Here is a 450,382-nt window from a genome sequence, read left to right as displayed (position 1 = left end):
CCGCCCGCCTGCGCAAGGCCGCGGGCTTCCCGCCCGGCGGCACCCTGCCCGTGGGCTGGCAGGTCATGCTGGACAGCGCCACCCAACTGGCCGCCGGCGACGAAACCCTCCTCGCCCTCATCGACGACACCGCCACCGAGGCCGCAAAGGGCGTCGCCACCGGCCCGGTCTACCGGCTCGACCGCATCGACCCCGGCTCCACCGACCGTTTCCCCCTGATCGAAGTCACGGCCGGCCAGCGCACCGAAGTCTATGTCGAACCCGAATCCGGCACCGACCTGAACCTTGTCGTCCGCGACGGCTCCGGCGCCGTGCTCTGCGCCGACACCGATCCCAGCCCCATCGCCTATTGCGCCTGGACCCAGGCCGAACCCGACAGCGTGGCCATCGAGGTCACCAATGCCGGCCCCGATTCAACACCTTATGCCCTCATGACGAATTGATCCCATGCTCCGCAGCCTCATTCTCTCCTCCGCCCTCGCCCTTTCCGCCCTGCCCGCCCTGGCGCGCGAGAACTACGCGCTCCTGATCGGCGCCAGCCAGTACCGGAACCTCGACGAACGCTACTGGCTGAAGGGCCCCGCAAATGACGTCGCGCTGGTGCAGACCTGGCTCACCACCGCCTCGCCCGTGCCCTTCCCGCCCGACCATGTCACCGTGCTGGCCGATGGCGTGGACGGCGCGGGCGAACCCACGCTCGACGCCATCCGCAAGGCCTTCGCCGACCTGGTGGCCGAAGTCTCGCCCGGTGATTTCGTCTACCTGCATTTCTCGGGCCACGGCACCCAGGCCCCGGCCCAGAACCCCGAGGCCGAACTCGACGGGCTGGACGAGCTGTTCCTCCCCATCGACATCGGCCCCTGGTCAGATGAGGTGGGCAGCGTCCAGAACGCCCTGATCGACGATGAGATCGGAGAATTGATAGATTCCATCCGCGCGAAGGGCGCCGACGTGTGGGCGGTGTTCGATTCCTGCCATTCCGGCACCGTCACCCGCGGCGCCCCCTCGGGCGACGAAGAGGTGCGCACCCGCCAGCTTCCGCCCGAGGCGCTTGGCCTCGACATGGTCGAAGCCCCCGCAACCCGCGGCCTGGAAGACCCGCGCGCCCAGCCCGAAGCCCCGGTGGATGCCGGCGAGGACAGCCCCGAACAGGGTCGCCTCGTCGCCTTCTTCGCCGCCCAGACCACCGAGGTCACGCCCGAAAAGAACCTGCCCAAGGGCAAGCCAGGCCGGATGCCACAGGGCGTCTTCACCTGGACCCTGTTCCAGGTCCTGTCCGAATATCCCCAGGCGACCTATCGCCAGATCGGGCAAGAGGTGCTGCGCAAATATGCCACCACCTCCATCGCCCGCACCACGCCCATGTTCGAAGGCGATCTCGATGCCGTGGCTTTCTCGGGCGATTCCGGCCCCCGCATCGCGCAATGGCCCGCCACGCTGCAAGACGGCAGCTTCGCCCTGCCCGCCGGCACGCTCCACGGCCTGAAGGAGGGCGAGCGCCTCGCCGTCCTCGCCTCCGCCGCCGACCCGACCGAAGCCGCGCTTGGCTACGCCGAAGTGCAGGCCGCCGACACCTTCACCGCAACCGCCGTGCCGGTCGCGGTGGATGGCAAGTCGCTCCCGCCCGAATTGCCCAAGGGCCTCGTCCTGCGCCGCGTCTCGGCCGAACTCGACTTTTCGCTCACCGTCGCCCTGCCCAAAGCAGGCACCGCCCCGGCAGACGAATTGCTCGCCGCCACCGACGCCCTGACCCAATCCGCCGGCCCCCGCATCACTTTCGTCCCTGCGGGGGAAGAGGCCGACCTGCGCCTGGCCGTCATCCCCGAAAGCCCGCGCCCCGATGCGATCTGGGTGCTGCCCGCCACGGGCCTCGCCGACGACCTGACTTCCACCCCATCGGTCGGCACCGCCGACAAGGACGGCGAAACCCTCGCCGCCACCCTGGCCGATACGCTCAACCACATGGCCAAGGCGCTGAATCTGTTGAAACTCGGCGAGGGGCTCGGCGGCGAGGGGCTCGACGTCGATGTGGCGATGCAGACCCGCACGCCCGAAGACCGCAAGCTCCGCCCGCTTTCCACCGATGCCGTGCCGCGCCTCGTGCCGGAAGACGAGGTGCATGTTCTGGCCACCAACCACATGGACATCCCCGTCGACATCAACGTCCTCTACATCGGCGCCGATTATTCCATCACGCACTGGGCAGCCGAACGCCTTCAACCCGGCGACACGCTGAAAAAGGGCCTGTTCAAGATCTCCGATTCCGTCCTCGGCCAGGAACGCATGGTTGTCGTGCTCTCCCCGGCCGCCCCGCAATCGCCGGTCGAGAACCTGGCCTTCCTCGCCCAGGATGCACTGGAGCTGACGCGCGGCACCGCCTCGAACCTCGATCTCGCCCTGCGCGAGGCCGGCTTCGGCGAAACCACGCGCGGCGCCATCGCACTGGACGATGGCGAAGAAGACGCAGGCCCCGCCCCGGTCATCCTGCAACTGGATGTCAGGACGGTTCCCGCCAACTGAACCTCGCTCACGCCCCGGCGCAGGCCGGGGCCTCGACTGGCCCGCACGGAACGGTTGGCGAACGCAGGCCGGGGCGGCCAAGGCCCCTGCCTGCTGCTGTGTCCAAGGGTCTCACCAATGCCCGGTATTCGGCATGGATTTCCAGGGTTCCGCCGGGGGCAAAGCCTCGCCCATCTGCAACAGTTCGATCGACACATTGTCGGGGCTGCGCACAAAGGCCATGCGCCCGTCGCGCGGCGGGCGGTTGATCGTCACGCCATTGGCCTGCAGATGGGCACAGACGTCGTAGATGTTCTCCACGTCATAGGCCAGGTGGCCGAAATGCCGGCTGTCGCTCGGCAGGCCAGCATCGCCGTCCCAGTTGTAGGTCAGTTCCACCGGGCACTCCGGCTGGCCTGGCGGTGCCATGAACACCAGCGTGAAGCGCCCGCCCTCATTGTCGTACCGCCGCGTCTCCTCCAGCCCCAGAAGCTTGTAGAAGGCGATGGATTTCTCAAGGTCCAGCACCCGGACCATGGTGTGCAGATAGCGGATCTTCATGGGTTTTCTCCTGTTCCGTTGCCGTTTCGGCCGCAAACCGGCACTAGAAGGCCGATTCATAACCGATGTTGATGCCAAGGCTGCGCGTGTCGAATAGCGCCGCGTTGGACCGTGTGCGCGCCGCCGTCAGGCTGACCGTGGGCACGAAGCCCAGATAGGTCAACTGGTTGAGGCCAAAGCTCACATCACCGATCTGTGTGCGATCCTGCCGCCCGCCATCGGCATAGTTCGAATTCGGATAGGTTCGGTAGCCCACTCCGATCGAGGCCGACAGCGTGATGTCGCCCGGCAGCGGGTCGGCGAATTCCCAGCCGATGCTGCCCAGATAACCCGTCCCCGCCAATTCGGGCGATTCCGAATAGACCTGCCGCCCGACGAAATCCACAGACAGGATGCCCGCCTCGCCGAAGGCCTGGTCAACCCCGATGGACCCGATGATCTGGTCGTTCGACTGCGTGTCCGAATCCAGCCTCCAGGTGCGCACGCCCATGATGTCGAACCCCAGCACCCGCCCCGGCGCAGTCCTATCCTCCATGCCGAAATTGGCCTGAACATAGTTCGACATGCTCGCCCCGCCATACCAGTTATGGCCGACCAAAGCGCCGAACTCGGCATAGCGCAGCGGCGCGAAGGCCAGCCGCCGGTGCGTCACGCCCAGCTCCACCGCGTCATAGGCGTAGTCAGACGCTTCCGCCGAAGGCGCCTGCAACTTGGAATCGGCCGAAAGCACCACCTGCCGCGTCAGCAGGCCCAGGCCGAACTCCGTGCGCGACCAGTCCGTCGCGGGCAGCCGATAGGTCACATCGGCCCCGAAGGCGATATCCAGGCCCGACAAGGCCTTCATGTCCTCGGGGATGGGCAGATCCTCGATCCCGATCAGGTCGAAGGTGCCGCGCGACGACCCGTTGTTGACGTTCGATGACGGCGCCACCGAAAGATCAAAGGCAAAGACCCAGGGGTTGCGCGCCCTCACATAGCGGAAATCCCGCTCGGCCAGCGCCTGCGCCTCTTCCGTGGGGGCAACCTGAACCGCCCGGCGCAGCCAGAACTGCGCCGCTGTGCGCCGCCCTTCCGCCGAAAGGACCTGCGCCCGTGTCACCGCCGCGCTGAACTTCTGCTCGTCCGTCTCGGCGACCGCCCAGGCCCGGCGCGCCATCTGCCGCGCCTCGTCCATCCGGCCCAGCATCCGCAGCGCCTGCGACTGCAGGACCAATGCCGTCACATCCTGCGGATCGCGCTGCAACAGGGCTTCAGTCAGCGCCAGCGCATCCTCGGCCTGCCCGGCGTTCAGCACCTCGGCCGCCAGCTGCCGCATCCCCGCCGGGTCCAGCACCACCGGCTTGGCCTCCGCCGCCCCGGCCAGCCCCAGCCAAAGCGCCGCCAGCCAGCCCGCCGCGGCCCGCCCGTTCATCCCCGGCTCACTCGCGGACGAGGATGAAACCGCCGGTCTCGCGCACCGTGGCGTCAAACCGCGGATCGTCGCTTTCCACCACGATCACACCCACAACCTTGCCGGCATTCGGGCCCGAAAGAACCGCGTAATACTTCCCGTCTTCCAGCTGGGTCAGGTTGCCCTCGTTGTCCACGACATAGCTGCTGATCCCGCCCGAAAGCTCGCCCGCCGCCGTCGTGACCCCCGGCCCCACCTTGAAGTTCATCACCGGCAGCGTCGTGGCCGAGGCCTCGTATTCCGTGTTCAGCGCCGCGATCACCGTATTGGTGATATCGCGGCCATCCGTATCCAGGATCCGCCGGTTATAGACCTGGCCCTGCACACCGTTGCCATCGTTGAAGTCGGCGAAGTCGATGGCGATGTTCATCGTGCCCGTGGCATATTCCAGCCCGCCCCGCCCGTCGAAATCGCGCAGCGCCGCGTAGTTGCCAACATAGGACGCCTGCCCCGTCGTCGGCAGTTCCACCCCGCCCGACCGGCTGTAGATCCACCCGCCATAGCCATAGGGCACATAGGACCCGGTCCGCACGATGGCAAAGCTCACGTCGCCGTCGGGATCGACGCCGTAGATCGCCTTGTGCTGGAACTGCTCGATCGGCTGGCCCGTCAGCGGATCGTTGAACACCGAAGCCGCCTCATACACCGCAAAGGGCCCCAGGCTCGGCACCGCCGTGTCGCGCGTATAGACATTGTCCCCGTCGAAGGCCAACCCGTCCACCGTGAAGGTGTCGGTCGTGGCGTCGTAGCTCATGCCCTCGGCAAAGCCGTTGCCGCTGTCGTCCACCTCTTCGGTCCGGGTGATCGGGGACGAGGCGGTGGGGTCCGTCGTGCCCGGCGGCAGCGGCTCTTCCTCCTCCACCGCCCAGGGATTCCCGTCACAGGCCGCCACCAGGGCCAGCACCGCCAGCGCCTTCGTCCAGTTCGGCATTCCGTCCCCCTGCGTCACCTGTCCCGGCTTTCCGCCGACTGTGATCTATCGCCCCCGGCCTGTCAAAGGCAATCCCCGGTTGACCTAACGTATGCTGCGGTTTGAGCCCGCGCCGTGACTAGATATAGTGGTCGCGCGACTCATTCCGCCCAACCCCACAGCCCGGAGGCAGCCATGGCCCTCACCCCCGACCAGATCGCCGAGGCCCAGGCCCTGCGCGCCACCCCGCGCCCCACGCTGCGCGCCGTGTCCGAGGGGATGGAGGCCCGCCTCTACACCCCCCATCCCGTGCTGGATCACGGCTTCATCCGCGTCATCGACTACATGGGCGACGATGCCGCCATCGTGCAGGCCGCCCGCGTCAGCTACGGCGCCGGCACGAAGAAGGTCTCCGACGATGCCGGCCTCATCCGCTATCTCATGCGCCACTGGCATTCGACGCCGTTCGAGATGTGCGAGGTCAAGTTCCACATCAAGCTCCCGGTCTTCGTCGCCCGCCAGTGGATCAGGCACCGCACCGCCAACGTGAACGAATATTCCGCCCGCTATTCGATCCTGGACCGGGAGTTCTACATCCCCGAACCCGGCCAACTCGCCGCGCAAAGCACCGTCAACAACCAGGGCCGCGGCGCCGTTCTGGAAGGTGCCGAAGCCGCCCGCGTGCTCGAGGTGCTGAAACGCGATGCCGCCACGGCCTATGACCACTACGAAGAGATGCTGAGCCAGGCCCAGCCTGACGGAACACCTCAGCAGGGCCTTGCCCGCGAATTGGCGCGGATGAACCTGCCGATGAACATCTATACGCAATGGTACTGGAAGTGCGACCTGCACAACCTCTTCCACTTCCTGCGCCTGCGCGCCGACGCCCACGCCCAATACGAAATCCGCATCTATGCCGAGGAAATGGCCCGCATGGTGGCCGACTGGGTCCCCTTGGCCTTCGCCGCCTTCGAGGATTACCGCATGGGCGGCGTCAACCTGAGCGCCAAGGCCGTGGCGGTGTTGAAACGGCGGCTGAACGGGGAGGTCGTGGGGCAGGAGGATTCCGGCATGAGCAAGGGCGAGTGGCGGGAGTTTGTGGAGGTTTGGGGGTAATGGCTATCGTTTGGAAGACATGCGATTATTCTCGCAGAGACATTGACCGCGCTGGTGACATTCTAAGGATGCCGTTCGATCTTGGGAGATTTGATGATTATATTGACGCATACCAGATTATGGATGCTTGGCGCGCCAGCCATGCTTTTCCCCTTAATACCATTCAGATGACACTTCGCCATAGAGCGAAAGCAGTTGACCCTCAATCAGAAATCGTACAGCGACTTAAGCGCGCGCCTTCAGTTATCGCAAAACTCGTACGCTATCAAGATATGCAACTTTCCAGGATGCAGGACCTTGGAGGCAGTCGAGCTATTGTCAATTCCGTCGATTCGGCACGGTTGATACGAGAGAAGTATCGAAAATCCCGTGATAGACATGATTTAGCGACGGAGAAAGACTACATCGAGACCCCGCAAGCCTCCGGCTACCGGGGAATACACTTGATTTATCGATACCAGAGTGATCGCGCCCATAACTATAACGGACACCGAATTGAAGTTCAGCTTAGAACTCGCGTTCAACATGCTTGGGCCACAGCAGTTGAGATTGCCGGGATCTATGTTCGCACACCACTGAAATCGAGCATTGGGCCAGCTGAATGGCTAGAGTATTTTAGGTATGTCAGCTCCGCCTTCTCTATATTTGAAGACACGCCTCGGCTGCATGCCGACCTATCCAAGCAACAGGTAGCCGAGCGCATTTTCGCGCTGGACAGAAAACTTGAGGCACGAAAGAAGCTACGAAATTTCAGCGCGGCGCACAACTACATCGCACAGAACAAGCGGAAGTCGGATAGCCATTTTATCCTCATTTTGGATCTCAAGCAGCAACGCACCAGTATAGAGTCTTTCAGTTCAATATCAAATGCTTCACTGCGATATGCAGAACTTGAGAAAACCCACATGAATGATGAATTGACGGATGTCGTGCTTGTGGCCGCGGAGAACGTCGAGAGCGTCACCGCCGCATACCCGAACTATTTCGCAGATACCCGCCAATTCCTTGAGCTAGTGGATCGGGTCGTTCCGGGAACGGGCAACGAGTAGCGAGCCGAAGCCATCCGTAGGGTGCGTGCTCGCACGCACCGTCCCCGCTCCCTCCCCCTCCCTTCGATCCGCAAACGGTGCGTGCAAGCACGCACCCTACCCTCGCACCGACAAGGCGGGTGTCCGGTGGACACCCGACCGACGCGGTTGGCCGTTTGGCCCCCAAATTGCCAAGGGGCCATCCAGTTTCCCTGAACGCCAAGCGCACGGGCGGTCTCGTGTCACCCGCCCACAACGCCCGAGGCAATGGCCTCGGGCTCGCCCGGCCCGCGCCATCCCAGGCGCTTCCCCTCCCCCCTGTGGGGAGGGGACAGGGGAGGGGGGACTTGGCAAGGGGGCCTTGAGAGGAGAAACCGGACGTGCCCCCCTACTTCGCGAACACTTCCGTCGCATCCACCGCCCCGTCGGGATAGGGCAGGTCCGTCACCAGAACGCCGCCCGCCTTGCCCGAGGCCAGCGCCTTGTCCAGGTCGATCGAGACAAAGCTCGTGCGGTGCGCATAGTCCGAAATCAGCAGGCGGTTGTTCGTCAGGTCCTTGATCGCCACCCACTGCGTGTAATCGGACACGACCTGGTCGCCGTCCTTGCTTTGGGCGATGCCCAGCGGGATGTCGACGGTGTTCAGGATGTGGTCCACCGCCTGAATCGCCTCGGCCCCGGTGGCGGGCGGGGTGATGTGGTGGCGCAGGAAGGCCGCGCGGATGAAGCGCGACGGCGGGGTATAGTCGCCCGGCAGGCCCATCATGCCGCCGCCCTGGCCAATCGCGGTGACATTGGCGGTGCCCAGCGTGATCTCTGGCACGCCCACCGTGCTCAGGCTCAGGTAGTTGCGGGCATTGGTCAGGTGCCAGTCATAGGTCGGCGCATTGGTCAGCACATGCGCCACGTTGTCGTGGATCTGCACTTCGCCGTTCACGAATTCCACCACGATCCCGTCGCCGGTACGGTCGGTGAAGACGACATGGATGTCCGGCGGCGTCGGCCCGCTCGGCAGCGAGGAATCGGCCCAGACCTTGATCTTGGGCAGCGCCTCGCGCAGTTCGGCCACGGTGGCATGGGTGCCCAGCGCCCAGGCGCCAAAGCCCAGGACCGAGACATATTCGGTGTCGTCCTTCGTCACCGTCTGGTATTCGGTAAAGCCCGGCAGGAAGTTCCCGCTCATGCCAAGGCCCGCGGTGTTCTGGCCCTCGATGATCGCCCCGCCCGGAAAGATCTCGGCGCTGATCCCCATGACGCCGTATGTCGTCTTCACCGTCTTGGCGGGCAGGCCGGTGTCGGGCGGCGCGGTCAGGGTCAGTTCGGTGCCGGCGGGCTGGCCGACCAGCGTCCACTTCATGTCGAAGGCCCATTCCATGGTGCGGCCCGCGATCATGGTCTTGTCGGCGGCCAGGATGTCCACGGCGGTGCAGGCCAGGCCCGCATGGGCGCCGGCCAGCAGGGCAACAGAGGCAAGCAGGGATTTCAGCATCGGACGGCTCCTCGTGACGGTTCAAGGGGGCGCGGAACGGGCCCACATCTCAGCCTTGGGTTGTGGCAGTCCGGGCAGGCCGGACATGGCCCGGATCATGGCATTGTCGTGGCAAGCTGTCGAATGATGTCGGGTCCGCGGCCTCGGACAAGTGTTAAGTCCAAGTTAAAGCGGAATCGCAAGTCATTGATTTCATTATGTCCGAGCAAGCGTCCGAGCTCGGACGCCCCTCACCCCGGCCGGGCCGCGGCCAGCCGCCGCAGGGTCTCGGCAATGTCGGCCTCGGTGGTCAGCGGGTTGATGGTGCACAGCCTCAGGGCGCTTTGCCCCTGCAGGCTGGTCGAGGTCACGCAGGCAAAGCCCGAGTCCGACACCGCCTTGGCCGCCGCCGCATGTTCCCCCGGCTTCGCCCCCCGGAAGGCAAAGCAGACGATCCCGATCTGGGCCGGCGTCACCACCTCCCAGGTCGCCGGATCGGCCCGAAGCAACCTCTCGGCCAGCTCCGCCGTCCGGATACCCGCGCGCACCGCCTCGCGGAACCGCTTCGCCCCATAGGTCCGAAGCGACATCCAGAGCTTCAAGGCCCGCGACCGCCGCGTCAGCTCCAGCGACCGGTTCCCGAAGTTCACCGCCCCCGTCGTGGCCTGCACATCCTTCAGATATTCCGGGTGCATCGCAAAGGCCCGCTCCAATGCCGCCGGCCGGGTCACGAGGCAGACCCCCACATCATACGGCTGGAACAGCCACTTGTGCGGGTCCAGTACCACGGAATCCGCCCGCTCCATCCCGGCGAGCGCCGCGCGCCCCTCGGGCACCAGCGCGGCGGGCCCGCCGTACGCGCCGTCCACATGGAACCACAGCCCCTCGTCGCGGCATAGGTCCGCGATCCCCTCCAGCGGATCGACCGCCCCGGTGTTGGTGGACCCGGCCGTCGCGATCACCAGCGCCGGCCGCCGCCCCGCCGCCTTGTCCGCCGCGATGGCCGCCCGCAGATCCGCCAAATCCATGCGCAGGCCAGCACCGGCCGGCAGGATGCGGATGTCCTCCTCGGCCCAGCCAAGCGCCCGAAGGTCACGCGGCAGCGAGGAATGGGTCTGGTCGGTCAGATAGGCCACGCCCGGCCCGTTTTCCGACCGCGCCACGGCAAAGGCCGTCAGATTGCCAAGCGACCCGCCCGAGACCAGCACGCCCTCGGTCTCGGGCGGCATCCCCAGAAGCTCGGCGATCCAGCGGCACACCGTCATCTCCACCGCAGCCGGTCCCGAGCCCCCGCCCCAGCTGGCGGCAATGGTGTTGAAGCCGGTGCCCATCCACTCGCCCAGAATTGCCGCGAACGAGGCAGGGCCCGGGACGCGGGCGAAGTAGCGGGGATGGTCGCCGTGCTGCTGGTGGCTCAGCGCGACTTCGGCCATCAGTTCCAGCGCGGCGTCGGGGTCGCCGGGCTCCTCGGGAAGGGGTCCGCCCAAGCGCGCCAGAAGCTCGGCCGGGCTGGCCTCCAGAATGGCATGTTCCTGGTTGCGCCGCATCGCCCGGTCGACCACCAGATCCACCACGCGGTATCCAAGGCGCCGCATCTCGTCGGCGGACAGGCCAAGCGTATCGGGCGGGACGCCGAAGGGATCCTCGACTTCGATTTTCGGATAAGATTCCAGCATGGTCCGCCCCCCATCGCGCTGCCGCTTGGTAGACCGGCCGCGGGGGACTGTCCACCGGGGGGGGGCGGGATCCGGTTTCCGAGGCGGAAACCGGTGGCAGTTCAGACGATGCCGCCGCCGCCCGCCACCGACCGGGGCCGCACAGCCGCGACCTTCGCGCGGTAGCCGGCCCGGCGATAGGCCGATACAGGATCAATGGCGCCGCCCTGTTCCAGCCGAGCCATCGCCAGGATCGGCTCCACATCGGTCCGGAAGGCGCGCTTCATCTCTTGCGTGGCGGCGATGGCGTCGTTCGCCTCTTGCGCTCCGGTCAGCGCCGCCCGGTCCACCAGCGAAGCCAGCGCATAGGCCCGCTGCACCTCCATCGCCGAAAGCATCAGGCTTTCGATCGGGTCGGTGACGTTGTGGCTTTGGTCCAGCATGTGCGCCGGGTCGAACCCCGGCTTACCCTCGGCCGCAACAAGCTCGTTGAACACGAGGAACAGCCGGTAAGGCGCGATCGACGCGGTGTCGAGGTCGTCGTCGCCATACTTGGAGTCGTTGAAGTGGAAGCCGCCAAGCTTGCCGAACTGGATCAGCCGCGCGACGATCTGTTCGATGTTGGTGTTGGGCGCGTGGTGGCCCAGGTCCACGAGGCAGAAGGCCTTGTCACCCAATTCCTTCGCAATCAGGTAGTTGGTGCCCCAGTCTTGCACCACCGTGGAATAGAAGGCGGGCTCGTACATCTTGTGTTCGGTGAAGAGCCGCCAGTCTGCGGGCAAGCGCGCATAGATCTGGCGCACAGCATCCAGATAGCGTTCGAACTGGCGCGTCAGGTCCTGCTGTCCGGGAAAATTGGTGCCATCCCCGATCCAGACGGTCAGCGCCTTCGAGCCGAGCGCCTGGCCGATCTCGATGCACTCCAGATTGTGCTCGACCGCTTGGGCGCGGGTTGCGGCATCGGTATGGGACAGGGAGCCGTACTTGTAGGACAGGGGCTGCTGCGGCTGGTCCTGGAAGGTGTTTGAGTTCATCGCGTCGAAGCCAAGGCCAAGCTCTTCGGCCTTTGCCCTCAGGTCTGCTGCGGGGGCCTTGTCCCAAGGGATATGCAGGCTGACCGCAGGTGTGGCGCGGGTCAGCGCGTGGATGACGCCGCAATCCTCCAGCTTGTCGAAGATGTGGCGCGGCTCGCCCTCGCCGGGGAAGCGGGCAAAGCGGGTGCCGCCGGTGCCCACACCCCAGCTGGGAACGGCCACCTTGTAGGCGGCGACCTTGGCCTTGATCGCGCCGATGTCGATGCCGCGACGGGCCAGATGCGCGCCAAGTGCCTCGTAATCGGCCTTCAGCGCGGGAAGGTGGGCCTCATTGTCCTGGGCGAGGATGTCTTGCGGGATCATGGGTTTACCTCGTGAACGCCTGGACGTTTCCGGCATCGACGTTCAGGATGTTCCCGGTCGATTTCGAGGACAGGTCCGAGGCGAAGAAATAGACCCCCTCGGCAATGTCCTCGGGGAAGACCGACCGCTTCAGCATGGACCGCTGGCGGTACATCTCTTCCAGGCCTTCCTTGTCGGTCTTGTAGGTCGAGGCGCGCTGGTCCAGCCATTCGCCCGACCAGATTTTCGACCCGCGCAGCACGGCATCTGGGTTCACCACGTTCACACGGATGCCCGCCTCGGCCCCTTCCAGCGCCAGGCAGCGGGCCAGATGGATTTCGGCTGCCTTGGCGGTGCAGTAGGCGCTGGCGTTCGGGCTGGCGGCGAGGCCGTTCTTCGACGCGACGAAGATCACGGACCCGCCCATCCCTTGCGCGCGCAACACCTTGAATGTCTCGCGGCTGACAAGGAAGTAGCCGGTGGACAGGATGTCCATGTTGCGGTTCCACAGTTCCAGCGTGGTCTGTTCGACCGGCGCCGACGAGGCGATGCCCGCATTCGACACCAGGATGTCGATCCCGCCGAATTCGGCTGCCGCATGGGCAAGCGCAGCGATGACCTCTTCCTCCTTGGTCACGTTCATCGAAACGGTGCGCACGACGTCGCGGCCATGCCGGCCCGACAGGTTTTGCGCGGTCCGGTCCAGCGCCTCGGCGTCGATATCGGCCAGCAGCACGCAGGCCCCCTCGCGCAGCATGCGGTCGGCCGTGGCCGAGCCGATGCCGCCCGCCCCGCCGGTAACCAGCGCAATGCGGCCGGCCAGCGACTTGGGCTTGGGCATCCGCTGCAGCTTTGCCTCTTCCAGCAGCCAGTATTCGATATCGAAGGCTTCCTGTTCCGGAAGGCCGCAGTATTCGCTGACCGTATCCGCGCCCCGCATCACGTTGATGGCGTTGACATAGAACTCGCCGGAGATGCGGGCGGTGGCCTTGTCCTTGGCGAAGGTGATCATGCCCACGCCCGGCACCAGATAGACCACCGCATTTGGGTCGCGCAGCGGCGGGCTGTCGGGGTGCTTGCAGCGGTCGTAGTAGGCGGCATAGCCATCGCGGTAGGCCTCGACCTCACCCTTCAGCGCGGCGAGCGTGGCATCCAGATCGGGGTTGCCCGGATCGAAGCCCACAACCAGCGGGCGGATCTTGGTGCGCAGGAAGTGGTCGGGGCACGAGGTACCAAGCGCGGCCAGCGGTTCCAGCTTGACCGAGTTCACGAAATCCAGAACCGCCGGCTGGTCGTCGAAATGGCCGACCATCGGGTGCAGGCCCGAGATCATGCCGCGGATCGCCGGCATCAGGCGCGCGGCAACCGCCCGACGCTGGTCCGCGGGAAGGGCGGCGTGTTTCGCGCCGCCGAAAACAGCCTTGCCCGCGGTTTCGGCAGCGAACCAGTCCATCGCCTTCTGGATGGTGGCCAGCGTCAGCTCGTAGCACGCCTTCGCATCGTCATCCCAGGTGAAGAGCCCATGGCTTTCCAGAACGACACCCTTGGCCTCGGGGTTTTCCACGCAGAACTTTTCCAGCCAGAGGCCAAGCTCGTAACCCGGCCGCTTCCACGGCAGCCAGCCGATCTCGTCACCGAAGATGCGCTGTGTCAGCTCGCGCGAGTTCTTCGAGGCCGCGATGGCGATGATCGCATCAGGATGCATGTGATCGACGTGGGCCCGCGGCACATAGGCGTGCAGCGGTGTGTCGATCGAGGCCGCGCGAGGGTTCAGGTTGAAGGTGCAGTGGGGCAGATACCCCACCATCTCGTCTTCCATGTGGACGCCCTTGTACACGCCCTTCAGTGCGCGCAGCTTATCCATGTAGAGCGTGGCGAAACCGTCCATCTTGATGGACCCGACATCCCCGCCCGATCCCTTGACCCAAAGCACCTCGACCGGCTGGCCGGTCAGCGGATCGGTTTCGGTCACCTTGGCCGACGTATTGCCCCCGCCGTAGTTGGTGATCCGCTTGTCCGAGCCGAGGAGATTCGAGCGATACAGGAGCTTCTCCGGCTCGCTCATCCCCTTGGCCCTGTTGTCATCCCAAAGGTTCTGAAGCCGGGGACCGGGTGCGGCAGTCATGGAATCCTCCCTCTCGTGTTGTGGCAAATGTGCCAAGCTTGGCCATCAAGTCAATCACAAACGATCATCTTCGATCATGCTGCACCGCAGAATTTCATCGCATGATCGAAACTGATTGACAGTGAGCGATTCTGCGGGAAAGTTTGTCGCAGGGAGGACGGGATGCACGAAAGCGAACGGCACAGGCTTATCTTGTCCGCGGTGCAGGAGCGCCCGGTCGCCACGGTGGGCGATCTGGTGACGCTGACCGGCGCCAGCGAGGCAACAATCCGCCGCGACATCGCCACCCTTCATGTTCAGAAAAAGCTGCGCCGAGTGCGTGGCGGGGCCGAAAGCATTGCGCCGCCGCAGTTCGTGGGCATCAACGCCCGCCCCTTCGCGGTGGAAGAGGGCATCCGCCTGGCCCAGAAGCGGGCCATTGCCAGGGCTGCCGTGGACCTGTGCGCCGATGGCGATGCCATCATCATCAACGGTGGCACCACGACCTTTCAGATGGTCCACCCGCTTTCGGCCAAGCGTTGCCAGGTCTTCACCAACAGCTTCCCGATTGCCGAGCACCTTCTGAAGCACTCGCGCAACACGGTGCTTCTACCTGGCGGCGCCATCTACCGCGAACAGAACATCATCCTTTCGCCCTTCACCGATGACGGCAGCCGCCATTTCTATGGCCGCCGGATGTTCATGGGCTGTCGGGGCCTCGGGCCGCTTGGCCTGATGGAGGGCGACCCCCTGCTGGTGCAGGCAGAACAGAAACTGATCGGGCAGGCGGACGAATTGATCGTGCTGGCCGACAGCTCGAAGTTCGGCCAGCGGTCGAGCCTTCTGCTCTGCCCGCTGAGCCGCATCCATACCGTCATCACCGACGATGGCATCACCGACCGCGACGCGCAGATGCTCGATGCGGCGGATGTGAGACTGATCGTGGCGCAGGTCGGCGCCATCGACAGGCAAACCCGCGCCGAACAAGGGTAAGGCGCAACCAACGCTCAGAGGGAGGAAACAATGAGCATCCTGAAGAAGGCCTTGACGACGGCGGCGCTGGCCACCGCCCTGATGTCCGGGGCGGCCTGGGCCGAGACGGTGAAGATCGCGCTGGTGCCCAAGGCTCTTGGCATCGGCTTCTTCGAGGCCGCCGCCAAGGGCGCGGAAGAAGCGGCCAAGGAACTGGGTGATGTGGAGATCATCTACACCGGCCCGACCGACACCACCGCCGAAGGCCAGATCGAGGTCATCAACGCCCTGATCGCCCAGGGCGTGAACGCCATCGCCATCTCGGCCAATGACCGCGACGCGCTGGTTCCCGCGCTGAAGAAGGCAATGGATCGCGGCATCACCGTCATCTCGTGGGATTCGGGCGTTGCGCCGGAAGGCCGGCAGATGCACCTGAACCCGTCGTCCAACCCGCTGATCGGCAACATGATCATCAAGCTGGCCGCCGACAACCTGCCCGAAGGCGGCGAGGTTGCCGTGCTTTCGGCCAGCGCCACCGCCACGAACCAGAACATCTGGATCGAAGAGATGAACAAGGTCATGGGCAACTACCCCGGCATCACCGTGGTGGGCACCGTCTACGGCGACGATCTGGCCGACAAGTCGTATCGGGAAGCCCAGGGCCTGATGCAGACCTACCCGAACCTGAAGGCCATCATCGCGCCGACCTCTGTGGGCATCGTGGCAGCTGCCCAGGCCGTGACCGATGCGGGCAAGGTCGGGCAGATCAACGTGACCGGGCTTGGCCTGCCGTCGGAAATGGCGGGCCATGTGAAATCGGGCGCATCCAAGTCCTTCGCGATCTGGAACCCGATCGACCTGGGCTATTCCGCCACGATGATCGCCTACGCGCTTGCCACCGGCAAGGCGACCGCTGCGCCTGATGCAGAAATCCCGATGGGCCGCATGGGTGCTGTCAAGCTTGATGCCAACAACGAAGGCGCGATGGCCGATCCCTTCGTCTACGACGCCTCGAACATCGACCAGTTCTCGTCGATCTTCTGATCGGCCTTGCCCGGGCGGTCGCTCCCCTGCCCGGGCCCCTTTCCTTCCTAGGTTGTCCCGATGCACCCCGTCCTGTCGCTGCGCGGCATTTCCAAGTCATTCCCGGGCGTCAAGGCGCTGTCCGGCGTTCAGCTTGACCTGTATCCCGGTCAGGTGACGGCCCTCGTGGGCGAAAACGGCGCAGGCAAATCCACCATCGTGAAGGTGCTGACCGGCATCTACCAGCCTGATGAGGGCACGATCTCTGTCAACGGCGCCGAGACGCGGTTTCCCACGGCAGAAGCCGCAGCCGCAGCCGGCGTGACGGCGATCCACCAGGAAACCGTGCTGTTCGACGAATTGACCGTGGCCGAGAACATATGGCTTGGCCATGCACCGCGCGGCCGCTTCGGCCTGATCGACTGGAAGGCGATGCGCGAGGACGCGCGGAAGCTCCTGACTTCGATCGGCGCTGACCTCGACCCCGACCTGAAGCTCCGCGATCTTGGTATCGCGTCGAAGCATCTGGTCGCCATCGCACGGGCACTGTCCATCGACGCCAGGGTGGTGATCATGGACGAACCCACGGCCGCCCTGTCGCACAAGGAAATCCACGAGTTGTACGAGCTGGTGGACAAGCTGAAATCCCAAGGCAAGGCGATCCTCTTCATCAGCCACAAGTTCGACGAGATCTTCCGTATCGCCGACCGATACACCGTGTTCCGCGATGGTGCCTTCGTCGGCGAGGGCCTTGTTTCCGAAGTAACGGAATCCGAACTCGTGCGCCTGATGGTGGGCCGGTCGGTAGACCAGATCTTTCCCGCCCGTGTCCACAACATCGGCGCCGAGGTGCTTACCGTCGCCGACTACAGCCACCCCACCGAGTTCGCGGACATAGGCTTCACCCTGCGCCAGGGCGAGATTCTGGGCTTCTACGGCCTGGTCGGTGCGGGCCGGTCCGAGGTGATGCAGGCGCTGTTCGGCATGACCCGACCCTCGAAGGGCGCGATGAAGCTGGATGGTCAGGTCCGCATCGTGCGGTCGGCCGACGAGGCGATTGCCGCAGGCATCGTCTACGTGCCCGAAGACCGAGGCCGGCAGGGTGCCGTCAAGGGCCTGCCGATCTTCCAGAACGTCACGCTGCCCTCGCTTCCCGCGACGTCGCGCAACGGCTTTCTGCGCCTGGCCGAAGAGTTTCGCCTGACCCGACATTATACGCAGCGGCTGGACCTGCGCGCCGCCGCGCTGGACCAGGACGTAGGGCTGTTGTCGGGCGGCAACCAGCAGAAGGTGGTGATCGCGAAATGGCTGGCCACGAAACCCCGTGTCATCATCCTGGACGAACCCACCAAGGGTATAGACATCGGATCGAAGGCAGCGGTGCATGAATTCATGGCCGAACTCGCGGCAGAGGGGCTGGCGGTGATCATGGTGTCTTCCGAGATCCCCGAGGTATTGGGCATGTCAGACCGCGTCATCGTCATGCGTGAAGGCCGGATCGTGGCAGAGTGTTCAGGCGACGCGATGACGCCCGAGAACCTGGTGCGTGCCGCCGCAGGGCTGGAGGCCGCGGCATGAGCCTTCTGAAGAACCGCGAGGCGCTCCTGGCGCTGGCCATCCTTGTTCTCTTGGGACTTGTCACCACGCGCTTTGCGGGTTTCGTGGCACCGTCCAACCTGGCGCTGGTGTTCAACGACACCGCGCCGCTCATGATCCTGGCCATCGGTCAGATGATCGTGATCCTGACGAAGTGCATCGACCTGTCGGTCGCGGCCAACCTTGCGCTGACCGGCATGGTTTCGGCCCTTCTGAACGGCATGGGCGTGCCCCTTGTGATCATCCTGCCGGCAGCCATCCTTCTGGGTGCGGCGCTTGGCGCCGTGAACGGAATTCTGGTCTGGAAGGTCGGCATCCCCTCGATCGTCGTGACCTTGGGAACCATGACGATCTTTCGCGGCATCATCTTCCTCATCACCAACGGCAAGTGGGTGAACGCGCACGAGATGACCGACGGGTTCAAGGCGCTGCCCCGCGCCATTGTGCTGGGGCTCCCGGTGATGAGCTGGATCGCCGTCGCCGTGATCCTGCTCGCGACGCTGGCGCTTGGCCGCACGGCCCTCGGCCGGGCTTTCTATGCCGTGGGCGGCAACCCCCATGCTGCCGTTTACACCGGCATCGACGTGGGCCGGACCCAGGCCGCGGCCTTCGTGATATCGGGGGCGCTTGCGGGACTGACAGGCTATCTCTGGGTCGCGCGATATGCGGTGGCCTATGTCGACATCGCAGGCGGGTTCGAACTGGACGTGGTCGCCGCCTGCGTGATCGGCGGGGTGTCCATCGCCGGCGGCGCGGGCAGCGTGGCGGGGGCGGTCCTTGGAGCAATCTTCCTTGGCGTGATCAAGAACGCCCTGCCGGTGGTGGATATCTCGCCCTTCTGGCAGATGGCGATCTCTGGCTCTGCCATCATCCTGGCCGTAGCCTTCAATGCCCTGCAAAGCCGCCCAAGGGGCCGCATCATCCTGAAATCGGCAGAAGCAAGATGAGCATCCTCACGCCCCGCGTCATCCCCGACCGGCTGCAATCGCCCTTCGCCCGCGCAGCGAAAAGCTGGGAGGCGCTGCTTCTGGCGGTGTTCATCGCCGTCTTCGTGGTGAACTCGTTCGCCTCTCCCTATTTCCTGAATGCCTGGAACCTGTCGGACGCGACCTTCAACTTCACCGAAAAGGCGATGATCGCCTTTGCCATGGCGATGCTCATCATCGCGGGCGAGATCGACCTGTCGGTCGCCTCGATCATCGCGCTGGCCTCCACCGCCATGGGTCTTGCCATGACGGCCGGCGCCGGAACGCCGCTACTTGTGCTGGTGGGCATTGGCACGGGGCTCGTCTGTGGCGCCTTCAACGCCTGGCTCGTGGCCGGTCTTGGCCTGCCCTCGATCGTCGTCACCATCGGCACGATGAGCCTGTTTCGCGGCATCAGCTTCATCGTGCTCGGCGACCAGGCCTTCACCGGCTATCCCGAGAGCTTCGCCTGGTTCGGGCAGGGCTATGTATTCTGGGTGTTCAGCTTCGAATTCGTACTGTTCCTGGTGCTGGCGCTGGCCTACGGCATTCTTCTGCATCGCACCTCTTTCGGACGCCGCGTCTATGCCATCGGCAACAACGCCACCGCCGCGGCGTTCTCGGGCATCCGGGTGGCGCGGGTGAAAGCCAGCCTGTTCCTGCTGACCGGCCTCATGTCCGGCATTGCCGCCGTCTGCTTGACCTCGCGCCTAGGCTCCACCCGCCCCTCCATAGCGACGGGCATGGAACTCGAGGTCGTGACGATGGTGGTCCTGGGTGGCGTCAGCATACTGGGCGGGTCGGGCAGCATACCGGGCGTTGTGCTTGCGGCCTTCATCATGGGCCTTGTCACCTTCGGCTTTGGCCTCCTGAACGTGCCGGGCATCGTCATGTCGATCTTCATCGGCATCTTGCTGATCGCGGTCATCGCCCTGCCCCGCCTGTTCTCCCGCCGCGGTCCCGCGAGGAAATGATGGAAAAACACGCCTTCACCATGCGCCTGAACCCCGGAATGGAGGACGAATACCGCCGCCGGCACGATGAGATCTGGCCCGAACTGGTAGAACTGCTGAAAGAGGCGGGCGTCAGCGACTATTCCATCCACCTCGACCGCGCGACCGGCACGCTGTTCGGCGTTCTGTGGCGGCGTGACGATCATGGCATGGACGACCTGCCGAAGCACCCGGTGATGCAACGCTGGTGGGCGCATATGGCCGACATCATGCAGACACACCCCGACAACGAACCTGTGGCGGTGCCGCTGGTCACCGTGTTTCACATGCCATGAGACATGTCGCCGTCCTCGACCTTGGCAAGACCAACGCCAAGGTGGCCCTGGTCGATCTGCAGACCCTGACCGAAAGGCGCGTCGTCACTCGCCCGAACCGTGCGCTGTCTGGCCCGCCCTGGCCACATTTCGATACCGAGGGGCTGTGGGGCTTCTTCCTGGACGGTCTTGCGCAGATGCAGGCCAGCGATGGCATTGACGCCATCTCGATCACCACGCACGGGGCCTGCGCTGCACTTCTTGACCGGCGAGGCCAACTTGCCGCACCCGTTCTGGACTATGAATGCACCGGCCCTGACGACCTGGCGTCAGAGTATGACGCGCTGCGCCCCGATTTCGCGGAAACCGGCTCGGCCCGGCTGCCGATGGGCCTGAACATCGGCGCTCAGCTGCATTGGCAACTGCGTCAGGACCCGGATCTTCTGGCGCGCATCGCCCATGTCGTGACCTGGCCGCAATACTGGGGCCACCGGCTGACCGGCGAGTTGGCCTCTGACGTGACCTCACTCGGCTGCCACACCGATCTGTGGAACCCGTGGAAGGGTGGCTTCTCCTCACTGGTTGCCCGTCTGGGGCTTGAAGACCGCATGGCCACGCCACGCCGCCCGACCGAGATGCTGGGCACCGTCCTGCCGGACATTGCCGCAGCCACGGGCCTGCGCCCCGGTACGCCCGTCGCCGTCGGGATCCACGATTCCAACGCCTCGCTCCTGCCGCATCTCCTTTCGGTCCCGGCCCCCTTCTCGGTGGTCTCCACCGGCACCTGGGTCGTCTCGATGGCCGTGGGCGGTGCCTCCACGCCGCTCGATCCCACCCGCGATACCCTGGTCAACGTGAACGCCCTTGGTGACCCGGTTCCCTCGGCCCGCTTCATGGGCGGGCGCGAGCATGAGATCGTCATGGCCGGCCAGGCTGTCACGGCGACCGAGGCGGATGCAGCCCGCGTCCTCGACCGTGGCCTACTGCTTTTTCCTTCTGTGCAGCCAGGCAGCGGCCCCTTCCCCCGCCAAGAGGCACGCTGGTCAAGCGAGGCCCGAACCCCCGGCGAAACCGTCGTGGCGCTTGGCCACTACCTCGCGCTGATGACGGCCGAATGCCTTCGGATGATCGGCGCTGCGGGGCCCGTGATTCTGGAGGGGCCGCTTGCGCGCAACGCCTGGTACTGCGCCATGCTGGCCGCGGCGAGCGGTCGCCCCGTGCACCGATCGGGCTCTTCCACCGGCACGGCTCTTGGTGCCGCCCTGCTGCTCCAGCCTGACTTCCACCGGATCGAGGCGTTGCCGGCTCCCCATCCTCAGCCGGACGCCAGGCTCGCGGACCTTGGCCGACGTTGGAGAGATGCCCTGCGGGGCGCCTAGGCAGGGCTTGCCCCGCGCGGCATAGAATCGCCCAAGCCAATTCTCTGCCCGCATTGGTTGAGCCAGCAACAAGCAGGTCCAGCCATCCCGACATCGGCAACTCTTTCGCGCTTGCAGCATTGTCAGGGCCAAAATCTTGGGCAACTTCCTGCCGGATTGCCTGACGAAGACGTTTTTTCGATCAAAAGCAGTTGAACCTCGCTTGCGGGCCGGTTTGACATTCCTCTATATGCGCGCCTGAGCGGAGTGTGCTCTAACTGGAAAAATCCTTAGGTTTCCTTCCCCTATGACCTCTCTTGGCCATAAGCGCCCCGGCCTATCCCGGCGCGCCATCCTGCACGTTGCTGCAACTGTCGCTCCTGCTGCTATGCTCGTGCCATCTGTGCTGCACGCGCAAGAAGCAGCCGCGCCGGCCGATGCCGCCGCGCAGCAATTCTCGTTCGACATTCTGACCGACCAGATGCGCGCTCTTGCCGCGCAACCCCATGTGACGGCGCCGCCGCCCGAGGGTTTCCTGGGCGATCTGACCTATGACGAGTATCGTCTGATCCGCTTCCGCGACGACCATGCCCGGTGGAACGAGCCCGACAGCAACTTCCGGCTTGCCGCCTTCCACATGGGCTGGCTCTTCCCCGAACCCGTTCGCATCTACGAGGTCGCGAACGGTGAGGCAGTCGAGATGCGGTTCTCGACCGACGATTTCGAGTACCTCAACGAATTGGCCGAACGTGTGCCGGAACACGCCAGCCTGCCAGGCGTGGCCGGGTTCCGCTTGAACTTCCCGTTGAACCGGCCCGACAAGCTGGATGAGCTGGCCGCCTTTGTCGGCGCCAGCTATTTCCGCGCGCTTGGCCGCAACTCGGCCTACGGGCTGTCTGCCCGGGGACTGGCGCTGAACACCGCCACCTCTCAGGGTGAAGAGTTCCCGCGCTTCTCCAACTTCTACATGGAACGTGGCCCTGCGGGCAGCGAGACGCTGACCGTCTATGCCACGCTGGAAGGCCCAAGCGTCACCGGCGCCTACCGCTTCGTCATCCGCCCCGGCGGCACCACCACGATGGACGTCACGGCACGGCTGTTCTTCCGCAAGGACATCGAGGAGCTGGGTATCGCCCCCCTCACCTCGATGTTCCTGTTCTCGGAAAAGAATCGAGCCAAGTTCGACGACTTCCGCCCGAACGTGCACGACAGCGAGGGCCTGCGCATCCTTCGCGCCGATGGCGACGTGATCTGGCGTCCGCTGAACAACCCGCCGCAACTGTCCGGCAGCTATTTCGCCGAGGTCTCGCCGAAAAGCTTCGGCCTGTTCCAGCGCGACCGCGACTTCCAGAACTATCAGGACACCGGTGCGCGCTACGAACGCCGTCCCTCGCTTGAAGTCGAGATGCTGGGCGACTGGGGCAAGGGCGCCGTCCGTCTGGTCGAAATCCCGTCGGACCTGGAGGCGAACGACAACATCGTCGCCTATTGGGTGCCCGAGGCCAAGGCAATGGCCGGCGACAGCCTGGAATTCTCGTACCGTCTGCACTGGGGCGACCTGCCGCACGACGACACCGAGGCGCTCGCCTTCGTCTATGAAACCCGCGCAGGTCATGGCGGCGTTTCAGGGGTCGAGGCCCAGAAGGGCACCCGCAAGTTCGTGGTGGACTTCAAGGGCGGCCTCGTAGGCCAACTGGACGGCGAGGCTGCGGTCGAACCCGTGGTGACCGTCGCCAATGCCGAGCTTCTGGGTGCCACGATCGAGAAGATCCCCGACAGCGACATCTGGCGGCTCGCCATCGACATATCTGCCGACACCGGCGCCGTGGTGGAGCTTTCGGCCCATCTTGCCGGCTATGACCGCCGCCTCACCGAGCTTTGGCTCTACCAATGGGTCAGTGAAACATGATCGACAGCGACGTTCCGAACCCCGCCGATCTAATCTCTGCGGTGCGCCGTCGTGGCGCCCTGCCCCAGGCCCCGCTCGCCATGCCGGCACAGCGGCTGGAACGCCCGCGCCGTCTCAGCCGGTGGGCGCTTCTGGCCATGGCACTGTGGGGGCGCCCGGCGCGCGCCGGACGGTAACCTGTGGGCAGGCGCCGGTCCAACGCGGCTACGGTCCTGACCCGGACCATAGCGCTGACGGCCAGCTTCCTAGCGTGCTGTGCCGCCTTTCTTCTGTTCCTGCAATTCGGCGCCGGCGACGGGCTGGACCCTATGGACGGTGTACGCGCGGCGCTGATCTTCGTTTCGACCTTCTGGCTGGCCTGGGGTGCCGCGCAGGCTCTGGCGGGGCTGATGACCCGACCACCTCGCCCCGCCACAGACCCCGGACCGATCACGACGCGTACGGTGGTGCTGGTGCCGGTCTACAACGAAGACCCGGTATCCACCTTTGCCCGAGTTGCGGTGATGGATGCTGCCCTGCAAGCGGCGGGCGCCGGCGACAGGGTCGATTTCGCGATCCTGTCCGACACCCGCAATGACCAGATCGCGCAGCGCGAGGCGCACTGGTTCCTGCGCCTGCTGGACGAGACCAGCGGCGACGGCCGCATCTTCTACCGCCGCCGCGCCGACAACCGTGGCCGCAAGGCCGGCAACATCGAGGATTTCATCAAGACATCCGGTGCTGCCTATGACTTCGCCGTCATCCTGGATGCCGACAGCCTGATGGAGGCAGAAACCATCCTGCAGATGATCCGCCGGATGCAGGCCGACCCGCAGCTTGGCCTGCTGCAGACCCTGCCGAAGATCATCAACGCCGGCTCGCGCTTCGGCCGGCTCATGCAATTCTCGGCCTCGTTCTACTCACCGGTCTTCTGCCGCGGCCTTGCGATGATGCAGGGTCGCACCGGCCCGTTCTGGGGCCACAATGCCATCGTCCGGGTGGGCGCCTTCGCCCGCAGCTGCGGCCTGCCCGAACTCCGCGGCGCGCCTCCTTTCGGCGGCCACATTCTCAGCCACGACTATGTGGAAGCAGCGCTTCTGGCCCGCGCCGGCTGGACCGTGCGCGTGGACGACGACCTTCAAGGTTCCTACGAGGAAGGCCCCGAGAACATCGTCGATCACGCCAAGCGCGACCGCCGCTGGTGCCAGGGCAATCTTCAGCACTCCCGCCTTCTGCTGGCGCCCGGCCTGAAACCCTGGAGCCGCTTCGTCTTCCTTCAGGGCATCCTCGCCTATCTCTCCTCGCTGGTCTGGCTGTCCTTCCTTCTGGCCTCGATCCTCGCGCCGCTCTTCATTCCGCCGGTGGATTACTTCCCCATCGACGACTGGCCCTTCCCCGTGCTACCGCCCAGTCGCGCGGCGGATGCGCTTGGCCTCGCGATCGGAATCGTCGGATTGCTCTTTGTGCCCAAGCTCCTGATCCTCCTTGACGCAATTCTGCGCGGCCGGACCCGCGGCTTTGGCGGCGTCCTGCGGGCCGCGCAGTCGGTTGTGGTGGAACTGGTCCAGACATCGCTCGCCGCCCCCGTCTTTCTCATGTACCAGACGCGCTCGGTGCTTCAGGTCGTCTCAGGCTGGGATGGCGGCTGGCCCGCCCAGGTGCGGGGCGACGGCCGCCTGACCCTTGGCCAGGCCTGGGTAGCCAGCCACTGGATCGTGACCTCCGGCACGCTCGGCCTCGCGCTGGCCTGGTGGTTCTCGCCCGCGCTCCTTCCCTGGCTTCTGCCGGTGGCAGGACCGATGGTCCTCGCCCCGGCCATCATCGCCTGGTCCTCTCGTCCTGCCGCAGACGACCTCTTCGCCACGCCCGAGGGTGCTGCCACCTCGACCCTGATTGCCGCGCACCAGCGCCTTCTTGGTAGCTGGCTGGGTGAAGAGGCGACGCACTCTGTGCAGTCCCCCCCCCTGGCGGTAACCCATGCCTGACGGCAGTTCGGGCCTCGCGCCCCACACTGTGCCGGTCGGGGGTATGGCGCTGCCCGGTTCGCGTGGCGCGCCCCGCACAAGGGCACCGCGCGACCTGCGGCTGGATGTGCTGCGCGGGCTCTGCCTGGTGACGATCTTCATCAACCACGTCCCCGGCAACGACTTCGAGGCATTCACGACACGCAACTTCGGCTTTTCCGATGCCGCCGAAGCCTTCGTGATGATCTCGGGCATCGCCGCGGGCCTGGCCTATTCCGCCGACTTTCGCGCGCCAATGAAGCTCTGGCAGGGTCTGACCCGCATCTGGAAACGCTGCTGGACGCTGTATCTCGTGCAGATGCTCGTCACGGTCGCCGCCCTCGCCGCCGCGGCGCTCGCCGTCCGCGCGACCGGCGACATGCGCATCCTGTTCGAAAACCAGATGGGCTGGCTGTGGCACCATCCGCTCGAAACGCTCATCGCCCTTCCGCTGCTGCTGCACCAGTTCGACTACCTGAACATCCTGCCGCTCTACATCCTGTTGCTGCTCGCCTCACCGCTCGCCCTGATCGGCGCCTGGCGCGCCCCATGGCTGACATTTGGCCTGTCGGTGGCGATCTGGGCGGGCTTCGGCATCGCGATGATCGCGCCGCAACTCTGGCCCATGAGCGGCAACTGGTTCTTCAACCCATTCTCGTGGCAGGTGATCTTCGTCACCGGCCTTCTCATCGGCGTTGCCTCGAAGGACGGCCGCCGCTTCGTGCCCGTGCGCCTGTCGCTGCAGATCCTGGCCGGCGGCTACCTTCTCTTTGCGCTGGTCACCTGCCTCTGGCTCGACTTCTCGCGCGGGGTCGGCTCGACGCTGTGGTTCCTGAAGGACAAGGTCGGCGTGCCGTGGCTCTTCACCGATTTCGACAAGAGCTTCCTTACTGCGCCACGCCTGCTGCATATCCTTGCGCTGACCTATCTCCTGTCCAGCCTTGCCGTCGTCCGCCGCATCTGCGCCTCGCGGCTCCTGCATCCGCTTGCCGTGCTCGGGCGCCACGCGCTGCCGGTCTTTGCCTTTGGCAGCATCATGGCGATCGGCCTGCAAGGCCTGCGCCACAGCACCGAACGTGACATCCTGTTGGACGGATTGCTCATCGGCAGCGGGCTGGCCCTGCAATTCGCCTTCGCCTTCGCGCGGGAACACTGGCCGAAACCGGCCCGCTGATCCTGTCAGACGAACTCCACGGGCTTCGCCCACTGGATCAACACGACACAGCCCTTGTCCGACCAGACCCGGTGCACGGATCCCGCGGGATTGAACACCAGCGTTCCCGCAGCATAGGTGCCTCGCTCATCCGACTGACTGCCCTCAAGCACCAGGATCGTCTCCAGCCCGGCATGGCGGTGCGCGGGTACGCCCGCCCCCGGCGCATAGCGCAGCAAGGCCGCCGAAGCCTCGCCGCGAAACAGATGGCTGATCTCAACACCTTCGCGGAAGGGCTCAAAGGTGCAGTCGCGCCAGCCGCCGGCCAGAAAGCCGCACATGTCGAAGCTGTCAGACACCAAGCGCCTCCTGCAATTGATCGCAGGTCGCCGTCCAGCCGACGATGGCACCTTGCGCCCGGATCATCTCCAGCGCCGCCGCCTTGAAGGCCGGGAAGTAGCTTTCCGTCGCATCCTCGACCAGAAGGCATTCAAAGCCCCGGTCATTGGCCTCGCGCATCGTGGTCTGCACACAGACCTCGGTTGTCACGCCAGCAAAGATCAGGCTGCGGATGCCAAGCCGCGCCAGTTCCCCGCTCAAGGGCGTGGCGTGAAACGCGCCCTTGCCCGGCTTGTCGATGACGATCTCACCCGCCACCGGAGCGAGGTCCGCCACGATCTCGGCCCCTGGCTCGCCCGCTATCAGAATCCGCCCCATCGGCCCCGGATCGCCGATCCGCAGCGAGGGCTTGCCCCGGCTGTGCTTGGCCGGAGGGCAATCCGACAGGTCGGGCAGATGGCACTCGCGGGTGTGAATCACCGGCAAGCCGGCCGCCCGCGCCGCCGCGATCAGCCGCGCCGTTGTGGGCACGATGGCCTGCAACACCGTCACATCATTGCCAAGTGCCGCGCCGAAGCCGCCCTCTTCGACAAAGTCGCGCTGCATGTCGATGACGATCAGCGCCGTGGTCGCCGGGTCGAAGGTGAACCCGAAGGGCAGCGCACCGGGAATTTCGGCCATCAGGCATGCCCTCCCATGTGGTGGCCGATGGTGGCGATGTCCGCGCCCTGCCCCGCCGTCTCATAGGCGATGCGCCCTTCCGACATCACCAGAATGCGGTCAGACAGCTCCATCACCTCGTCCAGGTCCTCGCTCATCAGCAAGACCGCCGTGCCGCCGTTCCGCGCCGCCATGATGCGCGCCCGGATCTCGGCCACGGCCGAGAAATCCAGCCCGAAGCACGGGTTCGAAATGACCAGAAGCCGCACCTCGCCCGTCAGTTCCCGCGCGAGCACCGCTCGCTGCACATTGCCCCCGGAAAGCGAGGCTATCGGACTGTCCAGCGAGGCTGTCTTGACCTTGAACGCCTCGACCAGTTTCGCGGCGCTGTCGCGCATCGCGCGGCCATCCAGCCAGAACCTCTGCCCTGTTCCCTTGCGGTCGAAGCTGCGGAAGGCGATGTTCTCGGCCACCGACATCCGGCCTGCGCAGGCATTGCGCAGCGGCTCCTCGGGCAGATACCGCACGGCAAGCGCCTGCGCCTCGGCCCGCGTCGCGTGGTAGGGCCGGCCCTCCACCTTCACCTCGCCCGCCAGAGCCGCGCGCTGCCCGGTCAGCACCTCCATCAGCTCCATCTGGCCGTTGCCGGAAATCCCGGCGATGCCCACGATCTCGCCCGCCTTCACCGACAGGCTGTCGATGGCAATTTCCTTGAGGCCGGACCGGTCGCGCGCGCGCACCCCCTCGACCGAAAGCACTGTCTCCCCCGCCGTGCCGGTGCGCGGCATCGGTGCCCGCGCCGCGCCCGATCCGATCATCATCGCCGCCATGTCGGCATGGCTCAGGTCAGTCACCTTGCCCTGCCCCGCCAGCCGCCCGCGACGCAGCACCGAAACCTCATCGGCAAAGGCCGTCACCTCGCGGAACTTGTGGCTGATCATCAGGACCGAGATTTCGCCCTTTTCGCACAGCCCCCGCACATGGCCCAGAACCTCGTCGGCCTCGTCCGGCGTCAGCACCGAAGTCGGCTCGTCCAGGATCAGGAAGCGCCGGCCAAGGTACAATTGCTTGAGGATCTCCAACTTCTGCTTTTCGCCCGCCGCCAGCCGCGCCACCGGCTGATCCAGCGGAACGCGGAATGGCATCGAGGCCATGAAGGCATCCAGCGCCTTGCGCTCCTTGCCCCAGTCGATCACCGAAGGCGTGTCATGCCGGCTGATCACCAGGTTCTCTGCCGCCGTCAGCGAGGGCACCAGCGTGAAATGCTGGTACACCATGCCCAGGCCAAGCGCATGGGCATCGCGCGGATCGGCCACCTTCACCTCGCGCCGGTCCACCGTCATCTGACCCGAGGTCGCGTGGTAGAAGCCCATCATGCACTTCACCAGCGTGGACTTGCCCGCGCCGTTTTCGCCCAGAAGCGCGTGGAACGATCCCGGCGCAACCGTGATCGACACGTCGTCCAGCGCCGTGAAGCCGCCGAAACGCATGGTCATGCCCAGGGTCGCCACTTCCAGCGCGCCAGGCGGGAAGGGTTCCTCGCCGATGATGCTCATGGCAGCGCCGCGATCAGGCTTGCGCTGTCGCCAACTGCGCCGAAGACGCCGCCCTGCATCGTCACCATCTTCAGCGCCGCCGCGTGGTTGCCCGCATCCGTCGCCCCGCAGCAGTCCGACAGCACCAGGCATTCAAAGCCCCGGTCGTTGGCCTCGCGCATGGTGGTGGACACGCAGACGTCGGTGGTGATGCCGGTCAGGATCAGGTTCTGGATGCCCCGCGTGCGCAGGATCAGTTCCAGATCCGTGGCGCAGAAACTGCCCTTGCCGGGCTTGTCGATGATTGCCTCTCCCGGTTCGGGGTACAGCTCGGGGATGATGTCCCAGCCCGGCTCGCCCCGGATCAGGATCTTGCCGCAGGGCCCGGCATCGCCGATGCCGGCGCCGATCTGCTGGCTCCGCCAGCGCTTGTTGGGCGGCAGGTCCGACAGATCTGGCCGGTGCCCCTCGCGCGTGTGAATGATGTGATAGCCCTTCTCGCGCATCGCGGTCAGCACCGCCTTGATCGGCCCGATGGGGGCCTGGGTCATGCTCAGGTCATAGCCCATCATGTCGACATAGCCGCCCTTGCCGCAGAAGTCGGTCTGCATGTCGATGATGATCAGTGCCGTGTTGTCCGGGCGCAGATCGCCGTTCCAGGGCCAGGCATAGGGGGTCGAGGCAACCGTCATCATGGGGATCTCACTTGGTGATGGACAACTCGCCCGGTGCGCCCGTCATGGCGCGCGTGGGCGAAGAGGTGGCGATCAGCACGCCAAGGGTCAGCACATAGGGCGCAGCGTAGAAGAGGTAGTATCCCTCGCTTACACCCACCGATTGCAGCGCCGGGCCAAGGGCACCGGCGGCACCGAACAGCAGCGCCGCGCCAAAGCAGGCGATGGGGTTCCAGCGCGCAAAGATCACCAGTGCCACCGCCATCAGCCCCTGCCCCGACGACAGCCCTTCGTTCCAGCTGCCCGGATAGTAGAGCGACAGATACGCCCCCGCGACACCGGCAAAGGCCCCACCCACCGCCGTCGCCAGCGTGCGGATCACCGCCGGGCGCAGGCCCATGGCGCGGGCCGCATCGGTGCTGTCGCCCACCACCCGCACGATCAGCCCAACTCGCGTGGCGCGGAACATCCAGGCCATGCCCAGGGCCAGCGCCAGGCCGATCAGGAACAGCACGTTCACCTGCAAGGCCGCCTGCAACTGTGGCACGTCGGTCCAGAACCCGAAGGAGATCGAGGGCAGATCGGGCGCCACTGGCTGGATGAAGGGCTTTCCGAAGTAGAACGCCAGCCCGGTGCCAAACAGCATCATGGCAATGCCAATGGCGATGTCGTTCACCTTGGGCAGCGAACAGATCAGCCCGTGCAGCAGCCCGAAGGCCGTGCCCGCCAGCGCCGCGACCAGCACCCCCGCCCAGGCAGACCCCGTCATCACCGCCGTGGCATAGCCCGCCATCGCGCCAAAGACCAAGGTGCCCTCAAGACCCAGGTTGATGCGCCCTGACCGTTCGGTCAGCACCTCGCCCAGTGATACGAACAGGAAGGGGGTCGACACGCGGATCGCCCCGCCCAGCATGGCAATCGGAATGGCCCACAGGCCCAGGTCGCTATCCATCACCGCCCCCACCGTTCCGGCGCGAACAGGCGGAACCGCCCATAGGCCGTGTCAGACACCAGGATCGCCAGGAAGACAAAGCCCTGCAGCACCAGGATCGTCGCATCCGGCAGGTCCATCCGCCGCTGGATCAGCCCCGACGCCGCATCGAACCCGGCCAGCAGCAAGGCCACCGGGATGATCGCCAACGGATTGTGCCGCGCCAGAAAGGCGATCAGGATGCCGGTGTAGCCATAGCCCGCCGCCAGCGACCCGTTGGCGTTGCCATGTACCGCCGTCACCTCGAAGAACCCGGCAAGCCCGGCAAAGGCGCCCGCAAGCGCGGTGAAGCCCAGGATCAGCCGGCCCACGGGCAGGCCCTGCACCTGCGCCGTCCGCACGTTGCCGCCCGCGATCCGCGCCGCAAAACCCCAGGTCGTGCGGTCGATCAGCACCCAGCTCACCAGGCACCCAAGAAGCCCGGCGATCAGACCCCAGTGCACGTCCATGCCGGGGATGTTGCCCACCCGCAACGTCTCGGCCAGCGGCGCGGTCGAGGGCTTGTTCAGGCTGGCCGGGTCGCGGAACGGACCCTCGACCAGATGGTTCATCAGCGAAATGGCAATGTAGGCCAGAAGCAGGGAGGAAATTGTCTCGTTGACGCCCCGGTACTGGCGCAGTGCCCCGGCAAGGCCGATCCACAGCGCCCCCACCGCCATGGCGGCAAGCGCCATGATCGGCAGCGCGGCGATGGCCGGAACAGCGCCCAGATGCGGGCCGACGGCCCCCACCGCAACGCCGCCCAGAACAATCGCACCCTCGCCGCCGATCACGACCAGACCCAGCCGAGCCGGCAGGGCCACGCACAATGCCGCAAGCAGAAGGGGGGCTGCCCGCGACAAGGTGTTCTGCCAGGAAAAGGCGGATCCGAAAGCCCCCTTCCAGGTGATGGCCAGGAACTCGACCGGCGACTTGCCCTGCGTCAGCAGGAACAGCGCAAAGATCGCGAATCCCGCCGCCAGCGCCACCAGCGGGATCACCACCGCCTCCGACCTTCGCGCCAGCGCGGGAAGCCAGGTCGCCTCCCGTCCTGCGATTGCCACCTGATCCGCCATGTAGGCCTCCTTACGAGGTCGAGCCGATGACGCCTTCGACCAGGTAGTTCATGCTTTCCAGCGCGATGTCGGTTTCCACCTGCACCTGGCCTTCTTCCAGCACGACATTGCCCTGATTGTCCTTCATCGGTCCCTTGAAGACGGCAAAGCCGCCCTTCATCATCTCGGCCAGTGTGGCGTCGAACTGCGCCTTGGCCTCGGGCGTCACTGCCGGACCAAGCGGGGACATCTTGATGTAGCCGTCTGCCAGGCCGCCGCGCTGGAAGTTCTCCAGCGTGCCGCCGTCGATCGCCGTCTGCACCATCTTGGGATAGACCCCGGCCCAGTTCCATTCGGCCCCGGTCAGATACAGTTCCGGCGCCAGCGCCGACTGGTCGGCGTGATAGCCGCAGACATAGGCGCCACGCCCGGCCGCCGTCTCGATCACCACCTTGGGGCTGTCCACATGGCAGGTGATGACATCGCAGCCCGCGTCGCACAGCGCGTTGGTGGCCTCGGCCTCCTTCACCGCCAGCGACCATTCGCCGGTAAAGATCACCTGGCAGGTGATCGCGGGGTCCACCGACCGCGCGCCCAAGAGGAACGAGTTGATGTTCTGCAGCACCTGCGGAATGGGCTTGGCCGCGACGAACCCGATCTTCTTGGTCTTTGTCATGTGGCCGGCCACGATGCCGTTCAGGTACTGGCCCATGCCGATATAGCCGAAATAGCTACCGATGTTCGGCGGCATCCCGTCGGTCCACAGGCCCGCGGCGTGCTCGAACCGCACGTCTGGATACTTCGGTGCCAGGGTCAGGATATGGGGGTCGAAATAGCCGAAAGAGGTCGGGAACAACAGCGTCGCCCCGTCCAGGTTGATCATGGATTCCATCGTCTTCTGTACGTCGATGGTCTCGGGGACATTCTCCTCCTCGATGACGGTGACGCCCTCCATGGCCTTTACCGCGGCCGCGCCTTCGGCATGGGCCTGGTTGTAGCCAAAGTCGTCGCGCGGGCCGACATAGATGAAGCCTACGGTGATCGGCCCGGCAGCCCGCGCCGCAAAGGGCAGGCCCGAAATCATCGTCGCGCCTGAAAGGGCAGCCGCGCCCTGCAACAGGCGGCGGCGGGTCACGGTCTTGAACGGTTGCGTCATGTGGCTCTCCTTGCCGGGAAGGTCGCGCTGCGGTGCGGCATCGACTCGTTGTGAAAACACTTGCGCATCGCACCGATGCTGTCGTCTGCTAACTTCGCAGCATTGCGCTGCATGATTTGCAGCACTGGATCGCCCATGCGCCAACTCACCCCCCTGCAGTTCGTCGAGGCCGTCGCCCGCGCCGGCTCCATCCGCAAGGCGGCCGAAGGCATGGCGCTGACCTCCACCGCACTGAACCGCCGCGTCCTTGCGCTGGAAGAAGAACTCGGCGTGCCGATCTTCGAACGCCTGCCGCGCGGCGTGCGCCTGTCCACGGCTGGGGAACTTCTGATCCATCACCTGCGCAGCCAGGCGGCCGACTTCGAAAAGCTGAAAAGCCAGATCGCCGACCTTGCGGGCGAGCGGCGCGGCCATGTGGCCATCGCCTGCTCCCAGGCCTTCCTGCCCTATTTCCTGCCCGAACAGATCGGCACCTACCGCCGCGACCATCCGGGCGTCACCTTCTCGGTCCGCGTCCGCGACCGCACCGCCGCCGAGGCGGCGCTGGTCGATCACGATGCCGATCTCGCCCTGATCTTCGAGCCGGTGCGGCTGTCCGACGTGCAAATCCTCGGATCGGCCCGCCAGACCGTCCACGCCGTCATGGCCGCCGACCATCCGCTTGCGGCGCGCGACAGCCTGCGCCTGCGCGACTGCGCCGCCTGGCCCGTCGCCCTGCCCACCGCGCAATACGGCGTCCGGCACCTGATCGACCTTGCGCTGGTAAAATCCTCGGTTTCGCTCCGCGTCGCCATCGACGCCGACCACTTCGAATTCCTGCGCCGCTACCCGGTGCAGGAACCGCTCATCTCGTTCCAGATCCCCATCGGCCTCCCGCCCGATGCCGGACCCGAGGGCATCGTCTCCCGCCCTCTCGATCCTCGCGACGTGCCCGAAGGGCGGCTCTATCTGTGCCAGCTGCGCGGCCGCACCCTGCCGGTGGCGGCGGCCAAGTTCGCGGCCCAGATCGCGCGCGCGCTGGACGCCCGCTACGACTGAGCCGCCCGATAGGCCCGCCAGCCGCCAAACCGGGTGATCTCTTCCGCCCCGGCCAGCGCATGGGCCTCGCACAGGAAGCCCGTCACCTGCGCGCCATCCTCCAGCGTGACCTTGCCCACGCCCAAGGGCGCCGGAATCGCCGCGACAAAGGCGCCGAAGGCCGCCGCCGGCAGGGCCCAGACCTCCACCGCCAACCCCGGTCCCTGGAAGCCTGGCTCGAACACCATGCCAGGCTTGGGCGGCACCGTCCCGGCCAGCGCATACAGCCGGTACCCCGGAGCCGTCCGCGCCTCGCGCAGCAGAAACCCGCCTGGCCCGGTCAACTCGCGGTTCAAGGGCATCCCCGTCAGATGCGCGCCCACCACGCAGATCGCCAGCATCCCCTCTGGCACGCCCGGCACCGGCGCGGGCGGCACTTCCGCCGCCCGGTCTTTCCCCATGCCGCAGCCCGCCGCCGCATGCATCGCCGCGGCAAAGGGCGCCAGCGCATCGTCGCTGAAGGCCGGCCCCACCAGCGTCACCCCACCCGGCAGGCCGGACGCCCCGAACCCCGCCGGCACGGCAATCGCGGCATAGCCCAGAAGGTTGGCAAAGTTGGTGTAGCGCCCGAACTGGCTGTTCTTCGCCACCGGATCGGCCAGCATGTCGGCCACGGTATGCGTGGTGGGCGCGGTCGGAAGCAGAAGCATGTCCACCGCCTCCCAGACCGGCGCGACCGCCTTGCGCAATTCTTCCAGCCGGTAGCGCCCGCGGAACGCCTCCACCGCCGTCTTGCCCTTCGCGCCCTCGATGATCTTGCGAACCGTCGGGTCGAAATCCTCGGCGTTGGTCTCCAGGAACCCTTCCACCGCCGCCAGCCGCTCCGCCACCCAGGGCCCGTCGTACAGAAGCGCCGCCGCCTCGCGGAACGGCGCATAGTCGAAGGGCACCACCACCGCGCCCAATGCCTCGGCCCGCGCAATCGCCGCGTCATACAGCGCCTCGACCTCGGCATTGCCGTAGAACTCGCGCTCCGCCCCCGCCAGCACACCGATCCGCGGCCGCGGCGGCAGCGGCGCCGGCACCGTCTGGCGCGAGAAGGGATCGCCCGCGTCCGGCCCGTCCATCACGCGGCGCACCGCCACGCCGTCTTCCACCGATCCGGCAAAGACCGTCACCACATCCACCGACCGACAGGCCGGAACCACGCCCGTATTCGGCACCCGTCCCGGCGTCGGCTTGATCCCGACCAGGTTGTTGAACGCCGCCGGCACCCGCCCTGACCCCGCCGTGTCCGTCCCAAGCGCAAAGCAGCATAGCCCCGCCGCCACCGCCACCGCAGACCCCGAGGACGACCCGCCCGAGACATAGTCCGCGTTGAACACCGACCGCGGCGCGCCATAGGGCGACCGCGTGCCGTTCAGCCCGGTGGCAAACTGGTCCAGGTTGGTCTTGCCGACGACGATCGCCCCCGCCGCGCGCAGCCGCGCGACCACCGCCGCATCCGCCGCGGGGTCATAGGCAAAGGCCGGGCAGGCCGCCGTGGTCGGCAGCCCCGCCACGTCGATGTTGTCCTTGACCGCGAAGGGCACGCCCCACAGGGGTTTGCCCTCCGGCCCCTCTGCCATCACGGCGCGCGCCGCCTCACGCAGATCGTCGTCGGCCACGGTCGAGATGAACACCGCCGGATCGGCCAGCGCCGCCCTCCGGGCGATCACCTCCTCGATCACGTCCAGGGGCGTCGCACCTTCGGCATAGGCCGCGCGCAGGGCCGGCAGGGTCAGCATCAGGGGCAGCATCGCGAATCCTCCATCCCGCCCACAACGGTCCGGGCGCGTCTCGACCCGGGCACCATGTCAACCACAGCCCGCTCCCGCGCGCCCGCTGCACCTGACTCAGCCACCGGTCAAACAGAATACGCCACAGTTCGCCCACTGTGCAGGCAAGCCGCCCAATCGGGAGGCACCGCAGAATCCCCTTACGCGCGGATTCGCAGCCCCTCCGGGTCATACAGCGGCCGCGGCGCCAGCTCTGCCGCAAAGACCTCATCCGCCACCACCAGCTCGTACCGCCCTGCGGTCAGCCAGTCGTCGCTGACCCCCTCGGCATGGCGCAGATAGCCAAAGCCGATGTTCCGCCCCGCGGTGTAGCCATATCCGCCCGAGGTCAGGTAGCCCACCGCCACCCCATCCCGCAGGATGGTCTCGCGCCCCACCAGCACCGCCGCCGGATCGGCCACGCTAAAGCCCATTAGCCGGCGCTTCAGCGGCTGGCCCACCACCGCTTCCAGCGCCGTGCGGCCCAGGAAAGATGTGTTGCCCTTCATCTTCACCGCCCAGCCCAGCCCCGCCTCGAACGGCGTGTCGTTGGGGGTGATGTCCGAAGCCCAGGCGCGATAGCCCTTCTCCAGCCGCAAGGACTCCAGCGCGCGATACCCCACCGGCCGCAAGGCCGGCTCTGCAGCCATCAGCGCGTCGAACACCGCGCCCGTCTCAGACAGCGGCACATGCAGCTCCCAGCCCAGTTCGCCCACATAGGTCACGCGCAGCGCCCGCACGGGCACACCGGCCAGCGTCAGCGAGCGTACATGGCCAAAGGGGAAGGCCGCGTTCGACACATCCTCGGCCGACACCTTGGCCAGCACCTCGCGCGCCATCGGCCCCATCAAGGACAGCGTGCCCCAGCCCTCGGTCACATCCTCGAACCGGACACCAGTTCCCGGCAGGTGATCCGCGATCCAGCCGAAATCATGGGTGCGGAACCCCGTCCCGGTGACGATGTAGAACTTGTCCTCGGCCAGCCGCGCCACCGTCAGATCGGCCTCGATCCCCCCGCGCGAGTTCAGAAGCTGCGTATAGGTCAGCCGTCCCACCTCGCGCGCCACCCGGTTGGCGCAGATCGCCTCCAGCGCCTCCGCCGCACCCGGCCCGCTGAGTTCGTATTTCGCAAAAGAGGACTGATCGAACAACCCGACCTTCTCGCGCACATGGGCATGTTCCTCGCCCACTGGGCCAAACCAGTTCTGGCGCCCCATGGAATAGCGGTCGCGTGCCTCCATCCCTTCGGGCGCAAACCAGTTGGGCCGCTCCCAGCCGAGCTTGGACCCGAACACCGCCCGCCGCGCCTTCAGCCGGTCAAAAAGTGGCGACACGATGCGCGGCCGCCCGCTCTCATATTCCTCGTGGGGGTAGGCCACGGTGTAGTGCTTGCCATAGGCTTCCAGCGTCCGCTCCGCCACCCAGTCGCGGTCACGGTGCAGGCCGGAAAAGCGCCGGATATCCACCGCCCACAGATCCAGCGGCGCCTCGCCCCGCATCACCCAGTCGGCCAGCACCCATCCCGCCCCGCCTCCACTCGCGATGCCAAAGGCGTTGAACCCGGCGCCGATATACATGTTCGAACATTCCGGGGCCGGTCCAAGGATGAAATTCCCGTCCGGCGTGAAACTTTCCGCACCATTGATCATCTGCTTCACGCCCACCTCGGCCAGCGCCGGCACGCGCTCCACCGCCTGCACCAGGTGCTGCGCGAAATGGTCGTAGTCGTCGTCGAACAGCCGGAACTCCCAGTTCGCCGGAATGTCCCCCGTCACCCAACCCTGCGGATCGGGCTCATAGCCGCCCATCACCAGCCCGCCGACCTCTTCCTTGAAATAGGTCCGCCGGTCCGGGTCGCGCAGCGTGGGCGCATCGGGCGACAGCCCCTCGATCCGCTCGGTCACGATGTACTGGTGCTTCACCGGATGCAGCGGCACCGTCACACCGGCCTTGGCGCCGATCTGCCGCGCCCACATGCCGCCGCAGTTCACCACCTTCTCGCAGGCAATCACGCCCTGGTCCGTCTCGACATGGGTGATGCGGCGCCCGTCCATCACGAACCCCGTGACGGTCACGCCCTCCACGATCCGCGCCCCATGCATCCGCGCGCCCTTGGCCAGCGACTGGGTGATGTCCGAAGGGCTCGCCTGCCCGTCCGTGGGCAACCAGCTTGCCCCCACCAGATCCGACACATCCATCAGCGGCCACATCCGCTTGACCTCGGCCGGCGAGACCAGATGCATCTCCATCCCGAAGCTCTTCGCCGTGGTCGCCAGTCGCCGGAACTCGGTCCAGCGGTCGGCATTGGTCGCCAGCCGCAGACAGCCGGTCATCTTCCAGCCGGTGTCCAGCCCCGTCTCGGCCGCCAGCCCCTTGTAAAGCTCCACCGAATACTTCAGCACCCGCGTGATCGAGGCCGAAGACCGAAGCTGCCCCACCAGCCCCGCCGCATGCCAGGTCGATCCGCTGGTGATCTTGCCCTGCTCCAAGAGCAGCACATCCGCCTTGTGATCGCGCGCCAGGTGGTAGGCGGTCGAACAGCCGATGATGCCGCCACCGATCACAATCACTTGGGCATGGGTGGGCAGGGTCATGGCAGGTCGGTCCCGTAGGTCGTGTTGAAATGCGACACGGCCGCAGCCAGCCGGTCGAGGTTCTCTTCCGCATAGGCGCGGTAATCCGCCCCCGGCGCGTTCAGATGCAGGTCGCTCACCATGGCCCACAGCGCCTCACGCAGAAGGCTGGCGCAGGCCATGGCGTCGAAGGCTCGGCGAAAGGCCGGATCGGGAGGGGCGCCCAGATAGGCCAGCAGCAGCGCCTCGGTCGCCTCGCGCCCCATCCCGGCATTGGACGCCGCCCCCGCCAGATCGAACAGGCAAGTGCCGAAACCCGCGTATTCATAGTCGATCAGCCAGAGCCGCGCGCCGTCATCCAGGAAATTCGCGGGCAACAGGTCATGGTGGCCAAAGACGATGGGCAAGGGCACCTGCACCGCCTCCAGTGTCTCGTTCAGCTCCATCCAGCCCGGCAAGCCCTCGCTGAACGGGCTGCCGCCCTGGGCAATCGTACGGGCATAATCGCGCACAACATGAAACGGCCAGAAGAGAAAGGCCGCGCCGCTGACATGCCGCGCCATCGTGTCGTGAAAGGACCGGATCAGCCGCCCCACCCGGTCGGGCGCCGCAGCCAGATCCGCCGCCCCCCAGGTCCGCCCCGCGACAAAGGCCACCACGCTGACCCCCGGCGCCGCATATTCCAGCGCCGGGCCAAAGCCCGCGTCATGCGCCGCCCGCGCCGTCATCGCCTCGCGCGCCCGGTCCACATGGTGGAACGGAAAGTCCCGACCGAACCGCACCACATGCGCGCCCCGCTCGTCCGTCACTTTCCAGCTTTCGTTGGAAAGTCCGCCGTGCAGCGGCTCGGCCGTCACAGTCCCCGCCCAGCAGGGCAGTGCCGCGATATGGTCGGGAACGCTCATGCCAGCCCCAGCTTTTCGCGTTCCGCCCGCGCTGCGGCGGCCAGAAGCCGGTCGGCGATGATGGCGATGAAGGCAATGGCCAGCCCCGCCACCAGCCCGTTGCCCGGATTGGCCTTGGTCAGCGCGATGTACACGTCCTGCCCCAGGTCGCGCGTGCCCACCAGCGCAGTGATCACCAGCATCGACAGCGCGAACATGATCGTCTGGTTCAGCCCCAGCAGAATCTCGGGCAAGGCCAGCGGCAGCCGGATGCGCGTCAGCACCTGCCAGTCGGTGCAGCCCATAGCGCGCCCCGCCTCGATCAGCCGCGGGTCAACGCCCTGCAACCCCAGCACGGTATAGCGGATCGACGCCACCAGAGCGAAGGCCACCACCGCGATCATTGCGGTGAAATCCCCCACCCGGAACAGCATCACCACCGGCATGAGATAGACGAACGAGGGCAGCGTCTGCAGCGTGTCGATCACCACCCGGGTCACCCCCCACAGCCGCTCGCGCTCGGCCACCAGGATGCCGATGGGCAGGCCGATCGCCATGGCGATCAGGCTGGAGATGCCGCAGAGATAGACGGTGATCATCGCCTTCTCCCACTGCCCTGTCGCCGCAATCAGGAAGGACAGCGCCGCGCACAGAAGCCCCAGCCGCCAGCCCCCCAGCCGCCACCCGGCCAGCCCCAGAAGCCCCACCACCACAACCCAGGGCAGCCCGGTCAGGAACCGTTTCACCGGCACCAGCACCCAGGTCAGCGCCGCCGTCTTGATCGCCTCGAACGTGTCGAAGAAGGTGACGTTGATCCACTCCACTGCCGCCGCCCAGAAGGCGCTGGTCGAAAGCCGCGCACCTTCGGGATAGCTCTGCACCGCCGGCACCAGAAGCCCCAGCACGAAAGTCCCGACCACCAGCGCAAGACCCGAGGCAAGGTAGGGATGTCGCGCCACCCAGCCGCCCTGCCGCTCCACCCCCGCCGCCTTGTGCGCCACCGCCTGGCTCAGCCGGTCCAGCGCGATGGCAAGCGCCACGATGGCCAGCCCCGCCTCCAGCCCCGCGCCGAAATCCAGCCGCCTGAGCGCCGTCAGCACATCGAAGCCCAGCCCCCCCGCGCCGATCATCGAGGCGATGATCACCATGTTCAGCGACAGCATGATCACCTGGTTCACCCCCACCATCAGCGCCTCGCGCGCCGAGGGCACCAGCACACGCCACAGCGTCTGGCGCGGAGTGCAGCCCACCATCCGCGCCAGGTCATGGGTTTCCGAGGGCACGCGGGCCAGCGCCAGCGTGGTCAGCCGCGTCATCGGCGGCATGGCATAGATCAGCGTGGCGATCACCGCCGCCGTGGGGCCAAAGCCGAACAGGATCAGGATCGGCACCAGATAGGCAAAGACTGGCATGGTCTGCATCAGGTCCAGGAAGGGGCGCAGCGCCCTTTCGAACCAGGCATGTCGAAAGGCCAGCACGCCCAGCATCAGCCCGCCCGCCACCCCGATCGGCACCGCCACCAGGATCGAGGCCAGCGTCACCATGGCCGAGCCCCATTGCCCGAAAACCGCGACAAAGCCGAAACAGGCCGCCATCAGCAGGGCCAGCCCCCAGCCCCCGGCCCATAGCCCCATCAGCGCCACGATGCCGATCACCGCCACCCAGGCCAGCGGTGGCACCAGCACCACCGTCGTGCCGGCCTCCGCCCGCACCCAGCCTGTCGCCAGCACGCCATGCACCAGCCGGTAGGGCGCCTCCACCACCGCCGCGATGCCGCGTGTCATGTCGGAAAAGGCGACCGGGCCAAGCGCCGCCTCCTTGGTCAGCCAGGTGACGAACCCGCCGATCCAGCGCGCCGCGGGAATCCGCCAGGCCTTGGGATAGTCGAAGGCCCAGGGCATCAGGCTCGCGCCCCAAAGCCAGATCGCCGCCGCCAGCAGCAACGCCGCCGCCCAAAGCCAGCGCCCATCCAGCCGCAAGGGCCAGGAAGTCGCCAGCGCGCTCACGCCATGTCCCCCACGCAAACGGCGGGTACTGCGCCCTCCCCTCCCCCTCGTGGGGAGGGGTCGGGGGAGGGGGGCACCCGGACGAACGCGCTCATGCCTCGCCTCCCAGAAGGATCCGCACCACCGCCTCGCGCGCAACCACGCCACGCGGTGCGCCATCCTCCTCGACCGTCACCGTTTCCGCCCCGGCCAGAAAGGCCGGCCCCGCCTCGGCCACGGTCATCCGCGCGGGCAGTCGCGGCCCCGCCGCCTCGCCCGGCCCTGCCAGCGACCCCAGACGCACCACCTTGGCCTTGGCCACGCCCCGCGTGAACTCGCGCACGTAATCCGTGGCCGGGCTCAGCACCAGCTCCTCGGGCGTGCCGCATTGCTCGACCGCCCCATCCTTCATGATGGCAATGCGATCCGCCAACCGGATCGCCTCGTCGAAATCATGGGTGATGAAGACGATGGTCTTCTTCAGCCGCGATTGCAGGCGCAGGAACTCGTCCTGCAACTCGCGGCGGATCAGCGGGTCCAGCGCCGAAAACGGCTCGTCCAGGAACCACAGTTCCGGCTTGCCCGCCAGCGACCGGGCGATGCCCACCCGCTGCTGCTGCCCGCCAGACAATTGGCGCGGATAGGCCGCCTCGCGTCCGGCCAGCCCGACCAGCGCCACCATCTCGCGCGCCCTCGCCTCGCGCACCGCGCGCGCCACGCCCTGCACCTCCAGCGGAAAGGCCACGTTTTCCAGCACGCTCAGATGCGGCAAAAGGGCAAAGTTCTGGAAAACCATGCCCATCTTGTGACGCCGGATTTGCGTCATCTCGGCCTCGCTGGCCTTCAGCAGATCATGCCCCTCGAACAGCACCTCGCCCCGCGTCGGCTCGATCAGCCGCGACAGGCACCGCACCAGGGTCGATTTGCCCGACCCAGAAAGCCCCATGATGACGAAAATCTCGCCCCGCCGCACCGACAGGTCCACGCCACGCACCGCGGCCACAAGGCCCAGCTCGGCCAGCCGCGCCAGATCGGGGACATGATCCAGCGCGGCCAGCCTTTCTTCGGCGCGGGCTCCGAAGATCTTCCAGACATTGCGGCAGACCAGAGTTTCCGGGGCGTCCGTCATCTGATCGGCCGAAAGCGTCGCGTCACTGACCGATCCAGGGCTTCCAGACCGCCTCGTTGGCCGCCATCCATTCACCCACCACGGCATCCACCGTCTTGCCGTTCAGATCGACCTCGGTGATCAGCGCGCCCATCGTATCGTTGTCGATGGTGAAGGCCTTGATCGCGTTGTACGCGCCCGGCCATTTGTCCTTCACGCCCACCCAGCCGACCTTCCAGATCTCGCCGAAGGGCTTGCCGCAATCATGCGTGGCGTCGGGGTTCGATCCCCAGGCGGGGTCGGTGTAGCACTCCGCCGTGTATTCGGGGAACTCGACCCACTCGCCCTTGTACTTCGCCGGCGCCCAGTGCGGCGCATAGATCCACAGCATGACCGGCGCCTCGCGCTGGTAAGCACTTTCCAGCTCGGCGAACAGCGCGGCATCGGTGCCGGCATGGATCACCTCGAAGGGCAGATCCAGCGCCTCGATCCGCTCCTCGTCAAAGCCGCCCCAGGTGACCGGCCCGCCCAGATAGCGCCCCTTCGGCGCAGTTTCCGGCGTGGCAAAGGCCTCGGCACAGGCCGGGTCTTTCAGCGCCTCCCAGTTGGGCAGGCCGGGGCATTTCTCCTTCATGTAGGCCGGATACCACCACTCTTCCTTGGCCTTCATGCCGGTCGGCCCAAAGACCTCGACCCCGCCCGTGGCCACCGCCGCATCCATCGCCTCGCGGCCGGTCGTCTCCCACATCTCCATCGCCACATCCAGGTCGCCGGTTTCCAGCCCGGCAAACTGGGCCAGGTAATCTGCCTGGACATATTCGACGTTATAGCCCGCCTTCTTCAGCACCTCGCCCATCATGGTCGTCGTGATCAGCTGCCCCGTCCAGTCGTGCAGCGTCAGCTTGATCGGATCGGCGCTTTCCTGCGCCAGGGCGGCAAAGGCGGTGGAAAGGGAAAGAACCGCAGCAAGCGGCAAGGAAGAGCGCATCGGTAACCCCCAGCTGTTGAACAGGCCGGAACGGCCCACCCGGTCGTCCTTCGGGCGCATCTGCGCGCCTTCTCCTCTTTCCCGAATTACGCGCCGCTCTGACCGACCTGTCAACGGGATTCGGGGTATTTTGTGGTTTTCGTGACCGCTGATTTGAATCTTCCCCCGAATTCGGTCAGTATCGCGCATCAAGTCACAGAACCGGTCACGTTCCAGTCATGTCTTCCAAGCGCCACGGGGCGATTCTCAAGCTTCTCGAAGGGCGCGGCTCGCTCAGTGTGACAGCACTTTCGCAGGAACTGGGCGTCTCCACCGAAACCGTCCGCCGCGACATCCGCGCTCTGGTCGATACCGGCGCCGCCGTCCGCGTCCACGGCGCCGTGGGCCTGGCCGGCCAGATGGGCGAAGCCCCGTTCGACCGGCGGATGCGCGAAAATGCCGAAGCAAAGCGCCGCATCGCCCGCGCCATGGCACAGCGCATCGCCGATGGCGCCTCGCTCATGCTCGACACCGGCACCACCACCAGCTTCCTCGCGCGTGAGCTTCTGGGCCACCGCCGCCTGACGGTCGTCACCAACTCCTCCGACGTGGCGCGGACACTCGCCACCGTGAACGGCAACCGCGTCTTCATGGCGGGGGGAGAGTTGCGCGGCGATTCCGGCGCCGCCCTCGGCGCCTCGGCCCTCGCCTTCATCCGCGATTTCACCGTGGAACATTCCATCATCTCGGCCGGCGCGGTGGATGCGGGGGGCGTGATGGATTTCGACCTGCACGAGGCCGAGTTTGCCCGCGTCGCCCTGGGCTGCGGCGCGCGCCGTGCCGTGCTGACCGATGCCAGCAAGTTCGGCCGCCGCGGCTTCATCCGCGTGGGCGGCTTCGATCTACTGGACGAGGTGGTCACCGACAGGCCGCCGCCGACCGACGTGGCTCAGGCCATGGCCTCGGGCGGTGCCGCACTGGTTCTGGCGGAAGCGGCGGAACCCCAGGTCGCCGCTCTCGGCTGACCTCTGGCGCCGGGAACAGAGCAACGCCCCGCCGAAACACCCGACCGCGCAACCCATTGTTCTGCAAAAACTCAAGGAGGCGTCCGAGCTCGGACGCCTCCCCGACCCTGCCCCGCTTCAGGCCAGGTCGAAGCGGTCCAGGTTCATCACTTTCGTCCAGGCTTTGGCAAAGGCGCGCACAAAGCCCGCCTCGGCCCCCTTGGCGCCCCAGACCTCGGCGATGGCCCGCAGCTGCGAGTTGGACCCGAACACCAGGTCCGCCCGCGTCGCCGTCCATTTCACCGCCTTGGTCTCGCGGTCGCGGATGTCAAAGCTCCGCCCGGCCGCATCGGTCGCCACCCACTCGTTCCCCATGTCTGTCAGGTTCACGAAGAAGTCGGTGCTCAACACGCCCGGCTGGTCGGTGAAGACCCCGGCAGCCGAACCGCCCGCGTTGGCGCCCAGCACGCGCAGCCCGCCGATCAGCACGGTCATTTCAGGCGCGGTCAGCGTCAGAAGCTGTGCCCGGTCCAGCAGCAGCTCTTCCGCCCCCACCGCATAGGGCTGCTTCTCATAGTTGCGGAACCCGTCCGCCACCGGCTCCAGCACGGCAAAGCTCGCCACATCGGTCTGCTCCTGGCTCGCGTCCATGCGGCCCGGCGCAAAGGCCACCTCAACGGGATGCCCCGCCGCCTTGGCCGCCGCCTCCACCGCCGCGGTGCCACCCAGGACGATCAGGTCCGCTATCGAGACCTTCTTGCCCCCGGTCGCCCGCGCATTGAACCCGGCCTGGATCGCCTCCAGCACGCCCAGTACCTTTGCCAGTTGCTCGGGCTGGTTCACCTCCCAGTCCTTCTGCGGCGCCAGCCGGATGCGCGCGCCATTGGCCCCGCCCCGCTTGTCCGAACCACGGAAGGTCGAAGCCGAAGCCCAGGCGGTCGAAACCAGCTCGGCCACGGTCAGGCCCGAGCCGAGGATTTCCGCCTTCAGCGCCGCGATATCGGCGTCATCGATCAGCGCATGGTCGCGCGCCGGGATCGGGTCCTGCCAGATCAGGTCTTCGGCCGGCACTTCCGGCCCCAGGTACCGAACCTTCGGCCCCATGTCGCGGTGGGTCAGCTTGAACCAGGCCCGCGCGAAGGCATCGGCGAACTGGTCCGGGTTCTCCAGGAACCGGCGCGAGATCTTTTCGTAGTCCGGGTCCATCCGCAGGGCAAGGTCGGTGGTCAGCATGGTGGGCTGATGCCGCTTGTTGGGGTCATGCGCATCCGGCACGGTGTTCGCACCCATCCCTGCCTTAGGCCGCCACTGATGCGCGCCGGCGGGACTCTTGGTCAGTTCCCACTCATAGCCGAACAGGTTCCAGAAGAAGTTGTTGCTCCACCGCGTCGGCGTGGTGGTCCAGGTCACTTCCAGGCCCGAGGTGATAGCGTCGCCGCCCTTGCCCGAACCATAGCTCGAGAACCAGCCCAGGCCCTGTGCCTCGATCGGGTTGGCCTCCGGCTCGCGACCGACCAGTGCAGCATCGCCCGCGCCGTGTGTCTTGCCGAAGGTATGGCCCCCGGCGATCAGCGCGACGGTTTCCTCGTCATTCATCGCCATGCGGGCGAAGGTTTCGCGGATGTCCTTCGCCGCGGCGAGCGGGTCGGGGTTGCCGTCCGGGCCTTCCGGATTGACGTAGATCAGCCCCATCTGCACGGCGGCCAGCGGATTTTCCAGGTCGCGGTCGCCCGAATAGCGGCTGTGCTTGTTCGCCGGGTCGTTCGAGGCGATCAGCCACTTGTCCTCGGCGCCCCAGTTCACGTCCTCCTCCGGCTCCCAGGTGTCGGCTCGGCCGCCACCGAAACCGAATGTCTTGAAGCCCATGCTTTCCAGCGCGACGTTGCCCGCCAGAATCATCAGGTCGGCCCAGGACAGGCTGTTGCCGTACTTCTGCTTGATCGGCCACAGAAGCCGACGCGCCTTGTCCAGGTTGGCATTGTCCGGCCAGGAGTTCAGGGGTGCGAACCGCTGCTGCCCGCCACCGGCGCCGCCGCGCCCGTCGCCCACGCGATAGGTCCCGGCCGAGTGCCAGGCCATGCGGATGAACAAAGGCCCATAGTGGCCAAAGTCCGCCGGCCACCAATCCTGGCTTTCGGTCATCAGCGCCCGAAGATCGGCCTTCACCGCATCCAGGTCCAGCTTCTTGAACGCTTCGGCATAGTTGAACTCCGGGTCCATCGGGTTCGACAGCGCCGAATGTTGGTGCAGGATGCGCAGGTTCAGCTGGTTCGGCCACCAGTCACGGTTCGACCGCATCGCAGGCGTCGTCAGGGCGCCATGCAACACCGGGCATTTGCCGGCTCCGACGTCGTTTCCGTCCATTTCCTTCTCCCTATCCTGACCAATGCACGGAAAACGGCGCAGGCCCGGCCAAAGGCCGGCAATCTGCGAGTCTCAGTGCCGATGCCCTGTTCTAGCAAGTGAGAGCGATTAGAAGAAGTTGTATTTCCTGATCACCTTCATAAGATGCCCTTATGAACGCGCTCACCCTCCGCCAGCTCCGCTATTTCGAGGCGCTCGCCCGCCACGGCCATTTCGGCCGCGCGGCCGAAGCCAGCGCCGTGTCACAACCTGCCCTTTCCATGCAGATCCGCGAGCTGGAAGAAGACCTGGGCGCCCCCCTCTTTGAACGCAGCGCGCGGCAGGTGCGGCTGACCAGCTTCGGCGAGGAGTTTGCCCCCCGTGTCCGCGCCATCCTGGCGCAGGTGGACGAATTGGGCGACATGGCCCGCGCCGCGCGCGACAGGCTTCTCGGCCGCCTACGCATCGGCATCATCCCCACCGTGGCCCCCTATCTCCTGCCCCGCATCATCGCCGACCTGACACGGAACCACCCCGAGCTGGACATCCATGTGCGCGAGACGGTCACGCCCAAACTGATCCAGGAACTGCTCGACGGCCGGCTCGACACCGCCGTCGTGGCCCTGCCCGTCTCGGAACCCGCGCTGACCGAGGTTGCGCTCTTCTCCGAGGATTTTGTCCTCGTCCGTCCCGCGCATGAGGCGGCCCTCCCCGTCCCCGACCGCGAGGGCCTGCGCGAGATGCGGCTCCTCCTGCTGGAAGAAGGCCACTGCTTCCGCGACCAGGCGCTCTCCTTCTGCAACATGCAGCCCGCGCCCCCCCGCGAACTCCTCGACGGCAGCTCGCTCTCCACCCTGGTCCAGATGGTCGGCGCCGGCATCGGCGTGACGCTGATCCCCGACATGGCCGTCGCGGTGGAAACCCGCTCGGCCGACGTGGCGGTGCAGCGCTTCGACAGCCCCCGCCCCTCGCGCACCGTGGGCATGGTCTGGCGGAACTCCACCCCCCTTGCCCGGCAATTGCAGGGCATTGCCGCCCTGATCCGCGCCTCCGCCGCCCGCCCCCTCAGCGCGCCAGGCTAAGCGCCACCTCCGGCAGCAGCATCGCCCCGACCTCGAACCGCTCCTCCACCGGCCTCAGATAGGGCAGCGCCACCGTCTCGACCACGCGCCCCGCCGCCTCGGGCGGCGGCTCAAGCCCGCGCAGCGCGAAAGCCGTCACCGGATCCGGCACCGCCCCGCCCCGCGTCAGGACCAGCACCCGCCGCGCCTCCGGCGGCACCGCCCCGGCCAAGGGCGCCAGCACCGCCAATCCGGGCCGCAGCAGCACCAGGTTCCCGCCGATGTGGTAATCCGCCATCACCACATCCGGCGCCATCCGGTCCACCGCCTCGGCCAGCGGCGCGAAATCGATCATCCCGGTCCCCGGCGCCGACAGCCGGTGGTTGGCCATGCCGCCAAGCGTCAGCGCCCCGATCACCCCGCAGGCCACCCAAAGCCGCCGCAGCCCCGCCGGCGTCGCCCGCCGTGCAGCCTGCACCATCAGGCCGGCCGCCAGCAGCACATAGGCCGGCACCAGCCAGCGCGATTCCACCTCCGTCGCCCCCGCCACCAGGATCGCCACCGCGCTCAGCCCCAGCCCCGCGATCCCCGCCGCCACCAACAGCCGCCCCGGCCAGTCCGGCCCCGCCGGCACCGCCCGGCCCCGCGCCAGCATCCAGGCCGCCAGCCCCACCGGCAACAGCCCCGCCACCGTGCCCACCGCCGCCTCGGCCAGACCCTCCAGGCCCGGCACCAGTCCGAACTCGCTGCGGAACGCCTTGCCGGTCGAGGCCATCGTCAGATCCGGATGCTCCAGCATCCAAAGGTACGGCCAGGCCAGGATCGCCACCGCCACCAGGCCGGCCACCGCAAGCCCAGGCCAGACCGACCGGCGCGGCAGGTCGGGCAAGGGCGGCCGCCCAAGCGCCAGCACCGCGGCCAGCACCACCGGCACCAGCCAGTAATTCGCCTTGGTCAGCCCTCCCAGCCCGACCACCAGCCCCAGCAGCACCCAGTCGCGCCGCGCCCCCCGCGCCAACACGCCCATCACCGCCCAGACGGTCCAGCACACCCCCGCCAGAAGCACGATCGAATGGGACGACGCGCGCTGGAATTCCCACACCACGTTCGGCAACAGCGCCAGCGTCAGCGCCCCCGCCAAAGCCACCGGCAAGGCATGTACCCGCCGAAGGCCCAGATAGAGCCCCGCAACCGAAATCCACAGCACCAGGTTCTTCAGCGCGGCAAGCCCCAGCGTCGTCGGTCCGAACAGCGCGAAGGAAGCCGCCTGCATCCAGTTGTACAGCGGGAACTGCGGGCCATAGCCCCATTGCCAGCGCCGCCCCAGCACCAGCATCTCGCCCTCGTCCACCTCCAGCCCGCCGCCCGCCCAGGTGCGCAGGGCCGCATGGGCGGCGAAATAGGCCGCAAATGCCCCAAGGACGAGAACGTCTTTCCGCATCATGCCCGTCTGGCCCGCGCGGCCACGCGCTACAGCATCGAGGGCACGACCTGATCCGGCGGACGGTGCCCGTCGGCGAAGGTCTTGATGTTGATGATCACCTTCTCGCCCATCTCCAGCCGGCCCTCGACCGTGGCCGACCCCATATGCGGCAACAGCACGACATTCGGCAGCTCGCGCAGTCGGGGATTGATCTCCTTGCCGTGCTCGTACACGTCCAGCCCCGCCCCGGCGATCTCGCCCGCGCGCAGGCCCCGCGTCAGGGCGTTCTCGTCGATCACCTCCCCGCGCGAGGTGTTCACGACCACCGCCGAGGGCTTCAGCAGCTTCAGCCGCCGCGCGTTCAACAGATGATAGGTCGAAGGCGTGTGCGGGCAGTTCACGCTGATCACGTCCATCCGGGCGATCATCTGGTCCAGGCTTTCCCACCAGGTCGCGTCCAGTTCCTCTTCCAGCTCGGGCCGGACCCGGCGGCGGTTGTGGTAATGAACCTGCATCCCGAAGACCCGCGCCCGCCGCGCCACCGCCGATCCGATGCGGCCCATGCCCAGGATGCCCAGGCGCCGCCCGGCGATGCGCCCACCCATCAGGGCGGTCGGCGCCCAGCCTGCCCATTCGCCCGATTGCACCAGGGCCAGCCCCTCGGGAATGCGCCGCGTCACCGCCAGGATCAGCGCCATCGCCATGTCGGCGGTGTCCTCGGTGGTCACGCCGGGCGTGTTCGACACCAGGATTCCCCGGCTCCGCGCCGTTGCCACGTCGATATGGTCGAAGCCCGCCCCGTAATTGGCGATCAGCCGCAGCTTCTCGCCGGCCTGCGCGATCAGGCCCGCATCGATGCGGTCGGTGATGGTGGGCACCAGAACATCGGCCCGCGCCATGGCGGCGGCCAGGTCCTCGCGGGTCATCGGCGTATCGTCGTCGCGCAGCTCGACGTTGAACAGTTCCTTCATCCGGGTCTCCACCGGCTCGGGCAACCGTCGCGTAACAACAACACTCGGCCTTTGTGCGGGCATCGGCGCTCTCCTCCTGCTTCCCTCTCAGGGCCTCGGATGGCAAAGTGACGGCAAGCGGGGCGATCCACAAGCCCCGGAAGAGGTGTCCGGTGTCGCATGGCGGCCCGGATGGGCGGCAGTGGGCGACCCTCTCAAGGGCGCCACATGACAGGCGGTGAGGCATGGGCAAGGCGCGATGGATCGCGGCAGGCGGGGCTACGGCAGTGGTCTGTGCGCTGACGCTTCCTGGCATGATGCAGCAGGCACAGACGCAGGGTCTGACGGCCCCGCTCGCGCAGGCCGTGGCGGCCACCCCTCCACCGGACCAGCTTCCCCCTGCCGTCAAGGCCGCCATCCAGGTCTCGGCCCCCGCCCCGGCCGAACCCGTGGCGCTCGCCGCCCCCGCGCCCGCCGCCGAACCCACCGCTTCTGCCAAGCCGCAGGAACCGGCGCGCGACCCCTCGCGCGGCGCTGTCACCAACCTGCCGCTCCCCCGCTTCGTCTCGCTCAAGACAGGCGAAGGCAATGCCCGCCGCGGCCCCGGCCTCACGCACCGCATCGACTGGGTCTTCACCCGCGCCGGGATGCCGCTGCGCATCACCGCCGAATACGAACACTGGCGCCGCATTGAAGATGCCGATGGCGAAGGCGGATGGGTGCATTACTCGCTCCTCTCCGGCGTCCGCACCGTGATGGTCGAACAGGACATGGCCGAATTTCGCGCCCAACCCGACTTGCGGGCCGATGTGCTGTTCCAGGCCGAAATGGGCGTGATCGGCAAGGTCGTCGAATGTCTGAACGGCTGGTGCCGCATCTCGGTCGAGGGCGACAAGGGCTGGGTCCCCGAAGACGCGCTCTGGGGCGTCGATCCCGGCGAAGACATCGAATAGCCGTTGCCTGACGCTGCAGCGGCAGCCATCCTGCACCTGCAGCAAAAGGGGGCCGGCATGGCAGCACGGATCGGAATCGTCGGCGTGGGCATGGTTGGCTCGGCCGCAGGCTACGCCCTGGCCCTCATGGGCGTCGCCGGCGAAATCGTGCTGGTTGACCGCTCGCCAGCACTTGCGCAGGCGCAGGCCGAAGACATCTCCCATGCCGTGCCTTTCGCCTCGGCCACGCGGGTCGTCGCCGGGGATTACGATGCGTTGGCGGGCGCCGATCTCGTGATCCTGGCCGCCGGGGTCAGCCAGAAACCGGGCGAGACCCGCATTGCGCTTCTGTCGCGCAATGCCGAGGTCTTCGCCGAGGTGATCGGCGCCGTGCGGCGCGTCGCCCCCGACGCGATCCTGCTCATCGCCACCAACCCGGTGGACATCATGACCGACATCGCCACGCGGCTTTCGGGCCTGCCGCCGTCACGGGTCATCGGTTCGGGGACGATCCTCGATTCCGCCCGGTTCCGTACCCTGCTTGGCCAGCACCTGCACCTCTCGCCGCAGTCGATCCACGGCTATGTCCTGGGCGAACACGGCGACAGCGAGGTGCTCGCCTGGTCCTCCGCTCAGGCCGGTTCGGTGCCGATCCGGGCGGCGGCGGCGCAGATGGGCGCGGCCATTACCGACGAGGTGGTGGCCCGCATCGACGCCGGCGTCCGCCGCGCGGCCTACCGCATCATCGAAGGCAAGGGCGCCACCTGGTATGGCATCGGCGCGGGGCTTGCCCGCATCGCCCGCGCCATCCTGCGCGACGAACAGGCGGTGCTGTCGGTCTCGATCCTCACGCCCGAAGTGGTGGGGGTGAAGGGCGCGACGCTCTCCCTGCCCCGCGCCGTCGGCCGCGCCGGCGTGACAGCCGACCTGCTGCCCGATCTGGATGATGTGGAGGCCGATGCACTGCGCCGCTCCGCGCAAATGCTCGCCGATCTGGCCGCCGAGGTGAAGCTCTAGGGAACCCCGCCGGGACGCGCGCCTTCCTGCGAAAGCCGATAGGAGCGAACTTTCGACGAAACGTCGCTCCTCACGCCGCAATCGTTAAGTCCAAGTTAAGACGCCCAGACAACCCGTTGAAATCATTGAATCCGGCAAGGCGTCCGAGCTCGGACGCCTCCCCTCAGCTTCCACTGGCCCGGTCCTTCATCGCCTGCCAACGGTCCAGCGCCCACTGCGGCCAAAGCTCCCGCCGGTCATAATACTCCGGAACCACCGGCACCCTGTCGTCCAACTCGACCCAGGCCTGCTTCGAAGCGGCAAAGATATGGACATCCGGCGGCAGCGCCCCCGGCTCGTCCAGCGTGCCCACCCGGACAAAGGCCAAAGCCCGCCCCGCCCCGGCATAATGGCTGAACAGCGCCACCCTGCAGGCCGGGCACCGCGCGATCTCCTGCCCCCGGCCCGAGTTCGACGGGGTCATCACCATGTCGGGCGTGCCCGTGACCTCGATCATCTCGGTCTCGATCATCGCGTTCAACGCAAAGGCCGACCCGGTCTCCCGCTGGCACCAGGTACAGTGACAGCAATGAACGAAAAGCGGGCGATGCTTGAGGTGATAGCGGATCGCTCCGCAGGTGCAGCGGCCGTGCATGGGCTCCTCCCTTTGGCCGGCAAGCTGACGCGGCCCGGCCAGGATGTCAAACCGCCCGGCGGTTCAGCCGCCCGTCAAGGCCCTGACCCGCGCCGTGAAGTCCTCGCCCCGCTTCTCGAAGTTCGGATACTGGTCAAAGCTGGCCGCCGCCGGCGCCAGCAGCACCACCTCCCCCGGCTGCGCCTCCTCCGCCGCCCGCGCCACGGCACGCTCCATGGTCTCGCAGATTTCGTGGGGGGTCTCGCCGATCTGGAGCGCGAAGTCGCGGGCGCTGTGGCCGATGAGATAGGCCTTCACCACGGCGCCCAGCAGGGGCTGCAGCGCGGCGATGCCGCCCTCCTTGCCGAGGCCACCGGCGATCCAGCGGATCTTCGGGAAGGCCTGCAGCGCCTTGGCCGCGGCGTCCACGTTTGTGGCCTTGCTGTCGTTCACGAAGCGGACCCCATTCCGCTCGCCGACCAGCTGGCTGCGGTGGGGCAGGCCCGCGAAGGAGTGGAGCGCCTGCTCGATCAACTTGGGTGCCACGCCGAGGGACCGGCAGGCGGCATAGGCGGCGCAGGCGTTCTGGTGGTTGTGGGCGCCGGGGAGACCCTTGACCTCGCGCAGGTCGATGGACGCCATCTGCCGGCCCTTGCGCCATTCGGAAAGGAACCCCTTACGGGCGAAGACCGACCAGCCGAAGCCTTCCAGCTTGGTGCCCGAGGAGATGCGGATTACCCGGTCGTCCTGCGGGCCCTGGCCGATCTGGTCGGCGAGGAAGCGGCCCTCGACCTCGTCCACGCCGATCACGGCGCGGTCGGGGCCGCCGGCGGTGAAGAGGCGGGCCTTGGCGGCGAGGTAGCCGCCCATGCCGCCGTGGCGGTCGAGGTGGTCGGGGGAGAGGTTCGTGAAGACCGCGACGTCGGGGGTCAGGGCGCGGGCGAGGTCGGTCTGGTAGGAGGAGAGCTCCAGCACCACGACCTCGCCGTCCTGGGGCGGGTCGATGTCCAGCACGCCGCGGCCGATGTTGCCGGCCATCTGGGTGGGGCGGCCGGCGACCTGGAGGATGTGGTGGATCAGGGCCGTCGTGGTGGACTTGCCGTTGGAGCCGGTGATGCAGACCGCCCGGGGGGGCGTGTCGAAGCGGTCCCAGTCGGGGGTGGCCCAGGAGCGGAAGAAGAGGCCGATATCGTTGTCCACGGGGACGCCCGCCTCGAGGGCGCGGGCGATGATGGGGTGGGGCCTGGGGAAGAGGTGGGGGATGCCGGGGGAGGTGACGAGGGCCGCGACCCCGTCGAGGGCGGTGGCGCGGGTCAGGTCGGTCAGGGAGAAGCCCTCGGCCTCGGCCTTGGCGCGGGCTTCGGGGCTGTCGTCCCACAGGAGGGCCTCGGCCCCGCCGGCGGCCAGCGCCCGGGCCGTGGCCAGCCCCGACCGGCCCAGCCCGAGGACCGCCACCTTCTGCCCTTGATAGCCCCTGACCGGGATCATGCTGCCCTCCCTTATCCTTGCCCCCTTGGGATAGGGGAGTTTGGCCCCGGACGGAAGGGGGCGTCCGAGCTCGGACGCTATCCTGGATATAACAAAATCAATGGGTTGCGAAGTCGGATTAACTTGGACTTAACGATTGCCTGCCGGACGCGGGGCGTCGGCGCGCGGCTGGCGAAGTCCAATCCCCTGCCCTGCCGGGCCGGGGGAGGCGCCGCGGGACGGGCCCGCGGCGCCTTTGGTTCAGAACTGGTTCTGGCCCATGGCCTCGAACCGGGCGGGGGAGCGGGCCTTGAGGCCCGCTGCGATGAAATGGCCCAGCACGGCGGCGATCACCGTCAGGAGCGGCAGGATCCAGCTGAGCGCACCGCCGGTGGTGCCGGTCAGATCGCCGAAGTTGACGAAGATGTAGACATAGAGCGAGGCCATCACCACGCCGGTCACGAGCGGCAGGATCACCGCGGCCATCGCGCCCTCTTGCTGGCCGGGCTGGCGGAAGAAGGCCATGACCGAGAGCGAGGTGATCGTCATCATGGCGAGAACGCCAAGCGTGCCGATCTGGCTGATCCAGGTGAACATGTTCAGCACCGGGTCGAGGCCGAGGCCCGCAAACACCGCCAGGATGATGAGCGCGCCGATGCTTTGCACCACCGAGCCGATATGCGGGCTGAGGTGCTGGTCATGGGTGCGGCCGAAGGCGGCAGGCAGAAGACCGTCGCGCCCGGCAACATAGGAATAGCGGGCGATGTAGTTGTGGAAGGCCGAGAGCGCGGCAAAGAGGCCGGTCACGAAGAGGATGCCGGTGATGTTCGCCACGGTTCCGCCGGCATACTGGCCGGCGAGATCGAAGAAGAACACGGTCGGATCGGCCATGCCACCCAGCGTGGGCAGGAGGTTTTCGGCGCCGACGCCGACGATCATCAGCCAGGTGGTGAAGATGAAGAAGATGCCGATCGCCAGCACGGAGAGATAGGTCGCGCGCGGGATGGTGCGGTCGGGATCGCGGGCTTCTTCGGCATAGATCGTCGTCGCCTCGAAGCCGATGAAGCAGCCGAGGCAGAACAGCACGGCGGCGGTCAGCGAGCCCGAGAAGAAGGCCGAGGAGTCGAACATCGGGAAGGCAAGCCCGTTGGCGCCGCCCTGGCCGAGGATCGCGAAATCGACCACGAGCACGATGAGATATTCCAGCGCCACCAGAACGATCATCACCTTGGCCGAAAGATCGACCTGGCGATAGCCGAGGAAGCCGACGAGGATGAGGGCGATCAGGCTCCAGCCCCACCAGGGCAGAACGATGCCGAAGCCGCCGAACACGCCCGAGGCCACGCCGCCGAACAGGCCGATCAGGCCGAACTGCATGCAGTTGTAGGACAAGAGCGCGAGGATCGCCACGGCGCCGCCGACATGGCCACCGAGCCCGCGCGCGGCATAGGCATAGAAGGCGCCGGCGTTCTTCACATGTCTGGCCATCGCCACGTAGCCGACCGCGAAGGCCAGCATCAGCGCGGTGATGACGATGAACATGGCCGGAACCCCGGTGCCGTTGCCCAAGAGGAAGGCGAGCGGCATGGCGCCCGCCACCCCCGTCAGCGGCGAAGCGGCCGAGACGACCATGAAGGTCACGGCCAGAAGGCCGAGCGAGTTCTTCTTGAGCTGGTTCGCGCCCAGCCCGGATGTATCTGTCATTTCCCTCTCCTGGTTGGATGGGCGGGTGTGTTGCCCGCCTCTTTCTTCATTCGTGGATACACTATTCACCAATTAGTTGCTTTATCAACTATTCTCTTGAGACCTTTTTCAGGGGTCCGCGGGCGGCAGGTGAACCGCCCGGCGATAGGCGCGCTGGCCGTAGAGGAGCGCGGCGGGGCTGTCGGACAGCGCAACATGGGTGACGCGGCCGACGATGATGTAATGCGTCTCCCACAGGAGCGCGGTGGCCAGGCGACATTCGAAGGCGGCGGTGGCGCCGTCGATCATGGGCTGGCGGTGCGGGCCGGGCGTCCAGGCAGCGCGGTCGAAGCGGGCGGCATGGTCGCCGGGCTGGCCGCGCCCGGCGAAGAGGTCGGAGACGGCTTTCTGGTCTTCGTGCAGGAGGTTGGCGCAGAAGGCGCGGTTCTTCAGGATCGCCGCCGCCGCCGGGGAGAGATGGTGGATGCAGGCGAGCAGCGAGGGGTGGTCGCCGTCGGCCGAAACCGAGGTGAGCGAGGAGATGGTGACGCCATAGCGCCCGGCCTCGCCATCGGTGGTGGCCACGGCCACGAAGGTCGCCGCCCGGCTCATGCCTTCGAGGAAGTCTGCGCGCAGTGCGGATGTCATCGGATCACCCCAGGTCGAAGAAGCGTTCCAGTTCGACATCCGGCACCTTGCGGCGGAATTCGTCGTACTGGCTTTGGCGCGTGGCGGTGAAGCCCTCGACAAAGCGGGGACCGAGCCAGTCGCGCGCGAAATCCGAGGCTTTCAGGCGGTCGATCGCCTCGGGCATGGAGCGGGCGAAGTCGCGCGCAGGTTCCTGGGCATAGCCGGAGCCGATGACCTCTGCCTCGGGTTCGGCCTTTTCCAGGATGCCTGCGACACCGGCCGCGATGGTGGCGGCGGCGGTGAGGTAGGGATTGGAATCGGCGCCCGGCAGGCGGTTTTCCACGCGCAGCGAGCCCGGATCGTGGCCGACGAGGCGGAAGCAGGTGGTGCGATTTTCATAGCCCCAGGTCAGGCCGGGCGGCGCGAAGGTGCCGGGGGCGAAGCGGCGGTAGCTGTTCACCGTGGGCTGGAACACCAGCGTCATGTCGCCGATGTATTTCTGCAGGCCGCCGAGGAAGTGGCGGAAGGTCTGGCTAACGCCGTTCTTGCCGGCCGCATCCCAGAAGACCGGGGTGCCCGACTTGTCCTTCAGGCTGATGTGCAGGTGGATCGACTGGCTGTCGGCCTGTTCGTTCCAGCGCGGCATGAAGGTGACGGACTTGCCCTGCCGCAGCGCCAGGGCGCGCAGGAAGTTCTTGAGCAGCACGAGCTGGTCGGCCGGTTCAAGCCCCTCGCCCGCGCCGATGCAGCATTCCATGAAGCCGGCGCCGATTTCCTCGTGCATCTTGGCGAGGTTGATCTTCAGCGGCTCGCAGATGGCGGCCAGCGCTTCGTACCATTCGGTCTGGACGGCCTGGTAGAGGATCAGGTCGTGGCTGGCGTGCAGCGTGGCGGGCTTGAGGTTGCGGTAGCCCTTGGCGCGGGCGCTTTCAGGGGTTTCGTCGAAGAGTGTGTATTCCAGTTCCATCCCGTATTTCGGGAAGAACCCGGCTTCGGCGGCGCGGGCGAGGACGCGGGTGAGGATCGAGCGGGGGCAGAGCTCGGCGGAGGCGCCGGTGAAGTTGGACAGGACCAGCAGGTCGTGGCCGGGTTTGGACCAGGGCAGGCGGCGGGCGGTGGCGGGGTCGACCTTCAGCGGGTCGTCGTGGAAGTCTCCGCTGTCGTCGTTCACGCCGGGCAGGTTGAGATGCACGTCGGTCGGGTCCAGCGCAAGCTGCGCCGGGGCCATGCCCATGCCGGCCCTGGCGATGCCCTTGAGGCTGGAGAGCGATACCATCTGCCCGCGCAGGAGCCCGTTGGTATCGGCCATCGCCACCGTGGCAAAACGGCTTGCGGGATCGGCGAGGTAGTCGTCGAAGGTCATTCCCTGTTCCCTGTCGTGGCCCTGGCGCGTTCCAGCGCCTTCAGGCGGTTGAGATCGGTGGCCGGATCGGTGGAATAGGCGCGCAGGAAGACGCTGAGCCCGTTCGAGATGTAGCGGCCAAGCTGGGCCTGCGTCGGCTGGTCGTCGGGCAGGTAGAGCGCCTGGGTGCGGGGGGCCGAAAGGATGAGGCCCCAGAGATCCTGCGCGGCCAGTTCGCCGTCGTCGAAGGTGAGCCGGCCGGCGGCGCGCTGCGCGACGAGGTAGTCGATGATGCCGCGCAGAAGCTTGTCGGGGCCGGAAGCCTGGTAGGCGCGGCCGATTTCGGGGAAGCGGCTGACTTCGCCGATGATGAGCCGGGCGAGCGAGAGCATGTCGGGGCGCATCACCACGCCGGCATAGGCCCAGGCGAAGGCGAGCAGCTCGTGCACCATGCCGTCAGGCGAGGGATGCTGGAACATGTCGAGCATCTGGTCGCGCTGCGCGAGCATCATCTCCTGGAAGAGCTGCTCCTTGCTGGGGAAGTACTGGTAGAGCGTGGGCTTGGACAGGCCGGCTTCGGCGGCGACGGCATCCATCGTGGTGCCGCTGTAGCCCATCGAGGAGAAGACGCGGAGCGCGGCGTCGAGGATGCGGCGTTCGCGCGACTGGCGGTTCTGTTCGCGGCGGGAGAGCGGCGCGGTCATGCGGGCAGGCCGGAGAGGAATTCGGTGAGGTGACGGTTGTAGGGCGCGGGTTGCTCGATGTTGCACAGGTGGCCCGCGCCGGGGATGACCTCGAACCGGACGTCGGGGTGCGGGGCGCTGTCCCAGATGCGCCCGGCGACGCCGCGGATTTCGGCGGGGGGGGCGAGGCGGTCGTGCTCGCCCGTCATCATCAGGACGGGCATGGTGAGGCGCGCGAAGTCGAAGCGTTCCAGGGGATTGGTGAAACAGGTGAGCGCGTCGCGGTAGGTGGAGGCGGGGATTTCGGCCATGGAGGCCAGAAGCTCGGCGCGGATGTCTTCCGTGGCGTGGGGGCCGGCCAGCACCTTGACCACGGCGGGGGCGAAGTCGGCGGGGACCTGGCCCGCGTTCAGCGGCACCTCGCGGCTGAGGCGGAAGGCTTCGCGTTCCTCGGGCCCGGCCTCTGACATGCCGGTGCAGCCGCCCGAGAGCACGAGGCCGTCCAGCCGGTCGGGGTGCCAGGTGGCGAAGGAGGTGGCGATCCAGGAGCCGTAGGACAGGCCCACCAGAACCAGCCGCCGCGCGCCGAGCGCTTCGGCCACGCGAAGGATGTCGGCGATGTAGTCGTCAACGCCGGTCTGGCGGGGGCCGAGCGTGCTGGTGCCATAGCCGCGCAGGTCGAGAGCGGCGGCGCGCATGTGGGGCGCGACGGCGGAGAGTTGCCTGTGCCAGTTGCGGCGGTTGCCGCCGATGCCATGCAGGAAGAGGCAGAGCCGCCCGTCGCCAAGGTCGGGCGTGACCGAGAGGCCAAGGCGGGGGAGACCGTCGAGGGTGATCTCCTGGATCTCCGGGTCCGGAAGCCTGGGTTCGGGGGCCGGGTCGGGCGGCGCGGCGGCTGTGCCGAGCGCCTGAATCCCCGCCTGAAACACCGCGCGGGTGCCCTCGCAGATGGACCCGAGCCGGGTGGCTGGGGCGCTGACCTGGGCGATCCAGGTGACGACGGAACCGCCCTCGTCGGCCGGGGTCACCGTCAGGCGCGCATCGTAGCTGTCGGCGCCGGAGATGCCTTCCAGGTGGGTATAGGCCAGCACCCGGTCGCTGTCGGACAGGTAGGTCCGTTGTTCGCGGTAGAGCGTGTCCTCGCCCTTCACGGTGAAGGCACGGATCAGGTGGCCCTTCGCGTCGCGTTCGGTGCGGACCCTGTCGATCCAGGGGTGCCAGGCCCCACCGAAATCGCGCGCCACGGCCCAGACCGCCGCCGGATCGGCGGCGATGCGGGCATGGACATGAACGGTATCGCGCGGCATCGGATCAGCGCAGCATCCGGAGGGTGCCGCTGTCGCCACGCCACAGCGAGTTGCGCGCGCCACCCTCGTCCCCCGGTGCGGTATCCAGCTCGTCCATGTCGTAGAGCGAGAGGACCGAGAGGTAATCTTCCATGATTTCCGAGGTATAGGGCAGCATCAGCGCGCCGCAGCGGCTGTCGCGGTACATGCGTTCCAGGGGCAGCGAGCGCAGCATGGACTGGCCGCCGCAGGTGCGGATCGCCATGGCGGCGATTTCCTGCACGCCCTCCATCACATTATACTGCGCAGCATACATGCGCATGACCTCGCCCTTGGAGGGGAAGCCCTTGGCCTCGCCGAAGGCCTGCCACCAGAGCGCGCGCATGGCGGCGAGCCGGGCATACATCTTGCCCACGGCGATGCGCTTGGTCGCATACATGCGGCGGTCGATGGGCGGCTGGCCCGGCACACGGCCCTGGAGATAGGCCACGGTGAAATCGAACGCGCCCTGGGCCACGCCCATGTAGGTGGGCGAGAGGGTGGCCATCATGTGCGGCCAGTTCGGCAGCGTCTTGCCGAAGATGCCGCGCGGCATGAGCAGGTCGTCCTTGGTGACGAAGACATCCTTCAGGATCAGGTCGCGGGAATTGGTGCCGCGCATCCCCAGAGGATCCCACTCGCCTTTCACCAGAAGGCCGGGCGTATCCTTGTGGACGACGAACAGCATCGTGTCTTCGTGACGCGGTTCGATGCCTTCAAAGACCTCGGTGCAGACGATGGTGTAGTAGTCGCAATAGCCGGCCAGCGAAGCGAACTTCTTGAAACCGTTGATCTTCCAGCCGCCTTCCACCGCACGGGCCTGCGTCTGGTTGGGCTTGGAGGTCCAGTTCTGGCCGCCTTCGGAGATCGGCTGCGAATAGATCGCGCGTTCCTTCATGGCGCGCAGGAACTGGCGTTCGCGCAGCGGCGCGAATTCGGCCCTTTCCTCGGGCGTCAGGTTCGGCATGTCGTACATGAAGCGCGACCAGGCCATCGAGGAATTGTGCATGTTGAAGGTCAGCGCGGTGGCGCCGCAGTACTTGGCGATTTCGGCGCCCACCATGGCGTATTCACCCATGGAGAAGCCCCAGCCGCCGAATTCCTGCGGGATCGAGAGGCCGAGGAAGCCGGCATCGGCGAGGTCGCGGTAGTTTTCGGTCGGGAAGGAGGCCTCGTCATCCACCGATTTCGCGCGGGCGGCAAAGGCCGGGCCCATCGTGTTGATCTTTTCCAGCGCGGCCAGAACTTCGGGGCGGATGCGGGTCAGGTCGTAATAGTCGCCAGGGGCGCTCATCGGCATGGCGGCGGCGATCGGGCTCTGGTCGGTCATCAGGCAAGTTCTCCCTGCAAAACGCCGTCCTTGACGACGACGCGCCCGTCGAGGGCGATGGTGCAATTTCTCATCGGAAGGTCGAAATGGCCGAGCGTGTAGCGCCCGGCATACTGGTTGGCGCCGGTGGACCAGAGGAACGATCCGGCGATGGCACGGAACTCCACGGCCTGCATGTCGCGCTTGTCGTACATCGCGGCCGAGACCCATTTCGCGCCGTGGTTCATGCCCCAGCCGACATGGGACAGGCCATAGGCGTTGCGGTCGCCCCAGGCCTCCATGTACTCGCGCAGATGAAGCGCATCTATGCCGTCGCCCTTGATGGCGGTGACGAAGTCGTTCTCGACCGTGAAGTCGATGCGGCTGGTCAGGAAGGTCTTGAACGTCAGGTTCATGTCGCCGACGTCCATCACGATGCGACCGTTGACCGCATCCTTTCCGGGGAAGGCGAGGCAGAGCCCGCCCGGCCAGTGCGCCACGGCGCCGGGCGTGGTGCCGAAACCCGCGGTGCCACCGCAGGGCGCGCCGCGCAGGTCAACCGTCAGGTCGGTGCCGGCGGGCGAGGTCACGCGCATTTCCGAGGCTTCGCGCAGCATCTGGATGCCGATCTGAAGCTTGATGCCGTCTTCGGCCTTCGGTTCGGTGCGTTCGAGGATTTCCGGGTGTTCGTTGGTGATGACCAGAAGGCGGGTGTTGCCGGCCTCTTCGATTTCGGGCCATTCGGGGGCGTGGATCAGCCCTTCCACGGTGCAATCCACGATGACCTCGACACGTTTCAGCGCCTCGACCACCGCGCGGTTGCCTTGAAGCGCCCAACTTGTGCCGGTGGATTTCACCGGGACCGGCGCGGATTGCGGCGGCGTGGGCATCTGGATCATGCAGAATTCGGCGCCCAGGTCATAGGCCGCCAGTTCGCAGAGTTGCACCAGCACCGGGCGCGATTGCGTTTCGGACAGGATGGCAATCGGCGTGCCCTTCCCGATGCCGTTCAATGCGAGAACCCTGCGGAAAGCGGCAAGCCACTTCCCTTCGATGCGCTCTTGCAGCATCGCCACCACCCTTGTTGCTGATTCGCGTTCGCGCGAATTTCTTAACTGTGGAGTTAAGGTTTTCGAGACTGCGGCAATCTGTCAACTGAAATGTTGCGGGGCCGGGGGATGGGCTAGGCAAGGGCTTCGCCAGGCTGCAAAGATGCTGCCGGACCGGGTGGGGAGGTCAGCGATGGACATGGGGCTTGGTGACCGGGTGATCGTCGTCACCGGCGGGGCGGCGGGGATCGGCCGGGCCATCGCGGGGCTGGCCGCTGCCGAGGGCGTGGGCGCGCTGGTGCTGGTGGACCGCGACGCAGCAGGTTGCGCGCTCGCGGCCGAGGCGGTGGGAGGGCTGGCGCTGTGCGAGGATATGGCGGACCCCGAAGCTCCGGCCCGGGTGGCGGCGGCGGTGCGGGCGCGGTTCGGGCGGATCGACGGGCTGGTGAATGCGGCGGGGCTGACCACGCGGGGGTCGTTCGTGACGGGGACGGCGGATGTCTGGGACCGGCTGTTCGACGTGAATGCGCGGGGCGCCTTCCTGATGATGCAGGCGGCGATCCTGGACATGCAGGCGCGGGGTGCGGCGGGCGCGATCGTCAACATCCTGTCGATGAACGCGCATTGCGGCATACCGGAACTGGCGATCTATGCGGCGACCAAGGGCGCGCTGGCCACACTGACGAAGAACGCAGCCCATGCGCATATGGCGGACCGGATCCGGGTGAACGGCATCAACCTGGGCTGGGTGGCGACGGAGAGCGAGCGGCACATGCAGGCCGAGGTTCTGGGCAAGGGTCCGGGCTGGGAGGCCGAGGCGGCGGCGGGGCTGCCGCTGAAGCGGCTGGTGACGGCGGAGGAGGCGGCGCGGCTGGCGGTGTTTCTTCTGGGCGAGGCTTCGGTGCCGATGAGCGGGGCGCTGGTGGATTTCGAGCAGAAGGTGGCAGGGGCCATCTGAGGGGGCGGCATGGCGGATGAGGACGGCGCGCCGCGCGATTTCGAGGAACTGAGGCAGAGGCTGGCACGGCGGGGCGAGGGGCTCAGTCCGCGGCTGGCGCAGGTCGCGCGCTATGTGCTGAACCACCCCGAGGAGGTGGCGCTGGATACCCTGGTCAAGTTGGCCGAGCGGGCCGGGGTGCCGCCGGCCACCATCACGCGGTTCGCCAAGGATCTGGATTTCGCGGGCTTTGCCGAGTTCCAGGCGGTGTTCCGCGAACGGCTTCTGGGCCCGCACCGGCCCTTTGCCGAACGGGTGGCGGGGGCGGCGGGGGCGGACCTGGACCGCCCTGGCGATGTATTCGCGGGGCTGGTGGGGGCCGGGGTGCAATCGCTTCTGCGGATCGAGGATACGCTGGACCGGGCGGCACTGGCCGGGTTCGTGGCGGCGCTGGCCGAGGCCGAGGCGGTGCATGTGGCGGCGGCGCGGGGGGCCTTCGGGCTTGGCGCCTACAGCGTGTACGGCCTGGCGAGCGTGGGCAAGCGCGCGCATCTAGTGGACAATCTGGGCGCCATGCGGCGCGAGCAGGCGGCGGCCATCGGGCCGCGCGACGTGCTGTGGGTGATGACCTTCGACGATTATACGCCCGAAAGCGTGGAGGTCGCGCGGCTGGCCCATGCGGCGGGGCGGCGTGTGGTGGCGATCACCGACAATGACCTGAGCCCGGTGGCGGGCCTCGCCTCGCCGGTGCTGTTCGTGAACGAGGCCCGGCTTGGGCACTTCCGGTCGCAGGTGCCGGCGATGGTGGTCTGCCAGAGCGTGATCCTGAGCCTGGGCCGATTGCTGGGTGCGGCACAGGGCGACGTGGAACAGAATAATCAAACCGACGATACCTGAAAATTCCGTTGCAAAGCCCTCGCACCGGGCCGATGATCCGGCCTTGAGGGAGACAGCCATGGCGGGAATCAGCTTCGATTTTTCGGGGGCTTTCGTGCTTGTCGTCGGCGCAAGCAGGGCCGGCATCGGAGCCGCCATCGCGCGGGCCTTTCAGGACGCCGGGGCCGAGGTGGCGATCACCGGGGCAGAACCGGAACCGGCGGAAGAGGATCGCGGACGTTTTGTCTATACTCAGCTGGACGTGACCGATGGGGCAGCGGTTCGCGCGCTGTCGGCGGCGATGCCGCGGCTGGACGTGCTGGTGAACGGGGCCGCCATCACCTCGCGCGGGGAGGAGATGGCGCCAGAGTTCTTTGAACGGGTGGTGGACGTGAACCTGCACGGCACCTTCCGCTGTGCCGAGGCCTTCCATCCGCAACTGAAGGCGTCGAAGGGCAGTCTGATCAACATCGCCTCGATGTATGCGACCTTCGGCAGCCCGAAGAATCCGGCCTATGGCGCCAGCAAGGCGGCAGTGGCGCAGCTGACGCGGTCGCTGGCGATTGCCTGGGCGGCGGACGGCATCCGGGTGAATGCGGTGGCGCCGGGGTTCATCGTGACGCAGCAATCGGCGCGCAGCCGCACCGACCCGGCGCATGTGGCGGCAGTGAACCTGCGGACGCCGATGGGGCGATGGGGCCAGCCCGAGGATATCGCGGCGCCGGTGCTGTTCCTCGCCTCGCCCGGCGCTGCCTTCATGACCGGGACGTGCCTGGCCATTGACGGCGGCTATTCTGTAGCGTGACCTTGGGTCAGGGGGGCTTTCGTGAGCACGATCAGCGGAATCGGCGCGGCGGTCATCGGCACCGGCTTCATCGGCACGGTGCATGTCGAGGCGTTGCGGCGCCTTGGCGTGCCGGTGCGCGGGGTGCTGGGGTCATCGGCCGCGCGCGGTGCGGAACGGGCGGCGGCGCTTGGCGTGAGCCATTCCTATGGCTCGCTTGACGAATTGCTGGCGGATCCGGCGGTGCAGGTGGTGCATGTCACGTCGCCCAATGTCGCGCATTATCCGCAGGTGAAGGCGATCCTCGCTGCGGGAAAACATGTGATCTGCGAGAAGCCCCTTGCCATGACCTCGGCCCAGTCGGCCGAGATGGTGGCGCTGGCAAGGGCAAGCGGGAAGGTGGCGGCGGTCTGCTACAACATCCGCTTCTATCCCCTGAACCAGCAGGCGCGCGGCATGGTGGCGGCGGGCGAGCTGGGGGATATCCGGTTGGTGACCGGGCAGTATCACCAGGACTGGCTGGCCAGGCCCACCGACTGGAACTGGCGGCTGGAGGCCGACGAGGGCGGCGCGCTGCGGTCGGTGGGCGACATCGGCACGCATTGGGTTGACCTTGTGAGCTTCATCACCGGGCAGAAGGTGGCGGCGGTGATGGCAGAACTGGCGACCTTCCTGCCCGAACGGCAAAAGCCGGTGGGGCCGGTAGAGACGTTTTCGGCGGCGCAGGGCGCGACCGAGACGCGCCGGGTCGAAACCGATGACGCTGCGATGATCCTTCTGCGCTTCGCGGATGGTGCGCGGGGGGCGCTGACCACCAGCCAGGTGAGCTTTGGCAAGAAGAACGCGCTGGATTGGGAGATTGCCGGCGCCGCCGGCGCAGCGGCCTGGTTTTCCGAGACGCCGGACCATCTGTGGCTGGGCCACCGCGACAGGCCGAACGCGGTGTTGCAGCGCGATCCGGGGCTGATGAACGCCACCGGGCGTGCGGCGGCGGCGCTGCCGGGCGGGCATGTGGAGGGCTTCGCCGACAGCTTCCGCGCCTTCTTCGCGCAGGTCTATGGCGACGTGGCGCGCGGCGGGCGGGGGCCGGAGTCCACCTGGGCCAGCTTTGAGGACGGGCACCACGAGATGCTGTTCTGCGATGCCGTGCTGGCCTCGGCGCGCGAAGGCCGTTGGGTCGAACTGGGAGAGACAAGATGAAACTGGGCATCCTGACCGCCCCCTTCCCCGAGTTGAGCCTGGGCGAGGTGGCCCAATGGGCGAAAGGCGCGGGGTTCGAGGCGCTGGAGATCGCCTGCTGGCCTTCGACCGGCGGCGAGACGCGGCGCTATGCCGGTACGGCGCATCTGCCGATCGAGGACATGACGCCGGGGCTGGCCAGCGAGATTGCCGACGACATCGCGGCGCAGGGGCTGGCGATATCGGGCCTTGGCTATTACCCCAATCCGCTGCACGCCGATGCGGCGCACCGCGAGATGGTTATCGGGCATTTGAAGAAGGTCATCCGCGCGGCGGCGATGATGAAGGTTGGCGTCGTCAACACCTTCGTCGGCGGCGACCGGACCCTGACGCTGGATCAGAACTGGGCGCGGGCAGAGCAGATCTTCCCTGACATCGTCTCCTTTGCGCGCGACCACGGGGTGGCCCTTGCCTTCGAGAACTGCCCGATGATCTTTTCCCATGACGAATGGCCGGGCGGGCACAACATCGCCTATTCGCCGAAGATCTGGCGGCGCATCTTCGACAGCTGGGGCGACGGCGTGGGGATGAATTTCGATCCAAGCCATCTTGTGTGGCAGATGATCGACCCGCTACGCTTCATCCGCGAGTTCGGAGGCCGCATGGTCCATGTGCACGCCAAGGACCTGATGATCGACAGGGAGGGTCTGTACGAAAACGGGATCATGTCGCTTGGCATGGGCTGGCAGGTGCCGCGGATACCGGGGCTGGGAGAGGTGGACTGGCCCCCGCTGTTCGCGGCGCTGTACCGCGCCGGATACGACGGGCCGGTGATCATCGAGCACGAGGACCGCAATTTCGAGGGGACGCGCGAAAAGGTCGAACGCGGGTTCCTTCTGGCGAGAGACGTCCTTCGCCCCTACGTCAAATAGGACGCGCAAGACGACCTGAACGGACTTCAACGGGAGGAAGAGAATGAAGAAATTTCTGCTGGGTACCGCCATGGCCATGGGCCTTGCCGGCATGGCGCAGGCGGAAGGCTACAAGATCGGCATTTCCAACACCGTGCAGGGCAACGGCTGGCGGGAAGAGATGGTCTGCGCCATGAAGGCCGAGGCGCTGGCCTCGGGCAAGGTGGAAAGCCTGAACATCGCCCACCGCAACACCGATGCGGCCGGCCAGCTGGAGGACATCCGCAACCTGATCCAGGCGGGCGTGAACGCCATCGTGGTGAACCCGGCCAATGCCGACGGCATCAACGCGGCGATCAAGGAAGCGACCGACAAGGGCATCGTCGTGGTGGCGGTGGACCAGGCGGTGACCGAGCCTTCGGCCTATATCCTGTCGAACAACCAGGAAGAATATGCCTACCTGGGCGCCAAGTGGCTGTTCGAGCAGATGGGCGGCAAGGGCGCCGTGGTCTACATGCGCGGCGCGGCCGGCGCGGGGGCGGACAATGACCGCGACAAGGGCTTCAAGCGGGCGATGGCGGAATTCCCCGACATCACCGTGGCGCAGGAAGTCTTCACCGGCTGGCAGCAGGACCAGGGCAAGCAGCAGATCAACGACATCATCGCGGCGGGCGTGCCGTTCCAGGGCGTCTGGACCAGCGGCATCGACAACGTGATCGTGGATGCCTTCGTGGAAAGCGGCGCGCCGCTGGTGCCGATTGTCGGCGCGGACAACGCGGGCTTCGTGAGCCAGCTGTCCTCGGTCGAAGGGCTGAAGGGCGCGGCGGTGACGAACCCCGGCTCGGTCGGCGGCGCGGGCGTGGCGCTGGCGATCAAGATCCTGGACGGCCAGGCCCCGGCCGAGAAGACCGTTCTGGTGGACCCGGTGCTGTGGGAAAACGTGACGGACGAGGGCAAGGCGACGCTGGCCGCGGCGGCCAACCCGAACCTGTCGCCGGAATGGCCGGTTTCGGTGTCGATCCCCGGCTGGACCACCTACACGATGGACCAGATCATCGCCTGCAAGGGCCCGGGCGAATAAGCCGGACCGCATGACACGAAGGGGCCCCCGCATCGCCGGGGGCCCTTTGCCACCGCAGGAAGCGCAAGCATGACCCCAGCTGGAACGACGAGTGCCGTTCTGGACGCGCAAGGCGTGTCGAAAAGATTTGGCGCGGTGGTCGCGCTGAAGGATGCCTCGCTTCAGGTGGGCCGGGGCGAAATTGTCGCGCTGATGGGCGCGAACGGGGCGGGCAAGTCCACGCTGGTGAAGATCCTCACCGGTGCGCTGAAGCGCGACAGCGGGCATGTGCGTATTCACGGGCGCGACGTGCGGCTGTCTTCGCCGGGGGCGGCGCGGGCTTCGGGGCTGGTGCCGATCTATCAGGAGCCCTCGCTGATCCCCGATCTGGATGTGGCCGACAACCTGCGGCTGTGCGAGACGCCGGTGGAGCCGTTCCAGCACTGGGTGGCGGAACTGGGCATTGCCGACCTGCGGATGGACGATGCGATCCGCGCGCTGCCACTGGCCACCTTGCGCATCCTGGACCTGGCGCGCGCGCTGGCGGTGGAGCCGGACGTGCTGATGCTGGACGAGATGACGGCGGCGCTGCCGACCGACCTGGTGGAGCGGGTGCTGAGGACGGTGCGGGCGCAGGCGGATGCGGGGCGTTCGGTGATCTATGTCTCGCACCGGTTCCGCGAGATCGCGGCGATCTGTGACCGCGCCACGGTGCTGCGCGAGGGGCTGACGGTCGGCGACCTGAAGATCGAGCCGGGGATCGAGGAGCATATCGTGGAGCTGATGCTGGGCGGCGCGGTGACGGCGCCCGAACGGCATGCCACGGCGGCGCGGCGGGCGCCGGGCGAGGCGCGGCTGAAGGTGCGCGGCCTGCGGGCGGGCACGCGGTTGTCGGACGTGTCGTTCGACCTGTACCGCGGCGAGGTTCTGGGCGTCGTGGCTCTGGAAGGCCAGGGTCAGGACGAATTGTTCGACGTCTTGGCCGGCAACCGGCCTGCACTCGCGGGCGGGCTGGAGGTGGATGGCAAGGCGGTCGCGTTCCACCATCCGGCGGATGCGATTGCCGAGGGGCTGACGCTGGTGCCGGGCGACCGCGCCCATGCGCTGCTCATGTCGCGGTCGGTGCGCGAGAACATTGCCGTGCCGCTCTTGGCCCGCGTTCGGAATTGGGGCGCCATCGCGATGCGCGACGAGGCGGCGCGGGTGGGCGCGGCCATCGAGCGGTTGCAGATCGACACGCGGGCGCAGGGTGAGGTGCGGCGGCTGTCGGGCGGCAACCAGCAGAAGGTGACAATCGCGCGCTGGATCGCCAAGGGCGTGAAAACGCTGCTCTTGTTCGACCCGACGCGCGGCATCGACATCCGCACCAAGCGGCAGATCTATGCGCTTGTCCGGGAACTGGCCGATCAGGGCGCGGCGGTCCTGTTCTATACCTCGGAACTGGCCGAAATCCGCTTGGCCTGCGACCGCGTGGTGGTGATCTTCAACGGCCGCGTGGTGGACAGTTTCGATGCGGCCGAAGCCGACGAGGCCCGGCTGATGCGCGCGGCCTATGGCCTGACCGCGAAAGACGCGGTGCCGTCATGAGGCGCGTGCTCACGAACAATTCCTGGACACTGGGCTTGGCCGGGCTGCTGGCCTTCCTTCTGATTGCGACCAAGGTGATCCAGCCGGATTTCGGCGTATCGGGGCTGGATTCGCTGGCCCGCGCCGCGCTGCCCTTCGCGCTGGCCTCGGTGGGCATGGCGGTGGTGGTGATCGCGGGTGGCATCGACCTGTCGATGGCGGCGATGATGGCCGTCGCATCTGTCACCGGCGCGGTGCTGATGACCGGCGCCAGCGACGGCGAGGCGGCGCTGGCCGTGCTGTTCGTGCTCATGGTCGGCATCGGCATGGGGGCGATCAACGGCACTCTGATCGTGCTGACCCGCGTGCCCGACATCGTGGTGACGCTGGCGATGCTGTTCGTCTGGCAGGGCGTGGCGCTTCTGATCCTGAATGCACCGGGGGGCAGTGCGGCGCCCTGGCTGCGCGGGCTGATCGTGGGCGGGGTCACCCTGCCCTTCCTGCCCGCCGCGCTGACCGAATGGATCCCCAAGGCGCTGGTCTTCCTGATCGTGGTGGTGGGGGCGATCTGGCTGCCGCTCCGCCGGTCGAAGCTGGGGCTGCGCTTCTATGCCATCGGCAGCGACCCCCTGGCCGCCTATCGGTCTGGCGTGCCGGTCGGGCCGACACGGATTGCCGCCTATGCGGTGGCAGGGCTGTTTGCCGCACTCGGCGGGTTGTCGGTGACGATGGGCACCGGCATCGGCGAGCCGATCCCCGGCCCGTATCTGATGGCCTCGGTCGCGGCGGTGGTGCTGGGCGGCGTGGTGCTGGGCGGCGGGCGGGGCGGGCTGCTCGGCCCGATCCTGGCGGTTCTGGTGCTGCGCACGGTGCGTATGGACCTGACGCTTCTTTCCATCGACCCCAATGTCGCGGCGATCATCGAGGGCAGCATCATGGCCGTCGTCGTGATGTTCGGCGCGGTTCTGGCCACACGGGGACGCAAGACATGACCCTGACCGAAAGCCCCTCTTCGCTTGGCCGCCTTGGGCGCGTGGTGGTGAACAACCCGCTGATGCCGCTTGTGGGCCTGCTGGTGGCCCTGATCGCCGTGCTGGCGATCCTGAATCCGACGATCCTGAGCCTGTTCTGGGTCGGCAATACCATCAAGATCGCGATTCCGCTGGCCATGCTGGCGGCCTGCCAGACGCTGACCATGCTGACCGGCGGCATCGACCTTTCGGTTGGCACGGTGGCCACCATCACCGCCTTTGTCGCCGCCACCCTGTCGCCCCTGACGGGCGTGCCGGTGGCGATTGTCGTGGCCCTGGTCTGCGCGGTGACCGTGGGCCTTGTGAACGGCTTCGGTATTGCGGTCTGCCGCGTTCATCCGCTGATCATGACGCTTGGCACCGCGCTGATCGCCACGGGTTGCCTGCTGGTCTATCAGCGGTATGTCATTGCGACCGGTGTCCTGATCCCCGACTTTCTTCTGTGGCTGGGAACCGGGCGCAGCTTTGGCCTGCCGAACGGGCTGTTCCTGTTCGTGCCCTTCGCCGTTCTGGTGATCTGGGCGCAGCGGCGCACCGGCTTTGGCCGGATGCTCTATGCCATCGGATCGAACGAGGCGGCGGCGCGGCTGTCGGGCGTGCGGGTCTGGCAGGTGCAGTTCACGCTGTACTCGCTGTCCTCGGTCATCGCGGGCATGACGGGCCTGCTTTACCTGGGCCAGATCAAGACCGCCTCGCTTTCGCTGGCCCTGCCCCTGGACCTGCCGTCGGTCGCCGCGGCAGTGATCGGCGGCACCTCGATCTTTGGCGGGCGCGGCGGCTATGGCGGCACGATCATCGGCGCGCTGATCCTGACGGTGCTGACCACGATGCTGACGCTGATGCAGATCCCCGAAGGCGGGCGGCGCATCCTGTTCGGCCTGATCATCCTGGCCGTGACCGCGCTGTATGTGCGGCTGACCAACCAGAACTGAGGGAGAGACATGGCCCCGATCCGCCCGCCGTTTCGCGTTGTCGGCATCAGCTTCGATCACATGCACATGGGCGACCTGCTGCGGCAGGTGCATGAGCACCCCGAGGCCGAGATTGCCGGCATCTTCGACCCCGATCCCGCCCGGATGGCGGGTGCCATCGCCAACTTTGGCATCCCGCCGGAGCGGGTCTTCACGGATCTTGACGCCTGCATGGCGACGGCGAAGCCTGACCTGGCGATCCTTTGCGTCGCGACCGCCGCCCATGCGGATCATGCCGAGCGGCTGGCGGGTTACGGCGTGCATGTCTTCGTGGAGAAACCCTTTGCCGCCTCGGTCGCCGATGCGCGGCGGATGATCGCGGCCGTGGGGGCCACCGGGAAACTGCTGGCGGTGAACTGGCCGCTTCGGTGGGTGGAATCTCATGTCACCGCCAAGCGGCTGCTGGATCAGGGGATGATCGGCGGGCTGATCGAGGTGCATCACTACGGCGGCAACCGTGGGCCGCTGTATCACCTGGCCGACAAGGTGGAGGTCACGCCGGAAGAGGTGGAGCGGCAGAAGCCGGGCTCCTGGTGGTACAAGCGCGCCTCGGGCGGGGGGAGCCTGCTGGACTACCTCGGTTACGGCGCCACGCTTGGCACCTGGTACATGGACGGTCGCGCGCCGCTGGAGGTGACCTGCACGGTGGACGAAACCCCCGGCACCGAGGTGGACCAGCATTCCATCACCGTCTGCCGCTATGAGACCGGGCTTTCCAAGATGGAAACCCAGTGGGGCACCTTCACCGACCCCTGGGTGATCCAGCCGCAGCCGGCCTGCGGCTTCGTGCTGGTGGGCACGGAGGGCACCATCCGCAGCGAGGATTATGCCGATCACGTCATGGTGCAGACCCGCGCCCGGCCCGAACCCCACCCGATGCCGGCCGATCCGCTGCCCGCGGGCGAGCGCAACGCCATCGAGTATGTGCTGGGTTGCATCGCGCGGGGGGATCCGCTGACCGGCCCGCTGGACCCGGAGATCAGCCTTCTGGGCCAGCGCATCGTGGACAGCGCGGCCCTGTCGGCGCGCGAGAAGCGGACCGTGGCCCTGGTGCCATAGGATCAAGGGGAGCAGGGGCGATGCGGGTTCTGGTGGTGGGGCTGGGCAACATGGGGCAAAGCCACGCGCTGGCCCATCACCGGCTGGGATCGCAGATCGTGGGCCTTGTGAACCGCTCGCCCCGCGACCTGCCCCCCGAACTGGCAGGCTATCCGCGCTTTGCGACCTTCGCGGAAGGGTTGGCGCAGCGGCCTGACCTCGTGGTGATCGCCACCTACACCGACAGCCACGCCGCGCTGGCCGTTCGCGCGATGGAGGCTGGCGCGCATGTTTTCGTGGAAAAGCCGCTCGCCGCCACGGTGGACGAGGCAGAGCGGGTGATTGCCACCGCGCGGCGCCTGAGCCGCAAGCTGGTGGTCGGTTACATCCTGCGCCACCACCCGGCCTGGACCCGCCTGATCGAGGAAGCCCGCGCCCTGGGCGGGCCTTATGTATTTCGGATGAACCTGAACCAGCAGTCCAAGGGACACGAGTGGGAGGTCCACAAGGCACTGATGCGCACGACCTCGCCGCTGGTGGATTGCGGCGTGCATTATGTCGACGTCATGTGCCAGATCACCGATGCCGCGCCGGTCAGGGTGCAGGGCATGGGGCTGCGGCTTTCGGACGAGATCGCGCCCGAGATGTACAACTATGGCCAGTTGCAGGTGATCTTCGCCGACGGCTCGGTCGGCTGGTACGAGGCGGGATGGGGCCCGATGATGTCGGAAACCGCATTCTTCGTGAAGGACGTGGTCAGCCCCCAGGGCGCGGTCAGCATCGTGGACAGCGAGGGCGGGGCATCCTCGGATATCGACGGGCACACCAAGGTGGGCGGCCTGCTGGTGCACCGGCCGGCAGGCGACCGCAGGGTGGCCCTGCCGCCCGACCCCGGCCACCAGGGCCTGTGCGATGCCGAACAGGGCTTCGTGCTGCGCGCCATTGCCGAGGACCTGGACCTGACGCGACCCATGCAGGATGCGGTGCAGTCGCTGCGCATCTGCCTGGCCGCCGACGAAAGCATCCGCACCGGCCGCGTGGTGACACTGGAGGGCGCCTGACCGCGCGCCCCGCCCCGCCGCGGGCCTTGCGCGCAAGCCTGCCTGGGTCTATCGGCTGGTCCGATCCCTTCGAAAGCGCTGCCCCATGAAATTCCTTGACCTCGCCAAAGTCTATATCCGCTCGGGTGGCGGCGGGGCGGGCTGTGTCTCGTTCCGGCGCGAGAAGTTCATCGAATTCGGCGGGCCGGACGGCGGCGACGGTGGCAATGGCGGCTCGGTCTGGGCCGAGGCCGTGGAAGGGCTGAACACCCTGATCGACTTCCGCTACCAGCAGCATTTCTTCGCGAAAAGCGGCCAGCCCGGCATGGGCAACCAGAAGACCGGCAAGTCGGGCGACGACATCGTGCTGAAGGTGCCGGTGGGCACCGAGATCCTGGACGAGGACGAAGAGACGGTGATCGCCGACCTGGTGACCGTCGGCCAGCGTGTGCAACTGGCGCGCGGCGGCAATGGCGGTTTCGGCAACCTGCATTTCAAGACCTCGACCAACCGCGCGCCGGGCCGGGCCAATCCGGGGCAAGAGGGTGTGGAGCGCACGATCTGGCTGAGGCTGAAGCTGATCGCCGATGCCGGGCTGGTGGGGCTGCCCAATGCGGGCAAGTCCACCTTCCTGGCCGCCGTGTCGAACGCCCGGCCGAAGATCGCGGATTATCCCTTCACCACGCTGATCCCGAACCTTGGGGTGGTGGGCATCGACGGGGCCGAGTTCGTGATGGCCGACATTCCGGGCCTGATCGAGGGGGCAAGCGAGGGGCGCGGCCTTGGCACCCAGTTCCTGGCCCATGTGGAGCGGTGCAAGGTCCTGCTGCACCTGGTGGACGGGACCTCCTCGACCATCACCAAGGATTACCGGACCATCGTGCATGAGCTGGAGGCCTATGCCGAAGAGTTGGGCGACAAGCCGCGGGTGCTGGCGCTGAACAAGGTGGATGCGCTGGATGCCAAGACGATCTCGACCAGGCGGCGGGCTTTGGAAAAGGCCAGCGGCGGCGAGGTGCACGTAATCTCGGGCGTGACGGGGCGCGGGGTGCAGGAGGTGCTGCGGGCGCTTCATGCCCGGATCGGGGCGCAGGCGCCGGTGACGGAGGAGGACGGGCCGTGGCAGCCGTGATGCCGCTTTCCGCCCCCGACATCCGGGCGGCGCGGCGGCTGGTCATCAAGATCGGCTCGGCGCTGCTGGTGGACCGCAAGTCCGGGCTGAAGCAAGGCTGGCTGTCGGCGCTGGCACTGGACGTGGCCGAGGCCAAGGTGCGCGGCGCCGATGTGGTGCTGGTGTCCTCGGGGTCGATTGCCCTGGGGCGCAAGGTGCTGGGTCTGCCGGAGGGGCCGCTGACGCTGGAGCAATCTCAGGCGGCGGCGGCGGTTGGGCAGATCCGGCTGGCACGGGCCTACGAGGAGGTGCTGGCGCCGCATGGGATCACCACGGGCCAGGTGCTGGTGACGTTGGAGGATACCGAGGACCGGCGGCGGTATCTGAACAGCCGCGCCACGATGGAGACGCTCTTGGGTCTGGGCGTGGTGCCCATCGTGAACGAGAACGACACGGTGGCGACGGATGAGATCCGGTTCGGGGACAACGACCGGCTGGCGGCGCAGATCGCGGTGACGGTGGGGGCGGATCAGCTGATCCTGCTGTCGGACGTGGACGGGTTCTATTCGGCCAATCCGAAGGAGGACCCCACGGCGGAGCGGTTCGACCTGGTGGAGCGGATCACGCCCGAGATCGAGGCGATGGCGGGGGATCCGATCTCGGGCCTGTCGAAGGGCGGCATGAAGACCAAGCTGCTGGCCGCCAAGACCGCGGTGGCGGGGGGCTGCGCCATGGCGATCATGGAGGGGTCCGTGCTGCGGCCGCTGAAGGCACTGGCCGAGGGGGCGAACCGGACGTGGTTCGTGGCCCAGGGCGACCCGCAGGTGGCCCGCAAGCGGTGGATCAATGCCATGAAGCCCCGGGGGGAGCTGCGGCTGGATGCCGGGGCGGTGACGGCCTTGAAGGCGGGGAAGTCCCTGCTGCCGGCCGGGGTCACGGCGGTTTCGGGCAGCTTCGGGCGGGGCGATCCGGTGGCGATCCTGTCGCCCGAGGGGGTCGTGCTGGCCAAGGGGCTGGTCCGCTATACCGCCGCCGAGGCCAAGGCGATTGCCGGGCACCGGTCGGGCGAGATCGAGGGGATCCTGGGCTATGCCGGGCGGGCGGCGCTGGTCCACAGGGACGACCTGGTGATGTGAGCCTCAGGGCGTCCGAGCTCGGACGCCTTGACGGATTCAATGAAATCAACGACTTGCCTGATCCAATTAACTTGGACTTAACTTCTGGCCCTGCGCCGGGAGTGGCCGGGGCGTGGCCGCGGGCCTGACGCCTGTGGCGTTTGCCGCCCGCAGGGAGCGGGCGGCCCCCTGCCCTTTCGACAGGCGATTCCGGGGGCATTTCCGGGCTGCTGTGTGCCGGGCTGCGCGGCGGGTGAGAAAGGCGGCCAAGACGGGGCGCCCGCTCAGGGGTCTTTGCGGCCTTCCGAACCAACAGGGCAAACATCTGAAATCATGCAGGAATCAAAGGCAGAATAAGGTCGCGCGGCCTGCGCCATGCCCTGCCCGGCACCCAGATAACAAAACTATTCCCATATAGTATTACTTTTGCTAGCGTGATCGCCAGACCGGGGAGAGGAGCTTCGGTCCAACTTCTGGGAGGATACATGTCTGTCATCAAGAAGCTCGCGCTGGCCGCGGGCATCGGCGCCCTTTTGTCTTCGGCAGCCTGGGCTCAGGGCCTGGAAGGCAAGGTCGTGGGCTTTTCGCAGATCGGGTCGGAGTCGGGCTGGCGCGCCGCCGAAACCTCGGTCACCAAGCAGCAGGCCGAAGCCCGCGGCGTGGACCTGAAGTTCGCCGACGCGCAGCAGAAGCAGGAAAACCAGATCAAGGCGATCCGCGGCTTCATCGCGCAGGGCGTGGATGCGATCCTGGTCGCGCCCGTCGTGGCGACCGGCTGGGATGAAGTGCTGACCGAAGCCAAGGAAGCCAATATCCCGGTCATCCTGCTGGACCGCGGCATCGAGGCGCCCGAGGATCTGTACCTGACCTCGGTGGCCTCGGACCAGGTGAAGGAAGGCCGCGTGGCGGGCGAATGGCTGGTCGGCACCGTCGGCGACAAGCCCTGCAACGTGGTGGAACTTCAGGGCACCGTGGGTTCGTCGCCCGCGATCAACCGCAAGCAGGGCTTCGAGGAAGCCATCGCGGGCCATGCCAACATCACCATCGTGCGCAGCCAGACCGGCGACTTCACCCGGTCGAAGGGCAAAGAAGTGATGGAAGGCTTCCTGAAGGCCGAAGACGGCGGCAAGAACATCTGCGCCGTCTATGCCCACAACGACGACATGGCGGTAGGCGCCATCCAGGCGATCAAGGATGCCGGCCTGAAGCCGGGCTCGGACATCCTGGTCGTGTCGATCGACGCCGTGCCGGACATCTTCTCGGCCATGGTGGCGGGCGAGGCCAATGCCACGGTGGAACTGACGCCGAACATGGCCGGACCGGCCTTCGACGCGCTGGACGCCTATCTGAATGCCGGCACCGTGCCGCCGAAGTTCATCATCACCGAATCGAAGCTGTACACCCCGGCGGACAATCCCCAGTCCGAATACGACACCCGCAAGGGCCTGGGCTACTGAGCATGTCAGAGGCTGCCGCCGACCGGGACCCCCGGTCGGCGGCATTGCTTTCCCGTACAGGGCGGTCAAAGTCCTGAAGGGGAGAGGATGCGGGGGAAACATGGCGGACGTGAACACGGGCCCTGGCGCCGCGGTGCTGCAGGCGCACGGCATCTGCAAGGTGTTTGGCCAGCACCGGGCCCTGGACGGGGTGGATTTCGAAGCGCGGGCCGGCGAGGTTCATGCGCTTCTGGGCGAGAATGGCGCGGGAAAATCCACGCTGATCAAGATTTTGACCGGAGCCTATCAGCCTGACGAAGGCGAGGTTCTGGTGGACGGCGAAGCGGTCGCCTTTCGCGACCCCTTGCAGGCGCAGGCCGCAGGGATTGGCACGGTCTATCAGGAAGTGAACCTGCTGCCGAACCGGTCGGTGGCGGAAAACCTGTTCCTTGGGCGTCAGCCCACGCGGTTCGGCCTGGTGCGGAAATCGGCGATCGAGGCGAAGGCGCGCGAGGTCCTGTCGACCTATGGGCTGGAAATCGACGTGCGGGCCGAGTTGGGCACATTCTCGGTGGCCGTGCAGCAGGTCGTGGCCATTGCCCGCGCGGTGGAGCTTTCGGGCAAGGTGCTGGTTCTGGACGAGCCGACCGCGAGCCTGGACCGCAACGAGGTGAAGCGGCTGTTCGAGGTGGTCCAGCGGCTGAAGGCGCGGGGCCTGGCGATCATCTTCATCACCCATTTCCTGGATCAGGTCTTTGCGATTTCCGACCGCGTGACCATCCTGCGCAACGGGCGCAAGGTGGGCAGCGAGCGGCTGGATGCGCTGACGCCGACCTCGGTGGTGCGCATGATGCTGGGCAAGGATCTGGCCTTCGAGCATCACCCGACCGCGGTGGCCGAGGGCGCGACCGGGCCGGTGCGCGTGTCTTTCGAGGGGTTGGGCAAGGCGGGCCGCGTGGCGCCCTTCACCCTGGCCCTGCACGAGGGCGAGGTCGTGGGCGTAGCCGGGCTTCTGGGTTCCGGCCGGACCGAGATGGCGCGGCTGATGTTCGGCGTGGATCAGGCCGACAGCGGCCGGATCTCGGTGGGCGGCAAGCCCGCCACGATCCGCAATCCGGCGCAGGCGGTGGCGGCGGGCTTCGGCTTCTGCCCCGAGGACCGCAAGCTGGACGGCATCTTCGGCGACCTGTCGGTGCGCGAGAACATCATCATCGCGCTGCAGGCCAAGCTGGGCTGGTTCAAGGCGTTGAACCGCGACGAGCAGGACGAGATTGCCGGGCGCTTTGCCGAGGCGCTGGACATCCGGGCGGCCGATCATGACATGCCGGTGAAGCTGTTGTCGGGCGGCAACCAGCAGAAGGTGATCCTGGCGCGCTGGCTGGCCATCGACCCGAGTTTCCTGATCCTGGACGAGCCCACGCGCGGCATCGACGTGGGGGCACACGCAGAGATCGTGCGCACGATCAACCGGCTGCGCGAGGATGGGCTGGCACTTCTGGTGATCTCGTCGGAGCTGGACGAGGTGGTGGCCTATTCCAACCGCGTCGTGGTGATGCGCGAGCGCGAGATGGTGGCGGAGCTGACCGGCGAGGCGATCACGCCTTCGGTGATCGTCGCGGCCATTGCCGAACATACCGCGGAGGCAAGATGAGACGGGTTTCCCTGGCGGGCCTGGCCCGGCCGCAGTTTTCCGCGCTGGTGGCGGTGCTGTTGATCAACTGGATGCTGTTTCCGGGGTTCTTTGACATTTCCTGGCAGGATGGCCGGTTCTTCGGAAGTCTGATCGACGTGCTGAACCGGGGGGCGCCTGTGGCGATTCTGGCCATCGGCATGACCATGGTGATCGCGACCAAGGGCGTGGACCTTTCGGTCGGCGCGGTGATGGCGATTGCCGGGGCGGCGGCGGCGGTGATGGTGGTGGGCGGCTGGCCCGCCTGGCTGGCCGTGTTGGCGGCGCTGGCGGTCGGCATCCTGTGCGGGCTGTGGAACGGCGCGCTGGTCACCCTCTTGGACATGCAGCCCATCGTGGCGACGCTGGTCTTGATGGTGGCCGGGCGGGGCCTGGCGCAGCTGATCACCGAGGGCTTCATCGTGACCTTCACCGATCCGGTGCTGATCTTCATCGGGACCGGGTCGTTCATGGGCTTTCCCATGCCCGTCGTGATTGCCTTCACGCTGATGGTGCTGACCACGCTGGCGGTGCGTCGCACGGCGCTTGGGCTTCTGATCGAGGCGGTGGGGGTGAATCGGTCGGCGGCGCGGTTTGCGGGGATTTCCAGCCGGCTTCTCTTGATCATGGTCTATGCCTTCGCGGGGTTCTGCGCCGCGATTTCCGGCCTGATCGTGACCGGCGACATCCGGGGGGCAGATGCGAACAACGCCGGGCTCTGGCTGGAGCTGGACGCGATCCTGGACGTGGTGATCGGGGGGACCTCGCTTCTGGGCGGGCGGTTCTCGATCCCGATGTCGGTCGTGGGGGCGCTGATCATCCAGGCGATGAACACGGGCATCCTGATTTCGGGCTTTTCGCCGGAGTTCAACCTGGTGGTGAAGTCGGGGGTGATCATCCTGATCCTTGTGCTGCAATCGCCGATGGCGGCGGGGTTGTTCCGCCGCCGCAGTGCCGCGAAGCCGGCCCAGGGAAAGACGAGCCCATGAACCGCAGCCTTCGTCCGCTGGCGGCGACCGCCGCGATCTTCGTGCTGGCCTATCTGGCGGCGGTGACGATCTATCCCGGCATGTTCTCGACCCGGGTGCTGGGGAATTTCCTGACCGACAACGCCTTCCTGGGGATCGCGGCGGTGGGGATGACCTTCGTGATCCTGTCGGGGGGGATCGACCTTTCGGTGGGGGCGGTGATCGGCTTCACCACCGTGCTGATTGCGGTGCTGATCATGTGGGTCGGGCTGCATCCGCTGGCGGCCTTTGCCGTGGCGCTGGCCGTGGCGGCGGCGTTCGGGGCGGCGATGGGGGCGGCGATCCATTACCTGAAGGTGCCCTCCTTCATCGTGACGCTGGCGGGCATGTTCCTGGCGCGCGGCGGGGCTTCGGTGCTGTCGCCCGATTCCATCGGCATCAAGCACGAGTTCTACACGGCGGTGTCGAAGTCCTACCTGCTCTTGCCGGGCGGCGGGCGGCTGACGGTGGTGGGGGGGATCATGCTGGCGGTGTTCCTGGTGGGGATGCTGCTGGCGCACCGCACGCGGTTCGGGTCCTATGTCTACGCCATCGGCGGGTCCGAGACCTCGGCGGCGCTGATGGGGGTGCCGATGGCGCGGACCACGATCCAGATCTACATGCTGTCATCCACGCTGGCGGGCCTGGCCGGGATCGTGTTCTCGCTTTACACCTCGGCCGGCTATTCGCTGTCGGCGCTTGGGGTCGAACTGGATGCCATCGCGGCGGTCGTGATCGGCGGCACGCTGCTGACCGGGGGATACGGCTTTGTCGCCGGCACCTTCATCGGGGTGATGCTGCAGGGGCTGGTGCAGACCTACATCGTCTTCGACGGCACGCTGAGCAGTTGGTGGACCAAGATTGTCATCGGCGCGCTTCTGTTTATGTTCATCGTGCTGCAGCGGCTGATCTTCACCGCCTCGGCGCCCCGCAGGAAGGTTCTCTGGAAGACCTGAGATGAGCGAACCCGGGAGCCTGATACGTGCGCTCTCCGGGCGTCCCTCGGCTCGCAACTACCATTCCTATGTGATCTCGGAGCTGGGGGTCGGCATCGCCTCGGGGCGGTTTCCCATCGGGTCCATCCTGCCGAACGAGACCGAGATCATGGACAGCTACGGCGTGTCGCGCACCGTGCTGCGCGAGGCGCTGAAGACGCTGGAGGCGAAGGGACTGGTGGAGGCGCGCGCCAAGGTGGGCACGCGTGTGCTGCCGCGCAACCGGTGGAACCTGTACGACCGGCAGGTGCTGTCCTGGATTCACGAGGCCGGGCCGGATGCGGCCTTCCTGGCGAGCTTTTTCGTGGTGCGCCGGATGATCGAGACGCAGGCGGCGGCCGATGCCGCATTGCACCGCACCGCCGATCATGTGCGGATGCTGCAATACTGGCTGAACCAGCGCCATGCCACGACGGGGATGCCCGAACCCCATGCGCTGGCCGAGTTCGAGCTGCATCGCACGATCTGCGAGGCAAGCCAGAATCCCTTTCTGCGCGCGGCGACCGGAATCGTGGAATTCGGCATCGCCCGGGCCATCATGGGGCGGATCGCCCTGTTTCCCGATGACCTGGCAAGCGAGAAGGCAGCCGGTTATGCCGAACTGGCCCGGGCCATCGAGGCGGGCGAGGCCGAGACGGCGCGCGCAGCCATGGTCGGCCTATTAGCCCTGGACGAGCGGCGGTCCTGAAACCTATTCCGCGCTGTCGGCGCGCCAGAAGGGCTGGCGCAGGCGGAAGCCTGTCCAGATGTCGGCGGCCGTCCGGGTTGCCTCGGCCGCTTCTTCCGGGTCTCCGGTCGCAACGCCACGTTCGGCGGCGAGCTTGAGATCGCAGTAGCGGCCAAGCGCATCCTGCATGGCGCGCAGGTCGTCTGCCCAGGCGGCCTCGGCCAGACCGGGCCAGAGCGGGCCAAAATAGTCCACCAGATAGCGCAGCCGCTTGATGCGCTTGCGCAGGTCGTGCAGCACCTCGTCCGGCATGGTCAGGATGTCCGGGCCGTCGGCAGCACAGGCAGACCAGCTGCGGTCCAGCGCATCGCGCGCCAAGGTGGTAGCGGGCTTTTCGGCGAGCTTCCGGGCCGCGCGGCCCCTGCCTTGCCACTCGCCCGTGGCCACCAGCGATTCGAGCTGTGCTGCGAAGGCCAGCGCCCGGGCGTCGCGCAGGTCGTGCCGGATGCGGGCGCGCACCCCGGCTGCGGCTTCGGCCAGTTGCACCCGTTCGAGGCGTGGGCCGACAAAGGCGTCGAGCAGCACATCGGCATCGCGGATTTCGCCCAGCATCAGGAAAAGCGCGCGCGCCCGGTCGTTCAGCCTGTCTGCCACCTTGCGCCGCAGGATCGGCCGAAACGCCCAGACCGCCGAACGCAGGCGGCGCAGCGCGACGCGGGCGCGGTGAGGGCCTTCGGGATCGTCGGTCAACATGGTTGCGGCAAGCCCCGCGGCAAAGGCATGGGCTTCGCGGTCGAGGACGGTTGCACAGAGTCCGGCGGCGGTCATGTCGGGAAGGATGGCAAACGGGTCGGTCTTCGGGGACACGGCAGGGCCACTCTGATGCCCGAAAGGGCTGGTCACAGGGTGCACCTGCCGCGCGCCGCGATCAAGCGGCAGCTTGCCGCGATTTGCATCGCGGCGCGGCTTGAGGCATGAGGGGACATGCTTGACGACAGCGACGCCCCTGACGACATCCATCCGCTCTTTCACGGGGCGCCCTCGTCCACCGAGTTTCGCAAGCTGCGCAAGCGGCTGGTGCGCGAAACGCGCGAGGCGATCGAGACCTATGGCATGGCGCGGCGCGGCGATCGCTGGCTGGTCTGCCTTTCGGGCGGCAAGGACAGCTACACGCTTCTGGCGGTGCTGCACGAGCTGAAATGGCGCGGGCTTCTGCCGGTGGACCTGCTGGCCTGCAACCTGGACCAGGGTCAGCCCGGCTTTCCGGCGACGGTTCTGCCCGAGTTCCTGACCCGGATGGGGGTGGAGCACCGCATCGAATACCAGGACACCTATTCGGTGGTGACGTCCAAGATCGCGCCTGGCGGCACGATGTGTTCGCTGTGTTCGCGGCTGCGGCGCGGGAACCTGTATCGCATCGCGCGGGAAGAGGGCTGTTCGACGGTGGTGCTGGGCCATCACCGCGACGACATTCTTGAGACCTTCTTCATGAACCTGTTCCACGGCGGGCGGCTGGCCGCGATGCCGCCGCGACTGCTGAACGAAGAGGGCGACCTCTTCGTCGCGCGTCCTCTGGCCTATGTGGCCGAGGCGGATTGCGAGAAATTCGCGCGGGCGATGGGATACCCGATCATCCCTTGCGACCTGTGCGGCAGCCAGGAAGGCTTGCAGCGGGCGCAGGTGAAGAAGCTGCTGGATGAATGGGAGGCGCGCAGTCCCGGCCGGCGACAGGTGATGTTCCGCGCGTTGATGAACGTGCGGCCCTCGCATCTGGCGGACCCGGCGCTGTTCGACTTTGCCGCGCTGGCGCTGGCGGACGCGGCTGCGAGCGGGGACGTGCCTGACCTGCGCGACTGAGCGCATCGTTTCAAATGCGATGGAACTTGCGGGGCGGGGTTTACCTTCCCTTGGGGAAATCGGCCGACCCTGCACGCGACCCGGCATGATGCCGGGGGTTCGGGGGTGTCGGATGGCGCGGCAGGCAGTCGATCTGGTGGTTCGGGAACTGGCCCGCCTGGGGGCACTGCTGCGCAGGCCCGAACTGATGGTCTTCCTGCCGGCGGCCACGCTGGCGGGCTTCTGGCTGGGGGGCGAAAGCGCGCTGATCCTGCTGGCGCTTGGCCTGCCCATGGTCTTTGTCATGGCAGGGGCGTTCCGCTTTCCCACGGCCGCGACCGCGGATGACGGCGTCATGCTGCGTTCCCAGGTGCTGAGGCGGCTGGAGGCGGCGCTGTCGGGCGACGGTCCCGACCATGCGGCCTGCCTCGTGGTGCAGTTCGACGACATGGCGCGGCTGGTGGACCGGCACGGCCGCACGGCCCAGGTCGAGGTGCTGCAGCAGGCGGCCAACCGGGCAATGGCGGCGCTGCGCCGGTCTGACCGGGTGGCCGCGCTGGAAGGCGGCGGCTTTGCCGTGGCGCTGATGGGCACGCGGCGGATGGATCTGGAAACCTGCGTGCAGGTGGCGGCGCGGCTGCAGGCGGCGCTTGCGGCGCCCTACCCGGTGGGGGGACTGACGATTGCCGCCTCGTGTTCGGTGGGGATCTGCCCCGGCGGACGCAGTCCTGCGCTGCGGGCGCAAGCCTTGCTGGATGCCGCGCAGATCGCGGCGGACGAGGCGCTGTCCGCGGGGCCGAACGCGATCCGCGTCTTCGCAGCGGAAATGGCACAGCGCCAGGGCCAGCGCCGGGTGGAGCGAGAGACGCTGGAAGCCGCGCTGGACGAGGGCCAGATCCGCGCGCATTTCCAGCCGCAACTGAACACCGACACCGGCGCGGTTTCGGGGTTCGAGGCGCTGGCGCGCTGGCATCACCCCAAGCGGGGGATCCTCGCCCCGGCCGAGTTCCTGCCTGCAATCCACGCGGCCGGCCTTGCGGAACGGCTGCACGAAGCGATGCTGTTCCAGGCCCTCAGCGCGCTGAAGCGGTGGGATGCGGCGGGGCTGACGGTGCCCTGCGTCGCCATCAACGCCTCGGCCGAGGTGCTGCGCGACCCGCTTCTGGCCGACAAGCTGCGGTGGGAGCTGGACAGGTTCGGCCTGGCGCCCGAACGGCTGGGGATCGAGGTGCTGGAATCCGTCTTTGCCGAAACCGACGACGATGCGCTGGTGGGCAACATCGCGGCGCTGGCGCGGCTTGGCTGTGGGCTTGACCTGGATGACTTCGGCACGGGCCATGCCTCGATCACCTCGATCCGCCGCTTTTCGATCCGCCGGATCAAGATCGACCGCAGCTTCGTGGCCCGCGCGGACGAGGAGGCCGACCAGCGGCGGATGCTGGCGGCGATCCTGTCGATGGCGGAACAGCTGGGGGTCGAGACGCTGGCCGAGGGGGTGGAAAGTCCCGCACTGCACGCGTTGTGTGCGCAACTGGGCTGCCGGCATGTGCAGGGCTATGCCATCGCCCGGCCGATGCCCCTGGAGGATACGATCGACTGGCTGCGCGCCCAGGAGCAGCGCCGCCAGCCCACCCCCCGCATCGGCCACCGCGCGGGATAGCGGCTGACGACCCGCCGCGCACCGAACGTGCCGCAGATTCGGGGCATGGGCCCGGTCATGGACGGCCAGCGGTTTGATGAGGCCCGGCAGGATGCAGGCAAAGCGGCTGCTCTGGCGGGGTGCCGCGGGGTTTCCGGGAATCCCCTTGACCTTTGCCCCCCCCTTCTGTTGAAGCACCGGGATCAATGTCTGAACGGTGGCTGTCCTCATGGACGATCAGAACAAGAACCTCATCCTCGCAACTGCGCTCAGCTTCATCGTGCTTCTGGTGTGGTTCGTGCTGTTCCCGCCGCCCGATCCGGTGCAGCAGACCGAGGTGCCCGACCTGCCGGCCGCCACGCAGGCCGATGCCACCGCGACGGCCCCGGCCGCCAATGTGACCACTCCGGCCACCGAAGCCGTGGCCGATGCGCCGCGGGTGAAGATCGACACGCCGGAACTGGAAGGCTCGATCTCGCTGGCCGGCGCGCGCATCGACGACCTCTTGCTGCGCAGTTACCGCGAGACGCTGGCGGCCGACTCGCCGCTGGTGCGCCTGTTCTCGCCCGTGGGTGTCACCGAAAACGGCGCGCAGCCCTATTACGCCGTCTTCGGCTGGGGCCCCGCCGGTGCGCTGGCCGCGACCGAGGTGCCCGATGCCCATACGCTGTGGCAAGCCCCGGCCGGTGCGACGCTGACCGTCGACACACCGCTGACGCTGACCTGGACCAGCCCGGCCGGCCTGGCCTATGCGCGCACCATCGCGGTGGACCAGCACTACATGTTCACCGTGACCGACAAGGTCACCAACCCCGGCGCCGAGCCGGTGTCGCTGTTTCCCTATGGGATCGTGGCGCGCCACGGCCTGCCCGCCGGGCTGCAGAACTTCTTCGTGCTGCACGAGGGCGTTGTCGGCCGCACCGATGGCGAGCTGACCGAACTGAAGTACAAGGACATCGCCGACCTGGACCGGAACGAGCGCGAGGGCGCGCTGGCCCAGATTTCCGAGGCGCAGACCGACGGCTGGATCGGCTTCACCGACAAGTACTGGATGTCCACGCTGATCCCGCAGCAGGGCGCGCCCTTCACCTCGGTGGTGAAGTACCTGCCCCAGGCCGAGATCTACCAGACCGAGACGCGCCAGCCCGTCGTCACCGTGGCGCCGGGGCAGAGCGTGGAAAGCGCGACGCGGCTGTTCGCCGGCGCGAAGGAATGGGAAACCATCCGCAACTACCAGAACGAGCCCGGCGCCATCGCCAGCCTGTTCGGCGCCAAGCCGAACCCCGATCTTCAGCCTGTGCCCGGCTTCATCGACTCGATCGACTGGGGCTGGTTCTACTTCCTGACCAAGCCGATCTTCTTCGTGCTGCACTTCCTGCACGGCCTGATCGGCAACATGGGCCTGGCGATCATTGCCCTGACTTTCGTTCTGAAGGTGCTGGTGCTGCCTCTGGCCTATAAATCCTATGTCTCGATGGCGCGGATGAAGGAGCTGCAGCCCGAGATGGAGGCGCTGAAAGAGCGCGCGGGCGAGGACAAGCAGAAGCTGCAGCGCGAGATGATGCAGCTTTACAAGGACAAGAAGGTGAACCCCGCCGCGGGCTGCCTTCCGATCCTGATCCAGATCCCCATCTTCTTCTCGCTGTACAAGGTGATCTTCGTCACCATCGAACTGCGTCACGCGCCGTTCTTCGGCTGGCTGCGCGACCTGTCGGCGCCCGACCCCTCGTCGCTGTTCAACCTGTTCGGCCTCTTGCCCTGGGCGGCGCCGGCGCATGGCAGCCTGCTTGCGCTGATCTTCATCGGCGTGCTGCCGATCCTTCTGGGCATCTCGATGTGGCTGCAGCAGAAGCTGAACCCCACGCCCACCGACCCGGCGCAGGCGGCGATCTTTGCCTGGATGCCCTGGATCTTTATGTTCATGCTGGGCGGCTTCGCCTCGGGCCTGGTGCTGTACTGGATCACCAACAACACCATCACCTTCGCCCAGCAATACGCGATCATGACGAGCCACGGCCACAAGCCCGACCTGTTCGGCAACATCAAGTCCGGGCTGAAGCGCAAGCCCAAGGCCGAACCGGCGCCCCCTGCCCCGGCCAAGAAGGGACCGTCGAAGAAATGAGCGGACAAGACCCGGTCGGGCGGCTGGCACTTCTGTGCCGCCACCCGATCAAGTCCATCGGCTACGAGGAAATCCAGCGCGCGGTCCTGACCCCGGACCGCGCGTTTCCCTTCGACCGGGAATGGTCGGTGGCCCATGATGCCGCGCGCTTCGGGGCGCGGCCGGACGACTGGGCGCCGAAGATGAACTTCGTGCGAGGCTGGGCCGCGCCCGCGCTGATGGCCGTGACCTGCCGGTCGGACGAGTCCGCGCGCCGGCTGCGCCTGTCGCATCCCGACTGCCCAGACCTCGACATCGCGCCCGACGATGCGGCCGACCAGGCCCGGCTGATCGCCTGGCTGCGCCCGCTCTGGCCCGAAAACCGGCCTGATCCCGCGCATGTGGTCCATCTGCCCGGCCGCCCGATGACCGATGTGCCAGAGCCTTTCGTTGCCGTGCTGTCGCTGTCCTCTCTGGCCGATCTGTCGGCGCGGATGGGGCAGGACCTGTCGCCCCACCGCTTTCGCGGCAATCTCTGGGTGGACGGCTGGGAGCCCTGGGCCGAGTTTGGCCTGGTAGGGCAAGAGATCACGGTGGGCGCCGTCCGCCTGCGGATCGAGGCGCGCATCACCCGCTGCCGCGCCACCTGCGCCAACCCGGCCACCGGGCGGCACGATGCCGAGGTGCTGCAAGCCCTGGACGCAGGCTTTGGCCACGAAGATTTCGGCGTCTATGCCAGGGTGATCGGCGGCGGTGCCGTGACCCTGGGCGATGCCGTGGAGAGAGCATGACCAGCCTGACCTTCACCCTTGCCCCCGAACCCGATGACGCCGCGCGTGAAGCCGGGCGGCTTCTGTTCGCCGGTCCCGTGGATTTCGTGAAGGGCGTGACCGGCATGGCGGGCCTGCCCCCGGCCGACCGGGTCGAGGTCTGTTTTGCGGGCCGGTCGAACGTGGGCAAGTCCAGCCTGATCAACGCGCTGACCAACCGCAAGAATCTGGCGCGCGCCTCGAACACGCCAGGGCGGACGCAGGAAATCAACTACTTCGCGCTTGGCGACAGCCGTTACATGGTGGACCTTCCGGGCTATGGCTATGCCGAGGCGCCCGTGGCGATTGTCGCCAAGTGGCAGGCTCTCTTGAAAAGCTATCTTGCCGGGCGCCAGACGCTGCGCCGGGCCTTCGTGCTGATCGACATGCGCCACGGCATCAAGGCGGTGGACGAAGAAATCCTGGGGCTTCTGGACAAGTCGGCCGTCACCTTCCAGACCGTGATCACCAAGGCCGACAAGGTGAACCGCGAGACGCGGGACGAAACCATCGCCCAGGTGAAGGCCGCACTGGCCAAGCATCCGGCCGCCTATCCCGAAATCGTGGTGACAAGCTCGGAAAAGGGCGAGGGGATCGAGACCTTGCGCGCCGTGATCGCCGGGCTGGAATAGGGCTCATCGCCGGGCAGCGGCGGCCAGATCGGCCAGCATGGCCCGCACCTTGCAGACCTGCGCGATGGCCAGGTCACGCTCTCTGGCCAGCCGTTCGGCCAGGTCGCCCGGGCCGGGATCGGTTTCGCTTGGTGGCCGAGGCGGGATCACCGGATCGGGGCCTTCGCCGGGAAAGCGGAAGGCAGGGGCAAGGTATCCCTCTTCCTCCTCCAGACCGAAGGCCGTGACCTGCGGTCTGTCTTGCCCCAGAAGCAACAGCCGCGCCAGCATGGTGTGCATCGGCAGGTGGCCGGTGCCGGTGGCGCAGGCCAGATGCGCCCATCCCCCGCGGTCCGGCAGGGCGCGGGCATCCTTCACATGCACCTCGGCGATGCGTGGCGCCTGCGCGGAGAGCGCGGCCAGCGGCGTCTCGCCCGCGTTGATCATGTTGCCGAAGTCGAACAGGAGCGAGAGGCGCGGGTGCCCGACGCGGTCGAGGATGGCCAGCAGTTCCGCGGATGTCAGGTCCTCGTGCTGCTCCAGCGTGAAGCTCAGCCGGGCCTGCGGGTCCAGCCGGTCGAGGATCGCGAGGTCGGCCACGGTGCGGGCCAGCACCTCGGACAGGGGGCCGGCGTGGCGGGGGTAGAAGCGCAGCGAGGTGGCCCCGGTAGCATGGGCGATGGCGGCCGCTTCGGCCAGATCGGGGGCGAGGGTCGAAGAGGTTTCGATGTGAAGGGTGAGCCCCAGCCGGGCGGCCATCGCGCCGAAGGCGCGCCGGTCGGCGTCCGGGGCGTGCAGGAGGCTGCGGGCCTCGCCGTCCTGGACGTGGATTTTCACGCCGGAGAGGCCGTGGATGGCTGCGAAGGTCAGAAGGTCCGGGGGGGCCATGGCGCCGAAGCGGAAGTTCAGGTGGAAGGCGTAGGCGTGGGCGTACAGCGGAGGGGCGACGGCGCGGTGGCCAAGGCGGCGGGCATCACGGTCGGAGAGGCTGGCGACGAAGGCGCGCCAGTCGGCGCCGGGCTCGGCGAAGCCCGGCGGGGCGTCAGACATGCTGGCCGCCGTTGATGGGGATCTCGGAGCCCGAGATGTAGCTGGACTGGTCCGAGCAGAGGAACCAGATCACGTCGGCGACCTCGCGCGGCTGGCCGAGGCGGCGGAGGGGGAGCTGGTCGACGATCTTGTCGGTGCCGGGGGAGAGGATGGCGGTCTCGACCTCGCCGGGGGCGATGGCGTTCACGCGGACGCCGAGGGGGCCGAAGTCATGGGCCATCTCGCGGGTCAGGGCGGCGAGGGCTGCCTTGGAGGTGGCATAGGCAGCGCCGGCGAAGGGATGGACGCGGGAGCCGGCGATGGAGGTGACGTTCACGACCGAGCCCTGGGCCGCGACCAGTTCGTTCTTCAGGCCGCGGGCCAGGACGATGGGCGCGAAGAAATTGACGTGGAAGACCTGGCCCCAGACGCGGAGGTCGGTCTCCAGCGCGTTGAGGCGGCTGCCGCCCGGCCCCTTGGGCGAGATGCCGGCGTTGTTGACCAGGGCGTCGAGCTGGCCGTCGATTCTGGCCTTGATGACCTCGATCGCCTCGATGGTCCGGTTGGGGTCGGCGAGGTCGATCTGGATGTGGTTCTCTTCCCCGCCGGGCCAGGGACAGCGGGGGTCGAAGGGCTGGCGCGAGCAGGTGAGGACCCGCCAGCCTTCGGCCCCGAAGCGTTTGACGGTGGCATGGCCGATGCCGCGGCTGGCGCCGGTGAGGACGAGGGTTTTCTGGCGGGTCATGGCGGGCCTCCGGTTGGGGGAGGAGGGTCCACCAAAGCGGGGCGGAAGGCAAGGGGTGTCCGAGCTCGGACACTTGGTCAGGATCAATAAAATCAATGCCTTGCCAGCACGAATTAACTTGGACTTCATCTTTGGCCGATGCGGTTTGTCTTGGCAGGGTCGCACAAAGCGGCTAGGACGGGCGCCAATCCGCGCCGCACTGCGAGGCCCCCGATGAGAAAGCAGACCGCATCCATGCAAGACGCCGCCGTCACCGCCAAGATCCTGTCCGAAGCCCTGCCCTATCTGCAGCGCTATTCCGGCGCGGTGGTCGTGGTGAAGTTCGGCGGCAATGCCATGGGCGACGACGAGGCCATGGCCGAATTTGCCCGCGACATCGTGCTGATGCGGCAGGTGGGCGTGAACCCCGTGGTGGTGCATGGCGGCGGGCCGATGATCAACGAGATGCTGGGCAAGCTGGGGATCAAGTCGGAATTCGTGAAGGGCAAGCGCGTCACCGACAAGGCCACGGTCGAAGTGGTCGAGATGATCCTGTCGGGTCTGGTCAACAAGCGCATCGTGCAGGCGATCAACGACCAGGGCGGCCGCGCCGTGGGGATTTCCGGCAAGGACGACGACCTGATGGTCTGCGAGGCCGACGACCCGGAACTGGGTTTCGTCGGCCGCCCGGTCGAGATGAACGTGCAGGTGCTGCGCGACCTGTACAATGCGGGGATCATTCCGGTTGTGGCGCCGGTGGCGACCGGCATGGCCGACAACGAGACCTTCAACGTGAACGGCGACACGGCGGCGGGAGCGATTGCCGGGGCGTTGAAGGCCGACCGCCTGTTGCTGTTGACCGATGTGTCGGGCGTGAAGAATGCGGCCGGAGAGGTGATGACGCAGATCACGCCCGAGGAAGTGCGCGAGATGACCCGCGACGGGGTGATCGCCGGCGGCATGATCCCCAAGACCGAAACCGCGCTCATGGCGCTGGATCAGGGCGTTCGGGCCGTGACCATTCTGGATGGCCGGGTGCCCAATGCCTGCATTCTGGAGCTGTTCACCGACCACGGCGCGGGGTCGCAGATCCGGTCTACCGAGCCGCGCGTGAAGCCGCACGTCCGCCGCTGACGCGGCGCTTGACCGGGGGCGGCGCGAGCTTACATTCCTGACAGGGAATGTGAGGGCAGATGGCTGGCGAACTGGCGATCAGGATGGCAGCCTTCCTTGGCCTGTTCGCGCTGTTCGCCGGGCTGGAGGCATGGGCGCCGCGTCGGGCGCGGGCGATGCCGCGGCGGAACCGCTGGACCACCAACCTGTCGATCACGGTGATTGACGCGCTGACCTTGCGGGCGATGGCGATCTTCCTGCCGGCACTGGCGGTCGGGGCAGCCCTGGATGCCCAAGCGCAGGGCTGGGGGCTGTTCAACCGCCTGGACTGGCCAGTCTGGCTGGAGATCGGGCTGGCCGTCCTGATCCTGGACCTGGCGATCTGGGCGCAGCATCTGGTGACGCACAAGGTGCCACTGTTCTGGCGGTTCCACCGTGTCCACCACGCCGACCGCGACATGGACGTGACAACGGCGGTCCGGTTTCATCCGGTGGAGATCGCGGCCTCGATGGGGCTGAAGATCGGGCTGGTTTATCTTCTGGGCCCTGCGGCGGTGGCCGTTGTGCTGTTCGAGGTGCTGCTGAATGGCACCGCCCTGTTCAACCATGCAAATCTGGCGCTGCCGCAGGGGCTTGACCGAGTGGTGCGGCAGGTGCTGGTGACACCGGATATGCACCGTGTGCATCATTCGGTGCGACGCGAGGAGCACGACAGCAATTTCGGCTTTGCCCTGTCGGTCTGGGACCGGCTGTTCGGCACCTATCGGGCCGAGGCACGGGGCGGGCCGGACGGCATGAGGGTGGGACTGGAATGGCAGGACGATCGGCCGGCGAAACTGGGATGGAGCCTGCGGCTGCCGTTCCGCCGGTAAGCCTGGCGGCGATTGCAGCGCGGGCCGCGGCCGAGCGGCTTGAGATCCTTGGCGGATTTCATGCCGAGGACGACCCTTCCCTGCCCGCCGGCACGCGGACCGTGCTGCTGCTTGGCCCGGCCGAGCCTGGGTTCTGGGCGCATCTGACCGCACAGCCGGAATGGGACAGCGCGCCCGATCCGGTGGACCGCTGGTCGCGCCGCGTGATCGGGCGCATGGCTTGCGACCTGGGGGGCAAGGCGTTGTTTCCCTTTGGCGGGCCGCCCTACCACCCCTTCTATCAGTGGGCGCTGCGCACGGGCCGGGTCTGGGACAGCCCGGTGCGGTTTCTGGTCCATGCGACGCAGGGGCTGTTTGTCAGCTTTCGCGGCGCACTGGCGCTGAAAGAGGTGGTGGACCTGCCGCCCCCGGTGCCGAAACCTTGCCTGACCTGCACCGCGCCTTGCCTGACGGCCTGCCCGGTGGAGGCGTTGAGCGGCGCGGGCTATGACGTGCCGCGCTGCCACGGCCATCTGGACAGCGCACCGGGGCAGGATTGCATGACGAAGGGCTGCGCCGCGCGTCGCGCTTGCCCGGTCTCGCAAGCCTATGCAAGAGTGCCGGAACAGTCGGCCTATCACATGAGGCAGTTCCACCGATGAAGCGCCTGATCCTGACGCGCCACGCCAAGTCGAGCTGGGACGATCCCACCGTCGCCGACCATGACCGCCCGCTGAACGCGCGCGGCAAGGCGGCCGCGGCCGACCTGGGGCAATGGCTGGCCTCGCGCGGCTATGTGCCGGAAGAGGTGCTGTGCTCGGACGCGCTGCGCACCCGCAAGACCTGGAGCGGCATCGCCCCGGCCCTGCCCGGCACGCCCATTCTGGAACTGAAGCCGGCGCTGTATCATGCCGGGCCGGATGTGATGCTGGCGGTGCTGCGTCATGCCAAGGCCGACACGGTGATGATGATCGGCCACAACCCCGGCATCGCCGAGTTTGCCGAGCGTCTGGTGGGCCATGCCCCGGCGAACCCCGAGTTTCACCGCTATCCCACCGGGGCAACCCTGGTGGCGGATTTCGCCATCGACGACTGGGCGGAAGCCGGCTTTGGCGCGGGCACGGCGGTGGATTTCACCGTGCCGCGCGAGCTGGACGCCTGAGTCGCGCAAAGCGCGGGGGTGACGCCGGGTCTGACGCCCGGCGATGCCAAAACGCATCAATTTCATGCAAGTTTTCGCTGCCGCCCGTGACCTGCGGCGGTTGCGTGCCATATTCCCCTTGACCTTTCGACAAGCCTGCCTAAATCCGCGAATGAACGTTCATTCAGGGCTTGTCATGGCCGTCGCTGCTGAAATCACCCTTCCCTCTCTTGACGCGCGCAGCGTCGAAATCCTTGCGGGCATCCGCCGCGCCTTCGAGGAGAAGGGCTTCGACGGCGCCTCGATGCAGGACCTTGCCCGCGCCGCCGGCATGAGCGTGGGCAATTTCTACCGCTATTTCCCGTCGAAGGCGGCCATCGTGGAAGCCTTCATCACCCACGACCTGGTGGAAGTGGAAAGCGAGTTTGCCGCCGTCCAGGCGTCCGAAAACCCCCTTGACCAGTTGCGCATCGCGCTGGAGCGCAAGGTGCGCCACGGCATTTGCGACGGCGACGACGGCAAGCTTTGGGCCGAGATCCAGGCTGCCGCGCAGCGCAAGCCCGAGATCCGGGCGATTTCGCTGCGGATGGAAGAGCTGATCTTGCGGCACCTGACCCATGCCTTCGCCCTGGCCACCGGCCTTTCGGCCGAGGAGGCCTTCAAGCGGTACCAGGCGCAGGCCAGGCTGATGATCCTGCTGATGAAGGGGCTGGCGATGCAGACGCCGGACCCCGCCGACCGAGACCCCGCCCTCATGAACCTGGTGCTGCGGACGCTGAACCGCACGCTTGACGAAATCGCCAGCGATGCCGCGAAAGGCTGACCCATGCGCCTGATCCTCGCCACGACCGCCCTTGCCCTTCTGGCCGCGACCGCCCCGGCGCTGGCCGAAACTGCGCCTGCGCCCGCCACCGCCGAAGCCGCGCTGCCCGCCATCACCGTGGCGCCGGCGGCGATGCGGGCGATGAACGACCGCGTCATCGCCTCGGGCATGGTGGGCCCGGTGGAAAGCGTGAACGTGGCGCCCCTGATCGAGGGCCAGCCCATCGAGACGCTGGAGGCCGAGGTGGGCGACCGGGTGCAGGCGGGCCAGGTGCTGGCGCGGTTGTCGGATTCGACGCTGACGTTGCAGCAAAGCCAGTTCGAAGCCTCGGTCGCGGCGGCGAAGGCGACGATTGCGCAGGGCGAGGCGAGCCTGATCGAGGCGAAGTCCACCGCCGACGAGGCGCAGCGTGTGGCGGACCGCACCAAGAAGCTGCAGGCCAACGGCACGTCCAGCCAGGCGCAGGCGGACAATGCCGATGCCGCGGCGGTGTCGGCCAGGGCGCGGGTGATGGTGGCGACGCAGGCGCTGGAGGCAGCCAAGGCACAGCTGGCGCTGGCCGAGGCGCAGCTGGAAAACGTGAAGCTGCAGCTGGAGCGGACCGAGGTGAAGGCCCCTGTCGCGGGCGAAATCGTGTCGCGCAATGCGCTGGTGGGCGGAATCGCCTCGTCTGCCGGGCAGCCGATGTTCGTCATCATCCGCGATGGCGCGCTGGAGTTGCAGGCCGATGTGGCGGAGCGCGACATCCTGAAGCTGAAGCCGGGTCTGACGGTGACGATGGCGGGTGTGGGCGCGGGCGAGAAGCTGACCGGGACGGTGCGGCTGGTGGAGCCTGCGATCGATACGGCGACGCGGCTTGGCCGGGCGCGGATCAGCATCGACCAGACCGATGCGGTGCGCTCGGGCATGTTCCTGGACGCCGACATCCTGGTTGCCGCGCGCGAGGCGGTCGCGATCCCGGTGACGGCGGTGGGTTCGGCGCCCGAGGGCGGGGCGACGGTGATGAAGGTCTCGGCCGACGGGCTGGTGACGCGGGTGCCGGTGACGACGGGCATCCGCGATGGCGGCTATGTCGAGGTGCTGACCGGGCTGGAGGCGGGCGACATGGTGGTGACAAAGGCCGGCGCCTTCGTGCGCGATGGTGACCGGGTGAACCCGGTCACGGCGGCGACGAACTGAGGGAGCGCGGGACATGAACTTTTCGGCCTGGGCGATCCGCAACCCCGTTGCCCCGATCCTTGCCTTCGTGATGCTGTTGGTGCTGGGCTGGAACAGCTTCAACACGCTGCCCATCACGCGTTTTCCGAACATCGACGTGCCGCTGGTGTCGATCACCGTGACTCAGCAGGGCGCGGCCCCGGCCGAGATGGAGACCCAGGTCACCAAGGAGATCGAGGACGCGGTGGCCGGCATCGCCGGCGTGAAGAACATCATGTCGACCGTGTCCGACGGCGTTTCCACCACGGCGGTCGAGTTCCGTATGGAAGTGCCGACCGACAAGGCCGTGCAGGACACGAAGGATGCTATTGACCGCATCCGGGGCGACCTGCCGGGCGATGTGGATGCGCCGATCGTCAGCCGGATCGACGTGGAAGGCCAGGCGATCATGACGTTCGCCGTCTCGGCCCCCGGCATGACCATCGAGGAATTGTCCTGGTTCGTGGACGACACGATCAAGCGGGCCCTTCAGGGCCAGGCCGGCGTGGGCCGGGTGGACCGCTATGGCGGGGCCGACCGCGAGATCCGCATCGAACTCGACCCGGTCAAACTGGACAGCTACGGCGTGACCGCCAGCGCCGTATCGGCTCAGCTTCGCCTGACCAACACCAACCTCGGCGCGGGCCGTTCTGAACTTGGTGCTGGCGAACAGGTGATCCGGACTCTGGGCGATGCCCAGACCGTGGACAAGCTGGCCGACACCACCATCGCCGTCGGCAACGGTCGTCATGTCCGTCTTTCGGACCTGGGCGAGATCGTTGATACCTACCAGGAACTGCGGTCCTTCTCGCGGTTCAACGGCGAGCAGGTGGTGACCTTTTCCGTCTTCCGGGCCAAGGGCGCCTCGGAAGTCAGCGTGGCCGAGACGGTGAACCGCACCATCGACGAGCTGCGCACCGAACACCCCGATGTGTCGATCAAGATGGTCGATGACACGGTGTTCTACACCTACGGCAACTATGAATCCGCCCTGCACACCCTGATCGAGGGGGCGATCCTGGCGGTTCTGGTGGTCTTTGCCTTCCTGCGCAACTGGCGCGCGACGGCCATTGCCGCCGTTGCCCTGCCCCTTTCGGCCATCCCCACCTTCTGGGCGATGGACATGCTGGGCTTTTCGCTGAATCTCGTGTCCTTCCTGGCGCTGACGCTGGCCACCGGCATCCTGGTGGATGACGCCATCGTGGAGATCGAGAACATCGAGCGGCATATCGGCATGGGCAAGACGCCCTACCGCGCCGCCATCGACGCCGCCGACGAGATCGGTCTGGCGGTGATTGCGACCTCGTTCACCATCGTGGCGGTCTTCGTGCCGGTCAGCTTCATGCCCGGGATTCCCGGCCAGTATTTCCGCCAGTTCGGCCTGACTGTCGCGATTGCCGTGCTGTTTTCGCTGGCAGTGGCGCGACTGATCACGCCGATGATGGCGGCCTATCTGATGCGGTCTTCGGACGCCTCGCATGAAGAGGGCGGCAAGGACGGGCTGTTCATGCGCGGCTATCTGTGGCTGGTCGCCAAGACCACCAATAGCCGGTTCCTGTTCATCCCCAGCCGATACATCACGCTGGTTGCGGCCTTTGCCGTGCTGGCGGTTTCAGTCCACTTCATGCTGAAGGTGCCTGGCAGCTTCCTGCCGCCCGAGGATGTCAGCCGGGTCTCCGTGTCGGTCGAACTGCCGCCCGGAGCCACGCTGGCCGAGACCGACGCCACCACGCAGGCCATGGTGGCCGCGATCCGCGACATCGACGGGATCGAGAACATCTTCGTCCTGGGCGGGTCTTCGCCCACGGGCGACCTGGACGTGCGCCGCGCCTCGCTGACCGTCACTCTGGAAAAGCTGGACCACTCGCTGGTGCACAAGCTGATGAGCATCGCCCGCAGCGTGCCGGTTGTCGGCCCGCTCTTGCCGGAATCGCAATCCACCGGCCGCCAGATTCCGCAGAACGTGATCGAGGCGCAGATCTTCGAACAGTTGAAGGGCATCCCCGACGTTCGCGCCTTCAAACTGAACGACCGGGGCGAACGTGACATTTCCTTCTCGGTCCTGTCGGACAACGAGGCCGACCTGAACGAAGCGGTGCGCCGGCTGGAAACTGCCCTGTCGGGCGACCCGCTGCTGGCCAACGTCGCCTCGGAAGGCGCGTTGCCCCGCCCGGAAATCCAGGTGACGCCGAAGGCCGAGGTCGCCGCCCGCCTGGGCGTGACCACCCAGGACATCGCCAACACCCTGCGCGTGGCCACCCTGGGCGACAACGACGCGGCCCTGGCCAAGCTGTCCATCGACAACCGGCTTATCCCGGTGCGGGTGCGGCTGAACGATGCGGCGCGCCAGGATCTGAGCCGCATCGCCGCGCTGAAGGTGACCACGGCCACGGGCACGGCGGTGCCCCTGTCGGTGGTGGCCGATGTCTCGCTGGCGGAAGGCCCGGCGGTGGTGGAACGGCTGAACCGCGAGCGGAAGGCCACCATCGGTGCCAACCTGCCGGTGGGCGTGGCGCTTGGCACCGCGACCGACCGATTCAACGAGATCGTCGCCGGGGTGGAGCTGCCGCCGACCGTGCGAGTCGCCTCGTCCGGCGATGCCGAAGTTCAGGCCGAACTGATGGCAAGCTTTGGCAACGCCATGATGATGGGCCTGCTGCTGGTGTTGACGGTCCTGATCCTGCTGTTCGGATCGGTGATTCAGCCCTTCACCATCCTGTTCTCGCTGCCGCTGGCCATCGGTGGCGTGGCGGCGGCGCTGATCCTGACCAATTCGGCGCTGTCGATGCCGGTGCTGATTGGCATTCTGATGCTGATGGGCATCGTGACCAAGAACGCCATCCTGCTGGTGGACTTCGCCATCGAGATGCGGGCGAAGGGCATGGACCGGTTCAAGGCCGTGGTCGAGGCCGGGCACAAGCGGGCGCAGCCCATCGTGATGACCTCGATCGCCATGTCGGCGGGGATGCTGCCCTCGGCGCTTGGCGTGGGCGAAGGCGGCGCCTTCCGCGCGCCGATGGCCACGGCGGTGATCGGCGGGATCATCATGTCCACCGTTCTGAGCCTGGTGGTGGTGCCGGCCTTCTTCCTGATCATGGACGACCTCTCGCGCGTGATTGGCTGGGCCTTCAAGGGCGTGATCGGGCCGAAGGAAGACGAGCCCGTGGAGCCCGCGCCGCACGAGCTGGCCGAACGCATCGACGGGCTGGAAGAAGGTCAGCGCGACCTGCGCGACCGCGTGGCTGCCCTGGCCGGACCCAAGCCGGTCAAGACCATCGCCGCCGAATAGGCGGGCGATCCAGAGGCCTTGCGGATTGCACCCTGCCCCCGACCGGGGCAGGGTGCTTTCATGATCGACAAGCTGGAAATGTTCCTGGCGCTTGCCAATACGCGCCATTTCGGCCGGGCGGCGGAAGCCTGCGGCGTGACGCAGCCCACGCTGTCCAGCGCGATCCGCCAGCTGGAGGATCAGTTGGGCCTGCAGCTGGTGTTCCGCGGCTCGCGCTTTCAGGGGCTGACGCCCGAGGGCCAGCGCGTGCTGGACTGGGCGCGGCGCATCGTGGGCGACATGCGCGCGATGAAGGACGAGATGCGGGCGGTGCGGTCGGGCCTGTCGGGCAACCTGCGCATCGGGGTCATTCCCACGGCGCTGCCCATGGTGGCCGACCTGTCGGCGCCCTTCCTGGCGCGGCATCCCAACGTGCGGATTTCCTGGCTGTCGCGCACGTCGGCCGAGATCCTGGCCGGGATCGAGCGGCTGGAGCTGGATGCCGGCATCACTTACCTGGACAATGAGCCGCTCGGGCGGGTGACGCAGGTGGCGCTGTATACCGAGTTCTACCGCTTTCTCTGCGCCCCCGGCACGGTGCTGGCGGGGCGGGCGCAGGTGACATGGTCGGAGGTAGCGGAACAGCCGCTGTGCCTGCTGACCGGCGACATGCAGAACCGGCGGATCGTGAACCAGTTGCTGGCCGATGTGGGCGCGACCGTGCAGGCGCCCGTGGAATCCAATTCGACCATCGCGCTGGTGGCGCATGTGCGCACGGGGCTTTGGGGGTCGATCGTGCCGACGAAGCTGGCGCAGATGTTCACCGGCGGCGCGGGGCTGGTGGCGATTCCCATCGTGGAACCGGAGGCGGAACATTCCGTGGGCCTGATCGCCGCGGCGCGAGACCCGCAGACGCCGGTGATTGCGGCGCTGCTGGACGAGGCGGGGCGGCTGGCCCGTCGATAGACAGCGCCTATCAATCAACGGGAAATTGACATTGATTTCCCTATCAAGCGGCGTATCACCTACCCCCAAGCCACCAAGGGGCAGCCGATGACGTCGCACGATCCGCAGCTTGTTCACCGTGTGAGGGAAATCCTCAACGATCACAAGGGCATGGAGGGGCCGTTGCTGCCCATCCTGCACGCGGTGCAGCACGCCTTCGGCTTTGTGCCGCAAGAGGCGATTCCGGTGATAGCCGCGGAACTGCAGATGACGCGGGCCGAGGTTCACGGCGTTGTAAGCTTCTACCACGATTACCGCGACCATCCGCCGGCGGCCCATACGGTGCGGCTGTGCCGGGCCGAGGCCTGCCAGGCACTTGGGGCCGAGCGTGTGGCCGCCCATGCCAAGGCCAAGCTGGGCGTGGACTGGCACGGTCAGGCGCATGGCGTCGCGCTGGAGCCGGTGTTCTGCCTGGGACTTTGCGCCTGCGGGCCGGCGGCGCAGGTCGATGGCAAGCTGGTGGCCCGGCTGGATGAAGACAAGGTCGATGCGATCCTTGGGGGGATGATCTGATGCGGGTCTATGTTCCCCTGGATGCCGCCGCAAAGGCGCTTGGCGCGGATGAGGTGGCGGCGGCCATTCAGGCCGAGGCCGCGCGGCGCGGGGTCGAGATCACTCTGGTGCGCAACGGCAGCCGCGGCATGGTCTGGCTGGAGCCGCTGGTCGAGGTGGCAACCGACCTGGGCCGCATGGCGTTCGGCCCGATGACGACGGCGGATGTGGCCGCGCTGTTCGAAGACCTGAAGGCTCATCCCAAGGCGCTTGGCCTGACCGAGGAACTGCCCTGGATGCTGCGCCAGACGCGGCTGACCTTCGCGCGCTGCGGCGTGATCGACCCGCTGTCGCTTGACGAATACGAACTTCACCACGGGCTGAAGGGCCTGAAGCGGGCACTTTCCTTGTCTGATGCCGACATCGTGGCGGAAGTGCGCGAGTCCGGGCTGCGCGGCCGGGGCGGCGCGGGCTTTCCCACAGGCATCAAGTGGGAAACCGTCCGCACCGCCAAGGCCGATCAGAAATACATCGTCTGCAACGCCGACGAGGGCGACAGCGCCACCTTCGCCGACCGGATGCTGATGGAGGGCGACCCCTTCACCCTGATCGAGGGTATGGCGATTGCCGGCCTCGCCGTGGGGGCGACGAAGGGCTATATCTATACCCGTTCGGAATATCCCGATGCGGTGTCCCAGATGACCAGGGCCATCCAGATCGCCCGCGCCGCGGGCGTGCTGGGGCCATCGGTCCTGGGTTCGGGCCGTGCCTTCGACATGGAGGTGCGGGTCGGCGCCGGAGCCTATGTCTGCGGCGAGGAAACCTCGCTCCTGAACTCGCTGGAAGGCAAGCGCGGCACGGTGCGCGCCAAGCCGCCGCTGCCGGCGCTGCAAGGCTTCCTCGGCAAGCCGACGGTTGTGAACAACGTCATCTCGCTGGCCTCTGTGCCGGTGATCCTGGATCGCGGCGCGGCCTTCTACAAGAACTTCGGCATGGGCCGGTCGCAGGGCACCATGGCGCTGCAACTGGCCGGGAACGTGAAATTCGGCGGCCTGTTCGAAACCGCCTTCGGCCTGACCCTGGGCGAGATCGTGGACGACATCGGCGGCGGTACCGCCACGGGCCGCCCAGTCAAGGCGGTGCAGGTCGGCGGCCCGCTTGGCGCCTGGTTCCCCCGTGCCCTGTTCGACACGCCGTTTACCTACGAGGATTTCGCGACCCGCGGCGGGCTGATCGGCCATGCCGGGCTGACCGTGGCCGACGACAGCGTGGACATGCTGAAGATGGCCCGCTTCGCGCTGGAGTTCTGCGCCATTGAATCCTGCGGCAAATGCACCCCCTGCCGTCTGGGCGCGGTGCGCGGCGTGGAAACGGTGGACCGCATCGCCCGCGGCGACGCCGCGGCGATCCCGCTGCTGACCGACCTGTGCGATACGATGAAGGCCGGCTCGCTCTGCGCGCTCGGCGGCTTCACACCCTACCCGGTGATGTCGGCGCTGACCCATTTCCCCGACGACTTCGCGGTGATGCGGGAGGCGGCGGAATGAGCGAAAAGGTCAAGGGCCCCGCCTCCTATTTCCCCTCGATCGAGGCGAAGTATGGCCAGCCGATGCAGCACTGGTTCGACGCCATCGCAGGAATGCTGGACAGGCCGCACATGCAGATTGTCGCCTTTCTGAAAGACACCCACGGCATGGGCCACGGCCATGCCAATGCCATCGTCGCCCACCAGCTTGCCGCCAAGAAAGGGACCGCCGCATGAAGGACTTCATCATTCCCGACCGCGATTTCGGCACCCCGGCGGCGAAGTCGAAAACCCTGGTGACGCTGACCATCGACGGCTTTGACGTGACGGTGCCCGAAGGCACCTCGATCATGCGCGCCGCGGCGGAAATCGGCATCCAGGTGCCGAAGCTCTGCGCCACCGACTCGGTCGATGCCTTCGGCTCCTGCCGCCTGTGCCTGGTCGAGATCGAGGGCCGCGCCGGCACGCCGGCCTCCTGCACCACGCCGGTCGCCCCCGGCCTGAAGGTCCACACCCAGACCGGCAAGCTGAAGCAGCTGCGCCGCGGGGTGATGGAGCTTTACATCTCGGACCACCCGCTGGACTGCCTCACCTGCTCGGCCAACGGCGATTGCGAGCTGCAGGACATGGCCGGCGCCGTGGGGCTGCGCGATGTGCGGTATGAAGCCGTGGACACGCATTTCCGCGCCAAGAACACCAGTGGCGAGGCCAATCCGCAGTGGAAGGCCAAGGACGAATCCAACCCCTATTTCACCTATGACCCGGCGAAGTGCATCGTCTGCTCGCGCTGCGTGCGCGCGTGCGAGGAAGTGCAGGGCACCTTCGCGCTGACGATCGAGGGTCGCGGCTTCGACAGCCGCGTGTCCTTCGGGATGCGGTCCGATACGGCGCTGTCCTCTGACTGCGTGTCCTGCGGCGCCTGCGTCCAGGCCTGCCCGACCGCCACCCTTCAGGAAAAGTCGATCATCGAGATCGGCACGCCGTCCCATTCCGTCATCACCACCTGCGCCTATTGCGGTGTCGGCTGCCAGTTCAAGGCCGAGATGCGCGGCGACGAGCTGGTGCGGATGACACCCTACAAGAACGGCAAGGCCAACCGCGGCCATTCCTGTGTGAAGGGCCGCTTCGCCTGGGGCTATGCGACCCACAAGGACCGCATCCTGAAGCCGATGATCCGCGACGCGATCACCGATCCGTGGCGCGAAGTCACCTGGGCCGAGGCGATGGAGTTCGCCGCCAGCCGCATCACCGCGCTTCAGGCGAAATACGGCCGCCAGTCGGTGGGCGTCATCACCTCCAGCCGCTGCACCAACGAGGAAACCTACCTCGTGCAGAAGCTGGCCCGCGCGGTCTTTCTGAACAACAACACCGACACCTGCGCCCGGGTCTGCCATTCGCCCACCGGCTATGGCCTTGGCCAGACCTTCGGTACCTCGGCCGGCACGCAGGATTTCGACTCGGTCGAGGCGGCCGATGTCATCATGGTGATCGGCGCCAACCCCGCCGCCGGCCACCCGGTCTTTGCCAGCCGCATGAAGAAGCGCCTGCGCAAGGGCGCGAAGCTGATCGTCGTGGATCCGCGCCGCACCGAAACCGTGGAAGGCGCGCATTACAAGGCCGCGCATCACCTGGCGCTGACTCCGGGGACCAATGTGGCCGTGGTCTCGGCGCTGGCGCATGTGATCGTCACCGAGAAACTCTACAACGAGGACTTCATCCGGTCGCGCTGCGACTGGGACGAGTTCATGGACTATGCCGAGTTCATTTCGCAGCCGCGCCACTCGCCCGAGGCGGTGCAGATGGTAACGGGCGTTCCGGCCGAGGAAATCCGCGGTGCCGCGCGGCTTTACGCCACCGGCGGCAATGCGGCGATCTACTACGGCCTGGGCGTGACGGAACACAGCCAGGGCTCCACCACGGTGATCGGCATCGCGAACCTCGCCATGCTGACCGGCAACATCGGCCGGCCGGGCGTGGGCGTGAACCCGCTGCGCGGCCAGAACAACGTGCAGGGCTCCTGCGACATGGGGTCCTTCCCGCATGAACTGCCGGGCTATCGCCATGTGAAGGGGCCGGAAGTCCGCGCGATCTTCGAAAAGGCCTGGGGCGTGCAGATCGACCCGGAGCCCGGCCTGCGCATCCCCAACATGCTGGACGCCGCGGTGGATGGCACGTTCAAGGGCCTGTACTGCCAGGGCGAGGACATCCTGCAATCCGACCCCGATACACATCACGTCGCGGCCGGCCTCGCGGCAATGGAATGTGTCATCGTGCACGACCTGTTCCTGAACGAGACGGCGAATTACGCCCATGTGTTCTTCCCCGGCTCGTCCTTCCTGGAAAAGGACGGAACCTTCACCAATGCCGAACGCCGCATCAACCGCGTGCGCAAGGTGATGGCCCCGAAGGCACACTATGCCGACTGGGAAGTGACGCAGATGCTGGCCAATGCCATCCTGGAAAAGGCGGGCCGCCCGACCTGGACCTACACCCACCCGGCGCAGGTGATGGACGAAATCGCGCTGACCACGCCCAGCTTCGCCCGTGTGACCTATGACCTGCTGGACGAAATGGGCTCGGTCCAGTGGCCTTGCAACGACAAGGCGCCGGAAGGCACGCCCACCATGCACATCGACGGCTTCGTGCGCGGCAAGGGCCGGTTCATCGTCACGGAATACGTGCCCACCGATGAAAAGTCCGGTCCGCGCTTCCCGCTTCTTCTGACCACGGGGCGGATCCTCAGCCAGTACAACGTGGGCGCGCAGACCCGCCGCACCGCGAACACCACCTGGCACCCCGAAGATGTGCTGGAAATCCACCCGCACGATGCCGAGAACCGCGGCATCCACGAAGGCGACTGGGTGCGGCTGGCCAGCCGGTCGGGCGAGACGACGCTGCGCGCCACCATCACCGACAAGGTGGCGCCGGGCGTGGTTTACACCACGTTCCACCACCCCGACACGCAGGCCAACGTGATCACCACCGATTTCTCGGACTGGGCGACCAACTGCCCGGAATACAAGGTGACGGCGGTGCAGGTCTCGCCCTCGAACGGCCCGACCGAGTGGCAGGAGGAATACTCCGCCCAGGCCGCGCTGTCGCGGCGCATCCTCGCGGCGGAATGATGAAGGCGCACCGGCCCCTTCCGCGGTCGGCCTTCGGGCAGGGGCTGGTGCTGCATGGCCTGCGCGAACTGCCGGAAGAGGTGGCCGTGGCGCTGTCGTTCAACGGCTCGACCCAGGCCGTCATGATGGCCACGCCCGGCGATCTGGAAGATTTCGCGGTGGGCTTCGCGCTGACCGAGGGGCTGGCCAGCCCCGACGAGATCGAGGAGATCCACGTCGAGGCGCTGGCCCAGGGCATCGACGTCCAGATCCGTGTGGGTGCCGGCGCCGAGGCGCGGCTGGCCGCCCGCCGCCGGCACATGGCCGGCCCGGTGGGCTGTGGCCTGTGCGGCATCGACAGCATCGACGCCGCGCTCCGCGCGCCGTGCCGGGTGGCGGGCGATCTGCGGCTGACGCCGGCGCAGGTGCAGCAGGCGGTCGCCGCCCTGCCCGGCTACCAGGCGCTGCACGACACGACCCGCGCGGCCCACTGCGCCGCCTTCTGGACGCCGGGCCACGGCATCGTGGCCGCGCGCGAGGATGTGGGCCGCCACAACGCGCTGGACAAGCTGGCGGGGGCACTGGTGCGTGCCGATGCCTCGCGCGACGGTGCCGTCGTCCTGACTTCGCGCGTTTCCATCGACATGGTGCAGAAGGTCACTGCCCTTGGGGCGCCTGTGCTCATCGCCGTCTCGGCCCCCACCGCCGCAGCGGTGGACATGGCCGATGCGGCGGGGCTGACGCTGATCGCGCTGGCCCGGCCCGACCGTTTCGAAGTCTTCACCCGCCCCGAGCGGGTCCTGCCCCCCGATCCGTCCAAGGAGTCCCGCGATGTCGCCTGAAAAGCTCGTGCGCATGGCCAACCAGATCGCCCTGGCGCTGGAACCGCGCGGCCATGCCGAGGCCGTGACCAGCGTGGCCCAGCATATCAACGATTTCTGGGAACCCCGGATGCGCAAGCAGTTCTTCCAACTGCTGGACCAGGGCAATGCCGGCTTCCGCCCCGTGGTTCTGGAAGCCGCCCCCGCCATCCGCCGCCCCGCCGAAGCCGCCTGAGGGCGGGCGCCGCAAACGGCCGACCCCGAACGTGACACCGGTATCCCGCGCCTCTGTCCCCCTTCTTGGGTGAGGGCGAGCCGGGCCATGCGCGGGCCGCGGCGCGGCCTCAAGACCAAGGCACGCACCTGCCCCCGTTTTCAGCGGCCGGTCACGCCGCGCAGGCGGTCGGAGCGGCGGCGCAGCAGTTCCACCGTGGCCAGAAGCGCGATGGAGATGATGACGAGGATCGTGGCCACGGCAAGGATCGCCGGGCTGATCGCCTCGCGTATGCCATTCCACATCTGGCGGGGAATGGTCTGCTGGTCGGCGCCGGCGAGGAACAGGACCGCCACCACCTCGTCGAACGAAGTCACGAAGGCGAACAGCGCGCCCGAGATCACGCCAGGCAGGATCAGCGGCATGATGACCTTGAAAAAGGTGGTGCGCGGGTTGGCGCCAAGACTCGCGGCCGCGCGGGTCAGCGACTGGTCAAAGCCCGTCAGGGTGGCGGTGACGGTGATGATGACGAAGGGGATCCCGAGCGTGGTATGCGCGAGGATGATGCCCAGGTAGGTCGAGGTCAGCCGCCCGCAGGAAAAGCCGAAGATTCCGCAGGGGTTGGAGTAGAAGAAGAACATCCCCGTGGCGATGATGATGATCGGCACGATCATGGGCGAGATCAGGATCGCCATGATGGTGCGGCGATACGGCATTTCCGGCCGCGACAGGCCAAGTGCGGCCAGCGTGCCCAGCACGGTGGCGAAGATCGTGGCCCAGAACCCCACGATGAGCGAGTTCTTGGTGGCCTTGACCCAGGCGGCATTGCGCCAGCTGTCGGACCACCAGGCGCTGTCACGCGGCGCCTCTGGCGCCTGCATCCCCACGGTCAGCAGGGAATCGTACCAGCGCATCGAATAGCCTTCTGGATCGAAGGTCAGCATCTTCTGAGTGAAGGTGAAATAGGGCTCGGCGTTGAAACTGAGCGGGATCACCACGAGGATCGGCGAGATCAGGAACAGGAAGACTGCCGCGCAGATGACGAGATAGGCGTAGTACCACACGCGCTCGAGCGGGCTTGCATAGGTGGGAAGGGCCATGGATCACTCTCCCCTGAGACGCGGGCGGTAGTTCATGTTGGAACGGATGCGGTAGAAGGCCAGCGCGGCCAGGGCACCGACCGCCGCGCAAAGACCGGCAAGCAGCGCGTTCCCGGTTGTCACCAGGGCGGCAGCACCGGTGCAGGCCGCGGTCAGCGGGATGCCGAGGACGGGCCTTGCCGCGAGCGGCCCCTTCAACAGAAGGGCCGGCCCGAGGAAGCTGGCCCCCACGACACCAAGCGCGACCTTGCGCGCGCCAAGGCCGGTTTCGGCAAGGAACAGGCTGAGGAAAGTCGGCACGAGAAGCCCGCCAAGCAGCGCCAGCAGCGCGATCTCGGCGCGGGCCTTGGTGTAGAGTGCTTCCCTGTCGGCGGAGGTTTCGGTCATCGCAGGTCAACCCAGCTTCAGGTTGTCGATGCCAACGAGGCGGTCGTAGAGCCAGTAGAGCAGCAAGACGCCCAGAAGCAGCATGGCAGAGAGTGCGGCGGCCATCGACCAGTTCGACTTGGACATGTGGAACTGGATGAGGTTCGAGAAGAGCTGGCCATCCGCCCCACCGACCAGCGCCGGGGTGATGTAGTAGCCCACGGCCAGGATGAAGACCAACAGCGAGCCCGCGCCGATGCCCGGCAGCGTCTGCGGCAGGTAGATGCGGCGGAAGGTCGTCCAGGAGGTCGCACCAAGCGAGCGGGCGGCGCGGGCATAGCTGGGCGGGATGACGCGCATCACCGAATAAAGCGGCAGGATCATGAAGGGCAGCAGGATGTGCGTCATCACGACGATCGTGCCGGTCTGGTTGTAGATCATCTTGAGGCGGCCATCGTCGCCGATGAAGCCCATGGCAATCAGCATCTCGTTCACCACGCCCTGCCCCTGCAGGAGCACGATCCACGAGGTGGTGCGCACCAGAAGCGAGGTCCAGAACGGCAGAAGCACCAGGATCATCAGCAGGTTGGCCTTGGCCATCGGCAGGGTGGCCAGCAGATGCGCCACCGGGAAGGCCAAGAGAAGGCAGATGCCGGTGATGACGGCGGACAGCACGAAGGTCTTGACGAAGAGATAGATGTAGATGCGCTGGTTTTCCTGAACCCGGTGGATGCTGCCATCGGGGCCGCGTTCCAGATCGGCGCCGATCAGGTAGAAATCGGCGGTATAGGCGCTGGACGAGGTGCGCATCGCTTCCCACACCGCGGGGTCGCCCCATTTGGGGTCGATGGCAAGGAAGGCCTCCTTGTAGGGCGGGGCCAGGTCGTCGGCATCGCGCGCGGTCTTGGTGAAGAGCGAGCGGCTTTCGGGCAGGGTGTAGTTGACGCGGGTGCCGGCTTCTCCGGCCGTCTTGGCGGCCTTCATCGCCTTGAAATCCTCGGCCAGCGCGGCATAGGCCGCCTCGTCGGGGGCAGCGCCGGCGGGATTGGCGGCGAACCAGGCCGAAACCGCGGGGGCGTTGGCAGAGAAGCCGTCGTGATGGATCGAGCGGTGCAGCATCTGGCCGATCGGGATCACGAAGGTCAGGATCACGAAGGCGAGGAGCGGCAGGACCAGGAGGAAGGCGCGGCGCCGGGCGCGGGCCTGGGCGGCTGCAAGGGCCGTTTTCAGCGGGCGGCCGTCGGCAGTGGTCAGCGGAAGGGCGGCATCGGCCATCGGCAATTCCCGGTCGTCAGGAAGCGGGAGGCCGCGAGGCCTCCCGCAGGATCAGGTCAGTTCGACGCCAGCCAGGCGTTGAAGCGCTCGTTCAGTTCTGCGTCCTTGTCGACCCAGAACTCGAACGAGGATTCCAGCGAATTGGTCATGTTTTCTGGCGCGGTGGGCAGGTGGGGCGCCATGACCGTCTTGCCGTCGTTGAAGATCAGCTCTTCCTTCATGGCCGACTTGCGGGCCGGGCCATAGGAGATCTGCTGCGCCTGAGCGCGCAGGCCCTCGGTCGAGGTGGCGTAGGCGATGAATTCCAGCGCCTGGTCCTTGTTGGGCGCGCCCTTCGGAATCGCATACATTTCGTTTTCGTAGATCTGGCCGTCCCAGACGATCTTGAAGGGCTTGCCCTCGGCGATGGCGGCGTTGAAGATCCGGCCGTTGTAGGCGGTGGTCATCACCACTTCGCCATCGGCCAGAAGCTGCGGCGCCTGGCTGCCTGCTTCCCACCAGACCACGTCGCCCTTGATGGTGTCGAGCTTGGCGAAGGCGCGATCCACACCTTCGGGGGTGGCGAGAACGGCATAGACCTCGTTCGCGGGCACGCCGTCACCCATCAGCGCGAGTTCCAGAACGGCCTTGGCGCCCTTCTTCAGGCCGCGCTTGCCGGGGAACTTCTGCAGGTCGAAGAAATCGGCCACGGTGGTGGGCGCGGCGCCTTCGGGGAACTTGGTGGTGTCGTAGGCGTAGACGTTGGCCCAGATGTCGGTGGAGACGGCGCATTCGGTCACGGCGCCGGGCAGGAAGTCTTCAGAAGCCGGGGTACCATCGGCGCCGGCGGGCAGCGCGTTGATGTCGATCGGCTCCAGCAGGCCCTCGTCACACAGACGGATCGCGTCGGCATATTCGACCGAGGCGACATCGACGGTGACGTTGCCGGCCTCGACCATGGCCTTGATCGGGGTGGCGGGGTTGTCGCTGTCGACCATGACGGTCGCGATGCCGGTCTTGGCGGTGAAGGGCTTCAGGTGCGCTTCGGTCTGCGCGCCGCCATAGGCGCCGCCCCAGGACATCACCGTCACATCGGCCTGGGCCGCGACGGCAAAGCCGGTGAGGGCGGTGGAGAGGATCAGGATTTTCTTCATTGCAAGCTCCCTGTTTGAAGTCGTTCTCTTCCTTGCCCCGCCGCGGTGCGACCGGGGATCACATCGGGTCAAGCGCGCGGGCATCCTGGGGATGCCAGCCGACCCGGATCTTCTGGCCCGGCTCCAACCTGGTCTGGCCAAGCGTATTGCGCATCTTCATCACGAAATCCGTAGTGCCGGCCACGTGAAGCACGGCGCGCAGGATATCACCCATGTAGATCACTTCGACCACCGTGGCGTCGAGCGTGTGGGCGCCTTGGGGCATCATCTCGGGCTTGAACTCCACCCGTTCGGGCCGGATCGAGACCAGGGTCTTCTGGCCCTTGCCCTTGACGTTGACGGCGGTGGCGTCGATCAGCTCGCCCGTGGCGAGGCGGACGACGGCCTTGTCGCCGGTGAGCTCCTCGATGGTGCCGGGAAGCTTGTTGTTTTCGCCGATGAAGCCCGCGACGAAGCTGTTGTCGGGGCGTTCGTAGAGGTCGGCGGGCGGCGCAAGCTGCTGGATGCGGCCGTCGTTGAACACGGCGATGCGGTCCGACATGGTCAGCGCCTCGCCCTGGTCATGGGTCACGTAGACCACGGTGATGCCGAGCGATTCGTGAAGGTGCTTGATCTCGAACTGCATGTGTTCGCGCAGTTGCTTGTCCAGCGCGCCGAGCGGTTCGTCCATCAACACGAGTTTCGGGTCGAAGACCAGCGCACGGGCCAGCGCGATGCGTTGCTGCTGACCGCCGGAAAGCTGGGCCGGGCGACGGGCGGCGAAGGCGCCCATCTGCACCATGTCGAGCGCGCGCTTGATCTTCACCTCGCGCTCGTCCTTGCCCATGCCGCGCACCTCCAGCGGGAAGGACAGATTCTCGCCCACGGTCATGTGGGGAAAAAGCGCGTAGTTCTGGAACACCATGCCGATGCCGCGCTTGTGCGGCGGCACCTGGTTGATGGGACGGCCATCCAGCGTGATCTCGCCATGCGTGGCGGTCTCGAACCCCGCCAACATCATCAGGCAGGTGGTCTTGCCCGAACCGGACGGGCCAAGCATGGTCAGGAACTCGCCCTTGGCGATGGTGAGGTTCAGATCCTTAACGACCAGGGTTTCGCCATCATAGCTTTTCTGGACGTGGTCAAAGACCACGAAGGCGTCATCCTTGTCCGCCACGTCTTCCGTTCTCCCCGGTGGGTCGGCGGGTTGTCCCGCGCTTTGGTTGAGACTGACTAAAACCAATGCACCTGCACAATGCAACAGCCTTGTCGCCCCCTCCATCTAACGTCGCATTCCGGCGCGCAGGGTCAGAATCCGGCACCTTTGCCCGCATAAGCGGCAGTGCGGAATCCTGTCGCATGGGGAAAAGGCAAAGGGGCGGCCGATGGACGGCCGCCCCCTTCCCTTCTGGTTCTGTGCCCGAGATCAGCTGAGGCTGAGGGCCACGAAGCGCGGATCGCCGTCGCGGCGGACGAGCAGCAGGATCGACTTGCGACCGGCCTCCTTGGCCTCTTCGATCCGCTTGTTCAGGTCAGAGATCGAGGTGATGGCCTGCTGGCCGGCCTCGGTGATGACATCGCCCTGGCGCATGCCCTTGGTGAAGGCTTCCGAAACCGGATCGACCTTCGACACGACAAGACCCTCGGTGCCGACCGGCAGCTTCAGCTGGTCGCGCATTTCCTCGGTGACGGGGGCAAGGGTCAGGCCCAGGACCTCGGCTTCCTTTTCGACCGCCTCGGGCTTGGCCGCCGCGGGCACGGCTTCGGCTTCCTCGCGCCGGCCCAGCGTGACCGACAGGGTTTCCGACTTGCCTTCGCGCAGCACAACGACCTGCACGCCCTCGCCGATGGGCGCATCGGCCACACGGCGGGTCAGGTCACGGACATCCTTGATTTCCGAGCCGTTGAACGAGGTGATGACGTCGCCCGACAGCATCCCGGCATCCTTCGCCGGGCCATCCGGCACGTCGGTCACAAGCGCGCCCATGGCGTCAGCCAGGCCCATGGCCTCGGCCACGTCAGGGGTCACGTCCTGGATGCGGACACCCAGCCAGCCACGGCGGGTTTCGCCATATTGCTTGAGCTGATCCACGACCTTGGACACAACGTTCGAGGCCATCGAGAAGCCGATGCCGATGGACCCGCCGTTCGGCGACAGGATCGCGGTGTTCACGCCGACGACCTGACCATCCATGTTGAACAGCGGCCCGCCCGAGTTGCCGCGGTTGATGGCGGCGTCGGTCTGCAGATAGTCGTCATAGGTGCCCGAGAGCGCGCGGTTGCGGGCCGAGACGATGCCGGCCGAAACCGAGAAGCCCTGGCCAAGCGGGTTGCCCATGGCAACCACCCAGTCGCCGGTGCGCATCAGGTCGGAGTTGCCGAACTTGACGAAGGGCAGCGGCGTGTCGCTGTCGACCTTCAGAAGCGCGATGTCGGTCTTGGGGTCGGTGCCGACGAGCTTTGCATCCAGCTTTTCGCCCGAGAAGAACTCGACCTGGATTTCGTCGGCGCCTTCGATGACGTGGTTGTTGGTGACAATGTAGCCGTCTTCCGAGATCACGAAGCCCGACCCGAGCGCCTCGGACCGGTGGGCTTCGGGCTCACCGTTGGGGTTCTGGAAATCCTTGAAGAAATCCTCGAAGGGCGAGCCTTCGGGAACCATCGGGCCATCCTCGGTGGAGGCGGCGACGACGGCCGAGGTCGTGATGTTCACCACGGCGGGGCTGATCTGTTCGGCCAGATCGGCAAAGCTTTCGGGTGCGCCGCGGGCGGCGGCCATGTCGGGCTGGCCGGCGATCAGCGCGGTTCCCAAAAGGACGGCCATCAGGGTGCGTGTCACGGCCGGGCCGATGCGCGGCAGGGCGAGTTGGGTTGAAATCAAGGCGGGCTCCTCTTCCACATCTGCCGGTCTGCACGGGCACGGCGACCGGCTGTATCCTGCCGTTTATCAACCTTGCGCCAAGCAATTGCGCAATGCAAACCCGGTCGCGGCGCGTCACTTGGGCGTGAGAGATTGAAATCAGCCCGCGAGGTGACGCAAGGTCGCAAGGATGAGGATGCCGAGCGCCATGGCGCCAAGGCCAAGCGCGCGGCGCTGGTCCGGCGAGAGGCTGGCGATGAGGCGCAGCGCCTCTTCCATGCGCGAAGGGGCCAGCGTCCAGGCCAGCCCCTCCACGACAAGAACAAGTCCTATGCCTGTGAGAAGCAGTCTCACGGCGCCGGCTGGGCGGGTGCACTCCCCCGCTCGCTGTTCAGATAGTTGAAGAACTCTCCATCAGGCGACAGCACCATCGAGGAGTTCGAGCCCGGCAGCGCCCGCTGATAGGCGGTGAGCGAGCGGGTGAAGGCGAAGAACTCCGGGTCCTGGCCGAAGGCTTCGGCATAGATCCGGTTGCGTTCGGCATCGGCCTCGCCTCGGATCACTTCGGCCTGCTTGCGGGCTTCGGAGGTGACTTCCACCACGGTCCGGTCGGCGGAGGCGCGCACGCGCTGCGCCGCTTCGTTACCGCGCGCGATCTCGTCCGCGGCTTCGCGTTCACGCTCGGCCCGCATCCGGGCGAAGGTGGCGGCGAGGTTCTGTTCCGGCAGGTCGGTGCGCGTCAGGCGCACGTCGATGACATCGACGCCAAGCGCCTCGGCCTCGCGCCGGGACTGGTCGCGGATCTGGTTCATCAGCGAGGTACGGTCTTCCGACAGGACGCGCTGGCTGGGAACCGAACCAAGAACCTGGCGGATCGCCGAATTGATGATGCGGTCCAGCCGGTCGCGGGCAGCCTGTTCGCCGCCGGGGCCGACGGCTTCGCGGAACTCGATCACGTTGGTGATGCGCCAGCGGGCGAAGGCATCGACCACAAGGCGGCGGTCATCCAGCGGCGTGACTTCCAGCGGCTGCGTGGGCAGGCCGAGGATGCGGCCGTCATAGCGGACGACTTCCTGGATGAAGGGGATCTTGAAGTAGAGCCCCGGTTCGTCCTTGACCGATTTCACCGAGCCGAACTGCAGCACGAGGGCGCGTTCGCGTTCGTCCACGATGAAGATCGAGGCGAGCGCCACGGCGGCGGCGATGACGAGGGCGGGAAGGATGTAGGTTGCGCGCTTCATCAGTTGCCGGTCCCCTGCTGGGTGGCGGTTGCCGCGGCGGCGGCGCCGCCGGGCTTGGCCAGTTCGTTCAGCGGCAGGAAGGGCACGATGCCCTGCCCGTCCTGGCCGGTCACACCGTCGAGCACGACCTTGTTCATGCCGCCCAGCACCTGCTCCATGGTTTCCAGATACATCCGCTTGCGGGTCACGTCGGGGGCCTTCACGTATTCCTGATAGACAGCGAGGAAGCGGCTTGCCTCGCCCTCGGCGGCGTTGACCACCTGGGCGCGATAGGCTTCGGATTCCTCGACCAGGCGCGCGGCTTCACCGCGGGCTCCGGCGGTGACGCGGTTGGCATAGGCGTCGGCCTCTTTTTCCAGCCGGTCGCGTTCCTGTTGCGCGGCCTGCACTTCGCGGAAGCTGTCGATCACTTCGCGGGGCGGGTCGGCCTTTTCGAAGTTCACCCGGACCACGTTGATGCCGGACTGGTAGCTGTCGAGCGTGGACTGGACCGAGGCGAGCAGATCGGAGGCGATGACGCCGCGGTCGCGGTTGAGGATGGGCGACAGTTCCGACCGGGCGATGATGTCGCGCATGGCGCTTTCGCTGACGGCGCGGATCGTGTCGGCCGGGTCGGCCAGGTTGAACAGGTAATCGGCCGGGTTGTTGATGTTCCAGACGACCTGGAAGCCGATGTCCACGATGTTCTGGTCGCGCGTCAGCATCAGCCCGTTGTCGGGCTGGTCGTCGCGCCCGGTGCCGATGTCGGTCGTGCGTTCGCCCGTGACCTGGACGATTTCCGCCGTGACCAGGGGCCAGGGCGCAAAGTTCAGGCCGGGCTCGCCGATGCCCGAGAATTCGCCGAGGAACAGCTCGACCGAGCGTTCTTCGGGGCGGACGGTGTAGAAGGACATGAAGCCCCAGAGCGCCACCGCACCCAGGGCCGCCAGCGCAATGACCTGGCGGGAAAAGAGGGGGCCGCTGCCACCCTGATTGCCGCCACCGCCGCCGCCGAAGCCGTTCTTCGGCTTGCCGCCCATCAGGACGCGCAGCTGTTCCTGGCCCTTCTTGACCAGCTGGTCGATCTCGGGGATCGGGTTGTCGTTGCCAGGCCGGCGCGGACCGCCACGGTCTCGCCCCTCATCGCCCCGTCCCCGGTCGTCGCCACCTCCGCCGCCGCCCCAGGGGCCTCCGCTGCCAGCCATCTGCCGTTCCCTTGCCGTTTCGTTCTGCCTTAACTGGGCATCCGGGCCGCGAAGTCAAGCGGCAGGTCAGTGACGACGTGCGGGCTTGCGCATCGTCACAAGTTCTTCGGCGATGGTGGGGTGGACCGCGACGGTGCGGTCGAAATCCTCTTTCGTGGCGCCCATCTTCACCGCGATGGCGGCAAGCTGGATCATCTCGCCCGCGTCGGGGCCGACGATGTGGCAGCCAAGGACCTTGCGGGTTTCCTCCTCCACGATCAGCTTCATCATGACGCGGTCGGGCCTGCCGGCGAACAGCGTCTTCATCGGGCGGAAGCTGGCGGCATAGACGAGGACGCCGCCGCGGGCCTGGGCCTGTTCTTCGGTGAGTCCCACGCTGCCAAGCTCGGGCTGGGTGAAGACGGCCGAGGCCACGAGATCGTGGTCGGGCATGGTGGGCACGCCGCGGAACACGGTGTCGGCGAAGGCGTGGCCCTCGCGGATGGCGACGGGGGTGAGGTTGATTCGGTCGGTCACGTCGCCCACGGCGAAGATCGAGGGCACGGCGGTCTGGCTGTAGGCATCGACCTCGATCGCGCCGCCGCGGGTGAGGCGGACGCCGGTGTTTTCCAGCCCCAGGCCGGCGGTGTTGGGGCGGCGCCCCGTGGCATAGAGCACCAGGTCGAAATGGTCGGTGTGGCCATCGGTCGTCTTGGCGCGGATGCCCTGCGCATCGCGTTCCAGCGCCAGCACATCGGTGCCGCAGTGGATGCGGATGCCGCGTTCCTGCATCGCGGTTGCGACATGGCCGCGCGCCTCGTCATCGAAGCCGCGCAGGATCTGGGCACCGCGGTAGGCCTGCGTCACCTGGACGCCAAGCCCGTGCAGGATGCAGGCGAATTCGCTGGCGATGTAGCCGCCGCCGACGATCAGGGCGCGCTTGGGGAGTTCGGGCAGGTCGAACATTGCATCGGAGACGACGGCATGTTCGGCGCCGGGGATGTCGGGCACGAAGGGGCGGCCGCCGGTTGCGATGAGGATATGCGCGGTGGTGATGCGCTGGCCGGTGGAAAGTTCCACCGTATGCGGGTCGATGATGGTGGCGCGGGCGTCGTGGATGGTGACGCCCGCCGATTTCAGCGTGTTGCGGTAGGCGCCTTCCAGCCGGGCAAGCTCGGCCGCCAGCGCGGCGCGGAAGCGCGGCCAGTCGAATGCGCCAAGCGTGGCGTCCCAGCCGTAGGCGCGGGCATCGGCCACGGCATCGGGCCAGGACGAAGCATAGACCATCAGCTTTTTCGGCACGCAGCCGCGGATGACGCAGGTGCCGCCCATGCGGCTTTCTTCGGCAAGCGCCACGCGCGCTCCGCCTTCGGCTGCGGCGATGCGGGCGGCACGGACGCCGCCGGACCCGCCGCCGATGACGAAGAGATCGACGTCGAAGGGCATGGTCAGAGATCTCCGAGATCGGCGAAGATGTTGTCTTCGCCCGCCATCAGCACGCGGCTGTCTTCCACCGTGCCTTCGTTGATGTCGCGCACCGTGACCCGCCCGTCGGAATGGCCGAAGATCACGATGTCGCAGATGTCGATGAACAGACCGTTCTCCACCACGCCGGGGATCTGGTTCAGCACCATGGCCAATTGCCGGGGGTTGCCGATGCGGCGCAGGTGCAGGTCGAGGATGTAGTTGGCCTCGTCCGTGACCAAGGGCCGGTCGCCGTTCATGCGCAGCGTCACGTCATGCGACAGGACATCGAGGCTGACCAGCAGTTCCTCGACCAGCGCCTTTGTGGTTTGCCAGCCGAAGGGGATGACCTCGACCGGAAGGGGGAAGGCGCCAAGTTGTGCCACGTCCTTGGCCCAGTCGGCGATGACGATCATCTGGTCCGAGGCGGTGGCGACGATCTTTTCCTGCAAGAGCGCCGCGCCGCCGCCCTTGATGAGGTTGAGGCCCTGATCGACCTCGTCCGCGCCGTCGATGGTAAGATCGAGCCACTTGGCATCGTCGAGCGAAGTGACGGGCACGCCTAACTGGCGGGCGAGTTCTGCGGTGCGGGTCGAGGTGGGCACACCCACCACGCGCAGGCCTTCGTCGCGAATGCGTTCGGCCAGGCAACGCACCATCCAGGCGGCAGTCGAACCGGTGCCGAGGCCCAGCTTCATGCCGTTTTCGACATAGCCCACGGCACGCCGGGCCGCGACGAACTTGGCCTTGTCGATGGGAGATAGGTCGGCGGGCATGGGCACCTCCTGCGGCTGCAAGGGTTATAGGCAAGGCTTGGGCGCCGCGCGAGGGGCAATCTGGGCCGCGGACCGGCCGCCCCGGTTGCGGAACCTTCCCCGCGGGGAAGGTTTTCGCGGTGCCCACGCGGGATTGCCCCCTGCCCTGCCGGGTGATCTGGCGCCCGGTCCGGCGAGGCGGGATGGGGCGGGCGCGCCGACCGGTTGCCTGAAACCTTCCCCGCGGGGAAGGTTTGGGCGCAAGCCGGCGGGGTTGCCCCCTTGTCCTGCCGCGCGATCTTCCTTCGATCCGCCTTGACAGGGTGCCGCATCTCTTTAGGTTGCGAATAGTTCTCAATCTCAGAAAGCCCGCCGTGAGTCCCCTTCAACCGAGCGAAACAGAGCCGGACGCGGCAAACGGCTGGCGGCAGGCGCGCGGCACGGCCCCGCTGTCCGAGGTTCACAGGTCGGTGCCGGTGCCCAAGGGGGGCTGGCGCAAGGTGCTGGCCTTCCTCGGCCCCGGCTACATGGTGGCCGTGGGCTACATGGACCCCGGCAACTGGGCGACGAGCCTCGCTGGCGGATCGCAGTTCGGCTATACGCTGCTGACGGTCGCGCTGATTTCGAACATCATGGCCATCGTGCTGCAATCGCTGTCGGCGCGGCTGGCGGTGGCCTCGGGGCGCGACCTGGCGCAGGCCTGCCGCGATGCCTATCCCAAATGGGTGGCGGTGCCGCTGTGGATTCTGGCGGAACTGGCCATCGTGGCGACCGACATTGCGGAAGTGATCGGCACGGCCATCGGGCTGAACCTTCTGTTCGGGATTCCGCTGGAGCTGGGTGTCCTGATCACGGCGCTGGACGTGTTCCTGATCCTTTGGCTGCAGAACAGGGGGTTCCGCTGGCTGGAGGCCTTTGTCATCGTGCTGCTTGGCGTGATCGCGGTGGCCTTCATCATCCAGATCGCCATGGCCGACCCGGACTGGCGCGCGGTGATCGTGGGCTTTGCGCCGACCGTGGAGATCGTGCGCAACCCCGAGATGCTGTACCTGGCGCTTGGCATTCTGGGCGCCACGGTGATGCCGCACAACCTGTACCTTCATTCGGCCATCGTGCAGACCCGTGCCTGGGGCGACAGCCTGCCGGAGCGCCGCGAGGCGCTGAAGCTGGCGACGCTGGATTCCACCATCGCTCTGATGTTCGCGCTGTGCATCAATGCCTCGATCCTGATCCTGGCGGCGGCGAGTTTCCATGCCAGCGGGCAGACCGGGGTGGCGGAACTGGGCGAGGCGCATGTGCTGATCGGGCCGCTGCTTGGCTCGACCGCGGCGCCGGCGCTGTTTGCCATCGCGCTCTTGGCCTGCGGGCTGAATTCCACGGTGACGGCGACGCTGGCCGGGCAGATCGTGATGGAGGGCTTCTTGCAGATGCGCCTGACTCCGGTGGTGCGGCGCATGATCACACGGGGGCTGGCGATCATTCCGGCGGCGGCGGTGACGATCCTTTATGGGTCGCAGGGGACGGCGGAATTGCTGATCCTGACGCAGGTGGTGCTGTCCTTGCAGCTGTCCTTTGCGGTGATCCCTCTGGTGAGTTTCACCACCAACCGCGCCAAGATGGGCGCGCTGGTGGCACCGATCTGGCTTGCCGGGCTGGCTTGGGTGATTGCGGCGGCGATCGTGGTGCTGAACGTGAAGCTGCTGGTCGATTTCTTCGGCCTGGGCTGAACCGCGCGGGCGACGCCTGTTCCCGACACCATGTCGCATTCCGGCCGCGCAAGGGCGGTGCGTGCGGGCATAGTCGGGCCAGTCTGAAGGGGAGCCCGGGCCATGTATGTATTGCACTATGCGCCGGATACGGCCTCGCTGGCGGTGCGGCTGGTGTTGGCCGACCTGCGGTTGCCGCATGAATTGCGGCTGGTGGACCGCGACGGGGGCGAGTTGGCCAGCCCGGCCTATCGGGCGTTGCATCCGCTAGGGAAGATCCCGGTGCTGGACACCCCGGACGGGCCGATGTTCGAGACGGCGGCGATCCTTCTGTATCTGGCAGACCGGCATGGGCATCTGGCCCCGGCGGTGGGGTCGCACGAGCGCGCGGCCTTCCTGAAATGGCTGTTCTTCACCTCGACCAACCTGCATGCCTCGGAGATGGAGTTGTTCTACCCCGAGCGGGTCGCCGGACCCGAGGCGGTGGAGGCGCTGGTGCCGCGGGCGGCCGAGCGCGTGCGGTTCTGCCTGACGGCGCTGGACCAGGCGGCGGCGGGATCGCCGGCCTGGATGCCGGCGGGTGAGCCCAGCCTGATGGGCTGGTATCTGGGAATGCTGGTGCGCTGGCTTTCGACTTTCCCGCCGGGCCATCCGGGGCGGATCGCGAGCGCCGAGTTCCCCGCCCTGCACCGCGTATTCGCCATGCTGGAGGCGCGGCCCGCCGCTTTGGAAGTGGCGGCGGACGAGGGGCTTGGCCCGACCATCTTTACCAACCCCGCCTATTGAGGCCCTGATGTTCCTTTCGGTCTTCGACATCTTCAAGGTGGGCGTCGGCCCGTCTTCAAGCCACACGATGGGCCCGATGGTGGCCGGAGCGCGGTTTCTGGACCTGTTGCGCCGGTCGCCCTTTCACCCGAAGGGGTTGAGAGCCTCGCTGCATGGCTCGCTTGCCTTTACCGGGGTGGGCCATGCGACGGACCGTGCGACGATCCTGGGGCTGGCCGGGTTCGAACCGGCGACCTATGACTCGTCCAAGGCCGAGGCGACGCTTGCGGCGATCCGGGCAGAGAAGACGATCCACCCGCCGGGCCTGCCGGCGCTGGCCTTCGACCCGGAGCGGGACTTGGTGTTCGACTATGGCCCCTCGCTGCCCGGCCATGCCAACGGCATGATCCTGAAGGCGACCGATGCGCAAGGCGACGTCATCCTGCAGGAGACCTATTATTCCATCGGCGGCGGCTTCGTGGTGACCGAGGCCGAACAGGCCGAGGCGGGGGGCGCCAAGGCCAAGGCGCGGGCGGATGTGCCTTATCCCTTTGAAAGCGCCGAGGAGATGCTGGCGATGGCCAAGGCCTCGGGCCTGACGGTCGCGCAGATGAAGCGGGCGAACGAGTTGAAGTTCCGGTCGGCGGCAGAGCTTGACCGCGGCATGGCCCGCATCTGGGAGGTGATGAACGCCTGCATCGGGCGCGGCATGGTGACGGATGGCATCCTGCCGGGCGGGCTGAAGGTCCGGCGGCGGGCCAAGGGCATCCACGAGGCGCTGATGGCGGAACGCGGGCTGAACATGACCGCGCCGCATACCATCAACGACTGGATGAGCCTGTATGCGATGGCGGTGAACGAGGAAAACGCCGCCGGGGGCCAGGTGGTGACGGCGCCGACGAATGGCGCGGCGGGGGTGGTGCCGGCGGTGATCCGCTACTGGCTGGATCATGTGCCGGGCGCCTCGCAGGCCCGCGTGGGGGAGTTCCTGCTGACGGCCTCGGCCATCGGAGGGCTGTGCAAGCACAATGCCTCGATCAGCGGGGCGGAATGCGGTTGCCAGGCCGAGGTGGGGTCGGCGGCGGCGATGGCGGCGGCGGGGCTGTGCGCCGTGCTGGGCGGCACGCCCGAACAGGTGGAGAACGCGGCCGAGATCGCACTGGAACATCACCTGGGCATGACCTGCGACCCGGTGAAGGGTCTGGTGCAAGTGCCCTGCATCGAGCGCAACGGGTTGGGCGCGATCAAGGCAGTTTCGGCGGCGAGCCTCGCGCTGCGGGGTGACGGTCAGCATCTGGTTTCGCTGGATGTCTGCATCGAGACGATGCGCCAGACGGGCCACGACATGCACGAGAAGTACAAGGAAACCTCGCTTGGCGGGCTGGCGGTGAACGTGCCGAACTGCTGATCCCGCTTGGCCGGTGGCTGAAACCGGCGCGGCGCGCCGCTTTCGGCGTGGACAGGGCCGTCCGACCCGCCTAGCCAAGGATCATGACCTCCCCTTCGATGCCCCTGCGCCGCCCCGGCGACACGACCATGCGCGGCCTGCTGCTGATGGTCGCCTTCTGCATCACCGCGCCGCTTCTGGACGTGTCGTCGAAGCTGGCCACTGATGCCATCCCGGTCGGCCAGATCGTTGCCGCGCGCTTCGTGTTCCAGGGCCTGTGCATGTTGCCGGTGATGCTGGCGATGCGGCTGGACTGGCGCTGTTCGCGGCGCGACCTTGGGTTCCTGCTGTTCCGGGCGTTCTGCCTGATGCTGTCGACCTATTGCTTTGTCGCTGCGGTGGCCTTCATGCCGATTGCCGATGCCATCGCCATCGTCTTCGTCATGCCCTTCATGCTGATGTTCCTGGGCTGGTTCATCTTCGGCAATCCGGTCGGCCCGCGCCGCATCGCCGCCTCGGCGGTGGGGTTCCTGGGAGCGTTGCTGGTGATCCAGCCGTCGCTGGCCAGCTATGGCCTGGTCGCGCTGTTCCCGCTTGGCTGCGCCTTGTCGTTCAGCTTCTACGAGATCGCGACGCAGGCGATGTCGAACCGGGTGCATCCGGTGACGAACCAGTTCCTGACCTCTTTGGCCGGGGTGGTGCTGTGCCTGCCGGTGCTGTGGGCCTTCAACGGCACGGGCGTGGAAAGCCTGGACCCGGTGGCACCCGATGCGCTGAACTGGCTGTGGCTGTTCGGCGTGGGCTTCTGGGCGGCGGTCAGCCACCTGTGCATGACCATCGCGATGAAATACGCCCCCGCCGCGACGCTGGCCCCGCTGCACTACCTGGAACTGCCGATGGCGGTGTTCCTGGGCTATGCGGTCTTCGGCGATTTCCCGAACCTGCTGACCTGGGCGGGCATCGTCATCATCGTGGGATCGGGGCTCTACGTCATCCAACGCGAGCAGCGCGCGGCGCGCGCCACCCCGGCACCAGCGCCCTGAGCGCGGAATCCAGACGGGCGCGCGGCAGGATCACGATCATGCCCGGCCCGTCGAACATCAATTCGACCGCGGATTCGCAGACCCGGTTCGAGGTGCCGATCATGCCGTCCGGCGCGAAGTCCAGACCGTCGATCGGCCAATGCAGCCCACGGCTTTGACCGGTGACGGACCGCATGGGAAAGAGCGAGAGGCGGTCGCCGGGGGCGAGGGTCAACCGAAGCCGGGGCGGAGCGTGGAAGATCACATCGGCCGGCCCCAGAAGCAGGCAGGTCCGATCTGGCCGGCGCAGCATTGTGTTCAGGGCGGCCAGGCCATGATCGAGTCGGGCGCCCTGAAAACCGACCCCCAGAACGAAGGGAGCCGTGACCGACCGCAGCGCCTTGTCGAAATCGGTCGTGGCCTGTTCGGGGATCGGATGCAGGCGGGCCGGGTCTATGGCGGCGCGGGCGGCATCCGAGATCGAGTCGAAATCTCCTATGACAGCCAATGGGTTGAGCCCTGCGGCCAAGGCAGCGTCGGCGCCGCCGTCCACCGCCACGACATCCGGTGCACGGCGCAGCGCCTGCATCAATTCTCGCCGCCCGACAGGGCCGCCGCCGATGAGGGTCACGCCATTCAGGGATTCGACAATCGGTCTCAAGACGCGCTACTGTTTTGAATTGCGGCACAGGGCGGGTGACAGAGCCACAATCAATCCCCGAAATCACCCCGTTCTGTCCACGGATTTGCACAGGAAGGCAGCAAGGTTCAAGGGACCATAGTTGGCAGAAGGCGACCGAGCATGATCGGTGCGAGCAAGATCCTTACGGTATCCTACGGCACGTTTTCGTGCACGCTTGAAGGCTTTGACGACCCCTTCAACACCATGAAGGCGATCGCGGAATATTTCCGCGACCTTGCCGCCGAGGACCGCTTCTTCGGCGCGGAACCGCCGCAGCCCGATCCCGCCATGCTGCATCGCATCGCCGAGCGCGAGATGCAGCGCCGGGTCGAGGCGCGGGTTCAGGACAATGGCGTGATCCTGCGGGCCGAGGCCGAGGCCGCACCGGCGGCCCGACTGGCCGAACCGGCGCCTGCCCCCGTTGCTTCGCCTGCCGTTTCGCCCGCCGAGGTCGTCTCCCCGGCGGTGATCCCTGCGCCGCAGGCGGCCGCGGTGACGGAGAGCGTGGCGGCCAAGCTGTCGAAGCTGCGCGCTGCCAAGGCGGCCCCGGCGTCGGTGGCCGAAGTTGCGCTGGCCGACGAGGCCGAGGCGCTGCTGCCCGATCCGGGTCTTGCCGATTTCATGGCAGCCGAGAAGGCCGTGGAGCATGAGGCGCCTGCCGTCGTGGACCCCGCCGCGCCTGCCTTGGTCGAGGCAGAGGCCCCGGCCGCCGAGGTTGAGCTGCCTGCTGTGGCGGAAGCCGCAACCGAGGAAGCCGTGGCCGAAGTCGCGGCCGAAGTCGCGGCCGATGTCGTGGCAGATCAAGCCGCTGTGGTGGAAACTGAACTGGCTGAAGTGGCAGAGGCCGAACCTGCCGAACTCGCGCCGGTTGCCCTTGCTCTGCCCGAGGACCTTGCTTCGGAACTGGACGACGAGGCGGCGCGCGCACTGAGCGATGCGCTTGGCGGCTCCATCGACGAGGAGCCTGCCCCGGCCAAGGCCGAACCGGCCCATTCCATCGAGGAACTGTTCCCCGAGGGCGACGCGCTGCCGGACGATGTGGAAGATATCCTCCCGGAAACCGAGCCGGTCGACCTGGCTGGCGATCTGGACCTTTCCGCGCTGATCGCGAGCTATGGCGGGGACACCGACACCATGGCGGCGCCGGCCCAGCCGGCGGCAGCAGCGGACGCTGCAACCGTGGACATCGACCTGGAGAGCCTGATCGGCAACCTGGCAGATGACTCGCGCAGCGCCGAGGCCGAGGCGGCCGAGATGGATGGCGAGATCGCCCTGACCGAGCCGGTCGAGATCGAGGCCGTCGAGACCGAGCTGGCGGACGTCGAAGGGCTGGACGCCGAGATCGCGGCGGCAGAGGTCGTGGAGCCGGAAGCCGAAGTTGCGGTGGTCGAGGTTGCGGCGGTCGAGGTTTCGGCGGTCGAGGTCCTGGACGTTGCCGCGGACGAGATGGCGCCTCTGGCGGAGGAACTTGCCGAGGCGCCCGAGGCCGAGGTGACAGTTGCCGCGGCGACCGGCGCGACAGAGCTGGACGATGTGGCCGATGAGCAGACTGGCGAACAGGCTGCCGAACTGGTGCCCGTCCGTCCCGAGGCCGGGGAAAAGCTGCAGCGCGCCCGCGCCCGGGTGGTGCGCATCCGTCGCGCCGATGTCGAGCCGTCGCAAGCCGAACCCCAAGCCCCCGCGCCGCAGGTGCAGGCCGAAATGGCCGAGCCGCGCCGCAAGCTGGAGGTCGAGTCGGACGATGCCGCGCTGAACCGGCTGATCGCCCAGACCAATACCGAGATGGAAGGACCGGACGCCAAGCGCCGCCTGTCGGCCATCGCGCATCTGAAGGCCGCCGTGGCTGCGACCGTGGCGGAGCGGCTGACCCGCGGCAAGCCGGCCTCGACCGAGGCCGCGCGCGCCGAACCCTACCGCGACGACCTGGCCCGTGCCGTGCGCCCCGTGCGCCCGGAAGCGCCCGGCCTGCGCGGCGAGCGGCCCGCGCCTCTGGTCCTGGTGTCGGAACAGCGCATCGACCGCCCGGCCCCCGCGACCCCGGCACAGCCGCCGGTGCATGTGTCGCCGGTGCGGCCGCGCCGCGTGACCTCGGCCGCGCTGGCCGTGCAGGCGGATGATGACGATGAGGACGAGGAAGACAGCACCAGCTTTGCCGACACCCGCGGCTTCGTGGAGTTCGCCGACAAGCTGGGTGTGCGCAGCCTGCCCGACCTGATGGAGGCCGCCGCGGCCTATACCGCCTCGGTCGAGGGACGGCCCCACTTCTCGCGCCCGCACCTGATCAAGCACCTGTCGGCCGCGCGGGGCGTGGAGATTCCGCGCGAAGACAGCCTGCGCACCTTCGGAAGGCTCTTGCGCGAAGGCCGGATCGAGAAGATCAAGCGCGGGCAGTTCGCGGTGAACGAAGGCTCGCGCTTCCTGACCGAGGCGCGAAAGATCAACGGCTGACCCGGCTCTGCTCGCACGGGGAAAGCCTCAGGCGGAAGGGTCCTGCCCTTCCGCCTTTTTCTCATCCGGATCGGCCTGCGCGACGCCTCGGAAGATCGTTCGCAGCGGCAGGATCCAGACGATGCCAAGCGCGACATAGATCAGGAATTCCAGCCAGAGCGGCGGCCGGTCGAACAGGCCGACCAGCGTGACCGCCGCCACGACATAGAGGGGCATCCCGACCAGAAGGATCAGGATCGCCAGCCGCTTGCGGGTCTTGTAGCCAAGCGCCATGGCTCAGTCGGCGAAGGGGTCGGTGACAAGGATCGTGTCGTCGCGCTCCGGCGAGGTGGACAGCAGCGCGACGGGGCACTGGATCAGTTCCTCGATGCGGCGGACGTACTTGATCGCCGCACCGGGCAACTGCGCCCAGGACCGGGCACCAGCGGTAGATTCGGACCAGCCTTCCATTTCCTCATAGATCGGCTTCACGCGGGCCTGGAGGTTGGCGGCGGTGGGCAGGTAGTCCAGCATCTGACCGTCAAGCTCGTAGCCGGTGCAGATCTTCAGCGTCTTGAACCCGTCCAGCACGTCCAGCTTCGTCAGCGCGATGCCCGACACGCCCGAGGTGGCGCAGGTCTGGCGCACCAGCACGGCATCGAACCAGCCGCAGCGGCGCTTGCGCCCGGTGACGGTGCCGAACTCATGGCCGCGCTCGCCCAGGCGATCGCCATCGGCATCGAACAGCTCGGTCGGGAAGGGGCCTTCCCCGACACGGGTGGTATAGGCCTTCACGATGCCCAGGACGAAATCAACCGCAGTCGGGCCAAGCCCGGTGCCGGTGGCGGCCATGCCGGCCAGCGTGTTCGAGCTGGTCACATAGGGATAGGTGCCGAAATCCACGTCCAGAAGCGAGCCTTGCGCGCCTTCGAACAGGATGCGCTTCCCGGCGCGGCGGGCCTCGGTCATCACCTTCCAGACCGGGCCGGCGTAGGGCAGGATCTTCGGAGCCACCTCCATCAGGGCGGCCTTCAGCGCCACCGCGTCCACCGGCTCCAGCCCAAGGCCGGCGCGCAGCGCGTTGTGGTGGGTCAGCAGGCGACCGATGCGAAGATCAAGCGTCGCCTCGTCGGCCAGGTCCGCCACGCGCACGGTGCGGCGGCCGACCTTGTCTTCATAGGCCGGGCCGATGCCGCGCCCCGTGGTGCCGATCTTGGCGACCGAGTTCTGGCTTTCGCGCGCGCGGTCCAGCTCGCCATGCACGGGAAGGATCAGCGGGGTGTTCTCGGCGATCATAAGGTTGTGCGGCCCGATCTCGACCCCCTGCCCGGTCAGCTTTTCGATTTCCGCCAGAAGCGCCCAGGGGTCCAGCACCACGCCGTTGCCGATGATGCTGAGCTTGCCGCCGCGCACGATGCCCGAGGGCAGGAGCGACAGCTTGTAGACCGTGCCGTCGATGACGAGCGTGTGGCCCGCATTGTGACCGCCCTGAAAGCGCGCGATCACGTCGGCGCGTTCGGAAAGCCAGTCAACAAGCTTGCCCTTCCCCTCGTCGCCCCATTGGGCGCCCACGACGACGACATTGGCCATGGCCGATCCTCCGATCCTTGGAAAGCCGTGGGGCTTATACCGGCGGGCATCGCGCAGCGAAACCGCAAAAGCGCGGGCGGGCCGCCCTGCCGCAGCCCGCCGCCGTGGCCCATCAGAGACAGCGGGGCCGAAGGCTGCATCTGCGTGCCGCCCGGCCACTGGACAGGGCCGCCCGCGCGCGGCATCTGAAACATGGTTCGAGCCTCGGAGCCTTGGAGCCTTGGAATGGGCATCTTCATGCGCTGGCTGGCGGCCTTCCTGCTGCTGGCCGCCACCGTAAACCCGACCGGCGCAAACTATGTCGCCTGGGCAGGGACGCATTGGCACGACCAGTTGCCCCTGACGGTGCTGATGGGGCTGCTTCTGCTGGTGGGCTATGCCATTGCGATCAGTGCGACGCTCAACTCGATCGGCAGCTTTGGCATGGTGGTGATCGCCGCCATCTTCGGTTGCACGGTCTGGGTGCTGGAGGATTGGGGGATGCTGTCGCTTTCGAACGGCGATGTACGCATGTGGCTGGGCATCGCGGCGCTTTCGGTGGTCTTTGCGGCCGGCCTGTCCTGGGGGCTGATCAAGCAACGGCTGACCGGCCAGGCGACGGTGGACGACATCGACGACTGAGCTTTCCGGTCGCGCCTTGCGGGCCGGGACGCTTTCCCCTAAATGGGCACGGAACCGAAGGGTCCGTCCATGGAAAACGTCGTCCTCGCCATCCACCTTATCGTCGCGCTCCTGCTTGTGGGCGTGGTGCTTCTGCAGCGCTCCGAAGGTGGCGGCCTGGGGATGGGTTCTGCCGGTGGCACGATGACGGGCCGCGGTGTGGCCACGGCCCTGCAAAAGGTGACCTGGGCGCTGGCCGTGACCTTCATCGCCACCTCGATCACGCTGACCATCCTGGCCGCCAAGGGGTCGAGCACCGCCTCGGTCATCGACCAGTTCGGCGGCACCGCACCGGCCACCCCGGTCGAGGCGCCGTCCACCGACAGCCCGCTTGGCACCGACCTGCTGCCTCCAGCCTCGACCGACGCGCCCGCCGCGCCGCCCGCGGCCGAAGCCCCGGCGGCCCCGCCTGCCGCGCCGGCGCCGGCCGGCAACTGAGCCTTCGCTACCACAACCTTTTGCCCCTTCGGCAATAGACCCGACATCATCTTGCGGCCTCGGTTGCGCAGGCGGCCCGCCTGAGTTATATCCCGACTCCCGTGATGCTGCGATTCCCATGCCCGAATCGCCCGATTGAAACCAGCCACGGGAGCCTGCGATGGCGCGCTATATCTTCATTACCGGCGGCGTTGTGTCCTCGCTTGGCAAGGGCCTTGCATCGGCTGCGCTTGGGGCGCTGTTGCAGGCGCGGGGCTATACGGTGCGGTTGCGCAAGCTGGACCCCTATCTGAACGTCGACCCCGGCACGATGTCGCCCTTCGAGCACGGCGAGGTCTTCGTGACAGACGACGGCGCCGAGACCGACCTGGACCTGGGCCACTACGAGCGCTTCACCGGCGTGTCGGCGCGGCAGTCGGATTCCATCTCGTCAGGCCGCATCTATTCCAACGTGCTGGAGAAGGAACGGCGGGGCGACTATCTGGGCAAGACCATCCAGGTGATCCCGCACGTCACCAACGAGATCAAGGATTTCCTGAAGGTCGGCGACAACGAGACCGATTTCATGCTGTGCGAGATCGGCGGAACGGTGGGCGACATCGAGGGGCTGCCCTTCTTTGAAGCCATCCGTCAGTTCATCCACGAACGGCCGCGCGGGCAGTGCATCCTGATGCATCTGACGCTGCTGCCCTATCTGGCAGCCAGCGGCGAGCTGAAGACCAAGCCGACGCAGCATTCGGTGAAGGAGTTGCAGTCCATTGGCCTCGCGCCTGATGTGCTGGTCTGCCGGTCGGAGCACCCGATCCCCGACCGCGAGCGCGAGAAGATCGCGCTCTTCTGCAACGTGCGGAAGGAAGCGGTGATCCCGGCCTATGACCTGCGCACCATCTACGAGGCGCCGCTGGCCTATCACCGGGCGGGGTTGGACCAGGCGGTGCTGGACGCCTTCGGCATTCAGCCGGCACCGAAGCCCAACCTCGCCCGGTGGGAAGATGTGATGGACCGGCTGACCAATGCCGAGGGCGAGGTGCGGGTAGCCATCGTGGGCAAGTACACCCAGCTGGAGGACGCCTACAAATCCATTGCCGAGGCGCTGACCCATGGCGGCATGGCGAACCGGACCCGCGTGAAGGCGGAGTGGATCGACGCCGAGATCTTCGAGCGGGAGGATCCGGCGCCGTGGCTGGAAAACTTCCACGGCATCCTGGTGCCCGGCGGCTTTGGCGAGCGGGGGACCGAGGGGAAGATCAAGGCGGCGCAGTTCGCCCGCGAGAAGAAGATCCCCTACCTGGGTATCTGCCTTGGGATGCAGATGGCGGTGATCGAGGCGGCGCGGAACCTGGTGGGGCTGAAGAACGCGGGGTCCGAGGAGTTTGACCACGAGAAGGGCGAGAAAAGGTTCACGCCGGTGGTCTATCACCTGAAGGAATGGGTGCAGGGCAATCATACCGTGACCCGCAAGGCCGACGATGCCAAGGGGGGCACGATGCGGCTGGGGTCCTATACCGCGATGCTGAAGGAAGGGTCGAAGGTGGCCCAGGTCTATCATGCGACCACCATCGAGGAGCGGCACCGGCACCGGTACGAGGTGGACATCCAGTACCGCAACCAGCTGGAGAGCTGCGGGCTGATGTTTTCGGGGATGTCGCCGGATGGGCGGCTGCCGGAGATCGTGGAGGTCAAGGACCATCCCTGGTTCATCGGGGTCCAGTTCCACCCGGAGCTGAAGTCCAAGCCCTTCGCCCCGCATCCCCTGTTCGCCGACTTCATCCGGGCGGCCAAGGAGGCCGAGCGGCTAGTGTAGGCCGGGGGCGTCCGAGCTCGGACGCCTTTCCGAACCAAGTAAAATCAATAAGTTATCCGACCGCATTCACGATCGGTTAACTTCTGTCCGAGGGTGCGGCGCCGGGGCGTCAGGCCCGGGCGCTGACCGCGACTTCGCCCGACCAGGGTTCGGTCACGCCGCGACCGCCGCCGAGGTCTTCGAGGATGGGTCGCAGACGGTCGAGGTTGCCGATCATCACGGCGCGGGCGGCCGCCATCGCATCCAGGCTGTCCCATTCACCGACGATTGTGAAAGACCGCTCGCCGGTCCGCACCACCCAGAAATTCCGGCTGCCCGGCATGTCCGCGCTGCGGAAATCCTCGTGGATCTTGATGAACTCGCCTTCCTTGCCCGGCTTCACTCGCATGTGCACCACGTTCATGGCCGTCATGTCATCCTCCCTTGGCAAAGGTGGCGTCAGGATAGCACGAATCGGAGGCAGCGGCCTAACTGATGAGCAGGATCCAGACGAGGCCCATGGCGAGGCAGGCGAGCGCCACCGGCACGCCGGCGCGGCAGAACTCGCCGGTGGTGATGGTGACGCCTCGCGCGGCGGCCTGTTCCACGACGATGATGCCCGCAAGACTGCCGAACACGATGAGATTGCTGGAAAACCCGGTGCCGAGCGCAAAGGCCGCGCCAAGCGCCTGGGCATCGGGCGCCTGGGCCACGAAGGGCGCGAGCAGCATGACGGCCGGGTTGTTGCCCACGATGTTCGACAGGACCGAGACCACGCCATAGAGCACCGGCGCCTGCGTGAGGTCGATGCCCATGCCCGACAGCCCGGTGATCGCCTTCTGCGGCAGGCCGGTGGCGGCGAAGGCGGCGTTCACCACGAACAGCCCCATGAGTAGCAGGAGCAGGTTGCCGTCCACGGCCTTCAGCACATCCTTCGAGGCCACGGTGCGGTTGACCAGCATCACCGCCGCCGCGCCGAGCGCCACCATGTCATGCGGCCAGTCGGTCAGGACGAAGGCCAGCATCACCGCCAGCGTCACCAGCGCGGCCTTCACCGTTTCAACCACATCAAGCGGCATAGGGCTGGGCTCTGGCCCGGCACTGGCGGGCCCCTGTCCCGCCCATGTCCAGCGGTGCCGGTAGAGATAGGCCACGATGGCCCAGACGATGGGCAGGGACACAAGCGCGGGCACAAGGGCCACCTTGAGATAGCCGGTGAAGTCGAGATGCAGCGCCGAGGCCGCCACCATGTTCTGCGGCGAGCCGATCAGCGTGGCGGCCGAGCCGGTGTTGCAGGCAAAGCAAAAGCCAAGCAGGAAGGGCGTGGGGTTCAGGCCCCGTGACAGGGTGATGGCGACAAGAAGCGGAGTCATGGCGACCACGACGACATCATTGGTCAGGAGCGCCGACAGCACGCCGCCGGTGACGACCAGGATGGCGAGCAGCACAGGCGGCGAGACCGGCATCGAGGCGATGCGCGCCGCGACCCAGGCATAGAAGCCCGAGACGACGAAGGCGCCCGAGACCACCATAAGGCCGAAGAGCAGGCCGATGGTGCGGTAGTCGATGGCGGCCCAGGCCGCCTGATCGCCGATACGGCCCATCGCGATCATGGCGAGCGCGCCCGCCACCACCGCGCCGGTCCGGTCGACCCGGAACCCCGGCAGGTGGCCGAGAGCCAGGGCAAGGTAGACAAGGGCGAAGATCAGAAGGGTGGTGTCCATGGCGGCCTTTGCAGGGTGGAGGGCAGATCATCCGGCAGGGATGCGGCGCTGTCCACGAAAAGCAGCGGCCCGCACCGGGGGGGGGGCGCGGGCCGAAGGGAAAGCGTTGCGCGCATGTCATCCTGGCGCTGCAGGGCCGAGGCGACATGCCGCGCACGCGGCTTTCGGCGGGCTCCGGTATCCGTGCCATCGGGATGGTGATATAGCTTTGGCATCGGCGGGGCGGCCTGCCCAATGTCCACAGGAGCGAGTCCATGATCATGGCGTTTTCCGGCCCTTGCGGGCGTCTTGTCGGGGCCGCGCTGCTTTGCATCGGGCTGACACTTCCGGTTGCGGCCCAGCAGGTCGTGACTCCCGACACTTTCATTCGGGCCGAGACCGACCGGATGTTCAGCGACATCGCCGGTCTGGCAGGCGGTGTGAACAAGTTCCTGCATTTCCGTGGCCCGACGCCGCTGGACATGCAGACCGTGATCCGCATGAACCGCGACACGCTGTATTCGGGTGCGGTGATCGACACCTCGCAGGGGGCGACGATCACATTCCCCGAGATCCCGGATGGGCGCTATGCCTCGATCCTGATCATCGACAACGACCACTATACACCAAAGACGATCTACGAGCCCGGAACCCATGAGATTCCGGCGGACACGCCCTTCATGTTCGCCGCGGTGCGCATCCACTTGCTGAACCCGAACGACCCCGAGGAAGTGGCGCTGGTCAACGCGTTGCAGGACCAGTTCGTGATTACGGCAAAGGCTGCCACGCCCCTGCCGGCCTTTGACTGGGATACGGCAAGCCTGGATGCCCTGCGCGCACAATACGAGGCCGAGGCGGCATCGCTGGTGAACTTCAACGGCATGATGGGGCCGCGCGGACAGGTGAACGAAGAGACCCGGCATCTGGCGGCGGCTTCTGCCTGGGGTTTGTTCCCGGAATGGGATGCGAGCTATCTGAACGAATTCCCTGGCCTTGGCACCGACCGCTGCTTCACCGCGACCTATGCCGTGCCCGAGAACGGCGCCTTCTGGTCGATCACCATGTACGGCGCCACCGGCTTCATCGAATACGAAAACAGCGTCCTGAACAGCGCCAACACAGTGCTGAACGCGGATGGAGGCTTCACCGCCTTTTTCGGATCCACGGAGTTGTGCGGCGACGTGCCCAACCGGCTGGACACGCCCGAAGGCTGGAACTTCATGATGCGCATCTACAAGCCGGGGCCGTCGGTGCTGGACGGCAGCTATCGCTTGCCAGAGATCGTGCCGGCGGGCTGAGCCGGGCGGGCTGGGGCCGCCAGGCCCCGGCTTTCGCCGGGACGGGGTCTCATTCGCCCGGAAGCTTGCGCACGGCGCCGGTGTCGGCCGAAGTGGCGAAGAGCGCATAGGCGCGCAGCGCCTGGCTGACCTTGCGGGTGCGGGGTTTGGCGGGCTTCCAGCCCAGTTTGTCCTGTTCGGCGCGGCGGGCGGCGAGTTCGGTTTCCGAAACGCGGACCGAGATGGTGCGGCGGGGGATGTCGATATCCACCATGTCGCCGTCGCGGACGAGGCCGATGGTGCCACCCGCGGCCGCCTCGGGCGAGACGTGCCCGATGGACAGGCCCGATGTGCCGCCCGAGAAGCGACCGTCGGTGATGAGCGCGCAAGCCTTGCCCAGGCCTTTCGACTTCAGGTAGCTGGTCGGATACAGCATTTCCTGCATCCCCGGCCCGCCCTTCGGGCCTTCGTAGCGGATCACCACCACGTCGCCTTCCTTGATCTTGTTGGTCAGGATGGCCGAGACGGCGGCATCCTGGCTTTCGAAAACCCGCGCCGGACCCGAGAAGACGAAGATGGACTCATCCACCCCGGCCGTCTTCACGATGCAGCCGTCGGGGGCGATGTTGCCCTTCAGCACGGCAAGACCGCCTTCCTTGGTGAAGGCGTGCTCCACCGAGCGGATCACGCCCTTTTCGCGGTCGAGATCCAGTTCGGCATAGCGCTTTTCCTGGCTGAAGGCGGTGGCGCTGCGCACGTTGCCGGGCGCGGCACGGAAGAAGGTGCGCACGTTCTCGTGGTTGGTGCGGCTGATGTCCCAGTGGTCCAGCGCGGCGCCGAGGGTGGGCGAATGGACGGTGGGCACGTCGCGGTGCAGGAGGCCCGCGTTGTCGAGCTGGCCCAGGATGGACATGATGCCGCCAGCGCGGTGGACATCTTCCATGTGCACATCGGACTTGGCGGGTGCGACCTTGCACAGGCAGGGCACGCGGCGGCTGAGCTGGTCGATGTCGTCCTGGGTGAAGTCGATCCCGCCTTCATGTGCGGCGGCCAGGATGTGCAGGATGGTGTTGGTCGATCCGCCCATGGCGATATCCAGCGCCATCGCATTTTCAAACGCCTTCTTCGAGGCGACGTTCCGCGGCAGGATGCTGGCGTCGTCCTGCTCGTAGTACCGTTTGGCCAGATCCACGGCCAGGTGCCCGGCCTCGACGAACAGGCGCTTGCGGTCGGCATGGGTGGCAAGGGTGGAGCCGTTGCCGGGCAGCGAGAGGCCGAGCGCCTCGGTCAGGCAGTTCATGGAATTGGCGGTGAACATGCCCGAGCAGGAGCCGCAGGTCGGGCAGGCGGCCTTTTCGATGGCCTCGACCTCTTCGTCGGAATACTTGTCGTCGGCGGCCGAGACCATGGCATCCACCAGGTCGAGGGCGACCTCCTTGCCCTTCACCACGACCTTGCCGGCCTCCATCGGCCCGCCGCTGACGAACACCGCCGGGATGTTCAGCCGCATGGCGGCCATGAGCATGCCGGGGGTGATCTTGTCGCAGTTCGAGATGCAGACCATGGCGTCGGCGCAATGGGCGTTGACCATGTATTCCACCGAGTCGGCGATGATCTCGCGCGAGGGAAGCGAGTAGAGCATCCCGTCGTGGCCCATGGCGATGCCGTCATCGACCGCGATGGTGTTGAATTCCTTCGCCACGCCGCCCGCGGCTTCGACCTCGCGCGCGACGAGCTGGCCCAGGTCCTTGAGGTGGACGTGGCCGGGGACGAACTGGGTGAAGGAGTTGACGATGGCGATGATGGGTTTGCCGAAATCGCCGTCCTTCATCCCGGTGGCGCGCCAGAGGCCCCGTGCGCCCGCCATGTTGCGGCCGTGGGTGGTGGTGCGGGAACGGTAGGCGGGCATGATGGCTCTCCGGTCGTGGCGATCATCAAGTGAATGAGCGTTGGCGCGCCAAGGTTCAAGGGGGATCGCGCAGGATTGCGGGATTGGGGGGTGCGTGCTATGGCCCTGTCCGGGCCGGATTAGCACAGCGGTAGTGCAGCGCTCTTGTAAAGCGAAGGTCGGGGGTTCAAGTCCCTCATCCGGCACCATCTGGTCCTTCGGGCGGGCTGTCAGAGCTTTCCGCGACCGTCCGGCCCGGCTTCGAAGATCCAGCCGGGGTCCTTTACACCGATGAGCGGGCGGCGGCGCAGGCGGTAGTATTCGCGGCTGATGTCCTTGGCGACGTCGATGGCGAAGTTGGGCGCGTTGCTGGTGGTACCGCCGTGAAGCTGATGGAAGGTCGCCTCGCCGCGCAGGCGGATGAGCTGGGCGCCGGGCGCTTCGCAGGCGCGGATGAAGACATCGCAGTTGCCGGCCCCGCCGCCCAAGCTGGTGAAGCGCGCGTCGTAGCCGCCGAGTTCATCCCACATCTGCCGCGTCAGAAAGAGGGCGTTGGTTTCCAGCATCCGGTCGGTCTCTCCGGATTTCCAGACCGGGGTGGAGATGTCGTAAAGCCGGTAGCCCTGATCGGGCCAGCCGATCGAGGCGAGAAGGCGATCCTCCTCGGCCTCGGAATAGCCCTGGTGGATCGAGATGTACTGGTGCGCCGGGCCGAGGTGATAATTGGGCGAGGCGATGACCGGGCGAGGATGCAGGCTGGCGGCGCGCAGAGAGGCCGAGACGAGGCCGGGCGAGGCCAGGCGCGCGCCGTCGATCCAGGCGCAGACAAGCGGCGCGCGGGCGAGCGAGAGGCCGTGGTTCAGCGCCGCGATGGGCGAGACATCGCCCGCAGGCCAGTGCACGACCGTGAGGTCGAGGCCGAGGCCGGCGAAATCTTCGGCGCGCGGGGGGACCGGCGAGCCGTTGTCGACCAGGATGACCTCGATCGTGCCGGGCGGGCAGTCACGCTGGTAGCCGGGCGACAACGACAGGAGCGTTCGCGGCAGGGCGCGCGCCATCTTGTAGCTGATGACGACGATGCTGGCCGCCGGACTGGACGCGGGCATGGATCAGCGCACGAGGCCGGCGGAGCGCAGGGCCGCGACGACGCCATCGATGGAGGGATCGTCGAACACCATGGTCGGGTCGATGCGGATGGAGAATTCCTCTTCCAGCACGCCGGCCATGATGACCGCCTCGACAGAATCGAAGCCGTAGCTGTCGAAAGGAGCGGCGGTCGAGATGGTCTCGACATCGAGATCCAGCACGGCGCCCACATAGGACACGAGCCAGTCCCTGAGGGCGGCGGCTTCGATCTTCGTCGTTTCGTTCATGTCAGACCGTGCTCTTTCGTTGCGGTTTCATGTGAAGGTTCAATTCGACCAGCCGGCGCATCGTGGTGTGTTCTTGCCATTGGGGCCGGCTGTCGGCGAGTTCGGCTTCGGTGTCCTGCAAGACCGTCTCGATCAAGAGGCGCCCCTGCAGGCGCGACAGTCCCGCACCAAGGCAGGACCGCCCGCCCAGGGCAAAGGCCAGATGGGGCGGGCCCCGGCGGTTGATGTCGAACCGGCCGGGGTCGGGATAGGCGGCCGGGTCGTGATGGGCGATCTCGATCAGGCCGACGAGCGGCTCGCTGTCGGAAAACTCGATCCCGCCGATGCGTGTGCCCGCCGGCACGCGCCGGGGCGAGAGCCAGCGCAGGGGGGTGGCGATGCGCAGACATTCCTCGAGCGCGGCGGGGATGCGGCCCGGATCGGCACGCAGGTCGCGGCAGAGGCCGGGTTGCGCCAGGAGCAGATAGAGGGAGGTGCCAAGAAAGGCCGTTGTGGTTTCGGCTCCGGCAAGAAGGATGAAGAACACCAGAGCCGTGACTTCGTCTTGCGAGAACCCGAACTCGGCAGCGTTGAGGTCAAGCAGGCGCGCGATGCCGGCGGCGCGGTTCGCGCCCCTGTTGGCGGCGGCGCGGGCGACATCGTCGGAGAGGGAGGCCAGCACCTCGCGCGCTTCGAGTTCGATCCGCGACAGGTCGCGCGGCAGCAGACCCGGAAGGCAGGCATCGGCGATGTTGCTTCCCGACCGGCGCATGGCGTCAAGTGTGGCCTGCGAGACCCCAAGGGAGGAGCCGACCACTGTAAAGGGAAGGTTGTTGCAGATCGCGGCCATCGCCTCGACCTTGCCCGCCGCAGCGGCATCGAGGAGGACGCCACGGATCAGCGGGCGCAACGCCTGTTCGGACAATGCCGGCCGAAGCTCGATCAGGGCGCGCTGGATGAATTGGCGGCCACGGGTGTGGAACGGCGGATTGCGGAACAACAGGATGCCGCCGACGAGTGTAGAGAGGGACGAGAGGTCGCTTCCGCTTCCCTTGGCGATGCGGTCGATGCGATCCTGGACCTCGTTCACCCGCACTGCCGGTTCGCGAAGAAGCGCCTGTACGTCGGCAAAGCGCGTGACCTGCCAGGCGCGGTCCTGCGGGCTCCAGCGCGGGGGGCCGTGATCGGGGGGGACCACAAAGCCGGGGATGGAGAGCGGCGCGGCGGTCATGCGGGGGTCTCGGGCTTGGGGCTGCCCAGGCGGTTGGCCAGCAGCGCCTCGCGGCAGGCGGACCGGCGCAGCTTGCCATTGGCCGAGCGGGGGATCGCGCCGGCCCGCACGAAGACCAGCGGCTGAGGCAGGATGCCATGCGTCTCGCCGATGCGGCCCGACAGGTGGCGGCGCAGTTCGGCGGGGATGGCGGGAAGGGCGGTTTCGCAGACGACCGCCAGCCGGTCGCCGGTGTCGTCGGTCAGGGCGAAGGCGGCCGCGGCGGTCACGTCACCGGCGGATCCGGCCATCACCGTGGCCTCGACATCCTCGGCATGGATCTTGGTGCCGCGCAGGATGATCATGTCGCGGCTGCGGCCCAGGATGTGCAGGTCGCCGCCCACAAGGGTGCCGATGTCCCCGGTGCGCAGGTAGCGGCTGCGCTCCAGCTCGACCTCGCGGGCGGGGTCCGGGCGGGCAGCGGCGGTGGCGCCGTCCCAGAACCCGGGGCTGACATGCGGGCCGCCGATCACGACCTCGCCGTTGGTGCCCTCGGGTGCGGAGGTGCCGTCCGGCGCCAGGATGCGGACGCGACCCTCGCCGACCGGGCGGCCGCAGGAGACCGACTCAGTGGACAGCATCCGGCTGTGCATCCCCGTACCGGGCGCGCCGCTGGTGACGAAAAGCGTCGCCTCGGCCAGCCCGTAGCAGGGGTGCAGCGCGGAAGGATCGAAACCCGCGGGCGCGAAGCGGGCGGCGAAGTCGCGCAGGACCTGGGGGCGGATCGGCTCGGCCCCGCAGAAGGCCACGCGCCAGCGCGAGAGGTCGAGCCTTTGCGCCTCGTCCAGGTTCACCTGGCGCAGGCAAAGCTCGAAGCCGAAGTTGGGGCCGCCGCTGGTGGTGCCGGCCAGGCTGTCCATGGCGCGCAGCCAGCGCAGCGGGCGCTGCAGGAAGGAAAGCGGCGACATGACGTGACACTGGCCGCCGATGTAGAGCGTTTGCAGGATGGAGCCGCAGAGGCCCATGTCGTGATGCAGGGGCAGCCAGTTGACGCCCACCAGGCTTTCGTCATGGCCGAAGCCGGTGGCGATCATCGCCTGGTTGGCCATGATGTTGCGGTGCGTGACCACCACGCCGCGCGGCGTGCCGAGCGAGCCAGAGGTGTACTGCACGAAGGCGATATCATCGGCGCCCGGACTAGGCAGGTCTGCGGCGGGCGGTCCCGCGAGCAGATCGGCGGCGGCAAGGTGGAGGCATCCGGGCGGCAGCGCCGCGGCCAGCGCGGCGGGCGGCGCGCGATCCGGTGCGATCACCGCGGCGGGGCGGAAGTCGCCGGCCATCGAGACGACGCGGTCCAGCCCCCGGCGGGTTTCCAGGCCCGGCGCCGGGGCGACCACCACCTGCGCCAGAAGGCAGCCGAGGAAGCAGCGCACGAAGTCGAGCCCCGAGGGCAGGCAGAGCAGCACGGGGCGGCCCGTCAGCCCTGCCGCACGCAGGCCGGCGGCGACAGAGCGGGCCTGGGTCAGAAGGGTGACATAGCTGTCCTGGGCGGTGATCTCTTCGCCACGGTCCAGGAAGGACAGGGCCGGGCGGTCGCCCTGCCCTGCCCCGCGCCAGGCGACAAGATCGACGATGGTATCGAACGAGCGGGGATGCCGTGGGTCAGTCATGGGTCGTACCTTCCGTTGCCTGACGGGGTGTCAGCGCCGGACCATCGTGCAGAAAGGGCCGCAGCAGCCATTCGGGGCCTGCCGCATCGGTCAGGCCAGCGGCAACAGCACGGCGCAGGAACTCTCCCCTTTGGGCGCCGTGGCGGGCGGGATCGGCGAATGCCGCAAGCACCGAGGCCCAATGCCCGTCAAGCTGGGCCAGAAGATCGCCCGGAATGCCGCTGGCCGGGCCGGGGCCGGGCAGCGGCGCGGCCATCACCTCGTCCCAGCTGCGGCGCAGGTCGCCGGAGCGGCCAAGATGGGCAAGGAAACCGCCGTACTTTCGGTGGGCAGGCCGCGCCACCAGAAGCCCCGGGCGGCCATAGGCGGCTGCCGTGACATAGCCGTGCAGCGAGGCCCCGAGGTAGAAATCGCTGTGCGCGATGGCGGCCGCGATCTCGCGCGGGCCAAGCGGATCGTCCAGCAGCAGGTGCGGTACGCCCAGGGCGCGGGACAGCGCGGCAAGCGCGTCCGAATCGCCGAGGTCGGGGCCGATGGAGACGAGAAGCGGCACGAGTCCCGATGCCAGAGATTGCCCGTCGAGCCACGCTGCGAGGGTGGGCAGGGTGTCCGGGGCGAGCGAACGGTCGCGCAGGTGGACGGCCATGAAGCGCGCATCCGGCCGGATGCCCTTGCGCGCCAAAAGCGACCGGAACGCCGGGTCCAGCGCGGACAAGGGCCACATCGCCGCAAGCGCCGCTGCAGTATCGGGCACGACGGAGACATCGGGGGGGGCGCCGGCCAGCGTCACGCTTGCCGGATCGCGCAGCGCGACATGGCTGCTGGCCCGGAAGGCGGCCTGGGCAAGGTCGCGCCAGCGGTCGGTCAGCGGGTAGGGCGTACCGGGGGCGTTCCAGGCGACGGGCACGTCGTGCAGCGCGGCGGCCAGCATCGGTGCCAGCCAGATGGCAGGGGCGCCCCAGTCCGCGACATCGGCAGCGGCGCCAGAGGGGGCGCTGCGCAACAGCGCCCTCGCCGGGATGCCGCCGTAGACGATGTTGCCCCCCCCGATCAGCAGGCCGTGCAGCGGCAGGTCGCCCGAAAGAAGCGCGGCAGCCGGGGTGCAGGGGCCACATTCGGCCCAGCCGCAGGCACCGCCGGCGGGTGTGACGGTGCGAACCTCGTACCCGTGCGGCTCCAGCCGATGGCGGGCAAGCAGCGGGAACAGGGCATCGCCATAGTTCCGGATGTCGAAGACGCCGGAGATCCAGATTGTTCGGAGGGCGGCCTCGGTGCGGGGCGTCATGCGGCCCCCCGCACGAAAGGTTGGAAAAGCCAGTCCGCGCCCTGCCCCCGCAGGCCCTGCAACATGTACCGGGCAAGGAACCGCCTCTGTCGCGGCCGGCGGGCGGGGTCGCCATCCTGCAGGATGCGGGCAACGGTCTGCCAGTGGCGGTCGAGCGCCTGGTGGACGGCGGCAGGGATGACGGGGCCAGCCGGAGCGGCAAGGTTGCGGGCCAGCGGCTCGAAGGCTTCGGCCCAGTCGCGCACAAGATCGGCAGGGCGCCCAAGCTGGCCGACAAGGCCGGAATACTTGCGATGCGCAGGGCGGGCCACCATGACCCCGGGTACGTCATAGGCCGCCGCGGTGACATAGCCATGCATCGAGGCGCCGACATAGCCCGTGCTGCCGGCGATGGCGGCCGCGGTCTGGCGCAGGCTGGCCGGGGCGTCCAGGCAGATGTGCGGCCCGGTCAGGCGCCCGGCGATGTCGCGCGCGAGGGCGCCGTCATCGAAGCTGGGGCCGATGGCCACAAGAAGTGGCACAAGGCCAAGGTCGGCGGTGATGCGGTCGATCTGCCCGGCAAGCTCTGCGGGACCAAGTGCGCCAAGCGAGCGAGGCCGCACATGCAGGGCAAGGGTGCGGGTACCGGCCGGCAGGCCGGCCAGTTTCAGAAGGTCGGCGTGAAGCGCGGAAAGCTCATCGACGGTCCAAAGCCGCGCGAGGCCCAGAACGGTATCAGGCACCACCGGAACGGGCGATCCATAGGCGGGTTCCAGGAACTCGGCGCTGCCGGGGTCTCGCACGCAAAGGTGGCTGCCGGCGTGAAGCGCGTCTCCGATCAGCGCGCGCCGCCCGGCGCCTCCGAAGGGAAACGGCACCCCGGGCGCGTTCCAGATCACTGGCACGTCGCGCAGCGCCCCGGCCAGCGTCGCCCCGATCCAGAGGCCGGGATAGGCCCAGTCCGCCACACCGGCCCCGGTGTATTCGGCAAGCGTGGCCGCAGGGATCTTGTGAACGATGTAGCCGCCGCCGATGAGGATCCCGTCCAGCGGCCCGGTGCCAGACAGCATCTCGGCCACGCCGATGGGCTGCGGCGCATCGGGCAGGCGCGCAACAGGCCGGTCCGTGGGCGAGACGGGAACGACCTCGATCCCGTGGGGGGCCAGCCGATGGGCAGCGACCAGCGGGAACAGGAGGTCGCCGTAGTTGTCGACATCGAAGGTGCCGGCGATCAGCGCACGCAGTGTCATTCCGGTCCGTCCAGGACAAACCACCGCCGCGGGCCAAAGCGCGACCGATATGGCGGGTCGACCATCGCGACCGACTGGCATCCGGCCTGGGCGCACATGGCCAGAAAGGCATCCTGCGTCGGCCAGAAGGAATCGGTCAGGTCGGCCGCGGACCAGTGGTTCCCGGTCTCGCGCATGAAGGCCCCGTCGAAGCCCGCCCCGATGGCCGGGCTCAGCCGCTCGCAGGCGCGTGCCGCGGGATCGGCGGCATCGAAGATCTCGGTGTCGACCACCGTGGGCCTGCCGGCACACCGGGAAAGCAGGTCCAGTTGGGCCGCAAGCGGCAGGTGATAGATCAGACCGATGATGAAGATCACATCATAGGGCGCAAGATCGTGGTCGCGGGCATCTTCCTTCACCCAGACCAGATCGGGATCGTCCTCTTGGCCGGTCACGGGCGCGGCGCCTGCGATGGCTTCGGCCGGGGTCCAGCGGTCGCGGGCATCCACGGCCGTCACGCGGAAGCCGTGGCGCCGGGCGCGCGCCGCGAACATCCCGTGGCCGGCCCCGAGATCAACGGCATGAAGGCCCTGCGGCACCGGCCAGACCTGCCGCAACAGGTGATCGAAACTGCGCAGCCGCAGCGAAGTGGCACGCACAGGGCCGGGCGCTTCGTCCGGCCACCGCACTGCCGGGCCTTCAAGAAAACGTGTCTGCATCATCAAAGACCTTCCAGCGCATCCGCGATCAGCCGGTCGAACAGTCCGGACAAAACCGCGGGCAGCAGCGTGTTGTGCGAGGCGGCGCCGTCCAGAACCATGGTCTCGACACCGGGCAGGCCGGCGATGCGCGCCTGCTGGCGGCGGTCTTCCGCATGGTCCGCGGCCGCGATGTGCCAGATGCGCAGGCCCGCACGGGCCCGAAGCGCCGGGATGACATCGCGCGCCTCTTCAGGCAAGCCCTCGAGGAAGGACAGGCCGACACGGCGGTTGGAATCGGCTGGCCGGTCCTCGGACGAATGAAGCCGGGTCGGGCCTGAAAAGGTGATGGCGCCCCGTGCCCCGATGGCCGCCGCCTGCCAAAGGGCCGCGAAGCCCCCGGAACTGGTCCCGATGGTCAAGACCGGCAGATCGCCAAGATCGCGTGCCTGCTGGCGAAGAAGATCGGCAAGTCCATCGACCGAGCCGCCCAGATCCTGCGTCGGGGCAAGGAAAGCGGAACGGCCCCGGTCGCGCAGATAGATCACGTTGACTGGATGCCGGGACAACAGGGCATCGGCGAAATCCAGCGGAAGCAGCCCGAAGTTCCCGCGCAGGTTGGGAAAGATCACCACGGTTGCCACGGCGCCAGCAGCCTGAACGACCTGCATGGACGCGCGCACATCGTCGCGGAACCGGGCGCGCGTCTGCACCAGATCTTCCGGACAGTCCGACAGGAGCCGCCGCAGATCGGCGGCCAGAAGTTGCGGCTCGCTCCGGCCCGGCTGAACGGCGCCAAGGGCGTCCATCGCCGGCGCGACCGCGCGCGCCTGAAGCGCCGCGACCGCGAATTCCAGGTTCGCGGCATCGGAGAACTCTGCCTTCCGCCGGGCCGCGTCGATCCGCGCGACCAGGCGTTCCAGCCGCGCTGGCGGAAAGGCCGCCATCTGCAAGGCCCGCAGCAGCCTGTGTTCACCGGGCCAGCGGTTCAGCCCTTCGGCAATGCAGCGCGCCGCGGCGTCCGGTTCGTTGCGGAAGTGATGGACGATCGCCTGTTTCAGGTGCCAGTCGGGGTTGTCCGGATCGGATGACTTCATCGCACCGATACGCGCCATCGCCTCGTCCAGGCGCCCGGTCTGCACGAGGCAGTTGACGATCTGAACCGCCATCAGCGGGGAAAGCTGGCCTTCCCTGTCGAGCGCCTCAAGCCGGGACAGCGCCAGCGCAGGCCGCCCGACGCGCGCCTCGAACATGGCCATGCGCGCCATTTCAGCGGTCGTGGGGGCGCGGATCGCTTCAAGCTCGCCAAGGAAAGCCTCTGCCTCAGCGGCGGTCAGCCCCTCGACCAGCCAGCCAAGAGCCTCGGCCCGCTGCTCCGGCGTGAATTCGCCGGTCCACAGCCGGCTGCGGAACAGCTCCCGCGCCTCGGCATGGCGGCCCTGCCGGCGCAGGACGTTGCACAACTGGAACTCGCCCCCCGAGGTTTCGGATTCTGCAAGGAGGGCGCGACATTCCGCTTCGGCCTCGGCCAGACGTTCCTCGGCGATGAGAAGGCGGATGCTGGCCTTGCGAAGGGTGGGGTGCCCGCTGCGATCCGGCGCCGCGGTATCCAGCAGGGCGCGGGCTGTGGCAAGGTCCTCGGCCTTGAGCGCGGCGCGAAGGTCGGTTTCCAGTTGGCGCCGTTCGGCGGCCTGCACCACCTCACGCAGCGACTGGCGCAGGTCCGGTTCGGCCTTGAGCCGGTCGAGCCGGTCGACAATGCCGCGGGCGGCGTCCAGCCGGTTCTGCGCCAGAAGCGCGCGGCACAGAAGCGCAAGCGTGGCATGATGCCCTGGCTGGGCCTGCAGAACCCGCCGGCACAGGCGCTCTGCCTCCCGGGCCTCACGATCCGCCAAATGATCGCGGATGCGCTTCAGGTCAGCCGGGTCAGGGGCGCCCGGACGCGGCCTCGCCTTGCGGGCTGCGGCCTCGACGGGTGCGCCCTTGGGGGAACTGGTCTGATCGAACTCGGCGGCCACGGGCAAATGTTCCTCTAAAAAGCTCTTCATGCACCTGGCACTTGCAGGATCATCAAACTCTATGGGCACCTAAACCTAGTGCGCATCCAGGCGGGGACACGCCAACATAGGCAGGAAGACACATTCCCCCCATCAAGATCAATGCTTCACAGCCCGATACCTGTGCAAATCCGAGCCACGTCCCATCATTGCAGCAGCCGCGCAGCATCCTGGGCAAGGCCAGGATGCTGCGGCACGGCGACCGCGCCAGCCTAACCGGGGGCGGCTTGACGCCGGCGCGCATTGCCGCATAACCGCGGACAAGCTGCCAGGCCCTGCGCGGGCCGCCCCTCCCCGTCCGAAGGACCGCCGCCATGACCCGTGCCATCCGGATCGCCCCCTCGATCCTTTCCGCCGACTTCGCCAATTTCGGCGCCGAGATCCGCGCCATCGAGGATCAGGGCGCGGACTGGGTGCATGTCGACGTCATGGACGGCCATTTCGTGCCGAACCTCACCTTCGGGCCGCAACTGTGCAAGGCGATCCGGCCGCACATCCGCACGGTGATGGACGTCCACCTGATGATCGCGCCGGTCGATCCCTATATCGCTGCCTTCGCCGACGCCGGCGCCGATTACCTGTCCGCGCATCTGGAGGCTGGCCCGCATGTGCACCGCACCCTGCAAGCGATCCGTGCGGCAGGCTGCAAGGCGGGGCTGGCGCTGAACCCCGGCACGCCGGTCGAGGCGGCGGCGCCGCTGCTGGATCTGGTGGACCTCGTCTGCGTGATGACGGTGAACCCCGGTTTCGGCGGCCAAAGCTTCATCGCCACCCAGGTGGCGCAGGTCGCGAAGCTGCGCGCACTGATCGGCGACCGCCCGGTGCTGATCGAGATCGACGGCGGCGTGACGCCCGACACCGCCCCCCTGGTTGCGGCAGCGGGGGCCGACGTTCTGGTGGCGGGCTCGGCCGTGTTCAAGGGCGGCTCGGTCGCCAACCCGGCCCCCTATGGCGCCAACATCCGCGCCATCCGCGCCGCCGCCGAAGCCGCAACGTGACGGGCGCGCTGGTCTTCGACCTGGACGGCACGCTGATCGACAGCGCGCCCGACATCCATGCCGCCTGCGTGCGGATGCTCGCCGATTACGGCCACGCGCCGCTGGCCCCCGAAAGGATCCAGAGCTTTGTCGGCAACGGCGCGCCCAGGCTGGTCGAGCGTGTGATGGGGGCGGTGGGTGAAACCACCGGCCATGCGGACTGGCTGGCCCGGTTCCTTGCTCATTACGCGGCCGATCCCGCTACACTGACCCGCCCCTATCCCGGCGTGCCCGAGGTGCTGGAACATCTGGCCGAGGCCGGCCATGCGCTTGGCATCTGCACCAACAAGCCAGAGACCCCGGCGCGCGAGATTCTGCGGCGCCTGGGGCTGGACCGCCATTTCGCCGTGGTGATCGGCGGCGACAGCACAGCCGCCACAAAGCCTGACCCGCTGCCCCTCGCCCGGGCCTACGAAGCGTTGCCTGGCGGACCCAGGCTGTTTGTGGGCGACAGCGAGGTGGATGCCGCCACGGCCCGCGCCCTGCCGGTGACCTTCGCGCTGTTCACCGAAGGCTACCGCAAGTCGCCGCTGGCCGACCTGCCGCATGACTTCGCCTTTTCCCGCTTTGACGACCTGCCGGCGCTGGTCAACCGGGCGCTGGCGCGCTGACGCACGACAGGCCCACGGCAACCTATGCGGTTGACGCGCGCTGCCCGATCCCGGACGATCCCCGCATCACGGGCGCTGACCACCGGTTCCGGGGCATCCGCGCCGCAGCAAGGGAGGAAACGAAATGACCCTGACCCGCAGGACAATTCTTGCCGCGACCGCGGTTGCCGCGCTGATGCCGGGGCTGGCCTCCGCGCAGGACACTGTCACGTTGAAGCTGCACCAGTTCCTGCCCGCGCAGGCGCCGGTGCCGGCCGGCGTTCTGGTGCCCTGGATGGAGAAGATCACCGCCGAATCCGGCGGCCGCATCGTGTTCGAGCATTATCCGGCGATGCAGCTTGGCGGAAAGCCGGGCGAGTTGATCGACCAGGTGACGGATGGCGTGGCCGATGTGGTCTGGACCCTGCCCGGCTATACCCCCGGCCGCTTCCCGCGGACCGAGGTGATGGAACTGCCCTTCCTGATGACCGATGCCGAAGCCGCCTCGCGCACCTACTGGACGCTTGGCGAGAAATACATGTTCGACACCGAGTTCCAGGACGTGAAGATCCTTGGCATGTGGACTCACGGGCCGGGGCTGATCCATTCCAAGACGCCCATCACGGTCCCGGCCGACCTGAACGGCGTGAAACTGCGCGCGCCCACCCGCGTGACGAACATGATGGCCACGAACCTGGGCGCCACCGCCGTGGGGATGCCGGTGCCGGCGGTGCCGGAATCCTTGTCCAAGGGCGTGATCGACGCGACCATCCTGCCCTGGGAGGTGACGGCCTCGATCAAGTCCTCGGAACTGGTGACCAACCACACCGAGTTTCCGGGCGCGCCGCTTTACACCTCGGCCTTCATCCTGGCGATGAACAAGGATGTCTATGACGGCCTGCCCGATGATCTGAAGGCGGTGATCGACGCCAATTCGGGCCTCGAGTTTTCGGCCAATGCCGGCAAGGTCAGCCAGGCGGCAGATGCGCCGGCGCGGCAGATCGCGGTGGACCTGGGCAACACCATCATCGAACTGACGCCGGAACAGATCGCGGAATGGAAGGACGCCGCCGAACCGACCATCGCCACCTGGGTGGCCGAGATGCAGGCCCAGGGCATCGACGGCCAGGCGCTTCTGGACGAAGCGCGGGCGCTCATGAACGAAAACACCAAGTAGCTGGCCTTGCCCGCCGCTTCGGCGGCGGGCAACTGTTCGATCATGGAAAGTCTGGTCCGGCGCCTTGCCACCTTCTCCGCTGCCCTCGGTGGCGTTGCGCTTTCGGCGCTGATCCTGATGACCTGCGTGTCGATCCTGGGCCGGGCGTTTTCGCGCCTGGGCCTTGGCCCGGTGCCAGGCGATTTCGAACTGGTCGAGGCCGGCATCGCCTTTGCCGTCTTCGCCTTCCTGCCGCTGTGCCAGCTGAAGGCAGGCCACGCCACCGTGGACCTTCTGGTGCCGTTGTTCGGCAAGTCCGGCAACCGGTGGCTTCTGGCGCTGTGGGAAACCGTCGCCGCCCTGATTGCCGCCCTGATCCTGTGGCGCCTCTGGGCGGGCTTCCTGTCGAAGCTCGGCAACGGCGAGACGACGATGATGCTGCAATTCCCCGTCTGGTGGGCCTATGCCGCCTGCCTGTTCCCTGCTGCCGTGCTGGTCCTCACCTGTCTCTGGTCGGCCTTCGACCGGCTGCGCGGCGCACTGACGGGGCAGGACAGCCGCCCGATCACCGGGGAGTCGCTGCATTGACCGCCATCGAGATCGGGCTCTGGTCCTTCCCGGTGCTTCTGGGCCTCATCTTCCTGCGCGCGCCGATCTGGCTGGCGATGATGCTCTGCGGCCTTGCCGGCATGTGGATGGTGACGGGCAGCCCGAACATCATCCTGTCCAAGCTGAAGAGCGAAACCTACACGACCTTCTCCAGCTATTCGTTGTCCATCGTGCCGATCTTCCTGCTGATGGGCCATCTGTCGGGCCTTGGCGGCATGAGCCGGGCGCTGTTCAAGGCGGGCGAGGCCTGGCTGGGCCACCTGAAGGGTGGCACCGCCATGGCGGCCATCGGCGCCTGCGCCGGCTTCGGGTCGATCTGCGGCTCGTCGCTCGCCACCGCCGCGACCATGGCGCAGGTCGCCCTGCCCGAACTGAAACGCGGCGGCTATGCCGGCGGCCTGTCCACTGCCACGCTGGCCGCGGGCGGCACGCTCGGCATCCTGATCCCGCCCTCGGTCGTGCTGGTGGTCTATGCCACGCTGACCGAACAGAACATCGCCAAACTGTTCCTCGCCGCCTTCGTGCCCGGCCTGCTCGCCGCGCTCGGCTACATGGTCGTCATCGCGCTTTTCGTGCGCCGCCACCCCGGATCGGCCGGCAGCCTGCCGCGTGCGCCCATGGCCGACCGCCTGCGCGCGCTGGTCGATGTCTGGCCGGTCATGCTGATCTTCATCGTCGTGGTCGGCGGCATCTACACCGGCATCTTCACCCCCACCGAAGGCGCCTCGGTCGGCGCGCTTGGCACCGGGCTGGTGGCTTGGGCGGCCGGCGGGCTCAGCCGCGCCAAGCTCTGGCAGGCCCTGATGGCCACCGCCGCCGGCACCGCGATGATCTTCGCCATCGTTCTGGGCGCGGCCTTCTTCAACGCCTTCCTGGCGCTGACCCAGGTGCCGCAGGCCATCTCCGGCTTCGCCGTCGATCGGGGCTTCGGCCCCTGGACGGTGCTGGTGATCATCCTGGTGATCTACCTGCTGCTCGGCTGCGTGATGGACAGCCTGTCGATGATCCTGCTGACCATCCCCATCTTCTTCCCTGTCATCAGCACGATGGATTTCGGCATGACTCCGGAACAGACCGCGATCTGGTTCGGCATCCTGGTGCTGATCGTGGTCGAGGTCGGGCTCATCACCCCACCGGTCGGGCTGAACCTGTTCGTCATCAACGCCATGGACCGGGAAACCCCGATCCGCGACACCTACCACGCCATCACCTGGTTCGTCGCCTCAGACATCCTGCGCGTGGCGCTTCTGGTGATCTTTCCGGGGATCACCCTGTTCCTGTTGCCCTGACCGCCGCCGGGCTCAGGCCCGGCGGGGCAGTTTCAGGAAGGGCATGATGTCGGCCATCTCGGGCCCGGACTCGCGCCCAGTCAGGGCCTTGCGCAGCGGCTTGAACAGCGCCTTGCCCTTGCGGCCCGTCGCGGCCTTCACCGCCTCGGTCCAGCGGCCCCAGGTTTCCGAGGTCCAGGGCGCATCCGGCAGCATCTCCAGCGCCTGCGCGACAAAGGCCTCGTCCTCGGGATCCACCGCCATCACCGCGCCCTCGCGGAACATCCGCGCCCAGTCGCCCAGATCGGACAGCACCGTGATGCTTTCGCGCGTGGCCTGCCAGAAGCCCTCGCCCTCTTCGTCGTCATAGCCCAGCATCCGCACCCGGTCGGCCACCGCCTCGTAGGGCAGCGCGCGCACATGGGCGCGGGTCAGGGGGAACAGGTCCTCCTGGTCGAACTTGGTGGGCGCCGCCCCGAAGGACGACAGATCGAACCCCTCGATCAGCTCCTCATGCGTCCGTGCCAGCTCCACCGGCTTCGACGACCCCAGCCGCGCCATCAGCGACAACAGCGCCATCGGCTCGATCCCGGCCGCCCGCAGGTCGCGCAGCGACAGCGTGCCCAGGCGCTTGGACAGCGCCTCGCCCTGCGGCCCGGTCAGAAGCGAATGGTGCGCAAAGGCCGGCGGGGTGCCGCCCAGCGCCTGCATGATCTGGATCTGCGTCGCGGTGTTCGTCACATGGTCCGCGCCCCGCACGATCGAGGTCACGCCCATGTCGATGTCATCCACAGACGAGGCAAAGGTGTAGAGGATCTGCCCGTCGGCGCGGATCAGCACCGGGTCCGACACCGAGGCCGCGTCAATCGAGATCGGGCCAAGAATGCCGTCCGGCCATTCGATCCGTTCCAGATCCAGCCGGAAGCGCCAGTATCCCTCGCGCCCCTCGGCGCGCATCTTCGCGCGCTCGTCCTCGGTCAGGCGCAGCGAGGCGCGGTCATAGACCGGCGGCTTGCCCATGTTCAGCAGCTTCTTGCGCTTCAGGTCCAGTTCCACCGGCGTCTCGAAGCATTCGTAGAACCGCCCCGCCGCGCGCAGCTCATCCGCCGCCTCGCGATACCGGTCGAACCGCAGCGACTGCTTTTCCAGCCGGTCCCAGGTCAGGCCCAGCCATTCCAGATCCTCCATGATCCCGTCGGCATATTCCTGTTTCGACCGCTCCTGATCGGTGTCGTCCAGCCGCAGGATGAAGGTGCCGCCAGCCTTGCGGGCGATCATCCAGTTCATCAGCGCGGTACGCAGGTTGCCCACATGGATATATCCGGTGGGCGAGGGGGCGAAGCGGGTGGTGACGGTCATGAGGGCCTCCTGAGCCGTGCCTTCCCTGTCACAGGGGGGCGCCAATGTCCAGATTGACGCCCGGTGGACAGCGCCGCCCGCCCCGCGTAACCCTGTCTCCCAGGCACGAGGGGGGAACGACCATGGACCATCGCCGCATCGCCAACACCGACCTGAACGTCTCCAGCGTCATCCTCGGCCTCATGCGCATTACTGACATGCCCGATGCCGAAATCCGCGCGCTCTATCACGCCGCGCGCGAGGCCGGGGTGAACATGATCGACCATGCCGACATCTACGGCGGTCGCCGCCACCTGTGCGAGGAACGCTTCGGCGACGCCCTGCGCCTGACAGCGGCAGAACGCGACGGCGTGGTGATCCAGACCAAGACCGGCATCCGCGAGGGCTATTTCGACTTTTCCGCCGAACATATCCTTGCCTCGGTCGATGGCTCGCTGAAGGCGCTGCGCACCGATTACATCGACGTTCTGCTGTTGCACCGGCCCGACACGCTGGTCGAGCCCGAAGAGGTCGCCCGCGCCTTCGACACGCTTCACGCCTCGGGCAAGGTGCGTCACTTCGGCGTGTCGAACCAGACGCCCGACCAGATCGCGCTTCTGAAAACCGCGGTGCGCCAGCCCCTGCCCTTCAACCAGGTGCAGCTTTCGCTGACCCATGCGCCGCTGATCGCCCAGGGCATCGCGATGAACATGGAAGGCCACGCGCAATCGGTGGACCGCACGCTTGGCCTCTTGGACTGGTCGCGGCTCAACGGGATGACGCTGCAAGCCTGGTCGCCGTTCCAGAAGGCCTGGTTCGACGGCACCTTCATCGGCGACCGCGCCGAGTTCCGCGAGCTGAACGAGGCGCTGGACGAGATCGCCGAGGCGCATGGCGTCACGCCCACCGGCATCGCCGTGGCCTGGATCACCCGCCACCCTGCGAAGATGCAGGTGGTCCTGGGCACCACAAAGCCAGAGCGTGTGCGCGAATGTGTGGCGGGCGCGGGCGTCACGCTGTCGCGCCCGGAATGGTACCGCCTGTTCCGCGCGGCGGGCTATATCCTGCCGTAAGGCCGTCAGGTCGGCTCCAGCGTCCAGCGGCGGCCCAGGTCATCCAGCCCCGCCCGGATCAGGCGGCGCAGCGCATCCTCGTTGATGCCCGCCAGCCGCTTCAGGTACAGGCAGGACTTGCCCAGACGGTGCGGACCCAACTCGGCCAGCACCGGGCCAAGGGCCTCGTATCCGGGCAGGACATAGACCACCAGTTCGGCCTTGCGCGGCGAAAAGCCGGTCGCCAGCGTCACGCCGGAATGGCCGCTGTCGTAGGTATAGGCATAGCGGCCATAGCCAATGATCGAAGGCCCCCACATCCGCGGCTGCCATCCGGTCACCTCGCGGAAGATCGCGTCCAGCCGCGCCGCCTCGGCGCGGCGCGCCTCTGGCTCCACCGCGGCGAGGAACTCGGCCACCCCGGCCCCCTCCTGCGTCTTTTGCGCCATCTGCCGACCCTTCCCGCCCCTCTGCCGCTCGCCTATATCCATAGCATGTCCGTGATCTCGCCCGAAGCCCTCGCCCCCGACCTTGCCCTGATCGAAGGGCTGGCACGCGATGCCGTCCTGTCCCTGCCCGAACCCTACCGCGCCGCGGCGCTGCATGTGGCCCTGCGGATCGAGGATTTCCCGCCCGACGAAATCCTCGAAGCGATGGACCTGAACGACGCGTTCGAGTTGACGGGCCTCTATGACGGCACGCCGTTGACAGAGAAGTCGGTGATGGATCAGCCTCGCCAGCCCGACACGATCTGGCTCTTTCGCCGCCCGATCCTTGATGAATGGGCCGAACGCGGCAATGTCTCTCTGGCCGAGCTTGTGACCCATGTGATGATCCATGAACTGGCGCATCACTTCGGCTGGTCCGACGACGACATCGCCGCCGTCGATCCCTGGTGGGAATGACCGGACCAAGGTCCGGATAACCGGATCGTGACTGGCCCTGCGCCTTCACGACGCCATCCTTCCCTCTGCCCGGTTCCGGCCGGGCCGTCCCCGACAGGAAAGGAAGACCCATGACGACGATCAGCCGCCGCCACGCCCTTCTTGCCGCTGCGGCCCTGCCGCTTGCGCCCGCCCTCGCCCCCCTTCCGGCAGCCGCCGCTGCGCCGCTGCAAGGCCCCGCCCAGGGCGCCGGGTTCAACCGGTTCCGCCTTGGCGCCTACGAGGTGACGGTGCTTCAGGCCGGTTCGCGCGTCTCTGACAAGCCGCAGGAAACCTTCGGCATGAACGTCACGCCCGAGGAATTCGCCGCCGTCTCGGCCGCGGCCTTCATCCCGGCCGACAAGACCCGCAACTTCTTCAATCCCGTGCTGGTCAACACCGGCACCGAGCTTCTGCTGTTCGACACCGGCCTCGCGCCCGAAGGCATCACCGGCGCCCTTGCCGCCGCCGGGGTCACGCCCGACCAGATCGACGTTGTGGTGCTGACCCACATGCACGGCGACCATATCGGTGGGCTGGCGGGCGAATCCGGCGTGACCTTCCCCAACGCCCGCTATGTCACCGGCCAGGCGGAATTCGACTTCTGGGCCACTCAGGCGAACGAGGGCTTCGACGCCAAGGTCCGCCCGCTGGCCGAGAAGATGACCTTCCTCCAGGGCAACGGTCAGGTGGTCGGCGGCATCACCGCGGTCGAGGCCTTCGGCCATTCCCCCGGCCACATGGCCTACATGATCGAATCGGGTGATGCCCGGCTCGCCCTGACCGCCGACACCGCGAACCACTACGTCTGGTCGCTGGCCAAGCCCGACTGGGAGGTGCGCTTCGACGCCGACAAGCCCGCAGCCGCAGCGACCCGCAAGCAACTCTTCGGCATGATCGCGTCAGAGCGGATGCCCTTCATCGGCTACCACATGCCTTTCCCCGGCGTGGGCTTCGTCGAAGTGCAGGGCGACGGGTTCCGCTATGTCCCCGTCAGCTACCAGATGATGCTGGACGCCTGATCAGTTGCCCGCGCCTTCGGCCGGGGCGCCCTCTGCCGGCGCCTCGGCCGGGGTGGCGCCCTCCGCCGGTTCCGGCGCGGGCGCCGTCACCACGCCCTGGGTCCAGACCCCGTTGACCTCCTGCCCGCTCTTGTAGCGCATCACCCCCTGCCCCTCGCGCTTGCCCTTCACGAAGGCGCCCTCGTAGACATCGCCGTTGGGATAGGTGGCGATGCCCAGTCCCTGGATCTCGCCCATCACGAAATCCCCCTCATAGCGGAAGCCGTCCGGCATGGTCAGCACACCCTTGCCCTGGCGCTCCCCCGCGACGAACATCCCCTCATAGACGGACCCATCCGCATAGGTGGCCTTGCCCTGCCCCTCGCGGATGCCTGCTTTCCACGTCCCTTCATAGACATAACCATCCGGGTAGGTCATCTTGCCCTGCCCTTCCGGCTTGCCCGCCACCACGGCGCCCTCATAGACCGACCCGTCCTCATAAGTCGCCCGGCCATTGCCGGTCATCGCGCCGGCCGTCCACTGGCCCTCGTAGGTCGCCCCGCTGGAATAGAGGATCTTGCCGGACCCGTCCGGCAGGTCGGCCTTGAACATGCCCTCATAGACCGTGCCGCCGGGATAGGTCATCTTGCCCTGCCCCTCGATCGCGCCGGCCACGAAGGTGCCTTCATAGACCAGCCCGTCCTTGGCCCTGAACACCCCCTGCCCGTCGCGCTTGTCGGCCTTGAACGTGCCCTCATAGACATCGCCATTGGCATAGCTCACCTTGCCCTGCCCCTCGCGCAGCCCCTCGGCAAAGCTGCCCTCATAGACATCGCCGTTGGGCTGGGTCAGCTTGCCCGTGCCACCGATCTGGCCCGCCTTCCACTGGCCCACATAGGTCAGCCCGTCCGGCATGATCAGCGTGCCTTCGCCCTCGCGCTGGCCATCGACCAGAGTGCCCTCATAGGTGGTGCCGTCCGCGTAGGTGATCTTGCCCTTGCCCTCCTTGCGGCCGTCCACCCAGTCGCCCTCGTACCGATAGCCGTCCTTGCGCGTCAGCACGCCCTGCCCATGCGGGATGCCCGCCCGCACCGCCCCGGTATAGGACGACCCGTCCGCATAGGTCGCCGTGCCCTGCCCGGTCATCTGCCCGTCGGTCCAGTCGCCCTCATAGGTGCGCCCGTCGGCAAAGGTGATCTTGCCCTGCCCCTCGGGCTTGCCCGCGGCAAAGCTGCCCACATAGATCGCGCCGTTGGGAAAGCGCGCCTCGCCCTTGCCGCTGATCTCGCCGTCGACCCATTCGCCGGTATAGCTGTAACCGTTGGGCAGCGTGTAGGTGCCGATGCCATCGCGCAGCCCGTTCACGAAGGTGCCTTCATAGACAGAGCCGTCGTCGTACTGCTTGACGACGACCTCGCCCTCCTGCGCCAGCACCGCGCCACCAAAGACCAGCGCCGCCAGCACCGAAACCGCACCGATTGCCCGCATTGCCTGTCCTCCTTGCCTGCGCGCGAAGCCTACCGCCCCCGCCCGCCCCCTGACAAGCGGCGCCCGGTCCGTGCCCCGCTTTCCCTTCGCCGCCGTTCTGCTAGAACCACCCCGACCGCAGGAGAAATCCCGACATGTCCGACCGCTTCCGCCTGACCCTCGCACAGCTGAACCCCACGGTGGGCGATCTGGCGGGCAATGCCGCAAAGGCCCTGGCGGTCTGGGATCAGGGCCGCGCCGCCGGCGCCGACATGGTCGCCCTGACCGAGATGTTCCTGACTGGCTACCAGACCCAGGACCTGGTGATGAAGCCCGCCTTCCAGCGCGCCGCCTGGGCCGAGCTGGAACGCCTCGCTGCCGCCACCGCCGATGGCCCCGCCCTTGGCATCGGCTGCCCCATCCACCGCAACGGCCACCTCTTCAACGGCTATGCCATCCTCGCGCAGGGCCGGATCGAGGCGACGGTGCTGAAGCACCACCTGCCGAACGACGGGGTTTTCGACGAAAAGCGCATCTTCGCCTCGGCCGATGTCTCGGGCCCGGTCCGCGTGGGCCCCCTGCGCATCGGCATCCCGATCTGCGAGGATGCCTGGCATCCCGACGTGGCCGAAACCCTGGCTGAAACCGGGGCCGAGATCCTCCTGGTGCCGAACGGCTCGCCTTATCACCGTGGCAAACCGAACCAGCGCCTGAACCTGATGGTCTCCCGTGTGGTCGAAACCGGCCTGCCGCTCGTCTATCTGAACATGACCGGCGGGCAGGACGACCAGATCTTCGACGGCGCCTCCATCGTTCTGAACCCCGGCGGCGCACTGGCGGCGCAACTGCCGCAGTTCGACGATTGCGTGACCCATGTGGATTTCATCCGCACCCCCGAAGGCTGGCGCGCCGAGCCGGGCATGATGGCCGAAATCCCGAAAAGCTATGAAGCCGATTACCGCGCCATGGTGATCGGTCTTTCGGACTACCTGAAGAAGACCGGCTTCCGCAAAGTGCTGCTTGGCCTGTCGGGCGGTATCGACTCGGCCCTTGTCGCCACCATCGCCGCCGATGCGATCGGGCCGGAAAACGTGCACTGCGTGATGCTGCCCTCGCGCTATACCTCCGCCCATTCGCTGGAGGATGCGGCGTCGGTCGCCACCCGCCTCGGCTGCCGGCTGGACACCCTGCCCATCACCGGCCCGCAGGATGCGGTGACCGAGGCGCTGGCGCCGCTCTTCGCCGGCACGAAGGCTGACCTGACCGAGGAAAACGTGCAGTCCCGCCTGCGCGGCCTGCTGCTGATGGCGCTGTCCAACAAGTTCGGCGCCATGCTCCTGACAACCGGCAACAAGTCCGAGGTCGCGGTCGGCTACTGCACGATCTACGGCGACATGAACGGCGGCTACAATCCGATCAAGGATCTCTACAAGACCCGCGTGTTCGACACCTGCCGCTGGCGCAACGCCACGCACCGGCCCTGGATGAAAGCGCCAGCCGGCGAGGTCATCCCGCCCCGCGTCATCGACAAGCCGCCCAGCGCCGAACTGCGCGAGAACCAGAAGGACGAGGATTCGCTGCCGCCCTATCCGGTGCTGGACGCGATCCTCGATGGCCTGGTGGACCGTGAACTTTCGGTGGCCGACCTGGTGGACAAGGGCTTCGACCGCACCACGGTCAAGCGCGTCGAACACCTGATCTACATCAGCGAATACAAGCGTTTCCAGTCCGCCCCCGGCCCGCGTCTCACCGGCCGCGCCTTCTGGCTGGACCGCCGTTATCCCATCGCGAACCGCTGGCGCGACGGCTGATAAACGCGCCTCCCCTCCCCCTCGTGGGGAGGGGCTGGGGGAGGGGGCGCCCAAGTCGGGGAGGGGGGCGCCCAAGCCGGGACCGGTCCTCAGACGACCTCGATTCCGACCTCGATGTTGCCTTTGGTCGCGTGCGAATACGGGCAGATGGCATGCCCGCGCTCGGCGATCTTCTCGGCCACCGGGCGGTCAACACCCGGCATCGCCACGACCAGCCGCACCGTCAGGCCAAAGCCGCCGTCCGACCGGGGGCCGATGCCGACATGCGCCTTCACCGTCGCATCCTCCGGGATCGTGCCCAGCTTCTCGCTCTGCGCCGCAAAGCGCATCGCGCTCAGATAGCAGGCGGCATAGCCCAGGGCGAACAGCTCTTCCGGGTTGTGGCCCAGCCCGTTGCCACCCAGTTCTTTCGGCGTGGCCATCGTCAGGGTGATCTGGCCATTCGCCAGCTTCGCCAGACCATTGCGTCCACCACCTGTCGCCAGGGCTTCCGTCCAGTACTTCGCATCAACCGACATCGGTAACTCCATCGCTTGCGATATAATCGTGAGCGATTATTAGTCGCCGACTCACCACCCTGTCAACCGCTTGCGATTAAATCGCGCACGATATATAGTGTACGGATGGCAATGACCCCGCCCGACATGATCTGCTTCGCGCTCTATTCCGCCGCCCATGCGGTGCAGCAGGCCTACAAGCCTCTCCTGGACGAGATCGGGCTGACCTATCCGCAATACCTGGTGATGACGGTCCTCTGGGCCGAGGACGGCCAGACCGTCGGCGCCATCGGGCGGCAAGTGCTTCTGGAATCCTCCACGCTCACGCCGCTTCTGAAACGGCTGGAAACGCAGGGCCTCGTCGAACGCAGCCGCGACATCAAGGACGAGCGCCAGGTCCGCATCTCTCTCACCGACGCGGGCCGTGCACTGGCCATCCGCGCCGCGCATGTTCCCGCCTGCTTCTTCGACCTTGCGGGCCTGCCGCTGGAGGATCTGGTGGCATTGCGCGACCGCGTCATTGCCCTGCGCGACCGCCTGCGCCAGGGCGCCCCGGCATGACCCTTGCGCTGTACGCGCTCGCCGCCCTGGCCGAAATCGCCGGCTGTTTCGCCGTCTGGTCCTGGTGGCGCGCCGGTGCCTCGCCGCTCTGGCTGATCCCCGGCGGCGCGGCCCTGGCCGCCTTCGCCGTCCTGCTCGCCCTCACCCCACCCGAGTCCGCCGGTCGCAGCTTCGCCGTCTATGGCGGCATCTACCTCGCCGCCTCGCTCGCCTGGCTGCGCCTGGTCGAGGGCGAGGCGCTGCGCCTCACCGACCTCGCCGGCGGCGCGCTGGCCCTGGCCGGCGCCGTGGTGATCCTGTCAGGCCGCGCCTAGATTTCCACCGCCTCGGCATAGGGCAGAAGCCGCATCACATCCTCGGCCCGGCACAACTGCGTCGCCAGCGTCGTCACCGCCGCAGCCGCCGCCGCCGTGCCCAGGGACAGCGCGTCATCCGCCCCCTGCGACCGCGCCAGCGCCAGCACGAAGGCCGCCACGAAGGAATCCCCCGCGCCCACCGTGGACTTCACCTTCACCTTGGGCGCCGGCGCGAACAGCCGCCGCCCGGCCTCGGCCAGCACATTGCCCTCGGCGCCCCGCGCGATGATCACCATCTTCGCCACGCCCCTGGCGACCAGCGAACTGGCGAAATCCGCGGTATCCACCCGCGTCTCCAGCCGCCGCCCCGCCAGCTCCTCGCCCTCTTCCCCGTCCATGCGCAGGACGCTCAGGCCCGGGATCGGCCGTTTCACCACCTCGCGCAGCGCCGAACCCGAAGTGTCCAGCACGATGTGGCTGCCCTCCATGCTCGCCGCCAGCTGCGCGTTGAAATCCACCGGCACCCCCGGCGGCTGGCTGCCCGAGATCACCGAATATCCCCCCGGCCGCGCCGTCGCCGACAGAAGCGTGAACACCCCGTGCCGGTCCGCCTCGCCCCAGATCGGCCCCGGCAGCATGAAGCGGAACTGCTTGCCCGTGGTGCCCTCGGTCACGGTCAGCGATTGCCGCGTCTCCCCCGGACCCAGCAGCGACAGGAAGGTGATGCCCTCGGCCCGGATCAGCCCCGCCAGCCGGTCGCCCGTCAGCCCGCCCAGCGCCACCAGCGCCAGCGAATCACCGCCCAGATGCTTGATCGCGCGGCTCACGTTCAGCCCGCCGCCGCCGGGGTCCAGATGCGGATCCGCGCAGCGCAGCTTTTGCCCTGCCAACAGCTCCGGCACCTCGGTCGCCATGTCCAGCGCCGGGTTCAACGTCAAAGTCAGGATCGGCGCCTGCATCCCCGAAAGAGCCGCGGCCTCGGCCGAAAACGTCTCGCTCATGCCATCCCCCCTGCGGTGCGACTGCACCCTGTTAGCGCCAACACGGCCGTCTGACCAGTCCCGCCCCGAAGCGGCGGCACCTCGCCCGCCCCTCCGTGCACTGGCGCACAGAGGCCGCGCAACCATGGCGAATTTCCGGCAGGCCGCCACCGGGCTACTTTCCCGCCATCAGCACAGGAGACAACGCCCATGGCCGTCAAGGTCGCCGTCATCTACTATTCCACCTATGGCACGAACCACGCCATCGCCGAAATCGCCGCAGAGGCCGCCCGCGCCGCCGGTGCCGAGGTGAAGGTCTTCCGCGCCGCCGAAACCGCCCCGGCCGATGTCGTCAACGGACAGGACGCCTGGAAGGCCGCCGCCGAAAAGCAGTCGCACATCCCGGTCGTGACCCCGGCCGACATGGAATGGGCCGACGCCTATTTCTTCTCCACCCCCACCCGCTATGGCCAGGCCGCCAGCCAGATGCGCGCCTTCATCGACACGCTCGGCGGCGTCTGGTTCCAGGGCAAGCTCGCAGGCAAGGCGATCACCGCCACCTCCTCGGCGCAGAACGCCCATGGCGGGCAAGAGGCCACCATCCTCGGCCTCTACACCACCTTCTGCCACTGGGGCTCCATCATCGTGCCGCCGGGCTATACCGACGCGTCGATCTTCGCCACCGGCGGCAACCCCTATGGCTACAGCCACACCCAGGGCCAGCCGCTGGATGACAATGCCAAGGCGGCCATCGGCCATCAGGCCAAGCGCCTTGTCTCCATCGCCAACAAGCTGACCGCCTGATCCGGCCGCTCCCTGCCGGACGCCAAGGCCCGCCCCCGCATAGGGGCGGGCCTTTTCACACCGCCTCGCCCCGGTCCAGCCGCGAAAGCCAGGCCGCCGCATCGGCCAGCACCGCCGCCCGGTGGCCCTCGTCCATCCGGTCCCAGACCCGGTACATCTGGCCCATGCGCGGATTGCGGGCAAAGCGTTCGCGGTGCCGGTTCAGGAAATCCCAGTAGAGCAGGTTGAACGGGCAGGCCCCCGCGCCCCGCTTGACCTTCACGTCATAGCCGCAGCCCCGGCAATGGTCCGACATCCGGTCGATATAGGCGCCCGAGGCAGCATAGGGCTTCGATGCCAGCCTGCCGCCATCGGCATGAAGCGCCATGCCCACCACATTGGGCGCCTCCACCCATTCCAGCGCATCGACATAGACCGCCAGATACCAGGCCTGCACCTCCGCCGGGTCCAGCCCGGCCAGCAGCGCGAAGTTCCCCGTCACCATCAACCGCTGGATATGGTGCGCATAGGCCAGGTCCCGCGTCTGCCCCACCGCCGCGGCCATGCAGGCCATCCGGGTGGGCGCCCCCCAATACACCGGCGGCAGCTTCCGCGCGGCGCCCAGCGCGTTCAGGTCCATATACCCCGGCCCGGCCAGCGCCCAGATGCCCCGCACATATTCCCGCCAGCCGATCACCTGCCGGATGAAGCCCTCCGCCGCCTCGATCGGCACGCGCCCCGCCTTCCATTCGGCCTCCACCCGCAGGCAGATCTCCATCGGCGCCAGCAGCCCAAGGTTCAGCGCGGCAGAAAGGGTTGAATGGCTCAGCCAGGGCTCGCCCTCCAGCATCGCATCCTGCTCGGCGCCAAAGCGCGGCAGCACATGGGCGGCAAAATGCTCCAGCTGCCGCAGCGCCTGATCCCGCGTCACCGCCCAGCCAAAGGGTTTGAGCCGCCCGAAATGTGCCGGAAACCGCGCCTCCACCAGCGCAAGCACCGCCTCCACCTCGCCGTCCGGTTCAAACCGCAACGGCGAAGGGCGCAACAGGTCGCGCCCGGCCGGCTTGCGGTTCTCGGCATCGAAGTTCCAGCGCCCGCCCGCCGGCTGGTCGCCCTCCATCATCAGCCCGGTCTTGCGCCGCATCTCGCGGTAGAAATACTCCATCCGCAATTCGCGGCGTCCCTCGGCCCAGGCGGCAAAGGCCTCCTGCGAACACAGAAACCGGTCATCCGGCAAGACAGACAGGTCCAGCGGCACACCCTCCAGCGCCCGCACCAGCCGCCAGTCGCCCGGCTGCGTGGCGATCACCGCACCCGCACCCGTTTCGGCAGCGCGCCGGATCAGTTCGCCGGGGATGGATTGGCTGTTCTGCGCATCGTCCAGCCGCGAATACAGCACCCGCCAACCGGCGCGTGCCAGCGCCTCGGCAAACTTGCGCATCGCCGCAAGGAACATCGCGATCTTCTGCGGATGGTGCGGCACATGCGTGCCCTCGGCCATGACCTCGGCCATCACCACGACATCGCGCGCAGGATCACCGGCCCGCAGCGCCGACAGGCCCTCCGACAACTGGTCGCCCAGCACAAGGATCAGCCGCGGCTTCACCGCGGCACCGGCAGTTCGGACCGGGCTTTCCCGACCGGGCCCGTGTTCGCAGGCCCGGCCGCGGTTGCGCCTATTCGGCGTCCGAGGCCGGCGCCGGCCCCGGTGCATCTTGGTCTGCCGAAGCCGCGGGCTTCACCGCCGCAGCACCGCGGCGTTGCCAGGTCGGCTTGCGGATCGCGCGGCTCGTGGCCTTCTGGCTCAGGAATTCGCCAAGGTCGAAAGGTTTCTTCGGGGTTGAATAGCCCATGGATGACAGTCCCTTGAGGGGGCCGAAGGCAGGCCGCCGGCAAGACATCTTCATGCCCAATGCCACGCAGCCCGGAAAGCTCCGGTCCGGAATGAAGCTGGATCGTATCGAGAGGTCGAAGAACCTGCCTTCCGCCCCGGCAATCCGGGAACCCGGTCCTTGCGCCCGCCGCTTGGCGGGTCCTGTTCCTACCATGCCTCAAAACCCCGTTTGAAACCAGCGCATAATGGCGCCGCGCCCGGCGGAAGCCCCGCGCCGCCTGCCCGCCAGCCGCCCTCACCACGGCACCGTCTCGCCCTTCCAGTCGAAGAATCCGCCCGATTGATCCGGTCCCAACCGCTCCAGCACGGCCAGCAGATTGGCCGCCGCCACCTCCGGTCCCACCGCCGGATGCCCCGCCCGCTGCGCCGGGGCCAGCCCGGTCTCCACCGTGCCCGGATGCAGCGCCACCACCACCGCCTGCGGATGGGTCCGTGCCATCTCGATGGCCGCCGTATGCACCAGTTGGTTCAGCGCCGCCTTGGCCGCGCGATAGGCATACCAGCCGCCCAGCCGGTTGTCGCCGATCGAGCCCACCCGCGCCGACAGCGCGGCAAAGCGCGCAGGCCGGTCGCGCGGCATCAGGCGGGCCATGTGCCGCATCACCAGCGCCGGCCCCATGGCATTCACCGAAAAGGCGCGCATCAGCCCCTCGGGCGTCATGGCCTTCAGCGCCTTCTCCGGCGCCTCCAGCACGCCGCTCGCCACCCAGATCTGGTCGAACGGCCCCGCGACCGCGCCCAGCACCCGCTCGACCGCCGCCCCGTCGGTCAGGTCTAACCCGTCCGCGCGCCGCGACAGCGCCACGACCTCCGCGCCCTGCCCCGCCAGCCGCACCGCCAGCGCGCCGCCAATCCCGCCCGATGCCCCGATCACCAGTGCCCGCATTCCGCCCTCCATGCGCGAAAGCTAGGCCCCGCGCCCCGGCCTTCCACCCCCGGTTTGCTCTTTGTCCAAATCCTCGCGGGGGAGTCGCGGGCTCTTCCTGCGATGAGGCGGCAGCCCCCGACCTCGGACAAGTGTTAAGTCCAAGTTAATCCGCTCATGCAAGCCATTGATTTCATTATGTCCGGCAAAGCGTCCGAGCTCGGACGCCCCCTCGGACGCCTGCGGTTGGACCGGCCGTTTTTCCCCTTCCCTTTGGCCAAATCCCCCGTATAGTCCCGCCCCATGACACGGGACCGCCAATTCTCCTCGGCCAGGGGCGCCTTCAGCGCCGTCTCCCCCCGTGGCCTGCTTCTTCTCCTTAGCCGCCTCTGAGCGTGCCCTTGGGCGCGACCGCTCAGAGGTGACCAGCGCCCACCCCGGCAGCAGCTAAGGACCAAAGGACCCCATCAGATGACCGACCAGACCACGCAACCCCGCGTCCTGATCTTCGACACGACCCTCCGAGACGGCGAGCAAAGCCCCGGCGCCACCATGACCCACGAGGAAAAGCTGGAGATCGCCTCCCTCCTCGACGAGATGGGCGTGGACATCATCGAGGCCGGCTTCCCCATTGCCTCCGAAGGCGACTTCGCCGCCGTCTCGGAAATCGCGAAGCGGGCGAAGAACTCCACGATCTGCGGCCTGGCAAGGGCGAACTACAAGGACATCGACCGTTGCTGGGAAGCGGTCCGCCACGCCGCCAGCCCCCGCATCCACACCTTCATCGGCACCTCGCCGCTGCACCGCGCCATCCCCAACCTGGACATGGACCAGATGGCCGACCGCATCCACGAGACCGTCACCCACGCCCGCAACCTCTGCGACAACGTCCAGTGGTCGCCGATGGACGCGACGCGGACCGAACCCGATTACCTCTGCCGGGTGGTCGAGATCGCCATCAAGGCCGGCGCCACCACGATCAACATCCCCGACACGGTGGGCTACACCTACCCGATGGAGTCCGCCAAGATCATCCGGATGCTCCTGGAGCGCGTCCCCGGCGCCGACACCATCGTCTTCGCGACCCACTGCCACAACGACCTGGGCATGGCGACCGCCAACGCCCTGGCCGCCGTCGAAGCCGGCGCCCGCCAGATCGAGTGCACCATCAACGGCCTCGGCGAACGCGCGGGCAACACCGCGCTGGAAGAGGTGGTCATGGCCATGCGTGTCCGCAACGATATCCTGCCCTACCGCACCGGCATCGACACGACCAAGATCATGAACCTCAGCCGCCGCGTGGCCGCGGTGTCCGGCTTCCCGGTCCAGTTCAACAAGGCCATCGTCGGCAAGAACGCCTTCCTGCACGAAAGCGGCATCCATCAGGACGGCGTTCTGAAGAACGTCCAGACCTTCGAGATCATGCGCCCCGAAGACATCGGCCTGACCGCGAAGAACATCGCGATGGGCAAACACTCGGGCCGCGCCGCTCTGCGGGCAAAGCTGAAGGAACTGGGCTACGAGCTGGCCGACAACCAGCTGAACGACGTCTTCGTGCGGTTCAAGGCGCTGGCCGACCGCAAGAAGGAAGTCTACGACGATGACATCGTGGCCCTGGTCGCCGATCAGGCCACCACCGATGAAAGCGATCACCTCCAGCTCAGGAAACTGCGCGTGGTCTGCGGCACCGATGGCCCGCAAGAGGCCGACATGGTGCTGTCCATCGACGGCGTGGACCATCATATCGACGCCACGGGCGACGGTCCGGTGGACGCGGCTTTCAACTGTGTGAAGATGCTTTTCCCCCACAAGGCGCGCCTGCAACTCTACCAGGTCCATGCCGTGACCGAAGGCACCGACGCGCAGGCCACCGTTTCGGTGCGACTGGAGGAGGATGGCCGAATCGTGACGGGCCAGTCGGCCGACACCGACACCATCGTCGCTTCGACCAAAGCCTACATCAACGCGCTGAACCGGCTGATCGTGCGCCGCACCAAGACGGCACCGGATTCCGATGTGAAGTCGATAAACTACAAGGACGCGGGCTGAACGCAGTAGCATCCGCACCCGAATGTTGCAGAAGTGAAAGTCGGGGAAGGGGTAGGCGGAAAGGCGCCTGACCCCTTCCGCCCCCGGCCCACGAGCCGTATATGAAGGCGCCCGCCTCGGAACCCCGAGTCGCGGGCATTTTCACGCTTCCTCGTGCAAGGAAACCCCATGTCGCTTCTTCCCGGACTGTTCTCGTCGGACATGGCGATCGACCTCGGAACGGCCAATACGCTGGTCTACATTCGAGGCAAGGGCATCGTGCTGAACGAGCCCTCGGTGGTCGCCTACCATGTGAAGGACGGCAAGAAGCAGGTGCTGGCCGTAGGCGAGGATGCCAAGCTGATGCTGGGCCGCACCCCCGGCACCATCGAGGCGATCCGCCCGATGCGCGACGGCGTGATCGCCGATTTCGACAGCGCGGAAGAGATGATCAAGCATTTCATCCGCAAGGTTCACAAGCGAACGACCTTCTCGAAGCCAAAGATCATCGTCTGCGTGCCGCATGGCGCGACCCCGGTGGAAAAGCGGGCCATCCGCCAGTCGGTCCTGTCCGCCGGCGCTCGCCGCGCGGGCCTGATCGCGGAACCCATCGCTGCGGCCATCGGGGCCGGGATGCCCATCACCGACCCGACCGGCAACATGGTGGTGGACATCGGCGGCGGCACCACGGAAGTGGCGGTACTGTCGCTTGGCGACATCGTCTATGCCCGTTCGGTCCGCGTCGGTGGCGACCGGATGGACGAAGCGATCATCAACTATCTGCGCCGCAACCAGAACCTTCTGGTTGGCGAAAGCACGGCCGAGCGCATCAAGACCTCTATCGGCACCGCCCGGATGCCCGATGACGGGCGCGGCGCCTCCATGCAGATCCGCGGGCGCGACCTGCTGAACGGCGTGCCCAAGGAAACCGAGATCAACCAGGCCCAGGTGGCCGAAGCCCTGGCCGAGCCGGTTCAGCAAATCTGCGACGCGGTCATGCAGGCGCTGGAGGCCACGCCGCCCGACCTGGCTGCCGACATCGTGGACCGCGGCGTCATGCTGACCGGGGGCGGAGCCCTTCTGGGCGATCTGGACCTGTCCTTGCGCGAACAGACGGGCCTGTCGATCTCGGTCGCCAACGAGTCACTCAATTGTGTGGCGCTTGGCACGGGCAAGGCTCTGGAATACGAAAAACAGCTGCGGCATGTGATCGACTACGACAGCTGATCCCAAGCCCTGCGCTGCCAAGTGAAAGACGAAGACCGTGGCGAAAACGCGCACCGGACCTGAAGAGTATTCCCGCCCCCTCAGGCGGGTGCTTGTCGGTCTTCTGGTGCTGTTCCTTCTGGCGATCTTCGTGTTGTGGCGCATCGACAGCCCGCGGGTCGAGAGGTTCCGCGCAGCATTGGTCGACCGTGTCGTGCCCAACCTCGATTGGGCGATGGCCCCGGTGACGGCGGCCTCGAAGATGATCGAGGGTTTCCAGACCTATGCGGCGCTTTACCAGCAGAACCAGGAGCTTCGCCGCGAGTTGCAGCAGATGAAGGCCTGGCGCGAGGCCGCCCTGCAGCTGGAACAGAAGAATGCGCGCCTTCTGGATCTGAACCAGGTGCGGCTGGACCCGAAGCTGACCCATGTGACCGGTGTGGTCATGGCCGATTCAGGCAGCCCCTTCCGCCAGTCGGTCCTCCTGAACGTGGGCTCCCGCGACGGCATCCGCGATGGATGGGCCACGATGGATGGCATCGGCCTTGTCGGCCGCATCTCGGGCGTGGGCGAGCGGACCAGCCGCGTGATCCTACTGACCGATTCGAACAGCCGCATCCCGGTGACGGTGCAGCCCACGGGGCAGAAGGCCATCCTGTCGGGCGACAACAGCGCCTCGCCGCCTTTGGAGTTCCTGGAACACCCGGACGTGATCCGGCCGGGCGACCGCGTGGTGACCTCGGGCGATGGAGGCGTGTTTCCGGCAGGGCTTCTGGTCGGGCAGGTGGCACTTGGCACCGACAAGCGGCTGCGCGTGCGGCTTTCGGCGGATTACGAGCGGCTGGAATTCCTGCGCGTGCTGCGCAGCCACGAGATCCAGCCGATCGAAGACCCCGGCACGCTTCTGGCGGTGACGCCCACCCTGCCGCAGCCCGATGTGACCGACCCCGGCAGCCAGCAAACCACACCGGACGAAGGCCAGCCCACGCCCAACATCGTCGATGGCAGCCCCGAGGTGCCAAGTGATTGATCCGCAAAGCCGCGAAGTCTGGCTCTACCGCGCCGCCTTCGTGGGCGTCGCACTGTTTCTGTTGTTCCTGAAGCTCCTGCCGCTTGGCAGCGAGCCAGGAAGCTGGCCAGGACCGGACCTTCTTTTGTGCATGATCCTGGCCTGGGTTGTACGCCGGCCCGACCTTCTGCCGGTGGCTCTCATCGCGGCGATGGTGCTGATGGAGGACCTGATCCTTCTGCGCCCGCCGGGCCTGTGGTGTGCGCTGGTGGTGCTGGCGTCGGAATTCCTGCGGTCCCGCGCCGCGCTGACGCGTGAACTGAACTTCGGAACGGAATGGCTGCTGGTGGCGGGGGTGATGCTGGGGCTTCTTCTGACCTATCGCATGGTCTTTGCCCTGACCATGCTACCCCAGCCGGGTTTCGGCTTTGCACTCATCCAGACAATCTGGTCCATCCTGTGCTATCCGCTGGTGGTGCTGGTCTCGCGCTATGCGTTTGACCTGCACAAGCCTGCCACGGGCGAGATCGACAGTTTCGGGAGGCGGCTGTGAGACGGACCGCACGCGACAGCGAGGAAAGCGCCAGGAAGATCACCCGCCGGGGGCTGTTCCTGGGCGGGGCCATGGTCGGCTATGCTGCCGTCCTGGGGATGCGGATGCGCTACATGCAGGTCGAGAAGGCGGATGAGTTCCGTCTTCTGGCCGAAGAGAACCGCGTCAACATCCGCCTGATCCCGCCGGGGCGCGGCCTGATCCTGGACCGCGAGGGTCGGCTCATTGCCGGCAACGAACAGAATTACCGCGTTGTCGTCACCCGCGAGGATGCAGGCGATGTCGATGAGGTGATGGCTCGGCTGTCGCACATCATTCCGATGACGGCCGAAGACTACGATCGCACAATGAAAGAGCTTCACCGTCACTCGGCCTTCGTGCCCGTGGTGGTGGCCGACCGGCTGACTTGGAACGACTTTTCCAAGATAGCGATCAACTCCCCCACCCTGCCCGGCGTCTCGCCCGAGGTCGGCCTGTCGCGCAACTATCCTCTGGTCGAAGATTTCGCCCATGTCGTGGGCTATGTCGGCCCCGTCAGCGAGAAGGACCTCGAAGGGCTGGAAAAGCCCGATCCGCTGCTGCAAATCCCGAAGTTCCAGATCGGCAAGATCGGCGTCGAAAAGTGGATGGAAGACACGCTTCGCGGCACCGCCGGCAACCGCAAGATCGAGGTCAACTCCGTCGGCCGTCTCATGCGCGAGCTGGAGCGGGTCGAGGGTACGCCTGGCTCCGACATCCGGCTGACCATCGACGCGGGGTTGCAGAACTTCGTGCAGGCAAGGCTTCTCGACCAGAGCGCCGCCTGTGTGATTATGGATGTCAACAACGGCGACATCCTCGCCTGTGTTTCGGCCCCCTCCTTCAACCCGAACCTCTTCGTGCGGGGCATCAGCTCGGTCGACTATTCGGCATTGATGGAGAACGACCACCGTCCCCTGGCCAACAAGACGGTGCAGGGCGTCTATCCGCCCGGCTCCACCTTCAAGATGGTCACCGCATTGGCCGCGCTGTCTGCCGGGGCAATCACCGTGGACACCCGCGTGCGCTGCCCCGGATACATCGAATACGGCGGTCGCAGGTTCCACTGCTGGAAACGTGGCGGCCATGGCTCGGTGAACCTGGAACGGTCTTTGGCCGAAAGCTGCGACGTCTATTATTACGACATCGCCCAGAAGGTCGGCATCGACAAGATTGCCGAAATGGGGGTGCAGCTTGGCCTGGGCCAGCGCCATGACCTTCCCATGTCGGCCATTGCCGAGGGCAACATGCCCAACAAGCAGTGGAAGATGGAACGCCACAAACAGGAATGGCGGATCGGCGACACGATCAACGCTTCGATCGGCCAAGGCTATGTGCTGGCCTCTCCCCTGCAGCTGGCGGTCATGACTTCGCGCATCGCCTCGGGTCGCGCGGTCGAACCGCGGCTGATCCTGTCGATTGCCGGCGAGGAACAGCCCGTGCAGGTCGCCCCGCCGCTGGCCATCGACAGCTCGATCCTCGAACATGTCCGCCGCGGCATGTACGAGGTGGTGAACGGGGCCCACGGCACCGCCAAGGGTTCGCGCATTGCCGAAGAAGCCATGCTGATGGCCGGCAAGACCGGCACTAGCCAGGTGCGCAACATCAGCGCGGCGGAACGGGCGCGCGGGGTGGTCTCGAACGACCAGCTGCCGTGGAACCGCCGCGACCATGCGCTGTTCGTGGCCTTCGCCCCCTATGATGCGCCGAAATATGCCGTCTGTGTCGTGGTCGAGCATGGTGGCGGCGGCTCTGCCGTGGCGGCCCCCATCGCGCGCGATGCGCTTCTGCGCGCACTTTACGGCGAGATCCCGCCGCTCACGGCCTATCCGTCCAGCCAGCGCGGTCGAATGGAGAGCCTGTTCGAGGAATTGAAGCTGCGGGAGTTCACCCCCGGCACGCAATCCAGTTCGCGGGCCTGAGGCGCAGCATGAGTTTTCTGGAATACCGCATCAAGTCCGCGCCGACCGGGTGGTCGAAGGTGCTGTATGTCCACTGGGCACTGGCCCTGACCGTGACGGCCGTCGCCTGCGTCGGGTTTCTCATGCTGACCTCTGTTGCGAACGGCGATATGTCCACCTGGGCCGAACCGCAGATGAAGCGCTTTGCCATCGGCTTCGTGCTGATGCTGGCTATCGGCTTCGTGCCGATCTGGTTCTGGCGCAATGTCTCGGGCGTGGCCTACCTCGTTTCGCTGGCTCTGTTGGTGGTGGTGGAGTTCTTCGGTTCGGTCGGCATGGGCGCGCAGCGCTGGCTGGACCTGGGATTCATCCGGCTTCAGCCGTCCGAGTTGATGAAGTTCACGCTCGTGATGATGCTGGCCACCTATTACGACTGGCTCGACATCAAGAAGGTCTCGCGGCCCCTGTGGGTGCTGATCCCGGTGATCCTTACCGTGGTGCCGACAATCCTGGTGCTGATGCAGCCGAACCTCGGCACCTCGATCATGCTCCTGATGGGCGGGGCGACAGTCATGTTCCTCGCCGGGGTCAGCATCTGGTATTTCCTGGCTGTGGGGCTTCTGGTTGCGGGGGCCATAACGGCCGTCATCATGTCGCGCGGCACGCCCTGGCAGTTGCTGCATGACTACCAGTACACCCGGATCGACACGTTCCTTGACCCCACCGCCGACCCGCTTGGCGCGGGCTACAACATCATCCAGGCTCAGATCGCGCTTGGTTCCGGCGGCTGGACCGGCAAGGGCTTCATGCAGGGCACCCAGTCCCGGCTGAACTTCCTGCCGGAAAAGCACACCGACTTCATCTTCAACACCCTGGCAGAGGAGTTCGGCTTCATCGGCGCCTTCTCCCTGCTGGCGCTTTATGCGCTGATCATCGGCTTCTGCGTGGTGTCGGCGTTGAAGAACAAGGACCGCTTCTCCTCGCTTCTGGTGCTTGGGATCGCGGCCAACTTCTTCTTCTACTTCGCCATCAACCTGTCGATGGTGATGGGCCTCGCCCCAGTTGTCGGCATCCCGCTGCCGCTTCTGTCGTATGGCGGCTCGGCGCTCCTTGTGATAATGGCAGCCTTCGGGCTGGTGCAAAGCGCCCATGTCCACCGGCTCCGCTGATCCCGCCCCGCCGCCGGTCCCGTTCCATGCCCGAAGGCTGGTGCGCTTCGTCATTTCCGCGCTCTGCGGACTTGCCGCCGGCGCCTTGGCCATGGCCTTGCCCATCGGCAGCGTCAGCCGGGTCCTTCTGGCCCTGGATGTCTTTTTCGCCGCCTATCTGATCCAGATGCTGCGCCTGTCCGGATTGGATGCCCGCACCCTCCGGGCCCATACGACAGAAGACGACGAGGGGGCGGTGCTGATTTCTCTTCTGGGCGGACTGGCCTTCGCCGGCTCGCTCGGAGCCATCGTGTTCGTTCTGTCCCATCCCGACGGCGGCGCGGTCGAGGCGGTTCTGGGCCTGCTGGCGGTTCCCCTGGGTTGGGGCATGGTGCATTCGCTCGCCGCCCACCACTATGCGTATCTGTACTACGACGGGCTTCCCGGTCCCGGCGTCGCGCCGAGGGGAGGGCTGAAGTTTCCGGGCCACGGTGAGCCTGCCTCGATCGACTTCCTGTACTTTTCCTACTGTGTCGGGATGGCGGCGCAGGTGTCGGACGTGGTGGTCACCACGCCCGAGATGCGCCGGGTTGTCACGATCCACGCCATCTGTTCCTTCTTCGCCAACGCCGTCATCCTTGCCCTGGCCGTGAACGCGGCCGCTGCCATGCACTTCTGAGCCGAGACCGCGATGCCCCTGACCGTGCTTTTTCCCATGCCCGCGCTCTGGCCTGAATGGCAGGCGCCGTTGACGGCGGCGCTGGCCGAGGGGGGGCTTGATGCGCGGCTGGCGCCAGAGGCAGACCCGGCCACGGTGGACTACATCGTCTATGCCCCCTCCAGCCCGCTGCAGGACTTCACGCCCTATACCCGCGCCAGGGCGGTGCTGAGCCTCTGGGCCGGGGTGGAGCGGATCGTCGGGAACGAGACCCTGACCATGCCCCTGTGCCGGATGGTCGATCCGGCGCTGACCGAGGGGATGGTGGAATGGGTGGTGGGCCACGCCCTGCGCCATCACCTGGGGATGGACCGGCACATCGTGAACCCCGGCCATGTCTGGGATCCGACCTGCCCACCGCTGGCGCGGGAGCGGCCCGTCACGATCCTGGGCCTGGGCGAGTTGGGCGCGGCCTGCGGGCAGGCGCTGGCGGCGCTGAACTTTCCGGTCACCGGCTGGAGCCGGACGCCAAAGCAGGTGCCGGGACTGACCTGCCTTTCGGGGCCGGAGGGGCTGGACCGGGCGCTGTCCACCGCCGCGATCCTGGTGACCCTCCTGCCCCGCACGCCGGGGACCGAGAATATCCTGGATGCCCGGACCCTGGCCCTTCTGCCGGAGGGCGCGGTGATCCTGAACCCGGGGCGGGGGGCGCTGATCGACGATGAGGCCCTTCTGGCCGCGCTGGATGCGGGCCGGGTGGGGCATGCCACGCTGGACGTGTTCCGGGTGGAGCCGCTGCCGGGGGACCATCCCTACTGGACCCATCCCCGCGTGACCGTGACCCCCCATATCGCCGCCGATACCCGGACGGCCAGCGCGGCTCGGGTGGTGGCCGAGAACATCCGGCGGGGGGAGGCGGGGGAGCCGTTCCTGCACCGGGTGGACCGGGTCCGGGGGTATTGAGGGGGGCGTCCGAGCTCGGACGCTTCCCTGCATCCAGTGAAATCAATAATTTGCGCGCACGCTTTAACTTGGACTTAACACTTGCCCGAGGGGTGGAGCGCAAATTCCTTCGAAGGAATCTGCCCTCTACCGCGAGCGGTGGAAGAAGCGGGCGCGGGCGTAGAGGTCTTCCATGCGCTTCAACCTGGCTTCCGAGATGTCCCAGATTCGCGCCTGGACCGAGGCGAGCAGGGTTTCCACCAGCACCAGGAGCGAGACGATGGAATCCGAGGCGAGCGGGGTCTGGACATGGGCCGCCATCACATGCCGGGCCTTGTCGGCGGCCGGCGAGCGCCAGCGGTCGGTGATGAGCACCACCTCGGCGCCCTGTTCGGCCGCCATTTCGCAGACTTGCACGACGGTCGCCTCGTAGCGGCGGATGTCGAAGGCCAGAAGCACATCGCCCGGCGCCATGTCGAGAAGTGCGGCCTGCCAGTTCAGCACCGTGCCCGAAATCAGCGAGACATCGGGCCGGGCGCCGACCAGAAGCGTGGCGGCGTAATCGGCGGCCACGTGGGTCAGCCGCCCGCCGATGCACCAGACATGGCGGGAAGGATCGGCGATGAGCGCGGCGGCGGCGTCGAAATCGGCATGGTCGATCTGGCCGAGCGTGGCAGAGAGATTGGCCACCACGGCATCGGCATAGCGGTTCAGGATATGGCTGTCAGGCGCGCCTTCGGTCCAGCGGTCCTGCCGGCCCATGGGAGAGACGAGCATCGTCTCGACCTCGGCACGCAGCGCCTGCTGGTAATCGGGATAGCCCTTGTAGCCAAGTTTCTGCACCAGCCGCACCACGGTGGGGGTGGACACCTCGGCCGCCTTGGCCAGCGCGGTGATCGAGCCAAGCGCCGAGACCGGGAAGTGGCTGAGGATATGGGTGGCCAGCTGCCGTTCGGCGCGGGTCAGGTCGGGCAGGGCCGTGCGCATCCGCTGCTCGATTGCGGAGTCTGCGCTGCGGTCGGTCGGGGACTTGTCCATCGCCTGCCCTTTCATCGGTCCGCCCCGGCGGGCGTTGGTAAAGTTTGTAACAGGAATCTTCGGAAAGAAATATTCTTGACACAACGGCGCGCCGTGAAGGACGCTCGGCCAAACAATACGGCAACAGGGAGCCGACTCGCAGCCATGACTGCGCTTGCCGAACCGGGTTTTCCGGGCGGATTTTCCGGGCTTGTGGAAAACGAGTCCGGGGCCAGCCCGATCGTGCTTGTCTGCGAACATGCGTCGCGGATGATGCCTGCCCCCTGGGGCGACCTTGGCCTGTCAGAGGACCAGAGGCGCGCCCATATCGCCTGGGATCCCGGTGCGTTGGGCCTGGCGCGCGGGCTGTCGGCGCGGCTTGATGCGGCGCTGGTTCATGCGCCTGTCTCGCGGCTGATCTATGATTGCAACCGCGCGCCCGACCAGGCCGGGGCCATGGCGGTGCGTTCCGAGGTCCATGTCATCCCGGGCAACCAGAACCTGAGCGCGGAGGAGCGCGCGGCGCGGACGGAAGCGGTTTACCTGCCCTTTCAGGCCGCGCTGCACGGGGTGCTGATGCGGCGGCTGGCGCGCGGGCGCGCGACGGCGGTGGTGACGATCCACAGCTTCACGCCGGTCTGGCATGGCCAGCCGCGCGCGGTGGAGTTCGGCGTGATCCACGATGCCGACGACCGGCTGGCACGCGCCATCCTTGCCGAGGCGCAGGCGCAGACCGGCCTGCACTGCGGGCTGAACGAGCCCTATTCGGCGGCCGATGACGTGACGCATACCCTGCGCGTTCAGGCCACGCCCTACGGCCTGTTGAACGCCATGCTGGAGATCCGCAACGACCTGATCGCCGATGCCGCCGCCGAAGCGGCGATGGCAGAGCGGTTGGCGCCCGTTCTTCGGGCTGCGCTGCACAGCCTGTCCCCTGCCGCAGCCGCCTGAAGGAGCCCCATGAACCCCGCGCTGGTTGCCTATGTGAAGACGGTGGAGCGGATCAACTACCGCGTCGGCCGCTTTGCCATGTACCTCTTGTTCGCCATGATGGCGGTGCTTCTGTATTCCTCGGCCACCAAGGTCTTGCAGATACCGGCAATCTGGACGCTGGAAATGGCGCAGTTCCTGCTGGTGGCCTATTACCTGCTGGGCGCGCCCTATTCGCTGCAACTTGGGTCCAACGTGCGGATGGACCTGCTGTATGGCCGCTGGTCGCCCCGGACGCGGGCGATGTGGGACATCTTCACCGTCTTCTGCCTGATCTTCTATCTTGGCGTGATGCTGTATGGCTCGGTGGAAAGCACCGTCTATGCCTTTGAGATCGGCGAGCGCAACCCGACCGCCTGGCGGCCGGTGATGTGGCCCCTGAAGCTGACGATCACGGTGGCGTTCTTCCTGATGGTGTTGCAGGCCTTTGCCCATCTGATCCGCGATGTGGCGACGATCCGGGGCATCGACCTTGGCCCCTATCCGGGTGGCCGCCAGCATACCGATGCCGAGGTGATGTGATGGAATACGAGACCATCGCCATCCTCATGTTCTCGACCATGCTGCTGATGATGCTGACCGGGCAGCGCGTGTTCGGCGCCATCGGCTTTGTGGCCGTGGTGGCGGCCTTGTCGCTGTGGGGCACCGGCGGGCAGCAGATGGGCATTTCGGCCGTCATGAAGCTGATGAAATGGAACGCGATGCTGACGCTGCCCATGTTCGTCTTCATGGGCTATGTCATGTCGGAAACCCGGCTGGCCGAAGACCTGTACCGGATGTTCCATGTCTGGATGGGGCCGGTGCCGGGGGGCCTGGCCATCGGCACCGTTCTGTTGATGGTGCTGATTTCCGCAATGAACGGGCTGTCGGTCGCGGGCATGGCCATCGGTTGCACCATCGCTTTGCCGGAACTGGCGCGGCGGCGCTATGACAAGCTGATGATTTCCGGGGTGATCCAGGCGGGGTCATCGCTGGGCATCCTGATCCCGCCCTCGGTCGTGCTGGTGCTGTATGCGATGATCGCGCGGCAACCCGTGGGGCAGCTGTGGCTGGCGGGCATCGGGCCGGGGCTGATGATGGCGGCGATCTTCGTGGCCTATATCTGGATCCGCTGCCGGCTGAACCCCTCGCTTGGGCCGGCGCTTTCGGCCGAGGAAAGTGCTGCGATCCCGCGGGCCGAGAAGATCCGGCTTCTGCGCGCCGGGCTTCTGCCGGTGGGCATTTTCGCGGTGATGATGGTGCCCTTCGTGAACGGCTGGGCGTCCCTGACCGAAGCCTCGGTGATCGGGGTGGTGGTGACGGTGCTGGCCGCCGTGGCCAAGGGCCGTTTCACGCGCGAGGTCTTCGAGGTCTCGACCCGATCCACCCTGGCGATCACCTGCATGTTCATGCTGATCATCATGGCGGCCTTGTCCTTCGGAGCGGTGTTTGACGGGCTGGGCGCGGGCCGCGCGATCGAGCGGCTGTTCGTCGAGGACATGGGGCTGGGGCCCTGGACGATCCTGATCATGATGCAGCTGTCGTTCCTGATCATGGGGATGTTCCTGGACGACACGGCCATGCTGGTGATCGTGGCGCCGATCTATGTGAGCCTGGCGGGGGCGCTTGGCTTTGACCTGATCTGGTACGGGATCCTGTACACCATCACCTGCCAGATCGCCTATCTGACGCCGCCCTTCGGCTATAACCTGTTCCTGATGCGGGCCATGGCGCCCAAGGATTACAGCCTGGCGGACATCTACCGGTCGGTCCTGCCCTTCGTGGGGCTGATGGTGCTGTCGCTGGTGATCCTGATGATCTTCCCTGACATTGCCCTTTGGCTACCCAACGCAATCTATACCAAGTGACCCGAACGGGCGGCGCTGATCGCCCCACAACAAGGAGGTTCCCATGACGACGAGACGCACATTCCTGACCCGCGGCGCTCTGGCAGGGGCCGCCACGCTGGCCGCGCCCGCCGTGGTGCGCGCGCAGGACGTGATCAAGTGGCGGATGCAGACCTATGCCGGGGCCGCGCTTGGCGAGCATGTGGTGAAGCCCGCGGTGGACATGTTCAACGAGCTGGCCAAGGGCAAGATGGAGATCGAGCTGTTCTATTCCGACCAGCTGGTTCCCACGGGCGAATTGTTCCGCGCCATGCAGGCGGGCACCATCGACTGCGTGCAGTCCGATGACGACTCCATGGCCTCGCCGACCGAGGTGACGGTGTTCGGCGGCTACTTCCCGCTGGCGCTGCGCTATTCGCTGGATGTGCCGGCGCTGTTCTACAAGTACGGGCTGGACCAGATCTGGAAGGACGAATACGCCAAGGTCGGGGTCAAGCACATCTCGGCCGGGTCCTGGGACCCCTGCAACTTCTCGACCAAGAAGCCGATCAACTCGCTGGCCGACCTGAACGGGCTGCGCGTCTTCACCTTCCCGACGGCGGGGCGGTTCCTGACGCAGTTCGGCGTGGTGCCGGTGACGCTGCCCTGGGAAGACGTGGAAGTGGCGCTGCAGACGGGCGAGCTGGACGGGCTGGCCTGGTCGGGCATCACCGAGGTCTATACCGTGGGCTGGGCCAATGTGACCGACTATTTCCTGACGAACGAGATCTCGGGCGCCTGGATCGGCCATTTCTTCGCCAACATGGACCGCTGGAACGCGCTGCCTCCCGAGATGCAGGCGCTGATGGAGACCTGCTTCCAGCAGTCGCACTACTATCGCCAGCACTGGTACTGGGCGGGAGAGGCGAGCCTGCGCGTGAACGAGACCAAGCTGAAGCTGACCACGATCCCGTCCGAGGAGTGGAAAGCGGTGGAAGATGCGGCGGTGAAGTTCTGGGACGAGATCGCGGCGGAATCCGAGGTGAAAGCCAAGGTCGTTTCGATCATCAAGACCTACAACGAGACCATGACCAAGGCGGGCGTGCCCTACCGCTATTGATCGCGAAAGACCGGGCGGGGCTTGTTCCCGCCCGGTATTTCCGGCACGACTGACTGGTCTTTTGGAGAAACCCATGTCCCCCGACTGCCGCGATTGCGGCCGGATCATTGCCCTGATGCGCCCTCGCCTGGCGCGGCCCTGGGCTCGCAAGCCGGAATTCGGCGGCGCCTACCGCGCCCTGTGACTTGCACCCTGCCCCGGCGGCGCCGGGGTCCATGATCTGACGAATAAGACAAGAGAGGCACGACCATGCCCGGCAATCTGAGTTTTGACGCATTGAAGGAAGCCGTTGCACGCGGCGAGATCGACACCGTTGTGGTGGCCGGCATCGACATGCAGGGCCGCCTGATGGGCAAGCGCTTCCATGCGGCCTTCTTCGTGGAAGGCGGCTGGAAGGAGACCCACTGCTGCAACTATCTGCTGGCGGTGGACATGGAGATGACCACGGTTCCCGGATACAAGTCGGCGGGCTGGGAACAGGGCTATGGCGACTATGTGCTGAAGCCCGATCTGGCCACGATGCGCCCCCTGCCCTGGCTGCCGGGCACGGTGCTGGTGCTGGGCGACCTGTTGGACCACCACACCCACGAGGAAGTGGCGATCAGCCCGCGCGCCATCCTGAAACGCCAGGTGGCCCGCGCGCGTGCCTTGGGCTTTGACCCGATGATGGCGACGGAACTGGAATTCTACATCTTCGAGAATTCCTACGAGAACCTCCGCGACGGGGGCTTGCGCGACCTGAGGCCGATCAGCGCCTATAACGAGGATTACCACGTCTTCCAGACCACCAAGGAAGAGGGCCTGATGCGCGCCGTGCGCAATGGTCTGTACAAGGCCGGAATCCCGGTCGAGAACACCAAGGGCGAGGCCGACAGCGGCCAGCACGAGGTGAACTATCGCTATTCCGACGCGCTGGACACCGCCGACAACCATGTGATCGTCAAGGAAGCGGTGCGCGAGATCGCCCATGCGCAGGGCAAGTCGGTGACCTTCATGGCGAAATACGATCACCGCAAGGCGGGGTCGTCCAGCCACATCCACCAGTCGCTTTGGACGCTGGATGGCAAGCCCGCCTTTGCTGACCCGGCGGACGAACATGGCATGTCGCCCGTGATGAAGCAGTTCCTCGCCGGGCAATTGGCCCATGCACGCGAGATCACGGCCTTCCTGGCGCCTTATGTGAACAGCTACAAGCGGTTCTGCATTGGCCTTTTCGCGCCGACCAAGGCGGTCTGGAGTGCGGACAACCGCACCGCCGGCTTCCGCATCTGCGGCGAGCACACCAAGGCCGTGCGGGTGGAATGCCGCATTCCGGGTTCCGACGTGAACCCCTATCTTGCCTGCGCCGCGCTGCTGGCGGCCGGTCTTGCCGGAATCGAGCAGAAACTGGAGCTGGAGCCCGAGATGAAGGGCGACATGTATAACACGGCGAACATCCGCGAGATTCCGCACAACCTGCGCGAGGCTGCGGAGCTGCTTCGGGGTTCGGCCATGCTGCGCGCGGCTTTCGGCGACGAGGTGGTGGATCATTACCACCATGCGGCGCAGTGGGAGATCCTGGAAACCGACCGCGTGGTGACGGATTTCGAGCTGCAGCGGCTTCTGGAACGCGCGTGACGGAACGGCACCCATCATGAACTGGCGAAGCCTCGACCCCAAGAAAGAGCCCGGAAAGTTGTCAGCCATCATCGTGGCAGGGGCGGCGATCAGGGGAATGTTTGGGGGAGATCTCGTTAGATTTGTATCCCGACTTCTCGAATAGCCAAATTCGGGAAAGTGAACTTGGACGGTGCGTGCAAGCACGCACCCTACCCTTCGATCCGGCGCACGGCGCCAGAGGTGAGAGATGAAACCCATTCAACTGATCAGCCCCGTGGACGGACGGGTCTATGCCGAGCGCGTGCCCTATACGCTGGAGGCCGCGCGGGCCGCGGTGGCGCGGGCCAAGGCGGCGCAACCGGCCTGGGCGGCGCGGCCGCTGGAGGAGCGCATCGCGCTGGTGTTGGCCGCGGTGCAGCACCTGAACGAGGACAAGGCGCGCATCGTCGAGGAGCTTGCCTGGCAGATGGGCCGCCCGACCCGCTTTGGCGGCGAATTCGGCGGGTTGAACGAGCGCGCGAATTACATGGCGAGCGTGGCCGCCGAGGCGCTGGCGCCGATCATGATCGAAGAGGATGACCGGTTCGGTCGTCGCATCGAATGGGCGCCGCATGGCGTGGTCTTCGTGATTGCGCCCTGGAACTACCCCTACATGACGGCGATGAACACCATCGTGCCGGCGCTGATCGCGGGCAATGCGGTGATGCTGAAGCACGCGAGCCAGACGCTTCTGGTGGGCGAGCGCATCGCCGAGGCGATGGCCAAGGCAGGTGTGCCGGCGGATGTGTTCCAGAATGTCGTGCTGGACCATGCCGGCACCGAAGCCCTTATCCGCGAGCGGTCTTTCGGCTTTGTCAACTTCACCGGATCGGTGGGCGGCGGCCAGGCGATCGAGCGCGCGGCGGCGGGCACCTTTACCGGGCTGGGGCTGGAACTGGGCGGCAAGGACCCAGGCTATGTGATGCCGGATGCCGACCTGGACTGGGCGGTGGACGTGCTGATGGACGGCGCGATGTACAATGCCGGTCAGTGCTGCTGTGGCATCGAGCGGATCTATGTGCATGAGAGCCTGTTCGACGAGTTTGTCGACAAGGCGGTGAAATGGGCCAATGGGCTGAAGCTGGGCAACCCGTTCGAGGCGGATACGACGCTTGGGCCGATGGCCAATGCCCGCTTTGCCCGCACCGTGCGCGAGCAGACGGACGAGGCGCTGGCCAAGGGGGCCAAGGCGCTGATCGAGAAGCAGAACTTCCCGGCCGACGATGGCGGGGCCTATCTGATGCCGCAGGTGTTGGTGAACGTGGACCATTCCATGCGGGTGATGACCGAGGAAAGCTTTGGCCCGGTCGTGGGCATCATGCCGGTGACGTCGGACGACGAGGCGCTGCGGCTGATGAACGACTCGCCCTATGGCCTGACAGCGAGCCTCTGGACGAAGGATATCGACCGCGCCTGGGACATCGCCCGCAAGATCGAGACCGGCACGGTCTTCCTGAACCGCGCCGATTACCTGGACCCGGCGATCTGCTGGACAGGCTGCAAAGACACCGGCCGCGGCGTCGGCCTGTCGAAGCTGGGCTACCAGTCGGTGACCCGCCCCCGTTCCTATCATTTCCGCAAGGTGAAACCGCAATGAGCGTTCCGAACCGCAACTGGTCCTATCCCACCGCGATCAAGTTCGGGGTGGGCCGGATTTCCGAACTGGCCGAGCATTGCAAGGCCGCGGGCATCACGAAGCCGCTTCTGGTGACCGACAAGGCGCTGGCGAGCTTGCCGATCACCGCGCAGGCGCTGGACGTGCTGGAAGCCGCGGGCCTGGGGCGCGCGGTGTTCTCGGACGTGGACCCGAACCCGAACGAAGGCAACATGGCCGCGGGGATCAAGGTTTACCTCGCCGGCGGGCATGATGGCGTGGTCTGCTTTGGCGGCGGGTCGGCGCTGGATCTGGGCAAGATGATCGCGCTGATGGCGCATCAGCGGCCCGAGCTTTCGGTCTGGGATCTGGAGGATATCGACGACTGGTGGACCCGCGCGGACGCGGCGAAGATCGCCCCCATCGTGGCGGTGCCGACCACGGCGGGGACCGGCAGCGAGGTGGGCCGTGCCGGGGTGCTGACCAATAGCGCCACGCACAAGAAGAAGATCATCTTCCACCCGGCGCTGATGCCCAAGGTCACGATCTGCGACCCCGCGCTGACCGTGGGGATGCCGAAGTTCATCACCGCCGGCACCGGCATGGATGCGCTGGCGCATTGCCTGGAGGCCTATTGCTCGCCCTTCTACCATCCGATGAGCCAGGGCATTGCGCTGGAAGGGATGCGGCTGGTGTTCGAGAACCTGCCCGTGGCCTATGCCGAGCCGGGCAACCTGGAGGCGCGCGCCCACATGATGAGCGCGGCGGCCATGGGGGCGGTGGCCTTCCAGAAGGGGCTGGGGGCGATCCATTCGCTGTCGCACCCGGTGGGCGCGGTCTATGGCACGCATCATGGCACGACCAATGCCGTGGTGATGCCCATGGTGCTGGATTTCAACCGGCCCGAGATCGAGGCGCGGATCGAGCGGGCGGCGGCCTATCTGGGCATCGCGGGCGGCTTTGACGGCTTCCGCGCGGCGGTGATGGAGCTTCGGGCGAAGCTCGGCATCCCGGCCAACCTGACGGCCATGGGCGTGGAGCGGGCGCGGCTGGACGAGCTGACCGAGATGGCGCTGGAGGATCCCTCCTGCGGCGGCAACCCGGTGGCGATGACGCGCGAGAACACCCGCGCGCTGTTCGACGCCTGCATGTGACCGCGGCGCGCCTTGGCCCTGCAGGGCCGATGCGCGAGGATCGCGCGATGACGCGGCACATCACGACGGATATTGCGGTGATCGGTGGCGGGGTGGTCGGCCTTGCCACCGCCGAGCGGCTGCTGGAGGACGGGCGCGAGGTGGTGCTGGTCGATCCGGGCCAGCCCGGCATGGGCGCGAGTTACGGCAATGCCGGGACCATCGCGGATTATGCGGTGTTGCCGGTCGGCACGCCGGATGTGCTGAAGCACCTGCCTGCGCTTCTGTTCGACCGCAACTCGCCGCTTGCGATCCGGCGGGCGGCACTGCCCGCGCTGATGCCGTGGCTCACGCGCTTTGCCGTGCAGTCTCTGCCGGGGCCGGCGCGGCGCAATGCGGTGGCGATTGCGGGCCTTCTGTCCGGGGCGGGCGATCTGTGGCGCGACCTGGCGGCGCGGATCGGTGCGGCGGACCTTCTGGTGCCGCGGGGGTGCCTCTACGTCTATGACACGGCGAAGGGCTACCGGGCAGCGGCGGCGGACATGGCGTTCCGGCGCAGCCTGGGCGTGACGGTGGAGCTGCTGGAGCCGCATGAGTTACGCCAGCTGGAACCCGGCCTGCCCGAGGTCCAGGGCGGGGCGGCCTTCTTTCCGCAGGCGATCTTCCTGTCCGACCCCGGCGCGATGATGCGGCGGCTGGCCGCCCATGTCACCGCGCGGGCGGAGCATGTGGCGCTGCGAGCCGAGCGGCTGGAGCGGATGGTGGATGGCGTCGTCGTCCACGGGCCGGGGCTGCACCTGCACGCCCGGCGCGTGGTGATCGCGGCGGGCGCCCATTCGCGTGCCCTCGCCGCCAGTGCGGGCGACCGGCTGCCGCTGGACACCGAGCGCGGCTATCACGTCGAATGGGACATGCAGACGCCCCGCCTGACCCGGCCCGCCTGCCATACGGCGCGGGGTTTCTACCTGTGCCCGATGACCGGGCGGCTGCGCGCCGCCGGCACGGTGGAACTGGGCGGGCTGACCGCGCCGCCTTCGCCGCACCGCATTGCCCGGCTGGTGGAAGGCGCGCGGCTCTTCTACCCCGATCTGGGTGAACCCGACCGGGAATGGATGGGCTTCCGCCCCTCGATGCCCGACAGCCTGCCGGTGATCGGCCCGTCGCGGGGCGGGGCCGAGGTGATTCATGCCTTCGGCCATGGCCATATCGGCGTGACGCTGGCGCCGGTCACGGCGGGGATCGTCGCGGATGTCGTGGCCGGGCGGGTGCCGGCGCGCGAAACCGCCGCCGTCTCGCCCGGCAGGTTCTGACGCAACGGGGGCATTCTGCCCCCTCGCCGCTGGCGCGGCTCATCCCCCGAGAGTATCTGGGGCAAGGATGAATTGGGGAAGACCATGACCAAGACAGTGCTGATCACCGGGGCGGCCGGGTTCATCGGGTTCCACCTGGCGCGGCTGTTGCTGGCGGACGGCTGGCGCGTGGTGGGTGTGGATGGCATGACGCCCTATTACGACCCCGCGCTGAAGGAAGGGCGGCTGGCCCGGCTGTCGGGCGACCTGCGGTTCGAGCGCGGCCTGATCGAGACGCCCGGCCTTCTGATGCGGCTGATGGCCGAAGAGAAGCCGCAGGCGGTGGTGCATCTGGCCGCGCAGGCGGGGGTGCGCTATTCGATCGAGGCGCCGCGCTCCTATGTCGAGGCGAACCTGATCGGCACCTATGAGTTGCTGGAAGCGGCGCGGGCGCATCCGCCCGCGCATATGATGCTGGCCTCGACCTCTTCCGTCTATGGCGCGAACGAGAAGGTGCCCTTCGCCGAAACCGATAAGACCGACCGGCCGATGTCCTTCTATGCCGCGACCAAGATGGCCACCGAGGGAATGGCCCATTCCTATGCCCATCTCTACCACCTGCCGGTGACGATGTTCCGCTTCTTCACCGTCTATGGTCCCTGGGGCCGGCCCGACATGGCGCTGTTCAAGTTCACGCGCGCGATCCTGAAGGGCGAGCCCATCGACATCTACAACGGCGGCGAGATGGCGCGCGACTTCACCTATGTCGAGGATCTGGTCGAGGGCATCCGCCGGCTGATCGCGGTGGCGCCAGGCACGGTTTCCGCCGGGCCGATGGACAGCCTTTCGCCGGTGGCGCCGTTCCGCGCGGTGAACATCGGCAATGCCGCGCCGGTGCCGCTGATGGAGTTCGTGGCCGCGATCGAGCGCGCGACGGGGCGGGTGGCCGAGAAGAACTTCCTGCCGATGCAGGCCGGCGACGTGCCGCGCACCTGGGCCTCGGACGCGTTGCTGCGCGCCCTGGTCGGCGGCATCCCTCGCACGCCGCTGGACGAAGGCGTGGGCAATTTCGTGCGCTGGTATCGCGACTGGGCGGGGGTCTGACCTAGCCCAGAACGGCGGCCTGCACCAGCGGGCCGACCTCGTGCCAGCCGCGCCAGATCATGTCGAGCGCGACATAAAGGATGATGGCCAGGCCGATATAGGCGATCCAGCGGAAGCGGTTCAGGAGCCGCGCTATGAACGAGGCGGCAATGCCCATCAGGGCGATGGAGAGACCGAGGCCGAAGATCAGGATCGTCGGGTGTTCATGGGCGGCGCCCGCCACGGCCAGCACATTGTCGAGCGACATGGAGACGTCGGCGATGACGATCTGCCAGGCGGCCTGGGCAAATGTCTTGCGCGGCGCGCCTTTGGCGATGGTGCCGTCCGCGTTCAGGTCGGCGTTGGCCAGCGCCTCCTGGGCCTGAACCTCTTGGTCGCCGTGGCCCGAGCGCAGTTCGCGCCACATCTTCCAGCAGACCCAGAGCAGCAGGATGCCCCCGGCCAGCAGAAGCCCGGTGATGGCCAGAAGCTGGGTGGCGACCAGCGCGAAGGCGATGCGCAGCACCGTGGCGGCCAGGATGCCCACCAGGATGGCCTTGGTGCGCTGTTCCTTCGGCAGGCCCGCCGCGGCAAGGCCGATGACCACCGCATTGTCGCCCGCCAGCACGAGGTCGATGGCGATGACCTGCAGGAAGACGGCAAAGCCTGCGGCGGTGAAGATTTCCATGGCTCTCGCCCTTCCTGACGGTCGCGCCGCACATACGCCCCGGCTGCGGGAGTTTCAACTGCGCGCCGGCGCTGCTTTGCAAAGCGTGATGGGCAGGGCACAGCGCGCCGTCACCTCATGCCGTAGTAGAGGCCGACGACATGTTCGGCCTCGGCGAAGAACAGCCAGCGCGCCGCCATTGCGCCGATCAGATGGATCGCCGTTGCCAGCGGGATGGCGGCCACGAGCGGCAGCACCAGCAGCACCAGCGCGGGCAGGATGCCCGCCAGAAGGATGGCGATGATCCGCAGTTTTTCGGCATGTTTGCGGCCGACGACATGGATCATCTCGGTCAGAAGGTAGTTGCCGGCGGTATGCCCCCGCTCCAGCACCGTGACCCGGCCCAGATGGGCCAGGCCCGTGGCATGGCCGGTGGTCAGCGCGGCCGCGGGGAACTGGCCGTCGCCGATGCGGAAGGAGAGGAACAGGATCGCCGACAGCGCCAGGGCCGCGGGCATGGCCAGCATCTGCCCGGCCAGGATCAGCCCGCCGGTCAGCGCAAAGGCCAGGAACAGGACCGGGGTGATCCAGTGGTGCCAGCGCGGCACGGTCTTGAGCTGCGCATAGATCATCGAGGTGCAGAAGACGGTGGCCGCGCAGCCGGCCGCGCCGATCCAGCCCAGCCCCTGCGGCGCGGGCAGGCCCAGCCACTGCCCGGCGGCAACCGGCGCCAGCACCAGAAGCGTGGCGACAGAGGCCACGCCCTCGCGCGAGAGCCAGGAGGTCTGCCACTGGCTGAAGGCGCGGAAGGCGCGTTCGGGATGGCCGAGGTGGAAGGTCGAGGCGACAAGGCCGCCCACAGCCAGCGCATAGCCAAGGCCCCAGAGGAAGAACGCGGTCCAGCCGGAGGCGGTCAGCACGCCCAGTCCCAGAAGGGCAAGGAAGCCGAAGCCCATGCCGGAGAACACGGTGAACAGGATGACGGAGGGCGCGGGATGCATGTCAGATCTTCCCCAGCATCCGGTCCAGCCAGCCGGCAAGGCCGCTGGCCTTGATGTCCAGCAAAGGCGCCAGCGGGCTTGCCTGGTCGGGCGCGTCCTTCGGGCGCGGCGGCAGATAGCGGTTGACGGGCCGGGTGCCCATGTCCGGCATCAGCGCATAGCCGCCGCGGTCGGCCGTCAGGCGGCTGACGCTGCTGTCGGGATCGGCGAAATCGCCGAAATGGCGCGCGCCGGTCGGGCAGGTGCGCACGCAGGCGGGCACGCGGTCCTCCTCGGGCAGGTTCTCGTTGTAGATGCGGTCCACGCAGAGCGTGCATTTCTTCATCACACCGGCTGCCTGATCCATCTCGCGCGCGCCATAGGGGCAGGCCCAGGCGCAGAGGCCACAGCCGATGCAGATGTCCTCGTTCACCAGCACGATGCCATCCTCGGCCCGCTTGTAGCTGGCGCCGGTCGGGCAGACGGTGACGCAGGGCGCGTCCTCGCAATGCAGGCAGGACCGGGGGAAGTTCACCGTGACGCCCATGCCTTCTGGCGTTTCGGCCTGGTAGGTATGGACGCGGTTCAGGAAGGTGCCCGATGGCTTGGCGCCGTAGGGGTCCTGGTCCGACAGCGGCACGCCATAGCCCTGGTCGTTCCAGCCCTTGCAGGCGGTGACGCAGGCCTGGCAGCCGACGCAGGTGTCCAGGTCGATGGCCAGGCCGAGCTTCTTATCGGTGCGGGCGGGAAGCTGGGTCACGTGGCGCTCCCTCTGCCGGCCCGCGGGCAAATTCCTTTGAAGGAATTTGCAAGTTTCTTCGAAGAAACTTGCTTCATGTCCGCCGTTCCTTTCCCTGCGGGACCACGCGCGGCAGGTCGGGGAACTGCGGCAGGGCGTGGTCCATCGGCCCGGCATTTTCGATCCGCACGCGCAGGTCGAACCAGGCCGCCTGCCCCGTCACCGGGTCGGAGTTCGACCAGCGCATCCCGTCGCCTTTTTCCGGCAGCAGTTCGCTGATCAGGTGGTTCAACAGGAACCCCTCCTTCGCCTCGGGCGCCTCGCTGTCCAGTGCCCAGGCGCCCCGGCGTTTGCCGATGGCGTTCCAGGTCCAGACCGTGTTCTCGTTCAGCCCGGCCATATGCGCAGCCGGCACGGTGATGACCCCGTTGGGCGAGGACACCCGGGCATAATCGCCGTCCTTGAACCCGTGCGCCTGCCACAGCTTCGTGGGCAGGTAGAGGTAGTTCATCCCCCGGATCTGGCGCAGCCAGGCGTTCTGGCTGCCCCAGCTGTGGTACATGTCCATCGGCCGTTGCGTCAGCGCATGGACCGGATAGCCCCAGCCCGCCGCCTCCTGGTCGCCGAAGGGCGGATACCAGACCGGCAGCGGGTCCATCGCCATCTTCAGTCGTTCGCGCAGGGGATCGGGCGGCTGGATCGCGCCATGCCCCTCCGCCGCCAGCTGGAAGCGGCGCATCGGTTCCGACCAGATTGAGAACAGGTAGGGTTGCGGCGTGTCGTAGAACGAGGTCGCCACCGCCCAGTCCTGATAGGCGGCGTTCCAGGGCTTCATGAACTCTGCCCCATGCGGGACATGCGCCTGATAGAAGCTGCCGTTTTCGATATAGCGCTGCAACTGGTCGGGGTTCGGCGCGCCGCGCCCCTCCAGGTCGCCGTTTCCGCGAAAGCCGATCAGCGGACCCACGCCGGGGCGGCGCTGGTGGTTTACGATGTAATCGGCGTAGTCCTTGAACTTCGGGCTTCCGTCCTCGGCCACCATGCCCGGAAGGCCGAGGCGCGCGCCCAGGTCCAGAAGCACGGACTGGAAGCCGCGCACGTCCCGGTCCGGCTCCACCACCGGCCAGCGGATGCTGTCGCCTGCGGCCTCGGGTTCGGAAATCGGGCGGTCCAGCAAGCTGATGCAGTCGTGGCGTTCGACATAGGTCGTGTCGGGCAGGATCAGGTCGGCATAGGCCACCATCTCGCTGGCATAGGCGTCGGAATAGATGATCCGGGGGATGACATATTCCCCGTCCGCGCCCTTGTCGGTCAGCATCTCCATGACCTTCGCCGTGTTCATCGACGAGTTCCAGGCCATGTTCGCCATGTAGAGGAACAACGTGTCGATGCGGTACGGGTCGCCCGCATGGGCATTGGGAATCACCATGTGCATCAGCCCATGGGCCGAGAACGGGTTTTCCCAGGTGAACGCCTTGTCGATGCGGGCGGGCGAGCCGTCGGGCTTCAGCGCCAGCTGTTCAGGGCTGCGTACATAGCCCAGATGCGGCCCGGTCAAGGGCTTGCCGGGCACGGCCACATGGTTCGGCGTCGGATGCGCCTCGACCGGCTTCGGATAGGGTGGCTTCATCCGCCACGAGCCCGGAGTTTCCACCGCGCCCAGCACGATCTGCAACAGGTGCAGCGCGCGCGCCGTCTGGAAGCCGTTGGAATGGGCCGAGATGCCGCGCATGGCGTGAAAGCTGACGGGGCGTCCCACCATCTTTTCATGCTCGTCGCCGCGGAAATCCGTCCAGCGGATTGGCAGTTCGATGGCTTGGTCAAAGGCCACCTGCGCCAGTTCCGCTGCCAGAGCGCGGATGCGCGCCGCCGGTACAGCGCAGCGCGCGGCCACGGCCTCGGGCGCGTAATCGGGCGACAGGTAGCGTTCCGCCATGTGCTGAAACACTGTGCGGTGCCCGTCCCAGGTGGCGCCCAGGTCCGGCTCTACCCCCTTGCCGTCCCAGGGGGCCGGCCGGCCGGTGCGGCGGTCGATCACGAAGGGCTGGCTTTCGGCGTTCTTCAGGATCAGCCCCTTCTCGGGGCCTTCCGTGCCATTCACCAGCAAGGGCGCGTTGGTCCAGCGCGCCAGATAGTCCAGGTCGATCTTGCCAGCTTCCAAGAGGCAATGGATCAGCGACAGGATCAGCAGGCCATCCGCCCCCGGCGTGATGCCGATCCAGTCATCGGCCACGGCGTTATAGCCCGACCGGATCGGGTTGACCCCGATCACCCGTCCGCCGCGCGCCTTGATCTTGCCGATGCCGATCTTGATCGGGTTGCTGTCATGGTCCTCGGCCACGCCGAACAGCACGAACAGGCGCGAGCGGTCCCAGTCTGGCGCGCCGAACTCCCAGAAGGCGCCGCCCAGGGTATAGATGCCGCCCGCCGCCATGTTCACCGAACAGAACCCGCCATGGGCGGCATAGTTCGGCGTGCCGAAGGCCTGCGCCCACCAGCCCGTCAGCGATTGCGACTGGTCGCGCCCGGTGAAGAACGCCAGCTTTTCCGGCGCCGTCTCGCGCAGCGGCTTCATCCAGGACACCGCCAGCTCCAGCGCCTCGTCCCAGGTGATTTCCTCGAAGGCGCCCGACCCGCGCGGCCCCACCCGTTTCATCGGCGCGCGCAGCCGCGAGGGCGCGGTGATCTGCATGATGCCGCTGGCGCCCTTGGCGCAGAGCACGCCCTTGTTGATCGGATGGTCGCGGTTGCCCTCGATATAGCTGACGCGACCGCTTTTCAGGTGCACGTTGATGCCGCAGCGGCAGGCGCACATGTAGCAGGTGGTCCTGCGCACCTCGTCCGACACGGGCGGCGACAGGTTCAGGCGAGGCTCGCTCATCAGGTCATTCCGGTTCGGCGGCCGTAGGGGCCAGATGTATCGGGGCCCCCGGATCGCGCCTTCGGCAACCCGGTCGCAGGATCAGGCGTCAGCCGCCGTGCCGGATGACGAAGCGATAGACCGAACCATCGACATCCTGTTCCACCAGATCGTTTCCGGTGGTGCGGCAGAAGGCTTCGAAGTCCTTCACCGCGCCGGGATCGGTGGTCAGCACCTCCAGCGTCGCGCCGGTGGGCATGTCGGTCAGCATCTTCTTCGTCCGCAGGATCGGCAGCGGGCAACTCACGCCCCTCGCATCAAGAACCTGATCGGCCATTCGGTCTTTCCTCAGATGTACAGGTTGATGTCGCATTTCGTCGCCGCCTCGACCCAGGTCGCGGCGCCGCCGATGGTCAGGCCGGGGATCATGTCGTCCAGCTTGTATTCGAACAGGTCCATGGTCATCTGGCAGGCGATCAGCCGCACATCGGCCTCGACCGCCAAGTCGCGCAGTTCCTCGATCGAGGCGACGCCCTTCTTGCGGATCATGTTCTTCATCATCGCCGAGGTCAGCGACGAGGCGCCCGGAAGCGCCGCCAGGATGTTGGGCATGGCCATGTGCGCCCCGCCCATCGGCATCTCCATCGCCGGGTTGCCGAGTGTGGAGATCTTCAGGTTCAGGTCTTTCTTCAGAAGGCCAAGCCCATAAAAGGTGAAGAACATCGTGACATTCAGCCCCATGGCCGCCGCCGTGGTGGCCAGGATGAAGGGCGGATAGGCCCAGTCGAGCGTGCCCTTCGTCACGATGATCGACATCGACTTGCCGTTGGCTTCGTCCAGCATGGTCCCCGTCTCCCCGGCCGGTCCCGATACGGGCAGCCCCCCAGGGCCGCGCGCGGGGGAAAAGGTCGCCGGGCCGGCGGGCCGTGTCAACACATATTCCCGATACAGAATAAAATGCTCTGGCCGGGGCCCGCGACAGCGACGATCCTGCTGCCTGGCCGCGCTCAATTCCTAACGCCGAGTTAATGCGCCTCGACAAGGCATTGATTTCATTGACCCGGACAAGGCGTCCGAGCTCGGACGCCTTCAGCCGCCGAGCTTCGCCTCCAGCGCCGCCAGCCGGGCGGACAGGGCCTCGTTCTCCTCGCGGGCCTTCTGGGCCATGGCCCGGACGGCATCGAACTCTTCACGGGTCACGAAGTCCCGGTCGGCCAGCCAGCGGTCCATCAGGCCCTTCATGGCGGTCTCGGCCTCGGTCCGGGCGCCCTGCGCCACCCCCATGGCATTGGTCATCAGCTGGGACAGGTCGTCGAAAATCTTGGACCGGGTCTGCATGGCGGAACTCCTTTGACTCACCCCTATATGACCCCGCAACCCCGCTCCGGCAAGCGCCCCGGATTGACAACCGGACGCGCCCGCCCGAGAACCCCGACCGTGGATCAAGTGACCCCCCTTCCCTTCCCGCCGCTCTCGCCCGAGGTCTTCACCATCGGCCTCGGAGGCCTGACCTTTTCGCTCCGCTGGTATGCCCTGGCCTATATCGCCGGGATCCTCATCGCCTGGCGGCTGGTCCTGGCCGCGATCCGCCGCCCGGCACTCTGGGGCCCCGCGGGCGCGCCGCTCACGCCAGAGCAGCTGGAACGGTTCCTGACCTGGGCCATCCTGGGCGTCATCCTGGGCGGCCGGCTGGGCTTCGTCCTCTTCTACCAGCCCGCCCACTACCTGACCCACCCCTTCGACATCCTGAAGGTCTGGGAGGGCGGCATGTCCTTCCACGGCGGCTTCCTGGGCGTCGTCGCCGCCGCCATCCTCTTCTGCCGGCGCGAGCGGGTCCCCATGCTGGCGATGGGCGACCTTCTGGCCATCGCCGTCACCCCCGGCCTGTTCCTTGGCCGCCTGGCCAATTTCATCAACGCGGAACTCTGGGGGCGCCCCACCGCTCTGCCCTGGGGCGTGGCCTTCCCCGGCGAGGCCGCGCAGACCTGCCCCGGCATCGAGGGCATCTGCGGCCGCCACCCCAGCCAGCTGTACGAGGCGCTGCTGGAGGGCCTGATCCTGGGCGCCCTGATCCTTGTGCTGGCCTTCCGGCGCGGCTGGCTGAAGGCCCCCGGCCGGCTGATGGGCCTTTTCGTCGCGGGCTATGGCCTGGCCCGGTTCCTGGTGGAATTCGTCCGCCAGCCCGACGCCCAGTTCATCACCCCCGGCAACCCGCTTGGCCTGGCCCTGCAGGTGAACGGCTGGGGCCTGACCATGGGCCAGCTGCTTTCTCTGCCGATGATCGCCGTGGGCCTGTGGTTCATCGCCCGGTCGCGGGCCGCATGACGCCGCTGGCGGACCTGCTGGCCCGTCGCATCGCTGCCACCGGGCCGATCACCGTGGCGGAGTACATGGCCGAATGCCTGCTGCACCCGGCGCATGGCTACTATGCCACGCGCGACCCTTTCGGCACCGCCGGCGATTTCACCACGGCGCCCGAGATCAGCCAGATGTTCGGCGAGCTTCTGGGGCTATGCCTCGCGCAAAGCTGGCTGGACCAGGGCGCGCCCACGCCCTTCACGCTGGCCGAGCTTGGCCCCGGTCGCGGCACGCTGATGGCCGATGTCCTGCGTGCCACCCGCGCGGTGCCGGGCTTTCATGCCGCCGCACAGGTGGTGCTGGTCGAAGCCTCGCCGGTGCTGCGGCAGGTGCAGGCGCGGACGCTTGGCTCGCACCCCGTCGAATGGGTCGGCGATGCGGCGGACCTGCCCGACCGGCCGCTGTTCCTTCTGGCCAACGAGTTCTTCGATGCCCTGCCGATCCGCCAGTTCCAGCGTGACGGCGCCCAATGGCGCGAAAGGCTCATCGGCCTGAAGGGCGGCGCGCTGGCCTTCGGCCTGTCCGATCCGGTCGGCCCCGCGCTTCCCGGACCGTGCTTTGCCGCCGACCCGCCCGGCACGGTGGCCGAGATCTGCCCCTCCGCGCTGCCCGTGATGGAGGAGATCGCCCGTCGCCTGCGCTCCCATGGCGGCGTTGCGCTGATCGTGGACTATGGCGGCTGGCGGTCGAAGGGAGACACGCTGCAGGCTCTGCGCGCGCACCGGATGGAAGACCCGCTGGCCAACCCCGGCGAGGCCGACCTGACCGCCCATGTCGATTTCGAGGCGCTGGCCCTGGCCGCCGATGTTCCCCACAGCGGCCTGACCCGGCAGGGCGACCTGTTGCTGCGCCTCGGCATCGCGGGCCGGGCTGAGCGGCTGGCACAGCGCCTGACCGGCGCGGCGCTGGACAGCCACCGCGCGGCGCTGCACCGCTTGACCGACCCTGCGGAAATGGGTTCCCTGTTCAAGGCGCTGGCGCTGCACGCGCCGGGCATGCCGCCGCCGCCCGGATTCGACCCGCCCACCCACAGGCCCTGAGACCATGCTGGAAATGATCACCTCCCAGGCCCTGAAGCCCCGCCACGGGTTCTTCACCCGCAAGGGCGGCGCGTCCTCGGGCGTGTTCTCGGGGCTGAACTGCGGCCCCGGCTCCAGCGACCTGGCCGAGGTCGTGGCGATCAACCGCGCCCGTGTGGCCGCAGCGATGGGGGTGGAACCGCATCGCCTGCTGACCCTGAACCAGGTGCATTCCGCCGACGTCCTGGTCGTGGACGAGCCGTTCGAGGGCCGCCCCCGCGCCGATGCCATGGTGACTGCGACGCCGGGCCTGGCGCTTGGCGTGTTGACCGCCGACTGCCAGCCGGTTCTGTTTGCCGATGCCGAAGCCGGCGTGATCGGCGCGGCCCATGCGGGCTGGCGCGGCGCGAAGGATGGCGTGCTGGAAGCCACCGTCGCGGCAATGGTGTCGCTGGGTGCCCGTCGCGAGGCGATTGCCGCGGTCATCGGCCCGACCATCAGCCAGGCGGCCTATGAGGTGGGCGACGAGTTCGTGGAAGCCTTCATCGACGAGGATCGCGACAATGCCCGCTTCTTTGCGGGCGGCCCCAACGGACGGGCCATGTTCGACCTGCCCGCCTTCGGCCTGTCGCGCCTGCGCGCGGCCGGCGTGGGCCATGCCGAATGGACGCGGCACTGCACCTACCGCGACCCCGAGCGATTCTTTTCGTTCCGCCGCACCACCCATGCGGGCGAGGCCGACTACGGCCGGCTGATCTCGGTCATCACGCTCTGATCCTGCCCGATTCTCGCGCCGCGCCGCCGCGAAGCTGCCCCAATCTGGCCAAGCGGCCCGGTGACGCCCGGACGGATTGTTCACGCGATCGCCTGCAATCCTTGGGATAATCGGGTTTCTGTTGCCACGCCACAATCGCGGAAGCCCGGCCAGGCCCTGGCCCCAATCTTCCCCCCGCCCTGCCCGACTGGTGCCGCAAACCGAAGCGAGAGTGTTCTCAACAGCCCGGCAGGATCGAGCAGTCCAGAGGGCAAGACAGAACGAAGTGGAGAAGACCGTGAAGACCGAACGCCGCTGGATGAAGTCGTTGATCGCCACCTCGGCCGAGGTGCAGGCCGTGATGCCCTGGACCCGTGGCGAACGCCGTCGCCCGGACAGCATGAAACCGGTCGCGCCACGCCCGGCGATCCTGCCCCGCCGCCCCGCGCTGGCCGCGCGCTGACCCGATCACGGCAAAAGCCGAATCTGCCGAAGGGCCGGGCTATCCCGGCCCTTCGGCATTTCCGGCCCAGGCGGGCGAATCGTGGCGCGGGCCAATTGTGGCAGGATGCCCCGCATCCAGAAACAATCGGACGCTAGGGGCCCGATCATTTCCACCCAGCTCCGGATTCTGGAGAAACTTTGACAGAAGGCGCGTTTGTGGCCATCTTTCACTCACAGGCAGCCCGCCAGGGTCGCGATGCAGGTTTGAACTGATTTGAACCTGTGTTGCCCGCGGACGCTGTCGGTTGCTCGGCAAGACCGTCCCGGCGCTCCTCTGGCGCCACAGGGGGCGGTCTTTCCATTTGGGCCGCCGCGTTTTGCGGCAGGCCCCGCCTCAGGCGCTGCGCGCGATGCGGGCTTCCAGAACGTCGAAGGGAACGCCGGGCTCGTCCTTGGCGCAGCGGATCACCAGGCTGGTCTTGACGCTGGCCACATTATCGGCGCGCAGAAGCTCCTCGGTCAGGAAGCTTTGAAACGACGACAGGTCGGGCGCCACGCATTTCAGGATGAAGTCGATCTCGCCGTTCAGCATGTGGCACTCGCGGACCAGCGGCCAGGCACGGCAGCGCGCCTCGAAGGCCGACAGATCGGCTTCGGCCTGGCTTTGCAGCCGAACCATCGCAAAGACCTGCACTTCGAACCCCAGTTCGCGCGCGTCGATGTCGGCGTGATACCCCTTGATGTACCCGGCCTCCTCCAGCGTCCGCACCCGGCGCAGGCAGGGCGGGGCCGAGATGCCGACACGCTTGGCAAGTTCCACATTCGTCATGCGTCCATCGGCCTGAAGCTCGGTCAGAATCCGGCGGTCGATCGGGTCGAGACGCGATTGGGCCATGCGAACGCTCCTTGGTGATGGCATTTCTCTAGGGCCGACAGGCGCCATGCGCAATATTATTTCGCAAGTGAGCAAGGAAGCGTCAGCCTCTGCACGATCCTTCAGCATGTCCGCCTTGCATCGCGGGGCCTTTTCGCCGTCGGCGCTGCCGCCTATATCGGGCCTCCAGCGACATTTGAGGGCATCATGGGCGAGTCTCGGCATACCAGGGTTCTGATCATCGGTTCGGGGCCTGCCGGCTATACCGCCGCCGTCTATTCGGCGCGCGCGATGCTGAACCCGGTCCTGATCCAGGGGATGCAGCCCGGCGGACAGTTGACCATCACCACCGAAGTCGAGAACTGGCCCGGCGACACCACGGTGCAGGGCCCCGAGCTTATGGTGCGGATGGAGCACCACGCCCGCGAGATGGGCGCCGAGGTCATCACCGACATCGTCACCCGGCTGGACCTGTCCGCCCGCCCCTTCACCGCCGAAACCGACAGCGGCACGCGCTGGACCGCCGACGCCGTGATCCTGGCCACCGGGGCGCAGGCGAAATGGCTGGGCATCCCGACCGAAGAGAAGTTCAAGGGCTTCGGTGTCTCGGCCTGTGCCACCTGCGACGGCTTTTTCTATCGCAACCGCGAGGTTGTGGTGATCGGCGGCGGCAACACCGCGGTGGAAGAGGCGCTGTTCCTGACGAACTTCGCCACTAAGGTCACCGTGATCCACCGCCGCGACAGCTTCCGCGCCGAAAAGATCATGCAGGATCGGCTGTTCAAGCACCCGAAGATCGAGGTGGTCTGGAACTCCACCGTGGAAGAGATCCTCGGCACCGAGGCGCCGCTTGGCGTGACCGGCGTGCGCGTGAAGAACGTCCAGACCGGGGCGGAACATGTCGTGCCCTGCGACGGCTTCTTCGTGGCCATCGGCCATGCCCCGGCCTCGGAACTGGTGAAGGACCAGTTGGAACTGCACGCGGGCGGCTATGTGAAGGTCGAACCCGGATCGACCCGCACCTCGATCCCCGGCGTCTTTGCCGCCGGCGACCTGACCGACCACATCTACCGCCAGGCCGTCACTTCGGCCGGCATGGGCTGCATGGCCGCGCTGGATGCCGAACGGTGGCTGGCGGAACAGGGCTGATCCCCTTTTCCGGCACGGTCTGGCGGATGATCTTCGCCGGGATGTTGCGCATACGACACTTGGGGGCGGGAACGGCTCGGCTTCGCCTGGCCGGATACCCCGGCAGGCAAATGCTGCACCGCAGCAACAGCCGCGCGGTTTCTGGCAGGAAAAGCGGAAAAACGGGGCGAAAACCCGCCGAATCGGCCCGGAAACCTTGCAAAGCAGCCAATTCCCGCGCTATTGCCGCCCCGACGCCTGGGGCCATTCCCCGCCCTGCGCTCGCGTCCATTGCGAAAAGGTCCGATACGAGATGTCCCTTCCGAACCATGCTCCTGTGCCGGAGCTCTATGTTTCCCATGACTCCGCCCAGAAGCTGAAGCACGAAGCCGGTGCGCTGGCCTCCTGGGATCTGACCGCCCGCCAGCTCTGCGACCTCGAGCTTCTGATGAACGGCGGCTTCTATCCGCTGAAGGGCTTCCTCTCGCAGGCCGACTACGAAGGCGTGGTCGAGAACATGCGGCTGGCCGACGGCACGCTGTGGCCGATGCCGATCACCCTGGACGTGAACGAGAAGTTTGCCGAAGGCATCGAGCCCGGCCAGGACATCGCACTGCGCGACGCCGAGGGCGTGATCCTCGCCATCATGTCGGTCACCGACAAGTGGGTGCCGAACAAGGCGAACGAGGCCGAAAAGGTCTTTGGCGCCGACGACCTCGCCCATCCAGCTGTGAACTACCTGCACAACGTGGCCGGCAAAGTCTATCTCGGCGGCCCGATCACTGGCATCCAGGCGCCCGTCCATTATGACTTCCGCGCGCGCCGCGACACGCCGAACGAGCTGCGCGCCTATTTCCGCAAGCTTGGCTGGTCCAAGGTCGTGGCCTTCCAGACCCGCAACCCGCTGCACCGCGCCCACCAGGAGCTGACCTTCCGCGCCGCCAAGGAAGCCCAGGCCAACCTGCTGATCCACCCGGTCGTCGGCATGACCAAGCCGGGCGACGTGGACCACTTCACCCGCGTGCGCTGCTACGAGGCGGTGCTGGACAAGTATCCCGCCTCGACCACGGCGATGAGCCTTCTGAACCTGGCCATGCGCATGGCCGGCCCGCGCGAGGCCGTCTGGCACGGCCTGATCCGCCGCAACCACGGCGTCACCCACTTCATCGTCGGCCGCGACCATGCCGGCCCCGGCAAGAACAGCCAGGGCAAGGATTTCTACGGCCCCTATGACGCGCAAGAGCTATTCAAGAAGTACGAAGCCGAAATCGGCGTAACCATGGTCGACTTCAAGCACATGGTCTATGTGCAGGAAAAGGCGCAGTACTACCCGGCCAACGAGGTTCCAGAAGGCTGCACCGTTCTGGACATCTCGGGCACCGAACTCCGCCGCCGCCTGCGCGAAGGGCTGGACATCCCGGAATGGTTCTCCTTCCCCGAAGTCGTGACCCAGTTGCGCCGCACCTCGCCGCCGCGCGACAAGCAGGGTTTCACCGTGTTCTTCACCGGCCTGTCCGGCTCGGGCAAGTCCACCATCGCCAATGCGCTGATGGTCAAGCTGATGGAACAGGGCGGCCGCCCGGTCACGCTTCTGGACGGTGACGTGGTGCGCAAGCACCTGTCGTCCGAACTCGGCTTCTCGAAGGAACACCGCGACATCAACATCCGCCGCATCGGCTATGTCGCCTCCGAAATCACCAAGAACGGCGGCATCGCCATCTGCGCGCCCATCGCGCCCTACACCGCGACCCGCCGCGCCGTGCGCGAGATGATCGAAGCCTTCGGCGCCTTCATCGAGGTGCACGTCGCCACCTCGGTCGAGGAATGCGAACGCCGCGACCGCAAGGGGCTCTACAAGCTGGCCCGTGAAGGCAAGATCAAGGAATTCACCGGCATCTCCGACCCCTATGAGGCGCCCGAGAAGCCCGAACTCCGCATCGACACAGAGGGTTCCGACGTGGACGGCTGCGCCCACCAGGTGCTGCTGAAGCTGGAATCGATGGGGCTCATCAAGGCCTGAGCCTTGCCCTGATCGAACAGAAAGCGAAAGCGCCGCCCCTGAAAAAGGGGCGGCGCTTTTCATTTTCCAACATCACGTCACTCGGGCCGCATCATCCGCAGCAAAAGCCGGTCCTTCAGCACATATTGATGGAACAGCGCGATAGCCGCATGGGCCAGCGCGACGAAGAACAGCACGTTCCCGGCCAGTTCATGCATATCACCAAGGCTGGTGATACCCAGGTACCAGACCAAGGCGCCACCAAGCGGCACCCCAATCATCAGGACATACAGCAGCAGATGCCCACCCTTGGCCAGAAGCACGGCGGCCGACCCCAGCCGACCAGGCGGCTGTGGCCCGCCCTGGAGCAGGCGCACCACCACACGCAGCAGGACAAGGACGAGGACCGCCACGCCCACCCACACGTGCAACGGCGTTTCCACATCCGTGGCGCCCCCGCGCAGTTGGCGCAGCACTCTGCCGACGCCCTCGCCGGTGAACCAGTTGAACAGGATCAGCCCGGCAATCAGCCAATGCAACCCGATCTGCAGCCCTGAATATCCTGACTTCTCAGCCATCTTGCGCTCCCATGCGACAGGCGTGTCGGGCACGCCCACCGGTGCAACGCTGCACCGGCGCATCTCCGTCGCGCAAGAACCTGAATCAATGCACGTTCACCGGCGCCAGATCGTTCTGCCGCGCCAGGGCAAAGGCCAGCGCCCGGTCGCGCACCAGGGCAAGCCGCTCGCCATCGGGGCGGTGGACCGCATAGATCACCTCCAGCCCCTCGGCCTGCTGCCGCACCTCGTCGGGCAGATCCGCCACCTTCACCGGCCGCACATAGACGATGGGTTCGCCCGCCTGCGGCAGTCCTTCGTATTTCACATCCATGATGACCTCCTCAAACCTTCTTGCGCGCTGACCGGATCGCGATGGTCTGGACAACCGCCTCGGGCACCGACCGCTTCAGATCGACATGCAGAAGCCCGTTCTCCAGTGACGCGCCCGCCACCTCGACGCCATCCGCCAGCACGAAACTGCGCTGGAAGGCGCGCGCGGCGATGCCCCGGTGCAGGAACACCCGCTCGCCCGCATCCTCGGCCTGCCGGCCCCGGATCACCAGCTGGCGATCCTCGACCGTTATCGACAGATCCTCCTCGCGGAAGCCCGCCACCGCCAGCGTGATGCGATAGGCGTTTTCCGACGTGGCCTCGATGTTGAAGGGGGGATAGCCCTCGGCGGCGGTCTTGGCCGTCCGCTCGACCAGCCGTTCAAGCTGTTCGAACCCCAGAAGGTAGGGGTGGGACCCGAGAGAGAGTTTCGTCATCACCGATGTCCTTGGCAAAGCGACATGCACGACAGGCCCCGGTCGGGCACCCGTCCCATCGAATATGGGGCGCGCCCCGCCGCCCTGCAAGGCCGTCAAGTGCAGCGCAAGGCGCAGAATTCTTCCCGCAACGGCGTCGAATCGCTATATCGTTGACGCCAACGAAAAGGACGCAAGGTTCCGAGCACGCCATGAACGCCGCGACCGAACTGAACTTCGACGACATGCTCCGCATCAAGCTGGAAGTCCTGCGCCGCGAACACCGCGACCTCGACGAAGCCGTGCGCGCGATGGAGGCGACGGGCCGCCCCGACCAGCTGGCACTGCGCCGGCTGAAGAAGCAGAAACTGGCCCTGAAGGACCAGATCGTGAAGATCGAGGATCAGCTGATCCCCGACATCATCGCCTGACCCGCTTTCCCCGGTGAATCCCGCGCCGCGGGTTGACCCATGCCGCCCCGCAGGCTAGTGCCGCCCCGGAACCGACCGGAGGGCGCGATGGCCGTCGAAGTGGGAATCATCATGGGCAGCCAGTCCGACTGGCCCACGATGAAGGAGGCCGCGCTGATCCTGGACCAGCTTGGCGTGCCCTACGAGACGAAGATCGTCTCGGCCCACCGCACGCCCGACCGGCTGTGGACCTATGGCAAGACCGCCGCCGAGCGCGGCCTGAAGGTCATCATCGCCGGCGCCGGCGGGGCTGCCCACCTGCCGGGCATGATGGCGTCCAAGACCCGCGTGCCGGTGATCGGCGTGCCGATCCAGACCCGCGCGCTGAACGGCGTGGACAGCCTCTATTCCATCGTCCAGATGCCCAAGGGCTTCCCGGTCGCCACCATGGCCATCGGCGCCGCCGGCGCCGCCAACGCCGGGCTCATGGCCGCCGCCATCCTCGCCACGGGCGATGCCGCGCTGGCCGCGCGGCTCGATGCCTGGCGCGAGGCGCTCGCCGCCTCCATCCCCGAGGAGCCGAAGGATGAGTGAGCCCCTCCCCCCCGGCGCGACCATCGGTATCCTCGGCGGCGGCCAGCTGGGCCGGATGCTTTCGGTCGCAGCCTCGCGCCTGGGGTTCCGCTGCCACATCTATGAACCCAGCACCAACGCCCCCGCGGCCGACGTGGCCCACCGCTGCACCACCGCACCTTACGACGACGTGGCGGCACTAACCGCCTTCGCGCAGTCGGTGGACGTGGTCACCTACGAATTCGAGAACGTCCCCACCGCCGCGCTGGACCTGATCGAATCGCTTCGCCCCATCCGCCCCAACCGCCGGGCGCTCGCCGTCAGCCAGGACCGCATCGCGGAAAAAGACTTCCTCACCGGCATCGGCCTGACCGTGGCGCCCTATGCCGCTGTCAGCACCGCCGACGAACTCGATGCCGCCATCGCCCGCATCGGCACGCCCTCGATCCTCAAGACCACCCGCCTCGGCTATGACGGCAAGGGCCAGGCCCGGCTCACTTCGCCCGCCGACGCACCCGCCGCGCTCGCCGCCATGCAGGGCGCGCCCTCGGTGCTGGAGGGCTTCATCGCCTTCGACCGCGAAGTGTCCGTCATCGCCGCCCGTGGCCTGAGCGGAGAGGTCGCGGCCTTCGACCCCGGCGAGAACGTGCACCGCGAAGGCATCCTGCGCACCACCACGATCCCCGCCCGGCTGTCCCCCGGCCAGCGCAGCGATGCCGTGCTGATCGCCGCCCGCATCCTGAACGCTCTGGATTATGTCGGCGTCCTTGGGGTGGAGCTTTTCGTCACGAAGTCCGGCCTTCTGGTGAACGAGATCGCACCCCGCGTCCACAATTCCGGGCACTGGACACAGCTTGGCTCGGCCGTGGACCAGTTCGAACAGCACATCCGCGCCGTGGCCGGCTGGCCGCTTGGCGACGGGTCGCGCCATGCCGATGTGGTGATGGAAAACCTGATCGGCGACGACATCGCCCGCGTGCCGCAGATCGCCCGCGAAGCCGGCACCCAGATCCATCTCTACGGCAAGGGCGAGGCCCGCCCCGGCCGCAAGATGGGCCACGTCAACCGGCTCGCCCGGCCGTCCTGACAGGCGGCATCTCGGTTTCCGGCGTATCCGTGTCGCGTTCGCCCTTTCCCAGCCTGTCGCGCGCCGCCGCTGCAAGAGCTTCATAATTAAGCCGAAACTGCTCAAGCTGGCGCTCGTCCAGCTCCTCAAGGTCCAAAAGCGCGTTGTGCGCCCCTTGCGTCGCCCGGATCAGCTCGTCCAGCTTCAGCTGGATCGCCGCGGTATCGCGGTTCTGGGTGTTCTGGATCAGGAACACCATCAGGAAGGTCACGATCGTCGTGCCGGTGTTGATCACAAGCTGCCAGGTGTCGGAAAAGCCGAACACCGGCCCCGTGGCCAGCCAGACCACGATTGTCATCACTGCCAGGAAGAACACGCCCGCCCGGCCCATGAACCGCGAGACTGTCTTCGCAAGTCCGGCATAGCGGCCCATCCCCGTCCTCATCCGCCGTTCCCCGCAAGCATCGCCACCGCCTCGGTCAACCCCAGCCCGTGATCGAAGGCGCCGGTCTTCAGGAAGGTCACCGTCTCGGCAATCACCACGGGCGAAAACATCATGAAGGTATGGGTCACTGGCAGCACGATATGGTCGGCCATGCCCTCCACCTTCGTGGATTCAACCGAAACCTTCCCGTCATCCACCCCCGGCAGGACCGAGGACAGGATCGGGTTCACCGACCGGCTGCCCGCGATCACGCCCAGGTCGAAATCCACCGGCGGCAGGGTCATCGTCACGCCATCCGCGCCCGTGCCCAGTTCCATCCCCGCCGGCCCGTTGATCCAGCGGAACGCCTCCCATTCGCCGAAGGCATCCACGATCTCCGACCCATGGTTCGGCGGCGCCAGCATCACCACGCGGCCCAGGTCTTCCGGGCGGTTCTGCATCAGCCAGACCCGCAGCAGAATGCCGCCCATCGAATGCGTCACGAAATCCACCCGCGATCCCGGCGCGCATTGCGCCACCCGTGCGCCCACACCTGCCGCCAGTTCCTCCAGCGGGGCCGAGGTCGAGGGGTAGCCCTCGTTCACCACCTGCCAGCCCTGCGCGGCCAAGGCCGTCTCCATCGCCATCAGCGATGTCTCGGTCCGCGCCAGCCCGTGCAGCAGCACGACGCAATCGCCCGCCGCAGCCGGCCCCGCCATCAGCGCCAGCACCGCCGCCGTCACCACATTCCTGCACATCGCCCTTGCACCTTCGCAGACCGGCCCCGCTTGCCCCCGCCCCCGCTCTCGCATAGCACATGTCCCGCCGGGGTCGTCCCGGCATTCTCAGGGCGGGGCGGAATTCCCCACCGGCGGTCACAGCCCGCGAGCGCCTTGCCGCAAGGCAAGGGTCAGCAGATCCGGTGGAACTCCGGGGCCGACGGTCACAGTCCGGATGAAAGAGAATGTGTCTGCCATCCCGGCACCCGCCGGGATGAAGGCCGCATTTCCCCTGATTGATGCGTGTTCTTGAAAGGAGACACCATGAATCAGACCCACCCCGATCCCCTCAAGGGCGCGCTCTTCATGATCGCCGCCGGGATCGCCTTTGCGCTGGCCAATGCGCTGACGCAGATCGTCACCTTCCACCTCGGCTTCAAGCCGCAGTCCGACACCTTCTGGCAATATGCCATCGCGCTGGTGCTGGCCTTCCCCTTCGTCTGGCGCGAGGGGCTGGCGGGCTTCCGCACGGACCACCCCGTGCTGCATGTTCTGCGCGTCATCGTCTCGGCCTTCGGCGTGCAGGCCTTCGTCATGGCGCTGGCGAACGGCGTGCCGATCTGGCAGGTCATCGCGCTTGTCATGACCTCGCCCTTCTTCGTCATGCTCGGCGCCTTCCTGTTCCTGGGCGAACGGGTCGGCCCCAACCGCTGGGGCGCCGCCGCGCTTGGCTTTGCCGGGGCAATGGTGCTGCTCAGGCCCTGGGACCAGGGCTTCAGCCCCGCCGCGCTCTACCCGCTGGCCGCCGCCCTTCTCTGGGCCGCCGCCTCGCTCCTGACCAAGCGGCTCACCCGCACCGAGCGGCCACAGACCGTGACGCTCTGGCTGCTCGCGCTCCTCACACCCATCAACGCCGGGCTTTCGGTCCAGGCCGGCTTCGAATGGCCCACGGGCACCATCCTCCTGGCCCTCCTTGCCGGAGGCGTCCTGATGCTGGCCGCGCAGCACATGCTGACCATGGCCTATGCCTCGGCCGATGCGGCCTTCGTGCAGCCCTTCGACGACCTGAAGCTCCTGTCCAACATCCTGGTGGGCTGGCTGATCTTCGGCTACCTGCCCGAAGGCACGCTCTGGCTTGGCGTGGCGATGATCCTCGCCGCCTCGTCCTGGCTTCTTTGGTCCGAACGCGAAGGCCGCAGCCCCGGCCTTGCCGCCCGCCCCGCCCAGGAAACGGCCTGACACTGGACAAACCGGGCGGCCCGCGCCAGCGTGGCCGCCCATGAAGCACCGCACGCCAAGACTGGCCGCCCGCGCGCTGATCCTGCACCAGGACCGGCTCCTTCTGGTGAACGCCTACCCCGGCGGCCGCTCCGACCTCTGGGCCGCGCCCGGCGGTGGCGTCCGCTCCGGTGCCCCCCTGCCCGAAAACCTCGCCCGCGAGGTGCACGAGGAAACCGGCCTCGCCGTCAGCGTGGGCGCCCCCGCCTTGATCAACGAATTCCACGATCCCAGGACCGGCTTCCACCAGGTCGAGATCTTCTTCCGCTGCACCCTCGCCTCCGCCAGCCTGGACCCCGCCTGGAAGGACCCCGAAGGCATCGTCACCGAACGCCGCTTCTTCACCCGCGACGATCTCGCCCTCGGCCGCATCCGCTTCAAGCCCGACAGCCTGGCTGAGGCCGCCTGGGGCACGGGCCTCCTCTACGACCCGCTGGAGGTGATCGTCCCATGAGCCGCGCCTTCGTCAAGGAAGGCTCGGGCGAGCTTGATCCCCTTCCCGACCTGCCGATCTCGCCCCATCCGAACTACGTCACCCCCCGCGGCCTCGCCGCACTGCGCGAAAGGCTGGCCGCCACCCAGGCCGATCTCGCCCGCCTGCGCGCCCGCCCCGACCGGCTGGACAAGCTGCCCGAAGCCGCCGCCGAACGCGACATCCGCTATCTCGAGGCGCGGCTGCGCAGCGCCATCCCCATCGACCCGGCCATCCAACCCCTCACGTCCGCAGCCTTCGGCCTCCGCGTCACCGTGGCCGACGACCAGGGCCATGAGACCACCTACGAGATCACCGGCGAGGACGAGGCCGACGCAAGCCTCGGCCGCATCGCCCCCCACTCCCCCCTCGCCCGCGCGCTCCTGGGCGCCGAGCCCGGCGATACCGTCACCGTCCGCCGCCCCTCCGGCCCGACCAGTCTGGACATCGTCTCGATCGCGCGCCCATGATCATCCGCCCTCTCGACCCCGACACCGAGCGGCCCCTGGTCCTCGCCTTCCTGCACGAGGCCGCCGATTACATCGACATCGAACGCGGCACCCCGCCCGATGACAGCATGGTCGAGGAATTCTTCACCGACGCGCCCCCGAACTCCGACCCGGCGGAGTCCCTCCGCCTCGGCCTCTTCGACGGCGGCCGCCTCGTCGCCATCGCCGAGATGGGCTGGAACTACCCCGAACCGACCGACGCCTATCTTGGCCTGATGATCGTCTCGCCCGCCGCCCGCGGCCGGGGCGCCGGCCAACGCTTCCTGCGCCACCTCGAAGCCCAGGCCCGCGCCCGCGGCAAGACCGCCCTCTACCTCGCCGTGCTGGACGCCAACCCCCGCGGCCGCGCCTTCTGGGAACGCGAGGGCTTCCGCGTCACACTCCCCAACCGCCAGGTCACGCTTGGGCAAAAGACCCAGATCGCGCACCGCTTGGGCAAGGCGCTCTAGCCCCGCGGCAGGTGCCCGCGGATCAGCTCGCTGCGGTGGCGGAACACGTCCTCGTCGTTGAACGGCGCCCCATCCGCCGCCGCCCGCTCGATCAGCCCGGCCAGCCGCGCCCGGTCTCCCGCCAGTTCGGCCAGCACCCCGGCCAGCCCCTCCACATCGCCCATCGGCCGCAGCACCCCGCCGCCATGCAGATGGATCAGGTCGCGCGCAAAGGCGCCGTCATGGCCCACCAGAACCGTGCCCGACACCAGCGCCTCGATCAGGTTGCGCGGGCTTTCCGGCGTGCGGTGGCAGAACAGGAAGACCTGCGCCCCGCGATAGGCCTCCAGCACCGCCGCCCGATCGGCGACAAAGCCGCGCAGCGCCACCCTGTCACCCAGACCCGCCGTCGCGATGCGCGCGGCCATCGCCGGCACCTCATCGCCATCGCCCAGCCATTCCGCCCGGAACTCCACGCCATTCGCCGCCAACCGCTCCAGCACCGCCACCCAGTCCATGGGCCCCTTCATCGCATCGGCCCGCCCGACATAGGCGATCCTGAGCGGCCCCGCCCCCGCCGCCGCCACCTTCGCGGCCAGCGCCTCCGGCCTGATGCGGTCCTGCTTGCGGATATGGATGTCATGCACCAGCTGCGGATCGCGCGAGTAGGGCGCATAGGCCTCATAGGTCTCGCGCCCGTGAAACAGCCCCAGGTCCGCGCGCCGGATCGCCCAGCGTTCCAGAGCCGCCATCGCCCGCCAGGTCAGCCGCGCCTTCAGCCGCCGCCGCAGCCTCGGCGCCGTCCGCGCCGTGCCCCGCTCCACCTGGCTTTCCACCCGGTCGGTCCACACGAAGAACGGCCGCCCCATCGCATGAGCCTCGTAGCAGCCCACCGCCCCCCAGTCGCCCACCAGCCCGCCCAGGGAAAACCCGCAGTAATCCGCCTCGGCGATCCGCGCCCGGAACATCCGCCGCACCGAAGGCAGCGCCTTCAGGAAGGGCCGCAGCCGCCAGGCCACCGGCACCGTTTCGATGCGGATGCGCGAAAGCCCCGGCCCCACCGCCTCCAGCGGCACCCAGGCCGGCGGCACCGGCCCCTCGACCAGCGGCATCACCGCCGTCACATGCTCGAAATTCTCGGCCCATAGCCGCAGCCCGTTGCAGGCCTGGTTTTCCAGCATCAGCCGGCCATCGTCGTCCCGGTACAGCTGCACCGGCGCAAAGATCAGCAGGCTCGACCCGTCGCGCATCGGCCCTCCTGCCGCAAGCGCGTCAAACCTATCCGCCCGGCGCGCAGGTGCAAGTCGCCACTGCGGCTCCCCATTCGCCCGAAAAGCAAAGGGGCGGCCCGAAGACCGCCCCTTCCAAAGTCCCGATGGGGGATGGATCAGAAGTCCATGCCGCCCATGCCGCCGCCGCCCGGCATCGCCGGAGCAGCCTTGTCGGCCGGCTTGTCGGCGATCATCGCCTCGGTCGTGATCAGCAGCGAAGCGACCGAAGCCGCATCTTCCAGCGCGGTGCGGGTCACCTTGGCCGGGTCGATCACGCCGAAGGCGAACATGTCGCCATACTCTTCGGTCTGGGCGTTGAAGCCGAAGGCCGCATCGTTCGACTCGCGGATCTTGCCAGCCACCACGGCGCCGTCGACGCCGGCGTTGGTCGCGATCTGACGCAGCGGCGCTTCCAGCGCGCGGCGGACGATGGCGATGCCCGCGTCCTGGTCGCTGTTGGCGCCCTTCAGGCCGTCCAGCGTCTTGGCCGCCTGGATCAGGGCCACGCCGCCACCGACGACGATGCCTTCCTGCACGGCCGCACGGGTCGCGTTCAGGGCGTCATCGACGCGGTCCTTGCGCTCCTTCACTTCCACTTCGGTCATGCCGCCGACGCGGATGACGGCCACGCCGCCCGCCAGCTTGGCAACACGCTCCTGCAGCTTCTCGCGGTCGTAGTCCGAGGTGGTTTCCTCGACCTGGGTGCGGATCTGCGAGACGCGGGCCTCGATCTCGGCCTTGTCACCAGCACCGTCGACGATGGTGGTGTTGTCCTTGTTGATCGAGATCTTCTTGGCACGGCCCAACATGTCGATGGTGACATTCTCAAGCTTCATGCCCAGGTCGTCCGAGATCACCTGGCCGCCGGTCAGGATCGCGATGTCCTGCAGCATGGCCTTGCGACGGTCGCCGAAGCCCGGCGCCTTGACGGCAGCGATCTTAAGGCCGCCGCGCAGCTTGTTGACCACCAGCGTCGCCAGGGCTTCGCCTTCCACGTCTTCCGCGATGATCAGCAGCGGGCGCTGCGACTGGATCACCGATTCCAGCAGCGGAACCATCGGCTGCAGCGAGGACAGCTTCTTCTCGTGGATCAGGATCATCGCGTCCTCGAGGTCGGCGATCATCTTGTCGGCGTTGGTCACGAAATAGGGCGACAGGTAGCCGCGGTCGAACTGCATGCCTTCGACGACTTCGACTTCCGTCTCCATGCCCTTGTTTTCTTCGACGGTGATGACACCCTCGTTGCCGACCTTCTGCATCGCGTCAGCGATGAAGCGGCCGATCTGGGCTTCGCCGTTGGCCGAGATGGTGCCGACCTGGGCGACTTCGTCGCTGTCCTTCACGGGACGCGCGGCCGCCTTGATCTGCGCCACGACCTTGGCGGTGGCCAAGTCGATGCCGCGCTTCAGGTCCATCGGGTTCATGCCGGCGGCAACCGCCTTCAGGCCTTCCTTGATGATGGCCTGGGCCAGCACGGTCGCGGTGGTGGTACCGTCGCCGGCCTCGTCGTTGGTGCGGGAAGCGACTTCCTTCACCATCTGCGCGCCCATGTTCTCGAACTTGTCGGACAGTTCGATTTCCTTGGCGACGGTCACGCCGTCCTTCGTGATGCGCGGAGCACCGAAGGACTTCTCGATCACGACGTTGCGGCCCTTCGGACCCAGCGTCACCTTCACGGCATCGGCGAGGACGTTCACGCCGCGCAGCATGCGGTCGCGGGCATCGGTGTCAAAACGGACGTCTTTTGCAGCCATTGTGCAGACTCCTAAATGTCATGTTGCGGTAGGGTGCGTGCTTGCACGCACCGGACGGGAAAGGCGACCTCAGGCGATGATGCCGAGGATGTCGCTTTCCTTCATGATCAGCAGGTCTTCGCCGTTCAGCGTGACCTCGGTGCCCGACCACTTGCCGAACAGGATGCGGTCGCCCGCCTTCACCGACGGGGCGATCAGCTCGCCCGAATCCTTGCGGGCGCCTTCGCCCACGGCGACGATCTCACCCTCGGCGGGCTTTTCCTTCGCGGTGTCGGGGATGATCAGACCACCCTTGGTCTTTTCCTCGGACTGGACGCGGCGGACCAGCACACGGTCATGCAGCGGTTTGAAAGCCATCTGGCAACTCTCCCTTGGGTTCCAGGTTCAATCAGAATTAGCACTCACCGGCGGCGAGTGCCAACGCCGCTGAGTTAGGCACTCCCCCCGAGTCTGTCAACACCCCCCGCCCCGCGAAATCGCGGCGATTTGCGGGGTCGCCCCTTGGCCTCGGCCGCCAGCGGTGCCACCTTCGCCAAAACCAGAGGGAGTCCCACCCTGCCCCGCCGCCTCATCGCCGCCGCCCTCGCGCTCCTCGCCCTGCCTGCCGCGGCCCAGGCCGCCTGCACGGGCACCGATCTCATCGCCGCCCTTCCGGCCGAAACCCGCGCCGAGCTGACCGCGCGGGCCGAATCCGTGCCCTTTGCCCGCGGCAACTTCTGGCAGGCCAGCCGCGGCGACCAGACCGTCACCCTCGTCGGCACCTTCCACCTCGACGACCCCCGCCACGCCGAAACCATGGCCTGGCTCGACCCGCTGATCGCCGGAGCCTCCACCGTCCTGGTCGAAGCCGGCGCGCAAGAGGAAGCCGCGCTGAAGGCACGCCTCGCCAAGGAACCCGACCTCCTGCTGCAGGACGGCCCCACCCTGCCCGAACGCCTGCCGCCCGAAGACTGGGCCCGCCTGTCCGAGGCGCTGACCGAACGGGGCGTCCCCGCCTTCATGGGTGCGCGGATGAAGCCCTGGTATCTCTCCGCCATCCTCGCCGTGCCCCCCTGCATGATGCCCATGGACCAGGGCATGAACGGCCTCGACGCCCGCGTCATCGAAGCCGCCGGGGACCACGGCGTCCCGGTCCGGGCGCTGGAGCCCTATGACACCATCCTGGGCCTCTTCGACAGCTTCACCCCGGAAGAGGAAGTCGCCCTCCTCCATGCCGCCATCGCGGTCGAAAGCGACGCGGGCGACGAGGCCATCACCACGGCTGCGGCCTATTTCCGTGGCGACAGCCAGCTTCTGTGGGAGTTTTCCCGCCACACCGCGCTCACCACGCCGGGCGTGGACCCGACCGCCGCCGCGACCGCGCTGGACGAAACCCAGAAGACCCTGATCGACGCCCGCAACCAGGCCTGGATCCCGGTGATCGAGCAGGCCGCCGCCCAGGGCCCGGTCGTCGCCGCCTTCGGCGCGCTGCACCTGCCGGGGTCCGAAGGCGTGCTGAACCTGCTTCAGCGCAACGGCTGGACTGTCACTGCCCTCGCCCCCTGATCCGCCCCCTCAGGGCCACACCAAAGACCGGTGCAACTGCGCCCCGGCCCAGGCCCCGTCGCCCACCGCCAAAGACACCGAATGCGGCACACGCGCGACGTCGCCGCAGGCAAAGACCCCGGCCAGGCTCGTCTCCTTCGTGTCGGCCGTCGCCACCTGGACCCCCATCGGCGTCTCCCTCAGCGCACAACCCATCGCTTCCGCCAATGGGCTCGCCGGCACGCAGCGCGCCGCGGTGAACAGCCCCGCGAACTCCAGCCGCCGCCCGTCGGCCAGCACCACCTCGGCCCGGCCCTCGATCCGCGCCACCGGCACCGGCTCCACCGCCACCCCGCGCGAGCCAAGATCCGCCCGCGCGGCCTCGTCCGGCTCCGCCGCCCCGTTCAATAGAAACGTCACCTCGCCCCACTCTGGAAGAAGCTGCGCCTGGTGCACCGACATCGGCCCAGTGGCGATCACGCCGATCCGACCCCGGTCCAGTTCGTAGCCGTGGCAATAGGGGCAATGGAACACCGATTTCCCCCACCGCTCCGCCAGCCCCGGCACTGCGGGCAACTCATCCGCAACGCCCGTCGCCAGCAGGATCCGCCGCCCCTCCAGCACCGCGCCGCCGTCCAGGTCCACGCGGAAGGCGTCCTTCCGCCCCCCGGCCGCCACGGCGCGCCCCTCCACCCAGGTCAGCGTCGGATAGGCCGCCAGTTGCGCCCGCGCCTGCGCGGCAATCGCCGCCGGGTCCACGCCATCCTGTCCCAGGAAGCCGTGCGAATGGCTGGCAAAGCGATTCCGCCGCAGCCCCTCGTCCACGATGGTCACCAACCGCCGCGCCCGCAGCAATTGCAGCGCAGCCGCCATCCCGGCATAGCTGCCGCCCACCACGATCACATCCTGCATGTCCTATCCCTTGTCCTGCCGACGCGCGGCGTGACGCCGCGCAAAATCCTCGGCCAGCATCGCCAGCGTCACCCGGCCAAACCGCTCCAGCAGAAGCGCCTCCGCCTCGGCAAAGGCCCCGTCCAGGGCCGCGTTCACCGCCTGCTCCACCAGGCATTGCGGCGCCATGTTCCGGTTTCCCACGGCAAACAGCGCCGGCTCGCCCAGGGCCTCGTGCAACTGGCGCAGCGTCACGCGGTCCAGATCCGCCACGATGCGCCAGCCCCCCGCCTTGCCCCGGTCCGAGGCGACAAGCCCCGCCTCCCGCAACAACCCCATCGTGCGCCGCACCACAACCGGATGCGTGCCTAGGCACTTGCCCAACTCTTCCGAGGTCATCGGCCCCTCCCGCTCCGCCATGTGCAAGAGCGCGTGCAGGACCGAGGAAAGGCGGCTGTCGTGGTTCATGTAACTTTTAATGTTACGATTCGTGCCGCAAGTCAAGAAGCGCCTTTGCGGGGACGCGGCCTTTGGCTGTCACGCTTCGTCCAGCAAGCCCGGCTCGATGCCCCGTCGCCGCAAGATCGCCGGATCGCATCGCAGGCGATAGCCTTTCACTCCAGCCCGCTCGACGGGCTCAACACTGATGCTCTGGTCCAGTCGGAACCATCGCTCCTTGCCCTGCACAGGCGGGGTGAAGAGGTATCCTGCGCTGGTCCATGCTCCAGGCAGGAAGCGCGACACCAGCGCACCCCCGTCAGGAGTTCCTGGCGACCCGCTGTCACGCCCAGGAGTCCCCGGCGGCGACTGCGCCGCGACACGCACAGACATTGCTTCCCTCAAGCGTTCCAAGCCGTCCCAATCTGTCCGCACCGGGGCGCGGTCGCGCGGGTCAGCGAGACCAAGTTGGCGAAGGGTAAAGCGATCCTTGCCAAAGTTGCAAAGCGCGCAGCAGATGACAACATTGTCCGCCGTCGAACGGCCGCCGTGGCTGTGCGGCACGACATGATCGTACTGCAGCCATAGGCATTGGAATCCCGCATGTTCAGCCGCGTTGTCGCGCGGATTCCACGGTACGACCTCCGGGTAATGTCTGTGGGCAATCTTGCGGATCGCCGCATCGACAACCGGGATCCCGCAGTATCGGCAACGATGTCCGTCCCGCCGAAGAACGGCCTTCCTTACATGGGGCGCTATGCTTCGGTCAGGAACTCGCTCGGCCTTCGGAACAGTCCGGCTGTCTCCAAGTGGCTTGGGCACCAGAACATTCTTGTCGGGGCGCGACCACGCCGGATTGGTCCATTCCCAGACAATCCGCGAGTCAGCGCGACGGAACTGCTCCCTCGCCAAGCCCGTATCGCCGACCAGATGCGCGTCTACCGCCGCCGAAAGTTGTTCGGCGGCTTCGTAGATTTCCGGAATCGGTGTCTTGATGCAGTTCTTCATCCGGACAGGCTCCGCGACACGTCGGGCGTAAGCGTGGCGATGGTCCGGCGTGTTTCGGACCTGCCAACCTTGCCGAGGCCCCCCGGTCGTTGACAATGTGGCCTCGTGCCACCACACCAAGGGCTTAACCGGATTTCTTCTCCATGCCCGCCTTCCGTCCCGACCGCCGCCTCGGCTTCCTCATCGTGACGGCCTCGACCCTGGCATGGAGCACGGCCGGCCTCTTCATCCGCTTCATCGACCTCGATACCGCCAGCGTGCTCGTCTGGCGCGGGGTCTTTGCCACTTTGGGGCTGCTGGCGGTGCTTCTGGCCACGCAGGGGCTGGCGGGCTTCAAGGGCTTTGCGCGCCTCGGACGCACCGGCTGGCTCTACACCTTCATCTCCACGGCAGGGATGTTCCTCTACATCGGGGCGCTGACCAACACCTCGATTGCCCATGTCTCGGTGATCTATGCCGCCGTGCCCTTTCTCGCCGCCGGTCTCGGCTGGCTGATGCTGGGCGAACGACCACCAGCTTCCGCCCTTCTGGCCTGCGCCGCCGCGCTGGCGGGGGCCGTGATCATGGTGGGCTTCGGCCATGACGGCACGCTTCTGGGCGACCTGATGGCGCTCGGCATGACCATCGGCATGGCCTTTCTCATCGTCATCGGCCGCCGCTCGCCAGACATCCCCACCCTGCCCGCCGGGGCGCTTTCCGGCGTGATTGCGGCAGTGGTCGCCCTGCCTTTCGCAACGACCCTGCACCCGACCGGCGAACAGATCATGCTTCTGGCGGCCTTCGGGCTCGTGAACTCGGCCATCGGCTTCAGCCTGTTCCTGATCGGCTCGCGCCACCTGCCGCCGGTGGAAACCGCGCTTCTGGGTGCGCTCGAGGCGCCGGTGGCCCCGCTCTGGGTCTGGCTCGTGTTCAACGAAACCCCGGCTCCGGCGACGCTGATCGGCGGAACCGTGGTCATGGCCGCAGTGATCGCCCATATCCTTGCGGAAAACCGGCGCCCCGCGCCGACATGACGCGCCGGCCCCCTCGGCACCAGAAGTTAAGTCCAAGTTAACTCGGCCGGGCAAGCCATTGATATTGCAGAATCGAGGCAAGCGTCCGAGCTCGGACGCCCCCGCCGGGCCGGCCGGGCGCAGCGAAAGCCTGCCCCGTGACAACGCCCGGCCCCTTGCCTATAAGGCCCGCCATAGCTCCCAAGCCACGGAACCCATTCCATGATCAAGGTCTTCGGCCACAAATCCCCCGACACCGATTCCACCGGCTCGCCCATCATCTGGGCCTGGTACCTGACCGAGGTGAAGGGCACCCCCGCCAAGCCCGTGCTCCTCGGCGAACCCAACACCGAGGCCGCCTTCGTCCTCAAGCACTGGGGTCTGGACAAGCCCGAGATCATCTCGGACGTCGCGGCCGACGACACCTGCGTGATCGTGGACACCAACAACCCCGCCGAACTGCCGCCCTCGATCAACGACGCCAAGGTCGTCGGCATCATCGACCACCACATGCTGGTCGGCGGCATCAAGACCAAGACCCCCATCGACATCACCATCCGCCCGCTGGCCTGCACCGCCACCATCCTTCACGACCTGATGGGCGCCGATCTGGCGAAGGCCCCGAAGGCCATCAAGGGCGCGATGCTCTCCTGCATCCTCTCCGACACGCTGGAGTTCCGCTCGCCCACCACCACGCCGCATGACAAGGCCGTGGCCGAGAAACTGGCCGCCGACCTGAGCATCTCCATCCCGGAATTCGCGGCCAGGCTGTTCGAGGCCAAGTCCGACGTCTCCGCCTTCTCCGACGCCGCCCTGCTGCGGATGGACTCGAAGGAGTACAACGTCGACGGCACCGAGCTGCGCGTCTCGGTGCTCGAGACCACGGCGCCCAAGGTCCTTCTGGACCGCAAGGCCAGCCTGATGGCCTCGATGCCCGCCGTCGCCAAGGAAGACGGCGCCGATCAGGTCCTCCTGTTCGTCATCGACATCCTGAAGGAAGAGGCGACCCTCCTCGTCCCGAACGACCTGGTGAAGAAGATCGCCGAAGCCTCCTTCGGCTGCACCGTCAAGGGCGACACCGTGGTCCTGCCGGGCATCATGTCCCGCAAGAAGCAGATCATCCCGGCGCTGAAGGTCTGACTTTCACCGCACTGAAGCCAAAGGGCCGGGGTCATCCCCGGCCCTTTGTCATTCAGCCCGGCGGCACCGCCTGGTAGCCCTCGCCGATCAACACGTTCATGCCCCCGTCCTGCGAGACGATGCGGTTCGGGATCAGCGATTGCAGCGCCTCGGCTGCGGCACCGCTTCGCCGCCCCGACCGGCACACCAGAACGAGGTCGCGCCCGTCCGCCAGATCCGGCCCCACCGTTGCCAGGAAGCTCTCAGCATCGGTGAAGGTGACGAGCTTCGCCCCCTCGATCACCCCGGTCTCTGCCCATTCCTCGGGCGTGCGGATGTCCACCACCAGCGCGCCACTGGCCTTCATCTCCTCGACCGACATCTGCGTCACCACGACCTCGCCCGCGCCGGCAGGCAGGACCGGCAGCGCAAGCGCCGCGACAAGAAGCATCCGGGCAGTCAGGCGCATCGTCCCCCCCCATCACATTCGACACAAAGAATATAAGTGCGCCCAGCCGGCAGGCAATCCCGCCCTTCCCTTCCTGCGCGCCAGCGGCCACAACGGGGCAACAGAGGAGCCCGCCATGACCGAGATCATCCCTTCCCTCGCCGCCATCGCCCCCCGCTACGACGCGCTCCTGTGCGACCTCTGGGGCTGCCTGCACGACGGCAAGCGCCCCTTCCCCGCTGCGGTCGCCGCGCTGCAGGGCTTCCGCCGCACCGGCGGCAAGGTCATGCTCGTGACCAACGCCCCGCGCCCCGCCTCTTCGGTCATCGCCCAGTTGGATAGCCTTGGCGTGCCGCGCGACGCCTGGGATGGTGTGGTCTCCTCGGGCGATGCCGCGCAGTATGCGCTTCTGTCCGGCGCCGTGGGCCGCAAGGTCTATCCCATCGGCGCGCCCAAGGATGAACCCTTCTACACCGACTTCGCCCAGGACCTGGCGGAACTGGCCGCCAGCCAGCCAAAGGTCCAGCGCGTCAGCAAGCTTCAGGACGCCGAGGGCATCGTCTGCACCGGCCTGCGCGACGACCTCTCCGAGACCCCGGCCGACTACCGGGGAGAGCTTTTGATGGGAAAGACCCTCGGCCTGCCCTTCCTTTGCGCCAACCCCGACATCGTGGTCCACTTCGGCGACAAGCTCCTGTACTGCGCCGGCGCGCTGGCCCGCGAATACGAGGAAATGGGCGGCTCGGCGCTGTACTTCGGCAAGCCCCACCCGCCGATCTACGACCTCGCCCGCCGCCGCCTCGCCCGGCTTGGCCTGAAGGACGACGCCCAGCTTCTCGCCGTGGGCGACGGCATCGCCACCGACATCCAGGGCGCCATGGGCGAAGGCATCGACTCGCTCTACGTCTCGGGCGGCATCGACGCCGAATCCTTCGGCCCCGATTCCGACAACCCCGACAAGGCCCTGCTCGAAACCTGGCTCAACGAGAAGATGATGTCCCCCACCTTCACCATCGGCCATCTCCGCTAAGCCAAAGCAACTTTGTTACGACCAAAGTGGAGCAGGCGAAGTATTCTTGCGCGATGGAATTGCGCTGCGCCGCAGCATGTGCTAGGACTCTCCTATCCAGACGGGACCAGCCATGATGCTTGACACCACTCACAACCTGCCGCGCGGCACGATCTGCATCGAAGATCTTGAAATCGGCATGACCCGCAGCCTCACGAAGGAGGTGACGGACCGCGACATCCAGCTGTTCGCCGAGGTCTCGACCGACCGCAATCCCGTCCATCTGGATGAAGGCTATGCCCAGGACACCATCTTCGAAGGCCGCATCGCGCACGGGATGCTTACCGCCGCGCTGATCAGCGCCGTCATCGGCGAGCAGCTGCCCGGCCATGGCACTGTCTACCTGGGCCAGTCGCTGAAGTTCCTCGCCCCCGTCCGCCCCGGCGACCGGGTCACGGCCGAGGTCAAGGTGCTGGCCATCGACCACGCAAAGCGGCGGGTCACCCTTGAAACCCACTGCTCGGTGGGTAAAACCATGGTCCTCAAGGGCGAGGCGCTGGTTCTGGCGCCAAGCCGCAAGTTCGACTGACGCGACCAACGGGGATCACGCCCCGGAAACCGGGGACACATGCTGATTCACCGCACCTGGCAGGGGCTCGATCCGGCCACCCGCGGCACGTCGGTTGCCATGGGCAACTTTGATGGCGTCCACCGCGGCCATCAGTCAGTCATCGCGCTGGCCCGCGGCCACGGGCCCCTGGGTCTGGTCACCTTCGAACCCCATCCTCGGCAGTACTTTGCCCCCACCGCCCCCGCCTTTCGCCTGATGAACCCCGAGGCCCGGGCCAGCCGCCTGGCCAAGTTGGGTGTGCAACACCTGTTCGAACTGCCGTTTGACGCCACTCTGGCCGGCCTGACCCCCGAAGCCTTCGCCAGCGAAGTGCTGGCCGATGGCCTGGGCCTTGCGCATGTCGTCGTTGGAGAGGATTTCCGCTTTGGCAAGGGCCGGGCCGGTTCGGCAGAAGACCTGGCCGCCCTTGGGCGTGAGCACGGCTTTGCAGTTACCATCGCTCCCCTGATGAAGGAATCGGGGGAAGAGATCTCCTCCACCGCGATCCGCCGCGCCCTCACCGAAGGCCGCCCGCGCGATGCCGCCGCGATGCTGGGCCACTGGCACCGCATCGAAGGCATGGTGATCCACGGCGAAAAGCGCGGTCGCGACCTCGGCTATCCCACCGCCAACATGTCGGTGGACGGGCTGCACTTGCCCCGCCTTGGCGTCTATGCCGTCAAGGTCGATGTGCTGACCGGCCCCTACACCGGCAGCTTCATCGGCGCCGCCAGCCTGGGTGTGCGCCCGATGTTCGGCGAGAACCGTCCGAACCTGGAAACCTTCCTCTTCGATTTCTCGGGCGATCTTTACGACCAGCAGCTTTCGGTGGCCTTCGTCGATTACCTGCGCCCCGAAATGAAGTTCGACAGCCTGCCCGGCCTCATCGCACAGATGTCGGCCGATTGCAGCCGCGCGCGAGAGATCCTCTCCGTACTCTGACCCCTTCCCTTTTTCCCTGCCCCGGCGCAGGGTCCGCCCCATGTCCAAGCTCCGCGCCCGGTTCTGGGAAACCGTTCCCCTGAAGAAGCTCACTCCTGCCGAATGGGAGGCGCTGTGCGACGGCTGCGGCAAATGCTGCCTGAACAAGCTGGAATACGAAGACACCGGCGAGGTCGAATACACCCGCATCGCCTGCCGCCTGCTGGATGGCGAGACCTGCCGCTGTTCCGACTATGGCAACCGCTTCGCCCATGTGCCGGAATGCGTGCGGCTCACGCCGAAAAGCCTGCCGAAGATCGCCTACTGGATGCCCGCCACCTGCGCCTACCGCTTGCTCTGGCAGGGCGAGACACTGCCCGACTGGCATCCGCTGGTGACAGGCGACCCCGACAGCACCCACAAGGCCGGCCAGTCGGTGAAGGGATGGACCCTGCCGGAAGGATCGGTGCCCGAGGATGACTGGGACGACTACGTCATCCCCGGCGACTGGACCGGTCAGGGCATCGGCTGACCCCGCGACACCCCGAGTTTTGGCAGAAGATTCGTTCCCCGCACGCCCTCTGGCCATTCCGCCCGCGTCGGTGCAGTCTCGCCCCCGCCTTGCAAGGGAGTGACCCCATGTTCTTCGCCTCCGACAACGGATCGCCCGTGCCGCCCGAGGTTCTGGCCGCACTGGCTCGCGCCAATGAAGGCTATGCCCGCGGCTATGGCGCAGACGAAATCATGGCTCACGTCACCGCCCGACTGCGCGAGATCTTCGAGGCACCCGAAGCCGCCGTCTTCCTGGTCCCCACCGGCACGACGGCCAATGCGCTGGCGCTGGCCACCTTCTGCCCGCCCTGGGGCGCCGTGTTCTGTCATACCCATGCCCATGTGGCCGAGGACGAATGTGGCGCGCCGGAATTCTACACCGCCGGGGCCAAACTCGTTCTGGTTCCCGGCGCGCATGGGAAGATGACGCCTGAAACCCTGGCGCCCGTGCTTGCGCGCACCGGCGCGGGCGGCGTGCACTCGGTGCAGAAGGGCATCCTGACCCTCACCAACGTCACCGAAGCCGGCACGGTCTACACCCCGGCCGAGATCGCTGCGCTGTCCTCGATGGCCCGCGAGGCGGGCATACCCGTGCACCTGGACGGCGCGCGTTTCGCCAATGCACTGGTCGCCACCGCCAGCAGCCCGGCGGGCATGACCTGGAAAGCCGGCGTTGACGTTCTCTCCTTCGGCGGAACAAAGAACGGGCTGATGGGGGTCGAGGCGGTGGTGATCTTCGATCCCGCGAAGGCCTGGGAATTCGAGTTGCGGCGCAAGCGGGCCGGGCATCTCTTTTCCAAGCACCGCTATCTCTCGGCGCAGATGGAGGCCTATCTCGCCGAAGGGCTCTGGCTGCGGCTGGCGATGCACGCCAACCGTATGGGCGGGCTGGTGGCCGAAAAGGTGGCCGCGCTGCCGGGTGCCCGGCTCCTGCATCCGGCGCAAGCCAACATCGTGTTTGCCGACTGGCCCGAAGGTCGGCACGGCCCCGCCCGTGCCGCAGGGGCGGTCTATTACGACATGCCCGCCGAACCGAGGCGCGAGGCCGCGCGGCTCGTCGCCTCCTGGTGCACGACCGAGGCCGATGTCGAGGCTCTGATAGCCGCGCTCACACCCTGACCAGGGCTCGGCGATTGCCCCGAAGCGGCTTGCGGAGCTGTCCAGGCTCGCGCTTGTCGCACAAGGCCCTGGAACACAAAAGGAATCCGAAGAATCCTGGCTTCACTCGGATTGCAAGGCGATCCAGCGGGGCAGCTACATCAGCCCCGTTCTGACACGGCGTAGCGCGATCTGGACAGCCAGTCGGGGCTGACCCCAACCCCCCAGCCCGGCGCGTCGGTCACGATGGCGTCGCCATCCTCGATCCGGTAGGGATCGCCCAGGAACAATCCGTCCTGCCAGGGATAGTAATCCAGCCCCTCGATCGAGAACTCCAGATACTTGCCAGGGTTCGGGATTGCCCGCAGAAGGTGCATGGTGCACATGGTCACAAGGCCCAGGTTCGCCGCATGGGGCGTGACGGGAATCCCTGCCCGGTGGGCCATGTCGCAAACCAGCAGTGTGCGGCTCATCCCGCCCATGTACATCACATCGGGCTGAACCACGTCCACCACGCCGCCCTGAATCATCATGCGCCAGACGTTCAGGTCGTTGTCCTGCTCGCCCCCGGTCACGTCGATGGCCAGGGCCTCGGTGACGGCCTTTGTCTGGTCCAGCTCCCAATAGGGCGTGGGTTCCTCGAAATGGCCGATGCCATGCTGTTCCAGCATCCGGCCGACTTCAATGGCCCGGGTGGGCGAGAAGCCGGAGTTGCCGTCCACCAGCTTGTCCATGCCATCGCCCAGCATCTTCGAGACCACGGGGATGACCTCTTCGGTGCGGCCGGGCCATTCGTCCACATCGTGGCCGCATTCGGCGCCCACGCGCCATTTGAAGGCCGTGAAGCCCTTTTCGTCGCGCAGGCGGGCCAGGCGGGTGCCTTCGTCCACGGGCGTGATGTCACGCTTCATCGAGGAGGCATAGGCGCGCACACGGCCCGGTGTGCCACCCAGAAGGCTGACCACCGGCTTGCCCTGCCGCTTGCCCAGCAGATCCCAAAGTGCGGTATCAAGGCCGGCGAGCGCCCGACACCGGTAGGAGCCGGGGAACTTGTGTTCCTTCTCCTCGACATGGCGCACCAGGGCGAGAATGTCGTCCGTGGGTTTGCCCAGCACATGCGGCGCGACCTGGCGGTGGAAGACCTGCGCGGTGATGTCGGCGCAATAGGTCGATGTCTGGCCCCAGCCGATGCCACCCTCGCAGTCCGTCACCTTGACGAAGCAGACGAAATCGTCGGTGAAGGTTTCCAGGCGTTTGATCGTCGGTGCATCAGTCGGCATCGGAGGGGGCCTTTCCCTTTGGTCCTTCATAGGGCTTGAACGTGGTCTGGGCGCCGGCGCCGATGCGGGCGACTTCCTCGGCGATTTCGGCTTCGGTCAGGCGCGGCCATGGTTCGGGGTTGGCAATAAGCCCGGCCTTCAGAAGCGCACCATGCAGGGCTGTAAAATCAACCTCGCCCCAGGAGGTGCGCGAGGGTCGCGTGGCATCGGCCTCGATCCAGTTGCGGATCAGGAAGTTCATGGGCCACGCCTCGGCGCCCTGGAAGGCGCGGATCTGGCGGGCGAAATACTGGTCGAGGTCGCCGTCGCGGCGAGCGACGATGCCGGTCTTCTGCTCCTTGTCGCCGACCAGCGCCAGAAGGTGCAGGGGCGAGCAGTCCACCCCAACGATCTGGCGAGCGGCGCGGTAGGCGGCGATCTGCGCGTCGTGCGGGTGCTTCTGGGGATGGAAGACCTCGTAGCCTTCTGCTTCGAGCAGGGCTTCCAGCCGCTTTTCTCCCAGGACCGAGCCGCGGATGGCCGGCAGGGCAGAACGCGAGATGTAGATCTTTTCCGCCCCTTTGGGTTCGATGCCCTTGCCGGCATGGGCGCGAACGAAGTCGCGGTATTCCGGCGCGCCCTCGATCATCTGGAACATGCCGAAGCCCTGTGCGGGGACATACAGCCGTTCAACGCGGGTGGGGTCTTCCAGGTTGACCATCGGCGCGGTGACACCAAGCGCCTGAAGGAAGGGGCGGTAGACATTGGCGACGTGATCTGGCCGGTTCTGGAATTTCGGGACGTAGATCACGCCGTCGATCTTGTCCTTCAGCGGACCGAAGGCCCAGATGCGGCAGATGCTTTCCACCAGGAAATGGCCGAAATGGCCAAAGAGCGGCCCGAGGAACATCCAAGTTCCCTTGAGATCGGCAAGTTCGCCCGGGGGCATGGCCGGGGCTATGGTGACCGGGGTCTGGCCGCGCCAAGTGATGCCTTCCTCGACCAGACGGCCATCGGGCGTCAGAACGCCCGAGCGTTGAACCGACTGGTTGCCCAGACCCTTGGCGGGCGGCACGACGATTGCACCCTCGACCAGTGCAATGCGGTCGCCGACGCCGCCCGAGATGTCGGGGACCGTGTAATCGAACTGGATGGCCATGCTGCCGGTGCCTGCTGCTGCTTCTTTTTCGTCGCAGGCTAGCAGTCGCGCGCAGATGCATGAAGCGTCAAGCACCCTTGCGCCGCAGTTTTGCCGGAAAGGGGTTTCCAAATGCCACAGCATGGGGTTTCATTCCGCGAAACGCAGAACGGGTGGCGCCGACCGTCCGCATTTGAGGCATCGAGAGGTTCATATGTCCGAGGACCGGAACATCGAACGCATTTCCGCGCATACCGCGTTTCAGCGGGCTCGGAAGAACGACCTTCGCCGCTATCCGACCCCGGAAAAGGATGGCGACCGGCTTTACCCCATGGCGCAGCCTGCAGCGCGGCCCTCGTTCCGCATCGGCCCGGATGACACGATCTTCGCCATCGGCTCCTGCTTTGCGCGCAACGTGGAGCGGGCGCTTGAGGCCGCCGGCAAGCGCATTCTGAGCCGCGAGTTCCAGTTGGGCGAGATCGGAGAGTCGATCGACGACGGGGCGAACTTCTTCAACAAGTACTCGATCCATTCGGTCCTGAACGAGATCCGTTGGGCGCTGGAGCGCGAGACATTCCCCGGCGCAGCAGTGCTGTATCCGGCTGGCACGGACAAGTTCTTCGACCTTCAGCTCGGCATGGCAAAACTGGAATTCCCGGTCGACAAGATCGTAGACTTCCGCCACCGCTACCTGGATGGCATGGCCGCTGTGGCCGAAGCCGATGTGATCATCTTGACGCTTGGCTATGTGGAGACGTGGTTCGACCGCAAGTTGGGGCTTTACCTCAACATCGCGCCGCCGCTGAGCTCGATCAACGCCGAGCCGGAACGGTTCGAGTTCCGGGTGCTGAGCTATCATGACATTCTGGACGGGTTGAACGCACTTCATGCGTTGCTGATGAAGCATCGCAAGAAGCCGATGAAGATGCTGGTCACCGTATCGCCCGTGCCACTGCTGGCCACGTTCCGCGACATGGATGTGCTGATCGCAAACACCTATTCCAAGTCGGTGCAGCGCGCGGCGCTGGACGAGTTCCTGATCGGCAAGGAGGGGGTGGACTACTTCCCTTCGTATGAATTCGTGACGCTTTCCGAACCGTCGCAGGTCTGGTCGAAGAACGACTATCGCCATGTGTCCAACAAGATCGTCGACCGGATCATGGGCAATGTGATGGACCGCTATCTTTCGGCTGGCGCGCCCGCGGCCAAGGCGGCTCCGGCGCCGGCGGAAGTGGCCTTTGCCCCGGTGGCAGACACGCCCGAGGTCGGGCGTGGGGCGGGGCGGCAGCCTGTGGGGCGTCTTCTGGCGATCCTGAAGGAACTGGCCAAGCTGAACCGCAATGTCGAGATCCTGCAGACCTGCGTGAAGAACCGGGAAATTGCAGACCGCGATTGCGACATCCTGATGTTCGAGGCGCGCGCGGCGCGCAAGGAAGGGCGGATCGACCTGTCTCACGAGGCGCTGGTGAAGGCGGTTGCTCTATCGCCCGAGCGGCCCGATGCGCTGGAACGCCTGGCCACGGTATCGCGCCAGGCCGGCAAGGCGGCCGAGGTGGAGGAATTGCTGGCGCGCCATGGCCGCCTGTTCCCTGACCGGGCCGAGTTCCGTGAGAAGTTTGCCACCGCGGCGGGCGCGGATTGACCATGCCCACGATCCTGATCACCGGGGCGGGCAGCGGCATCGGCCGGTCCACGGCACGGCTGTTCCTGCGTGAGGGCTGGCAAGTCGGCCTGATCGGCCGGCGCGCCATCGCGCTGGAGGAAACCGCCGAGGGCCACACCGCTGCGCTGATCCTGCCCTGCGACGTAACCGATCCGACGCAGGTCGAGGAAGCGTTCGGCAGGGCCGTGGCCGCCTGGGGTCGTCTGGACGTGCTTTTCAACAACGCCGGGATGTCCGCAAAGGCCGCGCCCATCGACGAAATCGCGGTCGAGGACTGGATGGCGGTGAATGCCGTAAATATCACCGGCATGTTTCTGTGCGCCCGTGCGGCCTTTGGCCAGATGCGTCGGCAAGCCCCCCAGGGCGGTCGGATCATCAACAACGGCTCGATTTCGGCCCATGTGCCACGGCCGGGATCGGTACCCTACACCATGTCGAAACACGCCGTGACGGGGCTGACGAGGACGCTTGGCCTGGACGGGCGCAAGTTTGATATCGCCTGCGGGCAGATCGACATCGGCAATGCTTTGACCTCGATGGCCGAACAGTTCACGCGCGGTGTTCCTCAGGCCGATGGCAGCGTCCGCGTCGAGCCCGTGATGAACGTGGCCCATGTGGCCGAAGCAGTGCTGCACATGGCGCGGCTGCCGCTGGACGTGAACATCCCGTTCTTGACCATCATGGCGCGGGACATGCCGTATGTCGGGCGGGGCTGACCGCCCTCGGCTTCAGGCCAGACGCGGTTCGCGGCAGAACATGTCATAGACGAGGTCGATCATGCGGATCACCTTCGGATCCTGGATCGAGTAGTACATTGCCTTCCCGTCGCGGCGGCAACTGACCAGACCCTCCAGCCGCAGCCGCGCCAGCTGCTGGCTGACGGCAGCCTGGCGCGAGCCCAGCTTCTGCTCCAACTCGGTCACCGACTTCTCGCCCGAGGACAGATGGCACAAGATCATCAGCCGCCCTTCATGCGACAGGGCCTTCAGGAAGGCCGCGGCAGCCGTGGCCTGCACCATCATGTCATCGGCCGAAAGTGTCGCGCAACCATCGTCATCCGAACCCGGCGCGCCGGGGATGGCCATTGGCTTGTCGAAGGACATGGAACGCCTCACACTGCGGACAATGAATATATAGCATGGGCACGCGGAAATGCGAGGCCCCGCCGCCAGGCCGCGCGCCTTGGTGCCAACGCTTGAAATTCCCGCAACAAGCGCGTATCTCGCCCCAACGCGGTAACGGGACCCCCGAGCAATGGCAACGAAGACCACCCCCTTTCAGTTCCTCCAGCAGGCCCGCGGTGAAATCGCGAAGGTCGTCTGGCCGACTCGCCGCGAAGTGTTGCTGACCACGCTGATGGTTTTCCTGATGGCTGCATTGACGGCGGCTTTCTTCAGCTTGGTGGACATTGTCATCCGTTGGGGCCTGACCTTCGTCCTGAGCTTCTTCCACGGCTGACGCGCGACTGCGGAAGGGCGATAGGCCGTTTCCGCTTGCAACGGAAATCAAGCGGGGCTATGTGCCGCCCCGAGTTGACCGGACAAGGGCGCGCAGCGATTCGGACCTGCGCGCTGTTTTTTGTTCCGATCTCCGACAAGGCGCGGGGGAAACCCTGCAAGGGAAGGGTTCAGGGCGCATGGCCAAGCGGTGGTATTCGGTTTCCGTTCTCTCGAACTTCGAGAAGAAGGTTGCCGAGCAGATCCGGACGGCGGTGAAGGACGCGGGTCTCGAGGACGAGATCGACGAGGTCCTGGTGCCGACCGAGGAAGTGATCGAGGTCCGCCGCGGCAAGAAGGTGACCTCGGAACGTCGATTCATGCCCGGCTATGTGCTGGTTCACATGGAAATGTCGAACCGCGGCTACCACCTGATCTCGTCGATCAACCGCGTCACCGGTTTCCTGGGCCCCCAGGGCAAGCCGATGCCGATGCGGGACGGCGAGGTCAACACGATCCTGAACCGGGTCGAAGAAGGCCAGGAAGCGCCGCGCAACCTGATCCGCTTCGATGTGGGCGAAAAGGTCAAGGTCACCGACGGGCCCTTCGAGGGCTTCGACGGAATGGTCGAGGACGTGGACGAGGCGCACAGCCGCCTGAAGGTCTCGGTCTCGATCTTCGGGCGTCCGACGCCCGTGGAACTGGAATTCACGCAGGTGTCCAAGAACATCTGACGTGTGGTGCGCGGGAGGCGAGCGGGGCGATGCCCTTCGGACCGGACCGCTAAACTCGTCCCCATCGGGACAGTGACAGAAGGAGCGGCCACATGGCCAAGAAAGTGATCGGCAGCCTCAAGCTGCAAGTTAAGGCGGGGCAAGCCAACCCTTCGCCGCCCGTGGGCCCGGCCCTGGGTCAGCGCGGCCTGAACATAATGGCCTTCGTGAAGGAATTCAACGCGAAGACCGCCGACCTGCCGCCCGGCACCCCGACCCCGGTGATCATCACCTACTACCAGGACAAGTCGTTCAGCCTTGAACTGAAGACGCCGCCGGCGTCGTTCCTGGTGAAGCAGGCTGCCGGCCTTCCGCCGGTGGGCAAGCGCAACCGTGCCAAGGGCTCGACCAAGCCGGGCCGCGAAGTGGCTGGCACGATCAGCGTCGCCCAGGTGCGCAAGATCGCCGAAACGAAAATGAAGGATCTCAACGCCAACACGATCGAGGCGGCGATGAACATCATCCTCGGCTCGGCCAAGTCCTGCGGTATCGAGGTCAAGGGGTAAGCCATGGCACATGTTGGCAAGCGCTCGAAGGCTGCGCGCACGCAGTTCGAAGGCAAGGCGAACCTCTCGGTCGAGGACGCCGTGAAGCTGATCAAGGGCGCCGCGTCGGCCAAGTTCGACGAGACGCTGGAAATCGCCATGAACCTGGGCGTTGACCCGCGCCACGCGGACCAGATGGTCCGCGGCGTGGTCCAGCTGCCGAACGGCACCGGCAAGGTTGTCCGCGTCGCCGTGTTTGCGCGTGGTGCCAAGGCTGATGAAGCCAAGGCGGCTGGAGCGGATATCGTCGGCGCCGAAGACCTGATGGAATCCATCCAGGCCGGCAAGATCGAGTTCGATCGTTGCATCGCCACGCCGGACATGATGCCGCTGGTCGGACGTCTGGGCAAGATCCTCGGCCCGCGCAACCTGATGCCGAACCCCAAGGTCGGCACGGTGACGATGGACGTGAAGACGGCCGTGGCGAATGCCAAGGGCGGCGAAGTCCAGTTCAAGGTCGAAAAGGCGGGCGTGATCCACGCCGGCGTCGGCAAGGTGTCGTTCGATGATGAAAAGCTCGCACAGAACGTGCGCGCCTTCGTCGATGCCGTCAGCCGGGCCAAGCCGTCGGGCGCCAAGGGCACCTACCTGAAGAAGGTCTCGCTGTCCTCGACCATGGGGCCTGGCGTGAGCCTGGATCTGTCGTCGGCCACGACGCATTGATGATCCGGGCGGGGTGACCCGCCCGACGAGATTCCCCGCCGCAACGCGGGGATGGCCGGGCGAAGGAGAGATCCCAGCCCGGTCCTGTCCGAGACGGCCGGTGGCGCGCAAACGCCTTAATATCCTGCCTGAGATGGGGAACGGGATTGAAGTCGCCCTTGGGCGATCTTGGTTTCGGAACCGTCGCGGACCGAAACGCCGACCATTCGGTCGGCAGAAGAGAGCCGGGGGGAAACCCCCAAACTTGGAGTGTAACTGTGGATAGAGCCCAGAAAGAGAAAGTGGTCGAGGAACTCGGCCAGATCTTCGCAAGCTCTGGCGTGGTAGTGGTTGCCCACTACACCGGCATGACAGTTGCTCAGATGCAGACCCTCCGCGCAAAGATGCGCGAAGTCGGGGGGTCGGTCCGTGTTGCCAAGAACAAGCTCGCCAAGATCGCTCTTGAAGGACAGCCCGGCGTCGGCATGGGTGACCTCCTCAAGGGCATGACCGTCCTTGCCTTCTCGGAAGACCCCGTCGCTGCGGCGAAGGTCTGCGAGGCCTATGCCAAGTCGAACGACAAGTTCGTGATCCTTGGCGGCGCCATGGGCAATGCGGTTCTGGACCAGGCCGGTGTGAAAGCCGTGGCCGCCATGCCGTCGCGTGAAGAGCTCATCGCTCAGATCGTGTCCTGCATCGGTGCGCCCGCGTCGAACATCGCCGGGGCCATTGGCGCGCCTGCTGCAAACATCGCGGGCATCCTCAAGACTCTTGAGGAGCGGGAAGCCGCCTGAAGCAATCCCTTGTCGGCGTCGGGTTGACACCCGCACGTTGGAACCCATCTGAACGAACGGAACGGAAAAATGGCTGATCTGAACAAACTCGCCGAAGAAATCGTTGGCCTGACCCTGCTGCAGGCTCAGGAACTGAAGACCATCCTGAAGGACAAGTATGGCATCGAGCCCGCCGCTGGCGGCGCTGTGATGGTTGCTGGTCCGGCCGCTGGTGGCGCTGCCGCCCCGGCTGAAGAAGAAAAGACCGAGTTCGACGTCGTCCTGACCGACGCCGGCCCCAATAAGATCAACGTGATCAAGGAAGTTCGCGCGATCACCGGTCTGGGTCTGAAGGAAGCCAAGGACCTCGTCGAGGCCGGTGGCAAGGTGAAGGAACAGGCCTCGAAGGCCGACGCCGAAGCCATGAAGAAGAAGCTCGAAGAGGCTGGCGCCAAGGTCGAGCTGAAGTAATCGCGCCTGCGGGCCTTGCCCGCAGCACGGTTTCTGGCTGGGGATGGAGCGTTCCATCCCCAGCCAAATCGCGTCTTGGAAGGGGCTTTTGCGAAAGCCCGTTCCCAGGTGCGGTAGCAGGTTCGGGAGCGGCCCCTCGGGTGGGGCAAGCACGAATGGAACCTGCCCCCCTTCGCCAGGCGGCGCTGCCCGGGACCCGACGGGTATGCGCCCCCGACACGAGAAAAGGTGACGACGAGCATGGCGCAAGCTTACGTTGGCCAGAAGCGTATCCGCCGCTACTATGGCAAGATCCGTGAAGTGCTGGAGATGCCGAACCTCATCGAGGTTCAGAAGTCCTCCTATGACCTGTTCCTGCGGTCCGGCGATGCCGACAAGCCGCTGGACGGCGAGGGCATCCAGGGCACCTTCCAGTCGGTCTTTCCGATCAAGGACTTCAACGAGACTGCTGTGCTGGAGTTCGTGAAGTACGAACTCGAGAAGCCGAAGTATGACGTCGACGAGTGCATGCAGCGCGACCTGACCTATGCGGCGCCCTTGAAGGTGACGCTGCGTCTGATCGTGTTCGATGTCGACGAAACCACCGGTGCCCGCTCCGTGAAGGACATCAAGGAGCAGGACGTCTACATGGGCGACATGCCGCTCATGACGCAGAACGGCACGTTCATCGTGAACGGCACCGAGCGTGTGATCGTCAGCCAGATGCACCGCTCGCCCGGCGTGTTCTTCGACCATGACAAGGGCAAGACCCATTCCTCGGGCAAGCTTCTGTTCGCCTGCCGGATCATTCCCTACCGCGGCTCGTGGTTGGACTTCGAGTTCGACGCCAAGGACATCGTCTTCGCGCGCATCGACCGCCGCCGGAAACTGCCGGTGACGACGCTGCTCTATGCCTTGGGCATGGATCAGGAAGGCATCATGGATGCCTATTATGACACGATCATGTTCCGCTATGTGAAGAACAAGGGCTGGGTTACCCGGTTCTTCCCGAGCCGCGTGTCGGGCACCCGTCCGTCCTACGACCTGGTCGATGCGGCCACTGGCGAAGTGATCCTGAAGGCGGGCGAGAAGGCCACGCCGCGCATGGTCAAGAAGTGGAAGGACGAAGGCCAGGTCACCGAACTTCTGGTTCCGTTCGACCACATCCTCGGCCGCTATGTCGCCAAGGACATCATCAACGAGGAAACCGGCGAGATCTGGGTCGAAGCCGGCGACGAACTGACGATGGACTACGATCGCGACGGCGAGCCGAAGGGCGGCACCGTCAAGCTGCTCCTGGACCAGGGCATCACCGAGATTCCGGTGCTGGACATCGACAATGTCAACGTCGGCCCCTACATCCGCAACACCATGGCGGCGGACAAGAACATGGGCCGCGATACGGCGCTCATGGACATCTACCGCGTGATGCGCCCCGGCGAACCGCCGACAGTCGAAGCGGCCTCGGCGCTGTTCGACACGCTGTTCTTCGACAAGGAGCGGTATGACCTGTCTGCGGTCGGCCGCGTGAAGATGAACATGCGCCTTGATCTGGCCAAGCCGGACACGCAGCGCACTTTGGACCGCGACGACATCATCGCCTGCATCAAGGCGCTGACTGAACTGCGCGATGGCAAGGGCGAAATCGACGACATCGACCACCTCGGCAACCGCCGGGTCCGGTCCGTCGGTGAGCTGATGGAGAACCAGTACCGCGTCGGCCTGCTGCGCATGGAACGCGCGATCAAGGAGCGCATGTCGTCTGTCGAAATCGACACGATCATGCCGCAGGACCTGATCAACGCGAAGCCCGCTGCGGCTGCGGTGCGTGAGTTCTTCGGCTCCTCGCAGCTGTCGCAGTTCATGGACCAGACCAACCCGCTGTCGGAAGTGACGCACAAGCGTCGCCTGTCGGCCCTCGGGCCGGGCGGTCTGACCCGCGAGCGTGCCGGCTTCGAAGTGCGCGACGTTCACCCGACCCACTATGGCCGGATGTGCCCGATCGAGACGCCGGAAGGCCAGAACATCGGCCTGATCAACTCGCTGGCGACCTTTGCCCGCGTGAACAAGTACGGCTTCATCGAGACCCCGTACCGCAAGGTCATCGACGGCAAGGTCACGGATGACGTGGTCTACATGTCGGCGACCGAGGAAATGCGCCACACCGTGGCGCAAGCCAACGCGGCGCAAAGCGCGGAAGGCAAGTTCACCGATGACCTGATCTCCAGCCGCAAGGCCGGGGAATTCATGCTGAACCCGCCGGATGCCATCGACCTGATCGACGTGTCGCCGAAGCAGCTTGTTTCGGTTGCGGCCTCGCTGATTCCGTTCCTAGAAAACGACGACGCCAACCGCGCGCTGATGGGCTCGAACATGCAGCGCCAGGCGGTGCCGCTCCTGCAATCCGACGCGCCCTTCGTCGGCACCGGGATCGAGGCCGTGGTGGCCCGCGACTCGGGCGCCGCGATCATGGCGCGCCGTGCCGGCGTCATCGACCAGGTGGACGCGACCCGTATCGTCGTGCGCGCCACCGAGATGCTGGAACCGGGCGAGCCGGGCGTGGACATCTACCGCCTGCGCAAGTTCAAGCGGTCGAACCAGTCGTCCTGCATCAACCAGCGCCCGCTGGTGAAGGTGGGCGACCGCGTGGCCCGTGGCGAGGTGGTGGCCGACGGCCCCTGCACCGACATGGGCGAACTGGCCCTGGGCCGGAACGTCATCGTCGCCTTCATGCCCTGGAACGGCTACAACTACGAAGACTCCATCCTGATTTCCGAACGGATCCTGAAGGATGACGTCTTCACCTCGATCCACATCGAGGAATACGAAGTCGCCGCCCGCGACACGAAGCTCGGCCCGGAAGAAATCACCCGCGACATCCCGAACGTCGGTGAAGAAGCGCTGCGCAACCTCGACGAGGCTGGCATCGTCTACATCGGCGCCGAGGTGCAGCCGGGCGACATCCTGGTGGGCAAGATCACGCCCAAGGGCGAAAGCCCGATGACGCCGGAAGAAAAGCTTCTGCGCGCCATCTTCGGCGAAAAGGCGTCCGACGTGCGCGACACCTCGCTGCGCCTGCCGCCGGGGGCCTACGGTACCATCGTGGAAGTGCGGGTCTTCAACCGCCACGGCGTGGACAAGGACGAACGCGCTCTGCAGATCGAGCGTGAAGAAGTCGAACGTCTGGCCCGTGACCGGGACGACGAGCTGGCGATTCTGGAACGCAACATCTACTCGCGTCTGAAGTCGCTGATCATGGGCAAGGTCGCGGTCAAGGGGCCGAAGGGCGTCAAGGCCGGTTCGACCATCGACGAGGACCTGCTTTCGGGCCTCAGCCGTGGCCAGTGGTGGCAGCTCGCCCTGGGCGAAGAAGCCGAGGCCAAGGAAGTCGAGGCGCTGCACGACCAGTTCGAGGCGCAGAAGCGCGCCCTGGATCACCGGTTCGACGACAAGGTCGAAAAGGTGCGTCGTGGCGACGATCTGCCTCCGGGCGTGATGAAGATGGTCAAGGTCTTTGTCGCGGTGAAGCGCAAGCTGCAGCCGGGCGACAAGATGGCCGGCCGTCACGGCAACAAGGGCGTCATCTCCAAGGTCGTTCCGGCCGAGGACATGCCGTTCCTGGCCGACGGCACCCCGGTCGACCTGGTTCTGAACCCGCTTGGTGTGCCGTCGCGCATGAACGTGGGCCAGATCCTGGAAACCCACATGGGCTGGGCCGCGCGCGGCTTGGGCCTGAAGATCGACGATGCCCTGCAAGAGTATCGCCGGTCGGGTGACCTGACCCCGGTGCGCGAGGCGATGCGCTTCGCCTATGGCGACGAGACCTATGAAGGCGCCTTCGGCGACCTCGGCGAAGAAGACCTGGTCGAAAAGGCCGGCTTCGTCACCCGTGGCGTGCCGATCGCGACCCCGGTCTTCGACGGCGCCAAGGAAGCCGACGTGAACGACGCGCTGATGCGGGCGGGCTTCGACAAGTCGGGCCAGTCCGAGGTCTTCGACGGCCGCACCGGCGAGAAGTTCGCGCGCAAGGTCACCGTGGGCGTGAAGTACATGCTGAAACTCCACCACCTGGTGGACGACAAGCTGCACGCCCGTTCGACCGGCCCGTACTCGCTCGTCACCCAGCAACCGTTGGGCGGCAAGGCGCAGTTCGGCGGCCAGCGTCTGGGGGAAATGGAGGTCTGGGCTCTGGAAGCCTATGGCGCCGCCTATACCCTGCAGGAAATGCTGACCGTGAAGTCGGACGACGTGGCCGGCCGGACCAAGGTGTACGAGAGCATCGTCAAGGGCGAGGACAACTTCGAGGCGGGCGTTCCCGAGAGCTTCAACGTGCTCGTCAAGGAAGTCCGCGGCCTCGGCCTGAACATGGAACTCCTGGATGCGGAGGAGGAGTGACGGAGCCTTCCGGAACGGTGCGTGCAAGCACGCACCCTACCGCGACTCCGTAGGGTGCGTGATTTCACGCACCACTTCCCCCCCGCCGCCGACATTCATAAGGTTATGAAATGAACCAGGAACTGACCAACAACCCGTTCAACCCGGTTGCGCCCGTCAAGACCTTTGACGAGATCAAGATCTCGCTGGCTTCGCCCGAGCGGATCCTGTCGTGGTCCTATGGCGAGATCAAGAAGCCGGAAACCATCAACTACCGGACCTTCAAGCCCGAGCGCGACGGCCTGTTCTGCGCCCGTATCTTCGGGCCGATCAAGGACTACGAATGCCTCTGCGGCAAATACAAGCGCATGAAGTATCGCGGCGTCGTCTGCGAGAAATGCGGCGTGGAAGTCACGCTGCAGAAGGTGCGCCGCGAACGCATGGGCCACATCGAACTGGCCGCGCCCGTCGCCCATATCTGGTTCCTCAAGTCGCTGCCCTCGCGCATCGGCCTGATGCTGGACATGACGCTGCGTGACCTCGAGTCGATCCTGTATTTCGAGAAATACGTCGTCATCGAGCCGGGTCTGACCGACCTGACCTATCAGCAGCTGATGACCGAAGAGGAATTCCTCGACGCGCAGGACCAATACGGCGCCGATGCCTTCACCGCGAACATCGGCGCGGAAGCGATCCGCGAGATGCTGGCGGCGATCGACCTCGACGCCACCGCCGAACAGCTGCGTGAAGAGCTGAAGGAAGCCACTGGCGAGCTGAAGCCGAAGAAGATCATCAAGCGGCTGAAGATCGTCGAGTCGTTCCTGGAATCCGGCAACCGCCCGGAGTGGATGGTGCTGACCGTTCTTCCGGTGATCCCACCGGAACTGCGTCCGTTGGTCCCCCTGGACGGCGGCCGCTTTGCGACCTCCGACCTGAACGACCTGTACCGCCGCGTCATCAACCGCAACAACCGCCTGAAGCGGCTGATCGAACTCCGCGCGCCCGATATCATAGTGCGCAACGAAAAGCGCATGCTGCAGGAAGCCGTCGACGCGCTGTTCGACAACGGCCGCCGCGGTCGCGTCATCACGGGCACCAACAAGCGTCCGCTGAAGTCGCTGTCCGACATGCTGAAGGGCAAGCAGGGCCGGTTCCGCCAGAACCTGCTGGGCAAGCGGGTCGACTTCTCGGGCCGTTCGGTCATCGTGACCGGGCCGGAACTGAAGCTGCACCAGTGCGGCCTGCCGAAGAAGATGGCGCTGGAACTGTTCAAGCCGTTCATCTACTCGCGGCTGGAAGCCAAGGGCCTGTCCTCGACCGTGAAGCAGGCCAAGAAGCTGGTGGAAAAGGAACGCCCCGAGGTCTGGGACATCCTGGATGAAGTCATCCGCGAACACCCGGTCCTTCTGAACCGCGCGCCGACTCTGCACCGTCTGGGCATCCAGGCCTTCGAGCCGATCCTGATCGAAGGCAAGGCGATCCAGCTGCACCCGCTCGTCTGCTCGGCCTTCAACGCCGACTTCGACGGCGACCAGATGGCCGTGCACGTTCCGCTGTCGCTGGAAGCGCAGCTGGAGGCCCGCGTCCTGATGATGTCCACGAACAACGTGCTGTCGCCCGCCAACGGCGCGCCGATCATCGTGCCGTCGCAGGACATGGTTCTTGGCCTTTACTACGTGACCATGGAACGCAAGGGCATGGTCGGCGAAGGCATGGCCTTTGCCGATATCGACGAAGTCGAACATGCGCTGGCCGCCGGGGCCGTGCACCTGCACGCCCGCATCAAGGCCCGCCTGCGCCAGGTCGACGACGAAGGCAACATCGTCTGGAAGCGCTTCGACACCACGCCCGGCCGCCTGCGGCTTGGCAACCTCCTGCCGCTGAACGCCAAGGCGCCCTTCGAACTGGTCAACCGCCTTCTTCGCAAGAAGGACGTGCAGACCGTCATCGACACAGTCTACCGCTACTGCGGCCAGAAGGAATCGGTGATCTTCTGCGACCAGATCATGGGCCTGGGCTTCCGCGAGGCTTTCCGCGCCGGCATCTCGTTCGGCAAGGACGACATGCTCATCCCCGACACCAAGTGGACCATCGTGAATGAGGTCCGCGACCAGGTGAAGGAGTTCGAGCAGCAGTACATGGACGGCCTGATCACCCAGGGCGAAAAGTACAACAAGGTCGTCGACGCCTGGTCCAAGTGCTCGGACAAGGTGGCGGGCGAGATGATGGCCGAAATCTCTGCGGTCCGGTACGACGATGCCGGCGCCGAGAAGGAGCCGAACTCGGTCTACATGATGTCCCACTCGGGCGCGCGGGGTTCGCCCGCCCAGATGAAGCAGCTTGGCGGGATGCGCGGCCTGATGGCCAAGCCCTCGGGCGAGATCATCGAGACGCCGATCATCTCGAACTTCAAGGAAGGTCTGACCGTTCTTGAGTACTTCAACTCGACCCACGGCGCCCGGAAGGGCCTCGCGGACACTGCGTTGAAGACGGCGAACTCCGGCTACCTGACCCGCCGCCTGGTGGACGTGGCGCAGGACTGCATCATCCGCGTGCATGACTGCGGCACTGATCGTGCCATCACGGCCGAACCCGCGGTCAACGACGGCGAAGTCGTCCAGACCCTGGCCGAGCGCATCCTTGGTCGCGTTGCGGCGGATGACATCCTCGTTCCGGGTTCGGATGAGGTCATCGTCGCCCGCGGCGAAGTGGTCGACGAACGCAGGGCCGACCTCGTGCACACGCACGGCGTACAGTCCGCGCGCATCCGCAGCCCGCTGACCTGCGAGGCCGAAGAAGGCGTCTGCGCCATGTGCTATGGTCGTGACCTGGCCCGCGGCACGCTCGTCAATATCGGGGAAGCGGTCGGCATCATCGCCGCCCAGTCCATCGGCGAGCCGGGCACGCAGCTGACCATGCGCACCTTCCACATCGGCGGCATTGCCCAAGGCGGCCAGCAGTCGTTCCTGGAAGCCAGCCAGGAAGGCAAGATCGAGTTCCGCAACGCGAACCTGTTGTCCAACGTCAATGGCGAGCAGATCGTGATCGGCCGGAACATGTCGATCGCCATCGTGGATGAATCGGGCAATGACCGCGCCGTCCACAAGCTGACCTACGGCGCCAAGGTGCTGGTCAAGGAAGGCCAGGCGGTCAAGCGTGGCACCAAGCTGTTCGAATGGGACCCCTACACCCTGCCGATCATCGCCGAAAAGGCGGGGGTCGCGCGGTTCAAGGACCTCATCTCGGGCCTCTCGGTGCGCGAAGAGACCGATGAAGCCACCGGCATGACGCAGAAGATCGTCTCCGACTGGCGCTCGGCGCCCAAGGGCGGCGACCTGAAGCCGGAAGTGATCGTCATGGACCCCGCTACGGGCGAGCCCGTGCGTGGCGACAATGGCAACCCGATCACCTATCCGATGTCGGTGGACGCGATCCTCTCCGTCGAAGACGGACAGGACATCCGCCCCGGCGACGTGGTGGCGCGTATCCCGCGCGAAGGTGCCAAGACCAAGGACATCACCGGGGGTCTTCCCCGCGTGGCGGAACTGTTCGAAGCCCGTCGCCCGAAGGATCACGCGATCATCGCGGAAATGGACGGCTACGTCCGCTTCGGCAAGGACTACAAGAACAAGCGCCGCATCACCGTGGAGCCGGTCGATGAGACGCTGCAGGCCGTCGAATACATGATCCCCAAGGGCAAGCACATTCCTGTCCAGGAAGGCGACTTCGTCCAGAAGGGCGACTACATCATGGATGGCAACCCGGCTCCGCACGACATCCTGCGGATCATGGGGATCGAGGCGCTTGCCAACTACATGATCGACGAAGTGCAGGACGTCTATCGCCTGCAGGGCGTGAAGATCAACGACAAGCACATCGAAGTCATCGTCCGGCAGATGCTGCAGAAGCTGGAAATCCTCGACAGCGGGGACACCACCTTGCTGAAGGGCGAACAGGTCGAGAAGATCGAACTGGACGAGGAAAACGCCAAGGCCCGCGCCCGCGGGATGCGCGAGGCGAAGGCCGAGCCGGTGCTTCTGGGCATCACCAAGGCGTCGCTGCAGACCCGCAGCTTCATCTCGGCGGCCTCCTTCCAGGAAACTACCCGCGTGCTGACCGAGGCGTCGGTTCAAGGCAAGCGCGACAAGCTGGTGGGCCTGAAGGAAAACGTCATCGTCGGCCGCCTTATCCCGGCGGGTACCGGCGGGGCGACCAGCCGCGTGAAGAAGATTGCCTCGGATCGCGATCACCACGTGATCGAGGCGCGCCGGCAAGAGGCGGAAACCGCCGCTGCGCTGGCCGCCCCGATGGACGAGGTGATGGAGTTCGATACGGACTCGGGTCTCGTGGACACCGTCGAAAGCCGCGATCTCTGATCCTCGGCTGACCTGAAAGAGGAAAACCCCCGCCCAGACCGGCGGGGGTTTTCATTTGCCCCGCCCCCTTGGCGGCGCGAACACAACATCAGCCACCCGCTTCCTGTTTCCCGGCCTCTGGTCCTTCCCCACCGGCGCTGATAGCCCTTTCCCTCGGGAGAGACCGAAATGCCGATGTCCGACAACACCCGCGGCGCGATCTACATGAACATCGCGATGCTGGCTTTCACGCTGAACGACACCTGCATGAAGGCGGTGTCCGAGACGCTCCCCCTGTTCCAGGCCATCGCCCTGCGCGGGGCCTTTTCTACCGCTGCGCTCGCAACACTCGCGGTTGTCACCGGGGCGCTGATGCTGCCGAGGGGCAAGGCGCTTGCCTCGCTCTCGCTACGCACTCTGGCCGAGATCGGCGGAACGGTGTTCTTCCTTGGCGCGCTCACCCAGATGCCGCTGGCCAACCTGTCGGCCATCATGCAGTCCATGCCGCTGGCGGTCACGCTGGCCGCGGCGGTGTTCTTCCGCGAACGGGTCAGCCCGGCTCAGTTGGTGGCTATCCTTGTCGGCATGGGCGGGGTGCTCCTCATCATCCGGCCCGGCACGGCGGGGTTCGACATCTGGGCGGTGATGGGTCTGGCCTCCGTGGCCTGCGTCGTGGTGCGCGACCTGTCGACCCGCGCGATGCCCGCATCCCTTCCGTCTGTCATCGTGGCCGTGTTCGCAGCGGCGGCCGTGGCGCTGACCGGCCTTGGCGTGACGCTTGTGCGCGGATGGCAGCCGGTCAATCTGCACGAAATGGCGCTGGTCGTCGGTGCCGCCGTCTTCCTGGTGATCGGGTATCTGTCAGTGGTCAAGATGATGCGCGTCGGCAGCATCGCCGCCATAGCGCCCTTCCGTTATACGGCGCTTATCTGGGCGTTGCTGCTTGGCTGGATGCTGTTTGGCACCTTCCCGGATCACCTCACCCTCATCGGGGCGGGCATCGTCGTGGCGACCGGGCTCTTCACGCTGTATCATGGGGGACGGCAGGGTCGGATTGCCGCGGTTCCGCCCGAATCCCGCCTGAAGGGTGCCCGGGCAGGCCGCTAGGTCCGAGGCATGAGGAACGCGATGGATCAGGGCAGGAGAGATGTCTCCGGGACCGGACAGTCCCGTGTGTTCCTGCTTGCCGGGCTTTTCCTAGTTGAACTGGCCGTCCTGGCCATCGCTTACCAGTTCTTCGCCAGCATCGAATGTCAGCAGACGGGCTGGTCCGCCGGTTGCACCCTCCTGCGCAGCCTGATGGGACGTGCCATCGTAGTCCTTGCCGCCAGCGGCCTGATCGCTGTCGCCTGGCCCGATGCCCTGCGTCGTTTCCTCGCCGAGGTCGCGGCAGCTCCCCGCCGCACCTGGCCTGCCCTGCTGCATTTCGTCGGCCTCGTGCTGATGTTCATTCCGATCCTGCGAGGCTGGGGCCCGGAGCTTGGCGCCCATTTCGCCTCTGCCCTGCCCTACTGGCTGGCTGGCGCAGCCCTGGCCATGGTCGGCGGCCTCGCCTGGGTGGCCCCTGGCTCTGCCTGGCACCACCTGATCGCCCACAACCGCTATTCCGTCGCCCTCGTCCTTGTGCTCGCCGCCATCCTGCCAGACCTGGCCGAGACGGTTCGGCCGCTGTGGGACTGGACGGCGCTCTCCAGCATCACCTTCGCCGCCGTCGAACACCTGTTGAACCTCATCAGCGACGAGGTCTATTCCGATCCCGCGCTCTACCAGATCGGCATCAACAGCGCGCTTGGCGGCATTGTCGTGCGCATCGGCCAGCCCTGTTCCGGCGTCGAGGGCTTTGCCCTCATCACCGCCTTCGTCGCGCTCTACGGCTACCTCTTCCGCGCCGACCTGCGCTTCCCGCGCTACTGGCTCGTCGTCCTGCCGCTTGGCCTGCTGGCCAGCTGGATCCTCAACGTCCTGCGCATCACGGCGCTGGTCTGGATCGGGGCACGTGTCTCGCCCGACCTGGCGGTCAACGGCTTCCACTCCTATGCCGGCTGGTTCCTCTTTACGCTCCTGACGCTCGCCGTCATCGCCGTGGTGCAGGCGACCCCCTGGCTGCATCGCACCAACGCCATCGCACGTCCTGGCCTGCCCATGCGCCGCGATCCGGTGGCAGCCCAGATCCTGCCCTTCATCGCCATGATGCTGGCCGGCATCCTGACCTCGACCTTCCTGATCGAGCCGGCGCTCGGCTATCCGCTGGTGGCGTTCGTCCTCATCGCAGCGCTCTGGTTCGTCTGGCCCGCCCTGCGGCAACTGCCTCTGTCGCCCGATCCCCTGTCGCTTGCCCTCGGCGGGGTGGTGGGCGCGGCCTGGGTGATCTTCGCCCCGCCCGCAACCGGCACCCTGAACGACAGCCTCGCCACCCTCGGCAGCCTGGGCTTCGCCCTTTGGGTCGCCTTCCGCCTGCTTGGCACCGCTGTCCTTGTGCCGGTGGTCGAGGAACTCTTCTTCCGCGGCTACCTCCTCTCCCGCCTCGATGGCCCCGCCCCCTGGCGCCGCTGGCTGGCGCTCGGGATCACCAGCGCCACCTTCGCCCTGCTGCACGGCCGCTGGTTTGCCGCCGCCGCCGCCGGCCTGGTGTTTGGCCTCCTGGCGCTGCGGCGCGGGCGGGTGACCGATGCCATCCAGGCCCACATGACAGCCAACGCCCTCATCGCCCTTGTCGCACTCGCCCGGTCGGACTGGACGCTGATCTGACCCCCGCAAGGCACAGCGCCCCCCGGACCATGTCCGGGGGGCCATCCTGAGGTCTGAGGGGACAGAGATCACAGGATGAAGTCGTTCAGCGTCAGGTTCACCAGTCCGTTGATCTGCACCACGATGTCGGCGATCCCGTCGCTGTTGGTGTGACCTTCCACAAAGGTCGCGCCGTTCCGCTGCACGAAGGACATCGCCCCCGCTCCGACCCCCGACAGCACCAGCTGGAAGGCCTGGTCGCCGGCCAGCGCGGTGTTCGCGTCGATGGCCGAGAAGTCCAGCAGATCGTCCACCACCGAGAAGTCCAGGATCACATCGTTCCCGCCGATCTGGTTCAGCGAGTCCGCGGTCGAGGTGAAGACGAAGGTATCCGCCCCCAGACCACCGGTCATCTGGTCGGCCCCGGTCCCGCCGATCATCCGGTCGTTGCCGATCTCGCCGAACAGCTGGTCGTTCTCCGACCCGCCAAGCAGGGTATCGTTCCCGCTGCCGCCGGTCAGGAAATCGGCCGAGGACCCGCCATCCAGGCTGTCGTTGCCGTTTCCGCCTTCCGTGGTGTCATTGCCGGACCCGCCAAACAGCGAGTCGTCGCCTTCCAGACCCCGCAGCCGGTCCGAGTCGAGGCCGCCGAACATCTGGTCGTTGCCGTTGTCGCCGTTCATGAAGTCCTGGCCGAAGCCGCCATCCATCACGTCGTTGCCGTCCCCGCCGTTCAGCACGTCGTTGTCGAAGCCGCCCAACATGCTGTCGTTGTCGGCGCCGCCGTACAGCGTGTCAGCGCCGCTGCCGCCGTCCATCGTGTCGAAACCCGTCCCGCCAATCAGCGAGTCCGCCCCGCTGTTGCCGTTCAGGATGTCGCTGCCCAAACCGCCGTCCAGGATGTTCGAACCCGTCGTGCCGGTAATGCGGTCGGCAGCGACCGTGCCCAGCACATGCTCCGCTTCGGCCACCACCCAGGTCGTCGAACCGAAGGCACCCGAGTTCATGTCGATCACGGTGAACGTGCCGGGCAGCTGGAACCGCGACCCCATGTGCGAAAAGTCCAGGGTGTCAAATCCGTCGCCGGTCGAAATCGTGTCGGCGCCCCCGCTGATGAACACACGGTCATTGCCCACACCGGCCGAAATCGCGTCGTTGCCGTCGCCGCCATCCAGCACGTCGTTGCCGTCCGACCCGCTCAGAACGTCGTTCTCGGTGCCGCCGTTCATTGTGTCGTCGCCCGACCCGCCGAACAGGCTGTCCGCGCCGGCCTCGCCCAGGATCGAGTCGTTGCCCGCATCGCCGAAGGCCGTGTCGTTGCCGTTGCCGCCGCGCAGGATGTCGTTGCCATCCGACGCGGACAGGCTGTCATTGCCTTCACCGCCCGAGACCTGGTCGTTGCCCGATCCGCCATAGGCACGGTCATCGCCCAGGCCGCCGTCGATCACGTCATTGCCCGACCCGCCATACAGGCTGTCGTTGCCAGCCTCGCCTCGGATGTTGTCGTTGCCGTTCAGGCCGGCGATCTGGTTGGCATTAGCATCGCCCCGCAGCGCATCCGAGAAGTTCGATCCGGTGATGTTCTCGATGCTGATCAGACGGTCGCCCTGGGCGATGCTGCCGGTCTGGCTGGTGCGGTTCAGGTCGATGTTCACCGCGCCGCCTGCCCGGCTGTACGAGACCGAGTCGATGCCCGATCCGCCGTTCATCGTGTCAGCGCCTTCGCCGGCGTTGAAGATGTCGTTGCCGTCCTCGCCAAGCAGCAGGTCGTTGCCAGACCCGAACACGGCGATGCTTTCGTCGTTGATCACGTCATTGCCGTCGCCACCCGAAACGGTGTCGTCGCCGGCATAGGCGAAGATCGTGTCATTGCCGGTCAGGCCCGAGATCAGGTTGCCGCCAAGGTTCAGCGTGCCATCGGTGACTTCGGCGTCGCTGCCCAGGGTGCCGCGGATTTCGATGAGGGATGCCATTTTCAAGTCTCCATGTTCAGGGTTTGGGAAGGTCCGTCGCCTTCTGTGAAACCCTTTTCGCCCGAACCCGACCGGCCCGCTGTTCCCCAGGGAACACCCCCTTGCGTGGCGGCTGACCCAAGGGCAGTCTCGCGCCATCGGCGGCACGGAGGCGCTTGTGGGCAACAGCCCGGCCCAGCACTTGAAGGCATCGTTCTGGCGGTCCTTCCCGCTGTTCGAGGCGCTGGATGACGCTGCACTGCGTGATCTTGGCACCATTGCGCGCCCCGGCGGCTGGACGGCGGGCGAGACGATCTTCCAGCGCGGCGATACGGGTGACTGGCTTCTTGCCATCGACGACGGCCGCGTCCGCCTGTCCCTGCTCACCCAGGGCGGGAAGGAGCTGACCCTGCGCCACGCGGGGCCGGGCGACACGCTTGGCGAAATGGCGGTCTTCGATCACGAACCGCGCTCGGCCGATGCCGTGGCGCTGGTGCCCACCACGGGCCTTGTGATCCTGGCCGCAGACTTGGCTCGCCTGTCCGACCGTCACCCCCGCCTTCTGCCCTCGATGGCGCGCTATTTCGTGCGCCGCCTGCGCGAAACCACCGAACAACTCGAATCCATCGCGCTCTACCCGCTCGAGGCGCGCATGGCCCGGTTCATTCTGTTCACGCTGCGCCAGTTGAACGGCGACGGTCTGCCGGATGTCGCCAGCCTCAGCCTGCAGATCAGCCAGTCGGAACTGGCCGCCGTGCTTGGTGCCAGCCGGCCAAAGGTGAACCGGGTGATCCAGACGCTGACCGCCGAAGGCGCGCTCACGCGCGACGGCGATACCTGGCGTTGCGATACCACCCGGCTTCTGGCGCTGGCCGAACCCGATGCCGATTGACCCTGCGCCGCTCAGGTGGGGGCTCACGGGGCTGGCGCTGGCCGGGGCGCTCGCGCTCTTGCCGCAGCCGCGCGAGACCCTTCGCGAGGCGGCGCTGGACGAGGCCCTCGCGCTCACCGCCTCCGCGCCGGCCGGCGAGGTCCTCGTCGTGGCCATCGACAGCGAGGCCATCGCGCGCTTTGGTCCCTGGCCCTGGCCCCGGGCGCGTATGGCGCAGGTGGTCGCGCGTCTTGCCGAAGGTGGCCCTGCCGTCCTGGCCGTGGAACCGGTGCTCTCCGGCCCCGACCGTGCCGGGCCGGATCATCTGGCCCGTGCCCTCGCCGGCCTGCCGGGCGAGGCCGGGGCAAGTCGCCTGCCGGATGGCAACATCCCGCTGTCACAGGCCCTTGCCGAGGTTCCTGCCATCCTGGGAGCGTCCCTGTCCGACCTGCCATCGCCGTCGCCCGTTCCTGCGGCAGTCCTGCTGGTGTCTGGCCCGGTCGGTCCGGTCGATCCCTGGCGCGCGGCGGGGCTGGAAGCACCCTTCCCGGTGCTGGCCGACAGGGCAACGCTCGGTGTCGTCTCGCTGAAAGGCGAACAGGGCGGCATTGTCCGCCGCGCGCCGCTGCTCGTCATGGCAGGCGACACCGCCGTGGCAGGCTTCGCCCTCGCCGCCGCGCAGATCCGTCAGGGTGCAACAGCGCTCCGCCTCGGCGACGGCGCTCTCGCGGCGGGAGAGGTCAGGATGCCGCTCGGCCCCACCGCCGATTTCCGCATTCGTCCGACCGATCCGGCGACCTGGCCGCAACGCAGCTTGCCCCTGGGCGCAGTGCTGGACGATCCCGCACTCCTGCAGGGCAAGACCGTGCTCGTGGGCCTCACCGCCCCCGAATTCGCCCTCTTCCGCCCGACCGCTGCCACCCCCGTCGCGCCTTCAGTGCAGGTCCAGGCCGATGCGGTCGAAACGCTCGCCTCCGGCCAGCCCCTGCTGCGGCCCGCCTGGGCCGGCCTGGCCGAGGCAGGCCTCGCCCTCACTCTCGCCGCCGCCGTCCTGACTGCAGCCCTGACACTGCCGATGGCACCGGCCCTCCTTGCCACCCTCGCCGCGACCTTTGCGGCCAGCACCCTGGCCCTGTCGCTCTTCCTCCTGCGCGGCTTCGCCCTCGACCCCGTCGCCCCGGCCCTGACCGTGCTTGTCACCGGCCTCGCGGCCATCGCCGGCGGCATCATCCAGGCCCGCCGCCGCGCCGCCCGCTTGCGCGAACGGTTCGAACGCCACCTCGCCCCCGCCGTCGTCGCCCGCCTCGCCGCCGCGCCCGGACTCGTCCGTCTGCCTGGCGAGCTGCGCGAGGTCACGGCCCTGTTCACCGATCTGGAAGGCTTCACGGCGAAGACCGCCGCGCTGCCGCCCGACCGGCTGATCGCCATCCTCGACCGCTACTTCGATGGCCTCTCCACACTGGTCCACCGCCACGGCGGCATGATCGACAAGTACGTGGGCGACGCAGCGCATGTGCTGTTCAACGCCCCGCTCGACTTGCCCGGCCACCCGCAAAAGGCGCTCGACTGCGCCCGCGCCATCAGCGCCTTCGGCACCGCCTTCGCCGCCGACCCGCAGAACGCGGGCCTCGGCCGCACCCGCATCGGGATCGAGACAGGCCCCGCCGTCGTGGGCGATGTCGGCCAGGGTCAAAAGCTCGACTACACGGCCCATGGCCCCGCCATCAACCTCGCCGCCCGTCTGGAACAGGCCTGCAAGGACCTGGACCGCCCCATCCTCGCAGGCCCAGGGCTCTGCGCCGCCCTGCCATCAGAACCGTGGGAGAACCTCGGCCAACTCCCGCTGAAAGGCTTCGGCCCCGTCGCGATCCACGCGCCCGCGCCCTAGGCGCCCACCAAAGCCAGCGCCGCGTCAATCCGGGCCTGCCCCCAGGGCGCGGGCTCGGTCGGCGGCGCCCCCGGCGCGGCGATGTTGGTGCCCAGCCCCGCGCCCACCGCGACCGTCACGCCGCCCCCGGTCACCTGCACCGTGCCGCGCTCGACGAAGATGCCGAAGACATCCTTGCTCGGCCCCGCAAAGAACCGCGTCCCGCGCACCGCGATCACGCCAAAGACCGACTGCACCTCCACCGGTGTCCTCGGCGCATCCTCGGGCCGGTCGAACAGCATCGCGCCCGACCCCAGCACAAGTTCGCCCCCTGCCTCGGCGGTAAAGCGGTCGATCACCAGATCGGTCTGCGGCCCCATCAGGATGCGCGTCGTCCCGGCCAGCAGCATCGCCAGGCGAGACTCCTGCGCCGTCGCCACATGGTCGCCGATGTAGACCGGCGCATCCGCCGTCAGCCTCCGGTCCGGGTCGGCCCAGGCTCGCCCCTCGGCCCGCTCGACCCGCCCGGCATCAGTGCCGGCATGAAGCGGCAGAGGCAGGCTGGCCAAAAGCCCCGTGCCCAGGATCATCCGTCTGGAAATCGGCGGCATGGAAATCTCCGGTGCGCAATCGCGCCGACGATACCGCGAAACGGCCCGCGAGGCGAGCCTCGCGCAAGCCCCCGCCAGCCGCCTCTACAACCCGCGCTTTTTCGTCTCGGCAGTGATGTCGAACAGGCTCGGCCGCATGGCCCCGCCCTTCTTCAGCTCGCCCAGGATCACCGTGGTCTGGTTTCCCGCGTCATCGGTGATCACCCATTGGCGCAGCTCCACCGGGTCGGCCGTGAACACCAGTTCGATCTGGCCATATTCCGGATGCGCCGGATCCTGTGCCCGTACACGGGTCGTGTTCTCCACCTCGGTATGGCCCACCACCATGCGGGCCTGCCCCAAATCCACTTTGGCCGCCAGGATCAGGCTCAGCGGCGTGCGTGGCAGCGGGTATTGCTCCGGCGGCTGGTTCGATTTCGGGTCAAAGATCGCCACCTGGCCGCCCCCGGCAATCACCAGGCTCTTGTCGGGCGGCGCATATTCGAACCGCGCCCGCCCCGGACGCCGGATCGAAAGCGTCCCGGTCGAAATCGTGCCATCGGCATTGATCTGGGTGAAATCGGTTTCCAACGTGGTCAGCCCGTTCAGATAGGCCGACAGGGTCGAAAGCGGAATCTTCTCGGCCGCGGCCGGCAAGGCCAGGGCAACCAGAAGGGCGGGGGCAAGAAGCAGACGGGTCAGGCGCATGGCCGCAATATAGGCCAGCCCGCCCCCCGGCGCGACCCCGCCCGCGCTCAACAGGCCGAGAGCCGCCACCCGCGCTCCACCCTTGTCATCCATGCCGACCGCTGCAAGACTCCGCGGCGCACAACGCCGCAGGGGCCCCGCCGATGATCGCCGAACGGCCACACTCCCGTCCCCCCGCGCCCGCCCTGCCATGCACGCGCTAGACCCGGAAACCGGGGCCTCCGAAAAGCCCGTTCCAGAATCCCCCGATGCCATCGCCCGGCTCTGCGCCGCGCATCCGGGGTCCACGGGCATGGCGCTCATCTCCTCCGACACGGCCGCCTTCGCCGCGCGCCGAAGTCTCGCGCGCCAAGCCCGCCACAGCCTCGACCTGATGTACTATATCTGGGAAGAAGACCTCACAGGCCGCCTCCTTCTGGGCGAGGTGCTGGCCGCCGCCGACCGCGGGGTGAAGGTGCGCCTCCTCCTCGATGACATCGGCTTCACCAGCCTGGACCGGCTGCTTCAGGCGCTTGACGGCCATCCCAACATCTCGGTCCGGCTGTTCAACCCCACCCGCGCGCCCAAGGGCAGCCTGCGCCGTGGCCTCGAACTGGGCCTGCGCCTGTTCTCCATGACCCGGCGGATGCACAACAAGGCCTGGATAGCCGATGGCGAGGCCGCCGTCCTGGGCGGCCGCAACATAGGCGATGCCTATTTCGGCGCCTCGCGGGCCTCCAACTTCCACGACCTCGATCTCATCGCTCTCGGCCCCGTCGTGGCCGAGGCCGGGGCGCTGTTCCAGGATTTCTGGACAAGCGAGCCCACGCATCCGGTGCGCCCGCCCCTGAACCCGATCCGCCGCAGGCCGATCCTGAATGCCCTGCGCAGCTTCGCGGCCAGCGCCGAGGCGCAAAGCTACCTCGACCGCCTGCCCAGCCTGTCCTGGCCGCCGGTCGAAGGCGCCCTCAACTGGTGCAGCGAGGCGCACCTGGTTGCAGACCCGCCAGAAAAGGCGCTTGGCCGCAAGGGGCAGAACTGGCTGATGGCCAGGCTACTGCCGCAACTCGAAGCCGCCCGCGACCGCATCGCGATCATCTCGCCCTATTTCGTTCCGGGTCAGAACGGCACCCGCCGTCTGTCCGACCTCGCCGAAAGGGGCATCCAGATCAGCGTCCTCACCAATTCTCTTTCTGCCACCGATGTCGCGGCGGTGCATGGTGCCTATGCCCGCTATCGCAAACCGCTCTTGCGGGCCGGCATCCGGCTCTACGAACTGCGCGCCATCGCCCGCCTGCGCCGCCTGTCGCTGCGCGGCCGCACCAATGCCAGCCTGCACACCAAGGCCTTCATCATCGACGGCCAGACCGGCTTTGTCGGATCGCTGAACTTCGATCCTCGCTCGGCCTCGCTCAATACCGAAATGGGCGTTCTCTTCACCGAACCCGGCCTTGTCGCCGGGATCCAGCACATCTTCGCCGCCGAAACCGCACCCGGCATCAGCCACGCGCTCCATCTCGATGACAGGGACCGCATCCTCTGGCATGGCACCAGCGGCACCCCGCATCGCCGCGACCCAGGCGTCTCCCCGGCCCGCCGGGCGCTGTCCTGGTTCATGGGCCGGCTTCCGCTGGAATCCCAGCTTTGACTCAGGCCCCCCTCTCGCCTCAGTCCAGTCCGTAGATGCGCCGCGCGTTGCCCTGTCCGATGGCGTCCTGCTCCGCCGCGCTCAGCCCGGCCAGCAACGCGCGCGTCATGTCGATCCAGGCGGGCAGCCCGACGCCCAGGTTGACCACCGGCCAATCGCCGCCCCAGACAATGCGCTCCGGCCCGAACAGGTCCACCACCCGCTCGACCCAGGGCCGCACCGTCTCCAGGTTGGCGGTGCCGGGGGCGCAATAGGCAGTGATGCCCGAGAGCTTCACATTCACCTGCGGCAGGGCGGCCACCGCCTTCATCCCTTCAGACCAGGCTTCAAAGGCGCCGCCCGCGACGTCGGGCACACCGCAATGGTCCAGAACAAAGGTCTGGTTCGGGCAGGCGCGCACCAGATCCACCGCCAGCGGCAATTGCCCGGCGAGGAAGCAAAGATCGAAGGGCAGGCCCCTCGCGCCGATCTTGCGCAGGTTGCGCCGGAATCCTTCCGCCTGGGATGTGTCGTCCGGCATCACATGCAGGATCCGGCGATAGCCCACGATCTCCAGGTCGTCGCTCTGCTCCAGCCAGGCGTCAAAGCCCTCGTCGGTTTCGGGCCGGATCGAGGCGATCTGACCCATCATCCGCCCGGCCTTCACAAGCTCTGCCACCATCCGCGCCTCGGCCTGGTAATCGGCATCATCCACGCCGGTTTCCATGAAGACCGTGCCCGCCACACCCTTCCCGGCGGTCAGCCGGGCATGGTCGTCCAGCGTAAAATCGCCCTGCAGCGCCTCGATCCCCACGGTCCAGCCATAACCGATGCGGCCCCGGTAGATCAGGTGAAGATGGGTGTCGATCAGGTCCACGTCGCAATCCTTCCCTCGCGCGGTCACCCGTCCGGGTGTCCAAAGGTTAACTGCCCATGAATCCGCGCAGATAACCCATTGAAATCGTTTGCCCCCCGGAAGCGTCCGAGCTCGGACGCCCTCGGACAGCCTACTGGTTGGCCCAGCCCCCGTCGATCACATGGGCGACCCCCGTGGTATAGCCGCTCTCGTCCGAGGCCAGATAGACCACCAGCGCCGCGATCTCCTCCGCCCGCCCGATCCGGCCGATGGGCTGGCGGGCAATGAAGGCCGCCTTCGCCGCCTCATAATCCCCGGTCGCCCGCAGCCTCTCGTCCAGCGAGGGGCTCTCAACCGTGCCGGGGCAGATCGCATTGGCCCGGATTCCCTTTCCCACGAAGTCCGCCGCGATGGCCTTGGTCAGCCCGATCACCCCCGCCTTCGTCGCCCCATAGACGAACCGGTTGGGCGCCGCGATCACGGACGAGGCGACCGAGGCCATGTTGATGATCGACCCGCCCCCCTTCGCGATCATCCCCGGCAGGAACGCCCGGCACATCCGGTACATGGCGGTCATGTTCAGGTCCACCGAGAAGGCCCACTGCTCCTCGTCGCAGTCCAGGATCGTCCCAGCCGCCACGAAGCCCGCGCAGTTGAACAGCACGTCCGGCGCCCCAACCGCCTCGACCGTGGCCGCGATTGCCGCCGGGTCGCGGACGTTCAGCACCCGCGTCTCCACCCCCATCGCCGCCAGCTCCGCCAGCGCCGCCGGGTTCACGTCGGTCGCGAAGACCCGCGCCCCTTCGGCCCGCATCGCCAGCACTGATGCCCGCCCGATCCCCTGTCCCGCCGCCGTCACCAGCGCCGTCTTGCCATCCAGCCGTCCCACGTCCCGTCCTTCTCTGATGTCACACCGGCAGACACGCCGGCCCGATGGGGTCAAAGCTCTTGTAGGTCAGGATGAACTCCCGATGCCCCAGTTCCTCGGATTTCGTCTGCCGCCCGTCCGCCACGTCCAGCACGAGGTCGAAGATCTCCTGCCCGACCTCCTCCAGCGTCGCCTCGCCAGCAAGCACCCGCCCGGCGTTCACGTCCATGTCCTCGGACAGCCGGGCATACATGTGCGGGTTGGCGGCGATCTTGATGACAGGCGCCAATGCCGACCCCACCACGGACCCCCGCCCGGTGACAAAAAGCGTGACATGCGCCCCCGAGGCCATCATCTCCACGATCTCGGCATTGTCCGAGATGTTCGGGAAGCCGAAGCGCACCTCGCCATCGGGCACCACATCCATGAGGTAGAGCCCGCCCTTCGGCGGAATGTCCCCTGGCTTGATGAGCCCTGAGATCGGCGACTGGCCCGATTTCATATAGGCGCCGAGCGACTTCTCCTCGATCGTGGTCAGCCCGCCGTCGGCATTGCCGCTGGCAAAGCTGCCATAGCCGAGTGTGGCATAGTAACGCGCGGCCTTTGCCACGCTGGCGCGGATTTCGCCTGCCAGGGCCGGTGTCGCGGCACGGGCCTCCATGATGCCCTCGCAGCCGATCAGCTCGCCGGTTTCCTCGAAGATGCAGGCCGCGCCAGCGGCTACCAGCTTGTCGAAGGCGATCCCGGCGGCGGGGTTCCCGGTGATGCCCGAGGTCCCGTCCGACCCGCCGCACACTGTGCCGACCACGAGGTCGGAGGCAGACATCGGCTCGGTCGGCGCCGCCGCCAGAGCCGCCGCCTGTGCCCGTACCCAATCGCGCCCGGCCGCGATGGTGGACTTCGTGCCGCCCTCGTTCTGAATCACCAGCACCTTCACTGGTCGACCCGTCGCGGCGACCGCTTTTTCCAGCTGGAAGCGGTTGAAGCTTTCGCAGCCGAGGCTGACCACCAGCACCGCACCCACGTTCGGGTGGGTGCACAGCCGCTCCATCATCTTCTGGGCGTAGGGGTTTGGGAAGCAGCCGGGGAAGCCGATGACATGCGCCTCGTCTTCGCCTGCCGCGATCTGACGGGCGACATGATGGGCGCATTCCACCAGGTAGGCCACCGCCACCACGTTGCGGATGCCCTTGCGTCCGTCAGACCGGAGCCAGCCCCTCATGCCTTGCCCTCCAGCGCGTAGGTCGGTGTGTAGTCGCTGGCCAGGTTGTGCAGATGCACATGGTCGCCCGGCGCGATGGCCCGCGTCGCGCGCCCGATGGGGGCGCCATACTTGATGACCGGCTCGCCTTCGGCCACGGCCACTCGTGCGATCTTGTGCCCCAGGCCGAGCGGTTGCGCAAAGGCCACTGCGGTGCCCGAGACCAGAACGGTCTCGCCCGCCGCGATCTGGTCGCGCAGGACGTAAACAGAATCTCCGGGGTGTAGCAGCAAAAGGCGCGGGTCGGTCGGCATCAGAACTTGCCCCACTTCAGGTAGGCTTCCTGCGGGTCGGTCCCTTCCAGGATCGCCTTGCGCACCAGGCTTTCGGTGTTCATTGCGCCAACGGCGTTTTCGGCCACTTCCGCCACGATTTCTGCTGGGATCACCACCATCCCGTCGCGGTCGCCGTGCAGCCAGTCGCCAGGGCGGATAAGGCAATCGTCCATCAGGATCGGCACATCGGTGCCGGTGGGCAGCCAGCAGCCCACCACGTCACGCGGGGTGTGGAAGGCGCCCCAGCAGGGCAGGCCAAGGCGCAGGATGAAATTCGTGTCGCGCAGGCCGCCGTCGGTGACGACGCCAAGCACGCCCTTGCGGTGCAGCGTCTCGGCCGACAACTCTCCCATCTGCGCAACAAGGTGGTTGTGCGGCTGGCTGATCCAGACATGGCCAGGCTTCGCCTTCGACAGAAGGCCGGTCCAGGCCAGCAGCGTTTCATGCGGGTCGGCAGTTTCGTCGATGCGGCCCTCGACTGTGAAGGCGGGTCCGGTCAGAACGCCTTCGGGGTTCAGGGGGCGAAGGCGGGGCGGCAGGGTGAAGTTGCGCCGCCCCAGGGCGCGCAGCACGTCATGCACGACGCTGGTGTAGCAGGACAGAAGCTGCGCGCGGGCGTCAGTCATTGTGGAAGACCTCTTCCATCATGGCCCACCACTCGCCATCCTTGCGGCTGTCCAACGGCTTCTGGCAGGGCATACAGACCGCCCACCATTCCTGTGTCTTGGGGTCCGCCGCCATCATGGCCTGATCGGCTGCCCAGTCGGTGCCGTGGTATTCGAAATAGGCGAACATCAGGTTCTCGGGTTCTTTCAGAAAGATCGAGTAGTTGCGGATGTTGCACTTTTCGATCATGCGAAGCACGTCTGGCCAGACAGCCGCGTGCAGGCGCTTGTAGGTTTCGATCTTGTCCGGCTGGATGCCGATGATGCTGCCCATGCGTTGCATTTTACTCTCCCATTGCTGAATGGCTGCCTTCGACGGTCTGGCCGCGGATAGCCGCCCAATCCCAATCTATGCCGAGCCCGGGCGCATCTGGTGCATGGGCGAGGCCCCCGCGCAGGTCGAGCCGCGAATGGGTGACCGTATCCAGCTGCGGGATGTACTCCAGCATCCAGCTGTTCGGCACAGCGCAAACGAGGCTGACGTGCAACTCCATCAGGAAATGCGGGCAGACGGCAATGTTCATCGCCTCGGCCATATGAGCGACCTTGAGCCAAGGCGTGATGCCGCCCACGCGGGCCACATCGACCTGGACGATAGAGCAGGCCCCGGCGCGCAGGTAATCGGCGAATTGGCCGGGGGAGTAGAGGCTTTCACCAACTGCGATGGGAACCGGCGATTGCGCGGCCAGACGGGCATGGCCGGACAGGTCGTCGGCGGGCATGGGTTCTTCGAACCAGACGACACCATGGTCGGCCAGCATCCGGGCGCGCAACAGCGCTTCGTGGAAGGCGAAGGACTGGTTGGCATCGACCATCAGGCGGAAGTCGTCGCCCACAGCCGCGCGCACCGCCGCCAGACGCGCGGCATCCTGCGCCAGGGTGGGGCGGCCGACCTTGATCTTGGATCCTGCAAAGCCAAGCGCCTTCACCGCAAGCGCATCCTCGACCAGCGCGGGCGTGTCGATGTGCAGCCAGCCGCCCTCGGTGGAATACAGGGGGATGGCGGGCTTTGCGCCGCCTGCCATGCGCCACAGCGGAAGGCCGGCGCGGCGGCAGCGCAGATCCCAAAGGGCGGTGTCGATGGTGGCCAGAGCCAGCGAGGTGATCGCCCCCACAGCCGTGGCATGGGTGACGAACAGAAGGTCGCGCCAGATACTCTCGATCTCTTCCGCTTCGCGTCCGATCAGGCGGGGGATCAGTGTGTCGCGCAGAAGGGAAATGACGGCAGGCCCGCCGGTGCCAATGGTGTAGCTGTATCCGGTGCCGGTCCCGCCCTCGGCGTCGGTCAGGGTCAGGATCGGGGTCTCCTGGCTGACAAAGCTCTGGATTGCATCGGTACGCTTCACCTTCGGCTGAAGGTCCACCATGCGCAATTCTGCTCGAGCAATTTTCGCCATCAGGATGCCCTCACCGAAAGACCCGTCGCCGCATCGAAAAGATGCGCCCTGTCCAGCGCCAGGCGGAAGGTCAGCCGTTCGCCCGGTTGAACGATGCGGGGGCCGTAAAGCTTGGCCTGGACCTCCTGCCCTGCGAGGCGGGTGTAGATCAGGCTTTCCATCCCAAGGGGCTCGGCCAGATCGACGGTCAGGTCTACCTCTGCCCCCGGTCCGTCCTGACTGAGGCCGTGGCCGACCGGGCTGATGTCGTCGGGCCGGATGCCAAGCTGGACCTTCTGGCCTTCCCTGGCGTGGGCCTTCAGGCGGTCGGGCACAGGGACGGCGGTGCCATCGGCCAGGCGGACCGCGCCGCCCGAGATGGTGGCAGGCAGAAGATTCATCGGCGGTGAGCCGATGAAGGTGGCAACAAAGACGGTGCGCGGGTGGTTGAAGACCTGCATCGGGGTGCCGATCTGCTCGATATGGCCGTCGCGCATGACGACGATGCGGTCTGCAAGCGTCATCGCCTCGACCTGGTCGTGCGTCACGTAGACAACTGTGGTGCGGACCTTCTGGTGCAGCTTCTTGATTTCGGCCCGCATCTGTCCGCGAAGCTTGGCGTCAAGGTTCGACAGCGGCTCGTCGAACAGGAAAGCATCGGGGTGGCGAACGATGGCGCGGCCCATGGCGACGCGCTGGCGCTGGCCGCCGGACAGTTCCGCCGGCGTACGGTCCAGAAGCGGCGTTAGGCCCAGGATTTCGGCCGCCTCGGCCACACGGGCAACTATGGTTGCCGGCGGCTCGCCTGCGATCTTCAACCCGAAGCCCAAGTTGTCGCGCACGTTCATGTGGGGGTAGAGCGCATAGTTCTGGAACACCATCGAGATGTTGCGCTTGCGCGGAGGCAGATCGTTCACCACGCGCCCGCCAATGCGGACGAGCCCGCCCGAGATGTCCTCCAGCCCCGCGATCATGCGCAGGGTGGTGGACTTGCCGCAGCCCGAAGGGCCCACAAGCACCACGAATTCCTCGTGGGCGATGGCCAGGTCAATGCCGTGAACGACCTTCACGGCCCCGTAGCTCTTGACCACCTTCTCCAGCGTGATTTCCGCCATGACTACCCTTTCACGCCGCCGAAGGTCAGCCCGGCGATCAGATGTTTCTGCACGATGAAGGTCAGGACCAATGCCGGGATGATGATGATCACCGCCATGGCGCACATGCCTGCCCAGTCGATGGTGAACTGCGCGGTGAAGTCCAGAAGACCGACCGGCAACGTCTTTGAATCGGTGGAGCGCGTCAGCTGGCTGGCCAGCGCGAATTCGTTCCACGACGTGAGGAAAGCGAAGACCCCCGCGGCAGCGATGCCTGATCGGGCCAGCGGAAACTCGATCTTCCAGAAGGCCTGCCAGCGGGTGCAACCGTCCACCTGCGCCGCCTCGGACAAAGACAGGGGGATCTGGCGAAAGAAGCCGTCGATCAGCCACAGGGTGAAGGGCACGTTCAGGCTGACATAGACAATGATGAGGCCGGCCTTCGTGTCGATCAGGCCCAGTCGGCTCCAGATCATGAACACGGGCAGTGACAGAGCGATGCCGGGCACGGCGCGGAACAGCATGAACCCAAGGAAGAGCGAGCCCTTCCCGCGGAAGCGGTACCGTGCGAAAGCGTAGCCACCCGCCATGCCGATCAGCAATGCGATGACCGTCGAGGTCAGGGCAATGATCAGTGAATTGGCAAAGTAGCTGCCGACCGGGATCGCCACCTGTTCCGTACCCCAGCCGAAGATCTTGCCGAAGTTGTCCAGCGTCAGCGTCTCCGGCACCCAGATTGGTGGCTTGGCCAGGATTTCGCGGTTGGGACGAAAGGCAGACAGCACGACCCAGAGGCCGGGGAGGCACATCAGGATCATCAGAAGGAACGTCAGCATCGTCAGAGCGACCCGTTTCAGCCGCTTCGATGCGGCGCTTTCCACGACTTCGGTCATGTCGCGCCTCCCATGTAGCGACGCGCGGCCACCAGCTTGCGGTAGAAGTGCCAAGTGAACAGGATCGACAGCAACGTCGAGATGAAGGCGATGGCATTGGCCTGGCCCATCTTGGCGTTTTCATAGCCGACGCGGGCGATCACAGTCCAAAGCAGTTCGGTCCGCCCGGCCGGGCCGCCGTCCGTCATCACGGCGACGATGTCATAGGCTCGGGCCACATCCAGCGAACGGATCGCCATGGCGATGTAGGCGAAGGGCATGAGGAAAGGCAGGGTGATGTGACGGAACACCTGCCAAGCGTTGCAGCCATCGACCTTGGCGGCCTCCACTGGGTCGCGCGGCATGGCGAAAAGGCCTGCAAGCAGAAGGATCGCGAAGACAGATGTCGACATCCAGACTTCGGCCAGGGTGATCGAGAACATGGCGAGGCGTGCATCGACCAGCCAGGGTATGGCCTGATCGGTCAAGCCAAGCGATTGCAGAGCGTTGTTCACGATGCCGATGTTGTCGTTGAACAGGAACTTGAACTGGAACCCCACAAGGATCGGCGAAAACATCATGGGAAACATCATGATGGTTCGCAGAGTCCGCTGGCCCCACGTGATGCGGTTGATCAGAAGCGCGATGCCGAGGCCAAGAAGCAGCTCGACGTTCAGCGCGATGGTCAGGAACAGGATGGTCCGGCCGAAGACGATCCAGAAGGCGCTGTCGCTCAGGGCGCGTCGATAGTTTTCCAGCCCGATGAAGCGCCAGAGCGTGGCGGGCTTGGTCAGCTGATAAGGGGTCAGAGACGCCCAGAGAGAGAACACCAATGGCACCGCCACCACGAACAGCATGGTGATCAGCGCGGGCGTGAGGAGCAGGAAGGGCGCGGTTTCGACGCGCCGGGTCCGCAAGGCTCGGATCATCAGGGTCAGTCCCGGAAGGGACCGGCGCGGGGGGGAGCGACCCCGCGCCGGCAGGGCGTCAGTTGTAGCCGGCGTCGTGCATGACGGTCGCGGCTTCGGCCGCGGCGGCATCGAGCGCGGCCTGCGCCGTCATGTCGCCCACGATGGCGGCCTGCAACTTCGGCCAGAGCACGTTCGACACCTCGATCCATTCCGGGATCAGCGGTGGCGTGAAGGCATCCTCGGCCATCGATGTCTGGAAGGTCTTCATCACCTCGGCGTTGAAGGTGTTGCCCGAGGCCTCGAACTCGGCGATGGCGTCGGTCCAAACTTGGCTGCGGGTCGGCAGAAGGCCCTTGCGCGCCTCGACCATCTGGTTGTCGTAGTCGGTCAGGAAGGTGACGAAACTTGCCGCCGCATCCTTGTTGTCACAAGTCTCGGTGATCGAGAAGCTGTGCGAGCCAGACCAGCCAGTGCGCTTGCCCGAAGCGCCCTTGGGCGCGCGGATCAAGCCCACATTGCCCGCGACCTTGGAGTTGGCCGGATCGTTGAAGAAGGCCGACCAGCCGCCCCAGTCCAAGTCCATCGCCACGGTGCCGCTGGCGAAGCCGAGGCCGGTGTCATCCCAGAGGTAGTTGGGCACACCGGCCGGGACGGCCTTGGCATTGTAGAGATCGACGAAAAACTGAAGTGCCGCCACGCCTTCGGGCGAGTTGAAGGTGGGGTTCCACTTGTCGTCGAACATCGCCCCGCCGTTGGCGACCAGAAGCTCGTAGAAGCGCCCGGTAACGGCCTCGTCCTTGCCGACGTACTGGAAGCCGTAGAAATCCGGGGGAGCCGCGAAAAAGATCGCCTGGTCCTTCACCTGGTCCCAGGTTTCGGGCGGGGCGAGGTCATAGCCATACTTCTCCTTGAAGGCCGCCTGCTTGGCCGGGTCTTCGTAGAGCGATTTCTGGTAGAACAGGTTCGACACGTCCGAATGGCGCGGAAGTTGCACAAGGCGGCCATTCACCGTGCCGTGCTGAATCACCAGCGGCACGAATTCGGCGATGACCTCGGGTTTGATCAGCCCATTCAGATCGGCATAGATGTCGCCGTACTGCGGGGCAAACGACGTGTGGTTCGAGCCCACGCACCAGTCCAGCGTCCCGGCCGCGATGTCCTGCTTGATCTCGCGGTCCAGCTCGAAGTGGTTCTTCCGGCTGAGGATCTCCACCTTGGCGCCGGTTGCCGCTTCCCATTTCGGGATCTCGGCATAGAGCGGTTCGTACTGGGCGCCGCCAATCAGCTTCACGCGCAGCGTATATCCGGGGAAGTCGCCCCAGGTTTCGTCCGCCAGGACTGGCGCAGCCAGCGCGGTCAAGGCGGTGCCGAGCACGAGTCTCTTGATGACCTTCATTCCTTTTCCTCCCTCTGGAGCCGCCTTTTCGTGACGGCCGTTTCTCTCAGCTCGCGATGCTTCGCGACCTGCCTTCCCCATCGGCAGGGGCCACTGCCCCGAGGCCGAATTCCTTGATGATCTGCCCGCGGTCAGCACCCAGATCCGGCGCCGCCCGGCGGCTGGTCAAAGTTGCGCCGTCCAAACGGATGGGTCCCCGTAACGTATCGAGGCTGATGCCAGCGCTCTCGATGTGCTGAACCATGCCAAGACGACGGAATGCCTCGGAGGCGAAAAGCTGAGGCCAGTCCAGCACTTCGGCGCACCAGATGTCGGCTGGTTGCAGGATCGCCAGCCAGTGTGCGGTCGGTTGACCAGCAAGCGCCTGGGCAAGGATCGCCTTGATCGCATCCCGGTCGCGCATCGCGGCACTCTTGTCTGCGTACCAGCCTTCCAGGCCCGATACGCCCAGAAGCATCGCGAGCCGCTCCAACGAGGGTGTCATCGCCAGGGCAAGCCAGCCGTCTGCCGTGCGATAGACGCCATAAGGCGCCCCAAGATAGGCGTGCGCCCCGTTCACGGCCGATCGCTGCGGCAGCCGACCGCCGTCGTTCAGATGGGTCGTCAGTACCTCGAACTGGAAGTCGAGCAGCGCCTCGAGAAGCGAGGTCTGAACATGTGCGCCCTTGCCCGTCCGCCCCTTTCGGACCAGCGCCGCCAGGATGCCCTGTGCCAGGGCGTTGCCCGCCAGCATGTCAGCCGCCGCAAGGCCCATGGGCGTGGGCGGATCGCCCGCGCTGCCGGTCAGCCACAGGAGGCCCGAGCGCGCCTGAGCAAGCAAGTCCTGGCCGGGCAGGTCGACCCATGGGCCGTCCTCCCCGAAGCCCGAGATCGATCCATAGACGATGCCGGAGTTGATGGCGCGGCAGGCTTCGTAGCCGAAGCCTTGCCGCTCGATCACGCCGGGGCGGAAGTTCTGCATCACGACGTCGGCCTGCGAGATCAACTGGCGGAGCATCTCGCGGTCGCCATCGTCACGCAGGTCGGCGGTGAAGCTTTCCTTGTTGCGGTTGATTGCATGGAACAGGCTGTTCGTGCCGCCAATCTCGGTATCGGACAGGTAGAGGGTACGGCAGAGGTCACCCTGACCGGGCCGTTCGATCTTGATCACACGCGCGCCAAGATCGGCCAGCTTCAGGGCGCAGAGCGGACCCGACAGGAACTGGCTGAAGTCAATGACAAGAATGCCTTCCAGCGGTAGCGTCATGCGCGGCTCCTCCGGTAGGCGGCGTCAAGCGCATCGACCGTGGCGGGAACGGTCGCCTCGCCCAGCAAGCAAGCGTGGACGATCTCGCCAGCTTGGTCCTGCAACGCCAAGTAGCCATCAAAGCGTGGGCGCAACCAAGAAGATTGAAGCGTGGACCGGGTATTGCGGAAGAAGTCGTCGGTTAGCACGTTGCAGGCATCATCTTCCCAGGCCGCGGCATGGCCGGGCTGGCCGCCACTGGCTGTGTAAAGGCCCTTCTGGCACTCTGCCCCGGCGATCCAGAAGGCATAGTCCACCGCAATCTCGCGATGCTTGGTGAAGGCCGAGACGGCAATGCCGGTACCACCAAGGACGGTGCCCCTCGGTGTGTCCGCGTCGATGCCGGGCGCATCGCGAAAGGACAGCGGGAACGGGCAGAAGCCTGCGCGGGAATAGTTGGTATAGCCATAGCCGAAGGGCGAGTAGGCGGGACCATCCGCGTGGTTGCCCATCCAGTCATAGATGCCGATCGGGTCCAGCGTCAGGCAGCGCGGGTCCATCAGCGCGACGATCTCGCGCATGAGGTCCAGGACGCGGGCGGCATGATGGGCCACCATCAGGCGATCCGGTTCTTCGGCTACCGGATAATCCAGGTTGCGTGCCATGCCAAAGAAGGTCATCAGCGCGTTGATCGGGATCAGTGCAAAGGCCACCTGGCCCACCCGCGCAAGCGCCAGAACCTCGCTCCAGCGCCGAGGTGCACGATCCAGCCTGTCCGGTCGCAGGCAGGCGACCGGCGTTGCCGCGTCTATGGGAAGCGCCCATTGCCGGCCCTCGAACTCGTACGACGGATGGGACAGGCCAACCGAACCTGCGGCGATTGCAGCCATTTCCGCATCGCGCAATCCGTCCAGCACAAGAAGATTTCCCTGCTTCGCGACCTCTCCCACGTGAGGGTGGTCGATGACCATGAGATCGTAGGTCTCTGCCATTTCCGAGATGGGCCGGTCAGCAAAAGCCTGCAGGGTACGCTTCTCCCAGGTGATGGTCACACCGGGATGCGTCTCTGCATAGGCGGCCGATGTCGCCACCATGGGGTCGAAGCCGCGGGCATGGGCCCATGTCATGCCGCGTAGCTTCACATCAGCCATGCGCCGCCACCTTGCGCGCGGCCTTCTCCGCCAACTTCGCACGCGCTTCCTCCGCAAAGGGCGAAGGATCGCGGTAAAGCGCGGTCAGGATGTGTTCGGCGTAAAGCGCCAGCTCGCCCTCGCCCTTGTAGACCGAATAGGACACGCGCAGCTTGCCCATCCGGGTGTCGTGCACCTCTTTCCCAAGGTTTTCGCGGATCGTGTAGATTGTGTCGCCGATGAACACAGGCCGGATGAAGCGCAGCCTGTCGTATCCATAACTGAACGAGTTCAGGCAGTTCGTCGCACACAGGCCAAGACCAAGCGAAAACACGAAGGCGCCAGCTACCAGTCTGCGACCGAAGACACCCTCTTCGACCGCGAAGCGCTCGTCACTCACATAGGGGTGGTGGTCCATGACCAGACTGTTGAACTGCATCGACTCGCCCTCGGAGATTGTCCGACGGACCGAGCGGATGCGGTCGCCGATCCTGAAGTCCTCGAAGTACCAGTCTTCGGCATTCCACACCGGCACCGCAGCATGGTCGGCCGGAAGCCCCGGCAACCCTCTTGCATGAACCCCGATCTCGGCCATTGCGCTTCCCCCTCACTGATCTGACGATGCAGTGAGTCATTTCACTTGTCAAAGTATATTTCATATGAGAAATATTCTTTCGAGGAGGACCGAATGGAAGTCGAACAGTTCTTCGAGGACTATGAAGTCGGCGCAAGCCGCAGAACCCTTGGCCGCACAATAACCGAGGCGGACATCGTGTTTCATGCCGGCCATTCGGGAGACTTCTTTCCGCACCACATGGATGCCGAGTTCTGTCGGGGCCAGCCCTTTGGCCAGCGGATCGCTCATGGCACGATGACCTTCGCGATCGGCATTGGCCTGACCGCTACGCAGATCAACCCGCGCGCCATGACCTATGGCTATGAACGACTGCGCTTTCCGAACCCTGTTTTTGCCGGTGACACGATCCGGACGACCGTGACCATCGGGCGCAAGGTCGATGATCCAAAGCGCCCGGGCTTCGGCCAGGTCGTCGAGATATGTGAGACCGTGAACCAGCACGGCAAGACCGTGATGTACTGCGAACACATCCTTCTTGTGCAAGAGAGGGGCTCCCCATGAGCTTCGAGTACCGCCAAGACTGGCCCGCCCCCTCGCGTCCGAAGCCAATCGTCATTATCGGCGCCGGCGGCATCGTCAGGGATGCCCACCTCCCGGCCTATCGCAAGGCTGGGCTGCTTGTCGCTGGAGCGACGGACCTTGACGTTGGGCGGTCGAACGCACTTGCGGCCGATTTCGGACTGCCTGCAACATGGGAAAGCGTATCAGAAGCCGTCGCAGCCAATGGCACGGACGCCGTCTATGATGTCGCCGTCCCGCCCGGGGCAATCACCAGCATCTTGCCAGACCTGCCAGATGGCTCCGCTGTACTTATCCAGAAGCCAATGGGAGCCAATTTGGCTGATGCCCGCACAATCCGGGCGATCTGCCGCGACAAGGGGCTCAAGTCGGCGATCAACTTCCAGCTGCGCTTTTCGCCAATGATGATGGCGGCACGGCAGGCGATCGAATCCGGGCTGATCGGCGATCCGCTCGAACTCGAGGTCCACCTCAACATCTTCACGCCCTGGACGCTCTTCCCCTTCCTTCTGCCGATGAAGCGGGTCGAACTCCTCGTCCATTCCATCCACTATCTTGATTCGATCCGCGCTCTGTTCGGCACGCCGAAGGGAGTGTTTGCGCGGTCGATGGGCGATCCGCGTGCGCCGGGCTTTGCCCAGACCCGCACGACGGTCATCCTCGATTGGGGCGACTTGCGGCGCGGCGTGATGAGCATCAACCACAACCACCAGGCCGGGCGCCGGTTCCAGTCAGCCTGGTTCCGCATCGAGGGCACGGCGGGTGCAATGATGGTCAAGCTTGGCGTCTGCTTCGACTATCCGCGCGGCGAAGCGGACGAGTTGTGGTACTGCCCGAACGGCGGCGAATGGCACCAGGTGCCGCTGACCGGAAGCTGGTTCACAGAAGCCTTCATGGGGCCGATGCGGAACCTGCAGCGGTTCGACGCGGGCGAAGATGATCATCTCTTCTCGGGCACCGACGACGCATTCCATACCATGGCGTTGGTTGAAGCCTGTTTCACCGCCATGGAGACCCCGGCGGTTCCACTGCAAGGCGATTGACGCGTTTCAGCTTCGGGAGAATGCGCGGGGCAAGCCCTCCCCCACAACGCCGCCCCCCAGACTGCGCGTCAGGCGCGCAGCTGTTTCTATGGCCTTGGTGCAGCAATCGGCGAAACTGACCGAGTCTTGGATACGCTGGATGTGCGGTACGGTCAGCGCAGCGATTGCCTGGCCCGTGTGGTCGATGATCGGGGCCGAGATGTTGACCACGCCCTTGATGACAAAGCTGTCCACGATCTCGTGCCCGCGCTTGCGAATCGCTTCCAGGTCGGTCCTGATTTGCGCCTCTGTCATGCCATCGGGCACGGGCGCACGCCGGAACATCTCGTCCAGCTCCGGCGCGCCGGCGAAGGCCATCATCACACGGCCCGAGGACGCCCGCCACACATCCACGCGCGTGCCCAACCTGACCGACATCACGTGACGGGCGGGCGGATCGACCTGCCCTGCAATCAGGACGGAATCGTCTGTCAGTACCGCCAGGTGGACCGACTGATTGATGACATGGGCCAGGTCACGCATCAGTGGGGTCGCAGCCGTGGTCAGACGCCGGATCAGCGAGGTCCTGTGCGCGATCTCGAACAGCAGGGTGGTCAACACGTACCGGTCGGTTGCCGGATCCTGCGCGATGTATCCCCGCGCCTGCAGAACAACCAGCATCCGGAATATCTCGGAAACGGACCGGTTGAGGTCGCGTGCGATTTCACTCTGCGACAGGCCCGAGTCGAAATTCGAAAGGTGCTCCAGGATATCGAGGCCCTTCTCAAGAGCAGGGGCCGTGTACTTTGGCGGGGTGTCTTCAGGCATTATCGGGTCTCGACTTTCATGGATGAAACGTAGAGGCACTTCCCCGCATTGGCAACGTGTCACCTTTGTGGATGGCACAGACCCCTTGCCTGACGTCTGCCAAGGGTGTAAGCGCCCGCGGTGGCTCGAACGAGGGTCACGTTTCAGAAGAAGAAATGCCGAGTTGGCCCCATCCGTCGCAGGCGGGGCCCTTCCGGCCAAAGGAGATGCGACATGAAACTGAACGAACTGCGCGACAACGACGGCGCGGCCCGCAAGCAGAAGCGCGTGGCGCGCGGCCCGGGTTCGGGCAAGGGCAAAACCGCCGGCCGCGGCATCAAGGGCCAGAAATCCCGTTCGGGCGTTGCCCTGGGTGGTTACGAAGGCGGCCAGATGCCGCTGTACCGCCGCCTTCCGAAGCGCGGCTTCAACAAGCCCAACAAGCTGCACTATTCCGTGGTGAACCTCGGCCTGATCGAAAAGTTCATCGCCGCCGGCAAGCTGGACGCCAAGACCGAAATCACCGAGGACGCTCTGGTTTCGGCTGGCCTGACCTCGAACAAGCGCGACGGCATCCGCGTGCTGGCCAAGGGTGAAATCAAGACCGCCATCACGCTGAAGGTCACCGGCGCTTCCGCCGCGGCGATCGAGGCGGTGAAGGCCGCGGGTGGTTCTCTGACCGTGGCGGCTGCGGCTTCGGCCGAGTAAGGGCCAACAATCGGGTTGTGAGCGGTCTCAGGACCGCTTACATCACCGTCAGTTTTCCCGCGCCGCCGCCCGGAAGACGGGACGGCGGCGTTGTCCATGAAAAGGACCGGATATGGCATCTGCTGCAGAGCAAATGGCCGCGAACCTCTCTTGGGGCGCGCTCGGCAAGGCGACCGATCTTCGCCAACGCATCCTCTTTACCATTGGCCTGCTGATCATCTTCCGGCTCGGCACCTACATCCCGGTCCCCGGGATCGACGGTGAACAGCTGCGACAGTTCATGGACCAGGCCAGTGCAGGCATCGGCGGCATGCTGTCGATGTTCACCGGGGGCGCGATCAGCCGCATGGGTATCTTTGCCCTTGGCATCATGCCATACATTTCGGCCTCGATCATCGTGCAGCTTCTGGCGTCAATGGTACCTTCTCTGGAGCAGTTGAAGAAGGAAGGCGAGCAGGGCCGCAAGAAGATCAACCAGTACACGCGCTACGGCACCGTGCTTCTGGCCACGTTTCAGGCCTGGGGTATCGCCGTTTCGATCGAGGCGGGCGGGCTTGCCCACTCGCCGGGCCTGTTCTTCAAGCTGGCCTGCGTGATCACGCTGGTGGGCGGCACGATGTTCTTGATGTGGCTGGGCGAGCAGATCACGGCGCGCGGCATCGGAAACGGCGTATCGCTCATCATCTTCGTTGGTATCGTAGCGGAAATCCCTCGGGCTCTGGTACAGTTCTTGGAAAGCGGGCGGTCCGGCGCAATCTCGACCCCGGTCATCCTTGGGGTGATCGTCATGGTCATCGTCGTGCTGGCGGTCGTGGTCTTCATGGAACGTGCGCTTCGAAAAATCCACATCCAGTATCCACGTCGCCAGGTGGGCATGAAGATTTATGACGGCGGGTCGTCGCACCTGCCCGTGAAGGTCAACCCGGCCGGCGTCATACCCGCGATCTTTGCATCGTCGCTGCTCCTGCTGCCGACCACCATCAGCACCTTCTCGGGCAATTCCACGAACCCGGTGCTGAACTTCATCCAGATCTACTTCGGCTATGGCACCCCGCTGCACCTTGCAGCGATGGCGGCGATGATCGTGTTCTTCGCCTACTTCTACACCCACAATGTCAGCTTCAAGACCGACGACGTGGCAGAGAACCTCAAGAACCAGAACGGCTTCATCCCTGGTATCCGCCCGGGCGTGAAAACGCAGGAATACCTGGACTACGTGGTCAATCGCATCCTGGTGCTCGGCTCGTTCTACCTTGCGGCAATCTGCCTTCTGCCGGAAATCCTGATCGCCGAAGTCGGCCTGCCCTTCTACTTTGGCGGCACCTCGGTACTGATCGTCGTTTCGGTCACGATGGACACGATCAACCAGATTCAATCTCACCTGCTGGCACACCAGTACGAGGGCCTGATCGAGAAGTCGCAACTGCGCGGCAAGAAGCGGTCTGCGCCCAAGGCGCCGGCGCGGCGCTGAAGGGGGGCCGATGACGAACATCATCCTGCTGGGACCGCCGGGAGCGGGCAAGGGGACTCAGGCCAAACGGCTCGTTGAAGAGCGCGGCATGGTGCAACTGTCCACCGGTGACATGTTGCGCGATGCCCGCACCTCCGGCACAGAGATGGGAAAGCGCGTCGCCGAAGTCATGGACCGTGGCGATCTGGTGACGGATGAGATCGTGATCGGCCTTATCCGCGAAAGACTGGATGACCTGTCGCACGGCGGCTTCATATTCGACGGCTTCCCGCGGACGCTCAAGCAGGCAGATGCCTTGGGTGAACTGCTTGCCCAGACAGGGCAGTCGCTGGACGCCGTGATCGAGATGCAGGTGGACGACTCGGCGCTCGTGGCCCGCATCACTGGTCGCTTTACCTGCGGCAATTGCGGCGAGGTCTATCATGACCGTACTCGTCCGACCAGGGTGACGGGCTCCTGCGATGTTTGCGGTTCGACCATCCTGAAGCGGCGAGCCGATGACAACGAGGACGCGCTGAAGACGCGCCTCATGGAATACTACAAGAAGACCTCGCCCCTGATCGGCTACTATTACGCCAAGGGCAAGCTTTCCACCGTCGATGGTCTTGGCGAAGTGGACGCGGTTTCCGCTGCAATCGCCAAAGTTCTTGACAAGTCCTGAATCCTGGGTTCGCGGCCTTGACGGGCCGCGGAAAAGCCCATAAAGCACGGCGTCCTGCGGGTCTCCCGAGTCGCGGGCATCCCCATTCGGGGAAGAAGGTTCGCGGGGCTTAGGTACCGCGGGTTGTGAAAAAAGGTTCTGGTGCTACGGAACCGCAACGAAAGGAATAAGCCTTGGCACGTATTGCCGGCGTTAACATCCCGACTCAAAAGCGCGTTCCGATTGCGCTTCAGTACATCCACGGCATCGGCGCGCACTTTGCGCAGCAGATCTGCGACGCGTTGAAGATCGACGTTGCCCGCCGCGTGAACCAGCTGACCGACGCCGAAGTGCTGGCGATCCGCGAGTACATTGATGCGAACTTCACCGTCGAGGGCGACCTGCGCCGTGAAGTTTCCATGAACATCAAGCGCCTGATGGACCTTGGCTGCTATCGCGGCCTGCGCCATCGCCGCAACCTGCCCGTGCGCGGCCAGCGCACCCATACCAATGCCCGCACCCGCAAGGGCCCGGCCAAGCCGATCGCCGGCAAGAAGAAGTAAGGGAAGGGCAGATCAATGGCACGTGATACCAAGACCACCCGCACCAAGAAGAAAGAGCGCAAGAACATCGCCGCGGGCGTTGCTCATGTGAACTCCAGCTTCAACAACACCAAGATCCTGATTTCTGACGTTCAGGGCAACGCGATCTCCTGGTCGTCCGCCGGTACTATGGGCTTCAAGGGTTCGCGCAAGTCGACCCCCTACGCTGCCCAGATGGCCGCTGAAGACGCGGGCCGCAAGGCGCAGGAACATGGCGTGAAGACGCTGGAAGTCGAAGTACAGGGCCCGGGTTCGGGCCGCGAATCGGCGCTGCGCGCGCTGGCCGCCGTGGGTTTCAACATCACCTCGATCCGCGACGTGACGCCGCTTGCCCACAACGGCTGCCGTCCCCCGAAGCGCCGCCGCGTCTGACGCGAGCTGTTTGGTGTCGGGCTGTGCCAGTGGCACGGCCCGATTTTCGTATTGAAGATCCTCGGGCGTCGCTGGCTTACGGACATGGGCCAGAGACAAGAATGGAGGCAGTCGCATGATCCACAAGAACTGGCAGGAACTTATCAAGCCGGCCCAGCTGGTCGTGAAGCCCGGCGCTGACCCGTCGCGTACCGCGACCGTCATCGCCGAACCGCTGGAGCGGGGCTTCGGCCTGACGCTCGGCAACGCGCTGCGCCGGGTGCTCTTGTCCTCGCTGCAAGGCGCGGCCATCACCTCGATTCAGATCGACAATGTCCTGCACGAGTTCTCCTCGGTGGCTGGTGTCCGCGAGGACGTGACCGACATCGTTCTGAACCTGAAGGGCGTGCGTCTGAAGATGGAAGTCGAGGGGCCGAAACGCCTGTCGATTTCGGCCAAGGGGCCGGGCGTCGTTACAGCCGGCGACATCTCGGAAACCAACGGCATCGAGATCCTGAACCGCGACCACGTCATCTGTCACCTGGATGACGGCGCCGACGTGTTCATGGAACTGACGGTCAACACCGGCAAGGGCTATGTTTCGGCAGACAAGAACCGCCCTGAAGATGCGCCGATCGGCCTGATCCCGATCGACGCGATCTACTCGCCGGTCAAGAAGGTCAGCTACGAAGTGCAGCCCACCCGTGAGGGTCAGGTGCTTGACTACGACAAGCTGACCATGAAGATCGAGACTGACGGGTCGCTGACCCCCGATGATGCCGTGGCCTATGCGGCACGCATCCTCCAGGACCAGCTGGCGATCTTCGTCAACTTCGACGAACCCGAATCGGCTTCCAAGCAGGAGCTTGATGCGGGTCTGGAGTTCAACCCGCTCCTCCTGAAGAAGGTGGACGAGCTTGAGCTTTCGGTCCGTTCGGCGAACTGCCTGAAGAACGACAACATCGTCTACATCGGCGACCTTATCCAGAAGACCGAGGCGGAAATGCTCCGCACCCCGAACTTCGGCCGCAAGTCGCTGAACGAGATCAAGGAAGTGCTCTCGGGCATGGGCCTGCACCTCGGCATGGAAGTCGAGGACTGGCCGCCGGAGAACATCGAGGATCTCGCAAAGCGGTTCGAGGACCAGTTCTGATCGCCGGGCGGGGTTTCGCCCCGCCCGAACCAAAAATGCCCGGCCATCCGGGGAACTCCAGGGCAATCCGCCCCAACGACGCGGCCCGCACGCACGGGCCGCAACACAAAGCAAAACACGACGTTAGGAGATCATCATGCGTCACGCCCGCGGTTACCGCCGCCTGAACCGTACCCACGAACACCGCAAGGCGCTGTTCGCCAACATGGCAGGCTCGCTCATCGAACACGAGCAGATCAAGACCACCCTGCCCAAGGCCAAGGAACTGCGCCCGATCATCGAAAAGCTGATCACTCTGGCCAAGCGCGGCGACATGCACGCTCGCCGCCAAGCTGCGTCGCAGCTGAAGGAAGACCGCCACGTCGCGCGTCTCTTCGAGATTCTGGGGCCGCGTTACAAGGAACGCGCCGGCGGCTACGTCCGCGTTCTCAAGGCCGGTTTCCGTTATGGCGACATGGCGCCGATGGCGATCATCGAATTCGTTGACCGCGACCCGTCGGCCAAAGGCGCAGCGGACCACGCTCGTACCGAAGCGGCAGAAGCCTGAGTCAGGCTCCGAACGGCATTTCAGGCCCGCCGATCACGGCGGGCCTTTTGCGTTCCGTGGCGGCAATGCTATCGAAGCAAGATGCGCAACGTAACATTCACCTTGCGCTGGACTGTTACCCGTTGGATAACAATCTAGAGTAGAAAGGAAATTCCCCGTCGGTGGGGCGATGTGATGTCAGAGCGAAAGGCAGTGTTGGTGTTGCTCGAACAGCTCGAAGAATTGGCCCCGATGGGATACACGGTCGGCCTTCACATCCGATTTGCCACTCCGCTTGTTTATCGCAGCTCCTACCCGGAGGCTTGGGTAGAAGTCTACAACAGCCACTCGTACTACCTCCGCGACCCCCTCGTCTTCTGGGGCGTCGGCGTGGAAGGTACGACGAGGTGGAGTTCAATTCCGCTGCCCGACCCCTTCGGGGTCATGAAGAAGGCCGCCGCCCACGGGCTCAAGTTTGGCGCCGTCTCATCCTATGGGCCCATCACCTCGCGTTCCATCGTTGGCATCAGCCGGTCCGACCGGGAGTTTTCCGACGAGGAGCTGGACCAGCTCAAGGAGCTGACCATCAGGCTGCATATCGAGGCAAAGCCACCCTCGGAACTGACACGAGCTCAGATCGAGGCGTTGCAATGCCTAGCCAATGGGGACAGGCACACGGCAGCGGCGGCGAAACTCGGCATATCGGAAAGCGCCCTCAAGGCGCGCCTGCAAAGTGCGCGCATCCGGCTTGAGGCGCGGACCACGTCGGAAGCGATCAGAAAGGCGCGCGAATACCGCCTGCTCTAAGCCCGCGCCGGTCCCCTTCACAGGTTCTACTTGGCCCCTGAGAAGGAGAAACGACGATGGAAGTTACGACCCTTTCCTACGACAACATCCACAACCACGGGATGCTTTTCGCGAACCTGTTTCGCGCGCGGCACAAGACCTTCATCCGCATGGCCGGATGGGATCTTCCCGAGGCAGATGGGATGGAGTTCGACCAGTACGACACGCCCGCCAGCCGGTGGGTGGCCGTGCATGAACGCGGCGAGGTCCTGGCCGGTGTTCGGCTGACACCGACCACGCACCGCTGCGGGATCTACTCCTACATGATCCGCGATGCGCAGCGTGGATTGCTGGAGACGATTCCGGACACCCTTCTGAACTTCCCGGCGCCGGTCGACCCCAACATCTGGGAATCCAGCCGCGTCTTCGTGTCCGATGCGGTTCCGGCGGGCGACCGACTGCGTGTCCAGATGCAGCTCATCCACGAGATGGTGATCTCGGCCCGCACCCTGGGCGCGACCCAGCTTCTGGGCATCATTCCGGAACACTCGCCCCGCCTGGCCCGGCGGGTTGGGCTCGACTGCCAGCCGGCCGGTCCCGTGCTTGACATGGGCGGGTCGCGGTCGGTCTGCGTGACAATCAGCATGGCGACCAAGCTGCACTGATTGCCCCGCCGGGTCTGCCGGGTCCCCACGGCAGATCCGCCCCCGTGCCCTGCCAATGGGCCTCCCGTCCGTTCAATCGGTCGTGAGGCCCCATTGCTCCCCGAGAATGCCGTGCCGATAGTCCGGTGCAAAGTTCATACCGGATTGCCCATGTCCCGCCTCCGTCTCGCTCCAGTGGTTTCCTTGGTCGCCGTGGCCGGTCTAGCCGCCCTCGCGCTTCATGCCGAAACCGCTGCACCCGATCCTGACGCCGCCAGCACAGTCCCGGCCAGCCAGGCGCAGATCGATCTCAGCTTCGCGCCGGTCGTCCATTCCGCTGCTCCGGCGGTTGTGAACATCTATGCAACCCGGGTGGTCGATCAGAAGGCCAGCCCCTTTGCCGGCGACCCGCTGTTTGAACGCCTGTTCGGCGACCTCGCCCCCACCACGCCGCGCGTTCAGAACTCGCTCGGGTCCGGCGTGATCGTTGGGTCTGATGGCATCGTCGTGACCAACTTTCATGTGGTCGGCAGCGCCACCGAAATCCGCGTGGTGCTGAACGACCGCCGCGAATACGCCGCAACCGTCATGCTGGGAGACGAAGACAGCGACCTCGCCATCCTGAAGCTGGACGGCGCTTCCGATCTTCCCTCCCTGGCCTTCACAGATTCCGACGCCATCGAGGTCGGTGACCTCGTGCTGGCCATCGGCAACCCCTTCGGGGTTGGCCAGACCGTGTCCTCGGGGATCGTTTCGGGGCTTGCCAGGTCCTCCACAGCCGTGGGCGACGGGCTAGGCGCCTTCATCCAGACCGATGCAGCTATCAATCCCGGCAACTCCGGTGGGGCATTGGTGGACATGCAGGGCCGTCTTGTCGGCATCAACACGGCGATCCTGTCCCGCACGGGTGGCTCGCTCGGCATCGGTTTTGCCATTCCGGCCAACCTGGTGGCGCAAGTCGTCACGCAGGCCCAGGCGGGCTCTGACCGTTTCACCAAACCCTGGGCCGGACTGACAGGCCAAGCGGTCGATGCTGCCACGGCCGAGGCAATGGGCCTGCCCCGTCCCGATGGCGTCGTGCTAAGCTCGGTGCACCCCGAAAGTCCCTTTGCTGCCGCGGGCCTCAAGGCAGGGGATGTGATCACGGAAGTGGACGGGCTACCGGTTAACAGCCCGCAAGAGATCGTGCTGCGCATAGCCACGCGCGGCGTGGGCGCCAAGGTCGATGTGTCCTGGCTTCGGGATGGCGAGGCGCAAGGCGCCACGGTGCTGCTGATTGCCGCTCCCGACAGTCCGGCGCGCGAGGCACGCACCATCTCGGGCGATACGCCGCTGGACGGTCTGTCCGTGGCGCGCATCAACCCTGCGGTGCTGGAAGAACTCGACCTGCCACCGAAGGCCGATGGCATCGTCGTCACCCAGGCCGGCCGCACCTCCGCCGCGGCAGGTTTCCGTGCGGGCGACCTGATCCTGGCCATCAACGGCGCCGAAGTCGGCTCGACCGCCGATGTCGAGACGCTGGCCCTGTCGGGCGACCGCCGCTGGCGGATCGACCTCGTGCGGCAAGGCAAGCCGGTACGCCTTCAGTTCCGGTACTGAGCCGGCCTTCCGCCGGCGCGCCCGCGGGTCTACGATGGCGCCATGTCCGACCTTTTCGACACGCCATCCCCCGCCCATGCCGAGGCTCCGCGGCCGCTGGCCGACCGACTGCGCCCGCGCGTTCTGTCCGAGGTCATCGGCCAAGAGGCCGTGCTGTCGCCCGACGGCCCGCTCGGCGCCATGCTGGCGGCGCGGTCGCTGTCCTCTCTCATCCTGTGGGGCCCGCCCGGCGTGGGCAAGACCACCATCGCGCGGCTGCTGGCGGACGAGACCGACCTGGCCTTCGTCCAGATCAGCGCGATCTTCACCGGCGTGCCCGAACTGCGGAAGGTGTTCGAGGCGGCGCGGATCCGGCGGCAGAACGGGCAGGGGACGCTTCTTTTCGTGGACGAGATCCACCGCTTCAACAAGGCGCAGCAGGACGGGTTCCTGCCGCATATGGAGGACGGGACGATCCTGCTGGTGGGCGCCACCACCGAGAACCCGAGCTTCGAGCTGAACGCCGCGCTTCTGAGCCGGGCGCAGGTGATCGTGTTGGCGGCACTGACGCCGGCTGATCTGGAGCGGCTGGCGCAACGGGCCGAGCATGAGCTGAACCGGGCGCTGCCGCTGACCGGCGAGGCGCGCGAGGCGCTGGTCGAGATGGCGGACGGGGATGGCCGGGCGCTGTTGAACCTGATCGAGCAGGTGATGTCCTGGCGGGTCGAGCGGCCCCTTACCCGCGACGAGCTGGCCAAGCGGCTGATGCGGCGGGCGGCGCGGTATGACAAGGCGGGGGACGAGCACTACAACCTGATCTCGGCCCTGCACAAGTCGGTCAGGGGGTCGGATCCGGAGGCGGCGCTCTACTGGTTCGCCCGGATGCTGGAGGGGGGCGAGGACCCGCGGTTCCTGGCGCGGCGGCTGACCCGCATGGCGGTGGAGGATATTGGCCTTGCCGATCCGCAGGCGCAGGCGGTGTGCCTGGATGGCTGGCAGACCTATGAAAGGCTGGGATCGCCCGAGGGGGAACTGGCGCTGGCCCAGGCGGTGATCTATCTGGCGCTGGCGCCCAAGTCGAACGCGGCCTACACGGCATACAAGGCGGCCAGGGTGGCGGCGCGGGAGACCGGCAGCCTGATGCCGCCCCGCCACATCCTGAACGCGCCCACCCGGCTGATGAAGGAGGTGGGCTATGGGGCAGGCTATGCCTATGACCACGACCAGGAGGATGGCTTCTCGGGGCAGGACTATTTCCCGGAGGGGATGAAGCGGCCGGCCTGGTACGTGCCGCCGGAGCGGGGCTTCGAGAGGGAGCTGAAGAAGAGGATCGAGTACTTCGACCGGCTGAGGACCAAACGGCGGGGCGACTAGGCGTCCGAGCTCGGACGCCATCGCAGATCAAGCAATATCAATGACTTGCCGACGCGCATTAACTCGGCGGTAAGAAACGGCCCCCGGCCAATTGCGCAGCGCGGTCAGGCGCGCGCTGTCCCGTCCGCCCGGTCCAGCTGGCGCTTGTGCCGGACGACCCGGACCACGATGGCGGCGTGGATCAGGATCGCGAGGCCCAGGCCGATCACATGATCGGTCGCGGTGACATCGGCGTTGCCCGCGAGCACCCAGAGCGTGAGGGCGCCAAGCGGGATGAAGACCAGGATCGAGGTGACGAGACCGGGGTTGTAGCGCCGGAGCGCAATGGCCTGGAGACAATGGATGATGCCGTTGACCAGGCTGAGATAGACCGCGATCAGCCCGAGGCCGAGATGGACCCATGCCGCCAGCAGGAAGGCGATGGCATCCACGCCCCAGACGCCGAGGATGTTGATGATGAAGACATCCATCCGCGTCAGCACTTCCTTGCCACCGCCGATGACGGTGTTGACGAAGGCGCGGAAGCGGTCGGCGTCATGCTCTTCGAACTGGTGGATCATGTAGGCTGGCAATTGCAGCCAGATCAGCGTCAGCGCCCAGGACCAGTCGCTGGCCAGAACCGGGGTCAGGACAAGAAGCATGATCCCGGCCAGGAAGCCGCCGTAAACCCAGTTGTCGCGCAGACGGGCCAGCATGTCGCAGCTTTCCTTCATCGAGATGAGTGGACTTGAGTTTCATTGCACCTTAAGTGTAATGAATACATTAACGCAAGATGGAAATGACGAACCGCTCCAGACGCAGCTACAAGTCGGACCTGCGCGCCGCGCAGGCCGGGGCGACGCGGCAGGCCATTCTGGATGCGGCGGCGCGGATCGTCATCTCGGGCGGCTGGCAGGGCGCGACCATCGCTGCCATCGCCCGGGAGGCGGGGGTTTCGAAGGAGACGGTCTATGCGGTCTTTGGCACGAAAGTTGCCTTGATCGGCGAGATGGTGACATCGCGCGTGGCTGAAGGCGCACCCGGCCCGCATTTTCTGGACAGTGAGCGGCCCGCACTGATCCGTGCCGAGACGGACCCGGCACGTCAGATCGCACTTTGGGCGGCCTATCTTTCCGAAATTCTGGAGAGGGTTGCCCCGGTGCTGGCTGTGGTCCGATCGGCCGCGGAGTCCGAGCCGGAGATGGCCGAGTTGTACCGGAGGCTCCACGCCGGGCGGCGGGCCAACCTGGGCCGGGTGGCAGAGGCCATCTGCAGGCTGGACGGGCTGCGCGATGGCTTGGGGGTCGAGGAAGTGACCGAATTGCTGTGGCAATTGGCGAGCCCCGAGCTTTACGGGCTGATGACCGGGCTCGGCGGGTATTCCAGAGAGCGCCATGCCGGCTGGCTGGCGCAGATGCTGACCATGGCGCTGCTGGCCGAGCGGGGTTGAGGCGGGCCGCCGGGGGCCGGGCGGGCAAACTCCTTCAAAGGAATTTGCCGGTTTCTTCCAGGAAACCTGGCCTCCCCTTGCAGTGGCAGCGGGTCAGGGCTGGGGCGCAGACAGATGCGGCATCAACAGCGCGAAAAGCTCGGCCTGCGAAGTGACGCCGCAGCGCGCGTGGATCTGGCGGCGGAAAACCTTCACCGTCTGCGGCGAGAGGCCAAGGTGCAGCGCCACCGAGGCGCTGGAATGGCCGCGCAGCACGAGGAGCGCGATTTCCGCCTGGCGCGGAGTGAGAGCGATCCCGGTGGCGCCGTGCAGGCGATGCGCCAGGCCGGCCGCGAGCGGGACCGCCGGCGATGGTGAAGGCGACGGGGTTGACGGCGGCTGATGTCCGGCGGGCCAATGCCGCTCGGCCAAAGCGGCGGCAACGGAGGCGATGCGGCGGGCTTCCGCCAGGGTGGCGGCGGTGAACGGCCGGCCCGAAGCGGCATCGCGGCCGAGGCAAAGCATCAGCGTCGTCCCGGGGCCGGGCCGGGCGAGGAATGTCGCCTCGTCGATAAGAGTCGTCGCCCGGTAGTATCCCAGGTAGTAGCGGCTGCGGCGAAAGCCGGGCGGGGCGAGATCGGCCAGCCGATAGAGGCCGGGCGCGGCGCTGCCCTCGTGCAGGGCGAGATAGGGGTCGAGCCGCCAGGCGCCGGCGAGGTAGTCATCGAGTGCCCGGAACACCGGGCCGCGGGGCGACCAGCGGTGCAGCACCTCTGGCGGATCGGCGCCGCGGTAGGCGAGGATCAGCAGGTTGTCGGGCGAAAGCGCGGCCTGAAACCAGTCAGTCAGGCGGTCAGGGAAGGCCGGCGCGCCGAGGGCGCGGATCGCGGCGGCGAGTTGGGGGGCGGGATCGGGAGATGGGTCGGGCATGATACCTCTTGGGGGGTATATACCACTGCTTTTCTTAAAGGATATGGATTGCGCGGATTTCAGGGGTATGACCTCTGGCCGGATTGCGGGGTTAGACCGCGCTGCGGGGGTTTCACACCCCCCAGTCCATCGGTCTTCTTGAACCGATGGCGAAAACGCGATGGACTACCCCGTGGGATAGTTGCGGGCAGAAAATGCAGGGTGGCGCGTGGCGGCCCTGAAGGAAAGGGAGCGGTCATGCGGCTGGCGGTTTGGCAGGGGGCCTCCCCGGCGGGGGATGCGGCGGCGGGTCTGGCGGCCCTGGCGCCCGCGCTGAAGGCGGCGGGGGCACTGGGGGCGGCGGCGCTGGTGGCGCCGGAAAGCTGGCTGCCGGGGTACAACAGCGACCGGATTCCTGCGCTGGCGCAGCCGCGGGGCGGCGCGTGGCACCGGGCGCTGGCGGCCCTGTGTCGGGACGCAAGCTGCGGGGTGGTGACGGGCTATGCCGAGCGGGATGGCGCGGCGGTCTACAACGCGGCTGTGGCCTTCGACGCAGCCGGGCGAGAGGTGGCGCATTACCGCAAGATCCAGCTTTATGGCCCGCGCGAGAAGGCGCTCTATGTGCCCGGCTCGGCTTACGAAGTCTTTGACCTGGGCGGGGTCAAGGCGGCGCTTCTGATCTGTTATGACATCGAGTTTGCGCCGCATGTGGCGGAGCTGGCGGCGCGGGGAGCAGAGGTCATCCTGGTGCCCACGGCCAATATGAAGCCGTTCTTCCATGTGGTGCGCGCCACCGTGCCGGCGATGGCGGCCAATCATGGCGTGGCGATCGCCTATGCCAATTACTGCGGGGTGGAGGGCGACCTGGATTATGTCGGCGGCAGTCTGATTGCCGGGCCGCATGGCGAGGTGCTGGCCCAGGCGGGCGAGGCCCCTGCCCTGCTGGTGGCCGACATCCCGGCCGTGGACCCGGCCCGCCTGAGCACCCAGGCCGCCGATTTCCGGAAGGTGTGAGATGGCGAAGGATAGCCTCCGGGACTCGCGCTATGACGTGCTGTTCGAGCCTGTGCGGATCGGCCCGAAGGTCGCGAAGAACCGCTTCTTCCAGGTGCCGCATTGCAACGGCGGCGGCTATCGCGACCCTTCGGCGGTGGCCGAGATGCGGCGGACCAAGGCCGAGGGTGGCTGGGGGGTGATCTTCACCGAACAGACCGAAATCCACCCCACCAGCGAGATCACGCCCTTCATCGAGCAGCACCTGTGGGAGGACAAGGACATCCCGGCGCTGGCGGCGATGGCCGAGGCAATGAAGTCGCATGGCGCGCTGGCGGGGATTCAGCTGGCCTATTCGGGGATCAACGGGCCGAACCTTTACTCGCGCGAGGTGCCGCTGGCGGTTTCGGCAGGACCGATCCTGACCTTCACCTCCGACCCGGTGCAGGCGCGGGCGCTGGACCGCGAGGACATCCGCGAGCTGCGCGGCTGGTTCCGGGCCGCGTTCCGGCGCAGCCACCAGGCGGGGTTCGACCTGATCTGCCTGTATGGCGCGCATGGCTTTGGTATCTTTCAGCATTTCCTGTCGCGCGCCACGAACTTGCGGGATGACGAATATGGCGGGTCGCTGGAGAACCGCTCGCGTTTCCTGCGTGAGGTGGTGGAAGACGCCCGGGAGGTGACGAAGGGCGAGATGGGGATCACCCTGCGGCTGTCCCTGCACGAGGAGGGGCCGAAGGGGCTTTCCAACGCGGAGCTGCGGGAGTTCATCGCGCTGAACGCCGAGGTGCCGGACCTGTGGGACCTGGCGCATGGGACGTGGGAGGCCTGTTCCGGCACCTCCCGCTTCAAGCCCGAGGCGGCGCAGGAAGAGCTGGTGCGCGGCATCAAGGCGCTGACGCCCAAGCCGGTGGTGGGCGTGGGCCGCTTCACCAGCGCGGACGAGATGGTGCGGCAGGTGCGCTCGGGCGTGCTGGATTTCATCGGCGCGGCGCGGCCGTCGATTGCCGACCCGTTCCTGCCCAAGAAGATTGAGGAGGGCCGCTTCGAGGACATCCGCGAGTGCATCGGCTGCAACATCTGCGTGTCGGGCGACATGACCGGGGCGATCAGCCGCTGCACGCAGAACACGGCCTTCATGGAGGAGTGGCGGAAGGGCTGGCATCCGGAGCGGGTGCGGGCGAAGGGGCCATCGGACTCCGTGCTGATCGTGGGGGCTGGGCCGGCGGGGCTGGAGGCGGCGCAATTGCTGGGCAAGCGGGGCTACCGTGTCACGCTGGCCGAGGCCGGGCGCGAGCTGGGTGGGCGCGTGGCCAGGGAACGCAAGCTGCCGGGGCTGTCGGCCTGGGGGCGGGTGGCGGATTACCGGGTGGGGCAGATCGCGCCGATGCCCAACGTTGAGGTCTATCGCGAAAGCCTCCTGAGTGCCGAGGACGTGCTGGCGATGGGGGCGGAGCATGTCTGCATCGCCACGGGGGCGACCTGGCGGCGGGATGTCGTGGCGCGACGGCACCTGGCGCCGATTGCGATGGATTCCGCGATGCCGGTCTTCACGCCAGACGACCTGATGGCGGGGGGCGGGCCGATACGGGGCCGCGTCGCGATTTATGACGACGATCATTTCTACATGGGCTCGGTGCTGGCCGAACTGCTGGTGGCGCGGGGCTGCGAGGTGGTTTTCGTCACGCCGGCGGTGAAGGTGGCCGAATGGACAGAGAACACGCTGGAGCAGGGGATCATCCAGCGGCGGCTGCTGGACCTGGGGGTCAGACTGGAACTCAGCCGGGTGCCCGAAGCGGTGGAGGCGGACGGTCTGCGCCTGTCCTGCGCCTATACCGGGCGGGAAAGCCGGATCGCCGCAGAGGCGCTGGTGCTCGTCACCTCGCGCGTGGCCGAGGAAGGGCTTTTCCGCGCGGTGCGGGCGCTGGACTGGCAGAGCGCCGGGATCGCCTCGGTGAAGCGGATCGGCGATGCCGAAGCGCCGGGGCCGATTGCCTGGGCCACCTATGCCGGGCGCCGCTATGCCGAGGAACTGGATGCCCCCGACCGGGGCGAGGCGCTGTCGTTCCGGCGCGAGGTGGCCCGGCTGGAGCCGGGGCTGCCGGGGTGAAGGCGGGGTGAGCCCCCTCCCCATCCCTCCCCACAAGGGGGAGGGAGGCACTTGCCCTACAGGCCAAGGCGCGGGGGACGGCTCAGGTGCCGCAGTATGTGACGTAGCGCCCGAAGCCTTCGGGAGCGGGAAGCAGGTATTTCTCGCGGCCCGACACCTCGTGGAACGGGTCGGTGATGGCGGCAAGAAGGGAGTCGAAGGGGGCCATGTCGCCCTGATGGGCGGCGGCGAGCGCCTCTTCCACCAGGTGATTGCGGGGGATCACCGCCGGGTTGGCGGTCTCGATCCGGGCACGGGCGCCGGGTCCAAGCCGAGCCTGCCAGTGGCCGAGCCAATCGGCCAGGGCGGGCTGGTCGGAGATCAGGGCGCGCAGGCGCGTCGCATCGCCTTCGGCAGCGGGGCCAAGGGCGCGGAAAGCGCGCGTCCAGTCGGCACCGGGCAGAAGCGCGAGGAAGCCTTCGCGCAGCGCGGCGTCATCGGCATCAAGACCCAGCTTGCGCTGCATCACACCGCCCCATTCGGCCTGATACGCGGCGGCGGCGCGGTCCAGGCCGGCATTGGCGATATCCACCGCCGTCTTTTCGTCGGCATCGAACAGCGGCAGCAGCGTTTCGGCCAGCCGGGCAAGGTTCCACAACAGGATGGTGGGCTGGTTGCCAAAGGCATAGCGGCCCTGGGTGTCGATCGAGGAAAACACCGTGCCGGGCGCATAAGCCTCCATGAAGGCGCAGGGGCCGTAGTCGATGGTTTCCCCCGAAATCGTCATGTTGTCGGTATTCATCACGCCGTGGATGAAGCCGAGGCCCATCCACTGCGCGATGAGCCGCGCCTGTGCCGCAGCCACGGCATCGAAGAAGGCGAGATAGGGGTTTGCCGCCTGGGCCGCCTGGGGGTGGTGCCGGGCGATGGCATAGTCGGCCAGGCGGCGCACGTTGTCGTCCTGACCGCGTGCGGCGAAGAACTGGAAGGTGCCGACGCGGATATGGCTGGCAGCAACGCGGGTCAGCACCGCGCCGGGCAAAAGCCCTTCGCGCAGAACGGGCTGGCCGGTTTCCACCACGGCCAGAGCGCGGGTGGTGGGCACGCCAAGCGCGTGCATCGCCTCACCCACCAGGTATTCGCGCAAGGCCGGGCCAAGTGCCGCCTTTCCGTCGCCGCCGCGCGAAAAGGGCGTGCGGCCCGAGCCTTTCAGCGCGATGTCGCGGCGGTTGCCCGCGCGGTCGATCACCTCACCCAGAAGGACAGCGCGGCCGTCGCCCAACTGGGGCGAAAAGCCGCCGAACTGGTGCCCGGCATAGGCCTGCGCAATGGGTTCCATCCCCGACAGGAGTGACGTGCCGGAAAACACCTCGGCGGCAACCGGCTCCAGCCCGGCAGGGTTCAGCCCAAGCTCGGCCGCAAGCGCGTGGTTCAGCCGCACCAGCCGCGGAGCAGGCGCGGGATCGGGCGCCTGGGCCACGTAGAAGCCGGGCAGGTCGCGGGCATAGCTGTTGTCGAAGGCCGGAAGGCCGGCCGGATCAAGGCGAATCATGGGGCACCGCAAGAAGGCATGACCGGGATATGGGTTTCGCGGCGCCCGGCGGCAAGCGCTGTCAGGGCAGGACGTCCAGCGCGTTCAGCTGCCAGATGCTGCGGGTATAGATCACCTCGCTGCGCCAGCGGGCGTCGTCGTCATAGGGATAGACGATCCACAGCGGCCCCTTGTCGCGCACGGAGAGCAGGCTGCCGTTCTGCGCATAGGCGACGATGGGGCCCGGATCGGTGATGTCGTCGACCGGGATTTCGGTGAAGTAGTCGTTCAGGGCATGCGCCTCGACCGGCTTTCCGCCGGCGCCGATGCTGTCGAGCAGCGCCTTCAGTGGTACGCCGGTGAAGGCCTGCGGCCCTTCGGTCCAGATCGTGGTGGTGGTGATGGTCACGGGTTCCATCGCTTGCAGCATGGCAAGATCGAAGACCGCGGCATCGCCCTGATTGGCGGTGCCGATTGCACCGGTGACGGTCAGGACGACATCGCCTTCGGGCGGGAGCAGCGGCTCTGCCGCATGGCCGGGGACGGCTGCAGGAAGACACAACAGGGCAAGGGCGGCAAGCGAAGAACGGGGCACGGCGGGACTCGATCTGGGGTAAGGACCTCTTGAACGGAACGTCCGGCTGCCGCAACGTCACCTATTCTTTCGAGACAGGACGACCGGCAGGAAGCCGCCGGCTTTCACGATTCCGGGGCGAGCGCCTGGGAATCTTCGGTCTCGGGCAGGTCCCAGCCGTCGATCTGCGAACGCTGCGTGCGGCTGACCGGAAGGCGGTTGCCGTCGGCCAGTTCCAACAGGACGCGGTTCCCGCTGCGGCGGATGCCGCGCGCCGCATGGCGGGCGACCCAGTGGGAGCGGTGGATGCGCGCGCCCTCCTCGCCCTCGGCCTCGGCCATGGCATCCGAAAGCCGCATGAGAAGGCTGGCGCGGCCCGCCGTGGTGACGACATCGACATAGTGGTCGCGCACCGAGATGGAGATCAGGCGGCCGCGCAGGTCCGGGTCGAGCCGCCGGAGAAGCCGGGGTTCGGGCGCTTCGCTGGCCGCGGCCGGATCAGGTGATGGCGCCGGCTGGGGGGCCGGGGCCGGTTCCCCTCCGGTCTTCGGCGGCGCGCGCAGCCGCGAGAAGGCGGCGGCGGCCATGGTGGCGAAGAACAGAGAAGCGCCGATTTCGGTCGCGGAATGGACCGGCGGTTCTTGCGGGGCGAAGGCCTGGACCATCCGGCTGAAGGGAAAGGACAGAAGGATCGCAAGCATCGCCCCGACGGCCAGCCCGGAAAGCCAGCTGTCACGCAGGCGCGGCACACGGCGAATCAGAACCGACAACAGCGATGCGGCCAACAGGACAAGGGCAACGGTGGCGCCCCAAAGCACGAACCGGCTTGGCAGATCCATCGCGGCATAGGTGCCAAACGGCCCCACCAGGGCCACGGCCAAGGAGACGGCCAACCAGAACATATAGGCACCGCGCTGGCGGAACGGCGCCAGCCACTCGTCAAACACACGTCGCATTCTTCCTGCCGATGCAACCGCTTACAGCATGGTGCTACCGGCTGCAGGTTGAATTGGCAACGGCGGAATCGCCCAATTGAGCGCGCGGTCGCGCAGCCGTGTCAGGCGGTGAGGCCTTCTGGTTCCGCCAGACCGTTGGCGCGGCAGCAGGCGGTCAGCGTGTTGGCCAGAAGGCAGGCGATGGTCATGGGTCCGACGCCACCAGGAACCGGGGTGATGGCGCCCGCGACCAGGGCCGCACTGGCGTAGTGGACGTCGCCCACCAGCTTCTGCTTGCCGTCGCGCTCGATGCGGTTGATGCCCACGTCGATCACCGTGGCGCCGGGCTTCACCCAGTCGCCGGGGATCATCTCGGGCCGGCCCACCGCCGCCACAAGGATATCCGCGCCGCGGCAGACGGCGGCCAGGTCTTTCGTGCGGCTGTGCGCGATGGTCACGGTGCAGCTGTCTCCCAAGAGAAGCTGGGCCATCGGCTTGCCCACGATGTTCGACCGGCCCACGACCACGGCGTTCAGCCCGGCCAGCGAGCCATGATGGTCGCGCAGCATCATCAGGCAGCCAAGCGGCGTGCAGGGCACCATCGACTTCTGCCCGGTGCCCAGAAGGCCCACGTTCGAGATGTGGAAGCCGTCCACGTCCTTCGCTGGGTCGATGGAATTGATCACCAGATCGCTGTCCAGATGCTTTGGCAGCGGCAGTTGCACCAGGATGCCGTGCACCGCCGGATCGGCGTTCAGCCGGGCGATCAGGGCCAGAAGCTCGGCCTCCGAAGTCTCGGCCGGCAGCTTGTGTTCAAAGCTCGCCATGCCGCATTCCACGGTCTGTGTGCCCTTGTTGCGGACATAGACCTGGGAGGCCGGGTCCTCGCCCACCAGAACCACGGCCAGACCCGGCGTCAGGCCCTGTTCTTCCTTCAGCTTCGCCACATGCGCCGCCACCTGGGCCCGCACCTTGGCCGCAAAGGCCTTGCCGTCGATCACCGCTGCTGTCATCGCGCCCTCTTTGGACAGGCGACTCCCCTGCCCTTTCTTCCGTTCACAAATATCCCACGGGGGGCGCGGGGGGTGTGAAACCCCCCGCTCCGCCGGTCGACGACTCAGAACAACCCTTCGACCTGGCCCGCATCGTTCAGCCGGATCACCTCGGCGCTCGGCACCTTGGGCAGACCCGGCATCGTCATGATCTCGCCGCAGATGGCGACGATGAAGCCCGCGCCGGCCGAAAGCCGCACCTCGCGCACCGGGACCGAATGGCCGGTGGGCGCGCCGCGCAGGTTCGGGTCGGTCGAGAACGAGTACTGCGTCTTGGCCATGCAGATCGGCAGGTGGCCGTAACCGGCGGCTTCCCAGGCCTTCAACTGGTCGCGGATCGACTTGTCGGCCAGCACTTCGTCGGCGTGGTAGATGCGCTTGGCGATGGTCTCGATCTTCTGGAACAGGCCCATTTCGTCGGGATAAAGGGGCGCGAAGTGGCTTGCGCCGCTTTCGGCCAGGCTGACCACCTTCTTCGCCAGATCCTCGATCCCGGCAGAGCCTTGCGCCCAGTGCTTGCACAGGATCGCCTCGGCGCCTTGAGCCGCCACGTAATCCTTCACCGCCTGGATTTCGGCGTCGGTGTCCGAATAGAAATGGTTGATCGCCACGACAACCGGCACGCCGAACGACTTCACGTTGGCGATGTGGCGGCCAAGGTTCGGGCAGCCCTTCTTCACGGCCTCCACATTCTCGGCGCCCAGGTCGGCCTTGGCGACACCGCCGTTCATCTTCATCGCGCGCACGGTCGCCACAATGACGGCGGCCGATGGCTTGAGCCCGGCCTTGCGGCACTTGATGTCGAAGAACTTCTCGGCACCGAGGTCGGCGCCGAAGCCGGCTTCGGTGACGACATACTCACCCAGCTTCAGCGCGGTCTTGGTGGCGATGACCGAGTTGCAGCCGTGGGCGATGTTGGCGAACGGGCCGCCGTGCACGAAGGCCGGGTTGTTTTCCAGCGTCTGCACCAGGTTCGGCTGCATCGCGTCCTTCAGAAGCACGGTCATCGCGCCGTCGGCCTTGATGTCGCGGCAGTAGATCGGCTTCTTGTCGCGGGTGTAGGCGACGACGATGTCGCCCAGGCGCTTTTGCAGGTCTTCCAGGTCATTCGACAGGCAGAGGATCGCCATGACTTCCGAGGCCACGGTGATGTCGAACCCGGTCTGGCGCGGGAAGCCGTTCGACACGCCGCCAAGCGAGACCACGATGTCGCGCAGCGCACGGTCGTTCATGTCCATCACGCGGCGCCACACCACGCGGCGCTCGTCGATCTTCAGCTCGTTGCCCCAGTAGATGTGGTTGTCGATCATCGCCGACAGCAGGTTGTGGGCCGAGGTGATGGCGTGGAAGTCGCCGGTGAAGTGAAGGTTCATTTCCTCCATCGGCACGACCTGGGCCATGCCGCCACCCGCAGCGCCGCCCTTCATCCCGAAGTTCGGGCCAAGCGAGGCCTCACGGATGCAGATGACCGCCTTCTTGCCGATGCGGTTCAGCCCGTCGCCCAGGCCCACGGTGGTGGTGGTCTTGCCTTCGCCCGCCGGAGTGGGGTTGATGGCGGTGACGAGGATCAGCTTGCCATCGGGCTTGCCCGCCAGCGACTTGATGAACTCCTGGCCCACCTTGGCCTTGTCATGGCCATAGGGCAGCAGGTGTTCGGCCGGGATGCCGAGCTTTGCCCCGATCTCCATGATCGGCTTCTTCTTCGCTTCCCGCGCAATCTCGATGTCGGTCTTGAAGGCCATTCTCGCGTCTCCCTGGAGGGCTTTGCCCGTTTGCGACGTGATACCGGGCGAAACCGGGCCAGCAAGGCGGATTTCCGACCTGTCCGGCGCGAAATCCGCCCCTGAGGTTTCCGATGGGAAACCTCGGGCCCGGCGCGGGGCGTTTGGCCTGGCGGGGGCCGACCTCTTCGAAGAACCCGGGCAAGGCGCGGGGTCAGCGCCGCAGGGTGAAGAAGGTCCGGCGAAAGGGCATCAGCGCCGATCCGTCCGGCCGCAACGGATAGGCCGAGGCCAGCGCCTCGTCATAGGCGCGAGTGAAGGACCGCGCTTCCACCTGGTCCATCCGGTCGAGGAAGGGCCGCATGGCGGTGGATTCGGTGAAGCGGCGCACCGGGTGGGCATCGTCATCGGCGGGCAGAGGCTGGATGTAATCCGTCTCCCAGGCCGTGACCTCGCCCAGGGGCTCCAGCATCGCCCAATAGTCGGCCGCGGGGGCCACTGGCGGTTGCCAGTCGGCAAGGTCGAAGCGGCCGGGGAACATCGCGGCGGCAATGTCGCGCAGGAAGCGGTGCGAGGGCTGGCCATACTGGCGCGGCATCTGCACCGCCAGAACGCCGCCGGGCGCGAGACGTGCCGCAAGGCGCGGCATGAGGGCCGCGTGGTCGGGCAGCCAGTGCAGCGCGGCGTTCGAGTAGATCAGCGCAGCCGGTTCCGGGGGAACCCAGGCGGCGATATCCGCCTCGCATATCACATGGTAAAGGCCGCTTTCCGCCGCCTTGGCCAACATCGCGGGCGAGGCATCCACCCCGATGCGGGGGTGGCCGGGGAAGCGTTCGGCCAGCGCGGTCGCGACCGCGCCGTTGCCGCAGCCAAGGTCGATCACCGGGCCGTCCGGCAGGTCTCCCACCTGCGCCAGCAGGTCGAGCGCCGGTCGCAAACGCAAACCCCGAAACCTGGCATAGGTTTCGGGGTTCCAGTCTGTTGCGCCTATGCCTGTCACACCGCGGGCTCGGGTTCCGGCCCGGGTGATGCAGCCTTGGGCTTGGTCTTTGGCACCCCGATCACCGAGGTGATGCCGCCGCCAGGGCTGGAGCCGGCGCTGTCGTCATCGCCGCCCAGTGCTTCGCCCGCCATGACCTTGCGGATCTCGTCGCCCGTCAGGGTTTCGTATTCCAGAAGGCCCTTGGCCAGACGTTCGAAGTCATCCGCCTTCTCGATCAGGATGCGTCGGGCGGTTTCGTAGCCTTCGTCGATGAGGCGCTTCACCTCGTTCTCGATCAGTTCCTTGGTGTGGGCGCTGACCGAGAAGCCGGCGGTGTTGCCCTGATAGCCTTCATGCGCCTCGGCATAGTCGATGTTACCGATCTTGTCGGACATGCCCCACCGCATCACCATGGCGCGGGCCAGCGACGAAGCCTGCTGGATATCGCCCGCCGGACCGGAGGATACGCCCTCTTCGCCGTACTTGATGATCTCGGCCGCCTTGCCCGCCATGGTCATGGCGATCTTCTGCTTGCCCTCGTCCTTGTGCATGTTCAGCCGGTCCATCTCGGGCAGGCTGACCACCATGCCAAGCGCACCGCCGCGCGGGATGATCGTCGCCTTGTAGACCGGGTCGCATTTCGGAAGGTTCATGCCCACGATGGCGTGGCCGGCCTCATGGTAAGCCGTCTTTTCCTTCTGGTCGGGGGTCAGGACCATGGACCGGCGCTCGGCCCCCATCATCACCTTGTCCTTGGCGTTTTCGAAATCTTCCATCGTCACGAAGCGCCGGCCAACGCGGGCGGCCATCAGCGCCGCCTCGTTCACAAGGTTCATCAGGTCGGCGCCCGAAAAGCCCGGCGTGCCACGCGCGATGGTGCGCAGGTCCACATCGGGGCCAAGCGGCACCTTGCGGGCGTGAACGGAGAGGATCTTCTCGCGCCCCTTGATGTCGGGGTTGGGCACATGAATCTGCCGGTCGAACCGGCCGGGCCGCAGCAGCGCGGGGTCCAGCACGTCCTTGCGGTTGGTGGCGGCCACGATGATGACGCCTTCGTTCGCCTCGAACCCGTCCATTTCCACCAGAAGCTGGTTCAGCGTCTGTTCGCGCTCGTCATTGCCGCCGCCGATGCCCACGCCGCGCGCGCGGCCCACGGCGTCGATTTCGTCGATGAAGACGATGCAGGGCGCGTTCTTCTTAGCCTGTTCGAACATGTCGCGCACACGGCTGGCGCCGACGCCCACGAACATTTCTACGAAGTCGGACCCAGAGATGGTGAAGAAGGGCACGCCTGCCTCGCCGGCGATGGCGCGGGCCAGAAGTGTTTTACCCGTGCCGGGCGGGCCGACCAGCAGCGCGCCTTTCGGGATCTTGCCGCCCAGACGGCTGAACTTCTGCGGGTTGCGAAGGAACTCGACGATCTCTTCCAGCTCTTCCTTGGCCTCGTCGATGCCCGCCACGTCGTCAAAGGTCACGCGGCCATGCTTTTCGGTCAGAAGCTTGGCGCGCGACTTGCCAAAGCCCATGGCGCCGCCACGACCGCCGCCCTGCATCCGGTTCATGAAGAAGATCCAGACGCCGATCAGCACGATGAAGGGCAGCCAGATCGAGATCAGCGACATCACGCCGGATTGTTCCTGCGGTTCCACCCGGACCTCGACGCCCTTGCCGATCAGGCGGTCGGCGACCTCTTCCCCGGTGGGCTTGATCGCCACAAAGGTGGTGCCGTCCTTGGTGCGCAACGTCACGCGCTCGCCATCCAGCACCACGCTGGTGACATCGCCGGCATCCACCTTCTGGATGAAGTCGGAATAGGAGATCGACCGCGAGGACATGGTCGTCGCGCCGCCATTGAACAGGTTGAACAGCGCCAGGATCAGAAGAAACAGGACAACCCAGAACGCGATGTTCCGCATATTTCCCACGGGAAGACTCCTCCACGGCTCCGGGGTCGGAGCCTTTCGACATTGCGACTAAAATAGGGATAAAGCCGGGGGGTTCAATGCGCGAATAGTCCGGCAAAGAAGGACAGGGGGTCGCGGGCCGGAATTGCGCGCCATTCCGCCTCTGGACGAGCCAGCGGCGCGGCCAGAAGACGGCCCTCCAGCCAGACCGAGGGAGACACGACAAGCGTGGCGCGCGGCAGTCCAGCCTCGCGCCAGCGGGGCAGATGTGCCAGCCCCTCGGGGCCAAGCGCGCGGATCTCGGCCCGCGCGTCCGGCCCCGAGACAATCCAGCGATTGTCCCAGACCTGCCCCGGGGCGACCGCCGGTCCGCAGGCGCGCAACTCGCGGCCCACGCGCAGCCCGGTCTTGCCCCGCGACACAACCGCACCCGCCAGCGTGGCGCGGCGTGGGGCGTCCAACGCGTCGGCCAGTGCTGACAGGCGGGGCCGGTAGTGACCCCCCGTGACCCAGCCGATGGCACGGGCCAGAAGGCGCAGCTGAGTCTCGCGCGGGGCGTCGGCCAGGGCCGGGGACAAGAGCACCTCGCCCGCCTCAATACGCCCCACAGCACGGGCGGTGCGGTTGGCAAGCTCCTCCAGCGCGTCGCGTGCTAGGGCCTGGCGTTCGGCGGTGGCAGTCAGGCGGTCCACCGTAAGGCCAAGCCCGGCCAGGACCGGCAGCGCCTGCCGGGCGCGGGTCCGGTCATGCGCGGGGTCGTCATTGGTGGGGTCTTCGGTCCAGCCCTGACCACGCGCGATCAGGTAGTCGCGCAGCGCCGCGCGCCGGATGCCCAGAAGCGGGCGCAGCCACTGGATGCCCTCGGCCTCGCGACTGGCCGCCATGCCGGCCAGACCGTCCACGCCCGAGCCGCGCGCCAGCCGCATCAGAAAGGTTTCGGCCTGGTCATCGGCGGTATGCGCCAGCGCCACGCGAGAAATGCCCCGCGCCCTGGCCCAGCCGGCGATCAGCCGGCGACGGGCGCGGCGGGCCTGGTCCATCAGGTTCCCACCCGTCGGCCCCTCGGTCCAGCGCATCGTGTCATGAGGCACACCCAGTTGCGCGCAAAGCCGCGCCACCGTCGCCGCCTCTTCAGCGGCTTCCGGGCGCAACCCGTGATCCACCGTCACGGCGGCCAAGGGCGGGCCGCCCGCGCGGCGAAGATCGTCCAGCAAAAGCAGAAGGGCGACGGAATCCCCGCCGCCCGATACAGCAACCCCCAGAGGCGCGCCGCCCGTGACAGCCAGCCGCAGCGCCTGGGTCAGTTCTGGCACCCGAAGCCCTGCGCCGCAGCCACGGCCTCGCCCGCCTGGGCCGAACCGGGGAAGCGGTTGCCCACTTCGGCCAGCGTCATGCAGGCCTCGGGCGTCTGGCCCAGGGCGCCAAGCGAGCGGCCAAGCTTCAACAGCGCGCCCGCCGCCTGCGGCCCGTCGGGCTGGCCCGAAAAGGCCTCCAGATAGGCCCGTGCCGCCTTCGAGGTTTCGCCCAGGCTGGTCAGCGCGTCGCCGCGCAGCACCTGGGCCTCGGCCATCAGGGGCGAGCCAGGATAGGATTGGGCAAAGGTCGCAAAGAGCTCTGCGGCGGTACGAAAGTCACCCTGACCGAGCACCTCCTTGGCCCGGTCGAAATCGGCTTTCTCGTTGACGGCAAGTTCGGCGCCGCCTGCGTCGGAGCCCGTATCGGACGGCGCGGGCGCAGGCGCGGGCGCGATGGGCGCCGTTGTCTCGCCGCCTAGGGGCGCCTGGCCGATCTTGGTGACGTCGCAGCCTTCCTCCAGCTCGCAGACGCGGAACTCCAGGTCGCCCAGCCGGTTGCTGCCCTCGCTCACCACACGGTTGACCTTCTGCTCCACCGCCTCGGTCTGCGCGGTCAGTCGCGCCAGCGCCGCCTCGATCGCATCCAGCCGTTGCAGCGCATCGCCGCCAGCGGCGCCGGACGTGGCCGCCCCGGTCGAGATCAGTTCCGACTTCAGCGTGTCGAACTGGGCCGACAACTGGCCCAGCTCGGCCTTGATGTCGGCCAGCGTCTGGCTGTTGTCCTGCGCCAGCGACGGCACGGCCGTCAGCGCCAGCACAAGCGCCAGGGCGGGGGCGAAGGCGGCGCGCACCGGATCAGGCCCCCGATCCGGCCGACAGCACCGTCACGGCGCGGCGGTTCTTGGCATAGCAGGCTTCGTCCGAGCAGACCTCAACCGGGCGTTCCTTGCCATAGCTCACCGTGCGGATGCGGCTGGCGGGGATGCCTTGCACGATCAGGAAGTCCTGCACCGCGCTGGCGCGCTTGGCCCCCAGGGCAAGGTTGTATTCGCGCGTGCCCTGCTCGTCGGCATGGCCTTCGATCAGGATGCCGTAGTCGGGGTTGGCCTTCAGCCAGGCGGCCTGCGCCACAAGCGTCTGGCGCGCGGTGTCGGTCAGGGTGAACTGGTCCACCAGGAAGAACACGCGGTCGCCGACGCTGGCCTGGAAATAGGCGGGCGAGGCGGGATTGCTGGCATCGCCCAGGGCCGAGGTGCCGATGCCTCCCGCCCCTGTTCCACCGGCACCGCCGGCCCCACCTGCACCGCCCGCGCCACTTCCGGCGCCGTAACGGTCGGGGTTCTGGCAGGCCGCAAGGCCCAGCATCGCGATCAGCAGGACGGCCTTGGAAAGTCGGGGCATGAGGGTTCCCTCTGTTGGTCTTGGCTCGATGGGCCAAACATATCAGGTTCCCTGCGGCAGGGGAATCCGCCGCAGGGGGCAATCACGCGCCCGTCAGGGCAAAAGCGGCGACCAGGCCGGGTCAGAGGCGGGCTGGTCCAGCGGCACCTGCCGCAGGTTGCGCCCCGAGATGTCCACCGACCAAAGCGCGGGCTGGCCGCCCGCCCCCGCGCCCTGGCGCGTGAACATCAGCACGCGGCCGTTCGGCGCCCAGGTCGGGCCCTCGTCCAGGAAGGACGAGGTGAGCAGCCGTTCCTCGGACCCGTCGGTGCGCATCACGCCGATGTGGAAGCGCCCGGCATTCTGCTTGGTGAAGGCGATCAGGTCGCCGCGCGGCGACCAGACCGGGGTGGAATAGCGCCCGGCCCCGTTGGAAATGCGGGTCGCGTTGCCGCCACCCGCGGGCATCACGTAAATCTGCTGCGTGCCCGACCGGTCGCTTTCGAAGACGATCTTGCTGCCATCGGGCGAGAAGGACGGCGCCGTCTCGATCGAGGGTGCGTCCGTCAGCTGCCGCAGCCGGCCCGAACCGATGTCCAGCGCATAGATGTCGGTGTTGCCGCCCTGTTCCAGGCTGAACACCACGGTCTGCCCATCGGGCGAAAAGCGCGGGGCAAAGGTCATGGTGCCGGGCTGTTCCTCCAGCGCGCGGGTCTTCAGGCTGGCCACGTCCATCACATAGATGCGCGGGAACCCCGTGGCATAAGAGGTGAACAGGATCCGGTCACCCGTGGGCGAGAAGCGCGGCGCGATGACGATGGAGGAGGAATCCGTCAGGTACTGCACATTGGCGCCGTCGTAATCCATCACGGCCAGGCGCTTCTGGCGGTTGTCCTTCGGTCCGCTTTCACTGACGAAGACCACGCGGCTGTCGAAGTATCCGCCCTCGCCGGTGATGCGGGAATAGACCTGGTCGGCCACCTTGTGCGCCATGCGCCGCCAGCTTTTCGTGGTGCCGGCGAATTGCAGCCCCTCGCCCAGGGGCTGGCCCGAGAAGATGTCGAACAGGCGGAACTTCACCACCAGCTTGTCGCCGGAAACGCTGACCGCGCCCGTGATCAGCGCCTGGGCGTTGATCGCCTTCCAATCCTCATAGGCCACCGGGGCGTCGAAGCTGGTCACCTGGCTGATGTAGGCATTCGCCGGGATCTCGGCGAAAAGGCCGGTTCCCGCCAGATCGGCCGCCACCACCCTGGTCAGGTTGGCGGCATATTCCCCGGCCGCGCCGTTTTCCGCGATGAACTGCGGAATGGCAAAGGGCAAGGGCTCGATCACGCCATCTGTGATGACGATGCGCAGAGGCTCGGCCGTGGCCGTCTGCGGCACGGCAAGGGCCAGTGCGGCAAGGGCGGCGAAAAGTGTGGCAAGGGTTTTCAGGCGGGTCATCGGGCGGTTCGCTCCCTGTTCGGGGGTCGGGGGGATGATGGGCAGCGGGGCGGTCATCTCATCCTCATCCCGCTGGGATCGAAGACAAGCTCCAGTTCCTTCCACTGGTCGTATTTCTCGGGCGGCAGCGGGAAGCCCCGCGCGCCGCAGCGGATGATGGCACGCCGCGCGGCCTCGAAGGCGCCGCGCGCCCCGGCATCGGTGCCGCCCTGCGATTCGATCAGCCGGATCGAGGCGGCATCGGGCACGCCGTCCTGCGAGACATTCACGCCCACCACCACCGTGGTCTGCAAGGCATCCGAGGACAGCGCGCCCACATTCCAGCATTGCTGCACGGCAACCCGCAGCGCGTCCTTCTCGCCGCTGGTCATCGGCGGGCCCTGAGGCGCCTCCTGACCGCCCTCGGCGGCACTCTCGGCGGCCGCCTCGGCCAGTGCGGCCGCGATGGCCTCCGCCTCGGCATCCGCGGCCGCCTCCGCAGCCTCGGCCGCCGCATTGTCGGACGAGGCCGTGGCCGTCTCGGCCGCTGCCGGCTTCGCCGGTTTGGCGGGCTTGTTGCGCGGCCGGACCGAAGCCGTCGGCGCAAGCTCGGGGGCCGCGTCGGTCGGCTCAGCCTCGGGCGTGATCTGCGTCGTCGCTTCCTCGGGCGCGGTCTCGGGCTTCTCCTCCTCGACCACCTGCGGCTCGGGCGTCGGTTCCGGCGTCACGGCGGGCGTGGGTTCGGGCGCGGTTTCGGTCTGCGGCTCGGGCGCCTCGGCAGGAACCGGCGCCACGCGCTGCGAGGGCCGCGGCTTCGGGCGGGCCGAGGAGGTCGGCACCGGGATGGGCTGCTCCACCGCGGCGGGCGGGGCCACGGGCGGCGGCGCCTCCACCGGGGCGGGCTCGGGCTCCGGTTCGGGCACAGGCTCGGGGTCCGGCGCCGGTTCGGGCTCCGGCTCGGGTTCGGGTTCGGGCTCCACCGGCCTGGGCAACGGCGCAGGCTCTGGCTTTGCCGGTTCCGGGGCGGGCTCGGGCGCCGGTTCAGGCTCCGGTTCCGGTGCCGGCTCCACCGGCGCGGGCGCCTTGATCTCTTCGGCCGGGGCCGGCTGTTCCGCCGGGGTCTCGGTCGAGGGCGCAGCCGCCATCATCGCATCGAACTCGGCCGACGAGATCATCGAGACCTGCGTGACCTGCACAGGCTCCATGTCCTGCGGCGCAAAGAGCCAGTCCCCCAGGACGACCCAGAGGATCAGGCCCATATGCCCGATGCCGGAGATGACAGTGCCGGTGTTCATCGCCCCGGCCCGCTCAGCCGCCGTCGCCCGCGGGCTCGGCCGGCACCTGGTCGGCGCCGAAGCTCGGACCCTGGGTGTCGGTCACCAGGCCGATGTCGGTGAAGCCCGCGCGGTTCATCGCGCCCATGATCTGCGCCACGCGCTCATAGGGGATGGACCCGTCGGCGCGCAGGAACACCTTCTTGTTCTCGCGCTGCGCCGCAATCGCCGTCAGCTTGGGGATCAGCTCGCCCTCTGCCACCTCGGTGTTCATGATCATCAGCCGCCCGTCGGCGGTGACGGTCAGCGTCAGCGGCTCTTCCTGCTCGGTCGGCATGGCATTGGCGGCGGTCTTCGGCAGTTCAACCGGCACGCCCACTGTAAGAAGCGGCGCCGCCACCATGAAGATGATCAAGAGCACCAGCATCACGTCCACGAAGGGCGTGACGTTGATCTCGCTCATCGCGGCCGACTTGCCGCGGCGATGCCGCCTGCGCCCGCCGCTGCCGCCCGATTTCTGGATGACCCCTGCCCCCATGGCTCAGGCGTCCAGCTGGCGCGAAAGGATGGTGGCAAACTCGTCGGCAAAGGCCTCATAGCCGCCGACGATGCGGTCGCTGTCCGAGTTCAGCTTGTTGTAGAACACCACCGCAGGGATGGCCGCGATCAGGCCGATGCCTGTGGCCAGCAAAGCCTCGGCGATGCCGGGCGCCACGACGGCCAGGTTGGTGTTCTGCGAAATCGCGATCTGCTCGAACGAATGCTTGATCCCCCAGATCGTGCCGAACAGCCCGATGAAGGGCGCGGTCGAGCCGGTGGTGGCCAGGAAGGACAGACCCTTGTTCAGCCGCTCGCTTTCGCGCGCGATCGCCACATCCATCGCCCGGTCGATGCGCGCCTGGGCGCCCGCAATCAGGCCGCCGTCCTGCTTGTGGCTGCGCCGCCATTCCAGCATCCCGGCGGCAAAGATCTTCTCCGAAGCGCCGGCGGGCGTCGGTCCCAGCTTCTCGAACAGCTCGTCCAGCGGCTCGCCCGACCAGAAGGCCCGGTCGAAAATCGAGGCCTCGCGCCGCGCCACACGAAAGGCAAGGTGCTTCTGGATGATGATCGCCCATGACCAGAAGGACATGATCATCAGTCCGACCATGACCAGCTTGACCGTCAGGGTGGCGCGCATGAACAGCGCCAGCAGCGAGAAATCGATCTCCTGCGCCGCCGCAAGGGTGGTGGGTTCCATATCGCCTGCTCGTTGTTATGGGCCTTTGCGGCCTGCGTTTGACAGCGATTCTAGCCGGAATCCATCGGGAAAGCCAACCCACAACACCGACTTGTCAACATTCCGCCCATGCCGGCGCACAGGGCCTCAGCCCTTTGCCGCCTGCGTCAGCAGCTTGGGCATCCGCCCCGGCCGGCCCGCGGCGGTCAGCGCAACCAGCGTCACGCGGGCCGAAAAGAGCATGACACCGTCGCGCAGAACATCCTGGCGCAGCACCAGCCGCGCGCCCGTGGCCTCCGCCGGCTCGGTCTCCACCTCGATCAGGTCATCGAACTGCGCAGGGCTCAGGTAATCCGCCTCGATCCGGCGCACGGCAAAGACCGTGCCGGTCTCGGCCTTCAGCCGCGCCTGGTCCATCCCCAGGCCGCGCACCCATTCGCTGCGCGCGCGCTCGATGAACTTCAGGTAATTGGCGTAATAGACGATCCCCGCCAGATCGGTATCCTCGTAATAGACGCGGATCGTCATGCGATGGATCATGGTCTTCCCCTTCGGTCTGTCCGGCAGGCCACCCTTCGCCTAGCGCGCCGCAGCCGCCGGGGCAACGCTTGCGAAGCCGCGCCGGGTGCCCACATTCTGACGGTCCCTTTCGGAGTCTGCCCATGTCCAGAACCTTCCTTGCCGGGCTCGCCCTGATGCTAGCCCCCCTTGCCGCCCAGGCCGAGGAAGTCGGCCGCGTCGGTGTGGACTGGGTGGGCAATGACGTGGTGGTCGAAGCCTTTGACGACCCCAAGGTGCAAGGCGTGACCTGCCATGTCGCCTATTTCTCTCGCTCGGTGATCGACAGGCTCAGCCAGGGCAACTGGTTCGAGGACCCGTCCTATTCCGCGGTGGATTGCGCCGCAACCGGCCCGGTGGTGCTAGGCGCCATCGACCGCAGCGGCGATGGCGAGAATGTCTTTTCCGAGGGCCGCTCGCTGATCTTCAAGTCGCTGAAGGTCACGCGCATCTGGGACGAGAAGAACCGCACGCTGATCTACCTCGCCCATGCCAGCGAATTGACGCAGGGCTCGGGCAAGATGTCGATCTCTACCGTCCCGGTGCCGTAAGCGCGGCAATCATGGCGGCATGGTCGGCCAGGGCCGCCTGCCCGCGCGGCGTCAGGCCGTAGACCCCCTTCGCATGGCGCTGAAACCAGCCGTAATGGTCGGCCCGCATCAATGCGGTCGCCCTGCCGACCCCGGACATCCGCGCCACCTCGGCGCCCTTCAACGGGCCATCGGCCAACCGCACAAGGCAGCGCAGCGCGTCCTGACGATAGGCCGTCATCCGCTTGACACCCGTTGTGCCGGCCTCGTTGGGATCGCCCACCCGGCGCTGGAACTCGCGCAACAGCCGCCCGGCGCGGGCGGCATTCTGGCGCGGGCGATAGGGTCCGGGGTCCAGATGCGCCTCCACCCCCTGCCCCGGCGTCACGACCAGAAGCCCCAGTCCAAGCCGGCGGCACAGAGCGACGATATCGCCGTAACGCGCCGGCCAGCCCTTCCTGGGCGCGGGCACGGCCAGATAGACCGTCTCGAACAGCGCCTGACGCGCCACCCCCTGCAACACCAGCGCCAGCGAGAAGGTCAGCTTCATCTCGACGATCACCGGCGGATCGCCGTCGCGCAGGGCCATCACATCGCAGGCACCGATCTCGGCCTTGACCTCATAGCCCTGACCTTCAAGGAACGCCTTGATGTCGGGGTAAAGGTCGGCCTCCCTCACAGCCGCGCCGCCAGCCGCAGCGCGTGGCTGGCATCGCGGGCCACCGGCGGCATCACCGGATCATAGGCCGCGCGGATCACCCCGGCGATGTCCGGGCGCAGGATGGTGCGGCCTTCGTCACGCACCAGCGGCGGATGGGCACGAAACGCGGTGTCCGACCACAGCAGGATGATCTGCACCGCCTGCGCGAGGGCCAGCACCTCGGCCGGCACCTCGGCCAGATGCGCATCGACCCGCAGGAAGACGAAGGCCGCGCGGATCGCCCCCGCCTGATCGAACCGGAACAGCCGGTACTGGTTCGCCCCCTCGGCGGACAGCCGCGCGCACAAGGGCATCAGGTCCGGCACCAGCCGGTCGAGGTCGCGCACCTCCACCAGTTCTTCCCAATCGCGGAAGAAGAAGATCATCAGGTTCGCGCCAAGCTCGGGGTCCGTCTCGGCCATGCTGTGCCCGGCAAGCCGCACCACCGCCTCGATCGCCCCCTTCATCACGGCCAGCGTGGCATCGTCGCAGCCAAAGACCACCGGCACGATCGGCCGGCCCCACCGTGCACAGAGGTAGGACCCGTCGCCACGGGTGAACAGCGAAGCAATGGCTTGGGCGTCCATCCGGCCTCCTGAGTTTTCCCGCAGCGCCCTGCCGTGTTTTCGGCTAACCTGCAACTGTTTTACATGGAAAGAGGATTGAGATGCCGAGCTTCCTTCAATTCTGGAGTGTGCCCTACCGCGATATTGCCGAGACCCTCTTCATGGGCGGAACGACGGTGACCTCGTCAGATTCCACGCAGTTCACCCTGACCAACGGCACATATACGGTTCGGGTCAGCGGCACGAATCTCAGCTTCGACGCGAATGGCCGGATGCTGACGGGCGAGATCGACCACTACAACACCTATGAAGGCGACCCGTCGCTGGGCAAGGCGGTCATGATCGCCGATTCGAACTTTACCCTGCTCGACCGGGATACCTTCAACGCCGCCTTCGACCTGGCGCGCGCCGGTTCGATGCGGGCGGCGGTGAACCTCGTCATGGCCGACTGGGCGCAGGAGAACTACAGCCACACAAACTATTCCGGCGGATACATGAAGGGCACGATCCGCGGCGACAACCTGTTCGGCGGCGGCCCATCAGACTTCATCTTCGGCGGCATTGGCGAAGACGTGATCGTGCTCGGCTCCGGCCACGACGAAGGCTACGGCGGTGTCGACCGCGACTGGATCTACGGCGGCAGCGGCGACGACCTGATCTACGGCGGCGCGGGCGACGACAACATCTGGGCCGACGATTTCGGCCCCGCCTACCTCGGCGACGACGAGGCCTACGGCGGGGCGGGCAACGATGGCCTGACCGGCGGGCGCGGACGCGACTCGCTCTTCGGCGGCGCGGACAACGATTTCCTGAACGGTGAACGCGACAACGATCTCCTGAACGGCGGGACGGGCAATGACTCGATCCGCGGCGGGGCAGGCTTCGACACGCTGACCGGAGGCGATGGCAACGACAGCCTCGACGGCGGCATCGACAATGACCGCCTGTCCGGCGGAGACGGCGACGATTTCGCCATGGGCGGACAGGGTGATGACCGCATCGACGGTGGGGCCGGCAACGACACGCTGCAAGGTCATGCCGGGGTGGACAGCCTGTTCGGCGGCGATGGCAACGACACCTTGAACGGTGGCCTTGGCAGCGACGAGATGACCGGCGGCCAGGGTGCCGACCGCTTCGTCATTTCAGGCGCGGACACCCAGCCCTTCACCGACTACATCGACGATTTCGAACTCGGCGTGGACACGATCCTGTTTGCGAATTTCGGCCTGTCATCGACGGACGAGCTTCTCGCCCTCGGCATCGATACCGCCGATGGCGTGCTGTTCACCCTGTCGCCGAACCGCTGGGTCGTCGTCGCCGGGGTGGAAGTGCTGCAGCTTTCGGGATCGGACGACCTGATCGTCAGCTGATCAGCCTTCAAAAAGGTCCGCCTGGCCCGGCCCCTTGGGCGCTTCCAGCCCAAGGTGGCGCCAGGCCTTGGCGCCCAGCATCCGGCCGCGCGGGGTGCGCAGGATCAGGCCCTGCTGCAGCAGGTAGGGCTCGATCACCTCTTCTATGGCATCCCGCGCCTCGCTCAGCGCGGCCGACAGGGTTTCCACCCCCACCGGCCCGCCGCCGTAATTCTCGGCGATCAGCGTCAGATAGCGCCGGTCGCCGCCATCCAGCCCCAGGTGATCGACCCCCAGCCGGGTCAGCGCCCGGTCGGCCAGCGCCCGGCTGACCTTGCCCCCCGCCTCGACCACCGCGAAATCCACCACGCGCCGCAAGAGTCGCCCGGCAATGCGCGGCGTGCCCCGCGCCCGCCGCGCAATCTCGCGGCAGCCGCCCTCGTCGGCCTCCACCCCCAGAAGCCGCGCGCCACGCGCCACGATCAGGAAAAGCTCGTCTTCGGTATAGAAGCTCAGCCGCGTCGGGATGCCGAAGCGGTCGCGCAGCGGTGTGGTCAACAGCCCCAGCCGCGTAGTGGCCCCCACCAACGTGAAAGGTTGCAGGTCGATGCGCACCGTGCGCGCAGCCGGCCCCTCGCCGATCACCAGATCCAGCGCGAAATCCTCCATCGCCGGATAGAGCACCTCTTCGACCACCGGCGACAGGCGGTGAATTTCGTCGATGAACAGCACGTCGCGCGGTTCCAGATTGGTCAGGATCGCCGCCAGATCGCCGGGCTTGGCCAGAACCGGGCCGGATGTCATGCGGAACCCCACGCCCAGTTCGCGCGCCATGATCTGCGCCAGCGTGGTCTTGCCCAGGCCGGGCGGACCGTGGAACAGCGTGTGATCCATCGCCTCGCCCCGCCGCCGCGCGCTTTCCACGAAGACGGCCAGGTTCGCCCGCGCCTCGGCCTGACCCACGAATTCGCCCAGCGACTGCGGGCGCAGCGCGCGGTCGGAATCCTCGGGCAGCTTTTCGGGGGTCAGCAGGGGATCAGACATGGTTCCGCCAGGGTTTGGCGGAACAATCCCCGAACAGAGGCGACGATGCAAGGCCCGCCGTCGCAGGGGCGGGGCCAGCCAGAGATCAGGCCCAGGGCCCCGGCCGCCCACCACGGGTCGAGGGGATGCGGCTGGAAGAAACCGGCGCGGCAACGGCCATCTTCTCCAGCGCCGCCACCCGGTTGGCGGTGGCGGGGTGGGTGGAAAACAGCCTGTCGCGCGCATGGGCATGCAGCGGGTTGATGATGAACATGTGCGCCGTGGCCGGGTTGCGCTCGGCGGCGGCATAGTCGATGCCCTGCGCCATGCGCTCGATGCGCAACAGGGCCGAGGCCAGTGCGCGCGGCTGGCCGCAGATCTCGGCCCCCACCCGGTCGGCCTCGTATTCCCGCGACCGGCTGATCGCCATTTGCACCAATGCCGCCGCCAGCGGCGCCAGGATCATCAGCGCCAACTGGCCCAGGAAGCCGCCCTCGCGGTCGCGGTTGCCGCCAAAGAAAAAGGCCATGTTGGCCAGGAAGGAAACCGCACCGGCAAAGGTGGCGGTGACGGTCATGATCAGCGTGTCGCGGTTCCGGATATGCGCCAGTTCATGCGCCATCACCCCCGCGATCTCGTCACGCGACAGCCGCTGCAACAGCCCGGTGGTCGCCGCCACCGCCGCGTTCTGCGGGTTGCGCCCCGTAGCAAAGGCATTGGGCTGCGCCTGGTCGATGATGAACACCTTGGGATGCGGCAGGCCGGCCCGGTCGGCCAGGTCATGCACCATGCGCGCCAGGTCGTGGTCCGGCCCCACCTCGCGCGCGCCGTACATGCGCAGCACCGCCTTGTCAGAGCCCCACCAGGTGAACAGGTTCATCGCCGCCGCAATCGCCAACGCCGCGATGGCCCCGCCCTCCCCGCCGATCAGCGCGCCCATGCCCATGAACAGCGCCGTCATCGCCGCCATCAAGAGCGCCGTCTTGAAATAGCCCGTCATCCCGCACCTCCGAGGCGAGGATATGGGCGCACGAAGGGCACGGCTCAAGACCCCGGCCCGGCGCCCGGCTAGCGCGGCATCAACAGCTTCAGCGCCGACCGGATCAGCGTCGCGGTGTCGGCCTCCGGCGCCTCGGATGCCACCGTGGCCACCGCCTGTGCCGCGTCACCGGGGCCATAGCCCAGGTTGGTCAGCGCCGAAAGCGCATCGGCCGTGGCGGCGGCGCGGGCCACGGCAGCAGGCGGCGGCGCGGCCTTGCGTGCGGGTTTCGGCGCCGGGGCGGCGGGGACATCCTCGATCACCGCATCCGGCACGGCGGCCGACAAGGCCACGCCCTGCGCCATGACCGCCGGCGCCTTGGCCTTCAGTTCCAGGATCACGCGCTGCGCCAGCTTCGGCCCCACGCCCGGCGCGGCCTGGATGGCGCGCGCATCGCCCAGGGTAATGGCGCGCGCCACGCCCTCGGCCCCCAGCGTGCCCAGCATCGCCATGCTGGCCTTGGCGCCCACGCCCTGAACCGTCATCAGAAGCTTGTGCCACTCCTTCTCCAGCATGGTCGGAAAACCGAACAGCTGCAGCAGGTCCTCGCGCACCATGAGGTCGGTATATAGCGACACCGCCTCGCCCACGCCGGGTAATGCGGCCAGGGTCCGGTCGCTGACATGGACGATGTAGCCCACGCCGCGCACGTCGATCAGCACGTGGTCAGGCCCGCGCCAGTCCAGCCGGCCAGAGATGCGCCCGATCATCCCGCCGCCCTTCTCAACGCGGCCTGCAGCCGCCCGGCCGATTGCACATGATGCGCATGGCAGATCGCCACAGCCAGCGCATCCGCCGCATCCGGCCCGGCGATCTGCACGCCGGGCAGGTGCAGACGCACCATGTGATCGACCTGTTGCTTGGCGGCATGGCCCACGCCCACCACCGTCTTCTTCACCGCATTCGGCGCATATTCCCCCACCGCAATCCCCGCCTGCGCCGGCACCAGCAGCGCGATGCCCCGCGCCTGGCCCAGCTTCAGCGTCGCCACCGCGTCCTTGTTCACGAAGGTATGCTCCACGGCGGCCACATCCGGCGCGAAGCGGGCGACCACCTCGGTCAGCTGGCCATGCAGCGACAGAAGCCGCAGCGCAAGATCGCCCTCCTCCTCGCCTGGGGTGGAATGGCAGATGCCATTCGCCACATGCGTCAGCCGCGCGCCCGCCACATCGATCACGCCCCAGCCCAGATTCCGCAAGCCGGGGTCGATCCCCAGAACACGCATGCTGCCCCCTTGCCCCGCGCGGATTGCACCGCTTGGCCCAAGGACTAGCACGAAACGGGAACGCCCACCAAATGCTTTCGCCAGCCGCATCCGACCCTATGGCCGCAATGCCGCACCCTGCACACCCTGCATCACGCCAGGGATAGGTCCAAGGACTTGCCCCTGCGGCAGCGCCCCCCTATCTACGCCGGAATGCGACGCCGCAGCCGCGGAAACCGACCGCTTCGCCGCAAATGCCGGAAATCATGTCAATTTCATGCATGCTGCCATGCAGCATTTGCAAGGCCGCCATGCAGGGCGCCCCGCTTGCCGTTCTACTGGCGCCGCATTATCTGGCCGGCATGGCGCAGATATGCTGCGCTGTTGAGCAGTTTTGAAAGGATAAAGCCATGGCCGCCACTCACGCGTCGCGCCCGGCGCCGTTCGGCGCCATCACTGTCTACCGCCTGGTGAACGGGCTGGGATCGTTCGGCGAGAAGCTCTCCGCCTGGAACGACGCCCGCGTCACCCGCAAGGCTCTTGCCGCCCTCTCGGATCGCGAGCTGGACGATATCGGCCTCTGCCGCGGCGACATCGAGCTGATCGGGCGCTGATCCTTCCGGCCCGCACCCTCCTCCCTCGCCTGAAAAGGCATCGCGGGCCACTCGGACGGCCGCCGTCTCCTCCCGACGGCGGCCGTTCCGCATTTCACCTCAGCCGCGCGGCGGCATCCAGTCGCGCAGGCGATCGGCCACCCAGACAGAGGCCGGATCGGCCCACATGATCGCCGCGCCGATGCGCTCGACCTCGTCGCCCGCCGCAAGGCGTTCGACCCGCTGGTCGTAAAGATCGGGCCCGACCTGATAGTTCAGGACGCCCTTCAGGCAGATCACGCCCATCAGAAGAAACATGATCGACCGCAGAACCGGAACCAGCCGGCTGCGTCGCGCAGGGCGCGGCGTGCGCCCCAGCGTCCCCTCGGCCAGAAAGGCATAGCCTTTGGCATGGGTCCGCTCGATCCGGGTAACCCGGCTGTAGAAATCCCGCATATTCGGGTCGGTCATGGCATCACCAGCAAACACACCGACCCCCACCAAGGCCGTGATGCGCCATGATTACGGCAGAATTTGGGCAGTCCGGGCCATTTCAGGGCAATGAAGGCCGAAGGGCGGCCCCTCGCCTCAGTTCCGCCGCAACACCAGCGTGCACCACTCCCCGATGTCCTCGCGCGAAAGGAGAGTAAACCCGGCCGCGACATAGGCGTCGATGATCGATTCGGCCTGCACCACCAGCAGCCCCGACAGGATGGCGATGCCGCCTGTGCCAAGGTGAGCCGCCATCGAGGGCGCCAGTTCGATCAGCGGCCCCTTCAGGATATTGGCAAAGACCAGATCGAACGGCGCCGCGTCATGCAGCACCGCGTGCTCGAACCCCGCGGCCTCCAGGCATTCAACCCGCCCGGCCAGGCCGTTGATCGCCACATTCGCCTCGGCCACATCCACCGCCACACGGTCGATGTCGCTCGCGATCACCCTTGCCTCAGGCAGCACCGCTGCCGCCGCCATGGCCAGCACCGCGGTGCCGCAGCCGATGTCGGCCACATTGGCCGGGCGGAAGCCCTCGTCGAACAGCCGGTCAAAGGCGCGCAGGCAGCCCAGCGTCGTGCCATGGTGGCCGGTGCCAAAGGCCACCGTCGCCTCGATCTGCAAGGCGATGCGCCCTTCCGGCACCTTGTCGGCGTCATGGCTGCCGAACACGAAGAAGCGCCCCGCCTCCACTGGCGACAGTTCGCGCCGCACCTTGGCCACCCAGTCGATCTCGGGCAGTTCCGAAACGGCAAAGGGCTTGGCCCCCCAGGCCTCCGCCAGGATCATCAGCACGATATCGTCGGGCGCCTCCTCGAAATAGGCGCCCACCTCCCAAAGTCCCGATCCGTCCTCGATCTCGAAGACACCCACGCCGAGCGGCGCGTCGTCCAGATCCTCCAGCGCGGCGGCAAGTCCCTGCGCGGGCTCTTCGCCGGGCAGCGTGGTCAGGGCGGAATAGGTGGGCATGTCGGCCTCCGGGCTCGGGTCAGGGCGGGATAGGCCGCGCCCAGCCTGCGGTCAAGGTGGCTGCGGTCAAGGCGCCTCGTCCTCAGGCGCGCAGCACCATCCGCGCCAGATGCCGCAGCACGCGGGCGGGGCGCAGGTCGGCATAATCCATCTCGCCGGCCAAAAGCGCCAGGAAGCGCCGCTGCAACCGCATGTCCCGCGCCAGAAGGTCGATGCACCGCGCCCGCAGCCAGGGATGATAGACCAGCGCGCGCAGCCGCCGCGCCCGCGCCAACTCGCCCCGCAGATGCGCCGTCGCCGCCAGGTAGCGCGGCCCCGCCCCCTCGGGCCGGCCTTCCGCCAAAGCCGCCGCCACCGCCTGCGCCGCCAGTTGCCCCGATGTCACCGCCCAGCCGATGCCCTCGCCGGTCAGTGGATCGACGAACCCCGCCGCATCCCCCGCCAGCAGCACCGCGCCCCGCGCCGGATCGGGCCGCGCATCGCCAAAGGGCAGGTGATGGCCCTTCACCTTCAGCCCCGCCCCGCCATGCCGCGCCAGGTAAGCCTCCATCGCCGGTCGCAGGTCGGCGTTCCGCCCCGCGACCCCGCCCACCCCCACCGTCGTCCCGCCCGCCTTGGGAAAGGCCCAGCCGTAGCCCCAGGCCGCCGCCGCAAGGTCCAGTTCCGCCGCCGCCTCCGGCGGCCCCGGCACCTCGGTCTCCAGCGCGAAGCCGATCTCCTTCGGGTCGAAGGCCCGGCCGAACAGCGCCTTCGCCACCGCCGAATTGACGCCATCCGCCCCGATCAGCGCGCGCGCCGTCAGCCCCGTGCCATCCCCCAGCGTCATCGCCACCGCTGGCAATTCCAGCGCCGCGCGCCGCCCGGTGAAATCCGCCGCCCCCGCCGCCAGCGCCCGCCCGACCAGTTCGGCATCGAAGGCCCGCCGCATGGTCATGGCCAGCACCGGCGCATCCGGGTGGTCGCCGATCACCCGCGCCCCGGCCATCAGCCGCACATGGCGCACGTCATGAAACAGATCGCGCGGCAGCGCGCCGAACACCCCGGCCAAGGCCGCCTGCGCCCGGCCGGTCACGCCGCCACCGCACAGCTTGTCCCGTGGGAACCGCGCCTTGTCGACCAGCGCCACCGAAAGCCCCAGCCGCCGTGCCTCCACCGCGGCCGAGGCGCCCGCCGGTCCCGCGCCCAGAACGATCAGGTCAAAGGCGCGGGGGGCCAAGTCAGGCCGAAACGCCGGTGCCGATCGGGCAGGTCACGCCCGTGCCGCCGATGCCGCAATAGCCGTCGGGGTTCTTCGCCAGGTATTGCTGGTGATAGTCTTCGGCGAAATAGAACACCGGCACGGGCAGGATTTCCGTGGTGATCTGCCCCCGCCCCGCCGCCGTCAGCGCCGCCTGATAGGTGGCCTTGCTGGCCTTGGCCGCCGCGGCCTGCGCCTCGGTGTAGGTATAGATCCCCGACCGGTAGGTCGTGCCCACGTCATTGCCCTGCCGCATCCCCTGCGTCGGGTCGTGGTTCTCCCAGAACAGCTTCAGAAGTTCTTCATAGCTCACGACATTCGGGTCATAGATCACCCGCACCACCTCGTTGTGGCCGGTCAACTGGGTGCAGGTCTCGCGGTAGGTCGGGTTCGGGGTGAAGCCGCCAGCATAGCCCACCATGGTCAGCCAGACGCCCTCGCGCTGCCAGAACTTGCGCTCCACGCCCCAGAAACAGCCCATCCCGAACATCGCCTCTTCCATGCCCTCGGGCACGGGGGATTTCAGCGGCAGGCCAGAGATGAAATGCGTCTCGGCGGTCGGCAGCGGGTCAGGCCGGCCCGGAAGGGCATCCTGCGCGGCAACCATCTGCATCTTCTTGCGGTCCACGAAGAACATCGCGCGTCTCCTTGTGCGGGTACGGCCGGAATATAGGCACGGCCAGTCAAAGCCGCCAGCCCCGCACCGGGCCGCGATGCGGTCAGACCAGCCCGGTCAGATAGTCCGCCGTTGTTGTGGCCGCGCAGGAATCAAGGGTCGCCAGCAGGGTCAACTCGGACGAACTGACCACCGCATTGCCGTCCGACGAAGTGAAGCGGAAGATCCCAGTCGAGATGCCGGTGTCGAAAACGAACACCTGGTCGCGCCCAGCCGCCACCGCCGCCGTCGCAGAACCCGCTGCGGCGGCCGCCGCAGAAGTGCTCAGCGAGGCCAGGTTCTGCGTGAAGATCACCAACTCGTTGCCCGAAGCCCAGCCGCCGGACGCAGCTCGCGTCAACACCGCTTCCAGCACCAGATCGCCGTCCCCGATCAGGAAGCTGCCGCCCTGGTCAAAGATGATCCGGTCGCTGCCCGAGATGAAATCTGTAACCACATCATCGTCAGCCGTCCCTCCGGCTACCTCAAGAACAAAACCGTCAGACCCATCGCCGCCGGTAAGGAGGTCCTCGCCGGTGCCTCCAAGCAGCCGGTCGCTGCCGAAGCCTGCCGACAACGTGTCCTTCCCGCCAAGGCCCAAGAGCGTATCGGCCCCCTTGCCGGAACTGATGGCATTGGCCAGCGAATTGCCGGTGCCAGTCACATCGGCGAAGCCGGTGAACACCAGAGCCTCGACATTGGCGGCCAGCACATGTGCCGTCAGAGAGGTCTGCACCGTGTCCACCGAACCGGCCAACGTGTCGCTCTCGACAACCAGATCCCCGGCATTGTCCACCACATAGGTGTCGCTGCCTGTCCCGCCGACAAGCGAATCCGCGCCAGTGCCGCCGTCCAGTCTGTCGCTGCCCGCACCCCCGAACAGCGTGTCTGCCCCCGCGCCGCCCGTCAGCGTATCCAGCCCGTCGATGCCGGTCAGGACGTCATCGCCCGCCGCACCCTCGATCCGGTTGGAAAGCCCGTTGCCGGTGCCGGTGAAACTCCCCGCCCCGGTGAAGACAAGCGCCTCGACATTCGCCCCAATCGCGAAGAACGCCAGCGAGGTCTCGACCGTGTCCACCGAACCGGCCAGCGTGTCGGTCTCGACAACCAGGTCCCCGGCATTGTCCACCACATAGGTGTCGCTGCCTGTCCCGCCGACAAGCGAATCCGCGCCAGTGCCGCCGTCAAGTCTGTCGCTGCCTGCACCCCCGAACAGCGTGTCTGCCCCCGCGCCGCCCGTCAGTGTATCCAGCCCGTCGCCGCCGGTCAGGACGTCATCGCCCGCCGCACCCTCGATCCGGTTGGAAAGCCCGTTGCCGGTGCCGGTGAAACTCCCCGCCCCGGTGAAGACAAGCGCCTCGACATTCGCCCCAATCGCGAAGAACGCCAGCAAGGTCTGCACCGTGTCCACCGAACCGGCCAGCGTGTCGGTCTCGACAACGAGGTCCCCGGCATTGTCTACCACATAGGTGTCGCTGCCTGTCCCGCCGACAAGCGAATCCGCGCCAGCGCCGCCGTCCAGAAGGTCGGCCCCGGTGTTGCCGGTCAGGGTGTCGTCCCCGTCGCCACCATCCAGCGTGTCATCGTCCGAAGCGCCGGTGACGGAATTCGCGAGCCCGTTTCCCGAGCCGGAGAAGGCCCCCGATCCGGTGAACACCAGCGCCTCGACATTCGCCGTCAGCGCATAGGCGTTGACGAGGGCGTGAACCGTGTCGATGGACCCCGCCAGCGTGTCGGTCTCGCTCACGATGTCACCGGCATCGTCCACGATATAGACATCGCCGCCGGTGCCCCCCGCAAGGGAATCCGCGCCCGACCCACCGTCCAGCATATCCCCTTCCGAACCACCGAGCAGCGTGTCAGTGCCGGCAGCTCCATGCAGCGTGGCGGCGTCGCTCCCGCCGAGGATCAGGTTGTCCAACGCATTGCCGGTGCCGATGAACGATCCCGATCCCTCGAACACCAGGCTTTCCAGGTTGGCGCCCAGCGTGAACGCGGCCAGTACCGTGCGCACGGAATCGTTCGCGCCAGGCAGGGTTCCGGTCTCGCTGACGATGTCGCCCAGGGCGTCCACGACATAGGTGTCGCTGCCCTCGCCCCCGTCCAGGAAGTCGGCCTCCGCGCCGCCATCCAGTCGGTCGTTGCCGGCGCCGCCGAAAAGCGTGTCCTTGCCCTCGCCACCCACCAGATTATCCAGCCCGCCGCCACCGATCAGCGTGTCCTCACCCGCCGCGCCAAGAAGATTGTCGTTGCCCGCGCCGCCATTCAGCCGGTTGGCCCCGGAATTGCCCTGAAGGCGATTGTTCAGGGCATTTCCCGTCCCGTTCAGGTTCGACGTGCCCAGAAGCTCCAGGTTCTCCAGCCCGATGCCCAGGGCATAGCTGCGCAGGCTCAGGACGGTATCGGTACCGAACGTGCCGCTGTCGCTGATCACATCGCCTGCGGCACCAGCCAGATAGGTGTCGCTGCCATCGCCCCCGTCCAGAGTGTCGTTGCCCGACCCGCCATCGAGCGTGTCGTCACCGGTGCCGCCGATCAGGCTGTCATTGCCACCGCCCCCGGACAGGCTGTCATTGTCGCCCCCTCCATCCAGCAGGTCGCTGCCACCCCGGCCCGACAGCGTGTCGTCGCCGCCAAGACCCTCCAGCGTGTCGGGGCCTGACCCGCCGGTCAGGCTGTCCGCCAAGGGTCCGGGGAGCAAAGCGGTGTCATGGGCAGGCACGGGCATGACAGACCTCCGCAATACGCTGAACGACAGGTTGGCCTTGCGGCCGAAAATAGGATCATGTTCAGCCTAGCACAGCCGATCCGGACCGAAACAGCCTCTCGCGCAGCCTGAAGCCTGGGGCAAAGCCCTGCGGACTGCCCGCCCGACCCATCGGAAGCGGGACGGAAGTTAAGTCCAAGTTAATTCGCCCACGCAACCCATTGAAATAATTGGGACGAGCAAAGCGTCCGAGCTCGGACGCCCTCCAGCCTCAGCCCAGGTACTCCCCCAGAACCGCCGCCGTGCCCCGCGCCCAAAGGGCCCGCAGCTTCGCCTCGAAGGCCCCCGCAAACCGGGCATCCCCGGCCACCTCGCCATAGACCTCGCGCAGGGTCAGCCAGACCTTCGGGTCCTCCTTCGCGGCCCGGGCCAGCGGCACCAGCCGGTCCCAGTTGGGATCGTTGGGGGCAATCTCCTGCCCGCCCTCGGTCACCCCGAAACAGTACCGGCACCAAAGGGCCGAGACCAGCGCCAGCCCCTCGACCGATCCCCCCGCCGCCAAGGCATCCCGGATCGAGGGCACGATGAACTTGGGCTGCCGGTTCGACCCGTCCAGGCAAAGCCGCCGCTCGGTATCCATGACCTCGGGGTTCGAGAACCTCTCGCGGATCAGGGCATAATAGGCGGCCAGGTCGGTGTCCGGCACCGGCGGGACGTAAGGGATGATCTCCTCCCTCTCCACCTTGTCCAGGAACCCCGAGATCAGCGGATGGGCCATCGCCTCGTGGACGAACTCCACATCCATCAGCCCCCCCGGATAGGCAATGGTCGCATGCCCCCCGTTCAGGATCCGGATCTTCATCATCTCATAGGCATGGACATGGGGGGTGAAGGTCACGCCCACCCTCTCCAGCGCCGGGCGGCCGGCGGGGAAGTTGTCCTCGACCACCCATTGCCGGAACGGCTCGCAGGTCACCGGCACCGGATCGTTCAGCCCGAACTCCGCCGCCATCGCCCGCTCGCGCGGGCCGGTGGCGGGGGTAATCCGGTCCACCATGCCATTGGGAAAGGCCACGTTGGCCTCGACCCAATCCGCCAGCACCGGGTCCGACAACCGCGCCAGCCCCACGACGGCCGACCGGGTCACGTGGCCGTTGCCCGGCAGGTTGTCGCAGGACATCACGGTGAACGGCTGGACCCCGGCCGCGCGCCGGGCCTTCAAGGCGGCAAGGATCGCGCCGAAGGCGGTCGCGGGCCGCGCCGGGTTCGCCGCATCTGCCACGATCTCGGGCGCGGTGGGGTCGAACTGCCCGGTGGCGGGGTCGATGAAGTAGCCGCCCTCGGTCACGGTCAGGCTGACGATACGGATACCCGGGTCTGTCATGGCCGCGATCAGGGCAGCATTATCCGGATGGACGGGCAGGAAATCCACCATCGCCCCCACCCGGCGGGCACGGCGGCCGTTCGGGTCGAGTTCGATCACCGTGGACAGACAATCCTGAGCCACCAGCGCGTCGCGCATGGCAGCGTCGGGCGCGCGGACGCCGGCGCCAAGGATCGCCCAGTCATGGCTGTCGCCCACGCCGAACAGGTCGTCCAGATAGACCGCCATGTGCGCCCGGTGGAAATTGCCAAGGCCGATGTGGACGATGCCCGGCTTCAGCTTCGATCGGTCATAGGCCGGCATCATCACGGGTGGGAGCGAGGCGTTCATGTCAGGCCATCCAGTTGCCGCCGTCCACGCCGAAGCACTGGGCGACGATGTAATCGGCTTCCGGCGTGGCGAGGAAAATCGCCATGCCGGTCAGATCTGCAGCGGTGCCCATGCGCCCGAAGGGCACGGCCTCGCCCACTTCCTTCTTCTTCTGTCCCAAGGGCTTGCCCTCGTACTTCGCAAAGAAGGCGTCCACCCCGTCCCAATGCTCGCCATCCACCACGCCGGGCGCGATGGCGTTCACGTTGATGCCGTGGGCGATCAGGTTCAGGCCGGCACTTTGAGTCAGGCTGATGACGGCGGCCTTGGTGGCGCAATAGACCGCCACCAGCCCTTCGCCCCGCCGTCCTGCCTGGCTGGCCATGTTGACGATCTTGCCGCCCTTGCCTTGCGCGATCATCTGCCGCGCCGCCGCCTGCATGCAGAAGAGCGTGCCCGCGACATTGACAGCAAACAGGCGTTCATAATCGGCCCGGGTGATGTCCACGATGGGCGCAGAGGTGAAGAGCGCCGCGTTGTTCACCAGGATGTCCAGACCGCCCATCTTCGCCACGGCTTCGACGAAGCCCGCATCAATCGAGTCCTGGCGCGTGATGTCCATCTGCACGGCATGGGCTTGCGGGCCAAGCGACGCTGCGGCCTTCGCGACGGCTTCAGCATTGATGTCGGCCAGCGCGACCGTTGCGCCTTCGCCGATGTAGGCGCGGGCAAACTCCAGCCCGATGCCGCGCGCAGCGCCGGTGATCAGTGCGCGTTTTCCCCGAAGCCTCATGCCTTTGCCTTTCCGTCCGCGCCAAAGCGGTGAATCTTGCCGGCCTGCGGGGCAAGGCTGACGCGGTCGCCGTGGCGCAAGGCGACCTCGCCGTTGGCGCGCACCGTCAGGGTGCCGGCCTCGGCGGTTTCCACGCGCAGGAATGTGTCCGAACCCAGATGCTCGGACAGGCCCACCTTGCCCGTCCAGGGGCCGCCGTCGCGCAATTCCATGTGCTCGGGACGCACGCCGATGGTATGAGCGTCGTGCTTGGCCGCCTCGGCCCCGGTGATGAAGTTCATCTTGGGGCTGCCGATGAAGCCTGCGACGAACAGGTTGCGCGGACTGTGATACAACTCCAGCGGCGAGCCAACTTGCTCGATCCGGCCCGCGTTCAGCACCACGATCTTGTCGGCCATGGTCATCGCCTCGACCTGGTCGTGGGTGACATAGATCATCGTGGTCTTCAGCGACTGGTGCAGTTCACTGATTTCCTGCCTCATGCCCACGCGGAGGGCGGCGTCCAGGTTCGACAGCGGCTCGTCGAACAGGAAGGCCGCCGGTTCGCGCACGATGGCGCGGCCGATGGCGACACGCTGGCGCTGGCCGCCCGACAGTTGGCCGGGTCGGCGGTCAAGATAGCTGGACAGGTTCAGCACCCTGGCCGCGCGGTCCACCCGCTTGTCCTGTTCGGCCTGATCCATGCCTGCCATCTTCAGCGGGAAGGCGATGTTCTTGCGCACCGTCATGTGCGGGTAAAGCGCATAGGACTGGAACACCATGGCCAGGCCCCGCTTGGCCGGCGGCAGGTCGGTCGCGTCCTTGCCGTCGATGGCGATGGTGCCCGAGGTCGTGTCCTCCAGCCCTGCGATCAGCCGCAGAAGCGTGGACTTGCCGCATCCCGAGGGGCCGACGAAGACGACGAATTCGCCGTCCTCGATCAACAGGTCGATGCCGGGGATGACATCCACCTCGCCAAAGGACTTGCGGACCTGGCTGAGTACGATCTTTCCCATTGGTGCCTCACTTCACCGCGCCAAACGTCAGGCCGCGGACGAGTTGTTTCTGGCTGAACCAGCCAAGGATCAGGATCGGCATGATGGCCATGGCCGAGGCCGCCGAGAGTTTCGCGTAGAAGAGGCCCTGCGGCGCCGAGAAGCTGGCGATGAAGGCCGAGAGGGGCGCCGCCTTGGTGGTGGTCAGCGTGATGGTCCAGAACGCCTCGTTCCAGGCGAGGATCACGTTCAGAAGCATGGTCGAGGCGATGCCGGGAACGGCCATCGGCGTCAGGACATGGACGATCTCGTTCCAGAGGCTGGCGCCATCCATCCGCGCGGCTTCGAGGATCTCGCCAGGGATTTCCTTGAAGTAGGTATAGAGCATCCAGACGATGATCGGCAGGTTCATCAGCATCAGGGCCAGGACAAGGCCGAACTTGGTGTCGAAGAGCCCGATGCGCTGGAACACCAGATAGAGCGGGATCATCACCGCGACAGCCGGCATCATCTTCGTGGACAGCATCCACATCAGCAGGTCCTTGGTCTTCTTGCCCGGCACGAAGGCCATGGACCAGGCAGCGGGGATGGCGATGGCCAGGCCCAGAAGCGTGGAGCCGACCGAGATGACGACCGAGTTCCAGAAGAACCGCGGATAATCCGACCGGGCCCAGACCTCGGCATAGTTCTCGAACGTCCATTCGGCCGAGAGGAACTGCGGCGGCGAGGCGACGGCCGAGGCTTCGGTCTTGAAGCTGGTCAGGATCATCCACAGCACGGGGAAGAAGATCAGCAGGGCGACGAACCAGGCGGCGAGCGTGGTGAGCCAACGGCGGCGGGGGGATTGGGCGCGGGCCATGATGTCCTCCTCAGGCGTCGAGGTTCTTGCCGATGCCGCGCATCAGGAAGTAGGCGATGATGTTGGCCAGGATCACGGCGATGATGCCCCCGGCAGCGGCGCGGCCGATGTCCTTTGCCACGATGGCCTGCTTGAAGATCATGTAGGGCAGCGTGGTCGAGGCCGAGCCGGGGCCGCCCTGGGTGGTTGTGTAGATTTCGCCGAAGATGCCCAGAAGGAAGATGGTCTGGATCAGGATCACCACGGTGATGGCGCGGGTCATGTGCGGCAGGATGATGTAACGGAACCGGCTGAACGCGCTGGCGCCGTCCATCTCTGCCGCTTCCAGTTGTTCGGACGACAGCGATTGCAGCGAGGTCAGCAGGATCAGCGTGGCGAAGGGCAGCCATTCCCAGGCGACGATGCCGATGATCGAGGACATCGGATACTGTTCCAGGAACAGGATCGGCTGCGCGCCGAAGCCGCGGGCGATGGCGGCGAAGAGGCCGTTCTGGGGGTGCATGAACAGGTTTTCCCATATCGAGGCGGCCACCGGCGGCATCACGAAGAAGGGCGCGATCACCAGAATGCGCAGCATCCCCTGCCCCTTCACCGGCTGGTCGATCAGCAGCGCGATCAGCGTGCCCAGCACCACGGTGATGACCAGAACGCCCCCCACCAGGGCCAGCGTGTTCCAGATGGCCAGCCAGAAATCGGGCGACTTCAGGAACCAGACATAGTTGTTGAAGCCGACCCAGCCGGTGCGCTCGGGCGAAAGCAGACGGTACAGGCGGAACGAGAAGTACAGCGTCATCGCCAGCGGCACGATCATCCAGATGAACAGCAGGATGACCGAGGGCGCGACCATCACGCGTGCGGCAAGGCGGGTGGATTGCGTCGACATGGGGGTCTCCGGAGAGAGGAGCCGGGCCGAAAGGCCGGGAGCGGCGCGGGATGGAGGCGCAGATGTCTGGATGGCCGACCGGGCGGCGAAAGCGAAGGGCGGACGGAGGGGCCCGCCCTTCGAAGGCGCCGGGACCGGTCAACGGCCGGACCCGGCGGGAGGATCAGTTGTAGCCCGCGGCCTTCATTTCGTCGGCGACGGCGGTCTGGGCTTCGGACAGCGCCTGGTCAGCCGTCTTCTGGCCGGCAAGGGCGGCGGAGAAGATCTCGCCCACGGTGGTGCCCAGGCCCTGGAACTCCGGGATGGCCACGAACTGCACACCGACATAGGGCACCGGCTTGACGGTGGGCTTCGTCGGGTCAGCCGAGTTGATCGAGTCCAGCGTCATCTTGGCGAAGGGAACCTTGGCGTATTCCGGATTCTCGTAAAGCGATGTCCGGGTGCCCGGAGGCACATTGGCCCAGCCTTCCTTGCTGGCCACGAGCGCCAGATAGTCCTTGTTGGTCGCCCAGTCGATGAAGGCCTTGGCGGCATCCTGCTTCTGCGAAGAGGCCGGAATGGCCAGCGACCATGCCCAAAGCCAGTTGCCGCGCTTGCCAAGCCCGTTGTCCGGGGCAAGAGCGAAGCCCACCTTGTCAGCCACGGTGGAATCCTTGCCGGTCACAAACGAAGCGGCGACGGTGGCGTCGATCCACATGCCGCACTTGCCCTGCTGGAACAGCGTCAGGTTTTCGTTGAATCCGTTGTTCGAGGCGCCGGGCGGGCCGTAGTTGTTCATCAGGTTCAGGTAGCTCTCCAGCGTCGCCTTCCACTCGGGCTGGTCAAACTGCGGCACCCAGGCCTCGTCGAACCAGCGCGCGCCGTAGGAGTTGGACATGGCGGTCAGGAAGGCCATGTTCTCGCCCCAGCCGGCCTTGCCGCGCAGGCAGATGCCATACTGTTCCTTCGACTTGTCCGTCATCGCGGCCGCCGCCTTCTCGATGTCGGCCCAGGTCGGCGCATCGGGCATGGTCAGGCCGGCGGCTTCCATCAGGTCCTTGCGGTACATGACCATCGAAGACTCGCCATAGAACGGCGCCGCCATCAGGTTGCCGTCCACGGTCAGGCCGCCGCGGATGGCCGGCAGCAGGTCGTTCACGTCATAGGATTCGGGCAGATCGTTCAGCGACACGAGCCAGCCCTGCTTGCCCCAGATCGGAACCTCGTAGGTGCCGATGGTCAGCACGTCATACTGGCCCCCGCCGGTGGCGATGTCGGTGGTCACGTTCTGGCGCAGGACGTTCTCTTCCAGCGTCACCCATTCGACCTTGATGTCGGGGTGCTTGGCATAGAAGTCGTCCATCAGACCCTGCATCCGGATCATGTCGCCGTTGTTCACGGTGGCTACGGTGATGGTGGTTTCGGCCAGGGCGGCGCCCGCCAGGGTGAACGAAACCGTCGCGCCAAGAAGCGCGCGAAGCGTCAGTGTCATATCTATCCTCCCAGAGCCGCGATTGAGCAATTCATCGCAAGCTGGGCAAATACTCACACAGCGGCACGTTGCGTCAAGCCCCCTCTTTCGCTGCAACTGCGAAGGTTCAGGCGGCCAGGATCGTTCGGGCGGTGACGTCGTCTGTCACCAAGCCGTTGATGATACGAGATTTGAGCGCCGCAGCGATGGCAGGCGCCTTTGACGTGCCGGCTGCAATTCCGATGGCCGGCCGATCAAGCCCCGGCTCGACTCTGACCCCGCCCGTGCGGCGATTGGTGCCGACATCAAGGTATATGCCGGCCGAATCAAATACCCAGCCGGCGACCTCGCCCACCGCTCCGGCGGCCTGCATCTGGTCCAGTTCGGCCCGGCTGACGAAGCCATCCTTCAAGAGCGGCGCGTCATCGGACATCTGGCCGACACCGACCAGCACCACATCGGCCTTCCGCGCCAGTTCGACCACCCGACGCACGGGAGGAAGAGCGTGGAAGGCGGCGTTCTCTTCCGGCGTGGGCGAGATCACGGGCACCAGCATCGGATAGTGCGGCGCACGCACCTTGTCGGCAATGCGCATCACCACGTCGAAGAAACTGGCTGAACCATCGGGCGCGATGTTGCCGATCAGGCTGACCAGCCGGTGCCGGTCGGCCTCCATGGGCGCCATGGCGTCGACCATGCCCCGCATCGCCCGCCCAGTGCCAAGCGCGATCACAAGCGGCTCGGCCATGCGCAGGAAGCGCTCCAGTTCCCCCGCCGCGGATGCGGCGATCCCGGCCACTGGATCGCCCCCTGGACCAAGGCCCGGCGCCACGCGGCACCGCACCAGGCCGAAGCGGTCGGTCAAGGCCCGCTCAAGGTCCATGCAGGCACCGATGCGGTGGTTCAGCCGCACATGAATCAGCCCCTCGGCCATGGCCCGGCTGACCAGGCGCTGCGCGCGCTGACGGCTGACACCCAGTTCTGCCGCGATCTGGTCCTGGGTCAGCCCGCCCACATAGTAGAGCCAGCCCGCGCGAGCGGCTTCGTCCTGAAGGCTGGGTTCGGGGTCGAACTTGTTCATGGCTTTGGTCCCAATGCGGGCTCAATCTGAAAGAACTCGGCGAAGGAAGCAAACCTCCTGTCGGGCCGGGCGTCCTCGGGCTCCTCGGGCGTATCCGGCCCCATGTGGCTGCCACCGACGAAGCGCCAGACCTCCATGCCCGCGGCCCTTGCGGCGCGCACGCCGGTCAGGCTGTCCTCGATCACCAGACAGCTCGACGGGTCCGCCCCCATCTTCGCCGCCGCGTGAAGAAACAGGTCCGGCGCCGGCTTGCCCCGCTCGACCATCGAGGCGGTGAACAGGCGAGGCCCGGCCAGATGCCCAAGCCCCACGAGCTTCAGCGAAAACTCGGCACGGCGCGGGGAAGAGGAGGTGGCGATGCAGAACGGGACCGCCAGCCGATCCAGCACCCCGGCCACCCCCGGCATGATCTTCAGGTCACGCGCAAAGGCATCCAGCAACCGGGTGCGGTAACGCTCTTCGAAATCCCCCGGCAGATCCAGCCCGAACTCGCCCCGGATCGTCGCCATCACGGTAGGATAGCTGCGGCCCAGGAAATGCCGCGCGACATAGGCCAGGTCGATACGAACCCCCAGCCCCTCCAGCTCGGTCACAAGCATCTGCGCACTGATGATCTCGCTGTCGATCAGCACGCCATCGCAGTCGAAGATCACAAGGTCCGGCACCTGGTCCTCCCGTTTCGCCGTCATCATGGCGATGCCGCCGGAAAGGTCCATGCCTGCCTCAGCCTTTCGAAACCAGCCAGTCCAGACCCCGCGTCGGCAGCAGCCGTCGCGCAATTCCGGAAATCCAGGTGGGCGTGGTCACGTAGTAACGCGCCTTCGGCCGCGGGCTTTCCAGCGCGTGCACCAGCTTTGTCGTCACCGCGCTGGCCGGAAGTTCGAACCGGTCCGGGCCGCGGCTTTCGTAAAGGCGGTGCAGGAGGGCATTGTACTCATCGCTTCGGGCCGAGGACTTCCAGTCGATCCAGCGCTCGAAATGCGGGATGGCGTTGGCGCGGATCGAACTGGTGATCGGACCCGGCTCGATCAGGATCACCTCGATGCCCGTGCCCTTCATCTCCATCCGCAGCACATCGGTCAGGCCCTCCATGGCGAACTTCGTCGCCACATAGGCCCCGCGCCACTTCACGCCGACCAGACCCAGAACCGAAGAGCAATTGACGATACGCCCGCGCCCCTGCGCCCGCATCGCCGGGATCACCCGGCGGGCAAGGTCGTGGTAGCCGAACAGGTTGACCTCGAATATCTCGCGCAGAAGGCCGCGGGGAATGTCCTCTACCGCGGCGGGGCAGGCGAAAGCACCGTTGTTGTACAGCGCATCCAGCCGCCCATTGGTCAGGCCAAGGGCCATCTCGGCGCCCAAGGCCACGCTCGCCTCATCGGCATAATCCAGGCGAAAGCTCTCGAACCCCTCGCCGCGCAGCCGCTCGCAATCGGCCTCCTGCCGGCAAGTCGCCAGCACGCGCCAGCCCCGCATGCGCAATCCCCGCGCGGCGTCCAGACCGATACCGGACGAACAGCCGGTGATAACCACGCTGCGGCCCTGCCCCGTCGCCCTCATGGCATACCTTTCCCGATTGACGGCAGCGGCTTGCGTCAGGCCGCAGCCGGCGTCAACCGGTCAGTGGTGCTTGCGATCACTGGCCTGTCAGCTGCGACAGAAAGCGCGCGGCGACATAGCCGTCCAGGCCGTCCCCTTCGATCCGCACCGGCACCCAGCCATCCACGTCCGGGCCGACCAGCATCACCTCATCGCCGCGCACAAGCCGACCCGCCACGCTGTCGGCGGTGGAAGGTCCGGTGCGAACGTTCACCGCTTCGGCCATGACGACGGCCCAGACAGGCTGGGTTTCTTCTGGCCCGGGCAGGCTTTCCGGCGCCGATGACAACGCCGCCGCTGCGGCTTCGTCGGGCACAAGCTCCATGAGGCCGGCATTGGTGTTGGCCAGGGAAAAGACCTCTGTCCCCTCTTCGGGCTGGAACGAGGCCGGATTCACCAGCGGCATGGAAGCGACTCCCTGCGGGATTGGTTCCGCGTGGGCAACTTCGGACGGCGCCGGCGCAGGTTCGGCGGCAACTTCAGCGGGCGCGATCTCGGCAACGGCCATCGGCGACGGCGCGTCGGCAGGAGGCGGCGCATCGCGCAGGCCAAATCGCTTCTGGCCATGATCGGCGCCGGCAATCAGCAGGCAAAGATAAAGCCCGGCAACAAGAAATGCGGTCAGTCGAAACATCATCCGAACCCCGAATCGTGGGACTTCCCTGATAGCACGGTTCATCCAAGAAACTGGCCAAAGCAGTACAATTCCGGGGTGGATTTCTGTCTGGACCGGACCTTCGGCGCGCACTACACAACCGCTATGTCCGACGAAGACGACACCCCCAAGATCGAGCCGGTGCTTGTCGCCGAGCCCCTGTCGCGCGCCATCGGCGAGCGGTATCTGACCTATGCCTTGTCCACCATCATGCACCGGGCCCTGCCCGATGCGCGCGACGGGCTGAAGCCGGTCCACCGCCGCATCCTGTTCGCGATGCGCGAATTGCGGCTGTCCGCGACAGGGGGCTTCCGCAAGTCGGCCAAGATCTCGGGCGACGTGATGGGCAACTATCACCCCCACGGCGATGCCGCGATCTATGACGCGATGGCGCGGCTGGCACAGGATTTCAACGTCCGCTACCCGCTGGTCGATGGCCAGGGCAACTTTGGCAACATCGACGGCGACAACCCGGCTGCCTCCCGCTACACCGAGGCACGGTTGACGGCGATCGCCGAGGCCCTGATGGAAGGACTGGCCGAAAATGCCGTGGACTTCCGCCCCAACTACGACGGCACGCTGGAAGAGCCGGTCGTCATGCCGGCGGCGTTTCCCAACCTTCTGGCCAACGGCGCCTCTGGCATTGCCGTGGGTATGGCCACCAACATCCCGCCCCACAATCTGGATGAACTGATCCAGGGTTGCCACGCCATGCTGCGCGACCCCGGCATCACCGACGATGCGCTGGTTGCGCTGATCCCCGGCCCCGACTTCCCGACCGGCGGCGTCGTGGTGGAACCCCGCGACACCATCGTCGAGACCTACCGCACCGGGCGGGGCAGCTTCCGCCTGCGCGCCCGGTGGGCGGTCGAGGACCTTGGCCGGGGCATGTGGCAGATCGTGGTCACGGAGATCCCCTACCAAGTCCAGAAGTCGAAGCTGATCGAGAAGTTGGCCGAAATCATCCAGGCCAAGAAGGTGCCGCTTCTGGCCGATGTGCGGGACGAAAGCGCCGACGATGTGCGCATCGTGCTGGAGCCGCGGTCGCGCACCGTGGACCCCGAGCTTCTGATGGGTGCCCTGTTCCGCAACAGCGACCTGGAAATCCGCTTCAGCCTGAACATGAACGTGCTGATCGACGGCAAGGTGCCGCGGGTCTGCTCGCTGAAAGAGGTGCTGCGCGCCTTTCTCGACCACCGGCGAGATGTGCTGCGGCGCCGTTCCGAACACCGGTTGGAAAAGATCGACCACCGGCTCGAGATTCTGGAAGGCTTCCTCATTGCCTTCCTGAACCTCGACCGGGTGATCGACATCATCCGCTATGACGACGAGCCCAAGGCCGCGCTGATGCGCGAGACCTGGGGGCGGCCGCACAAGCGGGCGACCAGCGAAAAGGACTATGTCTCGCCGCCGCCCGGCGAGGGTGAGCTGACCGAGCCGCAGGCCGAGGCGATACTGAACATGCGCCTTCGGTCGCTGCGGCGGCTGGAGGAGATGGAGCTGGTCTCGGAACGCGACGCCCTGATGGCCGAGCGGGCGGGGCTGGTGGATCTGCTGGACAGCGAGAAGCTTCAGTGGAAGCGGATCGGGACAGAACTGGAGGAGGTCCGCAAGCAGTTCGGCGCGGGCGCGCCGGGGGGTGCGCGGCGCACGACGCTGGCCGAAGCGGCAGAGACGGCCGAGGTTTCGGTCGAGGCCATGATCGAGCGGGAGCCGATCACGGTGATCTGCTCGAAGATGGGCTGGATCCGGGCGATGAAGGGCCATGTGGACCTGGCCACCGAGCAGAAGTTCAAGGACGGAGACGGTCCTCGGTTCGCCTTCCATGCCGAGACCACGGACAAGATCCTGCTGGTGGGGTCGAACGGGCGGTTCTTCACGGTCCTTGGCGCCAACCTGCCCGGCGGGCGGGGCATGGGCGAACCGGTGCGCCTGCTGGTGGACCTGCCCAACGAGGTGGAGATCACCGACCTGATCCTGTGGCGCGAGGGAGGGCGTTATCTGGTCGCCTCGTCGGCCGGTGACGGGTTCCTTGTACCGGCCGATGACCTGCTGGCCCAGACCAGGGCGGGCAAGCAGGTGATGAACCTGGCCGAGGGGGTGCGCTGTGCGCTGTGCCGGCCGGTGGCGGGGGACCATGTGGCGGTGGTGGGAGAGAACCGGAAGCTTCTGGTCTTTCCTCTGGCCGAACTGCCCGAAATGGGCCGTGGCAAGGGGGTCCGGCTCCAGAAGTACAAGGACGGGGGGCTGTCGGACGCCATGACTTTCACCCTGGCCCAGGGGCTGACGTGGAAGGACCCGGCGGGGCGGACCCGGACCGAGACCGATCTGGCCCAATGGCAGGGCGCCCGGGCCGGGGCGGGGGCCATGGCGCCGCGTGGCTTTCCCAGGGACAACCGGTTCACCTAAAGGCATCCGAGCTCGGACGCCTCATTCGACTCAATGAAATCAATGGCTTGGGAAGGCATCTTAACTCGGCGTTCACTTTCTTCCACCAAGGGGCGAATGCGCACAATCGCCCCGTGCATGGGGGCGCATGGTCGGCGCGAGGCATTCGATTAAGGATTTGCCTTGAAGGGCGGGAGTCTGCCACAACAGGCGCATGTGCCGCGGCACAACCGCTTTCCGCCCGGTGATGACGCACCCTGGAACAGCGGGAGCATGGAGGATTTCAGATGGCGAATTTCACCTTCTCGTCGGGGTACTTCACGACGGGCATAAAGATGGGTGCCCAGGACTTTGACTTCGTGGTCGGCAACGGGTCCGGCACGTTCAGCACCACCTCGCTCGTGTTCACCAATGGCACCGACACGGCGACCTTCACCGGCACGAATCTTCAGACGGTGACGTTCTTCGGCTTCCTGACGGACATCACGGCCGGCGACCTGACCGGACTGAACGTACAGATCGGCGGCAGCACCGCGCTGGACATCACCGGCTGGAACATCTCGGCCGTGGATGTCTACGATCTGGTGGTCGCTGAATCCTGGCCGCAGCTGTGGGCCCTGATGGTGTCGGGAAACGATACCGTGACCGGGACCACCTTCAACGACCGCCTTCTGGGCGGCGCCGGCCACGACTCGCTGATCGGCGACAGAGGCCGCGACATCCTGATCGGCGGCGGCGGCAGCGACACGCTGAACGGCGGCGCAGGTCATGACGTGCTGACCGGCGGGCTTGGGGTCGACCGGTTCGTGTTCTCGGCTCCGATGAATGCCGCCCATTCCGACACGATTTCGGATTTCGTCAGCGGGACCGACAAGATCCTGCTGGACGACGACGTGTTCACCGTACTTGCGGTGGGTGGCCTTGCCGCAGCACGCTTCGTTCTGGGAACCGCGGCGGGAGACGGAAACGACCGGATCATCTATGATCAGGCGACCGGCGACCTTTCCTATGACCGCGACGGCACGGGCGCTGTGGCGCAGGTGCTGATCGCCAATCTGGGAGCCGGCACAGCCCTGGCTTCATCGGACTTCCTGATCATCGCCTGAGCCGGCCAAGCGCCCGGCAGTCCAAGGCCCGGCCCTGCGCCGGGCCTTGCCTTTGGCAGACTATACCGTGGCTATCAAGTGCAGCGGCGGATGCGCCACGACACGATTTCCAGACCTTGCTCCAGAACGGCCCGACCCGAGCCACCACCGGAATCGGCAGCAGGAAACATAACGCTCTGCGGAAGTTAAGTGGTGCCCAGAGCCGGAATCGAACCAGCGACACGCGGATTTTCAATCCGCTGCTCTACCAACTGAGCTATCTGGGCCCTTCCGGGACGTGCCGTCCCTTGGGTGCGGGGGTCATACGTCAGGCGCCGGGTGCTGTCCAGAGGGGGAACGGCGAAAAAACGTCATCATTCTTCGCGCGGCGGGTTTTCCGGGGGCTCTGTCTCGTCGGCCGGAATGCGGTAGCTGCCCGACATCCAGCGCCCGAGGTCGATGTCGGCGCAGCGTTTCGAGCAGAAGGGGCGATAGCGCGGTTCGGCGGGCTTGCCGCAGATCGGGCATTTCACGGGAGCACCACGGCCAGGGGAAGACGGTCGCGGCGGCGGGTCATCTCGAACAGCCCCAGCGTCGTCCAGCCGGCAAGCTGGGTCTGTTCGCCGTCCGACTTGAAGGCGGCTCGCAGCACCTGATCCAGGATGGCGCGGTCGCGCTTGGGGACCGGCGCGAAATCCACCACGATCTGCCCGCCAAGCCCGCGCAGGCGCAGCTGGCGCGGCAGGTCGCGGGCGGCGGCGATGTTCACCTTCAACCCGGTGCCAGGCGAGGTATCGGTCCCGGTGTTCACGTCGACCGCGATCAGCGCGCGGGTGGGTTCGATCATCATGTGCCCGCCGCCCGGCAGATCCACGCGCGGCGACAGCAGCTCTTGCACAAGGTCCAGCACACCGTCGCGCGCCATCGCACCGTCCACCACCTCGTCGGGCACCGGGTCGCCCCAGTCGCGCCAGGCCAGGTCATGCGCCCCGGCCCCCTCGACCAGAAGTTCCGGCCCGCCCTCCAGGTCAGCCACCACGGCCTCGGCCAGACCGCGCATCGCGGCGATGTCTTCGGCAACCGCTTCCGGCTCGGCGCCTTCGCAGGCCGACCGCAGGATCAGGCCCAGATCCTCGGGCGCGCCGGCCATCGCGGCCTCGGCCAGCGGCTGCAGCGCCGCGCGCTCATCCTCGTCGCGGATCCGGCGCGAGATGTTCAGGCCCGGCGCGCCGGGCGTCACGATGGCATAGCGGCTCTTGAACAGAAGGCGCGTCGTCACCGGCAAGGCCTTGCCATCTTCGGCCGGGCCAGTGCCCTGCACGATCAGTCGCTGGCCGGGCGCGATGCCGGCGGTCTGGCGCAGGAAGCCCGAGACGCCGCCGGGCAGCTTCACGAACATGCCACCCTGCCCCTTCATCGGCCGGTCCGCCACCGCGCGCCACATCGCACCTGGCAAGGGCTGGTCGTCCGCCGGGTCGATAAGGAAATCCTCCAGCCGACCGTCCACCACCAGCGCAGCGGCAGGCCGTCCCGAGATTTCGTCCAGATGGATCACACGGCCCTTCATGGGCTCCTCCACAGGGGATAGCCCGCGGCCTGCAAGAGCGCGGCGGTTTCGGCGAGCGGAAGCCCCACGATGCCGGCAAAGCTGCCCGAAATCCAGGGAATGAAGGCCCCGGCCGCGCCCTGGATGGCATAGGCGCCAGCCTTGCCCTGCCATTCGCCGCCAGCGAGATAGGCGTTCAGTTCGTGATCCGACAACCGCTTCATCTTCACGTCGGACAGGCTTTCGCGCGTCCAAAGACGGTCGCCCCGCCGCACGGCAAGCGCGGTGATGACCTGGTGGCGCCGCCCGCCAAGTGCGGTCAGGAAACGGGCCGCCTCGCCGGCATCGGCGGGCTTGCCCAGGATGCGGCGGCCAAGGGCAACGGTGGTATCGGCACAAAGCACGATGTCATCCGGCCCGGCCGGAACGGCCAGCGCCTTTTCACGCGCAAGCCGCGCGGCATAGGGGCGGGGCAGTTCGCCCTTGCGCGGGTCTTCGTCGATGTCGGGCGGCAGGATCGCGTCGGGCACGATGCCCAGTTGCGCCAGAAGTTCCTTCCGGCGGGGCGATCCCGAACCGAGGATGAAGCGCAACTTACTTGAAGCGGTAGTTGATGCGCCCCTTCGACAGGTCGTAGGGCGTCATTTCCACCTGCACCTTGTCGCCGGCCAGAACACGGATGCGGTTCTTGCGCATCTTGCCTGCCATCGTCGCGATCAGTTCATGGCCGTTGTCAAGCTCGACCCTGAACGTCGCATTCGGCAGGAGTTCCTTCACGACGCCCGGGAATTCGAGAATGTCTTCCTTGGCCATGGTCACTCCGAATGGGAACAGGCCCGCAGAAACCGCAGGCCGATGGGCGGTCCTATGCGCCGCCAACCAAGGATCTGCAAGGGAAAACTGTGACGGGCCGGCAAGGTTTCGCGTTTGTTTTCAGGCAAGGCAACTCTGTAACGATTGTAACAGAGAGCCGCGCCGCGCGGCGCCAATCTGAAACACGCGCCCGGCATGGTGCAGGTCAAGGCAAAGCGCCTTCCTCACAATCGCATTTCAGGAGAAGTTTCATGGTCACGAAAACCGGCACCTCGGGCAACGACATCATCGGCGGCACCTCCGGTTACGACTATCTTTACGGTGGCGCCGGGAACGACATTCTGCTCGGCAATGATCTGGAAGACGAGCTTTACGGCGGGGCGGACAGTGACACCATGTCCGGAGGCGCAGGCAACGATCTGCTTGACGGCGGCAAGGGCGCCGATGTCATGGAGGGCGGCTCGGGCTCTGACACCTATTGGGTCGACGATGCGGGCGACAAGGTCGTCGAGAACCTGAACGCGGGCTATGACGCGGTCAACACCATGCTCAGCACCTACACGCTGACCGCCAATGTCGAGGAGCTGTCCTACAAGGGTGCCACGAATGCGCGGATGACGGGAAATGCCCTGAACAACTGGATCACCACCGGCACTGGTCTGGACACGATCTACGGTGGCGACGGCCATGACCGCATCGAAGCCGGCGCCGGCAACGACATCGTCTACGGCGGCAAGGGGATGGACACGATCTTCGGCCAGGGTGGCAACGATACGCTCTATGGCGAAGGCGACGATGACACCTATCACCTGGGTACCTTCGCGGAAGGGCGCTACGATCAGCTGATCGAATTGGCGGGCGGTGGCATCGACACCGTCGTCACCGCCGGGCGCGGCTATGCGAACGCGACCGGCGCGGTCGGAGAGACCCATTACTTCACGCTGGACGCCAACATCGAAAACGTCATGGCAAGCGGCGACTACGCCTATCTGCTGACCGGCAACGCCGACAACAACCGCATCACCGGAGCCGGCCGCGCGGATACGCTGGATGGCGGCGCCGGGGCCGACACGCTTGGCGGCGCGGGTGGCAGCGACACCTACATCCTGGACAACGCCGGCGACACGATCCAGTACGAGGCGGCCGGCAAGGTAGATTACGACACTGCCAGGGTTTCGGGCATGGGCAGCTGGACCATTGCCGAAGGCATCGAGCGCGTCGAGATCGGCGCCGGCGTCAGCCAGATCATCGGCAATGCCGAAGCGAACGAAGTGTACGGCACCGCTGCGGCCGAAACGATCCTGGGCAATGACGGCAACGACGTCCTGTTCGGCCTGGGTGGAATCGATAGCCTTGTCGGCGGCCTTGGCAATGACACGATGAAGGGATCGGCCGAGGGCACCACGATGGAAGGCGGCCAGGGCGACGATCTCTACTGGGTCACTTCGGGCGCGGACGTGGTGAAGGAGGACGCAGGCGGCGGTTACGACAACGCCATCGTCTTTGTGAACTGGACGATGGCCGCCAATGTCGAAACCGCGGATGTCTGGCTTGATGCCGGCCTCGCCGTGATGGGCAATGCCACCGGCAACTACATCGGCGGGGCCGGCGGCAACGATACGCTGTCCGGTGCCGGCGGCAACGATACGCTCATCGGCGGCCTCGGAGACGACGTGCTCAACGGCGGCGCCGGCGCGGATATGCTGAACGGCGGCGCCGGGGCGGATGCGCTGTCGGGCGGGGCGGGCAACGACACCTATGTCATCAAGGACGCGGCCGACACGGTCAACGAAGCAGCCAGCGGCGGCAATGACCTGGTGCAGGCCTATGTCGATCACGGGCTGGCCGCCAATGTCGAGAAGCTGGAACTGATGGAAACCGCGGTTTCGGGCACCGGCAACGACCTTGCCAACACGCTGACCGGCAACGCGCTTGCCAATGCGCTGGACGGCATGGCCGGCGCCGACATCCTGGTCGGCGGCTTGGGCGCAGACAGCCTCACCGGAGGGGCCGGCGCCGACCGCTTCGTGTTCCGTCTGGGCGACTCGGGCACGGATGCGGCCAGCCGGGACATTGTGACCGACTTCGTCCATGGCGAAGACCGGCTCGACCTGCGCCAGATCGACGCCAACATCGCGACCCTGGCGGACGAGGCCCTGAGCTTCATCGGCACGGGCGCGTTCACAGGCGCCTCTGGCCAGTTGCGCTACGAGGCCTTTGCGGGCGGCCTGACCGTTCTGGCCGACATCGACGGCGACATGGTCGCGGATTTCAGCGTCACCCTGCTGGACCAGACGAAGCTGATCGCCGGCGACTTCCTGCTGTGACCCAGCCCGTCAGGCCCCTGAGTCTGGCAAAGGCAGCGCGCCGGAACCGGCGCGCTGATGGCATCAGGCACGGTCGATCATCAGCCACACGCCGCCTTCCGGGCGCAAGGTGAGGATCATCACGGGCTTGGGGTCGCGTCCGGGGATCGGGGCAAAGCGGAAGCGCGCCAGCAGGGTGGACAGGATGATGACCGCCTCCTGGATGGCGAAGTTGGCACCGATGCAGATGCGGGGTCCGTCGCCGAAGGGCAGGAAGGCGAAGCGGTCGACCGACTTGGGGTCGGCGAAGCGCGAAGGGAGGAAGGCATCGGGGTCGGACCACAGAAGCCGGTGGCGGTGCAGCGCATAGATCGGCAGGATCACCGTGTCGCCGCGCCGCACCTCGCGGCCGCAAAGCCGGTCTTCGGCCATGGCGGTGCGCGACAGGAAAGCGGCGGGCGGGTAAAGGCGCAGCGCTTCGTCCACGATGCGACGGGTGAGCGGCAGCCGGGCCACGTCTTCGGCCGTGGCGGCGCGGTCGCCGAGGACCTGTTGCGCCTCGGCCCGCGCCTCGGCCTGCACGGCGGGATCGAAGGCGCAGAGGTACAGCGCCCATGACAGGGTGAGCGCCGTCGTCTCGTGCCCGGCGACGATGAAGGTGAGAAGGTTGTCGCGTAGTTCGGCCGTGGTCATCTTGCGGCCGGTCTGCCTGTCCTCACCCGCCATCAGCAAGTCAAGCAGATCGGGCACGGGTTTCGCCCCCTCGGACCGGCGGCGGTCGATGGCGAGATCAGCCATGCGCTTGGTCTCACGCATGGCGGAACCGGCGATCAGGCGCGACGGGCGCGGCACCCAGGGCGGCGCACCCAGGATATCCAGGATCGAGACCTTGGCGGTCTGGCCGATGTATTGCTCGATGGCGCGGTGCACGGCGGCGCGATCAAAGCCCTCGCCGCCCGAGAAGGTGACGTCGGCGATGACCTCGAAGGTGGCGGCCACCATCTCGTCGAAGAGGTTGGCGGCGCGGCCCGGAGCCTGCATCAGCCGGGCCGAGGCGCGTTCGGCCGCCGCCGTCATCACCGGGGCCAGCGCGGCGACGTTGCGGTGGCTGAACACGGGCGCAGCGGTGCGGCGCTGCCACAGCCATTCGCGCCCCTCGGCCACGAAGAGACTGTCGCCGATGGCGGGTTCAAGGATCAGCTTCGTGACGACGGATTTGGGGTAGTTGTCCACCGCATCGCGCAGGATGTGGCGCAGCGCGGCGGGGTCCATCACCATGTGCCAGCGCTTGCCCGTCGTGCCCGAGACGATGGGCTGGCGCACGGCGATTTCCGGCACCAGCCCCAGCACGTTGCGCCGCCCGGCCTGGAGCGAGCCCCAGATGCCAAGCGGCTTCGTGCCAAGCGGCACGCGCACGGGCAGGCGGGTTTCGGGCGCAGGAACGGGACGGGGATCGGTCATGGCAGGACTCGCGCGGGGTGATCTGCAATTTAGCGCGGTTGCCGCCGATCCCAAGGCGGGCGGGTTGCGTGGAAGGCCGGGTTCAGGCTATGCCGGGTGCGCCCCAACGGAGCCGCCAGATGCCGAAATTGAGCAGGATTCTCTTGATTGCCGGTCTTGCAGCGGGACTTGCGGCCTGTTCCATCAAGAAGAACGACCTGGCCGATCCGCCCGTGCCCCTGGGCGATTTCGTGCTTGGGCACAATATCGTGATCCCCGACAACCTGGAGATGGTCCCGCTGTCACGCGAGGCCAGCAAGGAAGAGTGGAAAGAGGTCATGACCAAGGCGATGGAAGATCGCTTTGGCCGGTACGAGGGCACACGGATGTATGACTTCGGCGTGGCGCTGAACGCTTATGCTCTGGCACCGCCCGGTGTGCCGGTGGTGGCGGCGCCCAAGTCTGTCCTGGTGATCACGGTGAACATCTGGGACGACGCCACCCAGACCCGCCTGAACCCCAAGCCGAAGCAACTGACCATCTTCGAAGACCTCTCTGCCGATACGGTGATCGGGTCGGGGATCACGCGCAACAAGCGCAAGCAGATGGAAACGCTGAGCTATCTGGCGGTGCAGAAGATCCAGGACTGGCTGGTGCGCAACCCGCAGTGGTTCACCGACAATCCGCAGGTGGGCGACAACACCGAGAACGACCCCAACCCGCTGGCGCCCTTCATGGCCCAGGCCGGCGTGACGCCCGAGGAAGCCGCGGCCTCGCCATCGGCGCAGATTGCGCCCCCGGCGGCCGTACCCGCGACAGAGGCCATTGCCGTGGCGCCGATCGCGGCGACGCCTGCGGTTCCGGCCAACTGACGCTTGATTTTCCCGGGCCTTCGGCATAAGTCGCCGCGCGTGTGAACCGAGGGCCCCCGACAGGGCCCCCATCATGAGGGCGCCCGAAATGGCAAAGGCAAAGTTCGAACGTAACAAACCGCACGTCAACATCGGCACGATCGGCCACGTTGACCACGGGAAGACGACGCTGACGGCGGCGATCACGAAGTATTTCGGCGAGTTCCGCGCCTATGACCAGATCGACGGCGCTCCGGAAGAGCGGGCGCGCGGGATCACGATCTCGACGGCGCACGTGGAATACGAGACCGAGAGCCGTCACTATGCGCACGTGGACTGCCCCGGCCACGCCGACTATGTGAAGAACATGATCACCGGCGCGGCGCAGATGGACGGCGCGATCCTGGTCTGCGCGGCCTCTGACGGCCCGATGCCGCAGACGCGCGAGCACATCCTTCTGGGCCGCCAGGTGGGCATCCCCTACATGGTCGTCTACATGAACAAGGTGGACCTCGTGGATGACGAGGAACTGCTGGAACTCGTGGAAATGGAAGTGCGCGAGCTTCTGTCGTCCTACGAATACCCCGGCGACGACATCCCGATCATCAAGGGCTCGGCCCACCAGGCGATGATCGGCGAGCGTCCGGACATCGGCGAGCAGTCGATCCGCGCGCTGATGAAGGCGGTGGACGAATACATCCCGACCCCGGCCCGTGCGGTTGACCAGCCCTTCCTGATGCCGATCGAAGACGTGTTCTCGATCTCGGGCCGCGGCACGGTTGTCACCGGCCGGGTCGAGCGTGGCGTGATCAACGTCGGCGACGAAGTGGAAATCGTGGGCATCCGCCCGACGAAGAAGTCGGTCTGCACCGGCGTGGAAATGTTCCGCAAGCTGTTGGACCGCGGCGAGGCCGGCGACAACGTGGGCGTTCTGCTGCGCGGCGTGGAACGTGACGGTGTGGAGCGCGGTCAGGTTCTGTGCAAGCCGAAGTCGGTGAACCCGCACACGAAGTTCGAGGCTGAAGCCTACATCCTGACGAAGGAAGAAGGCGGCCGCCACACCCCGTTCTTCGCGAACTACCGCCCGCAGTTCTACTTCCGCACGACGGACGTGACGGGCACCGTGAAGCTGCCGGAAGGCACGGAAATGGTGATGCCGGGCGACAACCTGAAGTTCGAGGTCGAGCTGATCGCCCCGATCGCCATGGAAGAAAAGCTGCGCTTCGCCATCCGCGAAGGCGGCCGCACCGTCGGCGCAGGCGTCGTCTCGAAGATCATCGCCTGATCTTCAGCCGGGGCGACCTGATCGCCCCCGCAGGACATTCCGAAGGCCCCGGTCGATGACCGGGGCCTTCCTGTTTCGCGTTCCGGATAGCACCGCTGCCGGGATTCGGGAGACTGCACCGCGCAGGCGGGATGGGCACAGTCCCGCCCTGCCCTCCACCGGCCGCTTTGTCATGGCCCAATTTGCAGGAGTCTCCATGAAGATCGCGCTTACCCTCATGACCGTCACCGCGCTTGCCCTGCAGGTTCCGGCCTCGGCCGCGCATGCCGACACGAAGTCGGATCAGGCCGCTGCGGCAGCACTGGCCATCCTTGGCGTGGCCGCCCTCATGCACAACAAGCACCACTACCAGTCGGGCTATGCCCCGGGGACCGGAGAGGCGACCGCTGAATTTGAACGCGGCTACCGCGATGCGACCCACGGCTACAACTATGACGAATACGGCAGTACCCAGGATTATGCCCAGGGCTACGAGGCCGGCATCGAGGAACGCACCAACGCCAATGCCTACCGCCGCAACAATGCCTCCGGCGGCAATGGCGTGCCCTCGGCCGTGATCTCGGCCTGCACCCAGCTTGTGGCGAAGAACTATGCGGTAGGCATCCACCACGTCCACGTCACGAATTCGTACCAGAAGAGCAAGCACGAATACGTCGTGGAAACGGCAGTCGGCCACGGCGACATGGTCTGCACGGCCAAGGATTCGGGCGAGATCATCGACCTCCGCGGCAAGTAGGGCGGGGCGGCCGTTCCCTGGACACCGGGGCGCCCTGCGCCCCGGCGAAGGGGTACGGCAAGCCATGGGCATGCCCCGTCGATTGGCCCTTGATTTCGCCCGTGGCCTGCCGTAACCCGCTGCCACGGCCTAGGGGTATAGCTCAGTTGGTAGAGCATCGGTCTCCAAAACCGAGGGTCGCGGGTTCAAGTCCTGCTGCCCCTGCCAGTCTTCCGCCAGAATGACGAGAAAGCCGCGCATGTAGCGCGGCTTTTCGCTCTTGGTCAGGACCCGCGATCGGCCGGCACTTGTTCCAAGGCTCATGACCCGCGACCGGCCTGCGCAATGGCAAAGGCGAGCAGGGAAAGGCAGGCCCCGACTGCGAAGGTGAGTTGCAGCCCCGCACCGGCGCCCGCGCCAAGCCAGGCCAGCCCGCCCGCGCTGCCCCAGGCGAACAGCGCGCCCATCGCCGAGGCGCCCGCGATGAGGCCCATGTTGCGGGCAAGGCCCAGCAGGCCCGAAACCAGGCCGCGTTGTTCTGCGTCCGCGCGCGCCATGACGGCGGTGTTGTTCGAGGCCTGGAACAGGGCATAGCCCGCGGTCATGACGGCCAGGCTCGCGGCATAGCCCGGCCAGCCTAACCTCACAGGCACCAGCGCCATCAGCACCGAGCCGAGGACAAGAAACCCCAGCCCCAGACGGGTGACGGCGAGGGTGCCGAACCTGTCCACCGCCCGGCCCGCCGGGACGCCGCAGAGGGCCGAGACGGCGGGCCCGACCGACATGACCAACCCGGTGTGGAGCGCGTCGAGACCCAGCCCCAGTGACAGGAAGAAGGGACCGACGACCAGGGTGGACATCAGCACGGCCGCCACCAGCCCCGAGGCTGCAAGCCCCGCGGAAAGCGGCCAGTCGGCCAGCAGACCCAGCCGGATCAGCGGATGCGGCGCGCGCATCTCGACCCAGAGGAAGGCGAGGGTTGCCGCAAAGGCGATGGCCGGCAGCGCAGGCCAAGCCACGGCGGCCGCGTTGGCGGGGGTCAGGGCAAGCGCGAGGGCGGCCAGGGCGGCAGCCAGCAGGACAAGGCCCGCGGTATCGAACTGCAAGGGGCCAGACAACGGGCGGTCGGCCGGGAGAACGCGGCGCGCGACGGCACCGGCCGCCGCGGCGAGGATCGCCAGGACGGCAAAGACAGCGGGCCAGCCCCACAGGGCGACAAGGGCGCCGCCCACCGAGGGGCCAAGCGCCGTGCCGATGGCCGATACCGTGCCCATCAGGCCCATTGCGCTGCCGGCGCGGGTCTTCGGCACGAGATCGCCCACCGAGGCGATGGCCAGTGCCATCAGCAGGGCGGCGCCGAGGCCCTGAACCGCGCGCGACGCGATGACCGCCCAGAGGGCGGGGGCCAGCGCGCCCACGGCCGAGGCGGCCGCGAAGACCGCGAAGCCGGCCACGAGCAGACGGCGGCGGCCCAGCATGTCTCCCAGCCGTCCAGCCCCGACGATGAAGGCCGAGAGGGTGAGGAGATAGGCCAGCACCACCCATTGCACCGCCGGGAACTCCCCGCCGAAGTCATGGGCCATGTCGGGCAGGGCCACGTTGACGATGCTGGTGCCCATCGAGGGCAAAAGCATCGCGGCCGACAGGACGGCCAGGCCGGGCCAGGGCAGCTGCGGGGTCTGCGGGTTCATTGCGCCCGGCCCTCGGAGCGGACCGCCAGCGCCACGAGCCGGCGGGCCAAAGGCGCCACGACCAGAACGACGGGGAAGGCCACCGTCCAGGAGGGCAGCCAGGCGCCGGCCCAAAGGCTGCCAAAGCCCTCGGACAGGCCGGCGTTGCGCAGCGTGGCGACTCCCGACACGACAAGCGACATGAGGCCGGAAAGCAGGAAGCCGAAGAGGAAGGGGGCAAGGCGTGCAGGCATGGGATGTTCCTTTCTGATGGATGCCCGTGACCTAGTCCGGTGCCGATCATTGCAGAACGCGCAGCGATTGCATGATATCAGTGCATCTGACGCCATGATGCCGGAGTTCCCGATGCCCGACCTGAACTTGCTGGTGACGCTGGATGTGCTGCTGTCCGAAGGCAGCGTTGCGGGGGCGGCGCGCCGGCTGCGGCTCAGTCCTTCGGCGATGAGCCGGGCGCTGGCGCGGCTGCGCGAGGTGACGGGCGACCCGCTTCTGGTGCGGGCCGGGCGGAGGCTGGTGCCCTCGCCCCGCGCCATCGAGCTGCGCGCGCAGGTCGGCGCGCTGGTCGAGGGGGCGCAGAGCGTGCTGCGCCCAGCCGAGGCGCTGGACCTGGGCGGCCTGCGCCGGCAGATGACACTGCGGGCCAGCGAGGGTTTTGCGGAGACCTTCGGACCGCAACTGCTGTCACGGGTGGGGGCAGAGGCGCCGGGTGTGGTGCTGCACTTCCAGACCAAGCCGGACAAGGACAGCGCGCCGCTTCGCGCGGGCGAGGTGGACCTGGAGACCGCGGTGCTGGATGCGGCGACGGCGCCGGAACTGCGGGCGGTGGCGCTGTTCGACGACCGATGGGTCGCCGTTGTGCGGGAGGGCCACCCGCTGACAGGGCAACTGGTCTCGGCCGAAGCCTATGCGGGCGCGGCGCATGTGGCAGTGGTGCGGCGGGGGCTGCTGGCGCAGGGCATGGATGAAGCGCTGGCCGGTCTGGGGCTTGACCGCCGCGTGGTGGCCGGGGTCAGCGGCTTTGCCAGCGCGATTGCGCTGGCGCGGCAGACCGACCTGGTCGCCACCGTCCCAGAGCGGCATACCGAGGGGCTGCGGACGGGGGTTGCGGTGCTGCCCCTGCCCTTCGCGCTTCCGCCCTTTACCCTGTCGCTCTTGTGGCATCCGAGGATGGAAGGCGACCTGGCGCACCGCTGGCTGCGCGATCTGGTGGTGGCCGTCTGTGGCGAAAGGCGCGGGAGACGCTCGGAGTGACATGGCGCGTCGTGCACTGATGACCTGCATATAGTGCGCCTTCCGCATGGTTGGTGCGGGGCGCAGGATCGTGGCTGTTCCACTTCAACCAGAGCATTTCGCCATGACCCAAAGCCTTGCCGACCCGCTTTCCCCTCGCCAGGCGCAGCGCCTTGCGCGTCTGACGGGGCTGTTCTTCCTGATCACCTATGCGGCCTCGATCCCGCCGGTCATCAGTTTCTATGCGCCTGCGCTGAGTGATCCGGCCTTCATCCTTGGCGGCGGCTTCGATGCCGGTATTTCCTGGGGGGCGCTGTTCGAGATGGTGCTGATTGCCGCCAATGTCGGAACGGCGCTTGCGATGCTGCCGATCCTGAAGCGGCAGAGCGAGGTTCTGGCGCAAGGGTTTCTTGCGGCGCGGCTGATGGAATCGGCTTTCATTGCGGTGGGGATCGTGGCCCTGCTGGCCCTGAACACGCTTCGCGCCAGCCCCTCGGGCGCGGACGAGGTAACGCGCATGGCCATCGGTCAGGCGCTGGTGGCCACGCATGACTGGACCTTCCGGCTGGGGCCGGGCGTTGTGGTCGGCGTCGGCAACGGGCTGATCCTGGGCTTTCTCATGTGGAAGACACGGCTGGTGCCGCGCGGGCTGTCGGTCCTGGGCCTGATCGGCGGGCCGGCGCTGCTCTTGGCGGGGGTGGCGGTGATCTTCGGCCTGATCGACTTCGCCTCGGTGCCACAGGTCATTGCCACCGTTCCCGAATTTTTCTGGGAGTTGGGGCTTGGCCTGTGGCTGATGATCCGCGGCGTCGATCCAGAGGCGCTGGAGCGGCTGCTCGATCGTCCCCGCCCCTGAGCCGAAGCGCCGCGCCCAAGGGCGCGGCCTTCCCTACCGGCTGGTGGTATTGACCGGCAAGGCCGTGGTGAACTTGATGCGTTCCATCGCGAAATGCGAGGTCACGTTCTTGACCGGGACGGCATCGGTCAGACGACGATAGAAGGTATCGTACTGGTCCATGCCCTGCGCCACGACCTTCACGAGGTAGTCCATCGTGCCGGCCATGCGGTACAGTTCGGTCGCGACCGGCTGGGACTGGATGAAGCGCGTGAAGGCCTCGCGCCACTCGGCACTGTGATCGGTGGCCTCGATCTCGACAAAGACGGACAGGCCGAATCCCAGCCGGGCCGGATCCGGCAGCGCCACGCGGCCGGTCAGCACGCCCGAGGATTCGAGTTTCTGGATGCGCTTCCAGCACGGGGTCTGCGAGAGACCCACCCGGTCGGCGATCTGCGCAATGGGCAGGGTCGCGTCGCGCATCAGTTCGGCGACGATCTTGCGGTCGATCAGGTCCAGGTCCGTCATCCGTTCAGTTCCCCGAGTCCCGGCGCTGTTGGCGGCGCCGGTGCGGGAGGATGGCACAAAACTCGACAATGTCTATCGTGTTTTGGAAGGATTTACCCCTCGGATGGGCCTGAACGGGACTGATCCACCTCATCCGCGGGGTGCCTCGGGCTGATCCTGCAGCAAGATGGGGCATTTTATTCGTTTTACTTCTGATATTTACCAGAAACTCGCCCGAAGCCGTGGAATAAACTTCCAAATATACGATCACTTTTGGCGTGAATTTTCCGTTGCGATACTCGACTTCATCAGTCGATATTAAGACACGGGCCGTCAGCCCGACCCAGCCGGAGACCATGCCATGCCCACGCCAGCGACCACCCTGTCCATCGTGACCCCCGGGACCGCGCTCTGTGCGGTCAGCCTGATCGACCGCCGCACCGGGCGCCCGCATCGCGTGAACGGCGCGCCGCTTCTGGTGTTCACCCGGACGCCCGATTCGGCCGCGACCGACCTGATGCGTGGCCGAGACCCGGACATCTGGGAGACACGCATCGACCTCATCGGAAGGGAGCGGCTGTCATGATCGCCCCGCGTCCCGACTTCGCGCCCATCTCTTCCGCAACCGCATTCCCCTTGGCCCCTGTCGTGGCCCCGCCGTCCATGGAGACCGAATTGCTGACCACCATCATCCTTGCCGGGCGAATCTCGGCTCAGGGCACCCGTCTTGAGAACCATGCCGACGGCCGCGTGACGGTCTCGACCGGAGGGCTGCGCCTGACGGGCTGGCCCGTGGCCAAAGCGATCCGCGCCGCCACGGCGGCCGTCGCGCTGGCGCTTCTGTCGGTTGCCGCGCCGGGCGCGGCACGTGCCGAGAGCCTCTTGAACGTAAGCTACGACCCGACGCGGGAGTTGTACCGCGCCATCAACGAGGCCTTCGCGGCCGACTGGCAGGCCAAGGGGAACCCCGAGCCGCAGATCGAGACCTCGCATGGCGGGTCGGGCTCGCAGGCGCGGGCGGTGATTGACGGGCTGCAGGCGCAGGTGGTGACGCTGGCGCTGGCGGCCGACATCGACAAGATCGCCAAGGCCGGCAAGCTGCCCGAGGACTGGCAGTCGAAACTGCCGCACAACTCTTCGCCCTATACCTCGACCATCGTGTTCCTGGTGCGCGAGGGCAATCCGAAGGGGATCAAGGACTGGGGCGACCTTGTCGCGGACGGGGTCGAGGTGATCACGCCGAACCCCAAGACCTCGGGCGGGGCGCGGTGGAACTATCTGGCCGCCTGGGCCTGGGCCGAGAAGAACGGGCAGGATCCGAAAGTCTTCGTGAAATCATTGTTCGAGCATGTGCCGGTGCTGGACAGCGGCGCGCGCGGCGCGACCACGACCTTCGCGCAGCGCGGCATCGGCGACGTGCTGCTCGCATGGGAGAACGAGGCCTATCTTGCCCTTCAGGAAATGGGCGACGACCAGTTCGACATCGTTGTGCCTACTGTCTCGGTCCTGGCCGAGCCGCCGGTGGCGCTGGTCGATGGCAACATTACCAATGACGAACAGCGCAAGCTGGCGGAGGCCTTCCTGAACTACCTGTACACCCCGGAGGCGCAGGCGATCATCTTCAAGAACTTCTACCGGGGTTGGGATACGTCGAAGGCCGATCCGGCCGACGTGGCGCGGTTCCCGAAGCTGGACCTGGTGTCGATCGACTCCTTGGGTGGCTGGGGCAAGGTCCAGGCCGAGCACTTCGCCGACGGCGGTATCTTCGACCAGATCTACGTTCCAAAGTGAGGCAAGCCATGGGTCGACCTTTCGTCCAGAGGTCCCCCATGCCGGGTTTCGGCCTGAGCATGGGGGTGACCCTGACGATGCTGTCCCTGGTGGTCCTGCTGCCGATCGGCGCCCTTCTTATGAAGGGCGCCGCCTTTGGTGCAGGGAATGTCTGGGATGTCGTCAATACGCAGCGGACCTGGGCCGCGCTGTATCTTTCGTTCCGGCTTTCGCTGTTCGCGGCGGCCTTCAACCTTGTTTTCGGGGTCCTGCTGGCCTGGGTGCTGGTGCGCTACCGCTTTCCGGGGCGCAAGCTGATCGACGCGGCGGTGGACCTGCCCTTTGCCCTGCCCACGGCAGTGGCTGGCATCGCGCTGACCGCGCTTTATGCACCCAACGGCGTCTTTGGCTCCATCGCCAAGGACCTCGGATTCCGCATCGCCTATACCCAGTGGGGCATCCTGATCGCGCTGATCTTCGTGGGCCTGCCGTTCGTGACGCGGACGGTGCAGCCGGTAATCGAGGAAATCGAGCGCGAGGTCGAGGAAGCCTCGGCCACCTTGGGCGCGGGGCGGTTCTACACCATCCGCCGGGTGATCCTGCCGATGCTGGCCCCCGCGGCGCTGACCGGCTTTGCGCTGGCGCTGGCGCGGTCGGTGGGGGAATACGGCAGCGTCATCTTCATCGCGGGGAACATTCCGCTGCAGACCGAGATCGCGCCGCTGCTGATCGTGATCCGGCTGGAAGAGTTCGACTATGACGGCGCCTCGGCCATCGGCATCGCCATGCTGTTCATCTCTTTCACCATGCTTCTTGCCATCAATGCGGTCCAGATCTGGAGCCGCCGGAGGATCGGCCATGTCTGACCTGACCCTTTCCCCCGGCGCCGTGCGGCCTGTCCGCCGGTCGGCCACCACCGAGGCGCCCTGGGTGCGCGTGGCGCTGATCCTGGGCGTGGTGGGTACGCTGATCGTGCTCTTGTTCGCGCCGCTGATCGCCGTCTTTGCCGAGGCGCTGAGCAAGGGCCTTGGCGCCGCAATCGAGTCGCTGGGCAATGCCGAGGCGCGGTCGGCCATCGGGTTGACGCTGACGGTGACGGCGATTGCGCTGCCGCTGAACGCGGCCTTCGGCATTGCCGCCGCCTGGGCCATCACCAAGTTCGATTTCTGGGGAAAGTCGGTGCTGATCACGCTGATCGACCTGCCCTTCTCGGTCTCGCCTGTGGTGGCGGGGCTATGCCTGGTGCTGGTGTTTGGCGCAAACACGGCGCTTGGCACCTGGCTGGTGGCTTCGGGCTGGCCGATCATCTTTGCCCTGCCCGGCATCGTGCTGGCCACGATGTTCGTGACCTTTCCCTTTGTGGCGCGCGAGTTGATCCCGGTGATGATCGAACAGGGCAAGGCCGAGGAAGAGGCGGCGCTGACCCTGGGCGCCGGGGGCTGGCGGGTGTTCTTCACCGTGACCCTGCCCAACATCCGCTGGGCGCTATTGTACGGGGTGCTTCTGTGCAACGCCCGCGCGATGGGCGAGTTCGGCGCGGTTTCGGTGGTGTCGGGCAAGATCCGCGGCCAGACCGCGACCATGCCGATCACCATCGAGATGCTGTACAACGAGTACCTTTCGGTCGCCGCCTTTTCGATGGCGGCGCTGCTGGCCCTGCTGGCCCTTGTCACCCTGGCCCTGAAAACCCTGCTGGAATGGCGTCATGCCGACCAGCTTGCCGCATCCCACCGCCATTGAGGTCTGCCATGCTGATCGAAATCGACGAAATCTCGAAGGAATTCGGCACCACCGCGGCGCTGCACCCGGTTTCGCTGTCCATCCCCTCGGGGGCGCTGGTGGCGCTGCTGGGGCCTTCCGGATCGGGCAAGACCACGCTTCTGCGCATTCTGGGCGGGCTGGAATACCCGACCTCGGGGCGGGTGCTGTTCGACGGGCGCGACGCCACGGGGCTGAGCGTGCAGGAGCGGCGCGCGGGATTCGTGTTCCAGTCCTATGCGCTGTTCCGGCACATGACGGTGTTCGAAAACATCGCCTTCGGCCTGCGCGCCCGGCGGCGGGCCGAGCGTGTGCCGGAAGCCGAAGTCAGGCGGCGGGTCGGCAAGCTGCTGGAGCTGATCCAGCTGCCCGACATCGGCAAGCGCTATCCCAGCCAGTTGTCAGGCGGCCAGCGGCAGCGCGTGGCGCTGGCGCGTGCGCTGGCGATCGAGCCGCGGATGCTGTTGCTGGACGAGCCCTTCGGCGCGCTGGATGCCCGCGTGCGCAAGGACCTGCGCCAGGGCCTGCGCGACATTCACGACACGACGGGGCTGACGACGGTGTTCGTGACGCATGACCAGGAAGAGGCGATGGAACTGGCCGACCTGGTGGTGGTGATGTCGATGGGGCGGATCGAGCAGATCGGCCGGCCGCAGGACATCCGCTCGCGACCGGCCACGGCCTTCGTTCGGGACTTCATCGCCGCCTGACCGGGGCGGCCCCCGGCAGGAGGCGAAACCTTCCCCGCGGGGAAGGTTTCCGATGCAGCGGCGGGAACATCCGTTGATCTTGGCAGAACCTTCCCCGCGGGGAAGGTTTTTTTTGCTGTCATGAAAGCTTCATTGGACGGGGCGCATTGATTCCAATATTCCGGAATTATGGAACATGATTCAGCCGCCCGCGCCTTTACCATGCTTGGCCATCCCGGCCGGCTGGCCGTCTTTCGCCTGCTGATGCGCTTTGCGCCGCAGGGCGTGCGGCCGACCGAGATTGCCGCGACGCTTGGCCTGAAGCCGAACACGCTGTCGCATCACCTGGCCGACCTTGGCGCGGCCGGGCTGGTGCAGGTGGAGCGGCAGGGGCGGTCGCTGCTGTACTCTGTCGATCTGGAACGGGCCGAGGCGCTGATCGGCTATCTGGCGCTGGATGTGGGCCGCGCGCGGCCCGACCTGCTGGCCCCCCTTCTTGGCTATCGAAAGGACCCCGACATGCTGGATACGGATTTCGACGTGCTGTTCATCTGTTCGGGCAATTCGGCCCGGTCGATCTTTGCCGAGGCGTTGTTGCGCGATCTGGGCAAGGGCAAGTTCCAGGCCTTTTCGGCCGGGACACGGCCGAATACCGAGCTGAACCCCTTTGCGCTGGAAGTGCTGAAGCGGAATGGCCATGACATCTCGGGGCTGCGGTCCAAGCATGTGAGCGAGTTCCAGCGGCCCGATGCGCCGGTGATGGATTTCGTCTTCACCGTCTGCGACACGGCGGCGGCCGAGGAATGCCCGCCCTGGCCGGGCCAGCCGATCACCGGCCATTGGGGTCTGCCGGACCCGGTGAAGGCCACCGGCACCGATGCCGAAAAGGCGCTGGTCTTTGCCCAGACCTATGCCGCGCTGCGCCGGCGGATCGCTGCCTTTGTCGAGCTGCCCTTCGCCAGCCTGAGCCGCATTTCGCTTCAGGCGCGGGTCGATGCCATCGGGGCCGATACCTTGACCCATGGGAAGGGCTGACCCATGCCCCGCGTCGCCCTGAACGGCCTTGGCCGGATTGGAAAGCTGGCCCTGCGCGACCTGATCGACACCGGCGCGGGCGGAGAGATCGTGCTGGTAAACGATCCCGTTGGCGATGCCGAGCAGCACGCCCTGCTGATGGAGTTCGATTCGGTCCATGGTCGCTGGCGCACGCCGGTTGCGGCGGCAGAGGGTGCGCTGGTGCTGGGTGGGCAAAGCATCCGGCTGACGCATGAGAAGACCATCGAGGCGCTGCCGCTGGCCGAGTTGGGGGTGGACTTGGTGGTCGATTGCACCGGTGTGTTCAAGACCGCGGCCAAGGTGGCGCCCTATTACGCTGCGGGGGTGCGGAAGGTCGTGGTCAGCGCGCCGGTGAAGGATGGCGGGACGCTGAACCTGGTCTATGGTGTGAACCATCACCTTTATGACGGCTCGCAGAGCCTGGTGACGGCGGCGTCCTGCACGACGAACTGCCTGGCCCCGGTGGTGAAGGTGATCCACGAGGCCCTGGGCATCCGGCACGGGTCGATCACCACGATCCATGACGTGACCAACACCCAGACCATCGTGGACCGCCCCGCCAAGGACATGCGGCGCGCGCGGTCAGCGCTGACCAACCTGATCCCGACCACCACGGGCAGCGCCACGGCGATTGCGCTGATCTATCCCGAGCTGAAGGGCCGGCTGAACGGCCATGCGGTGCGGGTGCCTTTGCTGAATGCCTCGCTGACGGATTGCGTGTTCGAGGTGGAGCGGGCGACCACGGCGGAAGAGGTAAACGCGCTGTTCCGCACCGCCGCCGAGGGGCCCTTGAAGGGGATCCTGGGCTTCGAGAACCGGCCGCTGGTGTCTTGCGATTTCACCAACGATCCGCGGTCGTCCATCGTGGACGGACCTTCCACCATGGTGACGGGCGGTACGCAGGTGAAGATCTATGCCTGGTACGATAACGAATGGGGCTATGCCTGCCGGCTGGCCGATATCGTCCGGATGGTCGCGGGGTCGGTGTGAGCGCCTCCCCCAATCCCCTGCGCGCCTATGCGGCCGTGACGGCGGCCTATTGGGCCTTCATGCTGTCGGACGGCGCCCTGCGGATGCTGGTGCTGCTGCAGTTCAACGCGCTTGGCTTCACGCCGGTGCAACTGGCCTGGCTGTTCCTGCTGTATGAACTGGCCGGGATCGTGACCAACCTGGGTGCGGGATGGCTGGCGGCGCGGTTCGGGCTGGCGGCGACGCTCTATGGCGGGCTGGCCCTGCAGATCGGCGCGCTGGTGGCTCTGGCGCAGCTGGACCCTGGTTGGGGCGTTTCGGCCTCCGTCGTCTTCGTGATGGCAGTGCAGGGCGTCTCGGGCGTGGCCAAGGACCTTGCCAAGATGTCGTCGAAATCGGCGGTGAAGCTTCTGGCGCCATCGGAGGCGGGTGGGCTTTTCCGGTGGGTCGCCCTTCTGACCGGATCGAAGAATGCGGTGAAGGGGTTCGGCTTCTTCCTGGGCGCGGCGCTTCTGGCGCTGGCGGGGTTTCAGGCGGCCGTTTGGGGCATGGCGGCAGTGCTGGCCGCGATTCTGGCGGCGGTGGTGCTGTTCTTGCCGGCGGGTCTGCCGGGGCGGATGAAATCCGAGGACAGCTGGGGCGGCTGGCGGTCGAAGGACTGGCGGGTGAACCGGCTGTCTCTGGCGCGGATGTTCCTGTTCGGCGCGCGGGATGTGTGGTTCGTGGTGGGCATCCCGGTGTATTTCCAGTCGGTTCTGTCGGATGGCAGCGCCGAGGGGCGGCGCGCGGCCTTCTTCCTGGTGGGCGGCTTCATGGCGCTGTGGATCATTGCCTACGGGCTGGTGCAGGGACTGGCGCCGCGCATCCTGGGCCGGAAGGACCAGACCGAGGCCGCCATGGTGGCGAAGGCCACCCACTGGGCCGGACGTCTGGTGCCTTTGCCGTTCCTGCTGGCCGGGGCGGCCTGGGCTGCGGGCGGGCCGGCCCTGTGGCTGACAGCGGTGCTTGTGCTGGGGCTTCTGGCCTTTGGCTTTGTCTTTGCGGTCAATTCCTCGGTCCATTCCTATCTGATCCTGGCCTTCGGGGCGGCCGAGCGGATCACGCGGGATGTCGGGTTCTATTACATGGCCAATGCGGCGGGGCGGCTGATCGGCACGCTTCTGTCGGGGTTGAGCTATCAGGCGGGCGGCCTGCCCCTGTGCCTGGCCACGGCAGGCGGCATGGCGTTGGCGAGCTGGCTTTCGATGCGCTGGTTGCGGGCGGGAGCCTAGCTGCCAAGAATGTTGATGGCACGCGAGGCAACGACCACCAGCGTCAGAAGCGAAATGGTGCTTTGCAGCATCATCAAGAGCTTGGCGCGGGCCGTCAGCGGTGAGGCATCGGTGGTCGAGAAGGCCGTGGCGGTGGAAAAGGCGAGGAAGAGGTAGTCCACGAAGATCGGCCGCCAGCCGGGCGCCACGTCCGGGGCGTGATCGTCCTGGGGAAAGCGCCAGTCGGGCAAGGGCGTGACGCCGCTGTGCCGCGCCTCGGGTCCGCCCCGGTCGACCAGCCAGTAGATCAGCGAGAAGTAGAGGACATTGGTGCCCCAGATGGCGACCGAGGAGGCGAAGAGCACGAGCCCGTCAAACTCGGCCGCGTGGAGCGCGAGGGTTTCGATCATGCGGCCAAGGATCATCAGGCTGCCTAGGATCGCGAAGCCGACCAGGGTGAGGATCACGCGGCGTTCGATCCGCTGCCAGAACACAGAGCCGCGGGTGAGCGAGACGCCGACCATGGGAATCAGCATGAGCGTGCCCACCAGATAGGGCGTCCAGAGCGGTGCCATGCGGACCCGCTCGGGCAGGAAATGGAGAAGGATGGTGACGGCGATCAGCGTGGCGGCAACCGGCCAGCGCGGCTCGGTGCCTGTCACCGGTGCCCTGGTCTGCGCGTTCCTGGCCTGTTGCACTGGTCATCCCCCCTGCGGTTGCGCGCACGCTAGCCGAGGCGGGGGGACGGGGGAAGGGCCGGGCGCGGCCCCTCCCCCCAAGGGGTCAGGCGGCAGGCAGGGCGGCGATCGCGGCAGCCACGGTGACTGGCATCGGCGTGGTGGGTCGGCCGATCAGGCGCGACAGGGTGCGGCTGTCGTCGAACAGCGCGCCCGAGGCGGCCTTTTCGTCGCTGTCGGCCAGGACCTTCGCAAAGCCCTCGGGCACGCCGAAGCTGGCGAGGATGCCGGCATAGGTTTCGGTGGGCAGCGAGGTGTAGGGGATGGTCTTGCCGGTCAGGCGCGAGACTTCGGCGGCCATTTCGGCCATGGTGAAGGCGGTGTCGCCGGCCAGTTCATAGGCCTTGCCCTCGTGACCCTGCCCGGATGCCACGACGGCGATGGCTTCGGCATAATCGGCGCGCGGCGCGGCCGAAAGGCGGCCTTCGCCCGCCGATCCGACCATCGCGCCATGGGCCAGCGCGCCGCCGAGTGCGCCGGTCATGTTTTCGGTGTACCAGCCGTTGCGCAGCAGGGTGTAGGGCAGGCCAGAGTCGCGGATCGCGGTTTCGGTGCCGATGTGATCCTGGGCCAGGAGCATGGGGGAGGCCTCGCCCTTCAGGATCGAGGTGTAGATGATGTGGCCCACGCCTGCGGCCTTGGCGGCGTTGATGACGGCGCGGTGCTGGCCGACGCGGTCGTCCACATCGTTGGACGAGATCAGCACGAGCGTGTCCACCCCACGCAGGGCGGCCACCAGGCTTTCGGGCGCGGCCTTGTAGTCGAAGGCACGGACCGGCACGCCGAGGTCGGCGGCCTTTGCCGGGTCGCGCACCAGGGCGAGGACGCTGTCGGCCGGGACGCGCGTCTTGAGCGCGGCGATGGCGAGGCGGCCGAGATGTCCGGTGGCGCCGGTGATTGCGATGGTCATGGAAGGTCTCCTGAAGGTTCAGCGTGCCGGCACCATCCACTCTTTACTTACGAAAGAGAAGTACATACACTCTCGTAAGTATTCAGCAGGAGCGCACATGTCCGCCTTCGCCAATGCAGAGACCGCCCTGTGCTTTCCGGCGGATGTGATGGCTGCGGCCTGCCCGTCACGGCAGATCCTGACGCATCTGACCAGCCGTTGGAGCCTTCTGGTGCTGGTTGCCCTGCGCGACGGCACGCTGCGCTTTGGCGCGTTGAAGCGGCGGATCGGCGGGATCAGCGAGCGGATGCTGGCACAGACCCTGGGCGTGCTGGAAGGCGACGGCTTTGTGGAGCGGCGCGCGCTGGAGGTGGTGCCGCCGCATGTGGAATACAGCCTGACGCCTCTTGGCCGCGAGGCGGCTGAGCGGGTTCTGGGGCTGACCGGGTGGATCGAAGCCAACCTTGGCGCGATCCTTGGCGCGGGTGCCGCCGCGGGCTGCGCGACGGCTGTGCCGGATCAGGCGGCGGCGGAATTGCCTTCGCCCTGACCGGCGGCACCGGGTTCTGACGGCGGTCCGAAGCGCGCGATCATCCTGTCGCGGATCTGGTCGCGCGACTGGCGATAGGCGGCGAGCTTTGCCTCGCGCGATTCGCCCAGACCCGTAGGGTCGAGGATCGGCCAGTATTCGACTTCGAGGTGATTGTGGCGCGTCAGTTCCAGCGCCATGCGCTGGCTGGCAGGAGACAGCGCGACGATCAAGTCGAACTGGCCAAGGTCATCGCCCCATTCCTTCATCTCGTCGAAGGAACGCGAACGGTGGCGGCTGAGTTCGATGTCCATCTCGCGGCAGACGGCGATGGAGAAGCCGTCCACCTCCATGTCGTTCTTGACGCCGGCCGATTGCACATAGGCGCGCTGGCCGTAGAGCTTCTTCATCAGCCCTTCGGCCATGGGTGAGCGCACAGCGTTGTGGTCGCAACAGAACAGCACCGCCTGCGGGAAGGCCTGGCCCAACCGTTACCCCCAGTGCAGAACGCAGATGAGGGTGAACAGGCGGCGGGCGGTGTCCTTGTCGACCTCGGCCTTGCCTTCCAGCCGTTCCTGCAGCACGCGGGCACCTTCGTTGTGGATGCCGCGTCGCGCCATGTCGATGGCCTCGATCTGGCTGGGCGGCAGACGTTTCACAGCCTCGAAATAGCTTTCGCAGATCTGGAAGTAATCCTTCACCACCTGCCGGAACGGGCCGAGCGACAGGTGGAATTCGCCCACCTTCTCGCCGGGTTCCGTGGCTACGTCGAACACAAGGCGTCCGTCGCGGATGGCGAGGCCAAGGCGGTAGGGGCCGGGCGGAACAAGGCGGTCGTCGCGCTTCGGCAGACCGAAGCTGTTTTCTTCCAGCAGGTCGAAGATAGCGACGCGGCGTTCCTGCTCGATCTCGGGCGTGGGCCGCGCAAGCGACTTCTCGTCCAGCTCGATGGCGGAGATGCGGTTGGTCATGGGATCATGTCCTCCAACTCATGCTCCTCCCGGGCGGGACGTTAGGGGGTTCCGGCGGGCGGGCCAAGTGGTTCCTTGCACCATGTCAGCCCTGCCGGTTCAGCCGGTCGAGCCGGGCGCGCACGGACAGGCCGTGGGCCTGAAGGCTTTCGCTGGTGGCCAGCCGTTCGGCGGAGGGGCCGATGGCGGCCAGGGCATCGGGCGTCATGCGGGCGATCGTGGTGCGTTTCATGAAATCGAGCACCGAGAGGCCGGAGGAGAACCGCGCCGAACGGGCGGTTGGCAGGACGTGGTTCGGCCCTCCGACATAGTCGCCGATGGCCTCGGGCGTGAAGGCGCCCAGAAAGATCGCCCCGGCGTGGATGCACATGGGCCCCAGCGCCTCTGGATCGTCGGTGAGGATCTCCAAATGCTCGGGCGCGATGCGGTTGGAGAGGGCGGCGGCCTCGTCCAGGTCGCGCACCAGGATGATGGCGCCGTTGTTGGCCCATGAGGCCCCGGCGATGGCGCGGCGCTCCAGGCTTTCCAGCCGCTTCGCGACGGCGGCGGCAACGGCATGGGCGAGCGCCTCGTCGGGGGTGATGAGGATGGCCTGGGCGCTTTCGTCGTGTTCGGCCTGGGACAGAAGGTCAAGCGCGATCCAGTCAGGGTCCTGCCCTGCCCCGGCGATGACCAGAACCTCGGAAGGCCCGGCGATCATGTCGATGCCGACGCGACCGAAGACGCGGCGCTTGGCGGCGGCGACATAGGCGTTTCCGGGGCCGGTGATCTTGTCCACCGGGCTGATGGTTTCGGTGCCGTAAGCCAGCGCCGCAATCGCCTGGGCGCCGCCGATGCGGTAGACGGCATCCACACCGGCGAGTTCGGCGGCCAGGAGGACCAGGGGGTTCACCGCGCCGCCCGGCGTGGGGCAGGCGATGACGAGCCGTTCCACGCCGGCCACTCGTGCGGGGATGGCGTTCATCAGGACCGAGGACGGATAGGAGGCGAGCCCCCCCGGCACGTAGAGACCGGCGGCGGAAACGGCGGTCCAGCGCCAGCCGAGCGTGGCGCCCGTGGCATCGGTCCAGCTTTCATCGGCCGGCTTCTGCCGGGCGTGATAGGCTCGGATGCGGTCGGCGGCGAGTTCCAGCGCGGCGCGGTCTTCGGGCGAGACCCTGGCGATTTCGGCCGCGATCTCGGCCTTCGAGAAGGCGAGCGTCCCGGAGGTGAGGGTCAGCCGGTCGAAGCGGGCTGTCAGGTCCACCAGCGCGGCATCGCCGCGGCTGCGGACGTCGGCGATGATGGCGGCGACGGCTTGGTCCACATCCTCGGCCTCTTCGCGCTTCATGCCGAGAAGCGCGCGGAACTCGGCCTCGAAGTGGGCATCGCGGGTGTTCAGGTGCATCGGCATGGGCGGGACTCCCTTTCGCGTTTCCCTTTACGGAAGCGCGCGCGCCGCCTCAAGCACCGGTCCTGTCGCGGGAGAGGGTCTTTTCCATCGGATGCCCCTCGATCCAGCGGCCCTGCCGCGGCGGCGCGGCGGGTTGCCAGCCGCGGACAAGGTAGAAGGCGCGGGCGGTGGCGGTGGAGGTCAGCCGAGCGGTGACGGTGCCCTGTCGGGCCAACGCCTGCTCCATCGCTGCCAGCAGGGCGGTCGAGGCGCCGCTGCCGCGCGCCGCGGGGGCCACATAGTTCAGCGTGATCTTGCCGCCGCCTTCGGCATGGCCGTCGCGCGTGGTCTGGCCGACCGCGACGATCTGTCCTTCGCGCAGGGCAAGCCAGACGGTGGCATTGGGGTCGCCGATCATTGCCGCCAGCCCCTCGGTCGTCTTGTTGGCAAGCCAGGCTGTCAGGGCAGCGGGATCATTGCCATGGTCGGCGGAGCACAGGTCGCGGATCGAGGCGGCCACGGTGGCAGCGGCCTCGGCAGCATCTGCCGGGCGGGCGGCACGAACAGTGAGCCGATCAGTCGGGGTGGCGGGGAACATGGCCGGAGGGCGCGAGGTAGGGGCGGCTCACATCGGTGAGGGCCATGTCCAGCGCCTCGACCTGGAGCGCGATGGCGCCGTCGCCGGCAAGCGTGAGAAGGACAGTTCCAGCGCCCTCGGCACCGGCCTGGAAATCGACGGACAGCAACGACAGGATGGTTTCGCGGTCCTGCCGGTCGATGCCCTGAGTCCGGGCCTTCAGCACATCCTGCACCACAAGGACAGAGCGGACACGTTCCACTCCGCGGCCCGCGCGTTGCGCGGCTTCGGCGTCTTCCCAGCGGAAGCGGTTCAGCATCAGGGCAAAGCGCCGGGTGCGGCGGTCGAAGGACATCTCGGTGATCGGAAAGATCGAATCCTGCACCAGGGCGGCGATGACCTTCAGGTCATCGGCATCCTCGGCCATCAGGTGCAGCGGGCGGTCGTCGCCATCTTCGAACCGCGCGTCGGTCATGCCTGGACCCGTTCGATATGGGCGCCGACCGCGCGCAACTTTTCCTCGACCCGTTCATAGCCGCGGTCCAGGTGATAGACCCGGCTGACCACGGTTTCGCCCTCGGCAGCAAGGCCCGCGAGGATCAGGCTCACGCTTGCGCGCAGGTCGGTGGCCATGACCGGGGCGCCGCGCAGCTTTTCCACGCCGGTTACGGTGGCGGTGCCGCCGTGCACGTCGATCCGGGCGCCCATGCGCATGAGTTCCGGGGCGTGCATGAAGCGGTTCTCGAAGATCTTCTCCTCCAGCACCGAGGTGCCTTGGGCTGTGCAGAGGAGCGCCATCATCTGCGCCTGAAGGTCGGTCGGGAAGCCGGGGAAGGGTTCGGTCGTGACGTCAACGGCATGGACGCGACCGTTCTTGCGCGCGACCTTCAACCCGCGTTCGGTTTCGGTGACCGAAACGCCGGCGCGGTCGAGCTTTTCGGCGAAGGCGCCAACGAGTTCGAGCCGGCCTCCCAGACATTCGACCTCGCCGCCGCAGATCGCGGGGGCCAGCATGTAGGTGCCCAGTTCGATCCGGTCGGTGACGACGGGGTGGGTCGCGCCGCCCAGGCGGTCGACGCCCTGGATGGTGATGGTGTCCGTCCCCTCGCCCTCGATCTGCGCGCCCATGCGGCGCAGGCAGCGGGCCAGATCGACGATTTCCGGCTCGCGCGCGGCGGTCTTGAGGACGGTGGTGCCCTTGGCCAGCGTGGCGGCCATCAGCGCATTCTCGGTGGCGCCGACCGAGACGAAGGGAAACTCCACCACCGCGCCCTTCAGCCGGCCGCCCGGCGCGCGGGCATGGACATAGCCGTCGCGCAGGTCCAGCTCGGCCCCCATCGCCTCCAGCGCCTTGAGGTGCAGGTCAACGGGGCGCGCGCCGATGGCGCAGCCGCCGGGCAACGAGACCACGGCCTGACCTTCGCGCGCGAGCATGGGCCCGAGCACGAGGATCGAGGCGCGCATCTTGCGGACGATGTCGTAATCGGCCTTGTGATTGGTGATGCGGTGCGAGGACATGGCCAACACCAGCCCATCCTGCAGGCCCGCAACCTCGGCCCCGAGCGATTGCAGAAGCTGCGTCATCGTACGGATGTCCGACAGCCGCGGCGCATTGGTCAGCGTCAGCGGTTCGTCCGACAGAAGGGTGGCCGGCATCAGCGTGAGACAGGCGTTCTTCGCGCCCGCGATCGGGATGCTGCCATTGAGCGGGCCATTGCCGCGAACCAGAATCGAATCCATGCCTGCCTCTATGCTTCGCGGGTGGTCCCGTCGCCGTTTCTTGACTCGTCTTGCGGATCGCCCTCGCCAACCGCGCGGGCCCGGGCCTGGGCCTTGCGCCGGCCCATGTTGGCCTTGAGCGCGGCTTTCAGCCGGTCCTCGCGCGTGGGTGCGGCGGGTTTCGCGGCCGCCTTGCCCTTTGGTGTTTCCGGGTTCCGATCCATGCGGACCTCTGTATCGCAGCCCCGGCAAGGGGTCCAGCGGGAGGGTCTGTTTTGCTCTTGCGCGGGCCGCTCTTTGCGTCTAATGACCGCCACGCGCCGCGGCACAGACGCCGCAAGCGCCACCGGCGCTGCAGTAGCTCAGTGGTAGAGCACTCCCTTGGTAAGGGAGAGGTCGAGAGTTCAATCCTCTCTTGCAGCACCATCCAACCCACTGATTTCATGATGCAAAGTATGTAATGAAGGGGATGACCCATGGTTCATTGAACCTTCCTGATCTTTCCGAACTCCAGGACATTCGCGGCCCGGCGCAGGTGATCCGGGCTGAACCTGGCATACACCTGCCGGGTAGTCTGGGTGTTGGAGTGTCCGAGAAACTGAGCGATATCTTCCATGGGCACCCCGCCCTTGGCCATATGGACCGCTGCGGTTTGTCTCAGAACACGCGGTGTGACCCCTTCCAGCCCGGCCCGCTTCAGTACGGCGTTGAACCCGGTCTTGATCAACTGGACCAGCTTGTTGCCCCACTGCGCCACATGGCCAGACAGCGCGGCCGCGCGCTCAGTCGTGAGCACTGCCATGAGGTGTCGTTGATCGGCACGATGGCGTGGCCCTTGCGCGGGCCGGCGGCACGCCATACTCCCTGGGCGCAGCGCACCACCTCAAACCATTGAGATTGCTGAAGACCATGCCGATCAGGACGCGCGGATCACCGACACGCGGTCTGCCTTGGCTCTTCGGAATGGGCGGCTGAAATCGCGCCATCTGCGCGTCCGTCAGCCAGAACAGGTTGCTCATGGTTCAGTCTCCGCACCCAGCCTGAATCATGCCCCAGCAGCGACATCAATGTGTCCCGAGCCCACGGGCAACGCTATCGTTCTGATTTCATTGAATTCGTCATCTCATGGTTAAGGGACGCGCGAAAATTCCCCAGGATCGCGTGGGGGCCGTGGTGGTTGCAATCCCCGTGCCCGGCGTCATGCGGTGGTGTCGGGCAGTGTCTGGCCGGCCGTTAGCGCGGTGAAGTCAAGCAGCACATCGTTGCTCAGGAATGATTGCTGCCGAAGTACATTTTCGCGTTGCAGCTCGGGCCGCATGGCGGGGCCGCGCGCGGGCTTCAGGATCTCGACACGTCGGTGCCTGACCGAATACTCCATCACCGCGACCAGCCGCAGCGCCAGCGCGTGATCAGAGAGGTCGTCGCTCTCGCAGGGATCGCCGAGGGCTTCCGCGACCTCGTGTCCGACCGCCACTTCCGGGTTCGGAAGCCAGTATCCGGCGTCAAGGCCCTCTGCAGCTGGCGCCGCGCACAGAAGCCCACGCTTGACAGCAATCCGAGCGGCAGCCAGCAGCCGCAGATGACCCGTCTGCTGTGCAATCAGCATGTCTTGGACCCGCCGCCGCAACTCCTCGGGGCGTGCGCTACCCGGGACCGCGTGATCGTCCACAAGCCTCATCAGCCGGCCGCCTGGTTCGGCGAAGAATGGCAGGAGACGGGTGGCCAGAGGGCGATATCCGCAAGCAAAGCGGCCATCCTGCGTGAAGGCCGGCCGGGCCAAACTCTCGGGGCGCAGGTCGGCCATCACTACTGGACCAACGCTGCAGTCGACCACTGTCAGCGGAAGATGGCGTGCGATCTGATAAACTTCAGTCAGGATCACCGGACAGAATCGAAGATGTCTCAAGCGGTCGTCAAACTGCCGATCTGCCCAAGCCACCAGCCCGCCGTCGTCCAAAGGCTCTGCGCCACGAACGCCGGGCAGCACGTCATACCACCGCATCAGGCGGCACCCTTCGATTGTTCGATCAGCCGTGCCATCGCATAGAGCGACATGCGCTGCGCCGAAAGAAACCGGGCGACGGTTGGCCAGTAGACCGGTGGAAACTCCATCAGAATCAGGCGGTCGTCTGGAAAGGGCCGCACAACCAGAAAGTCGGGCAGCGCGTAGGCTTCAACGATGTGGGTCGGCAGAACGACCGGTTCCACCAGATCGTGACGGAAGACGAGTTCAGTCAACCGGTGTGTGGCCTCCAGATCGTGCCGAAAGGCGTGAAGCGCGTTCAACTTGAGTTCGGCGCCCGGCAGAAGCTCGCCGTTAGGGTCGAGGACATAGGATCCCCCATCTCTTTCCCGCATGGGAGACGCCTTCTCAAACCCGATATCGGCATCGGGCTCCATCTCTCGCAAGCGCAGGGGAAAGGCCTGCAACAGAAGAGGCAGCGACCGGCGACTGAGTGAGGCAGAACCGGGAATACCCGTCACACGGTCCAATCCGCGAAGGGCAACCAATTCCGGTTCTCCGGCGACCGTATGCCGCCAAAGCAATGGCGAGCGTGCACAAAGATTCATCGCTTCGCCTAGGCAGACCGGTATCATGCGTTCAAAATGGGCAGGGCGATAGGAAAACGGATCGAAGATGCGCAGGGCGCTTCGCGTAGCCGTTTCCCAATCTTCATATGAGCTGTACATGGCGGTTCTACTGGTGGCCGGGCGTGATGGTGGGTGCCTTGCATGAGGGTTGGCAATGTCGTTCGTGAGGTCCGCGGCCGGTACGCCGCGATCTGGCTTCAGAGCGTCTTCGGAGCTCTTCTTTCGCTGACACCCTTCCTATTCATGATGCAAATCACGGAACGTGTCTATGCAAGCCGCAGCTGGGAGACTCTGGGATTTCTGGTCATTCTGTGCGCAGTTCTTGTGCTTGCATGGGGGATGCTTGACCACTATCGCAGCATGGCGCTCTCCGCACTCGGCTACCGGATCGACAATGAACTGCGCCAGGGCGTCTATGATGCAGTGCATGTCGGAGAGTCGCCGGCGGCAGTCGGGGCGTTCAGCGATATCGCCGTAGTCCGGCAAGGCCTGACGGGGCCCTTGGTCGAATCTGCGATGGACGCTTCGCTTTCCCCGATTTTCATCACTGTCCTCTTCATCCTGAATATCTACTTTGGCCTCTTTGCCATTGCCTACCTGCTTGTACTGGCCGCTCTCAGCCTGTGGTCCCGCACAATATGGCAAAGCGTGCGCAGTTCCGCGCGAGAAGACGAAGAGCAAGCCTTTGCCTTCGGCATGGCCACGGCAGCGCGCCGCGACACGATCCGTGCCATGAACATCCTACCCGGTGTCCGGAAGGAATGGGCCGCACTTCAGGACAGCGCATCCCAGACGATGCTGGCCGGCCTTGCCCGTGCAAGCCGGATCGACAGCGTGATCGGCATGCTCCAATTGAGCCAGATGATCATGCTCATCGGCATTGGCGCGGTCCTCTACCTGAACGACGAAGCCTCGATCAACTCGGGCTTCGCCGCATTCATCGTGATGATACGCGGTGTCGGCCCCGCCGTGTCGCTGGCCCGCAACCTTTGGACGATCAGCGAACTTCGCGCCGCATGGGGCCGTCTTGACGTCCTGCTTGCCGACAGAAAAGAGCCACCTTCGGCGCCTCTGCCGGAGATGAAGGGCCAGATAACGTGCGAAAATCTGTCCTATCTGGGGTCTGACGGGAAGGTTGTCCTCTCTGGTGTCCGCTTCTCTGTGCCGGCCGGCTCCGTTGTCGGTGTGGTCGGGCCCAGCGGCGCCGGAAAGTCAACGCTGCTTCGCCTTCTGGCCGGGGCGGCTGCCCCGACATCGGGAAGCGTAAAGATCGACGGCTTCCCCATCGAACAGTGGCCGCCCAGCCAGCGAGGCCCTGAAATTGGCTATCTTCCGCAAAGCATTGACCTGCTCCCCGGCAGCATCTGGCAGAATGTCACGCGCTTCGCGCCTGAAGATGCGGACTTGACCCGCCAGATCACCGAAGCGCTCGACAGGGCCGGCGCGACCGATATCGTCCAGGCTCGTGGTCGTGGGCTCGGTTTCCGCCTTGGCGAGAACGGCGCCCCGCTTTCGGGCGGCCAAAGGCAGCGCATCGCACTTGCCAGGGCATTCTTCGGCGATCCGACCCTGCTGGTGCTGGATGAACCCAATTCCGCCCTCGACGCCAGCGGCGAGGCGACGCTGCTCAAGTCCATGGCGGGCCTACGCGAACGCGGCAGCACCATCTTCTTCAGCACCCACAAACTCGGCCTCCTTTGGATCTGTGACTACATCGTCGTGATCATGGACGGCTACATGCACTCATTCAGCACCCGGGACGACATCCTCGCGCGCCTCGGCACTGCCGGAAACACGCTGCTGGTGCCGGCAACCGCAACGGGGAGCAGCGCCTGATGTCCGGCCCGGCACAGGCCACGGCGCACCGGATCGACCCGCCGCCCTCGGCAATCGCGGGTTCAATGAGAACGGCGGCAAACCGGCAAGTGTCTGCTGCTGTTGCCAGTTGCGACGCGATGGTCCACAGATCCCTTCGATCGGCATTGATCGTCATCTTTCTCACATTCGGGGTCACCGGCACCTGGCTCGCCCTGGCGCGGCTCGACAGCGCGGTGGTAGCCCAAGGTGTCGTCGAGAATGCCAGCACGACACGTCTCATTCAGCACCTGGAGGGTGGAATCGTCGCAGAGATCCTTGTCCGGAACGGCCAGACTGTCCGGCAAGGCGATGTCCTCGTGCGATTTGACCCCACCCAAAGCGCCGCAACCGCCGACCTTTTCTCGACTCAGATACTTGGCAACCAGCTGCGCCAGGAACGACTTCAGGCCGAAATCGACATGGCAGAGACGCTGGTGTTCAGCCCGGCACTCGCCGAACGGCTGACGGCCATGCCCGACATGGCCAAAGTCGCCGACAATGAACGCAAGCGGTTCGAACTGCAGCGCAAGGAACTGCTGCAATCACGCGACCTTCTGCAAACGAACGTCGCCCAGGCTCAGAAAGAGATCGAGGCCAGCGAAGTCGCCCGAGACATCGCCCGGCGCGAGGCGGCCCTCGTCCAATCCGATCTCGAGGACCAGAAATCCCTTCGCGAGCGCGGGCTCGCAAGCCAGTCTCGCGTGACCGAACTGGAACAGGCCAGCCTCGGGCTGGAAGAACGGATCGCTCAAGCCGATATCAGCATCGCCCGGATCCAGCAGCAGATCATAGGTGTCAAACTTCAGATCGCCCAACTGGAACAGGAGTATCGCGGCCGTGCCGCCGACGAGATGGAGGCCGTCACCCGCGAGATCCGATCTCTTGAGCGTGACTCGATCATCGCGAAGGACTCACTGAAGCGGATCGAACTCCGCTCGCCGGTCGACGGGATCGTGCAGGAAAGCACACTTGGCACAGTGGGCGCCGTCGTGCCCGGCGGCGCAACGATAATGAAGATCGCCCCGCTGCATGACGAGTTCGTCATCGTTTCGCGCATTGCGCCCAACGACATAGACGGAATCGCCCCCGATTCCGAGGCGCTGATCACGTTTCCTGCCTACCAGTTGATGGACCTCCCGCCAGCCAAGGGCAAACTCCTGACCTTGTCACGCGATCGGATCGTCGATCCGCAAACGCGGGCAGATTTCTACGAGGCCCGCATAAGGCTTGACCTGACCTCCCTGCCAGAGGGTCCGCGCTCCAAACTCGTGGCGGGCATGTCCGCCACCACGATACTCCCGACCGGCGAACGGTCTGCGCTCAGCTATTTGATCGGACCCCTGCAGAGGCGACTGCACAGCGCGATGCGCGAGGAATAGCGGAAGGACTGGCCGGAGTGGCAGAGGCGTCGTCAAGAAAGAGATACGAAAAGCTCAGGCTGTCACCGGGCATCCTGACAATCCGCAGCGCTGCGGAACCCGGACTGGGGTTCAACGCCATCATACGGCCCATCGTGCCACTGGCCTCGCGTCACGCGATTACGCTGGTCTTCGATCCGTCCAACGCAGGGGGTGCGCTTACGCGCCCTGATGAAATCTGTGTTATCCGATGCAGTGACACGGCCGAGATCCTTCTCGAACTCCTGATTCCAGAGGGCTCAACCGCGCTACACGGCGGGGTTGAAATTGACTATCTGGTGAAATCAGGGCCCCGTCCAACACTCTCCCCTTCGGCCGATCTGACCGCTTATATCGACCGGTCGGGGGACAGGTCCGTCAGATTCGGCTCCTGGATAGGGGGGGAAGTCGCGGATCAGGCAATCCTTGGCCTCATGCTTCACCACCGCGCCCACCCGCCGCGCATCGTGCTGCAAAATCCGGTCACCGGCCAGATCGCGGCCCCCGGTGAATTTCTCGCAGGCGGCGCGGGAGGCCGACCCTTCTCCCAGTTGCGCATCTGGATCGAAGACCCGGATGGACAATTCCGCCTGTCCGCGTCGGCCGAATTCGAACTTGCCGGGCGCACAGAGGTGACCGGAACCTTTCTCACACTGACCGGGGCAAACCCGGCAGACCGGCTGCTTCGCCTCAAACTTCAGTTGACTGAAGTGAAGGCAACAGTGGATGCGACCGTCAGGCCCCAGCCGGCTTCCGGTCGCCATAGCCGTATCCGCATCTTTAGAAAGTCTACGGAGAAACGAGGCCGTGTTGATTGCCCATAGTTTAGGCAGATATCTCGATAGCCTGTGGATCACCCGGCAACACAGTTGATCAGTCCCCTTCGAAACGGTTCACTATAAGCCAAGACGGTTGGGTCACGAATCGCGGATGGGTTGAATGATTATTGGGGCCATTGAAAGCGCGTCGGACGGTGTCATTACAGGCTGGATGCACTGCAGGTCGTCTATTTTGACAGGTCAGACCGTTCTTGCCTATCTTGATGGTGTCTGTGTCGGCTCTGGCGAAATCGGGACCTTCCGTCAGGATCTTTGTGATGCGGGTCTTGCAGATGGCAAGCTCGGCTTTTCGTTTCCCATTTCCTTGCCGCAGCAAAATGACGCACGTCGGGTCGTGGTCTCACTCCAGAACTGCGAGGCATTTCTTCTTCAGCCTGGTGCACGCGTTGTCGATTCTTCAGCACCCGCCCAGCCGGACACCTATGTCTGCGGCAGACTGCCCGGTTCCGACCGCCTGCGCTGGATGAGAAATGTGGCCGCCTTCGAGGCGAAGGACTACGAATTGATGCGAACGCTGATCGAATTTGGCGCAGCAAATGAAGTCATCGACAGTGAACAGCCGGAAGACAGGCTGCGCAAGGTCTTTGAACTCGCCGCTCTTGGCCCGGTCGGCATCGGCCATGTCGATATTCCGGCAGAGGCGAACCTTGCTACCTACATGTCCGATCATCGGCCCGCCGGCCATTCCGGGCTTTTCGCGCTCGTTGGCGACCGGCGCACAACCGTATCCGTGCAGGAAACGCCGGAAGCCATGCCGGGGACCAGGGCAGATGCTCCGGTAGTGGGCGGAATCGAATACATGTTCGGTCCGAACATGGCTTTGATCTTGCGGAGGTGGACTCCGTTCTCGGCAACCCGGCTCAATGCCGGCAAGGTGAGATGCTACTTCCCGACCTATCCGGAGGATCTGGTCGCCAGTGCAGAGGTCGCGGCCGCTCAGGCCGAGACCACGTCTGAACGCCGCGCGTTTTCCTGACCATAAGGCAGAGTCTTCGTGACGTTCCGGACAGGCAGCATCGCGTCGCTTCAGAACGCCAATCTGGCAAAGGGCGAAAGCCTGCTGGGCCGGGCGCACAGCATGGCAGACGAACGGCAGATCGGTTGCCTCGAGGCCGTGGCGGTTGACGAATCCGGTCGATGCTGGGTGTTGGGCTGGGTCAAACGGTCAGCGGGTAACGCCTTTGGCGCCTTGATGCTGGACCGATGGAAGCACCCCTGCGCCATGGCGATCGCGCGGTTTTCGCGCGACGACGTACCGTCTGACGCGACCGGCTTCATCGGCCTGCTGCACGGCGAATGGCAACCAGAGATCGACGCGAAGCTGGTGGTGATGCTTCTGGCCGTGGAAGGCGTGCCGCATCTCAGGTCGGTGGGCGCAACCCTGCGCCGGGTCGACATGCGGTCGATTGCAACGATCCTGGATGCCGCCGGAAGCACGCTCCAAGACGGCTACTATCGCGAACTTCGGTCGATCCTTATTGCTCCGGAGTCCTGGGTTCCCGGCCTGTCGAAGGCCGCCCGCATCGATGTCAGGACCGGTGTGGACAACATCGTCGCGATACCGGGGGTCGGATGCATCATCGAAGGATGGCTTCTGGCACCGGGCAGGACGACCACGGGCTTCGCGCTCCGGGCCGGAGACACGGTCGCCCAGGCCGACCTGCGCAGTTCTTTCCGTCTCGCCCGCCCCGATCTTCTCGCAGCCTTTCCGAAAGCTGGTGGAGAGGTTCAGGACGCGGGCTTCGTCGCCTTCTTCCCCATGCGCGATACACGGGCGCTGATCGAGGAGCTCACTCTGAAACTGTATCATGGTGAGAATGCCGCCACCAACCATAGGCTTGCCGACATACCGATCCAGTGGCTCAACCGTGGTGCCGGCGAAGATGTGCTGCTTCGCTGCTATCCCTCACTGGAGCATGAGGCGTTCTTTCCGGCCCTGGCCGCTTCGTTGAAGCGCGCCCGTCAGTCGCAGCAACCACCGCCCGTTGGCTGGCAGATCGAACCCTCGGAGCGCTCGCTCTTCATCGCGGTTTCAGGCAGCCAGAGTGACGCTTACCGTGTCGCCGATCAGGTCATGGATGTGGCCGACCTGCTGGAAGCAGGCCGCATCCGCGTGGTGCTCATGGCTCACGAGGCCGTCCGCAGCCACGTCCTGCCACTCTTCCGCGATCTCGAAGACGGGGCGCAGCAGGGCAACAGCCTGTTCTTCCTGCGCGCGGCCCTGGGCCTGCGCGACGTGGCCGTGGCCTCTACACTGACCAAGGCCGACCGGCTGGTCGTCCTGCGCGAGGATGCCCGGATGACCCGCACGCTGGTCGAGCAGTGTGTCGAGCGTCTCTCTGGCAAGGACGAGGGTCTTGCGGTTATCGCGGCCCAGGACCGACCGATGCGACAGGACGGACCACCCGGACTGTTCTGGACTGCCCGCTCCCTGACCGACTTTGCCCGGTCTGGCGCCGACTGGGCCGGCCTGCCCGACGCGCCGATCCTGGGCCGTGTCGGGCGCAGCGCGTTGCAGCAGCCGCGGCCGCCCCTTCTTGCCCGCCTTGAACGCACGGGGGCGGCTTCTTGACCTCCGCTCCTCCGATGCGCGTCGCCATTGTGTCCCACGCCCATCCATCGGTGTCCAAGGGCGGCGCCGAAATCGCGGCGTATACGCTGTTCCGAGGGTTGCAGGACCTCGGCGTCCCGTCACTCTTCATCGCCGCTGTTCCGCAAGCCGCGCTTGACCGTGTCTCCCTCGCCTCCGCGGACGAGCATGTCCTTCCCTACGATCCGGCCCAGTTCGACCATGTCCTCCTGCTGGGGCGGCCCGCGATGTCCACCGCCCTGGTCCGGCTCCTGCGCGATCAGAACGCCAGCGTGATCAACTTCCACCACTATCTCAACTTCGGCATCGGCGCCGTCCGGCAGGTCAAGGCACAGACCGGCCTGCCCGTGGTGTTCACCCTGCACGAATACCTCGCCATCTGCGCCCACCACGGCCAGATGATCACCCGCCCCGCCCGCAACCTGTGCGAAGCAGCCTCGCCCGAAGCCTGCGCCGCCTGCTTTCCCGAACATGGCCGCGAAGGAATGACCACCCGGCGTGATCTCATGTTCGATGTCTTGTCGCGCTGTGACGGCTTCGTTTCGCCCAGCCGGTTCCTCATCGACCGCTATGTCGCCTGGGGTCTGCCGGCCGAGAAGTTCTCGCTGATCGAGAACGGCCTCATCGACACCGCCCCCCCGCCCGAACGCGCCCCGCGCAGTGCCGATGATCCGATCACCTTCGCCTATTTCGGCCAGATCAACCCGTTCAAGGGCGTGGATGTCCTGCTCAATGCCGTGGACAGTCTCGCCGCCCGCCCCGACCTAGCCGGCCGGTTCCGCGTCCGCATCCACGGCAATGTCATCGGCGTCACGCCCGCCTTCGAACAGCGCCTCGCCCGCGCGATCGAGACCTACGACTTCCTCGAAGTGCCCGGCCCCTACGACAACCGCCAGGTCCGCCGCCTGATGTCCGCGGCCGACTATGTCATGGTGCCCTCGACCTGGTGGGAGAACTCCCCCGTGGTGATCCAGGAAGCCTACGCCGCCCGCCGCCCCGTGATCTGCTCGGGCATCGGAGGGATGGCCGAGAAGGTGGTGGACGGCGTGACCGGCCACCATTTCCGGGTGGGCGACGCAAAGGATCTTGCGCGGGTGATGGAGGGGGCGATTAAGGAAGCCGGCCGACCAGAACGACAAGCGGCCCTCGCTCGACCGTCAAGCCATGCCGAAATGGCGAAGGAGTACCTCTCCTGCCTCAATGGAGCTTCAACTCCCGAGCCGTCCCCAACGCCATCGAAGAAGGCTCCGATTCATCGGCAGGATGAGGTCAGCCAAGCCATGAACCAGAAATTTAAGTCAAGCCGGAGGAGAGTTGGAAATGTCGTTCGGTGATCTGAAGCGGATGAGTCTTGCGGATTTCATTTCAGAATTCACCGAACCCTCCGCTTTGTGGTTCTTCCAGCACATCCCAAAGACCGCTGGGTCATCATTTTCGGCAGAACTGCGCTCAATCGCAAGCCCTTATCGCAACATCCATGCCTCCTACGGAGACGACGGAAGCATGAAGGCAGGATCTCTTGAGGAGGCGCTTTCCAACTTCTGCTCGGATCCGGAGTTGCCCTCCTACCGCTCCGCTTCAGGCCATCTAAAATGTGAGTTGCTCGAACCACTGAGGACGAGCATCCCTCGCTTGCGGGTAACGAGCATCCTGCGCGCGCCCGAGAACCGGGTTATATCCGACTACCGCTACCAGCGAACGGAAATGCACCCCCCGCACTTGAGGTTCCGAGAGCAGTTCCCGACGCTTGAAAGCTACATCGACCACCCCATGTCACAGAACACGATGGCCAAATTCATCGCAGGCCGCGACTGCACCGCAGAGAGCTTGATCCGCGCAGTAGAGGAAGATATGGCCTTCGTTGGGCTTCTGGAAATGTACCCGATGTCGTTTGGAATTATCTTCCAACTTATGGGGCACCCGAATAAGTTCCCATCTGAACACCAGCGGAAGACGCCAAATACAGCAGACACCTCGGTCGATTTGACGCAAGATATTCTGAGGAAGATCAAGGACAAGAACGAGAAGGATGTCTTCATGTTCGATCACGTGCGGAGCATATTGACAGCTCACCGGGATGAGTGGCGCTCTATCGTTGGCGCCTCACAAAAGCCAATTCACATTTCAGATTCAATGGCGTCCTAGACCTAAAGTCAAGCCGACGGGCTGCCGGAGAGTGAAGAGTGTGGTGAAAGATAGATGAGCAGGACTATAGTTGCCATTCGGTGCCGAAACATCGGGGCGCCCGAAAGGAAGCAATACGAATACCTTTCCCGGGTGTTCCCCGATCGTGTTTATTTCATCGTGGACAATGTCGATGGAGGCGCGCGGCTGGAGCCATCTCTTTCCAATGTCACGATTGAGATGTCAAGAGCGGCGATTGAAGACCTCAGACTTCGCTCGTTCAAGAATTCAGGCTGGCAGTGCGGCGACTATGTCGCTTATGTGGCGGCACGCGCCCTGAGTTTCGATTATCTTTGGATTGTTGAACCTGATGTTGCGTTCACGTTCACTGATCCGATGACACTGTTTTCTCGCTTTGAGGAGTGTGATGCTGATCTCGTTGGCGCAAGTCTCGGCAAGCGACCACCGCGCTGGGGTTGGCATGCCAGCGCGGCGAACTTGGTTGGAAAAGACAACGTTTTTGGCGTTTTTGTATCGTTTGCGAGATTGTCCAGGCGCGCAGTCTGCCATCTTGGCTTGGCACGATCTTTTCACTTCACCACTATAGCGGCAGATGCGCCTGGACCGGAGATCCCGAACGATGAGTCTTTTGTCGCATCAGTTCTAATTCGGGACGGCTTTTCACACCGCTCGATAGAGGATATTGCGCCGGCAGGCGCCTTCACTAATCAAACCTTCACTTCAAGTGTTCCGATTTGCAACCTTGAGGTTGAGGCTGGAACGCTTCAGGACAAGGTTCTTCATCCAGTGCGCGACGCAGCCGGAGCCGCGTTTAAGCTTGCGGCAATTAGAGAACGCAATGCTGATCTTTGGGAAAAGATCAGGTCCCGTGTTGTCAACAGTATAGGCGAGGAAAAATGGTCGGAGTGGTCAGCACCGAGTCAACAATTCAGCAAGAATTGAAGGAACGTAACCCGCGCTGACAGGACTACTTTTGCGCGGGCCCAATTAGCTGACCGATAAGTTTCAAATTAGCGGCAGAGCCAATATAGCCCACCGCCCAGAAATCCATCGCATCACCCACGTGGGTCTGCACTTCCTCGAAACCAGCTTCCAGCATCCTGCGGGCCAGCGAGACTTCGGTGAATCCGGTGCGGTGGGCCATGAAGAGATTACCGGCCTCGACCGAGGCGCGGTGGCCATAGATCACGTCAAGCACCGAGACCGGGCCGGCCGGTGACGTGTACAGCACCCGCTCCAGATCGGTCTCGTCCAGCCGCCGCATCACCTGGGCCAGGTCGGGCACGCGGATCACCGCGGCCCCGTCCGGCGCAAGAATGCGCAGGAAGCCGGCCAGCACCGCCGGGATCTGGTGGTCGTGGAAATGCTCCAGCACATGGCTGCACCAGATCAGGTCTGCCGCCCCGTCCGCCACCGCGCCCGAAAGGTCGGCGATGTCCGCCACGATGTCGGGATGATTGCCGGGATCCAGATCGACCGTCACCTCGGACCATCCGGCGAAGGGGCCGTCCTTCGGCATCCGCGACAACAGCCGCCGCGGCCCCGAGCCAAGGTTGTACAGCACCGGGCGGCGCGTCAGGGGGGCGGCGGTGCCGGTTCGGGGTTCTGCTCGGTCCATGTCAAAGCCACCCAGGCAGGGACGCCGAGGGCCGCGCGCCGGCATGGCGGGCGGCCGGGGCGCGGTGTGTCATCGAAAGCGCGCGGTATGGCAGGCAATCCACCCCCCACATCGGATGGTACTGCGGATCGTCCAGAAGCGCCTCGCGCCAGCGGGCGCGCAGGCAGGCCAGTTCGCGCTGCATTCGCAGGGCGGCCGGAGTTGCGGCTTCGCGCCCGCGGCTCACAGATTCAAAGTGGTAGATGCGAACATGCGGCGAAAACACCACGCGATGACCCGCCTCCCACAACCGGAGGCAATAGTCGACATCGTTGAAGTTCACCGGGAAGGCCAGCTCGTCGAAGCCGCCCAGTTTCTCGAACAGGCTGCGCCGCGTCAGAAGGAAGGCCCCTGTGACGGCACTCGTCTCGCCGGCCACGCGCAACATCTCGCCATATCCGGGGTCGCCCAGCATGCGGTCCTCGAAGGCATGGACAGCGCCATGCCAGGGGCCCAGGACCACGCCGCCATGCTGAACAATGTCGGACGCGCGCGTCATCAGTGGCCCGGCGGCGCCGACATCCGGGGCGGCCAGACGGCTGCACAGTTCGACCAGGACACCCGGCTCGGGAAAGGCCACGTCATTGTTCATGAAGCAGATCTGTTCGTGACGGACGTGTTCCACCGCCAGGTTGTTGATGAGCGCGTAGTTGAAGCCCTCGCCAAACTCGAGAATGCGAACCCCGCTCTGCTCCAGCGCGTCCAGGACGGCCAGCGTTCCGGGCTCGGTAGAGCCATTGTCCACCACCACGATATCCAGTTCGAAGCCCGGATTGCTTTCGATCAGCCCCTTCACCGCGTTGTTCAGCATCTCACCGCGGTTCCGTGTCGGAACGACGATACTCACCGAGCGTTCGCGAACCGGCCGACCGAGCCGGATCGACGGAAAGCGCGGCGCGCGCGGTCCGGGCGGCTCCACCGCGGCAACCGTCGTACCAGCCGGAAGCATCGTGCAACCGCGCAGGGCCGCAGCCAAGGCTTCACCGCGGGCGGCACAACTCGCGACAAGATCGTCCTCGGACAACAGGCCGGCCGGGTGAGGCACATGCAGGATCGCCGTTCGCCGCAGCGGCTGTCCTTCGGCCGCCAGCCAGCCCAGCATCAGTTCGGCCAGGGACAGGGCAGCCGTCCCCTCCACCGCTTCTGCCGGCACGGCAAAGCACAGGGTCGAATGTCCCTGTTCCATGAGCCGCTCCAGGTCGAAAGCCGGGAAAAGCAACGGATGGATCTGCTCGTCCGGCAACCGTACCGCCAGATCCCCTCCGATCAGGCGCGGCCGCTCACTGGCGGTCTCCAGTGCCGCTTCCAGCCGCGCCCCGAATTCGGGCAGCGGCTGGACAATATGGTGATGGCAAATCACCCATCCGGTCGTTCCAACGCGCCGCCAGGCACCGTCGCTGCCAATGGATCCGTCCGGGGCCCCCGGAAGAACCGGCCGCCCCAGTTCCGGATAGGCCGAGGCATAGGCGGATACCGGCATGCTCGACCCCAGCAGGCGATCCAGCATCAGGTCCGCCCTCCGGCGCCTCGCCTCTCGCAAACCGCCCGCGGCCTTGGTCAAAAGCTCCTCCCGAAGGCGGTTCGGCCACACAATGATCTCAAGCGGGCTTCCGGAAAGCGAAAGCCCGGTCGAGGTCTCGACATGCAAGAGATGAACTCGCCCATCCGCCAGGTCGGGCTCGAGGAACAGGTCAAACGCCGCCGCCCGGCCGACGGCACTGTCCCCGGCGCCGACGTGCTGCCACCGGAACAGGCGGGTTCGACCGACGACCCGGTCGCCCTCAAGGGCGACGATCTCATAGGCGGGCAGCTCGGTAACGGCATTCTCGATGACGCCGGAAATGACCAGCCCCTGCGCATGCCGGACAAACCCGACCGGTCCAGCGTTGGCGCCTTCGCGCCACGACAAAAGGTCCGAAGGCGCAAAGCGGGCGATCACATGCCCTGTGTTGAGAACCTTGACGCAGAGTTCCTCGGCATCGGCAAGCCGCTCCGTCACGAGGTTGAACTCGAACGCACTTGCACCATTGCCTTCTTCCGTCAGGGTCAAGGGAAGGTCCGACAGGCAAGTTCCCTGCAATTCGTTGTCCACGAACAGACCCACATGCCAATGGCGTGTCGGCTCATCCACCATCTCGACATATCCGCGCAGGACCCCGGGCGCGATGAACCGGCATTCAGATCGGAACGGCATCGCCGAAGCCGCGGGTTTCGCCGTTCGTCAGGCTTGAAAGAACCAAGGACTCGAACGACCGGAAGTCTTCCGATTCGGCTTCCCGGCAAGAAAGGCTCGCGATAGGCCCGTCCTCAACCGTGCCCAAACGCAGTTCCCACCGACCTTCCTGCCAATCCGCCGCAAGTCCAAGGCGCGGACGAAGCCGAAGCCCCAACGCCGACAAGCGTGCCTCCGGCACTAGGCGAAGCCGCTCGAAACTGCGGTTGCGCAGCGCCGCCGGCAATCGTCGCACGGAAACTGGAACCGGAAGCGGGTCACTCGGTCCATCGGGCAGTTCGAAATCCATCAGATCCTGCGGCGCCTCTTCCGTCCGCACGGGCTGCCAGTCAGCGGCTACCGCAGCCAGCAGAGACGCCCTGACCGGCTCAAGAGGGTCTGTTGCGACGAAGGCCTCGTATTTGCTGCCATAGTCGGGAAACCGCCGCGCCAGCCGCCGCCGATTGGCAGCAACCAGCCTCGTCTTGGCCGAACCGTAAGAGACCGATCCAACATGCCCCACAAAGCAGTCGGCGGCGGCAACATTCCTGAACCCAAGACGGCCGGCGCGCAGGCAGAAGTCGACTTCCTCATAGTAGCCGCTGTCATAATGCCCGGACAGGGCACCCACCTCGTGCAAACACGAGGCCGATATCAACATGCAGAAGCCATTCCCGTTAGGAACATCAATGGCTTTCCCGCGATGACCTGCCCAAGCCGCATCCGCCAGCCGAACGCAGATGTCAGGCGGCGGCATCGCACAGCGGCGACCGGGGCCACACAGAGAGAAACCGCCTGCATCGTTGGACAGCGGGGTCACAGTGCCGATGCCGTCGTCATCCAAATGCGCCAGCAGGCGCCGCAGCACACCTGACGGCAACCATGTGTCCGAGTTCAGCAAAAGCACCGGCCCCTGCCCCACGGCGCATAGACCCAGGTTCACTGCAGCGGTAAAGCCACAGGCCCCAGCGGTGCGAAGCAGCCTGACATCAGGCCGGCGCGCAACCTCTTCAAGAAGTCGGCGCGTGGCCTCTTGCTGCGATCCGTCGTCGACGATAACCAGACAGCTTCCCTGCACATCATCCAAGGCGGAAAGAACCGTCTCTAGACATGCCTCCAGTGCTGTGCCGCCATCCCGAACCGGAACAATGATCCAGACAGATCGCTCCTCGTCACCGGTTGCAACGGGCATCGTGCACCGCCCCATCAGCGCCGGAACTCGAACGGACTTCGCGACGTCGTTCGCCACGATGTCCACAGACCGGTCTTCCTCGGCAGATCGCTCCAGAAAATAATCTACTGCAAAGACGGCGACACCGCCCGCCATGCCCTTTCCCAGCGGCTGAGGAAAGTCATTGGCGGCCCCTCCCGACAGTCTCACCTGGTCTCCGGTTCTCTGAACGAAGGTCAGCCGTTTCGTCACGCTCAGGTCACAGTCCACAACCAGAGGCAACTTGCCGGGATCAAGCGCCGAAAGTGCCGCGGTCCTCTGGACCGGAGTGGCGAATAGGCTGCGCAGTAATTCCACCGCGTGGTCATGGGCAGGAAACAGGGGCTCGCCAGGCTCAATGGTCTCAGTTCTGCTCACAAAGCAGGACAAAGCAAGCAATTCAGGGTCCAGAGGATCGGATGCAAGCGCAGAACTGATGTCACGACGGGCAAGTTCAAACTTCTCCAGCGCAATCAGGATTCGCGCGCGCTTAAGAAGTATGCTCGAAGCAGCGCCTGTGTCCACCTCAATGGCAGATTGCAGAGTTATGAGCGAATCTAGAAGAATTTCGCGTCGGCGTATTACGGATTCGTCTCGACCTGAAGGCATATAGCTGCGTCTTGCAAACTAAACTTCACCCATAACCACAATGGAAAGCCGCCTCCCAATCGGAAGGCGGCTCATTGCACTAGAGGCTCAGATCGTCGTCATCGAAGTCGATCTGCTCGACGCCTTGGACAGTGACGATCGATCCGTCCGAGAAGGTGATGAATGTCCGCGCGCCCACTGTCGTTACGGTCACATCGGATTCCTGGGCGCCGATCTCCACAATATCGAAGCCGGCCCCGCCGCTGACGGTATCGCCCGCCCCAGCCAGGAATCTGTCGTCACCATCAGCACCCAACAGGCTGTCAGAAGCGCCACCGCCGACCAGCAGATCATTGCCTGCGCCGCCGTAAAGAGCATCGGCCCCAAGACCACCGTACAACGTGTCGTTCCCGCCGCCGCCATACAGGGTGTCGAGACCGGCATCACCACGCAGCAGGTCGTCATCGGCGGCGCCGAACAACAAGTCACTGCCGTCACCGCCCGACAGGGTATCCATTCCGGACCCACCATATAGTGTATCCAGGCCGCCATCACCCCACATTGTGTCGCTTCCGGCGCCACCGAACATCACGTCAGACTGGTCGCCGCCGCTCATCCGGTCGCCATCCCCACCGCCGTACATCTGGTCGGAACCACCCCCGCCGAACAGCGCGTCTGCACCGTCGCCGCCATAGAGCGTGTCAGCCCCTTCGTCGCCATACAGACGATCGACCCCGACGCCACCATAAAGCGCATCAGCCCCGGCGCCACCGGACAGGGCGTCGTTTCCATTGCCGCCATATATCTGGTCATCGCCATCCTGGCCAAACAGGACGTCTCGTCCATTCCCACCGTAAAGCGAATCGTTTCCTGATCCACCCAGCGCGATGTCCTTGCCGCCGCCAAGCATGACCAGATCGTTCACCATTCCATTCGAAAGAACGGTGTCATCGGATTGCGTGCCGAAGGTGTAACGGTTGTCAGAGCCTGTCACGCTGATGGCGATCGTGCCGTCGGCCCGCTGCCACACAACCATATCGCTCTCAGGAGCCTTCGCATCCCCCGGCCCCAGGGTGTCGATGGAGATGGGTTCGCCATCCGTGACGGACAGCTCACCAAGGATCCGATCAACGATGGCTCCGAAAGGAACCAGGTTGCTTATGCCCGCCCGTACGTCGGAAATGCTCGAGTATTCGTCTACTGCCATGGATACAACTCCGACAAAGGACCAATCCAGGTCGATTCGCTCGACCGCTATTCCGCCAACTCTCGATTAGGTTTCTGTTAACCTCGGGCAGGGCAGCCAGCAACAAGTTTCTGACGAAACTCTTGTAGAATCAGGGCCTAGGCCGACACAAAACTTTTGCAAAGACCAAGTTTGCGGCACTGCGGCGGGATTCCGCACCATCGTCTGCCAAAATATTCACCGCACTTAGAACGCGATCCCATCCGCCGCCGCGCTCTTAGATTCCGCGACGATCGCACACGGACGTCAAGCTGTCTGGACATACATCTTGGGGACAGGACTGGTTCTCGTTTCAAAGCCAGAACATGACGGTGGCAGCGAAGGCTACGGCGGATGGAGAGACCTTCGGGCATCGGTCTTCGCGTGGGGCGACCCTTCGCCAATCGTTGAGCCTTCCGAACATGATTTCGATCCTGTTGGGACGTTTGTAGCGGCGTTCATCGTGCTTTACGGGTTCGCTGCGTGACTTCAGGCCTGGGCTGCAGGGCCTAACCCCCTTCTCCTTCAACGCATCTCTGAACCCATTGGCTTCATGGCCCCCGTCGGCCAGCAGCCATTCCGCCTTCGGCAGGCCGCCCCACATGGCTACCGCACCCGTGTAGTCGCTGACCCGGCCCGCTGTCATGAAGAAGCGGATCGGGTGGCCTGCGCCACCGCGACGCCCCAGTCCGTTACCAGCCCTACGGCCCCGAGCCTGAACCCATGGCTGAACTTCCGTCTCGTCGCATCCACTCCCCAGTTCCTTGGTCACCATCCTGTCTTCGTGTCGACGAAACCGGCAGCACGCCTCGGCGGCGTCACGCCCGCGGATCAGCCGGGCGCTCTCGGCGGGCTGGTCATGTGCAATCTTCCAACAATGTGCCCATGCCTCCTCGACGGTCATGCCGATGGTGCAAGCATAGGGCGAGGGGCAATCCTGTGGCGACTGAGGGCGATCACGTGAGTCCGGCAAAACCCGGCGGCACGAGAGGCAAAGGGGCCCTGTCCGCCGCGTTGTCTCAGCGTCCTTGGCGGCCAAGGCATCGAGATATGCCTGCGGGGTGGCCGCGACCCACTCGCAATAGATGCCGCCCTTTTCGAAGGTGCATTGGCGCGGCGTTCCGGCTCCACCGGGCGCGGCCCGCCATCGTCTTTCGTCCAATCGGTCATGTCAGGCTCCATTGTGCGGCCATCGCGGCGGCGGTGCCTAGACATGTGCGGCTCCTGGCCTTCCATCGATCCGGGCCGGGCGGCATGCGGTGGACAACCTCCCATGACCGGCTCTCTATGCGGCCAACAGGCGGTGGCCCGACAATATCGGTGGGCACCAACGGCGGCAGACCCTTGAGCCACAGACAAGTCGCCGTCATTTCGCGGTGCCCGAATTGCCATGGCTGAATGATCTGGTCAGGCTTGCGGATTGCGCTGCCAATGATGCTGACCGGGTTTTCCAGCGCGATGCGCGGAACAGGCGGGTGGAACAGGAGCCACACAAAGTCGAGCGCCGCTTGCTGCCGCCCTTCCGCGCGTTGGGCTTCGAAGTGCCGCACCCCGCTGACAGCAAGGTCAGTTCAGGGCGAGTGGCAAATCATCAAATCCCACCGATCGCCAAGCCCGTCGCGTGTGTCCCCCTGGCAGTGAGGGCCGGGAGCTTTGGTTAGCAGAAGATCGCATGACTATGCGTTGTGCCCGCGAGCAAGGAACGCGGCTCTCACCCGGCCCGAGTATTCGCAGGCGACAAGCACGCGCATCACATCACCATCCCAACCAGCACACCGGCGGCGAAGATGATCGGCACCGCCAGCACGGCAGAGAGGTTCCAGTGGCGCGGCGTGGGCTGCACGGGCGCGCGGTGCCAGGGATCGTCAGGCGAGGCGTCGGGCAAGCGGCTCAAAGCCGGGTTCAACTGGCTACCACTTGGCATCGCGGCACCAGAGCCAGCAAGCAACGCGCCTTACGCAAAGGGATGCCCTTTGGTTCGCTAAACCTTGCAATACGCAACCACCCTGGCCAAACCGTCAATAGGGATTGGTCAGGGAGTGATTTATTGCAAATAAATCAACAGGTTGACGAGAGACCTGTTTCTTGGTAAGGGAGAGGTCGAGAGTTCAATCCTCTCTTGCAGCACCATTTGCCATGAAAAACTGATGGAATGCTACGGACATGACTGGTCGGTCACTGCGCTGAGCCGCCAGTGTGTCTGCTTTTCCCGCTTCCCTGATCCGCCTGCGCTTGCAGGTCGGCGCATGCTGCGGCTTTCCGCGACTCTCACGTCGGAACATTTCCCGTTCCGTCGTGTCGGAATGGCCCGTACCGCGGCAGCTTCGGCTCACCCGCGCGCCATCTTTCGTTCCACCTCTCGTGTGATCGGGGCGGTGAACGTGCGCGGCTGTCAGGGCTGTGGTGTCCCATTCGGCATCATCACCGCGGTCACTCTTGCGAATGCCCCAAAGGGGATTGACAAATTTGTTCATTCCATAAAACTTTTTATCATATCAATCATTCTGGCCACGTCGGATGGAATACCTGGCAGACAGCGCCAAGCCCGGCCTGCGCGATAGAAAGAAGGCCCGGCGGCGGGACGAGATCATCGCGGCCGCGAGGGAGCTGTTCGCGGCACAGGGCATCGACGCCACGACGATGGCCGACATCGCCGCAGCCGCGGAGGTGTCCGCGCCGACCCTCTTCAACTATTTCGGATCGAAGGACGGGATCCTCATCGCGATGATCTCGGAGGGGACCCGGGAAGCACGCGAACGCGACAGGGGCCAGCAATGGCAGGACGGGGCCGATCTGGTCAGCCTGGTCGTCGCCCTGTTCCTTCGCGTGTCGTCGCGAACCCTGGATGTGGCGGGGAAACGTGTCTGGCGCCATGCGGAAGCCGCGGCCATCCGGCAGCCCGACACCGCCCTGTCGCGCGAGTACCGAAATGTCTCCGACGCCTTGAAGATGTTCCTCGCCGGGTTCCTGAGCGAGCTTGACCTGCAGACAAGGGCCGGGCGCGACTGCCCGCCCGAGTTCCTGGCCGAGCTGCTGATCGATCGCTGGATGCCCTGCTTCATCCAGTTGATCACATCTGAAGAGCGGACCCTGGCCGAACACGAGGCCGTTCTGCAGGCGCAGTTCGCGCCTCTCATCCGGTTGCTTTTCACCGATGCCTGCGTCGATCATCCCCGGCGGAAGGAGTCGCGGGCGTGAGCGTGCGGATGCCACAGCCCAAAGGGCCGGCCCGGGCGCCGGCAATCAGGAAAGGAAGGACACAGAATGCCGCCTGACGTTCCGGTCGAGGACATCACGTCACTTGGCGCCCGAACTTCGCCGGGTCAGCCAATGGTCCGGCGGGCCTGCGTGATCCGCGCCGATCTTGGGCCGGCCTTGGAGTTTGCCACGGGCAACGGCAAGGTCCGCGCCATGTTTCCCATCGAAGGGGGCGTGGCGCGCGGCGCCGGTTGGTCGGCGCGCATCCTTCCCGGTGGTGCGGATTTTGCCGTCCTGCTGCCCGATGGCGCCTACGAGATCGAGGCCCGCTATTGCCTGGAGCTCGACGACGGCACCCCCATCATGGTCACCAATGCCGGTCGCATGGTCCCGCAACCCGATGGCAGCTATGCCGGCCGCACACGGGCTGTCCTTGAGGTTGCCGACGGGCCGCACCGGGCCCTGGGGGATGCCGTCTATTTCGGCACGGCACTGGCCGAAGCCGGCGACGAGGCGCATGTCTATATCGAGCTATGGGAGGCGCCCGTCTGAGCGGGCGTGGGAGAGAGATGATCCTGATTGCCGGGGCAGGCATTGCCGGACTGACCTTGGGGCTGACCCTGCACCAGCTGGGCCTGCCCTTCCGCATCTACGAACGGGTGGCCGGCCTTCGCCCCCTGGGCGTCGGGATCAACATCCAGCCCAATGCCGTCCGAGAGCTCTTCGACCTGGGACTGGAGGCTGAACTTGACCGGATCGGCATCCGCACCCGGCAGTACGGCTTCTACACCAAGACCGGCCTGCCCATCTGGGTCGAGCCGCGCGGGCTGGCCGCGGGCTATGCCTGGCCGCAATTCTCGCTGCATCGCGGACAGTTCCAGATGCTGCTCCTGAAGGCGTTGCAGGACCGGGCGGGCGAGGTGGTCGAAACGGATGCGGCTGTTGCCGGGTTCGAAACGGATGATCGGAGCGCAACGCTGATCCTGACCGATGGCAGGCGGGTTTCCGGCGATCTGGCCATCGCCGCCGACGGCATCCATTCGGCAATCCGCAAGCAGATGGTGCCACATGAAGGGGAACCGATCTGGAACGGCGCCATCATGTGGCGCGGCACCTCGCCCGGCCGGCATTTTCTGGGCGGCAATGCCATGTTCCTCGCCGGCCATGACACCCAGCGGTTTGTGGCCTATCCCCTGACGCCCGAAGACCCGGAGACGGGCCTCGCCACGATCAACTGGATTGCCGAGATGCGGGTGGACCCTGCCCGCGTGCTTGCCAAGGGCGACTGGAACCGCCCGGCCGACAAGGCGGATTTCCTGCCGGCCTTCCAGGGCTGGGATTTCGGCTGGGTCGATTGCCCCGGCCTGATCCGCGCGTCGGGGGTGGTCTATGAATACCCGATGGTCGACCGCGAGCCGCTTCCCTCCTGGACGCAAGGCTGCGTCACGCTGATGGGCGATGCTGCCCACGCCACCTATCCGGTCGGCTCGAACGGCGCGACACAGGCGATCATCGACGCCCGAAAGCTTGGCGCAGCGGTCCGCGATCACGGGACCACCCGCGACGCCCTTCTGGCCTACGAGGCCGTGATGCGCCCAAGGGCAGAGGGCATTTTGCGCGCCAACCGCGGCAAGGGCCCGGACGCGGTGATGCAAATGGTCGAGGACCTGTGCGGCGGCGTGTTCGACGATCTGGAACCGATCCTGCCGCGCGCAAAACTTGCCGCCCATGCGGAGCACTACAAGCGGCTGTCGGGCTTTTCGGTCGAGGTGCTGAACGGCCAACCGCCAATCATCGGAGCCATGGAGGTGGTCGCATGACCCATTTTGCCGAGTTTCGCGTGCAGGTGGGCAGTCCCGTCATTCTGGGCAATGACGGCTTCGGAGAGGCTCGCATCGTGCCCATCCTGGGCGGCACGGTCAGTGGCCCGGGCCTGGTGGGAACGATCCTGCCGGGTGGGGCCGATGAACAGCGCATCCGCGCCGATGGCCTGACCCGCATCCACGCGCGCTACGTCATCCGGGCGGAAGACGGCGCGCTCATCCGGGTCGATAGCCAGGGTCTGCGCCATGCCGCACCCGAGGTGATGGCGGCGCTGATGCGCGGGGAACGGGTCGATCCGGCCCTTGTCTACTTTCGGACCGTGATCCGGTTCGAAACCGCAGCTGCCGCGCATGAGGCGCTGAACCGAAGTCTGTTCCTGTCAGAGGGCCAGCGTGAGCCTGAAGCCGTGGTCCTTCGGCTGACCCGGTTCTGACCAGCCCGTGTCGCGTCCGGCGTGGACATAGTGCCGGTGTCCGACCACGCCGGTCCAAGAGAAGGCAGCCCTTTCTTCAAGGCAGGAGCATCTGGCTTCACGCCTGCATCGTGGCGTGGACGGCCCGTTGCCAGCGGGCATAGGCCTCGGCGCGTTCGGCGGCGGGCATGGCCGGAAGGAAGCGCCGGTCCAGGGCCCAGCTTCGGGCGAACGCCTCTGGTCCGGGGCAAAGGCCTGCCTGCATCCCGGCCAGCCATGCGGCACCCAGGGCCGTGGTCTCCAGCACCTGCGGCCGGTCCACCTCGGCCCCGATGATGTCGGAGAGGAACTGCATGGCCCAGTCGCTGGCCGACATGCCGCCGTCAACCCGCAGGACGCCCTGGGCGGCGGCGGTCCAGTCGGCGCGCATGGCCTCCAGAAGGTCGCGCGTCTGGAAGCCCACGCTTTCCAGGGCGGCGCGAGCGAGTTCGGCGGGGCCGGAATTGCGGGTCAGCCCGAAGATCGCGCCGCGGCAGTCGGGCCGCCAGTAGGGCGCGCCGAGGCCGGTGAAGGCGGGCACCAGGATGACCCGCTGGCTCGGGTCGGCGGTTTCGGCGAGGGGCTGGGTCTCGGAGGCCGAGCGGATGATCTTCAGCCCGTCGCGCAGCCACTGGACCACGGCGCCGGCGATGAAGATCGAGCCTTCGAGGGCGTAGGTCGGCTTGCCGTCCAGCTGGTAGGCGATGGTGGTCAGGAGCCGGTTCTTCGAGGCCACCATGTCCGACCCGGTGTTCAGGAGGGCAAAGCAGCCGGTGCCGTAGGTGGACTTCATCATGCCGGGGGCAAAGCAGGCCTGGCCCACGGTGGCGGCCTGCTGGTCGCCGGCGACGCCGAGGATCGGGATGGGGTGGCCGAAGAGGTCGGGGCGCGTGGTGCCGAAGGGGGCGGCACAGTCGCGGACCTCGGGCAAGAGGGACAGGGGGATGTCGAGCGCCCGGCAGATGTCTTCGTCCCACTGCCCCCGGCCGATGTCGTAGAGCATGGTCCGGGCGGCGTTGGTGGCGTCGGTGGCGTGGACCTTTCCTCCGGTCAGGTTCCAGATCAGCCAACTGTCCACGGTGCCGAAGGCCAGCTCGCCCCGGGCGGCGCGGGCGCGGGCGCCTTCGACGTGGTCGAGGATCCAGGCGACCTTGGTGGCAGAGAAGTAGGGGTCCAGAAGCAGGCCTGTGCGGGCGGTGATCGTGGCCTCCAGCCCCTCGGCGCGGAGGCGGTCGCAGGTGGGGGCGGTGCGGCGGTCCTGCCAGACGATGGCGCGGTGGATGGGCTCGCCGGTCGCGCGGTCCCAGACCAGGGTGGTCTCGCGCTGGTTGGTGATGCCGATGGCGGCGATGTCGGGGCCGTGGAGGCCGGCCTTTTCGATGGCGGCGCGGGCGGTGGCGGCGGTGGTGGACCACAGGTCCGCCGGGTCGTGTTCCACCCAGCCGGAGGCCGGAAAGTGCTGGGGAAACTCCTGCTGGGCGGAGGCGATGACCCTGAGGGCGGGGTCGAAGACGATGGCCCGGGTCGAGGTGGTGCCCTGGTCGATGGCGAGGATATAGGTCATGGTCCCCCCGGCTTTGTTGAGGCGTCCGAGCTCGGACGCTTTGGTGGAGTCAATGATTTCAATGCGTTGAGAAGGCGCATTAACTTGGACTTAACTTCTGCCTGACGTTCCCCTGCCGGGCCGACGGGGCGCCCTGCTGCATGTCCTACCCCCCCTTCCCTTCCGGCGACCCTAGCTGGCGGACAGCCTGTCGCGTTCCGTGGCCATGAAGCTGCCGATGGCGGCGATCTCTTCGGCGGTGAGGCGCAGCCCGAGTTTGGAGCGGCGCCAGACCACATCGGCGGCTTCGACGGCATATTCCCGTGACATGAGCCAGCGCAATTCGGCTTCGGTCAAGGTGGCACCGAAAGCGCGGCCGAGGTCGGCGGCGGTTTTCGCGGGGCCAAGGATCGCGCGCGCCTCGGTGCCATAGGCGCGCACGAGGCGGCCGGCCCAGAAGTCATCGAGGAAGGGATAGTCGCGGCGCAGGCCGGCAATGAGCGCGGGCACGCCATCCGTCGGGAAATCGCCGCCGGGAAGCGCAACCCGGGCGGTCCAGGGGCCGGCCTTGGCGCCCAGCACCGGGCAGAGCTTTTCCATCGCGTGTTCGGCAAGGCGGCGGTAGGTGGTGATCTTGCCGCCAAAGACGTTCAGGAGCGGTGCGCCCGTGGTGTCGAGGCTGAGGACGTAGTCGCGCGTTGCCGCCGTGGCCGACTTGGCGCCGTCATTGTAAAGCGGGCGCACGCCGGAATAGGTCCAGACCACATCGGCCGGGGTGACGGGCCTGGCGAAATACTGGCTGGCGAAGGCGCAGAGATAGTCGCGTTCCTCATCGGTGCAGCGCGCCTCGGAGGGGGCGGCGGTATGATCCTTGTCGGTGGTGCCGATCAGTGTGAAATCGCCTTCGTAGGGGATGGAAAAGATGATGCGGCCATCGGAGCCCTGGAAGAAATAGCAGCGGTCGTGATCGAAGAGCCGCCGCGTGACGATATGGCTGCCGCGGACGAGGCGGACGCCCTCGCTGGAGTTGATGCGCGCGACGTTGCGGATCACATCTTCGACCCATGGCCCTCCCGCATTGACCAGCGCACGGGCGAAATGGGTGGCGGGGCCGTCCGGGCCTTCGGTTTCCACGCGCCAGAGATCGCCTTCGCGCTGCGCCGAGCTGACGCGGGTGCGCGTCAGGATGCGGGCGCCGCGCGCCTGGGCGTCGCGGGCGTTCAGCACGACAAGGCGCGAGTCCTGGACCCAGCAGTCGGAGTATTCGTAGGCCTTGTGGAACCCCGGCTTCAGCGGCTTGCCGGCGGGGTCTGTGGCAAGATCGACCGATCGGGTGGCGGGCAGGATTTTCCGGCCCCCCATCGCGTCGTAGAGGAACAGGCCAAGCCGGATGAGCCAGGCCGGGCGGCGGCCCTTCATCCAGGGCATGACGAAGCTGAGAAGCCGCGAGGTCGGGGTTTCGCTGTCGAAGCGCATGTCCTGGTGCAGCGGCAGGACAAAGCGCATGGGCCAGGAGATATGCGGCATGGCGACGAGCAACGTCTCGCGTTCGTGCAGCGCCTCGCGCACGAGGCGGAATTCGAAGTATTCGAGATAGCGCAGGCCGCCGTGAAAGAGCTTGGTCGAGGCCGAGGAGGTGGCCTGGGCCAGATCGCCCTGTTCGGCAAGAACGACGGAAAGGCCACGGCCCGCGGCATCGCGGGCGATGCCGCAGCCGTTGATGCCGCCACCGATGATGAAGAGATCTGTCGCCGTCACGCGCTGCGCCTTCCCGCGGGAGTGTCCGCGGGACGGTGGACGCAATCCCTGCCCCGGTCAATGACAATATTCGTTTTTGCGCGAAATGTGAAAAAACGAACATCGCAAAGCAGCAGACCGGAGGAATCGCGCGATTTCGGCCTGCGGCAGGGGGAACCGGGGGTGACAGCGCGCGGCGGCCTTGCAAAGATGGCAGGAAGGCCCCGGCGGGGCGGGAAGGACGGATCGCGTGGCCCTGAGCTTTCGGCAAACCGAGATTCTGGACATTGCCAAGGCCGAGGGGCGCGTGGTGGTGGAGGATCTGGCGCGGCGGTTCGACGTGACCTTGCAGACCATCCGCCGCGACCTGACCGAGTTGTCCGACAGCGGCCTTCTGGACCGGGTGCATGGCGGGGCGGTGCTGCGCACGGGTGTGGCGAACATCGGCTATGAGGAGCGGCGGCGGATGCATGACGCCGCCAAGGCGGCGATTGCCCGGGCCTGCGCTGCGGCGGTGCCGGACAACAGCTCGCTGATCCTGAACCTTGGGACGACGACCGAGGCGGTGGCGCGGGAGCTGCTGTCGCATCGCAACATCACCGTCATCACCAACAACATGAATGTGGCCAACATCCTGGTGGCAAACCCGTCCTGCGAGGTGATCGTGGCGGGCGGCGCACTGAGGCGCAGCGATGGCGGGCTGGTGGGTGAGCTGACCACGCAGTTCTTTGAACAGTTCAAGGTGGACATTGCGGTGATCGGCTGTTCGGCGCTGGATGGCGACGGGGATCTGCTGGATTTCGACCTGGCCGAGGTGCGGGTGTCGAAGGCGATCATCCGGCAGGCGCGGCGGGTCTTTCTGGTGGCGGACCATTCGAAGCTGGGCCGGTCGGCCCCGGCGCGGCTGGCCTCGCTGTCGGAGCTGGACTGCCTGTTTACCGACCGCCCGCTGCCCGAGGATCTGGCGCGGCGCTGCGTCGACTGGGGGACCGGGGTGGTTGTGGCTCCGGAGTAAAGCCCTGGCCGGGCGGCCGGCGATGGGGTGGGAATGGCAGCGGGACGGGGTAGGATGAAGACGAACTGGGGCGGCAACCTGCGATATGGCGCGTCGGGGTTTCGGCGCGCCGGATCGGTGGCCGAAGTGCAGGACATCGTCGCGGCCAGCGACCGGCTGCGGGTGCTGGGCTCGCGGCACAGTTTCAGCGACATTGCCGATACCGCAGGCATCCACCTTTCGCTGGAGGATATGGGCGGCATCGAGGCGATTGACCCGGAGCGACGCAAGGTCACCGTGGGCGGGGGGATCCGCTATGCCGATCTGGCGCGCGGGTTGCAGGCGCAGGGCTGGGCCTTGGCCAACATGGCCTCGCTGCCGCATATCTCGGTCGCCGGGGCGGTTGTGACGGCGACGCATGGGTCGGGCTCTGGCATCGGGAACCTGGCCACGGCGGTGGCGGCGATCGAGTTCGTGACGGGGCGCGGCGAGGTGCTGCGGCTGGCGCGCGGGGAGGATGCCTTTGCCGGGGCGGTGGTGAACCTGGGGGCTTTGGGCGTCATGGTGCGCCTGACGCTGGACATCGAGCCGACCTATGATGTGCGGCAGACGGTTTACCTTGGGCTGTCGCATGACGTTCTGGCCGAAGCCTTCGAGGCAGTGTTCGCTGCGGGAACCAGCGTCAGCGTGTTCACCGGCTGGCAGGGCGCGCGGGCCCATGCCGTCTGGGTGAAGGACCGGGTGCGGGCGGCCGGCGCACCGCCGAACGAGATCTTCGGGGCGAGGGCCGCGGAGGCGGCGCAGCACCCCCTGCCCGGCGCGCCGGCCGAGAGTTGCACGGTGCAGATGGGGGTTGCGGGGCCGTGGCACGAACGGCTGCCGCATTTCCGGCCCGATGTGGTGCCGAGCAATGGCGCGGAAATCCAGGCGGAGTATTTCCTGCCGCGCGACAGGGCGCGGCAGGCGATTGCGGTCCTGCGGCGGCATGGCGACCGGCTGGCGCCGGTGCTGATGGTGTCGGAGGTTCGGACGGTGGCGGCCGACGGGCTGTGGCTGAGCCCGAGCCGGGGCGAGCCCTATTTCGGGCTGCATTTCACCTTTCGCCGGGATTGGGAGGCGATCCGCGCGGTGCTGCCGGCGCTGGAGGCCGATCTGGCGCCGCTGGGGGCGGTGCCGCATTGGGGCAAGGTCACGACCATGGCGCCGGAGCAAATCGCGGCGCGCTATCCGCGGATGGCCGAGTTCCGCGATCTGGTGGCGGCGCATGATCCGGCGGGGAGGTTACGCAACGGGTTTGTGGAGCGGATGGTGTTCGGCCGGGCGGGCTAGCCGTCGAAGCGGGTGGCGCCGCGGCGGCGGACATCGACGGGGCGGGTGTCGATGACCGCCTGGTGGGCGCGCTGGTCGCAGCCGGTGCGCGGGCAGATGCGGCAGTTGATGCCGATGGGGGTCATGCGGGCGGTGGAGACCGACAGGCCTTCGGCATAGCCGATCTGGGAGGCGTGTTCGATGGCGCAGCCCATGGCGACGGCCAGGCGGTTGTCCTGCGCGTGGCGGAACCAGCTGGGCCGGTCCACCGTGCGCGAGACGACGAAGAAGCGGCTGCCGTCGGGCATTTCCACGAATTGCGGCACGATGCGGCCCGGCGTGCGGAACGAGGTGTGCACGTCGAGCCGCGGGCAGGCGCCGCCGTATTCGGCCAGGGGAAACTCGGTCGCGTTGAAGCGCTTGGTGACGTTGCCGCCCTTGTCGATGCGCAGGAAGAAGAAGGGCACGCCCTGCGCGCCTTCGCGTTGCAAGGTGGTGGCGCGGTGGCAGGCCTGTTCGAAGCTGACGCCGAAGCGGGTGGCCATCAGGTCGAAGTCGTATTTCGTGGCCCGTGCCTCGGCCAGGAAGGCATCGTAGGGCATCAGCACGGCGGCGGCGAAGTAGTTGGCGAGTTCCACCCGCAGGCGGCTGGCGGCGGAGGGGTCGGGAAGGGCGGCTTTTTCGATCAGCCCGTCCAAGAGGCCGCGCCATTCCATCAGCGCGCACATGTGGACGAGCTGGAAGCTGCGGTTGGGGTGGTCGAGCGCCTCGGACAGAAGGATCTCGCGCCGGGTTTCGTCATAGGTGCGCAGGGCGCCGGGCATGTCTTCCACCCGCGCAAGGCGCACGGCGACGCCCAGCCGGTCGCGCAGGCGGGCCTTGAGGCTGGCGTAGATGTCGTCACGGTCGGGCGGTCCGCCCTGCCAGAAGCCTTCGGCCGCCGTTTCCAGCTCGCGGAAATGGTTGCGGTTGCGGCGGAAGATCATGTGAACCGAAGCTTCGGGGCTGCCGGTCGTGTCGAGCGTGCCCTGGGACAGGGCCGACAGACGGTCGATCGCCGAGCCATAGGCACGATGCAGGCGCAGCAAGGCGGCGGCGAGGTCGGGCGCATGGACCACGGCGGCGCGCAGTTGTGCGAGGTCCGGTCGGCTGCCCGCGAAGATCGGGTCCTGCAGGCAGGCGCGCAGATCGGCGAGGATCGAGCCGGTCTGGTCATCGGCGAGGTCGCGCCAATCGACGCCATATTCCTCCATCAGGCGCAGGAGCACCTGGACCGAGACCGATCTTTCGTTGTTTTCCAGCAGGTTGACGTAAGAGGCGGAAATACCCAGCGTGCGCGCCATGGCGCCCTGGGTTTCGCCGCGTTCCTGACGCAGGCGACGCAACTGGGGGCCGATGAAGGTTTTCTGCATACCGCCGCACACAGTTTGACTGTTGTGGAATTTACAATATTACATTTTTTCAATTCTGTAAATGAATGCATTCACAGCAGAACCCGGGAGAGTTTGCCGAAGAAACAGGCAGGCCGCATTGTCGCAGCTGACCGCCCGTTCACTGAGGATGTGCCATGACCTTCCGCCCCGGCCTGAACCACCTTTACATCCCTGGGCCGACCAACGTGCCCGAAACCGTCCGCATGGCGATGAACGTCGCCCAGCAGGATCAACGCGGGCCGGAGTTCGGCGCCTTCGTGCTGTCGATCCTGTCGGACCTGAAGCCGATCTTCGGCACAACCGCGGGCCGGATCATGCTGTTCCCCGGCTCGGGCACATCGGCCTGGGAAGCGGCAATGGTCAACACGCTGTCGCCGGGCGACCGGGTTCTGATGGCGCGGCACGGCCAGTTTTCGGCCCTGTGGGCCAAGATGGCGAACGACCTCGGGCTTGATGTGGAGCTGGTCGATCTGCCCTGGGGCGCGGGCGCGCCGGTGAACGAGTTTGCCCGCCGTCTGGGCGCCGACCGCGAGGGCAAGATCAAGGCGGTGTTCGTCACGCACAACGAGACGGCAACCGGCGTCACCTCGAACGTGGCGGGCGTGCGACATGCGCTGGATGCCTGTTTCCACGAGGCGCTGCTGTTCGTGGACGGCGTGTCGTCCATCGGCTCGATCCCCTTCCTGATGGATGACTGGGGCGTCGATCTTGCCGTGACGGGCAGCCAGAAGGGGCTGATGGCGCCGGCGGGGCTGGGCATTCTGGGGGTGAGCGACAAGGCCATGGCGGCCTCGCGGTCGAACGGGATGCGGCGCAGCTTCCTGAAGTTCGACGATTATGTGATTCAGACCGAGACCGGCTATTTCCCGCATACCCCGCCGACCCCGGTGCTGCATGGCCTGCGCGAGGCGCTGAACCGCATCAACCGCGAGGGGTTGGACAATGTGTTCGCCCGCCATGCGCGGCTGGCCGCCGGGGTGCGGGCCGGGGTTGCGGCCTGGGGGCTGGAGACCTGTGCCGAGCATCCCTCGCTTGCCTCGAACACCGTGACCGCCATCCGGACGCCGGCTGGCGTGGACGCGCGCGAGGTGATCCGCGTCGGGCTGATGCGCTACAACACCTCGTTCGGGTCGGGGCTGGCGCAGCTTGCCGGCAAGGTGTTCCGCATTGGGCATCTGGGCGATCTGAACGAAGGCATGTGCCTGACCGCGCTGGCGGTGGCCGAACTGTCGCTGCGCGCGGCGGGGGCGCGGGTGGAGCTGGGCGCGGGGGTGGCCGCGGCGCAGGAAATCTATGAACAGGGAACCCCGGCGGTTGCCCTGGCGGCGGAGTAAGACGATGAGCCATACCCTTCACCCCCTGCGCAAGCAGCGGCTTCAGCGGTCGGAACTGGCGGTTCCGGCCAGCAACGTGACGATGATCGAGAAGGCGGCCAACGGCCCGGCCGACTATGTCTTTCTTGACCTGGAGGATGCCGTCGCCCCGCCCGAGAAGGAGCAGGCGCGCAGGAATGCGATCCAGGCGCTGAACGACATCGACTGGGCCGCCAAGGGCAAGACCGTTTCGGTGCGGATCAACGGGCTGGACACCCATTACATGTACCGCGACGTGGTGGATGTGATGGAACAGGCCGGCAACCGGGTGCACACGCTGCTGGTGCCCAAGGTCGGCGTGCCGGGCGATCTGTACATGGTCGAGGCCATGGTGAACCAGATCGAGATGGCGAAGGGCTTTTCCACCCGCGTGGGGCTGGAGGCGCTGATCGAGACGGCGCTTGGCATGGCCAATGTGGAGGCCATCGCGCAGTTCGGCGGGCGGCTGGAGGCGCTGCATTTCGGGGTGGCGGATTTTGCCGCCTCGATGCGGGCGCGCACGGTGAACATCGGCGGGCTGAACCCCGACTATCCGGGCGACCAGTGGCACGCCGCCATTGCCCGGATGGTGACGGCTTGCCGCGCCTATGGTCTGCGCCCCATCGACGGGCCGTTCGGCGATTTCTCGGACCCCGAGGGCTACAAGGCGGGCGCGCGCCGCGCCGCCGCCCTGGGTTGCGAGGGGAAATGGGCGATCCACCCCAGCCAGGTGACGTTGGCCAACGAGGTGTTTTCGCCGACCGACGCCGAAGTGACCAAGGCGCGGCGGATCATCGAAGAGTTGCGCAGCGCCGAGGCGCAGGGCAAGGGCGCGGCAAGCCTGGACGGCAAGATGATCGACGCGGCCAGCGAGCGCATGGCGAAGAACGTGCTGGTGATCGCCGACGCCATTTCGGGCAAGTAACCCGCATGGGCCCGCCGGGCCCATTCCACCGACAACCGCAAGGCCTGGCGCATGGGGGGATGCCCCCCGTGACCGGCCCCGCCTTGCCAGGGGAGGACGGACATGGACATCCATGAATACCAGGCGAAGGAAATCCTTGGCCGCTTCGGCGTGCCGGTGCCTCGGGGCGGGCTCGCCTACAGCCCCGAACAGGCCGCCTACCGGGCGCGCGAGCTGGGGGGCGATGCCTGGGTGGTGAAGGCGCAGGTCCATGCCGGGGGCCGTGGTGCCGCGGGCGGGGTCAAGCTGTGCCGGTCTGTGGATGAGGTGCAGAGCTATGCGGCAAGCCTGTTCGGCCGCCAGCTGGTGACGAAGCAGACCGACCAGGCCGGCAAGGGGGTTTATCGGCTGTGGGTCGAACCGGCCTGCGACATCGCGCAGGAGCTGTATCTGGGCTTCGTGCTGGATCGGAAATCCGAGCGGATCATGATCGTGGCCTCGGCCCATGGCGGGATCGAGATCGAGGATCTGGCCGAGACGGACCCGGCCAGCCTGCGGCGCATGACCATCGACCCGGCGGCGGGACTGGTGGAGTTCCAGGCGCGGGAGCTGGCCTTTGGACTGGGGCTGAAGGGCCGCCAGATCGCCCAGATGGTGACAATCCTGCAGGCCTGCTATCGCGCCTATCGCGACCTTGACGCGATGATGGTCGAGATCAACCCCTTGGTGATCACCGGGGCGGGGGATCTGGTGGCGCTGGATGCCAAGATGAGCTTCGACACCAACGCGCTGTTCCGCCGCCCGCAGATCGCGGAACTGCGCGACCGCAGCCAGGAAGACCCGCGCGAGTCGACCGCGGGCGACCACGGGCTGGCCTATGTGGGGCTGACAGGCGACATCGGCTGCATCATCAACGGCGCGGGCCTGGCCATGGCGACGATGGACATGATCAAGCTGGCCGGCGGCGAGCCTGCGAACTTCCTCGATATCGGCGGGGGCGCGAGTCCCGAGCGCGTGGTGCGCGCCTTTCGCACCGTGCTGGCCGACCGCAATGTCAGCGTGATCCTGGTGAACATCTTCGCCGGCATCAACCGCTGCGACTGGGTGGCTGAAGGCGTGGTCAAGGCCTATCGCGAGGTGGGCATGACCATTCCCGTCGTCGTGCGGCTGGCGGGGACGAATGTCGAGGAGGGCAAGGCGATCCTTCAGGCCTCGGGCCTGCCGCTGATCACCGCCGATACCCTGGCCGAAGCCGCCGACAAGGCCGTCGCGGCCCGCCCGAAACTGGCTGCCTGAGGAGCACATCATGGCGATCCTGATCACCGAGAAGACCCCTGTCATCGTTCAGGGCATGTCGGGCCGCATCGGCCAGTTCCATGCCGCCGAGATGATCAGGCATGGCACCAATGTCGTGGGGGGCGTGACCCCCGGCAAGGGCGGCGAGCGGCTGTTGGACCGGCCGCTCTTCAACACCGTGCGCGAAGCGGTCGAGGAGACGGGCGCCGAAGCCTCGCTTCTGTTCGTGCCGCCGCCCTTTGCGGCCGATGCGATCATGGAGGCCGCGGATGCCGGCATCCGCACCGCCGTCTGCGTGACCGACGGCATCCCCTCGCAGGACATGATGCGGGTGAAGCGCTTTCTGCGCCGCTATCCCGAAGCCCGCAAGATGCGCCTGATCGGGCCGAATTGCGCGGGCATCATCACGCCCGGCAAGGGCTTCATGGGCATCATGCCGCCCCATATCTACATGCCGGGCCGGGTGGGCATCGTGGGCCGGTCGGGCACGCTGGGGTATGAGGCGGCGAGCCAGATGAAGGCGCTGGGCATCGGCGTATCGACCAGCGTGGGCATCGGCGGCGACCCGATCAACGGATCGTCCTTCCGCGACATCCTGGAGCTGTTCCAGCAGGACCCCGAGACCGATGCCGTGATGATGATCGGCGAGATCGGCGGCCCGCAGGAGGCCGAGGCGGCCGCCTGGGCCGCACGTAACATGACCAAGCCCATCGTCGCCTATATCGCCGGGCTGTCGGCGCCCAAGGGGCGCAAGATGGGCCATGCGGGGGCGATCATCTCGGCCTTTGGCGAAAGCGCGCAGGAAAAGGTCGAGATCCTGGCGGCAGCCGGTATTACCGTGGCGCCGAACCCGTCCGCCATGGGCGAGACGATGGCCCGCGTCCTGACCACCCGCCGCGCGGCCGCCTGACGCCGTAGCGGATGGGCGGGGAGCAATGACGGAGCGGCGCGGGTGTGGCCGTGCCGCTGTTGGCCGCAGGCTCTGGTGCCGGCACTGCCCTCGCGGTTCGGCAAGGAGGCCCTGCCGGGTGCCTGCATGTGCAGCCCGGCTTCTCATGGTCATCCGTCAATCGAGCAGGACGACCTCTTCCGGGCGAACGGTCAGCCGGATCGGTGCGCCTGGCTGGGGCAGGTCCGCCCCGTCCCGGTTGAAGCAATCCACGACAAGCGGCGTGCCCCCTTCCGTCTGTGCCCTGAGTCGGATGATCGGACCGAGAAAATCGCGCGACACAAGGCGACCGATGAACAACGGGCCTTCCGGATCGGCGCCATTGACGAGGCGCAGACCCTCGGGCCGGATGCCCAGGGCCAGCGCCGCGCCCCTGTCCCTGGGCACGGGCCGTCCCAGTTGGACCGGTCCTGCGGCGGTGTCGATCTGCCCGTTGGCGGGATCGGTCACGACACCTTGCAGGACATTCAGCGCGCCGATGAACTCGGCCACGAAGCGGGTGGCCGGGCGGCTGTAGATCTCGGCCGGGGTGCCCACCTGGTCGGCCTTGCCGCCGGTCATCACCACCACCCGGTCCGACATCGCCATCGCCTCTTCCTGGTCGTGCGTGACGAACAGGGTGCTGATCCCCAACTGGCGCTGGATCGCCCGGATTTCGGCACGCAGCGAGACGCGGATCTTCGCGTCAAGCGCGGAGAGCGGCTCGTCGAGCAGCAGCACGCGCGGCTGGGGCGCGATGGCGCGGGCCAGTGCCACGCGCTGCTGCTGGCCGCCCGACAGCTGATAGGGATAACGCGCGCCGAAACCCTTCAGTCCTACGGTTGCGAGCATCTCGTCGACCCGCGCTGCGATCTTTTCGCGTGGCAGTCCGGCGACCTTCAGACCGAAACCCACGTTGCCCGCAACGGTCAGGTTCGGGAACAGCGCGTAGGACTGGAACATCATGCCGATCTTGCGCTGGTTCGGGCGCTGCGCGGTCACATCCTGACCGTCGATCTCGATGGTGCCCCGTGTCGGCGTCTCGAAGCCCGCGACCATGCGCAGAACCGTGGTCTTGCCGCAGCCGGACGGACCCAGAAGCGAGATGAACTCGCCCTCGCCGATGGTCAGGTCGAAGTCGCGCACCACCGTGTTCGCGCCAAAACTTTTCTGCACCGAGCGGATCGCGACCTTGCTCATGCCTTCTCTCCGTTGTTGCGGGCCGACCGGAAGCGCGGCAGCAGGCGCTGCCCCGGCTTCATCGTCCCGAAGGCCTGCATCAGCGCCATCAGCACCCAGGTCAGGGCAAAGCTCATGATCGCCAGGGCGGCGGGTTCGTAGGCGCGGTCCTGACCCAATTGCACCATGTAGGGGCCGAAAGCCTGACGGTTCAGCAGGCTGGCGATGGCGAATTCGCCCAGGCAGATCGACAGGGTCAGGAAGGCGCCCGAGATGATCGCGCCGCGGATGTTGGGGAAGATGATGGTGCCCACGATCCGCAGCCGCGAGGCGCCGAGGCTTTCGCCCGCCTCGGTCAGCGTGGCGATGTCGATGGCGGCCAGACCATTGTCGACGGCGCGGAACATGTAGGGCATCGACAGAACGACATAGCCCGCGACGAGCAGGAAGTTGGTGCCAAGATCGCTGGTGGTCAGCGGCAGGATCGAACTGGATCCGAACATGCGGATCTGGCCGAAGACCAGAACGACCGAGGGGATGATCAGCGGCAGGAGCGAGATGAACTCGATCACCGGGCGTAGCCGGGGCAGCCGCAGGCGCACCCAGTAGATCGTCGGCACCACAAGGATCGCGCCCACCACGATCGCCGCGGCCGAAGCGATCAGCGAAAATGTCAGGGCATTGAGGAAGACGTCGCTGTCGAACAGGGCCCGATAGGCAGCAAGGGAAAGCTCTCCGCGCTTCATCTGAAGCGAGAACTGGAAGGCGGCATAGAGCGGCACCAGGAAATAGAGCGCGGCCGCCACGACAATGAGCACCGACCCGACAGAGACCCGGCGCTTCATTTCTGCCACCGCTCGGCCCGGGCGCGCAGGGCAATGTAGAGCAGGTTCGACGCCACCATGATCAGGATCATGCCGAGCGCCAGCGCGTAGCCCAGGTTCGGGTTGTAAAGGACGTTGCCGCGGATCTGCTGGAACAGCAGGATCGGCACGACCGAAAAGTTCGATCCGGTCAGCGCGATGATCGTTGCCAGCGTTCCGAAGGCATTGGCGAAGAGAAGCAGGAAGCAGCCCATCACCGAGGGCGCCAGCACCGGCGCGCCGACCATCGTCCAGTATTGCGGCCCACTGGCGCCCAGGCTTTCCGCCGCCTCGCGCCATTCGGGTTTCAGCCCCTCCAGCGCCGGGGTGATGACCAGAAGCATCAGCGGCATCTGGAAATAGAGATAGGTGATGACCAGGCCCCAGAACGAGAACAGGCTGAAGCCTGTCGAATATATGTCGAAGCCGAAGACCTGGCGGAAGAGCACGGTCACCAGACCCAGGCGACCCAGGGTGGCGATGAAGGCAAAGGCCAGCGGCACGCCCGCGAAGTTCGAGGCCACCCCCGAGAAGGTGGTGACCGATCGGCGGATCCAGCCCGGCATTCCGCCCAGCACGATCGCATGGGCGAGAAGAAGCCCGGCAAGAGTGCCGATCAGGGCCGAGGCCAGGCTGAGCCGGATCGACAACCAGAAGGACGAGGCGATTTCCGGGCTGGTCAGCCCGATCATGTTATCCAGCGTGAAGCCGCCCTCGGGGCCGGTGAAGGCGCCGGCGACGAGGTAGAACACCGGCACGATCAGGAACAGCGCGGAGAAGCCGATGAACGGCACAGCACCGAGCCAGTCCAGGTTGAGGCGCCGGGGCGCAGGACCGTCGGTTGCGGTCAGATCGCGAGAGCCGTCCATTGCTATCCGTTCATGACGGGATGGGGGCGGCGGAGGTTTCCGCCGCCCCGATTGGTCTGCCTTGGGTCATGCCCGGATCAGTTCACGCCCATCTGGGCCGCCCAGTTGTCGGCGGTGGCCTTCTTGGCGGCGCCCTGTTCGTCCAGCGAGGGGAACACGGCCTTGGAATAGGCTTCCGCCGGCGGCAGCTTGGCCATCAGATCGGCCGGCAGCTTGCCCGCGGCGGCCATCGCGTTGAAGCGGATCGGGTGGCAGTAGCCCGAAAGCCAGCCGATCTGGCCCTCGTCCGAATAAAGGTATTCCATCCAGAGCTTGGCGGCGTTCGGATGCGGGGCGAAGGCCGAGATCGCCTGCACATAGACCCCGGCGATGACCGAATCCGACGGGATCACGACTTCCACCGGCGGGTTGCCGTCCAGTTTGTCGCGCATGGCCAGCAGGTTGTAATCCCAGTCGAAATAGATCGGCGTGGTGCCCTGGGCGAGGTTCTGGGCGCTGCCGTTCACCGGAACCAGGTTCGAGCTGTCCTTCAGCGCCTTGAACCAGGCGATGCCGGCGTTCAGCGCATCGGCTCCGGCCAGCTTGCCATCGGTCGCAAGACCCGCGGCATAGACCGTCATCATCGACGAGTTGCCGGTGCGCGGGTCGCCGGGCATGGCGACGGCGTTGGCGTATTTCGCATCGGTCAGATCGGCAAAGCTGGTGGGGGCCTCGGCGACGATGTCCTTGTTCACGCCCATCGCCAGCACGCCGTAGTAGTCGCCGTACCAGTAGCCCTCGGGGTCCTTCACGCTGTCGGGGATCTCGTCCCAGGTGGCGACCTTGTAGGGTTGCAGCAGGCCCTCGGCCTTGGCGGCCGGGCCGAAGCTGAGACCCACGTCGATCACGTCGGGGGCCTGCGGGCCGGTGTTGCCCTTGTTGGCCTTGATCGCCTCGATCTCGTCGCCCGAACCCGCGTTCGGGTTCAGCTCGTTCACCTGGATCTCGGGATACTTCTTCTTGAAGCCCTCGATCACGGCGCCGTAGTTGCACCAGTCATGCGGCAGCGCGATGACGGTCAGCATCCCTTCCTTCTTCGCGGCGGCCTCAAGATCGGCCAGCGTGTCGGCGGCGGCAGCGGTTGCGCCAAGGGCGGCCAGCATGGCGGCGCCGGTCAGAAGGCGTGCAGTGATGGTCATGTCATTCTCCTGTGACCCCTGTGGAGGTGCGGCGTCCCGTGAGGATCGGACAGATTGCCCGGGCCCCATGTACCCACCACCCACTCAGGCCGCCTCCCTAGGCGCGCGCTGTGAACAACAGGTTGCAGGCATGTCTTGTTTTTGTGACGCCGGTCGGTGTGGCGCCGAACCCGGCCCGCAGCCGTTCCGCGACGCCCTCCCTCCGCACCGGCACTGGCCCGGACGCTGACGCAGAAGCGTCAGGCAACTGTCACCTCTGCATCGCAGAAACGCTCCAGCATCGGGGCGGAACGACTGGAGAGTCGCCTTGATGTTTTCGCTGCAAGATCACAAAGCTCTGGTTGTCGGCATCGCCAATGAAAATTCGATCGCTTGGGGCTGCGCCCGGGCGTTGCGGGCGCAGGGTGCCGACCTGGCAATCACCTGGCTGAACGAGAAGGCCGAACCCTTCGTCCGCCCCTTGGCCGAGGACCTGGGAGCCGAGATCATGGCCCCCCTGGACGTGGCGCAGCCTGGCCAGATGGAAGCGGTGTTCGCCCAGATCGCCGAACGCTGGGGCCGGCTGGACACGGTTCTGCATTCCATCGCCTTCGCTCCGCGCGCCGACCTGCATGGCAGGGTGGTGGACTGCTCGCCCGAGGGCTTTGCCCAGGCCATGGATATTTCCGTCCATTCCTTCCTGCGCATGATCCGTCTGGCCGAACCCCTGATGGCCGAGGGCGGCTGCTGTCTTTCGGTCAGCTTCTTCGGGTCAAGCCGCGTGGTGCGGCACTACAACATGATGGGCCCCGTGAAGGCCGCGCTGGAAAGCGCCGTGCGGTATGCCGCAGCGGAGCTGGGCGAGAAGGGCATCCGCGTCCATGCCCTGTCGCCGGGGCCGCTGAAGACCCGCGCCGCCAGCGGCATCGACCATTTCGACGAGCTTCTCGCCGCGGCCTCGGACCGCGCGCCCACCCATCAGCTGGCCACCATCGAGGATGTGGGGGCGATGGCCGCCTTCCTCGCCTCGGACGAGGCCCGCAACCTGACCGGCGGTGTCCATGACATCGACGGCGGTTTCTCTATCACCGCTTGAGGACTATTCCATGGCCAGCGTCTTCGATCTGTTCTCCCCCGCCCGTCAGCCCGAGGTGCCCCGCCTGGAGAGCGATGCGCTGGCCAGGCTGCAGGATACCGTGCAGCAGGTCGAAGCAGAAATCGGTGCGGCGTCAGAGACGGCCGAGATCCTGACGACTGCGGCGTCAGCCCATTCCGGCCGCATCGTGAAGGCCCATACCGCGCGGGCCGAGGCGGCGCTGGAGCAGGCCAAGGCGCTGATGTCGGACCTGCAGCAGGCACAGTCCGAAGGCCGGCTCGGATCGGACATGACGGAATACCTGCGCGACGCCTGGGAGCGGATGATCCTGACCATGGATGCCCTGCGCAAGCGCGGCGACATCTTCCTGGAGCACGAGGCGGCGGGCTGTCCGCCGGTGCTGGTCTATGACTACGAAGTGGTGATGGACGGAAAGGACCTGCCCTATCCGTCCAACTACATGCTGCTGCGCATCGTTCCGCCGGAAGGCGTCACGGTGAACTCCGCGCGCCGGCCCTACATCATCATAGACCCGCGCGCCGGCCACGGGCCGGGCATCGGCGGATTCAAGACCGACAGCCAGGTGGGCGTGGCCCTGCAAGAGGGCCATCCCGTCTATTTCGTGGCTTTCCGCCGCGAGCCGGAACCGGGGCAGTTCCTGTCTTACGTCACCCGCACCGAAGCCGCATTTGTCCGCGAGGTGATGCGGCGTCACCCCGAGGCGTCGAAGCCGGTCGTAACCGGAAACTGCCAGGGGGGATGGGCCACGCTGCTTTTGGCGGCGACCAACCCGGACCTGACTGGACCCATCGTGATCAACGGCGCGCCGGTTGCGCCCTGGGCGGGCAAGGTCGGCGAGAACCCGATGCGCTACAATGCCGGGGTGCTGGGCGGGACCTGGATCCCGATGTTCCTTTCTGACCTGGGCGGCGGCATCTTCGATGGCGCGCATCTGGTGCAGAACTTTGAGCTGCTGAACCCGGCGCGGACGCTGTTCCGCAAGTACACCGATCTGTTCCGCGACATCGACAAGGGCGACGCGGCGTTCCTGGAATTCGAGAAGTGGTGGGGCGGGTTCTTCCTGCTGACCGAGGCCGAGATCAAGTGGATCGTCGAACAGCTGTTCGTCGGCAACCGGCTGGTGAAGAACGAGGCCCGGATCGAGCCCGGCCGTCCCATCGACCTGAAGGCAATCCGCGCGCCGATCATCGTCTTCGCCAGCCACGGCGACAACATCACGCCGCCGCAGCAGGCGCTGAACTGGATCGCCGAGACCTATGCCGATGTGAACGAGATCCGCATTCGCGGCCAGCGCATCGTCTACATGGTGCATGAACAGGTGGGCCACCTTGGGATCTTCGTGTCGTCGCAGATCGCCAGGAAGGAGCACTCGGAAGTCGCCTCCACGCTGAAGACCATCGAGGCTCTGGCGCCCGGCCTGTACGAGATGCGAATCGAGGACGTGACCGAGACGGACGGTCGCAAGCACTTTACCGTCGGCTTCGTCGAGCGCACCCTGGACGACATCCGCGCACTGGACGACGCTTTCCAGGACGAACGTCCGTTCGCCGCCGTTGCGCGGTCGGCCGAGGTGCAGGCGCAGCTCTACGATTCCATCGTCCGGCCCGTGGTCCGGTCGCTTGTGACAGAGACCGGCGCCGAGATGAGCCGCGCGTTGCACCCGCAGCGGCTGGGGCGGGCGCTGATGTCCACCCGCAATCCGGCGATGCAGTCCGTTGCCGATGCGGCCGAAAAGGTGCGGGCCGACCGCGCGAAGGCCGCCGCGACCAACCCCTTCCTCGCCGCCGAGGCGTTCTGGGTGCAAGTCACCGAGAACATGATCGAGTTCATGCGCGACACCCGTGACATGCAATACGAGCTGATGTTCCACAGCATGTGGGGCACGCCCTGGGCGCGCAGCTTCGGCCGCACGCATGAGGCGCGGCGCACGCTGAAGAGCCAGGGCGAACTGCGCGGCCTGCCAGAGGTTGCGACGGCGCTGATGCAGATCGAGCAAGGCGGCTTCCCCGAAGCGGTGATCCGGATGCTGGTGCTGTTGGCCGAGAACCGGGGCCAGGTGCGCCGTGACCGGCTGGAACGGTCGGCCCATGTGCTGACGCAGGACGAACCCTTCCGCTCGCTGGGCGCAGAACGGCGCGCCATGATCATCCACCAGCAGACCCTGATCGCCACCTTCGAGCCCGAGCGCGCCCTGGACACCCTGCCCCTTCTGCTGCGCGATCCGGCCGAGCGCGAACTGGCCCTGAAGGTGGTGCAGTACATCCCCGGCCTGATCGAGGAGATGTCGCCGCGCACGCTTTCGATGCTGCAGCGGTTCCACGAGGTGCTGGGCGTGGCGCCGGTGACTTCGGATGTGTCCGACGATCCGCTGGAAACGCCCGCCCCTGCGGCGGAGGAAACGCCATCGACCGAAGCGCCCAAGCCCAATGGCACCGTCCGGCCCCGTCGCCGCGCGGATGTCACCGAACCGGCTGCCGGAGCCAAGTGAGATGCATCTGAAGAACCGTACCTTCGATCAGATCCAGCCCGGCGACTCCGCCGAGATGCGGCGGCTGATCACGGCAGACGATTTGTTCGTCTTTGCTGCCGCTTCGGGCAATTCCAACCCGATGCACCTGCAGGACAGCGACCTGGATGGCAACGGCCAGACCGAACGCGTGGCACCCGGCATGTTCATGGCCTCGCTTGTCTCGGCGGTGCTTGGGACGCAGCTTCCCGGGCCGGGCACGCTTTATCGCAGGCAGGTGCTGGATTTCGACGCCCGCGCCCATGCCGGCGAAGAGGTAACGGTCCGGGTCGAGGTGCTGGACAAGGCCGATGGCATCGTGCGGCTGAAGACCGAGGTCCGCCGCGTCGCCGATGACGCGCGCATCCTTTCGGGCGAAGCCGAGGTGATCGCGCCGACCGAGAGTTTCGACCGTGACGGTGTGGATGTGCCGGGGCTTGTGGTGCAGCGCCACCGCCATTTCGAGGAGCTGCTGGACCGGGCGCGGCCGCTTGCGGCCCTGCCGACGGCGGTGGTCTGCCCTGACGAGGAGAATTCGCTGGGCGGCGCGCTTCTGGCCGCGCGGGAAAGCATCATCGCGCCGATCCTGATCGGGTCTGAAGCCCGCATCCGCGCCGCGGCCGCGTCGATCGGCGCCGACCTGACGGGCATCGAGGTGATTGACGAACCGCAGGATCTGGCCGCGGCCACCCGCGCCTGCGCGCTGGTGCATGAGGGTCGTGCCCTGGCGGTGATGAAGGGCCACCTGCACACCGACGACCTTCTGAAGCCGATGCTGGACAAGGTGGGCGGCCTGCGTGTCGGGCGCCGCTTCACTCATGTCTTCGTGATGGACGTTCCGGGCCGGCCCGAGCCTCTGCTGGTTTCGGACGCGGCGATCAACATCGCGCCGGACCTGGCGACGAAGGTTGACATCGTGCAGAACGCTATCGACCTGGCGCTGGCTCTGGGCATGGAGCCGCGCGTGGGCGTGCTGTCGGCCGTGGAAACGGTAAACCCCGCCATCCAGTCCTCGATCGACGCGGCGCTGCTGTCGAAGATGGCCGATCGCGGGCAGATCCGCGGGGGCCAGGTCGAAGGTCCGCTGGCCATGGACAACGCGGTGGACATGGGCGCGGCACGGACCAAGGGGCTGAAGGGGGGCGTGGCCGGGCGCGCCAACATCCTGGTTGTGCCGGGACTGGACGCGGGCAACATGCTGGCCAAGCAGCTGGCCTTCGTCAGCCATGCCGAAGCGGCGGGGCTGGTCCTTGGTGCGAAGGTACCTGTGATCCTGAACTCGCGTTCGGACAGCCCGATGTCGCGGCTGGCGTCTTGTGCCGTTGCGGCGCTGTTCCATGCTGCCGGGGTGCGGACATGACCCAAGCTGTTCTGACCCTGAACGCCGGGTCGTCCTCGCTGAAGGTGTCGCTCTTTCCGACGACCGGGGACGTGCCGCTGGCCAGTGGCCTGGCCGACCGGATCGGCCCGGAGGGCACTTTGAGGCTGAAGACCGCGGCTGGCGAAGCCATCGCCGCCACGGGCGACCTGACCAGCCATGCCGGCGCATTGGCGGCGGTGATCGCCGGGTTCCGGGCCGCATGGCCCGACCTGGACCTGCTGGCGGTCGGCCACCGGGTCGTGCATGGCGGCGCCGACCGGGCACGGCCCGTGACCGTGGACGCGGCGTTGCTTGACGATCTGGCGCGGCTCGCCCCCTTCGCGCCCCTGCACCAGCCGCACAACCTGGCCGGAATCCGCACCGCCATGGCTGCCTTCCCCGGCGTGCCGCAGGTGGCCTGCTTCGACACGGCCTTCCACCGCAGTCACCCCTGGGTCAACGACACTTTTGCCCTGCCCCGCGCGCTATATGACGAGGGCGTGCGGCGCTATGGTTTTCACGGGCTGAGCTATGACTACATTGCCGGTGAGCTGGCCCGCATCGCGCCGCATCTGGCAGAGGGCCGGGTGGTGGTGGCGCATCTTGGCAACGGCGCCTCGATGTGCGGCATGACCGGCGGCCGCTCCATCGCTTCGACCATGGGCTTTTCGGCGCTGGACGGATTGCCCATGGGCACCCGCAGCGGGCAGGTCGATCCGGGGGTACTTCTGTATCTGATGGATCAGAAGGGCATGACCCCCGCCGAGATCTCGGACCTGCTGTACAAGCGATCTGGCCTTCTGGGGCTGTCCGGCCTGTCGAACGACATGCGCGAGCTGGAAGCCGCCGGCACGCCTGAGGCGGCCGAGGCGATCGATTACTTCGTGTTCCGCTGCCAGCGCGAGATCGGCTCGATGGCCGCCGCCATGGGCGGGATGGATGCGCTGATCTTCTGCGGTGGCATCGGCGAGAATTCGCGCCTGGTGCGGACCCGCATCTGCGACCGGCTGGGCTGGATGGGGATCGAGATCGACCCTGGCCGGAACGCTGCCAATGCGCAGGTGATTTCGTCCGATATGGCAAGCACGACCGTGATGGTGGTGCCGACGAACGAGGAACTTGTCATCGCGCGCGCCGCGCGCGCGGCGGTCGGTCTTGCAGAGAGGGAAGCGGCATGAAGGGGGCACTTACGCCCGAGGCGGCGGCCGGCCTGATTCCGGAAGGCGCCAGCCTGATGATCGGCGGGTTCATGGCGGTGGGCACACCCGAACGCATGATCGACGCGATCGTGGCGCGCGGCGTGGGCGGATTGACCGTCATTGCAAACGACACCGCCATGCCCGGCAAGGGCATCGGCAAGTTGATTTCGGCCGGCCTCGTGACCCGCGTCATCGCCAGCCACATCGGGCTGAACCCCGAGACCCAGGCCAAGATGATCTCGGGCGAGATCACCTGCGAACTGGTGCCGCAGGGCACGCTGATCGAGCGCATCCGCGCCGGCGGCATGGGTCTGGGCGGGGTGCTGACCCCCACCGGGCTGTCGACCGAAGTGGAAGAGGGCAAGCAGGTCGTCGAAGTCGAGGGCGGGCGCTTCCTTGTGGAAACGCCGCTGAAGGCCGACTTCGCCCTGATCGGCGCCTGGCAGGCCGACTATATTGGCAACCTCAGCTATCTGCTGACGGCGCATAACTTCAACCCGATCATCGCGCTGGCCGGACGCATGGTGATTGCCGAGGCGGAGAGCATCGTGCCGGTCGGCGTGATCCCTCCCGATGCAGTCAAGACGCCGGGCGTCCTGGTCGATCATCTGCTGATCCGCGCGGCGTGAAGGAGCTTGTCATGGACGCCAAGGAACTCATCGCCCGGCGCGTTGCGCGGGAAATCGCCCCAGGTTCGCTTGTCAACCTTGGCATCGGCCTTCCATCGCTTGTGGCAAATTACGTGCCCGCCAGCCTGGGCGTGTTCTTCCAGGCCGAAAACGGCGTGATCGGCCTTGGCGCCCGCCCGCCGGAGGGCATGGAGGACAGCCACCTGACGGATGCCGGTGGCGGCTTCGTGACGGCTGTGCCGGGGGCCGCCAGCATCGACAGCGCGATGAGCTTCGGTCTGATCCGGGGCGGTCACCTGGACATGACGGTGCTGGGCGGGTTGCAGGTGGACGAGGCAGGGCATCTGGCGAACTGGAAGGTGCCGGGCAAGATGGTGCCGGGCATGGGCGGCGCGATGGATCTGGTCACGGGAGCCGCCCGCGTTGTCGTTGCCATGCAGCATGCCGCCCGGGGGCAGTCCAAGATCGTGCCACGCTGCACCCTGCCGCTGACGGCTTTGCGCCGCGTCGATCTGGTGGTGACGGACCTCGCGGTCATCGAGCCCACCGCTGCCGGGCTGATCCTGCGCGAACGTGCTCCGGGCGTTTCGATCGAGGAGATCCGCGCCGCCACGGAGGGCGCGCTGGTGGTGCCTGACGACGTGCCTGAAATGGCCCTGGCTTGATGCCGCCGATTGCCGGAAGGAGAAGCTAATGACCGAACTGAGCAAGATCGGCGTCATCGGCGCAGGGACCATGGGAAGCGGCATCGCGCAGGTGTTTGCCGTCGCAGGGCATCACGTGCTGATGCAGGACCTGTCCGAACCTGCCCTGGACCGTGCCCGGCGCAGCATGGAGACCAGCCTGCAGCGGCTGGTGAAGAAGGGGAGCCTGACCGAGCCGCAGGCGGCCGCCGCAATGGCACGGGTGTCCAGCACCACCGTCTTCGACCTTCTGGACGACCGTGACATCGTGATCGAGGCGATCATCGAACGGTTGGACGTGAAGGCCGAGGTGATCCGCAAGCTGGACGGGATCTGCCGCCATGACGCGATCTTTGCGTCGAACACCTCGTCGATCTCGTTGACGGAACTTGCCGCCGCATCGGCCCATCCGGGCCGCGTGATCGGGATGCATTTCTTCAACCCCGTTCCGGTGATGCAACTGGTCGAGATCATCCGCGCCTTGCAGACGACGGATGCGGTGGCCGAAGCCGTTACCGACCTGACGCGCGCCATCGGCAAGACGCCGCGCGTCAGCAAGGACAGCTACGGCTTCATCGTGAACCGCCTGCTGGCTCCGCAGATCAACGAGGCGATCAATTGCGTCTACGAGGGCCTGGCGACGCCCGAGGACATCGACAGCATGATGAAGTTGGGCGCCAATCATCCAATGGGGCCGCTGGCCCTGGGCGATCTGATCGGCCTGGACGTGGTTCTGAACATCATGGAAACGCTTTACCAGGGCTTCGATGATCCGAAGTACCGGCCCAGTCCGCTGTTGAAGCAGATGGTGGCGGCCGGCTATCTTGGCCGCAAGAGCGGCAAGGGCTTTGCCGACTATCCGCAGCACTGACTTGCACCCGAGGCGGAGGGATGGCGTCGTTCCGGACCGAGGATGGGACCAGGCTTGCCTACCGGGACGAGGGACACGGTTTTCCGCTTCTCGTGCTGGCCGGTTTGACGCGCGACGGGCGTGACTTCGACTACCTGGCGCGCCACCTGCCCGACAACATCCGCCTGATCCGGCTGGACAGCCGGGGACGGGGCGGATCGGACTGGACCGGTGCCGCAACCTATACCGTGGGGCAGGAAGCGAGCGACGCGCTGGCGCTGCTGGACCATCTGGGGCTGGAGCGCGTCGCGCTGCTCGGGTCCTCGCGCGGTGGGCTGATCGGTCTGGTGATCGGGGCGATGCCGGGCCGGCGGTTGCTGGGGCTTTGCCTGAACGATGTCGGCCCGGTGATCGAACGTGCCGGGCTGGAGAGGATTGGCACCTACATCGGAGTTGAACCCACGGTCCGGACCCTGGAAGAGGTCGTCGACCGGATGCCGGCGGCCATGCCGGGTTTCGACCATGTTCCGCCGCTTCGCTGGCAGGAAGAGGCGGTGCGCCACTACGTCCAACTCGACGGCAGGGTCGGGCTGACCTATGACCCTGCCCTGCGCATGGCTTTCGATGCCGCGATGGCGGGCGGAGGTCCCTTGCCCGATCTGTGGCCGCAGTTCGACGCTTGCGCCGGAATGCCGATGGCCGTGATCCGCGGGGAAAACTCGGACGTGCTGAGCCGCGCCACGGTTGAAGAGATTCGCCGCCGCCGACCGGACCTGTTGTTTGCCGAAATCCCAGGTCGCGGCCATGTCCCGTTCCTTGACGAAACCGAGGCGCTGTCCACGATCCTTGAATGGCTTTCCCGGATGAAGCCATACGATCAGACCGATCTGAATCCGGAACGGGACACCGAACCGTTCACTGCGTGACCTGGCTCTTCAGCCATTGTCACACGGCTGTTTCCTGCATTTCACGGCATCGTCCAAAGCCCTTCATGGGGGCGCCGTCACGTCGATTTAACCATTGGGACATGCGTTGCGTCCTGGCAGCGAGATCGGAGATCAGGGATGAGAGTTACACGCGTTGCCCTTCTGTGCACGGCCATCGCTTGCCCTGCGGCGGCACAGGAATTCACCAATCCGAGCGGGTCGTCGGTCAAGCTGTACGGCCAGTTGAGCCCCGCCTACCTGTCTTATGACGACGGGCAGGAATCGAACGCCGGGCTTGTCGACAACAACAACTCGAACAGCCGCGTCGGGATCACGGTCAACTGGCCCTTCGCCGACGAAACCTCGCTGAAGTTCAACTTCGAAACCTCGCTCGGCTTCTTCCAGTCGAACAACCTGAACATCACCAGCTTCGACGGCCAGCAATGGTACAGCTGGAGCGAGAACGACATCCGCAAGCTGGAAGTCTCGTACCAGGCGGACTTCGGTACGGTGTGGTTGGGCCAGGGCGACATGGCGACCGACAAGATCGCGGAAATCGACTTTTCGAAGACCACGATCATCGGTTACTCCGACTATCAGGCCGTGGCGGGTGGCTTCGCCTTCCGGGAGTCGGACGGCACGCTTTCCTCGATCAAGATCAAGAACGTGTTCATCAACCTCGAAGGCTCGCGCCGGATGCGCCTTCGCTATGACACCCCGGATTTCAACGGGTTCAAGTTCTCTGCGGCGGCCGGCGAAAACGTCCTGTCGGGTGACAACAAGTACTACTACGACGCGGCCATCCGCTACGAGAACACGCTGGGCGACGTGAAGCTTGGTGCGGGCCTTGGTTACAACTACACGGTCCCCAAGGATGGCGGTGACTCGACGGAGGCCGTGATGGGCTCGGTCTCCGCCCTTCACGAGCCTTCGGGCGTGAACGGCACGATCGCTCTTGGCCAGTACATGGACGGCGGCGACTATGTCTACGTCAAGGCGGGCTGGACCGGCGATATCTGGGACATCGGAGCCACCTCGCTTGCGGCCGAATACTACTCGTCCAACGACATCGGCCTTGACGGCTCGGGCTCGTCCTGGGGTCTGATGGCGGTGCAGGCCCTGAAAGAACAGTCGACCGAACTCTATGCCGGCTATCGCAGCTACGGGTTGGACTCGGAGACGGTCTCGTATGACGACTCGGACTCCTTCATGGTGGGTGCCCGCTGGAAGTTCTGACCCCTTTCCCTGTCGGTGCGGAAACTTGGCCACCCGCCCGCGCGGGTGGCCTTTTTCGTTGGTCCTTGCATGGCCTCCTGATTGTATATACATTTGATAGGCAAATTTGAGCGCCTTGGGGAACGATGGGCAAGAAATCGGAAGGCAAGGGCAAGGGTAAGGGCAGCCAGTTGGTCATCCGGATCGACAAGGCGGAGCGCGAGGCCTTTGTGACGCTGTGCGATGCGCTGGATACAACGGCCGCGCGCGAAATCAGGCGGTTCATGCGCGGCTTCGTGGCCGCTCATGCGACCGGCGAAGGCAAGTCGGAGGATGCCGCCGAGCAACCCGCACAAGCGAAGGAGCCGCCAGCAACCGACACGGCGGCGCCGCCAGTCGAGGGCTGATAGCCCCGCGTCTTGCACCGATCATCACGCACAAGACAGACGGGCCGCTCAGGCGCTGCCCGAACAAGGAAACATGCCCCAACCACCCATTGAAACGTTTCTGATGACGCCCGCTGCCGCCGCGGCGTTGGCCGCCGAATCGCTCGGCACGCTAACGCCCAGGGAGGTTGCCCGCGAGGAGGGCGCATTCGCCGTGCTGGATCAGGTGACCCGCCCACTGATGCACTCGGGGCGGTTGCTTCTGGAAACCGGCACGGGGCAGATGCTGTACCGCCCGAGCGGATCTGCCATCAGGCAATCGGGACCCAATCGAGTCAGCTTCGTCACTGACTTGCCCGAAGGCGAGTTGAAGCAGGCCCTGGGAGACCTGTCGCCGCTCCGCAGGCTTCTGCCGGTTGGCATGGGAACGACCCGCGACATCACGCTGTCGTTTGTCGACTCCGACGCGAAGGCAAGGTGCAGGGTGTTCATCCGGATCCTGACGGCGACAGAAGGAGCCGAAGTGGCGCTGGTCGCTCCATTGCCGCTGCGAGGCTATGACAAGGCCCTAGCCGCACTGCACAGCCGGATTCTAGCCGCCGGTGCCGAGGCGCTTACACCGTCGCGGCTTCTTGAGCGGCTGTTCCCGGGACGACCGCGGCGCGAACTCCGGCCCACCGCAGCACTTGGCTCGGGCGACACCGCGTTTGACGCAGCCGTTGCCATCATCGCGGCACAACTGCCAATCGTCAGGGGGAGCGAAGACGGGATCATCGCCGACCATGACAGCGAGTTCCTGCACGACTACCGCGTGGCCCTGCGCAAGATTCGTTCGGTCTTGAGTCTGTTCAAGGGCGCCCTGGCCGAGGGCCAGACTGCCGAGTTGAAGCGCCGCTTTTCCAGTCTGATGGCCCCCACCGGACGCCTTCGCGATCTGGATGTCTATCTTCTGGAGCGGCAAACGTACTATGGCCGTCTTCCTAGCAGTCTGCACCGGGGCCTGGACGCGAAGTTCGCGCTTCTCGAACGCGCGCGGACAACCGAGCGGGCGCGGTTGGTTCGACACTTGCGCTCGGCAGCCTATGACGCAGAAGTCACGGCTTTGTCCGACCTGTTCCAGGGCCGAAACGGCCTGCTTCCCGGGCCGCGAGCTGACGCGCCGGCCCATGACTATGCATCTGCGTTGATCTGGAAACGCTACCGGCGCATCGCCGCCCGTGCGGCCGCTATCGGACCGCAGAACGGAGATGAGGAAATCCATGACCTGAGGATCGAATGCAAGAAATTGCGTTACCTCATGGAGTTCTTTGGACCGCTCTTTCCGAGGGACGAATTCCGCGCACTCCTGCGTCCCCTGAAGGCACTTCAGGACAACCTCGGCCTCGTGAATGATTGCGCCGTACAACAGGCGAGCCTGCAGGAATTCCTGCGCGGACTGGATCATCGGGACCACGACCGCAAGCTGGACGTCGCGCAGAGCATCGGCGCGCTGACCGCCATGTTGCATCGCCAGCAGGTCGAGGAAAGGGCGCGCAGCCTGGAGAGCCTGGCCAGCCTTACCGGCAGGGACATCAGACACAGGTTCCGCAGCCTATTCCACACAGGCAGGGAGAGTGTGTAGTGAAGGTGATCGCCTGCTATTCAAACAAGGGCGGCGTCGGCAAGACGGCAACTGCGGTGAACCTCGCCTATGCCCTGGCCAGCCACGGCCAACGCGTCCTGCTTTGCGATCTGGATCCGCAAGGGGCGGCCGGGTTCTATTTCCGCGTCAAGCCTTCGCAAAAGCTTTCCGGCAAGCGGTTCTTCGGTGACGCCGAGCGCCTTGCTCGAGCGATCCGGGGCAGCGATTACGACGGCCTCGACATCTTGCCGTCGAACCAGGCGTTCCGCGACTTCGATGTCCTTCTTTCGCGCCTCAAGTCCCCGCAGTCCCGCCTGAAGAGGGCACTTGCGGCGCTGGACCATGACTATGACGTGATCCTGCTTGATTGCCCGCCCGGGCTGTCGACGCTGTCCGAGAACGTGTTCCGCGCGTCCGACGCGCTTGTCGTCCCGGTGATCCCGACAACCCTGTCGCAGCGCAGCCTTCGGCAGCTGATGGATTTCTTCCGCGACAATGACATGCCGACCGATCGACTGATTGGCCTCTTCAGCATGGTGCAAACCGGCAAGCGGCTGCACAAGGACATCATGACCGAACTGCGGCAGTCGCAGGCGCCCCTCTTCCTTTCCGCCACGATCCAATCTTCGGCAGAGGTCGAGCGCATGGGGCTGGAGCGTGCTCCGGTTGCGGCAGTCCTCCCTGCCGCTTCCGTGAGCAAGGCCTATGCCGCCGCTGCTCTGGAAATCTGCGATCGGTTGGGCCTCTGACCCGCGGCGATGCAGCGTCCCCGATGGCCGAAGGTGTGGCGGGGCTGCCGGCCGGCCCTTTGGAGGCAAGCCACCGACAGGGCGGAGATGGCGGGACGCAAGTTCAGCCTTGAGGTCAACACCTGGGCGGGACCCGGACTTGGGCAGCCAATCTAGACGCCATGCGCCCTTCGTTCATCGCGTCCAGCGCCACCCGCGCCTTTGATGCCGCGTCGCGGTTTCCGAGTTCGGACATCTCCTGATCTTGGCGCAGTCGGCCATCCTCTGACGGCCAGCCGCAGCTTCCCGAGCGGTTCGGGTTGCGGAGGTAGGTCGGACATGCCCCTCGGCATCGGCTGTCTTCACGCCTTTACGTCTTCCTTACGCGAGGCGCCGAAGTCTCGCATGGCATCTTTACGCGACCCTCAAGGATGCTCTGGTCCGGGTTACCGGAGAATTCCCATGCTTGATCTTGTGTATCTCGCTCTCGGCTTCGTCGGGTTCGTGGTGTTTGCCATCGGCGTGCGTGTCGCCGAACGGATGTGAGGGCCGCCATGTTCGACCTGATCCTTGGCCTTGCCGTCGCGGCGGGCCTGTTCGTCTATCTCGGGCTCGCACTGCTGCGCCCCGAGCGGTTTTGAGGGGCGCGCGATGACTCTGCTTGCCTACGCGCTCTACTTCATTGTCCTTGTCGGCCTCGGCTGGGCGCTTGCTGTGTGGATGGCGCGTGTCTACGACGGCACGCTGCCCGGCCCGCTCTTGCGTTTCGAAAGCGCACTGCTGCGCCTGTGTGGGGCCGCACCCGACCGTAGCATGAGCTGGTCTGCCTACGCGCTGGCGGTGCTGGCCTTCAACCTGGTGGGGTTCGTCGTTCTCTACACAATTCTGCGGCTTCAGGGGGCGCTTCCCCTGAACCCTGACGGCATCGCCTCGGTGTCGCCCGACCTGGCCTTCAACACCGCCGTCAGTTTCGTGACCAACACCAACTGGCAGGCCTATTCCGGCGAAGCGCAGCTGAGCTATCTGAGCCAGATGGCCGGGCTGACCGTGCAGAACTTTGTCAGTGCCGCAACGGGCATGGCGGTGGCCGTCGCGGTGATCCGGGGTTTCGCTGCGCCGAAAGGCTCTGCCCTCGGCAACTTCTGGGTCGATATGACCCGGTCGACGTTATGGATCCTTTTGCCGCTGGCGATCCTGCTGGCGGTCTTCCTGAGCTGGCAGGGTGTGCCGCAGACCCTTCAGGGCGCGGTCACCGTTACCGGCGTCGAGGGAAGCGAGCAAGTGATCGCCCGCGGACCTGCCGCCGCGCAGATTGCGATCAAGCAGCTTGGCACCAACGGCGGCGGCTTCTTTGGCGTGAATTCGGCCCATCCGTTCGAGAACCCGACCATCGGCTCGAACCTGGCACAGAGCCTGTCGATCCTGCTGATCCCGGTCGCCTTCTGCTTCCTCTTCGGTCGCATGGTCGGCGACCGGCGGCAGGGCTGGGCGATCTTTGCTGCGATGGCGGTGATGTTCGTGGCTGGGCTCGCGGTGATCCATCTTTATGAGGTTGCCGGGAACCCGGCACTGGGCCTCGGCGCGAATATGGAGGGCAAGGAGCAGCGTTTCGGCGCGATGCTGTCCTCGCTCTGGGCGGCTTCGACCACGGCGGCCTCGAACGGGTCTGTCAACGCGATGCATGACTCGTTCATGCCGCTGTCCGGCCTTGTGATGATGGTCTTCATGCAGATCGGCGAGGTGATTTTCGGCGGGGTCGGTGCGGGTCTTTACGGGATGCTCCTCTATGTCGTCCTGGCCGTGTTCCTGGCTGGGCTGATGGTGGGCCGCACGCCCGAATACCTGGGCCGCAAGATCGAAGGACGTGAAGTGACGCTGGCGGTCCTGGCCTTCCTGTCGATGCCGCTGGGCATCCTGGTTGGCGGGGCCATCGCCAGCACCGTTCCGGCGGCGCTGACCTCGGTGCAGGACGCAGGTCCGCACGGGCTGTCCGAGATCCTTTACGCCTACTCGTCCGCCACCGGCAACAACGGCAGCGCCTTCGGGGGCTGGGGTGCCGCGAACCCTTGGCAGACGACCGCGCTCGGGATCATCATGCTGCTTGGCCGCTACGCGATCATCGTGCCGCTCTTGGCCATCGCCGGTTCGATGGTGCGGAAGCCCCAGGCCCCCGTTACCTCGGGCACCTTCCCGACGCACGGGCCGCTGTTTGTGACGCTGCTCGTCCTGACCGTGGTCATCCTTGGCGCGCTGACCTTCTTCCCTGTTCTTGCCCTTGGCCCCATCGCGGAAGAGACCGCGCGGTTGGCCGGGGAGAGCTTCTGAGGCGAACCCATGTCCAAACATGCAAAGACGGCCGACATGAGCGGCCTTTACCCCGCAGCCATCCGCGAAAGCTTCAACAAGCTGAACCCACGGGTTCTATGGAAGAACCCGGTGATCTTTGTGACCGCCGTGGTCGCGGCGATGACGACGGTTCTTGGCCTGCGCGACTTGCTGGCCGGGGCGGATGGCGCGGGCACCAGCCTGCACATCTCGGCCTGGCTGTGGCTCTGCGTCCTTTTCGCCAACTTCGCCGAGGCCTTGGCCGAGGGGCGCGGCAAGGCCAGGGCCGACACGCTGCGGGCCACCAAGTCGGAAGCCAAGGTGCGGCTGCTGTCCACCTCTGACGAAAGCCCGGAACGGGCGGCAGAGGTTCTGTCGACCGCATTGCGCCCCGGCCAATATGTCTATGTCTCGGCCGGTGAGATCATCCCGACCGATGGAGAGGCGGTGCGCGGTGTGGCATCCGTCAACGAAAGCGCGATCACCGGCGAAAGCGCGCCAGTGATCCGCGAGGCGGGGGGCGACCGGTCGGGCGTGACTGGCGGCACCACCGTCGTCTCTGACTGGCTGGTGATCCGGGTAACGGCGGAGCCGGGGAAGAGCTTCCTTGACCGGATGATCGCGCTTGTGGAGGGCGCCGAACGGCAGAAGACCCCGAACGAGATCGCCCTGAACATCCTTCTGGTCGGCCTGACGTTGATCTTTCTCTTTGTCGTGGTCACTCTGCCGGCCTTTGCGAGCTATTCGGGCGCAGCGATCCCGGTCGTCGTCCTCGGAGCCCTGTTCGTGACGCTGATCCCCACAACCATTGGCGGGCTCCTTTCCGCCATCGGGATTGCCGGGATGGACCGATTGGTGAAGGCCAATGTCATTGCCAAATCGGGCCGCGCGGTCGAGGCGGCGGGGGATGTCGACACGCTTCTTCTGGACAAGACCGGGACGATCACCTTCGGCAACCGGATGGCCGATGCGCTGATCCCTGCACCGGGGATCTCGCTGGAGCGTCTGGCCGGGGCGGCGGCGCTGGCCTCGCTTGCCGATGAGACGCCCGAGGGGAAATCCATCGTCGACAAGGCACGCGAGGTGCTGGGAGCTGTGCCTGAGATGCCGAAAGGGGCCGAACCCGTGGCCTTCACGGCGCAGACGCGCCTTTCTGGCCTGGACGCCGAAGGCAAGTCATTCCGCAAAGGGGCGACGGACGCCATCATTCGACTGACCGGCAAGACCCCGCCGCAGCCGCTGGCCTCTCAGGTAGACGCCATTGCGCGGTCGGGCGGCACGCCGCTTCTGGTGGCCGAGGGGAACGAGATCCTGGGCGCGGTCCATCTGAAGGACATTGTGAAGCCCGGCGTCCGCGAACGCTTTGCGGAACTGCGCGCCATGGGCATCCGGACGGTGATGATCACCGGGGACAACCCCCTGACCGCTGCTGCCATTGCCGCCGAGGCCGGGGTGGATGATTTCCTGGCTGAAGCCACGCCCGAGATGAAGCTGGACCTCATTCGCCGCGAACAGGTGGGCGGGCGGCTGGTCGCGATGTGTGGCGACGGGTCCAATGACGCACCGGCCCTCGCGCAGGCGGACGTGGGCGTGGCGATGAACGCGGGGACGCCTGCGGCGAAGGAAGCCGCGAACCTGATCGACCTCGACAGCGACCCGACGAAGCTGATCGAGGTCGTGCTGGTCGGCAAGCAGCTTCTCATCAGCCGCGGGGCGCTTACCACGTTCAGCATCGCCAATGACGTGGCCAAGTATTTCGCCATCCTGCCCGCGATCTTTGTTGCGGCCTATCCCGGGCTTGGCGTGCTGAATATCATGGACCTCGCATCGCCGACTTCGGCGATCCTGTCAGCCGTGATCTTCAACGCGCTGATCCTGGTGGCGCTGGTGCCGCTGGCCCTGCGGGGCGTGCAGTATCGCCCCGCCACCGCCGCCGCGCTGCTGCGCCGGAACCTGACTGTCTACGGCCTTGGCGGCCTGATCGTGCCCTTCATCGGCATCAAGGCCATCGACCTGGCCCTTGTTGCGCTTCACCTTGCCTGAGGAACCTTCGGATGCTGTCCCAGCTTCGCCCCGCCATCGCCCTGACCGCGTTCTTCACTGTCTTGACGGGTCTCGCCTATCCTTTTGCCATGACCGGCATCGCGCATGGCCTGTTCCCCGCCGCCGCGAATGGCAGCCTAGTGGAGCGGGGGGGCGAGGTCGTCGGTTCCTTGCTCATCGCGCAGCCCTTCGTGGGCGAGGGCTACCTTCACCCCCGCCCCTCTGCCAGCAACTGGAATGCGGCCGGGACCGGCGCGTCGAACCTTGGGCCCACCTCTGCCGCCCTGATCGCGGACGTCGCGGAACGTCGTGCCGCGTGGGAAGTGCTGAACGGCGCACCCGCACCGATCGACGCGATTACGGCATCCGGATCGGGCCTCGACCCCGACATCAGCCCAGAAACGGCACTGGCCCAGGCCGACCGGATCGCCGCCGCGCGTGGGGCCGACCCGGCGGCGGTGCGCGCCTTGATCGAAGCGGCGGTCGAGGGCCGGACCCTTGGCCTCTATGGCGAGACGCGCGTTAACGTCCTGTTGACCAACATCGCGCTTGACGAGTCCTTCCCGCTGCCCCCCGCTGGCAACTGATGACCACTGATGCCGAGATTCGTCCTTCTCCCGAAGCTCTCCTCGCCCATGCGGAGCGTGAGGGGCGGGGGCGATTGAAGGTCTTTCTTGGTGCGGCCCCCGGCGTGGGCAAGACCTGGGCCATGCTTGACGACGCCCACCGCGAGGCGGCCAAGGGCCGCGTCGTGGTCGCCGCGCTTATCGAAACGCATGGCCGGGCCGAGACGCAGGCCAAGCTCGCTGGCCTGACGCAACTGCCGCGCAAGCCCGTGATCTATCAGGGCCGCGTGCTGACCGAGATGGACCTTGACGGTCTTCTGGCTCGCAAGCCTGACCTCGCCCTCATCGACGAACTGGCGCATACCAATGCCGATGGAAGCCGCCACGAGAAGCGCTGGCAGGATGTCGAGGAGGTGCTGGCCGCCGGGATCGACGTTTATACGACGCTGAACATCCAGCACATCGAGACCTTGAACGAGACCGTGACCCGGATCACCGGCGTCCGCGTGCGCGAGACGGTTCCGGACGGTGCGCTGGAGATGGCCGACGAGATCGAACTGATCGACCTGCCGCCGGACGAACTGTTGGATCGGCTGAAGCAGGGCAAGGTCTATCCGGCAGACCAGGCGTCGCGCGCGCTTGGTTCCTTCTTCGTCAAGGGCAACCTGACAGCGCTGCGCGAACTTGCGATGCGCACGGCCGCAGATCGGGTGGATGCACAACTGCGCGAGCACATGGCGGCCAATGCCATCGCCGGCCCCTGGCCCACACAGGAACGCATTCTCGTCTGCATCAACGAAAGCCCTGCGGCGCGCGAGGCCATCCGGGTCGCCAAGCGCAGCGCCGACCGGGCCCGGGCGGAATGGATCGCGCTGAACGTTGCACAGGCGCGGATGGAGGCTCTGCCCGAGGCTGACAAGGACCGGCTGGCGGGCAGTCTGCGGTTGGCCGAACGGCTGGGCGCGGTACTCGCCACGCTCGAGGCCGAGCACGACGTGGCCGAGGCCATCCTGACCTATGCCCGCGACCGAAACGTGCGGCGCATCGTGATCGGTCGTCCCCGACCCCGCCCATTCTGGGTTCGCTGGACGTCAGAAGATGTCGCAACCGACATCCTGCGGCGGTCCGGGCCGTTCGAGGTTACGGTCGCCTCGGAACCCGACGCGAAACCGCAGGCCAGCCATTTCCGGTTGCCGCAGTTGGAGGCCGAGCCGCGCGCCTGGGCCGAGGCTGTGTTGGCGGTCGCCGTCGCTTCGGGTTGTGCCTGGGCAGTGGATCGTCTGTTCCCGGTCGCCTCGCTTGCCCTTCTGTTCATGACCGCCGTGGTCGTTGTTGCCAGCCGGCGCGGGATGGCGTCGTCCGCGTTGGCCTCGGTCCTGGGGTTCCTCTCCTACGACTTCTTCTTCGTCGATCCCCGGCTGACCTTCACCGTCACCGACCGGAGCGAGCTTCTGACGCTTGGCCTCTTCCTTGCCGCTTCGCTGGTGACAGGCAATCTGGCAGCCCGCCTTCGTGCCCGGATCGAGGCCCAGACGGCCATCGCCGATCGGACGAACAAGCTATACGACTTCAGCCGGCGTGTCGCGGCTGCCGCGACGGCGGACGATGTGATTTGGGCTTCGGTCAGCCACGTGGCAACGACCCTGCGCTGCGAGTCGGTGTTGTTGATGCCTCGCGGGACAGAGTTGCAGGTCGTCGGTGGATTTCCACCCGAGGACCGGCTGGAGGTGCGAGACCAGTCCGCCGCGCAATTCACCTGGGAGAAGGGAGAGCCTGCGGGACGCGGATCGGACACCCTGCCAACGGCACGCTGGTTCTTTCTGCCGCTCATTGCCGGCGACCGACGGCTGGGGGTTCTTGGCATCGCCTACGAGGACGACCGCCAACTTGCGCGCACTGACCGGCGACTTCTTGACGCGCTGATCGACCAGATCGCGCTCGCGCTGGAACGTCTGCGGCTTACCGAAGATCTTGCTGCCACCCAGCTTGCCACGGAAACTGAACGCCTGCGCACGGCGCTTCTGAACAGTGTCAGTCACGACCTGCGCACGCCACTTGTCACCATCATCGGCGCGGCAGGGCACCTGGCTGATAACGACCTGCCGTCAACGGCCCGCCACACCCTTGCGGAAAACATCCGCGAGGAAGGCGAACGGTTGGACCGCTATGTCCAGAACCTGCTTGACATGACGCGCCTTGGCCATGGCGCGCTGACACCTCGCCTTGCACCCCAGGATGTGGCCGAGATCGTTGGCGGAGCGCGTGCGCGAATGAAGGGCGTGTTGCGCGGGCATGATCTGCAGGTGGACCTCGCCCCGAACCTGCCGCTGATCCTGGCCGACGGGGTGCTTCTGGAGCAGGTCGTCGTCAACATCCTCGACAACGCAGCCAAGTACTCCCCCGAAGGCTCGGCGATCATTGTCGGCGCGACACAGAAGGGTGTGCGGGTCGAGATCTCGATTGCTGACCAGGGCCCTGGCATCCCGCAGGCCGACCGGGCGCGGGTCTTCGACATGTTCTACCGCGTGGCCATCGGTGACCGCCAGCGCGCGGGCACCGGCCTGGGACTGGCGATCTGCAAGGGCCTGGTCGAGGCGATGGGCGGCGCGATCCGGGCCGAGGCGGCCGCACCCGACGGCACCGGCACGCGCATGGTCATTGAACTGCCGCTGTACAACCCCGAGGTTTCCACATGACCGCCGCCCGTGTCCTGGTCATCGACGACGAGGCCCCGATCCGCCGCCTTCTTCGCGTGGCACTGGAATCCGAGGGTTACGGCGTGATCGAAGCAGCCACCGCGCACGCCGGCCGTGCGGCCGCCGCCCGCGAGGCCCCGGGCCTTGTCGTGCTGGACCTTGGCCTGCCCGATGCGGACGGCCTTTCCGTCCTGCGCGACCTGCGCGGCTGGAGTCAGGTTCCCGTCCTGATCCTTTCGGTCCGCGCGGACGAGGCCGGCAAGGTTGAGGCTTTGGACGCCGGCGCGCAGGACTATGTGGTCAAACCCTTCGGCGTGAAGGAGTTTCTGGCCCGCGTCAGGGGTCTGTTGCGCGATCGGGCAACAGACTCCGCCCTGCCGGTCATTGCGGCCGGCCCGCTCCGGATCGACGCCACCGACCATTCTGCGACACTTGACAGCCGCCCGCTCCATCTGACGAGGCGCGAGTTCGACCTCCTTTGGATGCTTGCCAACCACCGTGGACGCCTTGTCACCCAGGAGATGATCCTGAAGGCCATCTGGGGACCGGCCCATGTCGACGACAGCCAGTACCTGCGGGTCTATGTTCGTCAGTTGAGGCAGAAGCTTGGCGACGATGCCTCAAACCCACGCTTCATCATGACCGAGCCCGGCATCGGGTACAGGTTTCTCGAAGGCTCTTGACCCTTCATGCCAGGGTCAGCGCTTGTGCTTGTTTCATGTCAAGATCACGATGGTGGCCGCGACTGCTGTGGCAGACGCGAAGATCTTCGGGCATCGGTCTTGGCGGATAGTGACCCGTCGCCATTCCTTCAGCCGCCCGAACATGGCCTCGATCCTGTTGCGACATTCTTGGTGGACCTTGTCATGCCTGATGGGCGTGGCACGGGACTTCAGGCCGGGGATGCAGGACCATAGACCGGCGGCGCTGCGCCAGCGCAAGCTGTTGTAATTGATTAAGACTCTGCCACCCGGCACGCGACGGTCGTCGCCTCGCTGCTTGTCATGGCTGTGGGAAAGAACTTCTCCAGCCAAGCCATTCCGGCGCCCGTCAGCCAGAAGAGCTTTCTCAAGGGTAAGTCTCGTCACCGAGCCTGAAACATGCCCCAAGCGCGAGAGCAATGGGGCCTGAGCCCAGACCAGCTTTAGTTCGGTCTGATTCAGATAGAACGAACACCAAGACCGTCAGACCATTGAGAATGTCGTGTTTCTGTTTCAAGCAGGTGGATTTGATTGAAACGGAATCGCTCTTGGCAACCACGGCAGCCATAGTTTTGATCTATTCAGGATAGTGTTGTGACTCGCTTCCCGAACAACGGAATGGGTGAAGCCCAAGACTGTAGGGGATTTGTCTGTCTCGTCAGTCGACGCAATGATCAGCCGGAGGGCGTGGCCCGGCACCAGATGGCGGGCGTTCGGGACCATCGGGATGCGATAGACGGTCAGCTTCCCGGGACCGACGGGGTTGGGTTGACTGCAATCCAAAACCGGCGCACCTGGCCGCGACCTCGCCGGGTCAACGGCCGAAAGGCTCGCCCGCAGCCAACCAGCTGTGATAGCCTCTGGCTCGCCGTCAGGCGGGACATCGTAGAGGACGGCTATCCAGCCGGTGTCGAGCCCGGTGATGCGGGCCTCCAGCGTCAGTGCGATGTTTCCGGCGAACTCCACGGGCGCTTCGAAAGGGGCCGTTTCCCAGATCAGCCGATCCGGCAGTACGTGCGGATTGGCGTTGTTTGGCTCGCCCGAGCCGGCCGGGACATACAGATAGCTGCGCTGGCCTGGGCCATCCTCTTCGGTCCCCATAACGCCATCCGAGCGCAAGGTGAACGCGGTGAGGGAGGCCTCTTCTGGCGGCCAGTCCGCAGCTTCGCGCCAGCCCTCCGTTCCGGGCATCTGATAGCGGATCGGCGGACCATCCATCACGCCGGTGTCCTGTCCCTTCAGCCAGTGATCGTACCAGGCGAGCACCTCATAATGCAGCGCCTCCCATGGCCAGGAGAACCCGCCGGGCTGGAGCATCGCCATCCGAACATTCGGGTTGCCCTTCAACGCCTCCCAGGCGGTGAAGGTCGAGGGCAGGTGCAGCGGTACATTGTCCCAATCCGCACCCAGATAGACCGGGATGTCGAGCGTGCCCAACAGGGGCCTCGTGTTGCGGGCATCCCAGAAGGCATCGCGCATCGGATGTTCGACAGCCATCGCGCGCCAGAGTTCGCCAAAGGGCTGCTCGGGATACGGTGCGTGGATCACGTCCTTCAGGACGGTCACGATCCTTTCGCCGTTCAGGTGCTGCAGTCTCGCGTGAACCGCGGGGATGTGCAGGAGGTCCCGCGCTGCGTCGATCCGCCAACTGCGCCAGAAGTCGTCCGGGCGCTGCGACAGCACTCCGACGGCAGGCAGCCAGGCCGAGATGAAGCCGGAGTTGAGCAGGCCGTTGTGCCAGACAGCCTCGTAGAGGTCATCCGTGGTCAGAAGCGGGGCGATGGCCTTGAGGTGCGGCGGCCTCGTCACGGCGGCGGCCAGTTGCGCCATTCCAAAGTAGCTGACGCCGAGCATACCGACGTTTCCATCGCACCAGGGCTGTGCGGCGATCCACTCGATCAGATCGTAGAGATCGTCCCTTTCCTGCTGATCAAGAAATGTCCACGCCCCGCCCGAGCCGCATGTGCCGCGCGCATTGGCGATCACTTGGGCATAGCCCCGTGGCACAAAGAAGTCTGTGGCCCCCGCCTCGATGAAACCGAGTGGCGCACCGACATTCTGGATCTGGCGAGGATAGGGCGAAAAGGACAGGAGCGCAGGGAATCTGCCTTCGGTATCCGGCTGGAACAGGTCGGCCATCAGAACCACACCGTCCCGAACCGGAATTCCGACGTTGTCTGTCTGCCGGATGTCAAATTCCGGCTGGCTCAGGTTCTTGAACTCGCGCCCCGTTGTCTGGGTGCCGTTGAGATGCCGTTCCCCCGGGAAGATACCTGCTGCGCGTCCAGTCATCATTGTCTCCGGTTCACTTGAATAGGCCGATCTGGAGTGGCCGCGCATTCTTCCGATTGCCCGGCCATTCGTGCGCTCTCTTGCTGGACGCGTCAGAAGCGCCACGTTAGCTTGACGGCTCCTGCATTGGCCGAGTAGCCGTCAGCGAAGGCGCCATTATACAACAGCGTTGCCGAAAAATTCTTCGACGACATGACTTCGACACCTGCACGAATGAGACCAAGCGTGTCCGGATTATCGATCGTCGAGGTAAAGCTGCCCGCAGAGGCATCGGCGCCGGCGAACCGGGACTCGACAGCCCAGTCGTTGCCATTCGTCAGCGTCGCCCCAATCCCAAGATAGGGGCGCAGGACCGTGCCGTTGCCTGCGTCGATGCGGGTGCCGACCTCGAGGGCTGGCGTGGCCGCAAAGACCCATCCGTCAGTACCTTCGACCGCAAGATTGAATTCCCCGCCACCCGTCTCGGTGTAGCCGCCAAGATCGACGTGCGAGGCATCGAGGTCAAGCGATGGCCGCAGATAGAAGCCCTGGTAGGGCAACTGGTAGGAAATTCGCCCATGAAGGCCCGCGTTGGCCACGTCCGGTGCACTGTTCGCGGTGAACACGTCGTCACCGACAATGATCCTGCGCGACGAGTCAAAGCTGCCAGACCCCGCATCCAGCATGGCCGACGCCAGAAGGGGACCTGACTGGTACTTCAAACCCAGTCCACCCATCCAGACGCTTCCATCTGCCGAAGACAGTCCATCATCAGTGGTCAGCGTGCTGGATTCGTAGGCAAGAGACGCAGCCACGAAGACGTTGTCCCATGCTTCGTACTGCCCGCCCAATTGCGCGGTCGTGGCATCGGCGTTGAAGCCGCCTGAACCGGCATTTCCGGTCGCATCAAGTCGGCCGCCTATTCCACGGATCCATCCGCAGTTGGTTTCCTGCATCAGCAGGCCATCTCCGACGAAGACGGGGCAGCTGTTCATGTTGGCCACGAAGGCGCGGCTCGAGTCGACACGAGCCGTCGCGATAGCCCCGACCTGACGGTCGATGAGGCTTTCCAGAGCGGCGACATAGCTCGGGTCGTCAGCCAGATCCGAGAGGGCAGCAAACCCGTGGGCAAGTGCGCCGGGATTCTCACCGTCCCAGACGCGCTGCAGATGCCCGGCAAGGCTCGCTTGATCCTGGTTTAGTCCACTGGTCGTGAAGTCGGCACGTGGCGTCACCACAAGTGACTTGCCGGCGATCGTCGGGGAAAAGCTGAACACCGGCCCGACACGCTCCGCCCCCAGATCTTCGGCCAGCGTCAGCGTCCCTTCGACGGTCATCACCATGACCGGCGAAGGCACAAGAGTGGTACTGCTGAACCTCAGTCGACTGTTCACTGTCGCGTCGCCCGTCACCGTCAGATGGTCCGAGGTTCCCTGCAGGAAGTCGGCGCCGAGTTGGATCGAACTGCTCGCAATCCCGGCATAGCTACCGGACAGCGTCGTCTCGGACGGGCCGGCCGTGAGGTCGAGTACGCCCTTGTTAACCAGTTCCCCCCCGCCCAGATCGATTTCCGAATAGGGATGCAGGCTGCCGCTGCCCTCGTTCGTGATGTCCCCGTGGGCAAGGTGAAGGTTGCCGGTGATCGAACCCCAGTTGGTTCCTTCGAAGTAAAGCCCGTCACCAAAGACCGCCGTGCCCGTCTGGTTGTCATGCGTAGCGATGGTACCGTAGTTGATGAGCTGGTTCGGGGAGTTGGCCGTGCCGCCATTGGCGAAATAGACGGCTGCGGCCACATCGCCGCCGCCTTCGCCGCCCCAGACCGAGGCCGCGCTGTTCGCGGGGCCGCCCACCGTGACTGAGATTCTGTCGCCGCTTCCAATCCCGCCGTTGTCAGCGCCCCCGGTCGACTGGGCCAGGATGCCGGGCGAGAACGGCCCCTGCGCATCGACAGCCCCGTTGACCGTCACGTTAACCGGATAGCCGAGGCCGGTGCCGCCGGCCGAGCCGATGAATGCGGCACTTTGGGTTCCGATCCAGCCGCCACCGCCGCCCACCGACTGGGCGATTATGCCGGCCGAAGCCCAGCCTGTCGTGGTGATCGTCGCGCCGGCATCGACGGTCACCTGCACGTCGCCGCCGTTGCCGACAAAGCTGCTGTGGTTTGGGTCCATCAGCTTGAAGCTCTGGCTCCAGCCGAGGTTGCCCAAGACCCCGCCACCACCGCCTACCGACTGAGCGAAGACGCCGACGGCGCCCTGGCCCGAGGTGGTGATGTCGTCGCCGACCTCGACGACCACGCCGCTGTTTTGCTTCTCTGGGTCGAGCCCCGGGTTCACGCCGCCGGTCTTGCCGCCGCTGCCAAGGAACTCTAGCGCGCTCGACCCCGTCGGGACGCCGCCAAGGGCAAGCCCACCGCCGCCGGCGATCGATTGCGCCAGAATGCCGACGGCGTTGTCGCCGCTGGTAATGATCGTGCCACCCTGCGTCGTGGTCACCGTGGCCGCGCCCGAATAGCCCGAGATGACGCCATGGTCGGAGCCGAGGCTGATGTCGCCCGTGAAGTTCTTCCACGAAGCGGTATTGGTCGAACCGCCGGCAAAGTCGAGATTGGCGGCGAGCGTCTTGACGATGCCGCCACCGCCCGAGATCGACTGCGCAATGATGCCATAACTGTCGTGTCCAAGGGTCTGGATCGCGCCCGAGCTGGTGACCGTCGCCTGCTCGGAGATTCCATTCGCCGCCTCGGAGGTGCCGCCGACGGACACCGGGAAGGCGAGCACCAGGTTTCCTTCGCTGTCAGCGTTGGTGACTGAGGTGGACCCGCCAACCCCGCCGCCCATGCCGATCGACTGTGCAATCAGGCCCCCGGCAATCGCCCCCGTGGTGTAGACATTGCCGTAGTTGTGGATCACCGCCTGTGCGCCGCTGGTCGCATTGGGGTTGCTGCTGGAACCCTGGGTTCCGCCCCCTACGCCTACGCCAGAGCTGAAACCCGGGCTCGACCAGCTCTCTGATGACGATGTGGAAGCTGCCCCGCCCTTGCCGCCACCGCCGCCGATCGACTGTACGACGACGGCGTCCGACATGTTGCCCATGGTGGCCACCGTGCCGGTGTTCGTCACCGACATGTCACCGCCGGCGCCGCCCGCACCGCCCGTGCCGCCTAATGCGAGGATGAGGGTATTGCTCGTCGACACGTTGCTGTAATCAATGCTGCCGCCAGAGCTTGCGGTGTTGTCGAGGTTCTGGACGACATCGCCGTCCGAGATTTCCTTGCCGAGCAGGGATCCGGCGGTCAGGGTCAGTGTCTCGATGTTGTTGTAGGTGCTGGTCAGGTCCTGATAGTCGTTGTAGCCGGTCAAGGCGATCTTCTCGAGCTCGTCTGTCACGGACTCATCGCTGCCGTTAGAGCCGTCGTCGTTCGATGTAGAAGACCCGAGGCTGGTGCCGGCCTTCCCACCTGCGCCGCCGCCGCCGCCGATCGACTGGGCAAGGATGCCGCCCGCATCGGCGCCGTAGGTCAGGATCGTGCCGGTGTTCGTCACACCCGAGCTGGAGCCGTTGTAATAGGTGTCGCCACCATTGCCCCCCTTGGCGCCGACCGCCACGTTGAGGCCAATGGTGCCCGAGTTCGAGGCGGCCGCGCCGCCGCCGCGCCCGCCGCCGCCGCCGATGGTCTGCGCTACGATGCCATGGGCGCCGTCGCCGAGAGTGAGGATCGCACCATTATTGGTCGCAAAGACGTCGTAACCCTCGCCGCCACCCGCGCTCTTGCCACCCAGGGACAGCGTCGTAGAGAGGCTCTTCTGCTCCCCCGTAGTGGCCAGCGCGTCGCCCGCGCCGCCCGCACCACCGCCGCCGCCGATCGACTGGATCAGCATCCCGTCGGCGGATTCGCCACGCGTGATGATCAGGCCGTCGTTGATGCCGGTGGCAACGGCTCCGTCGCCGGCGCCGCCGCCGTTGCCGCCGTGGCTGACTGTTGCGGCAAAATCGAAGCTGCCGCCGGACGCACTTGACGCGCCGTTGGCATCTCCGCCGGTGCCGCCCCCGCCACCGATGGCCTGGCCGATCATGCCGGCAGCGCCATTGCCTGTTGTGGCGATGAAGCCCGTGCTGTGCAGGTACACGTCACTAGCCTTGCCGCCGTCCCCCCCGGTGCCGCCGGTCGAGAGAGAGAGCGAGAAGGCCGGAAAGTCTCCCTTCGCAAAGACCTTGCTCTTGGCGGTCGAGGCGCCACCAGATCCGCCGCCGCCGCCGACCGACTGAGCGAGGATGCCGTAGCTTTCGGCCCCCGAGGTCAAGATGGCGCCCGAGTTGTTGTCACCTTGCGCCGCGTTGGCCGTGCCGCCGTCGCCGCCCGAACCGCCGTTGCCGCCGACGCTGATCGCGGCGCCGTAGAAAGCGCTGGCGGACTCGCCGTAGCCGGCCCCGCCCGAGCCGCCGCCGCCGCCAATGGACTGCATGACGATCCCCACGGAATGATCGCCAAAGGTTGTGACCGTGCCGTTGCCGAGGTTGCCCGCAAAGGCATCGCCCGCGCCCCCGCCCGCGCCGCCGTTGCCGCCGACCACCATATTGACGATCGCTCCGTCGGATTTGGTCGCATCGCCGCCCTTGCCGCCGCCACCGCCAATCGACTGGGCGACGATGCCCGACGACAGGAATGTGTTGGTGATGACGGTCGAATCCGTCAGCTTGGCGCTCGCCGTGTTCCCCGACGACCCGTCGCCGCCTGAACCGCCAACGGCAAACCAGCCGTCCTGAACGCTGCCGCCGACGCCGCCGCCACCGCCGATGGACTGCGCGATCACCGCGGTCTCGTTCTGGGCGTTCGCGTCGCCGAAATCCACCTGGACGCCGGTCTGGATGTTGGCGTTCGTGCCGGTGATCGTGGCCGTGCCAGCGGTGCCGCCAAGGTTGCCATTGCCACCCTGCGGATTGAACCAGGCGCCCGAGCGACCACCGTTGCCGCCGATCCCGCCGATCGACTGCACGAGCACGCCGTAGCTGTCGTTGAAGTTGTAGCTCAGCACGGAACCGTAGACGTTGGCCGCAGCATTGCCGGCATTGCCGCCGGCACCCGCGCCAGCTGCGCCCGATGCGCTGCCCCCGGCCCCCCCGGCGCCACCATAGGAGCCCACGACCAGACCCTGTCCGGTGGTGTCTTCGCCCATCGTGATCTTTGCGCCCGAAGCGAGCGTGGCCGTAACGTCGCCGGCCTGTCCCCCGTTTCCTCCCTTGCCGGCCCCGTCGCCGTCAAGGCCTCCGCCGTCCCCGCCATTGCCACCATTCCCGCCAGCCGAGGTAACATTGACGCCTGCGGCGGCACCATAGATCTCGCCGGTAATGGTCGCCGTCACAAGGTTGCTGCTGCCACCTTGACCACCATTCGCGCCATCGGCCAGTTTCCCCCCGCCCGACCGACCTGTGCCCCCATTGCCACCGAGCGATGCGATGTAGACACCATTGCCAATAGCCGATTGCCACTGACCACCGACCGTTGCCTGAACGCTCTGGCCATCGCCGCCCGTGCCGGAGGTGCCGTTGCCCTGGCTGCCCTCTTCATAGGACGCGACCCCGCCGCCACCGCCCGCACCGCCCTGCGACAGGATTGTGACCCCGCTGATCGCCAGTCCGGTGGTGCCGGCCGTCGCCAGACCGCTGGTGTTCGGGCCGATCGTGGCATTGATCGTCCCGCCATCCATGCCATTCGCGCCATTGCCGCCGAAGTTCTGTTCCGTGGTGCTGGGATAGCCGTTGCCCCCGTCGCCGCCCTTGCCGCCAATCGCGGTGATGTTGACCGGAGAGGTCGCAGTCCCCGAGGACAAGAGCCCGGTCACATTGTCGAAATTGCTGGTGTTGACGCCGCCGGCCGAACCTTCCTGGCCCCAGGACCCGTTCTTCGCGTCGCTCGTCCCGTCGGGACCGTCGATCCCGTCGATCCCGTCCGTGTCGATCACGCAGGACCCATCCTGCATCACGCAGGACAACCCGGAATCGGCACGTGCCGGATCGATTACCGCGGCGCATAGCACCAGGATGGTGCCAAGTGCGGTCGTCGTCAGCAGCCTCGCTGGACGGGGCCGGCCTTGTGTGCGTCCATTCGTCATCTTCGTCTCCTGTCCTCGATGCGGCGATTCCGGCCGCTGAATCATCGGTTTCAGGACATGGCCCAGCCAGCGGGCCCGGCAGGGTCGGGCCCGGTTGCACTGCTGGCAGCGCCGTCCTGTCGTGCTGCCCGCTGTCGGTCGGAACCCGTTCTAGGTTCCGGCTGCACAAGCTGGTTCGGGCGCGACGCGCGCGCCCGGTATTGAATGACCAATCCTTCTCTGTCGGCAGCGCGGCGACGGAGGGGCGCGGATCGCAGCTCCCGCCCGTGCCCATGTCGCAACTGGCCTTCGTCTTGCAGCCCGGGCCCAATGCCCACTTCGCCGCTTTCTTCTGGCACTGCGATACTACCAGCACGGTGGGGCTGTCAAGAAAGATTGGACACTCGTTCAATATTTTTGCGGATTCGCCTGAGTGTCCGAGCCGGGAAGCCGATAGACCGACGGGTCGTCGCCCCCCGAGGCGCGGCTTATCTTCCGTCTTCCGGCCTGCCCACAGAAGCAAGAAATCAGCAGGCAATAAACTCGTAAGATACTAATACAAAAAGTAATATCTCCCAAACCGCAGGCTTCCGGCCCGGCGAAATCGTGTGGTCGCCATCGTCCGTCAGGCGGCGGATCGCCGCATCATAGGCCACAGTATGATTTCGGACATTGAACATCTGTCCATTTTCTAGCAATCTAGCTGTCCACACCCTGCAAGTCGGATGGCGGTTGCACGGGGCGCTGCGCGATCATGGCATATGCCAAACTCGCGCGACTCAGGAGGAGACCCGGATGACGCAAGTTGCGGCGACGATGTCGCCCGAGCGTACAAAGAAGGCCGAGCGGAAAGCCACGTTGGACCGCAAGGATGCCTTGATAGCCGCCACGCTGAAATGTTTGTCGGAAGACGGTCACGACGGCCTGTCGATCCGCAGGATCAGCGCCGAGGCGGGAGTGTCGGTCGGTCTGATCAACCATCACTACGCGAACAAGGAAGACCTGGTCGCCCAGGCCTACGAGCACCTCACGCTGTCGCATCTGGAGGTCATCAAGACAGCCGTCGCCGCCGCGGACGACACCGCGGCGGCGCAGATGAAGGCGTTCATCCGATCGATGACGATGGTCGTCATCGACCCTGGCGTGCTGCGCTGCTGGGCCGTATTCTGGACGATGACGCGGCCCGGGAACGTGCTGCAGGAGATCCACAGCCAGACCTACAAGGACTATCTGCGGGTGTTGGAAGACATTTTCCGGCGTCTCGCGGCCGAGAACGGCAACCCACTGCTCGACACGCGCCTGGCTGCGGTCGGCCTGATGGCGATGCTGGACGGAACCTGGATCGTCTTGAGCCTGAACCAGGAGGCGCTGGAGATCGAAGAGGCCATCCGCCTCGCAGAAGCCTGGGTTGACGCAATCGTCAAGGGCGGGGTGCGCGGCGCGCCGCTTGAGAGATACCGGATTGGCAATGCCACATCCTGACTCCCGGAACGGCCACCAACGGCGTTTGCGGAACGTCACTATGACGGATCAGGGGGTGCCAAGACTGACCGCCGGTGCTTGCCCTGAACCGCCGGCCTGCGGCGCCGGCATAGCCCTCAAGGTCATCGCCCGCAGCAATGGTCGCGCGGAGAAGGCATTGAGTGGATCGAGGCACGGCAGTGGATAATGGGGGCCTAGGCGCTCCAGGTCTCGATCGATGGGCACAATCCGATCGAAGGGTTCCTGTCGTGCCCTAATTACGGCGGCACTTTGCAACTACGGAAGGAACGGCCCCTTGACGTTCGACATCACCCCTTATGCCGCTGCCTTGGGCTACTTCCTTTTGGGCGGCATCTTCGTCTTTGCCGGGATCGACCATTTCCGAAGTTTCCAGGCAGTCAGGGGAATGGTTGCCGGTCGAGGCTGGCCCCTTCCTGGGCCGCTGCTCGCCTCGGTTTCGACGTTCCAGATCGTGGCGGGGCTCTGCCTCGTGCTTGGCCCGCTACGCCCTTGGGCGGCGCTTGGACTGGCGGCCTTCACCGTTGCTGCAAGCCTTTCATTTCTGGACTTCTGGAGGACCAAGACACCGGACAGGACGTGGATGCGTTCAGAATTCACGATCAACGTTGGTCTTGTCGGTGGGCTGATCCTGGCGTTCGCCGCCAGTCTCTGAACGAGGAAAACCAGAAGCGCCAACCGCGCCGAAACGGCAGGAGCGACGGCAAGCAGAGCAGTGATGTGGCATTCCACCGCCTGAGCGGTGCCACTTGCAGGCGATCCGGATTGCCCCGCGTCCTGGCCGCAGGACGATGAAAGCGGCGCCTGTGCGCATGTGTCGGCCGCTTCCGCCGATGAAACGCAAAGGCCGGAAGCCCGGTCAGCGCGGATCGTTCCGGCCCGCTGACGTCTAGAGGGCCTGCTAAGTGCCTTCTCCCCCGACTTCCGTCATTCTGCGGCAAACAAGTTCCTCAGCCTCGACAGGTCCACATCTCGGATTCCTCGTTCCTGTGTCAGGGCGAGCGCGCAAATGCCTTCGGGGCCAACTCACTCAATCCGCGCGTTCCGGTAATCCGGCCTTCGCCAACGAGGCCATGAACCGGTCGACGTCCTCCGCGCGGCCCACGCGGAGCGCGACCTCGCGGCGGGTGTCGGTCACCAGATGCGGTGCGTTTTGGCGCATCCAGTCCACCTCGGCGGCGGAGGCCGGGTCACCCTTCTCGGCGAAGATGATCGCCGCGATCAGGTGATACTGCGGGTTCTCGTGCATCTTCGCCGTTCGGATCCAGGTTGCGGCCCCTTCAAGATCGCCCCGGATGTAGTCGCAAAGAGCGAGGGCAGTTTCGTAATAGCCGAATGGGCCCTGGCTGCGGGCGCGCGCCGCTTCCACCAGCGCGCAGCCCTCGTCCCAGTTCCCGGTCAGAGCGATACGATAGCCAGCCTCGCCCAGAAGTTCGGTGTCGTTCGGGTTGATCGCCAGCGCCTTGCGCCCGACATCGGCGGCGGCCGTCATATCGCCCGCGAAGAACAGAGCGAACATCTTCGCCTGCAGCCCACGGATGTTGGTCGGCTCCAGCGCAACCGCCCGCTCGGCTGCGGCCAGAGCGCGCTCGTAAGGCGAACCGGTGGCACCCGAGGCCGGCGGAAACCGGAAGCGCAACTCGTCGATGTAGACCTGGGCAAGCAGCGCCCAGGCTGTCGCATAGCCGGGAAACTCCGCCACCGTCCGTTCCAGGCAGTCCCGGATCCGCTGGTGGTTCGCCTGTTCAAGTGAGACCCGATACTCGTAGTAGGACAGCGTGCAGGCATAGGCCGCCCAGTCCTCGGGCGGGCGAGCGACCTGACGCGCCGTGTCGGCCTGGAAGATCACGCCATAGGGCTGGCCCAGGGCGGTTGCGACCTGGGCGGCAATCTCGCGTTCGATCTGCAATACGCGTGCCACCGTAAGGTCGCCGGAATAGCTGTCGGCCCACAGCACCGCTCCATCGGGGCGCGACACGACGCGCGCCTGCACCCGCAGCGTCGAGTCGTCGGAATCTACCGACCCCGCGAGAATGTAGCGCGGCGCGTCCGCCCCCGAAGGTACAGGCAGGCCAGCTTGGTCCCGGGTCAGCACGACGATGTCACGGAACTTGGCCAGTTGGCCGATCACCTCCTGGGTCAGGCCAAGCGCAAGCGCTGAGGGTGTGTCGGGCTGCGAGAGATCCTCGAACGGCTGGACGAGCAGCCGCGGCACATCCGGGCGCAGCGGGATGTCCCCGGCAGCGAAAGGACGAAAGACCGCAATCGCAGTGGCCAGCAGGACGAGGGCAGCCAGTGCCACCAGCCCCGTCACGGGTGTGCGCCAGCGCCGGGGCGCAACGGGCAGGTCCGGAGGCGCCGCCTGAAGCTGATCCGGGGCCGGGTCCTCCGTCCAGTCGAACCGGGGCACATAGCCGCCCTTCGGGATCGTGATCATGACCGGGTCGTCGCGGCCGGCTCCGAGGTAATAGCGTTCCATCGCGCGGCGAAGATGGCCGGCTTCGACCCGGACGATCGGATCGTTCTGGGCGTCGAAGCTTTCGTCCCGACCGAAGACCTCGACCGCGATCCCATAGGCCTTGATCCGTTCGGCCCGGCCAGCCAACGTTTCGGTGACGACGAAATCAAGAAACCTGCGCTGCCTCGGCGACACCTGAAAGCCGTCGCTGGCAAGGATTCGCTCGAGTTGACGGCGAACTTCAGTGTCAGAAGGGGCGCCGGCTCGTTGCGCGGGCGATTCCACGGTCATGGCGTCGATAGCTCTGCGCACTGATAACGAATCCTCAGGCCTGCCGGGAACCTGTCAATATCATAGCAGGAATGCATGTACTTGGCCCGCGTTGGTGGCGCGGCGTGTCCGGGTGTTCTGTAGCGCGGCCAGCCTCCCTGCACATCCCCGTTCGTCCTGCAATTTACCCTTGGCCACTGCGTTAATTACGTCCCTCACCGCCATGTCGGCCCTAACGTCATTTTCGGCGGCGGCAGTCGGAGGACGGTGATGGCGATGGGAAAGGCGACTGACGATCCGGTGGCCCGGTATTTTCCCGATTGTCACGGGGCCGTTCTGGCGCTTGCCGCCCGCGACCCGGCGTTCAGCGACATGTGCCAGGAACTGCGCGACGTGGATGGCGCCCTGACGCATCTTGTCGAACGCCACGACGCCGCGCAGGCCGAACGCCTGTCGGAATGCCAGGGCTGGATCGAGCGCCTGCGGAACGAAATGCAGGAGGCGTTGGCCCAGGCGAAGATCGTGCCCCTGCGGCCCGCGCCGCGGCTGCGCGATCCCTGACGAAAGGGGCCGCCCGGCAACTTTGCCCCGACCAAGGGGGCGATGCCCGGATCAAGACGCTGCGCAGGCAGCGGCGGCCCCAAAGACAGACTGGCCCGCCCGGTAGCTACCGGGCCGGCGGCAGCTCAATCGCCGCGCCGGAAACCGCATCCCGGCCCGGGGTGCAACCCGACCCAAAGGAGACGATCATGTATTATACCGACGATTCCATCCTGCCCGAGAACATGGCGCCGCTGATCATCACCGCCGCGCCCTATGGGCCGGCCTGGCTGCCCAGCGACGCGCCGGACATCCCGCTGACCTGGGACGAACAGGTGCAGGCGGCAGTCGACTGCTACGAGGCCGGCGCAAGGGTGCTGCACTTCCACGTGCGCAACCCGGCCACCGGCATGGGCTCCACCAACTTCGACGAGTACTGCTACCTCCTGAAGCGGGTGAAGGAAGCCGTGCCGGACATGATCATCCAGGTCGGCGGCTCGATCTCCTTCGCGCCGCATACCGATGACGCCAAGGCGGCCTGGCTCGACTACGACACCCGCCACATGCTGACCGAACTGGATCCGAAGCCGGAATTCGTGACCGTCACCACCGGGTCCACCCTTTGGGACATCGCCTCGATGTTCTCGCTCGATGACGTCAAGGGCACCCACATGGAGGACCCCAAGGTCATGGCTGCATGGTCGGGCATGGTGGTGGATTCGACCCCCGCCTTCTACGTCGAGCACCTGCGGCGCCTGCGCAAGAACGGCATCCAGCCCTACTTCGTGCCCGGCCACATCCACCAGTGGGAGATCATCGAGCGGCTGCTTCGCGCGGGCGTCTACATGGGCCCGCTGAACGTGGCGATCTGCGCCTATGGCGGCGGCACGCTGGGGCGCAACCCCTTCGACCTGATGAACTTCCTGCAGCGCATGCCGCAGGGGTCGGTCAACACCTTCTGGTCCAGCATGCGGGGACTGATCTCGATCTCGGCGATGTCGCTGGTGCTTGGCCAGCATATCCGGGTGGGGAATGAGGACAACCTCTGGGGCGCGCATGGCGAGCGCAAGACCACGGTCGACCAGATCAAGGGCGTCGTGCGGCTGGCCAACGAGTTCGGCCGCAAGGTGGCGACGGCCAAGGAAGCGCGCGAGATGATGAAGGTGGGCGTCTGGTACGACAGCGTGGAAGAGACGCTGCGCGCCGCCGACATGCCGCCCAACCCGACCAAGTTCAACCCGGGCTTCCTGACCTGGCCGACCGACGGGAAGTTGAAGCCGGCGGTTCTTGGGGGCGACTCGCACCCGATCGCCGCCTGCATGATCGCGCCGGAGCCGGTGCGGAGAGTGCAGGAAGCGATCCTGGCCAAGAAGGCCTGACAGTCCGAACGGATAGCGGAACGGTGGCTCGCCCATGGCGGGCCACCACAAGACCTTCGAAAACGGGAGACCTGAGGTGGCGGGCCAGATCACGCATTTTGAAATCTACGGCGACAACCCTGGGACGCTGGCGGGCTTTTACCGGTCGCTGTTCGGCTGGCAGATGGAAAAGCTGGAAGGGCTGAACTACTGGCGAATCCACCTTGACCCGGACGACAAGGACAAGGTGGGTGGCGGCCTGACATACCGGCCGCGCGAGGATCCGAAGGGCTGGCTGCAATTCGTGAACGTCGACTCCATCGACACTTCGATTGCGCTGGCCGAGGAAATGGGCGCGCGAGTGGTGCGGCCGAAGACGGCCGTTCCTCGCACCGCCTGGGTCGCGGTCCTCGCCGATCCTGCCGGCAACATGTTCGCGATCTGGCAGCCTGATCCGCTGGCCTTTCCCGAACCGGAACCCGACTGAGACCACCACCACCCGAAACGAGGAGTACGACACGATGCCCGACTTCAAGGATGTCCTGCCGTTGGACCGGATTCCGCCCGGCAAGTCGACCACGGTCGAGGTCGATGGCAAGACCGTCGCACTGTTCAACGTGGACGGCACGATCCACGCCATCGCCGATGCCTGCCTGCATGCCGGCCAGTCGCTTGGCTACGGAATCCTCCAAGGCAAGGTGGTGCGCTGCCGCGCGCACGGCTGGCGTTATGACGTGACCACAGGCGAAATCGTCGGCGTCCCCGGCTCGGGGGTCGCCTGTTACCAGGCCCGGGTCGAGAACGGCCAGGTGCAGGTGGCCGTCGCCTGACGGCCAGAAACCAGGCAGACAAGGAGAATGACCATGTCCGAAGCACGAGACGGCGCCGCCCTCGGCCCCTGGGACGACGGCGCCTTTGCGCTGCTGTCCGGGCGCGATCCCGCCTGGGCCTCGGCCGTGGCGGCAATGAGCCTGAGCAGCTGGAGAAACGGCGTGCTGACGGCCCGTTTCGTCGAGCTGGTGGCGGTGGCGGTCAATGTCGCGGTCACCAGCCTGGACGCGGTTGCCACGCGCCGCCATATGCGCGCGGCGCTTGCAGCCGGCGCGACCGAGGCGGAGTTGCTGACCCTGATCAAGATGGGGACGGTCATGGCGCTGCACTCCTGCAGCCTGGGCGCGCCGATCCTGATCGAAGAGGCCGGGCCCGAGGCCATCGCGGCGGCGGCGCGGCCCAGGGGCGCCACCCCGTCCGTCGACCGGATGCAGGCCATGGGCCAGTGGAATGCCGCCTGGGACCCGTTCCTGGCGCTCGATCCCGAATGGACCGATGCCTTCATGGCCACCGGTACCGGGATCTATGCCAATGGTGTCTTTACCCCAAAGGAGACCGAGTTGCTGTCGATCGCCTTCGACGCTTCGATCTCGCACATGTATGCCCCCGGCGTTCGCCGCCACATCCGCGGCGCGCTGGCGGCCGGGGCATCGCCGTCCGAGATCATGGAAGTCTTGAAGATCTGCGTTGCCCGCGGAGTGGAAAGCTGCAACCTCGGCCTGCCGATCCTGGCGGAACTGACATCCGCTTCATGACCCTCCCCTCCCGAAGAGCAAAAGATGTCCGGCCTTGAAGACGCCCTGCAGCGCGACGAGTACCTCCTGTTCATCCGCGAACACGGTCCGCTCGCCTTCCGCATGATCCTGCAACCCCTTGTGGCCACCGCCATCGCCATCCGAGCTGGCCTGCGCGACGCGCGGTCGGGCCGCCGGCCCTTCGCCGTGCTGGTGGCCACCGAGCCTGCCCAGCGCCGCCAACTGTTGGGCGAACTCTGGGGCGACATCGGCCGGCTCTATCTGCTGGCGGTCGTCATCGACATGATCTTCCAGCTTGTCGTCTCGCGCTCGGTCGATGTGCTTCAGGCGCTGGCGATCGCGGCGATCCTTGCCTTTCCGGCCTATCTGGTCGCCCGCGGCCTGACAAACCGCATCGCCCGTCGACGCCTTGCCGCCAGAGCGGGCGGAACGTCGTGACCGCTGCGGCGCCACAAGCGGATGCCAGCAGCCGCCTCGCACTGGAGCGGACACGGATGGCGCAGGATCGTACCATGCTGTCCTGGATTCGCACATCGACCTCGCTGATCACCTTCGGCTTCGGCGTGCACCAGGTGTTCCGTATCGCCTCTTCCGCTGACGCCCACACGCGAGCGGCGGTGCCCTACCTGTTCGGCAGCGCCATGGTGGGAATCGGCCTTGTCGTGCTGGTGGTGGCCGTGCTGGCCAACCGGCGCACACAGCGCCACCTTGCCACCGAGTATCCTGCGGCGCGCGGCTATCCGGTTGCGCCACCCTCCCATGCCGGATTGCTGGCCGCGCTGATCGGCGGGCTCGGCATCGGCGCGATGATCCTCATGCATGTCGGACCCTGACCCCAAGCCGAATGCGTCATCTTCGAAAGACCATCCGATGACCCAAGCCCACCCCGCGCACCGCAGCCTTCGCCGGCGCCTGGTCGCCGCTGCCCAGCATGGGCTGATCCTTTTTCTCTACCTTTGGGTCCTGTTCGGCCTTTTCGTGCTGAATGAGGTCGCCTTCGACCGCGAGCATCAGAACCATGCCGCCCTTCAGGGATTTGCGCTGATCAACGCGCTGGCCTTGACCAAGGCCATGATGCTGGTCGAGCATATGGAACTTTCCGGCCGCCTGTCGCACCTTCCGAAGATCTACTCGATCCTCTTCGATGCCGCCTTTTGTGCTGCCGCTTTCATGATCGTACATGTGGTCGAACGCGTCGCCCTCGGCCTCTTCCAGGGCCAAAGCTTCTCGGCCAGCATGCCGGTCTTCGGCGGCGGCGGCTCGATTGGCGTACTCATCATCGCCCTGATCGCCTTCGTGTCGCTCTTGCCGTTCTTTACCTTCAAGGCGGTGGCCCGTGCCTTCGGACCGGACAAGGTGCGCGCAGCCCTGCTCTCTTGGCCGGAAGTGGGGGACAGGGCGACCTTGGCGTCATCAGGGGCGGACCGGCGATCCAGGGATTGACGGCTCGTCGTTCACGTCACACACATTCCAATCGCGTGATCTATTTCGCCCCGATTGCACGGATGTGCCGCTTGGGTGCAGGACCGTCTTGTCTTGCGCTTTCGGCAGGTTCCAGGCCCGGCAAGGGCGCCCGTGCGGTTTACGCCGCCGTCGGCGGCGAGGCGCGCAGGGCCTATGCCGGGATCGTCTTCGCGCCTGACCCGATGGTCATCGCCTGCCAGGAACAGCTTCCGTTCAACAGCCTTGAGGGCTTCGCCGCCTACAACGCAAGGCTCAGGCGGCCCCGGCAAACCCTGTCGGACAAGGCCGACAGCTCGATCTACGGCATGTGCGAACTGCTTCCTCCCGCGCCCCGGCCGGAATTCCTTACCCCGGTGTCCGGCGACATCCCCACCATGGTCGTCTAAGCCTTGAACGACACCCAGACCTCCTCGGCCATTGCGCGCCATGTGGCCGAAACCCTGTCCCGGTCGCAGATCATCAAGGTACCCGAGGCCGGGCACGGGTCGATCATCTTCTCTCGACGCGTCAAGGACATCGGCATGGCCTTTCTCAAGCGGCCCGAGACGGCTCCGGATGCCGGCTGCCTTGCCAGCCTGAAGCCGCAGTTCGTGCTTCCCCCGGCCAGGCCGGTCGCGGACAGGTCCCGGGCAACCGGCGCTGCGCAACCCCAGGCCGGCCCTGCCCGACCGGCCCGGTGCCATGGCCGGCCTTGGTTCCAGTTGCACCGGCGCGGCGTCCTTCCTTTCCTGCCATGCGCAATGTGGATAGACGTGGAGGGGTGAGGCAGACAGGCTTGCGGCAATGCCTCCTGTGACCGACTGGCCGCCATGACCCCTGATCAGATCGTCGCCTTCGTGCTGGCCCTGGCCGGGCCTCCTGCCGCGGATCCGCTGCTACCCCTGATCGTGCCCGGCGGTGCGGACCCGCGCTATCCGGTGGTCGCCGTGGCTTGCCCCGGCCCGGTCGCCCCGGAAGAGGTCGAGGGCATGACCGTGGCTTGCGGCAGGGTCAATCTGCCCGAGGACCATGACAAGCCCGACGGTCGCCGGATCGACCTGACCTTCATGGTGCTGAAATCGCATTCGCTTGCGCCCGCCGCCGATCCGGTGGTCTATCTGCATGGCGGCCCGGGCTCGGGCGTGGTCCGGAACCCGATCCTGATCACCCGCTTCCTGGAAGAGATCCGTGACCGGCGTGACATCATCGCCTTCGACCAGCGTGGGGTGGACACCTCAGCCGGGCCGGAGTCCCGCTGCTATGCCACGGTCGCCAACCCCGAGACGCTGGCCGACGCGATATTGGCCAGTGGGTCCGAGGCCGAGATGATCGCGCGCGGTCGTCAGGCGGTGCGCGCCTGCCTGGACGAAATCGCCGCCAACGGCGCGGACATCTCGACCGTGAACACGCTGCAAAACGCGCGCGACGTGCAGGCGCTGATGAGGGCACTGGGGCACGGCAGCTACAACATCTTCGGCACGTCCTATGGCACCTTCCTCGCGCAGGAGGTTATGCGGTCGGCACCCGAGGGCTTGCGGTCGGTCGTCGTCGACAGCGTCTGGCCGGTGCAGGTGCCGATGTATGACCTAATGGGGCTGCCGCTGGCCGAGAATGTCCGGTCGCTGTTCCAGCTTTGCGCGGCGGATGCCGCTTGCGCCGCCGCCTATCCCGACCTCGAGGCCCGCTTCTGGGCGCTCTGGGCCAAGCTGGAAGCGGCGCCGTTGCGGGGGGCGCAGGGACCGATCACCGGGCGCTCCCTCTTCATGCTTCTGATCGGGCGCAACAGCTTTGCCCCGGGAAACCAGGGGATCACCGGCTACCTGCCGAAGATGATCGCCGAGTTGGAACAGGGCGTGACCGTTACACATGACGAGATCGCCGCCAAACGCCTTGGTTCAGGCGCGGCCCCTGCGCCGGACCTTTCGGGCCTTGACGCGACAAGCCAGGCACTTGCCGAAACAGCACTGAACCTGGCAGAGATCGGCCGGGCCACGGAGGAGGCCGTGAGTACGACGCTTGCCCAGCTTGAGGTGGCCCGTAACCGCGCCGCAAAAGGCACCGACTTGGTCGAGGTGTTCGACACCGCTCTTGCCGATGCCGCCAAGGCCCTGCCGACATTGCCGGCCCGCATCGCCTTTGGCTCTGACTACCTGATGCTGCGGGCTTCTACCCCAACGACAGGTGCGCTGGATGCCCTTATGGAGAAGCATTTCACCGGCACAACACTGGTCGGCCTGAGAGCGCTGTCCGAACGGATGACCGACGCCCAGCTGGCCCAGGTCTTCGACCGGATCAGCCGCGACAACAGCGCCATCGACGACGTGCTGGTCGGCCAGTTCCAGCTGCAGATGTTCGCCTGCCAGGAGAACATGGACATCAACGGCCCCGAGACGATCCCCATCGCCAGCGCCCGGCTGCGGGACGAATTCGGCTGGCCCGAGAGCATGATCGCCGAGATCGAGTCGGGGATGAACGCCAGCATCTATGGCCCCTGCGAAGAGTTTCAGCGCGTTTCGCGGCCGGGCATCCACGACCCCGTCACAGCCGACATCCCGACGCTGGTGCTGCAGGGCACGCTGGATACCCAGACCGCCCCAAGCTGGGGACCCATGCTCGCCTCGACCCTACCGAAGGCGCAGCTCGCGATCCTTCCCGAAGCCGGCCATGGAACCTTCATCTTCTCGGATTGCTCGCGCGATATCGCCGCAAGCTTCCTCGACACCCCGGAAGCTTTGGTGAACACCTCCTGCACTGCCAGCCTGATGCCCGGCTTCCTGCTGCCGGATGGAAGCTGGACCCGGTAGCCCCTCGTCCCACATCAACCCTTGGAGACCCCCATGCCCAGACTTTCCTTTGCCTTTGCCGCCTTTCTGGCCCTGTCACCGCTTGCCTCGCCCGTCCTGGCGCAGGACCAGGCTCGGGTCGAGTTCGAGAAGGGCAACGACAATGCCGCGATCAATGGCACCATCGTGGGCGACGAATACATCGACTACCTGCTTGGGGCGAAGAAGGGGCAGAAGATGGCCGTCTCGCTGATTCCGGGCGAATCGAACGGGAACGGCACGGTCTATTTCAACATCCTGCCCCCCGGAAGCACCGGCGAGGCGATCTACAACGGATCAATCGACGGGCTGGATGCCACGGGGATCGTTCTGCCGAAGAACGGCGACTATGTGATCCGCGTCTACCAGATGGGCGACGATGCCGACAGCGGCAAGACGACGGCCTTCATGATCTCGGTCGGGATCATGTAGCGGCGTAACCTGGCGGCAGTGCGCCGCCGGAAGGACGCCACCTGAGTTCCGGTGGAGCGCGGGGCGATTGGCATAAAGAGGGATTGGCAGCATGAGACTTTGGATCGTGACCCGTTCGGCCTTGGTTCTGGCACTTGCCCTTGCCATGCTAGCAGGCTGGTCCTCTGCCCCATCGGCACAGGATCTGCCCGCCTACACGGCCAAGGCCGGCTTGCTGAACACCGGCGTCGACCCCGAACGCCCCGAGGCCGAGATGTTCCATGTTGCCTACACCCTGGACGGTGCCGACCCGGCGACGCGGCCGGTGACCTTCCTCTGGAACGGCGGCCCCGGTGGCGCCAGCATCTTCCTGCATATTGCTGCGATCGGGCCGAAGACCATCGCCACCGCCGGAGACGGGACCTTTCCCCCGGTGCCCGCGCGGCTGGAGACGAACCCTGACAGTTGGATCGCCTTCACCGATCTGGTCTTCATCGACCCGGTTGGGACAGGCTATAGCCGCACCCTTCCCGGACCCGACGGAGCGCCGCGCGACCCGACCCCGTTCTACAACACGATGGGGGATCTCGATTCCATTGCCCAGTTCATCCGGCAATGGCTGACGGTCAACAATCGCTGGGGCTCGCCCAAGGCCATTGCCGGAGAAAGCTACGGCGGCATGCGCGTGGCCGCCCTGACGCGCATCCTGGCCGAGAAATACGCGATCAACCTGAACCGCGCGGTGATGATCTCTCCCGAGTTGAACGTGGATGCAGATTTCGACAGCTACTCGCTCCTGTTCCCTATGGCCCAGATCCCTACGCAGGCGGCCATCGCTGCAGTGCAAGGCCGGGGTGTCTTCGGGAAAGATGCCGAGGGAAGGAAAGCCGCCGAGGACTATGCGCTAACCGAGTATCTGACCGGTCTGGCCGCGCTTGGCCGCATGCCGCCCGAGGAGCAGACCGCCTTCTATGCCCGGATGAGCGAGGTGATCGGCATTGAGCCTGCACTTCTTGCGCGGAACAACGGGCGGATTGACCAGTTGCTCTTTGCAGGCAGCCTCTTAGCCGACAGGGGGCTGGTTCTTGACCGCTATGACGGCTCGCAGGCCAGCGACAACCCGAGGCCGCAGGACGCTTCGATCGGCGTCCTTGATCGCAGCCTCACGGTGCTGAGCGGCATCCTTCTGTCGCCACTGATGGACTATCTTCGCACCGACCTCGGCTTTGTCATCGACCGGCCGTATGAGCCGCTGAACCTGACCGTGAACTCCGCGTTCGACCGTACCTCGTCCGTGGGTACGCCGGATGATGTGGGCATAGCGCTGGCGCAGAACCTGGACCTGAAGGTGCTGGTCGTGCACGGAGCGTATGACACGGTCACGCCGTACTTCATGTCGCGCTTCGTTCTGGAACAGGCAACGCGGGCGAAGGGTGCACGCGAGCGTCTGTTCTTCGGCACCTACGAAGGCGGGCACATGTTCTACCTGCGCACCGGAAGCCGGGCAGAGTTCGCCAGGGATGTGCGCGGGTTCTACGAGACGGCGCCGTGAGCGGATGGCGCCATGGTCATAGCATCGGCGGCAGGATCGGTCGCCGTTCGACCGAGCCGGTCGCGGCGCAGGGTGCCTTTGCGGCCCAGTCGAGCGCCGTGTCGAGATCGGGCACCTCGATCACGAAATAGCCGCCGAGTTGTTCGCGTGAGGCGGCGAAGGGGCCGTCCTGCACATGCCGCTTGCCATCGGTCACGCGCACCGTGGTGGCGAGCATGGGGCCTTGCAGCCCGTCACCCTTGACGATGACCCCGGCCAGAGCCATCGCGCCGATGAAGGCGGTCCAGCCGCCCCAATAGGCGGCCGACTGGCCAGGTTCGGTGCGGGCGACGAAATCGGCTTCGGTTTCGTTCAGCATCATCATGAATTGCATGGGACTCTCCTGGGTTCAGCGCAGGATGCCACGATTTCGGGCGACAAGGGACAGGGCGAAGAGGGCCGCCGCGATGGCGACGACCACGACGAGGATGGCCAGTTGGGCGGGCATTCCGTCGAAGACGCCATGGGCCAGATCGCCTGTGAAGAGCGCGATGTAGGCGGCCAGCGAGACGGCCAGCACCCAGGTCGCCGTGCTGCGCCGCAGGAGCAGGAGCAGGCCGCCGAGCGTGCCGAGCCCGGTGCCGAGCGCGAAGGCGAGCGTCATCCAGCCGGGAAGGCCGGCGTAGAGCAGGGCCTGCGCCTCTGTCAGGCCCTGCGCCATCAGGCTTTCCGGGGTCTGGGTCAGGCTGTCGGCAAAGCGGATCAGGCCGAAGATGTTCCAGGCGAGGGCGCCGGCGGCCGGCAGGATCAGCCAGAGCGGGCGCGGTGGGGCAAAGGTGAGAGCGGTCATGTCGGTCTCCGTTAACGCCCGCGTCAGGGTCGGGCAGAACAGTGACACGCGGGGCGCCGGGATTTCGACAGGCGACGCAAGTTTTTTCGCCCCTGCAGTCGGCGGGTGGGGCGGGCCCGGAGCTTTCGGCATCTCCGGGCAAGTTCCGTCGAGGGAACTTGCGGGCTCCCTGCCCGCCGGGGCGGGCAGCGAGATGCGTGGTCAGGATTTCTTGACTTCGGGGATCTTCCAGCTGCCGTCGATGATCGAGGGCGCCTTGTCGTCGGGCCAGTAGAGCCGGAGCATCAGGTGGAACTTGCCTTCGGGAGCGGGAAGCCAGTTGGCCTCTTTCTCCTGACCGGGGCTGTCCTTCTGAATATAGATCGTCAGCGAGCCGTCTTCGCCCATCACCGGATTGGTGCGGATGCTCATCGAGTAGCGGTTGATCGGGTTCGCGACGAAGAACATCTGTTCGTTGTACATGGTGAGCGACCAGAAGCCCTGGACCGGCGGGGTCTGGCCCTTGGGGAAGACCATCGTGTACTTGTGTTCGCCCGAGTATTCTTCCAGCAGGTTCGGCCGCTGCGACAGCGGATAGATGGCGTCCTGCGGCAGGTTCGCGCCAAGGCCGATGGCGGTAATGAGGGCACGCTGCGTGTAGTTGGTGCCGTAGGTCCCCGCCTTGGTGGTGAAGAGCCAGCCGTTCTCGTGCGTCATGTTGCCATCGGAATCCACGAGATGCGCCATGATGCGATGGAAGGCGAAGGGGGCGACGCGGGATTCGAAATCGGGCTTGAGCTTGGGCTTGTCCAGATCCTGCCCCGGCAAGAGGCCGATGGCGGCGAAGCGGTCCACCGCGGGCTTGTCAGCCCCGGACGGGGGGTTGCGCTTCATCAGGTCGGCCAGCAGAGAGAAATAGTCGCTGGCGCTGAGGGCGTTCACCTGGTCGCGGGTCGGGGTCTTCATGTCGATGGACGGATCGACGGTGCCGGCGGGCGGGGTGTAGTCCTGCCCCCAGGTGGACAGCGGCTGGAGCTTGAAGGCATCCTGCAGCTTGTGGACGGCATCGTAATCCTCGGGCGTGCCGGTGCAGTAGATGCGGCCCAGGAGCCAGACCATCGCGGTGGGGGATTTCAACTCGGTCATGCCGTCAGGGATGGTGCCGGTCCAGCCGGGGCCGGTGATGAGGAAGGTCCTGGCCGCGCCGCCGGTGGTGCGGCTGCCGGGGACCTGGAACACCTCGGTCCAGCCGGACAGGAGCGGGAGAAGGAAGTAGCGATCGCCCATGTCGGGCTGGTCCAGCACCCAGGGCTCGTCGCCCACGTCCAGCCAGGCGGTGGTGTAGAGAGTGTCGGCATTGGGCGCGGTGATGTCGGTGAAGCTGGCGTCGGGGTATTGCCGCATCCGGATGAGGGTGCCCATCGGAGCGTGCGAGCCCTCTGCCGCGGCGACATTCGTCATGATGCGGCGGGTCATTTCCATCGTGACCAGCGGATAGCCGAAGATGTAGGCATCGGAAGCGATGCCGAAATCCTCGGTGCCCTCGATGATGTCGGAGAAGAGGCCGTCCGAGGACTGGGCAAGGCTGCGGCCGGCGGCAGTGAGGGCAAGCGCGCTGATGCCGGCGAGGCCGAGAGCGCGGCGAGTGAGTTTCACGGGGAACTCCAATGTTGTGCGAATGGTCGGAACATATCGGCCGGGGACAGGGGCCGACATCACAAACACGCCAGGGCCGGAGGGAGCCGATGCGGGGTTGGCGCGGGCGGCGAAAACTCAGGTCCGGCGGATGGTGTCGCCGGGTTGCAGCGTGGGGAAAAGCTCGATCACCTCGCCGCCGATGACGCCCTGGTGCTTGCCGGCGACGATCTCGGCGGCCTTGCGGCCGATTTCCAGGCGGCAGGCGTCCATGGTGGCCAGGCGGCGCGGCAGGCCGTCCAGCAGTTCGACGCCGTTGAAACCCGCGAGGCCAATCTTGCCGGGGACGTCGAGGCCCTTGTCGAGGCAGTAGAGCAGGCCCCCTGCCCCGATCATGTCGTTGGAATAGTAGAGGAAATCCACGTCGGGGCTGCGGTTGAGCACCGCGGCGGTCATCTCGCGCCCCTTCAGGAGCGCGGAGCCGCCCGAGTAGAACTCGCGGTCCACGAGGTCGACGCCGGCCTTGGCGAGGGCTTCCTCGAAGCCCTCCAGGCGCTTGCGGGCGCGGTGGTCGTTGGGCATCTGCGTGCCGAGGAAGGCGATGTGGCGGTAGCCGGCGGCGAGGATTTCCTCGGCCATCTGGCGACCGGCGCGGCGGTGCGAGATGCCGACGGCGGAGTCGACCGGGGAACCGTCGATATCCATGATCTCGACGATGGGGATGCCCGAGGCTTCCAGCATGGCGCGGCCGGCGTCGCTGTGTTCGAGGCCGGCGATGATGAGGCCGGTGGGGCGCCAGGACAGCATCTCGTACAAGACGGCTTCCTCGCGTTCGGGGAGGTAGTTGGTGACGCCGACCACGGGTTGCAGGCCGGTGTCGTCCAGCACTTCGGATATGCCGGTCATCACCTCGGGGAAGACCATGTTCGACAGCGAGGGGATGACGACGCCGACGAGGTTGACGCGCTGGCTGGCAAGGGCGCCTGCGATCTTGTTGGGGACGTAGCCCAGGCGGCGGGCGGCTTCGAGCACACGCTCGCGCGTGGCATCCGAGACGTCGCCGCGATTGCGCAGCACCCGGCTGACCGTCATTTCGCTGACGCCGGAGGCTTCCGAGACGTCGCGAAGGGTCAAGAGGCGGCGGGGAACCGGCGGAGTGGTCTTGTTCACGGAAGCCTCGTTCGGGGATTGACCCTTGTTAGCGCCAAAAGATCGCTTGTCCAAGCCGGGAATGCGGGCTATGTTACCGCTAACGGGCAGTCCTTTGCGACCCCGGCGATATCCAGCGCGTCCAGCAAGCTCTCAAACCGGACGCGAGGGACCCAAGGGGGAGCGGTGGGCCAATACGCTCCCCCTTTTCCTTTTAGGGACCGATTTGATGCGGATGCCACGCGGCAGTTGATGCGGCGCGACTTTCCGGGCATGAAGGCGCCGTGGCCCCGTAGCTCAACGGATAGAGCGTCCCCCTCCTAAGGGGAAGGTTGCAGGTTCAAGTCCTGCCGGGGTCACCATTTCCACAGAGGATCGGGGTTCAGGTCGGCTGCCCTCAGGCGGGCCAGGGTTCGCGTGGGAAAGCGTGGCGCAGGAGGGCGAGCCCGCATTTGCGCAGGGCGTCGGAGGGAAGATGGTCGTAGTTGACCGTATCCCAGTACCAGGCGCCCTGGACCATGTAGTTCATGCCCTCGGACAGGGTGTCGATATCGGCATCCGTGTAGCCGCCGAATTCGGCGATCTGGGCCAGAAGGCTGCGGACCTGTTCGACATAGTCGCGGTCTGTGGGCAGGCTGATGGACCGGTCGATCTGGAGCGTCTGGCGGTCGCTGCCGAAGGCGACCCAAGCGGCAACCCAATCGGGATGCTGGGTTTTGAAGCTGCGGGCGCAGTCGAGCGTTGCGACGATGCGGTCGAGTGTGGACAGACCGGGGCGCCGGACGGTGGCCTCCCAATGCCGGGCGTATTGGTCGTTGAGGAACTCGATCACTGCGCGGAACAGCTGTTCCTTGGTGCCAAAGTGAAAGACGACGAGGGCATTGGAGGAGCCGACGCGCCGCGCGACACGCTGGATGGTCACGGCGGTGAGGCCCTCTTCGGCGATGGTGACGATGGTGGCGTCGATGATGCGCTGAAGGCTGGCCTGGCCGCGCAAGTGGCGACGGTCGGCCCGGCCCGACCGCGTGAGGGGCGCGGTGCCGTCGACTTCGGGCGGGGTCGGGTCCGTGACCTGGGACATCTGGGACTTTCCGGCGAGACGGCCGCGGCAGGAGTGCCGCGGCCCTTATCATTTGGCGCCGGTGGGGCGTCAACCGCAGGTCAGAGCGCCGGGCGGTTGGCGGCGTCGGCATACCAGACGCCGCGGGCGGTTTCGTAGGCGAGGCCGGCGCGGAACACATCGGCATCGCAATAGCTGCGCCCGACGATCTGGATGCCGGTGGGCACGCCGTTGCCGGCGCGGCCCGAGGGCACGGAGAGGACGGGGCATCGGCTGAGCATGTTGAAGGGCGTGGTCATCACCCAACCCAGGGTGGGATCGACTTCCTTGCCGTTGATCTGCACCTTTTCAACCGAATGGTCCATGTCGGCTGCGACCGCCGTGGCCGAGTTGGTGGGGCAGATGAAGACGTCGTATTTCTCCATCAGCGGGCCGAAGGTCAGGTACATCTCGGCGATGGCTTCGAGGCTGGCCACGAAATCGGCCGAGGTGGATTGACCGCCCTGTTCCGCGAACTGGCGGGCATAGGTCGTCATCTCGTCGGCATGGTCGGCAAGCAAGGTCGAGAGATAGGCGCCGAAGATGTGCTTGAGATAGGCGATCCCGGCCTGAAGCGCGCCGGGCTTCCAGCCGACATCGACCTCTTCCACTGTGGCGCCAAGCGAGCGGAACACGTCGAGCGCGGCCAGCGTGTTGCGGCGCACGTCTTCCTCGACCTCGAACAGGCCGAGGTCGAGTGAATAGGCGATCTTCCAGCCCTTGATGGGCTTGTAGTCCATCGGCAGGCGCAGCTTAGGGCGAAGTGTCGAGATGTCGGTGGGCGACGGGCCGCACATGATGTTCTGAAGGAGGATCGCGTCCTTCACGTCACGCGCCATCGGCCCGGTGTGGCAGAAGAAATCCAGGTTGAAGGGCGGGTCGTCCGGGTTGCGACCATAGGGCGGCTTGTAGCCCACCACGCCGCAGGCCGCCGCCGGGATGCGGATGGAGCCGCCGATGTCGGAGCCGGTGCAGAGGGCCGAGGTGCCCGAGGCCAGCGAGGCGCCCGAACCGCCCGAGGAGCCGCCGCAGGTGTAGGCCGGGTTCCACGGGTTGCGGGTGACGCCCCAGAGCCGAGTCCAGGTGGTGCCGGCACAGGAAAACTCGGGCGTGGCGGTGCGGGCGTGGATGATGCCGCCGGCAGCCATGATGCGGGCGTTGTTGGTGGAGGTCTGGTCGGCGATATGATCCTTCAGGATCAGCGAGCCGGACGAGGTGGGTTTGCCCTTGATCTCGCTTTCATCCTTGATGCCGATGGGCAGGCCTTCCAGCGCGCGGGTGCGGGCGCTGCGGGCAAATTTCGCCTCGGCCTTGCGGGCCTGGTCCATCGCCTCGTCGAAATGAGTGTAGGTGAAGGCGTTGACCGGGTCTTTCACCGCCTCGGCACGGGCAATGACCGCCTCCATCAGCTCGACGGGAGACAGGTCGCGCGCCTTGAAGCGGCGCATGGCTTCGTGTGCGGGCAGGTAGCACAGATCGAGATCGCTCATCGGGGTCTTCCGGGTGTTTGGGGAGGGCGGGGCCGGGTGGGCCCCGCCGGACAGGTCATTTCAGGACATCGGTCCAGATGCGGGTGTAGAGGTCGTTCACCTCGGGCGGGCAGGCCGGGGAGAAATCGCCCAGGGCGACAAACTCTTCGGGCACCACGATTTCGGGCGCGTCGCGCATGTCTTCCGGCATGAACGCCTCGGAGCCCTTGATGCCGTTGGCATAGCGCGCATAGGACGAGATCAGCGCGGCGTTTTCCGGATCCATGATGAAGTTCTGGAAGAGCTTGGCATTTTCGGCATTGGGCGCCGATTTCAGGACGGCGACGTTGTCCATCCAGATCGGGTAGCCTTCCTTGGGATAGCCATAGACGAAGCGCGGGGCTTCGAGGCGGATGCGCATGGCCGCGCCGCTCCAGGCGAGGCCGGCGGCGTAGTCTCCGCCTGTGTACTTTTCGATGCTGCCGTAATCCATCGCCACCCATTTCGGCTTGGCGGCGACGAGCTTGGCGTGGACGCGCTTGAGCACCTCCATGTCGTCGGTGCAGACCTTGCCGCCTTCGGCCAGGACCGCCATGGTCATGACATCGCCCATCTCGGGGACGACATTGACCTTGCCCACCAGTTCGGGCGGCGGATCGAGGAAGATGGACGAGGTGTTCGGGTCGCCCTTGTAGATGTCGGTGTCGACGATGACACCGGTGGTGCCCCATTGCCACGGCACGGTGTAGCGGCGGCCGGGGTCGAACTCGACGTCGATCCAGCGGGGATCGACGTTCTTGAAGTTCTCCATCTGGTCGGGGCGGGTTTCCAGCAGCAGGCCTTCGTTGATCCAGATCTGCACGAAGGTGGCGCTTGGCACCACGATGTCGAAGTTGTTCCCGCCCTGCCGGGCCTTGGCAAGCGCGGTGTCGTTCGAGTCGAAGTCGGTGATGGTCACCTTGACGTCGTAGGTTTCCTCGAACTTCTTGATCAGCTCGGGGCTGGTGTATTCGCCCCAGTTGAAGATGTTCAGCTCGCCCTCGGCCCGGGCGGTACCGGCGGCAACGAGGGCCAGGGCAGAGAGGGAAAGCAGCAGTCGGGCATTGCGCATGGGCGGCTCCTGGGTGAGGGGTCAGGTCTTCTTGCGGCTGAGAAGGAAGAACAGGCTGACGACGGCGATCGAGACGCCGAGGAAAACGGTCGAGATGGCGTTCATCTCGGGTGTGACGCTGCGGCGGAGCTGGCCCAGCATGTAGGTGGGCAGGGTCTCCTGGCCGGCGGACTTGATGAATTCGGTGATGACCACATCGTCGAGCGAGACGACGAAGGCCAGCATGAAGCCCGCAAGGATGCCGGGCCACAGAAGCGGCAGAGTGATGTGGCGGAACGTGGCCCAGGGCCGCGCGTAGAGGTCGGCGGCGGCGCGTTCCAGCGTGAGATCCATGGTTTCCAGCCGGGCACGGATCGGCAGGAAGGCGAAGGGCACGCAGAAGGCGGTGTGGGCGGCAATCAGGTAGCCAAGGCCGGTGTAGCCCGTCCAGACCTTGATGCGGGCGAAGACCACGAGCAGCGCCACGGCGGTGACGATTTCCGGCACCATGAGCGGCTGGTTGATGAAGGCGACCTTCAGCGACATGCCGCGATAAGGCGCGGTGCGTGTGGTCGCGAGGGCCGCCATGGTGGCCACGGCTGTGGCGATGACCGCGGCGATGGGGGCGATGGTCAGCGAACGCAGGAGCGCGTCGATGATGCGGTCGTTTTCCCAGGCGGCTCGGAACCAGCGCAGAGACAGGCCGTCGAGTTGTCCGACGGTGGTGCCCGCGTTGAAGGCAAAGACCACCATCGTGGCCATCGGCAGGTACAGAAGGAAGAAGCAGGTCAGCGCAATGAAGGTGAAGCCGCGCTGGTGGCGGACGGAATGGGACCTAGCCATGGGCGCGCCCTCCGGATTTCGCGGCGACGCGGACATAGACGAGAAGCGCCAGCATGACGGCGGCGGTCAGTGTCAGCGACAGGGCGGCGCCAAGTGGCCAGTTGCGGGCCTGGCCGAACTGAAGCTCGATCAGGTTGCCGAGCATGAGGTTCTTGCCGCCCCCCAGGAGGCGCGGCGTGACATAGGCGCCAAGCGCGGGGATGAAGACGAGGATGCAGCCGGCGATGATGGCGGGCCGCGTCATCGGCAGGATGATGTGACAGAGCGTGCGGCTGTTGGTGGCGTATAGGTCGGAGGCGGCCTCGGCGAAGCGGAAGTCGAATTTTTCGAGGCTCGCGTAGACCGGCAGCACCATGAGCGGCAGGTAGACATAGGCCATGCCGAGGAAGATGCCGAGGTCGGTGAACATGATCTGGAAGGGCTTGTCGATGAGCCCGGTCCACAGAAGCAGGCTGTTCAGGACGCCTTCGTTGCGGAACACCTCCTGGATGGCGAAGGTGCGGATCAGGAGGTTCGTCCAGAACGGGATGGTGATGAGGAACAGCCAGAAATCACGCTGACGTTCGGGCCGGGTGGCGATGAACCAGGCGGTGGGAAAGCCGATGAGCAGCGTGACGAGGGTGGTGATCGCGGCCAGCTTCACCGAGCGCCACAGGATGCTGACATGAGCCTGGGCGATGCCGATGCTGTCGTCGAAGAGCCCGCGTTCGAAGAAGACCGAGAACCAGCCGTCCAGCGAGAACTGCCAGTATTTCACATCGCCGTAATCGCCCTTCTCCATGAAGGAATAGAGGACAATCACGGCCAGCGGCGCGACGGCGAAGAGGAAGACCACGGCGAGAGCGGGGGTGGAAAGCCACCAGCGCATCCGGGTGGCGCGGCGGGATTCCAGCGTGGCGATTTCGGCGGCTGTGGGCATGGTCAGTCCTTCAGCACGCGGGCGGCGCCCGGCTTGAAGGCGATGCCGACCCCTGCCCCCGGTGCCAGCCCGAGGTCGCCGCCGGGGCTGTTCTGCTGGCGCAGGACAAACTCCGACCCGTCGGAAAGGCGGACGTGCAGGTGGGTGTCGGTGCCGAAATAGACCACCTGATCCAGCGTTCCGCGCAGGTCAGCGGGCTGGTCGGGGGCGCGCAGCTCGGCATGTTCGGGGCGCACGATCACGGTGACGGGGCCGGACGGCGGCGCGGTATCGGGCAGACCCGCCTGGACCTCGCCCCCTACGGCGAGGCGGACGCGGCCCGCGGTGCCATAGGTGGTGACAAGGGTGCCGGCGAGGAAGTTCACTTCGCCGATGAAATCGGCCACGAAGCGGGTACGCGGGTGGTCGTAGATGTCGCGCGGGGAGCCGACCTGCAGGATGCGCCCGCCCGACATGACGGCGATGCGGTCGGACATCGTGAGGGCTTCTTCCTGGTCGTGGGTGACGAAGATGAAGGTGATGCCGGTCTCGGTCTGGAGCCGCTTCAGCTCGCCCTGCATTTCCTTGCGCAGCTTGTAGTCCAGGGCGGACAGCGGTTCGTCCAGCAGAAGGACGCGCGGCGCGGGCGCCAGCGCCCGGGCCAGCGCGACGCGCTGCTGCTGGCCGCCGGAAAGCTGGGACGTGCGGCGGGTGCGAAAGCTTTCCATCCGCACCAGCGCAAGCATCTGGTTGACCCGTTCGGCGGCCTGGGCGCGCGGCTTGCCCAGCATCTTGAGGCCGAAGCCGATGTTCTGTTCGACCGTCATGTGCGGAAACAGCGCATAGCTTTGGAACACGGTGTTCACGGGCCGCGCAAAGGGCGGCTGGCCCGCGATATCCTGACCGTGCAGGCGGATTTCGCCGGTGGTTGGAAAGTCGAAGCCCGCGATCAGCCGCAGAAGCGTGGTCTTGCCGCAGCCCGAGGGGCCGAGCAGCGTGAAGAATTCGTTTTCGCGGATGGCGACCGAGACGCCATCGAGCGCGCGCGCCTCTCCGAAGGCCTTGGCCACATCCATGACCTCGATCGCCGGGGAATCCGGTGCCATTCCTTTCGCCCCTCCTGTCGCGACCCGCCGTCTTTGCGCGGCGTGGCCGGTGTTCTGGGAAGTGACACTAATAAGACTGAACATGCAGTCAAATACTTTTATTGCGCAAGCGGCCCGCGCCGCGCCATACAAGTACGGGTTCACGTCGGGTTTTGATAATTTCCTTTGCGACCGCTGGCTTGGCAGCAAAGGGCGCGCGGCGCGGTGAACGGTCGCGGCTGAGCTTAGGCGTGGATGGTCGCGGCGGTGTGGCGTCAGGAGTCGCCGTTGCGGGCGCGGCCAATGCGAATCAGCAGGGGTCGCGTAGCGGATCAGGGCAGCTGGATCATCACCCGACCGTCGCGCAGTTCGGCCGGAAGGATCTTGAGATCCACGCGGGCCGGAGCTCGCTTTGCAGCGCCGGCGCATTAGTCGAACTGGCCGTTGTGGCGGAAACGGTCGTTGATGTGGCCCACATCAGCCCTTCGCGACGATGGCCAAGGGCCGCACCTTCTGTGCAAGATTGCCGGAACCAGGACACACATTGTGCGCAGCTGCGCTTGATTAGTAAGCGTGCTTATATTAAGTCGCGCTCATGGAAAAACCGAGAGACAAGCTGGGGCTGGTGTTGCACGACGCGGCGCGCGCCATGAGACGGGCGTTCGAGCGGCGGGCTGTGCGGCTGGGGCTGTCGTCGGCGCAATGGCGCCTGCTGGTGCATCTGTGGCGTGAGGGCCAGGCCACACAGGCACGACTTGCAGAGTTGCTCGAGATCGAGCCGATCTCGGTTTCGCGGCTGGTGGACCGGATGGAGACGGCGGGGTGGGTGCAGCGACTGCCCGACCCGACCGACCGGAGGGTTCGGATCATCGCGCCGACCGAACGCATGGCCGAGGCGCGGGACGAGATCCTCTACATGGCCGACGAGATCTACGGCGTGGCGCTTGGCGGGTTCCAACCCGCCGAACGCGAGGCGCTGATGCTGGCCCTGGGCCGGCTGATCGAGAACCTGAACGATGATGAGGCCGCCGCGGTGGCGCCGGCCCGGGAAGCAAACAGATGAACGCGCAAACAGATCTGACGAAGGAAGCCGCAGCGGCCATTTCCGCGCCCGACGGCACGGCGTCACCCGCAAAGCCCAAACGGCGCATTGGTCGCACGGCTCTGATGCTGGCGGTTCCGGTTGTGCTTGCGCTTGGGGGCGGGGTCTACTGGGTGACGTCCGGGCGCTATGAGACGACCGAGAACGCGGCGCTGCACCAGGCCCGGATCACCGTGGCATCGGACCTGTCGGGGCGCGTGGTCCGGCTTGCCGTGCATGACAACCAACCCGTGAAGGCCGGGGATCTGCTGTTTCAGGTGGACCCAGAACCCTGGCAACTGGCCTTGAGCGATGCGCAGGTGGCGGTGGAGTCCGCGCGGCTGACGGTCGAACAACTGAAGGTGGCCTACGACCAGGCGCAGGCCCAGGCGCGGGTGGCGGCCGAGAATGCCGCCTATGCGCAGGACGAGTTGAATCGGCAGAAGGAGCTGACGGCCAAGGGGGTCGCCTCGACCACCGCGCTGGAAGATGCGCAGCATGCGGCGAACCTGGCGTCGGAGCAGGCCGAAGTGGCGAACAAGGCCGTGGCCAATGCGCTGGCGGCCCTGGGCGACCCGACGCAGGCGGTGGACAGCCACCCGAAGGTGCGGGCGGCCCTCGTGGCGCTGGACAAGGCGAAGTACAATCTGGGCCTGACCGAGGTTCATGCCCCCGAGAATGGCATCGTCTATCAGGCCTCTTCCTTTCGCGAGGGGCAGATGGTGACAGCGGGATCGCCGCTGTTCACTTTGGTGGCGAACCGGGATGCCTGGGTCGAGGCCAATTTCAAGGAAACCCAGCTGACCGGGATCGCGGTGGGCCAGCCGGCCGAGATCGTCTTCGACGTGCGACCGGACGAGCGCTTTTCCGGCACGGTCGAGGCCATCGGCGCAGGCACCGGGGCAGAGTTTTCGCTGCTGCCGGCGCAGAATGCGACCGGCAACTGGGTGAAGGTCACTCAGCGCGTGCCGGTGCGGATCAAGCTCGACGATCCGGCGGCGGCGGCAGATCTGTCTTCGGGCATGAGCGCGACGGTTGACGTGGATACCGGGCGCGGCATGTCGCTGTCTGATCTGGCGGGGCTTGTGAAATCATGACCGCGGCCTCTGCCCCCGCGGCGGAGGTGCCACACAAGGGCCTGATCACGCTGGCAATCATGCTGGCGACGATCATGCAGGTGCTGGACACCACCATCGCAAACGTCGCACTGCCCTCGATGGTCGGCGATCTTGGCGCGAGCCAGGACACGATCACCTGGGTGCTGACGAGCTATATCGTGGCGGCAGCGGTGATGACGCCGGTTACGGGCTGGCTTTCGGACCGGATTGGCAAGCGCGAGTTGTTCCTTGCGTCGATCGCCGGCTTCGTGGCGACCTCGCTGCTGTGCGGCCTGGCATGGAACCTGCCGTCGATGGTGGTGTTCCGCCTGTTGCAGGGCGTGTTCGGTGCAGCTATCGTGCCCCTGTCGCAGACGTTCCTTCTGGACATCAACCCGCGCGAGAAGGCCGGCCAAGCCATGGCCCTGTGGGGCGCGGGCATCATGGTAGGCCCGATCATCGGCCCGACGCTCGGCGGCTGGCTGACGGAATCCTACAACTGGCGCTGGGTCTTCCTGATCAACCTGCCGGTGGGGATCATCGCCTTCCTGGGCTCGGCCGCCTATTTGCCGAAAAGCACGACCCGGCCGCGCAGCTTTGACTTCTTCGGCTTTGCCATGCTGTCCCTGGGCATCGGCGCCCTTCAGATGATGCTGGACCGCGGCGGCGAGGTGGACTGGTTCTCGGCCACGGAAACCTGGATCTATCTGTTCCTGACGATCACCGGGTTCTGGGTCTTTGCCATACACATCGCCACGAACGAGCGGCCCTTTCTGGACCCACACATGTTCCGGGACCGCAACTTCGTGACCGGGCTGGTCTTCATCTTCGTGATCGGGATCATCCTGCTTGCCTCGCTGGCCCTGTTGCCGCCGATGCTGTCGCGCATCTTCGGGCATTCGGCGATCTCGACCGGGTTGGTCATGGCGCCGCGCGGGGTGGGGACCATGGTCTCGATGCTGGTGGTCGGGCGGCTGGTGCGTAAGGTGGATGCGCGGTTCCTGGTCGTGCTGGGGCTTCTGCTGACCGCTTTGTCCCTGTACCTCATGACCGGCTTCACGCCACAGATGGATGACCGCCTGGTGATCTGGACAGGCGTGATCCAGGGCCTTGGGCTGGGTTTGGTCTTCGTGCCCTTGTCCACAGTGGCCTTTGCCACCATCGACGCAAAGTACCGCGCGGACGCGACCAGCCTGTTCAGCCTGGTGCGCAACATCGGTTCGTCCATCGGCATTTCCATCGTGACGGCGATGTTGACTCGCAACGTTCAGATCAATCACGCCGAACTGGCCGAGAAGATGTCCCCCTGGAACCCGGCGCTGAAGGCGGCTTTGCCCAAGGCGGCCGCGGGGGACCCGGCCAGCCTGATGTATCTGGATCAGGTTGTGAACCTGCAGGGGCTGATGGTGGCCTATGTGGATGACTTCAAGCTGATGATGGTCATCACATTGGCAGCGATCCCGCTGGCACTGCTGCTGAAGAAGCCCGAAGCGACGGCCAGGCCGGTGGCGGTTCACGCCGATTGACGTCGACACCGACCCTGCCTTGCTGAAGGTGCGAGGCGGGGTCCGGATGTTGGCCGTCAGAAATCCAGATTGGCCACGCTGAGGGCGTTCTGCTGGATGAACTCGCGCCGGGGTTCTACCTCATCGCCCATCAGCTTCGCGAAGATGTCTTCGGCTTCGGCCACGTCGTCGACCTTGACCTGAAGGAGCGTCCGCGCCTCGGGGTCGAGCGTGGTTTCCCAAAGCTGTTCGGGGTTCATCTCTCCAAGGCCCTTGTAGCGCTGGAGCGTGAGGCCCTTCTCGCCTTCGGCGAGGATCGACTTCAACAGGTCAATGGGGCCATGGATCATCTGTTCGCGGTCCTTGCGGACCAGCCGTGCGGGATCGCGGTAGACGTCGCGATGCTGGGCGGCAGCGCGGGACAGGCGCTGCGCCTCGCCCGAGCGCAGGACGGCGCCATCGAGGGTGCGCAATTCCTCAACACCGCGCAGGATTCGGGACAGGCGGATGCCGTGGTCTTGCGTGATGCGGCCTTGCCAGCCGCGTTCGTATTCCACCGCGATCTGGTCCAGGCGACGGGCGACGGTATCGGCAACAGCCTGAAGGTCGGCATCTGCGCGGCCCGTGTCGAAGGCGCCGGCGATTGCCGCCTGTTCGAGGATGTTGCGCGGGTAGTGGGTGGGGAAGGCCTCCAGAACGCGGCGGAAGGCGCGGGCACCTTCGACCACGCGCGCCAGATCCAGCCCCGCAATTTCCTGCCCGTCATCCAAGCGCAGAACAGCCCCTTCAATACCCTGCTCGATCAGGTAGTCATCCAGCGCGGCCTGGTCTTTCAGATAGACCTCGGACTTGCCGCGCGCCACTTTGTAAAGCGGCGGCTGGGCGATGTAGAGGTATCCACCTTCGACGAGCTGCGGCATCTGGCGGAAGAAGAAGGTCAGCAGCAGCGTGCGGATATGCGCACCGTCCACGTCGGCGTCGGTCATGATGACGACTTTGTGGTAGCGAAGCTTCGAGATGTCGAATTCGTCCCGGCCGATGCCGGTGCCAAGCGCCATCACCAGGTTGCCGATTTCCTGGCTGGACAGCATCTTGTCAAACCTTGCGCGTTCGACGTTCAGGATCTTGCCTCGCAGCGGCAGGATCGCCTGGACGCGGCGGTCCCGGCCGGTCTGGGCGGAACCACCGGCGCTGTCGCCCTCGACAAGGAAGACCTCGGACTTGGAGGGATCCTTTTCCGAACAATCCTTCAGCTTGCCGGCCAGGAAGTTCACATCCAGCGCCGACTTGCGGCGGGTCAGTTCGCGGGCCTTGCGGGCGGCCTCGCGCGCCAGAGCGGCCTCGACGATCTTGCCCACGATGATCTTGGCGGGGGCGGGGTTTTCCTCGAACCATTCGGCGAGCTTCTCGTTCACCAGGTTCTCGACGGCAGGGCGAACCTCGCTTGAAACCAGCTTGTCCTTGGTCTGGCTGGAGAACTTCGGATCGGGAACCTTGACCGACAGCACGCAGGTCAGCCCTTCGCGGGCGTCATCGCCGGTGAAATCGACCTTCTCGCGCTTGGCGATGCCGGATTCCTGCGCGTATTTCGTGAGCGTGCGGGTCAACGCGCCGCGGAAGCCGGCCAGGTGGGTGCCGCCGTCGCGCTGCGGGATGTTGTTGGTGAAGGGCAGCACAGTCTCGTGGTAGCTGTCGTTCCACCACATCGCCACTTCCACGCCGATTCCGCCACGCTCGCCCGTCATGTAGATCGGTTCGGGGATGAGCGCCTGCTTGGAACGGTCGAGATACTTCACGAACTCGCGCACGCCGCCGTCGTAGTGAAGTTCAACACGCTGCGGTTCGGCATGGCGCAGGTCTTCCAGCACGATGCGCACGCCCGAATTCAGGAAGGCCAGTTCGCGCAGGCGGGTTTCCAGCGTCTTGAAGCTGTAGTCGAGGTTCGAGAACGTGCCGTCGGGCCGGTGCGTCTTGGCCGAGGCGAAGAAGCGCACGCGGGTGCCGCGCATTCCGGGGGCCGTCCCGACCGGATGAACATGGACGGTGCATTCGCCATCTTCAAACCGGGCGTGGTATTCGGTTTCGTCGCGCCAAACGGTCAGTTCCAGCCAGTCGGACAGCGCGTTCACCACCGAAACGCCCACGCCGTGCAGACCGCCCGAAACCTTGTAGGCGTTGCCGCCTTCATCCGTGTTGTTGAATTTGCCGCCCGCGTGCAGCTGGGTCATGATGACTTCGGCGGCCGAGACGCCTTCTTCGGCATGGATGTCCACCGGGATGCCGCGGCCGTTGTCGGTGACGGAGACGGAGTCATCGGCATGGATCGTGACCGTCACGGCGGTGGCGTGGCCGGCCAGCGCCTCGTCGATGCCGTTGTCGACAACCTCATAGACCATGTGGTGCAGGCCCGAGCCATCGTCGGTATCGCCGATATACATGCCGGGGCGCTTACGGACAGCCTCCAGCCCCTTGAGAACCTTGATGGAATCGGCACCGTATTCGGCGGGCTTGCGGGCGGGTTCGGCCATGCGGGAAAGACTTTCCAAGTTGCGCGCGATTTATAGCGGCTGAGCCCGGGAATGTCACGGGCAAGACACCAGATTTGGTGTCAGACGAAGGGAATCACCAGCCCGACCAGGACGAGCAGACAGCCTGACGTGACGTTCAGCCGGCGGATCGCGGCGGGCGAGGACAGGAGCTGACGCGCCCGGTCAAGGAACCAGGCGAGGGCCAGGTTGCCGGCCATGGGGATCAGCGCCGAGACGGCGATGATGAGCGTGATATCCAGCGGCGTGAGCGTCGAGAGGGTGAAGAAGCCAGGCAGCGCGCCCATGTAGAACAGGATCGCCTTCGGGTTGCCGATCACCGCTGCGACGCCCACCGAAAAGCCCGCCCAAAGGCCGGGTTTCGTCAGCCGGCTGTCGGCGGAAATCGCGGCGGCGGGTTTGCGGATCAGGAGGATGCCCATGGCAATGAAGATCGCGGCGGCAGCCCAGCGCAGCACGGACAGGACATCGCCCCAGACCGTGTCGATCCAGCCCAGGCCGAGGATCGCGGCAAGCGGCCAGAAGAGGTCGCCCAGGGCCACGCCCACGGCCAGGGGCCATGCCGCCGCGAACCCGCCCGAAAGGGCACGGGCGATGAGCGCCATCCAGACCGGGCCGGGCACGGCCCAGAGGCCGGCCATGCCAAGCGCGTAGAGGCCAAGCTGTGCCGCGGTGATCGTCATGTCAGAACTGGTTTCCTATCAGGTCGAGTTCGGCGGCGTCATCCCATTTCTGCGCGCCAAGCGGAAGGACCATGAGGTGCCGGGCGTGCGCGTGGTGGACGTCGCCCAGTCGTGCGCCGTCCATCCCCACCCACTTCAGGCGGTTGTGCACCTCGCGAAAGCCTGCCGCGGCATAGAGACCCGCCGTTCCGAACAGGGTCAGGAACGCGGCGTTGGAGGCCTTGGCCTCGGCGATGGCCAGGGCGAGAAGGCGGCCGGCGATCCCTTCGCCGCGGCGGTCCGGGTCGGTGGCGACTTCGGCGAGGCCCGCGATGGTGACAAGCCTGTCATCCAGCCGGACTGCACGCCAAAGCATGGCGATGTGGCCGACGAGGGCATCTCCATCGAAAGCCAGAAGGCGCAGGTGGTGGCGCTGCTGGAAGAAGCTGCGCCCGCCGAAATCGGTGGTGAAGGTGCGGGCAAGCAGGGCCACGACCTGCGCCTCGACCGTTTGAGTCAACGCCCATTCGGGGATGCGCTCAACCCGCATTTGGCAGCGTCAGTGTGCCGTCTTCGGACAACGGCCAGAACGGGTTCATCGCCACTTCCCAGACATGACCGTCAGGATCGGCCCAATAGCCGGAGTAGCCGCCCCAGAACACTTTCTCAGGCGCCTTCAGCGCGGTTGCCCCTGCCTCCAGCGCGGCTGCAAAGGCGGCGTCGACCTCGGCCTCGGTGCCGAAGTTCTGGGCCAGCGTCACGGCGCCCGTGCCAAGCGTGGCACCGGGCCGGCCCTGATCGGCGGCCAGTTCGGCGCGACCGAACAGGGCGAGTGCTTGGCCTGCAAGCTGGAAGAAGGCAATGCCCGGCTGGCTTTCGACATGCTCATGCCAGCCGAGCCGGGCATAGAAGGCACGCGCGGCGGGCAGATCGGCCACGCCAAGCGTGATCAGGGTGACGCGCTGAGGGGTCATGCGGGGATGATCCTTGATTGGCCGCCCTCCTCGGCGACGGTGAAGGCTTGCGCCCTTTGACCGAGCGAGTCAAACAGGCCGGCCTCTGTCCCGGTCAGGAAGGCCTGCGCCCCAAGCGCGACGATCTCGTCATAAAGCGCGGCGCGACGCCCGGGGTCCAGATGCGCCGCGACTTCGTCCAGCAGAAGGATCGGCGCGGCGCCCAGATCAGAAGCCAGGGCACGGGCATTCGCGAGGATCAGGCTGAGGAGCAGGGCCTTCTGCTCGCCGGTGGAACATTGAGCAGCGGGCAGGCCCTTTTCGGCATAGAGCGCATCCATGTCGTCGCGGTGCGGGCCGGTCAACGTGCGCCCCGCGGCCATGTCGCGCCGCCGGCCTTCCGACAGTGCCGCGGAGAGGTCACCCGAAAGCGGCGGCCCCCCGTCCGGGCCCTTCAGGGCGAGGTCGGCGCGGGGAAAGGCCGTCGCAGCGCCGTCCTGTGCCTCTCGCAGCCGGGCGACGGCCGCCTCGCGGTTGCCGATGATGACGGCGCCGGCCTCGGCCATCTGCCGTTCGACGGCGCCATACCAGCGGGAATCCGTCACCTCGTCTTTCAACATCCGGTTGCGTTCGCGCATGGCCTTTTCATAGCCCAGCGCCGCCTCGGCATGGTCGGGGAAGAAGGACAAGGCGATGCGGTCCAGAAACCGGCGGCGCGCCTCGGCACCCTCCAGCCACAGCCGGTCCATCGCCGGGACAAGCCAGACCATGCGGAGAAGGTGGCCAAGCGCGGTTTGCGTGGCGGGCTTACCGTCGATGCGGACCTGCCGCGGTTCGCCCGGTTCGGCCCAGGTCTCGACCTCGTGCGCCCCGCGCGGCGCAGCCACTTCGGCGGCGATCTTCCAGCCAAGGGCTTCGGGCCGCCGCGCCAGATCGCCGGTCTCGGCCCGACGGAGACCGCGGCCCGGCGACAGAAGCGAGACCGCTTCAAGGATGTTGGTCTTGCCCGCACCATTCGGCCCGAACAGAGCGACGGGCCTGCCATCCAGCGCAAGCCGCAGCGCCCGGTGGCTGCGGAAGTGCGACAGCGACAGCGAGGAAAGGACAAACCCGGCCATCAGCCCTTCGTCTTGGCTTGCGGAACGTGGTCGTCCGGGGGTGTCCCGGAGGCCGGTCACACGCGCATTGGCATCACGACATAGATGGCAGAGGTATCGTTGCCTTCGCGCATCAGGGTCGGGTCGCCTGACGAATTGAACAGGAAAACGGCGTTCTCGCGGTCGACCTGACTGGCGATCTCCAGCAGATATTTCGCGTTGAAGCCGATCTCGAGCCGGTCGCTGTCATAGGCGACGGCGAGTTCCTCTTCGGCAGCGCCGGAATCAGGGGCGTTGACCGAGAGGACCAACCGATCCTCATCCAGCGAAAGCTTCACGGCGCGAGAGCGTTCCGACGACACGGTGGCTACGCGATCCACAGCCTTGGCAAACTCGCTCGCGTCCACTTCCAGCCGGCGGGAGTTGCCCATGGGGATCACGCGGGAATAGTCCGGGAAGGTGCCATCGATGACCTTCGAGGTCAGGGTGATCGCGGGGGTGGCGAAGCGGATCTTGGTTTCGCTGACCGAGACGGCAATCTGCGCTTCGTCGTCATCCAACAGTTTGCGCAGTTCGCCCACGGTCTTGCGCGGCACGATGACACCGGGCATCCCCTCGGCGTTGGCCGGAAGCGGGGCGTCGATGCGGGCAAGGCGGTGACCATCGGTCGCCACACAGCGCAGCACGGGACCGTCTTCGCCAGTCGCGGTGTGCATGTAAACGCCGTTCAGATAGTAGCGCGTCTCTTCCGTCGAAATGGCGAACTTCGCCTTGTCGAACAACCGGCGCAGCACCGGAGCGGGGGCCGCGAAGTTTGTGGTGTAGTCCGGCGAGGCCATCACCGGAAAGTCTTCCTTCGGCAACGTGGCAAGGCTGAAGGTGGATCGGCCGGCGGCGATGGTCAGCCGCGCGGAGGCCGGATCGGCAGTGATGGAGACCAGCGCGCCTTCGGGAAGTTTGCGCACGATTTCATGCAGCATCACGGCAGAGGCGGTCGTCGCGCCACCGCGTTCCACCATGGCCGGAGCACGATCGACCACTTCGATGTCAAGGTCGGTGGCGCGGAAGCTGACCTTGTCGCCCTCGGCCTCGATCAGCACATTCGCGAGGATCGGAATTGTGTTGCGGCGTTCGACAACCGATTGGGCCTGCGCCAGCGCCTTCAGTAGCGTGCCGCGTTCGATGCTGAACTTCATCGCCATCCCCCTGACGGGCCCCATTCGGGGACACCGGATCGCCCGGCCGAGGCCGGTTCATCTTTCGTTTCGTGTGACATTGGGGGGCTTTGCGGGGGGCGTCAAGCCCGCCCGCATCAGCCCTGAAGCTGCCGTTTCAGCAGTTGCAGATCATCTGCAAGCTGGCTGTCGGTTGCCATCAACTCCTCGATCTTGCGGACACCATGCATGATCGTGGTGTGGTCACGCCCGCCGAAACGTTTGCCGATCTCGGGCAGGCTGCGGTGGGTCATCTGCTTGGACAGGTACATCGCCACCTGTCGCGGTCGCGCAATGGCGCGCAGGCGTTTCGGACCGATCAGGTCGGACAGGCGCACGTTGTAATGTTCGGCCACCTTCCGCTGGATCTCCTCGATGGTCAGCTTGCGGTCCGAGGCGCGCAAGATATCGGCAAGGCAATCCTGCGCCAGTTCCAGGGTGATCTCGCGCCCGACCAGTGAGGCGAAGGCGAACAGGCGGGTGAGCGCGCCTTCGAGTACGCGGACATTCGTCGTGATGCGATGGGCCAGGAATTCCAGCACGCCGTCAGATAGGATCAGGCCGCGGTACTGGCTGCGGTAGTATTCCGCTTTCTGCTGCAGGATGCCGAGCCGCAGTTCGTAATCTGTCGGGTGAAGGTCCACGACAAGGCCGCATTGCAGGCGCGACTTGATGCGATCCTCCAGATCCTTGATCTCGCCCGGCGCCCGGTCAGCCGAGATCACGATCTGCTTGTTCTGATCCACCAGCGCATTGAACGTGTGGAAGAACTCTTCCTGCGTGCTGTCCTTGCCGGCGATGAACTGGACATCGTCGACCATGAGCACGTCGACCGACCGGAACATCTCCTTGAAATCCATCATCTGCCGGTCACGCAACGCTTGCACGAAGCGGTACATGAACTGTTCGGCAGAAAGGTACAGCACGCGAAGGTCCGGCTGGCGCACCATCAACTCGTGCGCGATGGCGTGCATCAGATGGGTCTTGCCCAAGCCGACGCCGCCATAAAGGAAAAGCGGATTGAAGCTGACCGGCCCGCCCTCGGCAACGCGTCGCGCGGCGGCATGGGCAAGCTCGTTCGGTTTGCCCACGACAAAGCTGTCGAAGGTGAAACGCGCATCAAGCTGTGCGCCCGGAAGGTCATCATCCGCCGACCGAGGACGAGACGCCGGGCGCTGGCCGGACGGCTCTGCCACGCGGGTTCCGTTGGCAGCGGCGCCTTGCGTAGCGGGACGAAGGCCGGCGGCAACAGATGCCACCGAAAACTCCACTCGCTCGACCGGCTCACCTGCCTGATTGAACTGGGCGCGAATGTGATCAGAGAAGTTCCGGCTGACCCATGTACCGAAGAAGGAGGTCGGCACTTCAAACTGCGCGACGCCGTTCTTGAGGCCATTGAGCTTCAGTGGCTCGATCCAGGTCACATAGTTGTTTCGCCCTACCCTCTTGATCAGTTCTTCGCGGACCCGTCCCCAGGTGTCGTCGTTCAT

422 protein-coding genes, 5 tRNA genes, 3 pseudogenes and 1 riboswitch (1 of these 431 cut by a window edge) are annotated in these 450,382 nt (G+C 66.5%); of the genes and pseudogenes, 224 read left to right on the top strand and 206 right to left on the bottom strand.

Going from position 1 to position 450,382, the window contains the following annotated elements:
- A protein-coding gene (locus JO391_RS02155) for a hypothetical protein (protein ID WP_220662574.1) crosses the window boundary here: on the top strand, window positions 1–443 show its 3' portion. It extends 133 nt beyond the left edge of the window; 443 of the gene's 576 nt are visible here — the last part of the coding sequence; its start codon lies off the left edge, out of view; its stop codon occupies window positions 441–443.
- A gap of 4 nt (window positions 444–447) precedes the next feature.
- Window positions 448–2,520, top strand: coding sequence for a caspase family protein (locus tag JO391_RS02150; RefSeq protein WP_220662573.1), 2,073 nt, complete (start codon window positions 448–450; stop codon window positions 2,518–2,520).
- Between the two features lie 111 nt (window positions 2,521–2,631).
- Here the strand turns inward: JO391_RS02150 and JO391_RS02145 are convergent, their stop codons facing one another.
- Genes JO391_RS02145 through JO391_RS02135 form a run of 3 tightly spaced genes read right to left on the bottom strand, consistent with a single transcriptional unit; the run spans window position 2,632 to window position 5,441 of the window.
- On the bottom strand, window positions 2,632–3,060 hold the full coding sequence (locus JO391_RS02145; RefSeq protein ID WP_220662572.1) for a VOC family protein: 429 nt from the start codon (window positions 3,058–3,060) through the stop codon (window positions 2,632–2,634).
- A 43-nt stretch (window positions 3,061–3,103) separates the two neighbouring features.
- Window positions 3,104–4,471, bottom strand: a complete 1,368-nt coding sequence (locus JO391_RS02140; RefSeq protein WP_220662571.1) for a tetratricopeptide repeat protein — start codon at window positions 4,469–4,471, stop codon at window positions 3,104–3,106.
- Between the two features lie 7 nt (window positions 4,472–4,478).
- Entirely contained in the window at window positions 4,479–5,441 is a 963-nt protein-coding gene (locus tag JO391_RS02135; RefSeq protein ID WP_220662570.1) for a hypothetical protein, read from the bottom strand.
- Between the two features lie 174 nt (window positions 5,442–5,615).
- On the opposite strand from JO391_RS02135, the gene thyX reads away from it, so the two are divergent.
- Window positions 5,616–6,536 (top strand): FAD-dependent thymidylate synthase, encoded by a 921-nt coding sequence (gene thyX, locus JO391_RS02130; RefSeq protein ID WP_220662569.1) that lies wholly within the window; start codon window positions 5,616–5,618, stop codon window positions 6,534–6,536.
- Between the two features lie 68 nt (window positions 6,537–6,604).
- Entirely contained in the window at window positions 6,605–7,585 is a 981-nt protein-coding gene (locus JO391_RS02125; protein WP_220662568.1) for a RelA/SpoT domain-containing protein, read from the top strand.
- Window positions 7,586–7,952: 367 nt separating this feature from the next.
- On the opposite strand, the gene JO391_RS02120 is transcribed toward JO391_RS02125, so the two are convergent.
- The 4 genes from JO391_RS02120 to JO391_RS02105 all read right to left on the bottom strand — a co-directional run bounded on the left by JO391_RS02120 (window position 7,953) and on the right by JO391_RS02105 (window position 14,188).
- Window positions 7,953–9,053, bottom strand: coding sequence for a choloylglycine hydrolase family protein (locus JO391_RS02120; RefSeq protein WP_220662567.1), 1,101 nt, complete (start codon window positions 9,051–9,053; stop codon window positions 7,953–7,955).
- A 230-nt stretch (window positions 9,054–9,283) separates the two neighbouring features.
- Window positions 9,284–10,708 carry a pyridoxal phosphate-dependent decarboxylase family protein gene (locus tag JO391_RS02115; RefSeq protein ID WP_220662566.1) on the bottom strand — a complete coding sequence of 475 codons (1,425 nt, stop codon included), beginning with the start codon at window positions 10,706–10,708 and terminating at the stop codon, window positions 9,284–9,286.
- 101 nt (window positions 10,709–10,809) lie between these two features.
- Complete coding sequence (gene rhaI, locus JO391_RS02110) at window positions 10,810–12,084, bottom strand: L-rhamnose catabolism isomerase (RefSeq protein ID WP_220662565.1); 1,275 nt, start codon at window positions 12,082–12,084, stop codon at window positions 10,810–10,812.
- Window positions 12,085–12,088: 4 nt separating this feature from the next.
- A complete protein-coding gene (locus JO391_RS02105; RefSeq protein ID WP_220662564.1) occupies window positions 12,089–14,188 on the bottom strand; it encodes a bifunctional rhamnulose-1-phosphate aldolase/short-chain dehydrogenase in 2,100 nt (699 codons plus the stop codon).
- A gap of 162 nt (window positions 14,189–14,350) precedes the next feature.
- Between JO391_RS02105 and JO391_RS02100 the strand changes: the two genes are divergently transcribed.
- The 11 genes from JO391_RS02100 (at window position 14,351) to JO391_RS02050 (ending at window position 26,413) form a co-directional block, all read left to right on the top strand.
- The gene (locus JO391_RS02100; RefSeq protein ID WP_220662563.1) at window positions 14,351–15,160 is read left to right on the top strand and encodes a DeoR/GlpR family DNA-binding transcription regulator; all 810 of its coding nucleotides are present in this window, start codon (window positions 14,351–14,353) and stop codon (window positions 15,158–15,160) included.
- Between the two features lie 30 nt (window positions 15,161–15,190).
- Window positions 15,191–16,183, top strand: a complete 993-nt coding sequence (gene rhaS, locus JO391_RS02095; RefSeq protein ID WP_220662562.1) for a rhamnose ABC transporter substrate-binding protein — start codon at window positions 15,191–15,193, stop codon at window positions 16,181–16,183.
- A gap of 60 nt (window positions 16,184–16,243) precedes the next feature.
- Complete coding sequence (locus tag JO391_RS02090) at window positions 16,244–17,740, top strand: sugar ABC transporter ATP-binding protein (protein ID WP_220662561.1); 1,497 nt, start codon at window positions 16,244–16,246, stop codon at window positions 17,738–17,740.
- Window positions 17,737–18,705: an ABC transporter permease gene (locus JO391_RS02085; RefSeq protein ID WP_220662560.1), complete on the top strand. Its 969-nt coding sequence runs from the start codon at window positions 17,737–17,739 to the stop codon at window positions 18,703–18,705. The genes JO391_RS02090 and JO391_RS02085 overlap by 4 nt, the downstream gene beginning before the upstream one ends.
- The gene (locus JO391_RS02080) at window positions 18,702–19,697 is read left to right on the top strand and encodes an ABC transporter permease (protein WP_220662559.1); all 996 of its coding nucleotides are present in this window, start codon (window positions 18,702–18,704) and stop codon (window positions 19,695–19,697) included. The genes JO391_RS02085 and JO391_RS02080 overlap by 4 nt, the downstream gene beginning before the upstream one ends.
- Window positions 19,697–20,011 carry an L-rhamnose mutarotase gene (gene rhaM, locus JO391_RS02075; protein WP_220664409.1) on the top strand — a complete coding sequence of 105 codons (315 nt, stop codon included), beginning with the start codon at window positions 19,697–19,699 and terminating at the stop codon, window positions 20,009–20,011. Before JO391_RS02080 ends, rhaM begins: the two co-directional genes overlap by 1 nt.
- The gene (locus JO391_RS02070) at window positions 20,008–21,369 is read left to right on the top strand and encodes an FGGY-family carbohydrate kinase (RefSeq protein WP_220662558.1); all 1,362 of its coding nucleotides are present in this window, start codon (window positions 20,008–20,010) and stop codon (window positions 21,367–21,369) included. Before rhaM ends, JO391_RS02070 begins: the two co-directional genes overlap by 4 nt.
- A gap of 367 nt (window positions 21,370–21,736) precedes the next feature.
- Complete coding sequence (locus JO391_RS02065; RefSeq protein WP_220662557.1) at window positions 21,737–23,257, top strand: OpgD/OpgG family glucan biosynthesis protein; 1,521 nt, start codon at window positions 21,737–21,739, stop codon at window positions 23,255–23,257.
- On the top strand, window positions 23,254–23,433 hold the full coding sequence (locus JO391_RS02060) for a hypothetical protein (RefSeq protein ID WP_220662556.1): 180 nt from the start codon (window positions 23,254–23,256) through the stop codon (window positions 23,431–23,433). The genes JO391_RS02065 and JO391_RS02060 overlap by 4 nt, the downstream gene beginning before the upstream one ends.
- 3 nt (window positions 23,434–23,436) lie before the next feature.
- On the top strand, window positions 23,437–25,221 hold the full coding sequence (gene mdoH / locus JO391_RS02055; RefSeq protein WP_220662555.1) for a glucans biosynthesis glucosyltransferase MdoH: 1,785 nt from the start codon (window positions 23,437–23,439) through the stop codon (window positions 25,219–25,221).
- Window positions 25,214–26,413 (top strand): OpgC family protein, encoded by a 1,200-nt coding sequence (locus JO391_RS02050; RefSeq protein ID WP_259444796.1) that lies wholly within the window; start codon window positions 25,214–25,216, stop codon window positions 26,411–26,413. Before mdoH ends, JO391_RS02050 begins: the two co-directional genes overlap by 8 nt.
- 5 nt (window positions 26,414–26,418) lie before the next feature.
- On the opposite strand, the gene JO391_RS02045 is transcribed toward JO391_RS02050, so the two are convergent.
- From JO391_RS02045 to JO391_RS02010, 8 genes are read right to left on the bottom strand one after another with little or no spacing between them, the layout of a single operon-like run.
- Window positions 26,419–26,751: a cupin domain-containing protein gene (locus JO391_RS02045; RefSeq protein ID WP_259444795.1), complete on the bottom strand. Its 333-nt coding sequence runs from the start codon at window positions 26,749–26,751 to the stop codon at window positions 26,419–26,421.
- Window positions 26,744–27,412 carry a cysteine hydrolase family protein gene (locus JO391_RS02040; protein WP_220662554.1) on the bottom strand — a complete coding sequence of 223 codons (669 nt, stop codon included), beginning with the start codon at window positions 27,410–27,412 and terminating at the stop codon, window positions 26,744–26,746. Before JO391_RS02040 ends, JO391_RS02045 begins: the two co-directional genes overlap by 8 nt.
- Complete coding sequence (locus JO391_RS02035; protein WP_220662553.1) at window positions 27,412–28,947, bottom strand: ABC transporter ATP-binding protein; 1,536 nt, start codon at window positions 28,945–28,947, stop codon at window positions 27,412–27,414. Before JO391_RS02035 ends, JO391_RS02040 begins: the two co-directional genes overlap by 1 nt.
- On the bottom strand, window positions 28,944–29,621 hold the full coding sequence (gene biuH / locus JO391_RS02030; protein ID WP_220662552.1) for a biuret amidohydrolase: 678 nt from the start codon (window positions 29,619–29,621) through the stop codon (window positions 28,944–28,946). Before biuH ends, JO391_RS02035 begins: the two co-directional genes overlap by 4 nt.
- A 7-nt stretch (window positions 29,622–29,628) precedes the next feature.
- Window positions 29,629–30,552, bottom strand: coding sequence for an ABC transporter permease (locus tag JO391_RS02025; protein WP_220662551.1), 924 nt, complete (start codon window positions 30,550–30,552; stop codon window positions 29,629–29,631).
- A complete protein-coding gene (locus JO391_RS02020; RefSeq protein ID WP_220662550.1) occupies window positions 30,552–31,646 on the bottom strand; it encodes an ABC transporter permease in 1,095 nt (364 codons plus the stop codon). The genes JO391_RS02025 and JO391_RS02020 overlap by 1 nt, the downstream gene beginning before the upstream one ends.
- Before the next feature lie 10 nt (window positions 31,647–31,656).
- Window positions 31,657–32,781, bottom strand: coding sequence for a BMP family ABC transporter substrate-binding protein (locus tag JO391_RS02015; protein WP_220662549.1), 1,125 nt, complete (start codon window positions 32,779–32,781; stop codon window positions 31,657–31,659).
- Entirely contained in the window at window positions 32,778–32,918 is a 141-nt protein-coding gene (locus JO391_RS02010) for a hypothetical protein (protein WP_220662548.1), read from the bottom strand. Before JO391_RS02010 ends, JO391_RS02015 begins: the two co-directional genes overlap by 4 nt.
- Here JO391_RS02010 and JO391_RS02005 point away from each other — a divergent pair.
- Window positions 32,917–33,819: a LysR family transcriptional regulator gene (locus tag JO391_RS02005; protein ID WP_220662547.1), complete on the top strand. Its 903-nt coding sequence runs from the start codon at window positions 32,917–32,919 to the stop codon at window positions 33,817–33,819. The genes JO391_RS02010 and JO391_RS02005 overlap by 2 nt on opposite strands.
- On the opposite strand, the gene atzF is transcribed toward JO391_RS02005, so the two are convergent.
- The 6 genes from atzF to JO391_RS01975 all read right to left on the bottom strand — a co-directional run bounded on the left by atzF (window position 33,810) and on the right by JO391_RS01975 (window position 43,213).
- A complete protein-coding gene (gene atzF / locus JO391_RS02000; RefSeq protein ID WP_220662546.1) occupies window positions 33,810–35,597 on the bottom strand; it encodes an allophanate hydrolase in 1,788 nt (595 codons plus the stop codon). The two genes, JO391_RS02005 and atzF, sit on opposite strands and share 10 nt — an antisense overlap.
- 179 nt (window positions 35,598–35,776) lie before the next feature.
- Window positions 35,777–38,209, bottom strand: coding sequence for a GcvT family protein (locus JO391_RS01995; RefSeq protein ID WP_220662545.1), 2,433 nt, complete (start codon window positions 38,207–38,209; stop codon window positions 35,777–35,779).
- Window positions 38,206–39,093: a choline/ethanolamine kinase family protein gene (locus tag JO391_RS01990; RefSeq protein WP_220662544.1), complete on the bottom strand. Its 888-nt coding sequence runs from the start codon at window positions 39,091–39,093 to the stop codon at window positions 38,206–38,208. Before JO391_RS01990 ends, JO391_RS01995 begins: the two co-directional genes overlap by 4 nt.
- The gene (locus tag JO391_RS01985) at window positions 39,090–41,078 is read right to left on the bottom strand and encodes an ABC transporter permease (protein ID WP_259444794.1); all 1,989 of its coding nucleotides are present in this window, start codon (window positions 41,076–41,078) and stop codon (window positions 39,090–39,092) included. The genes JO391_RS01990 and JO391_RS01985 overlap by 4 nt, the downstream gene beginning before the upstream one ends.
- Window positions 41,079–41,169: 91 nt before the next feature.
- Window positions 41,170–42,186, bottom strand: coding sequence for a quaternary amine ABC transporter ATP-binding protein (locus tag JO391_RS01980; RefSeq protein WP_220662543.1), 1,017 nt, complete (start codon window positions 42,184–42,186; stop codon window positions 41,170–41,172).
- Between the two features lie 22 nt (window positions 42,187–42,208).
- Window positions 42,209–43,213 (bottom strand): ABC transporter substrate-binding protein, encoded by a 1,005-nt coding sequence (locus tag JO391_RS01975; protein ID WP_259444793.1) that lies wholly within the window; start codon window positions 43,211–43,213, stop codon window positions 42,209–42,211.
- A 158-nt stretch (window positions 43,214–43,371) separates the two neighbouring features.
- Between JO391_RS01975 and JO391_RS01970 the strand changes: the two genes are divergently transcribed.
- Window positions 43,372–44,157, top strand: a complete 786-nt coding sequence (locus JO391_RS01970; RefSeq protein ID WP_220662542.1) for a DeoR/GlpR family DNA-binding transcription regulator — start codon at window positions 43,372–43,374, stop codon at window positions 44,155–44,157.
- Window positions 44,158–44,274: 117 nt separating this feature from the next.
- Here JO391_RS01970 and katG read toward each other — a convergent pair whose 3' ends face one another.
- Window positions 44,275–46,500, bottom strand: a complete 2,226-nt coding sequence (gene katG / locus JO391_RS01965; RefSeq protein WP_220662541.1) for a catalase/peroxidase HPI — start codon at window positions 46,498–46,500, stop codon at window positions 44,275–44,277.
- Window positions 46,501–46,652: 152 nt separating this feature from the next.
- Here katG and JO391_RS01960 point away from each other — a divergent pair, with 152 nt between their 5' ends.
- Complete coding sequence (locus JO391_RS01960; protein WP_220662540.1) at window positions 46,653–47,561, top strand: hydrogen peroxide-inducible genes activator; 909 nt, start codon at window positions 46,653–46,655, stop codon at window positions 47,559–47,561.
- Here the strand turns inward: JO391_RS01960 and JO391_RS21675 are convergent.
- Together JO391_RS21675 and JO391_RS01950 are read right to left on the bottom strand one after the other, a co-directional pair.
- Complete coding sequence (locus JO391_RS21675) at window positions 47,545–48,984, bottom strand: glycosyltransferase family 39 protein (RefSeq protein WP_220662539.1); 1,440 nt, start codon at window positions 48,982–48,984, stop codon at window positions 47,545–47,547. The genes JO391_RS01960 and JO391_RS21675 overlap by 17 nt on opposite strands.
- A 26-nt stretch (window positions 48,985–49,010) precedes the next feature.
- On the bottom strand, window positions 49,011–49,997 hold the full coding sequence (locus JO391_RS01950) for a 2-hydroxyacid dehydrogenase (protein WP_220662538.1): 987 nt from the start codon (window positions 49,995–49,997) through the stop codon (window positions 49,011–49,013).
- Window positions 49,998–50,158: 161 nt separating this feature from the next.
- Here JO391_RS01950 and JO391_RS01945 point away from each other — a divergent pair, with 161 nt between their 5' ends.
- Window positions 50,159–50,866, top strand: a complete 708-nt coding sequence (locus JO391_RS01945; RefSeq protein WP_259444792.1) for an SH3 domain-containing protein — start codon at window positions 50,159–50,161, stop codon at window positions 50,864–50,866.
- A 57-nt stretch (window positions 50,867–50,923) separates the two neighbouring features.
- On the top strand, window positions 50,924–51,862 hold the full coding sequence (locus JO391_RS01940; protein ID WP_220662537.1) for an L-lactate dehydrogenase: 939 nt from the start codon (window positions 50,924–50,926) through the stop codon (window positions 51,860–51,862).
- A 163-nt stretch (window positions 51,863–52,025) separates the two neighbouring features.
- Here the strand turns inward: JO391_RS01940 and JO391_RS01935 are convergent, their stop codons facing one another.
- The 9 genes from JO391_RS01935 to JO391_RS01895 all read right to left on the bottom strand — a co-directional run bounded on the left by JO391_RS01935 (window position 52,026) and on the right by JO391_RS01895 (window position 61,984).
- Window positions 52,026–52,496, bottom strand: coding sequence for a GFA family protein (locus JO391_RS01935; protein WP_220662536.1), 471 nt, complete (start codon window positions 52,494–52,496; stop codon window positions 52,026–52,028).
- Window positions 52,497–52,559: 63 nt separating this feature from the next.
- Window positions 52,560–53,963 carry a UDP-N-acetylmuramoyl-L-alanine--D-glutamate ligase gene (murD, locus tag JO391_RS01930; RefSeq protein WP_220662535.1) on the bottom strand — a complete coding sequence of 468 codons (1,404 nt, stop codon included), beginning with the start codon at window positions 53,961–53,963 and terminating at the stop codon, window positions 52,560–52,562.
- 240 nt (window positions 53,964–54,203) lie between these two features.
- Entirely contained in the window at window positions 54,204–55,646 is a 1,443-nt protein-coding gene (locus JO391_RS01925; protein WP_220662534.1) for an APC family permease, read from the bottom strand.
- A gap of 108 nt (window positions 55,647–55,754) precedes the next feature.
- A complete protein-coding gene (locus JO391_RS01920; RefSeq protein WP_220662533.1) occupies window positions 55,755–56,273 on the bottom strand; it encodes a flavin reductase family protein in 519 nt (172 codons plus the stop codon).
- Window positions 56,274–56,277: 4 nt separating this feature from the next.
- Window positions 56,278–57,618, bottom strand: a complete 1,341-nt coding sequence (locus tag JO391_RS01915; protein WP_220662532.1) for a glutamine synthetase family protein — start codon at window positions 57,616–57,618, stop codon at window positions 56,278–56,280.
- Window positions 57,615–58,301, bottom strand: coding sequence for a TetR/AcrR family transcriptional regulator (locus JO391_RS01910; protein WP_220662531.1), 687 nt, complete (start codon window positions 58,299–58,301; stop codon window positions 57,615–57,617). The genes JO391_RS01915 and JO391_RS01910 overlap by 4 nt, the downstream gene beginning before the upstream one ends.
- On the bottom strand, window positions 58,298–59,587 hold the full coding sequence (locus JO391_RS01905; protein ID WP_220662530.1) for an alpha/beta fold hydrolase: 1,290 nt from the start codon (window positions 59,585–59,587) through the stop codon (window positions 58,298–58,300). The genes JO391_RS01910 and JO391_RS01905 overlap by 4 nt, the downstream gene beginning before the upstream one ends.
- 4 nt (window positions 59,588–59,591) lie before the next feature.
- Window positions 59,592–60,935: an acyl-CoA dehydrogenase family protein gene (locus JO391_RS01900; RefSeq protein WP_259444791.1), complete on the bottom strand. Its 1,344-nt coding sequence runs from the start codon at window positions 60,933–60,935 to the stop codon at window positions 59,592–59,594.
- Window positions 60,935–61,984 (bottom strand): 2,5-dihydroxypyridine 5,6-dioxygenase NicX family protein, encoded by a 1,050-nt coding sequence (locus JO391_RS01895; protein WP_220662529.1) that lies wholly within the window; start codon window positions 61,982–61,984, stop codon window positions 60,935–60,937. Before JO391_RS01895 ends, JO391_RS01900 begins: the two co-directional genes overlap by 1 nt.
- Before the next feature lie 172 nt (window positions 61,985–62,156).
- On the opposite strand from JO391_RS01895, the gene JO391_RS01890 reads away from it, so the two are divergent.
- The 18 genes from JO391_RS01890 to JO391_RS01805 all read left to right on the top strand — a co-directional run bounded on the left by JO391_RS01890 (window position 62,157) and on the right by JO391_RS01805 (window position 81,377).
- Complete coding sequence (locus JO391_RS01890) at window positions 62,157–62,921, top strand: oxidoreductase (RefSeq protein WP_220662528.1); 765 nt, start codon at window positions 62,157–62,159, stop codon at window positions 62,919–62,921.
- Between the two features lie 9 nt (window positions 62,922–62,930).
- Entirely contained in the window at window positions 62,931–63,797 is an 867-nt protein-coding gene (locus JO391_RS01885) for a MurR/RpiR family transcriptional regulator (RefSeq protein WP_220662527.1), read from the top strand.
- Window positions 63,798–63,855: 58 nt separating this feature from the next.
- Complete coding sequence (locus JO391_RS01880; protein ID WP_220662526.1) at window positions 63,856–64,581, top strand: SDR family NAD(P)-dependent oxidoreductase; 726 nt, start codon at window positions 63,856–63,858, stop codon at window positions 64,579–64,581.
- Between the two features lie 21 nt (window positions 64,582–64,602).
- Window positions 64,603–65,760 carry a Gfo/Idh/MocA family protein gene (locus tag JO391_RS01875; protein ID WP_220662525.1) on the top strand — a complete coding sequence of 386 codons (1,158 nt, stop codon included), beginning with the start codon at window positions 64,603–64,605 and terminating at the stop codon, window positions 65,758–65,760.
- Entirely contained in the window at window positions 65,757–66,671 is a 915-nt protein-coding gene (locus JO391_RS01870; RefSeq protein ID WP_220662524.1) for a sugar phosphate isomerase/epimerase family protein, read from the top strand. Before JO391_RS01875 ends, JO391_RS01870 begins: the two co-directional genes overlap by 4 nt.
- 43 nt (window positions 66,672–66,714) lie before the next feature.
- A complete protein-coding gene (locus tag JO391_RS01865) occupies window positions 66,715–67,731 on the top strand; it encodes an ABC transporter substrate-binding protein (protein WP_259444790.1) in 1,017 nt (338 codons plus the stop codon).
- Window positions 67,732–67,800: 69 nt separating this feature from the next.
- A complete protein-coding gene (locus tag JO391_RS01860) occupies window positions 67,801–69,297 on the top strand; it encodes a sugar ABC transporter ATP-binding protein (RefSeq protein ID WP_220662523.1) in 1,497 nt (498 codons plus the stop codon).
- Window positions 69,294–70,268 (top strand): ABC transporter permease, encoded by a 975-nt coding sequence (locus JO391_RS01855; RefSeq protein ID WP_220662522.1) that lies wholly within the window; start codon window positions 69,294–69,296, stop codon window positions 70,266–70,268. Before JO391_RS01860 ends, JO391_RS01855 begins: the two co-directional genes overlap by 4 nt.
- Complete coding sequence (locus JO391_RS01850; protein WP_220662521.1) at window positions 70,265–71,239, top strand: ABC transporter permease; 975 nt, start codon at window positions 70,265–70,267, stop codon at window positions 71,237–71,239. The genes JO391_RS01855 and JO391_RS01850 overlap by 4 nt, the downstream gene beginning before the upstream one ends.
- Before the next feature lie 9 nt (window positions 71,240–71,248).
- On the top strand, window positions 71,249–72,337 hold the full coding sequence (locus JO391_RS01845) for a Gfo/Idh/MocA family protein (protein WP_220662520.1): 1,089 nt from the start codon (window positions 71,249–71,251) through the stop codon (window positions 72,335–72,337).
- A gap of 20 nt (window positions 72,338–72,357) precedes the next feature.
- A complete protein-coding gene (locus JO391_RS01840; RefSeq protein ID WP_220662519.1) occupies window positions 72,358–73,377 on the top strand; it encodes a Gfo/Idh/MocA family protein in 1,020 nt (339 codons plus the stop codon).
- A gap of 85 nt (window positions 73,378–73,462) precedes the next feature.
- A complete protein-coding gene (gene obgE, locus JO391_RS01835) occupies window positions 73,463–74,488 on the top strand; it encodes a GTPase ObgE (RefSeq protein ID WP_220662518.1) in 1,026 nt (341 codons plus the stop codon).
- On the top strand, window positions 74,488–75,603 hold the full coding sequence (gene proB, locus JO391_RS01830) for a glutamate 5-kinase (RefSeq protein WP_220664401.1): 1,116 nt from the start codon (window positions 74,488–74,490) through the stop codon (window positions 75,601–75,603). The genes obgE and proB overlap by 1 nt, the downstream gene beginning before the upstream one ends.
- A gap of 464 nt (window positions 75,604–76,067) precedes the next feature.
- Window positions 76,068–77,039 (top strand): galactofuranose ABC transporter, galactofuranose-binding protein YtfQ, encoded by a 972-nt coding sequence (gene ytfQ, locus JO391_RS01825; protein ID WP_220662517.1) that lies wholly within the window; start codon window positions 76,068–76,070, stop codon window positions 77,037–77,039.
- Between the two features lie 100 nt (window positions 77,040–77,139).
- Window positions 77,140–78,669: a sugar ABC transporter ATP-binding protein gene (locus JO391_RS01820; protein WP_220662516.1), complete on the top strand. Its 1,530-nt coding sequence runs from the start codon at window positions 77,140–77,142 to the stop codon at window positions 78,667–78,669.
- Window positions 78,666–79,676: an ABC transporter permease gene (locus JO391_RS01815; protein ID WP_220662515.1), complete on the top strand. Its 1,011-nt coding sequence runs from the start codon at window positions 78,666–78,668 to the stop codon at window positions 79,674–79,676. Before JO391_RS01820 ends, JO391_RS01815 begins: the two co-directional genes overlap by 4 nt.
- Window positions 79,673–80,650: a galactofuranose ABC transporter, permease protein YjfF gene (gene yjfF / locus JO391_RS01810; protein WP_220662514.1), complete on the top strand. Its 978-nt coding sequence runs from the start codon at window positions 79,673–79,675 to the stop codon at window positions 80,648–80,650. Before JO391_RS01815 ends, yjfF begins: the two co-directional genes overlap by 4 nt.
- Window position 80,651: 1 nt before the next feature.
- Entirely contained in the window at window positions 80,652–81,377 is a 726-nt protein-coding gene (locus tag JO391_RS01805) for a FadR/GntR family transcriptional regulator (RefSeq protein WP_220662513.1), read from the top strand.
- A gap of 3 nt (window positions 81,378–81,380) precedes the next feature.
- Here the strand turns inward: JO391_RS01805 and JO391_RS01800 are convergent, their stop codons facing one another.
- On the bottom strand, window positions 81,381–82,223 hold the full coding sequence (locus JO391_RS01800; RefSeq protein ID WP_220662512.1) for a CHAD domain-containing protein: 843 nt from the start codon (window positions 82,221–82,223) through the stop codon (window positions 81,381–81,383).
- A gap of 117 nt (window positions 82,224–82,340) precedes the next feature.
- Between JO391_RS01800 and ttcA the strand changes: the two genes are divergently transcribed.
- From ttcA to yihA, 5 genes are all read left to right on the top strand, one after another.
- The gene (gene ttcA / locus JO391_RS01795) at window positions 82,341–83,213 is read left to right on the top strand and encodes a tRNA 2-thiocytidine(32) synthetase TtcA (RefSeq protein WP_220662511.1); all 873 of its coding nucleotides are present in this window, start codon (window positions 82,341–82,343) and stop codon (window positions 83,211–83,213) included.
- A gap of 112 nt (window positions 83,214–83,325) precedes the next feature.
- Window positions 83,326–84,852: a bifunctional diguanylate cyclase/phosphodiesterase gene (locus tag JO391_RS01790; RefSeq protein ID WP_220662510.1), complete on the top strand. Its 1,527-nt coding sequence runs from the start codon at window positions 83,326–83,328 to the stop codon at window positions 84,850–84,852.
- Window positions 84,853–85,060: 208 nt separating this feature from the next.
- Complete coding sequence (yidC, locus tag JO391_RS01785; RefSeq protein WP_220662509.1) at window positions 85,061–86,953, top strand: membrane protein insertase YidC; 1,893 nt, start codon at window positions 85,061–85,063, stop codon at window positions 86,951–86,953.
- Window positions 86,950–87,723 (top strand): MOSC domain-containing protein, encoded by a 774-nt coding sequence (locus JO391_RS01780; RefSeq protein ID WP_220662508.1) that lies wholly within the window; start codon window positions 86,950–86,952, stop codon window positions 87,721–87,723. Before yidC ends, JO391_RS01780 begins: the two co-directional genes overlap by 4 nt.
- Window positions 87,720–88,373, top strand: a complete 654-nt coding sequence (gene yihA, locus JO391_RS01775) for a ribosome biogenesis GTP-binding protein YihA/YsxC (protein ID WP_220662507.1) — start codon at window positions 87,720–87,722, stop codon at window positions 88,371–88,373. The genes JO391_RS01780 and yihA overlap by 4 nt, the downstream gene beginning before the upstream one ends.
- Before the next feature lie 3 nt (window positions 88,374–88,376).
- Here the strand turns inward: yihA and JO391_RS01770 are convergent, their stop codons facing one another.
- Together JO391_RS01770 and JO391_RS01765 are read right to left on the bottom strand one after the other, a co-directional pair.
- Window positions 88,377–89,402 carry a sugar phosphate isomerase/epimerase family protein gene (locus tag JO391_RS01770; protein ID WP_220662506.1) on the bottom strand — a complete coding sequence of 342 codons (1,026 nt, stop codon included), beginning with the start codon at window positions 89,400–89,402 and terminating at the stop codon, window positions 88,377–88,379.
- Complete coding sequence (locus tag JO391_RS01765) at window positions 89,395–90,126, bottom strand: SDR family NAD(P)-dependent oxidoreductase (RefSeq protein ID WP_220662505.1); 732 nt, start codon at window positions 90,124–90,126, stop codon at window positions 89,395–89,397. The genes JO391_RS01770 and JO391_RS01765 overlap by 8 nt, the downstream gene beginning before the upstream one ends.
- 234 nt (window positions 90,127–90,360) lie before the next feature.
- Between JO391_RS01765 and argB the strand changes: the two genes are divergently transcribed.
- The 14 genes from argB (at window position 90,361) to JO391_RS01695 (ending at window position 105,680) form a co-directional block, all read left to right on the top strand.
- Window positions 90,361–91,239, top strand: a complete 879-nt coding sequence (argB, locus tag JO391_RS01760; RefSeq protein ID WP_220662504.1) for an acetylglutamate kinase — start codon at window positions 90,361–90,363, stop codon at window positions 91,237–91,239.
- A gap of 59 nt (window positions 91,240–91,298) precedes the next feature.
- The gene (locus JO391_RS01755; protein WP_220662503.1) at window positions 91,299–92,090 is read left to right on the top strand and encodes a sterol desaturase family protein; all 792 of its coding nucleotides are present in this window, start codon (window positions 91,299–91,301) and stop codon (window positions 92,088–92,090) included.
- Window positions 92,060–92,731, top strand: coding sequence for a ferredoxin (locus tag JO391_RS01750; protein WP_220662502.1), 672 nt, complete (start codon window positions 92,060–92,062; stop codon window positions 92,729–92,731). Before JO391_RS01755 ends, JO391_RS01750 begins: the two co-directional genes overlap by 31 nt.
- Window positions 92,728–93,231 (top strand): SixA phosphatase family protein, encoded by a 504-nt coding sequence (locus tag JO391_RS01745; protein WP_220662501.1) that lies wholly within the window; start codon window positions 92,728–92,730, stop codon window positions 93,229–93,231. Before JO391_RS01750 ends, JO391_RS01745 begins: the two co-directional genes overlap by 4 nt.
- Before the next feature lie 175 nt (window positions 93,232–93,406).
- Entirely contained in the window at window positions 93,407–94,033 is a 627-nt protein-coding gene (locus tag JO391_RS01740; RefSeq protein WP_220662500.1) for a TetR/AcrR family transcriptional regulator, read from the top strand.
- A gap of 3 nt (window positions 94,034–94,036) precedes the next feature.
- On the top strand, window positions 94,037–95,212 hold the full coding sequence (locus JO391_RS01735; RefSeq protein ID WP_220662499.1) for an efflux RND transporter periplasmic adaptor subunit: 1,176 nt from the start codon (window positions 94,037–94,039) through the stop codon (window positions 95,210–95,212).
- A gap of 13 nt (window positions 95,213–95,225) precedes the next feature.
- Window positions 95,226–98,519, top strand: a complete 3,294-nt coding sequence (locus JO391_RS01730; RefSeq protein ID WP_220662498.1) for an efflux RND transporter permease subunit — start codon at window positions 95,226–95,228, stop codon at window positions 98,517–98,519.
- A 60-nt stretch (window positions 98,520–98,579) separates the two neighbouring features.
- A complete protein-coding gene (locus JO391_RS01725) occupies window positions 98,580–99,464 on the top strand; it encodes a LysR family transcriptional regulator (protein WP_220662497.1) in 885 nt (294 codons plus the stop codon).
- Window positions 99,465–99,551: 87 nt separating this feature from the next.
- A complete protein-coding gene (locus JO391_RS01720; RefSeq protein ID WP_220662496.1) occupies window positions 99,552–100,016 on the top strand; it encodes a formate dehydrogenase subunit gamma in 465 nt (154 codons plus the stop codon).
- Window positions 100,016–101,542: a formate dehydrogenase beta subunit gene (locus JO391_RS01715; protein ID WP_220662495.1), complete on the top strand. Its 1,527-nt coding sequence runs from the start codon at window positions 100,016–100,018 to the stop codon at window positions 101,540–101,542. Before JO391_RS01720 ends, JO391_RS01715 begins: the two co-directional genes overlap by 1 nt.
- Window positions 101,539–101,757: a DUF4287 domain-containing protein gene (locus JO391_RS01710; RefSeq protein ID WP_220662494.1), complete on the top strand. Its 219-nt coding sequence runs from the start codon at window positions 101,539–101,541 to the stop codon at window positions 101,755–101,757. The genes JO391_RS01715 and JO391_RS01710 overlap by 4 nt, the downstream gene beginning before the upstream one ends.
- Complete coding sequence (fdhF, locus tag JO391_RS01705) at window positions 101,754–104,645, top strand: formate dehydrogenase subunit alpha (RefSeq protein ID WP_220662493.1); 2,892 nt, start codon at window positions 101,754–101,756, stop codon at window positions 104,643–104,645. The genes JO391_RS01710 and fdhF overlap by 4 nt, the downstream gene beginning before the upstream one ends.
- Window positions 104,642–105,466 (top strand): formate dehydrogenase accessory sulfurtransferase FdhD, encoded by an 825-nt coding sequence (gene fdhD, locus JO391_RS01700; RefSeq protein WP_375155679.1) that lies wholly within the window; start codon window positions 104,642–104,644, stop codon window positions 105,464–105,466. Before fdhF ends, fdhD begins: the two co-directional genes overlap by 4 nt.
- Complete coding sequence (locus JO391_RS01695) at window positions 105,456–105,680, top strand: formate dehydrogenase subunit delta (protein ID WP_220662492.1); 225 nt, start codon at window positions 105,456–105,458, stop codon at window positions 105,678–105,680. Before fdhD ends, JO391_RS01695 begins: the two co-directional genes overlap by 11 nt.
- A gap of 140 nt (window positions 105,681–105,820) precedes the next feature.
- Here JO391_RS01695 and JO391_RS01690 read toward each other — a convergent pair whose 3' ends face one another.
- The 11 genes from JO391_RS01690 to rpiA all read right to left on the bottom strand — a co-directional run bounded on the left by JO391_RS01690 (window position 105,821) and on the right by rpiA (window position 117,016).
- The gene (locus tag JO391_RS01690) at window positions 105,821–106,759 is read right to left on the bottom strand and encodes an ABC transporter permease (protein ID WP_220662491.1); all 939 of its coding nucleotides are present in this window, start codon (window positions 106,757–106,759) and stop codon (window positions 105,821–105,823) included.
- A 3-nt stretch (window positions 106,760–106,762) separates the two neighbouring features.
- Window positions 106,763–107,146, bottom strand: a complete 384-nt coding sequence (locus tag JO391_RS01685; protein WP_220662490.1) for a hypothetical protein — start codon at window positions 107,144–107,146, stop codon at window positions 106,763–106,765.
- Between the two features lie 6 nt (window positions 107,147–107,152).
- Entirely contained in the window at window positions 107,153–108,400 is a 1,248-nt protein-coding gene (locus JO391_RS01680) for an ABC transporter permease (RefSeq protein WP_220662489.1), read from the bottom strand.
- Between the two features lie 56 nt (window positions 108,401–108,456).
- Window positions 108,457–109,533: an ABC transporter substrate-binding protein gene (locus tag JO391_RS01675; RefSeq protein ID WP_220662488.1), complete on the bottom strand. Its 1,077-nt coding sequence runs from the start codon at window positions 109,531–109,533 to the stop codon at window positions 108,457–108,459.
- Between the two features lie 58 nt (window positions 109,534–109,591).
- On the bottom strand, window positions 109,592–110,689 hold the full coding sequence (locus JO391_RS01670; RefSeq protein ID WP_259444789.1) for an ABC transporter ATP-binding protein: 1,098 nt from the start codon (window positions 110,687–110,689) through the stop codon (window positions 109,592–109,594).
- A gap of 249 nt (window positions 110,690–110,938) precedes the next feature.
- Window positions 110,939–112,336 carry a DegQ family serine endoprotease gene (locus JO391_RS01665; RefSeq protein ID WP_220664399.1) on the bottom strand — a complete coding sequence of 466 codons (1,398 nt, stop codon included), beginning with the start codon at window positions 112,334–112,336 and terminating at the stop codon, window positions 110,939–110,941.
- A 195-nt stretch (window positions 112,337–112,531) separates the two neighbouring features.
- Window positions 112,532–112,726, bottom strand: coding sequence for a DUF2065 domain-containing protein (locus tag JO391_RS01660; RefSeq protein ID WP_220662486.1), 195 nt, complete (start codon window positions 112,724–112,726; stop codon window positions 112,532–112,534).
- Window positions 112,723–113,613 carry a protease modulator HflC gene (gene hflC, locus JO391_RS01655; RefSeq protein ID WP_220662485.1) on the bottom strand — a complete coding sequence of 297 codons (891 nt, stop codon included), beginning with the start codon at window positions 113,611–113,613 and terminating at the stop codon, window positions 112,723–112,725. The genes JO391_RS01660 and hflC overlap by 4 nt, the downstream gene beginning before the upstream one ends.
- Window positions 113,613–114,797 carry an FtsH protease activity modulator HflK gene (gene hflK, locus JO391_RS01650; RefSeq protein WP_220662484.1) on the bottom strand — a complete coding sequence of 395 codons (1,185 nt, stop codon included), beginning with the start codon at window positions 114,795–114,797 and terminating at the stop codon, window positions 113,613–113,615. The genes hflC and hflK overlap by 1 nt, the downstream gene beginning before the upstream one ends.
- A 66-nt stretch (window positions 114,798–114,863) precedes the next feature.
- Window positions 114,864–116,222, bottom strand: coding sequence for a glutathione-disulfide reductase (gor, locus tag JO391_RS01645; protein ID WP_220662483.1), 1,359 nt, complete (start codon window positions 116,220–116,222; stop codon window positions 114,864–114,866).
- A gap of 2 nt (window positions 116,223–116,224) precedes the next feature.
- Window positions 116,225–117,016 carry a ribose-5-phosphate isomerase RpiA gene (rpiA, locus tag JO391_RS01640; RefSeq protein WP_220662482.1) on the bottom strand — a complete coding sequence of 264 codons (792 nt, stop codon included), beginning with the start codon at window positions 117,014–117,016 and terminating at the stop codon, window positions 116,225–116,227.
- Window positions 117,017–117,369: 353 nt separating this feature from the next.
- On the opposite strand from rpiA, the gene JO391_RS01635 reads away from it, so the two are divergent.
- The 4 genes from JO391_RS01635 to JO391_RS01620 all read left to right on the top strand — a co-directional run bounded on the left by JO391_RS01635 (window position 117,370) and on the right by JO391_RS01620 (window position 121,896).
- Entirely contained in the window at window positions 117,370–118,722 is a 1,353-nt protein-coding gene (locus JO391_RS01635) for an Nramp family divalent metal transporter (RefSeq protein WP_220662481.1), read from the top strand.
- A gap of 102 nt (window positions 118,723–118,824) precedes the next feature.
- On the top strand, window positions 118,825–119,487 hold the full coding sequence (locus JO391_RS01630) for a glutathione S-transferase family protein (RefSeq protein ID WP_220662480.1): 663 nt from the start codon (window positions 118,825–118,827) through the stop codon (window positions 119,485–119,487).
- Between the two features lie 7 nt (window positions 119,488–119,494).
- Window positions 119,495–120,874: an L-serine ammonia-lyase gene (locus JO391_RS01625; RefSeq protein WP_220662479.1), complete on the top strand. Its 1,380-nt coding sequence runs from the start codon at window positions 119,495–119,497 to the stop codon at window positions 120,872–120,874.
- An 83-nt stretch (window positions 120,875–120,957) separates the two neighbouring features.
- Window positions 120,958–121,896 carry a DMT family transporter gene (locus tag JO391_RS01620; protein ID WP_259444788.1) on the top strand — a complete coding sequence of 313 codons (939 nt, stop codon included), beginning with the start codon at window positions 120,958–120,960 and terminating at the stop codon, window positions 121,894–121,896.
- Here JO391_RS01620 and JO391_RS01615 read toward each other — a convergent pair.
- Window positions 121,844–122,536, bottom strand: coding sequence for a thiamine diphosphokinase (locus JO391_RS01615; RefSeq protein ID WP_259444787.1), 693 nt, complete (start codon window positions 122,534–122,536; stop codon window positions 121,844–121,846). The genes JO391_RS01620 and JO391_RS01615 overlap by 53 nt on opposite strands.
- Window positions 122,537–122,677: 141 nt before the next feature.
- Between JO391_RS01615 and JO391_RS01610 the strand changes: the two genes are divergently transcribed.
- Complete coding sequence (locus JO391_RS01610) at window positions 122,678–125,005, top strand: hypothetical protein (RefSeq protein WP_220662478.1); 2,328 nt, start codon at window positions 122,678–122,680, stop codon at window positions 125,003–125,005.
- A 27-nt stretch (window positions 125,006–125,032) separates the two neighbouring features.
- Here the strand turns inward: JO391_RS01610 and JO391_RS01605 are convergent, their stop codons facing one another.
- Together JO391_RS01605 and JO391_RS01600 are read right to left on the bottom strand one after the other, a co-directional pair.
- Complete coding sequence (locus tag JO391_RS01605) at window positions 125,033–125,278, bottom strand: DUF2842 domain-containing protein (protein ID WP_220662477.1); 246 nt, start codon at window positions 125,276–125,278, stop codon at window positions 125,033–125,035.
- Window positions 125,279–125,281: 3 nt separating this feature from the next.
- Window positions 125,282–126,574, bottom strand: a complete 1,293-nt coding sequence (locus tag JO391_RS01600; RefSeq protein WP_220662476.1) for an adenylosuccinate synthase — start codon at window positions 126,572–126,574, stop codon at window positions 125,282–125,284.
- Between the two features lie 225 nt (window positions 126,575–126,799).
- Here JO391_RS01600 and JO391_RS01595 point away from each other — a divergent pair, with 225 nt between their 5' ends.
- From JO391_RS01595 to pyrG, 3 genes are all read left to right on the top strand, one after another.
- On the top strand, window positions 126,800–127,195 hold the full coding sequence (locus tag JO391_RS01595; RefSeq protein WP_220662475.1) for a DUF6524 family protein: 396 nt from the start codon (window positions 126,800–126,802) through the stop codon (window positions 127,193–127,195).
- Window positions 127,196–127,264: 69 nt separating this feature from the next.
- Window positions 127,265–127,672, top strand: coding sequence for a preprotein translocase subunit SecG (secG, locus tag JO391_RS01590; RefSeq protein WP_220662474.1), 408 nt, complete (start codon window positions 127,265–127,267; stop codon window positions 127,670–127,672).
- A gap of 160 nt (window positions 127,673–127,832) precedes the next feature.
- A complete protein-coding gene (gene pyrG, locus JO391_RS01585; protein WP_220662473.1) occupies window positions 127,833–129,476 on the top strand; it encodes a CTP synthase in 1,644 nt (547 codons plus the stop codon).
- 109 nt (window positions 129,477–129,585) lie between these two features.
- Here pyrG and JO391_RS01580 read toward each other — a convergent pair whose 3' ends face one another.
- Both JO391_RS01580 and JO391_RS01575 read right to left on the bottom strand, forming a co-directional pair.
- Entirely contained in the window at window positions 129,586–129,888 is a 303-nt protein-coding gene (locus JO391_RS01580; protein ID WP_220662472.1) for an antibiotic biosynthesis monooxygenase, read from the bottom strand.
- 55 nt (window positions 129,889–129,943) lie between these two features.
- Window positions 129,944–131,179: an ArsB/NhaD family transporter gene (locus tag JO391_RS01575; RefSeq protein ID WP_220662471.1), complete on the bottom strand. Its 1,236-nt coding sequence runs from the start codon at window positions 131,177–131,179 to the stop codon at window positions 129,944–129,946.
- A gap of 254 nt (window positions 131,180–131,433) precedes the next feature.
- Between JO391_RS01575 and JO391_RS01570 the strand changes: the two genes are divergently transcribed.
- Window positions 131,434–132,456, top strand: coding sequence for a DUF1254 domain-containing protein (locus JO391_RS01570; RefSeq protein WP_220662470.1), 1,023 nt, complete (start codon window positions 131,434–131,436; stop codon window positions 132,454–132,456).
- Between the two features lie 49 nt (window positions 132,457–132,505).
- Here the strand turns inward: JO391_RS01570 and ilvD are convergent, their stop codons facing one another.
- Complete coding sequence (gene ilvD / locus JO391_RS01565; protein ID WP_220662469.1) at window positions 132,506–134,344, bottom strand: dihydroxy-acid dehydratase; 1,839 nt, start codon at window positions 134,342–134,344, stop codon at window positions 132,506–132,508.
- A gap of 113 nt (window positions 134,345–134,457) precedes the next feature.
- On the opposite strand from ilvD, the gene JO391_RS01560 reads away from it, so the two are divergent.
- Window positions 134,458–134,532: transfer RNA gene (locus JO391_RS01560), tRNA-Thr, on the top strand.
- A 21-nt stretch (window positions 134,533–134,553) separates the two neighbouring features.
- Here JO391_RS01560 and JO391_RS01555 read toward each other — a convergent pair.
- From JO391_RS01555 to JO391_RS01520, 8 genes are read right to left on the bottom strand one after another with little or no spacing between them, the layout of a single operon-like run.
- Window positions 134,554–135,429 (bottom strand): glycosyltransferase, encoded by an 876-nt coding sequence (locus JO391_RS01555; RefSeq protein WP_220662468.1) that lies wholly within the window; start codon window positions 135,427–135,429, stop codon window positions 134,554–134,556.
- A 3-nt stretch (window positions 135,430–135,432) separates the two neighbouring features.
- Window positions 135,433–135,696 carry an acyl carrier protein gene (locus JO391_RS01550; protein ID WP_220662467.1) on the bottom strand — a complete coding sequence of 88 codons (264 nt, stop codon included), beginning with the start codon at window positions 135,694–135,696 and terminating at the stop codon, window positions 135,433–135,435.
- A gap of 1 nt (window position 135,697) precedes the next feature.
- The gene (locus JO391_RS01545) at window positions 135,698–136,906 is read right to left on the bottom strand and encodes a cytochrome P450 (RefSeq protein ID WP_220662466.1); all 1,209 of its coding nucleotides are present in this window, start codon (window positions 136,904–136,906) and stop codon (window positions 135,698–135,700) included.
- On the bottom strand, window positions 136,903–138,555 hold the full coding sequence (locus JO391_RS01540; protein ID WP_220662465.1) for a fatty acyl-AMP ligase: 1,653 nt from the start codon (window positions 138,553–138,555) through the stop codon (window positions 136,903–136,905). The genes JO391_RS01545 and JO391_RS01540 overlap by 4 nt, the downstream gene beginning before the upstream one ends.
- Window positions 138,548–139,840 carry a polysaccharide pyruvyl transferase family protein gene (locus JO391_RS01535; RefSeq protein ID WP_220662464.1) on the bottom strand — a complete coding sequence of 431 codons (1,293 nt, stop codon included), beginning with the start codon at window positions 139,838–139,840 and terminating at the stop codon, window positions 138,548–138,550. The genes JO391_RS01540 and JO391_RS01535 overlap by 8 nt, the downstream gene beginning before the upstream one ends.
- Window positions 139,837–141,069, bottom strand: coding sequence for a polysaccharide pyruvyl transferase family protein (locus JO391_RS01530; protein WP_220662463.1), 1,233 nt, complete (start codon window positions 141,067–141,069; stop codon window positions 139,837–139,839). The genes JO391_RS01535 and JO391_RS01530 overlap by 4 nt, the downstream gene beginning before the upstream one ends.
- Window positions 141,066–141,770 carry a class I SAM-dependent methyltransferase gene (locus JO391_RS01525; protein ID WP_220662462.1) on the bottom strand — a complete coding sequence of 235 codons (705 nt, stop codon included), beginning with the start codon at window positions 141,768–141,770 and terminating at the stop codon, window positions 141,066–141,068. The genes JO391_RS01530 and JO391_RS01525 overlap by 4 nt, the downstream gene beginning before the upstream one ends.
- Complete coding sequence (locus JO391_RS01520; RefSeq protein ID WP_220662461.1) at window positions 141,770–143,833, bottom strand: tetratricopeptide repeat protein; 2,064 nt, start codon at window positions 143,831–143,833, stop codon at window positions 141,770–141,772. The genes JO391_RS01525 and JO391_RS01520 overlap by 1 nt, the downstream gene beginning before the upstream one ends.
- A gap of 284 nt (window positions 143,834–144,117) precedes the next feature.
- Here JO391_RS01520 and rpe point away from each other — a divergent pair, with 284 nt between their 5' ends.
- From rpe to JO391_RS01495, 5 genes are all read left to right on the top strand, one after another.
- Window positions 144,118–144,801: a ribulose-phosphate 3-epimerase gene (gene rpe, locus JO391_RS01515; protein WP_220662460.1), complete on the top strand. Its 684-nt coding sequence runs from the start codon at window positions 144,118–144,120 to the stop codon at window positions 144,799–144,801.
- Entirely contained in the window at window positions 144,798–145,451 is a 654-nt protein-coding gene (gph, locus tag JO391_RS01510; protein ID WP_220662459.1) for a phosphoglycolate phosphatase, read from the top strand. The genes rpe and gph overlap by 4 nt, the downstream gene beginning before the upstream one ends.
- 124 nt (window positions 145,452–145,575) lie before the next feature.
- The gene (locus JO391_RS01505) at window positions 145,576–146,607 is read left to right on the top strand and encodes a TRAP transporter substrate-binding protein (RefSeq protein WP_220662458.1); all 1,032 of its coding nucleotides are present in this window, start codon (window positions 145,576–145,578) and stop codon (window positions 146,605–146,607) included.
- 6 nt (window positions 146,608–146,613) lie between these two features.
- Window positions 146,614–147,174 (top strand): TRAP transporter small permease, encoded by a 561-nt coding sequence (locus JO391_RS01500; protein ID WP_220662457.1) that lies wholly within the window; start codon window positions 146,614–146,616, stop codon window positions 147,172–147,174.
- Window positions 147,171–148,484 (top strand): TRAP transporter large permease, encoded by a 1,314-nt coding sequence (locus tag JO391_RS01495; RefSeq protein WP_220662456.1) that lies wholly within the window; start codon window positions 147,171–147,173, stop codon window positions 148,482–148,484. Before JO391_RS01500 ends, JO391_RS01495 begins: the two co-directional genes overlap by 4 nt.
- Window positions 148,485–148,496: 12 nt before the next feature.
- On the opposite strand, the gene gltX is transcribed toward JO391_RS01495, so the two are convergent.
- Window positions 148,497–149,822: a glutamate--tRNA ligase gene (gene gltX / locus JO391_RS01490; protein ID WP_220662455.1), complete on the bottom strand. Its 1,326-nt coding sequence runs from the start codon at window positions 149,820–149,822 to the stop codon at window positions 148,497–148,499.
- Window positions 149,823–149,944: 122 nt separating this feature from the next.
- On the opposite strand from gltX, the gene JO391_RS01485 reads away from it, so the two are divergent.
- Window positions 149,945–150,874 carry an aldo/keto reductase gene (locus tag JO391_RS01485; RefSeq protein ID WP_259444786.1) on the top strand — a complete coding sequence of 310 codons (930 nt, stop codon included), beginning with the start codon at window positions 149,945–149,947 and terminating at the stop codon, window positions 150,872–150,874.
- Between the two features lie 5 nt (window positions 150,875–150,879).
- On the opposite strand, the gene JO391_RS01480 is transcribed toward JO391_RS01485, so the two are convergent.
- Window positions 150,880–151,302 carry a DUF1801 domain-containing protein gene (locus tag JO391_RS01480; protein WP_220662453.1) on the bottom strand — a complete coding sequence of 141 codons (423 nt, stop codon included), beginning with the start codon at window positions 151,300–151,302 and terminating at the stop codon, window positions 150,880–150,882.
- A gap of 45 nt (window positions 151,303–151,347) precedes the next feature.
- Between JO391_RS01480 and JO391_RS01475 the strand changes: the two genes are divergently transcribed.
- Window positions 151,348–151,758 carry a metallopeptidase family protein gene (locus JO391_RS01475; RefSeq protein ID WP_220662452.1) on the top strand — a complete coding sequence of 137 codons (411 nt, stop codon included), beginning with the start codon at window positions 151,348–151,350 and terminating at the stop codon, window positions 151,756–151,758.
- Window positions 151,759–151,868: 110 nt separating this feature from the next.
- A complete protein-coding gene (locus tag JO391_RS01470) occupies window positions 151,869–152,798 on the top strand; it encodes an MBL fold metallo-hydrolase (RefSeq protein WP_220662451.1) in 930 nt (309 codons plus the stop codon).
- Here the strand turns inward: JO391_RS01470 and JO391_RS01465 are convergent, their stop codons facing one another.
- On the bottom strand, window positions 152,799–154,265 hold the full coding sequence (locus JO391_RS01465) for an MORN repeat-containing protein (protein WP_220662450.1): 1,467 nt from the start codon (window positions 154,263–154,265) through the stop codon (window positions 152,799–152,801).
- A gap of 134 nt (window positions 154,266–154,399) precedes the next feature.
- Between JO391_RS01465 and JO391_RS01460 the strand changes: the two genes are divergently transcribed.
- Window positions 154,400–156,055, top strand: coding sequence for an NAD+ synthase (locus JO391_RS01460; protein ID WP_220662449.1), 1,656 nt, complete (start codon window positions 154,400–154,402; stop codon window positions 156,053–156,055).
- 89 nt (window positions 156,056–156,144) lie between these two features.
- Here JO391_RS01460 and JO391_RS01455 read toward each other — a convergent pair whose 3' ends face one another.
- Entirely contained in the window at window positions 156,145–156,573 is a 429-nt protein-coding gene (locus tag JO391_RS01455; RefSeq protein ID WP_220662448.1) for an organic hydroperoxide resistance protein, read from the bottom strand.
- Window positions 156,574–156,678: 105 nt separating this feature from the next.
- Between JO391_RS01455 and JO391_RS01450 the strand changes: the two genes are divergently transcribed.
- Window positions 156,679–157,113, top strand: coding sequence for a MarR family winged helix-turn-helix transcriptional regulator (locus tag JO391_RS01450; RefSeq protein ID WP_220662447.1), 435 nt, complete (start codon window positions 156,679–156,681; stop codon window positions 157,111–157,113).
- Complete coding sequence (locus JO391_RS01445; RefSeq protein WP_220662446.1) at window positions 157,110–157,427, top strand: YnfA family protein; 318 nt, start codon at window positions 157,110–157,112, stop codon at window positions 157,425–157,427. The genes JO391_RS01450 and JO391_RS01445 overlap by 4 nt, the downstream gene beginning before the upstream one ends.
- Here the strand turns inward: JO391_RS01445 and JO391_RS01440 are convergent.
- Window positions 157,424–158,410, bottom strand: a complete 987-nt coding sequence (locus tag JO391_RS01440) for a 1-phosphofructokinase family hexose kinase (RefSeq protein WP_259444785.1) — start codon at window positions 158,408–158,410, stop codon at window positions 157,424–157,426. The genes JO391_RS01445 and JO391_RS01440 overlap by 4 nt on opposite strands.
- Window positions 158,411–158,599: 189 nt before the next feature.
- Between JO391_RS01440 and wrbA the strand changes: the two genes are divergently transcribed.
- Window positions 158,600–159,193: an NAD(P)H:quinone oxidoreductase gene (wrbA, locus tag JO391_RS01435; protein ID WP_220662445.1), complete on the top strand. Its 594-nt coding sequence runs from the start codon at window positions 158,600–158,602 to the stop codon at window positions 159,191–159,193.
- Between the two features lie 55 nt (window positions 159,194–159,248).
- Here wrbA and JO391_RS01430 read toward each other — a convergent pair whose 3' ends face one another.
- The 3 genes from JO391_RS01430 to JO391_RS01420 form a co-directional block, all read right to left on the bottom strand.
- Entirely contained in the window at window positions 159,249–160,778 is a 1,530-nt protein-coding gene (locus tag JO391_RS01430; RefSeq protein ID WP_259444784.1) for a cryptochrome/photolyase family protein, read from the bottom strand.
- A gap of 70 nt (window positions 160,779–160,848) precedes the next feature.
- On the bottom strand, window positions 160,849–161,025 hold the full coding sequence (locus tag JO391_RS01425; protein WP_220662443.1) for a hypothetical protein: 177 nt from the start codon (window positions 161,023–161,025) through the stop codon (window positions 160,849–160,851).
- Window positions 161,026–161,301: 276 nt separating this feature from the next.
- Window positions 161,302–161,952, bottom strand: a complete 651-nt coding sequence (locus tag JO391_RS01420) for an SDR family NAD(P)-dependent oxidoreductase (RefSeq protein ID WP_220662442.1) — start codon at window positions 161,950–161,952, stop codon at window positions 161,302–161,304.
- A gap of 450 nt (window positions 161,953–162,402) precedes the next feature.
- Between JO391_RS01420 and JO391_RS01415 the strand changes: the two genes are divergently transcribed.
- The 8 genes from JO391_RS01415 (at window position 162,403) to JO391_RS01380 (ending at window position 171,415) form a co-directional block, all read left to right on the top strand.
- The gene (locus JO391_RS01415; RefSeq protein WP_220662441.1) at window positions 162,403–163,980 is read left to right on the top strand and encodes a 2-isopropylmalate synthase; all 1,578 of its coding nucleotides are present in this window, start codon (window positions 162,403–162,405) and stop codon (window positions 163,978–163,980) included.
- Window positions 163,981–164,148: 168 nt separating this feature from the next.
- Window positions 164,149–165,186: a rod shape-determining protein gene (locus tag JO391_RS01410; RefSeq protein ID WP_220662440.1), complete on the top strand. Its 1,038-nt coding sequence runs from the start codon at window positions 164,149–164,151 to the stop codon at window positions 165,184–165,186.
- A 37-nt stretch (window positions 165,187–165,223) separates the two neighbouring features.
- A complete protein-coding gene (gene mreC, locus JO391_RS01405; protein WP_220662439.1) occupies window positions 165,224–166,195 on the top strand; it encodes a rod shape-determining protein MreC in 972 nt (323 codons plus the stop codon).
- Window positions 166,188–166,727, top strand: coding sequence for a rod shape-determining protein MreD (locus JO391_RS01400; protein WP_259444783.1), 540 nt, complete (start codon window positions 166,188–166,190; stop codon window positions 166,725–166,727). The genes mreC and JO391_RS01400 overlap by 8 nt, the downstream gene beginning before the upstream one ends.
- A complete protein-coding gene (gene mrdA, locus JO391_RS01395) occupies window positions 166,724–168,667 on the top strand; it encodes a penicillin-binding protein 2 (RefSeq protein ID WP_220662437.1) in 1,944 nt (647 codons plus the stop codon). Before JO391_RS01400 ends, mrdA begins: the two co-directional genes overlap by 4 nt.
- Window positions 168,668–168,675: 8 nt before the next feature.
- Complete coding sequence (gene rodA / locus JO391_RS01390) at window positions 168,676–169,815, top strand: rod shape-determining protein RodA (protein ID WP_220662436.1); 1,140 nt, start codon at window positions 168,676–168,678, stop codon at window positions 169,813–169,815.
- The gene (locus tag JO391_RS01385) at window positions 169,796–170,473 is read left to right on the top strand and encodes a DUF1345 domain-containing protein (protein ID WP_220662435.1); all 678 of its coding nucleotides are present in this window, start codon (window positions 169,796–169,798) and stop codon (window positions 170,471–170,473) included. Before rodA ends, JO391_RS01385 begins: the two co-directional genes overlap by 20 nt.
- 12 nt (window positions 170,474–170,485) lie before the next feature.
- Entirely contained in the window at window positions 170,486–171,415 is a 930-nt protein-coding gene (locus JO391_RS01380) for a 2-hydroxyacid dehydrogenase (protein ID WP_220662434.1), read from the top strand.
- Window positions 171,416–171,541: 126 nt separating this feature from the next.
- Here JO391_RS01380 and JO391_RS01375 read toward each other — a convergent pair whose 3' ends face one another.
- Entirely contained in the window at window positions 171,542–172,432 is an 891-nt protein-coding gene (locus JO391_RS01375) for a MurR/RpiR family transcriptional regulator (protein ID WP_220662433.1), read from the bottom strand.
- A 144-nt stretch (window positions 172,433–172,576) separates the two neighbouring features.
- Between JO391_RS01375 and JO391_RS01370 the strand changes: the two genes are divergently transcribed.
- From JO391_RS01370 to JO391_RS01330, 9 genes are all read left to right on the top strand, one after another.
- Entirely contained in the window at window positions 172,577–173,362 is a 786-nt protein-coding gene (locus JO391_RS01370) for an N-formylglutamate amidohydrolase (RefSeq protein WP_220662432.1), read from the top strand.
- Between the two features lie 9 nt (window positions 173,363–173,371).
- Window positions 173,372–173,923 carry a TRAP transporter small permease subunit gene (locus JO391_RS01365; protein WP_220662431.1) on the top strand — a complete coding sequence of 184 codons (552 nt, stop codon included), beginning with the start codon at window positions 173,372–173,374 and terminating at the stop codon, window positions 173,921–173,923.
- A complete protein-coding gene (locus JO391_RS01360; protein ID WP_220662430.1) occupies window positions 173,923–175,248 on the top strand; it encodes a TRAP transporter large permease in 1,326 nt (441 codons plus the stop codon). Before JO391_RS01365 ends, JO391_RS01360 begins: the two co-directional genes overlap by 1 nt.
- Window positions 175,249–175,291: 43 nt before the next feature.
- Window positions 175,292–176,326 (top strand): TRAP transporter substrate-binding protein, encoded by a 1,035-nt coding sequence (locus JO391_RS01355; protein WP_220662429.1) that lies wholly within the window; start codon window positions 175,292–175,294, stop codon window positions 176,324–176,326.
- A gap of 249 nt (window positions 176,327–176,575) precedes the next feature.
- Window positions 176,576–177,943, top strand: a complete 1,368-nt coding sequence (locus JO391_RS01350) for a glutamine synthetase family protein (RefSeq protein WP_220662428.1) — start codon at window positions 176,576–176,578, stop codon at window positions 177,941–177,943.
- Between the two features lie 229 nt (window positions 177,944–178,172).
- The gene (locus tag JO391_RS01345; protein ID WP_220662427.1) at window positions 178,173–179,561 is read left to right on the top strand and encodes an aldehyde dehydrogenase family protein; all 1,389 of its coding nucleotides are present in this window, start codon (window positions 178,173–178,175) and stop codon (window positions 179,559–179,561) included.
- The gene (locus JO391_RS01340) at window positions 179,558–180,712 is read left to right on the top strand and encodes an iron-containing alcohol dehydrogenase (RefSeq protein ID WP_220662426.1); all 1,155 of its coding nucleotides are present in this window, start codon (window positions 179,558–179,560) and stop codon (window positions 180,710–180,712) included. Before JO391_RS01345 ends, JO391_RS01340 begins: the two co-directional genes overlap by 4 nt.
- A 47-nt stretch (window positions 180,713–180,759) precedes the next feature.
- Window positions 180,760–182,001, top strand: coding sequence for an NAD(P)/FAD-dependent oxidoreductase (locus JO391_RS01335; protein ID WP_220662425.1), 1,242 nt, complete (start codon window positions 180,760–180,762; stop codon window positions 181,999–182,001).
- A gap of 84 nt (window positions 182,002–182,085) precedes the next feature.
- A complete protein-coding gene (locus tag JO391_RS01330) occupies window positions 182,086–183,084 on the top strand; it encodes an NAD-dependent epimerase/dehydratase family protein (protein ID WP_220662424.1) in 999 nt (332 codons plus the stop codon).
- Window position 183,085: 1 nt separating this feature from the next.
- Here the strand turns inward: JO391_RS01330 and JO391_RS01325 are convergent, their stop codons facing one another.
- From JO391_RS01325 to JO391_RS01295, 7 genes are all read right to left on the bottom strand, one after another.
- Window positions 183,086–183,751: a TerC family protein gene (locus JO391_RS01325; protein ID WP_220662423.1), complete on the bottom strand. Its 666-nt coding sequence runs from the start codon at window positions 183,749–183,751 to the stop codon at window positions 183,086–183,088.
- A gap of 110 nt (window positions 183,752–183,861) precedes the next feature.
- On the bottom strand, window positions 183,862–184,731 hold the full coding sequence (locus tag JO391_RS01320) for a dimethyl sulfoxide reductase anchor subunit family protein (protein ID WP_220662422.1): 870 nt from the start codon (window positions 184,729–184,731) through the stop codon (window positions 183,862–183,864).
- Window position 184,732: 1 nt separating this feature from the next.
- Window positions 184,733–185,470 carry a 4Fe-4S dicluster domain-containing protein gene (locus JO391_RS01315; protein WP_220662421.1) on the bottom strand — a complete coding sequence of 246 codons (738 nt, stop codon included), beginning with the start codon at window positions 185,468–185,470 and terminating at the stop codon, window positions 184,733–184,735.
- 73 nt (window positions 185,471–185,543) lie between these two features.
- Window positions 185,544–188,330, bottom strand: coding sequence for a molybdopterin oxidoreductase family protein (locus JO391_RS01310; RefSeq protein WP_220662420.1), 2,787 nt, complete (start codon window positions 188,328–188,330; stop codon window positions 185,544–185,546).
- An 88-nt stretch (window positions 188,331–188,418) separates the two neighbouring features.
- Entirely contained in the window at window positions 188,419–188,646 is a 228-nt protein-coding gene (locus JO391_RS01305; RefSeq protein ID WP_220662419.1) for a sulfurtransferase TusA family protein, read from the bottom strand.
- An 11-nt stretch (window positions 188,647–188,657) separates the two neighbouring features.
- Complete coding sequence (gene dsrE2, locus JO391_RS01300; RefSeq protein WP_220662418.1) at window positions 188,658–189,152, bottom strand: sulfur carrier protein DsrE2; 495 nt, start codon at window positions 189,150–189,152, stop codon at window positions 188,658–188,660.
- Window positions 189,153–189,398: 246 nt separating this feature from the next.
- Window positions 189,399–189,647 carry an accessory factor UbiK family protein gene (locus tag JO391_RS01295; protein WP_220662417.1) on the bottom strand — a complete coding sequence of 83 codons (249 nt, stop codon included), beginning with the start codon at window positions 189,645–189,647 and terminating at the stop codon, window positions 189,399–189,401.
- Between the two features lie 108 nt (window positions 189,648–189,755).
- On the opposite strand from JO391_RS01295, the gene lgt reads away from it, so the two are divergent.
- The 4 genes from lgt to JO391_RS01275 all read left to right on the top strand — a co-directional run bounded on the left by lgt (window position 189,756) and on the right by JO391_RS01275 (window position 192,903).
- Entirely contained in the window at window positions 189,756–190,634 is an 879-nt protein-coding gene (lgt, locus tag JO391_RS01290; RefSeq protein WP_220662416.1) for a prolipoprotein diacylglyceryl transferase, read from the top strand.
- Window positions 190,631–191,707 (top strand): class I SAM-dependent methyltransferase, encoded by a 1,077-nt coding sequence (locus JO391_RS01285; protein ID WP_220662415.1) that lies wholly within the window; start codon window positions 190,631–190,633, stop codon window positions 191,705–191,707. The genes lgt and JO391_RS01285 overlap by 4 nt, the downstream gene beginning before the upstream one ends.
- Before the next feature lie 4 nt (window positions 191,708–191,711).
- On the top strand, window positions 191,712–192,461 hold the full coding sequence (pgeF, locus tag JO391_RS01280) for a peptidoglycan editing factor PgeF (protein WP_220662414.1): 750 nt from the start codon (window positions 191,712–191,714) through the stop codon (window positions 192,459–192,461).
- Between the two features lie 277 nt (window positions 192,462–192,738).
- Window positions 192,739–192,903, top strand: coding sequence for a hypothetical protein (locus JO391_RS01275; RefSeq protein WP_220662413.1), 165 nt, complete (start codon window positions 192,739–192,741; stop codon window positions 192,901–192,903).
- A gap of 375 nt (window positions 192,904–193,278) precedes the next feature.
- Here the strand turns inward: JO391_RS01275 and JO391_RS01270 are convergent, their stop codons facing one another.
- A complete protein-coding gene (locus tag JO391_RS01270) occupies window positions 193,279–193,779 on the bottom strand; it encodes an Lrp/AsnC family transcriptional regulator (protein ID WP_220662412.1) in 501 nt (166 codons plus the stop codon).
- 186 nt (window positions 193,780–193,965) lie between these two features.
- Here JO391_RS01270 and trxB point away from each other — a divergent pair, with 186 nt between their 5' ends.
- Both trxB and JO391_RS01260 read left to right on the top strand, forming a co-directional pair.
- Window positions 193,966–194,907, top strand: a complete 942-nt coding sequence (gene trxB, locus JO391_RS01265; RefSeq protein WP_220662411.1) for a thioredoxin-disulfide reductase — start codon at window positions 193,966–193,968, stop codon at window positions 194,905–194,907.
- Window positions 194,908–195,199: 292 nt separating this feature from the next.
- On the top strand, window positions 195,200–196,906 hold the full coding sequence (locus tag JO391_RS01260; protein ID WP_220662410.1) for a bifunctional sulfate adenylyltransferase/adenylylsulfate kinase: 1,707 nt from the start codon (window positions 195,200–195,202) through the stop codon (window positions 196,904–196,906).
- A gap of 77 nt (window positions 196,907–196,983) precedes the next feature.
- On the opposite strand, the gene JO391_RS01255 is transcribed toward JO391_RS01260, so the two are convergent.
- The 3 genes from JO391_RS01255 to JO391_RS01245 form a co-directional block, all read right to left on the bottom strand.
- On the bottom strand, window positions 196,984–197,463 hold the full coding sequence (locus JO391_RS01255; RefSeq protein ID WP_220662409.1) for a cytochrome b: 480 nt from the start codon (window positions 197,461–197,463) through the stop codon (window positions 196,984–196,986).
- Between the two features lie 85 nt (window positions 197,464–197,548).
- Window positions 197,549–197,776 (bottom strand): DUF1150 family protein, encoded by a 228-nt coding sequence (locus JO391_RS01250; RefSeq protein ID WP_220662408.1) that lies wholly within the window; start codon window positions 197,774–197,776, stop codon window positions 197,549–197,551.
- A 10-nt stretch (window positions 197,777–197,786) separates the two neighbouring features.
- Entirely contained in the window at window positions 197,787–198,212 is a 426-nt protein-coding gene (locus tag JO391_RS01245) for an Hsp20 family protein (RefSeq protein WP_220662407.1), read from the bottom strand.
- Window positions 198,213–198,403: 191 nt separating this feature from the next.
- On the opposite strand from JO391_RS01245, the gene JO391_RS01240 reads away from it, so the two are divergent.
- From JO391_RS01240 to JO391_RS01230, 3 genes are all read left to right on the top strand, one after another.
- Window positions 198,404–198,622, top strand: a complete 219-nt coding sequence (locus JO391_RS01240; protein ID WP_220662406.1) for a YdcH family protein — start codon at window positions 198,404–198,406, stop codon at window positions 198,620–198,622.
- 87 nt (window positions 198,623–198,709) lie between these two features.
- Window positions 198,710–199,195 (top strand): 5-(carboxyamino)imidazole ribonucleotide mutase, encoded by a 486-nt coding sequence (gene purE, locus JO391_RS01235; RefSeq protein ID WP_220662405.1) that lies wholly within the window; start codon window positions 198,710–198,712, stop codon window positions 199,193–199,195.
- Window positions 199,188–200,261: a 5-(carboxyamino)imidazole ribonucleotide synthase gene (locus JO391_RS01230; protein ID WP_220662404.1), complete on the top strand. Its 1,074-nt coding sequence runs from the start codon at window positions 199,188–199,190 to the stop codon at window positions 200,259–200,261. Before purE ends, JO391_RS01230 begins: the two co-directional genes overlap by 8 nt.
- Here the strand turns inward: JO391_RS01230 and JO391_RS01225 are convergent.
- A complete protein-coding gene (locus tag JO391_RS01225; protein ID WP_220662403.1) occupies window positions 200,236–200,685 on the bottom strand; it encodes a low affinity iron permease family protein in 450 nt (149 codons plus the stop codon). The two genes, JO391_RS01230 and JO391_RS01225, sit on opposite strands and share 26 nt — an antisense overlap.
- Entirely contained in the window at window positions 200,682–201,422 is a 741-nt protein-coding gene (locus JO391_RS01220; protein ID WP_220662402.1) for an esterase/lipase family protein, read from the bottom strand. Before JO391_RS01220 ends, JO391_RS01225 begins: the two co-directional genes overlap by 4 nt.
- 79 nt (window positions 201,423–201,501) lie before the next feature.
- Window positions 201,502–201,634: riboswitch (FMN riboswitch) on the top strand.
- Window positions 201,635–201,707: 73 nt separating this feature from the next.
- Here JO391_RS01220 and JO391_RS01215 point away from each other — a divergent pair.
- The 4 genes from JO391_RS01215 to JO391_RS01200 are packed head-to-tail and all read left to right on the top strand — an operon-like array spanning window position 201,708 to window position 204,091.
- Entirely contained in the window at window positions 201,708–202,622 is a 915-nt protein-coding gene (locus JO391_RS01215; RefSeq protein WP_220662401.1) for a DMT family transporter, read from the top strand.
- Between the two features lie 40 nt (window positions 202,623–202,662).
- Window positions 202,663–203,115: an NUDIX domain-containing protein gene (locus JO391_RS01210; protein ID WP_220662400.1), complete on the top strand. Its 453-nt coding sequence runs from the start codon at window positions 202,663–202,665 to the stop codon at window positions 203,113–203,115.
- Complete coding sequence (locus JO391_RS01205) at window positions 203,112–203,603, top strand: GreA/GreB family elongation factor (protein ID WP_220662399.1); 492 nt, start codon at window positions 203,112–203,114, stop codon at window positions 203,601–203,603. Before JO391_RS01210 ends, JO391_RS01205 begins: the two co-directional genes overlap by 4 nt.
- Window positions 203,600–204,091: a GNAT family N-acetyltransferase gene (locus JO391_RS01200; RefSeq protein WP_220662398.1), complete on the top strand. Its 492-nt coding sequence runs from the start codon at window positions 203,600–203,602 to the stop codon at window positions 204,089–204,091. The genes JO391_RS01205 and JO391_RS01200 overlap by 4 nt, the downstream gene beginning before the upstream one ends.
- Here the strand turns inward: JO391_RS01200 and JO391_RS01195 are convergent.
- The 3 genes from JO391_RS01195 to groES all read right to left on the bottom strand — a co-directional run bounded on the left by JO391_RS01195 (window position 204,088) and on the right by groES (window position 207,452).
- The gene (locus tag JO391_RS01195; RefSeq protein WP_220662397.1) at window positions 204,088–205,320 is read right to left on the bottom strand and encodes a glycosyltransferase; all 1,233 of its coding nucleotides are present in this window, start codon (window positions 205,318–205,320) and stop codon (window positions 204,088–204,090) included. The genes JO391_RS01200 and JO391_RS01195 overlap by 4 nt on opposite strands.
- Before the next feature lie 137 nt (window positions 205,321–205,457).
- Complete coding sequence (gene groL, locus JO391_RS01190) at window positions 205,458–207,095, bottom strand: chaperonin GroEL (protein ID WP_220662396.1); 1,638 nt, start codon at window positions 207,093–207,095, stop codon at window positions 205,458–205,460.
- Window positions 207,096–207,164: 69 nt separating this feature from the next.
- Entirely contained in the window at window positions 207,165–207,452 is a 288-nt protein-coding gene (groES, locus tag JO391_RS01185) for a co-chaperone GroES (protein ID WP_220662395.1), read from the bottom strand.
- 144 nt (window positions 207,453–207,596) lie between these two features.
- Between groES and JO391_RS01180 the strand changes: the two genes are divergently transcribed.
- Window positions 207,597–208,640, top strand: a complete 1,044-nt coding sequence (locus tag JO391_RS01180) for a TraB/GumN family protein (protein ID WP_259444782.1) — start codon at window positions 207,597–207,599, stop codon at window positions 208,638–208,640.
- Window positions 208,641–208,649: 9 nt separating this feature from the next.
- Here JO391_RS01180 and JO391_RS01175 read toward each other — a convergent pair whose 3' ends face one another.
- The 3 genes from JO391_RS01175 to JO391_RS01165 form a co-directional block, all read right to left on the bottom strand.
- Complete coding sequence (locus JO391_RS01175) at window positions 208,650–209,531, bottom strand: NAD(P)/FAD-dependent oxidoreductase (RefSeq protein ID WP_220662394.1); 882 nt, start codon at window positions 209,529–209,531, stop codon at window positions 208,650–208,652.
- A gap of 3 nt (window positions 209,532–209,534) precedes the next feature.
- Entirely contained in the window at window positions 209,535–209,978 is a 444-nt protein-coding gene (locus JO391_RS01170; protein WP_220662393.1) for an Rrf2 family transcriptional regulator, read from the bottom strand.
- 69 nt (window positions 209,979–210,047) lie between these two features.
- Complete coding sequence (locus JO391_RS01165; RefSeq protein ID WP_220662392.1) at window positions 210,048–210,956, bottom strand: HNH endonuclease; 909 nt, start codon at window positions 210,954–210,956, stop codon at window positions 210,048–210,050.
- A gap of 143 nt (window positions 210,957–211,099) precedes the next feature.
- On the opposite strand from JO391_RS01165, the gene JO391_RS01160 reads away from it, so the two are divergent.
- Together JO391_RS01160 and JO391_RS01155 are read left to right on the top strand one after the other, a co-directional pair.
- Window positions 211,100–211,969, top strand: a complete 870-nt coding sequence (locus JO391_RS01160; protein ID WP_220662391.1) for a DMT family transporter — start codon at window positions 211,100–211,102, stop codon at window positions 211,967–211,969.
- Window positions 211,970–212,170: 201 nt separating this feature from the next.
- A complete protein-coding gene (locus tag JO391_RS01155; protein ID WP_220662390.1) occupies window positions 212,171–213,088 on the top strand; it encodes a manganese-dependent inorganic pyrophosphatase in 918 nt (305 codons plus the stop codon).
- A gap of 52 nt (window positions 213,089–213,140) precedes the next feature.
- On the opposite strand, the gene JO391_RS01150 is transcribed toward JO391_RS01155, so the two are convergent.
- The gene (locus tag JO391_RS01150) at window positions 213,141–213,536 is read right to left on the bottom strand and encodes a rhodanese-like domain-containing protein (protein ID WP_220662389.1); all 396 of its coding nucleotides are present in this window, start codon (window positions 213,534–213,536) and stop codon (window positions 213,141–213,143) included.
- Between the two features lie 115 nt (window positions 213,537–213,651).
- Between JO391_RS01150 and JO391_RS01145 the strand changes: the two genes are divergently transcribed.
- The 5 genes from JO391_RS01145 to JO391_RS01125 all read left to right on the top strand — a co-directional run bounded on the left by JO391_RS01145 (window position 213,652) and on the right by JO391_RS01125 (window position 217,726).
- Window positions 213,652–214,545, top strand: a complete 894-nt coding sequence (locus tag JO391_RS01145) for a TIGR01459 family HAD-type hydrolase (RefSeq protein WP_220662388.1) — start codon at window positions 213,652–213,654, stop codon at window positions 214,543–214,545.
- A gap of 115 nt (window positions 214,546–214,660) precedes the next feature.
- Entirely contained in the window at window positions 214,661–215,113 is a 453-nt protein-coding gene (locus tag JO391_RS01140) for a MaoC family dehydratase (RefSeq protein WP_220664394.1), read from the top strand.
- Window positions 215,114–215,152: 39 nt separating this feature from the next.
- A complete protein-coding gene (locus tag JO391_RS01135; protein ID WP_220662387.1) occupies window positions 215,153–216,076 on the top strand; it encodes a bifunctional riboflavin kinase/FAD synthetase in 924 nt (307 codons plus the stop codon).
- A gap of 40 nt (window positions 216,077–216,116) precedes the next feature.
- A complete protein-coding gene (locus tag JO391_RS01130) occupies window positions 216,117–216,587 on the top strand; it encodes a YcgN family cysteine cluster protein (RefSeq protein ID WP_220662386.1) in 471 nt (156 codons plus the stop codon).
- Between the two features lie 107 nt (window positions 216,588–216,694).
- Window positions 216,695–217,726 carry a threonine aldolase family protein gene (locus JO391_RS01125; protein ID WP_220662385.1) on the top strand — a complete coding sequence of 344 codons (1,032 nt, stop codon included), beginning with the start codon at window positions 216,695–216,697 and terminating at the stop codon, window positions 217,724–217,726.
- Between the two features lie 140 nt (window positions 217,727–217,866).
- Here JO391_RS01125 and JO391_RS01120 read toward each other — a convergent pair whose 3' ends face one another.
- A complete protein-coding gene (locus tag JO391_RS01120; RefSeq protein ID WP_220662384.1) occupies window positions 217,867–218,985 on the bottom strand; it encodes a mandelate racemase/muconate lactonizing enzyme family protein in 1,119 nt (372 codons plus the stop codon).
- The gene (locus JO391_RS01115) at window positions 218,975–220,123 is read right to left on the bottom strand and encodes a glycosyltransferase family 61 protein (protein WP_220662383.1); all 1,149 of its coding nucleotides are present in this window, start codon (window positions 220,121–220,123) and stop codon (window positions 218,975–218,977) included. Before JO391_RS01115 ends, JO391_RS01120 begins: the two co-directional genes overlap by 11 nt.
- A 193-nt stretch (window positions 220,124–220,316) precedes the next feature.
- Between JO391_RS01115 and JO391_RS01110 the strand changes: the two genes are divergently transcribed.
- Both JO391_RS01110 and JO391_RS01105 read left to right on the top strand, forming a co-directional pair.
- Entirely contained in the window at window positions 220,317–221,744 is a 1,428-nt protein-coding gene (locus JO391_RS01110; RefSeq protein WP_220662382.1) for a GSCFA domain-containing protein, read from the top strand.
- A 2-nt stretch (window positions 221,745–221,746) separates the two neighbouring features.
- Window positions 221,747–222,481, top strand: coding sequence for an SDR family oxidoreductase (locus JO391_RS01105; protein ID WP_220662381.1), 735 nt, complete (start codon window positions 221,747–221,749; stop codon window positions 222,479–222,481).
- Between the two features lie 12 nt (window positions 222,482–222,493).
- Here the strand turns inward: JO391_RS01105 and JO391_RS01100 are convergent, their stop codons facing one another.
- Window positions 222,494–222,787, bottom strand: a complete 294-nt coding sequence (locus JO391_RS01100; protein WP_259444928.1) for an ArsR/SmtB family transcription factor — start codon at window positions 222,785–222,787, stop codon at window positions 222,494–222,496.
- Between the two features lie 232 nt (window positions 222,788–223,019).
- On the opposite strand from JO391_RS01100, the gene secE reads away from it, so the two are divergent.
- The 10 genes from secE (at window position 223,020) to xrtE (ending at window position 237,861) form a co-directional block, all read left to right on the top strand.
- A complete protein-coding gene (secE, locus tag JO391_RS01095) occupies window positions 223,020–223,223 on the top strand; it encodes a preprotein translocase subunit SecE (RefSeq protein WP_220662379.1) in 204 nt (67 codons plus the stop codon).
- A gap of 178 nt (window positions 223,224–223,401) precedes the next feature.
- Entirely contained in the window at window positions 223,402–223,935 is a 534-nt protein-coding gene (gene nusG, locus JO391_RS01090) for a transcription termination/antitermination protein NusG (protein WP_220662378.1), read from the top strand.
- A gap of 92 nt (window positions 223,936–224,027) precedes the next feature.
- Complete coding sequence (gene rplK / locus JO391_RS01085; protein ID WP_220662377.1) at window positions 224,028–224,480, top strand: 50S ribosomal protein L11; 453 nt, start codon at window positions 224,028–224,030, stop codon at window positions 224,478–224,480.
- Between the two features lie 3 nt (window positions 224,481–224,483).
- On the top strand, window positions 224,484–225,182 hold the full coding sequence (rplA, locus tag JO391_RS01080) for a 50S ribosomal protein L1 (protein WP_220662376.1): 699 nt from the start codon (window positions 224,484–224,486) through the stop codon (window positions 225,180–225,182).
- Window positions 225,183–225,439: 257 nt separating this feature from the next.
- A complete protein-coding gene (gene rplJ, locus JO391_RS01075) occupies window positions 225,440–225,955 on the top strand; it encodes a 50S ribosomal protein L10 (RefSeq protein WP_220662375.1) in 516 nt (171 codons plus the stop codon).
- A 69-nt stretch (window positions 225,956–226,024) separates the two neighbouring features.
- Window positions 226,025–226,405 carry a 50S ribosomal protein L7/L12 gene (gene rplL, locus JO391_RS01070; RefSeq protein WP_220662374.1) on the top strand — a complete coding sequence of 127 codons (381 nt, stop codon included), beginning with the start codon at window positions 226,025–226,027 and terminating at the stop codon, window positions 226,403–226,405.
- Between the two features lie 240 nt (window positions 226,406–226,645).
- Window positions 226,646–230,779, top strand: a complete 4,134-nt coding sequence (gene rpoB, locus JO391_RS01065; protein WP_220662373.1) for a DNA-directed RNA polymerase subunit beta — start codon at window positions 226,646–226,648, stop codon at window positions 230,777–230,779.
- A 110-nt stretch (window positions 230,780–230,889) separates the two neighbouring features.
- Window positions 230,890–235,134, top strand: coding sequence for a DNA-directed RNA polymerase subunit beta' (rpoC, locus tag JO391_RS01060; RefSeq protein WP_220662372.1), 4,245 nt, complete (start codon window positions 230,890–230,892; stop codon window positions 235,132–235,134).
- 168 nt (window positions 235,135–235,302) lie between these two features.
- The gene (locus JO391_RS01055) at window positions 235,303–236,220 is read left to right on the top strand and encodes a DMT family transporter (protein ID WP_220662371.1); all 918 of its coding nucleotides are present in this window, start codon (window positions 235,303–235,305) and stop codon (window positions 236,218–236,220) included.
- Between the two features lie 66 nt (window positions 236,221–236,286).
- Entirely contained in the window at window positions 236,287–237,861 is a 1,575-nt protein-coding gene (xrtE, locus tag JO391_RS01050) for an exosortase E/protease, VPEID-CTERM system (RefSeq protein WP_220662370.1), read from the top strand.
- Window positions 237,862–237,929: 68 nt separating this feature from the next.
- Here the strand turns inward: xrtE and JO391_RS01045 are convergent, their stop codons facing one another.
- Entirely contained in the window at window positions 237,930–239,813 is a 1,884-nt protein-coding gene (locus JO391_RS01045) for a calcium-binding protein (RefSeq protein ID WP_220662369.1), read from the bottom strand.
- 157 nt (window positions 239,814–239,970) lie between these two features.
- Here JO391_RS01045 and JO391_RS01040 point away from each other — a divergent pair, with 157 nt between their 5' ends.
- A complete protein-coding gene (locus tag JO391_RS01040; protein ID WP_259444781.1) occupies window positions 239,971–240,684 on the top strand; it encodes a Crp/Fnr family transcriptional regulator in 714 nt (237 codons plus the stop codon).
- Entirely contained in the window at window positions 240,674–242,551 is a 1,878-nt protein-coding gene (locus JO391_RS01035) for an adenylate/guanylate cyclase domain-containing protein (protein ID WP_220662368.1), read from the top strand. Before JO391_RS01040 ends, JO391_RS01035 begins: the two co-directional genes overlap by 11 nt.
- Here the strand turns inward: JO391_RS01035 and JO391_RS01030 are convergent.
- Window positions 242,548–243,141 (bottom strand): FecR domain-containing protein, encoded by a 594-nt coding sequence (locus tag JO391_RS01030; protein WP_220662367.1) that lies wholly within the window; start codon window positions 243,139–243,141, stop codon window positions 242,548–242,550. The genes JO391_RS01035 and JO391_RS01030 overlap by 4 nt on opposite strands.
- 84 nt (window positions 243,142–243,225) lie before the next feature.
- Entirely contained in the window at window positions 243,226–243,828 is a 603-nt protein-coding gene (locus JO391_RS01025; protein WP_220664392.1) for a LolA family protein, read from the bottom strand.
- Between the two features lie 190 nt (window positions 243,829–244,018).
- On the opposite strand from JO391_RS01025, the gene JO391_RS01020 reads away from it, so the two are divergent.
- Complete coding sequence (locus tag JO391_RS01020) at window positions 244,019–245,455, top strand: phospholipase D-like domain-containing protein (RefSeq protein ID WP_220662366.1); 1,437 nt, start codon at window positions 244,019–244,021, stop codon at window positions 245,453–245,455.
- Window positions 245,456–245,474: 19 nt separating this feature from the next.
- Here the strand turns inward: JO391_RS01020 and JO391_RS01015 are convergent, their stop codons facing one another.
- The 14 genes from JO391_RS01015 to JO391_RS00950 all read right to left on the bottom strand — a co-directional run bounded on the left by JO391_RS01015 (window position 245,475) and on the right by JO391_RS00950 (window position 257,958).
- On the bottom strand, window positions 245,475–246,311 hold the full coding sequence (locus JO391_RS01015) for an amidohydrolase family protein (RefSeq protein WP_220662365.1): 837 nt from the start codon (window positions 246,309–246,311) through the stop codon (window positions 245,475–245,477).
- A gap of 130 nt (window positions 246,312–246,441) precedes the next feature.
- Window positions 246,442–247,179 carry an SDR family oxidoreductase gene (locus JO391_RS01010; RefSeq protein WP_220662364.1) on the bottom strand — a complete coding sequence of 246 codons (738 nt, stop codon included), beginning with the start codon at window positions 247,177–247,179 and terminating at the stop codon, window positions 246,442–246,444.
- 19 nt (window positions 247,180–247,198) lie between these two features.
- Window positions 247,199–248,380, bottom strand: coding sequence for a UxaA family hydrolase (locus tag JO391_RS01005; RefSeq protein WP_220662363.1), 1,182 nt, complete (start codon window positions 248,378–248,380; stop codon window positions 247,199–247,201).
- The gene (locus JO391_RS01000; RefSeq protein ID WP_220662362.1) at window positions 248,377–248,673 is read right to left on the bottom strand and encodes a UxaA family hydrolase; all 297 of its coding nucleotides are present in this window, start codon (window positions 248,671–248,673) and stop codon (window positions 248,377–248,379) included. The genes JO391_RS01005 and JO391_RS01000 overlap by 4 nt, the downstream gene beginning before the upstream one ends.
- Window positions 248,673–249,320 (bottom strand): RraA family protein, encoded by a 648-nt coding sequence (locus JO391_RS00995; protein WP_220662361.1) that lies wholly within the window; start codon window positions 249,318–249,320, stop codon window positions 248,673–248,675. Before JO391_RS00995 ends, JO391_RS01000 begins: the two co-directional genes overlap by 1 nt.
- Window positions 249,313–249,642 (bottom strand): L-rhamnose mutarotase, encoded by a 330-nt coding sequence (locus JO391_RS00990; protein ID WP_220662360.1) that lies wholly within the window; start codon window positions 249,640–249,642, stop codon window positions 249,313–249,315. Before JO391_RS00990 ends, JO391_RS00995 begins: the two co-directional genes overlap by 8 nt.
- 1 nt (window position 249,643) lies before the next feature.
- Window positions 249,644–250,756 (bottom strand): mandelate racemase/muconate lactonizing enzyme family protein, encoded by a 1,113-nt coding sequence (locus JO391_RS00985; protein WP_220662359.1) that lies wholly within the window; start codon window positions 250,754–250,756, stop codon window positions 249,644–249,646.
- Complete coding sequence (locus JO391_RS00980; protein WP_220662358.1) at window positions 250,756–251,850, bottom strand: ABC transporter ATP-binding protein; 1,095 nt, start codon at window positions 251,848–251,850, stop codon at window positions 250,756–250,758. Before JO391_RS00980 ends, JO391_RS00985 begins: the two co-directional genes overlap by 1 nt.
- Before the next feature lie 2 nt (window positions 251,851–251,852).
- Window positions 251,853–252,722 (bottom strand): carbohydrate ABC transporter permease, encoded by an 870-nt coding sequence (locus tag JO391_RS00975; protein ID WP_220662357.1) that lies wholly within the window; start codon window positions 252,720–252,722, stop codon window positions 251,853–251,855.
- Window positions 252,719–253,630 carry a carbohydrate ABC transporter permease gene (locus JO391_RS00970; RefSeq protein WP_220662356.1) on the bottom strand — a complete coding sequence of 304 codons (912 nt, stop codon included), beginning with the start codon at window positions 253,628–253,630 and terminating at the stop codon, window positions 252,719–252,721. The genes JO391_RS00975 and JO391_RS00970 overlap by 4 nt, the downstream gene beginning before the upstream one ends.
- 58 nt (window positions 253,631–253,688) lie before the next feature.
- Window positions 253,689–255,008: an extracellular solute-binding protein gene (locus JO391_RS00965; RefSeq protein ID WP_220662355.1), complete on the bottom strand. Its 1,320-nt coding sequence runs from the start codon at window positions 255,006–255,008 to the stop codon at window positions 253,689–253,691.
- Between the two features lie 46 nt (window positions 255,009–255,054).
- The gene (locus JO391_RS00960; RefSeq protein WP_220662354.1) at window positions 255,055–256,254 is read right to left on the bottom strand and encodes a CaiB/BaiF CoA transferase family protein; all 1,200 of its coding nucleotides are present in this window, start codon (window positions 256,252–256,254) and stop codon (window positions 255,055–255,057) included.
- Window positions 256,251–257,384, bottom strand: coding sequence for an extracellular solute-binding protein (locus JO391_RS00955; protein WP_220662353.1), 1,134 nt, complete (start codon window positions 257,382–257,384; stop codon window positions 256,251–256,253). Before JO391_RS00955 ends, JO391_RS00960 begins: the two co-directional genes overlap by 4 nt.
- Window positions 257,377–257,958 carry a MaoC family dehydratase gene (locus JO391_RS00950; RefSeq protein WP_220662352.1) on the bottom strand — a complete coding sequence of 194 codons (582 nt, stop codon included), beginning with the start codon at window positions 257,956–257,958 and terminating at the stop codon, window positions 257,377–257,379. The genes JO391_RS00955 and JO391_RS00950 overlap by 8 nt, the downstream gene beginning before the upstream one ends.
- A 93-nt stretch (window positions 257,959–258,051) precedes the next feature.
- Between JO391_RS00950 and JO391_RS00945 the strand changes: the two genes are divergently transcribed.
- Both JO391_RS00945 and JO391_RS00940 read left to right on the top strand, forming a co-directional pair.
- Entirely contained in the window at window positions 258,052–258,501 is a 450-nt protein-coding gene (locus JO391_RS00945) for a MaoC family dehydratase (protein WP_220662351.1), read from the top strand.
- Window positions 258,498–259,562 carry a Gfo/Idh/MocA family protein gene (locus JO391_RS00940; protein ID WP_220662350.1) on the top strand — a complete coding sequence of 355 codons (1,065 nt, stop codon included), beginning with the start codon at window positions 258,498–258,500 and terminating at the stop codon, window positions 259,560–259,562. The genes JO391_RS00945 and JO391_RS00940 overlap by 4 nt, the downstream gene beginning before the upstream one ends.
- A gap of 6 nt (window positions 259,563–259,568) precedes the next feature.
- On the opposite strand, the gene JO391_RS00935 is transcribed toward JO391_RS00940, so the two are convergent.
- Window positions 259,569–260,369, bottom strand: a complete 801-nt coding sequence (locus JO391_RS00935) for an IclR family transcriptional regulator (RefSeq protein ID WP_220662349.1) — start codon at window positions 260,367–260,369, stop codon at window positions 259,569–259,571.
- Window positions 260,370–260,582: 213 nt separating this feature from the next.
- Between JO391_RS00935 and rplO the strand changes: the two genes are divergently transcribed.
- The 11 genes from rplO to JO391_RS00880 all read left to right on the top strand — a co-directional run bounded on the left by rplO (window position 260,583) and on the right by JO391_RS00880 (window position 270,181).
- A complete protein-coding gene (gene rplO, locus JO391_RS00930; RefSeq protein ID WP_220662348.1) occupies window positions 260,583–261,056 on the top strand; it encodes a 50S ribosomal protein L15 in 474 nt (157 codons plus the stop codon).
- 112 nt (window positions 261,057–261,168) lie between these two features.
- Window positions 261,169–262,527, top strand: a complete 1,359-nt coding sequence (gene secY / locus JO391_RS00925; RefSeq protein WP_220662347.1) for a preprotein translocase subunit SecY — start codon at window positions 261,169–261,171, stop codon at window positions 262,525–262,527.
- Between the two features lie 10 nt (window positions 262,528–262,537).
- The gene (locus JO391_RS00920; RefSeq protein WP_220662346.1) at window positions 262,538–263,188 is read left to right on the top strand and encodes an adenylate kinase; all 651 of its coding nucleotides are present in this window, start codon (window positions 262,538–262,540) and stop codon (window positions 263,186–263,188) included.
- A gap of 173 nt (window positions 263,189–263,361) precedes the next feature.
- On the top strand, window positions 263,362–263,730 hold the full coding sequence (gene rpsM, locus JO391_RS00915; protein WP_220662345.1) for a 30S ribosomal protein S13: 369 nt from the start codon (window positions 263,362–263,364) through the stop codon (window positions 263,728–263,730).
- A gap of 15 nt (window positions 263,731–263,745) precedes the next feature.
- Entirely contained in the window at window positions 263,746–264,141 is a 396-nt protein-coding gene (gene rpsK, locus JO391_RS00910) for a 30S ribosomal protein S11 (protein WP_220662344.1), read from the top strand.
- Between the two features lie 115 nt (window positions 264,142–264,256).
- Complete coding sequence (locus JO391_RS00905) at window positions 264,257–265,273, top strand: DNA-directed RNA polymerase subunit alpha (protein WP_220662343.1); 1,017 nt, start codon at window positions 264,257–264,259, stop codon at window positions 265,271–265,273.
- Window positions 265,274–265,409: 136 nt separating this feature from the next.
- On the top strand, window positions 265,410–265,820 hold the full coding sequence (rplQ, locus tag JO391_RS00900; protein WP_220662342.1) for a 50S ribosomal protein L17: 411 nt from the start codon (window positions 265,410–265,412) through the stop codon (window positions 265,818–265,820).
- A 174-nt stretch (window positions 265,821–265,994) separates the two neighbouring features.
- Entirely contained in the window at window positions 265,995–266,606 is a 612-nt protein-coding gene (locus JO391_RS00895; protein WP_220662341.1) for an autoinducer binding domain-containing protein, read from the top strand.
- A gap of 56 nt (window positions 266,607–266,662) precedes the next feature.
- Window positions 266,663–267,250: an acyl-homoserine-lactone synthase gene (locus tag JO391_RS00890; protein ID WP_220662340.1), complete on the top strand. Its 588-nt coding sequence runs from the start codon at window positions 266,663–266,665 to the stop codon at window positions 267,248–267,250.
- 150 nt (window positions 267,251–267,400) lie between these two features.
- A complete protein-coding gene (locus tag JO391_RS00885; protein WP_220662339.1) occupies window positions 267,401–268,828 on the top strand; it encodes a Do family serine endopeptidase in 1,428 nt (475 codons plus the stop codon).
- 42 nt (window positions 268,829–268,870) lie between these two features.
- Complete coding sequence (locus JO391_RS00880; RefSeq protein WP_220662338.1) at window positions 268,871–270,181, top strand: replication-associated recombination protein A; 1,311 nt, start codon at window positions 268,871–268,873, stop codon at window positions 270,179–270,181.
- 104 nt (window positions 270,182–270,285) lie between these two features.
- Here JO391_RS00880 and JO391_RS00875 read toward each other — a convergent pair whose 3' ends face one another.
- On the bottom strand, window positions 270,286–270,876 hold the full coding sequence (locus JO391_RS00875; protein WP_220662337.1) for an HXXEE domain-containing protein: 591 nt from the start codon (window positions 270,874–270,876) through the stop codon (window positions 270,286–270,288).
- Between the two features lie 83 nt (window positions 270,877–270,959).
- Between JO391_RS00875 and JO391_RS00870 the strand changes: the two genes are divergently transcribed.
- Window positions 270,960–271,610 carry a TetR/AcrR family transcriptional regulator gene (locus tag JO391_RS00870; RefSeq protein WP_220662336.1) on the top strand — a complete coding sequence of 217 codons (651 nt, stop codon included), beginning with the start codon at window positions 270,960–270,962 and terminating at the stop codon, window positions 271,608–271,610.
- A 93-nt stretch (window positions 271,611–271,703) separates the two neighbouring features.
- Here JO391_RS00870 and JO391_RS00865 read toward each other — a convergent pair whose 3' ends face one another.
- Window positions 271,704–272,519: a helix-turn-helix transcriptional regulator gene (locus JO391_RS00865; RefSeq protein WP_220662335.1), complete on the bottom strand. Its 816-nt coding sequence runs from the start codon at window positions 272,517–272,519 to the stop codon at window positions 271,704–271,706.
- A gap of 237 nt (window positions 272,520–272,756) precedes the next feature.
- Here JO391_RS00865 and JO391_RS00860 point away from each other — a divergent pair, with 237 nt between their 5' ends.
- Window positions 272,757–273,512 carry a nitrilase-related carbon-nitrogen hydrolase gene (locus JO391_RS00860; protein ID WP_220662334.1) on the top strand — a complete coding sequence of 252 codons (756 nt, stop codon included), beginning with the start codon at window positions 272,757–272,759 and terminating at the stop codon, window positions 273,510–273,512.
- A gap of 1 nt (window position 273,513) precedes the next feature.
- Entirely contained in the window at window positions 273,514–275,601 is a 2,088-nt protein-coding gene (locus JO391_RS00855; protein WP_220662333.1) for an oxidoreductase, read from the top strand.
- 82 nt (window positions 275,602–275,683) lie between these two features.
- On the opposite strand, the gene JO391_RS00850 is transcribed toward JO391_RS00855, so the two are convergent.
- The 15 genes from JO391_RS00850 to ybgC form a co-directional block, all read right to left on the bottom strand.
- On the bottom strand, window positions 275,684–277,132 hold the full coding sequence (locus JO391_RS00850; protein ID WP_220662332.1) for a protein adenylyltransferase SelO: 1,449 nt from the start codon (window positions 277,130–277,132) through the stop codon (window positions 275,684–275,686).
- Window positions 277,133–277,193: 61 nt separating this feature from the next.
- A complete protein-coding gene (locus JO391_RS00845) occupies window positions 277,194–277,706 on the bottom strand; it encodes a putative pterin-binding protein (RefSeq protein ID WP_220662331.1) in 513 nt (170 codons plus the stop codon).
- Between the two features lie 104 nt (window positions 277,707–277,810).
- Window positions 277,811–278,641 (bottom strand): LytTR family DNA-binding domain-containing protein, encoded by an 831-nt coding sequence (locus tag JO391_RS00840; RefSeq protein ID WP_220662330.1) that lies wholly within the window; start codon window positions 278,639–278,641, stop codon window positions 277,811–277,813.
- Window positions 278,642–278,742: 101 nt separating this feature from the next.
- Window positions 278,743–279,633, bottom strand: coding sequence for a bifunctional methylenetetrahydrofolate dehydrogenase/methenyltetrahydrofolate cyclohydrolase FolD (folD, locus tag JO391_RS00835; RefSeq protein ID WP_220662329.1), 891 nt, complete (start codon window positions 279,631–279,633; stop codon window positions 278,743–278,745).
- Between the two features lie 104 nt (window positions 279,634–279,737).
- Entirely contained in the window at window positions 279,738–281,414 is a 1,677-nt protein-coding gene (locus tag JO391_RS00830) for a formate--tetrahydrofolate ligase (RefSeq protein ID WP_220662328.1), read from the bottom strand.
- 193 nt (window positions 281,415–281,607) lie between these two features.
- Window positions 281,608–282,330 carry a methyltransferase domain-containing protein gene (locus JO391_RS00825; RefSeq protein WP_375155678.1) on the bottom strand — a complete coding sequence of 241 codons (723 nt, stop codon included), beginning with the start codon at window positions 282,328–282,330 and terminating at the stop codon, window positions 281,608–281,610.
- 59 nt (window positions 282,331–282,389) lie between these two features.
- On the bottom strand, window positions 282,390–284,300 hold the full coding sequence (gene ftsH / locus JO391_RS00820; protein ID WP_310795058.1) for an ATP-dependent zinc metalloprotease FtsH: 1,911 nt from the start codon (window positions 284,298–284,300) through the stop codon (window positions 282,390–282,392).
- Window positions 284,301–284,374: 74 nt separating this feature from the next.
- Window positions 284,375–285,592, bottom strand: coding sequence for a tRNA lysidine(34) synthetase TilS (gene tilS / locus JO391_RS00815; RefSeq protein ID WP_220662327.1), 1,218 nt, complete (start codon window positions 285,590–285,592; stop codon window positions 284,375–284,377).
- A complete protein-coding gene (gene ybgF, locus JO391_RS00810; protein WP_220662326.1) occupies window positions 285,580–286,425 on the bottom strand; it encodes a tol-pal system protein YbgF in 846 nt (281 codons plus the stop codon). Before ybgF ends, tilS begins: the two co-directional genes overlap by 13 nt.
- A 4-nt stretch (window positions 286,426–286,429) precedes the next feature.
- The gene (pal, locus tag JO391_RS00805) at window positions 286,430–286,975 is read right to left on the bottom strand and encodes a peptidoglycan-associated lipoprotein Pal (protein ID WP_220662325.1); all 546 of its coding nucleotides are present in this window, start codon (window positions 286,973–286,975) and stop codon (window positions 286,430–286,432) included.
- 93 nt (window positions 286,976–287,068) lie between these two features.
- On the bottom strand, window positions 287,069–288,400 hold the full coding sequence (gene tolB, locus JO391_RS00800; protein WP_220664389.1) for a Tol-Pal system beta propeller repeat protein TolB: 1,332 nt from the start codon (window positions 288,398–288,400) through the stop codon (window positions 287,069–287,071).
- 53 nt (window positions 288,401–288,453) lie between these two features.
- Window positions 288,454–289,674, bottom strand: coding sequence for a cell envelope integrity protein TolA (tolA, locus tag JO391_RS00795; RefSeq protein ID WP_220662324.1), 1,221 nt, complete (start codon window positions 289,672–289,674; stop codon window positions 288,454–288,456).
- Between the two features lie 13 nt (window positions 289,675–289,687).
- Window positions 289,688–290,191, bottom strand: a complete 504-nt coding sequence (gene tolR / locus JO391_RS00790) for a protein TolR (protein WP_220662323.1) — start codon at window positions 290,189–290,191, stop codon at window positions 289,688–289,690.
- Window positions 290,192–290,194: 3 nt separating this feature from the next.
- A complete protein-coding gene (gene tolQ, locus JO391_RS00785) occupies window positions 290,195–290,890 on the bottom strand; it encodes a protein TolQ (RefSeq protein WP_220662322.1) in 696 nt (231 codons plus the stop codon).
- Window positions 290,891–291,016: 126 nt separating this feature from the next.
- Window positions 291,017–291,409, bottom strand: a complete 393-nt coding sequence (gene ybgC, locus JO391_RS00780; RefSeq protein WP_220662321.1) for a tol-pal system-associated acyl-CoA thioesterase — start codon at window positions 291,407–291,409, stop codon at window positions 291,017–291,019.
- Between the two features lie 122 nt (window positions 291,410–291,531).
- Here ybgC and JO391_RS00775 point away from each other — a divergent pair, with 122 nt between their 5' ends.
- Window positions 291,532–291,978, top strand: coding sequence for a CreA family protein (locus tag JO391_RS00775; protein ID WP_220662320.1), 447 nt, complete (start codon window positions 291,532–291,534; stop codon window positions 291,976–291,978).
- On the opposite strand, the gene JO391_RS00770 is transcribed toward JO391_RS00775, so the two are convergent.
- Together JO391_RS00770 and JO391_RS00765 are read right to left on the bottom strand one after the other, a co-directional pair.
- Window positions 291,959–292,636, bottom strand: coding sequence for a DUF2161 family putative PD-(D/E)XK-type phosphodiesterase (locus JO391_RS00770; protein WP_259444780.1), 678 nt, complete (start codon window positions 292,634–292,636; stop codon window positions 291,959–291,961). The two genes, JO391_RS00775 and JO391_RS00770, sit on opposite strands and share 20 nt — an antisense overlap.
- On the bottom strand, window positions 292,633–293,244 hold the full coding sequence (locus JO391_RS00765; protein WP_220662319.1) for a hypothetical protein: 612 nt from the start codon (window positions 293,242–293,244) through the stop codon (window positions 292,633–292,635). Before JO391_RS00765 ends, JO391_RS00770 begins: the two co-directional genes overlap by 4 nt.
- An 80-nt stretch (window positions 293,245–293,324) precedes the next feature.
- On the opposite strand from JO391_RS00765, the gene JO391_RS00760 reads away from it, so the two are divergent.
- On the top strand, window positions 293,325–294,593 hold the full coding sequence (locus tag JO391_RS00760) for a calcium-binding protein (RefSeq protein ID WP_220662318.1): 1,269 nt from the start codon (window positions 293,325–293,327) through the stop codon (window positions 294,591–294,593).
- Here JO391_RS00760 and ruvB read toward each other — a convergent pair whose 3' ends face one another.
- The 4 genes from ruvB to ruvC form a co-directional block, all read right to left on the bottom strand.
- The gene (gene ruvB, locus JO391_RS00755; protein ID WP_220662317.1) at window positions 294,594–295,616 is read right to left on the bottom strand and encodes a Holliday junction branch migration DNA helicase RuvB; all 1,023 of its coding nucleotides are present in this window, start codon (window positions 295,614–295,616) and stop codon (window positions 294,594–294,596) included.
- Window positions 295,617–295,701: 85 nt separating this feature from the next.
- Window positions 295,702–296,595 (bottom strand): zinc metalloprotease HtpX, encoded by an 894-nt coding sequence (htpX, locus tag JO391_RS00750; RefSeq protein WP_220662316.1) that lies wholly within the window; start codon window positions 296,593–296,595, stop codon window positions 295,702–295,704.
- 68 nt (window positions 296,596–296,663) lie between these two features.
- Window positions 296,664–297,344, bottom strand: a complete 681-nt coding sequence (ruvA, locus tag JO391_RS00745) for a Holliday junction branch migration protein RuvA (RefSeq protein ID WP_220662315.1) — start codon at window positions 297,342–297,344, stop codon at window positions 296,664–296,666.
- A complete protein-coding gene (ruvC, locus tag JO391_RS00740; protein WP_220662314.1) occupies window positions 297,341–297,859 on the bottom strand; it encodes a crossover junction endodeoxyribonuclease RuvC in 519 nt (172 codons plus the stop codon). The genes ruvA and ruvC overlap by 4 nt, the downstream gene beginning before the upstream one ends.
- 389 nt (window positions 297,860–298,248) lie before the next feature.
- Here ruvC and JO391_RS00735 point away from each other — a divergent pair, with 389 nt between their 5' ends.
- Window positions 298,249–298,452 (top strand): DUF1127 domain-containing protein, encoded by a 204-nt coding sequence (locus tag JO391_RS00735; protein ID WP_220662313.1) that lies wholly within the window; start codon window positions 298,249–298,251, stop codon window positions 298,450–298,452.
- Between the two features lie 99 nt (window positions 298,453–298,551).
- Here JO391_RS00735 and JO391_RS00730 read toward each other — a convergent pair whose 3' ends face one another.
- The 15 genes from JO391_RS00730 to JO391_RS00650 form a co-directional block, all read right to left on the bottom strand.
- Window positions 298,552–298,902 (bottom strand): hypothetical protein, encoded by a 351-nt coding sequence (locus JO391_RS00730; RefSeq protein WP_220662312.1) that lies wholly within the window; start codon window positions 298,900–298,902, stop codon window positions 298,552–298,554.
- A gap of 117 nt (window positions 298,903–299,019) precedes the next feature.
- Window positions 299,020–299,892 (bottom strand): 50S ribosomal protein L11 methyltransferase, encoded by an 873-nt coding sequence (locus JO391_RS00725; protein ID WP_220662311.1) that lies wholly within the window; start codon window positions 299,890–299,892, stop codon window positions 299,020–299,022.
- 82 nt (window positions 299,893–299,974) lie between these two features.
- Complete coding sequence (locus JO391_RS00720; RefSeq protein WP_220662310.1) at window positions 299,975–301,108, bottom strand: geranylgeranyl reductase family protein; 1,134 nt, start codon at window positions 301,106–301,108, stop codon at window positions 299,975–299,977.
- A gap of 1 nt (window position 301,109) precedes the next feature.
- Window positions 301,110–301,766: a peptide-methionine (S)-S-oxide reductase MsrA gene (gene msrA, locus JO391_RS00715; RefSeq protein WP_220662309.1), complete on the bottom strand. Its 657-nt coding sequence runs from the start codon at window positions 301,764–301,766 to the stop codon at window positions 301,110–301,112.
- 82 nt (window positions 301,767–301,848) lie between these two features.
- Window positions 301,849–304,512, bottom strand: a complete 2,664-nt coding sequence (locus JO391_RS21670; protein WP_310795057.1) for a beta strand repeat-containing protein — start codon at window positions 304,510–304,512, stop codon at window positions 301,849–301,851.
- A 250-nt stretch (window positions 304,513–304,762) separates the two neighbouring features.
- Window positions 304,763–306,205 (bottom strand): mannitol dehydrogenase family protein, encoded by a 1,443-nt coding sequence (locus JO391_RS00695; RefSeq protein WP_220662308.1) that lies wholly within the window; start codon window positions 306,203–306,205, stop codon window positions 304,763–304,765.
- 1 nt (window position 306,206) lies between these two features.
- Window positions 306,207–306,977: an L-iditol 2-dehydrogenase gene (locus JO391_RS00690; RefSeq protein WP_220662307.1), complete on the bottom strand. Its 771-nt coding sequence runs from the start codon at window positions 306,975–306,977 to the stop codon at window positions 306,207–306,209.
- Window positions 306,974–307,972 (bottom strand): ABC transporter ATP-binding protein, encoded by a 999-nt coding sequence (locus JO391_RS00685; RefSeq protein ID WP_220662306.1) that lies wholly within the window; start codon window positions 307,970–307,972, stop codon window positions 306,974–306,976. Before JO391_RS00685 ends, JO391_RS00690 begins: the two co-directional genes overlap by 4 nt.
- A gap of 7 nt (window positions 307,973–307,979) precedes the next feature.
- Window positions 307,980–308,810, bottom strand: a complete 831-nt coding sequence (locus JO391_RS00680) for a carbohydrate ABC transporter permease (RefSeq protein ID WP_220662305.1) — start codon at window positions 308,808–308,810, stop codon at window positions 307,980–307,982.
- Window positions 308,811–308,820: 10 nt separating this feature from the next.
- On the bottom strand, window positions 308,821–309,693 hold the full coding sequence (locus JO391_RS00675) for a carbohydrate ABC transporter permease (RefSeq protein WP_220662304.1): 873 nt from the start codon (window positions 309,691–309,693) through the stop codon (window positions 308,821–308,823).
- A gap of 163 nt (window positions 309,694–309,856) precedes the next feature.
- On the bottom strand, window positions 309,857–311,164 hold the full coding sequence (locus JO391_RS00670) for an ABC transporter substrate-binding protein (protein WP_220662303.1): 1,308 nt from the start codon (window positions 311,162–311,164) through the stop codon (window positions 309,857–309,859).
- A gap of 106 nt (window positions 311,165–311,270) precedes the next feature.
- A complete protein-coding gene (locus JO391_RS00665; protein WP_220662302.1) occupies window positions 311,271–312,224 on the bottom strand; it encodes a sugar-binding transcriptional regulator in 954 nt (317 codons plus the stop codon).
- Window positions 312,221–312,940: an HAD family hydrolase gene (locus JO391_RS00660; RefSeq protein WP_259444779.1), complete on the bottom strand. Its 720-nt coding sequence runs from the start codon at window positions 312,938–312,940 to the stop codon at window positions 312,221–312,223. The genes JO391_RS00665 and JO391_RS00660 overlap by 4 nt, the downstream gene beginning before the upstream one ends.
- A 7-nt stretch (window positions 312,941–312,947) precedes the next feature.
- Entirely contained in the window at window positions 312,948–313,787 is an 840-nt protein-coding gene (locus tag JO391_RS00655; protein ID WP_220662301.1) for an SDR family NAD(P)-dependent oxidoreductase, read from the bottom strand.
- Window positions 313,788–313,863: 76 nt separating this feature from the next.
- Window positions 313,864–314,232 (bottom strand): SH3 domain-containing protein, encoded by a 369-nt coding sequence (locus tag JO391_RS00650; RefSeq protein WP_220662300.1) that lies wholly within the window; start codon window positions 314,230–314,232, stop codon window positions 313,864–313,866.
- Between the two features lie 354 nt (window positions 314,233–314,586).
- On the opposite strand from JO391_RS00650, the gene JO391_RS00645 reads away from it, so the two are divergent.
- Both JO391_RS00645 and JO391_RS00640 read left to right on the top strand, forming a co-directional pair.
- Window positions 314,587–316,890, top strand: coding sequence for a DNA topoisomerase IV subunit A (locus tag JO391_RS00645; protein ID WP_220662299.1), 2,304 nt, complete (start codon window positions 314,587–314,589; stop codon window positions 316,888–316,890).
- A gap of 266 nt (window positions 316,891–317,156) precedes the next feature.
- Window positions 317,157–317,975, top strand: coding sequence for a calcium-binding protein (locus JO391_RS00640; protein ID WP_220662298.1), 819 nt, complete (start codon window positions 317,157–317,159; stop codon window positions 317,973–317,975).
- Between the two features lie 190 nt (window positions 317,976–318,165).
- Here JO391_RS00640 and JO391_RS00635 read toward each other — a convergent pair.
- The 5 genes from JO391_RS00635 to infA form a co-directional block, all read right to left on the bottom strand.
- A tRNA-Phe gene (locus JO391_RS00635) sits at window positions 318,166–318,241 on the bottom strand.
- An 87-nt stretch (window positions 318,242–318,328) separates the two neighbouring features.
- Window positions 318,329–318,487: a DNA gyrase inhibitor YacG gene (locus JO391_RS00630; protein WP_220662297.1), complete on the bottom strand. Its 159-nt coding sequence runs from the start codon at window positions 318,485–318,487 to the stop codon at window positions 318,329–318,331.
- The gene (locus JO391_RS00625) at window positions 318,484–319,521 is read right to left on the bottom strand and encodes a ribonuclease E/G (protein WP_220662296.1); all 1,038 of its coding nucleotides are present in this window, start codon (window positions 319,519–319,521) and stop codon (window positions 318,484–318,486) included. The genes JO391_RS00630 and JO391_RS00625 overlap by 4 nt, the downstream gene beginning before the upstream one ends.
- Window positions 319,518–320,093, bottom strand: a complete 576-nt coding sequence (locus tag JO391_RS00620; protein ID WP_220662295.1) for a Maf family protein — start codon at window positions 320,091–320,093, stop codon at window positions 319,518–319,520. Before JO391_RS00620 ends, JO391_RS00625 begins: the two co-directional genes overlap by 4 nt.
- A gap of 1 nt (window position 320,094) precedes the next feature.
- The gene (gene infA, locus JO391_RS00615) at window positions 320,095–320,313 is read right to left on the bottom strand and encodes a translation initiation factor IF-1 (RefSeq protein ID WP_023664579.1); all 219 of its coding nucleotides are present in this window, start codon (window positions 320,311–320,313) and stop codon (window positions 320,095–320,097) included.
- Between the two features lie 251 nt (window positions 320,314–320,564).
- Between infA and JO391_RS00610 the strand changes: the two genes are divergently transcribed.
- Window positions 320,565–322,640 carry a calcium-binding protein gene (locus tag JO391_RS00610; protein ID WP_220662294.1) on the top strand — a complete coding sequence of 692 codons (2,076 nt, stop codon included), beginning with the start codon at window positions 320,565–320,567 and terminating at the stop codon, window positions 322,638–322,640.
- A gap of 63 nt (window positions 322,641–322,703) precedes the next feature.
- Here JO391_RS00610 and JO391_RS00605 read toward each other — a convergent pair whose 3' ends face one another.
- Window positions 322,704–324,080 carry a cytochrome P450 gene (locus JO391_RS00605; protein ID WP_220662293.1) on the bottom strand — a complete coding sequence of 459 codons (1,377 nt, stop codon included), beginning with the start codon at window positions 324,078–324,080 and terminating at the stop codon, window positions 322,704–322,706.
- 119 nt (window positions 324,081–324,199) lie between these two features.
- Here JO391_RS00605 and JO391_RS00600 point away from each other — a divergent pair, with 119 nt between their 5' ends.
- The 4 genes from JO391_RS00600 (at window position 324,200) to JO391_RS00585 (ending at window position 327,138) form a co-directional block, all read left to right on the top strand.
- Window positions 324,200–324,931: a hypothetical protein gene (locus tag JO391_RS00600; protein ID WP_259444778.1), complete on the top strand. Its 732-nt coding sequence runs from the start codon at window positions 324,200–324,202 to the stop codon at window positions 324,929–324,931.
- Between the two features lie 88 nt (window positions 324,932–325,019).
- Complete coding sequence (tuf, locus tag JO391_RS00595; protein ID WP_220664386.1) at window positions 325,020–326,195, top strand: elongation factor Tu; 1,176 nt, start codon at window positions 325,020–325,022, stop codon at window positions 326,193–326,195.
- A 196-nt stretch (window positions 326,196–326,391) separates the two neighbouring features.
- Complete coding sequence (locus JO391_RS00590; protein WP_220662292.1) at window positions 326,392–326,931, top strand: hypothetical protein; 540 nt, start codon at window positions 326,392–326,394, stop codon at window positions 326,929–326,931.
- Window positions 326,932–327,062: 131 nt separating this feature from the next.
- A tRNA-Trp gene (locus JO391_RS00585) sits at window positions 327,063–327,138 on the top strand.
- 92 nt (window positions 327,139–327,230) lie between these two features.
- On the opposite strand, the gene JO391_RS00580 is transcribed toward JO391_RS00585, so the two are convergent.
- Window positions 327,231–328,601: an MFS transporter gene (locus JO391_RS00580; RefSeq protein WP_220662291.1), complete on the bottom strand. Its 1,371-nt coding sequence runs from the start codon at window positions 328,599–328,601 to the stop codon at window positions 327,231–327,233.
- A complete protein-coding gene (locus JO391_RS00575) occupies window positions 328,598–328,834 on the bottom strand; it encodes a DUF2798 domain-containing protein (RefSeq protein ID WP_220662290.1) in 237 nt (78 codons plus the stop codon). Before JO391_RS00575 ends, JO391_RS00580 begins: the two co-directional genes overlap by 4 nt.
- 112 nt (window positions 328,835–328,946) lie before the next feature.
- Between JO391_RS00575 and JO391_RS00570 the strand changes: the two genes are divergently transcribed.
- Together JO391_RS00570 and JO391_RS00565 are read left to right on the top strand one after the other, a co-directional pair.
- Window positions 328,947–329,852, top strand: coding sequence for a LysR family transcriptional regulator (locus JO391_RS00570; protein WP_220662289.1), 906 nt, complete (start codon window positions 328,947–328,949; stop codon window positions 329,850–329,852).
- Between the two features lie 103 nt (window positions 329,853–329,955).
- Window positions 329,956–330,687: a DUF4386 domain-containing protein gene (locus JO391_RS00565; RefSeq protein WP_220662288.1), complete on the top strand. Its 732-nt coding sequence runs from the start codon at window positions 329,956–329,958 to the stop codon at window positions 330,685–330,687.
- A 33-nt stretch (window positions 330,688–330,720) separates the two neighbouring features.
- Here JO391_RS00565 and JO391_RS00560 read toward each other — a convergent pair whose 3' ends face one another.
- Window positions 330,721–331,194, bottom strand: a complete 474-nt coding sequence (locus JO391_RS00560) for an Lrp/AsnC family transcriptional regulator (protein ID WP_220662287.1) — start codon at window positions 331,192–331,194, stop codon at window positions 330,721–330,723.
- Window positions 331,195–331,534: 340 nt separating this feature from the next.
- On the opposite strand from JO391_RS00560, the gene JO391_RS00555 reads away from it, so the two are divergent.
- The 8 genes from JO391_RS00555 to arsJ all read left to right on the top strand — a co-directional run bounded on the left by JO391_RS00555 (window position 331,535) and on the right by arsJ (window position 338,686).
- Window positions 331,535–331,759 (top strand): hypothetical protein, encoded by a 225-nt coding sequence (locus tag JO391_RS00555; protein WP_220662286.1) that lies wholly within the window; start codon window positions 331,535–331,537, stop codon window positions 331,757–331,759.
- An 89-nt stretch (window positions 331,760–331,848) separates the two neighbouring features.
- Window positions 331,849–332,964, top strand: a complete 1,116-nt coding sequence (locus JO391_RS00550) for a sulfate ABC transporter substrate-binding protein (protein WP_375155711.1) — start codon at window positions 331,849–331,851, stop codon at window positions 332,962–332,964.
- Window positions 332,965–333,002: 38 nt separating this feature from the next.
- Entirely contained in the window at window positions 333,003–333,809 is an 807-nt protein-coding gene (gene cysT, locus JO391_RS00545; RefSeq protein ID WP_259444776.1) for a sulfate ABC transporter permease subunit CysT, read from the top strand.
- Complete coding sequence (cysW, locus tag JO391_RS00540; protein ID WP_220662284.1) at window positions 333,802–334,683, top strand: sulfate ABC transporter permease subunit CysW; 882 nt, start codon at window positions 333,802–333,804, stop codon at window positions 334,681–334,683. The genes cysT and cysW overlap by 8 nt, the downstream gene beginning before the upstream one ends.
- A gap of 8 nt (window positions 334,684–334,691) precedes the next feature.
- Entirely contained in the window at window positions 334,692–335,411 is a 720-nt protein-coding gene (locus JO391_RS00535) for a sulfate/molybdate ABC transporter ATP-binding protein (RefSeq protein WP_220662283.1), read from the top strand.
- 168 nt (window positions 335,412–335,579) lie between these two features.
- Window positions 335,580–336,425, top strand: coding sequence for a metalloregulator ArsR/SmtB family transcription factor (locus JO391_RS00530; RefSeq protein ID WP_220662282.1), 846 nt, complete (start codon window positions 335,580–335,582; stop codon window positions 336,423–336,425).
- 3 nt (window positions 336,426–336,428) lie between these two features.
- Window positions 336,429–337,436 carry an ArsJ-associated glyceraldehyde-3-phosphate dehydrogenase gene (locus tag JO391_RS00525; RefSeq protein ID WP_220662281.1) on the top strand — a complete coding sequence of 336 codons (1,008 nt, stop codon included), beginning with the start codon at window positions 336,429–336,431 and terminating at the stop codon, window positions 337,434–337,436.
- 59 nt (window positions 337,437–337,495) lie between these two features.
- Window positions 337,496–338,686, top strand: a complete 1,191-nt coding sequence (gene arsJ, locus JO391_RS00520) for an organoarsenical effux MFS transporter ArsJ (protein WP_375155710.1) — start codon at window positions 337,496–337,498, stop codon at window positions 338,684–338,686.
- On the opposite strand, the gene JO391_RS00515 is transcribed toward arsJ, so the two are convergent.
- Together JO391_RS00515 and JO391_RS00510 are read right to left on the bottom strand one after the other, a co-directional pair.
- A complete protein-coding gene (locus tag JO391_RS00515) occupies window positions 338,683–339,327 on the bottom strand; it encodes a hypothetical protein (protein ID WP_220662279.1) in 645 nt (214 codons plus the stop codon). The two genes, arsJ and JO391_RS00515, sit on opposite strands and share 4 nt — an antisense overlap.
- A 121-nt stretch (window positions 339,328–339,448) precedes the next feature.
- The gene (locus tag JO391_RS00510; protein ID WP_220662278.1) at window positions 339,449–340,312 is read right to left on the bottom strand and encodes an SDR family oxidoreductase; all 864 of its coding nucleotides are present in this window, start codon (window positions 340,310–340,312) and stop codon (window positions 339,449–339,451) included.
- Between the two features lie 97 nt (window positions 340,313–340,409).
- On the opposite strand from JO391_RS00510, the gene JO391_RS00505 reads away from it, so the two are divergent.
- The gene (locus JO391_RS00505; RefSeq protein WP_220662277.1) at window positions 340,410–340,841 is read left to right on the top strand and encodes a winged helix-turn-helix transcriptional regulator; all 432 of its coding nucleotides are present in this window, start codon (window positions 340,410–340,412) and stop codon (window positions 340,839–340,841) included.
- Here JO391_RS00505 and JO391_RS00500 read toward each other — a convergent pair.
- The 7 genes from JO391_RS00500 to JO391_RS00470 form a co-directional block, all read right to left on the bottom strand.
- On the bottom strand, window positions 340,811–341,245 hold the full coding sequence (locus tag JO391_RS00500) for an arsenate-mycothiol transferase ArsC (RefSeq protein WP_375155709.1): 435 nt from the start codon (window positions 341,243–341,245) through the stop codon (window positions 340,811–340,813). The two genes, JO391_RS00505 and JO391_RS00500, sit on opposite strands and share 31 nt — an antisense overlap.
- A 66-nt stretch (window positions 341,246–341,311) precedes the next feature.
- Entirely contained in the window at window positions 341,312–341,791 is a 480-nt protein-coding gene (locus JO391_RS00495) for a UPF0262 family protein (RefSeq protein WP_220662275.1), read from the bottom strand.
- Window positions 341,792–341,876: 85 nt separating this feature from the next.
- Entirely contained in the window at window positions 341,877–343,184 is a 1,308-nt protein-coding gene (gene hisD, locus JO391_RS00490; RefSeq protein WP_220662274.1) for a histidinol dehydrogenase, read from the bottom strand.
- A gap of 49 nt (window positions 343,185–343,233) precedes the next feature.
- The gene (locus tag JO391_RS00485) at window positions 343,234–343,761 is read right to left on the bottom strand and encodes a GNAT family N-acetyltransferase (protein ID WP_220662273.1); all 528 of its coding nucleotides are present in this window, start codon (window positions 343,759–343,761) and stop codon (window positions 343,234–343,236) included.
- Window positions 343,739–344,215: a DUF2948 family protein gene (locus JO391_RS00480; RefSeq protein ID WP_220662272.1), complete on the bottom strand. Its 477-nt coding sequence runs from the start codon at window positions 344,213–344,215 to the stop codon at window positions 343,739–343,741. The genes JO391_RS00485 and JO391_RS00480 overlap by 23 nt, the downstream gene beginning before the upstream one ends.
- Entirely contained in the window at window positions 344,212–345,480 is a 1,269-nt protein-coding gene (gene murA, locus JO391_RS00475) for a UDP-N-acetylglucosamine 1-carboxyvinyltransferase (RefSeq protein WP_220662271.1), read from the bottom strand. Before murA ends, JO391_RS00480 begins: the two co-directional genes overlap by 4 nt.
- Before the next feature lie 8 nt (window positions 345,481–345,488).
- Complete coding sequence (locus JO391_RS00470) at window positions 345,489–345,683, bottom strand: hypothetical protein (RefSeq protein WP_220662270.1); 195 nt, start codon at window positions 345,681–345,683, stop codon at window positions 345,489–345,491.
- Window positions 345,684–345,810: 127 nt separating this feature from the next.
- Between JO391_RS00470 and JO391_RS00465 the strand changes: the two genes are divergently transcribed.
- Window positions 345,811–345,885: transfer RNA gene (locus JO391_RS00465), tRNA-Thr, on the top strand.
- Window positions 345,886–345,940: 55 nt separating this feature from the next.
- On the opposite strand, the gene JO391_RS00460 is transcribed toward JO391_RS00465, so the two are convergent.
- The 4 genes and pseudogenes from JO391_RS00460 to JO391_RS00445 all read right to left on the bottom strand — a co-directional run bounded on the left by JO391_RS00460 (window position 345,941) and on the right by JO391_RS00445 (window position 348,150).
- Complete coding sequence (locus JO391_RS00460) at window positions 345,941–346,261, bottom strand: tyrosine-type recombinase/integrase (RefSeq protein ID WP_220662269.1); 321 nt, start codon at window positions 346,259–346,261, stop codon at window positions 345,941–345,943.
- Window positions 346,262–346,313: 52 nt separating this feature from the next.
- Window positions 346,314–346,478 (bottom strand): annotated as a pseudogene (locus tag JO391_RS00455) (transposase); the annotation flags it as partial.
- A 179-nt stretch (window positions 346,479–346,657) separates the two neighbouring features.
- Window positions 346,658–347,461: a hypothetical protein gene (locus JO391_RS00450; protein WP_220662268.1), complete on the bottom strand. Its 804-nt coding sequence runs from the start codon at window positions 347,459–347,461 to the stop codon at window positions 346,658–346,660.
- Window positions 347,461–348,150 carry a SapC family protein gene (locus JO391_RS00445; RefSeq protein WP_220662267.1) on the bottom strand — a complete coding sequence of 230 codons (690 nt, stop codon included), beginning with the start codon at window positions 348,148–348,150 and terminating at the stop codon, window positions 347,461–347,463. The genes JO391_RS00450 and JO391_RS00445 overlap by 1 nt, the downstream gene beginning before the upstream one ends.
- A gap of 42 nt (window positions 348,151–348,192) precedes the next feature.
- Between JO391_RS00445 and JO391_RS00440 the strand changes: the two genes are divergently transcribed.
- The 8 genes from JO391_RS00440 to JO391_RS00405 all read left to right on the top strand — a co-directional run bounded on the left by JO391_RS00440 (window position 348,193) and on the right by JO391_RS00405 (window position 357,821).
- Window positions 348,193–349,887, top strand: coding sequence for an ATP-binding cassette domain-containing protein (locus tag JO391_RS00440; RefSeq protein ID WP_220662266.1), 1,695 nt, complete (start codon window positions 348,193–348,195; stop codon window positions 349,885–349,887).
- Entirely contained in the window at window positions 349,887–351,287 is a 1,401-nt protein-coding gene (locus JO391_RS00435; protein ID WP_220662265.1) for an HlyD family type I secretion periplasmic adaptor subunit, read from the top strand. Before JO391_RS00440 ends, JO391_RS00435 begins: the two co-directional genes overlap by 1 nt.
- A 17-nt stretch (window positions 351,288–351,304) precedes the next feature.
- Window positions 351,305–352,129 (top strand): hypothetical protein, encoded by an 825-nt coding sequence (locus tag JO391_RS00430; RefSeq protein WP_220662264.1) that lies wholly within the window; start codon window positions 351,305–351,307, stop codon window positions 352,127–352,129.
- 115 nt (window positions 352,130–352,244) lie between these two features.
- Entirely contained in the window at window positions 352,245–353,120 is an 876-nt protein-coding gene (locus tag JO391_RS00425; RefSeq protein WP_220662263.1) for a hypothetical protein, read from the top strand.
- An 18-nt stretch (window positions 353,121–353,138) separates the two neighbouring features.
- Window positions 353,139–354,716, top strand: a complete 1,578-nt coding sequence (locus JO391_RS00420) for a hypothetical protein (RefSeq protein ID WP_220662262.1) — start codon at window positions 353,139–353,141, stop codon at window positions 354,714–354,716.
- The gene (locus JO391_RS00415) at window positions 354,713–356,068 is read left to right on the top strand and encodes a glycosyltransferase family 4 protein (protein WP_220662261.1); all 1,356 of its coding nucleotides are present in this window, start codon (window positions 354,713–354,715) and stop codon (window positions 356,066–356,068) included. The genes JO391_RS00420 and JO391_RS00415 overlap by 4 nt, the downstream gene beginning before the upstream one ends.
- The gene (locus JO391_RS00410; RefSeq protein WP_220662260.1) at window positions 356,055–356,879 is read left to right on the top strand and encodes a hypothetical protein; all 825 of its coding nucleotides are present in this window, start codon (window positions 356,055–356,057) and stop codon (window positions 356,877–356,879) included. Before JO391_RS00415 ends, JO391_RS00410 begins: the two co-directional genes overlap by 14 nt.
- A gap of 54 nt (window positions 356,880–356,933) precedes the next feature.
- Complete coding sequence (locus tag JO391_RS00405) at window positions 356,934–357,821, top strand: hypothetical protein (RefSeq protein ID WP_220662259.1); 888 nt, start codon at window positions 356,934–356,936, stop codon at window positions 357,819–357,821.
- 25 nt (window positions 357,822–357,846) lie between these two features.
- Here the strand turns inward: JO391_RS00405 and JO391_RS00400 are convergent, their stop codons facing one another.
- The 7 genes and pseudogenes from JO391_RS00400 to JO391_RS00370 form a co-directional block, all read right to left on the bottom strand.
- Window positions 357,847–358,497, bottom strand: coding sequence for a class I SAM-dependent methyltransferase (locus tag JO391_RS00400; RefSeq protein WP_220662258.1), 651 nt, complete (start codon window positions 358,495–358,497; stop codon window positions 357,847–357,849).
- Between the two features lies 1 nt (window position 358,498).
- Window positions 358,499–360,730: a glycosyltransferase family 2 protein gene (locus JO391_RS00395; protein ID WP_220662257.1), complete on the bottom strand. Its 2,232-nt coding sequence runs from the start codon at window positions 360,728–360,730 to the stop codon at window positions 358,499–358,501.
- The gene (locus JO391_RS00390; protein WP_220662256.1) at window positions 360,714–362,483 is read right to left on the bottom strand and encodes a glycosyltransferase family 2 protein; all 1,770 of its coding nucleotides are present in this window, start codon (window positions 362,481–362,483) and stop codon (window positions 360,714–360,716) included. Before JO391_RS00390 ends, JO391_RS00395 begins: the two co-directional genes overlap by 17 nt.
- A 163-nt stretch (window positions 362,484–362,646) precedes the next feature.
- On the bottom strand, window positions 362,647–363,753 hold the full coding sequence (locus JO391_RS00385) for a calcium-binding protein (RefSeq protein ID WP_220662255.1): 1,107 nt from the start codon (window positions 363,751–363,753) through the stop codon (window positions 362,647–362,649).
- A 331-nt stretch (window positions 363,754–364,084) separates the two neighbouring features.
- Window positions 364,085–364,438, bottom strand: a pseudogene (locus tag JO391_RS00380) (transposase); the annotation flags it as partial.
- Between the two features lie 499 nt (window positions 364,439–364,937).
- Window positions 364,938–365,321 (bottom strand): hypothetical protein, encoded by a 384-nt coding sequence (locus JO391_RS00375; protein WP_220662254.1) that lies wholly within the window; start codon window positions 365,319–365,321, stop codon window positions 364,938–364,940.
- Between the two features lie 200 nt (window positions 365,322–365,521).
- Window positions 365,522–365,695, bottom strand: a complete 174-nt coding sequence (locus tag JO391_RS00370) for a hypothetical protein (RefSeq protein WP_220662253.1) — start codon at window positions 365,693–365,695, stop codon at window positions 365,522–365,524.
- Between the two features lie 716 nt (window positions 365,696–366,411).
- Between JO391_RS00370 and JO391_RS00365 the strand changes: the two genes are divergently transcribed.
- The 4 genes from JO391_RS00365 (at window position 366,412) to JO391_RS00350 (ending at window position 369,226) form a co-directional block, all read left to right on the top strand.
- A complete protein-coding gene (locus JO391_RS00365; protein ID WP_375155677.1) occupies window positions 366,412–366,969 on the top strand; it encodes a TetR/AcrR family transcriptional regulator in 558 nt (185 codons plus the stop codon).
- 66 nt (window positions 366,970–367,035) lie between these two features.
- Window positions 367,036–367,521, top strand: coding sequence for a DUF3237 family protein (locus JO391_RS00360; protein ID WP_220662251.1), 486 nt, complete (start codon window positions 367,036–367,038; stop codon window positions 367,519–367,521).
- A 17-nt stretch (window positions 367,522–367,538) separates the two neighbouring features.
- Window positions 367,539–368,789: a flavin-dependent oxidoreductase gene (locus JO391_RS00355; protein ID WP_220662250.1), complete on the top strand. Its 1,251-nt coding sequence runs from the start codon at window positions 367,539–367,541 to the stop codon at window positions 368,787–368,789.
- Window positions 368,786–369,226, top strand: a complete 441-nt coding sequence (locus JO391_RS00350) for a DUF3237 domain-containing protein (RefSeq protein WP_220662249.1) — start codon at window positions 368,786–368,788, stop codon at window positions 369,224–369,226. The genes JO391_RS00355 and JO391_RS00350 overlap by 4 nt, the downstream gene beginning before the upstream one ends.
- 97 nt (window positions 369,227–369,323) lie before the next feature.
- Here JO391_RS00350 and glpK read toward each other — a convergent pair whose 3' ends face one another.
- Both glpK and glpD read right to left on the bottom strand, forming a co-directional pair.
- The gene (glpK, locus tag JO391_RS00345) at window positions 369,324–370,808 is read right to left on the bottom strand and encodes a glycerol kinase GlpK (protein WP_220662248.1); all 1,485 of its coding nucleotides are present in this window, start codon (window positions 370,806–370,808) and stop codon (window positions 369,324–369,326) included.
- A gap of 171 nt (window positions 370,809–370,979) precedes the next feature.
- The gene (gene glpD / locus JO391_RS00340; protein WP_220662247.1) at window positions 370,980–372,545 is read right to left on the bottom strand and encodes a glycerol-3-phosphate dehydrogenase; all 1,566 of its coding nucleotides are present in this window, start codon (window positions 372,543–372,545) and stop codon (window positions 370,980–370,982) included.
- 229 nt (window positions 372,546–372,774) lie between these two features.
- On the opposite strand from glpD, the gene JO391_RS00335 reads away from it, so the two are divergent.
- Both JO391_RS00335 and JO391_RS00330 read left to right on the top strand, forming a co-directional pair.
- Complete coding sequence (locus JO391_RS00335; RefSeq protein WP_220662246.1) at window positions 372,775–373,539, top strand: DeoR/GlpR family DNA-binding transcription regulator; 765 nt, start codon at window positions 372,775–372,777, stop codon at window positions 373,537–373,539.
- Between the two features lie 54 nt (window positions 373,540–373,593).
- A complete protein-coding gene (locus JO391_RS00330) occupies window positions 373,594–374,847 on the top strand; it encodes an FAD-binding protein (RefSeq protein ID WP_220662245.1) in 1,254 nt (417 codons plus the stop codon).
- Here the strand turns inward: JO391_RS00330 and JO391_RS00325 are convergent.
- Window positions 374,844–376,238 (bottom strand): helix-turn-helix domain-containing protein, encoded by a 1,395-nt coding sequence (locus tag JO391_RS00325; protein ID WP_220662244.1) that lies wholly within the window; start codon window positions 376,236–376,238, stop codon window positions 374,844–374,846. The genes JO391_RS00330 and JO391_RS00325 overlap by 4 nt on opposite strands.
- A gap of 155 nt (window positions 376,239–376,393) precedes the next feature.
- Here JO391_RS00325 and JO391_RS00320 point away from each other — a divergent pair, with 155 nt between their 5' ends.
- The 4 genes from JO391_RS00320 to sucD all read left to right on the top strand — a co-directional run bounded on the left by JO391_RS00320 (window position 376,394) and on the right by sucD (window position 380,721).
- The gene (locus tag JO391_RS00320) at window positions 376,394–377,593 is read left to right on the top strand and encodes a pyridoxal-phosphate-dependent aminotransferase family protein (protein ID WP_220662243.1); all 1,200 of its coding nucleotides are present in this window, start codon (window positions 376,394–376,396) and stop codon (window positions 377,591–377,593) included.
- Between the two features lie 4 nt (window positions 377,594–377,597).
- Entirely contained in the window at window positions 377,598–378,536 is a 939-nt protein-coding gene (locus JO391_RS00315; protein ID WP_220662242.1) for an HpcH/HpaI aldolase/citrate lyase family protein, read from the top strand.
- 102 nt (window positions 378,537–378,638) lie between these two features.
- Window positions 378,639–379,811 carry a malate--CoA ligase subunit beta gene (locus JO391_RS00310; RefSeq protein WP_220662241.1) on the top strand — a complete coding sequence of 391 codons (1,173 nt, stop codon included), beginning with the start codon at window positions 378,639–378,641 and terminating at the stop codon, window positions 379,809–379,811.
- 10 nt (window positions 379,812–379,821) lie between these two features.
- A complete protein-coding gene (gene sucD, locus JO391_RS00305; RefSeq protein WP_220662240.1) occupies window positions 379,822–380,721 on the top strand; it encodes a succinate--CoA ligase subunit alpha in 900 nt (299 codons plus the stop codon).
- A gap of 156 nt (window positions 380,722–380,877) precedes the next feature.
- Here sucD and JO391_RS00300 read toward each other — a convergent pair whose 3' ends face one another.
- From JO391_RS00300 to JO391_RS00285, 4 genes are all read right to left on the bottom strand, one after another.
- The gene (locus tag JO391_RS00300; RefSeq protein ID WP_220662239.1) at window positions 380,878–381,939 is read right to left on the bottom strand and encodes an ABC transporter ATP-binding protein; all 1,062 of its coding nucleotides are present in this window, start codon (window positions 381,937–381,939) and stop codon (window positions 380,878–380,880) included.
- Window positions 381,936–382,763 (bottom strand): ABC transporter permease, encoded by an 828-nt coding sequence (locus tag JO391_RS00295; protein ID WP_220662238.1) that lies wholly within the window; start codon window positions 382,761–382,763, stop codon window positions 381,936–381,938. Before JO391_RS00295 ends, JO391_RS00300 begins: the two co-directional genes overlap by 4 nt.
- Window positions 382,760–383,650 (bottom strand): ABC transporter permease, encoded by an 891-nt coding sequence (locus JO391_RS00290; RefSeq protein ID WP_220662237.1) that lies wholly within the window; start codon window positions 383,648–383,650, stop codon window positions 382,760–382,762. The genes JO391_RS00295 and JO391_RS00290 overlap by 4 nt, the downstream gene beginning before the upstream one ends.
- A gap of 77 nt (window positions 383,651–383,727) precedes the next feature.
- Window positions 383,728–384,828 (bottom strand): ABC transporter substrate-binding protein, encoded by a 1,101-nt coding sequence (locus JO391_RS00285; RefSeq protein ID WP_220662236.1) that lies wholly within the window; start codon window positions 384,826–384,828, stop codon window positions 383,728–383,730.
- Window positions 384,829–385,138: 310 nt separating this feature from the next.
- Here JO391_RS00285 and fabI point away from each other — a divergent pair, with 310 nt between their 5' ends.
- The 18 genes from fabI to JO391_RS00195 all read left to right on the top strand — a co-directional run bounded on the left by fabI (window position 385,139) and on the right by JO391_RS00195 (window position 406,340).
- Window positions 385,139–385,903 carry an enoyl-ACP reductase FabI gene (fabI, locus tag JO391_RS00280; protein ID WP_220662235.1) on the top strand — a complete coding sequence of 255 codons (765 nt, stop codon included), beginning with the start codon at window positions 385,139–385,141 and terminating at the stop codon, window positions 385,901–385,903.
- Between the two features lie 10 nt (window positions 385,904–385,913).
- Window positions 385,914–388,412, top strand: coding sequence for a DUF3141 domain-containing protein (locus JO391_RS00275; protein WP_220662234.1), 2,499 nt, complete (start codon window positions 385,914–385,916; stop codon window positions 388,410–388,412).
- A gap of 1 nt (window position 388,413) precedes the next feature.
- Window positions 388,414–389,790, top strand: a complete 1,377-nt coding sequence (locus tag JO391_RS00270) for a bifunctional enoyl-CoA hydratase/phosphate acetyltransferase (protein ID WP_220662233.1) — start codon at window positions 388,414–388,416, stop codon at window positions 389,788–389,790.
- The gene (locus JO391_RS00265; RefSeq protein WP_220662232.1) at window positions 389,787–390,968 is read left to right on the top strand and encodes an acetate/propionate family kinase; all 1,182 of its coding nucleotides are present in this window, start codon (window positions 389,787–389,789) and stop codon (window positions 390,966–390,968) included. The genes JO391_RS00270 and JO391_RS00265 overlap by 4 nt, the downstream gene beginning before the upstream one ends.
- Window positions 390,965–391,618, top strand: coding sequence for a CoA transferase subunit A (locus tag JO391_RS00260; RefSeq protein WP_220662231.1), 654 nt, complete (start codon window positions 390,965–390,967; stop codon window positions 391,616–391,618). The genes JO391_RS00265 and JO391_RS00260 overlap by 4 nt, the downstream gene beginning before the upstream one ends.
- Window positions 391,619–391,629: 11 nt before the next feature.
- Entirely contained in the window at window positions 391,630–392,283 is a 654-nt protein-coding gene (locus JO391_RS00255; RefSeq protein WP_220662230.1) for a 3-oxoacid CoA-transferase subunit B, read from the top strand.
- A gap of 28 nt (window positions 392,284–392,311) precedes the next feature.
- Window positions 392,312–393,172 (top strand): 3-hydroxyacyl-CoA dehydrogenase family protein, encoded by an 861-nt coding sequence (locus JO391_RS00250; RefSeq protein ID WP_220662229.1) that lies wholly within the window; start codon window positions 392,312–392,314, stop codon window positions 393,170–393,172.
- A gap of 20 nt (window positions 393,173–393,192) precedes the next feature.
- Window positions 393,193–394,077, top strand: a complete 885-nt coding sequence (locus JO391_RS00245; protein WP_220662228.1) for an alpha/beta fold hydrolase — start codon at window positions 393,193–393,195, stop codon at window positions 394,075–394,077.
- A 138-nt stretch (window positions 394,078–394,215) separates the two neighbouring features.
- Complete coding sequence (locus JO391_RS00240) at window positions 394,216–395,313, top strand: porin (RefSeq protein ID WP_220662227.1); 1,098 nt, start codon at window positions 394,216–394,218, stop codon at window positions 395,311–395,313.
- 125 nt (window positions 395,314–395,438) lie between these two features.
- Window positions 395,439–395,699, top strand: a complete 261-nt coding sequence (locus JO391_RS00235; RefSeq protein WP_220662226.1) for a hypothetical protein — start codon at window positions 395,439–395,441, stop codon at window positions 395,697–395,699.
- Window positions 395,700–395,772: 73 nt separating this feature from the next.
- A complete protein-coding gene (locus JO391_RS00230) occupies window positions 395,773–397,299 on the top strand; it encodes a CHAD domain-containing protein (protein ID WP_220662225.1) in 1,527 nt (508 codons plus the stop codon).
- Window positions 397,299–398,048: a ParA family protein gene (locus JO391_RS00225; protein ID WP_220662224.1), complete on the top strand. Its 750-nt coding sequence runs from the start codon at window positions 397,299–397,301 to the stop codon at window positions 398,046–398,048. Before JO391_RS00230 ends, JO391_RS00225 begins: the two co-directional genes overlap by 1 nt.
- A gap of 521 nt (window positions 398,049–398,569) precedes the next feature.
- Entirely contained in the window at window positions 398,570–398,668 is a 99-nt protein-coding gene (kdpF, locus tag JO391_RS00220) for a K(+)-transporting ATPase subunit F (protein ID WP_220662223.1), read from the top strand.
- A gap of 10 nt (window positions 398,669–398,678) precedes the next feature.
- The gene (gene kdpA / locus JO391_RS00215; protein ID WP_220662222.1) at window positions 398,679–400,352 is read left to right on the top strand and encodes a potassium-transporting ATPase subunit KdpA; all 1,674 of its coding nucleotides are present in this window, start codon (window positions 398,679–398,681) and stop codon (window positions 400,350–400,352) included.
- Between the two features lie 9 nt (window positions 400,353–400,361).
- Window positions 400,362–402,395: a potassium-transporting ATPase subunit KdpB gene (gene kdpB, locus JO391_RS00210; protein ID WP_220662221.1), complete on the top strand. Its 2,034-nt coding sequence runs from the start codon at window positions 400,362–400,364 to the stop codon at window positions 402,393–402,395.
- Window positions 402,396–402,406: 11 nt separating this feature from the next.
- Complete coding sequence (gene kdpC, locus JO391_RS00205; protein WP_220662220.1) at window positions 402,407–402,982, top strand: potassium-transporting ATPase subunit KdpC; 576 nt, start codon at window positions 402,407–402,409, stop codon at window positions 402,980–402,982.
- Window positions 402,982–405,657, top strand: a complete 2,676-nt coding sequence (locus tag JO391_RS00200; protein WP_220662219.1) for an ATP-binding protein — start codon at window positions 402,982–402,984, stop codon at window positions 405,655–405,657. The genes kdpC and JO391_RS00200 overlap by 1 nt, the downstream gene beginning before the upstream one ends.
- A complete protein-coding gene (locus tag JO391_RS00195; RefSeq protein ID WP_220662218.1) occupies window positions 405,654–406,340 on the top strand; it encodes a response regulator in 687 nt (228 codons plus the stop codon). The genes JO391_RS00200 and JO391_RS00195 overlap by 4 nt, the downstream gene beginning before the upstream one ends.
- A gap of 33 nt (window positions 406,341–406,373) precedes the next feature.
- On the opposite strand, the pseudogene JO391_RS21350 reads toward JO391_RS00195, so the two are convergent.
- The 3 genes and pseudogenes from JO391_RS21350 to JO391_RS00185 all read right to left on the bottom strand — a co-directional run.
- Window positions 406,374–406,577, bottom strand: a pseudogene (locus tag JO391_RS21350) (transposase); the annotation flags it as partial.
- A 294-nt stretch (window positions 406,578–406,871) separates the two neighbouring features.
- The gene (locus tag JO391_RS00190) at window positions 406,872–408,653 is read right to left on the bottom strand and encodes a CocE/NonD family hydrolase (RefSeq protein WP_220662217.1); all 1,782 of its coding nucleotides are present in this window, start codon (window positions 408,651–408,653) and stop codon (window positions 406,872–406,874) included.
- 89 nt (window positions 408,654–408,742) lie between these two features.
- Window positions 408,743–414,742 (bottom strand): autotransporter outer membrane beta-barrel domain-containing protein, encoded by a 6,000-nt coding sequence (locus tag JO391_RS00185; RefSeq protein ID WP_220662216.1) that lies wholly within the window; start codon window positions 414,740–414,742, stop codon window positions 408,743–408,745.
- A gap of 774 nt (window positions 414,743–415,516) precedes the next feature.
- Between JO391_RS00185 and JO391_RS00180 the strand changes: the two genes are divergently transcribed.
- Both JO391_RS00180 and JO391_RS00175 read left to right on the top strand, forming a co-directional pair.
- Window positions 415,517–416,203 carry a TetR/AcrR family transcriptional regulator gene (locus JO391_RS00180; RefSeq protein ID WP_220662215.1) on the top strand — a complete coding sequence of 229 codons (687 nt, stop codon included), beginning with the start codon at window positions 415,517–415,519 and terminating at the stop codon, window positions 416,201–416,203.
- Between the two features lie 295 nt (window positions 416,204–416,498).
- The gene (locus tag JO391_RS00175) at window positions 416,499–416,876 is read left to right on the top strand and encodes a DoxX family protein (RefSeq protein WP_220662214.1); all 378 of its coding nucleotides are present in this window, start codon (window positions 416,499–416,501) and stop codon (window positions 416,874–416,876) included.
- A 375-nt stretch (window positions 416,877–417,251) separates the two neighbouring features.
- Here the strand turns inward: JO391_RS00175 and JO391_RS00170 are convergent, their stop codons facing one another.
- Complete coding sequence (locus JO391_RS00170) at window positions 417,252–418,874, bottom strand: hypothetical protein (RefSeq protein WP_220662213.1); 1,623 nt, start codon at window positions 418,872–418,874, stop codon at window positions 417,252–417,254.
- Between the two features lie 345 nt (window positions 418,875–419,219).
- Between JO391_RS00170 and JO391_RS00165 the strand changes: the two genes are divergently transcribed.
- The 12 genes from JO391_RS00165 to JO391_RS00110 all read left to right on the top strand — a co-directional run bounded on the left by JO391_RS00165 (window position 419,220) and on the right by JO391_RS00110 (window position 428,661).
- Window positions 419,220–419,510 carry a hypothetical protein gene (locus JO391_RS00165; protein ID WP_220662212.1) on the top strand — a complete coding sequence of 97 codons (291 nt, stop codon included), beginning with the start codon at window positions 419,220–419,222 and terminating at the stop codon, window positions 419,508–419,510.
- 188 nt (window positions 419,511–419,698) lie between these two features.
- Window positions 419,699–420,868: a beta-keto acid cleavage family enzyme gene (locus JO391_RS00160; protein WP_220662211.1), complete on the top strand. Its 1,170-nt coding sequence runs from the start codon at window positions 419,699–419,701 to the stop codon at window positions 420,866–420,868.
- A gap of 34 nt (window positions 420,869–420,902) precedes the next feature.
- On the top strand, window positions 420,903–421,334 hold the full coding sequence (locus JO391_RS00155; protein ID WP_220662210.1) for a VOC family protein: 432 nt from the start codon (window positions 420,903–420,905) through the stop codon (window positions 421,332–421,334).
- Window positions 421,335–421,368: 34 nt separating this feature from the next.
- The gene (locus JO391_RS00150; protein WP_220662209.1) at window positions 421,369–421,677 is read left to right on the top strand and encodes a Rieske (2Fe-2S) protein; all 309 of its coding nucleotides are present in this window, start codon (window positions 421,369–421,371) and stop codon (window positions 421,675–421,677) included.
- 33 nt (window positions 421,678–421,710) lie between these two features.
- Window positions 421,711–422,433, top strand: coding sequence for a carboxymuconolactone decarboxylase family protein (locus JO391_RS00145; RefSeq protein ID WP_220662208.1), 723 nt, complete (start codon window positions 421,711–421,713; stop codon window positions 422,431–422,433).
- 24 nt (window positions 422,434–422,457) lie between these two features.
- Window positions 422,458–422,871 (top strand): hypothetical protein, encoded by a 414-nt coding sequence (locus tag JO391_RS00140; RefSeq protein WP_220662207.1) that lies wholly within the window; start codon window positions 422,458–422,460, stop codon window positions 422,869–422,871.
- A 74-nt stretch (window positions 422,872–422,945) separates the two neighbouring features.
- Window positions 422,946–423,266 carry a DUF202 domain-containing protein gene (locus JO391_RS00135; RefSeq protein WP_220662206.1) on the top strand — a complete coding sequence of 107 codons (321 nt, stop codon included), beginning with the start codon at window positions 422,946–422,948 and terminating at the stop codon, window positions 423,264–423,266.
- 37 nt (window positions 423,267–423,303) lie between these two features.
- Window positions 423,304–423,876 (top strand): hypothetical protein, encoded by a 573-nt coding sequence (locus JO391_RS00130; RefSeq protein WP_220662205.1) that lies wholly within the window; start codon window positions 423,304–423,306, stop codon window positions 423,874–423,876.
- 71 nt (window positions 423,877–423,947) lie between these two features.
- A complete protein-coding gene (locus tag JO391_RS00125) occupies window positions 423,948–424,283 on the top strand; it encodes a hypothetical protein (protein ID WP_220662204.1) in 336 nt (111 codons plus the stop codon).
- Window positions 424,284–424,706: 423 nt separating this feature from the next.
- Window positions 424,707–426,680 carry an alpha/beta hydrolase gene (locus JO391_RS00120; protein WP_220662203.1) on the top strand — a complete coding sequence of 658 codons (1,974 nt, stop codon included), beginning with the start codon at window positions 424,707–424,709 and terminating at the stop codon, window positions 426,678–426,680.
- Window positions 426,681–426,713: 33 nt separating this feature from the next.
- The gene (locus tag JO391_RS00115) at window positions 426,714–427,130 is read left to right on the top strand and encodes a hypothetical protein (RefSeq protein ID WP_220662202.1); all 417 of its coding nucleotides are present in this window, start codon (window positions 426,714–426,716) and stop codon (window positions 427,128–427,130) included.
- Between the two features lie 91 nt (window positions 427,131–427,221).
- A complete protein-coding gene (locus JO391_RS00110; protein WP_259444773.1) occupies window positions 427,222–428,661 on the top strand; it encodes a S10 family peptidase in 1,440 nt (479 codons plus the stop codon).
- Window positions 428,662–428,677: 16 nt separating this feature from the next.
- Here JO391_RS00110 and JO391_RS00105 read toward each other — a convergent pair whose 3' ends face one another.
- The 4 genes from JO391_RS00105 to JO391_RS00090 all read right to left on the bottom strand — a co-directional run bounded on the left by JO391_RS00105 (window position 428,678) and on the right by JO391_RS00090 (window position 432,274).
- Complete coding sequence (locus JO391_RS00105) at window positions 428,678–429,034, bottom strand: YciI family protein (RefSeq protein WP_220662201.1); 357 nt, start codon at window positions 429,032–429,034, stop codon at window positions 428,678–428,680.
- Window positions 429,035–429,049: 15 nt separating this feature from the next.
- Window positions 429,050–429,490, bottom strand: coding sequence for a hypothetical protein (locus JO391_RS00100; RefSeq protein ID WP_220662200.1), 441 nt, complete (start codon window positions 429,488–429,490; stop codon window positions 429,050–429,052).
- Between the two features lie 201 nt (window positions 429,491–429,691).
- Window positions 429,692–431,125, bottom strand: coding sequence for a DUF1254 domain-containing protein (locus JO391_RS00095; RefSeq protein WP_220662199.1), 1,434 nt, complete (start codon window positions 431,123–431,125; stop codon window positions 429,692–429,694).
- A 117-nt stretch (window positions 431,126–431,242) separates the two neighbouring features.
- Window positions 431,243–432,274: a LacI family DNA-binding transcriptional regulator gene (locus JO391_RS00090; RefSeq protein WP_220662198.1), complete on the bottom strand. Its 1,032-nt coding sequence runs from the start codon at window positions 432,272–432,274 to the stop codon at window positions 431,243–431,245.
- Between the two features lie 265 nt (window positions 432,275–432,539).
- Between JO391_RS00090 and JO391_RS00085 the strand changes: the two genes are divergently transcribed.
- Window positions 432,540–432,615 (top strand) — tRNA-Arg (locus JO391_RS00085).
- 35 nt (window positions 432,616–432,650) lie between these two features.
- Here the strand turns inward: JO391_RS00085 and JO391_RS00080 are convergent.
- The 6 genes from JO391_RS00080 to JO391_RS00055 form a co-directional block, all read right to left on the bottom strand.
- Window positions 432,651–433,334, bottom strand: coding sequence for a TetR/AcrR family transcriptional regulator (locus tag JO391_RS00080; protein WP_220662197.1), 684 nt, complete (start codon window positions 433,332–433,334; stop codon window positions 432,651–432,653).
- A gap of 80 nt (window positions 433,335–433,414) precedes the next feature.
- Window positions 433,415–434,842: an amidase gene (locus tag JO391_RS00075; RefSeq protein WP_220662196.1), complete on the bottom strand. Its 1,428-nt coding sequence runs from the start codon at window positions 434,840–434,842 to the stop codon at window positions 433,415–433,417.
- Window positions 434,843–434,897: 55 nt separating this feature from the next.
- Window positions 434,898–435,932: an extracellular solute-binding protein gene (locus tag JO391_RS00070; protein ID WP_220662195.1), complete on the bottom strand. Its 1,035-nt coding sequence runs from the start codon at window positions 435,930–435,932 to the stop codon at window positions 434,898–434,900.
- A 21-nt stretch (window positions 435,933–435,953) separates the two neighbouring features.
- Window positions 435,954–436,754, bottom strand: coding sequence for an ABC transporter permease (locus tag JO391_RS00065; RefSeq protein WP_220662194.1), 801 nt, complete (start codon window positions 436,752–436,754; stop codon window positions 435,954–435,956).
- The gene (locus tag JO391_RS00060; protein ID WP_220662193.1) at window positions 436,747–437,673 is read right to left on the bottom strand and encodes an ABC transporter permease; all 927 of its coding nucleotides are present in this window, start codon (window positions 437,671–437,673) and stop codon (window positions 436,747–436,749) included. The genes JO391_RS00065 and JO391_RS00060 overlap by 8 nt, the downstream gene beginning before the upstream one ends.
- Window positions 437,674–437,675: 2 nt before the next feature.
- Window positions 437,676–438,758: an ABC transporter ATP-binding protein gene (locus tag JO391_RS00055; RefSeq protein ID WP_220662192.1), complete on the bottom strand. Its 1,083-nt coding sequence runs from the start codon at window positions 438,756–438,758 to the stop codon at window positions 437,676–437,678.
- A gap of 574 nt (window positions 438,759–439,332) precedes the next feature.
- Between JO391_RS00055 and JO391_RS00050 the strand changes: the two genes are divergently transcribed.
- Genes JO391_RS00050 through JO391_RS00040 form a run of 3 tightly spaced genes read left to right on the top strand, consistent with a single transcriptional unit; the run spans window position 439,333 to window position 442,441 of the window.
- Window positions 439,333–439,800, top strand: coding sequence for a MarR family winged helix-turn-helix transcriptional regulator (locus JO391_RS00050; protein WP_220662191.1), 468 nt, complete (start codon window positions 439,333–439,335; stop codon window positions 439,798–439,800).
- On the top strand, window positions 439,797–440,915 hold the full coding sequence (locus JO391_RS00045; RefSeq protein WP_220662190.1) for an HlyD family secretion protein: 1,119 nt from the start codon (window positions 439,797–439,799) through the stop codon (window positions 440,913–440,915). Before JO391_RS00050 ends, JO391_RS00045 begins: the two co-directional genes overlap by 4 nt.
- Complete coding sequence (locus JO391_RS00040) at window positions 440,912–442,441, top strand: DHA2 family efflux MFS transporter permease subunit (RefSeq protein ID WP_220662189.1); 1,530 nt, start codon at window positions 440,912–440,914, stop codon at window positions 442,439–442,441. The genes JO391_RS00045 and JO391_RS00040 overlap by 4 nt, the downstream gene beginning before the upstream one ends.
- A gap of 56 nt (window positions 442,442–442,497) precedes the next feature.
- Here JO391_RS00040 and gyrB read toward each other — a convergent pair whose 3' ends face one another.
- From gyrB to dnaA, 7 genes are all read right to left on the bottom strand, one after another.
- Window positions 442,498–444,948 carry a DNA topoisomerase (ATP-hydrolyzing) subunit B gene (gene gyrB, locus JO391_RS00035; protein ID WP_220662188.1) on the bottom strand — a complete coding sequence of 817 codons (2,451 nt, stop codon included), beginning with the start codon at window positions 444,946–444,948 and terminating at the stop codon, window positions 442,498–442,500.
- A gap of 80 nt (window positions 444,949–445,028) precedes the next feature.
- Window positions 445,029–445,649 (bottom strand): LysE family translocator, encoded by a 621-nt coding sequence (locus tag JO391_RS00030; protein WP_220662187.1) that lies wholly within the window; start codon window positions 445,647–445,649, stop codon window positions 445,029–445,031.
- A 1-nt stretch (window position 445,650) separates the two neighbouring features.
- Window positions 445,651–446,178: a GNAT family N-acetyltransferase gene (locus tag JO391_RS00025; protein ID WP_220662186.1), complete on the bottom strand. Its 528-nt coding sequence runs from the start codon at window positions 446,176–446,178 to the stop codon at window positions 445,651–445,653.
- Window positions 446,168–446,602, bottom strand: a complete 435-nt coding sequence (locus JO391_RS00020; protein ID WP_220662185.1) for a VOC family protein — start codon at window positions 446,600–446,602, stop codon at window positions 446,168–446,170. Before JO391_RS00020 ends, JO391_RS00025 begins: the two co-directional genes overlap by 11 nt.
- Complete coding sequence (recF, locus tag JO391_RS00015) at window positions 446,599–447,699, bottom strand: DNA replication/repair protein RecF (RefSeq protein WP_220662184.1); 1,101 nt, start codon at window positions 447,697–447,699, stop codon at window positions 446,599–446,601. The genes JO391_RS00020 and recF overlap by 4 nt, the downstream gene beginning before the upstream one ends.
- A 56-nt stretch (window positions 447,700–447,755) precedes the next feature.
- The gene (dnaN, locus tag JO391_RS00010; protein WP_220662183.1) at window positions 447,756–448,874 is read right to left on the bottom strand and encodes a DNA polymerase III subunit beta; all 1,119 of its coding nucleotides are present in this window, start codon (window positions 448,872–448,874) and stop codon (window positions 447,756–447,758) included.
- A 116-nt stretch (window positions 448,875–448,990) separates the two neighbouring features.
- Complete coding sequence (gene dnaA / locus JO391_RS00005) at window positions 448,991–450,382, bottom strand: chromosomal replication initiator protein DnaA (RefSeq protein WP_220662182.1); 1,392 nt, start codon at window positions 450,380–450,382, stop codon at window positions 448,991–448,993.

The organism is Neotabrizicola shimadae (assembly GCF_019623905.1).
In the GTDB taxonomy this organism is placed as follows: domain Bacteria; phylum Pseudomonadota; class Alphaproteobacteria; order Rhodobacterales; family Rhodobacteraceae; genus Neotabrizicola; species Neotabrizicola shimadae.
Note: the sequence above shows the minus strand (reverse complement) of the source record. Positions and strands in the feature narration are given on the sequence as shown.

Excerpts from the sequence above, each read along its gene's own strand:
- JO391_RS00495 (WP_220662275.1), bottom strand. The coding sequence starts at position 341,791 with ATGACCAACCGCATCTCCGCCATCGAGCTGGACGAGAAGTCGCTTGCG.
- JO391_RS00855 (WP_220662333.1), top strand. The coding sequence starts at position 273,514 with ATGGCGAAGGATAGCCTCCGGGACTCGCGCTATGACGTGCTGTTCGAG.
- JO391_RS01365 (WP_220662431.1), top strand. The coding sequence starts at position 173,372 with ATGAACCCCGCGCTGGTTGCCTATGTGAAGACGGTGGAGCGGATCAAC.
- pyrG (WP_220662473.1), top strand. The coding sequence starts at position 127,833 with ATGGCGCGCTATATCTTCATTACCGGCGGCGTTGTGTCCTCGCTTGGC.
- JO391_RS01815 (WP_220662515.1), top strand. The coding sequence starts at position 78,666 with ATGAGACGGGTTTCCCTGGCGGGCCTGGCCCGGCCGCAGTTTTCCGCG.
- htpX (WP_220662316.1), bottom strand. The coding sequence starts at position 296,595 with ATGACGGGCTATTTCAAGACGGCGCTCTTGATGGCGGCGATGACGGCG.
- JO391_RS00870 (WP_220662336.1), top strand. The coding sequence starts at position 270,960 with ATGACGAACCGCTCCAGACGCAGCTACAAGTCGGACCTGCGCGCCGCG.
- JO391_RS01445 (WP_220662446.1), top strand. The coding sequence starts at position 157,110 with ATGACCCTTGCGCTGTACGCGCTCGCCGCCCTGGCCGAAATCGCCGGC.
- JO391_RS01575 (WP_220662471.1), bottom strand. The coding sequence starts at position 131,179 with ATGGACACCACCCTTCTGATCTTCGCCCTTGTCTACCTTGCCCTGGCT.
- JO391_RS01320 (WP_220662422.1), bottom strand. The coding sequence starts at position 184,731 with ATGCATCCCGCGCCCTCCGTCATCCTGTTCACCGTGTTCTCCGGCATG.
- ybgC (WP_220662321.1), bottom strand. The coding sequence starts at position 291,409 with ATGATCCATCGCATGACGATCCGCGTCTATTACGAGGATACCGATCTG.
- JO391_RS00260 (WP_220662231.1), top strand. The coding sequence starts at position 390,965 with ATGAAGGGGGCACTTACGCCCGAGGCGGCGGCCGGCCTGATTCCGGAA.
- JO391_RS00485 (WP_220662273.1), bottom strand. The coding sequence starts at position 343,761 with ATGTTCCCCGCCACCCCGACTGATCGGCTCACTGTTCGTGCCGCCCGC.
- JO391_RS00105 (WP_220662201.1), bottom strand. The coding sequence starts at position 429,034 with ATGCAATTCATGATGATGCTGAACGAAACCGAAGCCGATTTCGTCGCC.
- JO391_RS00155 (WP_220662210.1), top strand. The coding sequence starts at position 420,903 with ATGGCGGGCCACCACAAGACCTTCGAAAACGGGAGACCTGAGGTGGCG.
- JO391_RS00980 (WP_220662358.1), bottom strand. The coding sequence starts at position 251,850 with ATGGCGGAAATCACGCTGGAGAAGGTGGTCAAGAGCTACGGGGCCGTG.
- JO391_RS00330 (WP_220662245.1), top strand. The coding sequence starts at position 373,594 with ATGAAGACGAACTGGGGCGGCAACCTGCGATATGGCGCGTCGGGGTTT.
- JO391_RS01220 (WP_220662402.1), bottom strand. The coding sequence starts at position 201,422 with ATGTGCAGGAATGTGGTGACGGCGGCGGTGCTGGCGCTGATGGCGGGG.
- dnaA (WP_220662182.1), bottom strand. The coding sequence starts at position 450,382 with ATGAACGACGACACCTGGGGACGGGTCCGCGAAGAACTGATCAAGAGG.
- JO391_RS01470 (WP_220662451.1), top strand. The coding sequence starts at position 151,869 with ATGACGACGATCAGCCGCCGCCACGCCCTTCTTGCCGCTGCGGCCCTG.
- JO391_RS00185 (WP_220662216.1), bottom strand. The coding sequence starts at position 414,742 with ATGACGAATGGACGCACACAAGGCCGGCCCCGTCCAGCGAGGCTGCTG.
- JO391_RS02035 (WP_220662553.1), bottom strand. The coding sequence starts at position 28,947 with ATGAGCATCATCGGCGAGGAACCCTTCCCGCCTGGCGCGCTGGAAGTG.
- kdpC (WP_220662220.1), top strand. The coding sequence starts at position 402,407 with ATGCTGTCCCAGCTTCGCCCCGCCATCGCCCTGACCGCGTTCTTCACT.
- JO391_RS00190 (WP_220662217.1), bottom strand. The coding sequence starts at position 408,653 with ATGATGACTGGACGCGCAGCAGGTATCTTCCCGGGGGAACGGCATCTC.
- groES (WP_220662395.1), bottom strand. The coding sequence starts at position 207,452 with ATGGCTTTCAAACCGCTGCATGACCGTGTGCTGGTCCGCCGCGTCCAG.
- JO391_RS01175 (WP_220662394.1), bottom strand. The coding sequence starts at position 209,531 with ATGCAGGATGTGATCGTGGTGGGCGGCAGCTATGCCGGGATGGCGGCT.
- JO391_RS01170 (WP_220662393.1), bottom strand. The coding sequence starts at position 209,978 with ATGAACCACGACAGCCGCCTTTCCTCGGTCCTGCACGCGCTCTTGCAC.
- ruvC (WP_220662314.1), bottom strand. The coding sequence starts at position 297,859 with ATGCGTGTTCTGGGGATCGACCCCGGCTTGCGGAATCTGGGCTGGGGC.
- rpoB (WP_220662373.1), top strand. The coding sequence starts at position 226,646 with ATGGCGCAAGCTTACGTTGGCCAGAAGCGTATCCGCCGCTACTATGGC.
- JO391_RS01805 (WP_220662513.1), top strand. The coding sequence starts at position 80,652 with ATGAGCGAACCCGGGAGCCTGATACGTGCGCTCTCCGGGCGTCCCTCG.
- groL (WP_220662396.1), bottom strand. The coding sequence starts at position 207,095 with ATGGCTGCAAAAGACGTCCGTTTTGACACCGATGCCCGCGACCGCATG.
- tolA (WP_220662324.1), bottom strand. The coding sequence starts at position 289,674 with ATGAACACCGGCACTGTCATCTCCGGCATCGGGCATATGGGCCTGATC.
- JO391_RS00965 (WP_220662355.1), bottom strand. The coding sequence starts at position 255,008 with ATGAAGGTCATCAAGAGACTCGTGCTCGGCACCGCCTTGACCGCGCTG.
- JO391_RS00350 (WP_220662249.1), top strand. The coding sequence starts at position 368,786 with ATGACCCATTTTGCCGAGTTTCGCGTGCAGGTGGGCAGTCCCGTCATT.
- JO391_RS02005 (WP_220662547.1), top strand. The coding sequence starts at position 32,917 with ATGCGCCAACTCACCCCCCTGCAGTTCGTCGAGGCCGTCGCCCGCGCC.
- JO391_RS01605 (WP_220662477.1), bottom strand. The coding sequence starts at position 125,278 with ATGGCGCTTGGCTACAAGACCCGCAAGCGGCTGGCGATCCTGATCCTT.
- JO391_RS01360 (WP_220662430.1), top strand. The coding sequence starts at position 173,923 with ATGGAATACGAGACCATCGCCATCCTCATGTTCTCGACCATGCTGCTG.
- JO391_RS01735 (WP_220662499.1), top strand. The coding sequence starts at position 94,037 with ATGCGCCTGATCCTCGCCACGACCGCCCTTGCCCTTCTGGCCGCGACC.
- JO391_RS00850 (WP_220662332.1), bottom strand. The coding sequence starts at position 277,132 with ATGATTCGCCTTGATCCGGCCGGCCTTCCGGCCTTCGACAACAGCTAT.
- JO391_RS00935 (WP_220662349.1), bottom strand. The coding sequence starts at position 260,369 with ATGCCTGAAGACACCCCGCCAAAGTACACGGCCCCTGCTCTTGAGAAG.
- JO391_RS01770 (WP_220662506.1), bottom strand. The coding sequence starts at position 89,402 with ATGTCTGACGCCCCGCCGGGCTTCGCCGAGCCCGGCGCCGACTGGCGC.
- JO391_RS00950 (WP_220662352.1), bottom strand. The coding sequence starts at position 257,958 with ATGGCCGAGATCGGGGTTCATGCAAGAGGGTTGCCGGGGCTTCCGGCC.
- JO391_RS01055 (WP_220662371.1), top strand. The coding sequence starts at position 235,303 with ATGCCGATGTCCGACAACACCCGCGGCGCGATCTACATGAACATCGCG.
- JO391_RS00060 (WP_220662193.1), bottom strand. The coding sequence starts at position 437,673 with ATGCCCACAGCCGCCGAAATCGCCACGCTGGAATCCCGCCGCGCCACC.
- JO391_RS00360 (WP_220662251.1), top strand. The coding sequence starts at position 367,036 with ATGCCGCCTGACGTTCCGGTCGAGGACATCACGTCACTTGGCGCCCGA.
- JO391_RS01945 (WP_259444792.1), top strand. The coding sequence starts at position 50,159 with ATGGGCAAGGCGCGATGGATCGCGGCAGGCGGGGCTACGGCAGTGGTC.
- JO391_RS00445 (WP_220662267.1), bottom strand. The coding sequence starts at position 348,150 with ATGTACAGCTCATATGAAGATTGGGAAACGGCTACGCGAAGCGCCCTG.
- JO391_RS02080 (WP_220662559.1), top strand. The coding sequence starts at position 18,702 with ATGAGCATCCTCACGCCCCGCGTCATCCCCGACCGGCTGCAATCGCCC.
- rpsK (WP_220662344.1), top strand. The coding sequence starts at position 263,746 with ATGGCACGTGATACCAAGACCACCCGCACCAAGAAGAAAGAGCGCAAG.
- JO391_RS02015 (WP_220662549.1), bottom strand. The coding sequence starts at position 32,781 with ATGACGCAACCGTTCAAGACCGTGACCCGCCGCCGCCTGTTGCAGGGC.
- dnaN (WP_220662183.1), bottom strand. The coding sequence starts at position 448,874 with ATGAAGTTCAGCATCGAACGCGGCACGCTACTGAAGGCGCTGGCGCAG.
- JO391_RS00460 (WP_220662269.1), bottom strand. The coding sequence starts at position 346,261 with ATGGCAGTGCTCACGACTGAGCGCGCGGCCGCGCTGTCTGGCCATGTG.
- JO391_RS00865 (WP_220662335.1), bottom strand. The coding sequence starts at position 272,519 with ATGCCCGACCCATCTCCCGATCCCGCCCCCCAACTCGCCGCCGCGATC.
- JO391_RS01030 (WP_220662367.1), bottom strand. The coding sequence starts at position 243,141 with ATGCCGCCGATTTCCAGACGGATGATCCTGGGCACGGGGCTTTTGGCC.
- JO391_RS01715 (WP_220662495.1), top strand. The coding sequence starts at position 100,016 with ATGCGGGTCTATGTTCCCCTGGATGCCGCCGCAAAGGCGCTTGGCGCG.
- secE (WP_220662379.1), top strand. The coding sequence starts at position 223,020 with ATGGCAACGAAGACCACCCCCTTTCAGTTCCTCCAGCAGGCCCGCGGT.
- JO391_RS01410 (WP_220662440.1), top strand. The coding sequence starts at position 164,149 with ATGTCGCTTCTTCCCGGACTGTTCTCGTCGGACATGGCGATCGACCTC.
- JO391_RS02140 (WP_220662571.1), bottom strand. The coding sequence starts at position 4,471 with ATGAACGGGCGGGCCGCGGCGGGCTGGCTGGCGGCGCTTTGGCTGGGG.
- JO391_RS00030 (WP_220662187.1), bottom strand. The coding sequence starts at position 445,649 with ATGACGATCACCGCGGCACAGCTTGGCCTCTACGCGCTTGGCATGGCC.
- JO391_RS02010 (WP_220662548.1), bottom strand. The coding sequence starts at position 32,918 with ATGGGCGATCCAGTGCTGCAAATCATGCAGCGCAATGCTGCGAAGTTA.
- JO391_RS00370 (WP_220662253.1), bottom strand. The coding sequence starts at position 365,695 with ATGCCAAGTGGTAGCCAGTTGAACCCGGCTTTGAGCCGCTTGCCCGAC.
- hisD (WP_220662274.1), bottom strand. The coding sequence starts at position 343,184 with ATGCCGATGCACCTGAACACCCGCGATGCCCACTTCGAGGCCGAGTTC.
- yjfF (WP_220662514.1), top strand. The coding sequence starts at position 79,673 with ATGAACCGCAGCCTTCGTCCGCTGGCGGCGACCGCCGCGATCTTCGTG.
- arsJ (WP_375155710.1), top strand. The coding sequence starts at position 337,496 with ATGCTGTCGGACGGCGCCCTGCGGATGCTGGTGCTGCTGCAGTTCAAC.
- JO391_RS01570 (WP_220662470.1), top strand. The coding sequence starts at position 131,434 with ATGATCATGGCGTTTTCCGGCCCTTGCGGGCGTCTTGTCGGGGCCGCG.
- rplA (WP_220662376.1), top strand. The coding sequence starts at position 224,484 with ATGGCACATGTTGGCAAGCGCTCGAAGGCTGCGCGCACGCAGTTCGAA.
- JO391_RS00510 (WP_220662278.1), bottom strand. The coding sequence starts at position 340,312 with ATGACCATCGCAATCACCGGCGCCACCGGACATCTCGGCCGCCTCGCC.
- JO391_RS00070 (WP_220662195.1), bottom strand. The coding sequence starts at position 435,932 with ATGCGCAATGCCCGACTGCTGCTTTCCCTCTCTGCCCTGGCCCTCGTT.
- JO391_RS00675 (WP_220662304.1), bottom strand. The coding sequence starts at position 309,693 with ATGTCGACGCAATCCACCCGCCTTGCCGCACGCGTGATGGTCGCGCCC.
- JO391_RS00325 (WP_220662244.1), bottom strand. The coding sequence starts at position 376,238 with ATGCAGAAAACCTTCATCGGCCCCCAGTTGCGTCGCCTGCGTCAGGAA.
- JO391_RS01505 (WP_220662458.1), top strand. The coding sequence starts at position 145,576 with ATGACCCTGACCCGCAGGACAATTCTTGCCGCGACCGCGGTTGCCGCG.
- JO391_RS01325 (WP_220662423.1), bottom strand. The coding sequence starts at position 183,751 with ATGGAAATCTTCACCGCCGCAGGCTTTGCCGTCTTCCTGCAGGTCATC.
- JO391_RS00270 (WP_220662233.1), top strand. The coding sequence starts at position 388,414 with ATGCATCTGAAGAACCGTACCTTCGATCAGATCCAGCCCGGCGACTCC.
- wrbA (WP_220662445.1), top strand. The coding sequence starts at position 158,600 with ATGGCCGTCAAGGTCGCCGTCATCTACTATTCCACCTATGGCACGAAC.
- JO391_RS00025 (WP_220662186.1), bottom strand. The coding sequence starts at position 446,178 with ATGCGGGTTGAGCGCATCCCCGAATGGGCGTTGACTCAAACGGTCGAG.
- JO391_RS00320 (WP_220662243.1), top strand. The coding sequence starts at position 376,394 with ATGACCTTCCGCCCCGGCCTGAACCACCTTTACATCCCTGGGCCGACC.
- JO391_RS01745 (WP_220662501.1), top strand. The coding sequence starts at position 92,728 with ATGAAGCGCCTGATCCTGACGCGCCACGCCAAGTCGAGCTGGGACGAT.
- JO391_RS00570 (WP_220662289.1), top strand. The coding sequence starts at position 328,947 with ATGCCCGACCTGAACTTGCTGGTGACGCTGGATGTGCTGCTGTCCGAA.
- JO391_RS02150 (WP_220662573.1), top strand. The coding sequence starts at position 448 with ATGCTCCGCAGCCTCATTCTCTCCTCCGCCCTCGCCCTTTCCGCCCTG.
- tuf (WP_220664386.1), top strand. The coding sequence starts at position 325,020 with ATGGCAAAGGCAAAGTTCGAACGTAACAAACCGCACGTCAACATCGGC.
- JO391_RS01130 (WP_220662386.1), top strand. The coding sequence starts at position 216,117 with ATGTCCAAGCTCCGCGCCCGGTTCTGGGAAACCGTTCCCCTGAAGAAG.
- biuH (WP_220662552.1), bottom strand. The coding sequence starts at position 29,621 with ATGATGACGGTTGCCTCGACCCCCTATGCCTGGCCCTGGAACGGCGAT.
- JO391_RS01110 (WP_220662382.1), top strand. The coding sequence starts at position 220,317 with ATGTCCGAGGACCGGAACATCGAACGCATTTCCGCGCATACCGCGTTT.
- JO391_RS00945 (WP_220662351.1), top strand. The coding sequence starts at position 258,052 with ATGGAAGTCGAACAGTTCTTCGAGGACTATGAAGTCGGCGCAAGCCGC.
- JO391_RS01260 (WP_220662410.1), top strand. The coding sequence starts at position 195,200 with ATGTCCCTTCCGAACCATGCTCCTGTGCCGGAGCTCTATGTTTCCCAT.
- JO391_RS01550 (WP_220662467.1), bottom strand. The coding sequence starts at position 135,696 with ATGAACGAAACGACGAAGATCGAAGCCGCCGCCCTCAGGGACTGGCTC.
- JO391_RS01455 (WP_220662448.1), bottom strand. The coding sequence starts at position 156,573 with ATGTCGGTTGATGCGAAGTACTGGACGGAAGCCCTGGCGACAGGTGGT.
- JO391_RS00680 (WP_220662305.1), bottom strand. The coding sequence starts at position 308,810 with ATGGCCCGCGCCCAATCCCCCCGCCGCCGTTGGCTCACCACGCTCGCC.
- JO391_RS01940 (WP_220662537.1), top strand. The coding sequence starts at position 50,924 with ATGGCAGCACGGATCGGAATCGTCGGCGTGGGCATGGTTGGCTCGGCC.
- JO391_RS00310 (WP_220662241.1), top strand. The coding sequence starts at position 378,639 with ATGGACATCCATGAATACCAGGCGAAGGAAATCCTTGGCCGCTTCGGC.
- JO391_RS00250 (WP_220662229.1), top strand. The coding sequence starts at position 392,312 with ATGACCGAACTGAGCAAGATCGGCGTCATCGGCGCAGGGACCATGGGA.
- JO391_RS00245 (WP_220662228.1), top strand. The coding sequence starts at position 393,193 with ATGGCGTCGTTCCGGACCGAGGATGGGACCAGGCTTGCCTACCGGGAC.
- JO391_RS00235 (WP_220662226.1), top strand. The coding sequence starts at position 395,439 with ATGGGCAAGAAATCGGAAGGCAAGGGCAAGGGTAAGGGCAGCCAGTTG.
- JO391_RS02125 (WP_220662568.1), top strand. The coding sequence starts at position 6,605 with ATGCCGTTCGATCTTGGGAGATTTGATGATTATATTGACGCATACCAG.
- JO391_RS01460 (WP_220662449.1), top strand. The coding sequence starts at position 154,400 with ATGTCCGACCGCTTCCGCCTGACCCTCGCACAGCTGAACCCCACGGTG.
- ttcA (WP_220662511.1), top strand. The coding sequence starts at position 82,341 with ATGCTTGACGACAGCGACGCCCCTGACGACATCCATCCGCTCTTTCAC.
- JO391_RS01150 (WP_220662389.1), bottom strand. The coding sequence starts at position 213,536 with ATGCGCCTGACTGCCCGGATGCTTCTTGTCGCGGCGCTTGCGCTGCCG.
- rplO (WP_220662348.1), top strand. The coding sequence starts at position 260,583 with ATGAAACTGAACGAACTGCGCGACAACGACGGCGCGGCCCGCAAGCAG.
- rhaM (WP_220664409.1), top strand. The coding sequence starts at position 19,697 with ATGGAAAAACACGCCTTCACCATGCGCCTGAACCCCGGAATGGAGGAC.
- JO391_RS00955 (WP_220662353.1), bottom strand. The coding sequence starts at position 257,384 with ATGGCTGATGTGAAGCTACGCGGCATGACATGGGCCCATGCCCGCGGC.
- JO391_RS00285 (WP_220662236.1), bottom strand. The coding sequence starts at position 384,828 with ATGACCATCACTGCACGCCTTCTGACCGGCGCCGCCATGCTGGCCGCC.
- JO391_RS00130 (WP_220662205.1), top strand. The coding sequence starts at position 423,304 with ATGACCCAAGCCCACCCCGCGCACCGCAGCCTTCGCCGGCGCCTGGTC.
- JO391_RS00045 (WP_220662190.1), top strand. The coding sequence starts at position 439,797 with ATGAACGCGCAAACAGATCTGACGAAGGAAGCCGCAGCGGCCATTTCC.
- JO391_RS00695 (WP_220662308.1), bottom strand. The coding sequence starts at position 306,205 with ATGAACGCCTCGCTCCCACCCGTGATGATGCCGGCCTATGACCGATCG.
- folD (WP_220662329.1), bottom strand. The coding sequence starts at position 279,633 with ATGACAGCAGCGGTGATCGACGGCAAGGCCTTTGCGGCCAAGGTGCGG.
- JO391_RS00200 (WP_220662219.1), top strand. The coding sequence starts at position 402,982 with ATGACCACTGATGCCGAGATTCGTCCTTCTCCCGAAGCTCTCCTCGCC.
- JO391_RS00775 (WP_220662320.1), top strand. The coding sequence starts at position 291,532 with ATGTCCAGAACCTTCCTTGCCGGGCTCGCCCTGATGCTAGCCCCCCTT.
- JO391_RS00760 (WP_220662318.1), top strand. The coding sequence starts at position 293,325 with ATGCCGAGCTTCCTTCAATTCTGGAGTGTGCCCTACCGCGATATTGCC.
- rpiA (WP_220662482.1), bottom strand. The coding sequence starts at position 117,016 with ATGCCCGCCGACCTATCTCCCATCGACAAGGCCAAGTTCGTCGCGGCC.
- JO391_RS01540 (WP_220662465.1), bottom strand. The coding sequence starts at position 138,555 with ATGACTGACCCACGGCATCCCCGCTCGTTCGATACCATCGTCGATCTT.
- gltX (WP_220662455.1), bottom strand. The coding sequence starts at position 149,822 with ATGACCGTCACCACCCGCTTCGCCCCCTCGCCCACCGGATATATCCAT.
- JO391_RS00660 (WP_259444779.1), bottom strand. The coding sequence starts at position 312,940 with ATGGACCTTTCCGGCGGCATCGCCATGATGACGGCGAAACGGGAGGAC.
- JO391_RS00450 (WP_220662268.1), bottom strand. The coding sequence starts at position 347,461 with ATGCGGTGGTATGACGTGCTGCCCGGCGTTCGTGGCGCAGAGCCTTTG.
- fdhF (WP_220662493.1), top strand. The coding sequence starts at position 101,754 with ATGAAGGACTTCATCATTCCCGACCGCGATTTCGGCACCCCGGCGGCG.
- JO391_RS00230 (WP_220662225.1), top strand. The coding sequence starts at position 395,773 with ATGCCCCAACCACCCATTGAAACGTTTCTGATGACGCCCGCTGCCGCC.
- JO391_RS21675 (WP_220662539.1), bottom strand. The coding sequence starts at position 48,984 with ATGATGCGGAAAGACGTTCTCGTCCTTGGGGCATTTGCGGCCTATTTC.
- JO391_RS01755 (WP_220662503.1), top strand. The coding sequence starts at position 91,299 with ATGGCTGGCGAACTGGCGATCAGGATGGCAGCCTTCCTTGGCCTGTTC.
- JO391_RS01900 (WP_259444791.1), bottom strand. The coding sequence starts at position 60,935 with ATGACCGACCAGAGCCCGATCGCCGCCGCCATGCCGATGAGCGCCCCT.
- JO391_RS00120 (WP_220662203.1), top strand. The coding sequence starts at position 424,707 with ATGACCCCTGATCAGATCGTCGCCTTCGTGCTGGCCCTGGCCGGGCCT.
- JO391_RS00895 (WP_220662341.1), top strand. The coding sequence starts at position 265,995 with ATGTCAGAGCGAAAGGCAGTGTTGGTGTTGCTCGAACAGCTCGAAGAA.
- JO391_RS00165 (WP_220662212.1), top strand. The coding sequence starts at position 419,220 with ATGGCGATGGGAAAGGCGACTGACGATCCGGTGGCCCGGTATTTTCCC.
- JO391_RS00425 (WP_220662263.1), top strand. The coding sequence starts at position 352,245 with ATGATTATTGGGGCCATTGAAAGCGCGTCGGACGGTGTCATTACAGGC.
- JO391_RS00265 (WP_220662232.1), top strand. The coding sequence starts at position 389,787 with ATGACCCAAGCTGTTCTGACCCTGAACGCCGGGTCGTCCTCGCTGAAG.
- JO391_RS00725 (WP_220662311.1), bottom strand. The coding sequence starts at position 299,892 with ATGCCCACCTATTCCGCCCTGACCACGCTGCCCGGCGAAGAGCCCGCG.
- JO391_RS01205 (WP_220662399.1), top strand. The coding sequence starts at position 203,112 with ATGAGCCGCGCCTTCGTCAAGGAAGGCTCGGGCGAGCTTGATCCCCTT.
- JO391_RS00480 (WP_220662272.1), bottom strand. The coding sequence starts at position 344,215 with ATGACCGACGCGCGGTTCGAAGATGGCGACGACCGCCCGCTGCACCTG.
- JO391_RS00880 (WP_220662338.1), top strand. The coding sequence starts at position 268,871 with ATGTCCGACCTTTTCGACACGCCATCCCCCGCCCATGCCGAGGCTCCG.
- JO391_RS00140 (WP_220662207.1), top strand. The coding sequence starts at position 422,458 with ATGTCCGGCCTTGAAGACGCCCTGCAGCGCGACGAGTACCTCCTGTTC.
- JO391_RS00990 (WP_220662360.1), bottom strand. The coding sequence starts at position 249,642 with ATGCAACGCATGGGCAGCATCATCGGCATCCAGCCGGACAAGATCGAA.
- JO391_RS01870 (WP_220662524.1), top strand. The coding sequence starts at position 65,757 with ATGAAACTGGGCATCCTGACCGCCCCCTTCCCCGAGTTGAGCCTGGGC.
- JO391_RS00315 (WP_220662242.1), top strand. The coding sequence starts at position 377,598 with ATGAGCCATACCCTTCACCCCCTGCGCAAGCAGCGGCTTCAGCGGTCG.
- secY (WP_220662347.1), top strand. The coding sequence starts at position 261,169 with ATGGCATCTGCTGCAGAGCAAATGGCCGCGAACCTCTCTTGGGGCGCG.
- JO391_RS00275 (WP_220662234.1), top strand. The coding sequence starts at position 385,914 with ATGGCCAGCGTCTTCGATCTGTTCTCCCCCGCCCGTCAGCCCGAGGTG.
- JO391_RS01485 (WP_259444786.1), top strand. The coding sequence starts at position 149,945 with ATGGACCATCGCCGCATCGCCAACACCGACCTGAACGTCTCCAGCGTC.
- ruvB (WP_220662317.1), bottom strand. The coding sequence starts at position 295,616 with ATGTCTGATCCCCTGCTGACCCCCGAAAAGCTGCCCGAGGATTCCGAC.
- JO391_RS00385 (WP_220662255.1), bottom strand. The coding sequence starts at position 363,753 with ATGGCAGTAGACGAATACTCGAGCATTTCCGACGTACGGGCGGGCATA.
- JO391_RS01375 (WP_220662433.1), bottom strand. The coding sequence starts at position 172,432 with ATGGACAAGTCCCCGACCGACCGCAGCGCAGACTCCGCAATCGAGCAG.
- secG (WP_220662474.1), top strand. The coding sequence starts at position 127,265 with ATGGAAAACGTCGTCCTCGCCATCCACCTTATCGTCGCGCTCCTGCTT.
- JO391_RS01215 (WP_220662401.1), top strand. The coding sequence starts at position 201,708 with ATGAATCAGACCCACCCCGATCCCCTCAAGGGCGCGCTCTTCATGATC.
- JO391_RS00135 (WP_220662206.1), top strand. The coding sequence starts at position 422,946 with ATGCTGTCCTGGATTCGCACATCGACCTCGCTGATCACCTTCGGCTTC.
- JO391_RS01710 (WP_220662494.1), top strand. The coding sequence starts at position 101,539 with ATGAGCGAAAAGGTCAAGGGCCCCGCCTCCTATTTCCCCTCGATCGAG.
- JO391_RS01420 (WP_220662442.1), bottom strand. The coding sequence starts at position 161,952 with ATGCGGGCACTGGTGATCGGGGCATCGGGCGGGATTGGCGGCGCGCTG.
- thyX (WP_220662569.1), top strand. The coding sequence starts at position 5,616 with ATGGCCCTCACCCCCGACCAGATCGCCGAGGCCCAGGCCCTGCGCGCC.
- JO391_RS01675 (WP_220662488.1), bottom strand. The coding sequence starts at position 109,533 with ATGAAGAAAATCCTGATCCTCTCCACCGCCCTCACCGGCTTTGCCGTC.
- JO391_RS01380 (WP_220662434.1), top strand. The coding sequence starts at position 170,486 with ATGCCCCTGACCGTGCTTTTTCCCATGCCCGCGCTCTGGCCTGAATGG.
- JO391_RS01450 (WP_220662447.1), top strand. The coding sequence starts at position 156,679 with ATGGCAATGACCCCGCCCGACATGATCTGCTTCGCGCTCTATTCCGCC.
- JO391_RS00110 (WP_259444773.1), top strand. The coding sequence starts at position 427,222 with ATGAGACTTTGGATCGTGACCCGTTCGGCCTTGGTTCTGGCACTTGCC.
- JO391_RS02025 (WP_220662551.1), bottom strand. The coding sequence starts at position 30,552 with ATGGATAGCGACCTGGGCCTGTGGGCCATTCCGATTGCCATGCTGGGC.
- fabI (WP_220662235.1), top strand. The coding sequence starts at position 385,139 with ATGTTTTCGCTGCAAGATCACAAAGCTCTGGTTGTCGGCATCGCCAAT.
- JO391_RS02145 (WP_220662572.1), bottom strand. The coding sequence starts at position 3,060 with ATGAAGATCCGCTATCTGCACACCATGGTCCGGGTGCTGGACCTTGAG.
- JO391_RS00400 (WP_220662258.1), bottom strand. The coding sequence starts at position 358,497 with ATGGACCGAGCAGAACCCCGAACCGGCACCGCCGCCCCCCTGACGCGC.
- JO391_RS01980 (WP_220662543.1), bottom strand. The coding sequence starts at position 42,186 with ATGACGGACGCCCCGGAAACTCTGGTCTGCCGCAATGTCTGGAAGATC.
- JO391_RS01720 (WP_220662496.1), top strand. The coding sequence starts at position 99,552 with ATGACGTCGCACGATCCGCAGCTTGTTCACCGTGTGAGGGAAATCCTC.
- JO391_RS01045 (WP_220662369.1), bottom strand. The coding sequence starts at position 239,813 with ATGGCATCCCTCATCGAAATCCGCGGCACCCTGGGCAGCGACGCCGAA.
- JO391_RS01855 (WP_220662522.1), top strand. The coding sequence starts at position 69,294 with ATGAGGCGCGTGCTCACGAACAATTCCTGGACACTGGGCTTGGCCGGG.
- JO391_RS01885 (WP_220662527.1), top strand. The coding sequence starts at position 62,931 with ATGGCGGATGAGGACGGCGCGCCGCGCGATTTCGAGGAACTGAGGCAG.
- JO391_RS01860 (WP_220662523.1), top strand. The coding sequence starts at position 67,801 with ATGACCCCAGCTGGAACGACGAGTGCCGTTCTGGACGCGCAAGGCGTG.
- JO391_RS01105 (WP_220662381.1), top strand. The coding sequence starts at position 221,747 with ATGCCCACGATCCTGATCACCGGGGCGGGCAGCGGCATCGGCCGGTCC.
- JO391_RS01555 (WP_220662468.1), bottom strand. The coding sequence starts at position 135,429 with ATGCCCGCGTCCAGTCCGGCGGCCAGCATCGTCGTCATCAGCTACAAG.
- JO391_RS00605 (WP_220662293.1), bottom strand. The coding sequence starts at position 324,080 with ATGACCGATCCCCGTCCCGTTCCTGCGCCCGAAACCCGCCTGCCCGTG.
- JO391_RS01195 (WP_220662397.1), bottom strand. The coding sequence starts at position 205,320 with ATGCGCGACGGGTCGAGCCTGCTGATCTTTGCGCCGGTGCAGCTGTAC.
- JO391_RS01160 (WP_220662391.1), top strand. The coding sequence starts at position 211,100 with ATGCCCGCCTTCCGTCCCGACCGCCGCCTCGGCTTCCTCATCGTGACG.
- gyrB (WP_220662188.1), bottom strand. The coding sequence starts at position 444,948 with ATGGCCGAACCCGCCCGCAAGCCCGCCGAATACGGTGCCGATTCCATC.
- JO391_RS01535 (WP_220662464.1), bottom strand. The coding sequence starts at position 139,840 with ATGACGCCCCGCACCGAGGCCGCCCTCCGAACAATCTGGATCTCCGGC.
- JO391_RS00020 (WP_220662185.1), bottom strand. The coding sequence starts at position 446,602 with ATGACCCCTCAGCGCGTCACCCTGATCACGCTTGGCGTGGCCGATCTG.
- JO391_RS00670 (WP_220662303.1), bottom strand. The coding sequence starts at position 311,164 with ATGACACTGACGCTTCGCGCGCTTCTTGGCGCGACGGTTTCGTTCACC.
- JO391_RS01765 (WP_220662505.1), bottom strand. The coding sequence starts at position 90,126 with ATGACCCGCCAGAAAACCCTCGTCCTCACCGGCGCCAGCCGCGGCATC.
- JO391_RS01910 (WP_220662531.1), bottom strand. The coding sequence starts at position 58,301 with ATGACCGCGCCGCTCTCCCGCCGCGAACAGAACCGCCAGTCGCGCGAA.
- JO391_RS01005 (WP_220662363.1), bottom strand. The coding sequence starts at position 248,380 with ATGAGGGGCTGGCTCCGGTCTGACGGACGCAAGGGCATCCGCAACGTG.
- JO391_RS01850 (WP_220662521.1), top strand. The coding sequence starts at position 70,265 with ATGACCCTGACCGAAAGCCCCTCTTCGCTTGGCCGCCTTGGGCGCGTG.
- JO391_RS00530 (WP_220662282.1), top strand. The coding sequence starts at position 335,580 with ATGGAACATGATTCAGCCGCCCGCGCCTTTACCATGCTTGGCCATCCC.
- JO391_RS01890 (WP_220662528.1), top strand. The coding sequence starts at position 62,157 with ATGGACATGGGGCTTGGTGACCGGGTGATCGTCGTCACCGGCGGGGCG.
- JO391_RS01480 (WP_220662453.1), bottom strand. The coding sequence starts at position 151,302 with ATGGCGCAAAAGACGCAGGAGGGGGCCGGGGTGGCCGAGTTCCTCGCC.
- JO391_RS01335 (WP_220662425.1), top strand. The coding sequence starts at position 180,760 with ATGACGCGGCACATCACGACGGATATTGCGGTGATCGGTGGCGGGGTG.
- JO391_RS01780 (WP_220662508.1), top strand. The coding sequence starts at position 86,950 with ATGAGCGGACAAGACCCGGTCGGGCGGCTGGCACTTCTGTGCCGCCAC.
- JO391_RS01415 (WP_220662441.1), top strand. The coding sequence starts at position 162,403 with ATGACCGACCAGACCACGCAACCCCGCGTCCTGATCTTCGACACGACC.
- trxB (WP_220662411.1), top strand. The coding sequence starts at position 193,966 with ATGGGCGAGTCTCGGCATACCAGGGTTCTGATCATCGGTTCGGGGCCT.
- JO391_RS00240 (WP_220662227.1), top strand. The coding sequence starts at position 394,216 with ATGAGAGTTACACGCGTTGCCCTTCTGTGCACGGCCATCGCTTGCCCT.
- JO391_RS00500 (WP_375155709.1), bottom strand. The coding sequence starts at position 341,245 with ATGGCCGAAGGGCTGATGAAGAAGCTCTACGGCCAGCGCGCCTATGTG.
- rpe (WP_220662460.1), top strand. The coding sequence starts at position 144,118 with ATGACCCGTGCCATCCGGATCGCCCCCTCGATCCTTTCCGCCGACTTC.
- JO391_RS00565 (WP_220662288.1), top strand. The coding sequence starts at position 329,956 with ATGACCCAAAGCCTTGCCGACCCGCTTTCCCCTCGCCAGGCGCAGCGC.
- sucD (WP_220662240.1), top strand. The coding sequence starts at position 379,822 with ATGGCGATCCTGATCACCGAGAAGACCCCTGTCATCGTTCAGGGCATG.
- JO391_RS02105 (WP_220662564.1), bottom strand. The coding sequence starts at position 14,188 with ATGACTGCCGCACCCGGTCCCCGGCTTCAGAACCTTTGGGATGACAAC.
- msrA (WP_220662309.1), bottom strand. The coding sequence starts at position 301,766 with ATGTTCTTCGTGGACCGCAAGAAGATGCAGATGGTTGCCGCGCAGGAT.
- atzF (WP_220662546.1), bottom strand. The coding sequence starts at position 35,597 with ATGCTGCCCCTGATGCTGACCCTGCCGGCCCTGCGCGCGGCCTATGCC.
- JO391_RS01025 (WP_220664392.1), bottom strand. The coding sequence starts at position 243,828 with ATGCGCCTGACCCGTCTGCTTCTTGCCCCCGCCCTTCTGGTTGCCCTG.
- tolQ (WP_220662322.1), bottom strand. The coding sequence starts at position 290,890 with ATGGAACCCACCACCCTTGCGGCGGCGCAGGAGATCGATTTCTCGCTG.
- JO391_RS01915 (WP_220662532.1), bottom strand. The coding sequence starts at position 57,618 with ATGACCTTCGACGACTACCTCGCCGATCCCGCAAGCCGTTTTGCCACG.
- JO391_RS00145 (WP_220662208.1), top strand. The coding sequence starts at position 421,711 with ATGTCCGAAGCACGAGACGGCGCCGCCCTCGGCCCCTGGGACGACGGC.
- JO391_RS01960 (WP_220662540.1), top strand. The coding sequence starts at position 46,653 with ATGAACGCGCTCACCCTCCGCCAGCTCCGCTATTTCGAGGCGCTCGCC.
- JO391_RS02070 (WP_220662558.1), top strand. The coding sequence starts at position 20,008 with ATGAGACATGTCGCCGTCCTCGACCTTGGCAAGACCAACGCCAAGGTG.
- rplQ (WP_220662342.1), top strand. The coding sequence starts at position 265,410 with ATGCGTCACGCCCGCGGTTACCGCCGCCTGAACCGTACCCACGAACAC.
- kdpB (WP_220662221.1), top strand. The coding sequence starts at position 400,362 with ATGTCCAAACATGCAAAGACGGCCGACATGAGCGGCCTTTACCCCGCA.
- JO391_RS01935 (WP_220662536.1), bottom strand. The coding sequence starts at position 52,496 with ATGCACGGCCGCTGCACCTGCGGAGCGATCCGCTATCACCTCAAGCAT.
- JO391_RS00050 (WP_220662191.1), top strand. The coding sequence starts at position 439,333 with ATGGAAAAACCGAGAGACAAGCTGGGGCTGGTGTTGCACGACGCGGCG.
- JO391_RS00470 (WP_220662270.1), bottom strand. The coding sequence starts at position 345,683 with ATGGATCGGAACCCGGAAACACCAAAGGGCAAGGCGGCCGCGAAACCC.
- JO391_RS00575 (WP_220662290.1), bottom strand. The coding sequence starts at position 328,834 with ATGCCTGCACGCCTTGCCCCCTTCCTCTTCGGCTTCCTGCTTTCCGGC.
- rplL (WP_220662374.1), top strand. The coding sequence starts at position 226,025 with ATGGCTGATCTGAACAAACTCGCCGAAGAAATCGTTGGCCTGACCCTG.
- murA (WP_220662271.1), bottom strand. The coding sequence starts at position 345,480 with ATGGATTCGATTCTGGTTCGCGGCAATGGCCCGCTCAATGGCAGCATC.
- JO391_RS01685 (WP_220662490.1), bottom strand. The coding sequence starts at position 107,146 with ATGACCGAAACCTCCGCCGACAGGGAAGCACTCTACACCAAGGCCCGC.
- JO391_RS21670 (WP_310795057.1), bottom strand. The coding sequence starts at position 304,512 with ATGCCCGTGCCTGCCCATGACACCGCTTTGCTCCCCGGACCCTTGGCG.
- JO391_RS01310 (WP_220662420.1), bottom strand. The coding sequence starts at position 188,330 with ATGAGCGAGCCTCGCCTGAACCTGTCGCCGCCCGTGTCGGACGAGGTG.
- dsrE2 (WP_220662418.1), bottom strand. The coding sequence starts at position 189,152 with ATGCTGGACGAAGCCAACGGCAAGTCGATGTCGATCATCGTGACGAAG.
- JO391_RS01370 (WP_220662432.1), top strand. The coding sequence starts at position 172,577 with ATGACTGCGCTTGCCGAACCGGGTTTTCCGGGCGGATTTTCCGGGCTT.
- JO391_RS00150 (WP_220662209.1), top strand. The coding sequence starts at position 421,369 with ATGCCCGACTTCAAGGATGTCCTGCCGTTGGACCGGATTCCGCCCGGC.
- JO391_RS00075 (WP_220662196.1), bottom strand. The coding sequence starts at position 434,842 with ATGAGCGATCTCGATCTGTGCTACCTGCCCGCACACGAAGCCATGCGC.
- JO391_RS00405 (WP_220662259.1), top strand. The coding sequence starts at position 356,934 with ATGAGCAGGACTATAGTTGCCATTCGGTGCCGAAACATCGGGGCGCCC.
- cysT (WP_259444776.1), top strand. The coding sequence starts at position 333,003 with ATGCCGGGTTTCGGCCTGAGCATGGGGGTGACCCTGACGATGCTGTCC.
- JO391_RS01925 (WP_220662534.1), bottom strand. The coding sequence starts at position 55,646 with ATGACAGATACATCCGGGCTGGGCGCGAACCAGCTCAAGAAGAACTCG.
- JO391_RS00355 (WP_220662250.1), top strand. The coding sequence starts at position 367,539 with ATGATCCTGATTGCCGGGGCAGGCATTGCCGGACTGACCTTGGGGCTG.
- JO391_RS01665 (WP_220664399.1), bottom strand. The coding sequence starts at position 112,336 with ATGGCCGTCCTTTTGGGAACCGCGCTGATCGCCGGCCAGCCCGACATG.
- JO391_RS02020 (WP_220662550.1), bottom strand. The coding sequence starts at position 31,646 with ATGGCGGATCAGGTGGCAATCGCAGGACGGGAGGCGACCTGGCTTCCC.
- JO391_RS00440 (WP_220662266.1), top strand. The coding sequence starts at position 348,193 with ATGAGGGTTGGCAATGTCGTTCGTGAGGTCCGCGGCCGGTACGCCGCG.
- recF (WP_220662184.1), bottom strand. The coding sequence starts at position 447,699 with ATGGCCGGGTTTGTCCTTTCCTCGCTGTCGCTGTCGCACTTCCGCAGC.
- JO391_RS01135 (WP_220662387.1), top strand. The coding sequence starts at position 215,153 with ATGCTGATTCACCGCACCTGGCAGGGGCTCGATCCGGCCACCCGCGGC.
- JO391_RS02090 (WP_220662561.1), top strand. The coding sequence starts at position 16,244 with ATGCACCCCGTCCTGTCGCTGCGCGGCATTTCCAAGTCATTCCCGGGC.
- JO391_RS00580 (WP_220662291.1), bottom strand. The coding sequence starts at position 328,601 with ATGAACCCGCAGACCCCGCAGCTGCCCTGGCCCGGCCTGGCCGTCCTG.
- ytfQ (WP_220662517.1), top strand. The coding sequence starts at position 76,068 with ATGTCTGTCATCAAGAAGCTCGCGCTGGCCGCGGGCATCGGCGCCCTT.
- hflK (WP_220662484.1), bottom strand. The coding sequence starts at position 114,797 with ATGGCTGGCAGCGGAGGCCCCTGGGGCGGCGGCGGAGGTGGCGACGAC.
- rplK (WP_220662377.1), top strand. The coding sequence starts at position 224,028 with ATGGCCAAGAAAGTGATCGGCAGCCTCAAGCTGCAAGTTAAGGCGGGG.
- JO391_RS00180 (WP_220662215.1), top strand. The coding sequence starts at position 415,517 with ATGACGCAAGTTGCGGCGACGATGTCGCCCGAGCGTACAAAGAAGGCC.
- JO391_RS00505 (WP_220662277.1), top strand. The coding sequence starts at position 340,410 with ATGTCCGCCTTCGCCAATGCAGAGACCGCCCTGTGCTTTCCGGCGGAT.
- JO391_RS00685 (WP_220662306.1), bottom strand. The coding sequence starts at position 307,972 with ATGGGAAAGATCGTACTCAGCCAGGTCCGCAAGTCCTTTGGCGAGGTG.
- JO391_RS00300 (WP_220662239.1), bottom strand. The coding sequence starts at position 381,939 with ATGAGCAAGGTCGCGATCCGCTCGGTGCAGAAAAGTTTTGGCGCGAAC.
- JO391_RS01200 (WP_220662398.1), top strand. The coding sequence starts at position 203,600 with ATGATCATCCGCCCTCTCGACCCCGACACCGAGCGGCCCCTGGTCCTC.
- JO391_RS00690 (WP_220662307.1), bottom strand. The coding sequence starts at position 306,977 with ATGAGGCTTCGGGGAAAACGCGCACTGATCACCGGCGCTGCGCGCGGC.
- JO391_RS00255 (WP_220662230.1), top strand. The coding sequence starts at position 391,630 with ATGGACGCCAAGGAACTCATCGCCCGGCGCGTTGCGCGGGAAATCGCC.
- yihA (WP_220662507.1), top strand. The coding sequence starts at position 87,720 with ATGACCAGCCTGACCTTCACCCTTGCCCCCGAACCCGATGACGCCGCG.
- JO391_RS00995 (WP_220662361.1), bottom strand. The coding sequence starts at position 249,320 with ATGACTGACGCCCGCGCGCAGCTTCTGTCCTGCTACACCAGCGTCGTG.
- JO391_RS00840 (WP_220662330.1), bottom strand. The coding sequence starts at position 278,641 with ATGCGACGTGTGTTTGACGAGTGGCTGGCGCCGTTCCGCCAGCGCGGT.
- pal (WP_220662325.1), bottom strand. The coding sequence starts at position 286,975 with ATGCCCCGACTTTCCAAGGCCGTCCTGCTGATCGCGATGCTGGGCCTT.
- JO391_RS01475 (WP_220662452.1), top strand. The coding sequence starts at position 151,348 with ATGTCCGTGATCTCGCCCGAAGCCCTCGCCCCCGACCTTGCCCTGATC.
- JO391_RS01695 (WP_220662492.1), top strand. The coding sequence starts at position 105,456 with ATGTCGCCTGAAAAGCTCGTGCGCATGGCCAACCAGATCGCCCTGGCG.
- JO391_RS01020 (WP_220662366.1), top strand. The coding sequence starts at position 244,019 with ATGCACGCGCTAGACCCGGAAACCGGGGCCTCCGAAAAGCCCGTTCCA.
- JO391_RS01255 (WP_220662409.1), bottom strand. The coding sequence starts at position 197,463 with ATGGCTGAGAAGTCAGGATATTCAGGGCTGCAGATCGGGTTGCATTGG.
- JO391_RS01465 (WP_220662450.1), bottom strand. The coding sequence starts at position 154,265 with ATGCGGGCAATCGGTGCGGTTTCGGTGCTGGCGGCGCTGGTCTTTGGT.
- JO391_RS01210 (WP_220662400.1), top strand. The coding sequence starts at position 202,663 with ATGAAGCACCGCACGCCAAGACTGGCCGCCCGCGCGCTGATCCTGCAC.
- JO391_RS00665 (WP_220662302.1), bottom strand. The coding sequence starts at position 312,224 with ATGAACAAGTTCGACCCCGAACCCAGCCTTCAGGACGAAGCCGCTCGC.
- JO391_RS01120 (WP_220662384.1), bottom strand. The coding sequence starts at position 218,985 with ATGCCGACTGATGCACCGACGATCAAACGCCTGGAAACCTTCACCGAC.
- JO391_RS01600 (WP_220662476.1), bottom strand. The coding sequence starts at position 126,574 with ATGGCCAATGTCGTCGTCGTGGGCGCCCAATGGGGCGACGAGGGGAAG.
- JO391_RS00365 (WP_375155677.1), top strand. The coding sequence starts at position 366,412 with ATGGCCGACATCGCCGCAGCCGCGGAGGTGTCCGCGCCGACCCTCTTC.
- JO391_RS00975 (WP_220662357.1), bottom strand. The coding sequence starts at position 252,722 with ATGACCGAAGTCGTGGAAAGCGCCGCATCGAAGCGGCTGAAACGGGTC.
- JO391_RS00555 (WP_220662286.1), top strand. The coding sequence starts at position 331,535 with ATGCCCACGCCAGCGACCACCCTGTCCATCGTGACCCCCGGGACCGCG.
- JO391_RS01625 (WP_220662479.1), top strand. The coding sequence starts at position 119,495 with ATGTTCCTTTCGGTCTTCGACATCTTCAAGGTGGGCGTCGGCCCGTCT.
- JO391_RS00040 (WP_220662189.1), top strand. The coding sequence starts at position 440,912 with ATGACCGCGGCCTCTGCCCCCGCGGCGGAGGTGCCACACAAGGGCCTG.
- JO391_RS00195 (WP_220662218.1), top strand. The coding sequence starts at position 405,654 with ATGACCGCCGCCCGTGTCCTGGTCATCGACGACGAGGCCCCGATCCGC.
- JO391_RS00080 (WP_220662197.1), bottom strand. The coding sequence starts at position 433,334 with ATGTCCCAGGTCACGGACCCGACCCCGCCCGAAGTCGACGGCACCGCG.
- rhaS (WP_220662562.1), top strand. The coding sequence starts at position 15,191 with ATGAGCATCCTGAAGAAGGCCTTGACGACGGCGGCGCTGGCCACCGCC.
- JO391_RS00940 (WP_220662350.1), top strand. The coding sequence starts at position 258,498 with ATGAGCTTCGAGTACCGCCAAGACTGGCCCGCCCCCTCGCGTCCGAAG.
- JO391_RS01820 (WP_220662516.1), top strand. The coding sequence starts at position 77,140 with ATGGCGGACGTGAACACGGGCCCTGGCGCCGCGGTGCTGCAGGCGCAC.
- JO391_RS01035 (WP_220662368.1), top strand. The coding sequence starts at position 240,674 with ATGCCGATTGACCCTGCGCCGCTCAGGTGGGGGCTCACGGGGCTGGCG.
- tolB (WP_220664389.1), bottom strand. The coding sequence starts at position 288,400 with ATGACCCGCCTGAAAACCCTTGCCACACTTTTCGCCGCCCTTGCCGCA.
- JO391_RS01225 (WP_220662403.1), bottom strand. The coding sequence starts at position 200,685 with ATGAGGACGGGGATGGGCCGCTATGCCGGACTTGCGAAGACAGTCTCG.
- JO391_RS02065 (WP_220662557.1), top strand. The coding sequence starts at position 21,737 with ATGCTCGTGCCATCTGTGCTGCACGCGCAAGAAGCAGCCGCGCCGGCC.
- JO391_RS00410 (WP_220662260.1), top strand. The coding sequence starts at position 356,055 with ATGTCGTTCGGTGATCTGAAGCGGATGAGTCTTGCGGATTTCATTTCA.
- JO391_RS01385 (WP_220662435.1), top strand. The coding sequence starts at position 169,796 with ATGTCCACCGGCTCCGCTGATCCCGCCCCGCCGCCGGTCCCGTTCCAT.
- JO391_RS00655 (WP_220662301.1), bottom strand. The coding sequence starts at position 313,787 with ATGAGGGCGACGGGGCAGGGCCGCAGCGTGGTTATCACCGGCTGTTCG.
- JO391_RS01155 (WP_220662390.1), top strand. The coding sequence starts at position 212,171 with ATGATCAAGGTCTTCGGCCACAAATCCCCCGACACCGATTCCACCGGC.
- JO391_RS00560 (WP_220662287.1), bottom strand. The coding sequence starts at position 331,194 with ATGACGGACCTGGACCTGATCGACCGCAAGATCGTCGCCGAACTGATG.
- fdhD (WP_375155679.1), top strand. The coding sequence starts at position 104,642 with ATGATGAAGGCGCACCGGCCCCTTCCGCGGTCGGCCTTCGGGCAGGGG.
- JO391_RS01975 (WP_259444793.1), bottom strand. The coding sequence starts at position 43,213 with ATGCGCCCGAAGGACGACCGGGTGGGCCGTTCCGGCCTGTTCAACAGC.
- ilvD (WP_220662469.1), bottom strand. The coding sequence starts at position 134,344 with ATGCCCGCCTACCGTTCCCGCACCACCACCCACGGCCGCAACATGGCG.
- ruvA (WP_220662315.1), bottom strand. The coding sequence starts at position 297,344 with ATGATCGGGCGCATCTCTGGCCGGCTGGACTGGCGCGGGCCTGACCAC.
- JO391_RS01895 (WP_220662529.1), bottom strand. The coding sequence starts at position 61,984 with ATGCTGCAAGAGCGCATCGAAGGGAAGTGGCTTGCCGCTTTCCGCAGG.
- JO391_RS00065 (WP_220662194.1), bottom strand. The coding sequence starts at position 436,754 with ATGGCTAGGTCCCATTCCGTCCGCCACCAGCGCGGCTTCACCTTCATT.
- glpK (WP_220662248.1), bottom strand. The coding sequence starts at position 370,808 with ATGACCTATATCCTCGCCATCGACCAGGGCACCACCTCGACCCGGGCC.
- JO391_RS02060 (WP_220662556.1), top strand. The coding sequence starts at position 23,254 with ATGATCGACAGCGACGTTCCGAACCCCGCCGATCTAATCTCTGCGGTG.
- JO391_RS00920 (WP_220662346.1), top strand. The coding sequence starts at position 262,538 with ATGACGAACATCATCCTGCTGGGACCGCCGGGAGCGGGCAAGGGGACT.
- hflC (WP_220662485.1), bottom strand. The coding sequence starts at position 113,613 with ATGAAGCGCGCAACCTACATCCTTCCCGCCCTCGTCATCGCCGCCGCC.
- JO391_RS01620 (WP_259444788.1), top strand. The coding sequence starts at position 120,958 with ATGACCTCCCCTTCGATGCCCCTGCGCCGCCCCGGCGACACGACCATG.
- JO391_RS00055 (WP_220662192.1), bottom strand. The coding sequence starts at position 438,758 with ATGGCACCGGATTCCCCGGCGATCGAGGTCATGGATGTGGCCAAGGCC.
- obgE (WP_220662518.1), top strand. The coding sequence starts at position 73,463 with ATGAAATTCCTTGACCTCGCCAAAGTCTATATCCGCTCGGGTGGCGGC.
- JO391_RS01725 (WP_220662497.1), top strand. The coding sequence starts at position 98,580 with ATGATCGACAAGCTGGAAATGTTCCTGGCGCTTGCCAATACGCGCCAT.
- JO391_RS01950 (WP_220662538.1), bottom strand. The coding sequence starts at position 49,997 with ATGCCCGCACAAAGGCCGAGTGTTGTTGTTACGCGACGGTTGCCCGAG.
- JO391_RS00960 (WP_220662354.1), bottom strand. The coding sequence starts at position 256,254 with ATGACGCTACCGCTGGAAGGCATTCTTGTCATTGACTTCAGCCAGTTC.
- JO391_RS00160 (WP_220662211.1), top strand. The coding sequence starts at position 419,699 with ATGTATTATACCGACGATTCCATCCTGCCCGAGAACATGGCGCCGCTG.
- JO391_RS01245 (WP_220662407.1), bottom strand. The coding sequence starts at position 198,212 with ATGACGAAACTCTCTCTCGGGTCCCACCCCTACCTTCTGGGGTTCGAA.
- JO391_RS00645 (WP_220662299.1), top strand. The coding sequence starts at position 314,587 with ATGTCCGACGAAGACGACACCCCCAAGATCGAGCCGGTGCTTGTCGCC.
- argB (WP_220662504.1), top strand. The coding sequence starts at position 90,361 with ATGCAAGACGCCGCCGTCACCGCCAAGATCCTGTCCGAAGCCCTGCCC.
- JO391_RS01250 (WP_220662408.1), bottom strand. The coding sequence starts at position 197,776 with ATGGATGTGAAATACGAAGGACTGCCGCAGGCGGGCGAACCCATCGTC.
- JO391_RS01425 (WP_220662443.1), bottom strand. The coding sequence starts at position 161,025 with ATGGGCTATTCAACCCCGAAGAAACCTTTCGACCTTGGCGAATTCCTG.
- JO391_RS01920 (WP_220662533.1), bottom strand. The coding sequence starts at position 56,273 with ATGACATCCGCACTGCGCGCAGACTTCCTCGAAGGCATGAGCCGGGCG.
- JO391_RS02085 (WP_220662560.1), top strand. The coding sequence starts at position 17,737 with ATGAGCCTTCTGAAGAACCGCGAGGCGCTCCTGGCGCTGGCCATCCTT.
- JO391_RS00610 (WP_220662294.1), top strand. The coding sequence starts at position 320,565 with ATGGTCACGAAAACCGGCACCTCGGGCAACGACATCATCGGCGGCACC.
- rodA (WP_220662436.1), top strand. The coding sequence starts at position 168,676 with ATGAGTTTTCTGGAATACCGCATCAAGTCCGCGCCGACCGGGTGGTCG.
- JO391_RS00100 (WP_220662200.1), bottom strand. The coding sequence starts at position 429,490 with ATGACCGCTCTCACCTTTGCCCCACCGCGCCCGCTCTGGCTGATCCTG.
- JO391_RS01355 (WP_220662429.1), top strand. The coding sequence starts at position 175,292 with ATGACGACGAGACGCACATTCCTGACCCGCGGCGCTCTGGCAGGGGCC.
- infA (WP_023664579.1), bottom strand. The coding sequence starts at position 320,313 with ATGGCCAAGGAAGACATTCTCGAATTCCCGGGCGTCGTGAAGGAACTC.
- JO391_RS00590 (WP_220662292.1), top strand. The coding sequence starts at position 326,392 with ATGAAGATCGCGCTTACCCTCATGACCGTCACCGCGCTTGCCCTGCAG.
- JO391_RS00650 (WP_220662300.1), bottom strand. The coding sequence starts at position 314,232 with ATGCCGCTGGTGAATCCGGCCTCGTTCCAGCCCGAAGAGGGGACAGAG.
- JO391_RS00985 (WP_220662359.1), bottom strand. The coding sequence starts at position 250,756 with ATGGCGAAAATTGCTCGAGCAGAATTGCGCATGGTGGACCTTCAGCCG.
- JO391_RS01845 (WP_220662520.1), top strand. The coding sequence starts at position 71,249 with ATGGCCCCGATCCGCCCGCCGTTTCGCGTTGTCGGCATCAGCTTCGAT.
- JO391_RS00765 (WP_220662319.1), bottom strand. The coding sequence starts at position 293,244 with ATGGACGCCCAAGCCATTGCTTCGCTGTTCACCCGTGGCGACGGGTCC.
- katG (WP_220662541.1), bottom strand. The coding sequence starts at position 46,500 with ATGGACGGAAACGACGTCGGAGCCGGCAAATGCCCGGTGTTGCATGGC.
- JO391_RS02040 (WP_220662554.1), bottom strand. The coding sequence starts at position 27,412 with ATGGCCGAAATTCCCGGTGCGCTGCCCTTCGGGTTCACCTTCGACCCG.
- JO391_RS01330 (WP_220662424.1), top strand. The coding sequence starts at position 182,086 with ATGACCAAGACAGTGCTGATCACCGGGGCGGCCGGGTTCATCGGGTTC.
- JO391_RS01165 (WP_220662392.1), bottom strand. The coding sequence starts at position 210,956 with ATGAAGAACTGCATCAAGACACCGATTCCGGAAATCTACGAAGCCGCC.
- gor (WP_220662483.1), bottom strand. The coding sequence starts at position 116,222 with ATGCCCTTCGACGTCGATCTCTTCGTCATCGGCGGCGGGTCCGGCGGC.
- JO391_RS01680 (WP_220662489.1), bottom strand. The coding sequence starts at position 108,400 with ATGGCCGATGCCGCCCTTCCGCTGACCACTGCCGACGGCCGCCCGCTG.
- JO391_RS02135 (WP_220662570.1), bottom strand. The coding sequence starts at position 5,441 with ATGCCGAACTGGACGAAGGCGCTGGCGGTGCTGGCCCTGGTGGCGGCC.
- JO391_RS01530 (WP_220662463.1), bottom strand. The coding sequence starts at position 141,069 with ATGACACTGCGTGCGCTGATCGCCGGCACCTTCGATGTCGACAACTAC.
- JO391_RS00735 (WP_220662313.1), top strand. The coding sequence starts at position 298,249 with ATGGCCGCCACTCACGCGTCGCGCCCGGCGCCGTTCGGCGCCATCACT.
- JO391_RS01880 (WP_220662526.1), top strand. The coding sequence starts at position 63,856 with ATGGCGGGAATCAGCTTCGATTTTTCGGGGGCTTTCGTGCTTGTCGTC.
- JO391_RS01350 (WP_220662428.1), top strand. The coding sequence starts at position 176,576 with ATGCCCGGCAATCTGAGTTTTGACGCATTGAAGGAAGCCGTTGCACGC.
- JO391_RS00525 (WP_220662281.1), top strand. The coding sequence starts at position 336,429 with ATGCCCCGCGTCGCCCTGAACGGCCTTGGCCGGATTGGAAAGCTGGCC.
- JO391_RS02050 (WP_259444796.1), top strand. The coding sequence starts at position 25,214 with ATGCCTGACGGCAGTTCGGGCCTCGCGCCCCACACTGTGCCGGTCGGG.
- JO391_RS00890 (WP_220662340.1), top strand. The coding sequence starts at position 266,663 with ATGGAAGTTACGACCCTTTCCTACGACAACATCCACAACCACGGGATG.
- JO391_RS02115 (WP_220662566.1), bottom strand. The coding sequence starts at position 10,708 with ATGCTGGAATCTTATCCGAAAATCGAAGTCGAGGATCCCTTCGGCGTC.
- JO391_RS01750 (WP_220662502.1), top strand. The coding sequence starts at position 92,060 with ATGGAGCCTGCGGCTGCCGTTCCGCCGGTAAGCCTGGCGGCGATTGCA.
- JO391_RS01790 (WP_220662510.1), top strand. The coding sequence starts at position 83,326 with ATGGCGCGGCAGGCAGTCGATCTGGTGGTTCGGGAACTGGCCCGCCTG.
- JO391_RS00860 (WP_220662334.1), top strand. The coding sequence starts at position 272,757 with ATGCGGCTGGCGGTTTGGCAGGGGGCCTCCCCGGCGGGGGATGCGGCG.
- JO391_RS01285 (WP_220662415.1), top strand. The coding sequence starts at position 190,631 with ATGACGCCGCTGGCGGACCTGCTGGCCCGTCGCATCGCTGCCACCGGG.
- JO391_RS01905 (WP_220662530.1), bottom strand. The coding sequence starts at position 59,587 with ATGCCGCGCGATACCGTTCATGTCCATGCCCGCATCGCCGCCGATCCG.
- murD (WP_220662535.1), bottom strand. The coding sequence starts at position 53,963 with ATGATCCCGGTCAGGGGCTATCAAGGGCAGAAGGTGGCGGTCCTCGGG.
- JO391_RS00905 (WP_220662343.1), top strand. The coding sequence starts at position 264,257 with ATGATCCACAAGAACTGGCAGGAACTTATCAAGCCGGCCCAGCTGGTC.
- JO391_RS01730 (WP_220662498.1), top strand. The coding sequence starts at position 95,226 with ATGAACTTTTCGGCCTGGGCGATCCGCAACCCCGTTGCCCCGATCCTT.
- JO391_RS01690 (WP_220662491.1), bottom strand. The coding sequence starts at position 106,759 with ATGGCCCTTCCCACCTATGCAAGCCCGCTCGAGCGCGTGTGGTACTAC.
- JO391_RS00600 (WP_259444778.1), top strand. The coding sequence starts at position 324,200 with ATGCCGAAATTGAGCAGGATTCTCTTGATTGCCGGTCTTGCAGCGGGA.
- JO391_RS01740 (WP_220662500.1), top strand. The coding sequence starts at position 93,407 with ATGGCCGTCGCTGCTGAAATCACCCTTCCCTCTCTTGACGCGCGCAGC.
- JO391_RS00295 (WP_220662238.1), bottom strand. The coding sequence starts at position 382,763 with ATGAAGCGCCGGGTCTCTGTCGGGTCGGTGCTCATTGTCGTGGCGGCC.
- JO391_RS00970 (WP_220662356.1), bottom strand. The coding sequence starts at position 253,630 with ATGATCCGAGCCTTGCGGACCCGGCGCGTCGAAACCGCGCCCTTCCTG.
- JO391_RS00640 (WP_220662298.1), top strand. The coding sequence starts at position 317,157 with ATGGCGAATTTCACCTTCTCGTCGGGGTACTTCACGACGGGCATAAAG.
- JO391_RS01340 (WP_220662426.1), top strand. The coding sequence starts at position 179,558 with ATGAGCGTTCCGAACCGCAACTGGTCCTATCCCACCGCGATCAAGTTC.
- JO391_RS01970 (WP_220662542.1), top strand. The coding sequence starts at position 43,372 with ATGTCTTCCAAGCGCCACGGGGCGATTCTCAAGCTTCTCGAAGGGCGC.
- JO391_RS02120 (WP_220662567.1), bottom strand. The coding sequence starts at position 9,053 with ATGCTGAAATCCCTGCTTGCCTCTGTTGCCCTGCTGGCCGGCGCCCAT.
- nusG (WP_220662378.1), top strand. The coding sequence starts at position 223,402 with ATGGCCAAGCGGTGGTATTCGGTTTCCGTTCTCTCGAACTTCGAGAAG.
- JO391_RS02100 (WP_220662563.1), top strand. The coding sequence starts at position 14,351 with ATGCACGAAAGCGAACGGCACAGGCTTATCTTGTCCGCGGTGCAGGAG.
- yidC (WP_220662509.1), top strand. The coding sequence starts at position 85,061 with ATGGACGATCAGAACAAGAACCTCATCCTCGCAACTGCGCTCAGCTTC.
- JO391_RS00290 (WP_220662237.1), bottom strand. The coding sequence starts at position 383,650 with ATGGACGGCTCTCGCGATCTGACCGCAACCGACGGTCCTGCGCCCCGG.
- JO391_RS00435 (WP_220662265.1), top strand. The coding sequence starts at position 349,887 with ATGTCCGGCCCGGCACAGGCCACGGCGCACCGGATCGACCCGCCGCCC.
- JO391_RS01145 (WP_220662388.1), top strand. The coding sequence starts at position 213,652 with ATGACCGAGATCATCCCTTCCCTCGCCGCCATCGCCCCCCGCTACGAC.
- JO391_RS00730 (WP_220662312.1), bottom strand. The coding sequence starts at position 298,902 with ATGACCGACCCGAATATGCGGGATTTCTACAGCCGGGTTACCCGGATC.
- pgeF (WP_220662414.1), top strand. The coding sequence starts at position 191,712 with ATGCTGGAAATGATCACCTCCCAGGCCCTGAAGCCCCGCCACGGGTTC.
- tolR (WP_220662323.1), bottom strand. The coding sequence starts at position 290,191 with ATGGGGGCAGGGGTCATCCAGAAATCGGGCGGCAGCGGCGGGCGCAGG.
- JO391_RS01100 (WP_259444928.1), bottom strand. The coding sequence starts at position 222,787 with ATGATGGTGCAGGCCACGGCTGCCGCGGCCTTCCTGAAGGCCCTGTCG.
- JO391_RS01630 (WP_220662480.1), top strand. The coding sequence starts at position 118,825 with ATGTATGTATTGCACTATGCGCCGGATACGGCCTCGCTGGCGGTGCGG.
- JO391_RS01580 (WP_220662472.1), bottom strand. The coding sequence starts at position 129,888 with ATGACGGCCATGAACGTGGTGCACATGCGAGTGAAGCCGGGCAAGGAA.
- rhaI (WP_220662565.1), bottom strand. The coding sequence starts at position 12,084 with ATGATCCCGCAAGACATCCTCGCCCAGGACAATGAGGCCCACCTTCCC.
- rpoC (WP_220662372.1), top strand. The coding sequence starts at position 230,890 with ATGAACCAGGAACTGACCAACAACCCGTTCAACCCGGTTGCGCCCGTC.
- JO391_RS00830 (WP_220662328.1), bottom strand. The coding sequence starts at position 281,414 with ATGGCCTTCAAGACCGACATCGAGATTGCGCGGGAAGCGAAGAAGAAG.
- JO391_RS01230 (WP_220662404.1), top strand. The coding sequence starts at position 199,188 with ATGAGTGAGCCCCTCCCCCCCGGCGCGACCATCGGTATCCTCGGCGGC.
- kdpA (WP_220662222.1), top strand. The coding sequence starts at position 398,679 with ATGACTCTGCTTGCCTACGCGCTCTACTTCATTGTCCTTGTCGGCCTC.
- JO391_RS01000 (WP_220662362.1), bottom strand. The coding sequence starts at position 248,673 with ATGCCGACCGACCCGCGCCTTTTGCTGCTACACCCCGGAGATTCTGTT.
- JO391_RS01240 (WP_220662406.1), top strand. The coding sequence starts at position 198,404 with ATGAACGCCGCGACCGAACTGAACTTCGACGACATGCTCCGCATCAAG.
- JO391_RS00875 (WP_220662337.1), bottom strand. The coding sequence starts at position 270,876 with ATGCTGGCCCGTCTGCGCGACAACTGGGTTTACGGCGGCTTCCTGGCC.
- JO391_RS01990 (WP_220662544.1), bottom strand. The coding sequence starts at position 39,093 with ATGAGCGTTCCCGACCATATCGCGGCACTGCCCTGCTGGGCGGGGACT.
- JO391_RS01595 (WP_220662475.1), top strand. The coding sequence starts at position 126,800 with ATGGGCATCTTCATGCGCTGGCTGGCGGCCTTCCTGCTGCTGGCCGCC.
- JO391_RS00535 (WP_220662283.1), top strand. The coding sequence starts at position 334,692 with ATGCTGATCGAAATCGACGAAATCTCGAAGGAATTCGGCACCACCGCG.
- JO391_RS01995 (WP_220662545.1), bottom strand. The coding sequence starts at position 38,209 with ATGACCCTGCCCACCCATGCCCAAGTGATTGTGATCGGTGGCGGCATC.
- JO391_RS01125 (WP_220662385.1), top strand. The coding sequence starts at position 216,695 with ATGTTCTTCGCCTCCGACAACGGATCGCCCGTGCCGCCCGAGGTTCTG.
- JO391_RS01345 (WP_220662427.1), top strand. The coding sequence starts at position 178,173 with ATGAAACCCATTCAACTGATCAGCCCCGTGGACGGACGGGTCTATGCC.
- JO391_RS01115 (WP_220662383.1), bottom strand. The coding sequence starts at position 220,123 with ATGGCCATCCAGTTCGATTACACGGTCCCCGACATCTCGGGCGGCGTC.
- JO391_RS00625 (WP_220662296.1), bottom strand. The coding sequence starts at position 319,521 with ATGAAGGGCCGTGTGATCCATCTGGACGAAATCTCGGGACGGCCTGCC.
- proB (WP_220664401.1), top strand. The coding sequence starts at position 74,488 with ATGCCGCTTTCCGCCCCCGACATCCGGGCGGCGCGGCGGCTGGTCATC.
- cysW (WP_220662284.1), top strand. The coding sequence starts at position 333,802 with ATGTCTGACCTGACCCTTTCCCCCGGCGCCGTGCGGCCTGTCCGCCGG.
- JO391_RS00115 (WP_220662202.1), top strand. The coding sequence starts at position 426,714 with ATGCCCAGACTTTCCTTTGCCTTTGCCGCCTTTCTGGCCCTGTCACCG.
- JO391_RS01865 (WP_259444790.1), top strand. The coding sequence starts at position 66,715 with ATGAAGAAATTTCTGCTGGGTACCGCCATGGCCATGGGCCTTGCCGGC.
- JO391_RS00885 (WP_220662339.1), top strand. The coding sequence starts at position 267,401 with ATGTCCCGCCTCCGTCTCGCTCCAGTGGTTTCCTTGGTCGCCGTGGCC.
- JO391_RS01440 (WP_259444785.1), bottom strand. The coding sequence starts at position 158,410 with ATGAGCGAGACGTTTTCGGCCGAGGCCGCGGCTCTTTCGGGGATGCAG.
- JO391_RS01840 (WP_220662519.1), top strand. The coding sequence starts at position 72,358 with ATGCGGGTTCTGGTGGTGGGGCTGGGCAACATGGGGCAAAGCCACGCG.
- JO391_RS01140 (WP_220664394.1), top strand. The coding sequence starts at position 214,661 with ATGCTTGACACCACTCACAACCTGCCGCGCGGCACGATCTGCATCGAA.
- JO391_RS01545 (WP_220662466.1), bottom strand. The coding sequence starts at position 136,906 with ATGACCGCCGCGCCGCTCTCCATCCCCGGCTTTGTGGTCCCCCCCGAT.
- purE (WP_220662405.1), top strand. The coding sequence starts at position 198,710 with ATGGCCGTCGAAGTGGGAATCATCATGGGCAGCCAGTCCGACTGGCCC.
- JO391_RS01525 (WP_220662462.1), bottom strand. The coding sequence starts at position 141,770 with ATGATGCAGACACGTTTTCTTGAAGGCCCGGCAGTGCGGTGGCCGGAC.
- JO391_RS01305 (WP_220662419.1), bottom strand. The coding sequence starts at position 188,646 with ATGGCCGATCAGGTTCTTGATGCGAGGGGCGTGAGTTGCCCGCTGCCG.
- JO391_RS01295 (WP_220662417.1), bottom strand. The coding sequence starts at position 189,647 with ATGCAGACCCGGTCCAAGATTTTCGACGACCTGTCCCAGCTGATGACC.
- JO391_RS00395 (WP_220662257.1), bottom strand. The coding sequence starts at position 360,730 with ATGCCGTTCCGATCTGAATGCCGGTTCATCGCGCCCGGGGTCCTGCGC.
- JO391_RS01270 (WP_220662412.1), bottom strand. The coding sequence starts at position 193,779 with ATGGCCCAATCGCGTCTCGACCCGATCGACCGCCGGATTCTGACCGAG.
- JO391_RS01610 (WP_220662478.1), top strand. The coding sequence starts at position 122,678 with ATGATCGGTGCGAGCAAGATCCTTACGGTATCCTACGGCACGTTTTCG.